Below are 459,637 nucleotides of genomic sequence, written 5' to 3' on the forward strand. Positions count from 1 at the left end.
CCCCGGGGCGTCAAGGGAGCCAGCGGCATTGTAGGCTTCCTGATGATCATCGGCGGAGCCCTGAATGTGATGGCTTCCACGGGAGCCATCAATGGGGCGCTGGGGCACGTGGTGACCAAAGTCAAAGGGCGGGAGATGCTGCTGATCCCGGTGCTGCTCACCATTATGACCTGCCTGAGCACCTTTGCCGGCTGCAGCGAGGAATACATCGCCTTTGTGCCTCTCATCATGGCCGTATGCTATGCCTTGGGCTTTGATTCCATCGTGGCGGTGGCCATGCCTTTGGCCGCGGTCAGCGGGGGTTATGGGGCCGGGGTGACCAATGCCTTTACCGTAGGGGTGGCCCAGAGCATTTCCGGTCTGCCCATGTTTTCCGGCATTGAGATCCGGGTGGCCATGCTGGTCGCCCTGATTATCATCAATGTGTCCTACACCATGTGGTATGCCCGGAAGATCAAGAAGAATCCAGAAAGCAGCTACATGTACGACTACGATCAGATCTACCGTCCCCAGATGGATCTGAGTGCTTATGAAGGGGACAATGTGCTGATGACCGGCCGGCAGAAGATCATCATGGCCGGCTTCGTGGTGACTGTAGGCGCCATCCTGGTGGGGGTCATCAAATTCGGCTTCTACATGGATGAACTGGCAGCCCTGTTCCTGATGATGGCTGTCTTTGCCGGTATCGTGGGCCGGCTCAGTGTCAATGATTTTGCCAACGCTTTCATCGGCGGGGTGAGAAACATGGCCATGCCCTGCATGATGGTTTCCCTGTGCAAAGGGGTGACCCTGCTCATGGGGGACAGCAAGATCCTGGATACCATCATCTACTACCTGGCGGCGGGGCTGAATGTGTTCCCCCAGTCCCTCCTGGGCTTCGGCATGTTCATCGTCCAGGATGTATTCAACCTGGTGGTGCCCTCCGGCTCCGGCCAGGCTGCCATCACCATGCCCATCATGGCGCCTCTGGCGGACCTGGTGGGGCTCACCCGTCAGACTGCCGTCCTGGCCTTCCAGATGGGGGATGCCTTCACCAACATGATCACTCCGGCCAGCGGCACCACCATGACCGTACTTACCGTAGCCGGTGTACCTCTCCGGCGCTGGTGGAAGTTCGCCTTCCCTCTCTTGGGGCTGGAATGGATCTTTGCCTTTGTGGTCATGTGGTATGCATCCGCTGTCCATCTGGGACCTTTCTGAGAGTGTATTGATGTCCTCGGATTGAGGACTTAAGAAAAACTTGTTGACAAATTTTCTTGAAAGCGTATAATAAGGCCCATAACAAAACATCAGACAGTGTTGATTGGGAAAAGTACTTGTCCATCCTGACATTCCAGAGAACCTGCCGTTTGGTGCGAGGCAGGATGTCCAGGGGAGAAGGAAAATCACCCAGGAGCTGCCCGCTGAAAGGATGCAAGTAAGTGGGGCCGGCTGACAGCCGTTATTCTGTCCGGCATTGGAAGGGAAATCCGGAGATGCTTGTGAAGAGGTCGCAGCCGCGACAACAAGAGTGGTACCGCAGAGCACAGCGCTTTGTCTCTTACAGGAGACAAAGCGCTTTTCTTTTTCTCCCAGGGAAGCCATCAGCCGTTTGATTTTTGCAGAAAACATCTTTTGGAGGGGTAAACAATGAATCTGTTGACAAAAGTAAGTGGTTTCGTAGGGAAAAATCTCACCTGGCTGGTGCTGGCCACCATCGTGGGAGGGTATTTCGTACCGGGGGCCTTTTCCTGGTCCGTCCATTACACTGTATGGCTCCTGGGAGTGGTGATGTTCGGCATGGGCATGACTCTCCATCTGTCCGATTTCAAACTGGTGCTCCAACGGCCCAAGGAAGTCCTGGCTGGCACGGTGTGCCATTATACCATCATGCCCTTGGTGGCTTTTGCCCTTACCAAGGTGTTCCACCTGAGTCCGGATCTGGCAGTGGGCATGGTGCTCCTGGGTTCCTGCCCCAGCGGCACAGCTTCCAATGTGATGAGCTTCCTGGCCAAAGGGGATGTGCCCCTGGCCGTATCTGTCACTACCGTTTCCACCCTCTTGGCCCCTGTGATGATGCCCTTCCTGGTATGGGCCCTGGCCGGTGAATATGTGGACGTCTCCTTTATTTCCATGGCTCTTACGGTCATGAAAGTGATCCTGGTTCCCCTGGTGCTGGGGCTCCTGGTCCACAAAGCAGTGGGAGAAAAATTCCTGGCCCAGATCCAGAAAGTGCTGGTACTGCTGTCCGCTTTTGCTGTGCTGTCCATCCTGGGCGGCGTGGTGGCCGTGAACGGGGCCAAAATCGTGGCTCTGGGGACCTTTGTGGTGGTGCTGGTGCTGCTCCACAACCTGGTGGGCTTTGGTATGGGGTATTTTATCACCGGGAAACTGGGCATGGGCAAACCCCAGCAGCATTCCGTAACCCTGGAAGTGGGGATGCAGAATGACGCACTGGCCCTGTCTATCTGCGCTGTGTACTTCGCTCCTGCCATGGCCATCCCGGCCGCTGTAGGCGCCGCCGTCCATCAGATCACTGGTTCCTTCCTAGCCGGTCTCTTCGCCCGGAACATGGAACGGTATGAAGCAAAACAAAAAGCCACAGAAAAAGTTTCTGTGGCGGTAGGAGATTGAAAAAGAGGGGGTGCTGTACATGTGCGGGCTTTCACACGTGCAGCACCCCCTCTTTTTTATTTCTCCTGGCAATCTTTGCAGATCCCTAAGAAATAGGTTTGATGGCTGTGGATGATGAAACCGGTCTTTTCAGCGGTTTCCTGGTCCAGCTGCTGATGGTAATCCAGCTCCAGGTTGAATACTTTTCCGCATTTTTCACAGCGGAAATGGGGATGGGGGCGGGGGTCCACGTCGTAGCGCATGATCCCGTCTCCCACATCCACTGTCTGGATCAGTTCCATCCGACAGAAAAAGCCCAGGGCCTGATAAATGGTGGCAAAGCTCAGGGTGGGCATCTGTTCCTTGACTCGTTCGTAAATCTCCGTTGCAGTAGGATGCTCCTCCGGTCCGGTAAAGGCACGGTAGACTTCCAAGCGCTGGGGGGTGATCTTCATGCCACCGGCTTTCAGGATTTCCGTCAGTTCCTTTGGACTCAGCATGGCAGCCTCCTTGTATAGATCTTGTGGGGAAAATGATTAAAATCCAACTTTCTTTAATAATAACTTTTAATACATAGAAAGTCAAATAAAATATAGTTCTGGATAGAAAAAGCATCGTTTTGTCCGGCAGGAACTGTCTTTATAACCAAACAGCGCATCCAAAGCCGGTACAGCATGTGTTACAATAAAAGGAAAAAGATGAAACGATCAGGGAGTGTGGAACAAGATGGCTTATGGACAGGAAAAGGAAATCAAATTGCTATCGACCAAAGCTGGCCGCAGGAAGTTTTTCCAACTGCCGCTGGTCAAAGAGCGGATCATCCCCGGCAGTCATCATACCCTGAAGCTCTGGAACCAGTATCTGGATACCCGGGACCGGAAACTGACCCGGACCGGAATGGCTTACCGGATCCGCAGGATCAATGGAAAGACTTTTGAGGCGACGGTGAAAAGCCAAGGAAAAACGGTGAATGGCTTTTCCAGCCGGGAAGAATATACGGTGCCTCTGGAGAAACAGGAGGCTGTCCTGGCCGGATTTACTCCTCAGTTGGACCAAAAGCTCCAGACACTGCTCCAGGAAGATGAACTGCTTCCTTTATGTACGGTGGAGTTTACCCGGAAGACGGCACTGATCCAGCTTTCTGCCGTGACGGTGGTGGAAGCGGCCCTGGATCAAGGCACGCTGACGGCAGGAGAGAAAAAAGCTCCCATCGAGGAATTGGAACTGGAAATCAAAAGGGGGCAGGAACGGGATTTGCTGCGGTTCACGGCAGCACTGGCTCGGGAAATCCCTCTCTGGCCGGAAGAACGGAGTAAGTTCAAACGAGGATTGGATCTGACTGGCTGGAAGAGTGAACCAGCCAGGGCCGGAAAGGATCCGTCCTGGAACCGGCAGGACGATCCGTTAGAGGTGTGGCGATTTTTGGTCCAGCAGGGCCTGGGAGAAGGATTGGATCTTCTGGTGCCTGGAGAAAAACAGGAATTCCAGAGCCGCCGGCTTCTCCTTACCCTTCAGCAGTGTGCCGGCCTGTGGAATCTGGGAGCCGGATTTTTGTCCCGGACTTCCTGGAAGAAGGGGCGGGATCTCCTGGATGGACTCCTGACGGTGCTGGAACCGGTGGACTACTTAGAGACTTCTGACCGGCAGCGGGAAAAACCTTTCCCGGAGGAGCTCCTTTCCCTGGAACCAGCTTGGCAGTGGCTGGAAGATCGGTGGGTGGCAGCGGCCCAGCACTGTGCAGACTGCTGCGGCCGGGAAGCGGGAGCGGCCCTGTGGCAGCTGCTGTATCTGGTATCCTTGGCCCGGAAGGACGGAACCTGTCCCACTTTAGAAGGGCTGCTCCAGAAGCGCTGGAACCATTGGCAGCAGGCCCAGCAGCTCTTGGAAGACGCTGGGAATCCGGACCCCTGGGAATGGAAGGAACAGCTGGAAGACCTGGCGGGCCTGCTGATCCTGGAAAGGGGATTGGGAGAAAAACGCCTGGTGAAACGAGGAGAAACTTACTGGGAACAGTGGTGGAAGTACTGCCGCAGCTATGCCCGGACCGGAGCACTGGCAGAAGGGGCAGAAGGCGCCCGGGAACGGGACATGACCCTGGCTCTGGCCGCTCTCTGCGGCCAGGAGGGGAACCGAACGGAAAAACGAGGGGAAAAGGCGGACGCGGCTGGCAAAGCCTTTTTCCGGGAAGTGGGACGTCATCCGGAATGGTCCTGTTTGGCCAAAGAAAAATAAAATCAAAAAAAGTCAAAAAATCGAAAATAATATTTGACTTTTTGACTTTTAAGAGGTACAATAAGACCCGGGAAGTGGGAAAAGACTTCCCGGGCCCTGTTTTTTCGGGCTCTGAAAACGAATATGACCCATTGATCCAATGGTTTTTTTGGAGGTGTTTGTTATGCAGGCAGAACGCTTGAGTGATGAAGTGCGTGGATTGTTGGAAGCTGCCCAGCAGCAAGCCGTTATGAATTACAACCAGGAACTGACCACCGTCCATCTGCTGTCTGCCATGTGCAGCCAGCCGGACGGGTTCTTCAAGTTTGTGCTGAAGAGCCTGAACGTGGATGAAACCCAGTTCAGCCGAGAGGTGGACCGTCTGCTGAAGCAGATCCCTTCTGTGAAGGGGTCTGATCAGCTGGGTATGAGCACGGGCCTGGCCCGGGTGTTTGCCCTGGCAGAAAAGGCCGCAGGCCAGAACCAGGTGACCGCATCCCATCTGCTGGCCGCCCTTTGTGAGGACGGGGATACGGAAGTGGTGAACCTGTGTAAGAAGTACGTGATCACCCGCAGTGCCATCCGTGGCTTGATCGACAAATATGAAAACAACGGGGATGCGGACGAAAACCGCAAGACCCTGGAGAAATTCGGCCAGGACCTGACCCAGAAAGCCCGGGATGGGAAGCTGGATCCGGTGATCGGCCGAGACGATGAGATCCGCCGGACCATCGAGATCCTCTCTCGGCGGAAAAAGAACAACCCGGTGCTGATCGGTGAACCGGGCGTGGGCAAAACTGCCATTGTGGAAGGACTGGCCCGCCGGATCGTGGCTGGAGACGTGCCGGAATCCCTGAAGAACAAGACCCTGTATGCCCTGGACCTGGCGTCCCTGGTGGCCGGGGCCAAGTACAGAGGGGAATTTGAGGAACGGCTGAAGAAAGTCCTGAAGATCGTGTCCGATTCCGCCGGCCAGATCATCATGTTCATCGATGAACTGCACACGGTGGTGGGGGCCGGGGCTTCCGAAGGCTCCATGGATGCGGGGAATATCCTGAAACCCATGCTGGCCAGAGGGGAACTCCGGTGCATCGGTGCCACCACCCTGAAGGAATACCGGAAGTATATCGAAAAGGATTCCGCCCTGGAACGGCGTTTCCAGCCGGTGCCGGTGAAGGAACCCAGTGTGGAGGATACCATTTCCATCCTGAGAGGGCTGAAGGAACGGTACGAAGTCCATCATGGGGTCCGGATCAAGGACTCTGCCCTGGTGGCTGCGGCAACCCTGAGCAACCGGTATATCAATGACCGGTTCCTGCCGGACAAGGCCATCGACCTGGTGGATGAGGCCGCTGCCCGGCTGCGGGTGGAAATCGATTCCATGCCTACAGAACTGGATGAAAGCCGTCGGCGGATGCTCCAGCTCCAAATCGAGGAACAGGCCCTGTCCAAGGAAGAGGATGATGCTTCCAAGGCCCGCCTGGAAAAGATCAAAGAAGAACTGGGCAAGCTGAAGGGCGAGAACGACAAGCTCATGGACCAGTGGAAAGCCGAAAAGGGCGGCATTGCCAAGATCCGTCAGGTGAAGAAGGATATGGACAATGTGAAGAAGGAAATGGAAGAAGCGGAACGGTCCTATGACCTGAACCGTCTGGCGGAACTGAAGTACGGCAAGCTGCCGGAACTCCAGAAACAGCTGGCGGCCCTGGAAAAAGAGGAACATTCCGACAAGCGCCTGCTGAAGGAAGAAGTGGACGAGGATGATATCGCCAAGGTGGTGAGCACCTGGACGGGGATCCCCGTGAACCGTCTGATGGAAGGGGAAAAGAAGAAACTGGCCCATCTGCCGGAAATCCTCCACAAACGGGTGATCGGCCAGGACGAAGCGGTGGAAGCTGTCAGCGAAGCCGTGATCCGGGCCCGGGCTGGGATCAAGGACCCCAACAAGCCCATCGGCTCCTTCATCTTCCTGGGGCCTACCGGTGTGGGCAAGACCGAACTGGCCAAAGCCCTGGCGGAAGTGCTGTTCAATGATGAGAAGAGCATCATCCGGATCGATATGAGTGAATACATGGAGAAGCACACGGTGTCCCGTCTGATCGGTGCCCCTCCTGGCTATGTGGGCTATGAGGAAGGCGGCCAGCTGACGGAAGCGGTGCGGCGTCATCCGTATTCCGTGATCCTGTTCGATGAAATCGAAAAGGCTCATCCGGATGTATTCAACGTGCTGCTCCAGGTGCTGGACGACGGCCGTCTCACCGACGGCCAGGGCCGGATGGTGGACTTCAAGAACACCCTGATCATCATGACCAGCAACCTGGGATCCCATGAAATCATGGAAAAGAAGGGGGCCATCAGCAAGGACGAAGTCCGGAGCATGCTGATGAAGTTCTTCCGGCCGGAATTCCTGAACCGGGTGGACGACATTGTGGTGTTCAAACCGCTCCAGGAAGAACAGCTGAAGGATATCGTACGGCTGATCCTGAACCATCTGGGCAGCCGGCTGCACAGCCAGCTGGAACTGAACCTGACGGCCACCGACGAAGCCATCGCCTACCTGGCCAAAGCCGGGTTCGACCCTGCCTTTGGGGCCCGTCCTCTGAAGAGATTGATTGTCCACACGGTGGAAACCGTCGTGAGCAACAAAATCGTCCGGGGCGAGATCCAGAGAGGGGACCATATCGAAGTGGTGTTCCAGAACGGGAACATCGATGTGGTGAAGAAGTGAATAAAAATAAGGGCTGCTGCACAAAACGTGCAGCAGTCCTTATTTTTATCCTTCTAGAGAATGGATGATCCTGTACAGCTTTTTCTTCAGGTCTTCCACTTCTTCCGGAGTGAACAGGGGGCCTTTTCGGTTCACCAGACAGCCCATGGCATGGGGGACTTCCAGGGCTTTGTCCCGGAGGGCTATGCCGTCGGGGGTGATTTCCACCACTACCACCCGTTCGTCATCGGGCTTCCGGTAGCGCTTCACATAGCCCATGGATTCCAGCTTCTTCAGCACCGGGGTCAGGGTCCCGGAATCCAGGTACAGCCGTTCTCCCAGGTCACGCATGGTGATGGCCTTTTCTTCCCAGAGCACCATCATGGTCACATACTGGGCGTAAGTGAGCCCGATTTCTTTCAGGAAGGGGGTATAGGCAGCCACGATCTTCCGGGCGCTGGCATACAGGGGAAAGCAGAGTTGGTTTTTCAGAAGCAGGGGATTGCAGGCATCCTTTTCGTTCATATCGATCATACCTCCGGCACGGAAAAACTTTTGGTTGCACTTTATTGTAACAGGAAAAAAACATGAAAACAAATAAAATTTAACAAAATTTAATTTGACAAAATTAAATAAAACGGGTACAATGATTTTCGCAAGAGGTTGATGGCTATAAGAAAAGAAACAGAAGGCACCGCCTGCCCGGCGGTAAGGGGAAAACAGGAGGAAAAGACAATGAGCATTTACGGACAGACCAAAGGAACGGAACTGGAATCTATGGCAAAAACCATGATGCAGGCAGAAGCCAACGGCACCATGATGTATTATGCACTGGCCCGGCTGGCCAAAGAACAGGGGTATGAGGATCTGGTGCCCCTGTTCATCGAAGCCGCCAACCAGGAAGCGGTCCACGCTGGCTTCTATGCAGTTCTCAACGGAAAATATCCCCAGGATTTCTGGGGTCTGGTGAAAACCCTCCAAAAAGCGGAAACCAATGGGGAAGCCCAGGTAAAGGCCATGGCGGACAAAGTACGGGCTGCCGGCTTTGCAGAAGCTGCTGACGAAATGGAAGTGTTCGCCAAACAGGAAGGACACCATGGGAAACTGATGGCGGAAATCCTGGCCCGGTATCCCCAGGAAGAGAAAAAGGGAAAGGCCCAAAAAGTGTATGTGTGCCCGGTCTGCGGGTACGAATATGAAGGGGACATCAACAGCGAAAGCGATGACTGGGTCTGCCCTCTCTGCGGCCAGCCCAAAAGTGCGTTCAAAGAAGTGAAATAAGAGGATGAGAAACAGGGGGTGCTGCACATACCGTGCAACACCCCCTTCTTGACATTTCCGGAAATTTTTTCTACTATGTACTTTCAGAACGTATTTTTGTGTCTGAAGGTGAAACTGTTGGAAAACGAAAATCCTGTTTTTGTGCGCCGGGCAGATGCCCGGCTGTTTCTGTCCATATTGGCCGCGGGACTTCTGTCCTTTACCGGCGTGGTCATTGAAACGGCCATGAATGTAACTTTTCCTACCTTGATGGAAGAGTTTTCTGTGGGGACATCTACGGTCCAGTGGCTGACCACCGGATATCTGCTGGTGCTGGCCACCGTGATCCCTACTTCCAGCTACCTGAAGCAGCGGTTCCCCCTGAAAAGGCTGTTCGTGGCCGGGAATCTGCTATTCCTTACGGGAACAATCCTGGATGGAATGGCAGGGAACTTCTTCCTGCTCCTCTTGGGACGGCTGCTTCAGGGAGCCGGTACGGGGATCGGACTGCCGCTGATGTTCAACTTGGTTCTGGAACAGGCTCCCTTGGACAAAATCGGCACCATGATGGGAGCGGCCATGCTGGTATGCGCCCTGGCTCCAGCTGTAGGCCCTTCTTTGGGAGGCTGGATCATCGGCCAATTCGGCTGGAGGATGATCTTCGCTGCGCTGGTGCCCGGGCTGCTGTTTTCTCTGGGCATCGGGCTCTATGCCATCCGCCAGTCTTCAGCTTGGGGGCCCCGTCCATTTGACAGCTTTGGCTTGGGCTGCCTGGGATTGGCGTTTACCTGTCTGCTCCTTTTGTGCAGCTATGCCTCCGGGCTGCCGGCAGGCCCTCTTTTGGGGCTGGGAGGTCTGCTGGTCCTGGCCCTGACCATCTTCGCCCGGCAGGAAAACCGGCTCCAAAAGGCCGGATCCACCCCTTTGCTCAATCTCCAAGTGTTCCGGGTGCCGGCTTTTGACGGGGCGGTGTTGGGACTGCTCCTGGTCCAATTCCTATGTCTGGGGGTGGGCTTCCTGCTGCCCAACTATGCCCAGCTGGTCCTGGGAGCTAATCCCTTTGCCGCCGGCTGCATCCTGCTTCCTGGCTGTTTGGTAGGGGCGGCACTGGCCCCTGTCAGCGGCCGGCTCTATGACCAGCTGGGTGCCCGGAAACCCCTGCTCCTGGGCAGCAGTGCCATTGTCCTCAGTTTCCTGTTTTATCAGTTTGCCTTGGGAAAGGCGGGAATCACCGGGTTTACAGCCATTTATGCGGTGTTCACCCTGGGACAGGGGCTGTCGGCAGGGAATATCCTGACCTATGCCCTGGAGAGTCTGCCGGAAGAAATGCAGCCAGATGGCAATGCCGTGTGCAATACCCTCCAGCAGCTGGCTGGGGCCGTAGGGACATCGGTCTGTGCGGCTTTGGTAGCTGCTGGACAGCGGGGACAGGAGCTGGCTGCCGGAACCAGCCAGGGGACGGCTTGGGCTTTCCATCTGCTGTTGGTCCTGGCCTTGTGTCAGGGAGCCTCTATGGTATGGGCTCTTCGCGTCCATTCATCTTCCTTTCACTTTGGTCCATTACAATAGTTAGTATTATCTAACAAGGAGGCAGATCATGGTGAAATGGAAACTGTGCCTGGGGACCGGGCTGCTGGCCGCCTGTTGTTTTTCTGCGGGGGCTTTTGCTGCCGGGCATGTGGAAGATGTGGAAGCCATCTCCCGGGTATATGGAGATGGGGAAAAGCTGGCAGCTGTCCAGCTCCGGTACGATGCGGATCTTTTAGGGTCCTCGGTGGCGGCAGCGGATTATGCCGTGCCGGGACGGACGGTGGCAAAGGCTTTTGTCACAGCTGAGCCCTATGGGAAGGCTGCGGAAAAAGGACGGTATGTCCAGGTGGAACTGATCCCCCTGCCCCTGTCTGACCAGATGGCGGATTCCCATCCGGAAGACAAACATAAGGCTCCCATCGGTGTGGGAGGGCCCCAGCTGGGAAGCCACGGGAATCCTCAGCCCTTGGTACCGGTTACGGCATCCATCAGCCAGAAGGGAAGGGTGGAAACTGTCCAGGGACGGATCTACGGAGGAGAGCCGGAGATGAAAAGTACCCATACTCGGCAGCTGCTGATCGAGAAATTCACCCAGCACACCTTTACGGATAGTGATGGGAAAACGCTCCAGTATAACTTGTACGTGCCGGAAAACCTGGAAAAGGGGAAGACCTATCCTCTGGTGCTCTTCATGCATGATGCTGGAACCGTCTCTCCGGAAGTGAAAGCGACTTTGAGCCAGGGCCGGGGCGCCGTGACCTGGGTGGAACCGAGATGGCAGGAGGAACATCCCTGCTTTGTGCTGGCACCTCAGTACGATACGGTGATCGTGGATGACAAGTATCAGTACGGGCCGGAACTGGACCGGACCATCCATCTGGTGGAAAGTTTAGCCAGCCAGTATCCCATTGACACCAAACGGATCTACAATACCGGGCAATCCATGGGCTGTATGACTTCCATCGCCATGGATGTGAAGTATCCGCAGTTCTTTGCCGGGTCCTATCTGGTGGCGGGCAAATGGGATCCCAGGGTGACGGCCCCTCTGGTCCAGCAGAACATTTGGGCGGTGGCGGCAGCCGGTGACCCAGGGGCCAAACCTTCCATGGACACCATCATGGCCCAGCTGGACGCTGCGGGAGACAAGGTGAGCCGGGGCACCGTCGCCCAGGATGCTCCGGAAGCCCAAGTGGACCAGCTGGCGGAACAGATGATCCAGCCCGGAGTCCATGCCTATTACCTGCTGTACCAGGGAGGCAGCCACCGGAGCACCTGGCAGCACGCTTACGATATCACTCCGGCCAAGGAGTGGCTTTTTGGGCAGAAAGAGGGGGTGTGAAAAATTCACACCCCCGGTCGCGAGCCTGGACGTCTAAGTCGCTTGTTCTTTTTCTATAGGATGATAAGAGGAAATCGGCAGGAATCTGCGAAAGGGGATCTTTGGTTTCCATCAACAAGCCCGCGACCCAAGGCCCGCGACAAAAAAGGCACCGCAAACGCGGTGCCTTTTCATCATTTCTTCGCATTCTTCGTCATTTCATCGGCAGCGGTCCGGATGATGGCAGCCAGCAGGGCATCGGAATCATACTCTGTGCTGGTCCGGTCATCGGTGACCTGGTAGATGGGCTGGCCGTTCTTAGTGGCCAGGAAGGTGACGCTGGCATAGGCGGTTTCTCCTTTGGCCAGCTTGTTCCCTTTCCGGGGAGCGGGTTCGGTGCCATCAGCCGTTTCGATGCCTACCGGGTTCACCTGTACCTGCAGGGTGATGGTGTTCCGGAGTTTTTTGTCCGGTAGCATCACTGGATTGCTGTACACGGTGACACCTTCTTTTTTGAAGTCCCGCTGGAGGGTCAGCAGGGTCTTGCGGACTGCATCGTCATCTCGGATAAAGGCGGGATGGGCTTTTCGGAAGTCCGTATCCTGCCGGCTGAGATCTTTGAGATAAACGACTTTGACATTCTTGAAAGGAAAGGTATTGCTCTTCCAGCCGCTGCGTTCTGCGCCTGCCGTCAGAGGCAGTGCCAGAAGGACAACAAGCAGGGTGGCCAGGGCCAGGAATTTTTTCATGGATGTTCCTCCTCTTTGGTTCTATCTTCTCATTGTACAACGGAAAGGAAAGTGTTTCAACGGCTTTTCGTTTTGACTAACGTGAGGAATCAGGCTATAATTTGTAGAGTTATGTTGTATCCGCTGTGGGTACAGTGCGGGAAGTGAGGGAACTGTCATGCCAATACCGCTTGTTGTATGGGCGGCCGCCGGGATCGGGGCTGCCGGACTGCAATTGTACAGAAGTGCCACCAGCTCTGAAAATATGGTGAAGAATGCCATTGAAAGGTACAATGAGGAACGTTTCAAATTCTATAAGACCCTGGAACGGCTGACTCCGGAAGTGGAGAACCTGGGACATCTGAAGCTCCTGGTCTGGGGCTGTTATGACAAGGTCTTTGCCATTCTGGACAAAATCGAGAATCTGCCAGGCCATTATACGTATAAGAGCCACAAGAATCTCCACATGCTGCCCCAGGATGTGCGGAAACTGAAACGGATCCGCCGGGTGGTGGAGCGGATCCAGGAGAAAAAACTGGATACAGAAGGCACTGGCATGCTGACGGTGGTAGCCCTCCAGGGCGGTGCGGCCAGTTCCTACAGCCAGTCCGAGCTGGAGCGGGATGAGGCCAAACTGGTAATGGAAAAAATCATGGACCAGCCCCTATATACATCGGAAGTCACTGCTTTGGATGAGATGAGTGTACTGGAATCCATCATGTGTTTCCCGAAAGTGCTGCGTCCTGGCTATTTTTCCGACAAGGACGGTTCCAAAATGACCAAGGACGAGGCGGTGAAGTTCAAGACGGATACGGATACCCAGTCTCTGCTCCTGGCGGATGCGGAAGCCCGGGGAGAACGGCTGCTGGAAGTGGTGCGCCATGTGTATAAAACCATGGAGACACTGAAAAACGAACAGCGGGAACAGATCCTGTTCCTGCAGAACCTGTTGACCACCAAGACAGATTATGCAGCTTTTACATTGGAAGAAAAAGACCGGCTGAATTTTGTGGTAGCACTGGGATTCGTACTCCGGGAACTGGCCCGGACGGATATTGTCCTCAAAAATGGCAATATGTCCATCCTGAACCGCAGCGGGCTGCGGATCCCCTTGGCCAAAGCCCAGGATCTGCTGCCCATGGAAAATCTGGCGCTCCTGGATGAAAAAGATTAACCTATGGGAGGAACCATTGTGATCAGTACGAAAGCGTTTAAAGCTTATGACATCCGGGGCATCGTCCCGGAAGAAGTGAATGAAGATCTGGCCTACCGGCTGGGACGAGCCCTGGCCTGGAAGCTCAAAGCCAAAAAGCTGGTGGTAGGCCATGATATCCGGCTCAGCGGGCCGGCACTCACCAAGGCTGCCGTAGCAGGCATGCAGGATGGGGGAGCTGCTGTGCTGGATCTGGGCCAGTGTGGGACGGAGATGATGTATTTTGCCACGGCCCATCTGAAAACGGATGGGGGCATGATGATTACGGCCAGCCACAATCCCAAAGATTACAACGGCATGAAGCTGGTCCGTTCCGGGGCCAGGCCCATTTCGGCGGATACAGGCCTCCAGGATCTGGCAAAATTGGTAGCGGCAGAAGATTTTGAGACACGGGTTCCCAAGGCAGCGGAACGGGGAACCTATGAGATGGTGGATATCGTCCCCAGCTATGTGGAACATCTCCTTTCCTATATCAATGTGAAGAGCCTGCTGCCCCTTAAGATCGTAGCCAATCCGGGGAACGGGGGAGCTGGACCCATTGTGAAAGAATTGGCCAAACATCTGCCCTGCCAGTTCATCCTGATCAACGATACACCGGACGGGAACTTCCCCAATGGGGTCCCCAATCCTCTCCTGCCGGGGAACCGGGCTGCCACTTCAGAAGCGGTGAAGAAAAACGGGGCGGATCTGGGCATTGCCTGGGATGGGGACTTCGACCGCTGTTTCTTCTTTGATGAAAACGGCCGGTTCATCGAAGGGTATTATCTGGTGGGCCTATTTGCCCAGTATTTCCTCCAGAAACATCCTGGCAGCAAGATCCTCTATGATCCCCGGTTGACCTGGAATACGGAAGAAATCATTGCCCGGTATGACGGACAGCCGGTCCGCTGCAAGAGCGGCCATGCCTTCATCAAGGAATGTATGCGGAAACAGGGCGTCCTCTACGGAGGAGAAATGAGCGCCCACCATTATTTCCGGGATTTTTCCTACTGTGACAGCGGGATGATCCCCTGGCTGCTCTTGATTTCCCTGATTTCCACTTCCGGGATGACCCTGTCCCAGATGGTGGACGCCCGGATCAGCGAATATCCCTGCAGCGGGGAGATCAATCTAAAAGTGGCAGATGCGGATGCGGTGCTGGAACGGCTGTCTAGCCATTTCCGCTCCGGCATCCAGGATCGGATGGACGGACTCAGCGTGGTCTACGATGAATGGCGCTTCAATCTCCGGAAATCCAATACGGAACCGGTAGTGCGGCTGAATGTAGAAACCCGGGGGGACAAGGATCTGTTGAAGCAGAAGACCCGGGAAATGCTGGAACTGATCGGCGGAGAACAGGCATAGGAGGAAGCAAGCGGATGAATGTATTGGTAACGGGAGGAGCCGGTTATATCGGCTCTCATGTGGTGGAAGAACTGACGGCCAACGGGTATACCCCCATTGTCTATGACAATTTCAGCACGGGCCATGTGGACGCGGTGTCGGACAAGGTCCAGCTGATCGAAGGGGATATCCATGACTTCAATTTCCTGAAGCATATCCTAGGGGAATATGAGATCGACGGCGTGCTCCATTTTGCCGCCAGCAGCCAGGTGGGAGAATCCATGGTGAACCCGGGAAAATATTATTATAACAATGTGGCAGGGACTCTGGGCCTCCTGGATGCCATGCGGGAATCCGGCGTGGAGCAGCTGGTATTCTCTTCCACGGCTGCAGTCTACGGGGAACCGGAACAGGTGCCCATTACGGAAGATATGCCCCTCCAGCCCACCAATGTGTACGGCCGGACCAAGCTGATGATCGAAAAGATGATGGCGGATTATAGCCGTGCCTACGGGCTCCGGTATGTGGCTCTCCGGTATTTCAATGCAGCCGGGGCTTCCCTTTTGGGAAACATCGGGGAGGATCACCGTCCGGAAACCCATCTGATCCCGCTGATCCTCCAGGCGGCTCTGGGCCAGCGGGAAAGCGTTTCCATCTTCGGTACGGACTATCCTACCCCGGACGGCACCTGCCTGCGGGATTATATCCATGTGAAGGATCTGGCCAGTGCCCATGTGCTGGCCATGGACCATCTCCAGCAAGGCGGCGGCTGCCGGACCTACAACCTGGGGACGGAGAATGGTTTCTCGGTCCGGGAAATCATCGAAACGGTGAAAAAAGTCACCGGACGGAACTTTACCGTGAAGGAAGAAGCCCGGCGGGCCGGAGATCCGGCAAAACTGATCGCTTCTTCTGAAAAAATCAAGAAGGAGCTCCATTGGGAACCCTGCCACAGCAATATCGAGGAAATCGTGGCGACGGCTTGGCGGTGGCATGAAGGGCATCCCAAAGGATACGAAAAATAAGCAGTATGGATATTTTAGTGACCGTGGACGGACTGAAAAAAAGTTTCGGCGTCCACGATATTTTTCAGAATGTAAGTTTTACGGTCAGACAAGGTGAAAAAGTGGGGCTGGTGGGAGTCAACGGCAGCGGCAAGACCACTCTGCTCCGGTGCCTCCTGGATCCGGATTTTGCCGATGGGGGTTCTGTAAAGTTTGCCGGTGATCTGCGGCTGGGCTATGTGGAACAGGGCTTCGATGATTTCCGGGAGGAAACCGTTTGGCAGTTCATGCAGCATGCCTGCCCGGATATCCTGAACCTCCGGGAAAAGATGCGGCAGCTGGAAGAAGCCAGCGGCCGGGCCCAGGGGGAGGAACTCCAGGGAATCCTGGACCAATATGCCAGGACGGAAAGCCGGTATGCCCATCTGGATGGATACCACTATGAAAACAACATCAAACGGGTGCTGATCGGCCTGGGATATCCGGAAGAAACCTGGCAGTGGCGGGCGGATAAACTGTCCGGAGGGCAGAAGACACGTCTCCAGCTGGCGGCGGCTCTGGTGAATTCCCCGGATCTGCTGATCCTGGACGAACCCACCAACCACCTGGATATCGTCATGAGCGAATGGCTGGAAAATTATCTCCGGGAATTCCGGGGCGGGGTGTTGGTGATTTCCCATGACCGGGCCTTCCTGGACAATGTGGTGGAAGAGATCCTGGAAATGGAAGGGGGTACCCTCCACCGGTTCAAGGGGAACTATTCCCGATACCTGGAACAGAAGGAAATCCAGGTGCTGACCCAGACCCGTGCCTACGAGGCACAGCAGGAATATATCGCCCGACAGGAAGCCTACATCCGCCGGTTCAAGGCGGGCATCAAGAGTAAGATGGCCAGAGGCCGACAGTCCCAGCTGGACCGGCTGGAACGGATCGATGCACCGGTCCAGGAGGAAGAATTCCAGCTGCGGCTGCCCCATGCGGCGGAATGTGCGGAAAAAGTCATCATACTGGAACATCTGGACGTAGGATATCCCCAGCATCTTTTGCTCCAAGATGTGGACCTGACCCTCCGCCGGGGAGAAAAGGTGGCCATCATCGGGCCCAACGGCTGCGGGAAATCCACCCTGCTGAAGACCATCCTCCAGGAACTGCCGCCTCTCAAAGGAGAGGCACGGATCGGGAACCGGGTGAAGATCGGATATTTCTCCCAGAGTTACGAGCGGCTGGACGAGAACCAGACCATCATGGAGAACTTCCTGACGGAATATGGGCTCACCGACGAACAGACCCGCCGTCTCCTGGGCAGCATGATGTTCCATGGAGAAGATGTTTTCAAGGTCATCGGGACCTTGTCCGGGGGACAGAAGGCTCGGCTGGTGCTGCTGAAACTGGTGCTGGACGGTGCCAACTGCCTGCTGCTGGACGAACCTACCAACCATTTGGATATTGCGGCCAAGGAAGCTGTGGAAGCGGCCTTGGAAACCTTTGACGGCACCGTGCTCCTGGTGAGCCACGACCGGTATCTGGTGAACGAGGTGGCTGGACGGATCTGGGCGGTAGAAGACGGCCATGTGACCGATTATAAGGGGAACTACGACTTCTACCTGGAGGAACGGGATAAGAACCGGAGCCAGGAAGCGGCGCCGGAGATCCTCCGGAAGGAGAAGGAGCCGGCGGCTAAGGCGACGCCGGCAGCGGCGGCGCCACAAACGGCCCAGCCGGAGAAAAAAATGGAAAAGAAACCGGAAAAGAAGCCCTACAGTCCGGCGGAAGCCCAGAAGCTGCTTCCCCAAGTGGAGCTGAAGATCCGGGAATATGAGGCCCTCCAGAAAGTGCTCAGTGATAAGATCGCCGATCCGGCCAACCAGCAGGATCTGGAGACCAGTACGAAACTGGCGGAAGAATATGCGGAGCAGAGCAAGATCCTGGACGGTCTCATGGACAAATGGGAGAAACTGATGGAGTCATTGGAATGACCATAGATGGATTTTTACAGGCACTGCAGCAGTTCCATGGGGACGGTTGTTTCAATCCCTGGGGGGAATATGATCCCTCCTGTGATATCGGACCCGAGGCACCGGTGATCCGTTCGGCCAATTTCCGCCGGTATCTCCAGCTCCGGCAGAAAGCCCGGTTCCTGTTCATTGCAGAAGGGCTGGGATATCAGGGAGGGCATTTTTCCGGCATGGCCATGACCAGTGAACGGATCCTCCTGGGCCATCATCCCACGGTACGGCCGGAAGTGGTCCTGGGAGAAGGCTGGGATTACCGGAGGACCAGCAACCCCGAAAGCCCCCTGCTGAACCGCAAGCAGAAGGAACAGGGCTTCAACGAGCCCACCGCTACCATTATGTGGGGAGAATTGGCCCGGCAGGGACTGGCACCTTTCCAGACCCTGCTTTGGAATATTTTTCCCTTCCATCCGTACAAATCTGCCGGGATCCTGACCAACCGGACACCCACCGGCCCGGAACTGGATCAGGGGATCTGCTATGCCAGGATGCTGCTGGAACTGGTTCCAGGACTCCAGGTCATTGCCATTGGCCGGAAAAGCGCCGGGACCCTGGAAAAATATGGGGTGCCCTGTGCGGCGGTGCCTCATCCCTCCATGGGAGGGGCCAATCGGTTCCGGGCTGCGGTGGCGGCGCTGTTCGCAGAATAAAGGAGAAACCATGACGAAGAGTACCTTAGCGTCCATGACCAAGGAACAGGTGCTGAAAATCGCCCTGACGGCAGGGAAAATCCTGCTGGTCAGCGGAGCGGAGACCTACCGGGTGGAAGATACCATGCTGCGGATCTGCCATGAAGGGGGCATGAACACCATTGCAGCCTTCTGTACTCCCTCTCTGATCATGATCGGGGAAGAAACCATGGAGGGAGCCAGCCTGATGTACCGAGTGACCCACCGGGGGACGGACCTGACCTTGATCAGTGAAGTCAATGACATGAGCTTCCATATGCCTGCATGGGGAAAAAGCTTCCAGGATACGATGGCCATCCTGGAGGAAAAAACCATGCGCAAACCCCGGCCAGCTCGGGAAGAAATCTTTTGGTCCGGCCTGGCCGGAGGATTCTTTGCAGTGGTGCTGGGGGGCGGAGCCCTGGAATTCGCTGCAGCTTTCCTGGGCTCGCTGCTTTCCATGGCCTTTGTCAAAGCCGTTGCACCTTTCCGGCCCAGCAGCTTCTGGGAGACTACTATGGCCGGAGCCATCATCTGTCTTACCGTGGTCATCTTCCGCATGGCCTGTCCTGATCTGGTGATGGAACTGGCCATTGCCGGAGGGGTCATGCCTTATCTTCCGGGGATGGCGTTTACCAACGGCATTCGGGATTTCATGGCCGGGGATCTGCTCAGCGGGACTTGCAGGGCCGGGGAGGCCATTTTCCTGGTAGGCGGAGTGGCTATCGGCATTGCTACCGTCCTGGGCGTACTGTACATGTAGGAGGCTCCTATGCCGCTGGCAGCAACCATTTTCATCAAAACCATATTTTCTTTTTTCGCCACCGTGGCCTTTGGCAAGCTGTTCAAATGTCCGGAAAGTTGTTTGTATAAGGCCGGCTTCGTAGGCATGGTGGGTTTTGGGGTCTACATCGTCCTCCTCAGCGGGTTTGGACTCAGTTCCATGCTCAGCAACTTTGCCGGGACGGTGGCCCTGTCCATCTGCAGCGAGATCTTTGCCCGCTGGTACCGGCAGCCGGTCCCTATTTTTTCCATTCCGGGGATCATTCCCCTGGTACCGGGACTGCCTCTTTACCGGGCTATGAACTATACCATGCTCAATGCCTACAGCATGGGCATGCACACTTTCGTATCCGCGGCGCTGGACGCTACCGCCATCGCCATGGGGATCCTCCTGGTTTCCGGTCTGGCCAAGGTGTACAAGACCAGTAAGAAGATGGTCCGGGACAAACGGAAGGGGAAACGTTGAGGAAACCGGGAAATTTGGCTATAATACAGGCAGAGAACTGTGAAGGAGGAGTTATCCATGGCAGTGTTTACGACAAAACAGAAACAGGTGGTCAACAATCCGGGAACCGGGACCATTGAAAAAGAGATCCTGGTAGATCCGGCCGTATTCCAGGGAACCAATGATCTATTTGCCCAGATCACCCTGCATCCGGGGTGCGCAGTGCCGGTCCACCAGCACTTGGGGAACAACGAGACCTACTACCTGCTCAAAGGCGAAGGGGAATACACCGACGAAGACAAGAAGCTTACGGTGAAGGCTGGAGATGTGACCTTCTGTGAAGACGGCGGTACCCATGGGCTGAAGAATACCGGCAAAGAGGATCTGGTATTCATCGCCTTGATCAACAATACGCCGGGGTATAAGAGATAAAAATGTCAGCAGCCAGCTGTCAACGGTCAGCGGCGTTTGAAAAAGACCTGCTTTCGGGAGCAGGTCTTTTTTTGTGAAAAATATGTGAAATCTTGCATAAAAAATGCATTCCTTCCTGCATAATTGACTGCAAAAACGAGAAAACTTCCCCGCTTTACTGCAGTACCAGTGCCTGGAAGGCAAGGATTTTTCTCCTGGTTTACACCAAAAGAAACACGTGGAACTGTGTAAAGAAAGAAGCGCATAAAATGCGGGGAAAAACCGAAAAAATCCCCAAAAAAATATTGACATCAGCTGTCAGGAATGTTACAATACCACAGTGTCACAGAGGGGTAGTATGTCTTTTGGAGGTGTCAGATGTTTCTCGCAGACGTAAAGAACGGTTCGCCGGTTGTTGTCGGTGTGAAGCAGTCCCAAAAGGCCATTGCCCGGGATCAGGCCGCAGGAGTCCTGATTGCCCAGGATGCGGATGAACATGTTACAGGACCTGTAAAGGACCTGTGCGGAGCCAAAGGCATCACCGTTGAAACAGTGCCTACCATGCAGGAACTTGGCAAGGCCTGCGGCATCCACGTGGGAGCATCCGTCGCCGCTGTGCTCAAAACCCGGTAGAATCTGCTGGAAACGGCGGATCTTCATAATCATTAAATCTTATTCTCGAGAAAGGAGGTGCCGGAATGCCTACAATCAACCAATTGGTTCGTAAAGGTAGACAAGTTATTACTCAAAAATCCACGGCGCCAGCATTGAAAAATTCACCGCAAAAACGCGGTGTCTGCACGAGAGTGTACACCACCACTCCGAAGAAACCTAACTCTGCTCTGCGGAAGGTTGCTCGTGTCCGTCTGACCAATGGTATTGAAGTAACTGCTTACATTCCTGGTATTGGCCATAACCTGCAGGAACACAGTGTTGTCCTGATCAGAGGCGGAAGAGTCAAGGATCTTCCCGGTGTTCGTTATCACATCATTCGCGGCGCATTGGATACCGCCGGTGTTGCTGACCGCAACCAGGGCCGTTCCAAATATGGCGCTAAGCGCCCGAAAGCAGCTAAGAAATAATTAGTCTGCCTGCTGTAGAATGATTTAATAACGAAGGAGGAAATACAGATGCCGAGAAAAGGTCCTGTAACCAAAAGAGACGTATTACCGGATCCAGTATATGGTTCCAAACTGTTAACCAGATTCATCAACAAAATTATGCTCGACGGCAAAAAAGGTGTTGCTGAGCGTATCGTATACGATGCATTCGACCTGATCCATTCCAAGACTGGAAAGGATCCCATGGAAGTGTTCGACGCTGCCATGAAGAACGTAATGCCTGTCCTGGAAGTCAAAGCTCGCCGGGTGGGCGGCGCCAACTACCAGGTGCCTGTAGAAGTCAGAGCTGACCGGAAAACCACTCTGGGGATCCGGTGGCTGGTCAATTATTCCCGCCTGCGCGGTGAAAAGACCATGTATGAACGCGTAGCCGGAGAATTGATGGACGCTGCCAACAACACTGGCGCCGCCGTCAAGAAACGTGAAGATACGCATAAGATGGCTGAAGCAAACAGAGCGTTTGCTCACTATCGTTGGTAAGATTCCTTAAGGAGGAGTAATTCGTGGGTAGAGAGTTTCCCTTAGATAAAATCAGAAACATCGGCATCATGGCTCACATCGATGCTGGTAAAACTACGACCACGGAACGTATCCTGTTCTACACCGGCAAGACTCATAAGATCGGTGAAGTCCATGATGGCGCTGCTACCATGGACTGGATGGTCCAGGAACAAGAACGTGGTATTACGATTACTTCCGCTGCTACGACTTGCCATTGGAAAGGCCATTCCATTAACATCATCGACACCCCGGGGCACGTTGACTTCACTGTAGAAGTTGAACGTTCCCTGCGTGTCCTGGATGGCTCTGTGGCTGTATTCAGCGCCAAAGGCGGTGTTGAACCCCAGTCCGAAACCGTATGGCGTCAGGCGGAAGAATACAATGTCCCCCGTATCGCTTATGTCAATAAGATGGATACCACGGGCGCCGACTTCTTCAACGTGATCCAGATGATGAAAGACCGTCTGGGCGCCAATGCAGTTGCCATCCAGATCCCTATGGGTGCGGAAGACAGCTTCGTGGGCCTGGTGGATCTGGTGAAGATGCAGGCTGTCATTTACGGGGATAAGCTGGGCAAGGACGAGGAATTCGAACCCATCCCTGAAGAATATGTAGAACAGGCTCAGAAATACCGCCAGATCCTGCTGGAAGCCGTTGCTGAAAGCGACGATGACCTGATGGAAAAATATCTGGAAGGAGAAGACCTGACGGAAGAAGAAATCAAAGGCGCCATCCGCAAGATGACCTGCCAATGCAAACTCTTCCCCGTTACCTGCGGTTCTTCCTACAAAAACAAAGGCGTACAGCCGCTGCTGGATGCCATCATCGACTACATGCCGTCTCCTGTGGATGTGCCTCCTATCAAAGGGACCAACCCGGAAACCGGAGAAGAAGAAGAACGGCCTTCCGATGACAATGCTCCTTTCGCAGCACTGGCCTTCAAGATCGCCACAGACCCCTATGTGGGCCGTCTGGCATTCTTCAGAGTTTACTCCGGTACCCTGACTGCTGGTTCTTATGTGTACAATGCAAATAAGGACAAGAAAGAACGGATCGGCCGTATCCTGCGGATGCATTCTAACCATAGAACGGAAATCAATGAAGTATTTGCCGGGGACATCGCGGCAGCCGTTGGTCTGAAAGACACCGGCACCGGTGATACCCTGTGTGACGAAAAAGCTCCGATCATCCTGGAATCCATGGTATTCCCGGAACCGGTTATTTCCGTAGCCATCGAACCCAAGACCAAAGCCGACCAGGAAAAGATGGGCATTGCACTGGGCAAGCTGGCGGAAGAAGATCCGACTTTCCGTGTCCGCACGGATCCGGAATCTTCCCAGACCATCATTTCTGGGATGGGCGAACTTCATCTGGACATCATCGTTGACCGGCTGAAGAGAGAATTCCATGTAGACTGCACTGTGGGCAACCCGCAGGTAGCTTACAGAGAAACCATCCGCAAGGAAGTGGAAAGCCAGGGCAAATTCGTCCGGCAGTCCGGCGGTAAAGGACAGTACGGCGATTGCTGGCTGAAATTGACCCCGCTGCAGGCTGGCGAAGGCTTCAAGTTCGAAAACAAGATCGTCGGCGGTGCCATTCCTAAAGAATACATCGCTCCTGTGGAAGCCGGTGTCAAAGAAGCCATGGAGAATGGCGTCATTGCCGGATACCCCATGGTGGATATCGGTGTTACCGTATTCGACGGTTCCTATCACGAAGTCGACTCCTCTGAAATGGCATTTAAGATTGCCGGTTCCATGGGCTTCAAGAATGGTGCCCTGAAAGCAAACCCTGTTCTGCTGGAACCGTACATGAAAGTGGAAGTCACCATCCCCGAAGAGTACATGGGCGACGTCATCGGCGACCTGAACTCCCGCCGGGGCCGCATCGAAGGCATGGAAGCAAGAAGCGGTGCACAAGTCATCACGGCTTACGTTCCTCTGTCCGAGATGTTCGGGTATGCAACGGACCTGCGTTCCAAGACCCAGGGCCGGGGCAACTACTCCATGGAAGTAGACCATTACGAAGAAGTTCCTAAAAATATCGCGGAAGCGATCATTGCTAAAAATAAAGGAACTGCACAGGACTGATTCCTGTGATCATTAGGAGGATATAACAATGGCTAAAGAGAAATTTGAAAGAACCAAACCCCATGTGAACATTGGTACCATTGGTCACGTTGACCACGGCAAGACGACCCTGACCGCGGCCATCACCAAGGTCCTGTCCGAAACTCCGGGCTGCAAAGCCACTTTCGAAGCTTATGCCGATATCGATAAGGCTCCGGAAGAAAGAGAACGTGGGATTACCATCAACACTGCCCACGTTGAATACGAAACCGAAAAGAGACACTATGCACACGTCGACTGCCCGGGGCATGCTGACTATGTAAAGAACATGATCACCGGTGCTGCCCAGATGGATGGTGCCATCCTGGTTGTTTCCGCTGCTGACGGCCCTATGCCTCAGACCCGTGAACACATCCTGCTGGCCCGCCAGGTTGGCGTACCTGCCATCGTTGTGTTCCTGAACAAATCCGACCAAGTAGACGATCCTGAACTGATCGAACTGGTTGAAATGGAAGTCCGTGAACTGCTGAGCCAGTACGGCTATCCTGGAGACGATGTACCCATCGTCGTAGGCTCCGCTCTGAAAGCCCTGGAAGGGGACAAGGAACAGCAGGACAACATCCGGAAACTGATGAAGGCTGTTGACGAATACATCCCGACTCCTGTCCATGACTTGGCTAAACCGTTCCTGATGCCTATCGAAGACGTGTTCACCATCACTGGTCGTGGTACCGTTGCTACCGGCCGTGTGGAACGTGGCGTGATCAAAGTCGGCGATACTGTGGAAATCGTTGGCCTGTCCGACGAAAAGAAACAGTCCGTAGCTACCGGTCTGGAAATGTTCCGGAAGACCCTGGATCAGGCTGAAGCCGGCGACAACATCGGCTGCCTGCTGCGTGGGATCGACCGTACTGAAATCGAAAGAGGCCAGGTGCTGGCTAAACCCGGCACCATCCATCCTCATACGAAATTCAAAGGCCAGGTTTATGTACTGACCAAAGAAGAAGGCGGCCGTCATACTCCGTTCTTCAACGGCTACCGTCCGCAGTTCTACTTCCGTACCACCGACGTTACTGGTGTAGCTCACCTGCCTGAAGGCACTGAAATGGTTATGCCTGGGGACAACGTGGTGATGGATGTTGAACTGATCACCCCGATCGCCATCGAACAAGGTCTGCGTTTCGCTATCCGCGAAGGCGGCCATACCGTTGGTGCCGGTGTCGTTACCGAAATCGAAGGCTAATCCTTTCGATTCAATCTAATGAAAGCCCATATGAGGGGCTTGGCCAAAGCCCCTCATATTCTTATGCTTTACAGGGCCCGCGATGAGGCAGAAGATGGCTTCTGGCCCGCTGGCAAAGAAGGGAACTTCTGCTGAGTATGTCCGTTCTTGGAAACGTGGCGAATGGAGGAAAAACTAATGGCAAAGACTCAAAAAATCCGTATACGCCTGAAAGCGTATGACTACAAAGCACTGGATCAGAGTGCTTCCAAAATCGTAGAAACGGCGAAACGTACCGGTGCTCAGGTTTCCGGCCCGATTCCCCTGCCTACGGAAAAAAACATCTATACGATTCTGCGTTCCCCTCATGTGAACAAAGACTCTCGTGAACAGTTCGAAATGCGGACCCACAAGAGACTGGTTGACATCCTGGAACCTACAGCTAAGACGATCGATGCACTGACTCGCTTGGATCTTCCTGCTGGTGTAGATATCGAGATCAAAGCGTAAGGAGGTGCGATGATGGCTAAAGGAATCTTAGGCAAGAAATTAGGTATGACCCAAATTTTTGAAGCTGACGGTACTTTGGTTCCCGTAACGGTTGTAGAAGCGGGTCCCTGCGTCGTGCTGCAAAATAAGACCGAAGAAAAAGACGGTTACAATGCTGTCCAGCTCGGTTTTGGCGATATCAAAGAAAAACAAGTCAACAAACCCATGAAGGGCTTCTTCGACAAAGCTGGCGTGGCTCCTGTGAAGGTTGTCCGCGAAGTCCGTCTGGACGCTCCTTCTGAATATAAAGTCGGCGACAAGATTGCGGCTGATATTTTCGCAGCCGGTGATCTGGTTGACGCTGTCGGCGTTTCCCGTGGCAAAGGGTTCGCTGGTACGATCAAACGCCACAACTTCGCACGTGGTCCTATGAAACACGGTTCCAAATCCCATCGTGAACCCGGTTCCAACGGCCCGATGCATTCCGGTCCTGGCGGCCGTGTGATCAAAGGCAAGAAACTGCCTGGCCGTATGGGTGGAATCAGTGCGACGGTGCAGCGTTTAACGATCGCGAAAGTGGATAAGGACCGCAACCTGATCATGGTGAAAGGTTCTGTACCTGGTGCCGCTGGTACCTTCCTGCTGCTGAGAGACACGGTTCGTCCCAATGTCGTGAAAGCAGTTCAAAAATAAGGTTTAACGAAAGGAGGGCGTTTCAATGCCGAAAGTAGCAGTTTACGATATGACCGGTAAACAGACCGGTGAAGAAATAGAATTGATGGATTACGTCTTTGGCGTAGAATTCAACGAAGCTGTCGTCCATCAGGCTGTTGTGATGCAGCAAGCCAATGAACGTCAGGGCACCCATGCAACCAAGACCCGCGGTATGGTACGGGGCGGTGGCAGAAAACCCTGGAAACAAAAAGGTACTGGCCGGGCTCGTGCTGGTTCCGTCCGTTCTCCTCTGTGGGTAGGCGGTGGTACCGTCTTCGGTCCTGCTCCCCGGAGCCATGCAAAAGATATGCCTCGGAAAGCCCGTCGTCTGGCAATCCGCTGCGCTCTGAGCGCAAAAGTAGCTGAAGGGGCACTGGTTGTGGTGGATAACCTGACCTTTGCTGAACCCAAGACCAAAGATGCAGTTGCTCTGCTGAATGGTTTTGAAGCTGCTGGCAAAAAAGCCCTGATCATCACTGATGGGGAAAACGAAAACGTAGAAAAATCTTCCCGCAACATCGAAAAAGTAAAGGCTCTGTCCAATGACTGCCTGAACGTTTACGATATCCTGAATGCGGAAAAAGTACTGCTGGCAAAAGATGCCGTAGCAAGAATTGAGGAGGTGCTCGCATAATGGCTGCCAATCCTCGCGACATTATCATCAGACCCATTGTGACCGAAAAGACTTCTGATATGATGAAGGACAACAAATACACTTTCCAAGTGGCAATGGGCGCAAACAAGACTGAAATCCGCCAAGCCATTGAAGCCATCTTCAATGTAAAGGTAGTGAATGTCAACACCATCCGTGTCCTGGGCAAAACCAAGCGCATGGGTAAATATGAAGGCAAGCGTTCCGATTACAAGAAAGCAATTGTAAAACTGGCTGAAGGTAATACAATTCCGCTCTTCGAAGGAATGTAATTCGTCTAAGGAGGTCAAACAATGGCTATTAAAAGCTTTAATCCGTATTCTCCTTCCAGACGCAGCATGACTGTGTCCACCTTTGAAGAGATCACTACGGACAAGCCCCATCGCCCTTTAGTTGTTAAACTGAACCAGCATGCCGGCCGGAACAACACCGGTAAAATGACGGTTCGTCATCAGGGCGGCGGTCACAAAAGACAGTATCGTATCATCGATTTCAAACGGAATAAAGACAACATCCCTGCAAAAGTTGCGACCATCGAATATGATCCCAACCGCAGTGCCAACATTGCTCTGCTGAACTATGCTGACGGGGAAAAACGCTACATCCTGGCTCCTCAGGGCCTGAAGGTGGGCGACGTTGTTGTCAGCGGTCCCGAAGCAGATATCAAAGTCGGCAACGCTCTGCCGCTGCTGAACATCCCTCTGGGTACCATGGTCCACAATGTGGAACTGAAGATCGGCAAAGGCGGCCAGATGGGCCGGAGCGCCGGTGCTGCTATCCAGCTGATGGCTAAAGAAGGCAGCTATGCACTGCTGCGTATGCCTTCCGGCGAACTGCGCCAGGTACACATCAACTGCCGTGCCACCATTGGCCAGATCGGGAACCTGGATCATGAAAACCTGACCCTGGGTAAAGCCGGCCGGTCCCGTTGGCTGGGTGTCCGCCCTGCTAACCGCGGTGTGGCCATGAACCCGAACGACCATCCTCATGGCGGCGGTGAAGGTCACTCCCCTGTCGGTCGTAAGCGTCCTGTTACTCCTTGGGGCAAGAGTGCTTTCGGTACTCGGACCCGGAAGAACAAGAAAGCTTCTTCCAAACTGATTCTGAAACGCAGAACGAAATAATAGAGTTTGCTGAAAGGAGGCATACAGAGTGTCCAGATCCGTTAAAAAGGGACCTTATGTCCAAGAAAGTCTGCTGAAAAAAGTTGAAGCGCTGAACGCTGCTCAGGAAAAGAAAGTCATCAAGACCTGGTCCCGCAGCTCCACGATTCTCCCTGAATTCTTAGGCCACACGATCGCCGTCCATGATGGTCGGAAACATGTGCCTGTGTATATCACCGAAGATATGGTCGGCCATAAATTAGGCGAATTCGCTCCTACCCGTCTTTTCAAGGGCCATGGCGATAAAGCCGCTGCCGTAACGAAATAATCAGGGGAAGGAGGATAAAATAGATGCAAGAAGCTAAAGCTGTTGCCAAATACATCCGTATCGCACCTCGCAAACTGCGCATCGTGATCAACCTGATCCGTGGCAAGTCTGTGAACGAAGCCTTTGCAATCCTCAAGTTTACCCCGAAAGTTGGTTCTGAGGTTATTGAAAAAGTTCTTCGCTCCGCTGTTGCGAACGCTGAACACAATTTTGACATGAATGTTGACAAACTGGTCGTTTCCAACGCTTTCGTTGACCAGGGTCCTACTATGAAGAGAATCCATCCGCGGTCCCGTGGACAGGCCTTCAAGATCCTGAAACGTTCCAGCCATGTCACCGTGGCCGTTTCCGAAAAATAAACATCCTGACAGAAGGAGGGAATGAATAGTGGGTCAAAAAGTTAATCCACATGGTTTCAGAGTGGGCGTAATCGACGATTGGGATTCCAAATGGTTCGCCGACAAGGACTATCAAAAGAATCTGTTGGAAGATATCAAGATTCGTAATTTCATTAAAGATAAACAATTCCAGGCTGGTATCTCTCGGGTTACCATCGAAAGAACGGAACAGAAGATGCGCATCAGCATCTACACTGCTAAACCTGGTATCGTCATCGGCCGTCAGGGCAGCAACATCGAACTGCTGAAAAAAGACCTGGCCAAAATGACTGACAGCAAACTGGACATCAACATCATCGAGGTTAAACAGCCGGACATGGATGCTACCCTGGTTGCTGAAAATGTTGCTTCTCAGCTGGAACGCCGGATTGCTTTCCGCCGTGCCATGAAACAGTGCGTGGGCCGTACCATGCGTCTGGGTGCCAAAGGGATCAAGATCCAGTGCGCCGGCCGTCTGGGCGGAGCTGAAATCGCCCGTACCGAAAGCTATCGTGATGGCAGCATTCCTCTGCACACCCTGCGTGCGAACATCGACTATGGGACTGCTGAAGCCCATACCACTTATGGCCGTATCGGCGTGAAGGTATGGATCTACAAAGGTGAAGTCCTGCCGACCAAAGCCGTGAAGAAGGAAGCTCCTGAAGCGCAAGAAGGAGGGGCGAAATAATGTTATTACCGAAGAGAGTTCAGCATCGTAAACAACATAGAGGCCGCATGAAAGGCCGTGCAATGCGGGGCAACAGAGTTGCTCATGGCGAATTTGGCCTGGTAGCATTGGAGCCGTCTTGGATCACCAACCGTCAGATCGAAGCTGCTCGTATTGCTATGACCCGTTACATCAAACGTGGCGGCCAAGTTTGGATTCAAATTTTCCCTGACAAGCCCGTAACTGCAAAAGCTGCTGGCAGCCGTATGGGTAGTGGTAAAGGTTCTCCTGAGTATTGGGTAGCTGTAGTGAAACCCGGTCGCGTCCTGTTCGAAATGGCTGGCGTAACCGAAGACATCGCTAAAGAAGCTATGCGTCTGGCTGGCAACAAACTGCCGATCAAGACCCGCTTCGTTACGAAAGCTCAGTTAGATGCCGAAGTCACCGCGCGTGAAAATGGAGTAGGTGGTGAAGCTTAATGAAAACTAACGAAATCAGAGAAATGTCTGTTGAAGAGCTGGAAACCAAGCTGGCAGGCTTAAAAGATGAACTTTTTAATTTGCGTTTTCAAATGGCAACCGGACAATTGGAAAATCCGATGAAGATCAGAGAAGTCAAGAAGTCCATTGCCCAGATCAAGACGATCCAACGGGAACGCGAAATGAACGCTTAATCCGGGAATATACCCTAAGCGAAGGAGGAAACATTCCGTGGCTGAAGAGAGAAACTTACGTGTTACGCGTACTGGTAAAGTCGTAAGCGACAAGATGCAGAAGACTGTTGTGGTCGCTATTGAACGTCTGGTTCAACACCCTCTTTACAAAAAAGGCGTAATGCATACCATTAAACTGAAGGCTCATGACGAAAACAACGACGCTCACGTTGGCGATATCGTGAAGATCGCACAGACCCGGCCCCTGTCCAAGGATAAATGCTGGCGCGTAGTTGAAATCGTAGAACGGGCAAAATAAGATAGACTGCTGAGCATAGCTTGGCAAGGGAGGTAAACCATGATTCAACAGCAGACTGTGCTGAATGTTGGGGACAATACCGGCGCCAAAAAGATTATGTGCATCCGTGTGCTGGGCGGTTCCTATCGGAGATACGCCAACATCGGTGACATCATCGTAGCTTCTGTTAAGGATGCTACACCCGGTGGCGTTGTCCAAAAAGGTGATGTAGTGAAGGCCGTTGTGGTGCGTTCCGTAAAGGGCACCCGCCGTCCGGATGGCTCTTACATCCGTTTCGACGAAAACGCTGCGGTCCTGATCAAAGACGATAAGACCCCTCAGGGCACTCGTATTTTCGGACCAGTTGCTCGGGAACTGCGTGATAAAGACTTCATGAAGATCATTTCCCTGGCACCGGAAGTGCTCTAAGAACAAGGAGGTGTTGCAGAAATGGCTGAAGCCGTGAAATTACACGTTAAAAAAGGCGATACCGTCGTGGTATTGGCTGGTAAAGATAAAGGCAAGGAAGGCAAAGTGATCGCTGCTTTCCCGAAGAAATCCAAGGTGACTGTGGAAGGCGTGAACCAGGTGAAACGTCATACGAAACCTTCCCAGAGCAACCCTCAGGGTGGGATCATTACCAAGGAAGCTCCCATCAGCTCCTCCAACGTAATGCTGGTATGCCCGTCCTGCAAGAAACCGACCCGTATCAAGAAAGTGGCTGTAGGCGACGGATTTGCCAGAGCCTGCAAAAAATGCGGGGAAGTCATCGATAAATAATCTTCGGGAAAGGAGGAAAACAGATGGCAACGAGACTGCAAGACAAATACAATTCCGAAGCTGTGAAAGGCTTAATGGAAAAATTCAATTACAAGAACGTCAACGAAATTCCGAAACTGGAAAAAGTTGTTTTGAATATTGGCTGCGGTGAAGCAGTGACCAACAGCAAGGCAATTGAATCTGCTGTGGCTGACATGACCATGATTGCCGGTCAGAAGCCCATCATCACCAAGGCAAAGAAATCCATCGCTGCATTCAAACTCCGTGAAGGGATGCCCATCGGGGTGAAAGTCACCCTGCGTGGCAGCCGGATGTACGAATTCCTGGATAAATTCATGAATATTGCCCTGCCTCGGGTCCGTGACTTCAGAGGGGTCAACCCGAAATCCTTCGATGGGCGTGGCAACTATTCCATCGGCTTGAAAGAACAGCTGATTTTCCCTGAAATCGACTACGATAAAGTCGACAAAGTCCGCGGCATGGATGTAATCATCGTTACGACTGCTAAAACCGACGAAGAAGGCAGAGAACTGCTGAAGCTTCTGGGTATGCCGTTTGGGGCATAAGGAGGGAAAACCGTGGCAAAGACCGCATTGATTGAAAAATGGAAAGCGGAACCGAAGTTCAAGGTCCGTAAATATAATCGCTGCAAAATCTGTGGCAGACCGCATGCTTACATGCGCAAATTCGGCATTTGCCGTATCTGCTTCCGGAAGTATGCTTACGAAGGCGCTATCCCTGGCGTAACGAAAGCAAGCTGGTAAGAGCGGAGAAAGGAAGGAGGGCTTTTATAAATGACCATGACTGATCCGATCGCCGATATGCTTACGAGAATCCGTAATGCCAATTCGGTTCATCACGATAAAGTTGAAATCCCCTGCTCCAAAATCAAGACTGCCATTGCAGAGATTTTGAAGAATGAAGGATTCATTAAAGATTTCGAAGTCGTAGCCGGTGAACACCAGAATGTGATCCGTGTACAGCTGAAATACGGTCCCAACAAGGAAAAAGTTATTTCTGGCATTAAACGTATCTCCAAACCCGGTTTGAGAGTCTACACCCAAAAAGACCAGCTGCCTCGCGTACTGGGCGGCCTGGGCATCGCTGTGATCTCCACCTCCAAGGGCATGATGACTGACAAAGCTGCCCGGAAGGCTGGATTGGGCGGCGAAGTAGTGGCTTACGTTTGGTAAGAATTCCCTAGACCGGAGGTGCTTATAAGTGTCAAGAATTGGAAAAGCTCCGATTACCGTCCCTGACAAAGTAACGGTAACGGTGGAAGATAACCTGGTCTCCGTTAAGGGACCGAAAGGCGAACTGAGCCGTCAAATCAGCAAAGAACTGACCGTGGCTATGAACGACGGCGTGATTACCGTGACTCGTCCTTCCGACGACAAGGTGCATCGCAGCCTCCACGGTTTATCCCGTACCCTGATCAACAATATGATCATCGGTGTTACGGAAGGGTATTCCAAGCATCTGGAAATCCAGGGCGTTGGGTACCGTGTTGCCAAGAAGGGCAAGGCCCTGAGCTTCACCCTGGGCTTCTCCCATCCCTGCGTGATGGATCCCCCCGAAGGCATTTCCTTCGACTGCCCGAACTCTACGGAAATCATCGTTTCCGGTATCGACAAGGAAAAAGTTGGTGCTGTTGCTGCTGAAATCCGCAGCCTGCGGGCTCCTGAACCTTACAAAGGCAAGGGAATCCGTTATGTAGGCGAACATATCATCCGCAAGGTTGGTAAAGCCGGCGCCAAAGGCAAGAAATAATTTCTAATAGGAAGGAGTGAATCTCTTGCTGAACAAGAAAGATAAGAACGCAGCACGTCAGAAACGTCACCTGCGTATGCGCAGAAATATTGTGGGAACGGCTGAAAAGCCCCGTCTCAATGTATATCGCAGCCTGAGCAACATCTACGCTCAGATCATCAACGATGAAACTGGTGAAACTCTGGTATCCGCCAGCACCGTAGAAAAAGCCAATAAGGAAAACTACGGCGGCAACATCGAAGCTGCTAAAGCTGTCGGCACTGAAATCGCTAAGAAAGCTCTGGAAAAGGGCATCAAGACTGTTGTATTCGACCGTGGAGGCTACCTGTACCACGGACGTGTAGCAGCGCTGGCTGAAGCAGCTCGCGAAGCTGGTCTGGAATTTTAACAGAGGGAGGACATTAGAGTGGCTAATTACGAAAAACAAGATGATGGCTTCAAAGAAAGAGTAGTCTTCATCAACCGCGTAGCTAAGGTCGTAAAAGGCGGACGGCGTTTCTCCTTCTCTGCTTTGGTTGTTGTTGGTGATGAAAACGGCAAGGTTGGCATGGGCCTGGGCAAAGCTGCCGAAGTTCCCGAAGCCATCCGCAAAGGTGTGGATGATGCCAAAAAGAACCTGATCACCGTTCCTCTGAAAGGCACCACCATTCCTCATGAAGTGATCGGTGTGTTCGGTGCAGGCCAGGTTCTGCTGAAACCGGCTATGGAAGGTACCGGGGTTATCGCCGGCGGCCCTGTCCGTGCGGTCCTGGAACTGGCCGGCGTACGGGATATCCTGACCAAATCCCAGGGGACTTCCAACCCCAACAATGTGGTCCGGGCAACCCTGGAAGGGCTGAAATCCCTGAAAAACGCCAAAGATGTCGCTGCTCTGCGCGGCAAAACTGTTGAAGAACTGTTAGGCTAAGGAGGTAGCATGATGGCACAGGTTAAAATCACGCTGACCCGTAGCTTAATCGGGTATCCCAAGGACCAACGCGCTACTGTCAAGGCTCTGGGCTTGACGAAGATTCGTTCCAGCGTTGTGAAAGAAGACTCTCCTGCTCTGCGCGGTATGATCCACAAAGTGGAACATATGGTCAAAGTAGAAGAAGTGAAGGCGTAATAAGGAGGTCTGCAAATGTATTTGCATGAATTGGCTCCCGCTGCCGGCTCTAAAAAAGCCCGCGTCCGTGTAGGCCGCGGCCTGGGTTCCGGTCTGGGCAAAACATCCGGCAAAGGCCAAAAAGGTCAGAAATCCCGTAGCGGCGGGGTGAAACGTCCTGGTTTTGAAGGCGGCCAAAAGCCGTTGTATCTGCGTCTGCCGAAACGCGGTTTCTACAACAAATTCGGCAAACATTACACTGAAATCAACGTGGAAGTATTCAACTGCTTTGACGACGGTGCTGTAATCGATCCTGTATCCCTGATCGAAGCCGGCCTGGTGAAAAACATCCGTGACGGCATTCGTGTCCTGGGCAATGGTGAGCTGACCAAGAAGGTCACGGTAAAGGCCATGGGCTTCAGCAAAACGGCTCAATCCAAGATCGAAGCTGCCGGCGGTAAGGTAGAGGTGATCTAATTGGCATCAGCCCTTGATAACCTGTTAAAGGCTACGGAACTCCGAAAGAAAGTATTATTTACCCTTGCGATGTTCATAGTATTCAGGGCTGGTACGCAAATTCCCGTTCCGGGGGTTAACGCAGCCATGATCGAACGGCTCTTCACCAGTGGAAATCTGTTCGGTCTTCTGGATCTGTTCTCCGGCGGTGCACTTAGCAAATTTTCTATATTTGCTATGAGCATTACTCCTTACATCAATGCGTCAATCATTACGCAGCTGCTGACAGTGGTGATCCCGACTTTGGAAGAATGGTCCAAAGAGGGAGCGGAAGGAGCAAAAAAAATCAACAAAATCAACCGCTACGCAGCGGTTGGCCTGGGTGCCATTCAGGCTGTGGGGATGGCGTATGGCTTGCGGGCAGCAGTCAATAATCCTGACTTCTTCTCTTTTGCCATGATCGTCATCACGCTGACCGCAGGTTCTCTGCTGCTCATGTGGATTGGGGAACAGATTACGGCCAAAGGGATCGGGAACGGAATTTCCCTGATCATCTTTGCTGGGATCATTTCCCGTCTGCCCAATGGGCTGGCTGTCATCGGCCGGTACCTGCAGGCAGGTACGATCAATGTATTCAATGTACTGATCTTCGCTGCGCTGGCAGTGCTGATGGTGATGTTCGTGGTGGCGATTACCGTCGCCTACCGGAAAGTCCCCGTCCAGTATGCAAAGCGGATCGTAGGTCGGAAGATGTACGGAGGGCACACCACCTACATTCCTCTGAAAGTGAATCAGGCCGGTGTCATGCCCATCATCTTCGCTTCTTCCGTATTGATGTTTCCTGTGACCATTGCGCAGTTCATCAAGATCCCCTGGATCCAGAAAGTGGCCGGCTATTTGGCATGGGGTACTCCCCTGCAGACCTCGCTGTATATCCTGCTCATCCTGTTCTTCACTTACTTCTATACGGCAGTAAGCCTGAACATCCCGGATATGTCCGACAACATAAAGAAGTACGGTGGATTCATCCCTGGGCTGCGGCCCGGCAAACCCACCACGGATTATCTGGATAAGGTGATGAACCGGATCACCCTGGCGGGTGCTGTTTTTCTGGCATTCATTGCTATTATGCCTAACTTGATCGTCTGGCTCACAGGAATTTCCGGAGTTTACTTCGGCGGAACGGCTTTGTTGATCGTGGTAGGCGTAGCGCTTGATACGATGAAACAGGTAGAGTCCATGACCCTCATGCGGCACTATCAGGGTTTCATGAAATAAGGAGAGAGAACATGCATATTCTTTTAATGGGACCTCCTGGCGCAGGCAAGGGGACCCAAGCGGAAAAATTAGTTGCTGATTTTCCCATTCCTCATATTTCTACGGGAGATATGTTCCGTGCGGCTGTGAAAAATGGGACGGAATTGGGGAAAGAAGCCAAGAAATATATGGATGCCGGCGGTTTGGTCCCCGACAGTGTCACGATCGGCATTGTCCGGGAACGGCTGAGCCAGCCGGATTGTGTCAAAGGATTCATCCTGGACGGGTTTCCCCGTACCAAAGAACAGGCAGCTGCGCTGGACCAGATCCTGAAGGATCTGGGGATCTCCCTGACCGCCGCCGTCAACATCAGCGTGCCTGATGAAGACCTGGTGGCACGGGTGACCGGCCGGCGTATCTGCAAGAACTGCGGTGCGACCTATCATGTGGTATACAATCCTCCCAAACAGGAAAACGTATGCGACAAATGCGGTGGGGAACTTTACCAGCGGGATGATGACAAAGAAACCACTGTGAAGAAACGTTTGGAAGCGTACCATAGCCAAACTGCTCCTCTGATTGCGTATTATAAAGCGGAAGGCGTGTATAAGGAAATTGACGGCACTCAGCCCATCGATAAGGTGTATGCTGATGTGGTAGCAGCTGTTAAAGGGTAAGGAGGCATTAGCGTGTCAAAGCAAGATGCGATCGAAGTAGAAGGGACTGTCTTGGAGTCTTTACCCAATGCTATGTTCCGGGTAAAACTGGAAAACGATCATGAAATCCTGGCACATATTTCCGGAAAAATACGTATGAACTTTATTAAGATTCTCCCAGGGGATAAGGTGACCGTAGAGCTGACGCCCTATGATCTGAACCGGGGTCGGATTACTTATCGGTTCAAATAAAGAGGATTGGCAAGAGGAGGTTCAAGCAACATGAAAGTAAGACCGTCTGTAAAACGCATTTGCGAAAAATGCAAGATCATCAAACGCAAAGGCCGCGTTATGGTCATTTGCGAAAACCCGAAACATAAACAAAGACAAGGATAAGGAGGTGCTTTGAATGGCTCGTATCGCCGGTGTAGATTTGCCTAGAGATAAACGTATCGAATATGCTCTGCCGTACATTTACGGTATCGGCTTGACCCTGTCCCGGGAAATCCTGGGCAAGACCGGGATCAATCCGGATACTCGGGTTCGGGATCTGACCGAAGCTGAAATTGCTAAGCTGCGTGAAATCCTGGATCATGAATATAAAGTGGAAGGTGACCTCCGTCGTGAGGAATCCCTGAACATCAAACGCCTGGTGGAAATCGGCTGCTATCGCGGCCGCAGACATCGTGCAGGGCTGCCTGTACGGGGTCAGAACACCAAAAACAATGCTCGTACCCGTAAAGGCCCGAAAAAAGTGGCCGGTGCTAAGAAGTAAGTTTGTCTAAGGAGGGATTAGACGAGTGGCTGGTAAAAAAGTTGTCCGTACCAAACGGAAAGTAAGCAAGAACATTGAAGCTGGTGTAGCACATATCCGCTCCACCTTTAATAACACGATCGTAACGATTTCCGACCTGAACGGGGCTGTCCTGAGCTGGGCTTCTGCCGGCGGCCAGGGCTTCCGCGGTTCTCGGAAAAGCACTCCTTTTGCAGCTCAGATGGCTGCTGAATCCGCTGCCAAAGCCGCTATGGAACATGGCCTGAAACGGATCGAAGTATTCGTCAAGGGACCTGGCGCTGGCCGTGAAGCTGCTATCCGCGCTCTGCAGGCTGCAGGCCTGGAAGTGGAATCCATCAAAGATGTGACTCCGATTCCTCACAATGGCTGCCGTCCGCCGAAACGCAGAAGAGTTTAATTGGAGGTGAAAGACTAGATGGCTATTGATAAGACTCCTGTTCTGAAAAGATGCAGATCTCTGGGCATGTCTCCGGCATTCGTTGGGGTAATGAAAGAATCCCACCGTCAGCCGAAACGCCAGTTCAAAAAGAAGAGCGAATATGGTATGCAGCTGGCTGAAAAACAGAAAGCCAAGTTCATCTATGGCGTCCTGGAAAAACAGTTCCGCGGCTACTATGAAAAGGCCAAGAAAATGGAAGGTATCGCAGGCTCCAACCTGCTGATCCTGCTGGAACGCAGACTGGATAACGTGGTATACCGCCTGGGCCTGGCCCATACCCGCCGTCAGGCTCGCCAGCTGGTGACCCATGGCCACATTGCCGTCAACGGCAAGCGCCTGGACATCCCTTCTGCTCTGGTGAAAGCCGGAGATGTGGTCTCCGTAATGGAAAACAGCCGCAGCTCTGCCTACTTCAAAGGCATGGCTGAAGTCCTGGGCAAGACCTCTGTTCCTGCCTGGATTTCTGTAGACGCTCAAAACCTCAGCGGAAAGGTTGACCGTCTGCCGGTTCGGGAAGACATCGATGTTCCTGTTGAAGAACAGATGATCGTCGAATTGTACTCCAAGTAATCTGATACTGTTCTCCACTTACTTATACCGCGTATTGTGGTAATGCGCGAAAGGAGGCTTCCGCATGAAGGAAATCGAAAAACCTAGCCTGGTTGTCGACGAAATTTCCCCTGATGGACGTTATGGCAAGTTCGTCTGGGAACCTTTGGAACGTGGATACGGTATTACTTTAGGTAACAGTCTGCGTCGTGTACTGCTTTCTTCCTTGTCCGGCATGGCTGTGACGGGCATCAAAATCGATGGGGTCCTCCATGAGTTCTCTACCATTGAGGGAGTCAGAGAAGACGTTGCGGATATCGTATTAAATATCAAAGCCCTGTGCTTCAAGGTAGGTCTGGATGACCAGACCTCCTTTGAGCCCAAGACGTTCTACATCAAGAAGTCCGGCGAAGGCGAAGTGACCGGCGCTGACGTGATCACTGATCAGGATACGGAAGTCCTGAATCCGGAACTGCACATTGCAACTCTGGACAAGAATGCTACCCTGAACATGGAAATCTACGTTGACGTGGGCCGCGGCTACGTCCAGGCGGAGAAGAATAAATCCAAGGATCAGCCCATTGGCTTCATCCCTGTGGATTCCATCTACTCCCCCATCACCCGTGTGAAATTCGGCGTTACCGATACCCGGGTGGGCAACGTGACCAACTACGACCGGCTGACCCTTGAAGTATGGACCGATGGGAGCTTGGGGCCGGATGAAGCTGTGACTTCTGCAGCCGAAATCCTGATCAAGTATCTGGCTCTGTTCAAGACCACCAACGTTCCCCGTATCCAGGGGGACGAAGATGGTGCCAAGACCAGCGAAGAAGGCACCAAGTCTTCTGTGCTGCAGATGTCCATCGATGATCTGGATCTGACTGTCCGTTCCAACAACTGCTTGAGACGGGCCGGCATCAATACGGTAGAAGATATCATCAATAAGACGGAAGACGAGCTGATTTGCGTCCGGAATCTGGGCAGCAAATCCTTGGAAGAAGTCAAGAACAAAATCGAAGAGTTGGGATTGCACCTGCGCAATTCTGACGAAGAATAGGAGGAAGACGAAAGATGTCCTACAGAAAATTCAACCGGAACACCAGCAACCGGAAAGCGATGTTCCGCAGCGTCTTGACCGCCTTCTTCAAAAACGAGAGAATCGAAACCACTGAAACGAAAGCTAAAGAAATCAGCGGTCTGGCTGATAAAATGATCACCCTGGCTAAAAAAGGTGATCTGAGTGCTCGTCGCCAGGTCCTGGCATTCCTCGTAGATGAAGATGCAACCAAGAAGCTGTTTGATGTAATCGCCCCCAAATACGCTGACCGCAACGGCGGTTATACCCGTATTTACAAAACGGCTCCCCGTCGCGGCGATGCTGCTGAAATGGCAATCCTGGAACTGATCTGAGTTCTGTAAAAAAAGGGACTGTGAAAAATGAGAAATCATTTTTTCACAGTCCCTTTTTGTCACTGGTCAACGGTCACTGGTCACTGGCCGATGGAAAGAACCCGTGGCTGACGGGTTCTTTCGAATAAAAAATAAGAATGTGCCTTTCTTTTCATCCGGTGCTTGTCTTGATTTCTCCTGGGGAGGCAAGGACAAGCCAAAGGCGCGTCTGAGCCAGCAACATACAATGAAAGGCAGCCGCAGCCCGGCTGCCTTCCTTCGACCAGTGACCAGTGACAAGAGACCAGTGACCGGGGGTGTGAATTTTTTCACACCCCCTTTTTTATTGTATCCGGATTTCACCTTATGATATACTGGGGCTGCCGGATCCCTGTTTTTCCGGCAGACTAGTAAAAAATCAGAAAAAACAGAAAGGATGAGATCCATGAAACTGCTGCAAGGCATCCGTACTTTGGTGTTGGCCGGGATCCTGACTATGGCCGGGGCTTCCGGGGTCCTGGCGGAATACACCGCCTGGCAGGATACGGACTATGATTTCGGCCAGGTGAAGACGGTGTACCTGTCGGATATGGACATGAGCGGGTACCGGCTCACAAGCGGCACCAAGGCCCAGAAAATGCTCCAGGACTACCGGAAAAAAGCTGGGAAAGTAAAGGGTGTGAAGGTCCTCCTGGCTCCGGCCGTACAGGTCCGTGCCCTGCTGCCGGGAGAAGAAAAAAAGCAGGCTCTGGAGGGAGCGGGAATAGGGGCAGGACCGGAGAAAAATGGAGAAATCCAGTCCGCTGCCAAAGGAGAACGGAAGGCGGCAGTCATCCCCCAGGAGGCCCTGGATGCAGGGGCCCAGCTGTACATCCTGGCGACCCTGGACAACTGCCAGGTGGATTCCTACCTGGTGCCCGCCCATACGGAATGGAGGACGAAGGAAATCGACGACAGCTACCGGGACGACCAGGGAAACTGGCATACTTATTACCGGACTGTGACCTATCCGGACTACATTCCAGATTATTACGTGCCCTATGCCAGCGTCACCGTCCGGTTCCTGTGGTTCGACACCAAAACCGGGAAACTGGTGGCCTCCAGCGAAGATGCCCGGGTCCGGGACGGCGAAAATGATCCCTTGGGAGTGTACAATCGGATCATCGACCGATTCTTCAAGAACCTGAAGGAGACAGTGAAGAAGTAAGGGCAGGAGGTGCGGGACGGATATCAGCCCTCATTTGTGGTATAATAATTCCCGTATCAGGAAAGGCGGGAAATCCTATGTTGAAAAAAATCATGTCCCTATGCTGCCTGCTGGCTCTCTTTCTGGCAGTCGGATGCGGCAGGGAGACCAATAAAACAGAAAATATCCATGTTGCATCTTATCCAGGGTGGGTGGAAATCAAAGTCGGGGATCAGGCTTCTTTTGCTGTGCCGCCGGAAATGATCCTCCAGAGCCAGGAAACCCGGGACGAACTGCTGAAGGCGCCGGACCTGGATCCGCTGCTGAAAAAGTGGCTGGAAGCGGATCAGGAAGTGGTAAAGAGCCCTGGTTCCGTTATTGTCCAGAGCGGGAAATTGGACCCGGTGCCCTGGCATACCGATGAACACCTGGTGTGGGTGGAGTTCAAGACCATGGCCAGCCCGGAGAAGATGCCCCGGTACGGTCAGAATATCGGGCTGAAGGGCGATGAAATCAAGGATTTTGGGGAAATCACCCGGAAAAGCATCGAAGGGATATACAACAAGATGCTGCCGGAAGGCTACTCCCTGAAGTTCACCAACTGGGAACCCATGCAGAGCACCATTGTGAATGGAGTGGAAAATCTCCATACCAGTTATGATATGGAGGTGTTCCAGAAAGGACGGCATCTCATGTCTTTCCATGCGGAACGGTGGACGCTGTTCAATCGGGACCGGGTCCATACCTTGATGGTGGTCTGGAATAAGGCGGATGATGGATACTGGAAGGAAGATACCCACAAACTCACCAACATCATCAATACCTTGAAGATCACACCCAGTAAGGGGAAATAGACGGAGAGGCTGCTGCACTGTGTGAAAACTACGCAAGTGCAGCAGCTCCTTTTTTATTCCCCTTGCCATCTCTTGATCCTATAACCTATAATGATTTTGAATGATGCAGCGTCATTCAGAATTTTTCCGGAAAGAAGGGGTTTGTATGACGGAAATCCGTGATATTGGCTTTATCGGTACGGGCATCATGGGGAAATCCATGCTGCGGAATCTGAGGAAGGCAGGGTATGCCATGCACTGTTTTGCCCGCCATCCTGAAAAAGTGGCAGATCTGCAGGCGGAAGGGGTATCCCTCCATTCCACCATCGCTTCACTGGCCAAAGCCTGTCAGTGCCTCATTACCATCGTGGGCTTTCCCAAAGATGTGGAAGAAGTGTATTTTTCTCCCAATGCACTGATGGACAGCGCCCTGCCAGGGAGCTATCTCATCGATATGACCACCACCAGCCCTACCCTGGCACAGAAACTGTATGAAGAAGGGACGAAACGGGGCTTCCACGTCCTGGATGCTCCGGTGACTGGCGGCGATACCGGCGCCAAGAACGGAACTCTTTCCATCCTGGTAGGGGGAGACCGTGCCGATTTCGATTTCCTGCAGCCTGTATTCCAGGGCATGGGGACCAATATCAATTACATGGGAGAAGCCGGCAAGGGGCAGCATGCCAAAATGGCCAACCAAATCATGATCGCAGGGGCACTCTCCGGGGTCTGCGAAGCCCTGAATTATGCCCGGGCCAACGGCCTTGATCTGGATACCCTGCTGAAGGCTGTTTCTACAGGAGCCGCGGGAAGTGCACAGCTCAACGCCTTCGGGGCTAAGATGATCCATGGAGATTTTGCTCCCGGCTTTTTCCTGAAACATTTCATCAAAGATATGGGGCTGGCGGAAGAAGAAGCGGAAAAGAAATCCCTGGATCTGCCCGTCCTGAAACAGGTGCTGAAAGAATATCGGGAATTGGCAGCAGAAGGGAAGGGAGATCTGGGAACCCAGGCCTTGTATACGTATTATGGGGAGAAAAAGAAGTAAGGCATTCTCAGACAGATGACGGCGGGAAAAGTATAGTGTGCTGGATGGACGGGAGCAGGGAAAGGCATTCGACAAAACAGATTTTTATGATATAATGGACAAGTAAGTAAAAATCATTTGGATTGGAGGCTTTTCCCATGAACAAACAAATCGCAACCCCGAAGGCACCCGGTGCTATTGGACCTTATTCTCAGGCTATCGAAGCATCCGGCAAGACAATCTACGTATCCGGTCAGCTCCCTGTTGATCCGGCTACTGGTGAGTTTGCAGGGGCGGATATTGCAGCCCAGACCCGTCAATCTCTGACCAATGTGAAGAATATCTTGGAAGCCGCCGGCTATACCATGGAAGATGTGGCCAAGACCACGGTTCTGCTCAGTGACATTGCCAACTTCGGGCCTATGAACGAAGTCTATGGCACGTTCTTTACCGGTGTCTGCCCGGCTCGCGCCTGTTTCCAGGTTGCTGCTCTGCCCAAAGGGGCACTGGTGGAAATCGAGGCTTTTGCCTGCAAGTAATGCTCAGAGAGCCTAAAGGGGCTGCTGCACATGTGTTTTTACACGTGCAGCAGCCCCTTTTTCATTCTCCCAGCAATGCGCTTTTCTGTTCCAGCCGGCTGATGGTTTCCGCCAGTCCCTGTTGGAGTTTGGGATAGGTGATGGAGCGGAGCCGGTCTACTGGGCCGGAGATGGTCAGGACGAAGAGCCGGTCTTTCAGGTGCAGGGGCATGGCGATGGCGGCCACTCCCTGGTCCACCTCCCCTTCGGAAATACAAAAGCCTTCCTGGAGGATTTTCAGCAGCTGGTTGCGCAGCAGACGCTGTCGGGTACGGTCTGGTTCCAGTTCTTGGAGCAGCTGTTCCCGCAGCTCTTCTGGCTGGGCGGCCAGCAGGGTCTTGCCGGAAGCCCCGCTCTGCAGGGGGACGATATAGCCTCGTTCGCCTGCAACCCCCAGCCGGTGGCGGCTTTTGGCCAAGTCCACACAGATCCCAGTATGCCCCAGCAGGACGGAAAGGACCACTGTTTCGTTGAAAGTTTCTGCCAGCCGGTGCATTTCCTGGGAAAGCAGATCCCGGGAAGTATTGTGGACGGAAACGGCCGATGCTACCAGCAGGATCCCGGTACCCAGGTAATACTTCCCGGTTTTGGCGGACTGTTCGATCCAGCCGGCATGCTGGAGGGTCCGCAGGAGCCGGTAGACCGTTGTCTTGTGGAGCCCCAGGGCCTTGCTGATTTCCGTCAGGCTCAGGGATTTTCGGCGCTGGGCCGCATAGAGCTCCAGGATCCGGGTGGCATGGAGCACGGAATGGACCAGCGGTGTGGTTTCTGCCATGATACCATTTCCTTTCGTTGTTTTTCCCCATTATACGGAGGTACAGACAGACCGTCAAGAGATGGTGTTTCAATATAGTGTACGAATTGCAAAATAGTGTCTAATTTCGTTGACTTCCCAGAAGGGACTTCCTATAATGGTCCCAGACGCAGGAAAGCGTCCATTACAGGAAAGAGAAAGAGGAGAACTGTATGGATAACTTCAGTTTGCAAAAACCTTTGAATATGGCCCCCACGGGCATTGCCACTTTCGCCAAAACCGATCTGGCGCCGGATATCTATAACCTGAATGCGGACATTGCCGTTTTGGGAGCCCCTTTTGACTTGGCCATCCAGGGGCGGACGGGCTGCCGGCTGGGACCCCGGGGCATCCGGCTGGGGTCCACCCGGTTCACTTACAAAAAAGGCGGGACCTATGATTCCGAGCGGAAAGAATTCTATATGGATACGGATAAATGGAAGGTCGTGGACTGCGGGGATGCGGATTATATCCCTGGAGACTTGGCCGGGACCATGGCCAATCTCCGGGAAGCGGTCCGGATCATCCAGAGCCAGGGGACCATGCCGGTAGTCCTGGGCGGGGACTGTGCCGTGGATTATCCGGTTCTCCAAGGCATGGAAGGTGCAGGAAATTTCGATATCATCCATATCGATGCCCATCTGGACTGGACCAAACCCCTGGACGGACAGAAATATTTCAACGGGTCTCCCATGCGGAATGCGGCGGGTCTGCCTTATGTGGGCCGGATCCTCCATCTGGGGATCCGGGGCATCGGCAGCAGCGGGCCGGAAGACTTTGCGGAAGCCCGGGAACATGGAGACGGGATCTACTCTGTCAGGGATGTCCGGAAAAAAGGCATCGATGCCATCTTGGAGGAATTCCAGCCGGCGGAAAAAGTGGTGCTTTGTTTTGACATTGATGCTATGGATGCAGTTTACGCTCCAGCTACCGGTTCTCCCATGTTCGGAGGATTCAATTATGACGATGCGGTAGATATCCTGGAAGCCATTGCCCGGCACACAGAACTGGTGGGGATGGTCCTGACGGAAGTGGCGCCGCCTTTCGATGATGTGGGCGGGACCACCGGGTATCTGGCGGCCCGTCTGATTTCCGATATGCTGGGCTTTGCCACCAAAGCCCGGGAAAAGAAACAGGAGTAAGCCATGGCGGGGCTGCAGAAAAGGCGGCCCGGACAATGGATCACCATGATCGGGTTCTGTGTGGCCATGGAGGTGATCCTGGCCCGGTTCCTGTCTCTCCATACTTGGAATTTGAAAATCGGCTTCAGCTTCCTTCCCGTGGTGGCGGCAGCCTTGTGGGGCGGGCCTCTGGCCGGAGGCATCACCGGGGCCCTGGGAGATCTGATCGGTGCCCTGTTGTTTCCGGTAGGGGCTTATTTCCCGGGATTCACCCTGTCCAGCTTCCTGGATGGGGCGATTTACGGCTGGTGCTTCCGCAAAGGCACCGGCAAGCGGCAGATCCTCCTGGCGGTGCTGCTGGTCCAGGCGGCCATCAGCCTGCTGCTGAATACTTTCTGGCTCACGGTGCTGTTCCAGGTTTCCTGGAAGGAACTGGCCACTCTCCGGCTGTTCCAGTGCGCTGCAGGCATCGTAATCAAGTTCCTGCTGCTGAGTCTGGTACTGCCAGTCTTGAAGAAACATCTGGTTCCCTTAGGAAAATAAAAGATGGGTGTGCTGCACGTCTTGTGCAGCACACCCATCTTTTCAATCTGCCCCTAAAGGTATTTCTTCTTTTTCTTTCTTTTCCTGGATCTCCTTCCAAAGTTTTGCAGCCATAGGAGCCCAGGCTTTGGCATAAGCTTGGCAGCTGCCGCAGAGGGTATCCACGTCTTCCGGCGACTGGAGGTCGGTGGAACGGGCACCGGAGCGATGGACCATGGCTTTCAGGCAGTCAGGGTTCTCCAGCATGGGACAGGGCCGCAGGTGGTTTGCATTGAAAGGCTGCCCTTTGGCATATTCCTGGAACAGGGGCTGGCGCAGGCAAGTGAGCAGGTCGTCCCGGTTGATGTTGGCGCTGGAATAGTGGATGAATACGCAGGGTTCCACATCTCCGGCCGGGTTGATGTGGCAGTAGTTCCGTCCTCCAGCGATGCAGCCTCCGATGAATTCCCCGTCGTTCTGGAAATCGATGGGAAACAGGGCTATGGGACTGTCACTGCTGCGGATCTTACGGATCCGCCGGACCATATAGGCACGCTGTTCCGGAGTGGGCAGCAGATCCAGAGAGGCTTCATTGCCTACCGGCATGTAATGGAAGAACCAGCTGTACCAGGCTCCGTTGTCCACCAGCATCTGGAGGAAACGGTCACTGGTGACGGTCTCGATGTTCTTCCGGGTGTAGCAGATGGAAGTCCCGAAGAAAATCCCGTATTTCTTCAAGAGAGACATGGCATGCATCACCTTATCGAAATCACCTTTGCCTCGGCGGCTGTCGTTGACTTCCCGGTAGCCTTCGATACTGATGGAGAAGCTCAGGTTCCCTACTTCAGCCACCTGGCGGCAGAAAGCATCATCGATCAAAGTGCCATTGGTGAAGGCATGGAATTCACAGTCTGGGTGAGCCCGACAGAGCTGCAGGATATCTGCTTTCCGGACTAGGGGTTCTCCTCCAGTCATCATAAAAGTGTGGACTCCCAGGGCTCTTCCCTGTGTGACGATCTTGTCCATGGTTTCGTAGGAAAGATTCAGGGTGTGGCCATATTCAGCGGCCCAGCAGCCGATGCAGTGCATATTGCAGGCACTGGTAGGGTCGAATAGGATGGTCCAGGGAATGTTGCAATGGTATTTTTCCCGGCAGGCTTTCCGGGTCTTCAATCCATAGAAGCCGGATTCAAAACCTAGATCCATGATGCCGGTCTTAAGGATATGAGGATTGAGTGTGTCCAGTCCCCGTTCCACGAATTTCCACCATTTTCCTCCTTGGCGGATCAATTCTCTGGCACCTGCAAAAGAAGATTTGGCAAAAAAGCCTCCAAAGAATTTTTCCATCAAGTACGAAAGCCGGAGTAAGGATTTTTTCCGTTCTTCTGGATCTTTTACAGACAATACATGGTCAACGACCGTTTCAACAGCTTTCCGTTCAGCATCATGGATGAGCTTGCTTTCCATGATCCTCATCTCCTTCATCACAACTTCTGTTATAGAGTATAGCAGGTTGGAATGAAAAGTCAAAAAAGACAAATTAATTTCACAATTAAATATAAAAAACAAATAAAAATGTAATAATGTGTTACAAAAAGGGGGCTGCTGCGCATGCAACAGCCCTTTTTACAATACATATTCCAGCAATGCAAACACGCCGCCTCCGGCCAGTACGGCCACTCCCAGGGATTTTGTCTTCAGCACCAGAGGGGTGATCAGCAGGGTGGTCAGCAAGGGAATGTTGTGGAGGGAAAGGTTCACGTGGCCTTCTGTCAGGAAAATATCCGGGAATACCAGGGCACCAAAAATGGCGGGAGGGACAAAATTCAGCCAGACTTTGAACCAGTGGGGAATGGGATACTTCTTGAGGATGGCCATGGGGAGGATCCGAGGCAGGAAACCGGTCAGGGCCATGATCAGGATGACGCCGAGAATATAATTTTGGTTCATGCTTCCGTCCCTCTTTCTATGGTAGTGCAGGATCCTTCTTCCGGCACTGCTGATTTTCGAGGCTGGATTTTCTTTTCGTGCTGCAGATACAGCCAAGCAGCAACCCCGGAAGGCAGCAGGGACGCCACTACGATATGCAGCTTGAAGGGAACCATTTGGGCAAGGAGGACGGCCAGGATCCCGGCGGTCAGACCGGTGATCACCATGGTCCGGTTTTTCAGGTAGTTGGACCAGATGCCCAGGAACATGGCAGTCAGGATATAGGAAACCAGGGACAGATCCAGCTGGATCAGCTTGGATGCATAACAGCCGAAAGCATTGGCCACGGCCCAGACCACCATGCTGAGGAGATCCAGGCCCAGGGCCTCTTTATGGGTCCAGTGTTCTGTCTCATTTTGGAAAGAGGAAAGATTCAGGGCAAAAGTTTCATCCGTGGTCCCGTAGGAGAATAGAGCTGTGTACAGGCCGGATTTTTTGGAAACTAGGGGAGCCAGGGTGGAGGTGAACAGAGCATAGCGGAGGTTCACCATCAGGATGGTCAGGGCAATGGAAATATAGGAAGCACTTTGGAGCATCATGGCGATCCCGATGAATTGGGAACTGCCGGCAAAGGCCAACACACTCATGATGAACATATGGAATGGATTCAGACCGGCTTTTTCACCCAGCATGCCGCAGGCTATGCCCAGGACCCAGTAGCCCAGGATGATGGGAGCATCTTTCTGCAGGACCCGCCGTGTAATATATCCCATGGAAAAACCTTCTTTCAATGTACAATGGATACAGGATTCTTTGTGCCATATTATATACCACTTTACAAATTTTTACTATAGACGCACATCTATGGTATAATGAGCGTATAACATCACATAAAAAAGACTTTTTTGTTACGAAAAAATCAGAAAAAACGAATGATATCAAGCGGGAGTGATAATTATGGCAGAAATCAGACCTTTTGCTGCCCTGCGTCCGGTACCGGAGCTGGTAAGCAAAATCGCTGAATTACCTTATGATGTAATGAGCACCCAGGAAGCACGGGATATCCTGAAGGAGAATCCTCTGAGCTTCGTGCGGGTCAGCCGGGCAGAAGCAGACCTGCCGGAAGAAATTTCGGAATCCGATCCCCGGGTGTATGGAAAGGCCAGGGAGAACCTGGAAAGATACATTGCTGAGGGACAGATGAAACAGGATCCCCAGCCCTATTACTATATCTATCGACAGCAGATGGGAGCCTATATCCAGATTGGCCTGGTGGCGGCTGCTTCTTTGAAAGAATACAAGGAAGGGATCATCAAGCGCCATGAGCTGACCCGGCAGAACAAGGAGACCGACCGGGTGAACCATATCCTGGCCACCAAGGCCCAGACGGGGCCTGTGTTCCTGGCTTATAAGAGCAAGGGACTCCTGACGGCGTTCTTGCTGGAATACATGGGGAGTCATATGCCGGTCTATAATTTTGTAGGGGATGACAAGATCCGTCATACCCTGTATGTAATCAGCGAACCGCTGAAAGTAAAGGAAGTGACCCGGCTCTTCCAGCAGGTCCCTGAACTGTATATCGCCGATGGCCATCACCGCTGTGCGGCGGCTCTCCGGGTAGCGGAAGAACTGGGGAAACGGCCAGGCCAGACGGGGAAGGAAGAATACAACTACGTATTGGCGGTGATCTTTCCCTCCAATATGCTCCATATCCTGCCTTACAACCGGATTGTCCGGGATCTGGGGGAACTGAGCGAAGAGAAGTTCCTGGAAATGGTCCAAGAGAAATTCCTTATGGAAAAAGCCGACCGTCCGGTGACTCCCCAGGCACCCCATACCTTCGGCATGTACATCAGCGGCCAGTGGTATAAACTGACCGCCAAGCCGGACACCTATCCGACGGAAGATCCCATCCATTCCTTGGATGTGAGCATCCTCCAAGACAACCTGCTGGCACCGGTGCTGGGCATCGATGATCCTCGGACGGATCCCCGGATCGACTTTGTAGGAGGGGTACGGGGACTGGGGGCCCTGGAAGATGCTGTAGATGGAGAAGATGCCACGGTGGCCTTCTCTATGTATCCTACTTCCATGGATCAGCTGATGAATGTGGCAGACAAGGGACTGGTGATGCCGCCCAAATCCACTTGGTTTGAACCGAAACTGCGGGATGCGCTGACGGTACATATGATAGGAGATGAACAAGATGGGAAGAATCTATAATTTTGGAGCCGGCCCGTCCATGATGCCTCTGCCGGTACTGGAACAGGCCCAGCGGGAACTGCTGGATTACAAGGGCAGCGGGATGTCTATGCTGGAAATCAGCCACCGGAATGCCTTGTTTGAAGAAGTAAATGATCAGGCCCAGGCGCATATCAAACAGCTGCTGGGGATGGATGACAGCTGGGTGGTGATGTTCATGGGAGGCGGGGCTTCCCTGCAGTTTTCCATGATCCCTATGAATTTCCTGACCCCTGGCAAAGTGGCAGCTTATGCCATTACCAGCACCTTTTCTGAAAAGGCCATCAAAGAAGCCCATAAGGTAGGAAAAGCAGTGGAAATCTACAGCAGCAAAGCCACGGGCCTGGACCGGGTGCCCCGTCCGGAAGAGCTGAAGCTGCCGGAGAACTGTGCTTACCTGCATCTGACTGGGAACTGTACCGCAGAGGGACTGGAATATTTCCATTATCCTGATACGGGAGATGTACCGCTGATCGTGGACATGTCCTCGGACATCCTGAGCCGGCCCATTCCCCTGGACAAATTCTCCTTGATTTATAATGGTGCCCAGAAGAATATCGGACCTGCCGGGGTGACTGTGGTCATGGCCAAAAAGGAGTTCCTGAAGGGCCGGGATCCCCAGCTGCCCACCATGATGAACTATGAAACTTTTGCGGATCATGATTCCACCTATAATACACCGCCGGTGTTCGGAGTCTATCTGGTGGATCTCATGTCCCAGTGGCTGCTGGATCAGGGAGGCCTGGGCGCAATGGAAAAGCGCAATCGGGCCAAGGCCAAACTGGTCTATGATGTGCTGGATGCCCATCCGGGATTTTACCGGGGCCATGCCCAGAAGGACAGCCGTTCCCTGATGAATGTGACCTTCAATCTGCCTTCCAAAGAACTGGAAACCCGCTTTGTGGCAGAGGCGAAGGAGCAGGGACTGGCAGGCCTGAAAGGCCATCGTTCCATCGGAGGAATCCGGGCTTCCATCTATAATGCCATGCCGCTGGAAGGGGCCCAGGCCCTCACCGACTTTATGGAAAACTTTTGGAAGAACAATCGGTAAGGACGTGAAAATATGATTATTTCCCTGGTAAAGGGAATCCTGACCATCCATGCCGATGGAATCTGCACCACCTCTTTGGCAGCTGTCATGCTGCTGGTGGGATGCTGGCTGAAAGCCCGGAACCAGCTGCTCCGCAAGTACTGTCTGCCAGCTCCCGTCATTGGGGGATCGCTGGCCATGTTCCTGGTCTTTTTGGGCCACGAAGCCGGTCTAGTCCATATCCAGTTCGATACCCAGTTCCAGACTCCTTTTATGATTTGCTTCTTTACAGCGGTGGGATTGGGGGCGAAACTTTCTGCCTTCAGCAAGGGCATGAACCAGGGCGGGAAACTGCTGCTGGTTTACTGGCTGATCACAGCTTTCATCTCTCTGTGCCAGAATCTGATCGGGCTGACCGTGGGACACTTGATCGGCCTAGAACCGGCTTATTCTCTGCTGGCCTCTGCTATATCCATGGTGGGAGGACATGGAGCAGCCGGGGCCTATGGGAGCACCTTCTTGAAAATGGGCTATCCTGCCAGTATGGAAGTGGGGGCTTCTGCCGCTACTTTCGGACTCATTGCGGCAGTGATGTGCGGCGGTCCCATGGGCCGTTTCTTGATTGAAAAATATCATCTCCATGCCGAAGAGGAGGAAGAAGCACAGCCTCTTCCGGAAAAACCCAAGAATCTGACCCATCAGCAGCTGGCTCGACTGGATATCCTGAAGAATGTGGCAGTGATCCTCATCTGCATGGGTTTGGGTGTCTGGCTGGCCCAGGGCGTAGGGATCCTGCTGAATATGACTTTTCCCAGCTATGTCTGTGCCATGTTTGTGGGGGTCTTGGTCCGGAATCTTAACGAAAAAGCCCACTGGTACCGTTTCAGTGAATCTCTGGTCAGCTCCTTTGGGGAAATCATGCTGAACTTGTATCTAGCCATTGTGCTCATGTCCCTGAAATTATGGGAAATGGCCGGAATCCTCAGCGGGGTGATGCTCATCGTCCTGGCTCATGTGGCATTCATGCTGGTCATGTGCTATTTTGTGGTGTTCCGGGTCTTGGGGAGCAACTACGATGCGGCAGTGATGTGCGCTGGGCTCTGCGGTCATGGTCTGGGGGCGGTGCCGTCTGCCATGGTGAACATGACGGTGCTGGCGGACCAGTACGGGATGAGCCGGAAAGCCTTCTTGATTGTTCCAGTGGTAGGTTCCTGCCTGGCGGATCTGGCCTATCAGCCCCACACCCTGCTCTTGATCAAGCTGTTTGTGGAGAATTTGAATTAAAGGGGTTGTTGCACGCGCAACAGCCCCTTAATTCACAATAAGTTTGACCTTTTGACATTGACAGAGTTACAAAAATCAGATACCATGCTGGATAGAAAAAGACTTTTTGACAGTCATTTACAAGGAGGAGTATACAGATGAAAAAAGGCTTGGCTGTTTTCTTTGTTGTGGTTCTGCTGCTGGCCGGCTGGGTCTTCGGATCCTATAACGGGGTAGTGGCTGCCAATGAGAATGTCAATGGAAAATGGAGCCAGGTGGAAACCCAGCTCCAGCGTCGCAGTGATTTGATCCCCAACTTGGTGAATACGGTAAAAGGCTATTCCGCCCATGAGAGCCAGGTGTTCACCGATGTGGCCAATGCCCGGGCCAAATTGGCTGGTGCCCGGAATGTATCAGAAACTTCCCAGGCCAACGGGGAATTGAGCGGCGCCCTGACTCGACTCCTAGCCCTTTCTGAGAATTATCCCCAGTTGAAGGCCAATACCAATTTTATCCAGCTACAGGATGAACTGGCGGGAACGGAAAATCGGCTGGCTGTGGCTCGGAAGGACTATAACGATGCGGCCCAGACGTATAATGCCAAGATCAAGAGTTTTCCTACAGTGTTGGTGGCCCGGCTGATGGGTTTCCAGGAACGGAGCTACTTCCAGGCGGATCCACAGGCCCAGAAAGCTCCCCAGGTGAAGTTTTAACAGAACGGGCAGCGTGAAAGGAGGAAGCCTATGAAAAGGCTGTTGCTGTTCCTGCTGCTGTTCTTTCAGATGGCCTTTACGCCGCTCCAAGCTGGTGCGGCGGCCAAGGTCCCGCCTCGGCCCACTTCCAGCATCTATGTCCAGGATCAGGCAGGTGTCCTGTCTCGGAGCACCCGGGATACCATCAGTGCTTACAGTACGGCCCTGGCCCGGAAGACCAAGGCACAGATCGTGGTGCTGACGGTGCCCAGTCTGCAGGGACAGGCACTGGAAGACTATTCTCTGACAGTACTCCGTCAATGGGGGATCGGGGACAAAGAAAAAAACAACGGGGTCCTGCTGCTGGTAGCGGTCCAGGACCGGAAAAGCCGGATCGAAGTAGGATACGGATTGGAAGGCGCTCTGCCCGACGGCTTGACGGGACGGATCCAGGACCAAGCCATGCTGCCCTATTTCCGTCAGGGGGACTATGACCGGGGCATCCTCAATGCCTATTCGGCCCTTCTCCAGACGGTGCTGAAGGATTACAACCTCACTCCCCAGGACCTGCAGGTGGAAAAGACCCTGCCGGCCAAGCAGGGGAGCAGTGTAACTGTATCGCCCCTTATGGCAGGGGCCGGGCTCCTGGGGATCTTGATCCTGCTTTTGGTAGATCGGATCCTTTTCGGAGGCGCTCTGTTCCGTTTCCTCTTCTATCTGTTCTTCTTCCGGGGCGGTGGCCGCGGAGGCGGCGGCTTCGGAGGAGGAGGCTTTGGAGGCGGCAGTTACGGGGGTGGTTCCGGAGGAGGAGGGGGCTCCAGCAGGAGCTGGTAAAGGCGGGTGAAAATTCACCCCCGGTCGCGAGTCGTAAGTCGCAGGCTTGTTGGTACAGCCCGAAGATCTGCTTTCCAGATTTCATTCGATTTTCTCTTGTCATTTATAGAAAAAAACAAACGGTTTGAACGTCCAGGCTCGCGACCCGAGACCCGCGACAAAAAAACGGCTGCTATCAGGCAGCCGTTTTTTTACTGTCAGAACCGAAAATCCCGCTCTCCTCCATCGATCTTCTGGAGATAGGTCTCACAGGTGGTGCGGACTTTTGGATTGGGAATATTGTCCAGCTCCCGCCGGATGGCTTCCATACCTTTCTGCCGGGTTTCCGGGGAAGCGTAGTCGTCCAGGTATTCCCGGAGGGTCAGAAGGGCATTGGGCTGGCAGCAGTTGGAGATTTCTCCCGTCTTGGCCAAGCTCATGAACCGGTCCCCGGTGCGGCCGGCCCGGTAGCAGGCAGTGCAGAAGCTGGGGATGTATCCGTCGGTGAGGAGCCAATTGATCACCTGATCCAGGGTCCGGTTGTCGTTCACCTCAAATTGGGCAGAATCTTCCTCTTCCTCTTCGGCATATCCTCCCACGCTGGTCCGGGAAGCCCCGCTGATCTGGGAAACGCCCACTTCCAGTACAGCCTTTCGGGTGGCAGCGGATTCCCGGGTAGAGATGATGATGCCCGTATAGGGAACGGTGATCCGCAGGATGGCTACGATTTTCTTGAACATGGCATCAGAAATGGCATTGGGGAAAGACTGGACGGAAATGTCATCAGCTGGACGGATCCGGGGCACGCTGATGGTGTGGGGTCCTACTCCGAACATGGCTTCTAAATGTTCCTTGTGCATCAGGAGACCGGCAAAGTCATACCGGTACATGTTCAGACCGAACAGTACTCCTACCCCCACGTCGTCGATACCGCCCTCCATGGCCCGGTCCATGGCTTCCGTATGGTAGGCATAGTCGTGTTTGGGACCGGTGGGATGAAGTTTTTCATAATTTTCTTTATGATAGGTTTCCTGGAATAGGATGTAGGTGCCGATGCCGGCTTCCTTCAGCTTCCGGTAATTTTCCACAGTGGTGGCGGCGATATTCACATTTACCCGGCGGATGGCACCGTTTTTGTGTTTGATGCTGTAGATGGTGTGGATGCATTCCAGGATGTATTCAATGGGATTGTTCACCGGGTCTTCCCCGGCTTCCAGGGCCAGCCGTTTGTGGCCCATATCCTGGAGGGCGATGACTTCTCTGCGGATTTCGTCCTGGGTGAGCTTTTTCCGGGCAATGTGTTTGTTCTTCATGTGGTAGGGACAGTACACACACCCGTTGACGCAGTAATTGGACAGATACAGAGGAGCAAAGAGCACAATCCGCTGGCCATAGATCTTGTCCTTGATTTCCCGGGCCAGGCCGTAGATCCCTTCCAGGATGGAGGGGTCTTCACAGGCCAGGAGCACGGAAGCTTCCCGATGGGTGAGACCTTTCAAGGTACGGGCCTTTTCCAGAAGGCTCCGGCAGTAGTCCAAGTCATGGCTGCGTTCGTCTGCAAAGGCCAGGGTGTCCAGGATTTCCTGGTGGTTGATGAATTCATCCGCTTTCGGAGATGCAGGATTGTACGGTATGGTCATTTTTTCCTCCCCTTCGCTCCCTCTGAAATAGAAAAAGGAGCCCGGCCTGAAAAAGGCCGCAGCTCCCCTGTGATTCGTTCCTGTACTGCCTTAGTACTCGGTTCACCTTGTACGCAGGGAGCAGATTATGGATATTGTAACGTGTGAAACAGAAAAAAGCAAGAAAAAAGAAAGCGTGCAGAGGGCACAGAGCGCGGAACCATAGGGGAGTTTCCAGGCTTTTGCCTTTGGCAAAATGCCGCCAGAGGCGCCTGCTTCACACAAAACGAAGGTCATAAAAATAATCCCAGGAGCCAGCTTACCGCTCCTGGGATCAGCCATATTCAGTTGTACAGGTTTCTTCCGAACTCAATTGTATTTTGGACTCACCTCAAAAACTGCTTTCTTTCGTTACATCACGATCCTGTATTTTGGACTCACCCCAAAAATCAATTGACTTACTTGAATTTCAATTCCTGATAACCGATCAACGCAGTTGCCGGGTTCAAAAGTGCGGTCCCGGTGAGGGTCGCAGTTTCGAAAGTGGCTTTGTAAATCACAAACGGTGTACCGCTTTTATCGTCTGTATATTTCGTGACCACAATGTTTTTGGCATCCGGATAGTCTGCCAATATGGTTCCTTTTACATCAGCTTCCGTTTTGCTCACCGTAACGGATCCGGGATAATTGGACGTCTTGATGACGGCACTCTGTACTTTGCTGGTGGACCGATCTACAACGATCTCGTACCGCTGCAGGGTATCGGGAACCAGGTACTCCAGATCAAATTTTGCATCATCCGTCTTTGCGCTTGTCAGCACCGCTTCAGGCGGTACGACCTTCGCTGCAGCATCAATTGCAGCCTGTTTGCTGGCAATGGTATCTTTCACGGCTGGTGCAGCCATTGCGGGAACAACCGTACCAAAAGAGGAAGCAACAACCACTCCGGCAACGATTGCTTTCGCGATCTTCTTATTTAGGCCCATTGGAAACCCCTCCTGTCTTACGGAAAACCCAATCATTCCCTGTCTTTGATTGAATTCCCTTTCTTGGCTCTATCATAGCATTTTTCTGGAAATATGCAAGAAAAATCAGAAAGCGAAAGAAAACTTTACATTTTCTGTTTCAAATGGTGCGGCAGAAAAAAAGAAGCTGTTGCATCTGCAACAGCTTCTGTACATTTTATTGGTGGCCCCGGAGTGATTCGAACACTCGACCTTTTGGTTCGTAGCCAAACGCTCTATCCAGCTGAGCTACGGAGTCATTACCGAACAGTTATTATTATACGGAATCCAGGATGGAATGTCAAGCCGTTTTTGAAAAAAGTCAGCAGATGCGGCAGAATTTCCGGAAGGAAGGAGCAGGGAGGCTAGGCATTTTCCCACTTATATTATATAATAAGATATTACAAAATTTTAGCCTATAACCGCATGAAATAAGGGAATTAATGACATGACGACAAAAATACGACAAAAATTAAAAGAGACGCTGGACAGTTTTGGCCGCTCGGTCCCGTACATCTTGAGTGTAGTCCAGATAGGTAGCAGATACTGTTTGAATCGTATCACCTAGAACACCAGCAACCAAATTTACATCACCTGTTTCAGATAGCAGCAGCGTAGCAAAGGTATGGCGCAAACTATGGAAAGTACGACCTGGAAAATGCTTTCTAATGTATTCACCAGCCAGGGTAGCAATGTAGAGAGAGGAGAGCCCGCCAAAAACTCTACCGTCAAGCGGCAGAGGCCGAAAGTCATGCCATACTTTTAACTCGTGGAGCAGACTTGCTGAGACAGGGAGCGTTCGATAGCTGTTTCTAGTCTTACAGGGCTTAAACCCTTGCACCCCATGAGCTACGGAACCCCATTGCTTATTAATGGTAATGGTCTGCTTGTTGAAGTCGATGTTGTCCCAAGTAATCCCCAGAGCTTCGCCACATCGCATTCCTGTAGTAGCTGCTATCAGAATTAGCAGGTATACGTCCGCACGATAGTCTTTGACTCCTTCAATCAGCTGGTGCAGTTCTTTACGGCTCAGTGCTCGGAGAGGCTTTTTTTCTTTAAACCGGATCCTAGATACAGGCCGGGCCGGATTTGATGGGATGATTTTATAAATCTTCATAGCATGTTCCAGAATGGTTTTGAGAGCAGCCAGGGAAAGATTCTTAGTGGCTGTAGATAAGTCAATCTGTTGGAAAGCGTTGACAATAGCCGCTGTGGATAGTTTTACCAAGGGGATATCCAGTATAGAAGTAAAATTCTCTAAACCTGCCTTGTAAGTCCAGAGCGTGCTGAAAGTTAGCTCCTGGCTTTTATCCCTTTCGTAGATCGCCCAGAATTTTCTAAGAGTGATTCCCCTTAGAGTCGGATCTAGATCAAAGCCTACTTCTTTTCTGGCTAGCCTTAGTAATTCATCCTGGTGCTTTTTAGCCTCTCTTTGTGTCTTAAAGCCCTGCTTGGTTTTCTGTTTCCACCTGTTTCCAATTTTGTAGGACAGGACTAGGCAGATACTACCGTTTCTTTCACGGTAACTGAAACTATATTCCATAAGAATAGCCTCCTTCTAGCAAACAGTAAACTATATACAAAAAAAGAAAAATATTTTCAGAGCCTGTCTGATTTGTTATAATAAAAGCAAATGGGCCAATACAGAGAAAGGGGATGGCACTAGTGAGTGAAATCAAAAAAGCCAGAATCGCTTACTCTGGGAAAGCTTTGGATGATGGAACCATGCCTGTACGGGACCTAGCCCCGGCTCTGTTAGCTTTTTCGGAATTGGTTGAAAATGCTTATAAGGCCATAGGTGGAGAAAGACAAATCAAGGTCTTACTGAACCAGGACAGTTTGAATAAGGGCTCATTTGATATCACTTTTCTATTGAACCTTGACTTTGCAGAGCAGCTGAAAATGTTTGTCTCTGGGGCTCAAGCTAATGGGCTGAGTGATTTAATGACTGTTTTGGGATGGGGGCCAACCCTCACGGCTGTTGGCGGGGGAATCTTTGCCCTAGTGAAGAAGATTGGCGCACGGAAAATCAAGAAGATTGATTCTAAAGAGAACCGCGTGGAAATGATGTTGGATGATGGGGAAACCATTCTGACGACCCCCAATACGTTGAAGGTCTTTATGAACGTAGATTGCAGGCTGAGTATAGAGAAAATTGTTGATCCGCTAAAACAATCGGGAATTGACTCATTTTCTTTACGAGATCCAAATAGGCCAGACGCCAAAGCCCCATTAGTTGACATTAATAAGATGGAAGTAGATATTTTTAAAGCCCCACCAGCAGAAGAAGAAGCTGATATGGACCAGAAAACTTCAGAAATGGAAATGCTGGCGCGGATTATTACAGTCAATTTTGAACTAGGGAAATGGCGTCTTTCCGATGGAAATAATACTTTTTGGGCATCTATTGAAGACGACGACTTTTTAAAACAAGTGGAACGGCGGGATTTAGCTTTCCGAAAGGGTGACACTTTACGGATCAAGTATTATATCCACCAGACAATCCGAAATGGTAAACTGGCTACTGAATATGTTGTTACCCATGTGATTGAGTTGAGAGAGGCACCACGGCAAATTAAGCTTAACTTTTGATTTTCTTCATTATTTTTCTGATGGATAAAAAAGAATTTCCGTGATATACTTGCTTTGTAAGTTTCCTTTGGACAGGTAGACTTACAATCTTTCTCCCCCTGCCAGTTACCGCAGTGCTGGCAGGGTCCTTTGTTTTAAAAATCTTGCCCAGGTTGAACTGAAGTCTGTAAACTCGTCTAGTTTTCTGTTTGCAGTCCAGTTCCTATAGCAGTAAAAGAAATTGTATGATAAAATAAAAACGTAATCTCTCTTTCCGGCCTGAGATTACGTTTTCCCTGTTGGTAGCCGCGTATCCTACCAACAGGGATTTTTGCGTCCTATTCCTTCTTTTCACCATGGAATTCTACACCTAGCATATCTTTATAAATATCTCCAACCAGACAAATCTTCAGGGGCCTCTTCAATGCCCTTTAACTTGTCCCAACCATTATGGCCAGTGGTGTGCATGTAAACATCGATGGCTGCTTCTTCAGGAGATATATAAGCGCTGTACATACCTCTATCTATCTCTAGCCAAAAGTTGCCTCTAAATGGAAAAATCCTAAAAACACCTACACTAGATTTAAAGTAATAAGCATGCATTGGAATATCCTCCTCTTTAGATTGAGACTAGCAGTATGTTAGTAACTCGATTCTAACTTTTTCTTGTTACAAGGTTTGGGGAAAGTGGACCGTAGGCCATCAATATGCTCATAGAGATCTTCTTTTATAGGGGCCCACATAGGATCAAGAATAAAATCAATGCCTTCACGGCGAGCAAATTTGGCAGCTGGGACAAAATCGCTATCCCCTGAAATAAGAACAATTTGGGTAACCTGTTTTTTTTAAAGCTAAAGAAGTAATATCAATTCCAATACGCATATCTACTCCTTTTTGCTTGACATCCATGGAAAAATCTTCTTCCTTCAAGTCGTGCCATTTTAATCGACCAGAACACAACTTCTTGATTTTATCATAGTTTATTCTCCAAGTGACATTTATGTCATCAATCCTGCCAAGACGTAAAGCCATTTTTCTTTTTTTTCGCAGCTCATCATGAAATTGAAGCCTCCAAATACTCCTTTCAGATTTAGCCATATCAATCTGTTGTTGATGGTATGGATGGAATACCTTGTTTTGAAGTGGAGGGCAATCATAAAAGAAAATACGATATAATTTATTCCGTTCGCCCTTTCGGTCTCTAGCAAGGTGTTTTTCGGAATACGAGCAGAGTTTGCTAGCCAGTTCATCTGGTGTTAATTTTCCGAAGATATGTAAGGCTCTTTTAATGAAAAAAGCACCATCAACTAAAATCGCTACATTTTCCATTACTAATCATCCTTTCCTGGTAAAACAAAAATCCTTGGGGTCGGCCGACTCTGGATAAATAGAGTGGCTTACTGCCAAGGATTAGACAACCATATGCAACATCAAATTCGATGTACTTTAATAGTAAAGCATCCTGGCAACTTTGTCAATACTTTTTCTTTGTATTATTTTTCCTTCAGCAGTTTCTTTTGCTCTTTTTCGATCTGCTTAATACTCTTATCTGGAGTAGGAAGATCTTCCAGCATAGCTGCCTAAGGTAACCATTTTGTGGACTTATCTGTTTTATCATAGTCAGAGGAAAGAGCAAAGAGGTCACGCAGCTTTTGATAGAACCTTTTTCACTGGCTCGAATATCCTGGTTTGTCGGAATTTGCAATTTGCATAAAACGCAAATTGCTTTCCTGTTCTAGCTCATTTTCATCGAAAATGGCAGCAAGATGGCGAGAAATGGTAGATATGTTTTTTTGAAAAAGCTCGGCGATTTGAGCTTGGGTAAGCCACACTGTTCCGTCTTTTGCATACAAGCGGACGTTAGATTGCCCATCTTCTGTATTGTAAATAATGATGTTGTCCATGGCTTAATTACGTTTCCTTTCACCAACAGGTCTTGGACGATGAATTATGGCCGGCAAATCCCACAAGGAGTGTATCCTGCATCAATAGCTTCTTCACGGGTGTCAAAGTGAACACGATGATCTGCACGGATTCTTTGCTCTGCTCTGCATCCTTCGTAGTGGAACTTGTGGCTGGCAGAGTTGCCTACATAGGCAAGAGCAGTAGAACAAAGAGTAACCAACAATGCGGTAAGTAAAGCAATCTTTCTCATAGTAAACGCCTCCATTTATTTTTTATCCCCAGAATTTCTTCTCTGGAGAGAGTAAACTTTATTGAACTTCAGGAACATCTATGATCGGGAATCATCAGCAATCCTTCTTTTCCCATGCAGTGTTAAGGCATTGTCACGAGTAATATTGTAGTCAGGGCTGGTCAAGTCGCACTGCCGGCAGTAAAAGTTAGACGGTGCATGAAGGATGCCAGAAAGGGTATCGAAAAGCAGATCATTGGTGAAAATGGCATTTTCATGGGCCCGAAGTTGTTGGCTTACTTGTGGATAAGCCTGCTGATAAGAAGGAGAAAGATAAATCCACAGCGGAATCCGGACCATGTCGTATTGGAAGGGAGAAGCTGTATGGGTCAGTTCCATATCTTCTCCATGATCGGATACATAAATCATGGCCTGGAGAGGCAGGCTTTTGGCTTCTTCAAAAATGTCCTTCAGTACAAAATCGGTGTAATGGAGAGAACGACGATACCAAAGAGCCTTTTCCCGTTTATCCACGTCGGCCCAATGCTGCTTTTCTACATAGGCCTGGGGAACTCGGTGGTCATAGCGGAAATGGCTGCCCATAAGGTGCAAGACGATAAAATTCTTTTTCCCCGCAGGAATCCGGGAAAGCGGTTCCAGAATATCTTCATCCGGCTCCTGCAACCATTCCTGGTGGTCAGCCTGCTGGGCAATGACGGTAATTCCCGCATCAGAAACACTACTCTGCTCCTGAGTGGAAATCCAATAGGTTTCATAGCCGGCTTTTTTTGCCAGGGTCATAATATCCACTGAATATTTCAGGGGCTTCCGATTGTATTGATTTGCACTGGTAAGGGCCTGAGTTATAGCCATAACGGTGTTGGGAAAATTGGAATAGGCATGGGGATAAAAGAAAAAACATTGATCCTGCCGGTGGGATTTTTCCCAAGGGGTAGTATTTTCGGGTGTATCAGCAAAAGCAGACATATCATCCCGACAGGCACTTTCTCCCAGTACTAGAACAATGGAACCAGAAAGCTGGGAGGCTGGGGTCTCCAATTTCAGGGTACGGGCATTCTGGGGCAGATTCTGGCGTAGCTCTTTAAAAGCCTGGAGGGGGCCATTCTCCCGGTACAGATGGAAGACCCTGTCAGATGGAAAAATGGAAGTCAGATAGTTGCCGAAAAAATATAGGAGTACCAGGGGAAGAATGGCCCATTTTTTCCCTTTCAGTTCTGGACAGGCAGAACGGTGGCAGCTGGCTTCAATCCAGCGGTAAAGCAACAAAAATTCGGCTGTAAGACCCAAAAGAACACCTGCCAACAGAGACAGACTGAAAATCGAGCTGAGGTAATTGTAGGCTTCCCGGGGAGTGGTGGCCAGAATGGACAGCAGAGCAATTTCATCCAGGGGTTTCCCGTAATGGAAAAAATAAAAACAATAGGCCAGGCTGGACAGTTCTAGCAGAAACAGCAAAAGGGTATAAAGGGAGCAAAGAGGCTTGCGGGCTTTTTTACTGTGGGATGCCAATTCCAGAAAAACAACAGTGGAGGCAAACAAAACGGAAGGAAAAATAAAGTAATTACCAATATCATTTTGGAAAAAAACTGGAAGCTGAGAAAAAACTAGACCATAGGGAAGTAGCCAGAGGAGGGCGATGAAACCAGCTATCCTTTCTCTGCGTTGCTGTTCTCTACTATCTGGAAACAAGAAATGGACAAGAATCAGAGACCCATATAGAAATACACCGCTGCGGATGAGACGGAGCAGGGTGATTCGGTGCATAGGATATAAAGGAGACTGAAAGCAAGACATACAAATAGCAAAACTAAAAAGAAGTATCAGCAAAAACGTTTTTGTAGCATACAACAGCTTTTGCTTATAAATTGGCGAAAAGTGCGTAAAATCACCTTCTTAGAGTTATCTTATCCTATTTTACTTAACTCTACCCAAAATATTATAACAGCTTTTATTTTTTGTGCCTTTCAACTTCCACCTGCGTTACGGTAAGTTCACGATTCAAATCATTATGCTTTTCATGTTCTTCTTCATGTTCAAAAGACTTTTTGTTCATCTCGTAACTGAGACGGGAGTTGAGGTAACAAGTAGGCTCGCCATTTTCATCTTCGCGGACAAAGCTCCGGATATCATATGGCAATGGCAGAAGGACAGTTCTCATTGGTTTGCTCATTTTAATCAACGCCTTCTTTAGATTTCTGGTAATCGATAAACTTCATAACCTCCTTGATGGATTCCGGATTTAAATGCTTTGTGGCATCGAAAAGTACTTTATATTGGGGGTTGTCATGGATTTCTTGGGCCAAGCGGGCAGTATCAGGATTTAGATAATATCCACCAGACGGTTTCTTATTACCGATTAGTTCATCTACGGTTATATCAAAAATTTTAGATAATTTTATCAAGGTATTTGGGTCAGGGGTAGAACGGTCTGTTTCCCATCTTGCAATAGCTTGTTGAGAAAATCCAACCTTCTGAGCAAGCTCAGCCTGAGTCATTTTATGTAATGAACGCAATCTTTTCAATTCATTACTAAGCATTAAAATTCAGCCTCCTTTCTTTTACACCACCAAAATACCACAAAACGTAGTAAAAATAAAACAATTATATCGAAACCTAACTATTGAATATAACTACTTAATGTAGTATACTACAATTGATAGTTAAAGAGAAGGGAGGCATAAAATGGAAAATCTTCTTGTACAGCTCCGTGGAGAAAGGACCCAAACAGAGATGGCTGAAAAATATGGCGTCAGCCAACAGTCTTGGAGCTGCTGGGAAAATGGGGCTCGAAAACCTCCGCTCAATATTATGCTTAGGCTAGAAAAAGATAGCGGGATTCCAATGGAGAAAATCTTTTATAAAGAGTTCAACAACTATAAGTAGTAAAAAAGAAAAAATCATGGAAGTGAAAATTAATGGAATGCCAAAAGAAATAGCCGATTTTCTAAAAGAAATAGAAAACCGGCCAATGTACTCAAAGCCTACGGCTCATACCCATAGCGTACCAAGCATTAGCTCTGATATCCATTGTCATAGCATACCAAGCATTAGCTCTGATACCCATTGTCATATCGTGCTGACGCCTAACTCAGATGAAGATGAATGGAGAAATGGAATGAAGAAGCGGAAACAAAAAAAAGGTCTTCTGCTGGGAGCAAAAGACCCTAAGGGTTATTCAGTCAGGATTTCGATTAAAGTTTCCGATGGTAACGCCAACAATCTGATCGGTGAAGATTGCAAGGACTTCATAATTCAGAGTTTGTTGAGGGCACGCAAACGGGACAACCTGAGCATTTTTTAGAAGCAATGTTTTGGAATTGCTAATGACGAGAGCATCTGGGGATAAAGTTTCATAAATTTTAATGGGGCCAAACTAAGGGGGAATTAACTTATGAATGAACTTGACCGACTGAAAACAGAAAACACCGATCTCAAGCGGCAGCTTGAAGAACAGCGATTGAAAGAAGCGGATACAGGCCAGATGACTAAGCAAGAAATAGTAGCACGTTTAAACAAAATGACTGCCGACTTCAATCAGCAACTTGAAGAATGGCAAAAACAAGGCAAGTTATGCAATGAAAAAAGAATCTATTTTAAGTTAATGGGATTCTTGTTAAAGTGCTGCTGGTGCCTGGTTGAGAGCATCTAAAAGGCCGCTTAGTCTTTAAAATACGTAAGCAAGAATTCGACAATGTCGATTATTGTTCTGATAGCAGCCATCTTTTCTGTGCGTGTCCATTCACTAAACGTTGGAAAGAAAGAATTAAACTGGCGCTCCTCTTTTTCAGCAAACTCGGGAACATCTTCAACGGGAACCTGCTCTTCAAAAACCGGCTGTGCTTGGAGTGCTAACTCAAGCAAACGGTCACGATCCTCTTGCTTAAACTGAGAAAGAAGTTCAAACGTGGGCGGCAAAAGGTCTTTGAGAGTAACGGCGTCAATAGTTTGTTTAAGTGTTCGCTTAGGTTCACTCATCAATTTAAGAGGACGACGAATCGAATCGGAAAACTGCTGCAGTGGTTTTGAATATTCATTGAGCCACTGAACACTAATTGAGTCAAACGGTTTCATAGGTATCGCATCTCCCTTCTGATCACATTATATCAGAAGGAAAACAAAAGGAGAAAATCATGAGCATCGAAAAGAAAGAAAATATCAGTGCTATTTCGGACAAAGAGGAAAAGCCAGAAATTGTGGTTAATATTGAGACAACCATTGAGCCCGCAGAAAAGGCAGTCAGCTACGTAACGACCATTATAAACAAAATGAAAGAAGAGTATAGCACGGACCACACTCTTCTTTTCAAGGTTGATTTTTACGACTAATGAGTCTCAAGATGTTTTATAAGGATCTTCCTCGCAATCTCTTGTACTACCTCAAGCGAAGCCGCACCCCCAACGGGCTTGAGCGATGCCTTGGTTTTCCTCCATACAAATCCATTCCGAATGGTATCAAGGTACTCACAGCCTGAGTTAGACAGACATTTGATTTGATACTGTGGGAACACATTATCATAGCGTCTTATATCAACGGCGTCTATCAATCCAGCCTGATACATCATATGGACATTGTAATAGAGACTATCCTTATTGCTGCATAAGTTTTTGAAATCGGCAGCAGTAAGGGAAGTGCTATCAGAGGCTTCTATTTGTAACATGATTCTACGGATTAAATCTAAATCGCGTTTTATTTTGAGCACATCCTTTCTCCTGGCATTATATCAGACGAAAGGATAATTATGAAGGGAGAGTTCAATGGCAATTTCAGTTACACTGCAAACAAAAACAAAAGGATTAAAACCCTATAAGAAAAAAGTAAAGAAGTTATTCAAACATTTAAGAAAAGCAAAATCATTGTCGGATGAAATTGCTTTCTTAAATGTTGAAGTGAAGTCAAAGGTTAAAAGGTTGTCTTCACATTAATGATAGCCCCGCAATAAGGGCACTTACATCGTGGCGGTTTTATCTTGATTGTTTTTTCACAATTCGGGCAAGGCGCATCTTGCCCATGCTTTTTTAAATCAGCTTTAACTGCTTGAGAGAGCTCTGCTCTGATTTTACGCATAAAACCATCTGAGTCAAAGTCAAACTTCATAAAAGACACCTTCTTTCTGCTTCTTAAATTATAGCAGAAAGCGCAGGTGAAAAAAGAGAAAGGAGCCAATTATGAAAGACAAGTTGGTACTGACAGCCACGGAAACGGCTGAAGTCTTGAATATCGGTCTTTCAAGCGTTTACTACCTGAGAGATCACAACATCCTTCCGCAGCTACATGATCTGCCAGGAGTGAGATTCAGAGCAAAAGATGTGTATGCCCTTGCAGGAGAAGGGAGCAATGCTCAGGAATACACGCCTTTCCGTTTCAAAGAGCTGGAAGCTGAGCTAAAGAACAAAGACGCAAGGATCCAGAAGCTTGAAACCATTCTGAAAGGAACAACGTCAAGAATGTTGGAAGCTTTGAAAGAAGGCGGTTTGTAACGGACGCAGAAATGATTGAGAATATCCGGGCTAACGTCAGGTACTACCGGATCGTGAAAGGGTTGTCCGGACGCCGGCTCAGTGCAGCTATTGGACTCAGCCCCACATGGATCTGCTGCTTTGAGTCAGGAATTATTCGGGAGTCAACTCCTGAAAATTTGCGGTTGTTGGCCAAGGCTCTTGGCAAGAAGCTCAGTGATTTGATCAAACCGCCCAAAGCTGTGATTCAGAAGATCAGTCCGGAAGAAACGGAGCAGGGATTGCAGAATCTGGAACGGATCCGTAAACAAAAAGGACTGTCGGTTCGGCAGTTTGAACAGAACCTGGGGCTGTGTGAGGGGCACCTGGCTAAGGCTCTAAAAGGTTATAGAAGATTTACCATTGAAACTTGGTGGAAGATTGCAGAAACACTGGACATGGATCTGAAAACGCTGATTAGGAGGGAAGCATAATGGTTTACAAAGTGGACGATGAATTCTTTAATCAGGTAGATGCGCTGCTGGATAGTATTGCTGACATGTGCCAGGCTACCGATACCCTGGAAAACGCAGGCGTAGCAATTATCAATATCCAGAAATGGACAGATATGAGAGACAAAGCTGCCAAGGTATTGGACAGCATGAATGATGGGTTCGATTCCGCGGAAGGAGAGAAAGAAAATGAAGAGGGATTACAGGATTGCTGAATTGCTGCTGGCTCCGGTGTTTTGGATTTACATTCTGGCCGGCATTGTGATTGACGATATTCGGGAATGGCCTCCCAGGTTCCAGGGTTTCATGGCTGGTATATCAGCAACGGTGATGGGGCTGGTTATTCTAGTAGGGCTGATGACCGTATGATTTTCCCAATAAAAAAATGACCATCAGTGGAGATCTGATGGCCACCATAAGGTAATTGGAGCACGCACTTCATAATTATTATAACATGGGAGGCTAGAAATGAAAAGGGAAATTAATGTAATGGATTACGAAAAAGATTTCTTGGAAGAAACAGCTCCGACTTATGTGAATAAGGAGGTGTGGAAACCCAAAACCGCCAAAGAAGCAGACTGGTGCTTAGGAAAAATCCGGGAGAAAGAAGCAGAAATTGAGGATGTACTGCGGTTTGTAGAAGCCAAGAAGAAAAGCTTAGACGAATACCTGGAAAAACGAACTCGTCCATTGATGGATGCCCAGGAACATCTTTCTGCGCTGCTACAAATGTATGCAGAGACTCAACTGGAGGGAAAGAAAAAACGCAGCATCTCTCTTCCTAACGGAAAATTTGGATTCCGAAAGTCACCGGCCAAGTTTCAGAGAGATGAAGCGACCTTATTAGAGTATGCAGAGAAAGAACTGCCTGATTGTGTAAAAATCAAGAAATCCGTAGACTGGGCAAACTTGAAGAAAGGCTGCACTGTTGACGGCGATCATTTGATTAGCCAGGACGGAGAAATCATTCCTGGTGTTACGGTTGAGCAGCAACCGGACAAATTCTACATGGAGGTGGGCTAAGATGACAGAAGAAAAACAACAGGTAGGAGCGACTGTTCAGGAGCCTCAGGCAGAAACCGAAAAGCCACAGGTGGAAGCGACAAAACCGATGGACTTTTTCGTGAAGCTGACCTGTATCCAAAATGAGCTCAGTGTCCCGAAGAACCAGTACAACAACTACGGTAAATATAATTACCGCAGCGTAGAGGATATCCAGGCAGCACTGAAACCTCTTTTGAAGAAATACAAAGTTGCCATGAGGATAACTGATGAAGTTATTCGTATTAAAGAGCGATTTTATCTTCGAGCGACCGCCTGCCTTCGTGACTGTGAAAGTGATGCATGGGCAGAGAATATCGGATATGCCAGGGAAGAAGACGAAAGAAAGGGAATGGATTCTTCTCAGATCACTGGCGCTTGCAGCAGTTATGCCCGAAAATATGCGCTGGGAGGGTTGTTCCTCCTGGACGATATTCAGGATGCAGATGCTAGAGACAACCAGGAAGCAGAACGCAGCCGGGTTCAAAGAGCAGTCAATCAGGCCATCTCACAATCTCAAATTGATCAGTTGAAACGATTGTTTGATGAAACCCAGCAGGGCAGCATGCTGAACCTGGAAACTAGAATTACCAATATGCTGAGATGGACAGGAGCACCGAGCATTCCGCAGCTGAACCAGCAGCAATGGCAAGCCTGTATGCATCAGCTGCAGCTGAAAAAGGAGAAGATGTACAGCAATGGGCAGCAGAGTCTCAATTATAACCAATGATCTGGACCGCTGCATCTTCTGTGGAAGGCCCAGAGAGGCCATCCATCATGTGTATTACGGAACTGCAAACAGACGGGTCAGTGAGGCAAATGGCTTCATTGTCCCGCTTTGCAGGGATCATCATACCGGCAATGGCGGAGTGCATTTCAACAAATGCCTGGATCTGTTCCTAAAAAGGAAATGCCAGGAAGAGTTTGAGAAGACACACACCCGGGAAGAATTTTTGAAACTGATTGGGAGAAACTACTTATGAAGCTGGTAAATGTAGAACAGGCTGTAGCGGATCCTCTCAGCCGGAAGATGAAACTGGTGGTCAATGTAGAGCCAGAAGATAAACAGGCTGTTATTGACTTGGTAAAAAAGATTAACGAGGGGAAAAAGAAATACACCCTTTCCATGGATCCAGTCAAACGGCAACGCAGCCTTTCGGCAAATGCTTATGCCTGGGTTCTAATGCAAAAGATTGCAGAAGTACTTCGGACAAGTAAAGAGGAGGTGTACCGGCAGGAAATCCAAAAAGTAGGAAGTTTCAACATCGTGCGTGTTATGAGCTACGCTGTCGAAAGGTTTGTAGAACGGTGGCATGCAAATGGGCTGGGTTGGGTAGCTGAGCCCATGGGCACGGATGGAGAAACAACGGATATAGTTGCTTACTACGGGTCAAGCACCTATGACCGGTTTGAAATGGGCCGGCTCATAGATGATCTGGTAGAAGAAGCAAAAGGACTGGGAATCGAAACAATGACTCCCACAGAGTTAGAAGGGTTGAAAGAATCCTGGAAGTAAGGAGGTGAGCGTTTTGGAGATTAAATATCTGGATGAAATCAATTCTTTCCACGATTGGCTGATTACGAATCCTGTCCCAACCACCGCACGTGTCCTTTGGTTTGCATTGATGCATTATTGCAACCGCACCGGCTGGCGGACGGAATTCAATCTGGCCATATCAGCGTTAGAATTGGACACAGGTCTGAGCAAGCAGGCCATCATTCGGGCAAGAAACGCTCTCCAACAAGCAGGAAGAATAAAGGTCACCGTACGCAAAGGAAATCAGGCCGCATTATACCATATTATCCCATTTGCGTTCCTTAAAGAGACGCAAATTGATACGCAAAGTGATACTTGCGTGATACACAAGGAAGACGCAAAGTGTCGCTTGGATGATACGCAAAGTGATACCATACCTAGACTAGATAAAGACAAGACTAAGACTAGAAAAGAAAAAGAGAAAAAAGAAAACACGCCCCTTGATTTGATTCGCCTCTTCGCTGGTGACAATGCAGAACTTAAAGCATCCTTGATCGGTTGGATGGAAATGCGCACCAGAATCCGGAAGCCTCTGACTACCCGCGCTACTGAACTGGCGCTCAAAAGGCTCAATACCCTGGCGCAGGGAGACCAGGACCTGATGGCAGCCATTGCGGACCAGAGCACCATGAATTCCTGGCAAGGCTTTTTCCCGCTCAAAGGGGAGAGTGTATCCCGACTCGGAGGAATCGAGGGGGCGCTGAACCAGGCCAGAAAGGCAACGGAGGATCTGGGAGAACGGAACTATGCGGATTGGATCGCAGAAGTGGAGGATGCCGATGGATGAAGCACTTGCGCTGATCAAATGCGCTTACCCGAAATTCACCGATGAGCAGGCACGGGTGTACGGGATCTGCCTGAAAGAGATCCCTGACGAAGTGCTGAAAAAGGCTGTGGTGAATGTGATCAAGCAGTCGAGATTCCTGCCGACGATTGCCGAAATCATCGAAGAATCAAAGCTGGTGTGGCAGTATGCTCGGGGAATTGAGCTGCCCAACGCAGAACAGGGCTGGGCAGAAGTCTACAAAGCCATCGGAGCCGTTGGCCCTTACCGGAAGCCCGTGTTCAAAGACCCGATGGTCCAAAAAACGGTGGAATGCATGGGCTGGCAGAGCATCTGCAACATGCTGGAAAGTGATGTGCCGCGGGTACGGGATACATTTCTGCGGATGTACCAGAACAACACAGAGCGCAAAGAAACGACCCGGAGAATGAGAACTACCTTGGCAGATGGAAAAGTACAGGCTCTTGTGTCCAGGACTGCACAACACCTTTTGACCCAAAAGGTGCAAGAGAAAGAACGGAGGAAAATCGAATGATCAAGATTTTGAGTGTGAAGAACGATCCCAAAGATTTGAGCACGTATGTGATCAAGTACCAGGAAACGAAAGGGGTGTTCATGAATGTGGTTACACTGTCCTGTGATGAACCGGGGCTGCCGGAATTTGACGCAGCATTCAAAACTCTAAGAAAAGATTTCTGCATCTTAGCAGCCATGCAGCCGGCAGAGACGGTTAAAGGAGCTGATCCGATGGAACGGGTCTATGTAAGCAGCATTTCAGCCCATGAAGGGAAAGACAAAACGACCTTTTCACTGACAGGCAAGGTGTACGATCCGTATATCGGGGACTACCTGACGATTTCGCTGCCTTCTGTGGACCAGGATTGTTTGGGCAAGACAATTCCGCTTGATATCCAGGAGCTTTTCACCCAGGCTGAGAAATACGTACAGGGAGAACGGGCACAGCAGAACTTGTTTGACCAGGAAGAAGAACAAGACCTGAGGGTGGTTAGTTGATGAGCGAAAAAAAGTATGTGGCTTGTATGGCATTAGCTGTTATCTGTGGGATGATCCTGGTGGCCGCAGCCACTCTTTTGGGACAGCTAATAGCGGCAATGATCTTCTAGGGGGGATAGAGATGCTGTCAAAACAGGAATTGCTGGAACTGGAAAGACTTGATGGATCCAGGCTGAAAGAGATTGCCGAGGAAACGGAGAACGGCAAGCCCACGGAACGGGCGCAGGCAGCAAAACAGATCATAATCGGGAGATGGCCTGCAGAGCATGGGAAGTGCTGCTCTCCGGATATGGACCTGGATTACTACGAGAGAAGAGGAAGCAGCTGCTTCCAGAAAAAGTTTAGGTAAGGAGGCCGAGAAAATGAACCGAGTTGTATTGTTAGGGCGCCTTGTGAAGGATCCGGAAGTTAGAGTTACGACTACCGGAAAGACGGTATGCGCTTTTACTCTGGCAGTAGATAGGCCGGTAGGAAGGGATGGAAAGAGAGAAGCGGATTTCATCAACATCGTAGCCTGGAATAAAACCGCAGAAATAGCCGGCAACAATTTGAACAAAGGGCAGAGAGCTCTAATCGAAGGACGGCTGCAGATTCGGAGTTATAACGATAGAGAAGGCAAAAGACAGTATGTGGCGGAAGTTATTGCCGAACGAGTGGAATTCATCGAGCGAAAAGAAAAAGCGCCTCAGATCCAAAGCCAGCCACCTCAGCGAGGCTTTGAAAGCATGGGACAGGATGTTACGGGAGAACCTGGATTCGAATTTGACGAAGAAATCCCATTCTAGGAGATGGCAGTATGGTCAACGGAAAGAAGAAAGGCAAGAACGGTGAGCTGGAAGTGGTCCGACTCTGCCGGGCCCAGGGCTATGAAGCAAGGCGCTCTGCCCAGTACTGTGGAAACAATGAAGATGGCACTGCCGATGTGGTGGGGCTGCCTGGCATTCACATCGAAGTCAAACGGGTGGAGCGCCTGAACCTAGACGATGCTCTGGCCCAGGCTTCAAGAGATGCGAAAAAGACTACCGGAAGCATTCCGACCGTGTTCCACCGGAAAAACGGGACCGGCTGGAAGGTGACCATGGGTGCCGACGATTGGTTCCGGCTCTACCGGGAATGGGAAGCGGGAGGAAAGCCATGAATGCTGCAGATACTAAAAAGCAGGAAACCAGAATCAAGAAGCGCTGCACCGGATGCCGATGGGCAAGCCCAAAGGAGTTCCAGCGCTATGAAAGGCTTTGGCCGTTTGTAACCTGTGGTGCCAGCAACGGACAAAAATGCCTTAAACTGACAGTTTGCCCTTATGGATAAAAGACTATCAGCCTGCGGTTGAGCGGGTAAGACATGCGGCTGAGAACTTGACACTGAAGGAGGAGAATGGAAAATGACGGAACAGGTAAAAATCAAACTGATGCCCGGCGGACGTATGCCGAAAAAGAAGACTGCGGGGGCTGCAGCCTGGGATTGCTATGCCAGGGTTGATTACCTTCGCTGGATGTTCCCAGGGGAAAAAGGGATAAAGGTTCCCCTGGGGTTTGCCATTGAGCTGCCAGAAGGATACCACGCAGAAATACTACTCCGTAGCTCTATGGGAATCAAAACGGGCTTGCGGGTTTCCAACAGTACTGGACTAATTGACTCTGACTATAGGGGAGAGGTCAACATCATCCTAGACAATGTGCGCAATGTCATGGAAGGAAGAACTGGCGTGGAGGGGATAGGTGACGGCGATCGGATCGCCCAGATGCTCATTGTGAAGGATCCGGACGTGGAACTGGTTCAGGCAGAAAAGCTCAGCGAAACCGAACGGGGCACAGGCGGATTCGGTAGCACAGGGCTGAATGATGTTGCGGAAGATTGAGAAGGCTAGTAAGAAATCACACATGAATAATGACATGGTATTTCAATCCACGCATCCATGTGGGAGACGACTAAACTAGCGCATGAAAGGGAGGTGAATGCCAATGCACTACGATTCTTGTGAAAAAGTTTTATTGGGATGGCTGAGCAATTATATCAACTGGTCCATCTATGTTCAGAACCAGGAAGCAGTTATGCAGGATCTACAGGCCGAGATTGCATTGGAAGCTGCTCCCAAGACTACCCACTATAGCTTTGAACCTGGTGGAGGCGGATGGAATAAGCCAAGCCCAGAGGAAGCTGCTTTAGATCGGAAGGAAGCAAAGCAACACCAGCTGAATTTAATGAAAGTCAAACATAAGAAGCTTTCTACCAGGATCGATAACATCAATCGTTCCTTGGCTGCTTTAAGCGGGACTGATGAAAAGATTGTAAGGCAGCGGGGCATTTACCAAAAGAAGTGGGATGCGATTGCCGCAGATGTGCATTGTGATGAGAGCATATGCCGTAAGAGATACCATAGAGCGATCTCCCAAATGACCTGTATGATCTTTGGACCTAGCGTGGGGCCATCTCAAATCAATCTATTTTCGGGGAAAGAAAAGTGATACCCGGTTTTCACACCTTTTTCACCCGTTTTTAACCCGGAATTCACCCGTTTTTTAAAATAGAATTGTAGTATAATAATATCGTGGTAAGTGGAGAGCAAACCACAACAGTCTCCTTTTGTGAAGGCGCTCTGAATGAACAGGGCGTCTTTTTTATAATTAAGGAAGTCCATAACAAGCGAAATGTGATACAATACAAAGAATATATTTTCATTGGCTTGTTATGTGAAGGGACTAAAAATTATGGGGAGATATGAAGATCGTGGCAAATTTAAAACTTGCAAAGAGTGTGGTAAAAGTTTTTATTTATCCTGCGGAGGCCCGTGGGCATGGCAAATTCACTATAAAGGCCACAGATATACCTTTTGTTCTTATAACTGCAAAAGGAAGTTTGAAAAACGGATCCTAGAGGAACTGAAGGAGTAAAGAAGTCTTGGAGCATTATATTTTGGTAATTCTTATGCTCACACCTGGCTTTATCGCAAAAGAAACAGCTAGAATGGTGGGCAACATAAAGAAAAAATCATCTGCCTTGGAGCAGGGAATCAATTATTTTGTATATAGCTTTTTTACGTTGGCGCTTATTGGAAGCCTTTTTCTTCTTATGGAATACATACAGGTTTCCGTAATGATGCAATTGGGAATACTCATATTGAGTATTCCTATTGTTGGTGTTTTAGTAGGAATCATTTGGCAGCTATTTTTAAAACACCAGTTTATTAAAATGTGCCGATGGCTCTCTATAAGATTTACCGGGTACGAATACTTTCAAGAAGACAGTTTACTGAACACCAATATGATGGATGGTGAACATCATTTAATTGAGGTGATTAAAGACGGTGAACGGGTAGCAGCAGGGGATTTTTTAGGAGCGTCGTTTGGGACAGATGAGGTGGAAGAAATGAAAGTAAACAGCCACCCTGTTTATGCAGAGTGGCTAGATGATAAACGATATGCGTCATGGTTCCAGCATAAATGTGTATTCCTAGATTTCACACATAATATTAGAGTGATTGAGTATACATATCCAGAGGGCTTCTTTGACGCAAAGTTTGATCCGAATAAGATCACTTCTTAGAGAAATCTTTTTGAGGCTTTGGGGGAGCTGGCGGATTCTTTAGTGTAGGGCTACATGGCTTTTGGAAGCCATCTCTTTTTTCGAATCTGTTATTAACATGTTTAGGGGTTTGAGTAATCATTTATTTATCACCTCCTTTGGATGACAGTATATATAAAAACTAAACAAAAAGAAAGAGCAGCATCTATCCTTGAATAAGGGTAGGTGCTTATTTATTTGGAGGGAGAAAGATGCATCTAATAAGTTGTGCAAGGTGTGGGCGAATACACCCCTATGGGCAGTGCCCTATACCCGTTACTAAAAACTATAGGGACAGGGCTAAAAGCAAGAACAGGGTACAGAAGTTTAGATCAACGGCAAGATGGCAGCATAAGCGAGAGCAGATCTTAGAGAGAGACAGACACTTATGCAGGATGTGTTTAGACGAAGGGTATATCAATGGAAAGGATTTACAAGTACATCACATCATACCTATAAGGAAGAACGAGGACTTGATACTGGAAGACGACAATCTGATAACACTTTGTCCAATGCACCATCAGCTAGTAGAAGGGGGAAAAAAGTATATAAGTTATCTATACCGGTTAGCAAAGACACCCCCGGGGATTTAAGGGAAAATAGGGGGTGGGGGTATCCAGACCGGACTGCTCCCCTCAAAAAACGGATTATTTTCAAAAAGGAGGTCCCGGCAATGCCAGGAAGACCTGCGTGCTCGGTAAAAGCGACAAGACACGCTATGACAAAAGAAGAAAAAGCAATACGAACTAGCATTGAAGATGCAGGGAAAGGCCTGGAGCTGCCAGCTACACCGCCTAAGGACATGAGCACAGCGGAAAAGAGGATTTATCGGTGGCTTTACAGGAATCTGCAAGAGAATAGGTTCCTTGGCCAGCTGGATATTGAGACTATGAAAGAAGCCTGCTTCATCATTGCTGGCCTGCATACCATCAACGTGGAGATACGAAACGATCCCACCAAATTGACGGATCGGGATATTTGCGCTGCCAGGAAAAACTATTTTGAGCAATACCTGAAAATCTGCCATGAACTGTGCTTATCTCCTGCAGCCAGGGCAAAGATGGGAACCTTGGCCGTGTCTGCCCATAAACAGGAAAAGGATCCGCTGCTTAAGATCCTGGGAGGCAAGACGTGATGAAGAACCCTGCATATCAATATGCGCAAGACGTAGTGAAGGGCAATATTAATGCTCCGAAGTACGTCAAGCTGCAATGCAAAGAATTTTTGATGATCGCGGACGATAAATTAAAGAAATATTGCCTGAACAAAGAACGGCTGGAAACCATTGAGAAGCTTCTGAGCTTAATGGTGATGCCCAAAGGGCTTCAAGCAGGACGAACTATCAAGGACAGCTTGGCCGGCTTCCAGTGGCTGCTGATCGTAGCGGTCTTGTGCACCGTCTATAGAGACAAGCCAGAAAAAAGGAGATACGAAAGAGCAGTATTCGAGATTTGCAGGAAAAACGGGAAGACCTTTCTGATCGGCGTGATTTTCTTGCTGCTGTTCTTCTTGGAACCCAAACTGAGCAAGTTTTATTCTGTGGCTCCGGATGGATCTTTGAGCCGAGAAGTCAAAAGTGCAATCCACGACATCATCATCTCTTCCCCAGCCCTGGCCGGGAAATACAACGGGAAAGACAAGTTCAAGATGTTGCGGGACCAGATTACCTGCAACCTGACAGAGAACGACTATTTCCCGCTCAATTATTCTACTAGCCGGCTGGATGGGAAATTGCCCAATGTGTTTCTGGTGGATGAAGCCGGCGCACTGCCGAACCCCTATGCAATTGAGGCTATGGCTTCCGGGCAGCTGACCATTCTAAACAAGCTTGGGTTCATCATTTCTACGAAGTACCCAACGATACAGAACCCTTTTGAAGATGAATGCGATTATGCCAAAAGAGTCCTAGACGGCACGGTAGAAGATGATTCGGAGTTCTCCCTCTTGTATGAGCCTGACAACAAGAAAGATTGGGCTTCAGACGATGGAATCCTGGAGCAATCCAACCCTTTGGCTCTTGAAGTACCTGAAATCATGGATGACTTGAAGAAAAAGAGACAGCAGGCCATTGAAGTACAAAGCAAAAGGGAAAACTTCATTACCAAACACTGCAATATTATTTATCAGGGAATGGGGACAGAATCCTATATTTCCGTTGCAGATCTACAGGCTTGCCGGGCATCTGAGCCGATTGACTGGACCGGCAGAGAGGTGTTCCTGGGCGTTGACCTGTCTATGAGCAATGATAACTGCTCTGTGGCAATGTGTTCCTACGATGAAGACCTGGGAAAAGTACTTTTTAAAACCATGGCCTTTATCCCTGAAGGACGAATCGAAGAGAAGAACCGCCTGGAGAAAATCAACTACTACGACTATTGCAAAGCTGGCTGGTGTATCGCTTGTGGTGATCGTACTATTGATTATTCGGTGATTGAAGATTATGTCCTTACCCTGGAAGAAAAAATGGGGGTTAAAATCAACAGTTTGGGCTATGATCGGTACAATGCAATTTCTTCTGCCCAGAAATGGGAGAGCGAAGGCCTTGTGACTGTCGAAATCAAGCAGCATTCCAGTGTTCTGCATCCGCCAACTAAATGGCTGAGCGAGCTGGTAGAAGATGGAAAGGTGTTATATGAACCTGACAAACTTGTCGAGCTGAACTTTGATAATGCACGCTGTACCTATGATACTAATCTCAACAGATACGTAAACAAGAAAAAATCTAACGGTAAAGTGGATGAAGTCGTTGCTCTTATTAATGCGATGTACCTACTTCAGCAGAATGTGTTGCTGAAAGGGACATTGGATTGGGTAGCTCAATATTAAGGAGGTGATAAAGTGTTTAGGTGGTTGAAAAAGAAAATTGAAAAAAGAGACCAGAGCGCAGAAACCTTGGATTTGCTGCTTCGATCCGGAAATACCACTCCGGGATACATAACTAAACGAAAAGCCCTAAATATCCCGGCAGTAGCAGCTGGCATTAACTTTATTGCCTCTACGATTACTACCATTCCTATCCGGCTCTATCACCGGGTTGATAAGGATACTGTTGAAGAGGTGGCAACGGACGAAAGACTGAAGATCCTCAATGATGAACCTGAAAATCAAATGGATGCGACTCAGTTTTTAAAGGCGTTGGTCACTGATGTGATCCTTTTTGGAAATGGATATGCTGTAGTGGAACGAGCCGGCAATACGGTACAGGCTCTTTATTATGTAGATCCTCAATATGTGAATATCGTTGTTGGAGTTGATCATGTAAAGAAGGATGCCTGGATTACCATTGACGCCAGGGCAATAGATCCCTATAAGGTCATGAGAGTTACTCTTGACAGTGTCGACGGCGTGACTGGGAGAGGGATCCTAAAGAGGAACCCTATTCTTTTCCAAGCAATGTACAATGCTTTGGAATATGAGAACAACAGCATCAGCACGGGGACTAAAAGAGGATTTTTATCTTCTAAAGTCAAGCTGGCAAAGGATGCACTAGAAGCAGTGAAGGCTGCATGGAAAAAACTTACTTCTAATGGATCCAGTAATGACATGGTTATCCTGAATGAAGGGATTTCCTTTGAACCCATTAATAGTACCGCAACCGAGAATCAGCTAAATGAAAACAAGAAAACCAATGCTGATCTTGTATATGGCATGATGGGCCTGAGCAGCGAGCTGTTTAGCAACCCAACCAATGAAACTTACAACAATGCCATTAAAACAGGGGTTTTGCCAATACTAAGGACATTAGAAAGCGCTTTTAACAAGGCTCTGCTTCTTGAAATAGAAAAAGGAAGCTATTTCTTTAAATTTGATACTTCCAATGTGCTCAGATCTACTCTACTTGAGCGGTATCAAGGCTATGAATTAGCTCTTAAAAATGGTTGGTTGCAGGTGGATGAAGTTCGTAAGATGGAGAACCTTCCGCCTTTAGGATTAGATTTTGTGAAATTAGGATTGGCCGATGTTCTATACTATCCTAAAACTCATGAAACCTATACCCCAAATACCAATGCTACTGCCAGCTTGACTGGTGATGGCCATTCTGGAGGGAAAGGAGGAGATGAAAACAATGAAAATCGAGATCCGAGCGAATGACACAGCCCTTATTTCCGGATATGTGAATGTGGTTGAAAGAGAAAGTAGAACGATGAGGGATATTTCCGGTCCCTTCATTGAGACGGTAAAAGCAGGGGTTTTCAAGAAATCTTTAGAAAGGCACCCGGTTGAACTGCGATTTGATCACAGATTGCCTCTTGGAAGTACTAAAGATGGGGCCCTGGAGCTTAGAGAAGACAATATTGGCCTCTATGCGAAGGCTGTAGTAAGTGATCCTAAAGTCGTCCAAAAAGCCAGGGAAGACAAACTTTCCGGGTGGAGCTTTGGCTTTAGGAGCCTGAAAGACAGCTGGGTGCCCCAGGAAAATGGTATCAGAAAGCGTAACTTGGAAGATATTGACTTGGTTGAAGTCAGTATTTTGGATGTAACCCCTGCTTATCCGGCTACTTCTATTGAAACCAGAGATGGGAAAGAAGATTTGCTGGAATTCCGTAATGTCCAGGAAGAAATTGAATTAGACATTGAGAAAAGAGCAGAAAACCAAGAGAAAACTGAACCCCAAAGTGAAAAAGTTGATATGAATCAACTTAAACGTGAGTTCGAATTTGTAAATTTAGGAGGAAAACGATGAATATTAAAGCTTTGATTGAAAAAAGAAATGCGATTGTTGCTGATATGTCTAAGCTGTTTGACACGGCTGATACTGAAAAGCGGTCCTTCAATGAAGATGAAACGAAAAAATTTGATGAAATGAAGAAGGAAATTGCTGATATTGATGCCATGATCAACCGGTACAATGAAGCAAGAGCTCTTGAAAATGGGGCTCCGAAACAGGAAAAGAAAGAAGTTGACCAGGAAGCCCTGGAAATGAGAGCCTTTTCTAACTTTATCCGTACTAATAGCACTCATTATGTGGAAGAACGGGCCGATGTTAACTTTACTACTGGTGATAACGGCACTCTGATCCCTACCAGCATTGCTAACAAGATCATTGATACGGTTAAAAATGTATCTCCGATCTTTTCCATGGCCACGAAATATAATGTCAAAGGCAATCTGACTTTCCCGATTTACGATGAATCCACCCAGAAAATTACGGTTGCTTATGCTACTGAATTTAAGGCACTGGATGCATCTGCTGGTAAGTTCAAAGGGATTACTCTGGGCGGTTTCCTGGCTGGTTCTCTGATCAAGATTTCCCGCTCTTTGATCAACAACACTGAATTCGACGTAGCTGCCTATGTGATTAATGAAATGGCACTGCGAATTGCTGAATTTCTGGAACATGAACTGCTGGTCGGCACCGGCAATAATGCTATGACCGGCGTACTGAGTGCGGCAAACACCAATGTTTATACGACTCAGGCAGCCACCGCGATTTCTGCGGATGATCTGATTGCAGTCCAGGTAAAACTGCCCCAGGCTCTGCGGAAAAATACTGCCTGGATCATGAATACTTCTACTATGCTGGCCATTCGGCAGCTGAAAGACGGGGAAGGCCGCTATATACTGCAGCCTGATTTGACTAGAGGATTTGGATATGTCCTGCTGGGGGTTCCTGTATATGAATCTGACACGGTAGACGGTATTGCAGCTGGTAAAGCGGTAATTGCTTATGGCGATTTCAGCGGCCTCTATGTAAACCTGCGTCCTGGCATTGAAACCCAGGTGCTGCAGGAAAAATATGCTGATGAACATGCTACCGGTTTTGTGGCCTGGTTTGAAGCAGACTCCAAGATTGTTGAAACTCAGAAACTGGTCGCTGTAAAGATGAAGGCTGCATAATCATGAGCACCTTTAAAGTTTTAAAAAGCTTTGGCGGAGTAATTTCCGCAACATGTGGTGAAAAAATTGAAATCGACGAACCTGGGGCGATCAAGGATCTGACCGAAGCCGGGTTCATAAAGGAGGTGAAGGGAAAAGCTTCACCTAAACTTGCGGAAAATGTAAAGGAAGGATGATATGAAGGTTAGCGAAATCACTCTTGATATATTAAAACAGTATTTAAGAGTGGCAGGGACGGCAGATGATATTCTGCTTAAAGCGATTCTTGCTGGAGCCATTCAGTTTTCAGTGAATTATACTGGACTTTCTGAAACGGATCTGGATGATAAACCTGATATGCCACTTGCTATTCTTGCCCTTTGTTCCGATATGTATGAAGTTCGCCAGGCTACTGTTACCGGATTACAAATTAATCCAACCGTTGCTCAAATCCTTGGATCTTATTGCCAGAATTTTTTATAAGAGGTAATTTCCTATGGTTATGAGAAGAATTAATAACCGATTGGCAACCCAGCTTAATAAGAAAGTAGAAATCTGGCATACGGTAGCAAGCACAGCGAGAAACGAGTTGGGCCAAAAACCGGTTGAAGATCAGTTGCTTGATACAGTTTATGCAGGGATTATTCCTCAAACGGGATCCCTGCTGACTGGGCGAACCGCTGATACAGATCTTTCCAGAACTACCCATAAGGTAATCATGAGATACCGGGATGATTTGACTCCGGATATGTGGATCATGGCTGAAGGCGTGCGTTATGATATCCTTTATATTATGGATCCATATTTGAATCATGAAAGACTGGAAATCTTTTGCGAGGTGAGAATATGACGGTTATTTTTGATATTCATGAACTAACCGGGTTTAACAACAAGGTCCTAAAAGAAGTAATAGAGGATTTCCCTAAAGAATCTTTCAGCTTTGTCAGAAAGGCAGCTGCTGTCTTTAGACGTCAGGCTATGGCCGAGTATAAGGCAAAGACTGGGAAGAAAACAGGGAATCTGCGGCGGGGCTTAATACGTGGCAGGGCGTATAAGTGGCAGGAAAATCAATACCAGTGCCGGGTGAAAAATTCTGCACCCCATGCATGGTTGCTCGAACATGGTCATGAAACTATGGCTAAAAAGATAAATATTGAACGAGCAGAAAAAAGGGGGAAAACTATCAAGGAAAAAGTTGCTGGCCGGCATCCTATGGGTATTGCTGCCAGCCATTTTGCCCCGGATTTTCAAAAAATGGCCGAAGAGTTCGTGGATGATCTGCTAAAGAAGGGGTTTTACTAATGCTTTCAGTTATTAATATCATCAAAGTCTTGACTGAAACAATTGAAGAAAATTTTCCGGATTATCCGGTAAACGACAGGGACGTGGAAGAGAATTTTCCACGTCCTAGTTCTTTTATCGACGTTGAAACTGTCACTGGTGACAATGTAACTCCTGAGTATGTAAGAGAAACGAGCCAATTGGTACTTTATTTCTTTGCTACAGATAATTACCGGGGGTTCCTTGACTTGCTCAAAATTAAGGACAAGCTGCTTGAAATCCTGAATTTGCCTCTTGAGATCAAGGATGACAGCGGCAATGTATTGGCGCATGTGACTTTTGATGAAGTTAATGTGAATATAGAGAAAGCAGATAAAGCACTTACCTGTGGAATGACGAGTGTGCTGATCCAACAGCGCAATGAAGATGATGATATTCCGATGATGGAAGATCTTGATGTAAATTTACGCGAGGAGGAATAACTTATGAGTATTGGACTGCCGACGTTTGAAATTGATTTTATCCAAAAGGCAGTTACGGCAATTACCCGATCTGAAAGAGGAATTGCCTGCATTGTCGTATATGATGATACTGTAACAGATCCTGGATACGCAACCTATAAATATGCTGCGGATGTTCCTAAGACTGGTTTTACCGAGGCAAATTATAATGCTATCCAGAAATGCTGGCTTGTATCCGTGAATAAAGTAATTGTAGTTCACGTTCCGACTGCTGCAGAGTTTGCTACTGTCCAGGCTATTCTGGAAAAACTGAGCTATAACTACGTCTGCGTTGTTAACAGTGAAGCTCAGGCCGCATTAGTTTCCTATATTATCAGCAAAAACAATCAGTCTAAAGGGAAAAAGTATGTTGCCGTTGTGGCGAATGTTACCACGGCTGACAGCAAATATGTAATCAATCTTAAAGGTGACTGGGTGCATGAAGTTGGCGCAGGAGAAAACACCCCGATGGTTAACTATTTGCCTCGGATGACCTCTATCTTGGCTAATCTCCCGCTGAACAGATCTATCACCTATTATGAACTGGAAGACCTGGATAAAGTGGATGATAGCTATATCACCATTGAAAAGGATGCTGATTCTTGGGTTGATAAAGGATGGCTGCTGCTGTTGAATGACGAAGATGGTGTGCTGGTAGGCCGTGGCGTTAATACTTTGACCACCTTTACTAGTACGGATACTGAAGATATGCGGAAAATCATTATCATGGAAGCTCTGAACTTGATTATTGAAGATATCTACAAGGTATTCAAGGCAAATTATGTGGGCAAGTACAAGAACTACCTGGACAACCAGTATCTGTTTATTTCTGCCATTAATACTTATTTCCGTAATCTGGGAACTGAAGAAGTTCTGGATCCCGAATTCAACAACTTGGCTCAGATTGATGTTGAATCGCAGAGAAATGCATGGTTAGGAATTGGGAAAACGGCAGCTGCTGACTGGGATGAAGATACTGTCAAAAAGATGACTTTTAAATCTTATGTCTTCTTAGCGGGAGATATTAAGGCCTTGGATGCAGTTGAAGATCTTAAGTTCGCTATTACCTTGGAATAGGAGGTGGAATAAATGGCAAAGATTGTAAATAAGATTATTCGTGGCAGTTTTGGCCGGCTGTGGGTGAATGGCAGTAAAATGGCCAATGTTAAAAGCTTTGAGCTAAAGGCAACGTTGAAATACGAAGCGGTAGAAATCAACGGCGAACTGTGTGAGCAGAACCGTTATGTCGGGTATTCTCTGGCAGGGACCATGACACTGCATCAGATTGACGACTCTGTTGCCGCCTTGGTCAATGATGGCATCAAGAGCGGGACGATGCCTAATATTAAACTGGTGTCTTCTCAAGCAGATCCTGATTCCAACGGCAGCACCAGAATTGAAATCTATCACGTGACCTTTGACAGCCTGCAGCTGATTAAATTCGAGAACGGCAAAGTTGGGGAACAGGAAGTACCCTTTAAGGCCGGCGGGTATCAGTATCTGGACATGATTGTATGAACGGGAGGAAAAATAAATGAGAAAAGCAACGTTGGAAGATCTGTTGACAAGAGCTGAACAGGCTAAAAAGGACCGGATGCGGACGGTGAATGTAGACGTAAAAAAATTGGGGCTGTCTCTTACAATTGTGAAACAGCCCTTGAATGCTGTTTCTAAAATTATGGATATGGCCAAGCAGGCTGATACCATTGAGGGAGCAGTTGATGTGTATAAAGAACTGATTTATACTTGCTGCCCGTTACTCCATGACAAGAAGTTGCAGGAAGCCTATGACTGTCATGAACCTTACGATGTTGTAAGCGCAGTACTGGATGACAACATTTATGAAATTCAAGCACTGGGCATGAAAATTCTTGGCTTGTATGGCCTGGATGAGATTGTACAGTCTGTAAAAAACTGATTCGCTCAGATGCACAGCTCTATATGATGCATTATTACCTTGAAAAAGGTTATAGTTTGAAAGAGCTGGAGAATCTGAGCTGGATAGAAATAATGTTTATGATTGCGAGCATGGATTTGACACAGGAGGAGGTGGAAGAAGCACATGGCCAGCATTAACGTCCTTATGAGTTTACAGGACTATGTTACGACTCCTATGAAAGGCATAGGGAAAGAAACGACAGAAGTCACAAAAAAGATGAAGAAGGCACAGAATGCCTTGAAGAGTGTTGGGAACAGCGCCAATAAAGCCTTTCTTTCCGGTGTCAAATCTGCTGCTCAATTCGCTTTGGGCCTTACTGGAATTACTACGGCCCTCTCTCTTGTTGGCATTAAAGAATTTGCTGACAAGACCATGGAGCTAGCTGACAAACAGGAACTTGCCGAAACCCAGCTGGAAGCAGTATTGAAAAATGTGACCAGCATCCAGGATCGCGGAGGGAATGCAGTAAAGGATGCTACCGATTCTTTGAAGTCCTATGCTTCTGAACTCCAGAATACTGGTATTATCGGGGATGAAGTAACCCTGGCCGGTATGGCGCAGCTGGCAACATTCCAGATGAACGATGACCAGATCAAAGAAGTTTCTGGGAGTATGTTGGACCTTTTGGCTAAAACCAAGGGCTACAATGCGACGCAGGAAGATGCCGTAAATATTGCAAATATGATCGGTAAAGCCTATACCGGAAATGCTGGGGCTCTGGCCCGCGTTGGAATCACGATGAGTGATGCGGAAAAGGAAGCAATCAAGAATGGGGACGCTAATGAAAGAGCCGCTATGATTGCCCAGGTTCTGAAGAACAATGTGGGCGGAGTCAACAAGGCCATGGCTGCAACTGCTACTGGTAAACAGACCCAGGCTATGAATGCCTATGGGGATATGCTGGAAGAAATCGGCAAGAAAATCATTCCTATCAAATCTGCACTGTGGCAGGCTTTTGGCAGTATCATCCCAGTTTTACAGGCAGGATTAATGCCTATATTGGATGATATTGGGAAGGGCTTTCAAGCTGTGCTTCCAGATATTCAAAAGTTTGCTAAAGAGTTTGCGCAAAATCTTCCTAAGTATTTGGAAATGGGTAGACAAGGACTTCACAAGGTTGTGGAAACTGCTAAGTCCCTGTGGAAAGCCCTTAAACTGCTGTCCCCAGTAATCGTGGGCGTAGTTGCTGGGTTTACGGCCTTTAACATTATGACTGCAGTAGCTAGTGGGCTTAAAGCCTTAACTACGGCTATTGGGCTCTGCCGGCATGCCACATTGCTTTTCAATCTAGTACTTAAAATGAACCCGTTGTTCTTAGTCGCAGCTGCTATTGCAATCGTTATTGTGATTCTAGTGGCACTCTACCAGCATTGGGATCAGATTAAGAAGATTGTAGGAGAAGTTTGGGAATCAGTTAAATCGGCATGTTCTAAAATGTATGATGCAGTAGTAGATTTTGTCGATTCGGGAATTAATGCATTCAATAATTTTATTCAGTGGCTTCATGATACGTTCGTCAATGGCTGGAACGATGCTATGCAAAAACTGAGTGATTTTGCTACGGGGATTTGGGATACTGTGAGTGGCGCAGCTCATAGAGCCCTGGACTGGATTGTTGACAAAGTAGATTCAATCCGTAATGCTTTTAGCTCTATCCATTTTCCATCTGTTGTAGATGATGGATTGGCAGGGCATGCATTAGGGACTTCTTATTTCAGTGGAGGTTTCACCAGGGTAAACGAGCATGGCGGTGAAGTCATGAAGCTTCCTAATGGAACGCAGATCATTCCTCATGATGTATCTGTAAAAGCCGCAGGTAGACATTCCCCCGTTACAGTCAATCTTACTATTCAAGGAAATGTCCTTGGCAATCAAGAGTTCTGCAATGAAATCGGAAACATGATCTTTAACCAGGTTCAGACTGCTATAGAAAACATGTAAGGAGGGATGGAAATGAGTGTCAGCCTATTAAAAGCGATTGTTTTGGTTCTTCCTTTGTTTATCCCAGATAACAGAGCAAGCATTGTCTTAAGCAATGACTATGATTCTATTTTTCTTCCTGTTGTTCCAGGCTCCTTGCCTGCTATTGAAAACCCTCAGAACAATGAAACATTTTCCAGTGTTTTAGGGGATCTCAATATTATCGGGACAATGGGACTGAGACAGATTTCATGGGATGGGTTATTACCAAACACAGCAGGTAAGTACAGCTGGTGCTTAAATTCTACTGTTGATGCAACAACGGCTATTAATTTTATCAGAAAAGCACAGCTTTCGTATAAACCGATCAGAGTGGCTATTACCTATGCCAACGGATCGGAATATTTGAATATGCTGGCTACAATTGATAAATTCACTTATTATGCGGACAATGTCCATGATTTTCATTACTCTATTGGGTTAAAGGAGTACCGGAAGATTACAACGGAAGGAAGCCTTACTTCATGATTACGTTAACGGCGTATCTGCCTGATGGGACAACAAAAGATCTTACTGCCAACACAGGCAATTATTCACTGAGTGATCATATTGACCAACTGAGCGCTGAGCTCAAATTTGACCTTACTGCAAACCCATTGGATGCTGACTTCAAAGATCTATGGGTTCCTGTAGGGACAAAGATTTCTTTTACGCATGATAAGGTAAACTTGTTTCAAGGAATTATTACCAAATATGACCGGAACAGTTTGGCAAACTTCGCCTATACTGCTAATGACTATGCTTATTACTTAAACAAATCCGAAATCATCATTCAGTTTAACAATGTTACCACGACGCAGGCTATTGAACAGCTTTGCAGTGAAAATGGCATTGCGATTGGATCAATTTGTGATATTCCGACGATCGTGAACAAAATCTATAATGGATCCAAAATTTCTGATGTGATTAAAGATTTGCTGAAGATGGCTGAAGCAGATCAAAAAGTCCATTATTATATGGAGATGCGAGAAGGAAAGCTTTGGATCCTAAAATACAGCGATCTTTATATTCAACCAACAGATACCTTGGTGAAAAATATCATTAGTGAGTTTTCCAGTTCCTATAGCATGGAGGATATGACCAATAAAGTGGTGGTGATCTCCAGCAAGGAAAAGAATACTCAGATCCAAGCGACTGCTGAGGATACGGACAGCCAACAGATTTATGGCACGGTCCAAAAGGTAGAAAAGGTGGATGATAAGAAGGTATCCCAGGCCCAGAGCATTGCAGATGGGATTTTGAGCGATAAGGGAAAAATAAAGAAAAGCTTCTCTGTTACGGAATTGGGAGATGATACGGTTAGGGCGGGGCGGCTTCTCAAGTTCAATTATCCTGAAATTAATTTAGAAGGAGTGTTCCTTGTTAAAGCTTCTACCCATAACTATTCAGGATTGAAACACACAATGCGCTTAGAATTGGAGGTGTAACATGGAAAGCTGGGCCGTCAGCTTTGCTAAGAATTTCAAAGAAAGAGACAACCCCAAGCCTATTGGGCCTTGTATTGGAAAAGTTGAATCGCTAAGCCCTGTATGCATTAGTATCCAGAGTGGCCAGCATATGCTGCGGGCAAACCAGATTTATGTGTGTAACCAACTTCTGGAGCGCAAAAGCAGCTATAACGATTTTACTTCTAAAGGGTCAGGCCAATTCCCGTGCAATGAAGGAAAAATCGCCAACGGGAACTATGACTGCTCTGGATCTGGCAATATTCACTTAAATGCTGTTTGGAAAGTTGGGGACTTCGTAATGGTTGTCCCAGACGAATCCGGGCAGCATTTCTTCATTGTAGATATATTAAAGGGGGTGAGCTGATGTTCCCGGCAGATGTGGATTTTTCAACTGCTGCTGAAGATGGGGCGGCAAAGCCAATAATTGATTTGACCAAACTCGGCAAATCGCTGGCTTTTGACTATAAAACGGATCGTTTTGTCCTGGTGGATGGGAAAAATAAGATTCCGACCAAAATCGATAGTATCAAACAGTGGATTGAATTGTATTTGAGAACAGCAGTAAACAAATACCTAATCTACTCCAGCGATTTTGGAGTGAATTTTTCCGATTTGGTTGGATATAGGCTTCCTCGTTCTTACCAAGTTAGTGAAATTATCAGGCGGGTAAATTCAGGGATCCTGAACAAGTGCCCCTGTGTGAGTGAAGTGAAAAACTGGTCTTTCGATGGCGCCAAGGGTTTTAGCTTTACTGTAGTTACCAATACAGGAGAGGAGGTAAAGATTAGTGAGTGATGTTGATTCCATGCATCAGGAACTGCTTAAACAGATCTCTGATGACTACCAAAAAACTGAAGGATTCCCTACTTATGATATTCTGAGGGCCTTGGCTTTTTGTTTATTGAAGATCCAGGAATATGCGGAAGAAGTTGATAGGAAACAAGATGTAGATAATCTTACAGGAACAGACTTGGAAAGATTTATCTCTCAGAGAAAAGGCGTATCCAGGAAGAAAGCGACTTATGCGACTGCCGTACTTACGGTGAAAACTGGCAGCGGAACTATCACAAAGGGAGATTTGTTCTCTACTTCTGGTGGAGTAAGGTTTGCAGCTGATTCAACTGTTGAAGTTGCAGAAGGAGATTCTTTCAATGTAACAGCGGTTGCTCCGGGCGCTAATGGCAATGTTGCGGGCAACACAATTACGGAAATGCCAGTTACTATTGCTGGTATCAGTGCTGTCTATAATGCAGAAGGATCTAAAGACGGATATGACGCAGAGGATGATGATTCTCTAAGAGAACGGTACTATACAGCTTTGAGAGAACCAGCAACTTCCGGGAATGTATATCATTATCGGCAGTGGGCTCTTGAAGTTTCCGGCGTAGGAGGAGCCCAGGTCTTTCCTTTGTGGAATGGAGACAATACGGTGCAAGTTGTCATCATTGATTCTGCTGGCCTTGTTCCAAGCGCTGATTTAGTGAAAGAAGTTCAAACCTATATTGACCCGGATAGTTCTGGTAAAGGGACGGGGCAGGCTCCGGTTGGCGCATATTGCACAGTGATAGCAGCTACTGCTTTAAGCATTGCCGTGTCTGCGACTTTGACTATCAGAACTAATACAACCCTTGAAGTGGTGAAAGGCCTGGTTGAAAGTGGCTTGAAGGCATATCTGAAATCTGTTGCTTTTAAATCCAAAACCATTTCCGTTGGCAAGATTGGCGATATTATTTTGAATACCGATGGGGTTGAGGATTATGATGCACTGACTATCAATGGAGCCACAACCAAAATCACAGTACCAGATAAGTATGTTGGAGTTCTTGGAGAGGTGACTCTCAGTGAAGAATAAAGAATATATCATTTCTGCATTGCACAAGCTGTATAGGCGTGATCCCTGGATAAACGAGCTCTTTAATGCGGCTGGCGTTAATATGGATAAGCTCTCAGAGTATCTTGACGAAATTTATGGGAACAATTACTTTGACACGGCTACAGAAAACAAACTGAGACGGTTTGAGGCAGAAGCAGATATTGTTTATCCGAAAGGCAGCACGATTCTCAACCGAAGAAGTGCATTGCGGGCAAAATGGGTAGGCTCTGGAAAAGCAACTTTGGCGCTGCTGCAGTCTGTTGCTGATAGCTGGGGAAATGGCCTCGTAACACTCTCTTTTGAAAAAGGAAAAATCCATGTTACTTTCAATTCCCCAGTAGGAGTACCTGATGATTTAGATGGTCTGGAGAATGCATTGGGGACTGTCAAACCGGCTCATTTGGCAATCTACTATACTTTTTTGTACTACACATGGCAAAGGTATAAAGATGGCTTTACATGGCAGCAAGTCAATGAAATGACGTGGAATGGAGTAAGGAACAAGGAGGATTTATCTCATGGCTGATTTTACTGGAATTGCTCAGACGGACAACTTAAAACTTTATAAACCTGGATATTCCAATGTGGCTGATATTGAAGTGCTTAACGCTAACGCGGATGCACTGGATGCGGCCTATAAAGCATACAAGGATACTGCAGTAGATTTTATTGGAGCAAGTAGCTCTAAGCCTGGGGTAAGAGGATATGTACCCGCTCCTGCTGCTGGAGATCAGAACAAACTGCTGGCTGGCGATGGGACATGGAAGACACCGTTTACAGAATCTGATATTGCAAAAATTGCACATCCGGTAGGCTCTGTACTGGCTTTTGCTGATGGAACGGATCCTAATACTAAGTGGTCAGGGATGACCTGGGTACAATTCGCGCAAGGACGTACTCTTGTGGGGGCAGGGACATATTCTGAAAATGGAACTGATTACACTTACACTAACGGTGATACTGGTGGTGAAGCAAAGCATAAAATCACCTTAGCAGAAAGCCCTGGACATACCCATACTGGCACCACAAGTTCAGCTGGAGCACATAGCCATACTGGGACTACTGGTTCTGCCGGCGGGCATAACCATACTGCGTATGGGACGCAGATTGGATATTCTGGTGGGAATGGCTGGTCAAGACATGCAGGTAATCAGTATTCTTACGGCAATAGCACGACTAGTTGGAGTGGGGACCATACTCATACTTTTACCACGAATTGGAATGGGGCCCATACGCATACTATGACCACTAGCAGCACAGGCGGAAATGGTTATCATGAAAACCGGCAGCCCTATGTTGTCGTGACCTACTGGAAACGAACAGCCTAAAGGAGGTGTAGAATGGATTTCCAATTTATTTTGGCAGGGCTTTCCCCCCTGTTATCTGGAATCTTGCTGTACGAATATAAAAAGCAGAGTGCAAAGAATAAGATTGAGGATCAAATGAGGGAACAGCAGCATGCTGCTTTAGTAGGTGGTGTGGAAGCCTTACTACGGGACCGGCTGTTACATGGAATGGAAGAAGGCCTTGCAAATGGGTATGCTCCCATCAGCAAGGCGGAATCTCTCAACAGCATGTACCTTGCCTACCATAATTTAGGAGGAAATGGGGTTGTTACAGAAACATACAAGAGATTTATGGCGCTTCCGCATGTGCCTCCGGACCATCAGTAGGAGGTGAGTCCATTGTTCCAGTTTGAAAAAATAGACTTAGAAAATATCTTGGTCATTATCGCTCTTTCGGTGAGCCTGGTAATGGCTATTTTTTATGGCCTGGATAACCTGGCAATGAGCATCGTGACCGGGCTCCTGGGGTATATTGGCGGAACGGTTAAGAGCACAGCACCGAAAGGAGGTGATAAAGATGGCAAAAGTAATTGATGTAAGCTACTGGCAGAAAGGACTGGACTATGATGCAGTTGTTGACGCTGGTATTAAGGGTGTGATCATCAAGATTTCTGAAGGCGAAGAACCGGAAGATACCTGGTGGGGGCATGCATCTGCGGCCAAAAAGCATGGTCTGAAATGGGGCGTGTATTGTTTCTCCCATGCATCTACTCCCGAAGAAGCTGCCGCTGAGGCAAATGAAGTCCTTTATCTGCTTGGCAGAGAGATCCCTCCGATGGGAGTGTGGTTTGACTTCGAAGCAAAGACATGTTTGCAGTGTGAAGATCCGACTGCAGTATGCAGCGCTTTCTTAAATACGATTACTGCTAAAGGAATCCCTTGCGGCATCTATGCAAGTCTCTCTACATTAGAGGATGTTATTGATGTAAGGGCACTGGGTGACTATGTTCCCTATTGGGTAGCACAGTACAACAAACGATGTGAGTTTAAGGATGACTACCCGGATAATGTGTTGGCTGGGTGGCAGTACAGCGACAGTGGCTGTATCGGTTCTACAAATGTTGATATGAATGAGTGGTATCTGGATTTAAATTAGGAGGAAAAGATTATGAGCAAATGGACTGAATTTAGAGATCAGATTGAAGATGCGTTGAACCTGGATGATGTGACTGAGGATATGAAACAAAAGTTTGGTGACTGGTGTTTGACTATTGCTTTCCCTTTGGCTGAAAAAGTCGGGGAAAAGTTTGTAGCCAAAACTAAGGCTGATGCTGCTAATGAAAGCGGCTGGAATGCTATTAGAGATTCCGTTCTGTTCCCTGCCTTGGTATCTGGCGGCCTGTGGCTGATTAAGTACCTGCTGGTGAAAACGGGTGCTACTGAAGCACAGAAAACTGGTAATAATGTTTAATGAAAAGAACTAAAAACTACAAGAAAATGTAACCATCTACCCCATCAGGCGCAAAATGCTTGATGGGGTATTTTCTTTATCCAATTTTTTTGAATAATTCTTGTCATATTCTGTGGAAAAAGTGTAAAATAACATTGAACAGTTTTTGTAATAAGGAGGCTAAAAACTATGAATAAGATTTATAAGGTTGTTTGGAGCAAGGTACGAAACTGCTATGTAGTCGTTTCAGAGCTGGCAAAGCGGAATATGCGGAATACCCGCAGCATTGTTACTTGCGGCAAAAACAAGGAGATTGTAGCTCTTTGCACGGCTCTTTTGTGTAGCTTCGGTGGTGTGGCTTGGGCTGCGGATACTACTCCTGGTGCTGGCAATGGTGTGGCTATTGGCACTGGCAGTAATGCGCCAAAAACAGAAAATGTGGCTATTGGTAAAGGTGCTGGTATTTCTTACTCTAATGGGGCAAGCAATGCGACTGGTGATATCGTGGTCGGCAATGGAGCCAATATTAATAACTATGCCAGCCAGGGCGGCAGTGTTGCTATTGGTAAAAATGCAAAGGTTGAAAATATGGCTGGCGGCGGAGAAGCCAGCTTCGCTTTCGGACAGACTACTTTTAGCGGTAGCTGGTTTTCGTCAGCAAGAATACCTGCTGACCCGACAAAAGTGGTGGGCAGTGTTGCCATTGGCGATAACACCTTTGCTCGCACCGGCAGCACGATGATTGGTTCTCATAATTACAAAGGAGCTTTAGGCGATACTACTGTAGACAGTGCTTCTACCAGGACAAGTGCACTAAATGTTTATGCTACTACCATTGGTGCCAATAGCTTTAGTAATGGGGCATTCACAACGAGTACTGGTGTATATAATATCATTTCCAGCGATTATAATGGAGGCCGTTTGGCAAACCCGGTAAAGAATTTAGGGGCCACGATTAATGGTTCTCTGAACAGCATCGAGGGAATGAGCGGGAATTATTATTCTGGAATAGCTAACACGGTTAGTGGGGTAGCGAATCGCACTTTCAATTCGAATGGATCACTGATTTATGGCGCTGGAAATGAAATTACAAATTCAGTAGTTTCCCTATATGATGCGCCAACGGATAGCGGCAATTCTGCAAAAGCATTTGCAGAGACCTTGAGGGGCGTTATTAGAAATAATAATGGCGGTGGTTCCACCATGGCTATCGGCGGCGGGAATAAAGCCGACTATACGCAGAAAACATCTATTATCGGTGTTAATAATACGATTACGGGTACCTCTGCCAAAGTCGCCAATCTGAATTCTGTATCTGGATTTAAAAACACCGTAACTAATGCGTCCAATAACATCATCATGGGAAACGATCATACTGTGACAGCAGATAACACGGTTGCTATTGGTGGTCTTTCTTCAGCAGATACTCGTTCTGTAGCGAATACAACTTCTGTCGGATATGACTCCAAGGTGTCTGTTGAGGATGGTGTGGCCCTTGGATATAAGTCTAATTCTACAGTAGATAAAGGGCTGGTCGGGTATGACATAACGGGCGCAGATCACAGCGGCGATACAACTGGTACGTGGAAGTCTACGGCAGCAGCTGTTTCTGTAGGAGATGCATCCACAGGATTGACTCGTCAGATTACCAATGTGGCTGCAGGTACGAAAGATACTGATGCAGTGAATGTGGCGCAGCTGAAAGCTTTGGATACGAAAGTAGCAAATGGCACTGTTCATTACTATTCTGCCAAGAGCAGCAAACACGGTGCCGGATCGAACTATGACAATGACGGTGCCACCGCGGACGACAGCATGGTCATCGGGGTTTCCTCTTCTTCCGACGGTGTGAACAGCACGGTACTTGGCAATAACAACACACTGACCGGAGAGAAAAACGGTAAGAATAACAGTATCGTTGTTGGGCAGGGACTAACGGTAGCCGGGACTCACAATGCGGTATTCGGTACAGATTATGAAAACTATGACCACAAAGCGACCATGGTTTACGGCGAAGCGAATACCGTTCTTGGAGTGGGCAACTTGGTGGGCTATACGGCAAAAAAAGACCCTTCCGATCCGACGAAATGGATATATACAAAAAACAGCAGTGGAAGTGACCAGAATGTAGTGGTAGGCCTGACAAATACCGCCAACGGCGGGAGTGTAGTAGTGGGGACAAGTTCTGTATCCGATAGTTTGGGAACTTCTATTGGTCACGGGAATACTATTATAGGCATGGACGACCAAGGCGGGCAGCGAGGCGTAGCAGTTGGTAATGATCTGACGGTAAAAGGCGAAGAAGCGGTAGCTATCGGTACGAAAGCCGAGGCGAATGCAGATTGGACAATCGCTATGGGATCAAAGGCTCAGACTGAAAAGGATATGGATATGGCTATAGGTTACGGCGCGAAGGCTTCCGGCGGTTGGTCGATGGCTATGGGCGTAGCTAGTATTGCGGAGGGATCGACATCTACCGCATTAGGTTACATGGCCAAGGCAACTGTAGATGAAGGTGTGGCTTTGGGTTCGTACAGTGTGGCAAACACGGAAGCGGAAAAAGCTGGCTATGATCCCTCTACAAAGTCGGGTTCCACGAACACCACCTCTACTTGGAAATCTACGGCAGCTGCTGTTTCTGTAGGCAATACTGCAAGCGGCATCACGCGCCAAATTACTGGCGTAGCAGCCGGCACCAGTGATACAGATGCTGTTAACGTAGCTCAGCTAAAGAAAGCTGTTGCAGGGGCAGCAGATGGCAACGATACGCTAGTAAGCGGTACTGACGGGCTGAGCCTTTCAGGGAACACTCTTTCCATGACAGTGAAGGATACTGCAGGCAACGAAGTAAAGGGTTCCGTGGATCTGTCCTCTATTGCTGGGAGCGCGGATACAAGGAATACTGTTACTGCAGGAGAAAACGTCAAAATTGACGAAACACCAAATGCTGATGGGAGCTCTACTTATAAAATTAACGTAAAAGCTGATGGCAAAGTAGAGAGTGGTAATACAAGTATTGTAACAGGCGGAACTGTTTATAATGAAACACACCCAACGACTAACGGAACGTATATCAGTAAAGACAAATCTGCGGGCGAAAATTTAACAGCTCTGGATAATCAGGTTAAGACAAATGCTGATAGTATTTCTCGTATGGGAAATTCTATTGACAAACTGGGTAATCGTATTAACCGAGTGGGCGCAGGTGCAGCAGCTTTGGCAGCTCTGCATCCTCAGGACTTTGATCCAGATGATAAATGGGACTTTGCTGCTGGCTATGGTAATTATAAGAGTGCTCATGCAGTTGCCGTTGGGGCATTCTATCGTCCGACCGAAGATACTATGCTGAGTGTTGGCGGCAGCTTTGGGGGGCGGCGAAAATATGATCAATGCTGGAGTGACCTTCAAACTTGGCCAGCATAACCATGTAAGCCGGTCCAGGGTAGCCATTGCCAAAGAGGTGCTGGCTTTGCGGCAAGACAACCAGGAACTGCGCAACGAAGTCAATGAACTAAAGACTATGCTCAAACAAGGAAGAACAAGTGATATTAAGAATGTTTCGTTCCCTGATGTACCCAAAGACCATTGGGCTTATGACTATGTAAAAACGCTGGCAGACAGAGGTTATGTAACTGGATATCCTGATGGTGAATTCAAGGGGGATCGTTCTCTGACTCGTTATGAATATGCTGCGATTATCTATAGAGCCTTGCAAAATGGCGCACCTAGTGATGCAGATATGGCAAAAGCAGTCAATGAATTTGGGCCTGAGCTTGAACAAGTCCAAAATATTGAGCGCTTCCGTGTTGACAGGATTTCTGGCAAAGATAATGATAGACATAAAGTTGAACGTGTCCGTATAAACGACAAAGACAACAAAGCAAAGAACGATTATCGTGATGTGTATGGCACGTCTATCCAAAAATAAGGCCCATTAAAATTTAAAGAGCCCCCTTATTTATTCTTTTGACAGAGTAAATAGGGGGCTCTTCTTTTGTAATCTTTGAGAATATGCTAGAAAAATGCAGCTGAAAAGAATATAATAACACTCGTAAAGAAGAACAGATTAATCGTCCTGTTCATTATGACTATAGGGAGGACAAAACATGATTAATCGCGAGAGAAGAGAAAAAGTCTTAGAAATTTTGCAAAACTCCACTGACCCTATTACAGGATTAAAACTGTCAAAACAGCTCAACGTAACTCGGCAGGTAATCGTGGGGGATATAGCTATTCTCCGGAGCGGTGGGCACCCTATTATTTCATCAGCTAGAGGATATCTGCTTCCGGCTATTATGGGCCAAAAAGGTTGTGGTCATTGTATTGCTTGTAAGGGGAAGAAACTAGATAGTAAAGAACTTCTGGATGAAATGTACGCAGTAGTAGATAATGGTGGCACAATTTCTGGAATGAATTTAAAAAGCCCAATTTATGGAGACCTACGGATTAAAATGGATATCCATAGTCGAAGAGATGCTCAACAGTATTTGCAACGAGTCAGACAAGCAGGCTTTCCTTTTATAACGGTGGCAACTGGGGGGCTGCACTCTTTGTATATTCAGACCCATAACGAGGAAGAGTTGCGGGCTATTAAAAAATGTCTGGATGGGCTAGGCTTATTAGATGAAAATTGCGAGATAGAACAACTGCCAACAGCAGGCAGATATCGCGGAATGTCAAAATAGTGGAATGACAAATCAACGAAGGCTGTGAAAAGATGATCACTCATTTTTCCACAGCCTGATTTATTCCGGCTGATCGTTACCGTGAACCTTCTGATTATAGGGGCAGATACGACAAAAAACGACAAAAATTCTACGTAAATTACGATAATAATAGAAGAAAAGCATAAAACGCCTTTCATGGCCAACGTGATTCTGCCTATACTTTAGAAATAGTGGACAAATACATCCGTTAGGGGCTAAAATAAGATATTAATCAATTGCAGTTTTTGCAGAAAGAAAGGCAAAGGTGTAACATGCTGTTTACAGATAAAGCAAGGATTTATGTGGAAGCCGGATCCGGCGGCGACGGAGCCTCCAGTTTCCGGAGAGAAAAATATGTGGCCTGCGGTGGTCCGGATGGAGGAAATGGCGGGCGGGGCGGTTCCGTAGTCCTGGTAGCGGACAAAGACCTGAACACCCTGGTGGACTTCCGTTACAAGCGGAAGTTCGTAGCCCAGCGGGGCGGCAATGGAGCAGCTAAGAACTGTACCGGAGCCAAGGCTCCCGAAGTGGAAGTAAAGGTCCCTTTGGGAACGGTGGTGTATGATGATGCCACCGGCGTGGCTCTGGCAGACCTGGCCCATCCAGGAGATCGCTTCGTAGCGGCCCGGGGCGGCCGGGGCGGCAAAGGCAATGCCTGCTATGTGACCAGCACCAAGCAGGGAGTGACTTTTGCAGAAAAAGGAGAACCGGGGACCAAAGGCTGGCTCCGGCTGGAACTGAAGATGCTGGCGGATGTGGGGATGGTAGGTTATCCCAGTGTGGGGAAATCCAGCATTGTGGCCCGGGTTTCCGCTGCCCGTCCGGAAGTGGCAGCCTACCACTTCACGACTTTGACCCCTGTGCTGGGAGTGGTCCGGCTGGATGCGGAGCACAGTTTCGTACTGGCGGATCTGCCGGGGCTGATCGAAGGGGCTTCCAAAGGTGTGGGCTTGGGGCATGATTTTCTCCGGCACATCGAGCGGACCCGGGTCATCCTCCATGTAGTGGATGTAAGCGGCTGTGAAGGCCGGGATCCTGTGGAGGATTTCAAAAAAATCAACGAGGAATTGGTGCTTTACAGTGAAAAGTTGGCCAATCGGCCCATGCTGGTGGTGGCCAATAAGATGGACCTGCCCGATGCAGAAGAGAACTTCAAAAAGCTGGAAGCTTATGTGACGGCTCAGGGATATCCCATTATGAAAGCCTCCGCCGCCACCGGCCAGGGGCTGCGGGAAATCATGTGGAAAGCCTATGAGATGCTCCAGAAAGCACCGGCGGAAGAGGAAGTCATCGACATCGGGAAGGTGGAAGAAGCGGACCCGGATTCCTTCACCATCCTTACGGACAGTGAAGACGCGGATTTCGAAGTGAAGGGAAAGAATATCGAACGGCTGGTGGCCATGACCAATTTCGACAATGAGGAAGCGGTTTACCGGTTCCAGCTGATCTGGCGGCGGCTGGGCATCGAGAAAGCCCTGAAAGAAAAGGGCATCCAGGAAGGCCAATCCGTCAAGATCGGCGATATGGTCTTCGATTATCAGGAACAATGAACTGACAGGGAGCAGAAATCCGGAAAAATCATCGGTTCATCTATTTTGCTGTGAGGGGTTGATTGCATGGAGCGCGCTAAAATTGCAGAGGCCAAACGGGTGGTCGTGAAAGTGGGGACCAGTACCATCACCTATTCCAACGGGAAGATCAACTATGAGAAAATCGAAAAGCTGGCCCGGATCATGACGGACCTCCAGAACCAGGGAAAAGAAATGATCTTGGTGTCTTCTGGGGCCGGAGCTGCCGGTGTGGGCCGTCTGGGACTGGATGCCAAGCCATCTACGATCCCGGGCAAACAGGCCTGCGCTGCAGTGGGCCAAGGTATCCTGATGCATATCTATGAACGGCTTTTTGGCGAATATGGGCAGGTAGTGGCCCAGGTGCTCCTGACCAAAGCGGACATGGTGAACCGGCACAGCTACGCCAATGCCCGGAATGCTCTCCAGGAAATGATTTCCTGGGGGGTGATCCCCATCATCAATGAAAATGATGTGGTGGCCATCGACGAATTCAAGATCGGGGACAATGACAATCTCTCCGCTCTGGTGGCCAGCCTGGCCGATGCGGACCTGGACATCCTGCTGTCGGATATCGACGGGCTGTATACGGCCAATCCCAAGACCCATCCGGAGGCCAAACTGGTTTCTGTAGTAGAGGAAGTGACCCCGGCCATCGAGGCCACCGCCGGCGGAGTCGGTTCCAAGAATGCCACCGGCGGTATGCTCACCAAGCTCCAGGCAGCCAAGAATGCCATGAGCGCAGGCATCGCCCTGGTCATCGCCAATGGGGAAAACTTGGAGGTCCTGCGGCGGATCATGAAGGGCGAACCAGTAGGGACGCTGTTCGTCCCCCGGGAGAACCATCTCCGATTCCGGAACCAGTGGCTGGCCTTCGGCTCTAAGATCAACGGTCAGCTCATCGTGGATGACGGACTGGCCAAAGCCCTGCGCCAAAAGGGAAGCTGCAGCATCCTTCCCGTAGGGATCACCCGGGTGGAAGGCAATTTCGACAGCGGGGATACGGTCAGTGTGCTGGACCAAGAAGGCCATGAGCTGGCCCGGGGCATGACCAACTACAGTGCAGAAGATCTGGAACTGATCAAGGGCTGCAAAACCGGTCAGATCGAGGAAAAAATCGGCTACAAACATTATGATGAAGTCATCCACCGGGACAACCTGGTGGTTCTGTAAAGGGGGCGGAAACCATGTACGAAGTAGGAATGGTGCGGACCCAGGGAGAAGCTGCCAAAAAGGCTTCTCTTGATCTGGGCATCTTGAATACCCGTGTAAAGAATGAAATCCTGGAAAGCATGGCAGAGGGACTCCTGGCGGAAGAGAAGACCATCTTGGACGCCAATGCTGTGGATATGGAAGAAGGACGGAAGAACGGGCTCCGGGAATCTCTCCTGGACCGGCTGCTGCTCACCCATGACCGGCTGGAGCAGATGGCCCGGGGAATCCGCCAAGTGGCCGGGCTGCCGGATCCAGTGGGACGGATCCTCAGTGGGTCCAGTCTGCCCAACGGACTGACCATCACCAAGGTCTCTGTGCCCCTAGGGGTCATCGGCATCATCTATGAAGCCCGTCCCAACGTGACCGCCGATGCCATTGCTCTGTGCGTGAAAAGCGGGAACGCAGTGATCCTGAAGGGGGGGCGGGAAGCTCTCCATTCCAATAAAGCCGTCAGCGATGTGCTGGTCGCCTATGGAGAGAAAGCCGGCCTGCCCCAGGGAGCCGTCCAGTTTGTCAATGTACCGGAGCGGGCCGCTGTAGATGAACTGATCCATCTGGAAGGCCTGGTGGATGTGGTGATCCCTCGGGGCGGAGCCGGGCTGATCAAAAATGTGGTCCACAATGCCTCTGTGCCGGTGATCGAAACTGGCGCCGGCGTCTGCCATACCTATGTGGATGCTTATGCCAACGTACCCATGGCAGTGGATATCGCCATGAATGCCAAGGTAAATCGGCCCTCCACCTGCAATGCCATGGAAACCCTGCTGGTCCACAAAGACATTGCGGATGCTTTCCTGCCGGCCATGCTGGAGGCTTACCAAAAAGCCCATGTAACCATCCTGGGAGATGCCAGGACCCAAAGCTACAGCAGGGATGTGCAGCCGGCTACAGAAGAGGACTGGGCTACCGAGTACGGAGATCTGCGCCTTTCTGTGAAAGTGGTGGACAGCCTGGAAGAAGCGGTGGCCCATATCCGCCGGTACAGCACCGGTCATTCAGAAGCCATCGTGACGGACAACTACGAAAATGCCCGGAAATTCCAGCAGCTGGTGGATGCGGCGGCGGTCTATGTGAATGCTTCCACCCGGTTCACCGATGGGTTTGAATTCGGGTTCGGAGCAGAAATCGGCATCAGTACCCAGAAGCTCCATGCCAGAGGTCCCATGGCCCTGCCGGAACTGACCACCACCAAATACCTGGTCAATGGCAGCGGCCAAGTACGGAAATGAATGGACAGAAGGCCCCTGGACTGTAAGAATTATAGAGTTGTTTAAAATCTTTTCATGGGGAATTCATATTTCTTTCTTACAATATTTTCATCTATAAGAGAATGAGGGAACGGATGTATGGAGAGCCATTCTCTGTGCATCCGTGTTTTTTCCTGCACCTGCAGGAAGATGATGGAGGGAAAACAGCGTGAACATCGTGCAGAAGCATAAAGTGCTGCTGATTGTCCTGGCAATCCTGATTGCCGGCGGAGCCGGCGGCTACAAGTACTACCAGGTCAAAAAGACCCAGGAAGCCGTGGCGGCCACCCGGACCGATGCAGTACAGCGGGGGGATCTGCGGAAGACCATTTCCGCTACCGGGGCTCTGAAAGCCCTGGACAACGTGGATATCAACTCCAAGATCACCGGGCGTATCGTCCAGGTCTATGTGACGGAAAACCAACATGTCACCGCCGGCCAAGCCCTGGTGAAACTGGATGACACGTCTTTAAAAGCCACTCAGGAAATGAAGCGGGCCACCATGGTGGACAAACAGGCCACCTACCAGAGAGACCAGGCTTTGTTGAGCCAGGGGGCCATTGCCCAGAGCGTGTTCGATACTGCCGAGGCGGAATATCTGGTGGCCAAGGCAGAATACGAACAAGCCACTTCCAACGTAGGAGATACAGTGATCAGTTCCCCTATCGACGGGTATGTGATCGGCAAACCCACTCCTGTAGGCCAGACGGTATCTTCCGGTATTTCTACGCCCCAGGTATTGATGAGCGTAGCCAACCTGGACAAGATGCAGATCTATCTGATGGTGGATGAATCGGATATCGGCCAGATCAAACAGGGACAGACGGTAGAATTCACTGTGGACGCCTATCCCAACGAAACCTTCAAGGGGACCATCAGCCTGATCGGCCGCAGCGCGACTACCACCAACAATGTGAACTACTATACCTGCTATGTGGATGTGGAGAATTCCGAGGGGAAGCTGCTGCCTACCATGACTGCCCGGGCCAATGTGATCGTGGATGAAATCCAAGACGCCCTGACCGTATCCAACAAATGCATCCATACGGAAAACGGAGAAAAGTATGTGCTGGTCTATGACAAAGACACCAACACCACCCGGAAGGTAACGGTGAAGACCCTGCTGACCGGAGAAGACCGAGTGGCTGTGGAAGGGGATCTCCAGCCGGGCGACGAACTGGTGGTGAAGACCACAAAAGCCACCGGCAGTACCAACAACAGACGGATGGGGCCTCCGATCTAAGAGACGGGAGGACCGAGCCATGAACGTCATTGAACTGAAAGACATTGTAAAAAGCTACCAGATGGGGGATACCATCGTCTATGCCCTGGACCATGTGACGGTGAATTTTGAAAAGGGGAAGTTCACCTCCATCGTAGGGCCTTCCGGCAGCGGGAAATCCACCATGATGAACATCCTAGGCTGCTTGGACCGGCCTACTTCCGGAGAATATTACCTGGAAGGGAAGAACATCGCCAACTATACAGACGATGAACTGGCCCGGACCCGGAACCAGCGGATCGGCTTCGTGTTCCAGAGCTTCAACCTGCTGAGCCGGCTGACCGCCGTGGAGAATGTGGCCCTGCCTCTGATCTACGCCGGGGTGAATCTGGAAGAGCGGACGAAACGGGCGGAAAAGGCTCTGACCGATGTGGGTCTGGGAAGCCGGATGTACCACAAACCCAATGAAATGTCCGGGGGCCAGCGGCAGCGGGTGGCCATCGCCCGAGCCCTTATCAACAATCCGGCCATCATCATGGCCGATGAACCCACCGGGAACCTGGACACTAAGTCCACCTTGGAAATCATCGATATCTTCGAGAAATTGAACCAGGAAGGGAAAACGGTGATCATGGTCACCCACGAACCGGAACTGGCGGCCATGACGCAGCGCATCCTGGTGATGCGGGATGGTCGGCTGACAGAAGAGAAAGAGGGAGGAGGCCAGGTCGTTGTTTAGAGAATGTGTGAAGATGGCCTTTGAAGGCATGCTGGCCAACAAAATCCGGACCTTCCTGACCATGCTGGGCATCATCATCGGGGTTGGCGCCGTGATTGCCATGGTGTCCTTGGGCCTGGGCATGCAGGAAAAAGTCAAAGAGAACATTACCAGTATGGGCAGCAACCTGCTGATTGTCATGAGCGGCGGCCGTACGGCCAATGGTCAGCGGATCGCCAGCGGCAGCGGGGCCAAACTGACCTATGAAGACGCCAAAGCCATCGAAAAGAACGTGGACGGTATCAAATATGTGGCGCCAGGGGTCCAGAACAGCTATCAGCTGGTGGCCGGGAACCAGAACTGGACTTCCCAGGTCCAGGGCGTTACCCCCAACATCCTGTCCATCCGGAATTATTCCATCGAACAGGGCCGGATGTATTCCCAGCGGGATATGAACAGCCGGGAACGGGTGTGTGTCATCGGAAAGACCGTAGCGGACACCCTGTTCCCGGACGGCAATGCGGTGGGCCAGATCATGCGGATCAATAAGGCTCCCTTTACGGTCATCGGGGTCCTGGCTACCAAGGGGCAGTCTGCCATGGGACAGGACCAGGATGACATCGTGTTCATTCCTCTGACCACCGCCATGCAGCGGCTCATGGGACTTACCTATATCCGGAACATCACCATCCAGTGTGAAAGCGAAAATACCGTATCCCAGGTCCAGTCCGATGTGGTAACCCTGCTGCGGACCCGGCATAAGATCAAGACCGGGGATGACGATGACTTTTCTGTCCGGGATCTGACGGAAATCATCAAGACGGCCCAGGAAACTACTGGATCCATCACCCTTCTCCTGGCCATTGTGGCTGGCATCAGTCTCCTGGTAGGCGGCATCGGGATCATGAATATCATGCTGGTCTCGGTGACGGAACGCACAAGGGAAATCGGAATCCGGAAAGCTTTGGGGGCCACCTATCATGACATCCTGCTCCAGTTCTTGGTGGAATCCATGGTGATCGGGGTCACGGGAGGGACCACTGGCATGATCCTAGGGACTGTGATTTCCGTCATCGCCGCGAAAATCATCGGCTGGCCCATTGTGGTCTCCATCCTGGCCACTATCATCTCCGTCGTATTCTCTGTGGGGATCGGGCTTTTCTTTGGGCTGTATCCGGCCAAGAAAGCGGCTCTCCTGGACCCCATCGATGCCCTGCGGTATGAATGAGGATCCAAAGCCCACTCTCCGGCAGAAATGGAGAGGATTTGTGGAATTCCTCCATCGTCCCAAGACCCGGTTCGATATCAAAGACCGATCACGGGCCCTGCTGCTCTTTCTTTTGCTTGCAGCTGGGCTGATGTGGGCGGTCGAGAAAATCACGCAATGAAATCATAAAGAAGGCTGTGAAAGAATGGCCGACAGGAAACGTCGGTCACTTTCACAGCCTTCTTTCACTTACTTTCCGGCAGCTATCAGCCGGCGGAAAAGGAAACGGACCAGAGGCCCTACCAGGAGCAGCTGGAGCGGCCAGGCAAACAAATAATTGCGGAGATAGGCCGGGAAAAGGATCTGGGGAGATGTGGTGTGGAGGAACAGGAAATGGATCAGCGTAGTCATCATGGGAACCATCAACAAGGGCGTAGCGATCCCCATGCCGATGGGAAACGTCTTTTTCTGGTGCCAGTATCTCCGGGCCAGCCGGAAAGCCAAGGGACTGCCGATGAAATAGGCCACGGGCAGAGCCACCCAGTACTCCCGGAGCATATTGTGAAGGGCTGCTTGGAACCAGGGGCCCTGCCAGCCCAGATTCCACAGGGCGTTGTACGAGGACATGCCCAGGACCATCCCAAAGGCCATCATACAGGTGAAAATGATTTCTTCTTTTTTGGTTGCAGGCAAAAAGATCACTCCTCTGAATTTGGATAACAAAAAAAGAGCATCTCCAGCAATTGGATTTACATCGCTGAGAATACTCATTGCAGATACAGTATACCATATGAGAAAGAAAAATTCACATTTTTCCTGTATAATAAAAGAAACCCAGCACACTGGCCTTTTGGCCGGCAAAAGGAGGAATCGACATGGCTTTTGCAGTGAAAAATTATTTGGAAGACCTAGAGACCTTGGTCAATATGGAATCCTTCAGTACCTTTCCGGAAGGGACTGCCCGAGTGGCAGAATGGCTCCGGAAGCGGCTGGATCAGGCAGGCTGGAGGACGGAACTGATCCCTGTGGGGGAGTCTGTGGGACCCTGCTTGAAAGCAGTCTGGGGGAACCCGGATCATTATGATGTGATCCTCCTGGGCCATATGGACACGGTCTTTCCAGTGGGAACTGTGCAAGAACGGCCTTTTTCCCTGGAGGGGGACCATTATAAAGGACCTGGTTCAGCGGATATGAAATGCGGGGATCTGTTCATGATCTATCTGGCAGAAGCACTCAGCTCTGAAAAGGTGCAGGGCAGCGTTTGTCTGTTGTTCAATCCTGATGAAGAAATCGGATCCCGTTATTCCCGTCCGGTCATCGAACGGGAAGCCAAGAAGGCGGATCATGCCCTGATCATGGAAAGCGCCCGGCCCAATGGAGATCTGGTGAACCAGCGGAAAGGAATCTGCAAGTATACCTTGACTTTTACCGGAATCGCTTCCCATGCAGGGGTGAATCCGGACAAAGGAGCCAGCGCCATCAATGAATTCATCCGCTGGGGAGAAAAAATCATCGGGCTGGGAAATCCAGAAGCCGGGACAACCGTAAATATCGGGTTGGTCCAGAGCGGAACGGCTCCCAATGTGGTAGCCGCCCAGTGCCGCTGCGTCATCGATGTACGGATCACTCAGATTGCAGAGGGGGAACGGATCGACCGGACCATCCGGGCAATGGAAGCACAGACTTTTGATTCCCGAGTGAAGGTGCAGGTGGAAGGAAAAATTGCAAGGCCGCCCATGGTCCCTACTCCCAAGACCCTAGAATTCTGCAGGATGGCAGAAAACATTGGAAAAGCAGAAGGCGTGCAGTTCCACTGGCAGGCAGCCGGCGGAGGCAGTGACGGGAATTTCACTTCTGCCCTGGGGGTCCCTACTTTGGATGGCTTGGGCCCTGTAGGCGGCAATGGCCATGCGGTCACTGAATATGGGGTCATCAGCAGCCTGGAACCACGATTCCGTTTCCTGAAATCTCTGGTGGAAGCCATCTTGAAAAAGCAAAAGGAAGAGGTGTGAGAAAAGGTCGTATGAGAGATACATCACTGGTCTATCTGTTGGATGGAGGGAACCGGATCCTCCTGGGACGGAAGCGCCGGGGCATGGGTGTGGGGAAGTGGAATGGGTTCGGGGGAAAAATCGAACCGGGAGAAACCATGCGGCAGTGCGCTGTACGGGAACTGCAGGAAGAAAGTGGGATCCGAGTGCGCCCGGAAGATCTGGATCTGGTGGCTGATCTTTATTTTGACCAGCCCTCTGATGGAAATTGGTCCCATGGGGGCATGGTATATTTTGCCCGGAAATGGGAAGGAGTCCCCACCTTATCAGAAGAAATGGAACCCTGCTGGTTCGCCCTGGAGGAGTTGCCCTATCAGGAAATGTGGGAGGCGGACCGGATCTGGCTGCCAAAGCTGCTGAAGGGGAAACAGCTGCGGGGGACGATCCTTTTTGATAGGGACGGAGACCATGTTCTCCGATCGATGTTTCAGGAGGTCCATCTGGATGGAAAAAAATAATTGGCCGGCCAAGCTGTTGGCATGGTTCGATGAAAATCGGAGGGAACTGCCTTGGCGGGAAAGCCATCCTCGGAACCCTTATCATGTGTGGATATCGGAAATCATGCTCCAGCAGACCCGCACGGAGACTGTCCGGGAATATTTCCGCCGCTGGATGGAGCAGTTCCCTACCATCAAAGACCTGGCACAGGCTTCGGAAGAACAAGTGCTCCGGGCCTGGCAGGGACTTGGATATTACAGCAGGGCAAGGAACCTCCATAAGGCAGCCCGTCAGATCATGGTGGAATGGGCTGGCCAGATGCCTGCAGAAAAAAAGGCTCTGGCAGCCCTGCCGGGAATCGGCCCCTATACGGTAGGGGCCATCCTTTCCATGGCTTTTGGACAGCCTGTACCGGCTGTGGATGGAAATCTCCTGCGGGTCCTGGCAAGACTGTACGGAGTGGACGAAGATATTTCTGGAACGGCTGGGAAGAAAACCATCACAGAGCTGGCAGAAAAGGCTTTGCCGGAAGGGCGGCCCGGGGATTTCAATGAAGCCATGATGGACCTGGGGGCCGAGATCTGCATTCCCAAACATCCCCGCTGCGGACAGTGCCCGGTGCAGGAATCCTGTACAGCATGGCAGCAAAATAGAACAGATTCCCTGCCTGTCAAAAAGGCCAAACCTATCCAGAAAGAATTTGCTGCTGCCTGCGGGATCTTTTGCACGGAAGGGAGATATCTTCTGCACAAGCGCCCTTCAAAGGGGATGCTGGCTTCCATGTGGGAATTCCCCATGGCCCTGGACCATGATGAAGAAAAAGCCCGGCAGGATTTGGAAACACAATTGGAAACAGCTGCGGGACCGGCTGTATGGCAGCATAAACATGTCTTTACCCATCAGATCTGGCATATGAAGGCCTATTTACTGGAAAAAATCAGCTGCCCCGAAGGAGAATGGGCCTATTTCACTCCGGCAGAATGGGAAAAGGTACCATTGGCCGGACCTCATGCGAAATTGGCCGCCTGGCTGAAAAAAACTGTTGACAGCAAAGAGAAGGTTTGATATTATATACAAGTTTTCTCTTTGAGGAAGCAGACAAGTCAGAGGAATTCACCGGCAAAAGAAAAAGTTGTTGACAAATTCCAAATGATTTGTTAATATAAATAAGCTGTTACAAAACAGCAAGGTTGGAACCCTGAGAACTGAATATTGTTGACAGATGTGCGGGTCAAGTCACCTTTACGGTGATGAGATCGAGTCACCTGGATGACAACCAGGTTAAAAAATCAAAGCTAGTTTTTCAAGAGCCAAGCGGCTCTTCAAAATATCTATTTTGGAGAGCTTGATCCTGGCTCAGGACGAACGCTGGCGGCGTGCTTAACACATGCAAGTCGAACGGAGAACTTTCTTCGGAATGTTCTTAGTGGCGAACGGGTGAGTAACGCGTAGGCAACCTGCCCTCTGGTTGGGGACAACATTCCGAAAGGGATGCTAATACCGAATGTGATCCCCTCTCCGCATGGAGAGGGGATGAAAGATGGCCTCTACTTGTAAGCTATCGCCAGAAGATGGGCCTGCGTCTGATTAGCTAGTAGGTGGGGTAACGGCCCACCTAGGCGATGATCAGTAGCCGGTCTGAGAGGATGAACGGCCACATTGGGACTGAGACACGGCCCAAACTCCTACGGGAGGCAGCAGTGGGGAATCTTCCGCAATGGACGAAAGTCTGACGGAGCAACGCCGCGTGAGTGATGAAGGCCTTCGGGTTGTAAAACTCTGTTGTCAGGGACGAACGTGCCGATCTACAATACATTTCGGCAGTGACGGTACCTGACGAGAAAGCCACGGCTAACTACGTGCCAGCAGCCGCGGTAATACGTAGGTGGCAAGCGTTGTCCGGAATTATTGGGCGTAAAGAGCATGTAGGCGGGCTTTTAAGTCCGACGTGAAAATGCGGGGCTTAACCCCGTATGGCGTTGGATACTGGAAGTCTTGAGTGCAGGAGAGGAAAGGGGAATTCCCAGTGTAGCGGTGAAATGCGTAGATATTGGGAGGAACACCAGTGGCGAAGGCGCCTTTCTGGACTGTGTCTGACGCTGAGATGCGAAAGCCAGGGTAGCAAACGGGATTAGATACCCCGGTAGTCCTGGCCGTAAACGATGGGTACTAGGTGTAGGAGGTATCGACCCCTTCTGTGCCGGAGTTAACGCAATAAGTACCCCGCCTGGGGACTACGATCGCAAGATTGAAACTCAAAGGAATTGACGGGGGCCCGCACAAGCGGTGGAGTATGTGGTTTAATTCGACGCAACGCGAAGAACCTTACCAAGGCTTGACATTGAGTGAAAGGCTTAGAGATAGGCCCCTCTCTTCGGAGACACGAAAACAGGTGGTGCATGGCTGTCGTCAGCTCGTGTCGTGAGATGTTGGGTTAAGTCCCGCAACGAGCGCAACCCTTATCCTATGTTACCAGCACGCAGCGGTGGGGACTCATAGGAGACTGCCAGGGATAACCTGGAGGAAGGCGGGGATGACGTCAAGTCATCATGCCCCTTATGTCTTGGGCTACACACGTACTACAATGGTCGGCAACAAAGGGCAGCGAAGCCGCGAGGCGGAGCCAATCCCAGAAACCCGACCCCAGTTCGGATCGCAGGCTGCAACCCGCCTGCGTGAAGTTGGAATCGCTAGTAATCGCAGGTCAGCATACTGCGGTGAATACGTTCCCGGGCCTTGTACACACCGCCCGTCACACCACGAAAGTTGGTAACACCCGAAGCCGGTGAGATAACCTTTTAGGAGTCAGCTGTCTAAGGTGGGGCCGATGATTGGGGTGAAGTCGTAACAAGGTAGCCGTTCGAGAACGAGCGGCTGGATCACCTCCTTTCTAGGGAGAACCGAAGGAGCCTGAGGGCTTGCTTCTATTCTTCGTCGACGCACATCTGTCAAGAACAATATTCGGTTTTGAGGGCTTCACCCTCAAACGATCCATGGGCCTATAGCTCAGCTGGTTAGAGCGCACGCCTGATAAGCGTGAGGTCAGAGGTCCGAGTCCTCTTAGGCCCACCAATTTCTTGAAATTGAAATGGATTGTATGATATGGTTTTCGGTCTGCCGTCATGCGACAGTCGAAATATAGCGGGGGCGTAGCTCAGCTGGGAGAGCACCTGCCTTGCAAGCAGGGGGTCAGGAGTTCGATTCTCCTCGTCTCCACCACATGAACCTTGAAAACTTCATAGAAGAGACAAACAAAGTCTTAGACATTGTGATGAATGTCTAAGCACCTCTGATCTAAATGCGAATTTAGAAACGAGTAACGAGAAATACCAGGGAACGTAAGTTCCTTAGTACTGAACCAGAAAAATTGCGAAGAGAAATTGCTCTGATCCGCGAAGCGAGGAAGAGAGCCACCGGAGACAATACTCTAGTATGTCGAGGATGGCGAACGACGAGCGACAAAGGAGCAGACAATTTATCGAAGCAATTTTAAGTCAAGCTACTAAGGGCATACGGTGAATGCCTTGGCACTAAGAGCCGATGAAGGACGTGGTAAGCTGCGAAAAGCCACGGGGAGCCGCAAGCAGGCTTCGATCCGTGGATGTCCGAATGGGGAAACCCGCCATCCGTCATGGGATGGCATCCTTCGGGAGGGGAACCCGGTGAACTGAAACATCTAAGTAGCCGGAGGAAGAGAAATCAAACGAGATGCCCACAGTAGCGGCGAGCGAAGAGGGCAGAGCCTAAACCAGAGAGCTTCGGCTCCCTGGGGTTACGGACTGGCATAAGCGAAGTCCAATCTAGTCGAATCACCTGGAAAGGTGAGCCACAGACCGTGAGAGCCGGGTAGATTAAAGATCGGATGAGTGGCCAGTATCCAGAGTACCGCGAAGCACGAGGAATTTTGCGGGAAGTCGGGGGGACCACCCTCCAAGGCTAAACACTCCTTAGTGACNTTCGTGTGCAAGCGTGTAGGCTGGTTACCAGGCAAATCCGGTAACTGAGGCTGAGGCGTGATGCGGAGGGAACTTGTTCCCGAAGGGATTGAGCCTACGCTGCCGAGAAAAGCTTCTAGTGAGAAAGCTGCCGCCCGTACCGTAAACCGACACAGGTATGCGGGGAGAGAATCCTAAGGTGCGCGGGAGAACCCTCGTTAAGGAACTCGGCAAAATGTACCCGTAACTTCGGGATAAGGGTAGCCACAAAGGTGAAGGGACTCGCTCCTGGAGCCCGGTGTGGTCGCAGAGAAGAGGCCCAAGCGACTGTTAACCAGAAACACAGGTGCCTGCGAAAGAGAAATCTGAAGTATAGGTGCTGACACCTGCCCAGTGCTGGAAGGTTAAAGAAGGATGTCCGGGTTCGACCCAAAGCATTCGACTGAAGCCCCAGTGAACGGCGGCCGTAACTATAACGGTCCTAAGGTAGCGAAATTCCTTGTCGGGTAAGTTCCGACCCGCACGAAAGGTGTAACGATTTGGGCACTGTCTCAACGAGGGACCCGGTGAAATTGAAATACCTGTGAAGATGCAGGTTACCCGCGACTGGACAGAAAGACCCCATGGAGCTTTACTGTAACCTAATATTGGGTTCTGATACTTGATGCACAGGATAGGTGGGAGGCACGGAAGGCAGTCCTCTGGGATTGCCGGAGCCGACGTTGGGATACCACCCTTCAATTATCGGGATTCTAACCGAGCGAGCAACGATCGCCGGGACAGTGTTAGGCGGGCAGTTTGACTGGGGCGGTCGCCTCCTAAAGAGTAACGGAGGCGCCCAAAGGTTCCCTCAGCGCGGACGGAAACCGCGCGCGGAGTGTAAAGGCAGAAGGGAGCTTGACTGCGAGCCAAACACGGCGAGCAGGTACGAAAGTAGGGCTTAGTGATCCGGTGGCATCCAAGTGGAAGGGCCATCGCTCAACGGATAAAAGCTACCCTGGGGATAACAGGCTAATCTCTCCCAAGAGTCCATATCGACGGGGAGGTTTGGCACCTCGATGTCGGCTCATCACATCCTGGGGCTGAAGTCGGTCCCAAGGGCTGGGCTGTTCGCCCATTAAAGTGGTACGTGAGCTGGGTTCAGAACGTCGTGAGACAGTTCGGTCCCTATCCATCGCGGGCGCAAGAGATTTGAAGGGGGCTGCTCCTAGTACGAGAGGACCGGAGTGGACGGACCGCTGGTGTACCAATTATCCTGCCAAGGGTATAGTTGGGTAGCTACGTCCGGAACGGATAAACGCTGAAAGCATCTAAGCGTGAAACCATCCTTAAGATGAGATCTCTCACAGCGTAAGCTGGTAAGACACCTGGAAGATTACCAGGTTGATAGGCAGGGTGTGGAAGCGTAGCAATATGTTAAGCTGACCTGTACTAATATGTCGAGGGCTTGACTTAAATCGGGCCGTTAGATGAAAGAACGTCTCTTCATGAAGTTTTGAGGGCTCATGCCTTCAGTTACATAATCCGGTGGCGATAGCTAAGGGGATCCACCTGTTCCCATGCCGAACACAGCAGTTAAGCCCTTATACGCCGAAAGTACTCGACTGGAAACGGTCCGGGAGGATAGGGAGCTGCCGGTTAAGAGAAGACGCCTGCATCGTGAGATGCAGGCGTTTTTGTGTGGGTCAAGGCTTAATGACCAAAGGAGAAACTCCGCGGCTGGCGGGTTTCTTTTTTAACAGAAAGTGTTAAAATTACTCATGTAATTCTGTATAGTTGTGTTATAATGTTAAGAAAACAGTTACATTTTCATTGTAGAAAGGATGGATACCATGGAAAACAAAGATCCGGACAAGCAGTCGAAACGGGTCCGCCTGTATTACATCGCGGCCATCTTGCTGATCCTGGTTATCAATACAATCATCAGCCCTATGTTTTTCCAGCCCAAAGTCCACGAAGTCAGTTACACCAACTTTCTGAACATGGTGGATGAAGGCAAAGCTTCCAAGGTGGAAATCACCAAGGACCGGATTGCTCTCCTTTGCAATCAGGATGGAAAAGAACAAATCTATGTTACGGGCAGGGTGGATGATCCGGAATTGGTCAGCCGTCTGGTCAAAGCAAAAGTCGAATTTTCCCAGGTGATCCCTAAGCAGGAATCTCCCATTATGAGCTTCTTCAACAATTGGATCCTGCCCTTCCTGCTCTTTATGGTCATCGGACAGCTGATCATGCGCTATCTGGGACCTAAAATGGGCGGAGGCAACATGATGAGCTTCGGGAAGAGCAATGCCAAGGTTTACATTGCCGCCCAGACGGGAAAAACCTTCAAGGATGTAGCCGGCCAGGATGAAGCCAAGGAAGCCCTTCAGGAAATCGTCAATTATCTCCATAATCCGGCAAAGTACAAGGCCATCGGGGCCGTCATGCCCAAGGGTGTCCTGCTGGTGGGTCCTCCCGGCACTGGGAAAACCCTGTTAGCCAAGGCTGTAGCCGGGGAAGCCAAGGTTCCTTTCTTTTCCATTTCCGGTTCTGAGTTCATTGAGATGTTCGTAGGCATGGGCGCGGCTCGTGTCCGTGACTTGTTCAAACAGGCCCAGGAAAAGGCACCCTGTATTGTCTTTATCGATGAAATCGATGCCATCGGGAAAAAACGGGACAGCGGTTCCTTTGGCAGCAATGATGAGCGGGAACAGACCCTGAACCAGCTGCTGTCTGAGATGGATGGGTTCGACGGCAGCAAAGGGGTCATTATCCTGGCTGCTACTAACCGTCCGGAAGTCCTGGATAAAGCGTTGCTGCGGCCCGGCCGTTTTGACCGGCGGGTCCCTGTGGAACTGCCCGATCTCCAGGGACGGGAAGCCATCCTGAAAGTCCATTCCCATGATGTGAAGATGGATCCCCAGGTGGATTTCCACACCATTGCCTTGGCAACCAGCGGTGCTTCTGGAGCAGAGCTGGCCAACATCGTCAATGAGGCAGCGCTCCGTGCTGTCCGGATGGGAAGGTCCCAAGTGATCCAGGAAGATTTGGAAGAGAGCGTGGAAGTGGTCATTGCCGGCGCCCAGAGAAAGGGTGCGGTGATTTCTCCCGAAGAGAAGAAGGTCATTGCCTACCACGAAATTGGCCATGCCCTGGTGGCAGCCAGCCAGAAGGATTCGGCACCTGTCCATAAGATTACCATCATCCCCCGGACTTCAGGAGCTTTGGGGTACACCATGCAGGTGGATACCCAGGAAAAGGTACTCATGAGCCGGGAAGAATTGTATAACAAAATCGTGACACTGACCGGAGGACGGTCTGCGGAAGAAGTGGTGTTCAATCTGGTGACCAGCGGTGCCTCCAACGATATCGAACAGGCCACCAAACTGGCTCGGGCCATGATCACTCGGTTCGGGATGACGGATGAATTCGACATGGTAGCCCTGGAAACGGTGAACAATGCTTACCTAAGCGGGGATACTTCCCTTTCCTGTGCTCCGGAAACTGCGGCCCGGATCGATGAAGCAGTCTTTGCTGTGGTGAAGAAGGCCCACAAGGAAGCCCGGGAAATCCTGGAAGCCCACCGGGAAAAGATGGATGAGCTGGCCCAGTACCTTTTGAAGAAAGAAACCATTACGGGAGATGAATTCATGGCCATCCTCCACGGTACCATGAAAGAGGAAGAGCCAGCGACAGTGGAGACCACCGCTGTTACGGAAGCAGAAAAAAATCAGGAGCCTGAAGCCTGAAGCCGGGAACTGCCAGACTTCAAGACTATGGACGCTGGAAAGGGGCTGTTGCACGTGCAGCAGCCCCTTTTCTATGATATAATGGACTTCCCTATGTAATCAATTTTCAGTTTCAGAAACAGGATGAGAGAGATGGAAACACGTACGAAACCCTGGAAACAGGGAAAAAGCATATTCGATTATATCAAAAACAATCTGGATCAGGAGGGGTTCTTCACCAAAGAAAATCTGGAAGACCGGGCTGTGGTGGCAGGAGACAATCAGGAACTGCTGGAGCCGGGAGCCGCAGATGCTTTCTTGGCCAGCAGCGGACAGGCGGAAGAAGCATCCGATGCGGTGGGTACCCAGATCTATCAGGTCCTGGAAGCCTATGCGGAAGATCCGACTCCGGAAAATGCCACCATGCTCTATATGGGAATTTCCTCCACGCCCTGCATCCTTTACTATGAATCCCTAGTGGATGCCCTGAGCGAAGAACGGATCCCCCAGCCTTTGTGGGAACTGGCCCGCGAATGGCTTTATGAAGCTTCCAGCCGGGAAACCGTCAAATTGGCCATTGTGATCTGTGGCCTTTACATGCTGAATGAACAGAATCTGGTGGTGAACTGGCAGCTGAAACGGGATCTGCTGCTCCTGGCTCGGTGCGAAGAATTTACCAGCTTTGTCATCTATGCCCTGGAGCTTTGCCATCAGCTGGAACAGGAAGATCTTCAAGATATGCTCCAGCATACTTCCGGTTGGGGCAAACTGTGCGCCATACAGACCTATGATTTTTCCACGCCGGAGGATCAGGCCTGGCTGGTGATCCACGGATGTGAACTGACCATTACCTATCCGGCTGTTTCCGTACTGATCTTTTCCAATGTCAATATTCCGGCGCTGCTGGATGAGCCCCATTTGGAACCTCCGCAGTTCGGAGGAATCTGCCGGCTCCTGTTGAATTACCTGGCTTTCCTCCTGGGCTTCCAGCAGGTGCAGCTTCCGGATGCTGAGAAACTTCCGGTCATCGATCTGTTTTCCGTCATGCAGAAATTCCTGAAGCATGCCAGAGAATACCATAGGGATCTGATGGCTGCCGCGGCCTTGACCAATCTGGCGGAAGGCTTCCAGACCATGGTGGATGATGAATGTTGGGACTATCTGACCATGAATCAGTGCCATATTTTGATCAGTGAGCTGGAATCCCTGGTGCTTTCCATTGACTGGCTGCCGGAAATCAAGAAAAAACTGGTGGAAGAAGATGGAAGGACCAATCTGGTGGTGATCCATATGGCCTATGCGCTGGATCTGGATATCCATAAGGAATTGTGGAGCCTGTTGAAAAAAGATCCCAAGCGGACTGAGCTGTACGAATTCCTCCTGGACACCTCGGATAAGAGAAGGTTCAATCGGGTCATGAAGTTCGCACGGGAGCATGCCGATGAATACCTGCAGGAGGAACATGAGATGGAACCCCTCCTGGAGGCACTGACTGACCACCCAGGAGAAGGAGAGGACCTGTTGGAAAAAGCCTTGACTTCCATTTATGATTCCTGCCGAGGAACGGCTCTGGGGGTGCTGGACAGCTGGCCGGACAAGAACTGGTCTCCTCAGATGCGGCTGGCTCTCTTGAAAGCCAGGGAAATGAGCCAGCATCCTCTGCTGAAACTGCGGGTGGATGTACTGCTGAAAAAGAGGACCATGGATTTTGCCAGTTTCCTGGATGTGATCCATGAACACCAGAAGTAAAAAATGGGGGTGCTGCACGTTGCGGGCAGCACCCCCATTTTTCAATCCTTCACTTCGACAAAAATCACTTCAGCTCCAGCCGGCAGCTGCATGGGAACAGTTCCTTCATCTGGGGAAAGAACATAAAGGGTATCCCGTTCCAGGGGAAGGTCCCTGAGGGCGGCGCCTTGGAGCTGTTCTTCCGGCAGCAAAGGGACATAGAGGAAACGCTGGCCCTGGGAAGGCGGCAGGGTTTGAGAGCCCTTCAGCCGTTTGTAAGCGGCGGACATCCCTTTTTGATACATCACATTGAAATCCACCGCTTTTCCTACTGAATGGGTATGCCAGCTTCCGTCAAAGAAAGCCTCTTCCAAGGGTGCCAAGGTTACCTGGCGGTTGCCGTCTTCCGGAAAAGTCAGGGTAAATCCTCCTTGTAGGGGCGTGATGATCCGCTGGTAGCCCTGGACCAGGGTGAAATCGGATTCTGCCAGATCCACAGTCGCGGAACTGATCCGGATGGCAAAATTCCGGTTGGCATAGCTTTTGTCCGGGGGATAAATATAGAATTCTGTCGTGGTCCCGCCCGACCAATGGGATGTAGACGCTTTCGAACGGGAAATCTTCTGTATGCTCATAAATACCACCTCTTCCTGAGAAGATTAAACTTCAAAACCATCCTAGGGAACAAACGTCCAGAAAGTGTCAAAAAATAAAAATATCGGAAAAAATTGATTTCAGACGTTTTTTAGGCGAAGAATTCATACTATAATAACAACTAAGGGCATAGCGACATGCCTTTCAGCTGCTAACAAACTATAACAGGTTGATGGAGGTGCCATTATGGCAAAGAAGTTAGTTGAATTTGTACCGAATTTCAGTGAAGGCCGGGATAAAGACAAGGTTGAAAAGATTGTTGACGAAGCCCGCAAAATCAAAGGGCTGAAGATTCTGGACTATTCCAGCGATGCGGACCACAACCGTTCTGTAGTGACCATCATCGGCACTCCTGAAGCTGTTACGGAAGCAGCCATCAATATGGCCAAGGTTGCAATCCAGCTGATCGATATGCGGACACACCATGGTGCACATCCCCGGTTCGGTGCCGTGGACGTGGTTCCTTTCACCCCGGTCATGGGCGTCACCATGGATGAATGTGTGGCCATTGCCAATGCAGTGGGCAAAGCCTATGGAGATATGGGGATCCCTGTCTATCTGTATGAAGATGCCTGCACCAAAGAAGCCCGTCGGAACCTGGCATCTGTCCGGAAAGGACAGTATGAAGGCTTCTTCGAAAAAATCAAGGATCCAGAATGGAAACCTGATTATGGCCCGGCTGTCATGAATGAAAAATCCGGCTGTTCCGCAGTAGGGGCCCGGGTACCTCTGGTTGCCTTCAACGTGAACCTGGACTGCAGTGACAAGGCTGTGGCAGATGCCATTGCCAAAAAAGTCCGGAACATCGGAGGCGGCCTCCATTATGTAAAGGCCATGGGTGTGAAATTGGAAGAACGGAACCAGGTACAAGTTTCCATGAACCTGGTGAACTATGAAAAATCCGCTGTTTACCAGGCTTTTGAGATGATCAAGATGGAAGCCCGCCGGTATGGGGTCAATGTGGTAGGCAGCGAAGTGATTGGGACAGTTCCCATGAAGGCGCTGCTGATGGCTGCTGAATATTATCTGCAGATCGAAAACTTCAACATGGATGAAATCCTGGAAAAACGGCTGTTGGAACTGGAAGAGTAAAGCACTGCCCGCAGAGGAGGAAAATCGATGCTGAGCGATATTGAAATTGCACAAAAAAACGTCATGGAACCCATCAGCAAGATTGCGGATAAAATGGGGATCCTGCCGGAAGAACTGGAACAGTATGGCCATTACAAAGCCAAGGTTTCCCTGGATGTATTGAAACGTCTGGAAAAGAAACCCAACGGGAAACTGGTCCTGGTGACCGCCATTACGCCCACCCCTGCCGGTGAAGGAAAATCCACCACCAGCATCGGGCTTGCACAGGCATTGAACCGGATCGGGAAAAACGCTGTGGTCGCCCTGCGTGAACCGTCTTTGGGGCCTGTTTTCGGCATTAAGGGGGGCGCTGCTGGAGGCGGTTATGCCCAGGTGGTCCCCATGGACGACATCAACCTGCATTTCACTGGCGATATGCATGCCATCACTGCTGCCAACAACCTGCTGTCAGCTATGATCGACAACCATATCCACCATGGCAATGAACTGCGGCTGGATGCCCGGCAGATCACCTGGCGCCGGGTCATGGATATGAATGACCGTGCCCTGCGGAACGTGGTGGTAGGACTGGGCGGCAAAGTCTGCGGTTTCCCCCGTCAGGATGCCTTTACCATTACGGTGGCGTCGGAGATCATGGCCATCCTGTGCCTGGCCAAAGATCTGGAAGACCTGAAGGCACGGTTCGGACGGATCGTCATCGGCTGCGATTTGGATGGGAACCCGGTCCATGTCCACCAGCTGGGCTGCGAAGGAGCCATGGCCATGCTGATGAAGGATGCCATCAAACCGAATTTGGTCCAGACGCTGGAACATACGCCGGCCATCATCCACGGCGGTCCCTTTGCCAATATCGCCCATGGGTGCAATTCCCTGCTGGCCACCAAGATGGCCCTGAAACTGGGAGATATCGCGATTACGGAAGCCGGCTTCGGTGCTGACCTGGGCGCAGAAAAATTCATGGACATCAAATGCCATTACGGCAATCTGTATCCGGATGCCGTGGTGCTGGTCGCCACCATCCGGGCTCTGAAGATGCACGGCGGTGTCGCTAAGACAGATCTGGGCCAGGAAAATGTCCAGGCTGTCAGCGATGGGTTCTCCAACCTGGCCAAACAGGTGGAAAACATGCGGACCTTCGGTCTGCCGGTACTGGTGGCCATCAACAAGTTCGCGACCGATACACCGGCGGAAATCGACATGCTGCTCCAGAAATGCGCCAGCTACGGTGTGGAAGTCAGCCTGAACGAATGCTGGGAAAAGGGCGGAGAAGGCGGCATCGATATGGCCCACAAACTGGTAGGGATGCTGGAAGAACAGAAACCCCAGAAAGTGGAACTGTACGATGTGAACGATTCTATCCCCAACAAACTGAAGGCCATTGTGACCAAGATCTATGGCGGCGATGGGGTGACCTTCACGCCCAATGCCAAGAAACAGATCAAACAGCTGGAAGATTGGGGACTGGATAAACTGCCGGTGTGTGTGGCCAAGACCCAGTATTCCCTCAGTGACAATCCGGCGCTCCTGGGAGCTCCCAAGGGCTTCAAGATCAACGTACAGGATGTGCGGGTATCCAATGGGGCAGGATTCATCGTGTGCCAGACCAGCAATATCATGGTCATGCCCGGCCTGCCTAAGAAACCGGCTGCCTTGAAAATGGACATCGACAACAATGGCAAGATTTACGGCCTGTTCTGACAGGGAGGAATGGATCCAATGGAATTGCGGAAACTGACTGTAGAAGGTTTCATCAATGAAACCGCTTCTTCTTCACCGGCTCCTGGGGGAGGCAGCATTGCAGCTCTCAATGCGGCTTCTTCGGCAGCCTTGATCACCATGGTGGCCAACCTGACCCTGGGAAAAGAAAAATATGCAGCCGTTGAAGGGGACATGAAAGAAGTGGCTGCCAAAGCTGGTGCCCTGAAAGATGATTTCCTGGCGCTCATCGACGAGGACAGCAATGCGTTCAACAAAATCATGGCTGCTTTCAAGCTGCCCAAGGATACGGATGAAGCCAAAAAGGCCCGGAGTGCAGCCATCCAGGATGCTACCAAAGGTGCGGCCTTGGTTCCTTTCAAGGTGGGACAAAAGGCCAATGAACTGTTTGCCCTGGCGGAAGAAGTCATCACCAAAGGGAACCAGAATGCCATTACGGATGGTGCGGTGGCGGCCATGAATGCCAGAGCTGCTGTGAGAGGTGCCTTCCTGAATGTAAAGATCAACCTAGGCAGCATCAAAGATGGACTGTTCGTGGAAGATCTGCAGAAAAAGATGGCCGAAATCGAAAATGAAGTGGATGCCCGGGAACAGGCACTGCTGGGTAAAGTGAAACTGTAAGTGAAGAAAGGGTAATCCCTCAAGGGGTTGTTGCACGTCAGAAAGAGAATCGGTACGTGTAACAGCCCCTTTTTCCTACATGGAATCAGAAAGGAAAGTGATTGGATGATGGCGCGGACAATTGCGTTGGGACCGCATATGGATCTGTATGATTTTATGGATGTGGTCCGGAACCATGGAAAGGTGGAGTTTTCTCCAGACTACTGCAATCGGGTCAACCGCTCCCGTTCCCTGGTGGAAAAATGGGTAGAGGAAGAAAAGGTCATGTACGGGGTCACCACTGGTTTTGGAGCTCTGTGCACCAAGGCCATCAGCCGGGAAGAAACGGCACAGCTCCAGGAAAATATCATCCTTTCCCATTCGGTTTCCGTGGGAAAACCCTTATCGGAAGAAGCTGTCCGGGGAACTCTGCTGATGATCCTCCAGAACTTGGGACAAGGGTACAGCGGAGTCCGTCTGGAAGTCCTGGAACAGCTCCGTCAGTTCCTGAATCGGGGTTTGACGCCATGGGCTCCAGGGGACGGCAGTGTTGGGTATCTCAGCCCGGAGGCCCATATGGCATTGGTCATTACCGGAAAGGGACGGGCTTATTATCAGGGAGAACTCCTGACGGGAGAAAAAGCCCTGGAACGGGCGGGTCTGTCTCCCCTTCCTCTTGCTTCCAAGGAAGGACTGGCGCTGGTGTCCGGAACGACTTCTGCCACGGCACTGGCGGCCGTAGGGCTGTATGACATGCTCCAGGCTGCCCGGACGGCAGATGTGATCGGTGCCATGAGCCTGGAAATCCTCCAGGGGGTCATGAATGCCTTCGACCCCAGGGTCATGGCGGTCCGTCCCCATCCGGATCAGGCCAAAGTGGCGGAAAATATCCGGAATCTATTAGCTGATTCCCAGGTCATTGCAGAAGCCCAGGGCAAAAGGGTACAGGATGCATTGTCTCTCCGGTGCATCCCTCAGCTTCATGGAGCTGCCCGGAAAACGCTGGAAGATGCTTTGAAGAACCTTGAAACGGAGATGAATTCTTGCTGTGACAATCCCATCCTGTGGCCGGAACCGGGAAACGAGGCTGTGATTTCCGCCTGCAATGCAGATTCGTCCTATGTGGGAGTATCCATGGATGCTTCCTGTATCGCAGCCACCATGTTGGCCAAGATGTCGGAACGGCGGAACAACAGGATGATCGATGGCAGTCTTTCCGGATACCCCTGGTTCCTGATCCAGGATCCAGGACTCAATTCCGGCTTGATGATCCCCCAGTATACCCAGGCAGGACTGCTGAACCAGATGCGGATCCTCTGTACCCCGGCGGTGATCGACAATACACCCACCTGTGGGAATCAGGAAGATTATGTGGCCATGGGCTACAACGCTGCGAAAAAGTCCCTGGCTGTGGCAGAAAAACTGGAATACATCCTGGCCATTGAACTACTTTCTGTTTATGAAGCACAGCCCTTTGTAGATAGGAACCTGCGGCGGAGCAGTGCCAGCCGGAGTGTCCTGGAAGCAATCGGGGAAAAGGTGCCGGGAATGGAAGAGGATTTCTATCTCTATCCCCAGATCGAATTCCTGAGAAGCTGCATCCATGGCGGGAAAATCCTGGAATGGGCCGAAAGCGGGATGCAGAAAAAAATTTTGTAAGGAAAGCCCAGAAAGACTTACTCCAAAAGTGTACTGATTGAACATCAAGTATACAGAATGAAGAAAAGATTGGAGAATTTATTTCAAGGCTGTAAGGAATTGACGATTTGCAGACGTTGATTTAGTATAATAAAGTCATAGTTTTCATATAGAACTGTCGTTGCCTACAACCAATCATCCAGATAAATATCCATATATGAAAACAACTAAATCAAAAAGTTATATATAGAGTTATAGGGGAGGGAAAGAAGTGAAGATCAGAGCCGTCGTCAACGGTGCTGCCGTAGAAAAAGAAATCGACGGGAGCAAGCGTCTGATAGATTTTTTAAGAGAGGATCTGGGGCTGACGGGAACCAAGGAAGGATGCTCGGAGGGAGAATGCGGGGCCTGTACGGTCATCCTGAACGGGGAAGCTGTACCTTCCTGTCTGGTCCTGGCAGGACAGATCCAGGGAGGAGAGATCCTGACCATCGAAGGACTGGAGAAAAACGGGGAACTGGACCTTCTCCAAAAGAAGTTCATTTCCCATGGGGCCATCCAGTGCGGTTTTTGTACGCCGGGTTTCCTGATGAGTGCCAAAGCTCTTTTCATGAAAAATCCTCATCCTTCATCGGAAGAAATCCGCCGGGCCATTGAAGGGAATATCTGCCGCTGCACTGGCTACATCAAAATCGTCGAAGCCATCGAAGATGCAGCAAAGGAGATGGAATGATGTTTACTGCTCCTGCTGATGAAAAAGAACTGCAGGCTGCCTTGAGCCAGGCTGACGAACGGACCTACCTGATTGCCGGAGGGACAGATCTCTTGATCCATCTCCAGAATCGCAAAGAAACCGACTGCAGTTTCATTGATTTGACCAAGGTGAAGGAGCTCCAGGGAATCCGGGAAGAAAAAGACTGGATCGATATCGGAGCCCTTGTGACCATGACAGAGCTTTGTGCTTCCCCTCTTGTAAAGGAAGAACTCCGGGCCTTGTACTTGGCGGCCTACCATCTGGGATCGGAACAGATCCGGAACCGAGCAACCCTGGGAGGAGCCATTGCCAACGCTTCCCAATCCTCTGACTGCAGTGTTGTGCTGTTTGCTTACGGAGCTTTGGTTGAAATTTTCTCTGCCCAGGGAGAACGCCGCAAGGTCCCCATGGACCAGTTCATTAAGGGGAGGGAAAAGACTTGCCTGGATCGGGGAGAAGCGGTCAGCCGGATCCTGATCCCCCGCCAGGAAAGGAGCAGCATGTTTGGCAAAGTGGGGGCCCGGAAAGCGGTCACAATTGCAAAAATCAACTGTGCCATGGATTTCCGCATGGAGGAGGGGCTGATCCAGAAGGCCAGTATCTATCTGGGGGCGGTCGGAGTAAAGCCGGTGGAAGCCAGACTTTTGGAAAATTATTTCCAAGGGAAATCTTTTGCTGAGATCGCTTTGCAGGATGTGCAGGAATTGGGAAAGGAAGAAGTGGAAAAAGCCATTCCCACTCGGCCTTCCCGTTTTTACAAACGGGTAGCGGTACAGGGATTGCTGGAAGATATGATAGGGGCGCTGCCATGAAACAGTTCAAATACATCGGGAAACGGTTCCAGCGGGAAGACAGCCTGGAGCGGGCAGAAGGGAAGACCAAATTCCTGGCAGACTGCAAACGGCTCAACATGCTCTATGGGAAGTTGATCCTCAGTGAACATGCCCATGCGGATTTCCAGCTGGATACAGAAGAAGCCCTGAAAGTCCCAGGGGTTTACAAGATTTTGACTTATGAGGATATTCCTCATGTTGCCTATAATTCTATGGAATGGTTCACCGGGATCCAGGCCCAGCGGGATGAATATATCCTGAATGAAAGGGCCCGCTTCGTGGGGGATCGGATCGGCCTGATCCTGGCGGAGTCGAAGGAAGCCTGTGAAAAGGCCTGGTGCAAAGTCAAAGTGCAGTATCAAGATCTTCCGGTGGTGGCCGATCTCCAAACGGCTCAGGAAGATCGGATCCTGGTCAGAGGGAAGACCAATCTGGCTTATGAAAAAAACATCGGGTATGGAGATCTTGCAAACGCGGAAGCCGAGGCCGATTTCATTGTGGAAGACCGAGGCTCTACGCCCCGGACCCACCATCTAGCCATCGAACCCCATATTGCCATGGCGGAAGTGGATGATTTTGGGAATCTGGTTGTGTACAGCCCGGGACAAGTGGTCTTTGCAGCCCAGATGCAGCTTTCCCGGATCCTGCATCTGTCCTATGCCCGGATCCGGGTCATCAAGTGCAATATGGGGGGATCCTTCGGCGGAAAACAGCAGCCGCTGCTGGAACTGACTGCAGGAGTCGCCGCTTGGCTGACTCAGCGGCCTGTCCAGATCTACATGAACCGCCGGGAAAGCATGATCGGTACCTTTACCCGGAACGGTACGGAGGCTCGGGTCGCAACAGCAGTCCGGAAGGACGGGAAAATCCTAGAACGCAAGGTGGATACCTGCTTTGACGGAGGGGCTTATGATACCAACAATACCAGTATCGTAAATGCCTATGCCAAGAAACTGTTCCGGTTGTACCGGATCCCGGCCCAGGAATTCCATGGCCGTGCCTATTATACGGACAAGACGCCGGGGGGTGCCTGCCGTGCCTATGGAGGCCCCCAGAACCATGCCATCACGGAAGTCAATATAGACCATGCTGCCCGGGTCATCGGCATGGATCCCTGTGAATTCCGTCTGAAGAACTTGGTGGAACCCTATGATGCAGATCCGGTGGGAGGCCCGAATCTGGGAAAAGCAGCGGTGAAGGAATGTCTCCGGAAAGGGATGGAAGCTTTCCACTGGAAAGAAAAATATGCCCATATCCGGGAACAGAACAATGACCGCTATGCCTATGGCGTAGGGGTTGCCTGTGCAGATCATGGCAACGGGTATTTCGGGGCTTTTCCGGAATTTACCAATGTGGAGATGATCCTTCATCCGGATGGGACGGCCTTGGTCAAGATCGCTGTCCATGAGCAAGGCTGTGGGACCCTGGATTCTCTGCGGCTGACGGCAGCAGAAGCCTTGGATCTGGCACCGGAGAAGATCACCATCACGGAAGCAGATACGCTCCTGACCCCCTATGATTCAGCGGGGACCCAAGCCAGCCGCGTGACTTTTGTTTCCAGTGGAGCCATCTTACAGGCCGGGAACCAGCTGAGAGAAAAGATTTTCCAGACACTGCACGAAGTGGAGAAAATCGAGCCCGATCTTCTTTATACGGATAACGGGACTGTCAAAGTCAAAGGATCTGATAAGACCTATACCTATGGAGAGATTGCTACCCTCCGGGAGAAAAAAATGTTCGATCCTCTGAGTGTCTATATCCATTATGAACCTCATTCCAATCCAGCTGCTTATGCGGTGTCCTTTGCCCAGGTGAAAGTGGACAAGAAAACCGGACTGGTGGAGGTCCAAAAACTGCTGGCCGTCCATGATATCGGCCAGGCTGTGAATCCCACCCTGGTGGAAGGGCAGATCCAAGGCGGTGCCCAGTTCATCTTAGGCATGGCCCTCAGTGAAGAACTGGTCTATGACAGCAAGGGGAATGTGAAGAACAGCAGTCTGTCCAAATACCACACCCTCAATGTGCAGGACATGCCTCCAGTGGACATCATCCTGGTGGAAAGCCATGATGAAAGTTCTCCTTTCGGAGTCAAGAGCGTGGGGGAAATGTCTGCGGTAGCGCCTGGACCGGCGGTGGTCAATGCCATCAATCATGCTTTGGGGACGGAACTGACAGATTACCCTCTGACCCCAGAGCGGATTATAGAAGCCTTAGAACAGAAAGGATGAAGGGGTATGGAAAGCTTAGTGCTTACAGGAGAACCACTATCGTTGGAAGATGCTTACAGTGTCATTTATGGCAATCGTCAGGTTGAAATCGCACCCCAGGCGGCAGAACGGGTACGGCAGGCCAGACAGGTCCTGTTTGACATGGCGGCGGAAGGGAAACCTGTCTATGGGCTGAACCGGGGCGTGGGCTGGAACAAGGATAAGGAATTTGATGAAGATTTCTTTGCCCAATACAACCGGAATCTGCTGAACAGCCATTGTCTGGGCGTTCCTCCCTACCATCCGGATGATCAGGTGCGGGCCATCCTGCTCCTGCGGCTCCAGAAAGTCCTTACAGGCCATACGGGGCTGTCTCTTGAATTGTTGGATCATTACCGGGATTTCCTGAATTACGGGATCTATCCCCGGATCCCCATGCGGTCTTCCATCGGAGAAGGGGATATCACCACCCTGTCCCATGTGGGGCTGGCTTTCATCGGCGAAGAAGACGTAACCTACCAGGGAAAGATCATGAATTCTAAGGAAGCCATGGAAATGGTGGGCATGAAACCGGCGAAATTGGGACCGAAAGATGGGCTGAGCATCGTGTCCAACAATGCCCAGGGTGAAGGGATGACCCTGGTCCTGCTGCGGCAGATCGCCCAATTGGTCAAAATGAGCAATCTGATTTTTTGTCTGAGCCTGGAAGGGCTGGATGGAGTGGTGGAATCTCTGCGGGAAGATGTGAATGCGGTCCGGGGCATCAAGGGGCAGGCTAAGGCGGCTGCCATGTGCCGGGACTTCTTAGAAGGCAGCTACCTCTATGAACCAAGCCCTGAACGGGCTTTGCAGGATCCCTTAAGCTTCCGGTGCGCCCATGCCATCAATGGGGCCCTGTATGATGCCATGGATTATGTGCAGGAACAGCTCCTTGCCAGCATGAACCACACCGATGACAACCCCTGCATCCTCCTGGATAAACATTCCTCCTTTGTCAGTGCCAACTTCGAGATTACCTCTTTGGCCATTGGCGTGGAGATGCTGGCCAGCGGCTTGGCCCACCTGTCCAAGAGTTCCTGTTACCGGATGATCAAGATGGCAGATCCCAATTTCACCCATCTAAACCGGTTCCTGACTCCAGAAGACGTGAAGACCATTGCTTTCGGGACTATCCAGAAAACGTTCACCATGCTGGATACCCAGAACCGGGGACTGGCCAATCCTTCTTCCATGGACTTTTATGCACTGGCTGGGACCATCGAAGACCATGCCAGCAACCTGCCTCTGATCTGCTATAAATTGTTCCAGATGCTGGACAATATCTACTATATCATCGGTATCGAAGCCATGCATGCCTGCCAGGCCATTGATCTGCGGAAACAGAAGAGACCGGAAATCCATCTGGGCAAAGGGACCGGCAAGGCTTATGAAATCATCCGGCGGACCCTGCCCTTTTATGACAAAGACAGGAACCAGAGCCGGGACATCCAGAAGGTCTATCACATTGTGAAATCCGGCGAACTGCTGCAGGTAGGAGGAGATTCTTTATGAACGAAAAAAAGAAAAATGAAATCCGCTGGGCCGTATTCGTCCCCGCCTTTGCCCTGACACTGCTGGCGGCTGTAGTGGGAATCGTCAGCAACAAGACGCTGACCACCCTGTCCAATCGATTCTTTACTTGGTCCTTGGACTCTTTTGGCTGGCTCTACCAGATCATTTCCCTGGTGGTCCTCCTGGTCACCCTGGTGATGTTGTTCTCGAAAGTAGGGGATATCACCCTGGGCGGGAAAGAGGCCAAACCCAAATATCCTTTCTGGACCTGGTTTGCCATGACTTTGACCGGTGGGGTAGCTACCGGGATCGTCAGCTGGGGGGTCAATGAACCGCTGATTTATTTCGGCAATATTTACGGAGAACTGAAGCAGCTGGGCATCGAACCCTTTTCAGCAGAAGCCGCCCGGTTTGCCATTGGGCGCTGCTTCTATAACTGGACGTTCATCCCCTATGCCATGTATGCCCTGACCGGTGTGCTGGTGGCCTATATGTACTTCAATAAGAAGCAGCAGCTGAACGTAACCTCTACTCTGGTTCCTCTATTTGGAGAAAAAATCAAGACAGGCTTTGTTTCCGACGTAATCGATACCTTATCCATGCTGGCCATCATCCTGGGCCTGACTTCCGGCTTGACCATGTGCATCGTCCTCTTGACCACTGGACTCACTTCTTCTTATGGAATCCCTTCCACCCTGCCTCTGTTCATCGGTCTGGGGGTTGCCATCATTGCCATGTTCACCCTGTCTTCCTATGTAGGATTGGATAAAGGGCTGCAGAAACTGTCCGGGATCAATGCCTGGTTCTATTATGGACTGCTGATCCTGCTGTTCGTCCTGGGACCGACCCTATTCATCCTGCGGAATTCCACCGCTGGGATGGCGGTCTGGCTGCAGAACTTCTGGCAATGGGGACTGGACCCCATCGATATCGGCGGTGCACCGCTGACCCGGTCCTGGACTCTGTTTGACTGGGCCGTCTGGATTGCCTATGCTCCCGTTACGGGGATTTTCCTGGGCCAGATTTCTTATGGTCGGACCATCCGCCAGTGCCTGATTGTCAACTTGATCCTGCCGGCTGTGTTCGGCATCATCTGGTTCTCTGTCTGGGGCAATACGGCACTGGGGATGCAGATCAGCGGACAGCTGGACTTGGTTGCCACCATCAAGAATTCCAATGCTGTCATGGCACTGTTTGAATTCATCAAGAACATGCCATTCGGCTTGGGGATCATCCTGGTTCCGGTCAATCTGTTCGTCATCCTGATCTCCTTTGTGACGGCAGCTGATGCAACTTCCAACAACGTTGCATCCATGTGCATCAAGAACATCCCCATCGGTTCAGAAGCGCCTGGGTATCTGAAGGTGCTCTGGGGAGCGACCATCGGAGCCATTGCCATCATCATGGCTGCTTTTGGCGGCGGCGTCCAGGGGGTGGATGGCGTGAAGGCACTGGCAGCGGCTGGCGGTTTTGTGGTGTTGTTCATCTTCATCCTCCAGGTGTTTGCAGCCATCAAAGTATTCTTTATCGATAAGACGGAAGAATAAGGGGAAATACAGCTATATATCCCAAAGGGAGGTGTGGGATTTTGCTTCACACCTCCTTTCTTTCCATGCAAAAAAGGAATCTTGCGTTATAATAGAATCATCTATTTGAAAAAATGATAATTGGCTTTGTACAAAAGCCCTGGGACAGGAGAAAAGTATGCGAGAAATCATCTGGAAGGCAAGGGATCTGCTGGCGCAGCACATCTCCTTTGTCATGGCAACCATAACTTTTAAACACGGTTCAGCTCCCCGGGAAGTGGGCGCCACCATGTTGGTCACGGCCGACGGTCTTCATGCGGGGACCATCGGCGGGGGAGAAGAGGAATACCAGGCCATCCAACACGCCCAGAAAGTGCTGGAAACAGGGCAGTCCGATCTGGTGCCCTATGAAATGACACGCAGTGACGCGGCAAAACTAGGCTTGGTCTGCGGCAGCCACAATCGGGTCCATTTCCAGTATGTCCCTGGAACAGATGACCAAGCCGCTGCCTATTTCACCCAAATGGCTGAAAGTGTGGAAAACCATGAGGTGTATTGGCTGTTCGATCTTCAGGCAGACCACGGGATCAGCATGAAAGTGGACGGGAAGATCTATCCTTTCAGCCGGGATGGGGCGCTGCCGGCAGCCGAGGAACTTTTCCAAGTGAAGATCAAAAAGCCCATGAAGGTCTATATCTTTGGGGGCGGCCACATTGCCAAGGCGACGGCAGCCCTGCTGCACTTCCTGAAACTGGAAGTGACGGTGGTTGACGACCGGCCTGAATATCTGACACCGGAAGAATTTCCTCAAGTGAACCGTCTCCTCCATTCGTTGGAAAATCTGTCCGACTTTCCCATCGGGAACAGCGACTATGTCTGTGTCATGACCCGGGGCCATGCCAATGATATCCAGGTCCTGAAGGGTATCCTGCCCAAGGATCCTTATTATGTGGGGATTGTGGGCAATAAAATGAAAGCGGAAAAATACCCCCAGCATTTCCAGGGGACACCTTTGTATGAAGTTTACCAGAAGAAAGTCCATCTGCCGGTGGGACTGCCGATCCGGGCACTGACCCCGGAAGAAATCGCTGTAAGCATTGCCGGCGAAATCATTTTGTCTTATAGGAGTAACTGCTGATGAATACGGTGAAGAAAATCCCTGTGCAGGAAGCAGTGGGACAGATCCTGGCCCATGACATGACCCAGATCATCCCTGGTGAGCGGAAAGGCCCCCGCTTCAAAAAAGGCCATATTGTCCAGCCGGAAGATATCTCCGTGCTTCTTTCCATGGGGAAAGAACACATCTATACATTGGAGCTGGATGAATTTACCTATCATGAAAATGAGGCTGCGGAACATCTGGCAGGTATCTGCCAAGGAGCCCATTTGGAACGTTCCGAGATTTCCGAAGGACGGATCAACTTGAAAGCGGCAGTGGATGGGCTTCTCCGGGTCAACGTCCCTCTGCTGGAACGGATCAATCTGTATGGGGAAGTCATGATTGCCACCAAAAGGGACGGGACTCCCGTAACGAAGGGTACGGTGGTTGCTGGGACCCGGGCCATCCCGCTGTGGATCGCCAAAGAAAAGATCCATCAGTGCGAAAAACTGGCAGGCGGAGAAAAAGTACTGTCCATCCGGCCTTTTGTGCCACAAAAAGCTGGAATCCTGACGACAGGCAGCGAAGTCTGCAAAGGCTTGGTGAAAGACGGCTTCCGGGAGGTGCTGCCAGCCAAGCTGCAGCCTTATGGATTCACCATTGTGGATCACCGTTATACCATGGATGACAAAGAAAGCATCGTCCGTCAGCTCCGGGAAATGATTGCAGAAGACCTGGATTTGATCCTTTGTACAGGAGGGATGAGCGTGGACCCGGATGACAATACCCCAGGAGCCATCCAGGAAGTCAGTACCCAGGTGGTGACCTACGGTACCCCAGTCCTTCCCGGGGCCATGTTCATGGCAGCCTATCATCACCGGACGGTGATCCTGGGGCTGCCGGGGTCCGTCATGTTCCATCCCCGGACTGTCTTTGACTTGATCCTGCCCCTGGCCGCAGCCCAGGAACCGATTACGCGGGAATACATCGCCGGGCTGGGCCATGGAGGACTTCTGTGATGCCGGGCTGGAATCACTTCGATGGACAGGGGAATGCCCGGATGGTGGATGTTTCTGAGAAAGCGGTGACCTGCCGGGAAGCAGAGGCTTCCGGGACCATCACCATGAGCCGGGATGCTTTGGAGCAGATCCTGCAGAAAAAGATCAAAAAAGGCGATGTGCTGACGGTGGCACAGGTGGCCGGGATCATGGCCGCCAAAAGGACTTGGGAACTGATCCCCATGGCGCATCCCCTCCCATTGAGCGGAATCGCCCTGACTTTTTCTGTGGATGAAGAGCACTGTACCATTGTGGCCCGCTGTACGGCAAAGATCGAAGGGAAAACGGGCGTGGAAATGGAAGCCCTTACTGGGGTTTCTGTAGCGCTGCTCACCATTTACGACATGGCCAAGGGGATCGACCGGGGGATGGTCCTGGGCCAGATCCGGTTGGAACACAAGGAAGGCGGGCAGAGTGGAAGCTATGACAGGGAGCCGTAAGATGGAGGATCAGTGGGGAAGGACCATCGATTATCTGCGGCTTTCAGTTACTGATTCCTGCAATCTGGGCTGTATATACTGCCGACTGCCGGGCTGCAGCCCGCTCCTGCAGAGCTCCCTGACGGATGAGGAAATCTTCCAGGTATTGTCCTGCTTCCAGGAACTGGGCATCCGAAAATTGAAGATTACCGGTGGAGAACCGCTGCTGCGGCCGGGCATCGGATCCTTTCTGGAAAGACTGCTGGAACGGGGGTGGTTTTCTTCAGTGACCTTGACCACCAATGGACAGTATCTGGAGCGGTATTGGCCGGTCCTTTCCCATCTGGACAGCATCAATGTTTCTTTGGATTCCCTGCAGGAGGCTGCTTACCAAAAGATGACCCGGGGCGGAGCACTGGCTCCTATCCGGGAAGGACTGCGGCAGGGACTGGACGGGGGTTATCAGGCCTTTAAACTGAATGTGGTCCTGGTCACCGGATACAATGACGGAGAGATCCCTGCCTTTTTGCAGCTGGCGGCAAAATATCCTTTGGCTGTCCGTTTCATCGAACTGATGCCGCTGGGAGAAGGGAGCCGTTATCAGGGCGTTCCTCGAGAACGGATCCTCCGGGAAGTGGATCGGCTGTATCCGGGATGGAAGTGGAGCCGGTCCAGGGGGAATGGACCGGCCCGATATCTGGAAATTCCCAGTATCCCAGGAAGGATCGGATTCATCGATGCAGTGGGGCATCCTTTTTGCAGCCAATGCAACAGGATCCGGATGGATGCGGCAGGGAAGATCTTCCTTTGTCTGGAACAGGAAGCGGCACTGGATGTGAAAGCATTCCTCCAAGGCGGCCTGTCTCGGAAAGGGTTCCTGCAGCAGCTGAGAGAGGCCGTCTGGCAGAAACCGGAAAAAAATCATTTTGCCTCCCGCCCTTGCCCGGGCCGTAAGATGTATCAGATTGGAGGATAAATGGGAACCATTATTTCAATCAACTGCAGTGAAAAGAAAGGGACCGTGAAGACACCGGTGGCAGAAGCAGAAGTCCGTACGGACTGGGGCATCGTCGGGGATGCCCATGCCGGACACTGGCATCGGCAGGTCAGCCTGCTGTCTCTGGAAAGCTTCCAGCAGTTCCAGGCGGACAGCGGCTGTCAGCTGGAATTTGGTGCATTTGGCGAAAATCTGCTGGTCCAGGGGCTTCCCCTGGATGCACTGAAAGTGGGCGACCGGCTTTCCAGTGGATCCTGCTGCCTGGAAATCACCCAGCTCGGAAAAGAATGCCATCGATCCTGTGCCATCCGGCAGCGGGTGGGAAAATGCATCATGCCCCAAAAAGGCATTTTTGCCAAAGTGCTTCGGGGCGGCATCATCAGGAAAGGGGATTCCATATGTATAGAGTCTGTTTGATCACCGTCAGTGACAGCAGTGCCCTCCTGGGGAAGAAAGATCTGACTGGACCGGCAGTTGCCGAGCTTCTGGCAAAGGCTGGGTACCAGATCGTAGCCAGGACGGTCCTCCCGGATGAACGGGAGCTGCTGGCTGAAAAAATGCGGCAAATCGCCGATGGAGGCAGAGCTGATTTGCTTTTGACCCTGGGGGGAACCGGACTGAATGAAAGAGATGTGACCCCGGAAGCGACCGGAGAGATCATTGAAAAAGCAGTTCCGGGTTTTTCTGAACTGATGCGGCGGAAGAGCTTCGAAGTGACCCCCAACGGGATACTTTCTCGAGGGATATCAGGGATCCGGAAACACTGTCTGATCATCAATCTGCCTGGCAGCCCTCGGGCGGCTGTCGAGAATCTTTCCTTTATCCTCCAGCCGTTGGCCCATGGCCTGAAAATGCTGACACAATCCAAAAATGACTGCGCCCATATGGACGCACTGCGTTAGAAAGGAGCGGATATCATGAAAAAGACTTTTGCAGGGCTGCTGGCTTTCCTGACTGCCCTTTTCCTCTTTGGCTGCGGAAGCAGCCCTGCCCAGCCGAAAGAAGCCCAGAAAGAAATCTATATTTCTGCAGCAGCTTCCATGGCGGATGCAGTGAATGAAATCAAGGCAGATTACGAAAAAAAGCATCCGGATGTGGTCATCCGGACAAATTATGCCGGATCGGGGACGCTGATGAATCAAATCATAGAAGGTTCTCCAGCCGACCTGTTCATTTCTGCTTCTGACAAACAGATGGATACCTTGGCAAAGAAGCAGCTGATTGACGGAGACAGCCGGGTAGAACTGCTGAAAAATGAGCTGGTGCTGATCGTGCCCAAAGCTTCTTCTTTGGAACTGAGCAGCTTCCAGGATGCCGCAGGAGAAAATGTGACAAAGATTGCCATTGCGGATCCTGCTTCCGTTCCTGTGGGACAGTACAGTGAAAAACTGTTCGAAAAAATGGGAATCTGGGACCAGGTGAAGCAGAAAATGGTCATGTCCCAGGATGTCCGGCAGAGCCTTGACTGGGTTGCCTCCGGGAATGTCCAGTGTGCTCCGGTCTACCGTACCGATGCAGCCATTGAAAAAGACCGGGTCCGGATCGTTGCTGTGGCTCCCCAGGGAATCAACCAGGGAATCTTTTATCCCCTGGCGATCTTGAAAAAAAGCGGAGAAAAAGCAGGCGTCAGAGACTTCTATCAATACTTGAAATCTCCGGAAGCCCAGAAAGTCTATGAAAAATATGGGTTCGTGGTGAATGTGAAATGAGCGGCTCCCCAGTGAGCCTTTCCCTGCAAGTGGCCTTGGCCTCGACAGCCGTCACTTTTTTCTTGGGGATCCTGGCTGCTTACGGGGTCAGGAAACTGCGGCGGGGCAGCGGTTTTTTTGATGCGGTATTCACGCTTCCTCTGGTACTGCCGCCCACCGTGGTCGGTTTCCTGCTGCTGGTACTCCTGGGGAACTATGGGCCGTTCCAGGGAATCTATGAACGCTTCCATTTCCATATAGTCTTTACCTGGTGGGCCAATATCATTGCAGCCATTGTGGTCAGTTTTCCGCTGATGTACCGGACCGCTTATGGGACCTTTCTCCAGGTCAATGAAGAATATTTGCAGGTTGCCCGGACCTTGGGGATGTCAGAGAAAAAAATCTTCTGGAAGATCCTCCTTCCCCTTTCCCGCCAGGGACTGATTTCCGGGATCATCCTGACTTTTACCCGTTCCCTGGGGGAATTCGGGGCGACCATGATGATTTCTGGGAATATCCCAGGCAAGACCCAAACCATCTCCACCGCCATCTATTCCGCGGTACAGGCAGGACGGAAAGAGCAGGCCTTTGCCTGGGTGGGTGTCGTGATGGCGCTGAATCTGGTCTCCATCATCAGTCTGCATTTTATAACACAAAGGGGAAAGTGATATGAGTCTGGCGGTCAATGTGGAAAAGAAACTGCACCATTTTACCCTGCAGGCCGATTTTTCCATCGGCAATGAAAATCTGGCTGTAGTAGGGGCTTCCGGAAGCGGGAAGTCCATGCTGCTGAAGCTGATTGCAGGGATCGAAACACCGGACCGGGGTACCATTACCATCAATGACAGGATCTGTTTTTCCCAAGGGAAAATCAACCTTGCCAGTCAAAAGAGAAAAGTAGGCTATCTATTTCAGGATTATGCCTTGTTTCCCCATTTGACCCTGTTGGAGAATCTTTCCATTGTCATGGAAGGGAACCGCCGGGAAAAGAAAGCGCAGGCCGGACATTTTTTACAGCGGTTCCATCTGGAACATGTGCTGGACGCTTATCCGGAGACTCTTTCCGGCGGCGAAAAGCAGCGGGCAGCCCTGGCGCGGATGCTCTGCGTAGATCCCCAGGTCCTGCTGTTGGATGAGCCCTTTTCTGCCCTGGATACGAACCTGAAATGGCAGGTGGAAAATGATCTGGTCAGCGTCCTGAAAACTGTGCGGAAGACCGTGGTGCTGGTAACCCACAGTATGGAGGAGGCACTGCGGATCTGCAGCCGAATCCTGATCCTGGACCAGGGAAAAATTGTGGATTTCGGCGAAAAAGATCAAGTGCTGGAGCACCCCCGGACACTAGTTTCTGCCCAGCTGGCAGGGTACAAGAATTGCTTCCGGAAAGAAAATGTCCCGGAACTTTTTGCCCAGCTGCCGGAAGCGAAGGCAGCCGGCAAACAAGTCTTGGTGCTGGATGCCGGAAATTTCTCCCTGGCGGCCCGGGAAAGGACCCTTTGTCTGCCCCTGCGTTTCTGTTATCGGACGGCGGACCAGAAAAAGGTCTATGATATCTTCCACCTGTATCCCCAAGGACTGACCGTAACTTGGGAATGGGACCGGAGTTATTCAGAGCTGCCTGTGTACCAGGCGGATCAGTCTGTGTTTGCTTATTATCCTCTGGAAAGGATCCTATTGTTTTAGCGAGGAGGCAAAAATGAAGATCGCGGGCATCATCCTGGCTGCTGGCTTTTCCCGGAGAATGGGAAAAAACAAATACCATCTTCTGCTGGGGGGCCGGGAACTTTACCAATATGGGGCAGATCTGTTGGAAAGGCTGCCCCTAGCAAAACGGCTGATTGTGACCAATGATGCAGAGATAGCCCGGTATTGTATCGGCAAGGGAATCCATCCGGTTTCCAATGGAAATGCGGCGGAAGGCAAAGCTTCGTCTATCCGGGCTGGAGTGGATGCAGCGGGGCAGGTGGACGGATATTTCTTTATGACGGCCGATCAGCCGCTGGTTTCTGCCGTCAGCTGCCAAAAAATCCTGGAAGCCCAGGAAGCTGAACCTGAAAAGATCATCCAGCCGGTGTACGGAGGGAAGCAAGGGATGCCGGTGTGTATTCCGGCAGTGTATGCCGCTGCCCTTCAGCAGCTGAAGGGCGAAGCCGGAGGGAAAAAGCTGATGACGGGTGAAAACACCAGACAAGTGATCCTTGCTGATGCCAAAGAACATCAAGATCTGGATACCTGGGAAGATTATGAAAGACTGGAGCAATGGATTAGAGAAACAGTCCTTCTGTGATATTTTTCTGCTAAATCTGGGAAAATTGACTCTTTATGGACGGATGAAGGATACAATAACATCATCTAAAGGATTTTATTACCATTTTGCTTTATCGCAATATATCGATAATGCAGTAGAGCAATCACTCCGGATGGTAAGACCTGCGCGACGAAATCCTTTAGATCCATTTCAGCATCCTGCAAAAAAATAGCACTGAGGAGGGGCCAGTATGCCTAAAGGGGCTGTTGTATACACAGCTGCCCCTTCTTTTCGTGTGTCAAAAAAACGTCCCTTGCTTTAGCACAATAGCGGAGTAAAAAACGACAAAAACAGTCTTTCCATAATAAAAAGAAAATTCAAAATCGTATCTGAGAAGAAAAACTTTTGACTTTCTTCTGACATTTTAACAGTACAATGAATCTGTAAAAAGTCGGGGATTGCGCAGGAATCCCCGCAAACGGAAAAGTGAATAAGAAAAGGAGTGATCAATGTATGGAAATCTTAACCAACCCCATCGTCGTCTCCGTCGTCGTCATGTCCGTACTCTGTCTGCTCAAGATGAATGTACTCTTTGCCATCCTGGTGGCCGCCATTGTAGCCGGTGTCACGGGAGGTCTGGCCATTGACAAGACGGTCAGCATCTTGATCGGCGGCATGGGCGGGAACTCGGAAACCGCTCTGAGCTACATCCTGTTGGGAACCTTGGCTGTAGCCATCGGGCGGTCCGGCCTGGCGGATATTGCAGCACGGAAAATCACCAAGGTGGTAGGGACGAAAAAAGCGGCCTTTGTATTCCTCATCGCTTTCGTATCCTGCTTCTCCCAGAACCTGATCCCTGTGCATATTGCTTTCATCCCTATTTTGATTCCCCCGCTGCTGGTGGTGATGAACCACATGAAACTAGACCGGAGAGCCGTTGCCTGCGCACTGACCTTCGGGCTGAAAGCTCCGTACGTATCCCTTCCTGTAGGGTTCGGACTGCTGTTCATGACCATCATCAAAGACCAAATGGTAGCCAACAATGTCCAGGTTTCCATCAGTGACATTTCTTCCGTGATGTGGATCGGCGGTGCCTCCATGCTGGTGGGCCTGATCCTTTCCACCCTTTTCTACAGCCGGGACCGGGAATACAAGGACCTGCCCATTATGGGGATGGATGAAAAATCCGGGGAAACGGAAATGAACGCGGACTGCTGGAAGGCACTGGCCGGCGCTGTGGCAGCTTTCGTAGCCCAGCTGTATTTCAAATCCCTGCCCATCGGTGCCATGTGCGGCCTTCTGGTGCTGCTGGTCACTGGTTCTATCAAATGGAACAAGATGGATGAGATGGTGGACGGCGGCGTAAAGATGATGGGCTTCATCGCGTTCGTCATGCTGGTGGCAGCCGGCTACGCCAACGTGCTCCGGGAAACCCACTCTGTGGAATCCCTGGTCATGGCTACCACTTCCGTCATCAATACCAAGTTCAGCGGTGCCTTCCTGATGCTGGCTGTGGGCCTCTTGATCACCATGGGCATCGGGACTTCCTTCGGGACCATCCCTGTGGTGGCTTCCATCTACATCCCCATGGGCCTGAAACTGGGCTTCAGCATTCCCTCCATCATCCTGCTGATCGGGATCGCTGCAGCACTGGGGGATGCTGGTTCTCCTGCTTCCGACTCTACCCTGGGACCTACTTCAGGGCTCAATGCAGACGGACAGCACAACCATATTTGGGATACCTGCGTACCTACCTTCATCTTCTTCGATGTGACCCTGTTCATCGGCGGTATGATCGGCGCCTTGATCCTGGGCTAATTGGATAATCAAACAGGGGCTGCCAGACAGCCCCTTTCTATGGAATGAATTTTAAGGAGGATGCTGAAATGTTGAAAGACGTAAAAGCCATCAAAGAAGTTGTCCTGACCGGAAATGACCTGACCCTGGAACAGTTGATCGCCGTCAGCCGGTATGATGCCAAACTGTCCTTCGATCCGGATGCCGTGGCCCGCATCAAGGCTTCTCGGGCGCTCATCGATGATATCGTCAACAGTGACCGGGTGGTCTACGGAGTCACCACCGGTTTCGGTTCTCTGTGCCGGGTCCACATTTCTAAAGAAGACTGTGCACAGCTCCAGGAAAACCTGATCCGGACTCATTCCTGCGGTTACGGCAAACCTCTCAGCCGGGAAGTGACCCGGGCTGCCATGACCATCCGGGCCAATGCCCTGGTGAAAGGATATTCCGGCATCCGGCTGTCCACCCTGCAGACTTTGGTGGATATGATCAATAAAGGGGTCCATCCTTACATCCCGGAAAAAGGGTCCCTGGGAGCTTCCGGTGACCTGGCGCCTCTGGCCCATATGGTCCTGCCCATGCTGGGGCTGGGAGATGCGGAATACCAGGGCACGGTGATGCCCGGCAAGGAAGCCATGGAAAAGGCCGGGATCCCCATCATCCATCTGGAAGCCAAGGAAGGCCTGGCTCTCATCAACGGTACTCCGATCCTCACCGCCATGGGCGTATTCGCCCTGTGGGAAGGCATGTCCCTGCTGAAACAGAGCGATATCGCTGCGGCTCTTTCCATCGAAGCCCAGCGGGGAATCATCGATGCTTTTGACGAACGGCTCCATGTGATCCGTCCTCACAGAGGGCAGCTGGATACTGCTTACAACCTGCGGAACCTGCTGGCCGGCAGTACCTATGTGACCCATCAGGGCCAGCTGAAGGTGCAGGATGCCTACTGCCTGCGCTGCGTGCCCCAGATCCATGGGGCCAGCAAGGACGCCCTGGGCTTTGTGAAGGATAAAGTGGACATTGAAATCAATGCGGCTACCGATAACCCCATCGTCCTGCCGGACGGTGACGTGATTTCCGGTGGGAACTTCCACGGCGAACCCATGGCCCTGCCTTTCGACTTCCTGGGCATCGGGATCTCTGAAATCGCCAATGTTTCCGAACGGCGCCTGGAACGGCTGATCAACAATTCCCTCAGCGGATTCCCGTCCTTCTTGGTGAAACATTCCGGCCTGAACTCCGGCTTCATGATCACCCAATATGCGGCAGCCGCCCTGGTCAGCGAAAACAAGGTCCTGGCCCATCCGGCTTCTGTGGATTCCATCCCCTCCTGCGAAAACCAGGAAGACCTGGTCAGCATGGGTGCCCATGCCGCCCGGAAGGCCGGAGAGATTGCCTTCAACGCCCGCCGGGTGGTGGCCACAGAAATCCTGGCTGCCTGCCAAGCCATCGATCTGCGGGAAGGAGAAGGCTTCAAACTGGGTGCCGGTACCCAGGCCGCCTATGATGCGGTCCGTAAGACCAATGATTTCATTGCCTACGACAAGGATATCGAAATGTTCAAGGAACTGGAAAAGATCACCGATCTGGTCCAGGCTGGCGGTATCCTGGAAGCGGTAGAAGACAAAGTCGACCTGAAATTCTTCTGATCGGCCACACATATCCATCCCTCGGCTGGAGGTGCTGCACGGAAAGGTGTGGCATCTCCAGTTGATTTTCTTTTGACGGTATATACCGAAAACGTCCAGAAACGTCAGTTGAAAAAACTGAAAAATTTTTCAAAAGAGGAGTCTGATTAGACGTTTTTTAGATGAAACCCATTTACAATAGAGACATGAAGTCAAGGAAATTGAGTTCCTGCACGAAGGCAATACGCAAAGGAGTGGTATACCATGATGAAAAATGAAGAAATCGGAAAAGCCATGACCATCAAACTGGAGTTCCCCAACGGACTGCCCAAACCGAAACCTTTCCAAGAAGGCATCCGGAGAGCTCCGGATCGTGGCTTCCGCCTGACTCCGGCACAGACTGAAATTGCGCTGAAAAATGCTCTGCGGTATATCCCGGAAGAATACCATGAAGAACTGATCCCGGAATTCTTGGAAGAACTGACCACCCGGGGCCGGATCTACGGCTATCGTTTCCGTCCGGAAGGCCGGATTTACGGGAAACCCATTGACCAATACAAAGGCAAATGCACCGAAGGCAAGGCTTTCCAGGTGATGATCGACAACAACCTGGACTTTGAAGTGGCCCTGTATCCCTATGAACTGGTGACCTACGGGGAAACTGGCAGCGTCTGCCATGACTGGATGCAGTATCTGCTGATCAAACGGTACTTGGAAGAAATCACACCGGACCAGACCTTGGTCATGGAATCCGGCCATCCTCTGGGCCTGTTCCATTCCAAACCAGAAGCACCGCGGGTCATCATCACCAACGGCCTGATGATCGGGGAATATGACAACCAGCATGATTGGGAAATCGCTGAAGAAATGGGTGTTGCCAACTATGGCCAGATGACTGCCGGCGGCTGGATGTACATCGGGCCCCAGGGAATCGTCCATGGGACTTTCAACACCATCCTGAACGCCGGCCGTATGAAACTGGGGATCCCAGAAGATGGGGACCTGGGCGGCAAACTGTTCGTCACTTCCGGTCTGGGCGGCATGAGCGGTGCCCAGGGCAAAGCGGCGGAAATCGCCAACTGCACGGCCATTGTGGCTGAAGTGGATGCTTCCCGGATCAAGACCCGTCTGGATCAGGGCTGGATCTCCGGCGTATCTGATTCCCTGCCGGAAGTCATCGCCATGGCTCAGAAATCCATGGCGGAAAAGAAGGGCAAATCCTTTGCTTACCACGGCAATATCGTGGATCTGCTGGAATACATCGTGGACCACAACATCCATGTGGATCTGGTTTCTGACCAGACTTCCTGCCACAATGCCTACAATGGCGGCTATTGCCCTCAGGGCCTGACCTTCGAAGAACGGACCAAAATGCTGGCAGAAGATCCTGCCAAGTTCCGGGAACTGGTGGACAAGACCCTCCATGCTCATTTCGAAGCTCTGAAAAAGATCACCGCCCGGGGCGTATACTTCTTCGACTACGGCAACTCTTTCATGAAGGCTGTGTTCGATTCCGGCGTGAAGGAAATCTCCAAGAATGGTGTGGATGACAAAGATGGATTCATCTGGCCGTCCTACGTGGAAGATATCATGGGACCGCAGCTGTTCGACTACGGCTATGGACCGTTCCGCTGGGTCTGCCTGTCCGGCAAGCCAGAAGACCTGCATAAGACCGATATGGCAGCCATGAGCTGCATCGATGTGAACCGCCGGTATCAGGATCGGGACAACTACAACTGGATCCGGGATGCAGAAAAGAACAAACTGGTGGTAGGGACCCAGGCCCGTATCCTGTATCAGGACGAAGTGGGCCGTGTGAACATCGCTTTGAAATTCAATGAACTGGTCCGCAATGGAGAAATCGGGCCTGTCATGATGGGCCGTGACCATCACGATGTATCCGGTACGGATTCTCCGTTCCGGGAAACCTCTAATATCAAAGATGGGTCCAATGTGATGGCTGACATGGCTGTCCAGTGCTTCGCCGGCAACGCAGCCAGAGGCATGAGCCTGTGTGCTCTCCATAACGGCGGCGGCGTGGGCATCGGCAAAGCCATCAACGGCGGGTTCGGGCTGGTCCTGGACGGCAGCCACCGGGTAGATGAGATCATCCGCAGCTCCCTGAGCTGGGATGTGATCAGCGGTGTGGCACGCCGGTCCTGGGCACGGAATGAACATGCTATGGAAACGGCTGTGGAATTCAACAAGACCCGTCATGGCATCGGTCAGATCACCCTGCCGTACCTGACGGATGACAAACAGATCAAAGACGCAGTGGCCAAGGTTTATCCGAAAGCCCATGTGATCAAAGACTGATCGAGAGGGATCCATACAGAAAGAGAGGGCTGCTGCACGGAAACCGTGCAGCAACCCTTTTGTGGCCCATAAAGGAGGAAAAACGATGGTTGACAGACTGCTCATCAAAAATGCCGCACAGATCGTGACCCCGGAAGGGAATACGGCCCGGCACGGCAGAGAAATGAAACAATTGAAAATCTATGAAAACCAGTCCATCCTGATTGAAAACGGCATGATCCGCAGCATCGGGAACCAGCCAGACTGGGAGAAACTGGTCCCGGCGGACAAACAGATCGACGCCTCCGGCAAAGCGGTGCTCCCGGGATTCGTGGATTCCCATACCCATCTGGTGTTCGGAGGCTACCGGCCCGATGAGTTCCTCTGGCGGATGGGCGGCATGAGCTATATGGAAATCATGGAACGGGGAGGCGGCATCCTGAATACCATGAAAGCCACCCGGGAAGCCAGCCGGGAAGAGTTGGTAGACCACAGCATGGACTTTTTGAAAAAGATGTTGGCCATGGGGGTCACCACGGTGGAAGCCAAAAGCGGCTACGGCCAGGACCATGATACGGAAATCAAACAGATGGAAGTGGTCCGTGACCTGAACGAAAAACAGCCCATCGAGCTGGTGTCCACCTTCCTGGGGGCCCATGCGGTACCGCCGGAATTCAAGGACCGAGGGGATGATTTCATCGAATTCCTGCTGAAAGAAGTGATGCCGGAAGTGGCAGAAAAGCACCTGGCGGAATTCTGTGATGTCTTTTGTGAAAAAGGGGTATTTTCCATTGAACAGAGCCGGCATCTCCTGACGGAAGCCCGGAAGATGGGCTTCAAGCTGAAGATCCATGCAGATGAAATCGTCAGCCTGGGCGGGGCCGAACTGGCAGGAGAACTCCATGCTACCAGTGCGGACCATCTGCTCCACGCTTCCGATGCGGGGATCCGGGCTATGGCGGATAATGGAGTAGTATCCACCTTGCTGCCCACCACCGCCTTCTGCCTGAAGGAACCTTTTGCCCGGGCCCGGGAGATGATCGATTCCGGCTGTGCCGTGGCTCTGGCTACGGACTTCAATCCCGGCAGCGGTTTCACCTTCTCCGTCCCTCTGATGATCGGGCTGGCCGTCATCTATATGAAGATGACAGCCGAAGAAGCCATTACAGCCCTGACCCTCAATGGGGCTGCTGCGGTGGACCGGGCGGACCGGATCGGGTCTCTGGAGCCGGGAAAACAGGCAGACCTGGTGATCCTCCAGTATCCTTCCTACAAATTCCTGCCCTACCATACCGGCATCAATATTGTGGAGACCGTTGTCAAGAAGGGCAAAGTGGTATCTCGGTAGAAAGACCGTTCAGCGGGCGTGCCCATGGCACGTCCCGCTTTTTTTTAGCTGGATTTTATACTATAATAGAACTGATTACTATGATAATTTCGAGGGGCTCTCACAGGAGTTGGTATTTTTAACACAAAATTTCGATGATGAGGTGTGAAAAATGACAAGTCTGATCCAAGCGCGGTTTTTGGGCGCTCCTGTAATCCAGAAGGACGGCAGGGAAATCTTCTTCCCTTACAACAAGGTCAATGCTCTGGTCTATTACATCCTGGTCAAAGGGACGGTCATGCGGGATGAGCTGAGCGGCGTGCTGTGGGCGGACAAGCCGGATGCCATTGCCCGGAAAAATCTGCGCAATGCCATTTATGAAACCAAGAAGATCCTGGGACCGGATGTTTTCATTTCTCCTCGCAAAGCCATCATCAAGGTCAACCCGGCCATCCGTGTCCAGGTGGATGTGAAGGAGTTCGAAGCGGATCCGGGACGGAATCTGGAACTGTATCAGGGAGCCTTTCTTCAGGGCTTTTTCATCAAGGATGCGGCAGAGTACGAAAATTGGTACCTCACGGAACGGGACCGTTTGGAAGGCCTGTACATGGATGCGCTGCTGCAGAAACTGAAGGAAGCAGTGGCTGTGAAGAACCTGGCCAAGGTGACCCGGTACGGCCGGATGCTGATCGCCCACGATCCTTATGATGAATCCATCTACACCCTGCTGCTCCAGACCTACTGTGAACAGGGGAATATGAAACAAGCCACAGAGCTGTATGAAGAGATGAAGAAGCTGTTCCGGGAAGAGCTCCAGAGCAATGTGCCTCCGGAAATCGAAGAAATGATGAAACGGACCCTCCATCAGGAAAAGCAGGAGAAAAATGAGCTGGGAATCTTGAAAGCCCGGCCCAAAGGCAGCCTGACCGGACGGGAACGGGAACTCCAGCTGGTGAATGGGATGGTGGGAGAATTCCTCCAGGGGAAGGACAGCGATACCTTGCTGATCCGAGGAGAAGCAGGCTGCGGCAAGACCATCCTGAAGGACGCCCTGGTGGAGGAACTGCCCCCAGATGTGACGGTGATCCAGACCAACTGTTTCAAGCCGGAACAGAACATCCTGCTCCGGCCCTGGACGGGAATCGTGGAAGGGCTGGGGAACCTGATCCGCCGGGAAAAGATCCCCGTGCCCAACATGGATCCCTCCCGTCTGTATGAACTGTTCCCTCAGATGGACATGAGCGGGGACCGGGAGGCGGGACTGGCGGAAATCAAGGACCTGCTGAAATTCGATGCCATTTTCCACACCCTGTACACGGTGATGGAAAACGTGGCGGAAAGCCGGAAGCTGCTGTTCATCTTTGAAGATATCCAGTGGATGGATCCCCTCAGCCTGTCCCTTTTGAGCAGCCTGATCCTCCACAAGAAGTCGCCTCAGTTCATGTTCCTGCTGACGGCCCAGCCTTCCCAGGAAAAGAACTATCAGAAATTCGAGACTTCTGTCTCCATGTACCATAAGCTCCGGCTGCTGGAACTGTCTCCCCTGGACAGGGATACTGTCCGGCTCTTTGCCCAGGATATGGAACTGCCGGTGGCGGTGGATGACCGGCTGGTGGACCGGCTGCTGGAAGAATCCAAAGGGAATCTATTCTTGCTCCGGGAATGCCTGAAGGCCCTGAAGACCACTGGCAGCCTGGACAACCTCACGGAGAACATGCGGAATATCTTTAAATCCAACTGCTTCGCCCTCACCGACGACCAGCAGAAGATCCTGGATTTCATTTCCCTGTTCTACGACGGGGCGCCCTTGGCCATGATTTCAGAATACATGCATATGAACAGCCTCCAAGCGCTGGAGAACCTGGAAGTCCTCCGGAAGAACAATTTCATCCGTCCTGTGCCCCAGCAGCCGGAAGTGATCTATGAAATCGTCCAGCAGAAACTGAAGGAATACGTCCATCAGCAGATTTCACAGGAAAAGCAGAAGATCCTCCACAGCTACATTGCCAGTCTTTGGGAAAAACGGCTGACCCATTCCCCCCAGGATATCCGTCTGTACCACCATTTGGAATACCATTACCAGGAGGCAGGAGAACTGGTGAACATGGGGCGTTACAAGCTAAAGATCCTCATGTACTACCTGAACTTCAGCAACGAACTGTTCCCAGTGCTCAGCAGCGCGGACATCACTCCTGATGATGACAAGAGCCGGTTCATCGAGACCAACCTGGGACAGTTCCTGTCAGAAGTGGACGAGATGATGCACGCCATCAAAAGGAACTGCGGGGAAACCCCGGAGGTCCGGGATCTGGAAATGAACTATCTCCATCTCATGGGGCGCCACTATATCCGGACCGGTGAATATGAAAAAGGTGTCCGGAACATCCTGAGCCTGATCGAACAGGCAGCGGAAGTCCACAACCGGGACTACATGCTCATGGGCTACAAGCAGATGATCTTCTATGACATCCAGATCGGCAATACGGAGGAAATGAAGAATTATCTGGAAGTAGCCCTGAACCTGGCAGATGAATGCAACTACCACAAGGAAATGGGTATCCTGCTCCGGCTGAAGGGGCTGAACATGATCATGCAGGGGAACTTCCCAGAGGCGGAACGGCTGCTGAAAGAGTCCATCTCTACCTTTATGGTGACCCAGAATGTGCAGCGGCGCTATGCCCTGAATATTGCCGGTGCCTATAACTATCTGGGAGAGATCCGCCGGGGGGAAGGCAAATTCCAGGAGGCCCTGGACTATTATGACAAGGCCCTGGATTATGCCAAGAACCAGGAAGCCTACAGTTCCTGGGTGGTCTTTTCCTGCAATGCGGGAGTGGCCTGCTACAACCTGGAGCAGTATGGACGGGCCAAGCAGTATTTCATGCAGGCATATGAACTGTTTCCCCGGTATGTGTTCTACTGGCGGCATCCCATTGTAGAATCCTATCTGGCCCTTTTGTCCATGCGGGAAGGGAAAGAAGAAGAGGCCATCCGGTTTTTGGACGATGCGCTCCACAAGCTGGGGAATATGAACAATCCCCGGGAAGCCGGTTATGTATATATGGCCATCGCGCTGCTGAAGAAGCAGCATCCGGACAGCGGGATCTCCCGCCATTATGAAGGCAGTCTGAGCTCCTATGCTACCCGGGCCCTGCAGGTCCTGGATCCTTACCGGGACACCTGGGAACGGAAGCAGATGGAAGCCTTGTTTTGATATCTTGAAGGAGGGGTTGGAATGGTAACGTTAAAGAAAGTGGCAGAAGTATTGGAAGCCCAGGTGGTATCCGGGCAGGAAGGGCTGGGCAGGACGGTGAAGCAGGCCTGCGGCAGCGACATGATGAGTGATGTTTTGGCCTATGCCAAGGAGGATTTTGTGCTGCTGACAGGGCTCCTGAACATCCAGGTGGTGCGGACGGCCGATGTGAGCGATGCGGCAGCCTTGATTTTCGTCCGGGACAAACATCCGGAACAGGAAGTGCTCTTGGCAGCGAAGGATAAGGGAATCCCGGTGCTGTATACCCGCTATACCATGTTCGAAGCCTGCGGCCGGCTTTATGAACTGGGACTCCGGGGCTGTTCTGCCAAAGATCGGAAGTAGTGAGGCATGGAAGAGATCTATACAGTGATCCCTGACGATTTCGAGCGGGCTGGGGCAGCTTCCACCTCCCTGAAGGACTTGCTGAAGAAGCTGGGCCTGTCTCCGGAACTGATCCGCCGGATCGCCATCGGGACCTACGAAGGTGAAATGAACTGTCTGATCCACGGGGGCGGGGGACGGATCCGGGCGGAAATCGGACCCCAGGATATCCGGGTCAGCATCGAGGACCATGGGCCGGGGATCCCGGATGTCCAGAAAGCCATGCAGGAAGGCTGGTCTACAGCTTCCGCCAAGATCCGGGCCATGGGATTCGGAGCCGGGATGGGGCTGCCCAATATGAAAAAAGTTTCTGATGAAATGCAGATCGATACCCAGGTGGGGAAAGGGACCCGGGTCACCCTGGTGTTCCATCTCCCTGGCTGAAGGATCCTGCTGTCCAAGGAATCAGGTGAAGACCTTTGTGTGAAACCTACCTCAATTCCGTCAGAGTCAACGCCAGCCGCTGCACCGGATGCCTGATCTGTGTGAAGGACTGTCTAGTCCAGGCCATCCGGGTGCGCAGTGGCAAAGCCGTCATCCTTTCCGACCGCTGCATCGACTGCGGAGAATGCATCCGCTGCTGTCCGACCCGGGCTATGGAAGGCTGGGCGGATCCTCTGACCGAACTGAAAAAGTACAAAGTGAATATCGCTCTGGCCACCCCTTCTTTCTACGCCCAGTTCGACGGCAATGTGGCAGCTTCTGTGATCTGGGAAGGTCTGCGGGAACTGGGGTTCGATACCGTATTCGATGTGGCCTTGGCAGGGGACTATATCAGTGATGAGATGGAACGGTACATTGCCCATTATAAAGGGCCGTTCCCTCTGATTTCTTCTGCCTGTCCCGCCGTCCTCCGGCTGATCCAGACCAAATATCCAGAACTGGTGAAACAGGTCCTGCCCGTCCTGGCTCCGGCGGAAGCTGCTGCCATCTATACCCGGCGGGAAACCATGAAGCGGTTGAATCTGGCCCCTGAACAGGTGGGAATCTGGTTCATTTCCCCCTGTCCGGCCAAAGGGACCAATATCCATCAGTCCGTGGACGTGGCCCATACGGCGGTGACCGGTTCCTTTACCATTGCTTCCATTTATGGTCCTTTGACCCAGGCCATCAAGCATGTACAGGAAACCCGCTATGAAGTGCCGGAGGCCACCTTGGGATCCTCTTACAGTCTCAGCTGGGGCAGCTGGCGGGGGGAACTGGCTTCTACCGGTATCACCGATGCCATTGCTGCCCAGGGGCCGGAAGAAGTGGATGAGCTGCTGGAACAGATCAGCATGGCCAAACTCAGCGATGTACGCTATGCCTGCTGCTACAGCTGCGCCGGCGGCTGTATCGGCGGCCCCTGTGTGGCCATCAACAAGTACGTGGCGGCCAAGAACCTCCGGGTGCGGGTGGAACGGCGCCGGAGCCGGGAAGGGGGAGACCGGAGGAGCGCCATGCAGCGCTGCCGGATCATCGAGGATTTTCCGGCTTCCTGGCGGTATATCAAGCCCTTGGAACCTCGGCCCCATCCTCCTCTGGCCAGCGACTTCGGGACAGCCCTGGAAAAAATGGCAGAATTGAAAGCCCTGGAACAGGAATTCCCTCAGCTGGACTGCGGGGCCTGTGGAGCTCCTACCTGTAAAGCCTTTGCGGAAGACGTGGTACGGGGCCTGGGAAAAAAAGAGGGATGCATCTTTTTGCGAAAGAAAAAGGAAAAATGAGAAAAAAAGGTTGTGCAGGAGAAATGACAGATAAAAGACGGCTGTCCGGTCATTTTCTATAAGAGGAAAAGACCTTTTTTCTTGCAAGTTGGGTGAAATATTGGTATTATTTATGACGTAGATTCTATTTTTAAATATTCAGATAGAATCAAGAAGAGAAGCCTGGATTTCTGGGCAAACAGGAGGAAGAGCAAATGATCGATATTACGGATCGAGTCCATTGTGCCGCAGCCCTCAGCAAGATCACCACAGCTGAAAAAGCGGCAGAAATGATTCAAGACGGCATGAACCTGGGCATGAGCGGATTTACCCCTTCTGGTTATCCGAAAGCGGTACCTCTGGCTCTGGCTGAAAGAGGGAAGGAACATCCCTTCAAAGTCAATGTCTGGACCGTGCTTCCCGGACCTGAAATCGATACAGCCATGGTCAAAGCCGGCATCGTGGGCAACCGGATGCCGTATCAGACGGATAAAAACTGCCGGACAGCCATCAATAATGGTGAAATCCGCTATTTGGATACCCATATCAGCACCTTCAACCAGATGGCCCGGTTTGGATTCCTGCCGGAACACCGGGATGTGGATGTGGCCATCATCGAAGCCTGCTCCATCAAGGATCTGGGCAAGGGAAAGATCGGCATCATCCCCACTACCAGTTTGGGCGGCAGCTGCAGCTATGTGCAGAGTGCTAAGAAAGTCATCATCGAAGTGAACGTGACCCAGCCTCTGGGCTTGGAAGGCATGCACGACTGTTATGTGCCGCTGGATCCTCCCTACCGGAAAATCATCCCCATCGAACGGCCGGAAGACCGGATCGGGACGCCTTACATCCCCTGTGATCTGGAAAAAGTGGCAGCCATCGTTCCCTGCGATATTCCCGATACTCCCAGCAAACTGGCAGCCATCACCGATGACGCCCGGGCCATGGGCGGCAATCTGGTGGAATTCCTGAAAAATGAAGTCAAGGCTGGGCGTCTGCCGAAGAATCTGCTGCCTCTCCAGTCCGGGGTGGGTTCTGTAGCTAATGCTGTGATCAATGGGCTGGTCCATTCTGATTTTGAAGATCTGACCGTATATACGGAAGTGATCCAAGATGGGATGTTCGATCTGATCGATGCCGGAAAACTGCGGGTGGCTTCCGGTGCTTCCCTGACCATGTCCGCAGAAGTCCAGAAGAGATTTTACAGCAACCTGGATAAATACAAATCCCATCTGATCCTCCGTCCCCAGGAAATTTCCAATAACCCCGAAGTGGTTCGCAGAATCGGAGTTATCGCCATGAACACGGCTATTGAAGTGGATTTGTACGGCAATGTAAACTCTTCCCACATCAATGGGACCAACCTGATGAACGGGATCGGGGGCAGCGGCGATTTTGCCCGGAACGGCTACCTGTCCATCTTCTTTGCGGAATCGGAACGGAAAGATGGGAAGATCAGTTCTGTGGTGCCTTTCTGCTCCCACATCGACAACAACGAACACGATGTGGATGTCATCGTTTCCGAACGGGGCGTGGCCGACCTGAGAGGCCTGTCTCCGAAAGAACGGGCTCCGATCATCATCGATCAGATCTCCAGCCCCAGATACCAGCCCATCCTGCGGGATTATTTCGAACGGGCCTGCGCTGCCTGCCACAACAGCCAGACTCCGCACATCCTGTCCGAAGCCTTCTCCTTCCATGAAAGAATGCTTAAAACGGGGACCATGGAAGTGAAATAAAGGGACTTTCCAACGAAATTTTCCGAAAATCGGTGGTAACAAGGTGGTATTTATGTTACAATTACCGTGTTTTAGTTTCGTTGTAATATCCCTGAAGGAGGTGCGTATTTTTGACGACACAAGAAAAGATCCAAGATATGTTCGACCGCTATGAAAAGATCGAAGCAGGCGGCGGTGCGAAAAGAGTCGGAAAACAGCATGATGCCGGTAAAATGACAGCCCGTGAACGGATAAACTCGTTCTTAGATGAGGGAAGTTTTGTAGAACTGGATAAATTTGTAGAACATCGCTGCTCAAACTTCGGTCAAGAAAAGAAATATTTGGCAGGGGACGGCGTGGTGACAGGCTACGGCACGGTTAACGGACGGACAGTGTTCGTCTTTGCCCAGGATTTCACCGTGGAAGGCGGTTCTCTGGGGGAGATGCATGCCAACAAGATTGCCAAAGTCCAGGCCATGGCCCTGAAAACCGGGGCCCCCATCGTAGGCATGGCGGATTCCGGCGGTGCCCGGATCCAGGAAGCCACCGATGCCCTGGCCGGCTTCGGCAAGATGTTCAAGCAGAACACCCTGTCTTCCGGGGTGATCCCGCAGATTTCTGCCATCATGGGGCCCTGCGCCGGAGGCGCGGTATACAGCCCGGCTCTGACGGATTTCATCTTCATGGTGAAGAAAAATTCCAAGATGTTCATTACAGGGCCGGAAGTGGTGAAGACCGTGACCGGGGAAGAAGTGGGCCAGGAAGACCTGGGAGGCACCTTTACCCACTGCACCCGTAGCGGGGTGGCCGACTTCCCGGCTGAAAACGATGCGGACTGCCTGGAGCAGATCCGCTACCTGCTCAGCTTCCTGCCCAGCAACAACCGGGAGAACCCGCCAGTCTACGATACGGGAGACAGTGCCTACCGGATGGACGAAAGCCTGAACACCATCATCCCGGACGGCTCCCAGATGCCCTACGACATGTACAAGGTGATCCGGAGCATCGTGGACAACGGAGAATATGTGGAACCCCATCGGATGTATGCCCGGAACATCATCACCTGCCTGGCTCGGCTGGACGGCTCTACCGTGGGGATCATCGCCAACCAGCCCCGGATCATGGCCGGCTGCCTGGATATCAATGCTTCTGACAAAGCGGCCCGGTTCATCCGTTTCTGTGATGCGTTCAAGATCCCTCTGATCAATATCGTAGATGTCCCCGGCTTCTTGCCGGGCACGGATCAGGAATATGGCGGGATCATCCGGCATGGGGCCAAGATGCTGTATGCTTACTGCGAAGCCACCGTGCCCAAGATCACTCTGGTCACCCGGAAAGCCTACGGCGGAGCCTACCTGGCCATGTGTGCCCAGGATCTGGGAGCGGATCATGTGATTGCCTGGCCTACGGCCGAAATCGCCGTCATGGGACCCCAAGGGGCGGCCAAGATCATTTTCCGGCATGATCCGGATGTGGAGCAGAAGACCCAGGAATACATCGATAACTTTGCGACGCCCTATTATGCGGCCAAGCACGGCATGGTGGAAATGGTCATCGAACCCAAGACCACCCGTCCGATCCTGATCAAAGCGCTGCGTATGTTAAAATCAAAGCAGGAAGACCGGCCAACAAAGAGACACGGTAACATTCCGCTGTGATTTTGATATAAACCATTCATCATAAGGGAAAAGAGGTGAAACATTCATGACAGACAATCCTTGGCTGATTATGCTGATCAATATGACCATCGTATTCGGCGTGCTGATTGTGCTGGGCATCCTGATGGTCCTGATCCATGCCATCGACCCGACCAAGAAAAGCGCTCAGGGAAAAAAAAAGCCTGTAGTTGCTAAACCGGCCGCTTCTGCTGCAGCCAGCAAACGACAGGACGAAGAGAAGGTGGCTGCAATGGCAGCGGTCCTGGCCATGGTCCAGGATGAAGACGATATGATTGCAGCGGCCCTGACGGCTGCCATCGCCGAACACAAAAAGAAGATGGAACCCATGGCGCTGCCTCATCATTTCTTTTAACAGGCTGTTGAGGGACGGCCTGCAAACTGTGGATTTTACTGTTCAAGAACAATTTTAGGAGGGTATTCTCATGAGAAAATTCAATGTTAACGTTAACGGCACTGTGTATACTGTAGAAGTTGAAGAAGTCGGCGGCGCTGTCACCGCAGCTCCTGCAGCTCCTGCAGCTCCTGCTGCCCCCGCTGCTGCTCCTGTAGCCGCTCCTGCCGCAGCTCCTGCTCCGGCCGCTGCTCCTGCTCCTGCTCCTGCTGCTGCTCCCGCTCCGGCCGCTAAACCGGCTGCTGCTCCTGCTCCTGCCGGCGCTGTGACGGTGGAAGCTCCTATGCCTGGGAAGATCCTGTCCGTTAACGTAAAGGCTGGCGACAAGGTAGAAGCCGGCGATGTTCTGCTGATCCTGGAAGCTATGAAGATGCAGAACGAAATCATGGCTCCTGAAGATGGTACGGTTTCCGAAGTCCGCGTCAACGCTGGCGACACCGTAACCACCGGCGACGTAATGGTCATTCTCTAATTGCGTCTCCGCTCATAAAGGAGGATTTTAGAATATGGATGCTTTTGTGGTAGCCCTGACTTCTGTCATCCATGACAGTGGTTTTGTGGCTTTTACCTGGGGCAATGCCGTCATGATGCTGGTAGGCTGCGTACTGCTCTACCTGGCCATCGTGAAGGGCTTTGAACCCCTGCTGCTGAGCCCGATCGCTTTCGGATGCATTCTGGCCAACGTGCCCCGTACCGGTTTCGAGACGGACCCTGGCGTTATGCAGCTGATCCTGGGCGGGATCAAATACGAAGTCTTCCCTCCGCTGATTTTCATGGGCGTAGGTGCCATGACTGACTTTGGTCCCCTGATCGCCAATCCCAAGACCCTGCTGCTGGGCGCTGCTGCTCAGATCGGTGTGTTCGTGGCACTGCTGGGTGCCATGCTCCTGGGCTTCAATGTGAAAGAAGCTGCTGCCATTGGGATCATCGGGGGTGCTGACGGCCCGACTTCCATTTACCTGGCTTCCAAGATGGCTCCCCATCTGCTGGGAGCTATCGCCGTGGCTGCCTACTCTTACATGTCCCTGGTGCCGCTGATCCAGCCCCCTGTGATGAAGCTGTTCACTTCTAAAAAAGAACGCTGCATCAAGATGGCTCAGCTGCGTACGGTGACCCACTTCGAAAAAGTGGTGTTCCCCATTGTCTGCACCATTTTCATTTCCCTGCTGCTGCCTTCCGTCTGCTCTTTGATCGGGATGCTGATGCTGGGGAACCTGTTTACGGAATCCGGCTGTATGGACCGTCTGTCTGACACGGCACAAAATGCCTTGATGAACAGCGTGACCATCATGCTGGCTACCGGTACTGGCCTGACCATGAAAGCTGAAAGCTTCCTGACCATCCAGACCATCGAAATCATCTGCCTGGGTCTGGTTGCCTTCATCGGCGGTACTGCCGGCGGCGTGCTGTTCGGCAAGCTGATGTGCATCATGGACGGCGGCAAGACCAACCCGCTGATCGGTTCTGCCGGTGTATCTGCAGTACCTATGGCTGCCCGTGTGTCCCAGATCGTGGGACAGCAGGCCAACCCTGGGAATTTCCTGCTGATGCATGCTATGGGCCCCAATGTGGCCGGGGTTATCGGGACGGCTGTTGCAGCCGGTACCATGCTGGCCATGATCGGACCTGCAAAATAAAACAAATCGTTTTGGAAGGCTGCCGCAGTTTGCGGCGGCCTTCTTTTTATGGAAAAACGGCTTTCTATTGGGGGATTTTTTGTTATAATAAGAAGGATATGTTTTTTTATCAATGGGTCAGGAACAAAGGAGAGAAAGTTGGAAGGATATAAGGAATTTTCGGAGAGCAGCCCTGGACGGAAAATGTACCAGTGGGGAGCTCTGGCACTGATTGCCGTCAGTTGGGCCTATGAAGGATACCATACCTTCGCCTTGGGCCAGTTCAGCCTGATGGGCTGGGGGTACAACATCCTGTTCGTCATCCTCTGGTGCTGGCGCTGTCTTTTCCAGTACAGCCTCCAATTGACCGGGGATCGGTTGATCGTGGTCATGTACGGCTTGGGCATGGAACGGCGGATGACCGTCTATCTGAAAGATCTGGAAAGCTTTTCCAATCACTACAAAAAGAGTTTTTTCCGAAAAACCGCCATCAAGAAGTACGTGCATCGGTATTCTTCTCTGGATCCCCGTCCCCAGAGAATCCTGGTCTACCGGGAACAGGGAAAACTCTGCGCCCTGCTGTTCAAATCCAGCGATGCACTGATCGACCAGCTGGCCCGGCGGTATCCCAACCAGTTTTTAGATTTTCCAGAATAAAGGAGTTAAGGACATGAGCAACATCTATGTGGGAAAAATCATTGCGGTGAACAAACAGCGCGCCAAAGTTAAAATCGAACAGAGACCGGGAGAACAGCGGCCGAAACTGCTGGACTGCTGGAATGCCTGCAAAGCCAAACAGGGGACCCGGGTCATCGTGGGGAAACAGACCTTGGATGAGAAGAAAATGAAGATGATCATCTGGGGGATCCCGGCTCTGACCGCATTGGCTGGGGCTCTTTTTGGCCGGGCCATTGCCCATTTCTTTTCCATCCCGGTCTGGCAGATGGTGGTGCTCAGCATGGTGGTATGGCTGGCTTTGGGTTTGTACTATGCCCGGAATTTCCGGAAGAGCGTCCATGCCAAAGTGGAACAATGGACCATCACCGGCTATTACAGTGATGGCGAGATCTATGATGCCAAAGGGAAAAAGGTGGAGGTCTGACCGATGCTGGGGAAAAATCATCTGACCCTGCTCCTGGTCCTGGCGGCGGGAGCTGTCATAGGGGGGCTCCTGGGGGACAGCCTGCAGGCGTCCCAGCCTCTGGGCTGGGCCACTGATTATCTGGTACGGAAATACCAGGTGCTCACCGTCCCCCCGTCGGTTTTTGACCTGTATATTGCGAAACTGACTGTGGGACTGGATTTTTCCCCCAATCTGGCAGCCATCCTGGGCATGATCCTGGCAGGGATCCTGTTCCACAAATTTTAGGAGGAGCCCATGGAACTGATTCTGGCATCCGGCTCCCCCCGCCGTCTGGAACTGCTCCGGCAGATCGGCTTGGAGCCCCGGGTGGTGGTGAGCCGCAGTGAGGAAGAGAAAACGGACCGGGATCCGGCCCATCTGGTCTGTCACAATGCTCTGGCCAAAGGACAGGACGTATGCAGTCGGCTGGGAGACCAGGTTCCCATCCTGGCAGCGGATACGGTGGTGGCCCTGGACGGGGAAATCCTGGGGAAGCCCAGGGACCGGCAGGAGGCCGCTGCCATGCTCCGGAAACTCAGCGGAAGGAGCCATCAGGTCCTTACGGGTCTGGCCCTGTTCTATCGGGGAAAAGTGCTGACCCATGTGGAGACCACCCAGGTGCAGTTTTCTCTTCTTTCCGAGGAAGACATCGCAGGATACATCCGTACCGGCGAGCCTCTGGATAAAGCCGGAGCTTATGGCATCCAGGGGAGAGCCGCTCTTTTCATCCCGACTATCAACGGGTCCTATAGCAATGTGGTAGGACTCCCTTTAGCAGCCTTGAAAAAACTCTTTGCAGAACTGGATGTGACAGAAAATGACGCACTATCTCATACGGGAAATGCTTCCGGAGGAGCGGCCTCGTGAACGGCTGATGGCCCATGGACCGGAAGCCCTGACCATTACGGAACTGCTGGCGATTTTGATCGGCAGCGGACGGAAAGACCATTCAGCCTTGGATATCGCTCGGGAACTGACCGGAGATCTTATGAAGGATGCCCGTCTGGCCAGGACCCAGGATGTCCGGGAACTGACCCGGATTCCAGGAATCGGGCCGGCCAAGGCAGCGGTGATCCTGGCAGCTCTGGAACTGGGGCGGAGGCTGGCGGAAGCAGAAAGCCAGCCTTTCCAGACCATCCATTGCCCGGAAGACGGGGCCATGCTGGTGATGCCCCGGCTCCGGTACGAAAACCATGAACATTTCCTGGTGGTGCTGCTGAATAGCAAGGGAAAGGTGACCGGCATCGAGCCTGTTTCGGAGGGATCCCTCAATGCTTCCGTGGTCCATCCCCGGGAAGCTTTTGCACCGGCGCTGCTCCACCATGCGGCTGCCATCCTGGCGGTCCACAACCATCCCTCCGGGGATCCTACGCCCAGCCGGGAGGACAGGGAACTGACGAAGACCCTCTGGGAAACGGGAAAAGTTATGGGGATCCCTTTGGTGGATCATTTGATCATCGGGGATGGGATTTATTACAGTTTCAAAGAACATGGTTTGATGTAAAAGGGGGTAGAAGAGAATGCTGGATCTGCTGGGATCATTCTCCACGGACATGGGGGTGGATCTGGGGACGGACCATACCCGGATCTGTCTGAAGGAAGAAGGAATCGTCCTGGATGAGCCTTCTGTAGTGACCGTGGAGACCCGCCGGGGGAAAATCCTGGCCCAGGGAAAGGAAGCCCGGCAGATGCAGGGACGGACCCCGTCCGGAATCGAAGTGAAACGGCCCCTCCAGGATGGGGTCATTGCGGATTTCGACTATGCCAAGCTCATGCTGAAAGGGTTCCTGCACCAGGCTCTGGGCAGACGGCCTCTGCTCCGGCCCCGGCTGGTGATCAGTGTCCCCTGCGGAGTCAACAGCGTGGAGCGGAGAGCTGTCCTGGATGCGGCCATGGAAGCCGGTGCCGGGGAAGCGTACCTTTTGGAAGCTCCTCTGGCCGCGGCCCTGGGAGCCGGGATCCCGGTACGGGAAGCCAAAGCCTGCATGGTGGTGGAACTGGGTGCGGGGGCTACGGAAGCCGCCGTATTGGCCCAGGGGAAGGTAGCTCTTTCCCGGCTGCTCCGGTGCGGAGGCCGGAGCCTGGATGATGCCCTTGTCCAGTACAGCAAGAAAAAGTATAATCTTCTTATCGGGAGCCTCCAGGCCGAACAGGCGAAAATCGAAATCGGCACGGTGCGGGAAACGGCTCCGCCGGCTTTTATGGACCTGCGGGGAAGGGACCTGATCACCGGCCTGCCCCGGAGTGTGACCATCGATCAGAACCAGATGCGGGAAGCCCTGTGGGAACCGGTCCATCGGATGGTAGATTGTGTCCGGACCCTGCTGGAACAGCTTCCGGACCTTTTGGCTCGGGAGGTGGCGGAACAAGGCATCGTCCTTACCGGCGGAGGTGCCCTGCTGCGGAATTTTGACTGGCTGCTGGGCCGGGAAACAGGCCTGAAGGTCTGGGTGGCGGAAGATGCCCTTTCCTGTGTGGCCAAAGGAACCGGCATCGCTGCCGGGCATATGAATCTGTTCCGGAGAGGGCAGCGCCTTCGCCGGAATGTATAATAGGGAGAAGAGCATTGCCTATGAGGAAGGAACAGAAAGTCAGACTGGGAGTCCTGCTGGTTGTCCTGCTGCTGGCAGGAAGCCTGCTTTGGGATGCATTCCACCGTTTTCCGGCTGTGAATACGGTGCTTTCCACGCTGACCCGGCCCATCAGCTTTGTAGTGGGAGGGATCGGCAGCGGTGTGAAGGGCTCCGGGAACTATTTTGCGTCCAAATCTTCCCTGGAAAAGGAAAATGCGGCCCTGAAGAAAGAAAATGAAGAGCTTCGGCAGAGCAATGTGGAACTGCTCGGCATGAAAGCGGAGAATGAGCGTCTGGGGAAACTGCTGAAGTTCAGCAATCTCCATCCCCAGTGGAAGATGGTTTCCGCCCAGGTGATCAGCCGGGATCTGGGAGATTTCAAGGATGTGATCCTCATCGATAAGGGCCAGGGAGACGGACTCCAGGTGAATATGCCTGTAGTCAATGCTTCTGGGCTCATCGGCATTGTGGACGGAGTCTATCCCCACATGGCCAAGGTCCTGCTGATCTCCAGCCCCCGCAGCCGGATCGGAGGCCTGAATCTCCGGGGAGATTCCCGGGCTGCCGGTATCGTCAATGGGGTGGCCGGGCCGGATCTTCTGCTGGAAATGCGGAACTTGAGCCGCAATGCGGATATCCTGCCGGGAGACACCATCGTGACCAGCGGGTACAGCGGCTACCATCCGGAAGGCTTGGTCATCGGTACCGTAGAAGATGTGCAGATGGATACGGGAGGGCTGACCAAAATGGCCACCATCGCTCCTTCTGTGGACTACGGCCATCTGGAAGAAGCCCGGGTCATCACCAATTTCCAGGGCTTTGCTGATTTCCTGCGCAAGGAAGGGAAAGACCCGGATGCCCAACCTGGCAAAGGAGGGAAATGATGGTACTGATCGCCTTTGCCTGGCTGCTGTTCACCTTGTTCCTGTTCACTTTGGAAAATCACTGGTTCCTCTTTTTCAATACCACCCAGTCCCCAGATCTGCTGCTGCTGTTCCTCCTGCTCTATGCCATGGACCAGGGGAAGCGGAAGGGCGCAGTGTACGGACTGGGTATTGGCGCTTTATTGGACATTGTCACTTTCAGCTATTTTGGCTGGCATCTGGTGACACGGACACTGATCGGCTATCTGGTGGGGAAGAACCGGATGAATATGTTCGCTGACCGGCTGCCCACCTATCTGATCCTCACCGGGATGGTGACCCTGCTGCTCCAAGTGGCACGGGGCCTGTTCGTGTGCGTGGCCCTGGGACGCTGGCTTCCCCTCCTGCCCTTGGCCGTATCTACCCTGAAATGCATGGGCTGGAATCTGATCGCTGCTCCAATCCTGTGGTTTTGCTATCACAAGCTGAAGAAACGGGTCCGCAGCCGTATGGATTATTATTATCATCTATAGGAGTCTGCCGTGCTGAACAAAAAATTTGCTTACCGTTTGGAATTCATGATGCTGGCCGGGATCCTGATCATCCTGATCCTCATCGGACGCATGTTTTATCTCCAGATCCTGAAAGGGTCCTATTACCGGCGCCAGGCAGAAGGGAACCGGACCCGGTATACCCGGATCTTGGCACCCCGGGGGATCATCTATGACTGCAACGGGGAAGAATTGGCCAACAACAAGCCTGGGGTCATGGTTTCCCTGGTCCGCCGGACGGACGCCTATCCGGAAGAGACGCTGGAACGGCTGTCCCAGCTCCTCCATATCCCTCTGGATGAGATCAAGGAGACGATCCGGCTTTCTGGGGGCAGTTCAGAACCCATCCGTCTGGTCCGGAATGCTTCGCCGGATGTGGTGGACAAAGTAGAAGAGAATCTCCGCTATCTCCCTGGAGTGATGCTGGAAGTCCAGCCTGTCCGGAACTATCCCAACAAGGGGCTGGCCGTCCATGCCCTGGGCTATGTGGGAGAAATCAGCGACTATGAAATTTCCCAAGGGGCGTACAGCGAACTGAAGGCAGGAGATATCATCGGGAAATTCGGCCTGGAAAATTACTATGATTCCTACCTCCGGGGAGAAGACGGAAGCTACCGGGAGGAAGTGGATGTGGCCGGCCGTGTGGTCCAGATCATGGACAAAGTGGACCCCAAACCGGGACAGGGATTGGTGCTCACCATCGATGCCAAGCTCCAGCGGATCGCGGAAGAAGCTGTGGACCGGCAGCTGAAAGCCATCGGAGCACGGGGCTGCGCGGTAGTGGCCTTGGACCCCAACAACGGAGAAGTGAAAGCCTTGGTTTCCCGTCCGGGCTTCGATCCCAACTGGTTCGTCAACGGGATCAGTGAAAAGAATTGGAAATACTTGACCACGGATCCTTTCCATCCCATGACGGACAAGGTCATCGCCGGAGAATATCCCCCCGGTTCCACTTTCAAGATCGTCACAGGGTCTGCCGCCTTGGAAGAGAAGAAAGTGACCCCGGAGGAACTGATTTACGACTCCGGCCGCCATTGGCTCATCGATATGCGGAATGCCGGCGGAGAAGCTCTGGGCTATATCAACTTCAAACGGGCCCTGGCGGCTTCCGACAACGTGTATTTCTATGAAATGGGGAACCGGGTGGGCATCGACCTCCTGGACAAATACGCCCGGGAATTCGGCTTCGGGGAAACCACCGGGATCGACCTCCATGGGGAAGCCCAGGGGCTGATCGCCACCCCTGCCTACAAGAAAAAAGTCTTTGATGATGACTGGTATCTGGGAGATACCTTCAATACGGCCATCGGTCAGGGCTTTACCCTGGCCACTCCCATCCAGGTGGCGGAAATGCTCAGTGCTGTGGCCACCGACGGGAAACGGTACAAACCCCATCTGGTCAGCAAGATCCTCAATGATGACGGCAGCGTGGCCAAGACCTTCGAACCGGAAGAAGAAGGAAAGCTGCCCATTTCTGAATCCACCCTGAAACTGATCCAGGAAGGCCTGGAAGCCGTAACGGAAGAAGGGGGGACGGCTGCCTTCTTGAAGAACCTGCCTGTGCCTGTGGCCGGCAAGACCGGTACGGCCGAAAATCCCCACGGACTGGAACACGGCTGGTTCATCGCCTATGCCCCGGCCAAGAAACCCCAGTTGGTGGTGGTCTGCATCGTGGAGCAGGGGAGTTACGGGACCATTTCCGCAGCGCCGATTGTCAAGAGCATCCTGGAATACGTCTTTACGGATCCCCGGGTACGGCGGCAGGGAACCAAGAAATAAGGAGACAATATGCGTTGGTATCACTCATGGAAAAAATATTTTCGGAAAATCGATAAGCCGCTGCTGTTCAGTGTCCTGGCTCTGATCTGCATCGGGGTGGTCCTGATCGGCAGTGCCACCCATGCCAATATCCCTGGGCCCCGCCGGTACAGCTTCGTGCTGCGCCAGCTGAGCTTTGCAGGCATCAACCTGGTGGTGGGAGCTTTTCTCCTGCGCTTCGATTACCGGATCCTGAAGAGTCTTGCCCGGCCCCTGTACATCTTCAACATCCTTATGCTGCTGGCAGTGATGCTGGTGGGGAAAAGTGCCCTGGGTGCCCAGCGGTGGCTCCAGGTAGGGCCCATCAGCATCCAGCCCAGTGAATTCGCCAAGGCCATCATGATCATCGGGCTTTCGTCCTATGTGGACGACCGGCTTCCTCTCTTGACGGATTTCCGCAGCTGGCTGCCGGTGTTCGGCTATGTGCTGCTGCCCTTCCTGTTTGTCATGAAGCAGCCAGACCTGGGGACTTCTCTGGTTTTCCTGGCCATCCTTTTGGGCACCATGGTGGTCTGCGGTTTCCGGATCCGCTATTTCCTGATCATGGGAGGCCTGGGACTGGCTTCGGCCCCCTTGGTTTGGAAGCTGCTCCATGAATACCAGCGGAACCGGATCCGGGTGTTCCTGAATCCGGGACTGGAACCGTACGGCAGCGGCTACCACGTGATCCAGTCCATGATTGCCATCGGGTCCGGCCTGTTCACCGGCAAAGGGCTCTTTGCCGGGACCCAGAGCCAGCTCAATTTCCTGCCGGAAAACCATACGGACTTCATCTTTGCCGTGGCCGGGGAAGAATTCGGTTTTATCGGGACCACTCTTATCCTGCTTCTGTACGGGGTGGTCATCTACCGAGGGCTGTCCATCGCCATGCACGCTTCTGATGATTTTGGGACATTGCTGGCCGTGGGAGCGGTCTCTATGTTCCTGTTCCATATCCTGGTCAATGTGGGCATGACCAGCGGCATCATGCCGGTCACCGGGGTCCCCTTGCCCTTCATGAGCTATGGGGTCAGCTCTCTGACCACCAACATGCTGATGGTGACCCTGCTGCTGAATATCAATGCCCATCACCAGACTCTGCGCTTTCATTAAGGAGAAATTATGCGAAAAGATTTACCCATCGATATACTCAGTGCTGTAGAAAAACCGGCCCGCTACACCGGCATGGAGTTCGGCAGCATCGTCAAGCCGGAAAGTGAAACGGAAGTGGCCTTCTGCCTTGCCTTTCCAGACACCTACGAAATCGGGATGAGCTACCTGGGCTACAAGATCCTCTATGAAATCCTCAACAAGCTGTCCGGCGTGGCAGCGGAACGGGCCTTTGCTCCCTGGGTGGATATGGAAGAGAAGATGCGGGAACGGGGCCTGGTGCTCTCCAGCCTGGAAAATACCCGGCCCCTGAAGGAATTCGACCTGCTGGGCTTCACCCTTCTTTATGAAATGTCCTACTCCAACATCCTCAACATGCTGGATCTGGGCGGTGTCCCTCTCCTGGCCAAGGACCGGACACTGGATGATCCCTTTGTATGTGCCGGAGGCTGCTGCGTGTTCAACAGTGAACCTTTGGCAGATTTCCTGGACTTCTGCATGCTGGGAGATGGAGAGAGGATCATCCAGGAAGTGACCCTGCTGTACCGAGACTGGGAACGGGAAGGCAAGCCCGGCGGCCGGTTGGGGTTCCTGCGGCGGGTCTCCCGGATCCAGGGAGTCTACGTGCCTTCCTTTTATGAAATCACTTATGGAGAGGATGGAACCATTACCGGGAAAAAGCCCTTGGAACCAACGGCATCGGAAGTGGTGTACAAACGGGCGGAGCAGGATCTGGACGCCCTGGATTTCCCCACCCATCCCATCGTCCCCTACAGCGACACCGTCCACGACCGGATCATGCTGGAATTGTTCAGGGGCTGCAGCCGAGGGTGCCGGTTCTGCAATGCAGGGATCATCTACCGGCCGGTCCGGGAACGGAGACCGGGAACGGTGCTGGAACTGGCCAAAAAGCTGGTGCCTGCCACCGGCTACAACGAAATCTCTTTGTTCTCCCTGAGCACTGCGGATTATTCCCATCTGGAGCCGCTGATCCGGGAGCTGCTGGGGGATTTCCGGAAGGATCGGGTGAGCGTTTCCCTGCTTTCCCTGCGGATCGACAGTTTTTCCGTGAAACTGGCCCAGGAAGTCCAGGCGGTGCGGAAAAGCGGCCTGACCTTCGCTCCGGAAGCTGGGAGCCAGCGGATGCGGGATGTGATCAATAAGGGTGTGACGGAAGACGACCTGATGCATGCAGTGGGAGCGGCTTTTGAAAACGGCTGGTCCCAGGTGAAGCTGTACTTCATGATCGGACTGCCTACGGAGACCGACGAAGATGTGCTGGCCATTGCGAAACTGGCCCAGAAGGTCCAGTGGAAATATAAGGAAGTCACCGGCCATATGGGGGCCCGGGTCACGGTCAGTGTGTCCAATTTCGTTCCCAAGCCCTATACCCCTTTCCAGTGGGTAGGCCAGGATACCAAGGAAGAATTCGATCGGAAACATATGCTGCTGAAAAATGCCTTTGCCAATCTGAAAAACATCCATTTCCAGTATCATGATTCCCGGACCAGTCTGATGGAAGGGGTCCTGGCCCGGGGAGACCGGCGTCTGGGAAAGGCCATCTATCTGGCCTGGCAGCGGGGGGCAAAATTCGACAGCTGGAGCGAATTCTTCGATTACGACCGGTGGAAACAGGCAGTGGAGGATGCCGGCCTGACCACGGACTTCTACAACAGCCGTCCCCGGGGCAAAGAGGAAATCTTCCCTTGGGAACATACCAGCTGTGGGGTGAGCCGGCAGTTCCTGTGGAGTGAATACGAAAAAGCCCAGGAAGCAGCCTTGACCCATGACTGCCGCCGGGATACCTGTACCGGCTGCGGAGTCTGTCAGAAACTGGGAATCCATATCATCGACTGGAAGGAGGGGAAAGCATGAAGCTGCGGCTGCAGATCACCAAAGAATCGGGCATCCGTTTCATTTCCCATCTGGAATACCAGCGGAGCATCGAAAAAGCCATCCGCCGGGCTGGGATCCCGGTGGCCTATTCCGAAGGCTTCAATCCCCATATGAAATTTTCCCTGGCTTCTGCCCTCAGTGTAGGAGTGACCAGTTCCTGTGAATTTGCCGAGATCCGCCTGGCGGAAGAACGGCCCCTTTCGGAACTGGTCAAAGCCCTAGCCGCTGCGCTGCCCATGGGGATCCATATCGTCCGGGCAGATTTGGCGGAGGACAAGGCTCCTAAGCTGATGGCCCAGGCCCAGGGGGCTTCTTATGAAGTCCATGTCCCCTGCGCCTCTGATCCAGCCTCCCAGCTGGCCGCCTTTGCCGCGGCACCGGAAGTCCCCTATACCAAAGCCCATAAGAAAGGCAAGGGAAAGCCCAAGACCATCGATGTGAAATCCTTTATCCCTCAGGTAGAAGCCCGGTGGCAGGACGGCAGCCTGGAACTGCGTTTTGATATCCGGATCACCCCCACCGGCAGTATGAAAGCTTCTGAATTCCTCCAGGTCCTGGAACAGGATTTCCAGGTCCCCCTGGCTTTCTCCCAGGCGGATATCCGGCGGGTGGATCTTTACAGCCGGGACGGTGAGGGACGGAAGATCCCCCTGATCGGAGAGGCCTGAGAGGTCCGCCATGAATACGATCTATGTAAGTGTACGGCCGGAAGAAACCCGCATGGGAACCGTGGAGGATGACCAGCTCCGGGACTATGCGGTGGAACGGCGCAGTACGGACAATCTGGTGGGCAATGTGTACCGGGGCAGGGTCAGCAATGTGGTGCCGGGGATCCAGGCGGCCTTTGTAGATATGGGAACCGGCAAGAACGGTTTCCTGACTTTGAAAAAAGGAGAAAAACTGTGGGAAGGGCAGATGCTCCTGGTCCAGGTGGTGAAGGATGCCCGGGGGAACAAGGGACCGGCGGTGACCCGGGAAATCACCCTGCCGGGCCGATATGTGGTCCTGGAACCTTATGGCAGCCGGGTCAGCCTTTCCCGGAAAATCAGCTGCAAGACCAAACGGAAAGTCCTGCGGGAATGGGCAGAAGCCTTGCTGCCGGATCATATGGGGCTGGTGCTCCGGACGGCGGCAGCCCATGCAGAGGAAAGCGAGATCCGGGCAGACTTGGAACAGCTGCTCCACAACTGGGAGGTGCTGCTCCGCCGGAGCAAAGTGGGCCGGGGACCCGGACTGCTGTACCGGGAACTGGACCTGGCCATCCGTCTGGTCCGGGATTATGTGACGGATAAGGTGGAACGGATCATCGTGGATGATGAAAAGACCTGTCAGCGGCTCCAGGAGATGCTCCAGGAGATGGGACTGCCCCAGATCCAGGTAAAGCTGTACCGGGGGCGGGAGGATCTGTTCTCGTTCTATCGGCTGGACAAGGACATCGAAAGCCTTTCGGACCGGGTGGTGTGGCTCCCGGGCGGAGGCTATCTGGTCTTTGACTATACGGAAGCCATGACGGTCATCGATGTGAACAGCGGAAAATTTTCCACTGGGCCAGACCGGGATGCTACCAGCCTAGCCACCAACCGGGAAGCTGCCCGGGAAATCGCCCGGCAGCTGCGGCTGCGGGATATCGGGGGCATCATCGTGGCCGATTTCATCGATATGGATCGGGAAGAGGAACAGGCAGAAATCCTCCAGATCCTGAAGCGGGAATTCGCCTCGGATAAAATGAAGCCCAAGGTCATCGACTTGACCCATCTGAACCTGGTGGAAATGACCCGGATGAAAGCCCGGAAGAATCTTTCCAGCATCCTGTATGCCACTTGTCCCCTATGCGGGGGCAGCGGACGGGTGGAATCTCCGGAAACTGTATATGTGGAGATCCGCAGGCGGCTCCGGAGCAGCTTCGCCCAGGGGAATATGAGCCATTCCTTGCTTTTGACGGTCCATCCCCATGTGTATAGCTGGCTGCGGCAGCAGGGTCTGCAGGACATGGAACAGGAATTCCACTGCAGCCTGAAGCTGGCCAGCGACCCGGCTCTGGAAATGGGCGTATTCACCCTTCTGGCAGTGGACCATGAGCCGTCCAGCAGAGAGGAGGCAGGGGAATGAAACTGAGTATCCCTCCCTATGTGAAAAAAGTCATGGATGTACTTCTGGACCAGGGCTTTGAAGCCTATGTGGTGGGAGGGGCCGTACGGGATATGCTGCTGGGACGGGTCCCGGATGATTATGATGTGGTGACCAATGCCCGCCCGGAAGAAATCAAAGAGGCTGCTGCAGCAGCAAAGATCCCTGTGGTCAGTGAACTGGGCCAGAATTTTGGTGTGGTGATCCTGCGGGTGGACCGTCACGGGGTGGAAGTGGCCGCCTATCGGAACGAAACGTATGGCAAGGAAGATGTCCATCGGCCGGCTCAGGTCTGGTACTGTGATACCCTGGAAGAAGATCTGGGGCGGAGAGATTTTACCATCAATGCCCTGGCCGTGGACCAGTATGGGCATATCACCGACTGCTTCAATGGATTGGATGACCTCCGGGGAGGGATCCTGCGGACTGTGGGAAATGCGGATCAGCGTTTTTCAGAAGATGCCCTGCGGATGTTCCGGGCCTGCCGATTCGTGGCTCAGCTGGGGTTTGTCCCTGATGCAGGGATCTTGCCGGCCATCGGCCACAATCTGGAAAAAGTCAGGGGCCTTTCCCTGGAACGGGTGAGGACGGAGCTGAACAAGCTGCTCATGGGAACATACGCCGGAGAAGGCATGGAACTGATGGTGAAAAGCGGACTGGCTGCGGAGAGCTGTCGGGTCCGGAACAAGGGAAAGTACGAGACGGTGCCCATCCTGCCGGAATTGGGCCATCTGGTGGGACTGCCTCAGAATCCCCAGTTCCACCCTTATGATGTGTGGAAACACACGGCGGTCGCCCTGGATAAAGGGGACAGGAGCCTGGAAGTGGGGTGGGGGATCCTGCTCCACGATGTAGCCAAGGGGCTGGAAGGGGTCCGGGGCATCAACCGGGAAGGCCAGCCCTGCGACCATGGCCATGAAGTGGTGGGGGCGTCCTTGGCCCGGAAGATCCTGGCGCGGCTCCGGCTCCCTCGAGAAACCGTGGACCGGGTAGCCTGGCTGGTGCAGAACCATATGCACTTCGGCTTCATCAGTGCCCAGGAAGATGACAAGACCTGGCGCTGGCTCCGGAAAGAAGCCCGCAGCGGCCATTTCCGGGTCAACAAGGAGATGGCCGAGGCCTTCAAGCAGCTGACAGCTGTCTGTGTAGCGGATGTAGCCGCTACCAATGCAGGGCAGAATGATGTGATCCATGCCCAGATGTACGGAAAACGCCTGGTAAAGATGGCTTACCTCATGCCGGTCCATACCTCTGACCTGGATTTTTCCGGACGGGATGCCCTGGCTCTAGGGGCTTCTCCCCGGCAGCTGCGGGATCTTATGCCGGTCCTTCTCCACAGGGTCCAGGACCGTACCCTCCGGAACGATCCTGGAGAACTGACAGAGGCAGCCCGGCGTTGGCTGAAACGTCAAATATGCGTTAACGGAAATGAATAAATCGTAAAAAAGAAGGTGTTTCTTCAGGAACACCTTCTTTTTTGTGTAAATTATGATATAAAAAAGCTAAAAAAAGAGAAGAATTCTCATAAGTTATTAGAATTTTTATATATTTGCAAAAAAATCAACAAATACTTCTGGGAGAGATTTAAAAAAAAAATTATTTGTGCTATAATCAATCTGTACACTGAAAACAGTAGGTTCAGCCGGAATGCGAATGTAAAAAATAATCACAAAGGGGGATGGATTTTTTCTTAGAATCGGGTTCCGGCGGTTTCAGAAACTAGTGTGGATCTTAAGGAGGTTTTTGCTTTGAGTAAAGTAATGACGTTAAAAGACGCAGTCGCCAAATATGTGCATAGTGGTGATCACATTGCTCTGGGTGGTTTTACGACTGACCGTAAACCTTATGCTGCTGTGTTTGAAATCCTGAGACAGGGTATCACTGATTTGACGGGCCTGGGCGGCGCTGCCGGCGGCGACTGGGATATGCTGATCGGCAACGGCCGTGTCAAAGCATACATCAACTGCTATACCGCCAACTCCGGTGTTACCAACGTATCCAGACGGTTCAGAAAATGGTTCGAAGCTGGCAAGCTCACCATGGAAGATTATTCCCAGGACGTCATCTACATGATGTGGCATGCTGCTGCACTGGGCCTGCCTTTCCTGCCTGTAACCCTGATGCAAGGCTCCGGCCTGACCGATGAATGGGGCATCAGCAAGGAAGTCCGCAAGACCCTGGATAAAGTACCTGATGACAAGTTCAAATATATCGACAACCCCTTCAAACCGGGTGAAAAAGTAGTGGCTGTACCTGTTCCGCAGATCGATGTAGCCATCATCCATGCACAGCAGGCTTCTCCGGATGGCACCGTTCGCATCTGGGGCGGCAAATTCCAGGATGTGGATATTGCTGAAGCCGCCAAATATACCATCGTCACCTGCGAAGAAATCATCAGTGATGAAGAAATCAGAAGAGATCCCACGAAGAACGACATCCCCGGCATGTGCGTAGATGCTGTTGTCCTGGCTCCTTACGGTGCTCATCCTTCTCAGTGCTATGGCCTGTACGACTATGATAACCCGTTCCTGAAAGTCTATGACAAGGTCTCCAAGACCCAGGAAGACTTCGATGCCTTCTGCAAAGAATGGGTGTTCGACCTGAAGGATCATGACGAATACCTGAACAAACTGGGTGCCACTCGTCTGATCAATCTGAAGGTTGTTCCTGGTCTGGGCTATCATATCGACATGACGAAGGAGGACAAATAACAATGGCTGACTACACGAATTATACCAATAAAGAAATGCAGGCTGTGACCATTGCCAAGCAGATCAAAAATGGTCAAGTTGTAACGGTAGGTACCGGTCTTCCCCTGATCGGTGCCAGCGTAGCCAAGAGAGTCTATGCTCCTGACTGCCACATCATCGTGGAAAGCGGTCTGATGGACTGCTCTCCTATCCAGGTACCCCGTTCCGTAGGTGACCTGCGGTTCATGGCTCACTGCGGCTGCATCTGGCCGAATGTCCGGTTCGTAGGTTTTGAAATCAACGAATACCTGCACAAAGCCAACCGCCTGATTGCTTTCATCGGCGGCGCCCAGATCGACCCGTACGGCAACGTGAACTCCACCTCCATCGGTGACTACCATCATCCGAAAACCCGTTTCACCGGGTCCGGCGGTGCCAACGGTATTGCCACCTATTCCAACACCATCATCATGATGCAGCATGAAAAACGCAGATTCATGAACAAAATCGACTACGTGACCAGCCCGGGCTGGATCGACGGCCCTGGCGGACGTGAAAGACTGGGTCTGCCCGGCGATGTTGGACCTCAGCTGGTAGTAACCGACAAAGGGATCCTGAAATTCGACGAAAAGACCAAACGGATGTATCTGGCTGCCTACTATCCCACTTCTTCTCCGGAAGATGTGCTGGAAAACACCGGGTTCGACCTGGATGTATCCAAGGCTGTGGAACTGGAAGCTCCGGATCCTGAAGTCATCAAACTGATCCGTGAAGAAATCGATCCGGGCCAAGCCTTCATCCAGGTCCCGACGGAAGCAAAATAAGACATTCGGGAGGAATAATTTAAATGGGTTTCTACTCTATGCCTAGATATTTCCAGCATATGCCTCAGGTAGGCAAACCCCTGAAAAAGGTGGACGCTGCCAATGAGGAACAGCTGAAAAAGATTGAAGAAGAGATCCATCAGCTGATCAAGGCTGCCCAGGAAGCTGGGAAAGCCGATGCTGATGTGAACAAAAGAGGCGAATTGACGGCTCTCCAGAGAATCGAAAAATTGGTGGAACCGGGCTCCTGGAGACCGCTGAACACCCTGTTCAATCCTCAGGGCAACAAGAACGGTTCTGTGGCCATCGTCAAGGGCTTGGGCCGTGTCAATGGCAAATGGTGCCTGGTGGTGGCTTCCGATAACAAGAAGCTGGCCGGTGCCTGGGTGCCTGGCCAGGCCGAATGCCTGCTGCGGGCTTCCGACACTGCCAAGACGCTGCACATCCCTCTGGTGTATGTGCTGAACTGCTCCGGCGTTAAGTTCGACGAACAGGAAAAGGTATATCCCAACCGCCGCGGCGGCGGTACGCCTTTCTTCCGGAACGCTGAACTGAACCAGCTGGGCATCCCTGTCATCGTCGGGATCTACGGCACCAACCCTGCCGGCGGCGGTTACCATTCCATCAGCCCTACGGTCATCATTGCCCATGAAAAAGCCAATATGGCTGTGGGCGGTGCCGGCATCATGGGCGGCATGAACCCCAAAGGCCATGTGGACATGGAATATGCCAATGAAATCGCCGACATGGTGGACCGTACCGGCAAGACCGAACCTCCGGGAGCTGTCGATATCCATTACACCGAAACCGGTTTCATCCGTGAAGTCTATGCTTCCGAAGAAGGCGTCCTGGAAGGCATCAAGAAGTATGTGGGCATGCTGCCGAAATATGATCCTGAATTCTTCCGTGTGGATGATCCAAAGGCACCGGCTTTCCCGGCTGACGACCTGTACAGCATGGTGCCCCTGAACGACAAACGTGCGTATGACATCTACAATGTGATCGGCCGTCTGTTCGATAACAGTGAGCTCCGTGAATATAAGAAGGGCTATGGCCCTGAAATGGTCACTGGCCTGGCCAAAGTCAACGGCCTCCTGGTGGGCGTCGTAGCCAACGTACAGGGTCTTCTGATGAACTACCCTGAATACAAGGCTGCAGGCTCCGTGGGGATCGGCGGCAAACTGTACCGCCAGGGCTTGGTGAAGATGAACGAATTCGTCACCCTCTGCGCCAGAGACCGTCTGCCCATCGTCTGGATCCAGGATACCACCGGGATCGATGTGGGCAACGATGCGGAAAAGGCTGAACTGCTGGGTCTGGGCCAGTCCCTGATCTACTCCATCCAGACTTCCCACATCCCTCAATTCGAAATCACCCTGAGAAAAGGTACGGCTGCTGCCCATTACGTACTGGGCGGACCTCAGGGCAATGACACCAATGCCTTCTCCATCGGTACGGCTGCTACGGAAATCGCCGTGATGAACGGTGAAACCGCTGCTACGGCCATGTACTCTCGGAGACTGGCCAAAGACCGGAAAGCCGGCAAGGATCTGCAGCCGACCATCGATAAGATGAACAATCTGATCCAGGCTTTCTATACCAAATCTCGTCCGAAAGTCTGCGCCGAACTGGGTCTGGTGGACGAAGTCGTCGACATGAACAAGATCCGCGGCTATGTTGAAGCTTTTGCGGAAGCTGCTTATCAGAATCCGGAAAGCATCTGCCCGTTCCATCAAATGATGCTGCCTCGTGCCATCAGAGAGTTCGAGACTTTCGTAAAGAAATAATCCTTACGGAGGAACTGTTTTAATGAGTATCTATACCTTGGGAATCGATGTTGGATCGACTGCATCCAAGTGCATTATCCTGAAAGATGGAAAAGACATCGTGGCAAAATCCTTGGTAGACGTGGGGACCGGAACTTCCGGTCCTGCACGTTCTATTGCGGAAGTCCTGGAAAATGCCCATATGAAAAAAGAAGACATGGCTTATACCCTGGCTACCGGCTACGGCCGCAATTCTCTGGAAGGCATTGCCGACAAGCAGATGAGCGAATTGAGCTGCCATGCCATGGGTGCCAGCTTCATCTGGCCCAACGTCCATACGGTCATCGATATCGGCGGCCAGGATGTCAAGGTCATCCATGTGGAAAACGGGACCATGACCAATTTCCAGATGAACGATAAATGCGCTGCCGGTACCGGCCGTTTCCTGGACGTCATGGCCAATATCCTGGAAGTCAAGGTCTCCGACCTGGCAGATCTGGGAGCCAAATCCACCAAACGGGTAGCCATCAGCTCCACCTGTACCGTATTTGCGGAAAGTGAAGTCATCAGTCAGCTGTCCAAAGGGACCGATAAGATCGACATCATTGCCGGGATCCATCGTTCGGTCGCCAGCCGTGTCATTGGCCTTGCCAACCGGGTGGGGGTTGTGAAGGACGTTGTCATGACGGGCGGTGTGGCCCAGAACTATGGCGTGAGAGAGGCTCTGGAAGAAGGCTTGGGTGTGGAAATCAAGACTTCTCCTCTGGCTCAGTACAACGGTGCCCTGGGTGCCGCTCTGTACGCTTACAAAAAAGCGGTAAAATAAGGTTGTAATCATTGTAAAGAAGGAAGGATCATTATGCCAAAGACAGTAAGCCCTGGCGTTCAGGCATTGAGAGATGTAGTTGAAAAGGTTTACAGAGAACTGCGGGAAGCAAAAGAAAGAGGAGAAAAAGTAGGCTGGTCTTCTTCCAAATTCCCTTGCGAACTGGCTGAATCTTTCGGTCTGCATGTAGGGTATCCGGAAAACCAGGCTGCCGGTATCGCAGCCAACCGTGACGGCGAAGTGATGTGCCAAGCTGCTGAAGACATTGGCTATGATAACGATATCTGTGGGTATGCCCGTATCTCCCTGGCTTATGCAGCCGGCTTCCGGGGTGCCAACAAGATGGATAAAGACGGCAACTACATCATCAACCCCAACAGCGGGAAACAGATGAAGGATGCCAACGGCAAGAAGATGTTCGATGAAAACGGGAAACCGGTCATCGATCCGAAGACCCTGAAACCCTATGCTACCACGGATAATATCTTTGAAATCGAAGCTCTGCCGGAAGGGGAAGAAAAGACCCGCCGCCAGAACGCTCTGCATAAATACCGTCAGATGACCATGCCCATGCCGGACTTCGTGCTGTGCTGCAACAACATCTGCAACTGCATGACCAAATGGTATGAAGACATCGCCCGTCGGCATAACATTCCCCTGATCATGATCGACGTTCCCTACAACGAATTCGACCATGTGAACGAAGCCAACGTAAAATATATCCGGTCCCAGCTGGATACGGCCATCCGTCAAATGGAAGAAATTTCCGGCAAGAAGTTCGATGAAGACAAATTCGAACAGTGCTGCCAGAACGCCAACCGTACCGCAAAAGCATGGCTGAAAGTCTGCGACTTCCTGCAGTACAAACCGGCTCCTTTCAATGGGTTCGACCTGTTCAACCATATGGCTGACGTGGTTACCGCCCGTGGCCGTGTAGAAGCTGCTGAGGCTTTCGAACTGCTGGCCAAGGAACTGGAACAGCATGTGAAGGAAGGCACTTCCACCGCTCCCTTCAAAGAACAGCATCGTATCATGTTCGAAGGGATTCCTTGCTGGCCGAAACTGCCGAACCTGTTCAAACCGCTGAAAGCCAACGGCCTGAACATCACCGGCGTTGTGTATGCTCCTGCTTTCGGGTTCGTCTACAACAACTTGGACGAACTGGTCAAAGCCTATTGCAAGGCACCGAACTCTGTCAGCATCGAACAGGGCGTTGCCTGGCGTGAAGGCTTGATCCGCGACAACAAAGTGGATGGAGTCCTGGTCCATTACAACCGGTCCTGCAAACCTTGGAGCGGCTACATGCCTGAAATGCAGCGTCGTTTCACCAAAGACATGGGTATCCCCACTGCTGGATTCGACGGTGACCAGGCTGACCCGAGAAACTTCAACGCGGCTCAATATGAGACCCGTGTTCAAGGCTTGGTCGAAGCCATGGAAGCAAATGATGAAAAGAAGGGGAAATAACAATGGCTATCAGTGCACTTATTGAAGAGTTCAAACAAGTATCTGCCAGCCCAAAGACCATGCTGGCCAAATATAAAGCCCAGGGCAAAAAAGCCATCGGCTGCCTGCCTTACTATGTTCCGGAAGAACTGGTCTATGCAGCAGGCATGGTTCCCATGGGCGTATGGGGCTGCAACGGCAAACAGGAAGTCCGTTCCAAAGAATACTGTGCTTCCTTCTACTGCACCGTTGCCCAGCTGTCCCTGGAAATGCTCCTGGACGGCACCCTGGACGGTCTGGACGGGATCATCACTCCGGTACTGTGCGATACCCTGCGTCCCATGAGCCAGAACTTCAAAGTTGCCATGAAAGACAAGATGCCTGTTATTTTCCTGGCTCATCCCCAAGTCCGTCAGAACGCTGCCGGCAAGCAGTTCACCTATGATGCCTACAGTGAAGTAAAAGGCCATCTGGAAGAAATCTGCGGCCATGAAATCACCAATGATGCCATCCTGGATGCCATCAAAGTGTACAACAAGAGCCGTGCTGCCCGCCGTGAATTCTGCAAACTGGCCAATGCACATCCTGACCTGATTTCCGCTTCCACCCGTGCTGCCATCCTGCGTGCTGCTTACTTCATGCTGAAGGATGAATACACGGCCAAACTGGAAGAACTGAACAAAGAACTGGCTGCTGCTCCTGCTGGCAAGTTCGATGGCCACAAAGTGGTGGTTTCCGGTATCATCTACAACATGCCCGGCATCCTGAAAGCCATGGATGACAACAAACTGGCTGTTGCCGCCGATGACTGCGCTTATGAAAGCCGCAGCTTTGCCGTAGATGCTCCGGAAGATCTGGATAACGGCCTGCAGGCCCTGGCTGTACAGTTCTCCAAACAGAAGAACGATGTTCTGCTGTATGACCCTGACTTCGCTAAGAACGCCAGAGCAGAACATGTCTGCGACCTGGTCAAGGAAAGCGGTGCAGAAGGCCTGATCGTCTTCATGATGCAATTCTGCGATCCGGAAGAAATGGAATATCCTGACCTGAAGAAGGCCCTGGATGCCCATCACATCCCTCATGTAAAGATCGGTGTGGACCAAATGACCCGCGACTTCGGGCAAGCCCAGACCGCTCTGGAAGCTTTCGCAGAAAGCCTGTAAGAGAATTGCCAAAGAGGCTGTTGCTTAGGCAGCAGCCTCTTTTTTGGTATAATGGAAAAAACGAAGGAGATATATCCCTATGAGTCTTTCTGAGGAATACAACCAAAAAAAGAAAAACAGTGCGGGAGAAGTCCTGCAAGCCATCCAGGATGGGGATTATGTCCTGTCGGCCCAGGCTATGGCGGAGCCGGTGAGCCTGCTGGAGCAGATGCCTTTACTGAGAAAGTGGGGCAGGAAGGGCATCACTTATAACTCCTGTATGCCCATGGCGGATCTGCCCTGGTACCATGATCCGGCCATGGGGGAGACACTGGAACATGTTTCCTGGTTCTTCAGCGCGCCCACTCGGAAAGCCCATGCCGAAGGGCTGTGCAGCTTTTTGCCTGCCGGGTCCACCAGCCTGGTCCGGAAGACCCTCCAACGGGCGGCGGCCCTGCATCGGCGTCCAGTATTGCTGGCTTCTGCTTCTCCCATGGATTCCCACGGTTATTTTTCCCTTTCCCTCAGTGCGCTCTTCGAACGGGATATCATCGATCGGGGAGCTCTGGTGCTGCTGGAAGTGAGCCCCCATTTTCCCCGGACCTGGGGAGATACCCTGCTGCCCATTTCCCAGGTGGCTGCCTTTGTGGAAACGGACCGGAGAGCACCGGTTTCTCCCCTGCCCGGCATGGATGACCTGGATCGGAAAATCGCGGCCCACGTAGCAGAATTGATCCCGGACGGATCCACCCTCCAGCTGGGGGTGGGACATATCCCCAGCGCTGTGGCGGAAGCCTTGAAGGATCGGAACCATCTGGGCATCCATACCGGCCTGTTCAGCGACAGCCTGATGGATCTGGTCCGGTGCGGAGCCGTGGATAACAGCCGGAAAGGATTCCTGGAAGGGGTTTCCCTCTGTGCCTTTGCCAACGGGTCTCAGGAACTCTATGATTTCCTGGATGATAACCCAGGGGTGGTGTTCCGTCGGGGTACCTTTGCCAACGAACCGAAGATCATCGCCCGGAATCGGAACATGGTATCCTTGAATACGGGGCTGGAAATCGATCTCACCGGCCAGTGTGCCGCTGAAACCATGGGCTTTACCCAGTTTTCTGCAACCGGGGCCCAGACAGAAACGGTCCAGGGGGCTCAGCTTTCCCCAGGTGGGAAATCCATCCTGGCCCTCCATTCGGTCTATTCCATCCGGAATGCCCAGGGGGAAAAGGTCCTGAAATCCAAAGTCGTTCCCTATTTCCGGCCCGGGACCATCGTTTCCACCTCTCGGAATGAAATCGACTATGTGGTGACGGAATACGGGGTCGCCTGGCTGCGGGGTACTTCCATTAAAGAACGTGTCAAAGAACTGATTGCTATAGCCCATCCTGCTTTTCGGGAGAAACTTCGGGCAGAAGCCCGGCGCTGTGGAATCGGATAAAAATACAGACCCGGCTGAGCAAAATCAGCACAGGGTCTGTATTTCTTTTTTCAGCAGGCGGATACAGTCACGGATCACCGGGAGCCGGGAATGGCCCCGGGGGACGCAGATGGTCAGCCAGGGACAGGTCTTTAGGTCTCCTGTGATGAAATAACGGATGGGTTTCTGGACATGGAGGGCCTTGAGATAGGATTCCATGGTGAAGGCGACTCCCAGGCCTTCCGAAGCCAGGCGGACGGAAAGATCGATGCTGTCGGTTTCCTTGATCCGCCCCGGCTGGAAGCCTCGGATCTCCCATAATTTGTTTTCCTGCCAGCGGATCTGCTGGTGGGGATACTGGATATAGAAGTTGTCACCGTTCAGCTCCCGGATGTCCAGATAGGGGAAGGGAAGATCCGGAAGCAGCCTGGCTTTCTGACAGGCTGGATGATCGGGGGGGAGGGCTGCCAGCAGATGCTCTTTTTTCAGCTGGATATTGTCCAGGAGGGGATTGGGTTCTTCCTGGACGCAGAGGATCAGATCCAGGTTGTTTTTCAGCAGGGCCTTTTCCAGGGCCGCATAGTGGCAGTGGAGTGTCGCCAGGTTGATTTCCGGGTGGAGCTGGTGGAACTCGGTGATCAGGGTGGGCATCAGCAGGGCATACAGGATGAGATACGTACCGATCCGCAGTTCCTGTTTGGAAGGCTGGCAGAGCTGGCCCAGCTTCTGATACATTTCCTGATCCAATTCCAGGATCCGGCGGGCATAGGCGATGACGATCTTTCCGGCTTCCGTAGGGACTACTTCCCGGGCCGTACGGACAAAGAGCACGGTGCCCAGAGAAGTTTCCAGATTTTTGATGGCGATGCTGAGGGTGGGCTGGGTAACGAACAGTTTTTGGGCAGCCGTATGGTAATTGCCCGTATCCGCCAGTGCGCAGAGATAGCGCAGCTGTTTAAAATTCAAGCTCATGATTCCACCCCCTGATCCATTTTCCCAGTTTGTACCTATTATAACATTTGCTTCCTTGAAATCCTTTGGAAACTTTCCTTGATTGAAAAAATTTATCAGAACATGAAAGAATACAATTGGAATGAATGATCGGTATATTTTACAATAATCCCAAGAGAGCGGGTATGACCCGGCTTTGAATGGGGGAGTATCATGAAAAACGAAAAATTATATCAGGCTTGTGAAAAAGCGCTTCCCGCGTACATCGCCAATTGGGAGAAACTGGTCAATGTGGACTGTGGATCCCGGAATGGAAAGAGCATCAATCAGGTGGCGGACCTTTTGTGGAAGGAATTGGAACCGCTGCAGCCTTTTTCCCTGGAAAAGATCCCCATGGAGGATCCCCAGGAAGGCTGCCATCTGCTGGCCGTTTTCAAGGGAAAAGGCAAGGGGAAAGTGATGGCCAGTGCCCATCTGGATACCGTGTTCCCGGAAGGGACCGTGGCGGAACGGCCTTTCCGGATCGAAGGGGACTGGGCCAAAGGGCCGGGGGTAGCTGACTGCAAAAGCGGCGTCAACATGATGCTGTTCGCTATGAAGCAGCTGCGGGATCTCCATTTTGAGGATTTTGAACAGATCACCCTGCTGTTCAACGGGGATGAAGAAATCGCTTCTCCCAGCAGCCGGAAGCTGATCGCCCGGCTGGCTCCCCAGCATGACTGCTACCTCTGCTGCGAATCCGGACAGGAAGGGGACGGTCTGGTCCGTTCCCGGAAAGGGTCTAATTTGCTGAAATTGGAAGTCAAGGGCATTGCCTCCCATTCCGGCAATGCTCCGGAAAAAGGCGCCAGTGCCCTGATGGAAATCCTGTACCAGATCCAGCAGATGAAGAAGCTGGAAGCACCGGATCGGGGGACGACTTTGAATTTTACCCTGCTCCAGGCTGGGGAACGGGAAAATATCATACCGGCCCATGCTTCTGCGGCAGCAGACCTTCGGGTGACGGACAGCCGGGAGATCCAACGGGTCCGGAAGGCTGCAGAAGCTTTGGCTGCGCAGCCCTCTATTCCAGGAACGGAAGTAAAAGTGGTCCTGCAGGAAGGCAATCCGCCCTTTTCCCCCAATCCGGGGACGGACCGGCTGATCCAATTGGCCCAGGAAATCTATGGAGAATTGGGCCGGAAACTGGTGGTCCGGTCCGTAGGCGGTGCTTCTGATGCCAACTGGGCTGCCGCTGCAGGTGCCGTAGCCGTGGACTGCTTCGGAGCCGTCAAGGGGGGCAAGAACCATACGCCCCAGGAATGCGCTTCGGTCAGCAGCGTGATTCCTCGGATGTATCTGCTGACCCGGATGTTCATGGAAGCTGGCCGTTGGACTGAAAGGAAGGACTGATCGCATGGAACAGAAGAAAACGGCGCTGCAGCCGGTCAAAAAGATGGAATTCCCCCATACCTTCATCATCATCTTCATCATGATCCTGGTGGGGGTGCTGCTGACCTGGGTGGTCCCTGCCGGGACCTATGATTTCGTCAAGAATGCGGCAGGCAGGAAGGTGGTCAATCCTTCCACTTTCCGCTATATCCAGAATTCCGGGGTGAATCCGCTGCTGGTGCCCCTTTACATCATCAAATCCTTCAGCAAGCGGATCGACCTGATGATGGTGATCTTCATGGCCGGGGCGGCCTTCCACGTGGTGACCAAAACCGGCGCTCTCCAGGCTATCCTGGCCAAAGGAGCCCGGAAATTCTCCAACCGGCTGGAAATCTTCATCCCGGTGCTGACCCTGATCTTCGGCCTGATCTGTACTACCCAAGGCGTGAATACCTTCATTCCCTTTGCACCAGTGATGGTGATGCTGGCCATGGCCATGGGGCTGGATTCCTTGACTGGGGAAGCCATCATGGTCCTGGGCGGGGCCATCGGCTTTTCCACCGGGACTTTCAACATGTTCACCACGGTGGTGGCCCAGAGCATTGCAGAGCTGCCCACTTATTCCGGACTGTGGTACCGGGCGGTGTGTTTTGTGGTGTTCTATATCGTGACCAATATCTATCTGATCCGGTACGCCAAAAAAGTGCAGAAAAATCCGGAAAGCAGTCCCATGTATGATCTGGACCAGTTGATGAAAGACAATTCCGCTGGTATGGACCTAGAAAAAGCCAGCCACCTGACTGGGCGGATGCTCATCCCCCTGGTGCTCCTGATCATTTCCTTTGCAGCCATCATCTATGGTGCCATTGCCCTGAAATGGGGCATGAGCCATATGGCAGCCATTTTCCTGACCTATGCGGTGATTGCAGACTTGGTGATCGGGACCAGCCCCAACGGGGTCTGCAAGGACATCCTGGAAGGCAGCAAGAAGATGCTGGGGGCTACCTTTATCATCGGCATGGCGACGGCCATCAGCAGTGTCATGAATGACGGCCACATCACCTATACCATTGTGCACAGCATGGCGGAAATCCTTAGCGGACTGCCGCCGGTGGTGATTGCTCCTGGTATGGTCCTGGCCAACACCATCATCAATGTGTTCCTGACTTCCGGCAGCGGGCAGGCTGTGGCCGTCATGCCCATCCTGATCCCTCTGGCGGACGTGCTGGGGGTCACCCGGCAGACCACCGTCCTGGCCTTTAACTTCGGGGATGGTTTCTGTAACTATATCCTGCCTACATCCACGGCTCTCATGGGGACCTTGAGCGTCACCAATATCCCCTATGACCGGTGGATGCGCTTTATGTGGAAATTGTTCGTCATCTGGCAGATCACCGGCTGTGTGATGGCTTTCATCGCCCAACTGATCCATCTGGGACCCATGTGACGGTGAGAGTGCAGCATGAAGAGTGCAGAGTAAAGAGTAAAGAGTGTAGAGAATCAGAGGAGGATGAAATATGCTGGAACAGCAAATTGCTCAGGCCAATGCCTGTGTGGATGAACAGGCTCCCGAACTGACGAAGATGGCGGATACCATTTTCGACCATCCGGAAATCGGCCCCCATGAAGTCTTTGCCAGCAAACTGCTGACGGACTATCTGGAGTCCCACGGCTTTGCCGTGACCCGTGGGGTGGGGGGCCTTGAAACGGCCTTCCGGGCTGTATGGAAAAACGGGGAAGGGGGACCCAATATGGGGCTCCTGTGTGAATATGATGCCCTGCCGGGCATGGGCCATGGATGCGGCCATCAAATGCAGGGACCGGGGATCCTGGGGGCTGCCGTGGCCATCCAGAAAGCCGCCGGAACCCGGCCTTTTACCCTGACGGTCTACGGGACTCCCGGCGAAGAGAACATCAGCGGCAAATACATCATGATCCAGAATGGCTGTACTTTCGAAGAACTGGATGTAGCCCTGATGATGCACGGGGGACCGGCTACCCAGACGGATATCAAATGCCTGGCCAATGCCGAATATGACCTGATCTATCACGGCAAGGCCGCCCATGCCGCCCTGAAGCCGGAAGCCGGCCGGAGCAGCCTGGATGCCATGTGCCTGGCTTTCCATGGGATGGAGTGCCTGCGGGAACATGTGACCGATGATGTACGGCTCCATTACAACATCACCGATGGAGGAGGAACGGCGGCCAATGTGGTGCCCAGCCTGACCAAAGCCCAGGTGATGGTCCGTGCCAATACGGTGAAAGCGGTGAAAGAGCTGATGGTCCGTCTGGAGAAAATCTTCCAGGGCGCGGCCATGATGACGGAGACCACGGTGGAAGCCAAGGTAGGGAAGATCCTGGATAACAAGATCCCCAATCTCCAGCTGAACGATGTGCTGATGAAATATGCCCGGGAGCTCCAGGCCCCTAACTGCCAGCCGCCCCGGCAGCGCACCGGGTCCACGGACTTTGCCAATGTGATGCACCGGGTACCTGGTTCCTGCATCCGGGTGGCCTTCGTACCGGATGGGACCAGCTCCCATTCCCCCGAATTCATTGCTGCCGGGAAAAGCCAGGAGGCCCATCGGGCTGTGGTATTCGGCGCCAAGATCCTGGCGGATACGGTCCTGGAACTGATCGATGATCCGGCAGAATTGGCTTCCATCCAGAAGGAATTCCGGGATCGTCTGGCGGCGGAAGAAAAGTAACTGTGCGAGTGTTACCTGGTTTCACTGTAAACTGAAAATCTGTAACAGATGGTGGAAAAGCTGATTCCGCCATCTGTTTTTTTGGGAGAAGAAAAAATGAGAGAAAACAGAACGGCATTTTTCAACGGAAAACGTAACGGGCGTATTTCTTGAAAGAACATACTATCTATTGTGTTTTTCTCGTCAATATAAGGAATATACACACTATATATAGGTTGCCGAAATCCATTTTTTGGTGTATCATTACTATCAGCGAAGAGAGAGAACTGAAAAAATCATTTGTACAGTTGCTTCTTTTGTCGTATAATATCGATAGTTATTCTTAGAAGATAATATGTATAAGGAACCCAGGGGGAGGAACAGCCATGAAGGTTATCAAACGGGACGGTTCAACGGTCGCATTTGACCGGAATAAAATTGTTACAGCCATATCCAAAGCCAACAAAGCAGTGGAAGAAAAGGAACGGCTGGGACAGGAAGATATCGAGGAGATTGCCTCTTTCGTAGAACATAAAAACAAAAAGAGACTCCTGGTGGAAGATATCCAGGACATGGTGGAAAAGCAGATCATGGTCCGGGGCCGTTATGAATTGGCCAAGGCTTATATCATTTATCGGTACAACCGGGCCCTGGTCCGGAAGGCCAACACCACTGACGATTCCATCCTGAGCCTGATCAGCAATAAGAACAAGGATGTAATGGAAGAGAACTCCAACAAGAACGCCGTCATGGTGTCCACCCAGCGTGACCTGATCGCCGGGGAAGTCTCCCGTGACCTGACCCGCCGAGTGGTGCTGCCGGAGAAAATCTCCAAGGCCCATGACCTGGGAGAAATCCACTTCCATGATGCGGATTACTTTATCCAGCCCATGTTCAACTGCTGCCTGGTGAACCTGGGCGACATGCTGGACAACGGAACGGTAATGCATGGCAAGCTGATCGAAAGCCCCAAGAGCTTCCAGGTGGCCTGCACCGTCATGACCCAGATCATCGCTTCCGTGGCTTCCGCCCAGTACGGCGGTCAGTCCGTGGACGTGTCCCACCTGGGCAAATACCTCCGCCGGAGCCGGGAAAAATTCCGCAAACGCCTGATCGAAACCACCCATGGCCAGTTGCCGGAAGAGGAAATGGAAGCCATCCTGGACAGCCGGATGAAGGACGAACTGGCCAGCGGCGTCCAGACCATCCAGTATCAGATCAACACCCTGATGACCACCAACGGACAGTCTCCCTTTGTGACCTTGTTCCTGCACCTGGACCCCAATGACGAATACATCGAAGAAAATGCCCAGATTATTGCAGAAATCCTCCGGCAGCGGCTGGAAGGCATCAAAAACGAAGTGGGCGTCTATGTGACCCCGGCCTTCCCCAAACTGGTCTATGTGCTGGATGAATTCAACTGCCTGAAGGGCGGAAAATATGACTACCTGACCAAACTGGCGGTCCAGTGCTCCATCAAACGGATGTATCCGGACTACATTTCTGCCAAGAAAATGCGGGAAATCTACCAGGGGAACGTGTTCTCCCCCATGGGCTGCCGGTCCTTCCTGTCTCCCTGGAAGGATGAAAAGGGCAACTACAAATTCGAAGGCCGGTTCAACCAGGGGGTTGTGTCCCTGAACCTGCCCCAGATCGGGATCCTGGCCAAAGGGGACGAGGAGAAGTTCTGGAAGCTGCTGGATGAACGGCTGGAACTGTGCTACGAAGCCCTCATGGTCCGGCACAATGCCCTGAAGGGAATCCGCAGCGATGTAAGCCCCATCCACTGGCAGAACGGCGCCATTGCCCGTCTGAAGAAAGGGGAAACCATCGACAAGCTGCTGGAAGGGGGCTATTCTACCCTGAGCCTGGGGTACATCGGTCTGTACGAATGCACCAAGGCCATGAAAGGCTGCAGCCACACCACTCCGGAAGGGGAAGAATTCGCCATGCGGGTGATGAAGCGGCTGCGCCAGGCCTGCGATGAATGGAAGGCCAAGACCGGCCTGGGCTTTGCCCTGTACGGGACTCCGGCAGAATCCCTGTGCTACCGGTTCGCCCGGATCGATAAGGAACGGTTCGGCACCATCAAGGATATCACCGACAAGGGATATTACACCAACTCTTACCATGTGGATGTGCGGGAACCCATCGATGCCTTCAGCAAATTCAAGTTCGAAGCCCAGTTCCAGCCTATTTCTTCCGGCGGCTGCATTTCCTATGTAGAGATCCCCAACATGAAGAAGAACCCCACCGCCATCGAAGATGTGGTCCGGTTCATCTACGACAACATCCAGTACGCGGAATTCAACACCAAATCCGACTACTGTCAGGTGTGCGGCTTCGATGGAGAAATCCAGATCAACGACAATCTGGAATGGGAATGCCCCCAGTGCCACAACAAGGATCAGTCTAAGATGAACGTGACCCGGCGGACCTGCGGTTATCTGGGAGAAAACTTCTGGAATGTGGGGAAAACCAAAGAAATCAAATCCAGAGTGCTGCATCTGTAAGGGGGCTTTTCGTTGAATTACGCAACCATCAAAAAATGTGACGTGGCCAACGGCCCCGGGGTACGGGTTTCCCTGTACGTCAGCGGCTGTACCCACCACTGCAAAGGCTGTTTCAACCAGGAAACCTGGGATTTCGCCTTCGGCAAGCCCTTTACCCAGGCCCAGCTGCAGGAAATCCTGGAAGACCTGGAACCGGAGTACATCCGGGGATTCTCTCTCCTGGGGGGCGAACCTTTCGAACCGGCTAACCAAGAAGTGCTGGTGGGGGTGCTGCGGCACATCCGGGAGCGGTATCCGAAAAAGACCATCTGGTGCTACAGCGGCTATCTTTTCGACCACGACATGCTGGCCGGGAAGCTGGGAGATCCGGCCATTACCCGGGAAATGCTGGGGTATCTGGATGTGCTGGTGGACGGGGAATTTGTGGAAAGCAAAAAGAACTTGAACCTGCGCTTCAAAGGCAGCGAGAACCAGCGGATCATCAATGTGCCCAAGTCCTTAGAAACCGGGACCATTGTCCTGTGGGACGGAGAAGAATATGCGTGAATGAAAAAGGGGGGTGTTGCACGTTGCGTGCAACACCCCCCTTTGGAACAATGCCGCTGCAATATTGTCAGAAAAATACTTTCAGGGTATACTGGGCAAAAGAAAGAATAAAGGCAGAGGGGTGGATTCTGTGGGAAAAACGCTAGGCAGAGCAATCTGGAATATGGTCTTTGCTGCCTTCCTGCTCTGGCTGGTTGCAGCCGGGATCGGACGGCTATTTTTTGCCGAGAGATTCCGTCAGGATGCAAAAATGATGAAACAGGCGGTAATGGAACTGCCTGTCTGCAGCCAGTATGGGTCGGCACCTCCTTATCTGCTCCACACCAAAGGACTCCTCTCTCAAAAATTCGCAGTGACTTTGGTCATCCCTGCTGCCCAGGAAGCAGCTCAGGACATGATTCAAAACAGTCTTTTGGAAAACGGCTGGGAAGTAAAGAAGACCAATCAGCGGAATGGGGGAGTAAAAGGAACTAAGGGAGAATATGTGCTGACGGCGGAAGCTGCAACAAAATCCCACCGCTGGATCGTCATTATAGGAAAAAACGACTTGGTAAGCAGGCTGAACTTATAAAAACGCACTATGATGAAGGTTTCAACATCCGGATCGGGAATACAAAATCCTGCTGGCCCCAGATCAGCCGTATTTGGATGATGATCAGGCCCTTTTCCAGAGGTTGGCCGGGACTGTTGATGAACTGATTGTATTTGTGAGTCCGTTGCTTCCCGTATTCTATCTGTTGGAACAGCATACCTGTCAAACCGCAGAATGGTATATTTTTACCAATCAGGCAACTAGCGACAAGACGGAAGAAGTCAAAAACGCAGTACGAAAGACATTTCATGCATTCGGGTATCAGGAGATAACTTATCAGGAAGCCAGCCGGATTATTCCCGCCGTTTGTACAGAATTGAAAAATACGGGACAAGCCTCTGTATTTGACTGTCTATTTGAGGACGGGGTAACAATCTGTCCGGATTTTTATAAAAAAGTAAAGAGGCGAATCAAATAGAATAAATGTGGTCGTGAGATTACGGCGGGCATAAGGAGACAAACTGATCCATATGAAAAAAGCTGCGGGGATAGTCATAGGAGTCATTTCAATCTGGCTATTGGTTTCTTCTCTGTATTTTTATGACGGAAGCCGCTACGAAATCAGCAAATATGAAGGCAAATATTGGCTCCATGATGATGTGAGAGCATTTACCATTGAAAAGGACGGACAATCGCTGCAATGGGACAGAAGATACATTTACAGTTATGGGAAAAGCGGATTTGTCATCATTGATAAAAAAGACAACACGCTGAGAGTCCTGTTTGATAGGAAAACGGACGAGTTTCAAAAAAATAGCATGACAACTCAGGAAAAAAGATTTCCAGAGTATCTTCAGATTATCAGTTCTTCCGATATGAATGAAAGGGAAAAGAATATTTATTATACGCTGCAGAACACCTCTGGAACCTATGAATGGTAAAATATAAAAAGGGCGTCCTGCTTCCCCTACGTCGTCGACCTCGAAGCAGCGATAAAAAATTTTTGACCCCATTTCTGAATAACTATACGGCGATGAAGGTTTCACCGAGAACTTGTTGACACATACCCCTTGCAGCTCCCCGTTTTCAAATCCCTATAAAAATGGTAGAATGAAACCATTACTACAAAATCATTCTGATGGATTCCATCGGAGCGGGAGGGGATTTGAATGGACGTATTGAACCTGACGGAAGATGCTCTGGAAGCAAAATGTGTGGAATGGCGCCGGTGGTTCCATGAACACCCGGAAGTCAGCACGGAAGAAAAGAAGACTTCGGAGAAAATCTTCACGATCCTAAAAGATTTAGGACTGGATCCGGTACGAGGCACAGACCATTATGGTGTGGCTGCCACCCTCAAAGGCGGGAAACCGGGGCCTATGGTGGCCCTCCGGGCCGATATCGATGCCCTTTCCGTGAAAGAAGCCACCGGACTTCCCTACGCTTCGCAGAATCCTGGCGTCATGCATGCCTGCGGCCATGATATCCATATCACCACTCTGCTGGAAACCATCCTGCGGTTGCTCCGCCGGAAAGAAGAAATCCAGGGCAGTGTGCGGATCCTGTTCCAGCCTTCGGAAGAACTGTCCCCTACCGGTGGGGCCCGGTACATGATGAAAGACGGGTTCCTCCAAGACGTGAAGGCCATTTTCGGGCTCCATGTGTGGCCCAGCTTCGTCTGTGGGAAAATCGGCGTCAAGGCAGGTGCCATGATGGCCGGTTCCGACCGGATCAAAGTGGTGATCAAAGGGAAGACGGCCCATGCAGGCCATCCCCAGGAAGGCATCGATGCCATCATGGCAGCAGCGGATTTCCTCCAGCAGATCAGCCATATCGTCAGCCGCCGGGTCAGTCCCCTGGCTACGGCTACCATCAATATCGGCACCATCCGGGGGGGGTCCCGGTACAATGTAGTGCCCGATGAAGTGACCCTGGAAGGGACCATCCGGACCCTGGACGAAGAAAACCGGAAAAGGATCCCGGAATTCATCCAGGACATCCTGGATGGCCTGAAAAAATCTGCCGGTGTGGACTGCGAATTCAATTACTATTATGGGTATCCCGTCCTGGACAACTGGCCCGTCCCGGCACAGCTGGTGAGAGATACGGCCAGAAAAGTCCTGGGGGATGAAGGGCTGGTTTCCCAGGTGGTCCCGGATCTGACCGCCGAAGATTTCGGCTTCTACCTGCAGGAAATCCCTGGAGCTTTCCTGTGGCTGGGCTGCGGCACAGAAGGGGAACCCATCCATGGACTCCATGATGCCCGGATGTGCCCCAATGAGAATGCCCTGGTGGTCGGTTCCAAACTCATGAGCCAGGTAGTGATCGATGCCCTGGCTGCCCTGGAGCAGGGGGCGGATTTCAGCAAGAGAGAATGAAGGAGAAAAGTTATGAAAATGGCATTTATCGGTGACAGCCTGGTAAGCTGCACCAATGAGACACTGGCCAATACCTGGTACGATATTGCGTCAAAGAAAATGGGCTTTGAAGTGGTGAACAACGCTGCCGGGGGCAAACTGACCCTGGTCATGTGGGGCATGTTCAAGATGGATGTGGTGGATGAAAAGGCTGATGGAGTCTTCCTGTGCTGCGGCATGAACGACATCCTCCTGGATGAACCTATGAGCTCCATCGAAGAAAATATCTCCGGAACCCTGGACAAGGCACGGGATGCAGGGCTGCCCATCGTGATCCTGGGGATCCCGCCTTTGACGCGGATCGAAAGTACGGAAAAGGGCTGGCAGCTGCCCAGTGAATTTGAAAAGCACAATGCGGCCCTCCGGGAATACCGTCAATGGCTCCAGGAAGAAGCAGAACGCCGGAACCTGCCGGTGCTGGACTATGAAAAAGTCCTCAGTGAGGCGGAAGAAAAGACCGGCCGGAGCATGTTCCAGGATGGCCTCCATCCCAACAAGGAAGGGTACCAGGCGGTGGCAGAAGCCTTTGAAGGAGTGCTGAAAGCCGCCCTCCAGGAGAAGGCATGAAGCTGGAACACAACCAGCCGGTGATCATGACCCGGTCCGTGATGCTTTCCATGGCCAATTCCGCAGGGCACCTTTTCGGCGGCACCCTCATGGGCTGGATGGACGAAGTGAGCGGGATCACCGCCCACCGGTTCGCATGGACCCGGGTGACTACGGCTGCTGTAAAAGGCATGAACTTTTACGTGCCCATTCCCTACGGCACGGTCCTTCAGCTGGAAGGCCGGGTGACGCGGGTGGGGAACACCTCCATGGAGGTGGAAGAGGTGGCCTGGCTGGAACCGGAACAGGAAGAGCAGGAGCCCGTCCGGGCGGCGGATGCCCTGTTTGTGTACGTATCCCTGGACGAAAACCGGAAACCGAAAAAAATCCAGCGCTCTCTTTGAGACGCTGGATTTTCTGTATCAGGAAAGGAAGCAAACCATGATCTATTATTTTTCCACTACTGGCAATTCCCTGGCCCTGGCCCAGAAACTGGCCGCCGCCCTGGGGGACGGGGTCTGTTCTGTCACCCGGACAAAGGAAAAGAACCTGGAAGGACCGGCTGTTGGCCTGGTGTTCCCGGTGTACTACGGGGATGTGCCTGCCAATGTGCAGGAGTTTGTCCGCAGCCACGCTTTCCCGGAGGACGCTTATGTGTATGCCCTGGCTACCTGCGGCTCCACTTGGGGCCGGATCTTCCGGACCCTTCAGCAGCTGCTGGGAGAAAAGGGCTGCCGGCTTGCCTGGAGCCGGGCAGTACCGCTTATCGCCAACAGCACCATCTGCATGAAGTCCCATATCGGGTATGACCTGAAAAAACTGGACAAAGAGGATGCCGTAGTCCGAGAAGCGGTGGAAGCGGTGAAAAACCGGAAGGAAGACCATTACCAGGAACAGGATTCCCTGCTGGCCCAGTTTTCCGCCACCTGGCTGGGGAGAAAAATCGGGAACTGGTATCTGGATGTGCAGGTGGCTCCAGACCGATGTGTCCGCTGTGGGGAATGCGTAAGGCTGTGCCCCATGGATAATATCCATCTGGGGGAAAAATCAGCGGTGATGGGGGACCATTGCCTCCACTGCCTGGCCTGTCTCCACGGCTGTCCCCATCAGTCCATCACCGTCCGGGGCCGGGTGGTCCTGAAAGAAGATCAGTACCGGCATCCGGGAGTGACAGTGCAGGAGTTGGAACGGTAAAGAAATCTATCTGCTGCATGTCCTCGATGAAGACTTGCAAAGATTGGCGCCTTCGGACGCTTTTTTTTGTTGTGATGACAACTTTGCTGCTTTTCTCAGGAAACAGAAGCAGATAAGGCCACAAATCCCATTGATCCTGAAAATGTTGCCGAGCCTTTTTTTCAGCATATTGCGCAAAAGAAAAACAGCATCCCAGAGAGGAGAGGCTCAGCTCTAATACAGTTTCTAAGTCGTGAAAAGAATAAAGGATATAGGGAGTCAATCCCAATTCATGAAAAATGCTATCACTATTATTTTGAATGGTAGAACGGACCATTTGGATCATGGGAGCGGAGGCCAAGAAGTGACGGCGTTCTTCCATGGGAAGCTGGTGGAACGGTATTTTCAAATTGGCAGGATGACTGCTATGAGAAGGCATTAAAGAAGGGAGATATCGAGCTGCTAAAGTATGGGGGACTACAAGACTGAAAGGATCAGTGTAAAGAAACCAATCCTGCAACCCAGGATTTTTGGGACGGGCAGTAGCAATCATGGCATCCAGATTATCATCCTGGAGTTGTTCTAATAAAGAAGTATATCCGTCTACAGAAAAAGAAAGTTCAATCTGAGGATAATGGCAACGGAAAATCGGCAGAAAGACAGGCAGTAATAATCTGGCTCGTGTAGGTGTGATACCTATAGTCAGGTGGCCCCTGAGTTCATGAGAAATTTCATCTAACTGATTTGTCAGCGTTGTTTCCATCTTTAGCACTTGACGAGCAAATTTCTCCATATAAAAACCTGCTTCTGTGAGATGCATGCAGGGTTCTCGTTCAAATAAACGGGTATGGTATTCTTCCTCCAGTCGGCGGATGACACCGCTAAGAGTCTGTTGAGAAATAAAAAGTTTTCTGGCAGCTTTTGTCATGTTTTTTTCTTCTGCTACCATAAGAAAATAGCGTAAGTTCCGTAAATTCATGATAATCTCCTGCTCAAAGCATTTTTCCTGTTGAAAATGACAATTTATAACTGTTTTACGTTGTTATTATAAAATGATATGCTGAAAACAACAAGAAACTGAAAAATGAGAAAAAAGGAGAAGGAAAAATGGGAAAAGAGTGGATAGGAAAAGTAGGATTTCGATTTTGCCAAGATATCCATAGGCCTGATCAGGCATTGCTAAAAGAAATCCGAAAATACAGCACATGCAATCTGGCAGATGGTTCTCTTGGTGCTTACGTTTTAGACTCTGGAATAAAACCTTTTGGTGTACCACAGAAAATTGTAGGTCCAGTAATTACAGTGGAGGTAAATGCTGGTGATAATCTCATGCTTCACAAAGCTATGGCTCTGGCTCATCCAGGGGATATTTTGATGGTACAGATACGGGGAAGCCGAGAATTTTCTGTCTGTGGCGGATTGATGTTGCGAAGGATGAAAGCGTTGGGAATCCAAGGAATCATTGTAGATGGATGTGTGCGTGATCTGGCTGAGTTGAAGAATGTGGGGTTGGCAGTGTATGCACGCGGATTGGTACCTGTTGGAGCAGGGAAAAGCGGGCCGGGACAAATTAATTTTCCCATTGCTTGCGGCGGTATTGCAGTGCTTCCCGGATATCTTGCAGCAGCTGATATGAACGGAATCATTTGTTTTCCGCCAGAAGATGCAGCAGAAATTATTCAAGGAGCAGAGGCAAAACTTAGAAGAGAAGAAGAAGCCCTACAGCAGATTAAAAATGGAATTTTACTTAAAGATGAAATCGATAGAGTTCTCCATGCTAAAGAAATTCTATAAAAGAAAGGATGTAAATCATGGGTGTATTAGAAAGGGCACGGTCTGGGCTGTGCAGCTTTGGCCTTAATCTATCTATCATGGATCCCGTGCTGTTGGAAATCGCTAAAGCAGCCGGATATGATTTTGTTCGTCTGGATTGTGAACATATATTGTTTGATAACAGAACAGTTTCCGAAATGCTTCGAATTGGACGACTGTTAGATTTGGATGTGCAAGTAAGAGTACCAGATTTAACTCGGGTTACAGCATTATTGGACAATGGGGCACAGGGCATTATGGCACCCCACATTGAGAGTAGAGAGGAAGTGTGGGAAGCAGAAAAAGCAGTGAAATATCCACCGAAAGGGGAGCGGGGACTTACTGGAGCAGCCCGTGTCCTAGGATATGGTCGTCAGGATGTGGCAGCTTATCAAAAGCAAGCCAATAGGGAAATCGCTCTGATTGTCCAAATTGAAAGCAGAAAAGGCTTGGAAAATATTGAAGAAATCTTGCAGCAGCCTGGACTGGATATGGTGGCTACCGGGCGTAATGATCTTTCACAATCATTAGGGATACCAGGAAAAAAGAATGATCCATCTGTTCTCGAGGCAGAAAATTTTATCATCCGCAAGACTCTGGAATATGGAAAAATCCCTACCATTCTCTGTAAAAGTAAAAAACGGTTTCAAGAACTTTATGACAAAGGGGTACGATGTTTCACCATTGCAAGAGATGATCTTTTGTTGAAAAAGGCGGCAGAAAATCAGCTGACTGTGATGAAGGAGATCTTTAAATGACTATTGGAATCGGGATTTGGGCATTTTTAGCCTATATTGGATTTATTTTATTTTGGAATTTGATAGTTAAACGAAAACTTGCGGAAGCTATGATGTTTGCCTGGCTGATTGTTTGCTTATTCCATGGATTTGCTGCACCTGATGCTCTTTGGAAATCATTCCTGGCCGGTACACGCACATCTTCCTGTCTATCCCCCATTTTATTTGTAGGGATGGCTGCACTTATGGAAGAAACACAAATTATTGGACGGTTAATCGATATTTTAAATTCTCTTTTGGGAAGATTGAAAGGTGGTCCTGCCTATATTTCTGTTTTAGCCAGTGCATTGATGGGATTGATTTCCGGTTCTACGGCAGCCAATGCGGCTACCGTAGGCAGCATCACCATTCCATGGATGATGGAAACCGGGTGGGGGAAGGATCAGGCAGCCATTATGAACTCTGGAAATGCTGGATTGGGAGTTTCTCTGCCTCCCAGTACTTCTATGTTTCTGATGCTGGGATTTGCTGATGTGGCGGCTTATGTAACTACGGGGGAAGTCTATTTGACCGTGCTTACAACAGGCTGTTATGGAATATTGTACCGGCTGCTGGTTACTCATTTCTATATTCGGAAATATCATATTGAAGCTCTGGCAAAGGAGCAGGTTCCTTCGTTTCGAAAAACCATACAAGAAAAGTGGAGTTCCTTGATTATTTTTATAGGAGTAATGATTCCGTTACTCTTGACCACCGGACCGGTATCCGTTTTTTTAAAAAAGAGCACTTTTGGTACAAGAGGCACTAAAGCCATTGACATTATCATTTGGGTACCGGTATTGATTATCTTGGGAGTTTTATTTGAAGGCAGAAAGTATTTACCGAAAAGTAAAACCGGATGGACTAAATTTTGTGGAACACTGTCTAAGAAATTTTTTAATGTAGCCCCAATTATTATGTTTGCAATGTGCGGATCCGAAGCCTTGAGTTCTATTGGATTTGGCAGGGATGTATCCATTTTTATGGGGGAACTTGGGTTATCACGGGTGCTGACGATAGTGTTAGTCGCAGTTCTCGTAGAATGTGTGGTAGGTCCGTTAAATGCGTCAGCAGCTACTATGGCATTGGGTCCAGTGTGTTTCTTATGCTTGAAAAATGTTGGTGTACCGCCTGCGGTGGCAGTTGCTGTATTTTTGATGCTGGTATCCAATCAAGGTGCCATTCCGCCTAGTTCTTCCGCCATTTATATTTCATGCGGAATCTCTGGCAGCGATGTGACAGAGACTTTTTCTACGTTGCTGTGCCATTATGCCATACCCATTGCTTGTATCGCAGTCTTGATTGCCTTGGGAATATTACCAGTATGCATGTAAGAAAAGAGGCCGCTATGCAAAAAATCTATTCATTGCTAGACATTTGTTTTTATATTTTTTTTACTTTGACGTTTGGCTGTGCTGCATTTATAGTACTGGGACAGGCGGTTGCTGTAGTGACTATGAATACAGAGTTGGCTGTTTGGTGTAAAAAATTAATTGTTTTAAATGCTCGTTTGGGGGCGGGTGTATCTGTCACTACATTGGTGATGGGTTATATCCGTGGGTGGATGAGCGGCAAAAAGAAAGGGAAGGGATAACCTTTCTTTTTTAGATATTCCCCAGATACAGCAGGAGATTTTGGACAATTATACAGCAGACATGGTTAAATATGCTTCCCCGTCGGAAACAGCAAAAATCCGGGCCTGCTATCAGTCTCTTCCTGTGCAGCTGGCGGGTGGGGGCTAACATCTATGGCGTGGAAGCAAAAAAAGAAGAGCATATCCGTTCCCGGAGTCTGGGTGTATTCCGGGAACAGGAAAAACCGACCGGTGCGATCCGGTTTTCCTTGAAGAATTTTGGATTTAAAAACGGAATGTGGTCCGTTCCGCTGTATGTTGCGTTTTGTCTGCCAGCAGGATTGTAACTGAAAGGATGCTGCCATATTATAAAAAGCACCACAGGATTTTTTTCCTGGGTGCTTTTTTCGTTCTGCAAGATTATTTTGCCTGGCTTATCCTATCTTTTCTGCCCTTTCCGGCGGCACTCCAGAAAATCCAAGCCAAAAATAGAAATGCCAAAGCTAGCCATTTGATGAGTACCTCCCCGCCCTGTTTGGCGAACAGGTCGTCGTAGCCTTTCAGGTAGATGGCTAGGATGACCAGGGGCAGGCCGTAGGTGTAATACAGTTTCCATCGGTCAGCCAGGTTCCGGCCGGCTCCCTGGTTCACTTCATCCAGGAAGTTTTCCCAGCCCCAGCCGTTTTTCCGGGTGCAGAACAGCACAAAGGTCAGACCTCCCAGGGGCAATAGGTTGTTGGAGACGATGAAGTCTTCCAGATCCATGATGCCGCTTCCTGGCCCTAAGGGCTGGAAGCTGCTCCACAGGTTGAAGCCCAGGACGCAGGGGATGCTGCCTAGGGCGATGAGCCCGAATACGAACCAGGCGGCTTTGGGCCGATTCCAGCCCAGCAGTTCCCGGAAGCAGGCGATGATGCTTTCCATGACCGCAATCACCGTGGACAGAGCGGCGAAGGACAGGAACACAAAGAACAGGCTGCCCCAGATCCGGCCTCCAGGCATCAGGGTGAACAGATTGGGGATGGTAAGGAAAATCAGGGAAGGGCCGGCATCCGGCTGGATCCCATAGGCGAAACAGGCGGGGATGATGATGAAGCCGCTCATCAGGGCCACAAAAGTGTCCAGAGCGGTGATGGTCAAGGCTTCTCCCGGCAGGCTCCGTTTTTTGTCCATATAGGAGGCGAAAATCATCATGGCCCCGTTGCCGGCGCTGAGGGTGAAGAAGGCCTGGCTCATGGCGGCGTAGATCACATTCCCCCAGCCTAGTTTTTCCAGAGAAGCGAAATTGGGTACCAGGTAGAATTCAATCCCTTTCTCCGCTCCCGGCAGGAACAGGGAATGGACGGCCAGGATGATCATTAGGAGCAGCAGGGCGCTCATCATCACTTTGGTGATCCGTTCGATGCCTTTTTCCAGTCCCATATAGCAGACCAAGAAGCCCAGGAGGCAGGACAGAAAGGTCCAGAAGCCCATAGATAGGGGCTGAGCCAGCATCTCTTGGAAGGTGGTCTGGATGAAGGCCGGGGACTGGCCCACGAAGGTCCCTTTCAGATGGAGCCAGCAGTAATCCAGCATCCACCCGGTAACAGTGGTGTAGTACAGCATCAGCAGGATGACCCCGGCTATGCCGATATATTTCAATGAGGGCCAGCGGCTGCCGGCGGGAGCCAATCTATCAAAGCATCGGGCCACACTCTGGCGGCTGCTCCGGCCTAGGGCGAACTCACACAGGAGCACGGGGATCCCTAGGATCAGCAGGAAAATCAGGTACAGGAGAATGAAAGCGGCACCTCCGTACTGGCCGCACAGGTAGGGGAATTTCCATACATTGCCGATGCCGATGGCGCAGCCGGCACTGACCAGGATGAACCCCAAACGGGACTGGAAGGAATCACGGGTGCTTTGCTGTTCTGACATAAGACTACCTCACTTCTATGCTACAAATGTATAATCTGTTACGATTTTACAATAAATATCTGAATCTTGCAACGGAACCTGCATAAAAAACAATCGGTAGAAACCTCCGGATAAAGATTGAATGGTTTTTATGAAGTATTGGAGACAATACGGCAGAAAAGTGAATCCTTTTTGAGTTAGGTTGACATAAAGATAAATTGTGTTGTATTATGAACAATATTTTTCCCTATGGAAATAATAAATTTATCTTTTGAAGGAGATGGACTGTTGGTATGTCATCTTTGAAATTGGACGGCTTTCGTCCTTTCGGACTGAGCTGGCCTCTGTGTCTTGGCTTCATCCTGATCGTATTTGCCGGGGTTGTGACCGGTTCTTTGAGCACCGACTTGGCCGGAGGCTTTGCCTTCATGCTGGCTCTGGGTATCGTGTGCAATGAAATCGGGGAACGGATCCCTGTGTGGAACTCTTACATTGGCGGGGGTCTGGTCCTGGCTTTTGTGGTTTCTGCTTACCTGTTCACCAACAAGTACATTCCCGCTGCCTATGAAGACAGTGTCCGGATGATCATGGATAAGGCGGATTTCCTCAGCTTCTTCATTGTGTTCCTGATCTGCGGATCTGTGCTGGGACTGGAAAAGAAACTGCTCCTCCGGTCTTTTGCCGGATACCTGCCGGCCATTTTCGGGGGCCTCATCGGGGCTTCCATCCTGGGGATTGCCGGGGGCCTGCTCTTTGGGGTCTCTCCTAAACTGGTGCTGCTGAATTATGTGCTGCCCATTATGGGGGGCGGCAACGGGGCCGGCGCTGTGCCTTTGTCCCAGATCTATGAAAGCGTCACCGGGGACAAGGCGGCCAACTATTATACCTTTGCCATTGCCGTACTGACCATTGCCAATATCTTTGCCATCCTTACCGCGGCCCTCCTGGATCAGGTGGGGAAACGGAAGCCTTCTTGGACCGGTGACGGCAGCAGCTTGATCCGTGCTGGGATTGAAATGGATGCGGAAAAAGAAGACCGGATCCCTTCCATCAAGGAAATGGGCGGAGCCTTTTTCCTGGGGGTTGGGCTTTATGCTGCCGGCAACCTGTTGGGCAAAGCCCTGCTGCCTACGGTGTTCGGGGTAGAGATCCATCCTTTCGCTTGGATGATCATCCTGGTCACCATCCTGGCCATGCTGGGTGTGGTGCCCCAGGAAACCAAAGCAGCGGCCAAACGGCTGACTTCTTTCATGAGCTCCTGCCTGGTGCTGATCATCATGGTAGGGGTCGGAGCCGATACGGACCTGAATGAACTGGCCAATGCCATCACCTTGAGCAATGTGGTCATGGCGTTCCTGATCGTGGTGGGGGCCATCCTGGGCTCCGCTGTGGTGGGTCAGCTGGTGGGCTTCTATCCCATCGACTCCGCCATTACCGCCAGTCTGTGCATGGCCAACCGGGGCGGCAGCGGAGACCTGGCTGTACTGGGGGCTTCCCACCGGATGGGCCTCATCGCCTACGCTCAGCTCTCCTCCCGTCTGGGCGGCGGCATCGTATTGATTTTGGGGTCCCTGCTGTTCGGAACGTTTGGGAAATAAAAGGGGCCTGTTGACAGCTGACAAAAATGGCTGCACCCATTGGTTTTGGGTGCAGCCATTTTTTTTATTTCTTCCTGGACGCTGTGTAGAATATGAATCCCAAAAACAGCGCTGCCAGGGCCAGCCACTTAGCCAGGACCTCCGGTCCCTGTTTGCTGAACATGTCATAATATCCTTTTAGGTAGATGGTGATGATCAGCAGAGGCAAGATATACAGTAGATAGCTGTGGAGAGAAGCCGGCAGGTTCCGGCCTTCACCGTCGTTGGCTTCCGCCAGGAAGTTTTTCCAGCCCCAGCCGTTCTTTTTGGTGCAGAACAGCACAAAGGCCAGGCTCCCCAGAGGCAGCAGGTTGTTGGAGACGATGAAGTCTTCCAGATCCAGCACAGAAGACCCGGGGCCCAGAGGCTGGAAGCTGCTCCACAGATTGAAGCCCAGGACGCAGGGGATGCTCAGGAGCACAATGGCCAGCCCATTGACGGCCACGCTCTTTTTCCGGCTCCAGCCGTACAGGTTCATGCCAAAGGCAATGATGTTCTCAAATACGGCAATTACCGTGGAAAGAGCTGCAAAGGAAAGGAATACGAAGAACAGCATGCCCCAGAAGCGGCCTCCCGGCATCTGGACGAACAGGTTGGGGATGGTGAGGAAGATCAGGGAAGGTCCAGCATCCGGCTGGATCCCGAAGGCAAAACAGGCGGGGATGATGATGAAACCGGCCATGAGGGCCACAAAGGTATCCAGAGCCGTAATGGTAGCCGCTTCCCCGGAAAGGCTCCGGCCATGGGGCAAGTAGGCCCCGAAGATCAGCATGGCACCGATACCGATGGAAAGGGTGAAGAAAGCCTGGCTCATGGCGGCATAGATCACGTTTCCCCAGCCCAGCTGGTTCAGGGAAGAAAAATTGGGGACCAGGTAGAACCGGATGCCTTTTTCAGCACCCTCCAGGAACAGGGAATGCCCAGCCAGGACGATCATCAGGAGCAGCAGAGCACTCATCATCCATTTGGTGATCCGTTCTACGCCGTTTTGGATGCCCAGATAGCATACGGCAAAGCCCAGGAGGCAGGTCAGGACCATCCAGAACAGGAGTGTCAGGGGATCCTGGAGCATGGCACCGAAAGTAGCGGTGATGAATTGGGTGGAGGCGTTCACAAAAGTGCCCTTGATGTGGAGCCAGCAATAGTAGAGCATCCAGCCTGTGACCGTGGTGTAGTACATCATCAGCATGTAGCAGCCGACGATGCTGATGGATTTGAACCAGTGCCAGCGGGTGCCCAGGGGTTCCAGGACTTCAAAGCTCTTGGCGGCACTGCAGCGGCTGCCCCGGCCGATGGCAAATTCGCAGACCATTACCGGGATCCCCATGATCAGCAGGAAGATCAGGTAGATCAGGATAAAGGCGGCGCCGCCGAACTGACCGCAGAGATAGGGGAATTTCCACACATTCCCGATGCCGATGGCGCAGCCGGCGCTGACCAGGATGAAACCCAGCCGGGAACTGAAAGATTCTGTAGATACAGATTTCTCAGACACAAAAACACCTCATTTCAAAATGTGACAATTCAGTGATTTCTATTGTATTATAGTCTGGAAAAAGTTGCAAGAAAATTGTAGTGCCCCTGACCGTGGCTGTTGCACTGCAACAGCCCTACCTCGCCTTCGGTTGGATCATGGGCGGAGTCTGGGCCTTGACCTTGGGACCGGTGGGTATGGGGCCCTGGGGCTGGGTCGGCTGGGACAGGGGAGCGGCGGTTTGTTTGTTCATGGGCGGGGCCTGTTTCTGTCCGGCCTGGGGGAGAGTCCGCTTCGGTGCCGCCGTTTTGGGCCTGGTTTTCTGCTGGTCCATGATCCGGTTCCGTTCCTGGGCCGCTTTTTCCTCCGCCCGTCTGGCGGATAGGCTGTGCCAGAAAAAGAGCCCGGCAGCCAGTACGGCGATCAGGATGATGGACAGGAGACGCTGGGGAGAGAAACGGGGTCTTCCCTTTGAAGAAGAGGCTGGAGCAGGGCGCTTTCCCTCCGGGAAGCCCGTCAGCCATTTCATGAGTCTGCGAAGCATGGCAAAAATCCTTCCTTATAGAAAAAGTACCGCCCGACTGACCAGCCCGGCCGGCAGAATCTATTGTACATTTCTTGGGGGGAAAAAACAATGGAAGAAGGGCTGGAGTCGGGAATCAGAAATCCTAGGAAAGAATCCGTCTGGCGGAAGGATCCTCGTAAACGAATGACACGGCAATCTTGTCAGAGAGATACCCTTACGGTATACTGGTATCCAGCAATGAACATGCAACGCAGTATCGTTTTCCAGAAAAGGAATCAAAGATATTTTAGCGGAGTTTCGCCGCAGGCAAGCCCTTCCCGGCCTCCCGGAGGGCAGTGATGAAAAAATCCTGCCCCTGCAGCTTTTTTAAGGAATCAGCGTCAGGGTCAAAGAATGGTACAGATGGCGGGCCTCCGGTTGTGCAGCCCCTACGGGTCCGAACTGCACATCTTAAAAATGTGTCTGCCAATTTATTCCTTTGATCATGAACATCGTCAGGGGAAAAAAGTGGTGGAAGAAGGTGCATCCATTGATCGTTGATGAACTGCAAAATAAGGAAACCCACAATGCGAATTCTATAACATATGCATCATTGGCGGTCATCCCGTTGAGGATGCTTCAGTATGACTCATTGATGGAATATTACTTTCGTGAACCGGAACATATTTACCTAAAAAATCAAAAAGGAGAAACGATTAGCTTCGAACAGATATTTCGGGTCCTTCAATATAAAACCAATCAATCGGTGAAATTCTGGACGATATACGGAGATGAGAGAGAAGGAAAGAAACTGAATCGGATCATTCTCAGAAAGGGAAAATGGGATGCAAAAGCGCAGATATCCCAATTGCAGCAAACAAAAGGATTGGGACTGCCAAAGGTAAAATTAGCCCTCCATGTTTGCAGTCAGCATGAAAAAGAAAAAATAACCCAAAAACTGAAAAAGGCAGACAGAAAGACCTTTGATGGGATCCAGTTTGTCAAAACCGATGATTTCAATTTATGCAGTCATGAAGAATTTCATAGGAAATTGGATTGGGGAGCGGTAACGGTAATCTATAACAAGCAGAAAAAGATAAAAGGAATCAAAGAAATCCATCAAGTCACGGATTGCATCAATCAAATCATGGAGGGATCCCTATATGTAGCAGGCGAAGATATTGTGCTGGACTATACCTTTCCAATTGAACAATATATGAATAATGTATTGCATTCTTGAACAGCAGATTTTTTTGCCCTCTGGGCGGCCGGGACGGGCTTCCCACAGGAAGCCCCTACACCGTTGGTGTCAAAGCCTTAACAGGAAATCATAGAAACGAGATTTTCGATTGATTCATTTCTATGACCGTTGTATCCATAGTCCGACATCAACGTGATAGCTGCGCGTCGTTTTCATAGTCAAGACCTCTGGCGTGAGACGGTGGGTGTGAGACTGTGTTATAATAGGAAATCATTGTAAAGCTATCACTGACAAAGGAAGGAACCTATGGCTAAAAAATATTTTTTCTTTGACATCGATCGGACCCTGGGGCTGGGAATCACTGGGCAGGTGCCGGAAGACACCCAGTATTGTGTGGATGAACTCCAGCGGGAGGGGCATTTTGTAGCTCTGGCCACGGGCCGGCTCCAGTGTGATGCGGCGGCTTTTGCGGCCAAGCACGGCATCCGTTCCATGGTGGCCGACGGGGGCAACAGCCTGACCGTGGATGGAAAGATCCTGGAAATGGAGGGGTTGCCCCTGGCACCGGCTAAGGCCCTGCTCCGGGAACTGACGGAACGGAACCAGCCTTGGTCCGTGGTGCTGGACAACACCCTGGACCGGTATACCCCTTATGCGGACTATCCCCGGGAAGATCCGGGGAATTACATGAACACCAAAGTCCAGCCGGTGGACATCGGCAGCCTGGACCAGGTGTACAAAATCATGTACGTCCGGGAACAGCCGGGTACGGAACCGGCGGACCGGCGGCAGCTGCCCCATCTGCCCTTCATCGACAACACCTGGCTGGTGGAACCGGTGGACAAAGGGGCCGGCATCGAAAAGCTCATGGGCCTTATGGGAGCGGATCCAAAGGATGCAGTGGTGTTCGGAGACGGGCTCAACGACATCACCATGTTCCGGAAGCCTTTTTTCGGGGTGGCCATGGGGAACGCCCGGCCGGTAATCAAAGAACGGGCGGACTACATCACCGACGACAACGACAAGGGAGGCATCCTCAATGCCTGCCGGAAGTTCGGATGGATAAAAGAGTAAGTGCAGAGGGAAGAGGGGTAAGATGAAGATTTGGAAAATCGTGACGGGGGTGCTGGTATTCAGCCAGATTTCTCTGGGGATGGTCCTGGCGGCAGCACCGTCTCTTGATAACATCGTCAAACCTTCCAAGGGCTATGTGTGGCGTCTGGATGCGGCCAACAAACTCCGGCTGCCCCGGTCCTGGCGGGTGGATGCCGCCAATCGCATGAGCGGCAGCGGCCAGCCTTCCATCCTGAATCTGGCGGCGCTGACCCAGGAACTGCAGAAACAGGGCATCCAGCCCAAACAGGTGATCCTGGTGGACCTGCGCCAGGAGGACCATGGATACCTGAACGGCGCGGCGGTAAGCTGGTACGGGGACAACAATTGGGCCAATGTGGGGAAATCCGATGCCGCCATCCGGCAGGAGGAAGCCCGGCGGCTGGAAAAGGAGGAAAACCGGGAAACATCCTACTACCATCTGGACAAAAAGAAAAAGCCCCATTATAAGGGAACGGAAAAAGTCCAGACGGCCCTGACGGAACAGCAGGCGGCGGCTCTGTTCGGCCTGGGCTATGCCCGGTTTGCCAGTACGGACCATACCTGGCCGGAACCGGAAGAAGTGGATGCCTTCCTCCAGTGGCAGAAATCCCTGCCGGGAGATGCCTGGCTCCATTTCCACTGCCAGGCCGGGAAAGGCCGGACCACCGCCTATATGATCATGCGGGATATCTGGCTCAACGGGCAGCAGGACAGCCTGGAAACCATCTGTTCCCGGCAGCATGCCCTGGGGGGACAGGATGTGCTCAACATGACCCATAAGGAAGGGTGGCGCCAGACCATCGACGACCACAAAATCTACCGGCTGAAGCAGTTCTATACGTATGTAAAAGAACTCCAACAGGGAAAAATCACCCAAAGCTGGACGGATTATCTGAAAGAGAATCCCTAAAAAAGGGGCTGCTGACTGTCGGCCGCTGACAATCTTTGAGGAAACTTATAACCTGCAGGTTACAGGCTGTTGCCAGAAGGAAACTTCTGGAGCGGCCTGTTTTCTTTTATAATGGGGCCAAAAGAAATCCTAAAGGAAAGGAAAGCAAATCATGGAACATGTTGTACTGAACAATGGGGTTGTCATGCCCCTGGAAGGGTTCGGGGTCTTCCAGATCCCGGATCCGGCGGAATGTGAAGAAGTGACCTGGGGAGCCCTTAAAGCCGGCTATCGGCTGCTGGATACGGCGGCCGCCTATGGCAATGAAGAAGCGGTGGGCCGTGCCATCCGGAAAAGCGGCATCCCCCGGGAAGAGATTTTTGTCACTTCCAAACTGTGGGTGCAGGATTACGGCTATGAAAAGGGCAAAGCCGGCCTGGAACAATCCCTGGAAAAACTGGGGCTGGATTATTTGGACCTGTATCTGCTCCACCAGCCGGTGGGAGATGTGCTGGGATCCTGGAAAGCCCTGGAAGAAGCCTATCAGGATGGAAAAATCCGGGCCATTGGGGTGGCCAACTTCTATCCGGCTCCCCTGGCGGATTTCTGTGAAACCGTGGAAATCCTGCCGGCGGTGGACCAGGTGGAACTCCATCCCTTCTTTGCCCAGCCCAAAGCCCTGGAAAACATGAAAGCCTATGGGGTGCAGCCCCAGGCCTGGGGACCGCTGGCTGAAGGAAAGCACAATATCTTCACCCATCCGGTGCTGACAGCCATTGGCCAAAAATACGGCAAGACAGCGGCCCAGGTGGCTCTTCGCTGGAATGTCCAGCGGGGGGTGTCCATCATCCCAAAATCCGTCCATTGTGACCGGATCAAACAGAATCTGGACATCTGGGATTTCCAGCTGACCGAAGAGGATATGGCCCAGATTGGAACCCTGGATCTGGGACACAGCGAAATCGTGGACCACGGGGATCCGGCCTTTATCCAGATGCTCCACCATTGGAAGATCCACTCCTGAAAATATGGCAGAAAGGAGGACGGGAACATGTTCTTTTCCAAAGAAGAAAAAGGGGCTCTTCAGGCCTATACCTTGAAAGTGTGCAGCCTTATCGTACTGCTGCTGACCCTGTCTTCCAAAAAATTCTGTTGAAAATAAAGGGAGAAGTTACTACCGGATAGAATAAGTTCTATAGAAACTCTATAGAAGGGGATGATTCCCGTGCCCAATCCGTTGTACAATCCCCAGATTCTCACCTTTCTGAAGGTGGCGGAAGCTGGCAGCTTCAATAAAGCGGCGGAAGACCTTCATATTTCTCCTCCTGCGGTGATCAAGCAGATCAATTTGCTGGAGGCGGCCCTGGATCTGCGGCTGTTCAGCCGGTCCCACCGGGGACTGGAACTGACCACAGCTGGGGAATCCTTGCTCCAGGATGCCCGGTATCTGATCCAGTACTGCCAGGATTCCGTCCAGCGGGCCCAGTCTGCCCGGCAGAAGGAGCAGAAGGTGATCCGGCTGGGGACCAGTCCCATGACTCCGGTGGATTTCCTGCTGGATCTGTGGCCCAAGCTCCAACAGGTCAGTGCGGATATCCAGTTCCACCTGATCCCCTATGACAATACCATTGAAAGTGCCCGGGAAATCCTGAAGAACCTGGGCCAGAACATCGATGTGGTGGCCGGGGTATTTGATGAAGGGATGTTCCATCTCCATGAATATTGTACCGGGCTGGCCATCCAGAAGCAGCCCATGGAAATCTATATGCCAGTGAACCATCCTCTGACGAAAAAATCCAACCTCACCTGGAAGGATCTGGAGGGAGAGACACTCTGTGTGATCCAGGCCGGATGGAGCAACCAGATGGACAAGCTCCGGGCGGAGATCACTCTCCGGCATCCTGGAGTGAAAATGCGGGACTTTCCCTTTTTCAATCTGGAAATCTTCAATGCCTGCGTCAACCAGGGCTGGCTGCTGGTGGGATTTCCCATCTGGGAAAACAGCCACCCGCTCCTGACCAGCCGCACCATGGACTGGGACTACGCCATGGATTACGGAATCCTGTACAATCCAATTCCTTCAAAACCGGTCCAATATTTCCTGAAAGCCCTGAAAAAGGTGCTGGAGCTGCCGGAGTGAAAGGGGCTGCTGCACATGCAACAGCCCCTTTTTTCATTCACACTCCAGCAGCACCTGGAGCAGTTCTTCTCGGGTGAATTTCTTCGGGCAGCCTCCGGTAAGGATGGTGGTATCTGCTATGGCCTTCAGATCCGTGTCTTCCGGGATGCCCAGTTCTCGGAAGCTGGTGGGGAGACCGATTTCCTTGATAAAGGCGGTCAGCTGGTCCACAAAGGCACTGGCCAGTTCTTCCTGGGACTTGCCTGCCGGCTCCACACCCCATACGTTCACGGCCAGCCGGGCAAACTGTCCGGCGGCTTCCGGCAGATAGTGGCGGTACAGCGCCGGATGGAGCACGGCCAGGCCTCTCCCATGATTGCAGTTGGTGTAAGCCCCCAGCTGGTGTTCCAGCATATGGCACTGGAAGTCTCCAGTCTTGCCAATCTTCAGGATACCGTTTTCTCCCATAGCAGCCGCCCAGAGCAGTTCGCTGCGGATCTGAGTATCCTGGGGATCCTGGAGGGTCTTCCGGATGTTCCGGATGATGTTCCGCTGACAGGCTTCGTTGATCTCATCAGAAAGATTCACCTCCCGGGGAGAACCCAGATAGGTTTCCATACAGTGGCTCAGGGAATCAAAGGCACCGGAAATCACCTGTCCCAGGGGCATGGTCAGGGTATAGGACGGATCCAGGATGGCGAAATCATAGAAAGCGCCCCAAAGTGGAGATTTGCTCTTTTTGGCTTCGTGGGTGATCACGGCCCCGTTGTTCATTTCAGCCCCGGTGCCAAAAGCTGTGACCACAGCCCCCATGGGCAGGAATTTCTCAGGCTGCTGGTGCTGGGCGTATTCATATTCCCAGATGTCTTCTTCCAGAAGAGCCTGGGCGGAAATGATCTTGCAGCAGTCCAGGACGGATCCGCCGCCTACGGCCAGGATAAAGTCGATTTTCTGTTCCCGGGCCAGACGGGCGCCTTCCTGGACCTTTTCGTAGGTGGGATTGGACATGATCCCGGAAAAATCGAAGACGGTTTTGCCGGCTTTTTTTAAGAGATCCGTCAGTTCTTCATAAACGCCGTTTCGTTTGATGGAACCGCCCCCATAGGCCAGCAGCACATTGGGGCCCACTTTGGCCAGTTCCGCCGGCAGGTTGGCAGGGGCGGCTCCTTTTCCAAAATAGGTTTTGACAGGGTAGCTGTAAGTAAATGCTTCCATGAGAATACTTCCTTCCTTTTGACCGGCAGCAGAACTGCCGGTGTTTTTTTGATTATCCTTTACTGTACGCTCCGGCAGCAACTACCGGTCAAGGACTTTTTTGAGAAATACCAGGACTTTTTTCTGGTGAGAACCCAAAGGCTTCTGCCCGTTAAACAGAGGAAAACTTCTGGAAATCCAGGATTTCCGTATAATGGAAACTGCGTTGGGGTGATGCTCCCCGGCTTTCCGGATCGATTACTGAAATCGGGGACAGGGAAAAAATAAAAAAAGCTCTTGACCGGTAGTACATACCGGATGGTACATTGGATATAACCTTTAAAGGAAACAGCCAAAGAACATTCTGCAGAACAAGGGAGTGACTGTCGATGTATACCATGAAACAGGCCTGTGAAGCTACGGGTCTTCCTTATGAAACCCTGAAATTCTACTGCAATGAGGGACTGATCCCCCATGTGAAACGGGACCGGCTGAACCGGCGGATCTTCAGCGAACACGATGTGGCCTGGATCAAAAGCCTGAAATGTCTGAAGGGCTGCGGACTCAGCATCCAGGAAATGCGGGAGTATCTGCAAATGTGCCTCCAGGGACCGGCATCCATTCCCAAACGGAAAAAAATGCTGAAGGAAAAAAGAAAAAATCTGGAGGAAAAGATCCAGGAAATCCAGGAATCCATTGCCTACATTGACTGGAAAGAAACGTTCTATGATGATGTGCTGTCGGGGAAAAAGCCCTATGTAAGCAACCTGCTGCCGGAATATGCAGAGGACAGTGAAAAATAAAGAAAAGACAAAAAGGAGGAAACTATAATGTTCTTCAGAAAGAAAATGGTGTTGACGGCTTTGCTGGCCATGGCTCTGGGGGTAACATCCCTGGCTTCTGCGGCTGCGGTGGACTGACCGGCGCCCAATCCCTACGGACTGGTGTACCGGGGAGCCGTTACGAAAAATGAAGCGGGTAAGGTGAACATCCATCCTGTCCATTACAACCTGAATGGGAACCAGATTGCGGCCAATGTGTATACCCAGGCCGGTTATACCAAAGACGGGAAGTACGCAGCCATCGTGGTGGCCCATCCCAACGGGGGCGTGAAGGAACAGGTAGCCGGACTGTACGCCCAGCGGCTGGCGGAAAACGGGTATGTGACCATTGCTGCGGACGCTACCTTCCAGGGGGCTTCCGGCGGGGAACCCCGGCACAAGGATGTGCCTTACTTTCGGACGGAAGACATCCATGGTATGGTGGACTTCATTTCCCAGTATCCCGGAGTGGATAAGACCCAGATTGGGGCCCTGGGCATCTGCGGCGGAGGCGGTTACACCCTGAATGCGGCCAAATCGGACAAACGGATGAAGGCTGTGGCCACCATCAGCATGTTCAACAGCGGCCGGGTCCGCCGGGAAGGGTTCTTGGACGGCCAGAAGGATACGGTGCAGCAGCGTCTGAAGGCGGCTTCCGATGCCCGGCAGACCGCTTTGGAAACCGGGAAGGAACCCATTTCCGGCCATCTGGACTTTGATTCCATTACGGAAGAAAGCCTGAAGAAGATTCCCACGGACCTGTATCGGGAAGGGATGGTCTATTATGGACAGACCCACCGCCACCCCAATTCCACTTTTGACTATACCACCAGCAGCCTGACGGAACTGATGGCCTGGGATGCCACCGATCAGATCGACCTGATCAACGTGCCCCTGCTGATGATTGCCGGCAGCAAAGCGGACACCTTGTACATGACCCAGGATGCCTTCCAGAAAGCCACCGGGACCCAGGACAAGGAACTGTTTGAAATCCCTGGAGCCACCCACATCCAGACCTATTATGTGCCCAGCTATGTGAACCAGGCTGTCAACAAACTGGTGGGCTTCTATGGACGGACTCTCTGAGGAGACAGGGGAAGAGAAAGGAAAAACAGCATGAGAAAGTTTTTTTTCGGGATGTTCCTGGCCATAGGGCTGCTGACCTTTGCTGGAGGGTGTCTGGGCAGTGCAGCTGCCCGGGAACTGCCGGTCCCTCCTGAATCGGCTCAGGTGGAGCAGGCCCTGAGAGGGGTACCGGGAGCTATCTTCCCAGTCGGGAATTACAATGCCGCCAACAAGGACCATTTTACCGGTCCCAGTTATGCAGCGGCTCTGACTGCCAGCACCCTGGACGGATACAGCCGGGCAGAGGAGGCCCGGAAGACTTACGCCCAGATGATGGGCAAACAGGCAATGGGACTGGAAAAGACGGACCCGGAATTGGATGGCCTGATGAAGAAATACATTTACGGGGACATTGCCCGGCAGGCCAAACTATCCTCCCGGGATCAGCATCTGATCACCCTGGCGGTGCTGGTGACCCAGCAGAACCAGAGCCTTTTGGGAAAAAATGTCCAGGGGGCCCTCCAGGATGGGGTGAAGCCCATTGAAATCCGGGAAACATTGTATCAGCTGGCTCCCTACATCGGCTTCGGCCGAGTAGCGGATGCCATGGAAACGGTGAACGGGGTGTTTCGGAAGAATGGAGTGGCCCTGCCTCTCCCAGCCGATGGGACCACCACCGATGCTGACCGGTTCGAAAAAGGGCTGGCTTTCCAGGTGGGGACCTATGGGGAACGGATCAACCAGATGCGGGCGAATACCCCGGAAGAGCAGAAGCACCTTCAAGATGACTTGTCTGCTTTCTGCTTCGGAGATATCTATACTCGGAAGAACTTGGATCTGAAGACCCGGGAAATGATCACCGTGGCGGCCATAGGCACCATGGGTACTGGGGAACCCCAGTTCACTTCTCACGTGAGAGGTCTCTTGGCTGCCGGAGCTACCCGCGAAGAAGCCATCGGCGTCATTACAGTGATGAATCCCTATATCGGATTTCCCCGGACCCTGAACTGTCTGAAGAATGCCAATGGGGTGTTTAGTGGTAAATAAAAGAGGCTGTGAAGAAAATTGATGTGACTCCAAAAAGTTAGACCTTAGTAACGAGATGGTTTTTACTGTCTCGTTACTTTTTTATGCTGCCAGCAAAGAAAGCCTGTATTGAACAGGACTTTTCCAGCCCAGTTTTTCCTTGATCCTTTGTTCGTTATAGTATTTGATGTATCGTTCGATAGCGGCTCTTAGTTCTTCGTAGCTGTAGTAGATCACTCCATAATACATTTCCTGTTTCATTAAGCCGAAAAAGTTTTCCATTACAGCGTTATCATGACAGTTACCCTTTCGAGACATGCTCTGAAAAATTCGTTCTTTTTTTAGTTTCCTGGTATAGGCCTTCATTTGGTATGCCCAGCCCTGATCGGAGTGAAACGTTCTTCGATATGGACAATCAGCAGTAATTTCGATTGCTTCAGCTTGAGCTTCCAGTATGCTTTCAGCCGAAGGACGTTTGGCTATTCCATAGCTGATGATTTCATCATCGAACATGTCCAGGAAAGGATCCAGATAAAGCTTGTGCAGGGTCAGATGTCCCTGTGTATCTACTTCATAATATTTGAATTCTGAAGTATCGGTCGTAATCTTCTGATGTGGGATATTCGTCTCAAAACGACGATGTATTCTATTCGGAGCAATGGTCCCTACCTTACCCTTATAGGAACTGTATTTACGGCTTTTCCGGGTAAAGGATGTTACCTGAAGGCTCAGTTTCTGCATGATACGTTGAACTTTCTTCTTGTTCACGCAAATCCCTTGATTCTTCAGCTCACCGGTCATGCGCCGATATCCATAATCTTTATGCTGGCTGCGGATTTCCTGTATTTTGTCCTCTACTTCCTGGTCTGGATTCACGCGGTCAAACCGTTTCTGCCAGTACATATAGGTCGCTTTGGGCATTTGAGTATAGGAGAGAAGGTCTTTCAATTTGAATGATCTTCGGAGACTGGAGATGATTTTCGCAACTCTCTCATTTTTGCTTCGTCCTCTAAACGCAGTCTCCTCAGTTCTTTTAAAAAAGCATTCTCTATACGGAGTTTAAGATTTTCATCCTCTAACTCCTTGACATGTTCCACACTGATGTCGACCATCGGCTGCTGAACCTGGGTATCTGTTTTTTTGGTTTGAGATTTGTTCAAAGTTCTCTTCCTGCCTTTTTTATGTGACCGTAAAGCATCTGGTCCCGCAATTCTAAATTCATTGACCCATCTGGCAATCATTGATGGGTTGTTGATCCCTACTTGAATTGCTAGTTCCTGATATGAGATTTCATTTGTTAAGTAAGACTCTACCACAGAAAGTTTTTCTTTGAAAGAGTATATTTTTTGAGAGCGGGATCTTTTCAGTCCATCATCACCAAATGCCTTGTAAGCAGCAACCCACTTTAGCAGCTGGCTGCTACTTGCCATCCCATATTTACGTGAAATAGAAATACACCCTTCGTCACTGTTCAAATATTCCAGTACTATTTTTTTCTTAAATTCATAGCTGTGTTTTGCCATAAAAAACTGACCCCCAATTGTTAGATTTTTGGTCTAACAATTGGGGGTCAGCTCAAATCGATTTCTTCACAGCCTCTTTTGGTCGCGGGTCGCGAGCCGTGAGCCGCGGCCCGTGACCGGGGTGTGAATCTTTTCACACCCCTTTTTTAGTCTTCCTTCTTCAAAAATCCAGGAGTGGTCAGATACCGGTCTCCGTTGTCCGGCAGCAGCACCACCAGGGTCTTGCCTTTGTTTTCCGGCCGTTTGGCCACTTCTACGGCAGCATACAGGGCAGCCCCGCCGGAAATCCCGATCAGGAACCCTTCATGATGGATGAAGTCCCGTGCAGTTTCGTAGGCTTGGTCCGTAGTGGAAGTGAGGATCTCATCGTAAATCTTGGTGTTCAGGGTCTTGGGCAGGAAGTTGGTGCCGATGCCCTGGATCTTGTGGGGACCGGGTTTGCCCTGGCTCAGCAGAGGAGAATCCGCCGGTTCCACAGCCACCACTTTTACGGAAGGTTTCTTTTCCTTCAAATATTCCCCAACACCGGTCAGGGTACCGCCGGTACCCACACCGGCTACGAAAATATCCACTGCACCGTCGGTGTCTTCATAGATTTCCGGGCCCGTAGTGGCTTTGTGGGCTGCCGGGTTGGCCGGGTTGTCGAACTGTTCCGGGATGAAGCTGCCGGGGATGGAGGCGGCCAGTTCCTTGGCTTTTTCCACAGAACCAGCAATGCCTTTCTTGGCTTCCGTCAGCACCACTTCAGCACCGTAGGCGGCAATCATGTTCCGCCGTTCAATGGACATGGTTTCCGGCATCACCATGATGGCCCGGTAGCCTTTCATGGCTGCTACAGCTGCCAGGCCAATGCCCGTGTTGCCGCTGGTGGGCTCGATGATGACGCCGCCTTTTTTCAGCACGCCCCGTTTTTCCGCATCTTCGATCATGGCCTTGGCAATCCGGTCCTTGGCGGAGCCAGCCGGGTTGAAGCTTTCCAGCTTCACCAGCAGACGGGCCTGGAGGTTCTTGTCCGCTCCGAACTTCACCGGTTCCAGCAGAGGGGTATGGCCAATCAGATCCAATACACTTGTATAAATTTTAGACATAATGATCTCTCCTTTGATTCCATAAATTTAAAGTCTGTCAATCAACAGCTACTTTCTCAACTTGCTCTCCAGGGAACTTCAACATCGGGGTCCCTGGGGCTTTTTCCACCAATTTTGCGGCAAAGTGAAAACCTCCTTTTCCAAGGAAAATACTAGGATATCCGTCTCGAAAAAAAGTACCGGAGCACTTTTTTTCGGAAGTTGGCTGAATGATCAGCGGAAATTGACAACCTGTTTCAGGGCTGGGCCTTCCTGCTGGGCCCGCAGGTCGCTGACCTGCCGTTTTAGCAGGGCTACTTGCTTTTCCAGGGCGGCGATCTGGTCTTCGATAGGGTCCGGCAGCCGGTTGTGGTTCAGGTCCACATCCCGTTCGGAATGGGCCGGGGCCACCCGCACGCCTTTCCGGGCTACCACATGGCCTGGGATGCCTACCACAGTGGCATAGGGAGGGACTTCTTTCAGCACTACGCTGCCAGCACCGATCTTGGCTCCTTCTCCCACCGTAAAAGAACCCAGGACTTTGGCACCGCAGGCCACCACCACATAGTCTCCGATGGTGGGGTGCCGCTTCCCTTTTTCTTTTCCGGTGCCGCCCAGGGTCACTCCCTGGTAAAGGGAAACATTATTGCCGATGATGGTGGTTTCCCCGATGACAATGCCGGAACCATGATCGATGAAGAGTCCTTCCCCGATCTGAGCACCGGGATGGATCTCGATACCAGTCAGGAGCCGGGCCAGAGTGGAAATGAGCCGAGCCGTGACGAACCAGGATCTTTGATAAAAGAAATGGGAAATCCGATAGGCCCAGATGGCGTGGAGTCCGGAATAGCAAAGCAGGACTTCCAGGGTATTCTTTACGGCCGGATCCCGTTGTTTGATGACTCGGATATCATTGCGCATGGATGCAAACATAAGTCTTTCCTCCCCTTTGGACACAAAAAAGACCGCCTCCTCACAGAGGCGATCTTCTCGCGGTTCCACTCTGATTGCAGCTGGATCCCAGCTGCCACTCATACCGATAACGGCGGCTCCCCGGAAGACCCTACTTTTTTTTCAGGCCTTCGGCTCCCAAAGGCATTCCATCTCCTCAAGCTTCGGCGCAAACTTTCAGCCGGTGATTCGCGCTCTCTGTGCCACTTTTTGAAGTGTACTTGTTTTGGTCATTGCCTTACGATTTTCAACGTTGCTTGTATAGTAATCTTTTTCGATACACTTGTCAAGAGGAATTTCTAAAAAATTTAAAGTCCGGGGATTGCAGGGAGATACGGCGGATGGTATCATAAGGCTTACATGAAGAAAGAGGGATTGTTTTATGGACGGAAAGCAAAAGGGGACGGAAAGGTCCCAGAACCGCAGAAGAAAGGGAATCATGCTGGGAGTCTGCACCTTGGTCTTTTTAGGGGTGCTGCTTACGGGCTGTTTTGCCCTGGGTTATAAAGGGGTGGGGGCGCCGGGTCCCACCGTGCCGGTAAAGAAGCCGGCAGCCAACCAGACGGATACGATGAAAAAAGATGCCTCCGGACTGCCGGAACAGAAGGAAACCCCAGTGGAAAGCCTCCAAAAAAAGCATGAAAATCCTCAGCAGACCGCACCCCAGCCTGCAGCAGTGCAGCCTCTGGAACAGGGAAAGAAATATTCCATCCTGATCGATAAAAGTGATCATAAACTGTATGTGAAGGACGGAGATACAGTAGTCCGGACCTGGGGCTGTGCCATTGGGAAAGGCGGCCTGGGCCAGAAGGAACGGCGGGGAGACAATATGACGCCTGTAGGGACTTTTGCCATCGACGAAATCGATGATGCTTCCGGCTGGACCCATGATTTCGGAGACGGCAACGGAGAGATCCAGGGAGCATATGGGCCTTGGTTCCTGAGCCTGGATACGGAAGACCTGAGCCAGGGCAATTGGGACGGTATCGGAATCCACGGGACCCATGACCCAGCTTCTATTGGCACGGATGCTTCGGAAGGCTGCGTCCGTTTGGACAACAGCCATCTCCGGGAACTGGAAAAGGTGGCCTATGTGGGGATGCCGGTGACTATCCAAGATTAAAAAAAGATATTCATTGGCTGTCCATCTGCAAAGACGCAATGATCCTTCCAAGTCCGTAAAGTTTTACTGACTTGGAATGGATTTTATTTTTTTTATTTGAAGCAGGGACGCGTAAGGGAAATGTAAAATATTTAATAACTATTATTGAAAAGGCAAAAATCAACGCTGTATCCGGCTTTCTGAAAAATAAAAAATAGTTGACAAAAACCATTTAAAAAGCTATATTAATTATAGTAATCATTATCAAAAAGTGTAATTAAAATAAGGGAACGGAGGTGTTGATTACGTTAACTGCTGCAGAACTGGCGAAATTGCTCCGGGACAACGGCTGCAAAGTAACGCCTCAGAGACTGGCTGTCTATGATATGCTGGCCCATACAACGGAACATCCTACGGCAGAGATGATCTATAACAAAGTGAAGGAGAAATATCCTACCATGAGCTTTGCGACGGTCTATAAATCCGTGGAAATCTTCAGCAAGCTGCATGTGATCCAGGTGCTGAACACCGGGGAGGACAGCTTCCGGTATGATGCAAACGTGATGGAACATCCGCATATCCGCTGCATGAAATGCGGGAAGGTCTGTGATGTGCCCCATCTGGATGCCAAAGCCATTGAGGATATGGTGGCAAAGGAAACGGGCTTCACTGTCCAGGGCCATCAGTTTTACTTCTATGGCTTATGTGCGGACTGCCAGCCTGAGAAGAACTGAATTTCAGAGGAAAAAATGCCGGACTCCTGGAGAGTTCGGTGTTTTTTTACATTTCTTTCAGGGTTTTTGCTATAATAGTAAGTATAATAGCGGGGTATGAGAAGGGCGCCCCGACATTTTTGTATAGAACGGTGTTGCCATGACGATGACTGATTTTGAAGTGGATGTACTGGCCAGCGGGAGCAGGGGGAATTCCACCCTGATCCGGGCCGGCCAGACGGCGATCCTGATCGATGCAGGGATTTCTTGCCGGCGGATTGTCCAGGGACTGAAGGATTGTGGCTTGGAACCGGAGGACCTCAGCGGGGTATTCCTGACCCATGAACACCGGGACCATATTGCCGGATTGGATGTATTTGCCCGGCATTACAGTACGGTCCCGATCTTTGCCAATGAAAGGACTTGGGCCCAGCTCCCTGTAAGACGGCTGCTGCCCCGGCCTCAGGTGCGGGTGATTCCCCGGAGCTGCAGCATGGGGAACCTGCGGATCGAACCGTTCCGGATCCCTCATGACGCAGCCGATCCGGTGGGGTATGAAATCTTCCATGGAGACGAAAAATGCACCTATCTGACGGACTGCGGGATCATCACAAAAACCGTGGAACTGGCGGCAGAAGGTGCAGCGGTCATGGTCCTGGAAGCCAATCATGATGAGGACATGCTGCGCCACGGTCCTTATCCACCGGCCCTGCAGAAGCGGATCTTGGGGAAAGAAGGCCATTTGTCCAACCGGACGGCGGGACAGTTCCTCACTTCCCTGGCGGAACCGCCGGCAGAAGTGTTCCTGGCCCATCTCAGTGAAAAGAACAATACGCCGGATATTGCGTACCAGACTGTGCGGGATGTACTCCGGGAGTGTCCCCGTACCAGGGAAATCCAGCTGTATGTAGCCCAGCAGCAGGAAATGGTCAGCAATGTCCGCTGAAGAGGAGTGGAATCATGAAACATACCATTACGAAGAAAACCTTGAGCATGCTGGTGGCTCTTTCTCTCAGCGCCAGCTTCCTGACGGCTGGGTGCGGCCTGGCCAGCAACAAGCCAGCCAGTAAGACCGAAACGAAGCCGGCTGTATCCACCCAGGAACAGCAGACCAAGAAAGCTGAAGCCAGCATGAGTGCGGCCCGGAATACCCCCATCGTCCAGGCTGCCAAGAAAGTGGGACCGGCTGTGGTAGGGATCACCAACAAGGCACTGGTCCGGGATTATTTCAATCGGACCCAGCTGGTGGAACAGGGCAGCGGATCCGGGGTCATCTACAGCAAGGATGGCCTCATTGCCACCAACAACCATGTGGTGGCTGGGGCCCAGGAAATCGTGGTGAGCCTGCCTGACGGAAAGACCTACAACGGGAAGGTGCTGGGGACGGACCCCAATACGGATCTGGCGGTGGTGAAAATCGATGCGGATGAGGAACTGCCGGTGGCGGAATTCGGGGATTCTGACTCCCTGATGGTGGGCGAACCGGCCATTGCCATCGGGAACCCGCTGGGCATGGAATTTCGGGGCAGTGTGACCGCAGGGGTCATCAGCGCCCTGAACCGTTCCCTGGATATGGGGGAACGGCGCTTCCGGCTGATCCAGACCGACGCCGCCATCAATCCGGGGAATTCCGGGGGGGCCTTGGTGAATGCGGACGGCCAGGTCATCGGCATCAACAGCGCTAAAATCGCCGCTTCCGGCGTGGAGGGCATCGGATTTGCCATTCCTATCAATGAAGCCAAGCCCATCTTGAAGGAATTGGCGGAAAAAGGACGGGTGGTCCGTCCCTATCTGGGGGTCAGCCTGTTGGATCAAACCCTGGCGCAGCGTCTGGGCTTTGATCTGGACCTGAGAGGAGGGCTGTTCGTCGTAAAGATGTTTCAAGACGGCCCTGCATATCGTGGAGGCATTCGGCCAAATGATATTATCGTTAAGTTCAATGGTGCTAAGGTGGATTCTGTAGCCGCCCTGCGGGACGCTTTGGGTAAATGCCAGGTGGGGCAGCAGGTGCCTGTGACCATCCTCCGGGGGGACGAAGAGGTCAATAAGATCGTGACCCTGACGGAAATACCCCAGCAGAACAGCCAGCAATGATTCGGATCACGCTGGCCTGCGCAGGCAAACTGAAAGAAAATTATCTCCGGGAGGCGGAACAGGAGTTCACCAAACGGCTGGGTGCCTACTGCCAGCTGGAAACCCGCTGCATCCCGGAGGAGAAGATGCCGGAGAATCCGTCTCCGGCGGTGAAGGAACAGGTGCTGGAGAAGGAAACGGAACGGATCTTGAAACTGATCCCAGAACACAGTTTTGTGGTCCTCCTGGACCTTCGGGGGAAGGAAATCTCGTCTCCCCAGCTGGCGGAAAAAATGGAACAGTGGATGGTGGAAGGGGTCAGCCATCTGACCTTTGTGATCGGGGGACCTTTTGGCTACACGGATGCCCTGCGGAAGCGGGCAGATTTCCGGTGGAGCTTCTCACCCCTCACCTTCACCCACCAGATGATCCGGATCTTGCTTTTGGAGCAGATCTACCGGGCCTTCAAGATCATGCGGAAAGAAAAATACCATCACTGAAAAAGACCGGACTGGAACCTGCAGGTTGTGCGGAACCCGAGAGGGACCAGCCCGGCTTTTTGGAAAAAAGCGGATAGCGGGAGTGCTCCCGGTTATCCAGTAAGGGGAGAGAAAAAATGGAAAAGGCAAAAGTGTATTTTACGGATTTTCGCTGTCCGGTGGGCACCAGCGCCCTGGACAAGCTCCAGCGGCTGTGTAAGGCGGCCCATATGGGAGATATCGACTTCCAGGGGAAATTCACGGCCATCAAGATGCATTTCGGGGAACTGGGGAATTTGGCTACCATCCGGCCTCAGTATGTAAAAGCTGTAGCAGACCTGGTAAAAGAATGGGGCGGCAAACCCTTCCTTACCGACTGCAACACCCTGTATCCCGGCAGCCGGAAGAACGCTCTGGATCATCTGGATTGTGCAGCCCTCAATGGGTACAACACCATTACCACTGGGTGCCAGGTGATCATCGGGGATGGACTGCGGGGCACTGATGAAGTGGAAGTACCGGTTCCCGGAGGGGAGTACATCCAGAAGGCCAAAATCGGCCGCGCCGTCATGGATGCGGATGTATTCATCAGCCTGGCCCATTTCAAAGGCCATGAAGCCACTGGGTTCGGTGGAGCGGTGAAGAACGTGGGCATGGGCTGCGGCAGCCGGGCCGGGAAGATGGAACAGCATTCTTCCGGGAAACCCAAGGTGGATGAAAAGCTTTGCCGGGGCTGTGGCCGCTGTGCCAAAGAATGCGGCAGTGACGCCATTTCTTACATTGATCACAAAGCCCACATCGATGAAGAAAAATGCGCCGGCTGCGGCCGCTGCATCGGTGCCTGTGGGTTCGATGCCATCCAGAGCGTCCAGTGGGATGCCAACGAGCTGTTGGACCGGAAAATGGCGGAATACGCCTTGGCAGTGGTCCATGGCCGTCCCTGCTTCTACATCAATATGGTGATGGACATTTCTCCCAACTGTGACTGCCACGGGGAAAACGACGCTCCCATCCTGCCCAATATCGGTATGTTCGCTTCCTTTGATCCCATCGCCCTGGACCAGGCCTGCGCCGATGCCTGCCAGAAGGCACAGCCTTTGCCTAACAGCCAGCTGGCGGACCATCTGGCCCGGAAGGGCTGGGAATGCCATCACGATCATTTCCTAGACAGTAATCCCCGGGTAGACTGGGCCACTACCTTGGAACACGGAGAAAAGATCGGGCTGGGGACAAGAGCGTATGAATTGGTGAAATTGAAGTAAGAAAAGGGGATGGAACAGATGGCACTTTTTGCGTTGGGGGATCTTCATCTGGCTTTTCAGCGGCCGGAGAAATCCATGGACGCCATGGGGCCCATCTGGGTCCGCCACGAAGAAAAAATCTGGAAAAACTGCCAGGATCTGATCAAACCGGAGGACACCCTGGTGCTGGTAGGGGATCATTCCTGGGGCCGGAAATTGTTCCAGTGCCGGGAGGATCTGGCTTTCATCGCCCGTCTTCCAGGCCGGAAGATCCTCGTCCGGGGAAATCATGATATGTTCTGGGAAGCCCAGAAAACAGATGTGCTGAATACGGAATATGCCGGAAAACTGTTCTTCCTCCAGAATAATTTTGCGGCTTATGGAGAGTATGCCCTGGTAGGGACCAAAGGCTTCACCTTCGAAGGGCCTTTCCTGATCAACCGTTTTACCGGAGAAGTGTTGAGCTGGGACCAAGATGCGGAAAAACATGCTCAGAAACTGGTACGGCGGGAAGCCATCCGGTTGGAAGATTCTTTCCGGCAGGCTTGGGAAGCGGGTTACCGGAAGTTCCTGGTGTTCCTTCACTATCCGCCCACCAATATCCTGGAAGAGGACAGCGTCTTTACCCGGATGGCGGAGAAATACGGAGCGGAACAGGTGATCTATGCCCACTGCCATGGGAAGAATCAGTTCCAGGACAGTATCCTGGGTTTCCACAATGGAATCCGGTATCGGCTGGTCTCTGGAGACTACCTGGACTTCCGGCCAGAAAAAATCTTGGATTGAAAACTGTTTTTAAGAGGAAAACAAAAAATGGGGATGTGAAAATATGAAGGATTATTTTTTCACATCCCCGTTTTTTATACTCCTAATGGCAAAAATAATTTGCAATATTAAATTTACTATTGCTTTTCAGTTGCTGCGAATTTGGATATAGTAGGATTGTAAACAAAAAGATAAAATTTGCGGAGCGCGCAGCAAATTTTACTGAATACAATAAGGAATCTGGTAATGGAACAAGGAGGAGGACATATGCAGAAACAGGCACTGGAAGGTGTGCGGGTACTGGATATCGCCACGGTCATTGCTGCTCCCTGGGCAGCAGGGCTTTTGGCAGATTTTGGGGCAGAAGTCATTAAAGTGGAAATGACGGGACGGGGAGATGCGTTCCGGGCCATGGGGCCTTTGAAGGATGGGAAGAGCATCCGCTGGCCCAGTATGGGAAGAAACAAAAAAAGCGTGACCTTGGATTTCCACTACGAAGAAGGGAAACAGCTTTTCCTAGATCTGGTCAAAAAAAGCGACGTGGTCATTGAAAATTTCAAGACAGGGACCCTTGAAAAATGGGGGATCGGTGTGGAGAAAATGCGGGAAGTCAACCCGGATATCATCGTGACCCATGTAACAGGCTACGGCCAGACCGGACCCTACAGAAAATTGGCCGGGTTGGGAACCCCGCTGCAGGCATTTTCCGGCTACACCTATATGCAGGGATATCCGGACCGCCCCCCTGTAAGCCCTCCTTTTGCCCTGGCAGATTATGTGGCCGGCCTTTATGCGGCGTTCGGGACCATGATGGCTCTGTATCATCGGGATGTCCTGAAAGGAAAAGCCCAGGAAATCGATGTGAGCCTGTATGAAGGGATTTTCCGCATGGAAGAAGCTATGGTTGCCGAATATGATCTGATGGGCAAGATCAGACAGCGCAGTCCCATGCCCAGCGGAGCGTCTTGCCCCATTGGGACCTTTGAAACGGGAGACAACAAATATGTCATCATCGTCTGCAGCACCAACCCGGTGTTCGAACATCTCTGCGATGCCATGGAAAAACGGGAAGAATGGCTGCCCAAATATGCCCTGGCCAAAGACCGTCTGGCGGATCCTAAACCCATTATGGACGCGGTGACCGCCTGGGTCAAGAACCATACCTTTGACGAACTGAAAGAGAAATGCAGCAAAGCCGGAGTCCCGATTTCCACCATATACAATATCAAAGACTGTTTCGAGGATCCTCAGTATCAGGCCCGTCATGATATCGTAGACGTTCCCTGCGAGGAATTCGGCCATGTGAAGATGCCGGGCATCGTACCCGTGCTGAGCGAAACGCCGGGCAGCATCCGGTGGCCAGGACAGAAACTGGGTTCGGCCAATGAGGAAGTATACGGGAAACTGCTGGGGCTCAGTGAAGAAAAACTGCAGGAACTGAAGGACAAGAAGATTATTTAATGAGCATAAAAGAGGGGAAAATGAGCCAACTAGATTATTTAATCCAAGGCGGCCGTGTTATTGACACGACCCGGAATATTGATGAAATCCAGGACATTGGTATTCAAGACGGGAAAATTACAGCTGTACAGGGAAAGGATGCCAAAGAAATAATCGACGCCAGTGGGTGCATAGTCACCCCTGGGTTGATTGATTTCCATTGTCATATTGGATCTAAAATCTCAGATTTGGGACTTGTAGGAGAAGCAACTTATTTTCCTACTGGTGTTACGACTGTAGTTGATGCTGGAACATCGGGTACGGCAAATTACGAAGCTTTTCGGGCTTTTACGTTATCAAGCAGACTGCGAGTGAAAGCTTTTTTGAATGTATCTCCCACTGGCTTGAGCACGACTGCGTATCATGAAAATCTTGACCCGGGTAAATTTCAGACCTCTAAAATTATGTCTTTTTTAAGTAAATATGGAGATCAATTACTCGGCTTAAAAGTAAGACAGAGCACGGAATTGGTTGAGGGCAGAGGATTAGAGCCTATGAAGGCAATGCTCCAAATCGCAGAAAAAATGCATTGTCCAGTCGTGGTCCATACTACGAATCCACCGGTTCCAGTGGAACAGATTGCCCAGCTATTACGGCCAGGAGATGTGTATGCGCACGTATATCAAGGCAAAGGAGAATGTGTAGTACGTGATGGAAAAGTTGTTCCTGAAATAATCGAGCATCAAAAACGAGGAATTATTTTTGATGCAGCCAATGGTGTAAACCATTTTAGCCTCAAAGTAGCAAAAACTTGCCTGTTACAAGGCCTTTTACCAGATATTATTAGCACCGACCTAACGACTAAAAGCGTATATGCACCCGGAAAAGTGTTTTCCCTTCCTTACATTATGTCGAAATATCTTGCATTAGGTCTATCCTTCCCCCAAATCATCCGTAGAGTAACAACAAATCCGGCACGGTTCTTAAAAGAAGGACTAAACCTTGGAAGCTTGGAGGAAGGGACATGTGCTGACATTGCAATTCATCGTATCATCCCGCATTCGGTCTATTTTAGTGATTTTGAAGGGGAAAAAATAAACGGAGAAGAATTAATTCGTACAGAACTTACTATGCGGGATGGGAAAGTGGTCTATCGACAAATAGACTTTTAAATTAAGCAAAATTTTAGCGGAAAGGAAGCGAAAATATGTCCAGCCCGGATAAAAATGAAAAGTCATTGTTGAAAAAATTCCCACATATCCATGAATATCTTATAGTCATTGCTATCTTGTTATTGGCTTGTATTTTTACTTATGTGATTCCGGCCGGGGAATACAGCAGAATCATCAATGCTGCGGGCAAGAAGGTTGTTGATCCCAATGGGTTCCATTTTATAAAAAATACTCCAGTAAATCCTATCTATATGCTGAATTTGATTTACAGAGGATTTGTAAAACAGGCAAAATTAATTTTTACCATGTTCTTCATTGCCGGCGGCGTACAGATGATTATCGATACAGAGTCCATCCATGCTTTGATGAGAGTCTTGGCAACGAAATTCAGCAAGACACCAAGGATGACCATCATTGTCATGATGATAGCTTTTGGGATTATGAGTGTTCCTATCCAGATGAATTATTTTATTCCCTTTAGCACAGTTGTATTAATGTTATGCTTAATGATGGGATATGATGCAATAACAGCAGCTGCCGTTATTATAACATCTTCTTCTTTTGGCTCAAGCTGTGGAATGCTCAACATCAGTACTACAGCGATTGCCAATGAGATGGCCGGTCTGCCATTATATCATGGCATGGGATTTCGCTGGGTTGGTTTTGTTATTATTTTGGTTTTAACAATATGGTTTGTATGTAGATATGCTGAAAAAGTAAGGATTTCTCCTGAAAAGAGTTATTGTTACGGAATCCCTAATATTGTAGAACCAGGTGATCCGGAAAAACTTCCTTTGATGAATAAAAACCATGTATTGGTTTTAATGGCTTTGACCATTGGAGTCATAGCATTGATCATTGGCTGTTCTAATTGGAAATGGAGTTATGAAGAAACGGGTGTATGTTTTTTAGCCACAGGTATTATTGCGTCTATCATCGGCAAGAAAAACCCAAATCAAATGTGTGTAAGTTTTGTAGCTGGCTGCAAAACTATTATTGGCGCCTGCATAATGATTGGGATTGCAAGATCAGTCGCAATAGCCATGAGTGCTGGACATGTGCTAGATACCGTAGTGTATTATATAGCCGGTCTTTTAGGCTATTTTCCACCCTTGCTTCAAGCTCCAATGATGTTTTGGGCTCATACTGTCATTAACTTTTTCGTTACGTCTGGATCCGGACAGGCTAATGTTACAATGCCTGTATTTTTACCCGTAGCAGATTTGATTGGAATGAGTGCAGAAACTGCTATTCTTGCACTGAATTATGGAGATGGACTTAGCAATTATATTTATCCTCATTCTTCAAGCCTGATGGCCTTTTTAGCTGCTTGTGGAGTAGGATATGGAACATGGATGAAATTTATGGGGAAGCTATTTGGACTTTGGTTTCTTTTTGCAACCTTGTTCATGATGCTGGCTGTTGTAGTAGGGTATCAATAAGTTCCAGAAAGAAGGAGAAAAGATGACTTTAACATATCCAAAACAAATCCGCCTGTGTGAAGTGGGGCTTCGGGATGGGCTCCAAAATGAGAAAAAAATGATGACCACGGAACAAAAGATCAGCTATGTGAATGGGCTGACGGCTGCTGGCTTCCCGGTCATCGAGGTGGGGAGCTTCGTCAGCCCTAAAGCTGTGCCCCAGGTGGCAGATACGGATGCAGTGTTCCAGGGAATCAATCAAAAACCAGGGGTGGAATACCGGGCCCTGATTGCCAACTTGAAAGGGGTGGAACGGGCCATCGCCTGTGGCTGCAAAAAGGTGAAGCTCAATGTTTCTGCCTCCGTTGCCCATAATCTGGCCAACTTGAATTGCACCCCCGCTGAAAGCGTCGCCCGCTTCGCTGCCTGTGTGGAACGGGCAAAAGATGCTGGGATCGCAATTTCTGGATCCATTTCCATGGCCTTTGGATCTCCCTGGGACAAGGAAATCCCAGTCAGTGTGGTGTGCAAGATCATCGAAGCCTATCGGGAAGTGGGCATCCGGGAAATCAGTCTGTCCGATGCTTCCGGCATGGCCTATCCCTCCCAGGTGGCCGATATTTGCCGGACCGTGAAGGAAAAATATCCGGATTGTACCTGGTGGCTCCATTTCCACAATACACGGGGATTGGGAATCGCCAATATCCTGGCCGGACTCAGCGAAGGGTTCACCCAGTTCGATACCAGTTTTGCCGGGACGGGGGGATGCCCCTTTGTGCCGGGAGCAGCCGGAAATGTATCCAGTGAAGATGTGGTCCATATGTGCGAAGAAATGGGGATCGCCACGGGCATTGACCTGGATCAGCTGATGGATATCAGCCGCCATGTGGCTGAGTTTTTGGGTCATCCCACGGACAGTTATCTGCTCCGAGCCGGGAAAGCCAGCGATTTGATCCTGGATGTGCCCACTCGGCAGGGGAAGAATCATACCCAAAATAACTAAGTATGACCTGGCTGTTTTTCACCAGAAAGCTATATGTTTGATTTAGAAGTATTGTAGGAGGAATGGCCAATGAAAGTTTTGTGTTATGGTGTACGAGACGTGGAACTGCCCATTTTTGAGTCTTGTAACAAGAACTTCGGCTATGATCTGGAACTCGTTCCTGATTATTTGAATACGAAAGAATCTGCTGAAATGGCCAAAGGGTTCGATGCTGTGCTACTGCGGGGCAACTGCTTTGCCAACAAACAGAATCTGGATATCTTTAAAGAACTAGGCGTGAAATACCTGCTGACCAGAACAGCAGGCTACGAACACATCGATGTTCCCTATGCCCAGCAACTGGACTTCAAGATGGCTTTCGTCCCGGGCTATTCTCCCAACGCCATCGCAGAACTGGCTGTGACTCATGCCATGATGCTGCTGAGACATATGGCTTATGCAACGGCCCGTTCCGGAAAAAAGGACTTCATCATCGACAGCTTTGAATTCTCCAAGGAAATCCGCAATTGCACGGTGGGCTGCATCGGCCTAGGCCGGATCGGCCGGGTGGCTGCTTCCCTGTATGCCGGTCTGGGTGCCCATGTCATCGGGTATGATATGTTCCAGATCAAAGGTATCGAAAGCTACTGCACCCAGGTTCCTCTGGAAGAACTGCTTCCCCAGTGCGATATCGTTTCCATCCATGCCCGTTACACCGCCGGCGACCCGAAAATCGTTACCCGGGAATTCATCTCCAAGATGAAGGACGGGGCCATCCTGGTCAACGCTGCCCGGGGCCAGCTGGTGGATACGGAAGCTGTCATTGAAGGCATTGAAAGCGGCAAACTGAATGGCTTTGGGGTGGATACCCTGATCGATGAAGCGGATATCTTCGGCAAGGATTTTGGAGATGGGGAAATCCCGAACCAGACCCTGGCCAAACTCCAGTCCCTTTATCCGAAAGTCCTTATTACCCCGCATCTGGGCTCCTACACTGATGAAGCGGTGACCAACATGGTAGAAATCTCTTTCCAAAACTTGAAAGATTTGGCAGAGACCGGTGACTGCAAGTTTAAGATTAAGTAGACATAGAAAGATAATGGGTAGTAAACTTGATATGTTTTTTAGTTGCTGCCCATTAATAAAAAGCTTATCCTACAACCTTTTTGATGTGATAAAGGAACTTAATATATGTTTTACAAAGAGAAATAAACTGAATATACTAAAAATAAAGAACGCTGGAGTAAATACTGATTTTATAATGGAAAATTGTAAAGGAGGGATGAAAATGATAAAAAAAACGTTTAAAGATTTGTTGAGAGAGGGACGGAAAGGAACTAAATTTATAGGTACTTATCTCATGCAGCCTAGTGATATGATTATTGAAATAATGAAAATGGCAGGCTTTGATTTTTTAATTTATGATTTGGAACATGAAAGAATGACTTTGAGTGATGTCATGCGTCTCGTTTATGTTAGTGAAGCTTGTGGAATGGTAAGTGTTGTTCGCGTTCCATGTGTAAATGAAGAGTATATAAAAAAAGTCTTAGATATAGGAGCCTCCTGTATAAAAGTCCCCGATATCAAAACAGCTGAAGAAGCACATCGAATTGTAGAATATGCCAAATTTCCTCCTTATGGGCATAGAGGTGCATGTAGTTTTGTAAGAGCGTTGGGATATGGATCAAATCCAAAAGCTAGTTATGCAAAGGCTAATGATGAAACAGCAATATCAATAATTATCGAAGGTCCGGAAGGGATTGCTAATAGAGAAGAAATTATTTCAGTTGATGGAATTGATTCTATTTCAATTGGACAGGTCGATATGTCAGTGACGTTAGGCGTACCAGGAGAAATATTTCATCCCAAGGTAATTGATTCTATTTTAAAATGTGCAGACTTATGTTTGAAATATAAAAAACAATTATCAGTACAAATTCATACAGCTGAAGATATAAAATTGTATCAAAAGCATCCTGCTATTACTCATTTTCATACAGATTTACCGCCGACAATCTTTTATAAAGCTTGTAAAAGACTTTGTGATGAAATTTATAAAACAGTAGAGCCATTGTAGACTAAATAATATTGGAAAGTTGAGGTGACTTTAAACATGAATGCGTTATTAACAGATTTGACTTTATTTGGAGTGTTTTTACTCGTAGGTTTGATTATTCGTGAAATTTGTAAGCCACTACAGAAAATATTTCTTTCTGCATCAATTATAGGTGGATTAACATTATTAGCAATGGGACCACAGATGTTGAATTTAGTTTCTATACCTAAAAGTTTTAATGGCTTTTCTGGAGCAATGATTCGTTTTATTATGGCGGCATTGGTATTTGGTGGTATTAGTAAAGATAAGTTAATTTCTTACAGCGATTATATGATGGTGGTGCATAGTGTATATGGTTTTCAAATGGCTTTAGGTCTTGGATTAGGAGCACTTTTATGTTCAATTTGGCCTTCTCTTCCTACAGGATGGGGATTTTTAGCTGTCCAGGCATTTTATGGGGGCCATGGGACCGCATCTGCTGCAGGTTCAGTTTTTAAAGAAGTAACTGGTAGCGGAACGTATATTGATTTAGGTATAGTGATGGCGACTTTTGGAATCATCTGTGCAATGACAGCTGGCATGGTAGTAGTAAATATTGGCGTTCGTAGACCAACTATATAAAGTCAAGCCAATTTTAAAATAAATTTCAGTTGCTATGGATCTTGGCAAAAGGGCGCACTTACCCAAGCCCCCTCTTGTGGGCTTAAAAAAATCAGGCTAAATAAGGGCAGCCACTAATACCAAGCCGGTAAATCAATCGGATCAGTTTCTTGGCTACATGGGACAAAGCGATTTTGTAAGGCTTGTGTTCTGACAGTTTCTTTTCAAGGTATTCTTTGAATCTCGGTACGTTCTGTGCAACCAGGCGGGCGGCAAGGTACAGTGTCTTTCGCAGATAGGGGGATCCTCTTTTTTCCATCTTGTTATGCTTCGAATGGTAGTCTCCAGAGTCATGTTTGGAAGGTGACATCCCTGCGTAAGCAAGGAGCTTGTCGACATCCGGAAAACGCTTGAAATCACCAACTTCGCCCAGAATGCTGGCACAAAGGGTATAACCGATCCCTGGTATGTCAATAATCGAAGATTCTTCCTGGTCCACCATTTCCTTAAGCTTCTCATCGATTTCAACGATATGCTGCTTCAACACTTCAATATCCGTAATGGTATGGACGAGTTCCATAGAAGCCGAAAGCGAGACTTTACCGATAGAACGGCATGCTGCCTGGTGGATTTCCAAAGCCTTGCTTTTGTCAAATCTCCCCTGGGAGGCATCACTTAACAGGTGCGTCAGCCGCTTCATGCTGCAATGAGCAATCTGTTCATGGCCAGGATAGGCTTTTAGAAGCGCATAGATTGAAGCAAGATGGATGGAAGATGTCAGCCCTTCCAGCTCTGGGAATAAAATCGTAACCAGACGGGAAACTGATATCTTTAGCTTGGAACACTTCTGCATGGTTTGAGATCTGTAACGAGAGAGTGATTTCATTTCCTCGTTATGGTACAATGAAGAAGAGTAGGTTTGGGAACCTTTCCCTGACACAATCATCTGTGCAATAGCGCAGGCATCGACTTTATCAGTCTTGGTCTTACGCAGGCTGAATCCTTGCTTGTATCTATTCGTGAGAAGCGGATTGAAAGTGAGCAGTGGAAGGTCATGTTCTGAGATGAAATGGGCGAGATTCGAGGAATAGTGACCGGTTGCTTCCAATCCTACTCTTATTTTATCTTTTGGAATGCCCAGTTCAGAAATCTTGGAAAGGAGCATGTCAAAGCCTTCCCGTGAATTGGGAAATGTAAAAGATTCAACTGTTTTCAATGCATCCGAGTCAATGATACAGCAGTCATGTTTCCGCTTTGCAACGTCAATTCCGACACAAAGCATAAAAATCAACCTCCTTTTTTTGAATTGGCAGCTGTGCATCAAAGCCACAGAGACTTCATCATAATGTATCCTCGCTAGATATGAACCGTCGAGCGGTATCCAACTCATTAACAAATTGAATGAATTCTGTGGTCGGACTCTACAAAAACCGTCAAGCGGTAGGGGCGCGCAACCGATCCACAGCTCCATTCTAATCGTACCGTAATTCACTATAAAAGGGAATATCTGGTACAACTCTATTATACGAGAGGGTGGGCAACATTTGTACATGAAGTACAACAACAGCCTGATTGGTTTTACGGAGGATTATTACCTCAAAAAGAACAAAAAAGCATTGGGATTCAGAAAACAACTCCTTCTAATGTAAATGCTCTTGCATTACAAGTCGGTTTTATCCTTACCTCTATGTATATCGGAGAATTTGTAGGTCATATTATTATAAAATTTATTCCGGTCTTAAAAGGAGTTTCCTTAATTGCATGGGATACTTTGGGCGGTGTTTTGGGTTGGTATTTCTTTAAATTGATTCGGTTAGATAAATTTATTGATAAAAAAACTATAGGACAGTTATCAGGATTAGCATTAGAAGTATTGTTGGTTGGAGCGATGGCAACATTAAATTTGAAAGTCTTAGCAGTAAATATTGTTCCACTGCTAATCATGTCATCTATTATTTGTGCATTAACTATTGTTTGGGCATTGTGGATGGCTAAAATGACATGTAAAGACCAATGGTTTGAAAAAGCATTAATGATAGTCGGACAGTCTACCGGGGCAACTCCAACAGGCATGGCATTGGTTAGAGCTGCAGATCCGAATAATCAGGCTTGTTCACCAGAGGCACATGGAATATATTCAGGAGTAACGTTCTGGACTGCATTTTTTACTTCTTTATGTCCACCTATGGTTGCAGTAGGCGATTTTTCTTTTACATATATTGCAGGGATTGTACAATTCATAATTCCGGTTGCCATAGGGTTCTTGATTTTCCGCCCGATTATGTTAAAAGCTAAGACAAAAATTAATAGGTGACTATTGTATTTATAGTCAAGATCCTTATAAAGCCATTCTATTTCTAATCAATAGTGTGGCTTTATAAGAAATATTAATCTATTTTTGCCAAACTATATAAAATTGAAGAATTAGCTTCAAGTTGATTTATAGTATATTGTTTAATTAAAGAGATGAAGTATTTTGTGGATGTCGGTAAGGTAGTATTTTTACGGTGAACTAATGCAATTTGATATTTAATATCAAAATTTTTAATTGGAAAAATACGAAGCTTGTTTTTTGGGGAGATGGAATTAAGATTTTTTACAAATGGTAAAAGAAAAGATTGACAAAAACATGCACAACAGTCTTGCATAGCTAATTCAAGTTGGATTTCATTTCCATTAATTATGATAGGATAGTTTAAGTTAATCCTTTCTTTATTCATGAAATTTTGTATGATTTGACTGGTGATACTTTCCGAAGGATGAATACAGAAAGGTATATTTTCTAATTCATGTAAATCAATACCATTAGAAAATTGTATAATGCAATCTGGATAATTATTGCTAAAATAACGATGTAAAAGATTATCCGAAAGTGCAATATAGATTGTTTCCATATTCAGAAAAATCTGTTCTAAATAGGGAGATTCATTAGGATTGACTCCTAGAAAAAGGTCAATTTCATCATTGATTGTCATTTTTTCCATGAGAGATGTCATCTCATTTTTTACAGTAATTCGTATATTAGGGTATCTTTGTTGATATAGCTTTAAAATTTTAGGTAATATTATTAAACTTCGACCATAAGACAATCCGAAAACCAATTGTCCATGTTCTTTATTATTTATCTCATGGAGTTCTGTTATCAAATTTTCTTCTTGTAGTTTTTGAGCAAGAGCATATTGCTTAACAATTTCACCTGCTAAAGTTAAAGCTAATTTTGGACGTCTTTTAAATAAGGACACGTTTAAAGAGGTTTCAAGATGTTGAATGCATTTGCTCATATATTGTTGAGAAATAAATGCTTTTTCTGCGGCTTTAGTAAAATTTAACTCTTCAGCTGCCAAAAGAAAATATTTAAGTTCATTTTTCATTGAGTTTTCATCCTTTCTGAATTTAAATACTAGCATTAAAAAAATATATAAGTCAATAATATGTTATTGAACATCCCCCTTTAAAAGATAATTTTATATAGTTTGGTTGTAAAAAAGTGTCATAGAGAGTACAGCCCGAAATTATCGATTAGTTATTTTACACAATTTATTTGAGGAGGAAAACATGAGTAATCAAACTAAACAATTAAGAAAAATGCTGAAATCAGATCAATATTTTGTTGCACCATGTGCTTATGATGCATTAACTGCTAAACTAATTGAATATGCAGGATTCAAATTATGCGGGACTACAGGATATGGTATGCATGGTGCTATGCTTGGAACCCCGGATGCAGGGTTATTAGCATTTAATGAAGTGGCTGATACTTATTCGAAAATGTGTGATGCAGTCAATATTCCAATTATAGCTGATGGTGAAGGCGGTTATGGAAATGCAATTAATATTATTCGGACCGTTAAAACATTCGAAAAGATTGGTTTAAGTGGAGTTTTTATTGAAGATCAAAAAATACCGGTGAATTGTCCTTTTTTAAAGAAAACAGAAACTATAAGCATTGATGAAATGTGTGGTAAAATTCGTGCTGCAATTGATGCACGGAAAGATAAGAATTTTATTATTGTAGCCAGGACAGATGCTCCTTTTGATGAAGCTATAGAACGTGCTAATGCATATTTAGAAGCAGGAGCTGATATGATAAAACCTATTCCATTATCTCGCAAAGAACTGGAAGCTTTTCCAACAAAAATTAATGGACCACTTCATCTGGGGTTTACACCTGGTAAAGATATTAATCTTGGCTTAACGGCTAGTGATGTTGGAAAAATGGGATATAAAATTATTACTTTCCCAATGACAGTGTTATTTTTAAGTGTAAAAGCAATTATGGAAGGACTAAAAGAATTGAAAGAAAGTGAAAGTGATGATGTGCTTTTAGAAAAAATGATTGGATTTGATAATTATTTTAAATTTATAGGAAAAGAAAAGTTATTGACATTAAATAACAAATATTTATTTAAATAAGTATAGATTTATTATCAACAATAAAATAAATATTCGAAATTTGGAGAATGGAATTATGGTAACCGAATTTTTTTATATAGGTGGAGTATATTTAGAACAAGACAATAAACATATGCGATGTCATCAAGTATATGTAGAACATTATCTACCCCAAAAACAAACTCATCCATATCCGGTTGTCTTTTTTTCGGGAACAGGAATGACTGGAACAAATTGGATGACAAAACCAGATGGAGAGCCAGGGTGGGCAGATTATTTTTTATCTAAAGGTTATGAGATATATTTGGTTGACCAACCTGCAAGAGGAAGGTCAAGCTATAATCCTATTTTAGATGGTAAATATACAAATCTCTCTGTTGAAACAGTAGAATCGTTGTTTACACATTTTAAAGAAACAGGAACTTGGCCACAAGCACATTTGCATTCTCAGTGGCCGGGAAAAGGTGTTTCTGGAGATAAAATCTTTGATAAGTTCATGGATTCCACTGTGGCTTATCTATTGGATAATGATAAAACTCAAAAATTGGCCCAGAGAGCTGGAGCAGCACTATTAGATAAAATAGGGCCTGCCATTTTATTAACTCATTCTCAGGCTGGTGCGTTTGGATGGTTGATTGCCGATGTTAGGCCACCTTTAGTAAAAGGTATTATTGCAATAGAACCATTAGGCCCCCCAAGGCAATTATCAATTTTGACAGGAAAACGAAAATGTAGGTGGGGAATTACTGATATTCCTATTACTTTCTCTCCGGAAGTAGATGACAGTGAAAAATTATTATGGGTTAAAGTTAAATCTTTAAATCCGAATTATATTGATTCTTATCTACAGGAAGAACCTGCAAGACAACTCTTGAATTTAAAAGGGATTCCAATCTTAATAGTTTCTGGAGAAGCTTCTTATCATGCCCCGTGCGATATTTGGATTTCACGTTTTTTGACTCAGGCAGGCATAAAAAATGAGTATATTGAGCTTGCTAATTATGGCATTCATGGAAATGGACATCTTATGATGTTAGAAAAAAATAGTGACGAAATAGCTTCTTTAATTATTGATTGGTTAAAAAACATAAAATTGTAAAAAAGAAAGAGAAAGAGAAAAGAGCCAGAATATTTAATTTTGGCTCTTTTTAAATGATATTAGGAAATTAACGAGAAATGAAATCAGATTGATCCTGCTTTTATACCAAGTAAATCTAGTAGTACAGACGCTGATCCGATAGATCCACCTTTTATAGCGAAATACTTTCCTCTTAAAGGACCGTCCGTAAATCTTCCTCTTCCACAACCAATTATTATAGGATCAAAGAGTTCAAGCGTTTGTACACCAAGTGTAGAAAAAATCGCTTGAGAAGTTTCACCACCTATAACCAATATTTGTTCAAAATCAGCTTTTTGAGTTAGCATTTCAGCTATTTTACAGAGAGATGCTTCAATTTTGTGCTCAATTCCGGGAGTTTCATACTGCTTAGGAACTTTTTGCCTTATTAAGATATTTTTGCCTAAAGAATTTTCCCTTAATGATTTATTTAAAATTTCCTCAAAAACATTTTTATCTCCCTTTAATACTCGACCTATATCAAGATTATAAACTTTTAAATTTGAATATTTTTGAGCATAATTAATTTGCTCTTTTGTAGCTTGGTAAGCCGTACCGCTGAAACAAATAGTTTTTTTTTGCGGAATTATTAGTTCTTTGTTTACTTGTGGACCATAAAGATAATTGATTACCGCTTCTATAACACCAGTTGTTCCCGCCCATAATACATCAGGATAAATTGGCTGTAATTGGTTTACAATATTATGACCGTCTTCTGTTGTGATAACATCAAATACAATAATCTTTTTTCCTTTTCTGATTTGTTCTTTCGTTGCTTCAATTATATGGTTACTTTTTACAGCATCTATGTTTACGGTACCAATAGGAATATTGGTATCTTTAGAAAGAATAGAAGGAATATAAGATTCTTTAGGTGCCTTCAATAAATCATCTCTTGAAAAAACAGATTTTTCTAGTAATTGACCAGCTGAGAATTGATAACCGTATAATGTAAATGTCTTTCGGATGGGAATATGTTCTAATATGAAACATAATTTTTTATTTAAAGCGTCTAACATGCCCTCGATTTCATAAGCCGCATTTCCACGAAATCCTGTATCCATCTTTTTCAATATAATTTGCTCTGGTCCTTTAGCAACTTGAATCGTTACTTTTTTAACAATTTGATAAGCATCTATTCCTGACAAGGTACGGGATGAGGTATTGATTCCTAAAACTTCTTTTTTTAATGGATCAGGTGGTATAATAAGACAATTTGGTCCAATGATTTCACGCGCAGAAGCACCACTGCGAACTCCTAGAGAAACCGCATCAACTGTGCCGGTCAAATCATCGCCAATTACGGTTAAATTTAACATAATATATTATCCTCCGTATGTTATTCAATCTTTCTTTTTAAAGAGTCCTCCATAAATTCAACTGCTTCATCAACCGTAGAACTATTATGTACAATTAAATTAATAGCTTTGATAAAAATCGATGGATCTTCGAAACTCCAAACTGCACGACCAAAAGCAACACCAGCACCACCAACTTCACATATATTGTGTGCCATTTGGAGATAATGACGAATATTAGTGCCACTATTCCCGCCTGCTAAAACAATCTTGGCAGGTACTGCTTCTATTATTTTTTGTAGTTCTTCAATTTTTCCACTATGATGGATTTTTAGAATATCCACTCCAATTTCAGCACCTGCTCGAGCTGCATAAATAACATTTTTATAGTTTTCTCGTTCGTTAACAGGAACATTTTCTCCATTTGGGTAAAAATGCCCAATTACCGGCATTCCAAATTCAGCTGCTACTTTTGTTATTTTTGAACATTGTTCTAAACTTCGACATTGTTCTTTACCTCCTAAAATACAGCCAATTGCTATTGCATCGGCACCATGAGTTACAGATTCTTGTACATCGCCAAGAATCGCTGCATAGGATTTATCAAACGGTGTAGGTGAGGAAGATTTTAAAATGAGAGAAATAGATTTTCCTCCATACGGCTCAAAACAAGTGTCTGCAATGCCTTTTAACATAGATATAGCGTCAGGTTTTCCAGCTGCAATTTTGGCAATAGTTTCTTTTATGTTAACTAATCCAGGTAAGACACCCCTTGCTATTGAATGGTCAATCATAATGGATACCATACGGCCGCTTGGACTATTAAATAATCGATTCATACGAATGACTTTACCTAAGGTTCCAATCATTTTTTACCTCCAGAAATAAAACAAAATTTTCAAAATATGTAAGGTTGACCATTAGGGTAATGCAATTAAGAAAGAGATTATTCTTTATTATATTGTAAAACAAAATTCTATAATTTGTGAAACACTAATAAATATGAAAGATAACAATTAATATATTGTGGATATAAAATATAATATCTGTTTGCAACAACTGAAACAAGATGATATGATACAAAATATGAATATAGTTTAAAATTCCGTTAACATATAGGAGGATTAATTATAAATATATGTGGAATACTTCACTTTTACAGACTGTGAAAGAAATACAAAAATATTCCAAATTCTGTTATGAAAGAGGTTTAACAGTTGCTACGGGGGAAAATATTAGTATTAAATGTCCCCAAGGTGTACTTATCACAGCGAGTGGATGTTCTTTGCAAGATATTACAGAAGAGGATACTTTGTTAATCGACTTTAATGGACAAGTTATTCAAGGAAATCCAGAGGCAGTCCCCTCAAAAGAAATGTTCTTGCATTTAACATTATATCAAGCATATTGTTGGACCCAATCAATAGTTCATGTTCATCCCAGGTATGTAACTGCATATTCTTGTGCTAGGCAACAATTTCCTAGAGTTACATCTTCAGCTATTAACAAATTACCAGCTTCTATTTGGGTTGATAATGCGCCAGCAGGATCTAAATTACTTATAGAGAATCTAAAGCATGCAATAGAAATGGCCAAGCAGGAACCTAGAATATTTATCCTAGCAGCTCATGGAATTTTAACATTAGGAAAAAATATTAGAGAGGCTTACTATAATGCTGAATTAACAGAAGAGTGCGCTCACATAGCATACTTAAAGGGGGTAATAGAAAATAGCAAATAATAAAATTGAAAATTATATTATTTTAATTATAACAAGCGTTCTACGCACTGCCTGGCCTTACTTCTATAGCATGGTTATGGGATAAAACAAAGAGCTGTGGAAGGTACCGTCGATACGGGGAATGGTACTCATCCACAGCTCTTTTTTATTCTCAATGGGGAAGGATGTTCTCCGGATTGAAATCCACATAAAAGGTGCACTGTTTTCGGATCAGGCGGAGCAGTGCTTCTCCGTAAAGGGGAAAGTGCCGTTCTTTCCGGAATTCCAGCATGACCGGATTCGTCTCGTCCAAATCTTTGATGGGGAAGGCATGGAGCTTGTTATCCGTCTGGCTGTTGATCCTTGCCAGATTGGGAAGGTACATGGAAAGACAGAAGCTGGCTGCGTAGTTTTCTGTGGTGAGCATATGATGGAGATCCGGATGGCTGGAGGTGTGGACGCAGTTCAGGGAAATCTGGAGTTTCTGCAGGAGCCGGTTCAGCATCTGGGAAGAATTGTATTGGGGGAGGTTGAAGGCAAAGGGAATATGGGTGAATTTCCGCAGATCCGCTCCTTTGCGGAATTCATCGATACAGGCTGGATACGTATCCGGGAAGTATTTTTTCAGCATGCCGTCACTGAGGACCAGATAAAGGACTTCCCGCATGAGCAGTTTGCTTTGGATGAAATGGGACTGCTTTTTGGGCGCACCCAAAATAATGATGTCCAGCTGGTTGTTCAGCAGCATTTCCTTCAGCTGCGAGGAATTGGCACTGGCTACCCGCAGCTGTACTTTGGGAAAAAGCTGACTGTATTCTTCAATCAGATTGGGCATCAGGATCCGGAAGCGGCCCTCCGTGGTTCCCAGACGGATGATTCCTGCATTTTCCTTTTTGCTTTCTGCAAAAGCTTGGGTAAGACTGTTTTCCAGGGCTTCCACCTGGCGTACGGTATCAAGGAATTCCCGGCCTTCCGGAGTCAGGGAAAACTGCGGCTTCCGGTGGAAGAGGGCTACCCCGCATTCCTGTTCCAGTTTGGATAAATAACGGCTCAGCGCCTGATGGGTGATATGGAGCTTTTCGGCTGCCCGGGTCACGTTGTTTTCTTCGGCCAGCAAGAGAAAGTAAGGATAATTTTCAAACATAGAGATTCTCCTTATAGGGAAAAATAAGGGGTTACTGCCATATTGCTGATTCCATTTTACCATCCACCAAGAAAATCTCAACCATCCCGGATGGAAGATTCCTTCCGGCAGGCCTGGTAAGCCGGCTGCTCTACAGAGATTACCGGGACTTCTGAACGGAGAAGATTTCAGATTAAAAGTTTTTAATATAGAAAATAATAAATAAGGAGAATCGAAAGTTTTTATTTTTCATATTAAAAACTTTCGATTTTTTTATGATAGAATTTAAGAAAGGAAGTGAGTCTTATGATTTTGAGACAGCAATATCTACAAAAATTGGCAAAACTCCAGGATAAACAACTTATCAAGGTTGTTACGGGAGTACGTCGGTGCGGAAAGTCCACTCTTTTACAGCAGTTCCAGGAACAGCTCCAGCAGCAGGGAGTGGAAAGCAGTCAAATTATTTCCATCAACTTTGAAAAACTCGAATATGAACCGCTTCTGGAATATCATAAGCTCCATGACTTTATTGTTGAACGGCTGCAGCCGGGAAAAACGAATTATGTTTTCCTGGATGAAATTCAGTTGGTAGATGACTTCCAGAAAGCTGTAGATTCTCTGTATGTCCGGCCTCAGGTTGACTTATACATTACGGGATCCAATGCTCGGCTGTTGTCCGGCGAACTGGCCACTTTGCTCAGCGGCCGTTTTGTAGAGATCCAGATGCTGCCCTTATCTTTTCGAGAATATCAGCAGTTGACCGGGAAAGAAACAGCTACAGCCTGGAGGGAATATTACAGCTGGGGCGGCTTTCCTTATCTGCCGTCCATCGAAGCGGAAGAAATCCGATATGATTATCTCCAGGGAATCTATTCTACTATTCTCCTGAAAGACCTGGTCCAGCGGAAAAAAATCCAGGATGTCGAGTTGTTGGAAAATATCATCCGATTTCTGGTGGACAATGTGGGGAATCTTGTCTCCTTTTCCAAAATTGCGGGATATCTGGTTTCCCATGGACGAAAGACGTCCTCCCAGACCATTGAACGGTATGTGAGAGCCCTGGAAGACGCCTTTTTTCTGTACAAGGCGTCTCGGTATGATATCAGGGGAAAAGAACAGCTAAAATCTTTGGAAAAATACTATGTGGTGGATATGGGGTTCCGCCATCTGCTGATGGGAAACAGACGGTCAGATATTGGCCATATCCTGGAAAACATCGTATACTTGGAATTGCTTCGGCGGGGATTTCGGGTGTATGTAGGTAAAGTCAATGAACTGAAAGTGGATTTCATTGCCGAAAGAGACGGAGAACGGCAGTATTATCAGGTTTCAGCCAGTGTGATGGACCCGCGGACTTTTGCAAGAGAAATCGCGCCGCTCAAGCAGATCCGAGACAATTATCCAAAGACCTTGCTGACCTTGGATACGCTGCCTCAGGAAGAGGACGGGATTCCACAGAAAAATATCCTGGAGTTTTTGCTGGAATCATAATGTAAAAAGAAAGGATTCCAACGTTGCGGCAGGGATGAAAATCTGAAAAAGAAAATAAAAAAGTCCTTGCATTTTCCAGGGTTCCGCCGTATACTATAAAAGTACTCTTTGAGAGAGCAAGAGTATTTACTCCGGGATGGTGTAATGGTAGCACAGGAGATTCTGGATCTTCTAGTCTGGGTTCGAGCCCTAGTCCCGGAGCCATTTTTTTATCTTGGCGCCATGGTCGACAGCTTGCAAGCAAGCAGCAGCTAAGACGTCGCGAAACAAGGCGTGGCCACGAGTTTGCTTCTCTCACCGCTACAAACCAATAGGAAACTTTAAGGCACTTAGGACATATGTTCTAGGTGTCTTTTTTGCGTTGCTATCACACATAGAAGCACAAGAGACTAGATTCTTAACGTCTTTCTGTGTGACCAAAAGGGGGTATGTGTTATCGAAAAGAGCCAAAAATACAGCCTTCAAGAGTCCCTGCAACTGTTCTATAGGCGCTGCATTGGCCTCAATTTAGCAGGTAGCACCCTAGAGAACTACAGGAAACATTTGACCGACTATCTGTTATTCCTTTCTCAGACAAAGAATATAGAGACCATAGCAGAGACCACGAACAACACCATTCTACAATACCTTAAAAGCCTAAGAGGAAGGGGACTTTCACCTGTCACAGTGTCAGATAGGTTCATTGTATTGCGTGTCTTTTACAGCTTTTTGGTGGAATGGGGCTATCTGGAAAGCAATCCCATGGAACACTTAAGGAAGCCTAAAGTTCCTAAGAGACACGCCAGGACGTTCACCACAAGCGAAATAATGGCAATCCTCAAGAGTTATGATAAGACCACATTCTTAGGTTATAGGAATTACACGATTATGTGTATCCTATTCAGTACAGGTATGAGAAAGACAGAACTATTAAAGTTATCTGTCTTAGATATTCACCTGCAGGAATGCTTCTTAGTTGTGTTACATGGAAAGGGTGATAAGACAAGAGAAATACCTATTGGGCTATCATTGAGACGTATTCTAAAGAAGTACCTCAGAGACAGGGAAGAAGTGTTGCAGGAACATAGTTCTTTCACACCTCAATTCCTTGTGACTTTTACAGGGAAACCTTTGACAGCCTCAGGGCTTGACACAGTATTCAAGCGTCTAAAAGAAAGTATGAGAGGCCTAGGGATACCTGCAAGTCGCCTATCAGCTCACACATGGCGCCATACGTTCGCTAAGACCTTTTTACTGAATGGCGGTGACCTATTCACCCTACAGAAAATACTAGGTCATGAAGACGTGTCAACGACAAAGATTTATGTTGAATACACCAACAAAGAACTGAAAGTCCAGAACGACAAATACAATCCTTTGGATAATAACCAATGGCAATACCTGTGAATAAGAAGGGAGACCAAAGACTATGGAAAGAACTACCGATAATGGCTTGCTTACATTCCATGAAATCACAGAGGAAGAGTACCTAAAACGGTATGTTATGGGTAAAGGTTCCTATATGACCTATAAGGAATTTGCTCAGAATATAGGGTGGGACCACAATAAAACAGACTTCCTTAAGACCTGTGTAAATCAGATGACCAATGAAACCATTAAGGAACTTATGGTCACTGGAAAGTTAACCTTTTACAGCCGTATGATATGGGATGAAGGTTTGTGGCTTATGTGGGATGGTGAATACAGAGACACTGTTACAATGAATCGTATGTATGACAAATTGTTGCCAGAGGTGGAACTAATTGATATCACAGAGCCAGTAGAGGAGCTTTTAAGTGACTATATAGGAAGCAAGGTCAGCCTAAAGAAAGCCTTAAATCTTTCTCCTACTCACACATGGAAAGCAGTTCAAGAAATGACAGCTACCACAGCAGAGAATCTTTCTTATGCTTTGTGGGGTTATAGTGGTGGTGTTTACATTCAGAACATTTAGAGGATACTATATAAGATACCATGTGATACCTTATAGTTACTCTAAGTTGCCTCATGACACAGTGAAAGGATAAAAGACAGTAGGAAGTTAAGACAAAAGTTTATAAAAACAGATAGAAGTAGATAGAAGTATAAATAGTAATTATTATTAAATTACTTTGTTTATTACCTCTGTCTACTTCCTTTTTATTTTATATGAGCTGTGTGAATACCTCTCCTATTAGTCGCCATGAGTTTACTATAGCTGCTATGAGACACTGAAGAATTCAGTAACTCATAGTTTCCTATAAGGTAACTCATGGAAACTAATACATGACAAAAGTAGATGATACACAACTACCACCTTGTTCACCTTCTTTGTTGTCTATTACCTTTTTCCTTTTACAAAAACAACTACAACAACTACCACCTTTGTCTTTTAAAAAAAGAGGTATAAAGTGTTAAAGGTTTTGAAGGTGGTATAAGTTTTTGAACATGGTAGAGGTAGTAGAGGACATATACTTTAGATACTGCATGGAATCCATTAGTTACCATATGGAATCTATGTATCTGTGTGATTCTCCCTATAGTGGGGGAAAAGTTTAGAAAAAAGCCCCCAAAAGTGAAAAAAGAAGTAGTATTTATGCGCTTCTACAGCCTTTTCCCTTAAAATATATAAAGAGAAAGTATAGGTAGTTGTGAATAAAAACTATAAGAAAACTGAAGCCCAAAAGTTACAATAATAAAAAATAAACAATAAAAGTGTAAACAAAGTATATTTTCCCTTTGCCTTTATTCTTCTAACCACTGTGTGAATAAGTTCCTCATTCTCTCAGAGGGCAAGTATAAATGTATGGGGCTGTTGCTGTCATGAACACGGATATTTGAACGCCATACAAATTGTATAAGAAGTGACAAAGACCAATTGTCAGCGTCTATAGGCTGTCCTAAAGTCTTCCAAAGGTTAGCAGTAAAGGGATTTAAGCATTTATTCACCCCGTACAGAATGGCTGTCTTGCTGTCATATTCATTGGTCGCAAGTGCATTGTGTGCCAGGAAGTTATTTTTTGTGAGTCCCTTTTTACCATTGGTCAGCTTTCTTTCAGCCTCTTTGAAAGTTGTCCATAAAATTTCATCACTTTTATACAATCTGGAAAAACTACTCATAGTATCTTTTAGCCTTTTTATATCCTTCTGTGTAGCTTTCTGGTGATACCATGAATAAGATAATTCATAGCCTTTGTAACTTTTGGAATCTGGAATGGGCTCTACAATCATTCTTTCTAATCCTTTTGGCTTATCTCTTTTCAGACCTTCTATGAATGCTGTCATTTCCTCATTCACATGGTAGAAGGTAATAGGAAGGTGTGATAAGTTACAGTAGGCATTAAAGAAGCTGTATTCTGTTCTGTAACTCATGATGGTGACAGTATCAAAGCAAGACCAAAAGTCTGCAGGTATAAAGTATTTGAGTTTAAGTTTATTGTCTTGCTTAATCCCATACACGTCATGCTGTTTGAAGAAGTCTCTAAAGCTGTCGTAAATTGTCCCTGTGTTGCCATAAGGGTTAGTATACAGTCTATGTGGGCTGTCTTCTGCCCCCTTCAATAACAGCCCTAAGGCTTCCATATTGTCTAAGTCTTTTTCACTCAGATTTTCCACAGGAACATAGAGTCCAGAAGATAACAGCCTATCAAGTTTTGAATCTGTGTCACTATCTCCTGTCTTTTCCTGCAACTCTTGTAATACTGTGGGTTCTTCATCGATGAACAAAGAGTACTTATAGGGAAAATTGGGGGCTGTTAAGGTGTCGTAAATGCGGGAAAAAGAACGTTGTAACAGTTCATGGGTGATAAAAACATTCTCACCATGGGGCAATAAGGTTCCTATAAGTTCTTTCCCCTTCCCCCTCTCTCTGGTGGGCTGTGTTACGTTTACCCCCATACCCTTCAGGCATTCCATGTTTGTTTCTATTTCTTTGATATAGGGTGATACACAGATAAATCTTTCCTTGTGGTCATCTTTGAATTGGCTGTACCTTTCCCCTAAGATATGCATTAGTGCAGTGGTTTTCCCTGCTCCTGTAGGGGCATCAACAATTCTAATTTCCTTCTTTTCTTTCATGGTTATTGCTCCTTTCTTTCTTCACTATGTGGGCCACTTAAAATTATCTGACAATTCCATGTGACTATCTTCTTTCTTCCCCTATGTGTGCCACCTTAAATTATCTGATAATTCTGTTACAAATATTACACAATAACATTGAAAGAGTGAGAACCTATGCCACTGTTCCACTTAGAGAAAAGAAGAACTTCCTTCTTTGTGTGTGATACCTTTTGTTTACCCTTTAGCCAACTTCACACCTTGCGTTTAAATCGTTTATAAGCCTCTTTATTTTAATGTGAATGGAATTCACCTACAAAACTATAAAACCTCTCAGAAACGAAATATGGAAGCGTGAGAGGCATTGTAGAGAGACCAAAAGTGTGGGGAGAAATCACGGGGGTTACTAAAGTGTTCCCATGTGTCAAAAGGCACACTTTTAGACAGAGAGAATTTAGAGTTATCTTTACGTGTCTAAAAGTTAAACAAAGGATATTGAAATACACCAAAAATAAGATTGACATTTTGAAATACGCGAATTAGAATTAAATCATCACAAGAAATGAAAACAAAGGGAGTGAAAGACAATGGCTAATGTGTGTTATATCAGAGTATCAACCAAAGACCAAAACACAGGGAGACAACACGCCTGCTTTACTGACAAAGGAATTAAGATTGATAAGACCTATGAAGAAAAGATAAGTGGGAAGGATAGACAAAGACCACAGTTAAAGGCTATGATGGACTACGTGAGAGAGGGAGACACAGTATATATTGAAAGTATCAGCAGACTAGCAAGAAATACATTAGACTTCCTTAACATTGTGGACGAACTCACAAAGAAGAAGGTAAACCTTATCAGCCTTAAGGAACAAATTGATACCACCACACCACAGGGAAGATTTATTCTTCACATATTTGCTTCTCTGTCTGAACTGGAAAGAGAGACCATAAGACAGAGACAAAGGGAAGGGATTGACCTGTGTCTTTCTGAACATAGGCCCTATGGTAGACCAAAGGTGATTATTGATGACACATTCAAAGAAGCCTACAAAGAATGGAAAGCAGGAAAGGTAACAGCAGTGCAGGCAATGACCAAAGCAGGGATGAAGCCTAACACGTGGTATAGAAGAGTCAAAGAGTTTGAAGGGAGACAATGAAATAAGGGTGACTGTCCTACATGTGATGGTCACTCTTTTTCTGTGTGAATATACCTTTAGGCATTTTTTGGCTGCCCCTGTGGTGTCTTGTGGGGGCTACGGGGGATTCACAGGAATGCGGGACGAATATATATGGGCTCACAGATTTTTTGTAAATTTTCATTTTTAGGTTGACAGAGAGAAAAAGGGTGTAGTATACTATTCAAGCAACACAAGAGATTCTTGAACTTTTACAAGTCCAAAAGTGCATTAGAGTTTCCCGAAAGGTAGTCGGGGCCTAATGTTTTGTTTCTTCCGGGATGGTGTAATGGTAGCACAGGAGATTCTGGATCTTCTAGTCTGGGTTCGAGCCCTAGTCCCGGAGCCATTTTTTTATCTTGGCGCCATGGTCAAGCGGCTAAGACGTCGCCCTCTCAAGGCGAAATCACGAGTTCGATTCTCGTTGGCGCTACCAGGTCAATACGTAGGAATCCCCTATGGGCCATGCACTCGTGAGGATGGAACTGCATCATATAAAACGCAAAGACGCTCCCGGCGGGGAACGTCTTTTTTGTTTGTTTCTTTGCCAAAGGGGGTACTCCATGAAGTTCAAGCGCTGTTGGATCGTGCTCTGGCTGCTGCTGGTGCCAGTCTGTTTCTTATCCCTGTTCAGCGGGCAGGTCCCAGTTTCTCCTTGGGGACCGTTCCATGGAGGGTGGAGCCTTTTGGAACAGAATGTCCTGTGGAATCTCCGCCTCCCCCGGCTGCTTTTGGGGTTGGGAACGGGAGCGGCTCTGGGGGCTTCCGGCACAGCCCTCCAGGGGATTTTCGGGAATCCGCTGGCAGATCCCGGCATCCTGGGGGTTTCCGGCGGGGCTTCTTTGGGGGCGGTGATCCTGCTGCTGACCGGTCTTCCCCAAAAAGCCTATTGGTTCCTGCCTTTGGGTGCCTTTGCCGGGGCAGGACTGGCTTCTCTTGTGGTAGGCATCCTGGGCAGTGTCCGTGGCGGGACGGACCGAGTGAAGCTGCTTTTGGCCGGTGTGGCCGTCAGCCTGTTCTGCGGAGCCTTGACGGCAGGACTCCTGAGCTTTGCCCCGGATGCGGTGATGCGCCAGTACTTTTTTTGGACCTTGGGCAACCTAGGAGTAGGGACCTGGCTCCAGGTAAAAGGGATCCTGCCGCTGCTGGCCGGTGTGCTGGCCGTCCTGTGCCTTTGGGGGAGGCAGCTGAATGTCCTGAGCCTGGGAGAGGAACAGGCACTGTCCCTGGGGATGGATGCGCCTTTCTGGCGGAAATTGTTCCTGGGATGGATTTCTCTCTTGATGGGACTGGCTGTCTGTGCAGGAGGGAATATCGGCTTCGTGGGACTATTGGTGCCCCACAGCCTGCGGCTCCTGACCGGCCCGGATCATCGGACCCTGCTGCCGCTCAGTGCCTTGGGGGGCGCGGTGTTCCTGGTATTCTGCGATGCCCTGGGTAAAATGGTCCTGCCGGGAGGAGAAATCCGGGTGGGGATCATTACGGCTCTTTTCGGGGCTCCTTACTTCCTTTGGCTGCTGTGTCGAAAAAAGTGACAGTTGTGGTATAATGGAACCAAAGGAGTGTGATTTCCATGCGGAAAGATTTTGGCGCAAAACCATTGACGTATCCTCAGCCGGTGTATATGATCGGGACCTATGACGAAAACGGGGTCCCGGATGTGATGAATGCGGCCTGGGGCGGCATCAGCAACGATACGGAGATTTCCTTCTGCCTGGCCCGGTCCCACAAAACTGTGGCCAACCTGAAGAAAACAGGAGCCTTTACCGTGAGTATGGCTACGACGGATCAGTTGGTGGCCTGTGATTACCTGGGGCTGGTTTCCGGGAACAAGGTGCCGGATAAAGTGGCCCGGGCTGGCTTCCATGTGGAAAAATCCAGCCGGATAAACGCACCGGTGATCGCCGAACTGCCCATGGTGCTGGAATGCCGGGTCAAGAGCTACGATGAGGAAAGCGAACGGCTGGTAGGTGAGATCCTCAACGTCAGCGCCGACGAAAGCATCCTGACGGATGGGAAAATCGACCCGGCCAAGCTCCGTCCCCTGGTATTTGATCCAGTGAACCACACCTATCTGGTGGCGGAAAAAGCAGTGGGCAAGGCATTCGCCCACACGAAAGCGCCGGAAGAAATAAAATAATTTTTTCGGTCACGGCTCGCGACCTGTGACTCGGACCCGCGACCGGGGGTGTGAATCTTTTCACACCCCCCAAATTTTCTCTTGATTATGCTACATCATAGTGATATAGTATACACTATATTAAAGAAATATCCGCCAATAGCGTAGAGCAAAGGAGCGTATACCATGGATAAGTCCAAAGCATATTTGTTGTGGTTCGAACAGCTGGAACGGAAAGACGTGGATATTGTGGGAGGGAAATCTTCTTCTTTGGGAGAAATGACTTCCAAGACCGATGTGCCGGTTCCCTATGGCTTTGCCACCACGGCTTACGCGTACCGCTATTTCATCAAAGCCACCGGGCTGGAAGAAAAAATGCGCAGCCTTCTGGCCAGCCTTACCGATGTGGAGGACAATGAACAGCTGAGTACGGTGTGCGGCCAGCTGCGGGCTGCCATCATGGAACAGGAAATGCCCCAGGATCTCCAGGATGCCATCCGGAAAGCCTACGGGGAACTGGCTGCCAAGGTGGGTGAAGCTCAGCCTTATGTGGCCGTCCGTTCCAGCGCTACGGCGGAGGATCTGCCCGATGCCAGCTTTGCCGGACAGCAGGATACCTATCTGAACGTCCAGGGAGCCGACAGCGTAATCGCCAAGGTGAAGGAATGCTACGCTTCCTGCTTTACGGACCGGGCCGTGTATTATCGGGAAAAGCAGGGCTATGACCATCTGTCCCTGGCTCTTTCTGCCGTGGTCCAGATGATGGTGTTCTCCAAGGCCGCCGGGGTCATGTTCACTGTGAACGTGGCCAACGGGGACGATAAGAACATCATGATCGAAGGGGCCTGGGGCTTGGGCGAATATGTAGTGGGCGGCATCGTCACCCCGGATACCTACATCGTTTCCAAAGAAGACATGAAGATCCTCTCCGCCACCGTCAATGAACAGGATGTGATGCTGGTCCGGAAGAAGGGTGGGGATACGGAAGAAGTGCCGGTGCCGGAAGCGGACCGGAAGCGTCAGACCCTGACCAACCAGCAGATCTTGGAACTGGCCGGATATGCCAAGAAAATCGAAGCCCATTACGGCTGCTATATGGATATGGAATGGGGCATCGATGAACGGGACGGGAAGATCTGGATCCTCCAGGCTCGGCCGGAAACCGTATGGTCTCGGAGAAACAAGGAAAAGAAGGCGGAGGAAAAGATGGAAGAACAGGATGCAAAGAGTGCAAAGGTACTGGTCAAAGGACTGCCAGCCAGCCCGGGCATGGGCTATGGCAAAGTCCATGTGATCAAGGATCCTTCCGATATCGATGAATTCAAGGATGGGGAGATCCTGGTCACGGAAATGACCGCTCCGGATTGGGTGCCGGCCATGAAAAAAGCCCAGGCCATCGTTACGGACAGCGGCGGTATGACCTGCCATGCCTCCATCGTTTCCCGGGAATTGGGCATCCCCTGCATCGTCGGGACCAAGAGCCGGGGTACGGCAGCTACCAGCCTGCTCCATACGGGAGATGAAATCACCGTGGATGCTTCCAACGGAGTGGTGTTCGCCGGCAACTTGCAGGTGAAGAAAGCCGCTGCAGCTGCTGCACCTCAGACCCAAATCGTGGCCCAGGAAACCTTCCCGGTCACCGGCACCAAGATCTACATGAACTTGGGCGATCCGGCCCTGGCGGAAAAATACAGCAGTCTGCCCTGCGATGGTATCGGCCTGATGCGGGAAGAATTCATCTGGACCACCTACATCCATGAACATCCGCTGTATCTGATCAAATCCGGCCATCCAGAAAAGGTGGTGGATGCCCTGGCAGACGGCTTCCGGAAAGTCTGTGCCGCCATGGCTCCCCGGCCGGTGACCCTCCGGTTCAGCGATTTCAAATCCAGTGAATACCGGGATCTGAAGGGTGGAGAAGAATTCGAACCCCATGAACCCAGTGCTCTCCTGGGCTGGAGAGGGGCTTCCCGGTATTATGATTCCAAGTACACCGCCGCTTTCCGGCTGGAAATCGCTGCGGTCCGGAAAGTACGGGAAGAATACGGGCTGAAGAACCTGAACGTGATGATCCCCTTCTGCCGCACGGTGGACGAAGCCCGGAAAGTGGTGGAGATCATGGCGGAGGAAGGACTCCACAGAGGACCGGATTTCAAGGTATGGCTCATGGCGGAGATCCCTGCCAACATCATCTTGGCGGACCAGTTCAACCAGTTCGTGGACGGCTATTCCATCGGATCCAATGATCTGACCATGCTGACCCTGGGCTGCGACCGGGACAATGACGTGATCTCCCATCTGTTCGATGAACGGAACCTGGCCGTGAAACGGGCCATCCGCCATCTGATCGAAGTGGCCCATAAAGATGGCAAGACGGTATCTCTCTGCGGACAGGCTGCCAGCGTGTATCCAGAGTTCGCCGCCTTCTTGGTCCAGAGCGGCATCGACAGCATGTCCGTGAACCCGGATGCCGTGAAGTTCACCCGGAAGATGGTGGCCCAGGTGGAACAGCGTCTGATCTTGGACAAACTCACCGGACGGGGCCGGAACCTCCACGAGGAAGAATTGGCCTGGTAAAAGGATCCTTTGCTCTATGGCTGATGACAGGGGTGCTGCATGTGCGGCACCCCTTCTTGCACCCGAACGTTTTTTCTTCTATAATGAAGCCATGAATCCATTGGAAGGGAGATGAGTCCCATTCCTCTCAGCGAGAGACAAAAAAAGATTGCGGAAATCGTCCGACAGGCGGGGCCTGTGGCAGGGGAAGCCATTGCCCGGGAACTGGGGCTCAGCCGGGCTGCCCTGCGTTCGGACCTGGCCATCCTGACCATGAGCGGGATCCTGGATGCCCGTCCCCGGGTTGGGTATTATTACACGGGGAAAAATACCCTGGGGCTTTTGCAGGAAGAACTGTCCTCCATTACCGTGGAAGACATCAAGTCCGTGCCCATTGTGGTGGGCAGTGACAAAAGCGCTTATGATGCAGCCATCACCATGTTCCTGGAAGATGTGGGGACGGTATTTGTGGTGGAAGGGCCGGAAGGGCTGCTCCACGGGATCGTTTCCCGGAAGGACCTGCTGAAAGCGGCCCTTAATCCCGGGTCCGATCTCCACAAACTGCCCATTGCCATGGTGATGACGCCGCTGAGCAAAATCGTCACGGCCAGCCCGGAAGAACCGGCTGCGTCAGCTGCCCGGCGGCTGGTGGATCACGAAATCGACTGCCTGCCGGTGGTGCGGCCCCTGGATGAGGAACACAGGCGGCTCCAGCTGGTGGGCCGGGTGACCAAGACCAATTTTACCCGGCTCCTGGTAGAATTGGCGGAAGGAAAAGGAGGGAGTTATCATAGCTAAAGCACCGATCATCTATGCCATTTCAGATTCCATCGGAGAAACTTCGGAATCGGTGGTGAAAGCCACCACCAGCCAGTTTGTCCAGGAAAAATTCGATATCATCCGGGTTCCCTATGTGAAGAGTGTGGAACAGATCGACAAGATCCTTACCGAAGCCAAGGAACAGAATGCCATTGTCTGCTACACCATCGTTTCTCCGGAAATGCGGGAAGCGGTGGCCCAGAAGGCCATAGAACTGGACGTGGAAGTGGTGGACATCCTGGGGCCCGTGCTGAAGGCCATCGAAAAGACTTCCGGCCTGCTGCCCAAGAACCAGCCCGGTCTGATCCATGCCCTGGACCATGAGTATTTCAAACGGGTGGCGGCAGTGGAATTCGCCATCAAATATGATGACGGCAAGAATCCCTGGGGCCTGGCCAAAGCGGATCTGGTCATCATCGGCGTTTCCCGGACGTCCAAGACGCCGCTTTCCATGTACCTGGCCAATAAACAGCTGAAAGTGGCCAATGTCCCCCTAGTGCCGGAGATCCCCCCGCCGGAGGAACTGTTCAAGGTGCCTTCCAGCCGGATCATCGGCCTTCTGATCGATCCCTACAAGCTCAATGAGATCCGCTGTGCCCGCTTGAAGGCCATGGGGCTCACCGATGGAGCCAACTATGCGGACATCCACCGGATCCAGGAAGAACTGGAATACGCCCGGGCCATCATGCAGCAGCTCCACTGCATGATCATCAATGTGTCCAACCGGGCCATCGAAGAAACCGCCAGCCTGATCCTGGAATATCTGCGGAAACGCTTTGACTATGAATCCTGAAAATTGAATCTGTCAAGGGGAATTCCTGTAAAAGCAGGAATTCCTTCTTTTTTGTCGAATAGATACAGTATTGCAGGAAAGAATAAGGATGAGTTCCATGGATGATATGAAAGAGAAATTTGCCAATTTCAAAGAGCAGGTGCGCCAGGCGGCGGACATCGTAAGCATCGTCTCGGAAACCGTGGACCTGAAGCGGAAGGGCAGCCGGTACTGGGGCTGCTGTCCCTTTCACGGAGAAAAGACACCTTCCTTTACGGTGGATCCGGCCCGAGGGCTGTACCACTGTTTCGGCTGCGGCGCAGGGGGAGATGTGTTTTCCTATGTGATGAAACGGGATAACCTGTCCTTTTTCGATGCCATGAAACAATTGGCGGAAAAGTACGGGATCCCGGTCCCAGAACGGACTAAATCGGCCCAGGAAATCGCCCGGGAAAAGGAAACAAAGGAAGTCATGGCAGCCAACGATCTGGCTTCCCGTTTCTTCCATTCCTGCCTGGTGAATACCCGGTACGGGGAAAAAGGACTCAAGTATCTGGCCGGCCGGGGAATCGGAAGGGACATCATCGATTCCTTTGATCTGGGGATGGCGCCTCCGGATTTCCATACCTTATCTCAGGCCCTGGAAAAAAGAGGTGTCTCGGAGGCCGTGCTGCTCAAGGCTGGGCTGGTGAGCCAGCGGCAGCGGGGAAATGGCATTTATGATAAATTCCGGGCTAGGGTGATGATCCCCATCCGGAATCCTCGGGGCAAGGTGGTGGGCTTCACTGGACGGATCCTGGATAAGGATGCATCTCCGGCCAAATACATGAATACGGGAGAAACAGCCTGGTTCCACAAGGGGAATCTGCTCTTTGGCCTGGACCGGGCTTCTGCCGCCATCCGGAAACGGCAGCAGGCCCTGATCGTAGAAGGCCATATGGATGCCATCAGCCTCCATGCTGCAGGAATCGACTGGGCGGTGGCTTCCATGGGGACGGCCTTTACGGAACACCAGGCGGCTCTTTTGAAACGGCTGGCACCGGAAGTGATCTTCTGCTTCGACAGTGACCGGGCCGGCCGGGCGGCTGCCATGCGGGCCATCCCCCTAGCCCTTCGGGCCGGGCTCAAATGCCGGGTGATGCATGTGACGGACGGGAAGGATCCAGATGAATTCATCCGGAAGGAAGGCCGGGAAGCTTTTGAAGAGCTGATGCGGAACGCCCGTCCGGGGATGGATTACCAGGTGGATACGGTGCTGGGGGAATGTGACACAGAAACCCTGGGAGGCAAAGTGGAGGCCGTGGACCGGGTGCTGCCCTTCTTCCTGGACTGCCAGAGCGATGTAGAAGTGGGGGAACGGATCCGGGATCTTTCCCGCCGCCTGTCCATCGAGGAGGGGCTGATCCAGAGTGAATACCGGAAACTGACCCATCAGGAAACAGGGAAAAAGTACAACCCAGAATGGCTGACCCAGCGGACCGTGAAAGTGTCCAGTCCTACGGAACAGGCAGAACGGCTGGTGCTCCGTGCGTTCCTCCAGGGGATACCGCCCCAGCCAGGACAGGAGGGGATCGCCCATGTGGATTCCTTTACCACGCCGGCCCGGCAGGAAATCTTCACGGTATTCCTGCAGATGGTCCAGAACGGGACTTTCCAGGATCCCCGGGATCTCTTTTCCCGCCTGGACGGACCGGGAGCGGCAGAATTGACAGGGATCCTGAGCCTGAATGTCCAGGAGAGCACGCTGCCTTCCATCCTGACGGACTGCCTCAACAGGCTGCAGATTGCGGCCCTGGACCGGGAATATGAAAAACACAGCCAACTGGCGGAAAAGTATGAAAAAGAGGGAAATGAAAAATTTTTGCAGGAATTAGAGGAATGCCGGCGAATAAAATTGGAGATAGGAAAATTAACAGCTCCGGTATAAATCCGGAACAGGAGGATTTTCCTCATTTGCAGGAAAGGAGGGAACGCCCCAATGACTGAAAAAGAAAAGAAAGAATTGGAGCCGCAGCTGACTGCCACGGCAGCAGCAAAGAAAGGACAGAGTGAGGCCCAGCCCACGGCAGTGGAGAAAGCCAAGGCTGCTCCCAAAAAGAAGAAGGCGGCAAAAACCACGGGAAAGGCGGGTTCAGGAACGAAAAGCAAGAGTAAGGCAGGCAAGAAAGATAAGCCCAAAACCGCGGCGGAATACTTAGCGGAATTCGAAGCGCTGGCCAAAAAGAATCATGGCGTTCTCACCTATAAGGAGATTCAGGACCGGCTGCAGAACGAAGATGCTGTCTCTGTGGATGAGATGGATGCTATCTATTCCAAACTGGCAGAGAAGAACATTGAAGTAATCGATGACGGGTCCGAAGATGAAGAACCGGCGACCATCGATGAAGAAGAGCTGAAGGTGGATGAAACGGAACTGGCCAACCTGTCCGTTCCGGAAGGGGTCATCGTGGATGACCCGGTCCGCATGTATCTGAAGGAAATCGGCCGGGTGCCTCTTTTGGCCGGGGACGATGAAATCAAGCTGGCCAAACGGGCTGACAAAGGCAACCAGGCCAAGGCCATCCTGAAGGGAGAAAAGCCGGAGGGAGAATTCGAGCCGGTGAACAAACGGCTTTCCATCGGGAAACTGCTGGAAGAGGCCAATGAACTGCTGACCAAGGAAAGCATCTGGGTGGACAACCGGAGCGTCTCCCTGACCTACCGGAAGGCCCAGGAATTGGCTGGCGACGGCCATGTGCTGGAGTTTGACCAGTATCAGAAGCTGATCAGCGCCTTTACCATGGATGAAAAGAAGCGGCTCCATCGGCTGCTGCAGGAAAACAAGTATAAGATCGCCCATGTGCAGAAGAATGCTCCGGATCCAACGGGAGAAGAAGCTGAAAACAGCTGCCTGGGGACGCTGCAGGAGCTCTTTGCGGTGGTCGACGAAAAAGCCAGCCACCAAAAAGTGGATGACGAGACCCGGCAGCAGATCGAAACGGAGGAGAAACGGTTCAACCGGCTGCTCCACCGGATGGAATTCTGTGGGGACAATGCCAAGAAATGCCTGTCGGAAGCCAACCTCCGGCTGGTGGTCAGCATTGCCAAACGGTATGTGGGCCGTGGGATGCTGTTCCTGGATTTGATCCAGGAAGGGAATCTGGGGCTGATCAAGGCTGTTGAAAAGTTCGATTACAACAAAGGATTCAAATTCAGTACGTATGCTACTTGGTGGATCCGGCAGGCCATTACCCGTGCCATCGCCGACCAGGCCCGGACCATCCGGATCCCGGTGCATATGGTGGAAACCATCAATAAACTGGTGCGGGTATCCCGGCAGCTGCTCCAGGAGCTGGGACGGGAACCGACACCGGAAGAAATCGCCAAGGAAATGGATGTGCCTGTGGAACGGGTCCGGGAAATCCAGAAGATCGCCCAGGAACCGGTTTCTCTGGAAACTCCTATCGGGGAAGAGGAAGATTCCCATTTGGGAGACTTCATCGAGGATCAGGAAGCCCCTTCACCGGCAGATGCTGCTTCCTACACCCTGCTCCAGGAACAGCTGGGCAAGGTGCTCCAGGAGCATCTCAGCGCTCGGGAACGCCGGGTGCTGGAACTGCGGTTCGGCCTGCTGGACGGCCGTACCCGGACCTTGGAAGAAGTGGGCCAGTACTTCGGCGTGACCCGTGAACGGATCCGGCAGATCGAGGCCAAAGCCCTGCGGAAACTCCGGAGCCCCAAACGGAGCAAACCACTGAAGGAATTCTTGGAATAAAAGGATATTATCCAATACAAAAAGGCTGCTGTATATCATGTACAGCAGCCTTTTTTCATGTATTTACAAAAAACATTTTAATAATCAGATTTTCATAGAAAATGTTTCTGATCATATTTACAAAATCTTATAAGAAGCCTATACTTTGCTTATATTCTATACTTTTCCCGCCACAATAGGTAGCAAGGTAGTTTATAGGAGGTGTTGATATTGGATGGGAAAAATAGCAAACGGGCAGGATTGATCCTCCTGTCACTGATCTTGATCTTTTTGGGACGTTTCTTTCCCCGACCGGCGGGCATGCCGGCTTCTGCCATGCAGGTATTCCTGCTGTTCATCGGGACGCTGATCCTCTGGCTGAAAATCGGGGTCCACTGGCCCAGCGCCCTGTGCCTGGGAGCCCTGGCCTTCATCCCGGAGCTGAATTTCAGCAAGATCTTGGCCGGTTCCGTAGGGTCCCAGATCGTTACGTTCCTGATCTTTACTTTCATGTGTTCTTACACTCTGGCTAGGACCCCTTTCATGAAGCGGGTGGCAGTCTGGTTCATCACCCGGAAACTGGCCCGGCGCAGCCCCTGGTGGTTCTGCACTTTTTATTTCATGTCCATGATGGTGGCGGCCTGGATCATGTCTCCTACGGTCCTGTTCGTGACTTATATCGCCATCAGTGAAGAAATCTTTGCCATGCTCCATCTGGAAAAGGGCAGCCGGCTGGCCTCCATGATCATGGTGGGACAGACCATGGCCTGCTGCCTGGGGTCCGGCATGACTCCCATTGCCCATGATGGCCCCATCCTGGGGCTGGGACTGTATGAAGCGGCCACCGGCCAGAATATCAGTTATACCAGTTATATGGGAGCCTGCATGCCGGTGGGGATCTTGGTATTCATCCTGATGCTGGTCCTGTTCCGGTTCCTGCTGAAACCGGATATGAGCCCCTTGGCCGATCTGGATATCAATAAGCTGACCGCAGGCATGCCGCCGGTGGGCCGGAAGGAATCCATCGTCTGCGGCGTGTTCCTGTGCGTGGTGGCCCTGTGGGTGTTGCCCAGCCTGACCATGTCTTTCCTGCCAGGGATCTCCAAATGGATCAGCAGCTTTGGCATTACCATGCCGCCCCTTCTGGGGACCATCGTCCTGTGCATCCTCACTGATGAAGAAGGCAAGCCCCTGATGGATTATTCCGATGCCCTGGCCCATGGGGTATCCTGGGTCTGTGTCATCATGTCGGCGGCGGTGCTGGCTCTGTCCAGCGCTCTTTCCAACAGCCAGATCGGTTTCACCACCTACATCGGGGCCGCGGTGAAGCCCCTCATCGCAGGAGTGTCGCCCCTGGTCTGCGTATTCTTCCTGATCCTCCTGTGTGCCTTGATGACCAATATCTGTTCGAACCTGGTTTCCATCACCCTGGTGCTGTCCATCGGGCTGCCTCTTTTTGTGGCCTCGGGAGGCACCATGAACGGTGCTGCGCTGGCGGCTCTTGTGAGCTATGCCGGGGCCTTTGCCGTTGCGACGCCTTCGGCCCAACCCTTGGTGGCCATTGGAATCGGACAAGGTTTTGTGCGGCAGGATATGCTCTTGAAATACGGCTATCTGGTGGTCGTCCTTTCGGCCATCCTGGCAGCAGCCATCGGGTATCCTCTGGCTTCCGCCTTTATGGCAGGCATGGTGTAAGAAAGGAGAAGGAGAGAAATGACGACTTCTTTGGAAGAATGCAGAAAGATGGCCTCTGGTTATGGTATGGTCCCGGTGGTGAAACGGGTACCGGCCGGGGGACATACGGTGGAAGATTTGGCTGAAATGGCCCGGAGCCTCAGCAAACAGGTCTATGTGATGGACCATACGGTGGACACCGGAAAAGAGATCCGCTGGGAACGGTATGCGGTGATCGGGTTCGCCCCGGCACTGGAATTTTCCTGTACCGACGGCGTCATGACTGTGGCCCAGGGAGGGACACGGATTTCCTATCCCTGTAAAGATCCTTCCCGGGTACTGGCCGGGGTCCTTGCGGCCCACAAGGCTCCTTATGCAGCAGGGATGCCTCCTTTTACAGGCGGGCTGGCGGGCTATTTTGCCTATGAATACATCAAATACGCAGAGCCTGAAATCCAGTGGGAGGAAGCCAATCCGGAACAGTTCAAGGATATGGATCTGTTCTTTTTTGACAGGCTCTTTGTCCTGGACCGGCAGCAGCAGGAGATTTTGCTCATCGTCAACATCGCCACGGATCACCTGGAAGAGAATTACCGGAAGGCCCTCTTCACTTTGGGTGAAATGGAAAACATGCTGGAAGAGGCGCCCCGGGATGGGGTCCCGCCTTTTGCCATCACCGGCAGCTTCCAGCCCATGTTCCAGCTCCAGGATTACATCCGGATGGTGGAGCAGGCCCGGAAGGACATCCGCAAAGGAGAGACCTGCCAGATCGTGCTGTCCAATGCAGTGACGGCTCCTGCCCAGGGCAGTCTCCTGAGTGCCTACCGGGTGCTGCGGAAAAAGGATCCCACCCGGTATATGTGCTATTTCAGCAGTGATGACGCAGAATGTGCCATCGCTTCTCCGGAAGCCACCATCACCCTGCAGCAGGGACAGCTTTATATGAATCCCCTGGCCGGGACGGCAGCCCGGGGCAAAACAAAGGAGGAAGACCTAAAGAATGAAAGGGAACTGCTGGCGGATCAGAAATCCCTGGATGAGCACAATATGCTGGTGGATGATGCCCGGAACGAATTCGGTGCCGTCTGTGATTTCGATTCCATCGGCATCCGGGATTATCTGAAAGTCGTCCGCTGTGCCCGGGTCATGCATATCGGCACCACTGTGACTGGCCGGCTGCGGAGTGACAAGACGGCCCTGGACGTGATCGATATGACGGTGCCTGCCGGTGTGGTGTCCGGTTCGCCCAAGATCCATGGCTGCGAACTGATCAATGCCATCGAAAAGAACCGGCGGGGGATCTACGGCAGCACCTTGGGGCAGATCAGCCTGACAGGGGATGCAGATTTCTGCGTATTCATCCATTCCGCCTTCCTGAAAAACGGAAAAGTCACTGTGCGTTCCGGAGGCGGCATTGTCATCGACAGTGTCCCGGAAGAGGAACACCAGGAATGTTTGAACAAGGCCATGGCCATGGAAGGGGCTCTGTATGAAGCCAGTGCCCTGGATAAAGGAGGGGCGGAGAAATGATTGCATTGATCGACAATTACGATGGCTGTGTGTTCAACCTGTTCCAGCTCATCGGCCATTATCGCAGGGACATCCGGATCATCCGCAACGACCGGATGACGGTGGCAGAGCTCCAGGCCCTGCAGCCCGACCATATCGTGATTTCTGGAGGGGGCAGCCAGCCGGAAGCCACGGGGATGGTCCGGGAGATGATCAGGACGCTTACGGGGCAGGTTCCGATCCTGGGAATCTGCCTGGGGTATCGGGCGCTCCTCAGCGCCTATGGGGCTTCTATGAGTTATCTGGACGAAATCATGCAGGGACGGGCTTCCCAGATTTCCCTTGCCACGGACTGTCCTCTCTTCAAAGGACTGCCTGGAGAGATCCAGGGCATGCGCTACCATTCCATGACCGTTCCGGAAAAAGAGATCCCGGAAGGCTTCCGGATCATTGCCAGGGCGTCCGACGGAGAAGTGATGGGGGTCCAAGCCGGAAACAGCAGCACTTTCGGAATCCAGTTCCACCCGGAATCCTTCCTGACACCGGAAGGGAGCCGGATCATGAAAAATTTCCTGGATCTGGACTGAGGCGGGCCGGCTTGTGGAGATATGCCCAGGAATGTTCGGCAGTCCGCTGGGAGAGAATTGACAGAAATCGGATTTTTGGTATATAATTTCTGCATTGGGCCTATAGCTCAGCGGTAGAGCCCCCGGCTCATAACCGGTTGGTCCAAGGTTCGAATCCTTGTGGGCCCACCAACTGCAACACTGTGGGAACTCCCCCGGTCCTGACGCTGTGTCAGGGCAGGGGGAGTTTTTTGATACGCCATGGAAAAGGACGGCAGAATATGGAGTATTATCTTCTTGGATTCAAATATCACCATATCATGAAATACTGCATTTGGATGACAGATCACAAGGATAGGATCTATTGTGATGGGAAGCAGGCTATCCTAACCTTTGACAGCCAGTTTGAAGTACAGCAGTATGCACTTTCCAAAGGAATCAAGGTCGATACAAAAAATGGATATATATGTGACATGGACCACCTGCAGATCGGCAGCAGCAGACTGGCGGACATCTTGGACTTCTGGAATTTAACAAGTGATATGACCAAAACGGTCGGGGCCAATTTCATCGGCAACAGGAAGAGTCCTGTCATCGACAAAATATATAACAAACTGTTCCACGGCTGCAATTTGTTGAAGAGGAAAGAGATGGCTCCTTATATTCCCAGATTCAACCAGGATGAGATCCGTATTTTGGAGAAAGTCCTGGAAGACGGCCAAAAAATCATCAAAAAATATATATTGAAGATCTGAAAGAAAGGCGGATGGACGGAAGCACCTTGACAACTTCCCCCTGATTTGTTATAGTTCCTCTGTAATCACGCAATGAGGGGGTTGGCATCCCTGAGCGTTTGCTTCACAAGAGAGGCCGCTTTCGGGCGGCAAACAGGGTGGAACCGCGGAACAACCTCCCGTCCCTGTAATGTAGAGTATCCTGTCTATATTACAGAGACGGGAGTTTTTGTATAGGAGGAGAGAAAATGGATTTTCAGACCATCATTTTGAACCTGCAGAAGTACTGGGCCAACCAGGGCTGCATCATGGCTCAGCCTTATGACGTGGAAAAGGGCGCCGGGACTATGAACCCGTCCACCTTCCTGCGGGTACTGGGGCCGGAACCCTGGAACGTATGCTATGTGGAACCGTCCCGCCGTCCTGCTGACGGCCGGTACGGAGACAACCCCAACCGTCTGTACCAGCATCACCAGTTCCAGGTGATCATGCAGCCGTCCCCCAGCAATATCCAGGAACTGTACCTGGAAAGCCTGCGGGAACTGGGCATCCATCCGGAAGAACATGATATCCGGTTCGTGGAAGACAACTGGGAATCTCCCACCCTGGGCGCCTGGGGCATGGGCTGGGAAGTCTGGCTGGACGGGATGGAAATCACCCAGTTCACCTATTTCCAGCAGGTGGGTTCCATCGACATCAAACCGGTGGCTGTGGAAATCACGTACGGCCTGGAACGGCTGGCCATGTACATCCAGGGGGTGGAAAACGTCTACGACCTCCAGTGGGTGGGGGATGTGACCTACGGGGATGTATTCCATACCAACGAAGTGGAGCAGTCCCGGTACAGCTTCGACATCGCCGACATCGACCTGTTGTTCGACCTGTTCGATAAATACGAAAAGGAAGCCAAACGGGTCATCCTCACCGGCAACATCCGGCCGGCCTATGACTATGTGCTGAAATGTTCCCACACCTTCAACCTGCTGGATGCCCGGGGCGCCATCAGCGTCAGCGAACGGACCAACTACATCTCCCGGGTGCGGGCACTGGCTCGGCTGTGTGCGGCGGCCTATGTGGAACAACGGGAAAAACTGGGATTCCCCATGCTGAAGAGAGGGTAATGGATATGGCAAATTTATTATATGAAATCGGAACGGAAGAAATGCCGGCCCAATACATGCCCGGCATCCTGAAGGAATACAAGGAACTGGCCGGAAAGAAGCTGGCCGAAGCCCGGATCCCCTTCAGCACGGTGAAAGTATACGGGACTCCCCGCCGGATGGCTTTCCTGGCGGAAGGGGTAGCGGAAAAACAGGAAGATTCCAATGTGGAAAGCAAGGGGCCTTCTCTAAAGATCGCCTTTGATAAGGACGGGAACCCCACCCGTGCCGCCCAGGGATTTGCCCGGGGCCAGGGGGTGGATGTAAAGGACCTGGTCCAGAAGGACGGCTATGTGTACGCCGTAAAACATCTGGAAGGCAAAAAGACCATCGACCTGCTGCCGGCCATCCTGGATGACATCCTCCATTCTCTGAACTTCCCCAAGACCATGCGGTGGGCGGATTATGATTTCGGTTTCGTCCGTCCTTTCCGCTGGATGGTGGCTCTCCTGGATGACCAGGTGATCCCAGTGGAAGCCAACGATGTGAAGAGCGGCAGAGAGGCCCGGGGCCATCGGTTCCTGAGCAACCATCTGATCACCATCCCGGACGCTGCTGCCTACGAAAAGACCATGGAAGACAATTTCGTCATGGTGGATGTGGACAAACGCCGGGAAACCATCCGGAAACAGATCGAAGATTTGGCTGTGGCCGAAGGAGGCAAAGCCGCCATTTCTCCGGACCTGCTGGAAGAAGTCACCTTCCTGGTGGAATATCCCACGGCTCTGTGCGGCCATATCGATGACAAGTACCTGCGTCTGCCGGATTGCGCCATCATCACCCCCATGCGGGATCATCAGCGGTACTTCCCCATGTTCGACAAGGATGGGAAACTGATGCCCAAGTTCATCACCGTCCGGAATGGCGGCAAGGAACATCTGGACATCGTGACCCACGGGAATGAACGGGTGCTCCGGGCCCGTCTGGACGATGCAGTGTTCTTCTTCGACAATGACCGGAAGAAATCCTTGGCCCAGCACCGGGAAGGACTCCACGAAGTGGCTTTCCAGCACGGATTGGGGAACATGTATGACAAGACGGAACGGCTCCAGAAGCTGTGCGATGAACTGGTGAAAGCCACCGGTCTGGAAGCGGATGCCAAGGCCGTGGAACGGGCCGCCCTCCTGTCCAAGGCAGATCTGGTCACCGGCATGGTGACGGAATTCACCGAACTCCAGGGCACCATGGGCAAGGAATATGCTCTCCTGGACAACGAAGGGGAGAAAGTGGCCCAGGCCATCGGGGAACAGTACATGCCCCGGTTTGCCGGCGATGAACTGCCCCAGAGCAACGAAGGCCGGATCCTGGCTGTGGCGGACAAACTGGACAACATCGTGGCCACCTTCAGCCGGGGCATGGCGCCCACCGGGTCCCAGGATCCCTACGCCCTGCGCCGTCAGGCTCTGGGCATCCTGAACATCGTGGCCGACGGCGGGGTCCACTTCCCGCTCCGGGCCGTACTGGCAGAAACCCTGAAGAACCTGCCGGTGGACGTGGAAAACGAAGCCAAACTGCTGGATGAAGTGGCCGACTTCTTCGCCCAGCGGGCCAAGAACATGCTGCTGGACAAAGGGGTCCGGTATGACGTGGTAGATGCGGTGCTGGCCGCTCCGGGGCTGGACGACTTGGCGGATATCTTCGTTCGGGCCGATGCCCTGGCTGCCTATCTGGAAACGGATAAAGCCGCCGACAGCATCCAGGCCTTCACCCGGGTGGAAAACATCAGTAAGAACAATGTGGTGGAAGCCCCTGTGGATGCTACCCTGTTCCAGGATGCCGCAGAAAAAGCCCTCTCCGAAGCCGTGGAAAAAGTGGCTGCCGCTACCGCTCCTCTGGCTGCCGACCGGAAGTACGCCGACCTGCTGGCCGCCAACGATGAGCTGGCTGCTCCCGTCAATGCCTTTTTCGATGCGGTGATGGTCATGGACAAGGACGAAAAGGTGAAGAACAACCGTCTGGCCCTACTGAACCAGGTCAAGAAACAAGTGAACCAGGTGGCTGATCTGAGCCAGCTGGTGATGAAATAAGACGAATAGGAAAGAAGGGGCTGTTGCACGTTCTGTGCAACAGCCCCTTCTTATTTTTTGCAGACCTGTATGGATCAGTTTAGACAATATATTCATACATATTTAACCAAATAACTTTACACATATCTATCTATATATTATAATCGAGGAAGAATATGAAATCATATCCATCCGATAAAATAGAAAAATCAGAAAATAAAATCTTTTACAAAGGAGAAACTTATGGAAGCAGACTTTGCAAAGAAAATCCAGCAGAAAAGGATCCAACACAGGGTATCTGTAGAAAGAGTCGTAAAAGGAGGGAATGTCTTCTTGGCGGCGGCTGTCCTGGCGACGGGTATGGCCGGTACGGCCATGGCGGCAGAAAAAGATATTGTGGAGAAAGGTGCCCAGCCCATTGCTTACGATATCAGCCCGGCCAACGACGGGACCAATATCGCCATCGGCAAGAACGCCAAAGTCTTTATCGGCGGCGGGACCCAGGAATCTATGCTTTCCTTCGGAGAAAAAGTCCATCAAGGTTTCCTTAGCATGCACATCCATGATAACGATCATGCAAAAAAGAATCTGCCGGAAGCCATTGCCATAGGGACGAATTCTTATGCCCGCACAGGAGCTATTGAAATCGGCGCCCATACCTTGGAAGTAAACAAGATTGCCATCGGTGATACCACGGCTGACCAATTGCGGCAGTTTGGAGTAGCGTCTACCACGCTGGGCAGCAATTCCTATGCGGGCGGTGGTTTTGCTACGACCATCGGCAGCTATAATGTGCAGAGCAGTCAGTATGAAGCAAAAAATAGCAGTGATACCTTGCGCAACGCAACGAAAAATGCGTTTGCCACGGTTATCGGTACCTTCAATTCCAATGAATCCATGACAGGAAGCAGCAGCAGCGGTATCGCTAATATGATTGCAGGTACTGCCAATAAAGTGACGAACAGCAATGGTGCCATCGTCATGGGTGCAGGAAATAGTGTCAAAGGCTCCAACAGTTATTTTGATGCTTCTGCATACAGTAAGCATTTTGATTCCGTCACAGAAATGCAGAAAACTTTGATGGATGGGGTTGCTAAAAGCGCAGGCGGTGCCACCTTGGTCATCGGCGGTGCCAACCAGGCAGAAAATACGTCCCATTCGCAGATCATGGGCGTCGGCAACAAGATGAAATCTACGACTTTCAAGAAAATAGAGTTTAACTACCTGGATGGGTTCAACAGTTCCATTACCGATGCCAGCCATGTAAAGGTACTGGGCCAAAACGTCACCATCAGCAAAGGGGCTGATTCCAATACGGTGATCGGCGATTATCGTACCGTGGCAGAAGACCAGACCAATAACGTAATCGTAGGCAATGGAGAGGAAAAAACGCCGCTGACGACTTCCCATAAAGAAACGGTCATCCTGGGTTTCAACGCCAATGCCTCTTTTGACGGCAGTGTGGCTCTTGGTGCCGGTTCCCTTGCCGACACGAAGGCAGGGATTTTTGGCTGGGACCCTGGGACGCAGCAGGCAAGCACCCTGGATTCTTCTGTCTGGAAATCTTCCTGGGCGGCCGTCTCCGTAGGGGACAGCACCCATACCCGGCAGATCACCCGAGTGGCTGCAGGTTATGCGGATACGGATGCGGTGAACGTGGCACAGCTGAAAGCTGCCATGGAAAATGCGGCTCCCAAATTGGAACTGCTGGCAGGGGACGGCATCAAAATCGAAAAAGATTCTGCAGGCAAGCGCTATACCATCAGTGCCAATCTGACTGGGGGAGAAACGGCGACCGACAGCACAAAAGTGGAACCCAAGACAGAAGGTACGGGCTCTGGATCCGGCGATTCCCAGGAAACAGTCCCGGGGAACGGGAAACCCTTGGAAATCTTGGCAGAAACCAAGGCCACCAATTTTGCCGCCGATGAGGGGTCTGCAGCGGTCAAACCTTCGGAAACCCTGCATGTCGCAGGAGATGGGAAGAACCTGTCAACCAAAGTGGAAGGGAATACCCTTTCTGTAAATCTGAAAAAAGACCTTGCCGTGGACAGCGTAACCGCAGGGGGAACGAAACTTTCCTCTGATGGGGTAACCATTGCCGGCGGTCCTTCTATGACAAAGGATGGGCTGGATGCCGGCAGTAAAAAAATCACCAATGTAGCAGCGGGAACGGAAGAGACGGATGGAGTGAACTATGGGCAGCTGAAAGGCGTGGAAAACAGGGTGGAAGAAAATACCCGGAACATCAACCAGGTCAACGGCCGGATCTCCAACCTGGACAGCCGTCTGAACAAAGTGGGGGCCGGGGCCGCAGCTCTGGCAGCACTCCATCCCCAGGATTTCAATCCCGATGACAAATGGGACTTCGCCCTGGGCTTCGGCAACTACCGGGATGCCAATGCCATGGCTGTAGGGGCCTTCTACCGCCCAGATGCCCGGACCATGTTCAGTGTGGCCGGGAACTTCGGCAATGGAGAAAATATGGTCAATGCAGGGATCAGCGTGAAACTGGGGAAAAACAGCCCCTATGCGGGTATGGACCGGCAGGCCATGATCCATCGTCTGGCCAGCCAGGACCGGGAACTGGAGGCACAGAACCAGCGGATCGCCAAGCTGGAACAATTGGTGGCACAGCTGATGGCGAAGTAAGAGAATACAGGACGAAAGAGAAGGGGCTGCTGCACGTTGCGTACAACAGCCCCTCTTTTGAGCTATAGAGCTTCCCGACTGGAGAGCAGTGACGGGTCCTGCTGCCCCTGCCGGGGCCACCTCTTTTCCACAAATGCCAAAAACTGCTTCAGCACCGGGAACTGCTCCGGATCCCGGTTCCAGACAAAATTCACGTGGCCGGTGGCAATCTGCTTCACGGGAATGGCCACCAAGTTCTTTTCGTCCTGGGCGAATTCTTCAGAAAGGAAGCCCACAGCCGCCTTGTGCCGGATGTATTCCAAGATGGTGAATACCTGGGTGGTCTGGTGGAGGATGCGGGGATGGATCTGGCAGGCGGCAAAGAGGCGGCGCAGATAGCGGGTCTGGCCGAATTGGTCGGTAAACAGTACCAGAGGTTCGTCTTCCAGGTCTTCCAGGTCCACTTCAGAGCGGCGGGCCAAGGGATGGTCCTTATGGACAAAGAGCATGAGCCGGCTGTCTTTCAGTACGCAGCAGGAGTAGGGGGCTTCCGGCAGATGATTGGTGACACACAGGGCCAGATCGATTTCTTTCTGGTCCAGGAGAGAATAGAGGGTGGGACCTGTGGCTTCCGTAGTCAACAGGCGGAGCTGAGGCCAGGCTTCCTGGAGCTCCCGATGGAGGGCGGGGAAAATGGTATTCCCGCACATGGGGACCAGGCCGATCCGCAGCAGGGACTCTCCAGAACCCAAAGAGCGGGCTGTATATTCCAACTGTTCGTACTGGTCCTGGAATTTCAAGGCTTGTTCCAAGAAAACCCGTCCGGCAGAAGTGAGGGTCAGGGCGTTGTGTTTCCGCTCCCAGAGCGGTGCGCCGCATTGCCCCTCCAGCTCCCGGATGGCCTTGCTGAGACCGGGCTGGGTGAGATGCAGCTCTGCGGCAGCTTTGGTGAAATTCTGGTACCGGCAGGCGGTGATGAAATAACGGATCTGTTCCGGCGTAATGGACATGGGAATCCCCTCCTGGGATTTTGAGATTTTCCAAACTTTAAGTTTGTCTTCCTGAAAGACAGAATGTTCACAAAAGATGATTTCTGTATTATAGTAATATCATGAAAGAGGAATCACGTCCATACTTATTGGAAAGTCAGTGGAAAGAAGGGACAGTGTATGGAAAAGAAAATCTACAAGATTGCGGTGATCGCTGGGGACGGGATCGGCCCAGAAGTACTGGCAGAAGGCATCAAGGTGCTGAACCGGACAGCGGAGCTGGATGGGTCTTTTGCCTTTGATTTCACCTATTTTCCCTGGGGCTGTGAATATTATCTGAAGAACGGGGAAATGATGCCGGAAGACGGCATTGAACAATTGTCCCATTTTGATGCCATTTACCTGGGTGCAGTGGGCTATCCTGGGGTTCCTGACCATATTTCCCTCCGGGGACTTTTGATCAAGATCCGCAAGAGCTTCGATCAGTATGTGAACCTGCGGCCGGTGAAGCTGCTGAAAGGGGCTCCCTGCCCCCTGGCCGGTGTGAAGCGGGAAGACATCGACATGGTGTTCGTCCGGGAAAACAGTGAAGGGGAATATGCCGGCGCCGGTGCCTGGCTGTACAAGGACACCCCGCGGGAAGTGGTGATCCAGGACAGCGTGTTCTCTCGGTTCGGGACGGAACGGATCATCCGGTATGCCTATGACCTGGCCCGGAAGGAACACAGATCCCTCACCAGCATCTCCAAAGGGAATGCCTTGAACTATTCCATGGTGTTCTGGGATGAGATCTTCAAAGAAGTGGGGAAAGAATATTCCGATGTAGAAACCCATTCCTACTTGGTGGATGCGGCCAGCATGTTCATGGTGAAGGATCCCAAACGGTATGGGATCATCGTCTGCTCCAACTTGTTCGGGGATATCCTGACGGATCTGGGGGCGGCCATTTCCGGCGGCATGGGCCTGGCGGCTGGCGCCAACCTGAACCCGGAACGGAAGTATCCGTCCATGTTCGAACCCATCCATGGCAGTGCGCCGGATATTGCCGGCCAGGGCAAGGCCAATCCCCTGGCATCCATCTGGTCCGCCAGCCAGATGCTGGATTTCTTCGGGCACAAGGACTGGGGCAAGAAACTCATCGACATCATCGAGACCATGATGGTGGAGAAAAAGGTCCTGACGCCGGATATGGGCGGCACCGCCACCACCAAAGAAGTGGGGGACGAAGCCGTACGGCTGTTGGAAAAATAACAAAAGAGCTGCCGCATCGCGGCAGCTCTTTTGTTATTTACATTGATCGAAGGCCTGGGCCAGGTCGTCCCGCAAGTCTTCTTTGTCTTCCAGGCCTACGGAGAACCGGAGCAGGGTGTGGGTGATGCCCTTTTCTTCCGCTTCTTCCGGGGTCAGGTCCGCATGGGTCTGGGTGATGGGATAGGTGAGCAGGCTTTCGGTGCCTCCCAGGCTTTCCGCGAATTGGATCAGCTGGATCTTTCCCAGGATGGTCTTGGCGGCTTCCGGCGATTTCACATAGAAAGAAATCATCCCCCCGAAGCCGCTGGCCTGTTTCTTCTGGATGGCATAGCCCGGATGACCGGGCAGGCCGGGATAGAGGACCTTTTCCACCAGGGGCTGGGTTTCCAGCCACTGGGCCAGGTACAGGGCATTTTCCTGATGCTGTTTCATCCGCACCGGCAGGGTCTTCAGGCTCCGGAGCATGAGCCAGGAATCAAAGACGCTGAGCACGGCCCCTGTGGTCTTGTAGATGGTCCGCAGCCGGGCGGCCGTATCCTGTTCCCGGCTGATCACAAAACCGGCCAGCAAGTCATTGTGTCCGGCCAGGTACTTGGTGCCGCTGTGGAGCACGATGTCCGCCCCCAGCGTCAGGGGACGCTGGAAATAGGGGGAGAGGAAGGTGTTGTCCACGATCACCAGGAGCCCGTGTTTGTGGGCCAATTCACTGAGGGCTTCCAGGTCGGTGATTTCCATGGTGGGGTTGGTGGGCGTTTCCAAGTAGATGGCCTTGGTAGCCGGAGTGATGGCTTTTTCCACGGCTTCCAGATCGCTGGTGTGGACGGCGGTGAAGGAAAGCCCCAAAGGTTCGTAGGTGGTCCGGAACAGACGGAAGGAACCGCCGTACAGGTCGAAACCGGTGATCAGGTGGTCGCCGGGGGCAAAAAGCCGCATCACCGCATCGATGGCCGCCATGCCGGAGGAAAAGCACAGAGCATCGGTGCCCCCTTCCAGGGTGGAAAGGACTTTTTCCAGTCTGGCATGGGTGGGGTTGGATTCCCGGGTATAGGCCCAGCCGGTGGATTCTCCCAAGCCGGGATGGGCGAAGGTGGATGTGAGATACAGAGCAGGGGAAACGGCCCCCGTGGCATCGTTGGGGCCGCCTCCATGGATACAGGCAGTGGTGAATTTCATGATTTTTTCCTCCTTGCAGGCACGATCGTGCCGCGAACACATAGTATTTTTATAGGAATACATTACTTGTTCCAAGGGAATTTGTCAAGTGCCTGAAAACGGCCTGCAGACAGGGAAAGCGGGGTAAAATGGTTTTCTAAATGAAGGGACTGTGATATAATCATTTGGTAAAACTGGTTCCGGCGGGCCCTGATAGCCTGCTGGAATAGATTTTCGATAGGCGGTGAAAAAATGAGCGTTACAGTCAATGATGTAAAGCATATCGCAAATCTGTGCCGGTTAAATGTTCCGGACGATGAAATGGACAAGTTTGTTGAGCAGTTCAACCAGATTTTGAATTATGCTGAAATCTTAAAGAAAGTGGATACCCAGGGAATCGAGCCTTCTCCCTATGTGCTTCCCATCAGCAATGTGCTGCGGGAAGATGTCCCTGTGGTGAGCCTGTCCCATGAGGACGCCATGAAGAATGCACCTGAGGAATATGAAGGCGGCTTCAAAGTTCCCCGGGTGATCGAATAAGAGGAGGCAGAACAGTGGCTTTATACAGAGAAACTGCACATGAGCTCCACGACAAGCTGGTCAAAAAGGAAATCAGCTCTGTGGAACTGACCAAAGCGGTCTATGACCGGATCGATGAAGTGGAAGACCAGGTCAAGGCCTATATCACCCTGGACAAGGAAAATGCTCTGGCCCAGGCAGCCAAGGTGGACAAGATGATCGCTGACGGGGAAACCATCAAACCCCTGGCTGGGATCCCTGGTGCCATCAAAGACAACATCAGCGTCAAAGGGGTACGGATGACCTGTGCCTCTAAGATCCTGGAAAACTTCGTGCCGGTGTACGATGCCCATGTCATCGAAAACCTGCGGAAAGACGAGACCATTTTCCTGGGCAAGACCAACATGGATGAATTCGCCATGGGGTCCACCACGGAAACCTCTCATTTCCAGATTACCCACAATCCCTGGGATCTGTCCCGGGTGCCCGGCGGTTCTTCCGGCGGCAGCGCAGCCAGCATTGCAGCCGGGGAAGCCATCTGGTCCCTGGGTTCTGATACCGGCGGTTCCATCCGGCAGCCGGCTTTCTTCAACGGCTGCGTAGGGCTGAAACCCACCTACGGCCGGGTTTCTCGGTACGGCTGTGTGGCTTTTGCTTCTTCCCTGGATCAGATCGGGCCCATTGCCCGGGATGTGACGGATGCGGCCCTGGTGCTGAACACCATCAGCGGCCTGGATGCCCATGATTCCACCTCCTATGATGCACCGGTCCCTGATTACACCAAGGCCCTGCGCCAAGATGTGAAGGACCTGACCATCGGCCTGCCCAAGGAATACTTCGGGGAAGGCACGGATCCCAAAGTGGCAGCCCAGATCAAATTGGCCGCCAAGAAGTTCGAAGAACTGGGTGCCCATGTGATCGAGGTCTCCCTGCCCCACACGGAATATGCCGTGATTACCTATTACATCATCGCTCCGGCAGAAGCTTCTGCCAACCTGGGCCGTTTCGACGGTGTCCGGTACGGCTTCCGGGAAATGGCTGCAGAAAGTGCTCCGGAAATGATGCGCAAGACCCGTACGGAAGGCTTCGGCAAGGAAGTCCGCCGCCGGATCATGCTGGGGACCTATGTGCTGAGCTCCGGCTACTATGATGCTTATTATAACAAGGCCATGCAGGTCCGGACTCTGATCCGCCAGGACTTTGCGGAAGCTTTCAAGAAATGCGATCTCCTGCTGACTCCTACCTCCCCGGTGGTGGCCTATCCTCTGGATGCCAAGATGGATCCTCTGACCGTCTACATGCTGGACGTGACCACCATTCCTGTGAACATGGCCGGTCTGCCCGGTATCTCCATTCCCTGTGGCTTTGTAGACAACATGCCGGTGGGGGCACAGCTCATCGGCAAGCCCCTGGGCGAAGAAACCCTGCTGCGGGCAGCTTATACCTTTGAACAGGCTACGGATTTCCATAAAGCCGTGGCACCTCTGGGAGGTTTGAAATAATGACAGAATATACAACCGTAATTGGTCTGGAAGTCCATGCAGAACTGAAAACCAAGACCAAGGCTTTCTGCTCCTGCTCTACGGAATTCGGCGGTGCCCCCAACACCCATGTATGCCCGGTGTGCCTGGGCATGCCCGGGGCTCTGCCCGTCATCAACAAGCAAATGGTGGAATTTGCCCTGCGGTTTGCCCTGGCCGTCAACTGCGAGATCCAGCGCTACAGCAAGTTCGACCGGAAGAACTACTATTATCCGGATCTGGCCAAAGCCTACCAGATTTCCCAGTTCTATCAGCCCATCGCCCTGAACGGGCATCTGGACGTGAACGTGGATGGGGAAACCAAACGAATCGGCATCACCCGGATCCATATGGAAGAAGATGCCGGGAAATTGGTCCATTCCGGTGCTTCCATCAGCACCTCTGATTTCTCTGCAGTGGACTACAACCGGGCCGGTGTGCCGCTGATCGAAATCGTATCCGAACCGGATATGCGGTCTGCGGCGGAAGCCCGTGCCTATATGGAAAAACTCCGGGCGTACCTCCAGTACACTGGGGTCTGCGACGGCAAGATGCAGGAAGGCTCTATGCGCTGTGATGCCAACATTTCCATTATGCCTGTAGGGGCCAAGGAATTCGGCACCCGGGCAGAAATCAAGAACCTGAACTCCTTCAAGGCCCTGGAAAGAGCCATTGAATATGAAGTGGAACGGCAGAAGGAAATCTTGGAAGACGGGGGCCATGTGGTCCAGGAAACCCGTACTTGGGATGATGCCCAGGGCATGACCTTCTCCATGCGTTCTAAGGAAGAAGCCCACGATTACCGGTATTTCCCGGAACCGGATCTGGCACCCATCATCATCGAAAAAGAATGGGTGGAAAAGGCCAAGAGCGAACTGCCGGAACTGCCGGATGCCCGGAAGGCCCGTCTCATGGATGAGAAAGGGCTGGATGACTATTCTGCAGAACTGATCGTGGCTGACAAGAAGATGGCGGAATACTTCGATGCAGCCGCCAAGGAAACTGACGACGCCAAAGGCGTGGCCAACTGGATCCTGGGAGATGTATCCGCTTACCTGAACAGCAACAACTGCGGCATCGGGGAATTCCCCGTGTCTCCGGCTCATCTGGGTCAGATGGTGGCCCTGATCAAGAAAGGTGTGCTGTCCAGCAAACTGGCCAAGAAAGTCTTTGCAGAAATGCTGAAGAAGGATGAAGCTCCGGCAGATCTGGTGAAGAAGCTGGGCCTGGAACAGGTCAGCGACGAAGGGGCCATCCAAGCTATGGTGGACGAAGCCATCGCCGCCAATCCCCAGTCCGTAGCCGACTACAAAGCCGGCAAGGACAAGGCCATCGGCTTCCTGGTAGGCCAGGTCATGAAGAAATCCCGGGGCAAAGCCAACCCGGGTATGGTGAACAAGCTGATCATCAAGACCATCAAGGGTGAATAAAAAAGAGCTGGTGCTCAGGCACCAGCCTTTTTTTGTGCCAAAAACTTCACAGCTTTGTGCTTTCTTTTTCATAGGCGCCTGTTATGATGGGCGTACGAAAAAGGAGGGGAGCAGGATGCTGCAGCAAAGTTTAAAAGGATATTGGCGCTGGCTGCTGATCGGAGCCATGCTGCCGGGAATCTTCTTGGGACAGATGGACAACCCTCTGCAGCATCGGGTTCCCCGCTATCTGGTACGGTACAATCAGGGCGGGCTCAGTCTGGGGCTGCTCCAGTGGCCGGAAAATCTCCAGGCGGTCCGGTATGAACTGGAAATCTTCTCCCAGGTCCCGGAGGAACTGGATCCGGAACAGCCGGTGGAAGGAGCGGTCTACCGGAATGGAGAGATCTATACCAACCGGATCCTGCTAGATGAAGGCAAACTGCCTTCCCTGGATGACGGCCTGCCTCTTTTCTGGCGGGTACGGGCTTATGATTTGGATGGAAATCCCATCAGCAGTTATTCCCAGCCGAAAGAACTGCAGGCGACCCTGGTACGGGAACTGCGGGACGCCCCTGTGCCCCGGAGCCGCACCGAAGGAGAAAATGGCATGGCATTATTGTATCCGGTCTATTCGTATACTGCCCTGCCCGGTGCCCAGCAGTATGAAGTGGAAGTCCTTGACCAGATGCCGGAACAGACGGAAGGAATCCTGCCTTCCCGGCACCGGGTCTATGCGGAAACCACCACCCTGACGGATCTCTATGACAAAGCGCCCCGGATCGGGACGTATTACTGGCGGGTCCGGGGGATGGACGGCAGGGGCCGTCCGCTGGGAGAATGGAGCCTGCCGGAAAAGGTTTCTCTGGAACCTTCCGGACAGGTGGAAGTGGGGATCTACGGGGACAGCATTTCCCACGGGGGCGGGCACCTTTCCTTCAGCCCGACAGATGCTGCTTACAGCTATGCCCATTACCTTACGGTGCCCACGGTCAATCTCTCAGAAAGCGGAGATACCAGTGAAATGATGGTGGAACGGTTCAGGCGGGATGTCCTGCCCTTCCGCCTGAAAACCCTCCTGATCATGGGCGGTTCCAACAGCCTGCGGGATGGAACGGATCCGGACGAAGTCATTGCCGACTTGAAGACGCTGCAGGCCCTGTGCCGGGAAAACGGGATCACACCGGTGCTGCTGACTTTGGCTCCCATCAATCCAGAGAATATCCGAAAGGCCTTTGATGAACCGACGGACCGGGATTGGCAGGAGTCCTTCCGGAAAGTGAATGCCTACATCCGCACCCAGCCTCATATCGACGTGGCCGCACCTTTTGAAGCCATGGGGCCGGAGCTCCCCACGGAAATGGCCTTGGATGGACTCCATGGAGATGTGGCCATGAAACAGATCATGGGCCAGGTGATCAATGCACATGTGAAGGAGTTTTTATAAGGGACTATGGTATAATGGCCCTATGCAGTAAGGGGGGAGATACCATGGACAAAGAGAATTTGAAAGCTTTCTGCCGGGGGCTGGGATTGACGGAAGTGGGAATCGCCCCTGGCCGGCTGCCGGTGCCTGATCCCCTGCCGGAAGTGTGTCCCCTGGCAGCTGGCAAAGGCCCTGAACGGTACGATCTGGCCCGGCTCCTCCCTGGCTGCCGGGCAGCTGTAGTGGTGCTCTTTCCCTATTTCCTGGCGCCGGTGGAGGAAAGCAATCTTTCCCTCTACTGTCAGCTGACCGATTACCACAAAGTGGTCCCGCTGTATCTGGAGAAAATTGCCGGCTGGCTCCAGGCGCAGGCCCCGGCAAGCCAGCAGATGGCCATTGTGGATACTTCGCCTTTGGCGGAACGGGACTTGGCGGTCCAAGCCGGGATTGGATTCCTGGGGGATAATGGCTGCCTGATCAACGATACGTACGGTTCCTGGTGTTTTGTGGGGGCGGTCCTGACCACCCTGCCCTTGGTGCCGGATACGCCTCGGCACAGGGAATGCCTCCACTGCGGCGCCTGCAGCAGGAACTGTCCGGGGGATTGTTTCCAGTCCGGGCAGTATGAGTACCGCCGCTGCAAATCCTACCTGACCCAGAAAAAGGGGGAACTGACAGCGGAGGAAACTGCCATCATCCAGAAAACTCCGCTGGTTTTCGGCTGTGATGAATGCCAGAAATGCTGTCCCTACAATGCCCGGGCAAAGGAAACTCCGCTGCCGGAATTCCACCAAGACAGGATCCCTCGCCTGGAAAAAGAGAAGCTGGAAACGATGACCAACCGGCAGTTCCGGGAAGCCTACGGAGACCGTTCCTTTGCCTGGCGGGGGAAAAGGATCCTGCTGCGGAATTTGGCACTGGCGGCTGGGAAGAAATAGCCTGCAGGGACTCCCTTGGCTGGAATGAAATAAATATGATACAATCAGGATATATTTCCCATGGAATATGATGGATTGTGGCAACTTGTCCGAGGAGGTGCTTGCATGGCTCAAGAGAAAAGGATCCCGCTGCCCCGGGATCTGATCCAGTTTATTTTTGAAGCGGCCTATATCCAGCGCTGGAACGATCATATCCGGCCCCAGGGGTTTACGGAACTGGATAAGCAGGCCCATAAGATGATGATCCTCTATGTCTTGGCCCGGTATGAGGAACAGGACCATGGGGCCAGCCTGGACTGGCAGGTGCTGGTGGAAGGGGGCATCTTCGAATTCCTCCATCGGGTGGTGCTGACGGATATCAAACCGCCGGTATTCCACGAACTCATGAGGAAAAGCGGCCATCAGCTGAACCAATGGGTCTACAAGGAACTGGTCCGCCGGGTCCCGTCCTTAAAGGGCAGTGCTTTTATGGACAAAATGCAGCAGTACCTGGATGGAGACAGCCATCCTCTGGAAAAGCAGCTGATCCGGGCTGCCCATTATCTGGCTACAGAGTGGGAATTCCGGATCATCTATCATATGAATCAGGGAATCTTCGGGGTGGAAGAGATCCGGGAGCGGATTGCCGATGAAATCGAAGACCATTACAATCTGGCCGGAGTCCAGAAAATCGCCATGAACGGGAAAACCCGGAAGTTCGTGGATCTAATCGGCAAATTGCGGTTCCAGAAGCGCTGGTCCCAGTCTCCTCGGGTGCCGGAGACTTCTGTCATGGGCCATGTGCTGATCGTAGCCATCATGGGATATTTTTGCGGAGAAGCCATGGGGGCCTGTAAAGCCCGGCTGGTGAATGACTTTTTGGGAGGGCTGTGGCACGATCTGCCGGAAGTCCTGACCCGGGACATCATTTCTCCCATCAAGCGCTCCATCGAAGGACTGGAGGAACTGATCAAGGACATCGAACAGCGGCAGATGGAAGAGATCCTGCTGCCTTTGCTTCCCGCCAGCTGGCATGAAGACATCCTGAATTTTACCGTCCATGAGTTCGAGAATCGGATCTGGGAAAACGGAAAGATCCGGCTGCTGGAGAGAGATATCCCGGAACAGTACAACAAGGATGAGTACAGCCCAGTGGATGGCCGGGTGCTGAAGGGATGCGACCATCTGGCGGCTTTCCTGGAGGCCTGGCTCAGCATCCAGTGCGGGATCACTTCTTCCCATCTGGCCGGAGTGGTAGAGGCCCTGCCCAAGGCTTACCAAGGAAAGAGCATCGGTGGGATCGATTTCGGAAAGATTTATGAACAGTTTCGCTAAAAAAGAGGTGTGGAACAACCCATGGGTTGTCTCACACCTCTTTTTCCCTGCAGAATGCGTTGATCGTTTCTAGAAAGGCATCACCGTATTTTTCATCCTTATGCTGTCCTACCCCGGTGACCTGGAGAAATTCTTCATGGGTCCGGGGAAGGCAGCGGCACATCTCATGGAGGGTCCGGTCCCCGAACACCACGAAGGGCGGCACCATGGCCTCTTCCGCCAGATGTTTCCGCAGGGCCTTGAGCCGGCCGAACAGTTCGGCACCCATTTCCTGGGTAAAGCCTTCCGGCAGTTCCAGTTCCGGAAGGTCTTTTTTCTTTTTCCGTCCGGATTTGCCATTGGACAGGGAGCCTGCTTCCTTCCGGAGCAGCACACGGATGGAAGTATCCTGGAGCTCCCAAATCTTTTTTGCGATCTTCAGAACCGGGTATTTGTCCCGGGTGATCAGCAGATAGCCCTGATCCAGCAGATTTTGGATCATTTCTTTGATTTCTTTCAGGGAATACTGGTGCAGGGCACCGAACATCCGCAGCCGGGCAAGGCCCGTTTCCTCCACCCGGGTGGAGCGGCTCCCTGCCAGGGTATTGGCAATCAGGGTGATCCCGTAAGGACGCCGGGCTTCGTGGATGCATTTCACGATTTTTTTGGTTTCTTCTGTCATGTCGATCTCTTCATATTCACCGTTGCAGGTGGAACAATGATTGCAGCGGGCAGGGGCGGCCTCACCAAAATAATGGAGAAGGGTCTGGCGCAGACAGCTGGTGGTCTGACAGTAATGTTCCATGGCATAGAGCTTCCGGAGATTGGCTTCTTCCACTTCTTCCAAGACTTCGCTGGATTCTTTGTGTTCCAGCAGGAAGCGCTGGATGACCACATCCTGGGGAGAAAACAGCAGGATGCATTGGGAAGGCTCTCCGTCACGGCCGGCTCGTCCGGCTTCCTGGTAGTAGTTTTCCAGGCAGGAAGGCATGTTGTAGTGGAGTACATAGCGGACGTTGGATTTGTCGATCCCCATGCCGAAGGCGTTGGTGGCAATGATCACCAAGGCCCGGTCGTACTGGAAATCCTCCTGGGCCTTCTGCCGTTCTTCCTGGCTCATGCCTGCATGATACCGGGCTGCCGGGATCCCTTTGCTGCGCAGGCTGTCATACAGATTGTCCACATTCTTTCGGGTGGAACAGTAGATGATGCCGCTGTCATCTGGATGATCTTTCAGGAACCGGAGAACCCAGGCATCCTTGTCTTGGGGATGTTCCACCCCGAAATACAGATTGGACCGGTCGAACCCGGTGACCAGGATCCGGGGATGATGCAGTTCCAGGCTCTGGAGGATGTCTTCCCGCACCTGTTCCGTGGCGGTCGCTGTGAAGGCGCCCACCACCGGCCGCTCCGGAAGGAATTCCAGGAAATCCAGGATCCGGGTGTAACTGGGACGGAAGTCCTGTCCCCACTGAGAGATGCAATGGGCTTCGTCCACGGCCACCATGGAGATATCCGCCTCTTTGGCAAAATCCCGGAACAGCTCAGTTTCCAATCGCTCAGGTGCCACATAGATCATCTTATAGGCTCCGGCACGGGCTTGTTCCAGGGTGGTATAGAATTCCCGGCCGGAAAGAGCGCTGTTGATGTAGGCCGCTTTGATCCCAGCCGTTTCCAGTGCCTGGACCTGATCCTGCATCAGAGAGATCAGCGGCGAGATGACCAGGGTGATCCCAGGAAAGAGCAGGGCTGGGACCTGGTAGCAGAGAGATTTGCCGGCCCCGGTGGGCATGATCCCCAGTACATCCCGGCCCTGGAGCAGGGCATCGATCAGGACCTCCTGTCCCGGACGGAAAGAAGTGTATCCAAAATACTTTTTTAGGACTGCAATCTTGTCCATACAGGAAAATACCTCCTTTGGAAAGAAAATCAAACTGCTGTTTGTTCCAATCATAACGAAATTCCAAAAAAAATGCAAGGAAAGCCACACTTGATTAATTGTATACAAAATACAAAAAAATAAACAGTTATTTCTGAATCGTGCTATAATGCAATCGTAAGGGTTTTGTAAGGGTTCAATAGATACAATTTTAGGAGGCGTTACAAATGAGTCTGTTTGAAATGGCAAAAATCCCTATGGAAAAAGCAAGCAAACTGATTAATCTGGATCCCAACGCTGAGGCTGTTATCTCCCAACCTGAACGTACTCTGGAAGTCAGCATCCCTGTAAAGATGGATGACGGCCATGTAGAAGTATTCACCGGCTACCGTTCCCAGAACAGCACGGTACTGGGGCCTGTGAAGGGCGGCGTGCGGTATCATCAGAACGTTTCCATGGACGAAGTAAAGACCCTGGGTTTCTGGATGACCACGAAATGCGCCATCGCTGGACTGCCTTACGGTGGCGGCAAGGGCGGCATCATCGTAGATCCTCGGAAAGTCTCCAAGGGTGAACTGGAAAGAATCACTCGTGGTTACATCGACCGGATTGCTCCGATCATCGGGGAAAAGAAAGACATCCCTGCTCCGGACGTGAACACCAATGCCCAGATCATGGCTTGGATGCTGGACGAATTCTCCAAGATCAACTGCCAGTACACTCCTGGCTTCATCACCGGGAAAGCCGTCAGCATGGGCGGGTCCCTGGGACGGACTTCTGCAACGGGCCGGGGCGTCGTAACGGCTGCTCTGGAACTGCTGAAGAGAGAAGGCATCAAACCGGAAGATGCCACCCTGGCTATCCAAGGCTTCGGCAACGTAGGTTCCTGGACCGCTAAATGTGCGGCTGACAAAGGCCTGAAGATCGTAGCCCTGAGCGATATCAGCGGCGGTATCTATGATCCCAATGGCTTCGATCCGTATAAAGTGGAAGAATATGCCCAGAACAACGGCGGCGTGATCAAAGGCTATCCTGGCGCAAAAGCCATCAGCAACGAAGAAGTGCTGGAACAGGATGTCACCGTGCTGATCCCTGCTGCTCTGGAACTGCAGATCACTGGCAAGAACGCCGACAAAATCAAAGCAAAGATGATCGTAGAAGCAGCCAACGGCCCGACGGACGCAGATGCAGATGCCATCCTGGAAAAGAGAGGCATCCCTGTGGTTCCCGATGTGCTGGCCAACGGCGGCGGCGTAACCGTATCCTACTTTGAATGGGTACAGAACCTGTACAGATACTTCTGGACGGAAGAAGAAGTCATCGACAGACAGGAACAAATGATGGTCAAAGCCTTCGCGAATGTGTATGATGCAGCCAAGAAATACAACACCACCATGCGGGTAGGTGCTTACATCGTAGCTCTGAATGCGCTGGCAGAACCCCTGAAACTGAGAGGCATTATCTAATAGAACCCTACAAACGGAACCTGTGCCCAGACGGCACAGCAGAAAACCCCGGACATGGACTGTCCGGGGTTTTCTGTATGGGGGATGGGATAAAGCGCAGCAGGAGATGGGGCAGGATCAAATCAGGGCTTTCCGCCAGATCCCCTGATGCCAGCGCCAGAAGAACACCAGGCCGCGGCCGCATTCATCCATAGCCATGGCAATCCAGATGCCCACCAGGCCCCAGAGCAGATGGACGCCGAAATACCAGCTGCCCAGGACCGAAACGCACCACATGAAAATGATCCCGATGGTGATGGGCGCTTTCACATCTCCAGCTGCATTCAGGGCCATGACCATGCACATATTCACAGCCCGGCCGATTTCCAGGAAGATGTCCACGAAAAGGATCATCTTGCCCAGGGTATGGACTTCCGGATCCTCCGTAAAGAGAGAGAAGACAGCATCGCTGTGGGTGTAGACCAGGACGGCCAGGCTGCCGGAAAGGAGCATGGAAATCAGGATGGTAAATTTGACCCGTTTGTCCACTTCCCCGTTATTGTCCGCTCCTTTGAAATAGCTGACCAGGATCTGGGTGGCCATGGCCAGGGCCTGGGAATAGAGGTAGCTGATCATAGCAATGATGTAGGCGTAGACCTTGGTGGTGATCACGGCAATGCCGAACAGGTTCACGAAGGTCATGATGGTGGTCTGGGACAGCTGGTAAGAAAAGGTTTCCCCAGCGGAAGGGATGCCCAGGTACAGCAGCTTGCCCAGGGTCTTGCGGGGGAAAGGGCGGAGATGGGCGAAAGAAAGTCGCAGGGGGGTCTTTTTGTGGAGAATGTGTACTACCAGCAGCAGTCCCAAGGTCTTAGCCGTATTGGTGGAAATGCATACCCCGGCTACCCCCAGGGAGGGGATGGGGCCCAGGCCGTGGATCAGGATCATGTTTCCCCCGATGTTCAGCAGGTTCATGATGGTGGAGCAGAGCATGGTTTCCCGGAGCAGGCCGAAGCCGCGGAGAAAGGCGATAAAAGCCATATACGCGCTTTGCACGATGACAAAAAGTCCGATCCAACGCAGGTACAGCTGGGCTTCTGTCCAAATCTCTCCCGGGACACCCAAGATCCCTAGGAAGAAGCCGGGAAAACAGAACAGTACCAGGCTGATCAAGGCTCCCAGACCAAGATTCAGGCCCAGGGAAACAGAACAGACCTGGCTGGCTTTTCCCATATCTCCTGCCCCCCGGTAATGGGCAATCAGGATGGTGGCCGCCTGGGAAAGGACGGACAGGGTCAGGATGATCATATTCACGATCATATTGTCGTTTCCCACAGCTGCCACCGCATCTTGGGAATAATGGCTGAGCATGAACTGGTCCATGTTGGGGACCATCATCTGGAGACCGATTTCGATGAAGATTGGAAGAGACATGGCGAAAACCGACCATCTGCTTTTATATTCCTGCATCACAAAACAGTACCTCCCCGTGAATGCCATAGGATTTTTTATTTCTTTATGCTAGCATAGGGGCAGGGTCATTACAAGAGAGAAAGAAAAAGTCGGGGAATGTGGAATTTTTAGAAAAATTCATTTATAATGGATAGCAGTCAATAGAAGATGTATACGTCAGGGGGGTTGCATATGGAAAACAAAGAACGCAGAGATACAATCCTAAAAATGCTGCAGCAAGCGTCTAAACCGGTTACGGGAACAGAGATGGCCAGGGTCTGTCAGGTCAGCCGGCAGATCATCGTAGGAGATATCGCACTGCTGCGGGCCAGCGGGACACCGGTCATATCCACACCCCGGGGCTACCAGCTCCACGCTTTCCATAAACACGGATGTCAGGAATCTTTCCTGTGCAAACATGGTCCAGAGCTGGTGGAAGCGGAGCTCGATGCCATTGTGGACAACGGGGGAATTGTCCACAATGTAGTGGTGGAACATGAGGTATATGGTTTCATGGAGGGAGAACTGAATCTGAAATCCCGGCGGGATGTGCAGCTCTATATCCAGCGGATGAAGAAGACGAAGGCGCCTCTTTTGTCCAGTATGTCCAATGGGGTCCACACCCATCTGGTGGAAACCGAAACAGAAGAAGAGATGGAAGCCATCCACAAGGCCCTGGAAAAGCTGGGGGTGCTGGTGGGATGAAAGAAGGGGCTGTGAAAAAATGATTTCTCATTTTTTCACAGCCCCTTTTGCATCCAGCACCATTCCTGCCAGGATGATGGCGAAGCCGGCAAGGACCATGGGGCCCGGGTACTGGTGGAGGAACAGGGCTACCCACAAAGGTCCCAGGATCATTTCCCACAGGGCTAGCACCGAAGCCTTCCGGGCGGGGATCTTCTGGACCCCCAGATTGAAGAATCCGTAGCCCCCGGCCACCTGGACCACCCCCAGGATCAGCATCAGCCCCCATTCCTGGCCGTCCATGGCCGGCAGGGCAGCCCGGGCGGTGGGGAACAGGACAAAGACCGCCAGGGCGGTGAACAGGTTCCCGATGGCGGTGATTCCCAGAGCATTGGTCCGGGTGGCTTTTTTGGAGGCCAGGCTCATGCCTGCAAAGAAAATCCCTTCCGTGAGGGCAATCAGGTTCCCCAGAGGATGGGAATCCCCACTGCCTCCGGAGAGCATAAAGCACACGACCCCGGACATGATCACCGCCACCGGCAGGAAGGCCCGGCGGCTGAAATACCGGGTCTGGAACCAGTACAGCAGGAACAGCCAGATGGTGGCGGTGTACTGCATGCCGATGGCAATGGCGGCGGAAGTCAGGGACAGGGAAACGATCACACTGAGACACAGGGCACAGTAGGCCAGGACATAAGCCAAGAGGTACCGGTTCCAGGCGATTTCCCGGGGCCGCACAAAAGGCAACAGCACCAGCCCGGCGATCAGGGACCGGAGTCCGCAGATCAGGAAGGGGTCCAGGGTCAGATACTTCACCAGAGGGGAATTCAGGCTCCAGCAGACAGCTCCCAGAAGGACTAGGGCGCTGCCGGACAGGGCAGGGAGACGGGGCATGGGGATACCCTCCTTTCCAATGAGGAAAAATTCGTACTTGACGTTTAATCACGATTAAAATATAATCATGATTAGAAATTAGCTATATTATAAAAGCGGCCTGAAAAATTGTCAACCATCTTCCCGGAACGGGAATCAGGACCAGCAGTCAGGAGGTGCCCTGCCCCATATGGAAAACCAGAATCAGGAAACCCAAAAACAACAGCGAAAGGAACTGACTCTCCGGCAGAAGCGGAACATGATGTATTTTGTGGAAGCCACGGAGAAAATCCTCAAGGAAGAGGGAATCCCCGGAGTGACCATCCGGCGGATCGCCGCCGAGGCCGGGTACAACAGTGCCACCCTCTACAACTATTTCCAGGACCTGGACGAACTGATCCTGTTCGGATCGGTGTGCTTCCTCCGGGATTACCTGCTGAGCCTGGCCAGGCACCTGGAACCGGAGATGACTGCCCTGGAACGGTACCGGACCATCTACCGTTGCTTCAATGAAAGAGCCTTCCGGTTCCCTGAAATCTTCTACAACATGTTCTTTGGACGGTACAGCGCCAAACTGGGCCATGTGATCCAGGTCTATTATCTGGACCTGTTCCCGGAAGAACTCCAGGGATTGCCTGCGGATGTCCGGGAAATGGTGGTCCGGGGCACCCTGGTGGAACGGGACCAGGTAATGATGAAGAGCCTAGTGGAAGAAGGGTATGTGGCCGGAGACCGGGCCTCGGAAACCCTGGAAATCATCGTGGCTCTCCATGGCAGCTACATCCACCGGGCCTGCCTTTTGGGCAGCAGCCTGGACCGGCCCCTTCTGGAAAAGCAGTTCCTGCACATTTTCGACTATGTCCTGGCAGCAGCCAGACCCGGGGAAACCACCCGGGGCAACCGTGATCAGACAGTCTGAAAAAGGAGTGGTACAAAATGGCGGAAGAAAAGAAAAAAGGCTTCAAGCTCCATGCTCTGAACCCCATGGTCCTTCTGGGCATCATCATGTTCCTGGCCTTCCTGGCCTCTTACATCGTCCCGGCCGGGGAATACAGTCGGGTGATGAACCCCGTCCTCAACAAGGAAGTGGTGGATCCCGCCACCTTCCATTACATCCAGCAGCAGCCGGTGAGCCCCTTTTATCTGTTCCAGTCCCTGACCCTGGGACTCCAGAACGCAGCGGAAATCATTTCTTTCCTGTTCATCATCGGGGGCATGTTCGCCATTATGGACGCTACCGGAGCCATTAATGCCGGACTGTCCAATGTGGTGGAAAAAATGAAGGGCAGGGAACTGATGATGATCCCGGTGTGCATGGTGCTTTTCAGCCTGCTGTCCGCCTTTGCCGGCTGCTTTGAAGAATTCCTGGCCTTCACCCCTCTGGTGATCGGGGTTTCCGTGGCCATGGGGTTTGATTCTCTGACCGCCATTGCCATTGTGTTCTGTGCGGCGCCGGTGGGCTATGCGGGAGCCATGACCAACCCCTTCACCATCGGGGTGGCCCAGGGCATCTGCGGTCTGCCCATGTTTTCCGGTATGGGACTCCGGGCTGTGCTGTTTGTGGTGATGAACATCGTAACCATTCCCTATGTGATGTGGTATGCCAACAAAGTCCGGAAGAATCCGGAACTGAGTACGGTCCGGGAAGAAGACCTGCTGTACAACAGCCATCTGAAACTCCAGGAAACTCCGGTGATCACCCTCCGGCACAAACTGGTGCTGGTGCTCTTTGTGGCCACCATCGGCGCCGTGGTCCTGGGCGTACTGAAATTTGACTTCTACATCAACGAAATGGCCGGGCTGTTCCTGGTGTGCGGGATCCTGGCCGGGATCATCGGGGGTCTGTCCTCCGGGGAAATCGCCGATGCTTTCCTGGCCGGCTGCAGCAACATGCTGTTCGCCAACCTGGTCATCGGCATGTGCAACGCGGCGGTGCTGATCATGCAGAACGCCCACATTATGGATACGGTGATCCACTACATGGCCAGCCTGCTGAACGGGCTGCCACCCACCCTCAGTGCCTGCGGCATGTTCATCGTCCAGGATCTGTTCAACGTGCTGGTGCCTTCCGGCAGCGGCAAGGCGGCCATTACCATGCCTCTGTTTGCCCCGCTGGCGGATCTCATCGGGGTCACCCGGCAGACGGCTGTGCTGGCCTTCCAGATGGGGGATGCCTTCACCAACGTGTTTGCGCCCACCAGCGGGGAAGTGGTGGCCGCCTGTGCCATGGCCCACATCTCCTTCGGGAAATGGTTCCGCTGGCTGGCGCCTCTCTTTGCCATCTGGTGCGTGGTGGCCATGGTGTTCATGGTGATCGCCGTCCAGATCCACTATGGTCCGTTCTGACAAGGAGGCAGTATGATGGAAAAAGAAAATTTCGGCAGCCTGGAAGAACTGCTCCGGCATCCGGTGTTCCGGCACTTTGCCCGGATCTGCCAGATCCCTCACCCTTCCTTTAAGGAAACGGCCCTCAGCGATGCCCTGTTCCAGTGGGCCCGGGAAAAAGGCTATGCCGTCCGTCAGGATGAATGGAACAATGTGCTGCTGCGGAAGCCGACTTCCCCCGGATACGAAAACCGGCCGGGGGTCATGCTCCAGGCCCATCTGGACATGGTCTGCCAGAAGGGAAAGGGGGTGGAACACGACTTCCTACAGGATCCCATCCATCTGGAACTGGAGGGGGATATCCTGTCCACCGGAGGGCGGACCACCCTGGGGGCCGATGACGGCATCGGGGTGGCGCTGGCTCTGGCCCTTTTGGAAGACGGGTCCTTTGCCCATCCGGAACTGGAAGTGCTGCTGACCACCGCCGAGGAAGAAGACCTTAGCGGGGCCCAGAATGTGGACGCCAGTGATTTCCGGTCCCATTACCTGGTGAACATCGACAATGCGGTGGAACGCCATTCGGTAACCGGCAGCTGCGGAGGCTTCGGGGTGAACTTCCACCTGCCGGTGACCTGGGAAGCGGTGCCGGAAGGGTCCCGGTTCTTCCATCTGAAGGTGGAAGGGCTCCAGGGAGGCCATTCAGGGGAAGACATCCACCGGGGCCGGGGAAACGCCAATATTTTCCTGATCCGGATGCTCCTGTCCGCCCGGAAAGAAATGCCCCTCCGGCTGTCTTCCCTTCATGGAGGCACCTTCCGGCTGGCCATTCCCCGGGATGGGGAAGCGGTGGTGCTGGTGCCCCGGGGCAAGGAAGAAGCCTTCCTCCAGGCGGTGAACGCTGCAGCGGAAGATCTGCGCCGGGAATACAAGGCCGTGGCTGCTAATCTGAAGATTTCCGTGGAAGAGACCCAGGGACCGGACAACGGACTGGTGGTGTCCCGGGAAGTGACGGACAAGTTCATCCAGGTGCTGGTGCTGTCTCCCAACGGGATCTCGGAAATGCACGCCGCCGTGCCCGGGGTGGTCCAAAGCTCCGACAATCTGGGAGAAATCCGTCTGGAACGGGAACAGAACCGGCTGGTGGTGGTCTACGAGATCCGCACCTCCTTCCGGTCCAAGGCGGAATACATCTGGGACAAGATCCATCTCCTGGCCCAGATGGTGGGGGGGACCTGCGAGAAATTCGCCGCCTATCCCGGCTGGCCCCATGATCCGGATTCCCGGCTGACGCCCCTGGTCCAGCAGGTGTATGAGGAAACCTTTGGAGAAAAAATGGACGCCACTCCCATCCATTCCGGCCTGGAGTGCGGATGCCTGATCGAGAAGAAACCGGACCTGGACGCCATCTCCCTGGGCCCCGACTGCTGGGACCTCCATTCTCCCCAGGAAAGGCTCAGTGTAAAGAGCACCATCAGGATGTATGAGTTTTTGAAGAAGCTTCTGGAACAAATTGCATAAAAAATAAGGGGCAGTGAAGAAATAAAAGATTCACTTCTTCACAGCCTCTCTGGTCGCAACCCGCGACCGGGGGTGTGGATTTTCTACACCCCCTTCTTTTATTTCCCCAGCAGCTGGATAAAGGCCCGGACTGCGTATGGGGTAAATTCCCTGTCCGGCAGCAGGGCATGGAAGGTGCGGATGCATTCCCGATCAGAAAGCCTGAAGAACAAAAGGGTTTCGCTGTCCCGAGAAACCATGGCATCACTGACAAAGGTGGCGGCCAGTCCATGCTCTGCCAGACGGTATGCGGTGGCCAGCTGGGAAAGCATCAGTTTGACATGGGGAGTGAAGCCGGCTTCCCTGAACAGGATCTGACAGCGCTGATGGAGGTTGTTTCCTGGGGCCAGAAGGATGAAGGGCAGATCCTGGAATCGGGCCAAAGGGAGGGAGGGACAGTCCGGCTGACCGGCCCGGCCTTCCAGCACATCCTGGCAGGTCAGGGCACTGGGCAGCAGCGGATCAGGCAGTGGATAGGAACGGGGCACAGCCAGCAGGATCTGGTCCTGAAAAGCCCGGTAGTGATGGCTGTGGTGCCGGATGATGGTTGGATCGCAGCTGAAGGTCAGATCCAGGTCTTCTCTTTCCAGAAGGGATAGAAGGGCATCAGAACCTTCTTCAATGAGCTTCAGCTGGATCCTGGGGTATGTTTCTGCAAAGGCTGTCAGCAGGTCGGGGATTTTGTAAGAAAGGATATAATGGCTCCCTCCGATGGTGAGACTGCCTGTCTGGAGATCTTTCAGCTGCTGGACTTCCCGGTCCAGATCTTTTTCCAGGTGCTGCATTTTCCGGATGACTTTCAAATAAAGGACACCGGCTGGGGTCAGCTGTATCGGGCGCCGGTTCCGGATGAACAGAGGCATGCCGATCCGGGCTTCGATCTTCCGCAGGGCGATGCTCAGGGCAGGCTGGGTGATAAATAGTTTTTCTGCGGCCCGGGTAAAACTGCCCTCCCGATAAATGGTGTAGATGTATTCATAGTCGGCCTTCATGGAATCCACCTTTTCTTATAAAACTAATTTATAGAATTATATATATGATAAATTGGATTATATAGTAAAAGAATGATATTGTAAATATAAGAAAAATCAAGGAATTCCGAAGGGGAGGAAAAGCATGAAAATCAATGGACTGCTGATGGACGACCAGGACAATGTGGTCACCTGTGTGGCCGAAATCCGGAAAGGGGATCAGGTGGTGTATCTGAAAGACGGGAAAGAGGAAACCCTGGAAGCAAAAGAAGACATTCCCTTCTGCCACAAGATTGCCCTGGTGGATCTTCCTCAGGATGGGGAAGTGGTCAAATATGGAGAACTGCTGGGAAAGACCCGGGAGACCATCGAAAAAGGGCACTGGGTTTCTGACCGGAACATCTTCAGTGTACCCAGAGATTATGAACTGGAATTTGTGAAAGAATAAGGAGGAAAATCATGGAATTTTGGGGATACAAGAGAAAAGAAGGAAGAGCGGGCCTCCGCAACCATGTCCTGATCCTGCCCACCTGTGCCTGCGGCAGTGAAAGCGCCCGGATCGTGGCCAGCCAGGTGAGAGGGGCTGTGAACATTGTCTTCAATACAGGATGTTCTGATGTGGCGGCCAATACGGCCATGTCCCAGAAGGTCCTCACAGGATTTGCCTGCAACCCCAATGTGTACGGGGTGGTGATCATCGGACTGGGATGTGAAACCGTGCCCCATCTGGAGCTGAAGGCCAAAATCCAAAAAATGACCTCCAAACCAGTTGTTTCCTTTGGTATCCAGGATGAGGGAGGCACCCTGAAAACCATCGAAAAGGCTGTTCGGGCAGCCCGGGAGATGGCAGCGGAAGCGGCCCTCCAGCAGAAGGAACTGTGCGATATTTCCAATCTGCTGCTGGGCATCGAATGCGGCGGATCCGATGCCACCAGCGGTATTGCCAGCAACCCGGCTGTGGGAGAACTGAGCGACCTGCTGGTGGATCTGGGAGCCTCCACCATTATGAGCGAATCCATCGAATGGATCGGTGCGGAACATGTACTGGCCAAACGGGCCGCTACTCCCCATATCCACAACCAGATCATCCAGATCTGCAAAGACTACGAAGCCCATCTGCTGGCAGCCGGGCAGGACTGTCGGGCCGGACAGCCCACCCCGGGGAACAAGGCAGGCGGCCTGTCCACTCTGGACGAAAAGAGCCTGGGCTGTATCCGCAAGGGCGGTACCCGTCCCATTGTGGAAGTGCTGGAGCAGGCGGAACGGCCTTCCTGCCAGGGTGCCATCGTAATGGATACGGCCGGGTACGACATTTCTTCCGTAACCTCCATGGTGGCCGGGGGCTGCAATGCGGTGATCTTTACCACCGGCCGGGGAACACCCACCGGGAATGCCATTGTTCCGGTCATCAAGGTGACGGGTAATGAACGGACCTATCAGAAAATGGAAGACAACATTGATGTGGATGTGAGCGCCATTGTCCGGGGCGAGAAGACCTTCAAGGAATGCGGCAAAGATATGCTCCAGGTGATCTAGGATGTGTGCAACGGCAAAATGACCAAAGCAGAAGCGTTCGGCTTCTCGGATATTGCCGTGGATCATGTGTGCCGGTTTGTCTGATGGAAAAAGGGAAAAGGAGAGCGATGAATAATGGGATTTATTTGTAAACCGTGGAATCGGCTGAGCCTTTTCACCCGGATCATGATCGGCTTTGTCCTGGGTATCATCCTGGGAATTGTCCTGGGGCCCCGTGCTGAAATCCTGAAGCCCCTGGGGACCATCCTGACCAACCTGCTGACCATGGTGGTGGCACCTTTGGTATTCACTCTGCTGGTCTGCGCTGCGGCGGATGTGGGAGACGGCAAACGGCTGGGACGGATCGGCATCAAAACAGTCATCATCTTCCTGGTCAGCACGGCCCTGGCCATTGTCCTGGGGCTGGTAGTGAGCAACCTGATGAACATTGGTGCCGGGGTGGAGCTGAGCAACGTGGCGGCTCCCCAGCCCAAGGGACAGGCACCGGCTTCCATGCTGGATACGGTGATCAACATCATTCCGGTGAATATCTTTGCGGCCCTGGCCAAACAGAATCTGCTCCAGATCATCTTCTTCGCTCTGGTCATGGGTTTCGCCCTGCTGAAACTGGGTGACAAGGGCAAATCCCTTCTGGATTGCTGCCGGGCAGGACAGGAAGTGATGAAGGAAATCACCAATATGGCTCTGGAATTCACTCCTTACGGGGTGCTGGGACTGATGGCCTCCGTTGTGGGGAAAAACGGGACGGCCATCCTGATTCCCTACATCAAGACCATCGCGGCCATGTATCTGTGTGCTGTAGTGTACCTGCTGGTGGTCCAGGCTGTTTTGATGGTGGGCGTGTTCGGCCGGGTCAGCCCCCTGAAATTCCTGAAGAACATGAAGGAAGCCATGACCTTTGTGTTTGCCACCTGTTCCAGTGTGGCCACCATCCCCCTGAATCTGGCCTGTGTAAAGAAAGTGGGGGTGGATGAGGAAACCGCCAATTTCGTGATTCCCTTCGGTGCCGTCATGAACATGAACGGGACGGCCATCTATGAAGCGGTTGCAGTGGTGTTCACGGCCCAGATCTTCGGGGTGGAACTGACCTTTACCCAGCAGGTGATGATCATGCTGACCGCCACTCTGGCCTCCATCGGGACGGCGGGAATTCCCGGGTCCGGGCTGGTCATGCTGACCATTGTGCTCAGTTCGGTGAACCTGCCCATGGAAGCCATCGGCCTTTTGGCAGGAATCGACCGGATCCTGAACATGGCCCGCTGTGTACCCAACATCGTGGGAGATGCGGCTAGGGCGGTCATCGTGGCCCAGTCGGAAGGAACGCTGAAAAGATAAAAAAGAAGGGGTTGTTGCGTGTTGTGTGCAACAACCCTGTCACTGGCCTCTTGTCACTGGTCACTGGACGAAGGAAGGCAGCCGGGCTGCGGCTGCCTTTCATTGTATGATGCTGGCTCAGACGCGCCTTTGGCTTGTCCTTGCCTCTCCAGAAGAAACCAAGACAAGCAACGGATTAAAAAAAGGCACATTCCTGTTTTTATTCGAAAGAACCCGTCAGCCACGGGTTCTTTCCATCGGCCAGTGACCAGTGACCGTTGACCAGTGACAAAAAGGGACTGTGAAGAATGATTTCTCATTTTTTCACAGTCCCTTTTTTCATTCTGCCGTTTTGGCCGCCTTTTCCACCGCTGCCGGCAGGGTCACTTCTTTGCCTTGCTGGTAGTCGAACTGGAAGGCGAAGACCAGGGTGGAACTGCCCAGCAGACTGGTGAACATCTGCTGCTGTTCCGGCGTGATCTTCTTGGCCTTGGCAGCAGCATCCAGGAAGTAGCCGCCGGTGGTCTGGAGCACTGGGGTCAGATCCATGCCCAGCCGTTTCACCCGGTAGGTCTTTTTATCCAACACCACCGTGTAGGGGACGTCCTTCACCTGGGCCACCAAGGACTGGATCCGTTCTGCATCCTTCTGCTTTTTGAATTCCGGATCCTGGGCCATTTTGTTGGCCAGCTTCTGGCCGTCCAGGGTGATTTCCAGGGTCTTTTCCCGGCTGGTGTCCTTGGCCACCTTGGCAGAAGACAGGTACGTCAGCAGTTCCTTTTCAGCTTTTTTGCTGTCCGGGTTGGGCAGGAGAGGCAGGGTGTAGGGACGGACTGCCTTGGCCCAGCCTTTGCCGCTGTTGACGTACTGGGTCAGCTGGCCCTTTTCTGCGAAGAAATAAGCATCGATGGGCTGGCTCATGGTCTGCTGGCCGGTGAGCAGGGTCAGTTCTCCGGACCCATGGAGATCGCCGCTGAGCTTTTCCATCCGGGTGGATTTTTTGTCCGTTTCTTCCACCGCATTTCCGGTGAGGATCAGGTTCCCTACCCCGATGGGGCTGAACAGGGTGCCTTTCATCTCATATTGGACATATTTTTCTTTGGCCATGACGCTCTGAGAGCGGACCATATCCTTCACCACGGCTTTGTCCACCGGGGCAGCCGCCTGGGTCAGAGAACCGGCGGACAGGACCAGCAGCAGGGAGAGACCAGCCGCACGGATTTTTGCTAACAATGCCATAAAAATTGCCTCCTTTTCAGATCAACATCTGTTTGTTCCATATCCTATCTTCTTAGCATGTCACATTCAGAGAAGATTGTCAAAGGAAAAAGTTTTGAACTTTTCGAGAAGAACGGCGCCAAGGATCAGCAGGTATGGTATCATGACAGCAGAACAGATCAGTAAAGGAGAGGATATCATGAACAATGAAGTACTGGAAGCCATGCAGCTGCGCCGGAGCATCCGCAGCTTCAAACCGGATCCGGTGCCGGAAGCGGACTTGAAGGAAATCATCAAGGCCGGGCTTTATGCTCCCAGCGGAAAAGGCACTCAGGATACCATCATCTTGGCTATCACCAATCCGGCCATGGTGAAGCGGCTGAGCAAGCTGAACTGTGAAATCGGAGGCTGGGCTCCGGATTTCGATCCTTTCTATGGAGCACCGGCGGTGCTCATCGTCCTGGCGGATAAGACCAGACCTACAGCAGTGTACGATGGGTCTTTGGTCATGGGGAACCTGATGTTGGCCGCCCATTCCCTGGGGCTGGGCAGCTGCTGGATCCACCGGGCCAAGGAAGAATTCGAACGGCCGGAAGGCAAGGCTCTGCTGAAGACCTTGGGCGTCACTGGCGAGTACGAAGGCATCGGCCACTGCGTGGTGGGATATGTGGAAGGAGATATCCCCATCGCTCCCCTGCGGAAGGAACATCGGGTGTATTGGATGAAGTAAGGAGCATATTGCGGAGGCAATATGCTCCGGTCGCGGGTCGCGGCTCTCGGCCCGAGGCAAAAGGGGTGCTGCGTCAGCAGCACCCCTTTTAAAATATTTCCGATTCCGCCGTCCGCTGGTAATGCTTCTCCAGCATGGCTTTGTGGGACAGGAATCGGGGATCATCGAAATATTTGGCTCCCTTTGGACAATATTTGATGCAGGCCTGGCATTTGATGCAGATGCCGGGGACTTCATCGGTATTTTCCGGATCGATGGACCCCATGGGACATACGGCGGCGCATTTTCCGCAATGGTCGCATTTGTCCAGGTCCGTTTGAGGCTTGGCTTTCAGGAACTTGGCAGGCTGCCCGTCTTCCCCCAGGGGGATGTAGTAGGGAGCCACGGGAGCATCCCCGTTGATACTCACTCTTTCCAGAGGCTCTCCGCTCCGGAGCCGTTCTTCCACCCGGTCCAGCAGCTGCCGGAATTTCTCTTTATCCGCTTGGGTGGGATGTTCCTTCCCGATGGCGGCAAAGGCATGGGGCGCGGCAAAGGCACCGGCGGCAAACACCCGGAAGTCCTTTTTTTCCAGTTCATCCCGGAGTTCAGTGAGAGAGCTGTCATAATTCCGGTTGCCAAAAGTGACCAGCGCTACGGCCGGGGTCCGCTCCTTGGAATCCCCGGAAAACAGCTTCTGTACGAAAGGCAGGGCCTTGTTGGGAATACGTCCTGCATAGGTGGGCATACCAAAAATCACCAGGGTGTTGGGCCCGAAAAACTGCAGGGCTTCCTGATCCTGGGGCAGCGTGAAAGAATGGAAAGACTGGGTCACGCCTTCTTGCTCAAAGCGTTGGGCCAGCTGTTGGCTGAAAGAACGGACCAGCGTTTCTGTCTGTCCGGTGGGACTGAATGAAATGGCAGCAATATGACTGATCAATACAAAGACCTCCCCTTAGAAACCTGAACTTTCCGCATTCTTCCTTCCATCATAACCTATTTTCCGCAAGAAAGCCAGTCCAAGACATTGGATGGATGGTCTCAGAATGGGAAAAATTTGCGCCCTGTCCGGGAAATGGCCTATAATAAAACCATCAACTATAGAAACAGGGGGAATACCCATGCATGATATGATCATCCGAGAAGCTGCCTGCAGCGATGCTGCTGCCATCCGTTCCATCTATGCGCCCTATGTGGAATCCACGGTGATTACCTTTGAATACCAGGTGCCCAGCGTAGAAGAATTTTGTCGGCGCATTGCCCATACAAAGGAAAGGTATCCTTATTTTGTGGCGGAACAGGAGGGCCGTATCCTTGGCTATGCGTATGCTGGCCCTTTTGTGGGGCGGCCGGCGTATGACTGGTCGGCAGAACTGAGCATCTATGTGGACCGTACCCTCCGGAAAAAGGGTGTGGGGAAACAGCTTTATCATGCACTGCTGGAAGCGCTCCGGAAAATGGGCATCTTGGATGTGTATGCCTGCATCGGCTATCCGGAACAGCCGGACGAATACCTGGATTTCAACAGCGCCCAGTTCCACGCCCATCTGGGATTCGAACCCGTGGGCATCTTCAAGGACTGCGGGTATAAATTCAACCGCTGGTACCATATGATTTGGATGGGAAAGAACCTGGCCCCTCACGGAAAGGACCAGCCGGCCATCCGGCCGTATCCGGAAGTCCGGGGAGAAAAGTAGAGGAGGGGAAGGTATGGAACAGCAAGTGGTGCTGGTAACGGGAGCCAGCAGCGGGATCGGCAGAGAAACGGCCATCCTTCTGGCTAAAACCGGCCACGTGGTCTATGGGGCTGCCCGGCGGTTGGAAAAGCTCCAGGAGTTATCTAAATATGGAGTGATCCCTCTCGTGCTGGATGTAACCAAGGAATATTCCTGCCAGAATGCCCTGCAGCAGATCCTGAACCAGCAGGGGACGCTGGATATCCTGATCAACAATGCGGGGTACGGATCCTATGGAGCTGTGGAAGATGTCCCTCTTACAGAAGCCCAGCGGCAGCTGGATGTGAATGTATTTGGAGCCATCCGGCTGACCCAGATGGTGCTCCCTCTTTTCCGCAGGCAGCACCGGGGCCGGGTGATCATGATTTCTTCCATTGCAGGCAGGCTGACCGGACCTTTCGGAGGTTGGTACCATGCCAGCAAGTATGCGCTGGAAGCCTTGAGCGACTCTCTGCGGATGGAAACGGCCGGCCAAGGCATCTGGGTGAGCATCGTGGAACCGGGTCTGGTCCGGACACCCTGGGGCCATATCGCAGCGGACCATCTGGCGGCTTCTGCCCGGCGGGGTCCCTATGCCAGACTGGCGGAACAGGCCGCCCGGGGAATCCACCGGCTCTATGACAAAAAATGGCTTACCAGTCCGGCAGAAGTGGCCAGGACCATCTTCCTGGCGGTAAATGCAGCTCAGCCCCAGGCCCGCTATCTGTGCGGCAAGGATGCCTACCTGCTGTTGGCACTCCATACCCTTCTGCCCACCGGGCTCTATGATCTGGCAGCCCGGTGGGTGATGAAAAAATTGGCTTAGGAGGCGGTGACATGGATATCCTGCGCTTGGGAAATCTGCAGCTTTCCCTGCTCCTGCTACTCCTGACAGGGCTTTTCCTGCGGAAAAAGAATATCGTGGATGAACCGGGGAAACGCTGTCTCACAGACGTCTGCGTCAATGTGATCATTCCCTGCAACATCCTCAAATCTTGTTTGATGCCTTTTGAAGGGAATATCTTCCTGACCTGCGGACGGATCCTGGCGGCGGGGGCCATGCTCCAGGTAATCTTTATGGGCCTGAACCATTTTCTCTTCAACCGGTATCCGGATACCCAGAAAAAAGTGCTCCAGTATGGAACGCTGGTATCCAACAGCGGATTTTTGGGGTATCCAGTGGCAGAGGGCGTCTATGGCGATCTGGGACTCTTTTATGCTTCTGTGTTCCTGATCCCGCTGCGGATGGTCATGTGGTCGGTGGGGACCAGCTATTTCATGGCCCGGCAGGAAAGCCGGAAGGAAGTGCTGAAAAAGGTCCTGACCCACCCCTGCCTGATTGCCGTGTACATCGGGATCTTGCTGATCCTGACCCAGTGGCGTCCCCCGGCCTTCATCGACATGACCATCCGGTACATCGGCAGCTGCAATGCAGCCATTACCATGTTCATCGTAGGGACCATCCTGGCAGATGTGCCGCTTTGGACCATTTTCAACCGGGACAGCATCCTGTACAGTATCCTGCGTCTGCTCCTGCTGCCGGCGCTGGCCTGGGGAGTCAGTGCAGTCTTGGGGCTGGATGCGGTGGCCACCGGGATCGCTGTATTGATGACAGGGATGCCGGCAGGAGCCACCACGGCCATCTTTGCCGCCCGGTACGGCAGTGACGCTCCTTTTGCCACCAAGCTGACGGTCCTGTCCACCCTGCTCAGCATGTTCACCATCCTGTTCTGGTGCGCCGTGCTGCCAGAACCGTGAAAGGGGGCTGTTGTGAGCTGACCCCCAATTGTTAGACCAAAAATCTAACAATTGAGGGTCAGTTTTTTATGGCAAAACACAGCTATGAATTTAAGAAAAAAATAGTACTGGAATATTTGAACAGTGACGAAGGGTGTATTTCTATTTCACGTAAATATGGGATGGCAAGTAGCAGCCAGCTGCTAAAGTGGGTTGCTGCTTACAAGGCATTTGGTGATGATGGACTGAAAAGATCCCGCTCTCAAAAAATATACTCTTTCAAAGAAAAACTTTCTGTGGTAGAGTCTTACTTAACAAATGAAATCTCATATCAGGAACTAGCAATTCAAGTAGGGATCAACAACCCATCAATGATTGCCAGATGGGTCAATGAATTTAGAATTGCGGGACCAGATGCTTTACGGTCACATAAAAAAGGCAGGAAGAGAACTTTGAACAAATCTCAAACCAAAAAAACAGATACCCAGGTTCAGCAGCCGATGGTCGACATCAGTGTGGAACATGTCAAGGAGTTAGAGGATGAAAATCTTAAACTCCGTATAGAGAATGTTTTTTTAAAAGAACTGAGGAGACTGCGTTTAGAGGACGAAGCAAAAATGAGAGAGTTGCGAAAATCATCTCCAGTCTCCGAAGATCATTCAAATTGAAAGACCTTCTCTCCTATACTCAAATGCCCAAAGCGACCTATATGTACTGGCAGAAACGGTTTGACCGCGTGAATCCAGACCAGGAAGTAGAGGACAAAATACAGGAAATCCGCAGCCAGCATAAAGATTATGGATATCGGCGCATGACCGGTGAGCTGAAGAATCAAGGGATTTGCGTGAACAAGAAGAAAGTTCAACGTATCATGCAGAAACTGAGCCTTCAGGTAACATCCTTTACCCGGAAAAGCCGTAAATACAGTTCCTATAAGGGTAAGGTAGGGACCATTGCTCCGAATAGAATACATCGTCGTTTTGAGACGAATATCCCACATCAGAAGATTACGACCGATACTTCAGAATTCAAATATTATGAAGTAGATACACAGGGACATCTGACCCTGCACAAGCTTTATCTGGATCCTTTCCTGGACATGTTCGATGATGAAATCATCAGCTATGGAATAGCCAAACGTCCTTCGGCTGAAAGCATACTGGAAGCTCAAGCTGAAGCAATCGAAATTACTGCTGATTGTCCATATCGAAGAACGTTTCACTCCGATCAGGGCTGGGCATACCAAATGAAGGCCTATACCAGGAAACTAAAAAAAGAACGAATTTTTCAGAGCATGTCTCGAAAGGGTAACTGTCATGATAACGCTGTAATGGAAAACTTTTTCGGCTTAATGAAACAGGAAATGTATTATGGAGTGATCTACTACAGCTACGAAGAACTAAGAGCCGCTATCGAACGATACATCAAATACTATAACGAACAAAGGATCAAGGAAAAACTGGGCTGGAAAAGTCCTGTTCAATACAGGCTTTCTTTGCTGGCAGCATAAAAAAGTAACGAGACAGTAAAAACCATCTCGTTACTAAGGTCTAACTTTTTGGGGTCACATCATTGCACGTTGTGTACAACAGCCCCCTTTTTATAGGCTTTCCAAAAATTCTCCTACCGCTCGGGCATATCCTCTGGGATTGTCCATGATTTCATTGGCGTGGCCGGAGCCTTCGAAATAGATCAGTTTCTTGTTGGCACTGGTGCAGCGGTTCAGGAGGTTTTCTGCAATGTGGGGCGGGATCAGCCGGTCCACATCTCCATGGAGGAACAGGACCGGTGTGGTCATCCGCTGGACACAGGAAGCCGGATCCACATCCCGGAGGGTCTTCCGGGTATGATAGTACAAAGAAGCTTGGAAGAAGGGATCCAGGACTTCCATCCCCAGCAGCAGCCGCTGGTCATCCGTATAATTCATGAGTTTTTCCTGGCCCAGTTCCAGCACATTGCCATAGGAACTGTCTGCCACATAGAATTTCATTTCCCGGCCTTGGGGACTCCCCGCGTAGATCAAGCTCATGGCGGCGCCTAAAGAGATCCCGTGGAAACCGATGGACGCCTTGGGGTCTTTCTGACGGAGCAGGGCTGCCCAGCTGTCCATATCTTCCACATCGTGGATGCCCCAGTCATTGGTGCTGCCACTGCTTTCCCCGTGGCCCCGGATATCTGGCATCAGTACATTATAACCTTTCTCCAGATAGACCCGGGCATAAGGGACGCACATGGTCCGGTTCTGATACAGCCCATGGAGTAGGATGACGGTATCGTGGCCTCCTGCTGGATTTTCGATATACGTGCCCTGGAGCCGGGTCCCGTCTTTGGAATGGACCTGTACCCGCTCCCAGCCGTATTTCCGTTCCAGGCCATGGATGGTATCCAGATCGTTCCGATGATTTTCGATGGCCAGCAGTTTGTCCCAGGGTTGGGTGAACAATTGCTGGTAAGCCGTATTCCCAGCATAGACACCTGCTCCAAGAAGCAGCAGCAGGGTCAGGAGAACCAGGTATTTGATGAAGTTCCAAAGGAATCGCATTCCTTTTTCCTGCCTTTCTTTGATGCATACAATACTGAGTATACATCATAAGACGAAGTTGAAGAAAAAGTGGGGCAGAAAAGAGAAAAAAAGATGAACAAAAAGTAGATAGATACTGGGTCCCGGCAGATGCAGCAACAGAATACAGCTTTTTTCGTTTCAAGATTTTATGGTATACTAATCAAAAGTTTCAATAGGGAAGGGAGAATAGAGATGGAGGTGATTTTCGATATTGCACTTCTTTTGAGTGAAAGTGGATTTGTACGACAAGTAGAGTTTGGAAGTAAATTGGGGGAAAATTCGGAGATCCGAACCGCTTGCAAGGGTTTGATTGGGCAGAAACTTTCTGAAGTGAGCAGTATGGTCTTCCAGGAAGGGACGGGAGAAGTCCAGTGGCTTGAAAGACGATTTACATATACCTCTTTTCGAGTGTTTTATGGAATTTGTTTATTGTTTCGGCAAGAATCCATCCGGGAAAAACTCATGGAAGCAGTTCTTGACCGATCTCCCAATGTCATTCAGCTATATGCCAAAGATGGAACCATTCAATTTTTCAATAAAGCAAGTAAGTGTCTTCTGGGAATCCCTCTCAAGGAATCTGTTGAAGGACAAAATTTGTTGGATATTTTTCATGTTGACCCAAATTATAGTGCGATTTTAACAGTCCTTAGGAATCTGAACAATGTCCATCATCGATATGACCGGTACAAATCGACAACGGGCAAAGATTTGATGACAGTAACAGAAGGCTATCCTGTATTTCGGAAAGATGGATCTATTTTGGGAGCTGTTTCTGTTGAACAGGACATGAATTCCGTTAAATCTCAGATTGCTGAATTGAAGCAAATAGAAGGAATCTTGACCCGGCATATGACGGAACGGTTTGCTGCAAGTAAAGATGTCCGCTATACGTTTGATGACTTGATCGGATCTTCGGAAGCTTTGCAAAATTCTATTCAGCTGGCAAAACGGATGGCCGAACGGGAAATCAATATTTTAATACAGGGAGAAACCGGCAGCGGGAAGGAAATATTTGCTCAAAGCATCCATCAATATAGTTCCCGACGCCGAGAAAAATTTATTGCTGTCAACTGTGCAGCTTTTCCAGAATCCTTGATTGAGAGTATGCTTTTTGGAACTGTAAAGGGTGCTTTTACAGGCAGTTCCGATCAGATGGGACTTATTGAAGCGGCCAATCATGGAACACTTTTCTTGGATGAAGTCAATTCAATGAGCCCTGCTATGCAGGCGAAATTGCTCAGAGTGCTGCAGGAACATACCCTGCAGCGCATTGGTAGTACAAAGTATATTCCTGTTGATGTCCGAGTCATTTCTTCAACAAATGAAGATGCCTATGTAATGAGCCAGAATGGAAAGATGCGTCAGGATTTGTTCTTTCGCTTGGCTTCTGTGATTATTGAAATCCCACCTTTGCGGAATCGACTGGAGGATCTGCCCGAGCTTGTCCATTTCTTTATTGCTAATTATCCACAGTATGCTGGAATGCCTATTCGGAAAATTACGCCTGGATTTTGGCAACGGCTTCGAGAACACCAGTGGCCAGGGAATGTACGGGAACTTTTCCACATCCTAGGCTACGCAATGAGTGTTTCTAAAGATGGGGTTCTTGATGAGAGTGATTTTCCTTATTACTTCCTTCGTCATGCTAAAAAAGATTCTGTGTCTCAACAACATTCCCAATCTCTCGTTATGGAAGTTTCCAATAAAGATGAAAAGGGATTGACAGAGCTTGTCAATGACTATGAAAAAAGTATCCTCTTGGCGACATACCAGGTTTGTGGGAAAAATGTAACAAAAGCAGCAGCAAGATTGCATTTGACACGGCAGAACTTTCAATATCATTTAAGAAAGTTTGGTATTAAAGAGAAAGAATAATAAAAAATTGGCGCCAAAAAATCTTGCAGCCAGATTTTCTTGCAAGTATTTTCTAACGTTGACCCACTATAAAGTCATTTTTTTCGGAAATTATATATTTTTGACCGATCCATTTGCAGCGATGCATTTTCAATTTCATATTTTACTTACAAACCGGTATGACAGGGAATTTCAGGCGTGCCGGTACTTGATGGGGGTGTGAAAAAATTCACACCCCCTCCCTTTCGTTTTCATGGAGCTATTATTTCACAGCCCCTATTTTTTATTTACAATTTTGGCAAGATATTTGCAATGGATATAGATAAAAATGTAGAAGTGTATAAATGGTTGAATTTTACTGGAAAGGAAAAGAAATGGATAGGATTCTTTTAAACGGGAAGAATACATTGGAAGATTTGGTTTCTGTGGCGAGAAATCACAGTCAAGTTGCATTTTCAGACGCATATGTTCAACGAGTCCAAAAATGCCGGAATTTTGTGGATGATTTTAGTAAAGGTGGAATCCCAATTTATGGTGTGACAACAGGATTAGGCGATAACTGGAGAAAATTCATACCTGAAGAGGAACGTATCCATATCCAGAGAAATCATATCCTTGCTCATACCTGTGCTGTAGGGGACACAATCAATGAAGAGTGTACCAGAGCCATGATGTTTGTAATGCTGTTGCATTTTGGATCTGGATATACGGGAATCAGATTGGAAACACTGGAACTTTTAAAAGAAATGTTAAATCGGAACGTTGTTCCAAGGGTTCCAGGACATGGCTCCGTTGGATATATTTCTCTTGAAGCCCACATTGGTATGGTCCTTATTGGGGAAGGAAAAGCTTGGTACAAGGGGAAACTGTTAAGTGGGAAAGAAGCCTTGCTTGAGGCTGGACTTGAGCCAACTGTTCTTTCGTCCAAAGAAGGATTGACCATTGTTTCCGGAACGACTTCTGTAACCACTTTTTCTGCACTTGCACTATATGATGCAGCAACTTTGGCGTTGACTGCAGATGTTAGTGGTGCATTTAGCTTGGAAGTGCTCAAAGGTACTTTAATGGCTATGGATGACCGTATTATGGAAGTAAGACCACACGTGGACCAAGGCATGACAGCTTATAATCTGCGAGCTATTCTACAGGACAGCGAGATTGTAGACAAATATCGTGGATATCGTGTACAGGATGCGCTGTCTATTCGCTGTATTCCTCAGCTGCATGGAGCTGTCAAAAAAGCAATTAAAGATGGATTACAGTCTCTGGAGGTTGAATTAAATTCTTCTGTAGATAATCCTTTGATCTTTGAAGAAAATGATGGCAAAGCTGTTGCACTCATGGGCTGTAATGCAGACGGTTCTTATCTGGGAATGGCTTCTGATTTCCTTGCCATTGCTATTACTGATTTGTGTAAAATGTCTGCTAGCCGGATTGATAGATTATTAAATCGTCTTGTCAGTGAACTTCCTGCTTTTTTAAATAAGAATGCGGAATATAATGATGGCCTTATGATGATCCAATATACTGCTGCAGGTCTGTTGGGAGAAATGAGGATCCTTTCTCATCCAGCTGTAGTGGATAATTTAACCACATGTGCGAACCAAGAAGATTACATCAGTATGGGATATAATGCGGTAAAAAAAGCATATGATTTAATGCAAATGGGCAGATATATCATTGCCATTGAACTTATCTGTGACGGGCAGGCTCTTGACTGTTATGACATGCTTGCTCCATCTTCTGCTACAGGGAAGGTGTACCAGCTTTTACGACAAGCTGTTCCTGTATTGGAAACAGATGCCCCGCTTACCCCCTTAATTGAAAGTGTGTCCACTCAAATCAAAGAGAGAAAATATATAGATGTGGTGGAAACCGTCACAGGTAAACTACAATTTTAAAAAAGGAAGTGAAGGGTATGTTAACTTTTATTGACAATCTTACCGTCCTGTTATGTGTCATTGGCATATTTCTTGTGGGAAAACATTTTAGCAAAACTTCTCGAAATATGGATAGCTTCTATCAAGCAAACAAATCGATTCCCTGGTCTTTGGCAGTCGGGACGCTTGTAGCATCCTGGTATGGCGGGGCTGGCGTCATTGGAACCATTGGCTACGCAACGACAATGGGTGTCTCAGCATTTTTTATTTGGTCCATTTGTGCTCATCTAGTCCGTTTTCCTCTAGCTCTTTGGGTAGCACCTCGTATTTCCGTAAAAGTAAATACGACTATGACGGAATTGATCAACCGCTATTATGGCAGGGCGGCTTCTTTGATAGGGGCCATTATCCTCGTGGTATCCTGTCTTTCCATTGCAGAAATCGCAGCGACGGGCTATGTGGGTGTAGCTGCCTGGAATGCAAATAAATTTTTGGTTGCAGCTGCGGTAGTTATTATTTCTACTGGCATCACTTGCTTAGGTGGCCTTATGGGTGTAGCTGTAACAGATATGATTTTCTTTTTCCTGATGATTACCTCTGTTTGTGCTGCTTTTCCTCAAGTTTACTTTGGGGTAGGAGGATTTGCAGGAATTAACCAAGTCTTAAGTCAAGTCGCACCTCAAATGTTGACTCCGTTAGGAGGAACACCTGTTGGACGAGCTATTTGCCTCGTTGTATTGTGTATCAATGTATATAAAGATCCCTCTTTTTACCAACGTTTCACTGCTGCCAATTCGCCCCGTACGGGCAAACGGGCCATGTTGATGTGTTTCTCCATCTGGCTTTCTTTCGATATGGTACTTATCACTACGGCAATGCTCATCCGCACGATTCATCCTGGACTGGAAATTCAGCCAGAAGTTGCATATGTGCAGCTTGTCCTTTCCAACTTGCCCGTTGTCTTGAGAGGCCTTTTTGTTTTCGGAATCATGGGGGCCATCATTTCAACGATTGATTCGTATTTCTTGATTGGGGGAGAAATTGTATCCCGTGACATTATCAATGTCTATCGGAAACATCCTCTGTCGGACAGACAAAGTATCAATATTACAAGAATCAGTTGTATCATATTCGGAATCATTGGGCTCGGAACGGCATTCAGTTTTCCTCTTGTATATGATGCTTTTCTTTTCATCAATAGCTTGTCTATGTGTGGCCTTTTTGTTCCAGTACTGGGTGCAATCCTTTCTGATTCAAGAAAAACTGATGTTGGGGGTCTAGCCAGTATGATTTTCGGATCATTGTCTTGGATCTATTTTAATTATTTTCCAATATCGGTTGACATTTTAGGCGGAAAGGTAGATGCTCTCCTCATTGCGCTCCCTATTTCTTTTATAGCGTATGTAATCGGCAACCGTTTTGGGAAAGTATATTGTGACGATTCTGTTGGTTCCGCTGGCGAACAACTGATTGAACCGGTGGAATGGTTCGGTGTAGATGGAGCTTTGGTCGCTCTCTATGCTGTCTTGGCAATTATTTTTGGGTATGGCATGGTTCATCAGGTCGATGTCCTTGTTGGCATCATGGCTCCAGGCATTGCCATGCTGATTACGTTTGGTGTGTTTGTCCGTTATTGGTTTGAAGTACGGGAATTTAGCAAACGAAAAGCTTGAGGAGAGGGGAATCTTAATAGGGAGAGAAACATGAAAATACAAGTGGTACCCAAGACGATGGCCGAAGAAGAGGCTATGGAAGTAGCCGAGAAAAGAGGTAACTTTTTAGGCCGCCTTCTTTTGGGGAAAAAGAAAATTACGTTGAAATTAATGTATATCGAAAGCAAGGAAATTACTTTTGAAATGACTTATATGGATACTTTTTTACGAAAAATCTTTAAGCAGCAGGATTCTCTTCCCCGTAAGCAAAAAATCCTTATGCTGGCAGAAGGGACCAGAGGAACTCCAGCTTATTTGGAAGAGCCGATAAAGACACAAGTTCTGCAAATCTTGGATCCAACCCAGATACAGCCAACAGAAATTCCCCAGGAAAAACTGATCGAGAATGCTAAAAGATTGGCTGGACGGATGGTCAAACGACAGATTGGAAGTTATGTCACCTTGGATGTTTTGCAGCTTCGTTCGATTTATCGACCGTATTACATTGCTTTTTATGGAGAACTTGTGAAAAATACAAAAGTTCGATACATTGCCATCCCAGCGGATGGGAATGTTATCGAAAGGACTTTTTAACCATTGTAGATTTACTGGTTTGCAAAGAAAGGAAGAATCATGATGGGTACTCCTGTTGAAGTTGACAATATCAAACATGTGACAGTCGTAGGCATTGGGACACAAGGCTCCATGATTGCTTTTCGAAATGCCTTATACGGTAAGCAGGTTACAGGATACAGCCGGACAGAAAAATCTATTCTGACTTGCCAGGCGAAGGTGGAAAAATGGCTGGCCTATTTCGTCCAAGAAGGTAGGATCAATGAAGAAGAAGCCAATGCGGTAAGAAAGCGTATCCGGTATGCAAGGAACTTGGAAGAAGCCTGTCAGGATGCAGAACTTGTTGTAGAGAATGTCCCTGAAAAATTGGCTTTGAAACAAGATGTATTTGAGCAGTTGGATAAAATTTGTCCAACTGGATGTTTGCTCAATTCCAATACTTCTTCCTTGCTTATGAGTGATATTTATGTACGTGTTTCTCCGGAACGGAAAAAACGGACTTTTTCAGTCGACCACGACGATCCTATCCGCAATAATTATCTTGAAATGATGTGGAATGCCAGTACATCTGAGGCTACAAAAAAGGCTGCCCTTGCGCATTATCACACGCTGGGATTCGAACCTGTCGTTACAGAAAAGGAAATCAAGGGCTATTCAATCAACCGCGTGTGGCGTGCTGTTAAGCGAGAATGTCTCCATCTTTGGGCTGATGGATATGTGGATCCGGCAGAATTCGACCGTGGTTGGCGAATCGAATGGAATACCAATATTGGGCCTTTCCAACTTATGGATCTCATCGGTCTTGATACAATCTATAATATTGAAATGTCTTATTATGAAGCCAGTGGAGAAGAACGGGACAAACCGCCTGTAAAATTGAAAGAAATGATTGACCAAGGACAGTTGGGCATGAAATCAGGAAGAGGGTTTTACTCCGGGTACGACAGAGAAGCAGGAAATCTTTCTGTCGATAAACATAAGTGAACAGGGAGAGATCATTGATGATTCTGACGGATGAACAGCAAAAAATGCTGGATGGTGTATATGGCAAAGGGGCCTCCCTCGCCATGGAAGTTCAGGTCGGAATTGCTAAATGCTTTGATGCACCTCGTATGGTCCCTATCCAGAAAGTGCATGTTTCACTTAGTGCACAGGAGGCGGATTTATGGTTTGCCAGCCGTCTTTTGTCGGCTGGGGCAGTCTGCAGAATCTCTCCAACGGTCAATCCAGGATACTCTGTGGGCACATTTGCGTCGACCCTTTCGGACACAGCAAAGACTCATATGGAACGGGTAGATCAGGTGTATAGAGCACTTGGTGCTACGATGACTTATTGTTGTACGCCTTACTTGTATGGCAACAAGCCGAGAAAAAATGAAGTGTGTGCATTCTCTGAAACCAGTGCAACAATTTTCGTGAATGCCGTCCTGGGAGCAAAAACCAATCGGGAGAGTGCCGCCAGTGCCTTATGTGCGGCCATCACTGGATGCGTTCCAGAATATGGGATGCTCTTTGAAAAAAATCGATTTGGAACCATAGCGGTTGAAGTCGATGCTAGGTTGGAGAAAGAGGGAGACTTTGCTCTGCTAGGGATGCTCGGGAAGAAAATAGGACGAGGCAACCCCGTTTTCTTTGGGTTGCCTCCATCGATTCCTGTGGAATCACTGATTGCTTTGGGTGCTTCTTTAAATGTTTCTGGCAACTATGACATTTATGCCGTACCAGGGGTGACTCCTTTGGTAAGAGATGAAAAGGATGCTTTTGGCAATAAAGAACCGCTGCGTACGGTTAAGATTACGCAAAAAAATCTGGATGATTTGCGAGATAAAGGCCATCCTGTATCCGGGGAAAAAATATCTTTCTGTATTTTAGGCTGCCCGCATTACACGTATTCCCAGGTGGAGAGGGTGGGAGGTCTGCTTACAAAGCCCGCGGCTGTCCCCATTTATATCCTTACTTCTCTTGAAGTCATAGAAGAAGCAGAAAAAAATGGACTGCAGGACCATCTTTACCGATTTGGCGGGAAGTTAATTCCTCATACTTGTGTGGATGAAGTCAATTGCTGGCACTTTCTCAAAGGTATGTTAGGTGTTACAGATTCGCCTAAAGCAGCCTATTATATGACAAGTGCGGGGGTGACACTGACGGTTCAGGATGTGGAGCAATGTATCCATGAGGCTATCCAAGGAAAGGTATGTGAATGATGACAAATGTGTTTGCCTGCAGAGAAATAGCCAAAGGTAAGGCTGAGGGTGAAATCCTTCTTTCGTCAGATCAGATCCTTTTCTACCATGTACGCCCTGAAGATGGTGTAGTAATGGAACGGGGTCACTGTCTTGAAGGAATCAGTGTGAAAGATAAGATATTGATATTTCCGGGTGGCAAAGGCAGTTCCGTTGTCCAAATGGACGGGCTCTATCAATTGGAAAAGCATGGGACTGCTCCGAGGGCTTTTATCGTAGAAGAACCGGATACAGTATTGGTTTCTACAGCTATCATTATGGATGTACCCATGGTAGATCGAGTAGAGCATTCTTTTTACAGAGAAATCCACAATGGAGATATCGTTCGTCTGGATACAACAAAACAAACAATTGAAATAGAGGAAAGGGGTCAACGAATGGAAAGAATTCTTTTAAATGGGCATGAGCTCACCCTTCAGGCTTTGTATCACATTGCTTATGAGGGATATCCTGTAGAAATCGAAGCAGAAGCATGGAAACGAGTCAAACGGGGCCGTGAAACGATGGAACGGTTGGCTCATGATGGGAAAGCCATTTACGGGTATAATAGGGGTGTAGGCTGGAATAAAGATCGGAATGTAGAAGAAAATCTCATTGAAAAAGAAAACAGAAAAGTCATTTATAGCCATGCATTGGGATATCCACCTTACAATACAATAGAAGAAGTACGCGCGATGATGGCAATCCGGCTGAACACGCTGCTTATTGGAGCTTCTTGTGCAAGTGACGAACTTGTTATCTTATATAAAGAATTTCTGAATCGTGGAATAACTCCTTGTGTGCCCCGGCGTGGATCAGTTGGGGAAGCTGATATTACGACCATTACCCATATCGGGATGGCTTTTGCAGGAGAAAACCAGGTATACTATAAGGGACAGCAGACAAGCGCCAGAGAGGCCATGAAACAGGAAGGGCTAGAACCCTATCATTGGCAGCTGAAAGATGCCCATACGGTTATGCTTTCCAATTCTCAGGGGGAAGGTACAACAGCCATCTTGGTAAAGGAAGTTGAAGATTTACTTTTTATGTCTGATTTGGTTTATTGTCTGGATTATGAAGGGTTGAATGGCAACATCGAGGCCATGCGCCAGGATGTAAATGAGCTGAGAGGGCTTCCGGGACAGAAAAAATGTGCAGCTCGCTGCCGAAAATTCCTGGAAGGCAGTTACCTATATGATAAAGACTCCAAACGAGCACTTCAGGATTCTCTGAGCTTTCGGGGAGGTTTTACTATTACAGGTACAGTGATAGATGCGTTGGAAGTGGTTAAGAAGTTCCTTGCCATTCAGATCAATTCTCCGTCTGATAATCCTTGCATCATCCCGGAAACCCAGGAACTGTATGTAACATCAAATTTTGAAACGACATCCTTAGCGGTGGCTGTTGAGATGCTTTCCATCGCTTTGGGACATCTGTCCAGGACGATTAATTATCGCATGATAAAAATGGCGGACCCTGATTTTACAGGTCTAACCCGCTTTTTAGCACCGAGAAATGGAGAATCCTATGGGTATTCCCAGATTCAGGATGCTTTTTCTGCTTTGGATGCGGAAAACCGGTTCCTTATTACTCCTTCTTCCGTAGATTTTTTTGCTATCGAAGGCTATATTGAAGATCATGCCAGCAATTTGCCTCTCGTTACAACGAAAGCTCTGCAATTGGTCGATAATCTGCGCTATCTTGTGGGCATGGAAGCCCTCTATGCAGCGCAGGCTGTGGACCTGCGGGGAAATATTAGACTTGGTCGATATACGCAGGCTGCCTACGATACCATCCGCAAAATCATTCCATCACTGGATGGATTGCGCCCTATCCAGGAAGACGTTCAAAAAGCGTATACACTCATCAAGTCTGGAAAATTGCTTGAGAATTTGGATGATCTGGCTCAGTGCCTCTGAATGGTTTTGCAATCGAGACTCCGTCATTTTATAAAAATAAGCAATCCGTCAAAACTCTCCCGTGTTGGCAGAGCTTTGACGGATTGCTTATTTAAACCAAATTTCATGCAAATTCCTTCAACAGTTCCAGAAACTCTTCCTCATGGTCCGGATACCACTGGGTGAAAGGTTCTCCGGCATCCAGCAGGATCTGGTTCAGATCCAGGAAAAAGCGGGGCAGCCGAGCGGTGGCGATGAGGGCCAGGGGCTCGCTGATTTTTTCTTTTCCGTAGGCATAGCTTCCGCCGGCGTATACTTGGAAGGCACTGGCCCGTTCGCCATTTACCAGGGTAAAGGCCCCCCGGAAGCCCAGCGCTGCCAGGGACTGGACGGTACAGGTGGAAGGGCAGCCGGAAAAATGACATTTGGGCAGATACCGGGTATCCACGCCCTGTTCCTTCAGGAATGCTGCAATCCGGGCCAGGGTCCCGTGGGAATCGCACAGTCCCTGCTGGCAAACAGTAGCACCGATGCAGCTGACGGAATGTTCAAAGGCGGTATGAGCTGTGTCTTTTTCTGTCAGGGCTGCGATTTTCCGGGCTTCTTCCGCTGTCAGGTTGATGATGTAGCAGGTTTCGTCCGCATTCAGCCGCAGCTGGGCTCCTTCCATCTGCGAGGCTTCTCTCAGCAGCTGCTGGAACACCTGGATATCCGGCACACCGCCCAGGGGTTTGTATTCCACATAGTACAATCCTTCTTGTTTCTGGCTGCGGATCCGGGGATCCGTCAGGACGGAATCGTCTTTTCCGGCTTTGGTCAGGGGCGGGATGGGTTCCAGTTCCAGCCGGGGGATCCTTTCTTCCCGGCAATGGGCTGCCGCGTCCCGGACAGCCTGCCGGAAAGGATCTTCACCCATTTTGGTCAAGATGAACCGGGAACGGGCCGTACCCCGGTGCTGATAGTCTCCATACTTCATGTATACGTCCCGGGCATAGCCCAGGATGTACCAGGACAGATCCTGGGGATCCACCTGGGTATCGATGAGGACTCCGAATCGGCTGCCGTTGACGCCGAAGCCGCCGCCGGCATACACGTCGAAGGTGCCGCCTGGACGGGCTACAAAGCCCAGATCTTTGAAGGTGGCATGGCCTTCGTTGTCGATTCCGTTGGAAAAGCTGATCTTGTACTTCCGGGGCAGCTTCAGTTCCGGGATCAGACTGATGACAAAGCTGGAAGCAGCCCGGATGGCCGGGGTCATGTCAAAGGGTTCGCCTTTTTCCACTCCGTGGAGAGGGCTGGCCGTGATGTTCCGGGGATTGTCCCCGCCGGCACCGGCACAATAGATGCCCTGGTCGAAGCAGTCCTGATACAGGCCCAGGACTGCCTGTTCCTGGAGACGATGGAGCTGGAGGGCTTCCCCGGTGGTGAAGTGGGCCAGGGTCACCTGGTATCTGTCGATGGCCTGGGCCAGGAAAGCCATGTGGGCCTGGCTGATGGTCCCGCCGGAAAACCGGAGCCGGAGCATGCTGCTGTTGGCGCCTCGTTCTCCATAGGAACCGAATTTCCCGGAAGTCCCCTTATATTTGCCCGGAGGCAGTTCTTTGGCATAAAAAGCATGGGCCGCTTCCTGGAAAATCGGGAATTGGCTGCGGATTTTTTCTTTGGCAGTTTCAGAAATCTGTAGCAAGGATGGATCCCTCCTTCAATAATATATCCTTCTTCTCTTATCTCAAGGTCAGCAGGCAGACTGTTTCCACATGGCTGGTGTGGGGGAACATGTCCACGGGCTGGACTTTCCGGACCACGAAGCCTTTGTCCCGTAAAATGGCCGCATCCCGGGCCAGGGAAGCCGGATTGCAGGAAACGTATACCACCCGCTGGGGACGGACCCTGGCAATGGCATCCAGCACCCGCTGTTCACAGCCAGCCCGGGGCGGATCCAATACCACCACATCCGGACGGCTGCCCTGGCGGACCAGTTCCGGCATTTCTTTGGCTGCATCTCCGCATAGGAAGTCCACATTGGCCACATGATTGTCCCGGGCGTTCTGCCGAGCATCCCGGATGGCCGGAGCCACGATTTCGATGCCCAGGGCCCGCTGGGCTTTCTGGGCCAGGAATAGGGTGATGGTGCCGGTACCGCAGTAGGCGTCGATGACTTTCTCCTTTCCCGTGAGGGACGCATACTGGAGGGCTGTTTCATAGAGCTTTTCCGCTTGGAGGGTGTTCACCTGAAAAAAAGAATGGGGGGAAATGGCAAAGGTGAATTTGCCCAGACGGTCGTGGATCACCCCGGGGCCCCAGATGACTTTGTTCTTCGGTCCCATGATCACATTGGTGTGCCGGGTATTGATGTTCTGGACCAGGGTGGTGAAGCCGGGGATTTCCTGGCGGAGCATGGCGGTCAGGTCCTTCAGATGGGGGACCTGGGGCTCGTTGGTCACCAATACAGCCATCACTTCTCCCGTCTGGACTCCCACTCGCCCCATAATGTGCCGGACGATGCCCCGGCGGGCATCTTCTTCCAAGGCGGGGATCCGGTATTTTTCCATCCAGGACCGGACAGTCTGGACAATCTGATTGTTGGCCTGCTGCTGGATCAGGCAGCCCTTCACATCGATGACTCGGTGGGTCCCTTGGGCATAGCAGCCGATGGCCAGGGTATGATTCCGTCCCTGGGCGGCAGGGACCTGCATCTTGTTCCGGTAATGCCAAGGATCATCTGCACCCAGGGTCTCCTGGACACAGAGTTTGGTGAAATGGCCGATCCGTTCCATGGCATCCACTACGGTCTGGCGTTTCAGAGCCAGCTGGGCCGGATAGGAAAGGTGCTGGAGCTGGCAGCCGCCGCACTGGGCATAGACGGGGCAGGGCGGTTCCACCCGGTCAGGAGAGGGTACCAGCAGCTTCTGCAGCCGGGCCTGACCGTAGCTTTTTTTCAGCAGGGTCACCTGGGCCTGGATCCGTTCTCCCGGCAAAGCACCGGGAACGAAGAAGGTAAAGCCGCTGACTTTGCCCACCCCTTCCCCGGAACTGCCCAGCCCGGTAATGGTCAGTTCGATATTCTCTTTGAGTTGGAATGGTATCTTATTCTCTTTCATAATACTGTCATTATACCGTTGTCCCAGGATGGACGCAATGTTTCCTGGGGAAAAGTCCCTAAAAGGCAGGGAAAAGAGGAAAAAGACAGGAAGTCCCTTATTCTGGGAGATAATCAAATGAATTGACAAAATCACAGGTTTTTACTATTATATAAATAGAAGGACGCTGAGTTTGGTTGCAGCGCCCGTTTTTTCAAATACAAGGAAAAAGGGTGTAGCTGGGAGGCGTGATCTTACTGGAAATACCATGAGGGGGAAAAGTTTATGATGTGGAAAGAGGATGTACTGCTGCTGTTCTATGTGGCTCTGGGCGGTGCACTGGGTTCTGTGGGGAGATACCTGGTGGCAGCTGCCCTGAAGGGAGTCTGGGGGAACGACTTCCCTTGGGAGATGATCTTCGTCAATACGTTTGGATGCATCCTGGTGGGTTTCTTTGCTGCGTTCCTGTATACCAAGCTGCCCCATCCCAAGTGGGCCATGCTGTTGTACTGGGGATTCATCGGCGGTTTTACGGCGTTTTCTTCTTTTATCAAAGAAGGACTGCACTTCTTTCTCCATGGGGAACATATTACGGGGTTTTTCTATCTGCTGCTCCAGAATACACTGGGCCTATTGGCAGCCAGCCTTGCTTTCTGGGCGGGAAAAACATTTTTTTAAAGGAATGATGTTGGTGTGAAACCTTTTTTTGCAACCCTGCTCCTTGTGGGCCTGGGCGGTTCCGCGGCCATCTGGGCCATGTACCGGACAGGCCTTTCTTTTTTGCGTCCCTTCTGGACCCTGGGGATATTCTTGCTGTTGCCTCTGTGTTTCGTCCTCAGCAATGTGTACCTCCATGCCCTGCCCCGGCCGGCCATCCGTTTTTTGGCCTGGACCGGCGGGCTCTGGATGGGCTTCCTCTATTATTCCGTGCTGGGACTGATCCTGTTCCTGCCTGCCCTTTTGGCGGGGAAACTGGGCCGCTGGCCGCTGCTGGCACCCCGGGCAGCGCAGGTCCTTGCGGCCGGCATTGTCTGTTTGGTCTTAGGCGGCTGCTGGCAAGCCCTCCATCCGGTGGTCCGGAAAATGGAGTATGTAACGGATAAACCCATCCCCGGTCCTTACCGGATCGTCTTTGTGTCGGACCTCCATTTCGGCGGTCTTTTCGGGACCTCCTATGGAGAAACCCTGGTCCGGAGGATCAACGGCTTGGAGCCTGACCTGGTCCTTCTGGGAGGGGATATGGTGGACGGGGACCTTCCTTTTGTCCAGCAGGAAGACAGCTTGGCTCCGTTGGCCCGGATCCAGAGCCGGGACGGGGTGTATGCCGTTTACGGCAACCATGACAAAAGGATGGGCACGGAAGCGGTGGAACGGTCCCTCCTGGAATCAGAAGGCATCCGTTTTGCCGTGGATGAGAACAAGGCCGTGAATCCTTGGCTGAATCTGACGGGAATGGATGATTACCTGTTCGGGGACCGGAGAGCATCCTATCATCCGGAACAGGGGAAATTCAATGTGTTTATGGAACATGAGCCCCGGCGGATCCAAGAGGCAGCAGAGCGGGGATATGATCTGTATTTTGCCGGCCATACCCATGCCGGCCAGATGGCTCCCAACCGGCTGATCACTCGGAAAATGTACTTCTTGGATTATGGATCGGAAATGGTGGGGCAGATGCTGGCCACGGTATCCAGCGGCTATGGCCTCTGGGGGGTCCCCATCCGCATCGGTCCCAAACCGGAAATCGTCGTTGTGGACATCAAAAAAGCAGATTGAGCGGCATGCTCAATCTGCTTTTTTCTTTTGGCCGCTGACAGTTGACCGTTGACTGCTGACCGGCGGTGCTGCCTGGAGCAGCACCGCCCCATACATCTCCGCCTTCTTCTCCAGCTTCATGGGATAGGCCCGGGAGGTGGAAGGCAGGCGGGTCAGGAGCAGTTCCCGTCCATCCAGGACAATGGGAAGGGAGGTCCCGGTCCGGGGCAGTTTAGGGGGATCGGTGCATTGGTGGAGGACGATTTCTGTAGCTTTTTCTCCGGTGGTGATCAGCTGACGGCAGCTGGAAATCTGCTGGAGCATGGCGGCCAGCGGCGCTTCTTCCACCACATGGAGGAATTTATCCGAGGCATTGCCCTTTTGCCGCTGGGCCCGGAGCACAGTGGGCCCCAGGGCGATCCCGGCTTGGCTTAGGAAGGCCTTGATCTTTGCGGCATCAAAAGCCTTGGCCTGCCCTTTCCGGAAGTGGTCCGGGTCTTTGAAATACACCATTCCTATGATCCGCCATATGTCATTCTGGAAATTGGGGTAATAGAAATCCATAGCCCGTTTTTCCGCTGCAGGAGGAAAAGTACCCAGGATCAGCACCCGGGCCCCTGCCGGCAGGAAAGGCGGAAAAGGATGCACCTCCACCGGGATCCCCGGCAGGATTTCTCCTGTAAGCTCCATTTGTTTCATGACAATATCGCTCCTTTTCATTCAGCGCCGGCAGAACAGAAAGCCGGCATCCAGCGGCCATTGATCATTGACCATTGACAGCCTTTTACTCCTCTTTCAGCAGCTTGAAGCTTTCCTTGTGGTATTCCAGGATGCCCTCTTTCTGCATCTTGCTCAGTTCGTTGCTGAGAGCACTCCGGTCTACGCTCAGATAGTCTGCCATCTGCTGCCGGTTGAAGGGGACTGTGATGATCTTTTTCTTCTGCTGGGCAGCCAGGAAGGACAGATAAGAAAGGACCCGCCCTCGGATGGATTTGGAAGAGGTGTGGAGGATACGCCGGGCCAGGGACAGATTTTTCCGGGCCAGGATATGGAGCAGGTTGTCGCTGATCTGCTGGTGCTGGGGGCAGCTGCGGGAACAAGTATGGAAGACCTTGGAAAGATCCATCATCAGGACAGTGGAGTCTTCCACCGCCAGTACGTTGATCAGCAGGGGCTCATTTTCCGCACAGGCATAGGCTTCCGCAAACAGTTCTCCGGGCCCCATCTGTCCCAGCAGGTTCCGGTTGCCCCACAGATCGTCGTTTTCAATGATGACTTTCCCGGAAAGGACCATGCTGACCGTATGGACCACATCTCCTGCATAGTGGATGTAGGAGCCTTTTTGATAAGACCGGACCACTCCGCCCAGACAGTGCATCCGGACTTCGATTTCGGCTGGGGGGACATTTTTGAATAAGGCCGTTTTGGCCAAGAATGCAGTATCCATGATTCTCCTCCGTTGTTAAAACAACATTAATACTGTCCCCAGTATAAGACCAATTTCCTGGAAATGCAAGGGGAAGAAGGACTTGACGAAAGGAATTTTCTGTGCTAAATTGAAAGCAATTTGATAGAGATACCTGCGATGAAAAGAAGAGTACCTTTTGCAGGCCGGCACAGAGAGCTTCCACTGGGGTGAAAGGAAGAGCGGCGGAGAAAGGGAACATGGCCTTGGAGCAGATGATTGAACAGCAGTAGGTCATCCGGGAGTGCCCGTTACAGCACTGGAGCATCCGAATTTTCGCGTGCTCGAGAGGCCTGGTTCGCCAGGCGAAGCCGGGTGGTACCACGATGCTTTCGTCCCTGCAGGGGGCGGGAGCTTTTTTTGTTCGAGAAAATAAAGGAGTGAGCGCTATGCCAATCAAAATCGACAGCCATCTTTCTGCCAAGGAAAAACTGCGTGAAGAAAATATCATCACCATCGACAACGACCGGGCCCTGACCCAGGATATCCGTCCTTTGAAAATCTTGATCCTGAACCTGATGCCGTTGAAAAAGCCGACAGAACTGCAGCTGCTGCGGCTTTTGGGCAATTCTCCCCTGCAGCTGGAAATCGATTTTTGCCGGCCGGTGAGCCGGGTGGGGACCCATACCGACAATTCCTATCTGGAATCTGCTTACCTGGAATTCAGCGATATCCAGGACCGGTATTATGACGGTCTCATCGTAACTGGGGCACCGGTGGAAAAACTGGAATTCGAGGATGTGGAATACTGGGGAGAAATCGAAGAATACTTGGAATGGGCCCGGAGCCACGTATATTCCGTCCTCCACTACTGTTGGGGTGCCCAGGCCGGCCTGTACTATTACTATGATGTGCCGAAGATCATGTTCCCCCAGAAACTCTGCGGTATCTATCCCTACGGGCTCACCGTCCGGAACCATCCTCTGCTCCGGGGCTTCGATGACCGGTACTTCATCCCCCAGTCCCGCTATACCACGGTGGATGACGCCAAAGTCTACAGCACTCCAGATCTCCAGGTCCTCAGCCGCAGTGTGGAGAACGGTATCAACATCTGTGCTACGGAAGACCTGCGGAGGATCTTCGTCATGGGCCATTTTGAATATGATCGGATGACCCTTCGGGATGAATACGTCCGGGACCGGGAAAAAGGGTTGGATCCCTCCCTGCCCAAGCACTATTATCCCACCGATGATACCACCCAGGAACCTTTGTTCAAATGGTGCAGTTATGTCCATCTGTTCTACTTGAACTGGCTGAATGTGGTGTACCAGGATACGCCTTACGATTTGCACAAGCTGACAAAGAGGGAGTAGGTGGGCTGCTGCACGTTATTGTGCACCATTTGCTCACACTTACAAGGAGGTTCAAAAATGGAGCAAACGGCAAAGAACTCTCTTGCCGGGCAGACCGATGTACGCTTCATGGAAATGGCCCTGGAAGAAGCTCGGCAGGCAGCCCGGGAGGGAGAGATCCCTGTGGGAGCCGTCCTGGTCCGGGAGGGCCAGGTATTGGCCCGGGACCACAACCGCCGGGAACAGGACAGGGATGCCACGGCCCATGCGGAACTCCTGGTGATCCGGCAGGCCTGCCAGCTGCTCCAGCGCTGGCGCCTCAGCGATGCTACCCTGTATGTGACTTTGGAACCCTGCCCTATGTGTGCCGGTGCCATCTGGAACGCCCGCCTGGGAAGGGTGGTGTACGGGGCCTGGGACAGTGCGGCCGGGGCCTGTGGATCCCAGTTCAATCTGCCCGCCCATGCTTCCCTGAATTTCCGGACAGCCGTCACTGCCGGGGTGCTGGAACAGGAGTGTCGGAAAATTTTACAAGATTTTTTGAAAGCACGGCGGTAAGTATGGTATAATAAAATTCTCATGGATGGGTGTCCGAGTGGTCGAAGGTGCTTGACTCGAAATCAAGTGTACCGCAAGGTACCGAGGGTTCGAATCCCTCCCCATCCGCCAGCCATGGGGCTGCTGCGCATGCAGCAGCCCCTTTTTACTGTATAAAAACTGTGGAGGCTGCAGGCATGGCGGCCGCAAAGGAAGGAAAGAAGCATGAAAACGTATCAACCCATTACCGGAGAAGCTCTGGCTGAACTGCGCAGCATTGTAGGAGAGAAGTATGTCTGGACCGATCCGGATCATCTGGAACAGTACAAAACCGATGAAGAAACCGATCCCCGGAAGTTCCATCTGCCGGAAGCAGTGGCGGCTCCCGGTTCTGCGGAAGAGATTTCCTCCATCTTGAAACTGGCCAACCGGGAACAGTTCCCGGTGACGCCCCGGAGCGGAGGTACCAGTGTATCCGATGGGGCCATTCCTGTGTGCGGAGGCCTGGTGCTCCTGATGGAACGGATGGACAAGATCCTGAAGGTGGATCCGGAGGGGATGTACCTGGTGGCCCAGGCTGGGGCCCGTACAGCAGCGGTCCAGCAGGCTGCCCGGGAACAGGGACTTTTTTATGCCGGGGATCCCTGCAGCGCTGACAGCTGCCTGATCGGAGGCAACCTGGCCACCAACGCCGGCGGTGACAAAGCCGTCCGTTACGGCACCACCCGGAACCAGGTCCACGCCATCGAAGTGGTGCTGCCCAATGGCCAGATCGCTCGTCTGGGCACCCGGAGCAAAAAGAATACCACCGGCTACTGCCTGGATCAGCTGGTGATCGGCAGCGAAGGTACCCTGGGCATCATCACGGAAGTGACCCTGAAGCTGTTGCCCCAGGCTCCCTATAAAGCCGATGTATTGGCTGTCTTCACCGACCAAGCCAAAGCCACAGGCATCGTTCCTGTACTGCTCCGGGAAGGACTGGACCCCACCAGTGTGGAATTCATGGACAATGCCTTCGTCCGGGCTTCCAGTGATTATTCCCAGCTGGACCTGGGCCATTATGAGGATGGTTCCTATGTGATCTTGACCCTGGAATGCTTCGATGAAGATGAACTGGATAAGAAACTGCTCAAACTGGACGGACTATGCCGGAGCCATGGGGCGGCGGATGTATCCATGGCCGACGACCGGGTATGGACCCTGCGGAAGAACTGCTTGGAATCTGCCCGGGTGCTGAGCAAGGTGATGACCAGTGACGATTTTGTGGTGCCCCTGGACAAAATCGCCCAGGCCATAGACGAACTGTCTGCCGAAGCAAAAAAGTATCCCTTCCGGGTGTTTACCCTGGCCCATGCCGGGGATGGGAATCTCCACTTCGCCATCTTGAAGGGAGAACTGTCTGACCGGGAATGGGAAGAGGCTCTGGACGCCTTCCACGCAAAGGCCTATGGCTACATCTATGCCCTGGGCGGCAAGCTCAGCGGAGAACACGGCATCGGAGCCAAGAAAGTGAAGCAGCTGGCCCAATTGGCGGATCCGGGAGAGCTGTACATGATGGAAACCATCAAGCGGGCCCTGGATCCGCTGGATATCCTGAACCCGGGGAAGGTGCTGGAGGTGTTTTAAGGGCCTGCTTGTGTGCAGGGAAGCAATCGTTGACCGTTGACAAAAAAGAGCCGCCGCCCAAAGGGCGACAGCTCTTTTTCCTTTATTTTCCCGGCGGGCTGCAAGGGCAGGCACCCCTGCGGCACATGGGGGTATCCGCTTATTGCTGCTTCCTTCCGGACCTGACAAGGTTCACGGGCCTCCATTGCGCAGGACCCACTCTTGCAGTCCGCCGGAAAAATAAAAGCCGCACAACGCGGCTGATTGGATAAAATGGCGGAGAGTGAGGGATTCGAACCCTCGATACGGTTATCCCGTATACACGCTTTCCAGGCGTGCTCCTTCAACCACTCGGACAACTCTCCAGGTTGAATTGCTGATGTACAGCTATTCAGTTTGTACAGCCGTCTGAACGACAACCGCGAGTAACAGTATATCGAATTTACAATCTGTTGTCAAGATGTTTTTTGAGAGATTTTCAGAATCTAGTTGAAGTCCCAGCCAAAAACAAGGTATAATAGCAAAGGATCAAAACAGAAAGGATGGGAAAGATGGCTTACGTTGCATTATACCGTACCTGGCGTCCCCAGGATTTCGATGATCTGGTGGGACAGGCTCCCATCAAGAAAGCCCTGACCAATGCCCTGGAAACAGGGAGGATTTCCCATGCTTATCTGTTTGCCGGCCCGCGGGGCACCGGAAAGACCAGTACGGCGCGGATCCTGGCCAAAGCCCTCAACTGTGCAGAGGGGCCCACGCCCCATCCCTGCAACCATTGTGAGAACTGTCGGGAAATCACGGAGGGGACATCAGGGGACGTGATCGAAATCGATGCGGCCTCCAACCGGGGCATCGATGAAATCCGGAAGATCCGGGAACAGGTCTATTTTGCACCGGTTTCCAGCCGGTATAAAGTCTATATCATCGATGAAGTCCATATGATCACCACCGATGCGTTCAACGCCCTGCTGAAGACCCTGGAAGAGCCGCCGGAACATGTGGTGTTCATCCTGGCTACCACGGAACCCCAGAAGATCCTCAATACCATCCTGTCCCGCTGCCAGCGGTTCGATTTCCGCCGGGCCACGGTGGATGAGATTGCGACCCATCTGGCAAAAGTGGCCGAGGGCAGCCATATCCAGGCGGAACCGGAAGCCCTGCGCCTGATGGCCATCCAGGCGGATGGGGGCCTGCGGGATGCCCTGAGCCTTTTGGATCAGTGCAGCATCATGGCGGACAAGGTGACGGAAGAGACCGTCCGCCAGGTCCTAGGCCTGGTGGGACGGGAAAAGCTCCGGGAATTGGTCGTCCAGATTGGGCAGAAAGACCTGTCCGGTGCCCTGGATACCCTGGGACAGCTGCTGGAACAGGGAAAGGAAATGGAGCAGATCCTGGGAGAAATGATGGAGTACTTCCGAGCGCTGCTGCTGTTCCAGGCAGACCGGGAATACCAGGAAATCTATCTGACGGATACCCGGGAAGCCTTGGAACAGACGGCGTCTCTTTTTACTTCCAGCCAAATCATCGCTGCTGTGGAGCGGCTCCATGAAGCCGTGAAAGAAAGCAAGTATTCCCTGCGGAAAAAGATCGTGGGAGAACTGTGTCTGTTCGATCTGTGTCAGAATCGAGGAAATACCGAAGCAGCTCTCCTGGCTCGGATCGACAGCCTGGAAAAACAGGTGGCGGCTTTGGAACAGGGAGGGCTTCCAGCGGCGCCGGCAGTCCGTCAGGCTGTCCCCGTCCAATCCGCTCCGGCTCCTATGGCCGTCCAGTCGGCGCCAGCAGCACGCTCTGCTTCTCCGGTTCGCCGGGAACCTGTCCCGGCTGCTGCGCAGCAGTCCAAGGATCCACGGGCTGCCTTTGCCCGGATGGCGGCTGCAGTCCGAAAGGAAGAAAAAAGGCCCAGCCAGCCGGCTGCTCCGGCGGCAGGGGTTCCGGCTTCCCGCCCGGCTCCGGCCTCCCGCCCCGGACTGGCAGCCGCCGGACCCGCTGTTGGCCAGGGACCCTGCTTCGACGGCAGCGGCCGGGCTTTGGGAGAACAGCTCTGGCAGAAGGTGCTCCAGGGGCTGAAACGGCGGCGGAAACGGACTTTCCTGGTCTATGCGGAAATGGCTCGGGTGGCCGACTGCCAGGATCGGGAACTGCTCCTGGCGGTCAATTCTTCCTTTGAAAAGGAAAAATTGGAGGAACCGGCATTCAAGACCCTGATCCAGGACATCTTGAAAGAAACCACGGGAGAGGCTGTCCGGCTCCAGGTAGTCCAGCAGGAAGGAGAAATCACCCTGCACAAACTCCGGGCACCGGCCCCTGCTCCGGCGGAACCCGCGCCGGTACCGCCGGACCCGTCGGCAAAAGACATCCCGCTGCCGGACGAACCGCCGGCTGATGCGGCACCTTCTCTGCCTTCGGGCAGGCAGGAACCTCAGCCGGCAGCAGCTGCAGCAAATCCCGCCCCAGAACCAGTGAAACAGGGAGAACTCCCGGAAGGTGTGAAAAAAGCCATGCAGGTCTTCGGCGGTGAAGTGTATAAAGAATAAAGAAAAATCCTTTTGAGGATATGAGGAGGAAACAGAATGTTCAAAGGTGGAATGGCAATGAACGGCATGCAGGGCATGCTGAAAAAAGTCCAGAAAATGCAGAGTGAGATGACGAAACTCCAGGAAGAACTGAAGGAACGGGAAGTGGAAGGCACTGCCGGCGGAGAAGCCGTCAAAGCTGTGGTCAACGGTAACAAGAACCTGGTCAGCCTGACCCTTTCTCCGGATGCGGTGGACCCGGAAGATGTGGAAATGCTCCAGGATCTGATTGTCACGGCCGTGAACGATGCTATGAAAAAAGTAGATGAAATGACGGAAAAAGAACTGGGCAAAGTCACTGGCGGCTTGAAACTGCCCGGGATGTTCTAAGGAGCGGTCCCAGGCATGCGGATGGTAAAACCTCTGGCGCGGCTCCACGAACTGCTGCGGAAACTGCCGGGGATCGGTTCCAAATCGGCTCTCCGTCTGGCCTACCATGTGCTGGATATGAAACGGGAAGATGTGGAGGCGCTGGCCAATGCCCTGCTGGATGTGAAGGATCATGTCCATCTCTGCCGCCAGTGCTTCGATCTATGCGAAGGGGACCTGTGCGAAATCTGCCAGGACAAGGAACGGGACCGGAGCCTAGTGTGCGTAGTGGAACAGCCTCAGGACGTGGCTGCCATGGAACGGACCCGGGGCTATCAGGGACTGTACCATGTGCTCCACGGCGTCCTGTCTCCCCTGGACGGTGTGGGACCGGATCAGCTGAAGATCCGGGAACTGCTGCTCCGGCTCCAGAAGGGAGATGTGCAGGAAGTCATCATCGCTACCAATTCAGATGTGGAAGGAGAAGCTACGGCCAATTATCTGGCTGGACTGATCCGTCCCACAGGGATCAAGGTGAGCCGGATCGCCCATGGGCTTCCGGTGGGCGGTGATTTGGAATATGCCGATGAACTGACCCTGTACAAGGCCCTGGAGAACCGGCGGGAAATCTGACACTTCCGGAGAAACGGGCTTCTCTCCGGGCAGCAAAACGGGAAATTCTGGAAAGGCGGTCGAATATCATGGAAATATGGCTGGTAGGAGGGGCAGCGCTGGTTGTCCTGTTCCTGGTCATCAATATGTTCTCCCTGTCTCTGAAACTGTTGTGGAACGGCATCTGCGGGGTGGTCCTGTTGTGGCTGTTCAACCTGCTGGGAGGAATCTTCGGCGTCACGATCCCCATCCATTTTATCTCCGCCCTGGTGGCCGGTTTCTTTGGCGTCCCCGGGGTGGTGCTGATGTTGCTCTACCAGCTGATGGGGCACTGAAATGCTGCAAAAATCAAAGAATGAAAAGATCCGTGTCCTCTGTTATCTCTGCATCGGGGGCACGGCTGCTTTGTTTGAGTGGGGACTGGTCTATCTGTTCAACCGCTGCTGGGGATGGAACTATCTCCTGGCAACGGCAGCGGCTTATCTCTGCTCTACGGTATGCCACTACGTGGCTACGAATATCTGGGTTTTCACCAGCGGTGTGCGGTACAGCAAAAGCAAGGAATTTTCCTTGGTCCTGGTGGTTTCTACCCTGGGGCTCCTGTTCAACGTACTGCTGATGCGGATCTTTGTCGGGGGGCTGGGCTTCCCGGTGATGGAATCAAAGGTGGCAGCTTCTGCGCTGGTGACCATTTGGAATTATTTTTCCAGGAAGCAATGGATTTATGCCAAGTAAAAGGAAATCATAGGAGATCATCATGCTGCGTCATAAAGTAGACATCAACGCTTTCCAAAAGGTCCTCCTGGTCCACAACCGCAATTCCGGAAAGCAAAATTTTTTCAATGGGATTCATAACAACGTGGAAAGCATCGCCCGGCAGCTCATGCGGCTGTACGGAGCAGAACGCTTCCAGTACGTGACGGTGGGGACTTTTGCGGAGACCCAGGCGGTGGGGGAAAAAATCTGTGCAGAAAAGATCCAGTGGGTCATCGTGGCTGGCGGGGATGGGACCCTGCGGGCCCTGGTGGAAGAATGTGTGGACCAGGATTACTGGCCCTATGTGAGCATCTATCCGGCAGGCACGGTGAATCTGGTGGCCAAGGAACTGATGCAGAAAACCGATGTCCACAACTGGATGTATCGGGTTTCCAAAGGCGTCACCACGCCGGTCTGCCTGGGCCGGGCCAACGACCGGATCTTCCTGACAGTGGCCGGGATCGGGGTGGATTCCATGGTGGTGCAGCAGGTGACCCCCAAAGAGAAAAAGTACCTTTCCACCCTGGCCTATGTGCGCCAGAGCGGACGGGTATTGGGGAACGAGATGCTTCTCCACAATTGGAAATACCGGTTCCAGGTGATGATCAACGGAGATGGGGTCTGGCATCAGGCCAGTTCTGTCATCGTGACCAAGAGCCGGTATTATGCTGGACGTTTTTCCCTGGTCAACGGCGGGTCCCTGTCCAATCCCACCATGCATGTCTGTCTCTTCACCAAGGGAAGATGTGTGGATTTCCTTCGGTATACGGCTCTGATTGCGGCGGATATGCTGACCCTGGACAAAAGCGTGGAAATCTATCCGGCCCAGCAGGTGGATATCCGCTGCAATGTGAAAAAATTTGCGGCAGAACTGGACGGGGATGCGGTGGTCAATTCGCCTCTGTCCCTGGTGCTGCTGCCCAAATCCTTAGAATTCATTTCCTGAGAGGCTGCTTGTGAAGAAGAAAGTGATTTACGGAGTGATCCTGCTCCTGTGTTTTGCAGCGGAAGCCTATTACCGCTGGAATTTTTTGAAAGAGATCGTGCCCTTTCCCTGGGCTGAATTCTGGTACCATACCCTGAACTATTTCTGCCGGGACCTGCTCCTTTCCTGGGTGGTCCTTTTCCTGTACGCCCAGCGGCGGCGCATCCGGGACCGGGTGGAACGGTATTTCCCCGTGGTGGTCACAGGGGTCCTGTATCTGGCGGATGCCCTGTTCATGGTGTCCTACCTGGAGCTGGATCCAGGCTTTATGACGGCTCTTTCGGTACTGGCCGGGCTCTTCAACAACATCGTGCTGGTGCTCCTGGCAGCCATGTGCTACCACCACTGGCCCAACCGGATCCTGAAGGCTGTCTATTTCCTGGTCTATTATGTGACCTGTATCCTGATCCTGGGGGATGGGATCTATTTCTGGAACACCTCTATGCATGTGGAAAGTGTCCTGTTCGACAACTTGAACATCTATGCTGCCAAGGGAATCTTCAGTACCACGGAAAACTGGCAGCTGGGCCTGATTGGCGCCGTGCTGCTAGCCTTCATCCCTCTGTTCCGGGTCAGCCGTCCCCGGCGGCATAAACCCAATCTGCCTTGGTCCCTGCTCTGTGTGGTGATCTTGGCTATGGGGCTCAATGGGGCGTATCTGTTGCTGGCGGAGGGTGTCTACCATGCGGCGGACAATGTAAGCGGGCTGGATATCGAAGTAGATATGGAAAAGAGCCGGAAGCCCACCCGGGCCATGGTGGCTTATCCCATCAATGTGAACTTTTTCCAAAAAGCCTTCTTCAAGACGGATAAGGTGGTCCATGATCCCTGGAAATACCAGGAACGGACTTTGACGGAGCAGGACCAGGCAGCTCTGACAGAATTGGGGATTTTGCCCAAATCCCAGGCTGTTCCCCGGAAACGGCCGGCCTATGACCGGGTGGTGATGCTGATCCTGGAAAGTGTCCATCGGGATTATCTCCATCACTACAATCCCAATATCCCTGCGGATGCCACTCCTTATCTGGATTCCCTGCTCCAGAAATATCCCCGGATCGATCATTACTATTCCTCCGCTGTGCCTACCACCCAGGGGCTCAATGCCACCTTCCGGTCCCAACTGATCTATGACAAGGATCTGCCGGGAGACAAACAGCCTTCCCTCTTCCGGAGCCTGCAGCAGGCCGGTTATGAAGGCTATTTCATCAATGCTTCCAGCCGCTACTATGCCAATGAATACCGGGAATATCCGGCCCAATTCGGCATGGAGCACTACCTGGCCAAAGAAGATCTGGGGAACATGGGCTATAAGGGAGCCAGCGGCTGGGGATTCCACAACGATGTGATGTATGATGTGGCCCTGAAGACCCTGGCAGAACACCGGGACCGGAAACTGTTCCTGGTGTGCAAGACCTTGGATATGCACCAGCCCTATCCCTATTACGGCTATACTTATGCGGAGATGCCGGAAGATGTCCGGGACAACGGTACGGCCACTGTCTGCGGCATGTACTGGGTGGATAAGACCATCCAGCATTTCTTCGAAGAAGCCTCGAGACAGGGGCTCATGGACGATCGGACCCTGTTCATCGTGACAGCGGACCACAATCCCCATTCCGGCGGGGAATACAAGACCCTGGTGCGCAATCCCCAGGATAAACAGAGCGTGGCACCCATCCCGGTCATCTTCATTTCGAAGAATCTGGCTCCGCTGGCAGAACTGGATGAGACCACTTACGCCAGCCAGGAGGATTTGGCGCCTACCCTGCTAACCCTGCTGGGACAGCCGGTGCCTCCGGAATTCTTGGGACGGGACCTGCTCCAGCCGGTACCCCATCCTTACGCCCTGGGGTATTTTGGGGGCAAGGCCTATTATTATTCCGCCGACCGGAACTTCGTAGCTACCCTGGATGAAGAGAAACCGGATACGGAAGAAAAAGATGCCCTGGCCAACTACATCATGTACGGCTATGTGAAGAGGCATATTGAGTTTATGAAGTAGGAGTTGATTGGTTGACTGAAATGACGCTTGCCAGGACCGGTACCTTCCGTTCCCGGCTGAAGAAAATCCTGGGGGTCATGATCCCTATCCTGATCACCCAGCTCTGCATCACAGGCATGAGCCTTTTCGATACGGTGATGAGCGGCCATGCAGGCACTGTTCAGCTGGCCGGGGTGGCCATTGGAACCAATGTGTGGATGCCGGTATTCACCGGACTCAATGGTATCCTCCAGGCCCTGACGCCCATCGTAGCCAACTATCGGGGAGCTCGGCAGCTCCAGAAGATTTCCGGTGCGGTGGTCAGCGGCCTGGCCCTGGCCTGTGCCCTGGCAGTGACAGTGATCGGCGCCGGTTCCCAGCTATTGCCCAGGATCTTGGACACCATGAGCCTGGCTCCGGAAGTCCGGACTGTGGCCTTCCGGTACTTGGGCTTTGTGGCCTGGGGCATCCTGCCGCTGTTTTGTGCCAACATCCTCCGTTCTTTTGTAGACACCATGGGATACACCCAGGTGACCATGCGGCTCTTCATCCTGACCATGCCGGTGAATGCTTGCATGAACTACATCTTTATTTTCGGCAAGCTGGGCGCTCCGGCCATGGGCGGACCGGGAGCCGGGGTAGGGACGGCCATTACCTGCTGGCTGCTGTTTCTCTCTTTTGCCCTGTTGGTGCTTCGGCTGCAGGTCTTCCGGGATTTCCATGTATTCCGGACCTCCGGTTTTTCTTTCCGCCATATCCGGGAACATCTGCGCATCGGCATCCCCATGGGCTTGGCCATCTTTCTGGAAACCAGCTTCTTTGGGGTGGAATGTCTGCTGGTATCCCGGTTCGGGACTGTGGCGGTGGCCGCCAACCAGGCGGCCATGAGCTTCTGCAACATGCTGTACATGGTGCCCCTGAGCTTTTCCCTGTCCCTGACCATCATCGTAGGAGCCTATGTGGGAGCCCGTGATTTTGTCCAGGCCAAGGCCTATGCAGATACGGGGCGGCTGTCCAACCTCCTGATCGGTGCCTTCTTCGGCTGCTGTTTGTTCCTGGGCAGAGGACTGATTGCCCGGCTCTATACGGCGGATCCCAATCTGATGGATCCCATCATGCACTTCCTGACTTTTGCCGTAGCTTTCCAATTCTTTGACAGCACGGCTGCGCCCATCCAGGGTGTCCTCCGGGGCTACAAGGATGTAAAGGCCACTTTTTATTCCGCCTTGGCGGCTTACTGGGGCATTGCCCTGCCCTTTGGGCTGTTCCTGGACCACGGGCTACACAAGGGCCCGGACGGTTATTGGCTGGGGCTCATTACGGGAATCTTCTTCTCCGCTGCTTTCCTGAGCCTGCGGCTGAGATATATGGAAAAGAAAAAAAGAGAGGCTGTTTGAGGCAGCCTCTCTTTTTCTGTCAACGGTCAATGGTCAGCGGCCGTTGATCGTTGACAGCTGACCGCTGACAGGTCTGTCGCTCTAGTGACAGATCCTTCCAGTTCACGAATCCCAGCCCAGTGAGGATATACGCCGCTCCCAGGATCCCTGCAGCGCCCAAGGTCTCGGCCAGGAACCAGTGTCCCAGACAGCTGGCAAACAGGGGATTGATGGCACAGTACAGACCGGCTTCTTCTGCTGTCAGGTACTGCTGGGCCTTGGGCTGGAAGGCAAACCCGAAGCAGCTGCATACCAGCACCTGGAAGGCTAGGGACTGCCAGGTCAGGGAAGCTTGGGGCAAGGGGATCCCACCCTCCAGTATTAGGGCGGCTCCGAAGCTCAGGAGCCCCATGAAACCCATGTGGAGCGTCCCTAGGGACAAAGGATCCGAGGTGTGGGACAGTTTCCCCATGGCAATGATGTAGCCTGCATAGAAAACAGCTGCCAGGAGAGCCCAGCCTTCTCCTCCGGCCAGAGTGAAACCGACGGTGCCGATGGTGAGGGCTGCTACTCCCAGCAGGATGAAGCCCACGCCCTGGAGGATCCGGGCACTGGGCAGGCGGCGGTACCATAGGGCCAGGAACAGAGGCACCAAGGCCAGAGAGAGATTTTCCAGAAAAGCCACTGTGTGGATCTCGGCTGTGAGCAGGCTCCGCATTTCGGCTCCCATGACGGCAAAAAGCAGCAGACCCAGACCCAGGCTCTTGGGTCCCAGATAGGCATCTTTTTTCCAGGCGCGGAGCAGATGACGGCGGAGCAGCAGGCCCATGACCAGAAAAGCCAGAGTGAACCGAAAGCCCAGAGCTTGGAAAGGAGCCAGTTCCTCCAGGACGAATTTGGAAAAGAGAAAAGCACTGCTCCGGGTCAGGATGATCAGAGCCATAAGGAATTTGGCGGCAGCAGGTTCCATACGAAGACCTCCTTGGTATTTTTTCTTTCTGGTTCCATTATAGAAAGAAATGGGTATTGCAGGAAGCGCATGTTATGCAATATACTGTTGCTAAATACGCAATACTAAGGGTAAAAAAACGGGAGGATGGATATGGATACGGAAAAATACCAAGCCCTGCTCCAGGCAGTGGAGCAAGGGAGCATCACTGCCGCCGCCCGGGACCTGGGGTATTCTCCTTCAGGTCTCACCCGGATGCTGGACAGTTTGGAACGGGACCTGGGGTTCTCCCTCCTTTTCCGCACGTCCCAAGGGGTGCAGCTGACCCGGGAGGGGAATCGGCTGCTGCCCGCCATCCGAGAACTCCTTTATTGGAGCCGGCAGATCCGGGAGGAAAGTGCCGGGATCCTTGGGCTGGAACAGGGAGAACTGTTTGTGGGCAGCTATTACAGCATCGCTTCCTGCTGGCTTCCAGAGATCCTCCGGGCCTTCCAGCAGGATTATCCTGGGATCCGGGTCCATGTCCAGGAAGCAGGGAACCAGACCCTCTTGGAAGGGCTCAGGGAACACCGGCTCAGCTGCTGCCTGTTCAGCCGCCACCGAGGATATCCAGGCGACTGGGTTCCTCTGTACCAGGACCGGCTGGTGGCCTGGGTTCCGGAAGACCATCCCCTGGCAAAGAAAAAGGCCCTCCTGCCGGAGGACCTGGAAGGCCAGCCCTTTATCGAACCCCTGCCCCAGCAGGAAACGGATACGGATCTGTTCTTGGCCAAATATCATATCCATCCCGATTTCCGGTTCACCTCCAGCAATATGTATACCTGCTGGACCATGGTGGAGGCGGGACTGGGGATCTCTATGGACAATGCCTTCAGCAGCCTCCGCTGGAGCGGTAGGGTAAAAGTGCTGCCCTTTGCCACTGAAGACCGTCTGGAACTGGGGATGGCCCTCCCTAGCTTGGATCAGGCATCTCCGGCTTTGAAGAAATTCTTGGAATATGTAAAAAAAGGGTGCTGCACGCAATGGGCAGCACCCTCCTGGGCATCTGACTCCTGATTCTAGCTGGGCAGCCGCCCCGCTTATCCCGCAAAATGGAACACCACGCCCACCACAGCCGAAGCCGCCAGGAAGGCGATGGGATGGACTTTTTTATAATGGTTGGTGAGCAGGAACAGGATCACTGCCAGCAGGATGGAGGGCAGGTTCAGCAGACCGGACAGGTTCCCTGCTTTCCAGGCTTCCGGATGGAGCAGGGTGACCCGGGCCACCAGGAACCCTGCTGCGGCGATCAGGCCGGCAGAAGCGGCCCGCAGGCCGTACATCACCGCTTTCACGTACTTGCTGTCTCCGAATTTCTTCAAGAACTGGGAGACGATGATGATCACGATGATGGAAGGCGTGATGAGTCCCAATGTGGCGATCACAGCTCCGGTCAGGCCGGCGATGTGATATCCCACATAGGTGGCTGTATTGACCCCGATAGGGCCGGGTGTGGATTCGGAAACGGCGATCATGTTCAGCAGATCCGTCTCCGTGAACCAGCCGGTAGCCGCTGAAAGCTTGGTCAGGAACGGGATGGTGGCCATGCCGCCGCCGATGGCGAAAAGGCCGATCTTAAAAAATTCATAGAAAAGTTGGAAGAAGAGTCCCATTACAATTCACCTCCTGCTTTTTTTGCAGACAGCCCCACGATCCCGGACAGGACCACCAGCCAGGCCGGAGAAAGATCGGAAAATAAGTTGATCCCCATGACCGTCAGGAACAGCAGAATGGTCAGCTTATCCACCAGGGCTCCCTTGGCCAGCTTCTTGATGGCGTTGAAGATCAGCACACAGACGCAGACCCGGATGCCGGCAAAGGCATCTTTGACGAATTGGATCTGGGCGAAATTGGAAAGAAAGGCAGCGATGACCGTAATGATCACCAGAGAAGGAAAGACCACTCCCAGGGTCGCAGTGATCCCGCCGGGGATCCCTTTCCGTTTCATGCCGATGAAGGTGGCTGTATTGACAGCGATGACGCCGGGGGTGCACTGTCCCACCGCATAATAGTCAGCCAGTTCCTCCTCCGTGGCCCAATGGTATTTTTCCACGACTTCCGCCTGGAGAATGGGCAGCATGGCATAGCCGCCTCCGAACGTGACTGCACCGATACGGGCAAATACCGTGAACAGTTGGATCAATTCATGCATAGAAACACCTCCGATGGCTCCAGTTTAACACGTGACAGGCAGGCTGTAAACGGGAACTGCAGGATTGGAATGAGAAAATAGGGGAATTTGGGCACAATGGAGCGGGGGAAGAAATTGTAGATTTTCCAAAACTGTACTATAATAAATCTGTATGAGTAAAAGACCAGATCGAAATCATAGAAAAAGGGAAAGAAATAACAGTTCCCTGGGCGGGAATCCCGCAGAAAGGCTTGTTTTGTGAAGACGTATTTACTGGCATTGAGCATATCGCTGATCATCAGCTGGGTCCTGACACCCTTTGTCAAGAAACTGGCATTCCGGATCGGAGCGGTGGACCGTCCCAACGCACGGAAGGTCCACCACCGGATCATGCCCAGGATGGGGGGGCTGGCCATTTATCTCGGGTTCATGGCGGCTGCCATCGCCAGCATGGAAATGACCCGGGACGTGGTAGGGATCCTGCTGGGCGGCACGGTGATCGCCCTGGTGGGGATCCTGGATGACATGTTCCAGCTGGCGGCCAAGGTCAAACTGGCTGGACAAATCGTAGCAGCCCTGGTTCCGGTATGTTTTGGAATCCGGATCGAATGGCTGAACAATCCGTGGGGCGGCTATTTTTATCTGAACTACCTTTCCATTCCCTTTACGGTATTCTGGATCGTCAGCTTCACCAATGTGGTGAACCTGATCGATGGACTGGATGGATTGGCGGCGGGGGTATCCGCCATCGCTTCTGTCACCATCATCATGGTGGCCCTGCAGCAGGGGCTGTATCCGGTGGCGGTCCTGACGGCCGCCCTGGCAGGGGGGATCATCGGCTTCATCCGGTACAACTTCAATCCGGCCACCATTTTCATGGGGGATACCGGGAGCCTGTTCCTGGGCTATATGCTGGCGGCCATTTCCATCTTCGGGGCCGTGAAGAGTGCGGCCACCATTGCGCTCTTGGTCCCTGCCATTGCGCTGGGGCTGCCCATCATGGATACGGCTTTTGCCATCGTCCGCCGCTATAAAAACGGACGGCCGATCTTCAGCCCGGATAAGGGACATATCCATCACCGTCTGTTGGCCATGGGCTTCAGCCAGCGGCAGGCAGTGATTTTCATGTATTTGATCAGTGCAGGGCTCTGTCTCACGGCAGTGCTCCTGACGGAAATGGAGGGGATCTATGCCATTGCACTGCTGGTATTCCTGCTGGCGGTGATTTTCATTGGTGCTAGGAAAATAGGGATTTTACAGGATAGATCATGAAATAGGGGCGAAGGAAAATGAACAAATTGAAAGTCATGACGATTTTCGGTACCCGGCCGGAAGCCATTAAGATGTGCCCGCTGGTACTGGAAATGAAAAAGTATCCGGATATGCTGGAACCCATCGTTGCGGTGACGGCCCAGCACCGGGAAATGCTGGATCAGGTGCTGGATCTGTTCCAGATCAAACCGGATTATGATCTGAACATCATGACCGCAGGCCAGACTTTGTATGATGTGACCAGCCGTGCCCTGATGGGCCTGAAGGAAGTCCTGGAACAGGCACAGCCGGATCTGGTCCTGGTCCATGGGGACACCACCACGACCTTTGTAGGGGCGCTGGCTGCTTTCTATAAGCAGATCCCTGTAGGCCATGTGGAGGCAGGACTCCGCACCGGCAACAAGTATTCTCCTTTCCCAGAAGAGATGAATCGGAAACTGACGGCGGCCATCACAGATTTCCATTTTGCACCTACGGCCAATGCCAAAACCAATCTCTTGAAGGAAAACATCAAGGAAGACGATATCTATGTGACGGGAAATACGGTGATCGATGCCCTCCAGGCTACGGTGAAGGATTCCTTTGATTTCCACAACCCCAAACTGGAGGAAGCCATCCGTTCTGATCATAAGCTGATCCTCATGACCACCCACCGGAGGGAGAATCTGGGGGTGCCCATGCGCCATGTGTACCAGGCTCTGAAGGAAGTCCTGAAGGACAATCCCCAGGCAGAAGCCATTTTTCCCATGCACAAGAATCCCAAGGTGCGGGAAGTGGCTGAGGCGGTCCTGGGAAAGATGGAACGGGTCCATTTGCTGGAACCCATGGATTATGAACCTTTTGCCAATCTGATGGCCCGGGTAGATATCGTCCTGACCGATTCCGGCGGCATCCAGGAAGAGGCGCCTGCCCTGGGCAAACCGGTCCTGGTGCTGCGCAGCACCACGGAACGGCCGGAAGCTGTCACTGCCGGTACGGTGAAACTGATCGGCACTGGGAAGGAAGATGTGTACGCTGCCACCTGCCGTCTCCTGAACGACGAGAAATACTATCGGTCCATGGCAGAAGCTGTCAATCCTTATGGGGATGGACAGGCTGCCAAACGGATCGTCACCTATCTGCTCCATACCCATGGGTATCCTGTGGATCTGATGCCGGAATTCCACGGGGGGCAGAAAAAGTAGCCGTCGATGGCTCCCTGGAAAAAAGGGCCGGAGCTCCAGCTCCTGGGAGGACAGCTCCAGAGTCTTTTCTGGAAACAGGTAGTGCTGGCTGGCTGCTTCCTGATCCTGGCCCTGATTTTGGGTGGGGACGCCAGGGGAGCAGCTTTGGGAACGGCAGCCGGACTGTCCGATACCTTCCAGATCCTGTGGGGGATCCGCCGGGGCATGCGGAAAGAACCAGCCCAAGCGGCTCTTGCCATGCACCGGACCATGTTTACCCGCATCGCCCTCCTTTTGTGCTGGACGGTCTTGGCTTTGCGGAACCGGTGGCAGCCGGTGCTGGTCCTGGCCGGGTTCCTGGTCCTGAATGTGGGCTTGATCATCCAGATGGCGTGCTGCCATCTTGGATGCCGGAAACCCTGAAGGTTCAGAGTTTCCGATAAAAAGCAGAAATTTTGTAAAGGAAGTGATAAGAATATGGGAATTGCAGAAGCTGCAAGTTCGGAAGTCATCCATTATGGGACTACAGAAGTCCTGCCGGGGATCAGCCTGAATATGCAGACGATCTATATGTCCTGGCTTACCATGCTGATTGTGGCAGCACTGGTCTTTGCCGCCACCCGGCGGGTACAGGAGATTCCCTATGGAATCCAGAATCTGATGGAAATGATCATCGAGTGGCTGGAAAAATTGATGGATGCCAACCTTGGTGTGGAAGGACGGCGGGTGGCTACCCCCTTTATCCTTACCCTGTTCCTTTATATCTTTGTAGGGAATGAACTGGGGCTGATGCCTTCTGTGGGTGTGCATCTTTCTTCTCCCACCAACGACATCAACGTGGCTCTGGGCCTTTCCATCACTGTGGCCATCGCTACCTACATCATCGGGGTCATCCAGCAGGGACCCAGGTATTTCAAGCACCTGGTCACTCCTTTCGCGCTGATGCTCCCCCTGAACATCATCGAAGAGCTGGCCAAACCGCTGACCATGGCCCTGCGTCTGTTCGGGAACATCTTGGCAGGGGAAATCCTGCTGGCCGTGCTGTATATGCTGGTACCCTGGGTGGTACCCAACCTGTGGGTCGGCTTCAGCCTGATCATAGGTTTTCTCCAGGCTTTCATCTTTACCATGCTGACCGTGATTGCCCTGGCTCCGATTTTCAAGCAAGTCCATTCCAATAAATAAAAGTCTGGAAAAAGAAAGGATGTAAAAAATGATAGACAACAATACCCTGATCATCGTCGCTTCCATTCTGGGAGCCGCTTTAATTGGCGTAGGTGCTTCTCTGGCGGCTACCAAAGGGGACTCCGCCGTGGCTTCCAAGGCTCTGGAATGCATGGCCCGGCAACCGGAACAGGCCGGCAGCTTCCAGGTCAATATGCTGATCGGTATCGGCCTGGTAGAATCCATCCCCATCATTGCTTCCGTTATCGCCATTGTGCTTGTATTTGCCAATCCCTTTGTCAAATAAGAGATTGGGGAGGGAACTTGGGGAGAAAGGAAGTGGTTGGGAATGGTAAGTATCAACTATACACTGATTGCGCAGGTAGTGAACTTCATCATCCTGCTCTGGGTGCTGGCAAAATTCGCCTATAAGCCGCTCCTGAAGGCCATGGATGACCGCCGGACCAAGATCGTCAAGGATATGGACCAGGCGGACCATGCCAGGAAGGAAGCAGAGGCACTGAAGGCGGAATATGTCACCCAGCTGAAGAATGCCAAAAAGGAAGCCAACGATATTATCTCCAAAGCCAATGCCATGGCCCAGGAACTCCATGATGAAGCCCTGGCCAATGCCCAGAAGGAACGGGAGGAACTGCTGGCTTCCGGGCGGCAGACGGTGGAGCTGGAAAAGAAGAAAGCCCTGCTGGATGTCCAGGAACAGATCATTGCCCTGAGTACGGAAATTGCCGGCCGGGTGCTGCAGGTAAAACTGGATTCGGCGGAAGACCAGAAATTGGTTGCCAAGATCACAGATGAAACCTTGGCCGAACAGAAAAAATGAGAAGTCCTTGGAAAGGAACTGTGGAGGCAGAAACAACCCATGAACAGCAAAAGCAAGGAAGCTCTGTGGAAACAGATCCTGGATCGCCTTACCCTTACCCAGGAGGACCAGACCCTTTTTGAAGGGGAGGACCTCCTGCCGGTGACGGTCACCACGGCCCGTCCTCTCACAACGGAAGAGGCAGGGCTGCTGCAGGAACTGCTGACAGAGAAATTCCATAAACCTGTAGAACTGCAGGAACAAAAGGTGGATTCCAAAGTGGTCGGAGGCGTACTGATCCAGTACGGAGACCACATTTTTGATGCCACCATGAAACGCCAATTGGAGAAAATGGATGCCATCATGAAGGCCATCCATCTGAATGACCAGGATTTGGACCAGACGGAAAAAATGACCGATGCTCTGGCCCAAGGAGTCAAGTCTTTCCACAATGACGTGGATCTGGAAGAAATCGGTGTGGTGGAAAAAGTCGGAGACGGGATCTGTACCGCTTCCGGCCTGGGCGGCGCCATGAGTGGTGAACTGGTGGCTCTCCATGACGGCGTCTACGGCATGGTCCAGAATCTTCGGGAAAACGAAGTGGGCATCGTGCTGCTGGGCGGCGCTACGGAAATCAAGGAAGGCGACATGGTGCGCCGGACCGGCGAAATCATGGAGATCCCTGTGGGAGACGCCATGCTGGGCCGGATCGTCAATCCGCTGGGGCTGCCCCTGGACGGCAAAGGAGCCATCAAGACCCAGGTCAAATACCCTATCGAACACCAGGCCCCGGGAATTGCTGCCCGTCAGCCGGTGGATGTCCCTCTCCAGACTGGGCTCAAGGCCGTGGATGCCCTGGTGCCCATCGGCCGGGGCCAGCGGGAACTGATCATCGGGGACCGAGGAACCGGGAAAACAGCCATTGCCATCGACACCATCCTGAACCAGAAGGGCAAGGATGTGATCTGCATCTATGTGGCCATCGGACAGAAAGCTTCTTCCGTAGCCCGGCTGTACCATACTTTTGAACAATACGGCGCCAGCGCCTATACCATGATCGTGGCGGCGACGGCTGCTGATACGGCTCCCATGCAGTATCTGGCCCCTTATGCCGGGGCTGCGGTGGGGGAATATTTCATGGATCAGGGAAAAGATGTGCTGATCGTCTATGACGATTTGAGCAAGCATGCGGTGGCCTACCGTGCCATGAGTCTGCTGCTCCGCCGTCCCCCTGGACGGGAAGCTTATCCCGGGGACGTATTCTATCTCCATTCCCGTCTGCTGGAGCGGGCCTGCCGCCGGAATGAACGCCATGGCGGCGGTTCCATGACGGCACTGCCCATTATCGAGACCCAGGCCGGGGATGTGAGCGGATATATCCCCACCAACGTGATTTCCATCACAGATGGGCAGATCTATCTGGAAACGGATCTGTTCAACTCCGGTATCCGACCTGCCTTGAATTCCGGGCTTTCTGTATCCCGGGTAGGGGGGGCGGCCCAGACCAAAGCCATGAAAACGGTGGCCGGCACTCTGCGCCTGTCCCTGGCCCAATACCGGGAACTGGCTGCCTTTGCCCAGTTCGGTTCCGATCTGGACCGGGAGACCAAGGCTCAGCTGGACCGTGGGGCCCGGGTGACGGAAATGCTGAAACAGGGACAATACCAGCCCCTGTCCATGGCCCAGGAAGTGGTTTCCCTCTACGCCGTGAACAACGGGTTCCTGGATGAAGTCCCGGTGGAAGATGTGACCCGGTATGAGCATGAAATGCTGGGGTATCTGAACAACCACTGTTCCATCATCCTGACCCGGCTGGAAAAAGAACAGAAACTGACCGATGATCTGAAAGAGGAGCTGGATGAGGCTCTGGATGATTTCGGGAAGATGTTTGCGCCTGGCACTGCAGGCGGCATGTAAGGGCAGGTGATCCTAGATGGCAAACACCAGTGGAATCCGTGCCCATATGAAAACCGTAGGCAGCATCAGCAAGATCACGGGCGCTATGCAGATGGTGGCTTCGGCCCGGATGCACCAGGCCCAGCAGAGAGCTGATGCCAGCCTGCCCTATGCGGAGAAGCTGAAGAGCATCCTCCAGGAAGCGGTCAGCGACCCGTCGGTGATGGCCCATCTGGATATGAAGGCCAATCCGCTCCTGGAAAAACGGCCGGTGTATAAGACCGCCTATGTGGTCATCGGGTCGGACAAGGGGTTGGCCGGTCCCTACAACAACAATATCGTCAAGTACACCGGGGTGGAGCTCCGGGGCAAAGAAGATTCGCCGCTTCTGGCGGTGGGCAAGCAGATGAAGATCGGCCTCAATCACTGGGGCTACCACATCGCTAAGAGCTGGACCGGTTTTTCGGAGAAACCGACTTTTGAAGCGGCTGAGGAAATCGCTGATTACGTGGAATCTCTTTTCATCCACCGGGAAGTGGACGAAGTGGACATCATCTTCACCTATTTCAAATCTGCCATGATCCAGATTCCCAAGACGGTGCCTCTGCTACCGGTGCAGCCCAAGGCGAAGAATGCCCTGGAAGTCCGTTCTCAGGAAGTCTGGTCGGAAGATGATCCCACGGATTATCCCACCTTGATCTTCGAACCGGAACCGGCCAAGATGCTGTCCTACCTGGCCCACTATTACCTGCGCAGCCAGATCTTCACGGCCCTGATCCAAAGCTCGGCCTGTGAACTGGCTTCCCGGATGACGGCCATGAGTACGGCTACGGACAATGCCCAGAACCTATTGGGGAAGCTGCAGGTCTACTACCAGAAGGTGCGGCAGGCCAGCATCACCACGGAAATCAATGAAATCGTCAGCGGCGCGGAAGCGTTGAAATAAGGGAGGCACGAATCGTGTCGGAAGAGCAGAAACAAGCAATCGACAAGGCCATTGCCCGGCTCTCTGCCAAGGCCAGAGGGCATGTGGGCAGAGTGGTCCAGGTGATGGGCCCTGTAGTGGATATCCGTTTCCCGGATAAAGAGCTGCCGGCCATTTACAATGCCATTGAAATCGATGCCCGGGCTTCGAAAGATATCCATGTACATCTGACTGCAGAAGTGGTCCAGCACATCGGGGACGATGTGGTCCGCACGGTGGCCATGAGTTCCACCGACGGACTGACCCGGAACATGGAAGCGGTGGATACGGGGAAACCCATCACCGTGCCAGTGGGGAAAGGCTGCCTGGGACGGGTGTTCAATGTCCTGGGTGAAACGGTGGATGATGATCCCACTCCGGTCCAGGCGGCCGATCACTGGCCCATCCACAGGCCGGCTCCGGATCTGGCGGAACAATCCACGGAAACCAAGATCATGGAAACGGGCATCAAGGTAGTGGATCTGATCGCACCCTATTCCCTGGGAGGGAAAATCGGTCTGTTCGGCGGCGCCGGCGTGGGCAAGACGGTGCTGATCATGGAACTGATCCACAATGTGGCTACCAATCACGGAGGCTATTCCGTATTTTCTGGGGTCGGGGAACGGACCCGGGAAGGGAATGATCTGTGGGGAGAAATGAAGGAATCTGGGGTCATCGACAAGACGGCCCTGGTCTACGGCCAGATGAATGAACCCCCTGGAGCCCGTATGCGGGTGGGGCTTACCGGCCTGACCATGGCGGAATATTTCCGGGATGTGGGCGGGCAGGATGTGCTGCTGTTCATCGACAACATCTTCCGGTTCATCCAGGCAGGGTCTGAAGTGTCCGCCCTTTTGGGGCGTATGCCTTCGGCCGTAGGGTATCAGCCCACCCTGGCCAACGAAATGGGGGCCTTGGAAGAGCGGATCACCTCTACCCGGAGCGGATCCATCACTTCCGTACAGGCTGTCTACGTCCCTGCCGATGACCTGACGGACCCGGCCCCGGCGGCTACCTTTGCCCATCTGGATGCAACCACGGTCCTGTCCCGTGAAATCGTAGAACTGGGAATCTACCCGGCCGTGGATCCCCTGGCTTCCACCAGCCGGATCCTGGATCCCTTGGTGATCGGCCAGGAACACTATGAAGTGGCCCGGGGCGTCCAGAAGATCCTCCAGCGGTACAAGGAGCTCCAGGACATCATTGCCATCCTGGGGATGGAAGAACTGAACGAAGAGGACAAACTCACCGTATCCCGGGCTCGGAAAGTCCAGCGGTTCCTGAGCCAGCCCTTCTTCGTGGCCCAGCAGTTCACCGGCCAGCCCGGGAAGTACGTCTCTTTGGCAGAAACCATCCGGGGCTTCAAAGAGATCCTGGAAGGAAAACATGATGACCTGCCGGAAAGTGCTTTCTATATGGTGGGATCCATCGACGAAGCCGTGGCCAAGGGCAAGAAACTGAAGGGCGAATGATATGGCCAAGTTAATGAAACTGGAAGTCCTCACACCGGAAAAACTTTTGGTCAAGCGGGAGGATATTTCCTATGTCTTGTTGAATACAGTAAATGGGGGCGTTGGGATCTTAGCCAATCACAGCCCGATGATCGCTGTGCTGGGGGAAGGGACCCTGAAGCTGCAGGATAAGGACAATCAGGTGATCCTGGTCTACGTAGAAGGGGGATTTGCGGAGGTCAAGGACAATCAGGTGGTCATCCTGACACCCAGGGCCCAGAAGGCAGAGAACATCGATGTGGCCAAATACCAGCAGATCCGGCAGGAAGCACTGGCCAGACTGGAGCATCCGGATGCCCTGACGGACGTAGAACATACTGAAAAAATCCTGCGCAGAGCGGAAGCGCGGCTGAAGACCGCGTCTCTTGCGGGTAAGGTACCCCCTTATCCGATGGGGGAATAGTCCCGGCAGGAGAGAAGGTCGTTGCAGCAGGCAGAGGGGGGATCCGCTGTGGACTTTATCAGCAAAATGGCTGCCAGTAAGATGGGGCAGCTGCGGCTGGAACTGGTCGAACTCAACGAGCGGCTGGCAGAAGCCACCAATGAAGAACAAATCCGTAAGCTCCGGAAGACCATTCAGGAAAAGGAAGTATATTACAATATCCTGGCGGACCGCCTGCGGACCCATACGAGGAATTTTTGAAGGAGGTGCCGCAGGCACCTCCTTTGTCAGCCAACCAAAAAGGAACCGCCCAGGCGATTCCTTTTTTCATTTCCCTCTATGGAAAACAGAATGTTCTATGGTATAATAGTCTAGTTATAAAAATGGACAGAGAAGTTGGAAGTTGGAAGTGGGAAGTTCCGTAGACATTAAGGGGGGTGCCGTACGGCTTGTCCAATGTGATTGCTTTGGTGGTCTGCTGTCTGGTGACCTGGGTGGTTTTCCTGGACAGCCACAGCATTGGGATGAAACACAAGAATCTCTGGGTCCTGGGGACATTCTTGCTCATGCCCCTGGTGGTTCCGCTGTACCTGATCAGGCGCGCACAGTTCCTGTATCAGCATCGGCTGACACCCCGGCAGCAGGCAGAGGCAAGGGCCAGAGAGATTTCCCGGAAACGCAGGGAAAAGGCGGAACGGGAAAAACAGCACTGGGAAGAGAAAAAGAGAAAACAAGCCCTGGAAGATCCAGCAGAAGCAGCCAGGAAAAAGAGCCTGCAGGAAAAAGAACAGAAGGAAATGCGCCTGCACCTGGATGAACAGCTGAGCAACCAGCGGAAACGGCATGCCAAGCTGTGGGGCATTCGCTATCATCAATGAATACAGAAAAGAGAAAGAGGAGCAGTGCTTCTCTTCCAGCAAGGAAAGGTGTGGAATCAGGAGTGGAGAAACTGGTGGTTAAGGGTGGTCATCACCTGAAGGGCACGGTACGGGTCAGCGGTGCCAAAAATGCGGTATTGCCCATCATTGCAGCTTCTGTCCTGGGGACGGAAGGCAGCACGATTTTGGAAGTCCCTGAATTGGAAGATGTCAGTACCATCTGCAAGGTGCTGGAGTGTTTGGGGCTGAAAGTGGATCATTCCACCCCTCATGCGCTGAAAATCGACAGCCGGCAAATCACCGGATGGGAAGCTCCCTATGATCTGGTCAGCACCATGCGTGCCTCTTTCCTGGTCATGGGTTCTCTCCTGGCACGGATCGGGCGGGCTAAGATTTCCCAGCCGGGAGGCTGTGCCATTGGCACCCGGCCCATCGATATCCATCTGAAAGGCTTCGAAGCCCTGGGTGCGAAGATCGAACAGGGCCATGGGTATATCGAGGCCTTTGCACCCCATGGTCTGGTGGGTACCACCATTTACCTTGATTTTCCCAGTGTGGGAGCCACGGAAAACTTGATGATGGCAGCTTCCATGGCCAAAGGGACCACCATCATCGAAAATGCAGCCCAGGAACCGGAAATCGTGGACTTGGCCAACTATATCAATGTGATGGGAGGCAAGGTCCGAGGGGCCGGGACTACCGCCATCCGGATCGACGGAGTAGAAAGCATGAAGGGCGGGGAACACACGGTGATCCCTGACCGGATCGAAGCCGGGACCTTTATGGTGGCCGGGGCCATGACCCAGGGAGATATCTTGGTGGACAATGTGCTCTGTGAACATATGAAGCCCCTGATCGCCAAGCTCCGGGAAGCGGGAGCTGTGGTGGAAGAAGGCATCAATGATGTCCACGTAGTGGGGCCGCGGAAAATCCAGCCCATTACCATCAAGACACTGCCATATCCGGGCTTCCCCACAGATATGCAGGCCCAGGTCATGGCCATGATGTGCATTGCCAAAGGCCAGAGCTCCGTGCTGGAGACCGTATTCGAAAACCGTTTCATGCATGTGGATGAACTGCTCCGGATGGGAGCCAATATCCGGACCAGCGGCGGACGGTCTGCTATTGTAGAAGGGGTGCCCAAGCTGTACGGCTGCCAGGTCCGGGCAACGGATCTGCGGGCTGGGGCAGCCATGGTGCTGGCTGGGCTGGTGGCTGACGGCGTGACGGAAATCACCGACATCTACCACATCGATCGGGGTTACGAAAATCTGGTCGCCAAATTGACCGGACTGGGAGCTGACATCCAGCGGGTCGGCTGATGCGCCATGAAACACACGGAAAAAAGTTTGTTTTCCCGGCTGTTCAACCCAGTGGATGTGGGCATCGACTTGGGAACCGGTTCTACCCGGGTGTTCATGAAGAATCGGGGCATCGTGCTGGAAGAGCCGTCAGTGGTGGCATTGGATCCCAGTACGGGCAAAACGGCAGCCATCGGCTCTAAAGCACGGGAAATGACGGGAAAAGGCCAGTGGGAAGTGGTCTGGCCCTTGGAAAATGGTGTCATCGCGGATTTCGATGCATCGGTGGGGCTCCTGGAAACCGTGCTGGATCGGGTAGTGGGGAGGAATCTTTTCTTTAAACCCCGGGTCATGGTCTGTGTCCCCACTGGGGTCACCGGGGTGGAACGGCGGGCTGTGACTGAAGCGGCACTCCTGGCCGGGGCCGCTAAGACTTATCTGATCGAAGGGCCTCTGGCTGCGGCACTGGGTGCCGAGCTGCCCATCCAGGAACCTAAAGGCCGGATGGTGGTGGATATTGGAAGCGGTACGACCAGTGCGGCGGTGCTGAGCATGGGACGAATCATCCAGGCGGCTTCTCTCAGGATGGGGGGAGAAGCTTTCAATGAAGGGCTGGTCCGTCATTTGCGGGATAGGCTGAACATCCAGATCGAAGGGAGCCTGGCGGAAGAAATCAAGCTGGAGATCGGAACGGTCAGCCGCCGGGGCCGCCGAGGCACCAAGATCATCCATGGAAGAGACAACATCACCGGGCTGCCCACATCCCTGCGTCTTTCCTCTCAGGATACGGTACGAGGACTGGGAGAACCCATCGGGCCCATCTTGGCCTGTATCCACAGCGTCTTGGAGAAGACACCGCCGGAACTGGCGGCAGATCTCTTGGAGACGGGAATCGTCCTTACCGGAGGCGGAGCCCTTCTGGAAGGAATGGATGAATGCATCGAAGCCGGGACCCATGTGCGGACCCGGGTGGCGGCCAATCCCCGGGAATGTGTGGCCCGGGGAGCTGGAATGGCCCTGGATGATTCTGCACTGTTGGAAATTTTGGAAGGAAAATAAAGGGGGTGTGCTGCCTGTGTGAAAATCACGCAGGCAGCACACCCCCTTTTCAGGAAAGGAACGCGATAGAAAACAATGAATCATAGTTACAGACAATGGATGGCACGATTCGTTTTGGCAGGTCTGCTGCTGACGGCTTCGCTACCAGCAGCCCAGGCAGCCAAGGTCAGCACCCTCCGGGGCGGAGTCACACCCAGCCGGGCCCGGGTGGTCATGGACTTGGATACGCCCCTTTCCTATACCTCCCGAGTGACGGGAAACCAGCTGATCATCGACTTGAAAGCCCGAGCCGATCGGACAGAGATGGTCCGGTTGCGGGACCCCCGGATCCAGAAAGCGTACCTGGAACCTCAGGGGAAAAACAGCCGTCTGGTGGTTGTTTTCCGGAAAAACGTCCCGGTCTACAAGATCTTCCTATTGAAGAATCCCCAGCGGCTGGTAGTGGATTTTCCCCGTTCCGGAAGTACCTCCGGAGGGAAGAGCGGACCGGCAGCCGGACGGTCCCAGTGGCTGGGAAAGGGCCTTACCTATCGGGAAAGCACTGTGGATCTGGGGGCCGGCCGGGTCAAGACCTATCTGCTGACCCTGGCTCCCAACAGCGATTTCCGGCTGGATTTCATCCCCGGATACGGCAGGACCATCCAGAAAGGGACACTGTCCATGATCCAGAAAAGGTCCGGTGCCGTTGCCCTGGTGAACGCCTCCTATTTCGACAGTGACATCTGGGTGGTGGGGAACCTGAAGATCCAAGACAAATGGCTGGGGATGGAGACCACGCCCCGTACCGGCCTGGTGCTGCCAGCCGGAGGCGTTCCTTCCATCCAGCCCGGGCTTTCCTATCACGGGACGGTGACCCGGCCGGACGGGAGGAGCTATTCCATCGGCGGGGTGGATCGGATGCGGCTGGCCGATGAACTGATCCTGTACAATGACGGCTATGATGACACCACGGATACCAACGCTTACGGTACGGAAGTGCGGCTGGAAGACGGGGTGGTCCGGGAAATCCGGAAGGGCGCAGGAGGCATGCCCCTGACGGCAGGCAGTACAGTACTCTCTGGGAATGGAGCGGCTGCCGCTTTCCTGAATGGGCTGCGCAAAGGAGATAAAGTGAGCCTGACCCAGACCCTGGGCAATCCAGAAGCGGACCAGGCCGCTTCTGTGGGGTCCGCCGGTCCTCAGCTGGTGCGGGATGGGCAGGTCCAGGTCACTAGCAGTGCGGAAGAAATCGCCCCGGACATTGCTCAGGGACGGGCTCCCCGGACCGGTGTGGGCATCAAGAAAGACGGCACGGTGCTGATCTTGGTAGCCGACGGACGTTCCCGCAGCAGTGCCGGGATGACCTTGGCAGAAATGGCCCGGTATTTCGTCCAGCTGGGAGCCGACCGGGCCATGAATTTCGACGGCGGCGGTTCCAGCGAGATGGTGGTCAACGGAAAGATCATGAATGACCCCAGCGACGGCAGCGAACGCCCAATAAGGGTGGCGTTGGGGGTGTTCAGGAAGTAAGTGCCGCCAGAGGCAGCACTTACTTCACTCTTGAGTCGGGAGTCTGAAGTCTGGAGCCGAATGATAAATTTGCAGGCAACAGCCCCCCTTGCATCTCCCCTCCCCTTCGGTATATAATAAACAAACGAAAGAAAAGAGGTGCTGATCATGTTACACAAAATCCTCAAAAATAGAAAAATATGGGCAGCAGCCTTGCTGATGGTTCTGTTGGCTTTGGGCGTTGCCCAGGCGGCTGGGGTCCAGCCCCAGAAAAGCAGCCTTTCCGGTCAGGTGGTTTCCACGGTATCCGTGGGGGCACAGGTGACGGAGGGGACTGTCTTGGTGACGGTCAAGACCTTGACGGGGACGGCTCCGGCCGCTCGTGCCAACTGCAGCGGGAAAGTGGTTTCCGTGGAAGTTTCTCCCGGCAGCCAAATCGCAGCAGACCAGGTAGTAGCCCAGATCCAGCCTTAAAGAGAGGCTGCCGGCCGTTCTGGTCTCCGGACTGGAGTTTTGGCCATTGATGACAGACCATGACAGAGGGTGTGAAAGACACTTTTCACACCCTCTTTTTTACAGGAGGAAATATGCATCTTTTAAAATGGAAGCGGATCCTGTTCCTGACCTTGGGCTGGCTGCTGGCTGCTGTTTCTCTGGCAGCAGCAGCCATTCCTACCATTGCCGTGGAAGAATTGAAACCGGGGATGAAGGGATATGGGAAAACAGTCATCCGGGGAGCGGATATCGAAACCTTTGATGTGGAAGTCCTGGGGGTCACCGGCACGGAAACCGGCGGGTACAACATCTTGATCAAGGCATCAGGTCCTCTCCTGAAAGAAAGCGGGGGCATCGCCCAGGGGATGAGCGGCAGCCCGGTTTACATCGACGGCCGGCTGGCTGGAGCCGTGGCCTATGGCCAGGCTTTTTCCGATCCCAACTACTGCTTCCTGACTCCCATCAATGAAATGCTCCGTCTGTTTGACGAAACTGACCCCCGGCCTTCCGTATTCCTGCCCAAGAGCACGCCGCTCATGGTCAGCGGCTTCACCGCTGACGGAGTGGCCCATCTGAACGAGGAACTCTCGCCGTTCGGGCTTACTTCTTATGCAGTGCCTGGAGGCACGGATGAACTGGACAGTGTCCAGCTGGAACCTGGCAGTTCCGTGGGCGTTTCTCTGGTCCGGGGAGATATGGTCATCGGTGCCATCGGCACCGTGACCTGGACCGACGATGAGGGACGGATCCTGGCCTTCGGGCACCCCTTTCTCCAGCACGGAGATTCCAACTATTTCATGACCAATGCCTGGATCTTTGCGTCCGTCCCCAACATCCAGAGTGCCTTCAAGGTGGGGACCCTGGGAAAGACACTGGGAAGGATCAGCCAGGACCGGCTCAGCGGCATTGCCGGCAAAGAAGGAGAAAATGCCCCCATCATTCCCATGTATGTTTCAGTGACGGACAAGGACCGGGGACTGCACAAAAGCAGCAATGTCCAGCTGATCACGGATGAGGACCTGGTGCCCACTTTGGTGGACGGCGTCACCTACAATACCGTAAGCATGGCCAAGGACCGGAAGGGCGGCGGGACGTCCCGGATCCGGTTCACCATTACGGCGGAAGGTGAAAAGGAAGGCCCCATCCGCCTGCGCCGGGAAAACATGTTTTACAGCGCCACGGATATCGGGAAACTGACGGATTCGGAGCTGAATGTGGCCACGGATATGCTCATGAACAACCGGTTCGACAAAGTGACCATCCAGGATATCAATGTGGATGTAGAAACCACTTCCGGCTGTGAAGTGGCAGAGATGCTGGGAGCGACGGCGCCGGCCACAGCTGTACAGGGAGGCATCCTGCCCATTACCCTGACTTTCAAACCCTACCGGTCGGAAGAAATCACCCGGACTGTCAATTTCAAAGTCCCGGACAAACAGCCGGCCGGCCCCATGAACCTGATTGTCCGCAGCGGCAATGCCACGGCATGGATCACCAAGGCCCTGTCCAGGAAGAACAGCCGGAACGGGGCCCAGGATGGAGGAGATGGGAACAGTGAGGACGAAACCGCCATGTTCCAGTCTTCCCAGCGGCAGTTCAGAGATTTCCTTACGGAATTCAACGATATGGATGCCAATAATGAAGTGATCGTGGATCTAATGCCCACCTATGGGGACGAACGGCCCAGCCGCCGGGCAGCTGCCCGTTCTGCAGCTGGGAGCGGGAATGCCATGGGCAGTGCCCTTACCGGCCTCCTGAAAGGCAGCAAGTACAAACAGAAATTCCCGCTGGATTTCATCATCACCGGGGAAAGCAATATTACCGTGGATGTGCAGAAGAGATAAAAGGGGGTGTGAAAAAATCCATACCTCAGGCCGCGGGCCGCGGCTCACGTTTTGCGGCTCGTGACCAAAGGGGCTGTGAAGAAATGAATTTATCGTTTCTTCACAGCCCCTTTTTCTACAAATTTTCATCTGGATAGGGTATAATAATCTGTATACTGTTACCATTAGTTTGCTGTGAAGGAGCTGTTTCCATGGGATACCGAGAACTTTGCCGCTGGGTCGGCCGGAACCTGGTGGATCTTTGTGCCCGTACCGGCCGTGTGGTCAAGCTGTTCCTGGAAACCTGCGCGGTGGCCAGAGCGGCGGACCGGCAGGAAGTCCTGCGTCAGATGGCCAAACTGGGAGCGGATTCCCTCCCCATCGTCAGCATGACGATCCTGTGTACCGGGATGGTCATGTCCGTCCAGACTGCCAAAGAATTCGTCCGCTTCGGGGCAGCGGATTCCGTAGGCGGAATCGTAGCCATTGCTATGGGACGGGAACTGGCACCCATCCTGACCGGGGTGGTGGTGGCCGGCCGGATCGGGGCAGCCATTGCGGCGGAAATCGGCACCATGAAGGTGACGGAACAGATCGATGCCCTGCGGGTCATGGCTGTAAGCCCCATCCGCTATCTGGTGGCCCCTCGGCTCCTGGCCATTGTCCTCATGATGCCCATCCTGGTGATCTATGCCAATCTGGTGGGGGACGTAGGAGGCTGGTTTGTGGCGGAGAATTATGCTGGGATCAGTTCCCACATGTTCCTGGAAAGCGTCCGGGGCTTCATCGAGCCCTGGGATATCATCGGGGGACTGATCAAGGGGGCTTTTTTCGGAGCCATCATTGCCATCATCGGCTGCCACAAGGGACTCACTGCCAAACAGGGAGCGGAAGGGGTTGGCCTGGCCACTACCAAATCGGTGGTGCTTTCCATCATCCTGATCTTCATCGCCAATTATTTCCTGTCCGTGATCCTGTATGTCCATGGAGGCTGAAATGGAACGACCAGTCATTGAATTTCAGAAAGTGGATATGTCTTTCGGACCCAAAGTGGTCCTGGACCAGGTGAGCTTTTCCGTAGCCAGGGGAGAGACCTTGGCGGTCATCGGTCCTTCCGGCACCGGCAAAAGCACCGTACTGAAGATCCTCATCGGCCTGCTGAAGCCGCTGGGAGGCCATGTGCTGATCCAGGGCCAGCCGGTGGAAAATGATACGGAAGCCCAGTGGAACCAGCTGCGCCAGCATATGGGCATGGTGTTCCAGTATTCCGCTCTGTTCGATTTCCTGGATGTGGGAGAGAACGTGGCTTTTGGGCTGCGTCAGCATACCAGCATGTCGGAAGACGCCATCCAGAAACGGGTGAAGGAGCTGCTGGAAGCGGTAGGCCTCGCCGGCAATGAGCATGTGTATCCGGCCCAGCTTTCCGGGGGCATGCAGAAACGAGTGGGACTGGCCAGGGCCCTGGCGCTCCAGCCGGATATCATCCTGTATGACGAACCGACTGCAGGGCTGGATCCCATCATGGCCACCAACATCAGCCAGCTGATCCTGGACACCAAGAAAAAACTGGGCATTACCGGCGTACTGGTGACTCACGACATGGCTTCCGCTTTTCTCTGTGCGGACCGGATCCTGATGCTCAGCCATGGCCATATCGCTTTCTCCGGGACGGTGGAAGAAGCCAGACATACCCGGGAACCCCTGGTGCGGGCGTTCCTGCGCAGTGATATTTTGGAGGACAAGGAGTAAAATGATGAAAGCAGATGAAGTCAAAGTCGGTGCAGTCACCTTGGGCGGCATTGTCATCCTGGCCCTGATGCTGACCTTCCTGGGGGTGTTCAGCTTTGCCGGGCGCACCTATAAGCTGAATGTGATGTTCGACGATGTAAACGGCCTGAAGGTGGGCAATGAAGTCCGGTTTGCCGGGGTCCCAGTGGGGAAGGTGGATGACATCATCGTGGACGGATCCAAGGTGAAAGTGGTCATGAAAATGGATGAAAAACAGAAGATTCCCCGCAATTCCCAGTTTGCCATCGGCATGGACGGGGTCATGGGGACCAAATTCGTCACCATTGCGCCTCCCAAAATCGCTACGGGCCTGGTATTCAAAGCTGGAGAGACCATTACCGGCCAGCAGGCAGGGGGCATCGACAAACTGATGGATTCTTCCGGACGGGTCCTGGACAAGCTGGAAGTGGTGGTAGATGCCTTCAGCAATGTGTTCGGCGACAAGAAGGTCCAGAAATCCATGCGGGAAGGTTTTGTCCAGACCGGGGAAGTAGCCAAGAATATGAATGACTTCACCAAAGCCTTGGCCACTATGGCCCAGCAGAATCAGGGAGATATCCATACCATGGTGGGACAGATGAAGGAAATGTCCATCCACATGAACAGCATCATGGATAAGGCGGATGCCAATGGGGCGACAGGCCAGAATGTGGCTGCCATGGCGGCCAATATGGCGGATGCCAGCAAGAAGATCCAAAATACGGCGGAGGCCCTCCAGAATGTGGTCACCGACCCTCAGACCCAGCAGGACCTGAAAGAGACCATCCACCATGCCAAATCTACCACCGTAAAGGCGGATAAGATCCTGGGAGTGGTCACCGATGCCCAGGTCCAGGCGGATGTGCTCTACAACGACAAAAAAGGCAAATGGCGGACGGATATGGGGGTGAAACTGCCCCTGAAGGAAGACAGTTATGCCTATCTGGGCGTTTCTGACATCGGCGACCGGGACAAGGTGGATTTCCATTATAACAAAAAGCTGAACAAATACATCTGGGGCCGGGCCGGAGTCATGGAAGGAGAATTCGGTGTAGGGGCCGATTGGGTCCTGTCACCGAAATTCAAGCTGTTCACCGACTTCTACGACTTCGACGATGCCAAGCTGAAAGTGGGCGCGGAATGGGCTTTCAGCCCGAATTTGTCTTTGATCGGAGAGAGCATGGATGTGCTGGATCACGGGTCCGATACGGCTTATCTGGGTATCCGAGCCAGATTTTGATAAAAGTTTAAGAAGTGTTTGGTTGACTTTACTTTTTCAACTGATTATAATAATAAAAGCTGACTAGGTAGTCAGAAAGTACAGGAGGGTCCGATAGTGAAGCATTTCCATACGAAAAGCATGATTCTGAGCGCTGTCATCTTAAGCGCCCTTTCTATCCATACAGTGGGAGCGGCCACCCCGGAAACCGTGAACCTGGATCTGGGCAAAGCCGTACGCATGGCCCTGGACAACAATTCCAGCGTGAAGATCTCCGCGGCGGAACTGGATGCGGCCAAGGCGGAACTGGATCAGGCCAAGGGAGCCCGGTGGGGGTCCATCGACTTCAACCATTACAGTGGCCGGTCGGAAAACTACAAAGCCACCCAGACAGTCCCTGTTTATGGAGGAGGGAACCAGGTCATCGGGTACCACAGGACAGCCAACAGCCATACCAATACGGTGAGCATCTCTGTGCCCATCTACACCGGCGGCCGTCTGGAAGGCGCCATCGACCAGGCCAAAAAGAATCTGGATTACTACCAGTATGGCATGAGCAGTTCCTACCAGACCACCCGGTACAATGCGGAAAAGGGCTATTATGATGTGCTCCAGGCCGCCAATACCGTGAACCTGGACAAGGAAACCGTGGACCGGCTGGATGAACATCTAAAGAATACCCAGGCTCAATTTGCCGTGGGTGTAGTGGCCAAAGCCGACGTGCTCCGTTCCCAGGTGGAACTGGTCAACGCCCAGCAGACCCTGACCCAGGCGGAAAACAGCTATGAAGTGGCGGTTTCCTCCCTGAACAACGTGATCGGGCTGCCCACTGCTACCCGGCTGAACCTGAGCCAGGGACTGGAATACAAGCCCAACGATTATACCCTGGACAACTGTGTGACCTACGCCATGGCCAACCGGCCGGAAATCCACCAGGCAGAAGCGTCCGTAGGCATGGCCAAGGCCGCCCAGAAAATTGCCAACGCCGGCAGCCTGCCTCAACTGAGTCTGGGAGCTTCCAACGAATGGAGCAATGATACTTTCCCAGGCCAGGACCGTGACAATTGGGCCCTGGGCGTGACCCTGACCCAGAACATCTGGGATTACGGGGTCAATGCGGCCAAGGTCCGGGAAGCTAAGGCCAATGTGGTAAAAGCCCAGGAAAGCTATCGGCAGATCAGCGATCAGGTGCGTCTGGCTGTACGGACCAGCTACCTGAGCATGCGGGAAGCTGAAAAGCGGATCAAGACTACGGAAGTGGCTGTGGCCCAGGCAGAAGAAGATTACCGCATCGCCCAGCTCCGGTACCGGGCCGGTGTGGGGACCAACACCGATGTGATGGACGCCTCCGTGGCCCTCACTACTGCCAAGAACAACTACATCCAGGCTTTGTACGACTACAATACTTCCACCGCTCTGCTGGAACAGAGCATGGGTGTTCCTGTGGAAAACGAATAAGGTCGACTGTGATCAAAGGGGCTGTTGCGCAAGCAACAGCCCCTTTCCTTTTTCCCCCTATACCTGGTATACTTATATTATGCATGAATAATTAATCAATTCACATTTCCCTTGTAAGCGGCTGGGCGGCAGCCCGCGCTCTATATCCGCCCTTTTCAAGGGTGTAAGCAGGGTACATCTGCTTTAGCGGATAGCGAGGTCGATTATGCCGCAGCTGGAAAACATGGGTTGGCCGCCCTCTTTTATATCCGCCCTTTTTAAGGACGGAGGACCATGCGCAGCATGGTGGTGGATGCCACGACAAACGACCCACGACTCACGATGAACGATATGGAGGCCCTCATGGGTACCAATAGAAAAAAACGGCTGGCAGTCCTGGCTGGGGTCCTGGTCCTGCTCTATCTGATCCTGTGGAAGGTGATCCTTCCTGCAGGGCTGGAACGGGCCATTCCCCTGGTGGAAGATACGGCCGGAGAATATCTCAATGGACAGCTGCAGATGGAAACCATGGAAGTGGGTCCGGATCTGACTTTTACTGCCCGGAATCTGCGGCTGGCAGATCAGGGAGGGAAGCTGGTGGCGGAAGTACCGGCTCTTTCCCTGCATCTGGATCCCCTGAAGCTCCTTACCGGTAGCGGCACCCTGGGTATGGTTTCCCGGATCACTCTGGAGGGACCTCGGCTGTTTTTGGTCCAGGATGAACGGCAGGAATGGAATATAGCCCATCTGCTGAAAGAAAGCCAGAGTTCCAGTACGGAATTCAAGGGAATGATCGTCCTGAAAAACGGAACGGTGGATCTGCAGCTGCCTTATGGGAACTGGCAGGCCGGTGTGGATGGGACCATCGATCCTTCCCGCAACCCAGTTTTCGGATTGGATCTGGAGGTTTCCCGAAAGGGGCAGACCATCCGGGTTTCCGGGAACCTAGATACCAGCCGGCAGGGAACGTTGACGGCTCGGACGGATTTCCTGTCTCTCCAGGACTTCAGCCCACTGGTGGAACATTTCCTTCCGGTGACAGGGATCCGGGGCGCGGTGGGCGATACTTCCATTACCTGGACCAACAATGCGGATGGCAGCCGGCTCTCTGGCAATGTCCAGCTGCATCAGATAGGGGCAGTCTATGCCTGGCAGGGGAAGGAAATTGCCCTGACGGCAGAAGGAGGACTTTCCTTTGCGCAGCTCCACCTGCAGGCCCGAGATCTGGACGTGACGGTAAACGGACAAAGGGCCCGGCTGTCCGGAGGAGTGGACTTGACGGATCTCCAAAATCCCCGGGCAGACCGGCTCCAGGTGGAACTGGATGGCTTCGAGCTGGGAGCTCTGCCCTTGGATCTTCCCGTTTCCGGCAGTCTCAGCGGAAGCATGGCTGTGGATGGAACGAAAGAAAATTTGACAGGGAATGGCACCTTCACCAGTCCGTCCCTGACTTTCCAGGATTATGAGGCGGAGCAGGTGACCCTGCCCTTTTCCTTCCGGAGCCATCGGGTGGAGACGGATGGCGCCAAAGCCAGCCTGGGAGGAGGATCCGTGCTGGCGAAGGCTTCTTATGATTGGGAATCCCGTGAGGGGCAGGCTGCCCTTACCTTGGAGCAGGTGGATGGGGGGATGTTTGCGCCCCGTCTGGGCAGCCTGATCTTGGACGGGACCCTGTATGCCGCCGGTCAGTATGGAGACGGAAAACTTACGATGGAAACCGTTTCCAGTGATCTGTCCCTTTCCTGGGGGAACCTGAAGCTCCAGGAAATCGCCTTGGATGGTACCCTGGACGGCAGCAACCTGACCCTCAGCCGGCTTTCCGCCTATACAGAAGAAGGGGGCGCCCTGGCCGGCAGCGGCAGCCTGCAGGACGGCCGGCTCCAAGGGGACCTGTATGTCACCGGGCTGCCGGTGGATCCTCTCTTGAGAGTGCTGGGCCAGGAGGGCAGGGGAAACCTGTCCGGGCACCTCACCTTGGGCGGCAGCCTAGAACGTCCCCAGGCTTTTGGGGCCTTCTCCTTCCAGGATGGAGAACTGCTGGGCCAGACTATCCAGGAGGCCCATGGGGCCGTGGAATGGAAGGACCAGAAGGCCGGGTTCCACAATGTGGAAGTCACCCTGGACCAGGGATCCCATATCTTGGACGGCACCGTGGACCTTTCCGGCAGTGAACCGCTGTTGGAGCTGAAGCTGGAGACCAGGGGCATACGGTTGGAACCGTTCAGCCAGGCGTTCCAGTCTCCCTGGCCGGTGACCGGGAACCTGACCAACACCATTACGGTGAAAGGGCCTCTGTCCAATCCTTCCTTTACCGGCCATGTCCATGCCTGGGATGGCTCTGTGAACAAATTCCTGGTGGACGAAGTGGACGGAGATTACACCTATGATGGGAAAATCCTGCAGCTGAAAAACTTCCGTGCCCAGGCCCTGACTTGCAGCGCCCAGTTCAGCGGTACGGTCAGCCGGGACGGTTTCCTGGATATCGGCATCGATGCCAAAAACATCAATCTGCTGCGGCTGCCTTGGCTCAAGGACAGTGTTGACCTAGCCGGCAATGTGAACTTCAGCGGCAGCATCACCGGCCATACCAGTCGACCTCAGTTCCAGGGGGTACTGTCTTCGGATTCCGTCCTGATCAACGGGGTGGAGTTCACCGGCCTGGCCCTGTCTTTCCAGAGCCAGGCGGGCCATGTGAATACTTTCCAGGGGACTTTCCAGCAAAAGACCGGAGGGGACTATGCTCTGAAGGCTCGTTTCGATTTCGATCGGAAACTGTTCCAGTGGACCGTGGACGTGACCCGGGGCAACGTACGCTCCCTGCTCCAGATGGGCGGCATCAAGGCGGATGTGGACGGTTATCTGTCCGGACGCATCGAAGCCAATCCAGACGGCCCCCGTACGGGCATGACCATCATCGGCAAGGTGGAAGACGGGAAAGTGGCTGGGGTGCCCTTTGCTTCTGCAGATTTCGACATCTATACCCATCTGGGCCAGTGGAAGATCCGAAAGCTCCAAGCCCAGGAAAGCGGCGGCGGGCTCATTGCCGCCCAAGGGAATTTCAATCTGAAGGAACGGACCATCGACTTGGAACTGGCCACCAGTGAAGCCAATGCCAAACTTCTCACCGTGGGGATGGACAATCCTCCGGAAGTCAGCGGAAAACTGAATATCGTGGCCCAGCTGAAGGGGAATCTGGATGATCCCAACGGGAACTTCTCTCTGGAAATGAAAGAAGGCAGCATCAGCGGGATGGCTTTTGACAGCCTGTACGGCATGGTGACCCTGCGGAATGACATGTTCCATCTGGATCAGTTCCTGATCCAGCGGGATGTATACAAAGTCAGTGCTTATGGCACCTTCCCCATGGATCTCCTGCGCCCCGTGGCCAAACGGAAAAATCCGGAATCCCGGATGAACCTGGAAGTCCGGCTGGACAACGGGAACCTGGCCATCCTCCCCACCCTGACCAAATGGGTCCAGTGGGCGGACGGGCCCACCAGCGGCCGGGTGGATATCACCGGGACCTTGGAAGATTACAATCTGGACGGATCCATCGATCTGGACGGGGGTACGGTGAAATTCCGGGGGTTGGACAACACCTTTGACAATGTAAAGTTCCATGCTGGTTTCAACGGCAAGACCATCACCTTGAAGGAATTTTCTGCTGTTACCGGGAAGAACGGCAGTATCACCGCTTCCGGCTCCTATCTGCTCAATGATGTGTCCGGGAAGCCTTACCATCTGGATCTGGCCATCAAGGATGTAGAACTGGTCTCTTCCAGCGTCAAAGGAAAACTCAACGGAACTTTTGGGCTGGAACACCGGGACAGCAAACCCTTCCTCACCGGGAACCTGAAACTGGACAAAGGGTATCTGGGGATCTCGGCTATCCCGGAATTCGGGCAAGGGGGATCCGATATCGGCCTGGATGTGGATGTGGACCTGGGCAATAACCTGCATCTGTACAATGCGGCCTTCATGGATCTGTGGCTGAAAGGCCAGTTCCATATCCTGGGCAGCACAGCCTTCCCCCAGATCAACGGCAGCATCCGGGTGAACCGGGGCAGTCGGCTGAAGTATCTGGGTACGCCTTTCAACATCGGGTTCGGGGAAATCTACTGGCCCCGTCCAGGGACTTTTGTACCCAATGTGAACATGTCGGCCTTTACCCGCCTGGGACAGTACAATATCATGGCCAAGGCCAGCGGCCCTCTCAGCCTGGATGATATCGTGATCAAACTTTCCAGTGATCCGCCCCAGGACGAGAATACCTTGAAGCGGTTCCTGACCCTGAAGACCGACGATGCCAGCCTGGGGGACGAGGCTTGGCGGGGCTTGGTGGATGCCGGGCTCCAGATGACCTTCCTGGCGGATGTGGAAGATGCCATCAAAGATGCCCTGGGGTTGGACGAACTGCGGATCTACAGCGGTACGGTCCAGAACACCATTGCCTTCTCGGCGGATCCGGACCGGGCCAATGAAGTGACGGGGCAGGACCGGCGCCAGTACAATGTGCTGCTCAGCCGGTATTTCGGCCGGAAACTGCTGATCGGCTACACCACCAGTTTCGACGGAGAAAAGAGCAATCTGTATGCCGGGTATCGGATCGCACCCAGGGTCCACATCGGGATTTCCACCGACCAGGACAACAACCATTGGTATGGGGTGCAGTATCGGACGAGGTTTTAAAAAGGGAACTTTGCCAGAAGTCAGACACGGCCCCAGAGGGGCCTTGAGACATCAGACGTCAGCTTTGTTCGGATTAAATGCAGGTTCGATCTGCTTATGGCGGGCAAACTGATGTCTGAAAGGCCTGTTAGGTCCGGTCTGACTTCTTGACCAGCGGGCCAGCCGTTCAAAAGCAGATGCGCAGCATATGGTATCCGACGGCTGCTGACAAAAAAGCAGGACCCGACCAGGGTCTTGCTTTTTTCACACTCCAGGACTGGAAATCTTGGCCCATAGAAGGTATAATAAACGGGATATGATATAATTAATCGTTAGCAAATCAGACAGCCGATGATAAACAACCTGTATAGGGGGTACTCTATGAAAAAACATGTAAACTGGCGGCAGCTGTCCGTCGCCGTCCTGGCTTCCCTGGCCATGACCACTCCGGTCTACGCCGCAGAAGTCACCCACAGCCAGGAAGTGGAACTGGGAAATCATAAGACTGTTCCCAAGGAAGGACAGGGCATCGGTACCATCGAAGTGGTGCCGGAAAGCCAGGCCGTCACGCAGCCGGCAGGCACTGAAGCCTCTGCTGGCGCAGCTGCAGCTGAAGAAGAACAGCCCAAATACCGGGAAGTCCGGCGCAACGGTGTTACTTATATCGAAAAAGTAGGGAAGAAGAAACTGGAACAGGAAAGGGAGAAGGCCCAGGCTGATGAAGAACAGCTGGAAGCCCGGATGACCCAGCAGAAGGAAATCCAGGAAGCCCAGAGCAAGCAGCTTCCGGGCCGGAGCATCCTCCAGCAGTCCGTCCTGTCTGATTATGATATCAGCAGTCAGGAAGACCAGTATGCCAAGATTGCCAAAGACTCTGCGCCTTTCATCGGCAAAACCGTCACCAAGGTCACCCTGGAAGGGGCGGCTCATGAAGATACCGGAAAACTGGCTGACGTGCTGAAGATGCCTGCGGGGACCAAATTCACCAAGGAAGGCCTCCAGGACGATATCCGGGCTCTCTACGAAACTGGCTGGTTCTATGACATCAAACCGGTGTTCCGCCAGGTGCCCGAAGGGGTCCAGATCACCTATCAGCTGGAGGAAAATCCCGTGCTGACGGATCTGGATATCGAAGGCAATACGGTGATCTCCACCGGGGACATCAAAAAAGAACTGGATCTGCCTCTGGGCAAGGTCCTGAATTCCCGGGATGTGAACATCGGCGCCCGGAAGGTGGAAAGCCTGTACAATCAGCAGGGCTACATCCTGGCCAAAGTGGCCGACGTACGGATGCAGCCGGATGGCCGGCTCATCGTCCAGGTGGCAGAAGGGGTCATTGAAGATTTCCGGGTCAAGGGCAACACCAAGACCAAGGATTATGTGGTCATCCGGGAAATGCGCATGAAGAAAGGGGAACCTTTCAATGCCAAGAAAGCCCGCCGGGCCATGCAGAAGATCTACAACCTGGGCTTCTTTGAAGATGTCAATATCCGTCTGAACCCCGGGCAGATGCCCAATACCGTTTCTGTGGAAGTTTCCGTGGTGGAAACCAGCACAGGCACCTTTGGGATCGGGGCCGGCTACAGTGATGCGGACGGCTTCCTGGGCATGGTCAGCATCGGGGACAAGAACTTCATGGGTACCGGGGACAGCGTCAGCGCCCGTTGGGAATTCGGCGGCGACTCCGAAACCAAGGCCAACTTCGAAGTTTCCTATGTGAAGCCCTGGATCGACGACAAGGAAACTACTGCCGGCTTCACCTTCTACAATATGACCAACGAGTACGTGGATTACAACCGGGACGGGGATGAAATCGCCCGGTACTACAAGAAACGTACAGGAGAAGAACTGTTCTTCAGCCGAGTCACGGACAATGAATTCATCACCAACAGCATTACCCTGAAGAACCGGGATGACAAGTATAAGAAACCGGTCAGCGGGTACGGCACCCAGTGGTTCGAAGCCGGAGAGAACGGCTATGATAACATCCACGAATATCCGGATGATTACAACTGGGATAAGAACGAACGGATGAAGAAGAACTTTGGGACCACCCGGAGCATCACCTTTGCCCGTACCCTGGATACCCGGGACAACATCTATGATCCTCGGGAAGGGAAACGGACTGCTTATTCCGTGGAAGTGGCCTCCTTTGGCGGAGACTTCAACTTCCAGAAATACATGGCAGACTACCGGTACTACTACCGGATGGGCAAGGACAATGTATGGGCCCTGAACCTGGGGGCCGGTTATGCTAACGGGGATATGCCGTTGTCCCAGCGCTTCAGCGTGGGCGGCAGCGATGTGCTCCGTGGGTATAAGGATGACCAGTTCAAAGGCAACAGCATGGTGAAGGGATCCTTGGAATTCCGGTATCCCATCATCAAGAAAGTACAGGGCGTCTTCTTTACGGATGCCGGCTATGCCTGGAGCAAGGAGTATGGAGAATCCAACTTCGATCTGGGCAAGATCAAGAACTCCGTGGGTATCGGTCTCCGGATCAATTCTCCGCTGGGTCCCATCAAGCTGGACTATGGCTACCGGCTGGAGAGCAGCGACCGGGGCGGCCGCTTCCACTTCAGCTTTGGCGGTCAGTTCTGATAAACAAATTGCATAACAAGGAAGCAGGGATAGTAAAATGATGGAATTGGCCAACAAGAAAAATGTCAAGGTCATTTCTCTGGCCATTGCGGCCATTATGGTAGTCGGCGTATTCGTCCTGGCCGTCCAGGGCAAGAACCTGGGAACCGGAGACGCCACCATGAATTCCGCCATCGGCAAGGTGAACTACAACCAGGTAATGGCTGCCGCACCCGGTCTGGCAGATGCCCAGACCCAGCTCCAGCAGGCAGCCGAAGACAGCCGCAAGGAATTCGAAGAGAAAAGTAAGGATATGAGCGACGCGGATAAGCAGAAACTGGCTGCGGAATACCAGAAGAAACTGGAAGACAAGCAGAAGGAACTGATTGAGCCCGTGAAGAAAGAAGTGGATGATGCCATCGTGGCCGTGGGCAAGACCAAGGGTCTGACGGTGGTGGTCAACCAGGGTGCTGTGGTCTACGGCGGCCTGGATGTGACCGCGGATGTGACCGCACAGCTGAAAAAAGCCAAGAAATGATCCGGCAGGAGACAGGAGGGATGGCTCATGGGCAGATGGCTCAGTCTTCTGCTGACAGGTCTCCTTCTCCTGACGGGCTGCGGATTTTCCCGGGGGAAGCTTCCCTTTCAGCAGAAAAGACCCCGGTTTGCGGTAGTGGATTGGGACAGGCTGGTGGAGCAGCATCCCAAGTATAAGGAATGGAAGCGCCAGAAGGAACAGCTGGAAACCGCCCGCTGGCTGCGGGACCGGCAAAGGGAAAACGGCCAGCAGCAGCTGGATCTCCTGAAAAAGATGAAACAGGTCCGGGAAGCTGGCAAGGGACAGTTCCAATCGGCCCAGTGGTCCGCCAAGGTAGCGGAGAAACGGGCCCAAGAACAGGACCGGCTCCGGAAGAAGCGGGAAGCCCTTGAAGGAGAAGCGGAAGAACGGGTGAAGGCAGACCGGGATGCGGTGGAAGAAAAATACCGGATCCCTCTGTTCAACCTGCGGCTGAAGCTGGGCAGCGTGAAAATGACAGATGCCGCCCAGAAAGCCCTGCTCCAGGAACAGCAGGAACTGCTGGACAAACGCCAGAAAGATCGGGCGGAAGTGGAAGCAGAGAAAGAACAGTGGCTCCAGCAGCAGCTGTCTGCCGATCTAGCGGCTTCTCAAGCACGGCTCCAGGCTTTTTCTAAAGAACTGGCCGGTCAGGTGGTCCAAGAGGAAACGGGACTTACTCTGTCGGGGAAAGGTCCTCGGAACCAAGAAGGCCAGGCGGAACTGGACAAGCTGATCCAGTCCATGGACCAGCAGATCCAGAAACAGGAAGACAAAGAAAAGCAGCTGCGGGAGGAAATCGACAGCGATATCCTCAGCGCCATCAAAAAAGTCAATCTGAGCCGGAAATACACGCTGGTGTTCCGGAATCCAAGAGCCAACATCAGTGCCGACGATATTACGGATGAAGTGGATACGGTCGTCCAGCAAATTGTATATTAAGAGGGATGGAAAACATGAAAAAAGCAATGATTCTCTGTGTTGTAGCAGCAGCGATGCTGTCCTTTGGCTGCGGGCGGAATGCCCAGTTCGGTGTGGTGGACATGAATAAGGTCCAGACAGAAAGTCAAGTGTTCAAGGATGCCACCAAGGACCTCCAGACCAAAGGCAAGGCTATGGAAGAAGAACTGAACCAGGAAACCGCAGGCAAGAGCCAGGAAGAGGCCCAGAAGATCCTTACGGAAAAGAGCCAGAAAATGCACAGCCTCCAGGCAGAAGCACAGGCTAAGGTCAAGGGCAGCTTCGATGCTGCGGCAGCTTCTGTAGCCAAAGAGAAGAACCTGAGTGCCATTCTGGTCAAAGAAGCGGTCCCCCAGGGTGGCGTCGATGTTACCGACGATATCATCAAAGCAATGAAATAAGATTCGATAAGGGCGGACCGGGGTTCGCCCTTTTTCCCGTACCATCATGAAATGGAAAGGATGCTGGAAATGGAAAAAACATTACAGGAACTGGCAACATTGTTAGAGGGAGAGATCCTTCAAGGAGATCCCCAGATGATCCTTAAAGGTGTCAATGGATTGGAAGAAGCCCAGGCAGACCAGATTTCCTTTGCGGGGCCTCCCTATCTGGAATTTGCCGGACAGTCCCATGCAGGAGCCATCATGATTCCCCGGGGCGCGGCTCTGAAAGGGAATCAGGCGGTACTGGCCGTGGAGAATCCCCGGGCGGCTTTTGCTGTCCTGCTTCAGCTCTTCCGTCCGCCGGAGGCGGTAAAGAAGGGCATCAGCCAGTATGCCTTCATCCATCCTTCTGCCAAAGTAGGGAAAAATGTGGCCATCCTGCCTTTTGCCTATGTGGCGGAAGATGCGGAAATCGGCGACAACACGGTGATCTACCCCCATGTGTATGTGGGACGCCATGTGAAGATCGGCTGTGACTGCACCCTTTATTCCAATGTGACGGTACGGGAAGACTGCATCCTGGGCGACCGGGTGATCCTCCAGGCCGGCTGTGTCATCGGCGGGGACGGTTTCGGCTACATCACCGCCAACGGCAAACACACCAAAGTGCTCCAAACCGGGAACGTGGTCCTGGGCGATGATGTGGAAATCGGCTGCAACAGCTGCATCGACCGGGCTACCGTGGACAGCACGGTGATCGGCAAAGGCACCAAGATCGACAACCTGGTCCATGTAGGACACAATGACATCATCGGAGAGAACTGCATCCTGGTGGCCCATGTGGGGATTTCCGGCAGTGTCACCATCGGGAACAACTGTACCTTCGGCGGCCAGGCTGCTACTGCCGGCCATCTGAAAATCGGCAGCAACTGCACTTTTGCCGGCCGTACCGGCATCATCAGCGATGTGCCCGACAATGTGGTCTGGGCTGGTTTCCCGGCACAGCCCCATGTGGATTGGCTGCGGCAGACGGCCAACGAACGGAAGCTGGGAGGAATGCTGAAACGGCTCCGCCAGCTGGAAAAGACCGTAGAAGAACTGGAAAAAGGAAAGAAGGAACAACCATGAAGAAACAACTGACCGCCGTCCTGCTGTGTGCCCTGGCGGCCCTGCCTTTTACGGCTGCAGAAGCCAAGAACACTCCCAGCGGCACCAGCGGCATCATCAACGCCCCTTCCGGCTATGTGCGGATGCCCGGCCATGTGTCCGCCGGATTGGATTGGACCAAAGAAGGCCGGAATGTGCGGGGCAATATCGCGCTGCCCCTGGGCATCGAAATCGCCGGCAGCCATGTGGATACCAAACATGACGGTTCCTATGGCACCGTCAGCGCCAAGCTGCAGGTCCTCCGGGAAACCCCTGTGACCCCGGCCATCGCCATCGGTGTGGAAGATATCGGCGACCGGAATGACCGCCGGGGCTATGTGGCCGTGAGTAAGGCACTGGCTGCCGGCTGGAAGCTCCATGCCGGGGTGGGTACCGGAGACCAGTACAAACACGGTTTCTATGCCGTGGAAAAAGAAACGAAACTCCTGGGGCTTTCCATGAACCTGATGGGAGAATATGACGGCAGCCATTTCAACTACGGCGCCGGCATCCCGGTGGGGAAATTCATCCAGGCCCAGGTGGGTGTGAGAGACCATCACCTGTACGGGGGCATGGATCTGACTTTTTAAGGAGGAAACAAAATGGCTGCGTACAAGCTCATGCAGTTCGTCAGCTGGCTGGTCTGCCATCAGCCGGACTGCCTGAACCATGCCTTGGCCTGGGTGCTGGGGCATTTGGGCTGGCGGGTGGTCCCTGCCTGGCGCCGGTATATGGCCAAAGAAAATATCAAGGACTGCCTGGGGGTGGATGAGGCCCGGGCAGAGGAAATCGCCAGGGAAAGTGTCTACCGGTTCGGCCGGATGCTCATCGAAGTGCTGAAATATCCCCTGATCACCCGAGACAATTTCCGCCGGCTGGTCCGTTTCGAAGGACTGGAAAACCTGGAAAAGGCCTACGCCGAAGACAAGGGCGTGATCATGTGCACGGCCCATTACGGAAACTGGGAGATGCTGGGGGCCTCCATGGCCCTTTTGGGCTATCCCATCCTTTCCATTACCCGGAAACAGAACAATGGGGCCATGGACCGGTTCATCAATGACTACCGGCGGATGGTGGGACAGCATGTGACCTACAACCACGGAGAAAACAGCATGCTGGCCATTGGCCGGTACCTGAAGAAAAAGCATCTGGTGGGGATCCTTTACGACCAGGATTCCGCCCACACCGGAGAACATCTGCTGTTTTTCGGGAAGCCTTCCCGGGTCCCTCAGGGAGCAGCCCATCTGTCCCGGATGTTCGGGTCTCCCATCGTGCCTCTTTTCATGCACAACAATCCGGACGGGACGCTGACCGCCCGGATCTATCCGGCTCTCCATACGGAGAAAACGGCTAACCGTTCCGAGGATGTACGTGTTATAATGGAAGCACTAGGGGCCATCGCAGAACGGGAAATCCGGCTTGACCCCGCCATGTGGTTCTGGGTCCATGATCGCTGGAAAGATGGCCGCAAACGGTACGAAAAGTATAAGAAAGGCGTGTGATCCATGACAATCGAAAAACAACACACCCTGAAACAGGCTGCTTCCTGTGACGGCATCGGCCTCCATTCCGGAAAACTGGTGGAAATGACCTTGCGTCCGGCACCGGTGGATACGGGCATTGTCTTTGTGCGTACAGATTTGGAAGGCCATCCCCAGGTCCATGCAGTGGCGTCCAACATTACGGCCACCACCCGGGCCACTACCCTGACGGAAAACGGGGCCAGCGTCACTACCATCGAACATCTGATGGCCGCCCTGGCCATCCTGAAGATCGACAACTGCTATGTGGAAATGTCTGCTGCTGAGCCGCCCGTAGGCGATGGCTCGGCCCAAGCTTTCATCGATGAGATCCAGAAAGCCGGGATCCAGGAACAGGACGGAGAACGGCAGGTCTACCATGTGGACCGGGCCTTTTCCCATTATGACGGAGACCGTTCCATCGTGGTCCTGCCCTATGAGGGATTCCGGATCACCTTTACCTCCATCAATCCCCATCCCCTCTTGGGGACCCAGGTGCTGGATGTAGAGGACAAAGGAGACTGCTTCCTGAAGGAAGTGGCAGCCGCCCGGACGGTGGCTTTTGAAGAGGAAATCGCCCAGCTGCGGAAAATGGGACTGGGTCTGGGAGGCAACCTGGACAATGTGGTGGTCTTCGGCAAGGATAAGGTCCTGTCCAAACTCCGGTTCCCCGATGAGCTGATCCGTCACAAGATCCTGGACGTGATCGGGGATATGTACCTGCTGGGTCCCATCCATGCACACATCATCTGTATGAAGAGCGGCCATGCCTTCAACGATAACGTGTCCCGCCAGATCGATGAATACCGGAAGCTCCATGAATACCATCCCAGACATCAGGCTTCCGTACAACATAAAAGCGAGATAAGGAGTAAGGCTATGATTACTTTAGACATTCAGGAAATCCAAAAAATTCTGCCCCACCGGTATCCCATGCTGCTGGTGGACCGGATCATTGAACTGGAACCCATGAAACGGGCTGTGGGCATCAAGAACATTACCATCAATGAACCTCAGTTCATCGGGCATTTCCCCGGCAACCCCATCATGCCGGGAGTGCTGCTGATCGAAGCCATGGCCCAAGTGGGCGGTGTCACCCTGTTGTATCCGGAAGAGAACCGGGGTAAGATCGCCGTCTTCGGGAAAATCGACAAAGTGCGCTTCCGCCGTCCCATCAAACCGGGAGACCAGCTGGTGACTACGGCGATCATTACAAAAATCAAAGGCAATATGGGTGTGGCCCACTGTGAAGGCACAGTGGACGGAGAACCGGCCTGTGAAGGAGATTTCTTCTTTGCACTGGCCGAAAATAAACAATAAAGGTGGAGTGGAACAATGACAGCAGATTCTAGTATGATACATGAGACAGCCATCATTGCACCGGGTGCGGAAATCGGCCCCAACGTGAAAATTGGCCCGTACTCTGTCATCGGTGAACATGTCAAGATCGGTGAAGGTACCGTGATCCATCCTCACGTCGTGATCACCGGGCGGACCACCATCGGGAAGAACTGCGAATTCTTCCAGGGAGCCAGCATCGGCGAAGTCCCTCAGGACCTGAAATACAAAGGCGAAGATACGGCGACCATCATCGGAGACCATGTGACCATCCGGGAATGCGCTACCGTCCATCGTGCGGTGGGAGAAGGCAATGAGACTCGGATCGGCAACAATGTGCTGATGATGGCCTATACCCACGTGGCCCATAACTGCATCGTGGGCAACAACGTGATCATGAGCAATGTGGCCACCCTGGCCGGCCATGTGATCGTGGAAGATCGGGCCGTCATCGGCGGACTTACGGCAGTGCATCAGTTCACCAAGATTGGACGGAACTGCATGTGCGGCGGCATGAGCCGGATTTCCCAAGATGTGCCGCCCTTTGTCATTGTGGCCGGCAACCCGGCTTATGTGGCAGGGCTCAACAGCGTAGGCATCTCCCGGGCAGGGATCCCCATGGAAGTCCGCCGAGAACTGAAGAAAGCCTACAAGATCCTGTACAAGAGAGGGCTGTCCCTGTCGGATGCCATCGCGACCATGGAACAGGAACTGGACAGCTACGAAGAAGTGGAACATTTCATGCGCTTCCTGCGCACGGTGGAAAGAGGCATCTGCCGGGCTTCCGCCCATGGCATCCGGGAGTAAGCCTATGGGGAAGACCTTGGGGGTGCTTGCCGGAGTGGGCCATCTGCCAGTGGATGTGATCCGGGGAGCCAAAAAAGCCGGCTACCGGACGGTGGCCATTGCCCTGGTCCCCGGCACCCATGAAAATCTGGCGAAGGAAGCAGATGTATTCCAGGCCATCAACATCGGGAAAGTGGGGAAGATCTTCAAGACCCTGAAGCAGGAAGGGGTGGATGAAGTCACCATGATCGGAAAGGTGACCAAGGAGATCCTCTATTCCGGAGGCATCCTGGTCCCGGACTGGCAGGCCATCAAGATCCTCATGTCTCTGCCGGACCGCCATGATGATACCATCATGAACGCCCTGGTGGCCAAGCTGGAAGATATGGGGATCCATGTGATGGACCAGACCCTGTTCCTGACGGATCTGATGCCCCAGGAAGGGGTGCTGAGCAAGCGGCAGCCCACACCGGAAGAATGGGAAGACATGAAATATGGCTTTGCCATGGCCAAAAAGATCGGGGGCCTGGACATCGGCCAGACCGTGGTGGTGAAGAACAAGGCCATCATGGCCGTGGAAGCCATCGAAGGCACCGACGCCTGCATCCTCCGGGGCGGGAAGCTGGGGAAGGGAGCCATTGTGGCCAAGACCGCCAAGCCCGCCCAGGACAACCGGTTCGATATGCCCGGCGTGGGGGTCAGGACCATGGAATCTATGATTGAATCCGGCTGTGCCGGCATCGTCATGGAAGCTGGACGGACCCTCCTGGTGGAACGGGAGAAGGCCCTGGACCTGGCCGACCGCCACAAGCTGGTGGTCGTGGCCATGAAGGATCCGGAAGCGTGAATAAGTCCATAGAGGCTGTTGACCGTTGACAGCGTAGGGGGTGTGAATTTTTTCACACCCCCTTTTTTGTTATGTGATATAATAAACTGTACACTTATGTTCAGATGAGAGAGGAGACACCAGGGTGACAAAAGTTTTTATTTCTGCGGGAGAGGCTTCCGGCGATCTCCATGCCGCTGCCCTGACCCGCGCCATCCTGCAGCGGGACCCCACGGTCCAGGTCTTTGGCATGGGCGGGGATGCCCTGGCGGCAGCCGGCGGCGAAGTGGTGTTCAACTATAAAGATTACAGCGTCATGGGGTTCGTAGAAGTCCTTCAGTCACTGCCCCGGCTATTCGGCTTGAAAAAAGCCTTCCGCCGGCTCATGGAGGAACGGAAACCCGATGTGTTCGTTACGGTGGACTATCCGGATTTCAACATGCGGGTGGCCAAAGAAGCCAAGGCCCTGGGGATCCCAGTTTTTTCCTACATCCCCCCTTCGGCCTGGGCTTGGCGGCGGGGAAGAGCCAAAGATGTGGCCCGGCTGGCCACGAAAGTGGCCTGCATCTATCCCTTTGCTGCCCAAGTCTATCAAGAAGCAGGGGCGAACGTAGAATTTGTAGGGAACCCCCTGGTGGATATCGTCCAGCCCACCCTGAGTCCCCAGGAAGGGGAGGCTTTCATCGGCAAACGGCCCGGGCATCCGGTGGTGCTCCTGCTCCCTGGGAGCCGGGTGAAAGAAATCACCGGCGTCCTGCCGGTGATGCTCCAGGCGCTGCCGAAGATCCAGGAAAAACGGCCGGAAGTGGATTTTGTCCTCCAAAAGGCCCCTTCCATCGAACGGGAACTTCTCCGGTCCATCCTGGCCTCCTCAGCCGTACCGGTGAAAGTGGTGGAAGGCCGCGGTTATGACGTGATGGCTGCCTCCGACGCAGCCTTGGCCACCAGCGGTACTGTGACCTTGGAAGCGGCTCTCTGCGGCCTGCCCAGTGTCATCTGCTATGCGGCCAGTCCTCTCAGCATGTGGATTGCCAAACGCATGGTCTATGTGAAATACATCGGCCTGCCCAATATCCTGGCAGGCAGGGAAATCCTCCCGGAACTGATCCAGGAAAAAATGACCCCGGATCATATGGCCGCTTCCATCCTCCATTTCCTGGAACCGGAAGCTGCCTCCGCCGTCCGTGAAGAAATGCGGCAGGCTGTGGCTAAATTGGGACAGCCCGGTGCCGTAGACCGGACGGCAGAACTGATCCTTGAAACAGCAAAGGAGAATCCATGAACCTGTATCTGCGAATCTTGCGCTTCATCAAACCCTATCTGCCCCGGTTGGCCCTGGCAGGGATCTGCACCGTGCTCACCTCGGCTGCCAACCTGTATGTCCCCTGGATCGTCCGGGACGTGATCGACAAGGTATTCATCAACAATGACGCCCAGCTGCTGAACCTGATCGCCCTGGGCATCGTAGTGATCTTCTTTGCTCGAGGCATTACCTACTACGGACAGAACTATCTGATGAACTATGTAGGCGAAAGCGTGGTCATCGATATCCGGGGCCTGGTGTTCAAAAAAATGATGGAACTGGATACCCGGTTCTATGATACCAATAAATTGGGCACCATCATGAGTTATGTGACCAATGACGTCCAGGCCATGCAGAGCGCCATGGTGGACAACTCGGTGGAAATCATCACGGAGACTTCCGTCCTTATCGGCTCCATCTGCGCCATGGTCTACCTGGATTGGAAGCTGACCCTGTTCGCCTTCTGCACCTTCCCTGTGGTACTGTTCTTCATGGATTTCTTCGGCAAGAAGATCCGCAAGACCGGCCATCGGATCCAGCAGGCTACGGCAGATATCACCTCCGTGCTCCAGGAAACCCTTTCCTCCAGCCGTGTGGTGAAGTCCTTCGTCCGGGAACCTTATGAGATCGCTCGGTTCGAACGGACCAACCGGAAAAACTTCGATGCCAACATGAAAAGCGTCCGGCTCATGGGCACCCTCTCTCCAGTGATCGAATTCATCGCGGCCTTGGGGGTCACCGCCATCATCTGGTTCGGGGGCCGGGGTGTCCTCAGCGGCGATATCACCGCCGGGTCTCTGATTGCTTTTTTGGTCTACGCGGTGAATATCTCCAACCCCATCAAGCGGATTGCCCGGGTGCTGGGGAATATCCAGAGGGCACTGGCCGCTGCGGACCGGGTGTTCAGCATCCTGGATCTGGATGAAAAGATCCCGGAAAAGGCCGATGCCATCGTCCTGCCTCCGGTGAAAGGGAAAGTGGAATTCCGGGACGTATCCTTCTCCTACAATCCGGATGAACCCATCCTGAAGCATCTGACGTTCTCCGCCCAGCCCGGCCAGGCCATTGCCCTGGTGGGCCCCAGCGGTGCAGGCAAATCCACCATCGCCAACCTGCTGCCCCGGTTCTATGATGTGACAGAAGGAGCCATCCTGATCGATGACCACGATATCCGAGATGTGACCGTGGCTTCCCTCCGGGAACAGGTGGGGATCGTGCCTCAGGAAACCAATCTGTTCAATGATACGGTGTACAACAACATCCTCTACGGACGGCTGGATGCCACTCGGGAGGAAGTGATGGCAGCGGCCAAAGCTGCCAATGCAGATGAATTCATCCGGAACCTGCCCCAGGGATATGATACCTATCTGGGGGATCGGGGCATCAACGTGTCCGGCGGCCAGCGCCAGCGCATCGCCATAGCCCGGGCTCTCCTGAAGGATCCCCGGATCTTGATCCTGGACGAAGCCACTTCCGCCCTGGATACGGAAAGCGAACGGATCGTCCAGGAAGCCCTGGACCGGCTCATGGTGGGGCGGACCACCTTTGTCATCGCCCACCGGCTCTCTACCATCCAGAATGCCAGCAAGATCTTGGTGCTGGACCACGGGGAAATCGTGGAAGCCGGCACCCATGAGGAACTGATGGCCCTCCACGGGCTCTACGCCCACCTCCACGATATCCAGTACCGGGAAAAAGCCGAACAGGCGGAAGCCCGGGAACTGGCAGCGCGGAAATCGGAAGGGATGGCGGCCAACTGATGGTTCCCTTCCTTCCAGCAAGCAAGCCAAGCCCAATGAAAACGAGGTCAAAGCATGTACTACATCTATAACTTCCTGGCCACAGTTTTGTTCATCCTAGTGATCCTGCCCTATTTCACCTGGCGGTATTTCCGGGAAAAGGGATTTCCCCGCCGGTTCCGCCAGAGCATGGGATTCCTCCGAGATGAAGAAATTGCCGCCGTTGCCCATAAAAACTGCATCTGGATCCACGGTGCTTCCGTAGGGGAGATCGTGGCCACCAGTCCCTTGGTGAAAGAGATCCGCAAGGCCATGCCCGATGCCAAGATCCTGGTTTCGGCAGTGACCACAGGCGGCTACAACATGGCCCACCAGATCATCCCGGAAGCCGATGCCATCATTTATTTTCCCTTAGATCTGCCCTTTGTTTCCGAATCCTTTGTGAAGCGGATCATGCCCCGGATCTTCATGCCGGTGGAAACGGAACTGTGGCCCAATTTCCTCCGGGCCATCAAGCTGCGCCGGATCCCGGTGATGATGGTCAACGGACGGATTTCCGACAAATCCGTAAAAAGCTACCGGTACCTGTTCGGCATCCTTACCGATATGATGGGCAGCGTGACCCGGTTCTGCATGCAGTCTTCTATCGATGCGGAATACATCCAGCATCTGGGGGCGGAAAAACGCCGGATCTTTGTCACCGGCAACACCAAATTCGACCAGACCTATGCGGAGGTGACTCCGGAAGATCTCCAGCAGTATAAGGAAGAACTGGGGCTGGGGTCGGATTATCCGGTGATCGTGGCCGGCAGCACCCATCCTACGGAAGAAGAGACCCTGTTCCAGAGTTTCCTGGAGATCCGGAAAGAATTCCCTAAGGCCCGTCTGATCATCGCTCCTCGGAAACCGGGCCGTGTCCATGAAATCAGCCGGCTGGCGGAAAAATACGGCCTCTCCCTGGGGCTCCGTTCCGTCCTGAAAGATACCAGCAGCCCCCGTCCCCGGTACCAGGTGGTCCTCATCGATACCATCGGGGAACTGGGCCGGATCTATGCCGTGGGGGATGCGGTCTTCGTAGGCGGCAGCCTGATCAACCATGGGGGCCACAATGTACTGGAACCCGCCGCCCATGCCAAACCCATCATCGTAGGGCCCAGCATGTCCAACTTCAAGGATTCCTTTGCCCTTTTGAGCAAGGTGGGCGCCTGTGTCCAGATCCATGACGGCAAAGAGATGACGGACATGTTCCTGAAGATCTTCCGGGACGATGGCCTGCGGAAAAAGATGGGGGATGCTTCCCTCCAGGTGATACGGGAAAACCGGGGCGCCGCCGTGCGGACCATTGGCTACCTGAAGGAGCTGCTGGAACTGACCGCCACCGAAAGCATGGTGAATACCCACTACAAGATCAATACCCGGAACATCAATGATGAAATCAGCCCCCGGATGCGTCCCGGAGATGCAGTGACCCAGTACCTGATCCAGCTTTCCCACGGTGAGGACAACGGGATCCTGGACTGGTGCGTCCTGGCCTTCCTTCGGGTGCTGTCCGTGCTCTATGAAGCAGGGGTCCGGCTGAAGCTGTTCTGCTACAATGCGGGGATCATGCCCCGGACCAAACTGGACTGCTGCGTGATCAGCATCGGGAACATCACCGTAGGAGGCACCGGCAAGACCCCTACCGCCCAAAAAGTGGCCCTGATGATCCAGAAAATGGGCTATCGGGTAGTGATCCTGAATCGAGGCTATCGGTCCCATTGGGAAGAAAAGATCGGGGTGGTATCCGACGGCAAAAAGATCTATATGACCGCCTATGAAGCGGGGGACGAAGCCTTCCTCATGGCCAAGCAGCTCCCGGGCATCCCGGTGGTCATCGGGAAAGAACGGGCCATCACCGGCCAGTTCGCCGTGGATAAATTCCAGGCGGAAGTGATCATCCTGGATGACGGCTACCAGCACTGGCAGCTGTACCGGGACCTGGATGTGGTGCTGGTGGATACCTTGAACATGTTCGGCAACGGCTGTATCCTGCCCCGGGGCACCCTCCGGGAGCCTCTCAGCAACCTGAGCCGGGCAGGGCTTTTCCTCCTGACCAAATGCGACCAGAGTTCCCCCATTTCCCGGGCTACTCTCTGTGATACCCTGCACAAATACGCTCCGGCGGCACCCATTGCCGAGAGCATCCACAAACCCTGCGACTATATCGAGATCGCGGACTGGTACAAGAACGATATGACCAAGGCCCTGCCTTTGGAAGCCCTCCGGGGCAAGCATGTGATGGTGTTTTCCGCCATCGGCAACCCCTCCTCCTTTGAGCAGACCATGACCGCTGAAGGACTGAACATCGTGGAAGCCATCCGGTATCCGGACCATCATGATTACGGCATGGTGGAAATGCAGTACATCATGGACCGGGCCATCAGCCGAGGGGTCAAAGCCCTGGTCACCACTGGGAAAGATGCAGTGAAGATCCCCACAGAATTCATTTACCTCCACCGGGATGTGCCTTTGTATATTTTGGATATGGAGATTCAGATTACTAGCGGCGAGAAAGCTTTTGTAGATACCATCAAAGCTGCTATTAAAAAGGAGAAACCATCAAAATGAAAGTATTGTGTGTAATTCCGGCCCGTTACGGTTCTACCCGCCTGCCGGGGAAACCCCTGGCCCTGATCCATGGCAAACCCGTGATCCAGCGGGTCTATGAACGGGCAGCGCTGGCCCGGATCCCTGATGAAGTGCTGGTGGCCACCGACGACCAGCGGATCCTGGACTGTGTCAATGCCTTCGGCGGCAGGGCTGTCATGACTTCAGCGGACCACCCCAGCGGCACGGACCGGCTGGCAGAAGTGGCCCTGAACTTCGAGGATGTGGATGTGATCGTCAATGTCCAGGGAGATGAACCTATGATCCCGCCCCAGGTCATTGACGACCTGGCCCAAGCTTTTGGGGAGAATCCCGATTTGGAAATGGCGACCTGCAAGACCGAAATGAAACCAGAAGACTACCAGAACCCCAATGCGGTGAAGGTGGTCACGGACCAGAACGGCTATGCTCTTTATTTTTCCCGGAGCCTGATCCCCTATCCCCGTAATGCAGAACCGGAAGTGAAAGTGTGGAAACACATCGGCATCTACGCCTACCGGCGGGATTTCCTGCTGAAATTTGCGGCTCTGCTGCCCACACCCTTGGAACGAGTGGAAGGACTGGAACAGCTCCGGGCCCTGGAGAACGGGGTGAAGATCAAAGTCCTGGCTACGGATTTCCAGGGAGTGGGCATCGATACCCAGGCCGATCTGGATCGGGCCAATGAAATCTTTGCCAAACTGGACGCGGAAGGAAAGGAGTAATCCATGGAAATCGTCAAGATCGGACCCTACCAGGTGGGACAGGGCCATCCTCTGCTCGTCATGGCCGGCCCCTGTGTGCTGGAAGGCTATGAACGGAGCCTGGCCATCGGGAAACGGGCCAAAGCCATCTGTGAGAAACTGGGCCTGCCCTATGTGTTCAAAGCTTCTTACGACAAAGCCAACCGTTCTTCCCTGGATTCCTTCCGGGGACCGGGCCTGGAAGAAGGACTCCAGATCCTGGCCCAGATCAAGAAAGACCTGGGAGTGCCGGTGATCAGTGATGTCCACGAGACCTGGCAGGTAGAAAAAGCGGCAGAAGTCCTGGACATCATCCAGATCCCGGCCTTCCTATGCCGGCAGACGGACCTCTTGGTGGAAGCCGCCCGCAGCGGCCGGGTGGTCAATGTGAAGAAGGGGCAGTTCCTAGCCCCTTGGGATATGAAGAATGTGGTGCACAAAGTCACCGGGTCCGGCTGCCGGAACCTGACGCTCACCGAGCGGGGGGTCAGCTTCGGCTACAATACCCTGGTGACGGATATGCGCAGCCTGCCCATCATGCGGGATCTGGGCTTCCCGGTAATCATGGATGTGACCCACAGCGTCCAGATTCCTGGCGGCCAGGGCACCAGCTCTGGGGGCCAAAGCAAATTCGCTCCTCATATGGCCCGGGCTGCGGCAGCAGTAGGTGTGGATGGGCTCTTCATCGAGACCCACGATAATCCGGCAGAAGCCCTCTCCGACGGCCCCAACATGATCGCCTTGGATGATCTGGAACAGGTCCTGGCCGATGCCAAAGCCATCGACGCCATCGGCCGCAGGGAGGCATGACCCATGTTTGAAAAAGCCAAAGAAGCACTGCAGATCGAAGCAGATTCCATCTTGGAACTGTTGCCCCGGGTGGACGACCATTTTGGTGCAGCCTTGGAGATGATCCTCCACTGTAAGGGACGGATCATCGTTACCGGTATGGGCAAATCCGGGATCATCGCCCGTAAAATCGCTGCCACCCTGGCCAGCACCGGTACGCCAGCCTTCTTCCTCCATCCGGCGGAAGGCATCCATGGGGATCTGGGCATGGTCACGGAACAGGATGTGGTCCTGGCCCTCTCCAACAGCGGAGAGACAGGAGAAGTCCTGAACATCCTGCCTTCCATCCGGCGGATCGGGGCCAAAGTCATCGCCATGGTGGGGAATCCGGAATCCACCCTGGCAAAAAATGCGGATATCGTCCTGAATGTGGGGGTCAAGCGGGAAGCCTGTCCCCTGGGTCTGGCCCCTACCAGCAGTACCACGGCTGCCCTGGCCTATGGGGACGCTTTGGCCATGGAACTCCTCAGCGCACGGAAGTTCACGCCGGAGGAATTTGCCATTTTCCATCCCGGGGGCAGCCTGGGCCGGAAACTTCTCCTTACCGTGGATGATGTGATGCACAAGGGGGATGAGAATCCGCTGGTGCCTGCCGATGTGAGTGTGAAGGACGCCCTGTTCATCATCACTGATAAAGGCGTGGGCGCCGTATCCGTGGTGGATCAGGACCAGCACCTCCAGGGACTTCTGACCGACGGAGATATCCGCCGGGGCATCGCCAAGGATCTGGACTGCCTGAACCGGCCGGTTTCGGAAATGATGACGAAACATCCCAAGACCATCCTGGATCACAAACTGGCCGCCGAAGCCCTGCATCTCATGGAATCCAATAAACCCCGGCCCATCACTGTCCTGCCCGTCGTGGATCCGGACAACAAAGTGGTCGGTCTGCTGCATATTACCGATCTGGTACACCAGGGAGTGGTATAAATGATTACAGAAGAACAACTTGCCAAGATACGCCTCCTGGCCCTGGATGTGGATGGGGTCATGACGGACGGTAGCATCATCATCGGACAGGAAGGCGAACTGTCCAAGCATTTCGACGCCCGGGACGGCATGGGCATCAGCCTGGCCCTGCGCCATGGCATCCAGGTGGCCCTGATCACCGGCCGCCACAGTGAGATCGTCCTCCACCGGGCCATGGAACTGGGCATCAGTTCCGTCTATGAGAATGTGATCTACAAGGGGAAAGTGCTGGAACAGGCTTCCGGAGAACTGGGGATCCCCCTGGAAGAAACGGCCTTTATGGGAGATGATCTCAACGACCTGCCGGCTTTTTCCCGGGCGGCAGTCACCTTTGCTCCAGCCGATGCGGCACCGGAAGTCCGGGAACGGGCCATGCTGGTTTCTTCCTGCAGGGGAGGCCATGGGGCTATCCGGGATGTGATCGAACGGATCCTCAAAGCCAAAGGGCTGTGGGACGGGATCGTCCGGAGCTATGAAATCCAGGGACAGGGAGACAGACAGTAATGCTGTATGGATTTTTAAAGGGAATGAGCCATTTCCTGTCCCTGCTCCCTTACAAATTCGTAGTGCGGCTGGGACGGAATTGTGGTAAACTATACTGGCATATCGCCAAGAAACAACGGATCCGGGCGGAAGAGACCATCCAGGAACGGATGGGAGTCACCCCCCGGGAGGCACGGGCCATCATCCACCGGCTGTTCCTGAACCTGGGGATGACAGCCATGGAGATCCTGTACATGCCTGCCTTGGACAAGGACAATATCCGTGGCCTTGTGAGTTTCGACCGGCCGGATATCCTCTGGGAAGCCTTGGCCAAGAAGCGGGGAGTGGTGATGCTGGCCTGCCATATGGACAACTGGGAATGGCTGGGAGCGGCCCTTGCCCTCAACGGCTTTCCCCTCAGTGCGGTGGAAAAGCCCCAGCCCAATCCAGTCTACAGCGATTTCCTCAATGAACTGCGCCGGGGCGTGGGACAGGAAATCTTTGCCCGGGGGACCAACGAGATCCTGGGCTGCGCCCGGGCCATGAAAAAGGGCCGGATGCTGGGCCTCATCGCCGATCAGGACGGAGGTTATCACGGCATCTTCGTCCCCTTCTTCGGGAAAATGGCTTCCACCCCGGAAGGACCTGCCTATTTCGCCCGGAAGTTCAAAGCCCCGGTGGTCCCCATCTTCATGGTGCGCAAACCCAGCGGCTATGGCCACCAGGTGTTCGTGAAAGAACCCATTTACTATGAAGATACCGGGAACCAGGAAAAAGATGATTATCGGATTACCCTGAAAATGACCCAGGAAGTGGAAAAGATCATCCGCCAATATCCGGACAACTGGATCTGGTTCCAGCACCGCTGGAACACTCCCTGGAACGGTTAAAGAAAGGATGCCTTCATGCACGCAGAAAAACGTACGCTGCTGGTGATAGCAGCCGCTGTGCTCCTGATGGGAGGCGTCATTGCCTGGCTCTTGAGCAGCAAGCCCACCACGGGCCCTGTGAAGGACAACGGCAAGGACGTGCTCCAGGAAGTGAACGGTTCCACCATCCAGGAAACGAAAAACGGGAAAAAAGTCTGGGAACTGACGGTCCAGTCCATGCTCTACGACAAGAAATCCCAGATCAGTCATATGAAAGGCATCAAAGGGACATTCTACCAGGAGGACGGCCGGAGCATGACCGTCACAGCCGATGAAGGGGAAGTCCACATGGATTCCAAGGACGTAGTCCTGACCAAGAATCCCCATGGCACCACTTCCGACGGAGGCGATGCGGTGGCCGACAAATTTACCTGGATCAACAAAGACCAGACCGTGGTGGGAGAAGGAAACGTCCGGCTGAAGAAGGGCGATACCACTGCCACGGCCCAAAAGGCCTCCTTCAATGTGGCCTTGGATCATGCCAAACTGGAACAGGATGCACACGTACAGAAGGGAGAATTCTAATGCTGAAAATAAAGAAGATTGCAATGCTGGGTCTCCTGGCAGGCCTTCTGTCCGTTACCTCTGCCTGTTGGGCGGCGTCCTCCATTACCGGGGACCAGGTGGAGTATGATTTCAAGACCGGCCAGGCCGCTGCGGTGGGAAATGTGAAGATCCGCCATGACGACGGCACCGCCAGTGCGGAAGAAGCTGACTACAACACCAAGACTGGGGAAGGGAAGCTCACCGGGTCCGTGGTGGCCGACCAGAAGGATGCCCACCTGACCAGTTCCGAACTGATCATCAAAAAGCAGGGGAAATTCCTCTCTGCCATCGGCAACGCTGTACTCCGGAAAGAGGACAAGACCCTCCGGGCTGCTCAGGTGGATTACGATTCCGATGCCCAATTCGCAGAGACCATCGGTTCCTGGGCTCAGCTCACCATGGATGACGGATCCAGCCTGGATTCCGCCAACATGAAGTACAATATGGCTACCGGCATCGCCAATGCGGACGGCAATGTGCGGCTGATCAGCCCCCCTCGGAACCTGACTGCCCGGGCGGACCGGGCCATCTACAATACGAAAGAAGCGGACGGGACCATCCGGCTCATCGGCCATGCCACCGCCACCCAGAACGATGATACAGTCAGCGGAGATACCCTGACCATCACCGGTGCCGGAGGAAAAGTGGCCATGGGCGAAGGGAATGTGAAAATGGTTGTGGTTCCCCAGGACAGCACCCCTAAAGAGGCGGAAACCGGAGCACAGCCGGTGTTCAGCCTGGCAGGGATGGCCAATGTGCCGGAATTCCTGTATAAGTTCTACAGTTGGCCCGGCCATCTCATGACCATCGGCCAGACCGAAATTGGATAAAGGGAGTCAAGAGTGAAGATACGTGCGGAAAAACTGGTAAAAGAATATGCCGGGCGGCGGGTAGTCAACGAAGTCAGCCTGGAAGTGGAGCAGGGGACCATTGTGGGGCTCCTGGGACCCAACGGCGCCGGGAAGACCACTTCTTTCTACATGATCGTGGGTCTGGAGCATCCGGATACCGGCCATGTGTATTTGGATGACGAGGATGTTACCGCTCTTCCCATGTACAGACGGGCCCTGAAGGGCATCGGCTATCTGCCCCAGGAAGCGTCCATCTTCCGGAAGCTGACGGTGGAAGAAAACATCATGGCCATCCTGGAACAGATCGAACCGGACAAGGCCAAACGGCTGCAGAAGATGGAAGACCTGATCCAGGAATTCCACATCGACCACATCCGGAAAAGCAAGGGCAGCGCCCTGTCCGGGGGCGAGCGGCGGCGGGTGGAGATTGCACGGGCCCTGGCCACGGATCCCGGATTCATCCTCCTGGATGAACCTTTTGCGGGCATCGACCCCATTGCAGTTGCGGATATCCAGGTGATGGTGGCTCATCTGGCCAAACGGGGCATCGGGGTGCTGATCACTGACCACAACGTCCGGGAAACCCTGAGCATCGTGGAACGGGCCTATATCCTCAGCAGCGGAAAGATCCTGGTGGAAGGCACCAGCCAGCAGGTGGCCCAAGACCCCGTGGCCCGGGAATTCTACCTGGGCAAGAATTTCAGAATGTGAGGCTGCCCATGTCCATCTTAGATAAATACATTTTAAAACAGATGATGCAGCCCTTCCTGTTCGGGGTGGCTGCCTTTTCCACCATCTTCGTGGCCAGTTCCTTCCTGTTCCGGGTGACCCAGTACATCACCCAATACGGGGCTTCCTATTCTTCCCTGATCCGGCTGTTCCTGTGCCTCATGCCGGAAGTGATCAACTACACCTTCCCTATGTCCATGCTGCTGGCGGCCCTTCTCACCATGGGGCAGCTGTCCAGCAACAGCGAGATCACCGCTATGCGCAGCGGGGGGCTCAGCTTCCGCCGGATCGCCGCTCCCATCCTGGCTGCCGGCTTCGTGGTGAGCTTGTTCTCCGTGGTGTGGGCGGAAAAGGTTGTGCCTCCTGCCAAAAGTGAATATGAACGGATCATCAAAGTGGAGATCAAACGGGATACCAAACCCCGGACCCAGGACCATGTGCTGATCAAACAGGTGTCCAAGGGCCAGTTGGTCCGTCTCACCTATGCCCGGACCTTCGACGAAAAGCAGGGGATGATGAAGGACATCACCATCGAGGATTGGGACAACGGGAAAGTGGCCCGGATCCAGCGGACTCCCCAGGCCAAATGGACCCAGGGGACCTGGATCATGGAAGGGGGCACCATCACCGACCTGACCGGCAAAGACGGGGTGGCTCGGACTATGACCTTCGACAAACAGGTGCTGCCCATCAGCGAGACTCCCAAGGCCATCACCCTGGACCAAAAAGATCCGGACCAGATGACCATTGGGGAACTGAAGATGTACATCGACATCCTGAAGCGGCAGTACATGCCCACCAGCAAGTATGAGATGGAAATCTACCGCCGGTTCACCGTGCCTCTGGCCAGTTTCTTCTTCGCCCTGATCGGGGTTCCCCTGGGGGTCCAGTCCCAGCGGACCGGGGCCTCCATGGGCCTGGGCTTTTCTGTGGTGATCATCTTCATCTATTATTCCATCATGACCTTCATGACCGGTCTGGGCCAAGGCGGCGTGATCCCGCCCCTTTTGGCCGCTGCCACTCCCAACCTCCTCTGCGGGGCCTTCGGGTGTTGGATGATTTATAAAAAGGATAATGTATAGCAAAAAAGCTGCCGGAAGGCAGCTTTTTGCGGTTGCGGGCCCTGAGTCACGGGTCGCGGGCTAATGAGACGTGAACTTTTGTTCACGGTATGATATAATAAATACCGTATATTGACAAGCAGCCGTACCTCCGGCTGCACCAACAAAGCCCGCGACCCGCGACCCGTGGCTCGCGACCCTGCCAAGGAGGGAATTCCCATGCTTCTCATCACTGCCGTCGATGCTTCCGGCGGCCTTTTGTTCAATCATCGGCGCCAGAGCCAGGACCGGCTCCTGCGGGCCCGTATCCTCGATCTGACGGGGGATGCACCCCTGTGGATGGATGAATATACGGCCAGCTTGTTCGACCCGCCAGCCGCCAATATCCGCGTAGCAGAGGACTTCCTGGAACAGGCCGGACCCGGGGAATACTGTCTCTTGGAAGACCAGAACGCGGCTCCTTATCTGGAAAAAATCGAGAAAATCATCCTTTACCGCTGGAACCGGGCCTATCCCGGAGACTTTTTCTTCGACATCGACCTGGATCAGGGGTGGCAGAAGGTCTCCGCGGCAGATTTTGCCGGATCCTCCCATGACAAGATTACAGAAGAGGTGTACATCAAATGAAAAAATTCACTGCGTTTCTCTCCGCTCTCCTGGTTTCCCTGTCCCTCCTCCTTTCTGCCTGCGGAGCTGCCAAACCGGCGGCCAATCAGGGGACTCCCAAAAACAGCACCAAAGTCACCCAGAAAGTGGGGAAGGATCAGCCTTCCTTTGACCTTTCTTCCATTCCCGCCTTCACCAACAAGCCCTATGTGGTGCTGAACAACAATGTGCCCGCTTTCCCCGATAAGGATAAGACCAAAAAGTCCTTTGAGCACTACAGCAATCTGGACAGCCTGGGCCGCTGCGGCCCGGCCTATGCCAATGTGGGCCGGGAGACCATGCCCACCCAGAAGCGGGGCCCCATCGGCAATGTGAAGCCTACCGGCTGGCAGACCGTGAAATACGAAGGCATTGACGGAAAATACCTGTACAACCGGTGCCATCTCATCGGCTACCAGCTCACGGCGGAAAACGCCAATCCCAAGAATCTGATCACCGGCACCCGGTATCTGAATGTCACCGGCATGCTGCCCTTTGAAAACATGGTGGCCGACTACGTCAAAGAAACCAATCACCATGTACTGTACCGGGTGACGCCCATTTTCCAGGGCAGTGACCTGGTGGCCAGGGGCGTCCAGATGGAAGCTTGGAGCGTGGAAGACAAAGGGGCCGGCATCCAGTTCAACGTGTTCGTCTACAATAACCAGCCCGGCATTACCATTGATTATAAGACGGGGAAGAGCCGCAAAGGATAAGAACGGCCCTATGAGAAGTCAGATACGGCCCTGAAGGGCCTTGAGACATCAGACGTCAGCTTTGTCCGGTATAGCAATAGATCCGATCTGCTTATCGCCGACAATCTGACGTCTGAAAGGCCCGCAAGGGCCGGCCTGACTTCTGCTATCTGATAAGCCCGTCAGGGCGGGTCTGACGTCCGATATCCAAAACTGGGGCTCCTCCACGAGCCCCAGTTTTATGCTATAATGTACAGGATAATATACACACGAAAGGAGAGCGCATCCCATGACCGGCATTACCCTGATCCTGGTTCTGGCCCTGATGGGCGGTTTGATTGCCTATCTGGGAGACAAACTGGGAAGCAAAATCGGCAAGAAACGGCTCCGGCTTTTTGGCCTGCGCCCTCACGACACCTCCGTGGTCATGACCATCGTCAGCGGTATCCTGGTTGCCACCCTAACCATCACCGTCCTGACCATCGCGTCCAAAGAGGTCCGCACGGCCTTGTTCGGCATGGAGAAGATGCGGGCGGAAATCGCTTCCCTGACAGCCACCCGGGATAAGGCCAATGAAGAACTTTCTGCCCAGAGTGCCAAAATCGAAGAACTGGACGGGAAAATCAGCGAAGCCACCCAGGCGGCGGAACAGGCCCGCCTCCAGCAGGCCCAGGCGGAAGCCCAGATGAAGGAAGCCCAGGCCCAGATGCAGCAGGCCCAGGCTGACTTGGAGCAGCTCCAGGCCCGGTACAACGAAGCCAGTGCCCGGCTCCAGGAAGCCCAGGCACAAGTCCGCCAGGCAGAAGCAGCCCGTGACCAGCTCCAGCAGGATGTGAAATCCTTGGAAGACACCGCTAAGAAACTCCGGGAGGGCATCGTGGCCATCCGGGAAGGGAATGTGGTGTTCCGCAGCGGTGAAATTCTCTATTCAGGAGTCCTGAAAGGGGGACAGAGCGAAGAAGCCACCCAGAAACAGGTCCAGGATTTCCTCAACGAAGCCAATATCCAGGTGGCCGGCCGGGTCGGGGTGGATCCCACCACACCGGTGATCTGGCTCAGCCAAGAGGCGGTGGAACAGGCCGCCCAGAAACTGGAGAAATACAAGGGGGATATGTACGTCCGGGTCTGTGCTGCCGGAAACATCCTTTCCGGAGAAGTGGTGGTTTCCCGGCTGGAAATGGCCGGGGATAAGGTGGTATACCCCCAAGGGACCCTGATCCTGTCCCAGACCATTACGGTCCAGCCGTTTACCAGCGAGCCGGATCTGGCCCTCATGGCTTTCCTGAAGTCTGTGAACCGGGCTGCCCAGGCCGACGGCGTGATTCCCAATCCCATCACCGGGGATGTGGGGGCCATTACCAGTACGGAACTGACCGCTGCTAGTGAAAAGATCCGCAGCCTGGGAGGCCGTGTGACCATTACGGCAAAGGCCCGCCGGGACATCACCGTGGCAGGGCCGGTGCTGCTGGATCTGGAAATCCGTCAGACAGGAGGGAGTGCCCATGTCCAGTGAAACCTTCTATCTTGGGGTGGACCCAGGACGGGATAAGACCGGGGCTGCCCTGGTAACGGGGGACGGCGCCCTGGTCCGCCAGGCCGTCCTGCCCACCGCCTGCTTTTTGGAGCACCTCCGGGATTTTCTGGGGGACGATGTCCCCGCCGGATGCATCCTGGGGGATGGCACAACTTCACAGGCCATGAAAGGGCAGCTAGAGGAAGCTTTCCCCCGGCTGCCTCTTTACCAGGTGGATGAATACGGCAGTACCCAGGAGGCCAAAAAGCTTTATTGGCAGCTCTTCCCGCCCCGGGGCTGGAAACGGCTGCTGCCGGCAGCTCTTTTGGATGCTCCGTCCGCGGTGGATGGACTGGCAGCTGTGGTTTTGGTCCGAAGGTATCTGCGTGATAAAACTGTGAAATAAAGACTGATAAGTCACATAACAGACTCATTGGTCATGTGAAGAAACAAGGTACAATCGGGTGAAAATGGAAACTTTCTCCCCTGTACCTTGTTTCTTTTTATTCCTCATGCTACACTGGCATTGTGAAGGAATTCACACCGTCCTGCCCAAAGGACAATGGATGGATGCTTCCAGGATGTGTACGTAGAGGAAACAAGGATACTCGCACGGAAAAGACTGGAAAACTCCGGAAAGGAACCTGGCAGCAGGACAAATCCAATTCAAGGGAGTGTTTCCTATGAAAAAATCTTTAGTTTTTGCCATGGCTATGGCTCTGGGTGTCAGCGCTACTGCTTTCGCTGCCAACCCCTTCTCTGATCTGCCTGCTGGCCACTGGGCTTACGGCGCTGTTGCCAAACTGGCTGCTGCCGGCGTAGTCGACGGCTATCCTGACGGCACCTTCAAAGGCGACAAGACCATGACCCGTTATGAAATGGCTCAGATCGTTGCCAAGGCTCTGGCCAAAGGTGCCATCGGTGCCGACGACAAACTGGTCAGCGAATTCGCTGATGAACTGGACAACCTGGGCGTCCGGGTTGCCAAACTGGAAAAGAACGCTGATAACGTAAAGATTACCGGGAACGTCCGTGCCAGCTACCGGGACAGCAGCGGCGGCAAACTGAAAGGTGTCGATGACAAATCTCAGTCCCGTCTGCGTACCCGTCTGTGGCTGACCGGTGAAGTCAACGACAACTGGCATTACGTTTCCATGCTGGAAAACAACCAGTACTTCCAGGGCAAGAACGAATCCGGCGATTCCGATACTTCCTTCCAGAGAGCTTATCTGAATGGTAACATCGGCGTCTGGAACATCACTGCCGGCCGTTACAGCAAGACCATTGCTGAAGGCAACGTGTATGATACCCGTGTGGACGGTGTTGAATTCAAAGTTCCTTTCGGCCAGACCTATTTCAGCGCTGCTTACGGCAAGATGGCCAATAAGGACAACTATGGCTGGACTGACGGTGATTTGGGGACCATCGCTGGCCGTAAATGGACCAAAGATGATTCCGTAGCTGACAAATTCTGGAACGCAGAACTGGGCGGCAGCATCGGCAACCTGGACCTGGCTGCTACCTACACCAAGGCTGACGATGTAAATCCGTACATCGACAACGGCCTGACCGGCGATGCCAAGATTTGGACCGTTGGGGCCAACTACAAAGCCGGCGACTTCAAGATCGGTGCTATGTACCTGAAGGGCGACGATGATACCTTGAAGTACAGCAACTACAAGAACGGCGATGATGACGGCTATGTCATCTCCCTGGGCTACAAGGGCGCTACCGCTTCCAAACCTGGTTCTTGGGGCCTGTTCGCCAAATACTACGATCAGGGAGCTCCCACCATCGTTTACCACACCATGAATGGCCTGTGGGATTCCTTCAACGGCGAAGGCTTCAAAGGCTATCAGGTGGGTGGCAACCTGACCCTGGCCAAGAACATGGTGGCTCAGGTTGAATACTACGACCTGAAGGGCAAAGAATCCGATGCCCATGCTCGGACCCTGTGGTCTCAGATGGTCGTAACCTTCTAATTCCACTGCTTCTTTGGGTATCCGCCCTTTTTAAGGGCGGGGGACCATGCAGAGCATGGTGGTGGATTCTTCCATCACCAATACAAAAAGGACGATTCTTCGGAATCGTCCTTTTTTCGCGCTATAAAATCGCAATATCGTGATAAAAACATGAATTTTAAAAAATAAAACATGCATGATTGTAAATATCAGTCAAATAAAATTCACATATTTGCATCTTTCTGTTACCTTGTGGTAAAATAAGTACGTGACAAAAAGTTGTCACAATAGTATTGTGAATTCCACAAGAACAGAAAGCTGAAGGAACCAGAGGAAACAAGGCGACTCGCGGCAGAATTCAGCAGGATGTCCTTACGGGATCCACTCCGACTTTCCTAAGGAGGAATATCCATGAAAAAGTCTTTAGTTTTTGCTATGGCTATGGCTCTGGGCGTCAGCGCTACCGCTTTCGCTGCCAACCCCTTCTCTGATCTGCCTGCTGGCCACTGGGCTTACGGCGCTGTTGCCAAACTGGCTGCTGCCGGCGTAGTCGACGGCTATCCTGACGGCACCTTCAAAGGCGACAAGACCATGACCCGTTACGAAATGGCTCAGATCGTTGCCAAGGCTCTGGCCAAAGGCGCTATCGGTGCTGATGACAAACTGGTCAGCGAATTCGCTGATGAACTGGACAACCTGGGTGTCCGCGTTGCCAGACTGGAAAAGAACGCTGACGCTGTGAAGATCACCGGGAACATCCGTACCCACTATGCCAACACCACTGGTGAACTGGCTAAAGGCCATGTAAGCAAGACCCGGTCCCGTCTGTTCTTCACCGGCGAAGTGAACGACAACTGGCATTATGTTGGGATGCTGCAGAACGAACAGCGCTGGGACAACGCCGGCAAGAATGATTCCGGTGACAACGACACCGACTTCCAGCGCGCTTACCTGACCGGTAACATCGGCGTGGTGAACGTGACCGCCGGCCGGTACAACGGCACCTATTCCGAAGGCAACGTGTATGATACCCGTGTGGATGCTGTGAACGCCAATGTGAAATTCGGCGCTACCTACTTGGGCGCAACCTGGGGCAAGATGGCCAACCTGGATACCTATGGCTGGACTGCTGCTGGTAAGAAAGACTCCAAGGCTGGCGAATACACCCAGGCTGTACTGGGTGGCGACATCGGCAACCTGAACCTGGAAGCCAACTACTTCCATGTGAAAGACATCGATACTGCTTGGATGACTGGCAAAGACAACATCTGGACCGCTGCTGCCACCTACAAGGCAGGCGACTGGACTGTTGGCGCTATGTACCTGCATGGCGATGCCGATGATAAGGTTGACGGTGTAGAACCCGACAACGATGGCTGGGTAGCCAAACTGTCCTACAAGGGCGCTACCGCTTCCAAACCCGGCAGCTGGGGCCTGTTCGGCAAATACTATGACCAGGGCGGCGCTACCTACATCGCCCACACCATGAACGGCAACTACGATGCCTTCGGTCCGGACGGCTTCAAAGGCTGGATGGTTGGCGGCAACCTGACCGTGGCTAAGAACATGGTGGCTCAGGTGGAATACTATGACCTGAAAGACAAAGGTGATACCAGCGATCATTCCAAGACCCTGTGGTCTCAGATGGTTGTTACCTTCTAATTCCAGAACGATTCCAAAGACGGTTCCTTCGGGAACCGTCTTTTTGCATATATTGTTACAAAAGATACAAGAAATAAGTTATGACAAAAAGAATAACTATACATATTGCTATTTATACAGAAATGTGATAAAAATATGACATATATACACTAGGAACTGGAACACCCATCGTACTCGCTTTATCCCGGTCAGCTGACGGAAAGCTTCCACCAGCAAAAGAGGCAACAAGGAAACTCCGCAGGGTGGAAGGATCCGTACACTGCCTGGATAAAAATAAACTCCAGGAGGAATCTCCCATGAAAAAATCTCTAGTCTTCGCCATGGCGATGGCACTGGGCATCAGCACCACTGCTTTCGCCGCCAATCCCTTCTCCGATCTGCCCACCGGCCACTGGGCCTACGGCGCCGTTGCCAAACTGGCTGCCGCCGGCGTAGTAGATGGCTATCCTGACGGCACCTTCCAAGGTGACCGGACCATGACCCGGTATGAAATGGCCCAGATCGTGGCCAAAGCCCTGGCCAAAGGGGCCATCAGCGCCGATGACAGACTGGTCAGCGAATTTGCCGACGAACTGGACAATCTGGGGGTCCGGATTGCCAGACTGGAGAAAAATGCAGACAATGTCAAAGTCACAGGGAACATCCGTACCCACTACGTCCACACCACTGGAGACCGGGGCAGGAGCAGCGTCACCAAGACCCGGTCCCGGCTCTTCTTCACCGGGGAAGTGAACGACAACTGGCATTATACGGCTATGCTCCAGAACGAACAGCAGTGGAACAACAAGGGGAAGAACGATTCCGGGGACAGCGATACGGATTTCCAGCGGGCCTTCCTCACCGGGAACATCGGTGCCGTCGATGTGACCGCCGGCCGCTATGGCGCCTTCTATGGGGACGGCAATATCTACGATACCCGGGTGGACGGCATCAACGCCAAAACGAAATTCGGGAATGCCTATGCAGGCGCTACCTGGGGCAAGATGGCCAACAAGAGCACCTATGGCTGGACCGGCCTCAATGAAACCGATAAGGAAAAACAAGCCAAGGCCAAAGCCTCCAAAGCCGGGGAATTTGCCCAGGCTGTACTGGGCGGCGACATCGGCAACCTGAACCTGGAAGCCAGCTATTACCATATCGAAGACCTGAAAACCGACTGGGTAAGCGGCTCCAACAACATCTGGACTGCAGCTGCCAACTACAAGGCCGGAGACTGGAATGGGGGCATCATGTACCTTCACGGGGACGCCGATGAATTGGTAAACGGTGTGGAACCGGACCATGACGGCTGGGTGGCCAAATTGGGATACAAGGGTGCCACCGCCGCCAAGCCGGGGAGCTGGGGCCTCTACGCCCAGTATTATGACCAGGGCGGCGCCACCTACGTGGCCCATACCATGTGCGGGGATTACGCGGCTTTCGGCCCTGCCGGCTTTAAAGGCTGGATGGTGGGTGGGAACCTGACCGTGGCCAAGAACATGGTGGCCAAGGTAGAATATTACGACCTAAAGACCCGGGACGCCAATGCTGACCTGGAAATCAAAGACGGCGACCACAGCCGGACCCTGTGGTCCCAGATCGTGGTGACGTTCTAAGGGGAAAAGGGAAGAGGGGCTGTTGCAGGAGCGACAGCTCCTTTTTTCTGCGTAAAAATGTACCAAGCTATACAATATTTTCCTTATAGACCAATCCCAGCTCGGCTCCATTGCGTTTACATACAAAATATGGTAAATTTATGAAAGATGACAGATTATTCACACTGGCTTTATCCCGGTCAGGCACTGGAACGCTTTTCTTGGAACAGAGGAAACAAGGAGACTCGCGGGAAGGGAAGGACGGAGCAGGGACTGCCTGGATAAAAATAAACTCTGGGAGGAATCTCCAATGAAAAAATCTCTGGTATTTGCTATGGCTATGGCCCTGGGCGTCAGCGCTACCGCTTTTGCGGCCAACCCCTTCTCCGACCTGCCGGCCGGCCACTGGGCCTATGGCGCTGTGGCTAAACTGGCGGCTGCCGGCGTAGTTGACGGCTATCCTGACGGAACCTTCAAAGGCGACAAGACCATGACCCGGTATGAAATGGCCCAGATTGTGGCTAAAGCCCTGGCCAAAGGGGCCATCGGTGCCGACGACAGACTGGTCAGCGAATTCGCTGATGAACTGGACAACCTGGGAGTCCGGGTGGCCAAACTGGAAAAGAACGCGGACAATGTGAAGATCACCGGGGCTGCCCGTTATGCTACCTATACGGTAAAGGGCGGAGCTGCCAAAGCTGCTTATGGTGGAAATGAGCATGGTTCCACTCTCCGTACCCGTCTGTGGTTCACCGGAGAAGTGAATGACAATTGGCATTACACCGCCATGCTCCAGAATATCCAGAGCTTCGAAGGAAAGAATGAATCTGGGGACAGCGATACCGAATTCCAGAGAGCTTACCTGAGCGGGAACATCGGGGCTGTGAACCTGACCGCCGGCCGTTACAACGCTTTCTTCTCCGATGGGAACGTATTCGATGACCGGGCCGATGCCATCGAAGGCCGGATCAACTTCGGCAAGACCTATTTCGATGCAGCCTGGGGCAAATTGGCCAACGATGTGAACTATGGCTGGACGGCAGATGGGGATAAGAACCAATCCGCTGCAGATACCTTCTATGCCTTTGTATTGGGCGGCAACTACGGCAACCTGCATGGAGAAGCGACCTACCTGAAAGCCAATGATGTAAAAGCCATGGGCATGCAGGGCGATGACAAGATCTGGACCCTGGGAGCCGATTATCAGGCTGGCAAGCTGAATATCAATGCCATGTATCTGAAAGGCGATAATGACTACATCGATACATTGAGCGGAGCTGATGATGACGGCTATGTGGTGGGCTTGAATTATGCCGGTGCTGAAACCAGCAAACCGGGCACCTGGGGCCTGTATGCCAAATATTATGACCAATCCGCTCCTACCGTGCTGGCACACACCATGAACGGGGATTATACGATGTTCGACACCTATGGCTTCAAAGGCTGGATGGTGGGCGGCAATCTGACCGTGGCTAAGAACATGGTGGCTACGGTGGAATACTTTGACCTGAAAGGCAAGGGCGGCGACTTGGATAACAGCCATGCCCGTACCCTGTGGTCTGAACTAAACGTTACTTTCTGATCCGTACCAACCGGATACCTACTGATGGGCTGTGCAGGCCTGGCCGATGGGAAACTGTCGGCCAGCTGTACAGCTTATTTTTTATGTAACAATTTGTACAATAATTATCTTATATCATAAATTTGATTTCACCATATTGCCATTTTTCGCAAAATATGTTACAAATATGCAAGATGACACAAAATTCACACTCAGAAATCATACTTGCTTTATCCCGGTCAGCTGCCGGAAAGCTTTCACCAGAACCAGAGGAAACAAGGAGACTCGCGAAAATGGGGGAAGTGGAAGGGACTGCCTGGATAAAAATAAACTCTAGGAGGACTCTCCAATGAAAAAATCTCTAGTCTTTGCCATGGCCATGGCACTGGGCGTCAGTGCCACCGCTTTCGCAGCCAATCCTTTCTCCGATCTGCCCACTGGCCACTGGGCGTACGGCGCTGTAGCCAAACTGGCTGCTGCCGGAGTCGTCGATGGCTATCCTGATGGGACCTTCAAGGGCGATAAGACCATGACCCGGTACGAAATGGCCCAGATCGTGGCCAAGGCGCTGGCCAAAGGGGCCATCGGTGCCGACGACAGACTGGTCAGCGAATTCGCTGACGAACTGGACAACCTGGGAGTCCGGGTGGCCCGGCTGGAAAAGAACGCGGACAATGTAAAGATCACCGGTACGGCCCGGATCAGCTATGCAGATAAAAAAGGCGGGGCTTTCAAGGGAGATGGCAGCGGCAATTCCCAATCCCAGCTCCGTACCCGTCTGTGGTTCACGGGGGAAGTGAACGACAACTGGCATTACCTGGCCATGCTCCAGAATAGACAGTATTTCCAAGGTAAGAATGAATCCGGGGACAGCGATACCGATTTCCAGAGAGCGTACCTGAGCGGGAACATCGGCGCCGTGAACATCCTGGCCGGCCGTTTCGACGATTACATCGCTGGCGGGAACCTGTACGATGACTTCTCCGATGCGGTCCGGGCGGAAGTGAAATTCGGCCAGGGCTATCTGTCCGCAGCTTGGGGCAAGATGGCCAATACGGATCGGTATGGCTGGCAGAAATATGATCCGGCCAAAGGGATCTTCGAAAAAAATGATTCCGTAGGGGATACCTACTGGAACGTGGCTCTGGGCGGCAACTGGGGGAATCTCCATGGAGAAGCCACCTACACCAAGATCAACGACCAAGACTTCGGGGCCATGGCCGGCAATCCTGGTCTGGACCGGTATGACAACAAGGTCTGGACGGTAGGCGCCGACTACACCGCCGGGAAATGGAAAGCCAGCGCCCTGTACCTGAAAGGGGATGCGGATGCCCATGGTGCAGAAGATGCGTTCGACGATGACGGATACGTATTCGGCCTGAGCTATGCCGGTGCCGAAAACAAGAAACCGGGCAGCTGGGGCCTCTATGCCAAATACTATGACCAGTCCGCAGTGACCGTGGTTTCCCACACCATGAACGGCGATTGGTACATGTTCCCCTACACCGGGTTCAAAGGCTACATGGTGGGCGGCAACCTGACCCTGGCCAAGAACATGATCGCTTCTGTGGAATATTATGACCTGAAGAACAAGAGTGCAAGCGGCTTCGAAGACTTTACCAACCAAGGCCATGCCCGCACCCTGTGGTCCGAGGTGAACATCACCTTCTAATCACCTGATTGGAAGCAAAAAAACGGCTCTCCCCATAGGAGGGCCGTTTTTCGGTCTCACGCCGAAGAAGAAGTCAGAAACAGCCCCAAAGGGGCCTTGAGACGTCAGCTTTGTTCGGCATAGCAGCAAATCCGTCCTGCTTTTCGCAAACAATCTGACGGCTGTCCTCTGAAAGGCCCAAAAGGCCGGTCTGACGTCTTTATTTCCCCTCCTTGCCAAATTAATTAGCACGGTGTATAATTTGTGAAGTAAAGTTAGAAAAAACTAACTTATTTTTCTTTCCCTTCCCTGCGGCGCTGGCGGAGGAAACACGGCAACTCCTGCTGGCTGGGAAGGAAAGAGGGAAACCACAAGGAGGCTTTACCTATGGATAAAAAAATGATGCTGGCCCTGGCTCTGGCCTTGGGCATCAGCGGGACGGCCCTGGCGGCCAATCCTTTCTCCGATCTGCCTGCCGGCCACTGGGCCTATGGAGCTGTAGCCAAACTGGCGGCGGCCGGGGTGGTGGACGGGTTCCCTGACGGTACTTTCAAAGGGGACAAGACCATGACCCGGTACGAAATGGCCCAAATCGTGGCCAAGGCTCTGGCTAAAGGAGCCATTGGCGCCGATGACAAACTGGTCAGCGAATTTGCGGACGAACTGGACAATCTGGGCGTTAGAGTATCCAAACTTGAAAAGAACGCAGACAATGTCCAGATCACCGGGGAAGTACAGATGAGTTACCGGAATGATTCCGGGGCCGCCACCGGCAAGGGCAGCGAATCCGATCTCCGGACCCGTCTGTGGTTCACCGGGGAAGTGAACGACAACTGGCATTATGTGGCCATGCTGGAAAATCACCAGTACTTCGGCGGCCGGAACGAATCCGGGGACAGCGATACGGATTTCCAGAGAGCTTTCTTGGACGGCCGGATCGGGGTCTTGGAACTGAAGGCCGGGCGGTATGATGAATTCCTAGCAGATGGAAACATTTACGATAACCCGGTGGACGGGATCAAGGCCAAGGTACCCCTGGGCCATGCTTCCTATCTCCAGGCTGCCTACGGCAAGATGGCCGATGTGTCCGGGTTCGGCTATATGAGCGATGAGGAAAAGGTATCCACCGCCGACAAGTTCTGGACCAGCGAACTGGGCGGGGACATCGGCAACCTGCACCTGGCGGCCACCTACACCAAGGCGGACAATGTGACCTTCCTGGATGGGGCGGACAATGAGATCTGGACCGCCGGAGCCGGGTACCAGGCCGGCAAGCTGGGCATCAACGCCATGTACCTCCGGGGCAGCAACGACTACGAAAAAGACCGTGACTGGGACAAGGACGGCTGGGTGGCCGGGCTGACCTACGGCGGGGCTGAAAGCGACAAGCCGGGCAGCTGGGGCCTTTTGGCCACTTATTATGACCAGAGCGCTTCCACGGTGATCGACCATACCATGGATGGCAATTGGGATGCCTTCATCCCAGGAGACAACGGGATCACCAACGGGTTCAAAGGCTGGAAAGTGGGGGGCAACCTGACCCTGGCCAAGAACATGGTGGCCGAAGTGGATTACTACGACCTGAAAGGCAAAGAAGGGGACCAGAACGGGAAACACGCCCGGACCCTCTGGAGCCAGCTGGTGGTGACATTTTAAAGAAGGGGGATGAAAATATCACCCCCCGGTCGCGGGTCACGAGCCTGGACGTTTCATCCGTTTGTCCTTTTCCATATAATGATAAGATAAGGTCGAATGGAAACTGTAAAATGGAATCTTGGGTCCATGCCAACAAGCCCGCGATTTACGACTTACGACTCGCGAGCAAAGCGGCTGTGAAGAAATGGTTTTTCATTTCTTCACAGCCGCTTTTTTTTAATTGGAATAAAGTGATCGGTGCTTTATCTCCATGTATTGCATTGGGTCATCTGGTCCACCAGGGAGGTCCCGCTGCCGGCCATCAAATCCACTTTGCTGACTACCACCTGCATGATCCGGTTCTTCACCACGCCGCTGGAGGTTTCCATGCCGTAGGAAGCCAGGGAGTGGATCATATAGGGGGTGCCATTGTAATTGCCCAGCACCATCATTACATGGTAGGGGGTGAACAGCAGGGAGCCGGGGGCTGCAGTTTTGATGTAGGCCAGTTTCTCCCCATGGGTCAGACACTGGAAGCTTTTTCCTGGGAAGGACTGGGCCTGCTCATCTCCGTTCCGGGGCAATTGGATCCCCATGGTCCGGTACACATCCTGGACGAAAGAGGAGCAGTCCACACTGTTATGCATGCCGCCCCAGCCGTAGGGAGCTCCCAGATGTTTGAAAGCCATTTCGATGGTATTGTTGGCCGTATAGGGCAGGTAGCCTTGGTGGAGATCCGCTCCATAAGCGGCTTTTACCGGGACGATCAGGAGATAGCCTTGGTGGTTCCGGGTGGGCAGGAGCAGGTTCCCGTTCCGGGTGGGGATGGCGGCACCCATTTGGTACAGCTGGGGTTGGGAGCCGGCCTGGAGGGTCAGGATCCGTCCGGTGACCACCGCCGGAGCGTCCGGAGCGGCGTAGGTCTGCCAGGTCTTGGCATCAGTGATGGCTACTTTGTTCCGGGGAACCCAGCCTCGATAGTGGGGGGTCCGGACAAAGATGAAATTTCCCTGGGGATTGGTGTGGTACACCCGGACCGGAGTGGCCGGATCCACAGCCGTTTCCTGCCAGTTGTCGAACTGGGTATCGGAGGCGGAATCGAAGGCTCGCTGGAGGGTGGGAAAGGAACGGAGATCCACCCGGTCCACCACCACTCCGTATTTCACCGTATTGGTGGGACGGATATTGGCTTTGGCGTCCTGGACCAGCTGGGCGGCAAAGGTGTGGCTGATGGGCGCCCCTTGGATATACTGGTCTTCGTCCATGCCGAAGGAATTCACATAGCCGGTGAGTTTGTCGCCGGAAATGGTGGCGCCCAGATCCTGGATGGAATCGCCGAAAGTGGCTTTGTCCATCTGGGCGTTCATGGCACGGATCCGTTCCGGGGTGGCCAGGACGGTGTTCCCGGCAGCAGTGGTCCAGGCGGAAGGTTTGGTCAAAGAAGCCGGTGTGCCGGGCATGGCCGCCGCAGCCAAAGCCACAGATGCGGACAGGCAGAGGGCACCGGTCAAAAGGGATATACGATGGAAAGCATGCAGCAAAATGATAACCTCCTTTACATAGCGTCCCTATTATACCATAAGAAAGGCTGTTGCATGAGCAACAGCCAGGTAAACAGTCAACTGTCAACGGCCGGGAAGGGCGTGCCTTTGGCCCGCCCTACAGCGTTGGTGTCGGATGCTCGATTACGAGAATCTGGGAAATGGATTTTTCGATAATTCCGTTTCTGTGATTTTTCGTTGTTCCTATGACTCCAACGTGGTAGGGGCTCCCCGCAGGGGAGACCGTCCCGGCCGCCCAGAGGGCAAATATGTTCAGCGGAAAATGCCTGGCATTTGGCATCCAAAACGATGAACGATGAACGACCAACGATGAAACCTCAGGTCCCCCGGCCGCTGACTGCCTTTCTTATGGTATAATATCCCCTGTGATACACCTAACGGAAAGGACGGAAACGGCAATGGGAAAATATGTGATCGCCCGGCCGGTGGTCAGTGAACTGGTGGTGGAAAAATCCCGGTTCCTGTGCACCCTGACACGGGTGGAGAGTGAAGCCGAAGCCCAGGGGTTTGTCCGGGCCATGAAAAAGAAGTACTGGGATGCCACCCACAACTGTTCCGCCTACATCGTGGGGGCGGACAACCGGGTGGAACGGTCCAATGACGATGGGGAACCCAGCGGGACGGCGGGATCTCCCATGCTGGAAGTGCTGCGCCGGAAAGAGCTCTACAATACGGCTGCGGTGGTGACCCGGTATTTCGGAGGCATCAAGCTGGGGGCCGGCGGTCTTACCCGGACCTACGGAAAAGCCGTGGCACAGGCGGTGGACGAGGCCGGCCTGGCGGAAAGGGTGCCCATGGCGGACTGCAGCTTCCTTTGGTCTTTGGACGATGTAGGCCGGGTACTGAACTTATTGTACCAGCAGTCTTTGTTTACGGTGGGGGATGTGGAATATGGCAGCCGGGCAAAGCTCCATCTGGTGATGCCGGAGAGCCGGAAGGAGGAAGCAGAGGCCTGGCTGACTGAAAGTCTCAGCCGGCCGGTGCAGCTGGAAGAGGAAAGGAAGTTCTTCAAAGAATGTCCCGTCCTTTCCCGGCCTTGATTTTCCACCCATATTACAGTACACTTATCATATTGTACATTTATGAGATGATGGGGAAAGTACATCTTAGAAAGCAGGCTCGATAGAATGCTGAAAAAAACTTGTGCGGTCCTGATGAGCTGCCTGGTCCTAGGGGCCACGCCAGCCCCTGTCTGGGCAGCAGATGCCAGTGGTGCTGTAAAGACGCTTACACGTACGGAAAACAAAGTAACGGTAGAATGTCCGCAGGTAACCGGCGGCAGCAGGGCAGCTGATGAAAAAATCAACCGGGCCCTGAGCAGCCAGGCGGCTTCTTTTGCCAGTGAAGCTTCCACCTTGGGCGGAGGGAAGGTCCACTATGATGTCCACAAATCGGATGGGGAGCTGATCAGTTTCACCTTGGTCATGACGCCCAACATGGGTGTGGAAGAAAGCCTCGGTATGACTTTTGACCGGAAAACCGGAGATCTGCGGCCATTGAGCTACTATTATACCAAAGACCAGCTGGCAGGACTGGCCCAGAACGGGCTCCAGTACCTGTACGACGTGGATCCGGCCAAGCTCCAGACCCTTCCAGATACTTATTATGTGGATAAGGACGGCAGTCTGATCGGGGTCTACCATGCTGGTGCCGTGCTGGATAAAAGCGAGGGAGAAATCGAGATCAATCTTTCTGCTGCGGGCATGGATGCGGACGGCAATGTAACGGCAGCTCCCATCGACCACAGCAGCGGATCTGCGGAGGAGACGCCGGCTCCAGCTGACACGGCTGACAAACCCGCTGGTGCGGCAGTTGCGACCGGGGAAAGCACAGGGACTGGCCTGGCCAAACTGAGAGCTCGGATCGCTGCCCGGGAAAAAGCCCAGGATGAGGCCCAAGCCAAAGCCGATGCCAAGGCAAAGGCCAAGGCGGAGAAAGAGGCCCGGGCCAAAGCGGAAGCAGAAGAACGCCTGAAGGCCCAGCAGGAAGCGGAAGCCCAGGCCAGGGCAGAAGCACGGGCCAAAGCCCGGGCGGAAGCCAAAGCCAAGGTTGAAGAACAGGCACGGAAAGAGGCTGCCCAAGCTGCCAAGACCCAGTCCGCAAAGGAAACCAAGGCAGCAGAAGCGGCGGCCGGCAGCCTGACAGCCGTGGCCAAAGGGGCTGATGCAGCTGGGAAGACCGCTGCTGCCGCAGCCAAACAGGCCGTGCTGGAACCTAAACCAGAAGTCCAGAAGGCAGAACAGGCTCCTGCCCGGCCGATGACTGTGAAGGAAAAGGTGGCGGCCATCCAGGCTCAGGAAGCCAAAGAAGAAGCTGCCCGGGAAGAAGCCCGGATGAAGGAACTGGTGGCCATCCGGGAAGCGGCAGAGAAACGGGCTGCTGAAGAAAAGGCCCGCCGGGAAGCGGAAGAACGGGCGGCAGAAGAAGCCCGCCGGGCAGCGGAAGCTGCTGCGGAAGCAGAACGGCAGGCTGAGGCACAGCGCCAGGCGGAAGCAGCACGGGCTGCAGCTGCGGCGCTGGATACGGATGTGAGCGGGGCCGGGGTGATCACTGGCACGGAGGTGCGGATGCGGGATGGCGCCGGCCTGGACAGCGGCGTCATCGGTGTCTTTAGCCAGGGTGAGTCGGTCCAGGTGCTGGGCAGCACCCGGGCGGACGGCATGACCTGGTACAAGGTGAGCCGCAGTGACGGCTCCACCGGCTATGTGGCTGCAGACTACTGCAGCCTGGGCAGTGGAGACGGCAGTGCCGGTGCTTCCGGCACCATCACTGGCACAGAAGTGCGGATGCGGGCCAGCTACAGCACGGACAGCGAGGTGCTGGGGTATTTCGAGAACGGCGAAACGGTTGCCATCCTGGACGATGTGACCAGTGCCGGACAGCGCTGGCTGAAAGTCCGCCGGAGCGATGGTTCCGTGGGCTGGGTATCCGCTGATTTCTGTGCCCAAGGCTGATCCTGTGAAATCTTTTTTATGACTGGAAGGTCAGGGACGTTCGTGATACAATGACTACATCAAAGGAGAAGGAGGCAGACCGTGATGAAAAAGATGGGACGGATCATCGCCGCACTATGCTGTCTGCTGGGTCTGACATTCCCCATGGATCGAAAAGCGGATGCTGCTGCAGCTGGAACCATTATCGGTACGGAAGTGCGGATGCGGAAAGGCGCAGGGACGGATACGGAAATCCTGGGTTATTTTGAGGATGGAGAAAAGGTAGAAGTCCTGAAGAGCAACGTGAACGAGGGCCGAAAATGGTATGAAGTGAGCCGGAAGGATGGAACCCTGGGCTGGGTGGCCGGAGAATACTGCCGGGTACAGGAAGGGGCCCTGATCCCTTCAGAGACCCGCCTCCAGGACCGGAAGGGCCGGATCACCGGTACGGAAGTACGGATGCGCAGCGATCCCAGCCAGAACGGGGATGTGCTGGATTATTTCGCCAAGGGGGAAATCGTGACCATCCTGGATGCAGCTGATGGAGGCGGTATCCACTGGACCAAAGTGGAACGGGAAAACGGGGATATCGGCTGGGTTGCTTCTGATTACTGCCAAGAACTTTAATTTTCTGGCCAAAGCTTTCCCGGATGTGATAAAATAAGAGAAATGACTACTAGGAGGTTTGTAGCAATATGAAAAAATTCTGGCAAACGCTGTCTGCCGTCGCTTTCAGTGCAGCACTGACGCTGCCTGTCTTCCAGCAGGCGGAAGCAGGGACTTTTACGTTTACGCCGTCCAAGCCGGCAGAAACCACCGCCCAACAGCAAACTCCTGCTGCAACGCCTCAGGTGAAATCCCTGAAATTGGCTGTGGTGCCCTTGATGATCGGGGAAAAGGTAGAAGACAATGAAGGGATGAAACCCATCGTTTTCAGCAATGAAATCGCCAAGGCTTTCCAATATCCCGAATATGATATGGTGGATTCCGATGTGGTCCGGAAAGTGGCTCTCCAGGAACAGGACAACCTGTTTACCCAGGCCGGGCTGGAAGCAGTAGCCAAAGCCAGCGGCGCTGACGTGGTCATCGTCATGGCTGTGGACAAGTTCGACGTAACGGAAGACAACTTCCGCAGGGAACCCATGACCATCCTGGATTACCAGGGGCGGTTCGCTACGGTGAACATGCTGAACCACAAATTCAAAAAAGACAACTGGCATTACGGAAGGGAAATGGAATCTGGAGCCATCAATCCCCGGTCCGACTGGCCTCATCACGAATTCGGCCTGTTCTGCCGGAGAGAGCTGAAAAAAGTGATTAAGAACAATAAATAAAGGGGGTGTGAAAGAATCCACACCCCGGGGCCGCGGGTCGCGGGTCACGGGTCGCGAGCCAGGAGGTTCAAGCCGTATGTCCTTTTTCTATAGGAAGGGTACGACAAAATCGTCTGGAACTTGCAAAACTGGATCTTCGGTCTGTACCAACAAGCCCGCGACTCATGACTCGCGACCAAAGGGGCTGTTGCATAAGCAACAGCCCCTATTTCTTGCAAGGAAGGGAACCACACCAATGGATTGGGCAGAAATCAAGGCGGCAGGCTTGGCCTGCTACAATATCAAGCATCTGAAGGAACGGAAACGCTACTGGGTCTATCTGATCCGCTGCCGGACCCACCGGGGACAGATGGATGCACTGCAGAAATTCTTCCATGGGGATCCCCTGCGCCGGGAAGTGCTCCAGGGGATGCCCTGTCTCCTGGAACAGGCGACCCGGGCTTTCTTTTTCAAGGGAGCAGATTGGGCAGAACGGGAAAAACTGATCACCTATCACATTTTTGCCCTGCAACAGCTGATGGAACCGGAATTCCTCCGGCAGATTTATGTCCGCCACGGCCGGGTGAATTTGTGGACCGATGCATTCCAGGAAAAGCCTCTGACCCTGGATCTCCTTTTCCATCCCGGACAGCGGAAGGAAGGCTGTCTCTCCCTGGTCCTCCACTGGGGAGAACTGGATTTTTATCAGATCATGTTCTGGCTGGGACCGGATCCGGAAAGCGGAAAACCCTGCTTCTGGGTGGGGGCTCTCCAGGGGACCAGCCTAGGGAACGATGCGGTGAAGGCTATGACCAAGAAATTCTTTGGCTACCGAACCAAGAACCTGATCTTCTACGGGCTGCGGACCCTAGCGGATCTGATGGGCTGCCAGGCCATCTTTGCGGTGACCAATGCAGGCTATTATGCCATGAACCATGTGCGGATGGACCGGAAGCTGAAGACCGATTTCGGGGATTTCTGGGGAGAATGCGGGGGAGAACCCTGCGCTGATCCCCGGTTCTACCGGATCCCACTGGAAGAAAAACGGCGGGATCTGTCAGAACTGAAGCCTTCCAAACGGGCCAATCACCGGCGCCGGTATGAACTGATGGATCGGATGCGGGCCGAAATGGCAGAGAAACTGGCCCCCTGGAAAAAAGCAAAGAGTGGAGAGGCCTAGAAGGAACGGCCTTTCACCGTACCCTGATTTATGATACAATAAAACCAATAGTTCCTGAAAATACCCTGACGGAGGTGTCTGGATTGAAGAAAAAATTCATCAGCTTGTTATTGACGGCTCTGCTCTGCCTCACCAGCCTGGTCCCTGCTTTCGCAGAAGAGCTGGCTTCTACCAATACGGTGGCAGGGAAGGTGGAAATCGCGGAGAATTTCCTGTATGGCGCGGTGCAGACCGGCTCCCTGGTCTCCCGGGTGGATAAGATGGAAACGGATATGTATGGCCAGAAAAGCACTGGTTCCGTCATGAGCCGAGTGGACAAACTGTACAACCGGCTGGAAGGAGCCCCTGTCAATGGGCAGCTGTCCATGGCCACCATGATGAACGTCATCGAGTGGCAGTTCTCGGACCGGATGTCCATCGATGCGGCCAAGAGCCGGCTGGGCCATCTGGAAACCCAGATCTTCGGTACGGAATATGCCAAGGATTCCTTCAACAGCCGCCTGAACCGTCTCACCAAGGCGGCCTTCCCCAACGGCAGCCTGACTTCCAGCACGGTGGTGCTGCCCAAGGATTCCCTGATCAAAGTAAAATTCATGGAAGACATCAACAGCAAGACCAATCAGCAGGGGGATACCATCGACTTCATCGTGGATGACAATGTGTATGTGGGGGATGCCCTGGTACTGCCCAAAGGAGCCAAAGGCTACGGACAGATCAAAAAGATCGTGCAGCCTCGGATTTTCGGACGGGATGCCCGGATCGACCTGGATTTTTCCCATGTGGTGGCGGTGAACGGGGGCGCGGTCCCTGTGATGGTGGGTGACCTGGCCAAACAGCAGGCCAAGACAGCTGCCGGTGCCGCCGGTGCTTCCATCGGGGGCATGATCCTCTTCGGGCCTGTAGGCGTTGTGGGCGGTGCCTTTGTGAAGGGTTCTTCTGTGACCATTCCTGCTGGGACCAACACTTATGTGCAGGTAGCGGAAGATACCAGCGTGGACGGCGTGATCCTGGCCGGCAGTTCTGCTGTGGGACAGCAGCTGGATGGGAGCAATGCCCAGGAAGGGCCTTCTGCTGCCCAGCCCGCTTCTGCGGTGACCAAGAAACCGGCTGGAGAACCGGCCGCTGTTGAAACGGCTCCTGCCCAGGAAACCCAGAAGGAAACTGCCGGGACGGTCCAACCCAAGAAATCTACGGGAGTGGCTCTGGATGAAACGGAACTGGAGCAGCCTGCGGATGACAAGAACGCTGTCCAAGAACCTGCTGCGAAAGACAGCGGGGAAGATAAAGCGGATGCAGAGACCGAAGCGGCTCTGGCCGAAGACCAGAAACGGGACGAAGAAGCCAAGAAACTGGTACGCAGGAACAACAGCCAGCCTGTGCTGGATGAAGATGACGGAAGTGCCTACAATTCCTCCACCCTTTGAGACGGTGGGGAAACCGGGCCTCTCTCTTTCACACAAAGTTGCGGAAGAGAGGGGCCTTTTGTGTTATAATATTGAAGAGTGTAACTGTTTTTCAGGCAGGGAGCTGCCTGCATGCAGATGATTTGATGATGCAGAAATTATCCATTGGAGGACAAGATCCTATGAACAAGAAGGCATTGGCCTTGGGAATTACATTGGCCCTGTCGCTGCCTGGGATGGCCAGTGCAGCGGTGACCTATGATGGGGGAAAACTGAGCAGCAAGGATGGCCCCGCCTTTCAGCCGGCCGTCCAGAGCCTGGATGAAGTGGAATCGCTGGCCCGGACCAAGGAAGGAGTCCATCGGCTCCAGGACCAGCCGGATGCCAAGACAGAAACCATCACCCGGGCTGGCCGGGAGACGGCAAAAGAGCAGAAATTGCGCCAGAAAAAGGGGGAAACGGTCCCCAGCGAATCCACCCTGCCCATCACCATTTATGGGGATCAGGTACAGTACAATTCGGAGACAGGGGATTTTGAAGCCAAGGGGAATGTGCGCCTATACCAGGGCAACCAGAAGCTCTACACCGCCCAGGCCCAGGGCAATTCCAAGACTGGGGATGTGTATCTGTTGACCGGCGGCCGGATCGTGGATGAAACCAGTTCCGGGACCAGTGTGACCGATGGCCAGTGGGGCCACTATAATTTCCTGGACAAGACCGGCACGGTGAAGAACATTTCCGGCCACAACGGCAAGGACTTGTACAAGGCAGATATCGGGGAAATCTACCCGGACCGGGTGGAACTGACCAGCGGGGGCAGCACCACCCGATGCCCGGCGGTGAAGCATCCTCCCTGTGTGGAAGTGAAGGCGGACAAAGTGGTGATCTATCCCAAGGACAAGATCATCGCCTACAATGTGAAAGTATATGTAAAGGGCAAACACATCTATTCCCGGGACCGGTGGATCAACCGGATGGACGACAACGGCAGCAAGCAGAGTCTGCTGCCCCATATTGGCTATGATACGGACCATGGGGTGAAGATCCGCTACAATCTGGATTTTCCCCTGAGCGACAAGAACAATCTGGATGCAGAGCTGAAGTACTATTCCAAGATCGGCTGGCGGCCTCTCTTTACTGACCGGCAGGACGAAAAGAACTTCTATGTGCAGATCCAGGACGGTCATACGGAAGACTCGGACAACAACTGGATCCGGAAAGAACGGGATGTGAAGTTCGTCTACAAAGCCCACAAGTTTGATGACCGGGTGCCGGTGAACTATTCTGCCTATATCAGCCACGGTCTATGGAAAGACAACTGGAAGCGGAGCTGGCACACGGAATACGGAGTATTCCTGAACCATGATCCCATCCGGCTGACCCATGAAAAGATGCCTCTGTACCTGAACCTGGGGGTGGGGCACAAGTGGGTGAAGGAAAGCATCACTGACGATACGAAAAAGACCATGCTGTATTCCGCCACCCTGCGGAAGGACTTCGATGGGGGCTGGAACACCTGGCTGGGTTATTACTATGAGAAGGAACACAGTTCCGTCTTCTCTTATGCGGATCCGGACATGGCCAAGGAAATCCAGTGGGGACTGGGCAAGCGGCTGGGACCCAATGACTGGGTGAACGTAGTCATGCGGTACGACCAGGGCAAGAGCAGTGTGTACGAATACATCTACCGGTGGTATCATGATTTCTGCTGCTTCCGCTTGGGCCTGGAATATCGGGACAAGAAGTACAAAAATGATCATGAATGGAGTGTGACATATGACCTCTATCGGTGGTAAGGCACAGGAAATCATCGGAGCCCGGCTGCTGGAACATGAAAAACTGGTCCACCGGGTCATGGGCAGCAAACGGCTGCTGAAAGCCATTGAAGAAGCGGCCGGGATGATCTCCCTGACCCTGGCTTCCGGGGGCAAGGTGATGTTCTGCGGCAACGGGGGATCAGCGGCGGATGCCCAACATTGGGCGGCCGAAATCGTCGGCCGGTTCCAGAAGGAACGGCCGGGGATGGCAGCCCTTGCACTGACGACGGATACGTCCATCCTGACGGCCATCGGCAACGACTACGGTTATGAACGGATCTTTGCCCGGCAGGTGGAAGGCCTGGGCCGGGAAGGGGATGTGCTGGTAGGGATTTCTACTTCCGGGAACAGCGGCAATGTGCTGGCGGCCATTGAAACGGCCCGGACAAAGGGCATCCGGGTCATCGGCTTCACAGCCAAGGGAGGCGGCAAGATGGCCGGTCTCTGCGACGTGCTGCTGGATGTGCCGTCGGAAAATACGGCACGGACCCAGGAAATCCATGAAATCATGGGACATATCATTTGTGAGCTGGTGGAAGAATATGCGTAATACCAAAAGTACCCAATTCCTGACGGAAGATATCCAGAAACTGCGGATCGCGGTGATCGGAGATGTGATGCTGGACCGGTATATTTACGGGGAAGTGAAGCGGATCTCTCCGGAAGCTCCGGTGCCGGTGAATCGGGTGCGCCGGATGGAAAGCGTCCTGGGGGGGGCCGGGAACGTGGCCGCCAACCTGGCCGGACTGGGGGTACAGGTCTATGCGGCAGGGGTCACCGGCCCCGATGAGCACCGGGAAGCCCTGGAAGAAAAGATGGCGGCGGCGGGAATCGATTTCAGCGGACTATTGCCCATGATGGGCCGCCGGACCATCACCAAAATGCGGATCATCGGGGCTCGGCAGCAGATGCTCCGGCTGGACTTCGAAGAACCGGGGGATCTGACCCCGGAAGAAGAGGGACGGCTGCTGGATTGGCTGGAAAAACGGCTCCAGGCCGGGCTGGATGGCATCGTCCTCAGTGACTATGCCAAAGGGGTCTGTTCGGACCATTTCTGCCAGACGGTGATCGCTTTGGCCCACAGTGCCCAGGTTCCGGTGCTGGTGGACCCTAAGGGAGCAGACTGGCGGAAGTATGCCGGCTGCGATTTTATCACCCCCAATGTGAAGGAAATGTGTGAAGCCGGAGGCAAAGTGGTCCCCAACGAAACGGAACCCCTGGTAGAACTGGCGTCCAAAGCCCGGGATGATTTCCACATCAAAAATGTGGTGGTGACCCGGTCGGAAAAAGGGGTTTCCCTGATCAACCGGAACGAAGTGATCACCGAAGCGGCTACGGCCCGGGATGTATTCGATGTTTCTGGGGCCGGGGATACGGTGGCGGCGGTGCTCTTGGCAGCTGTGGCCGGGGGGCTGTCCCTGGGAGATGCCCTGAACCTGTCCAACAAGGCGGCAGGGATCGTGGTTTCCAAAGTGGGGACCTATCCGGTCCATCGGGAGGAACTGCTCCGGGAAGTCCTGGCCTGTGAAGAACGGGAAGGACGGGATTACCGGCCCCTCAGCTGGGACGAAGTGACCAGTCTGGCTCGGACATGGCAGGCTGCTGGAGAAAAAATCGTCTTCACCAACGGCTGTTTCGATATCCTCCACACCGGCCATGTGACCTATCTGGAACAGGCTTCCCGGCTGGGACAGCATCTGATCGTGGGGGTCAACACCGATGCTTCTGTAAAACGGCTGAAGGGGGAAACCCGTCCCTTGAACCAGGAAAACGACAGGGCCCGGATCCTGGCCGCCCTGGCCTGTGTGGACGCGGTGGTACTCTTTGGTGAAGATACCCCCGCGGAATTGATCCGCCGGATCCGGCCGGATATCCTGGTGAAAGGCGGAGACTACAAACCGGAAGAAGTGGCCGGACGGGAATACGCCGGCCGGGTGGAAATCCTCCCCTTCAAGGAAGGCTATTCCACCACCGGGGTGATCCGGAAAATCGCAGAACTGGTCAAGGAGGGTAAATTATGATCATTGTAACCGGGGGTGCCGGTTTTATTGGCAGCAATATCGTCAAAGGACTGAATGACTTGGGACGGGAAGACATCCTGGTGGTGGACAACCTGACCAATATGGTGAAGTTCAAGAACATCCAGGGGCTGAAGGTCATGGATTACCTGGACAAAGTGGATTTCATCCAACGGGTCCGGGCCGGGAAGTTCGATCACGAACCCATTGAAGTGATCTTCCATGAAGGAGCCTGCTCCGATACCATGGAATACAACGGCAAATACATGATGGAGAACAATTTCGAATATACCAAGACCCTCATGCATTTTGCCCTGGACCGGCGGATCCAATTCCTCTACGCCTCTTCTGCGTCCACCTATGGCAGCGGGAAAAACGGTTTCCGGGAAGAACCGGCCTGTGAAGAGGCCCTGAATGTGTATGCTTTCTCCAAGCTGTTCTTCGACAACTATGCCCGCCGGTATTTCGACAAAGCGGAAAGCCAGATTGCTGGGTTCCGGTATTTCAACGTATTCGGGCCTCAGGAGAACCACAAAGGGAAGATGGCTTCTATGGTGCGCCAGATGTTCCTCCAGTGGCAGGCGGAACACAAGGTGAAACTGTTCGGGGAATATGACGGCTACGGGCCGGGAGAACAGACCCGGGATTTCATCTACGTCAAAGATGTGGTGAAGGTGCTGTTCGATTTCTGGCAGCATCCGGAACGGAAAGGGGTCTTCAACTTGGGGACCGGCCATGCCCATACCTTCAATGATATGGCCAAAGCCGTACTGGAATTCTTTGGCAGTGGGGAATTGGTCTATGTGCCCTTCCCAGAAGTGCTGAAAGGCAAATACCAGAGCTATACCCAGGCGGATACCACCAAGCTGCTGGCAGCCGGTTATACGGGCGGCTTCACGGATTTCAGCCAGGCGGTGAAGGAATACTGCCAGGTGCTCCAGGATTCGGACGGCTACTACAAGGCATGAGACAGGCGAAAAAAGCAGTGTTCCTGGACCGGGACGGGGTCCTGGACATGGACAAAGGCTATATTTACCGTCCGGACCAGGTGGAATGGGTGGCTGGAGCCAGAGAGGCTGTGGCCCACCTGTGCCGCCTGGGCTACCAGGTGTATGTGGTGACCAACCAGAGCGGCATCGCCCGGGGCTACTACACCCAAAATGACATGGAAAAGCTCCATGCCTATATGGCAGAAGAAATCAAAAAAGCCGGCGGCCAGATCGACGGCTTCTATTTCTGTCCCCACCATCCTACCAAAGGGGTGATCCCGGAATTGACCATTGCCTGCAGCTGCCGGAAACCCCGGCCGGGGATGATCCTGAAAGCCTTGGAAGAACACGGACTGGACCGGGAAGGGTCCTTCCTGATCGGGGATAAGGAAAGCGATGTGGAGGCGGCCTTGGCCGCAGGGATCCCAGGCTACCGGTTCACCGGCACGGACCTGCTGGCTTTTGTCCGGCAGATACTGGCTCGGCAGGAGGCGGTGAAGTGACCTACAAGAACATCCTGATCATCAAAATGAGTTCCCTGGGGGATGTGATCCATGCCCTGCCCTTTGCGGCAGCTCTCCGGGAGACGTTTCCGGACAGCCGGATCAGCTGGCTGGTCCATCCCCAATTCAGCGCCTTTGTGCCGGAACCGCCCATCATCGATGAAGTGCTGTATTTCGATAAGGCGGCCTTTGGCAAGATGGGGCTGGAGGAAAAATGGAAGACACTCCGGGCAACCCGGTCTATGCTGCGGTCCCGGAATTTCGATCTGGTCATTGATCTCCAGGGCCTGTTCAAAAGTGCCGTGATGGCCTGGCTCACCGGCTGTCCCCATCGGATCGGCTACTGTGAGATGCGGGAAGGGAGCCGCCTGGTTTCCCGGCCCATCACCGGAAGCCATGCCCATGACCACGTGATCGAGCGCTATCTGGATGTGGCCCGGTATCTGGGAGCGAAGGTGGAAAAAATCACTTATCCCATGCCGGCACTCACGGAAGAGCGGAAGACCATCCGCCGGCGGCTCCAGGAGGCGGGGATGCCGGAGGGAGAAAAGCTGCCCTATGTGGTGTTGGTGCCCGGTGCCCGGTGGGAAACCAAACGGTGGCCGACCGGACATTATGCAGCTCTCGCTCGGAAGTTCCTGGCAGAGGGAATCTGGGTGGTACTGGCCGGCGGTCCTGGAGATGCGTCCTTGGGAGAAAAGATCCGGGAGCTGGTGGGGCCGGAACCCCATCTTTTGGATTGGATCGGACAGACCAGCCTCCGGGAATTGGGGGCGCTCATCAAAGAAGCACGGTTCTATGTCAGCGGGGATACAGGACCTCTCCATATCGCCACGGCACTCCAGAAGCCTCTGGTGACCATGTACGGTCCCACCCGGCCGGATCGGACCGGGCCCTACGGGAATCCCCAGGCCACCGTGCTGGTGAGCCCGGTCTCCTGTGCCGGCTGCCTGAAAAAACACTGTGACCACTGGAACTGCATGGGGGCCGTGACCCCAGAGCAGGTTTACAAGCTGTTCAAGGAGAAGGAGGCAAGAGACTGTGACTGAACTGGCAGGGAAGAAAATCATCGTGACCTTCCTGATGCACCTGGGAGATCTGGTGCTCACAACGCCCTTCCTCCATGCCCTGCGGAAGGCGGCTCCCGGAGCAGACATCACTTATCTGGTGGATGAAAAGCTGAAGGAAATCGTGGAATACAATCCCAATATCGACCATGTGTGGACCATCGACAAAAAAGGGAAGGACAACAATCTCCGGGCCCTGTGGGCCATGAGCCGGAAAATCACCGATGCCCATTTCGATGTACTGATCAACCTGCATCCCAATGAACGGTGTTCCTTCATCGATGCCATGGCAGTAGTACCGGTGAAGGTGGGGGCTTCCCATTTCCTGTTCCGGGGCTTCTTCCATCCCTGGCTGAAGCTGAACCGGAAGATCCATGCGGCGGATATGTACCTGGATGTGCTGAAGCGGATCGGGGTGGAACATCCCCAGCACAACGGACTGGAGGTGTTCCCAGGGCCAGAACACAAAAAAGCGGCAGAAGCCTTCTGGGCGGCCCAGGACCTGCAGCCGGGAGAGCAGGTAGTGGGGTTCAACATCGGCAGTGCCGTAGTCACCAAACGGTGGGCTCCGGAACGGTTCGCTCAGGTAGCGGATACCCTGGCCAAGGAAGGATACCGGACGGTGTTCTTCGGGGGCTCCATGGATGAGGATATGGTCCGGGAGGCAGTAGCTTTTATGAAAAGTAAGCCCATGATCGCCACGGGAAAATTTTCCCTGGGTGAGCTGGCTGCGGCCATGAGCCGGTGCAGCCTGATTATCACCAACGACAGCGGCCCCATGCATGTGGCCATCAGCCAAAAAGTTCCCATTGTGGCCATGTATGGACCCAGCCATCCCGAGCTGTATGGACCCTATACCAGACTGGCCTCCATCGTTCGGGCTGATCCTCCCTGTGACGGCTGCCGCAAAGGCATGAAACACCACTGTGACGATATGCGCTGCATGCGGGATCTGACAGTGCAGCAGGTGCTGAAGGCGGCCCACCGTTGGCTCAGCAGAAAAAAGTAGAAAATTTTTCAAAAAAGGGGTTGCCAAATTCGGGAGAATCTTGTATACTAACATAGTCGACGGTTGATGAAGCCACCGACATGATGGTCCGCTAGCTCAGCTGGTAGAGCACCTGACTCTTAATCAGGGTGTCCAGAGTTCGATCCTCTGGCGGATCACCATTTTTTTTGGCCGGATGGTCAAGCGGTTAAGACACCGCCCTTTCACGGCGGTATCGGGGGTTCGATTCCCCCTCCGGTCACCAACTTATGGGCGCTTAGCTCAGCTGGGAGAGCGTCTGCCTTACAAGCAGAATGTCAGCAGTTCGATCCTGTTAGCGCCCACCACAAAAGAAGACGATACATGCGTAACGCTGTATCGTCTTTTTTATATGTATTTTTTTGACGGCAGGAGCGGGCTGACCGAGCGGGATTGCAGAGCAACCCCTGGTGCGCCCTGCAGAGAGGGATTTGAATTGAAAGCAGGGATTTTTCTCTTTATCTCGAATAATATGTATTGATTCTGCTGATTCTGCAAAGGAGGTGCATACCATGGCAATCCAACTGCTGGCAGCCGGCCTGATCCTGCTGGCTGTGGAATCCTTTATCCCCGGTTTCGGGATCTTCGGCATCAGTGGACTCCTGTGTCTCTTGGGAGCGCTGTATCTGGCACTGGGGGCCACGGCCCAGGCTGCGGCCCTGGTGGGAGGCCTGCTGCTCATGCTGGTGGTCCTGGGCTGGTGGCTCGTCCGCCGTGGCCCAGGCAGCTGGCTGGGCCGCCATGTCACCCTGCATCTCCGTTCTACGGCAGCCAGGGGCTATACGGGCCAGGCGGAACGGAAGGATCTTTTGGGCCGGAAGGGGATCACCCAGACGGTCCTGCGTCCTTCCGGCCGTGCCCTGATTGACGGGGAATTGGTGGATGTGATCACTGAGGGAGAATTTTATGAACCGGGAACCGCCATCAAGGTGGTGTCTGTAACTGGAGGTCGGACTGTGGTCCGGAAGGAGGAAGATCCATGATTGCGATTTTAGGCAGTACCGTATTCCTGGTGGCCATCTTGGTCATCATTGTCCTGTTCCTGCACTTTGTCCCTCTGGGCCTGTGGATTTCAGCCATGGCTGCTGGGGTCAATGTGCATATTTTTACCCTGGTGGGCATGCGGCTGCGCCGGGTCATCCCCTCCAAGATCATCCTGCCTTTGGTGAAAGCCAACAAAGCCGGGTTGGATGTGAACGTGGACCAGCTGGAAGCCCATTATTTGGCCGGCGGGGATGTGGACCGGGTGGTAGATGCACTGATCGCTGCGGAACGGGCGGCCATCCCTCTGACCTTTGAACGGGCAGCGGCCATCGACCTGGCCGGCCGGGATGTGCTGGAAGCGGTCCAGATGAGCGTCAATCCCAAAGTCATCGAGACTCCGCTGATTTCCGCTGTGGCCAAGAATGGCATCGAACTGAAGGTACGGGCCCGGGTCACGGTACGGGCCAATATCGACCGGCTGGTAGGCGGTGCCGGAGAAAGCACCATCATCGCTCGGGTGGGAGAAGGCATCGTCACTACCGTGGGGTCTTCGGAAGAACATACGGATGTATTGGAAAACCCGGATCACATTTCCCGGACCGTCTTGAGCAAAGGGCTGGATGCGGGTTCTGCCTTTGAAATCCTTTCCATCGACATTGCAGACGTGGATGTAGGCCGGAACATCGGGGCTCAGCTCATGACGGACCAGGCGGAAGCGGACAAAAACATCGCCCAGGCCAAGGCTGAAGAACGCCGGGCCATGGCGGTGGCCAAGGAACAGGAAATGCGGGCGTATACCCAGGAAATGCAGGCCAAGGTGGTGGAAGCCCAGGCCCAGGTGCCGGAAGCGCTGGCCCAGGCTCTCCGGGAAGGCCATCTGGGAGCCATGGATTATTACCAGCTGAAGAACCTGATGGCAGATACGAAAATGCGGGAGAGTCTGGTGGCACCGCAGCAGGACGAGCTGCCGGCCACTCGGAAACCGGAAAAATAACAGGAGGCTTTCATGAGAAGTGATTTGCTGCTGTTCCTGCTGTGGGTGGTTTTCCTGCTGGCGGGACAGTTCCTGAAAAAGAAGAAAAAGCCTCAGAAAGTGCGGCAGCCGGCACCGGACCGCACGCCAGGCCCCTTTGTCTGTGAAGAAGCCCAGGCTCCTGACCGGAAGGCGCCGGTGGTACAGCCCACCGTAAAACCAGTTCGCAGTGGCCTGGTGGAGGAAATCCGGGATCTGAAACCTATGGTGGCCCCCCAGGTAGGGGAGATCCGGGAACGAAAAATGGAAGCTCCCGTGCATCCGGCTCTTCCTGGGACCCTGCGCCAGGGGATGCTGTGGACTTTGGTACTGGGAGAACCCCGGAGCCGCCGGAGCTGGGCTCAGGAACAAAGGGAGCGCCGAACTCATGGAATCTGAAAAAAGTGACTGCAGGATACAAGTTGTTTCTGCGGAGCAGAATCAGTATAATAGATACAGTATTTTGTGAGGGGGATTTGATCCAATGATAGAAACAACAACGCGGGCGGAACAGGCTGTGGCCCTGAAACATGCTTCCGGGGTGCATACCAACTGTGCCCAGGCAGTGATCTTGGCCTACCAGGACAGACTGGGTAAATCCACAGAAGAACTCCGGGCCCTGGGAGCTGCTTTCGGTTCCGGCATGGGCGGCATGGAAGCCACCTGTGGGGCACTGACGGGCGCAGCAGTAGTGCTGGGACTGCTGGACAAAAGCGGCCGGGAACCCAAACTGGTGATGAAGGACATTCTCCAGGAATTCAAAGAAAAAGCCGGTGCCACCATCTGCAAGGATTTGAAAGGCGTGGGAACGGGAGAAATGCTCTGTTCCTGCGATGACTGTGTACGGTTGGCCGTCCTGGGACTGGAAAAACACCTGGGGTGAGAGCCGGAAAACAGAAAATGTGGACAAGTGGGGAGTTATCCACGAAAAAGTGGATAACTCCTTGCTTGTCCACAAGAAGAGTAGAAAAGTCAGAAATAGACGACTCGGCAATGGATAAATGATTTTCCTTTTAGGCAGATAGGAGGTCAATTATGGATATAGAAGAAATTAAAACTTTTATTGAACTTTCAAAAAGCCGTAATTTTTCCCGAACAGCAGATTTGCTCCATGTCGTGCAGTCTACTGTTTCTAACCGGATCCGCTCTTTAGAGGAATATGTGGGAAAAACACTGGTGATTCGAGATAAGACAGGTATCCGGTTGACAGCTGCTGGTAATTTATTTCTACAATACGCCATACAGATTGTGAAACTGGATAAGGCAGTTTTGGAGGAAATCCAAATGGCCAGTGATTTTACCGACAGTTTGAACATTGCCAGTGTTCAGTGGCTTTTTGATTATTATTTGAAAGAGCCATTGATTCAATATTCTTTTCAGAATCCTCAGATTGCAACCAACTTGACCATAGCACATAGTGAGGATATCTTGCCTCTGCTCCAAAACCGGATTTATGATGTCGCCTTGATTTCTTATCGAGTGAATCACCCTTCTTTATTGTGTCTTTCTCTGCCGTCTACACCTGTAGTTTTTGTGGGGCAGAGAGAACAGTATGGCTATTTGGCCAAAGGCATACGGAAAGAAGAACTGGCAGGAATCCCGTTAATTTATTCGGATATCTGGGAAAACTATCTTTCGGATATTTCAGAAAATATAGTTTCAGAAAGTCGAATATTTGAAGTACGCTGTAACATGCTAGGCAGTGCAAAGGCCTTTTGCCTGTCTGGCAGCGGTTGCTGTTTTCTGCCTCGGAAAATGGTGGAGAAGGAACTTCAAACAGGTAAACTGATCCAGATTCCCATCCAGGACTTATCAGAAAAGGTGATGCAGCCATTTATGATTTGCCGTCGAAACCGGTTAGATTCACCGGCTTTGAAAAGTTGGCTTTTCTTATTGTCTGAAATGAAAAAAATATGAAAGTCAGTAGTTTTTTGTGCTGAAGCAGTCTGATTCAATGATCTCGTGGAAGACTTTTTCCTATCGATAGTTCCTTAGGAAAAAGGTCTTTCTTTTTTATTTGTATGGAGTCATTTATGGCTTGGAGAAAATGATTTTTGAATGAAGCAATTTAAAAAACGAATCAAAATAATCATTTTTATTCGTTAGACGAATAATATAAAAACACTATACTGAAGGCATCTCAGAGAAACAGAATCGATAGGAAACGAATGGATTGTCTCTGTTCAAGCCCTGAAAAAATGAAAGGAGATATTGATTATGAAGAAAATCCAAACGGCGAATGCACCAGCAGCTATTGGCCCGTATTCACAAGGAATCCAGGTGGGGCAGTTTTTGTTCATTTCAGGACAACTCCCTATCAACCCGGATACAGGATCATTTCCAAAAGGCGATATCCGTGACATGACTGTTCAAGTATTGAAAAATATCCAGGAAATTTTGAAAGAAGCTGGCGGAACTATGAATAATGTGGTGAAAACTACAATATTTGTCAAGGACCTGAGAGACTTTGCCTTTATTAATGAAGTATATGATAAATTTTTCGATTCTGTACCTCCAGCTCGCTCTTGTGTGGAAGTTTCGGATATTCCCAAAGGCGCACCAGTAGAAATCGAAGCCATTGCTACTCTCTGCGTCGAGAAGTAAAAAGAAAACGGAACAGCCAAGTAGAGCATCCAGATAAGGGAGAAATCCAAAATGTATTATACCGGAAAAGTGAAATGTCTCCATTGCGGAAGAGAATATGATACGGAACATTTATTTGAAGGGTGTCCTCATTGCCGGACCAAAGAATTTGTATCCAATGTGACACCTCTATATGATTTGCCAAAAACTGATGGAAAAAGGGAAACATTTTTACAGATGTTTCCGGGAAAAGGACTGTCCGCCTATCAGGCTTTATTGCCGTTCCGAAAAAAAAGGAAACTAGTGGATTTAGGGGTGGGAAATACAGCTTTGACTGCTCTGGAACGGCTAGGAAAAGAATTAGACCTGGAACTGTACATCAAAGATGAAACGAGGAATCCTACATGGGGGCATAAGGATAGATTGAATGCGGTGCTGATTAATAAAGCATTGGAACAGGGGGCACCCGGTGTCATCTATGCTTCCACAGGTAACAACGGAGCTTCAGGGGCTGCTTTTGCGGCTAAAGCAGGGCTTCCTTGTATCATTATGACGGTGACTGGAGTCAATCGGACTCTGGAGACTTTTATGCAGATATACGGTGCAGCCCTTATTGGGGTTAAGACTACAACTGATCGATGGAATGTGCTGAAGCATATGGTAGATGAAAAAGGTTGGTACCCAGCGACCAATTATGTGATTCCTATTGTGGGGAGTAACCCCTGGGCTATCGAAGGATACAAAATCATTGCTTATGAACTTTATCGGCAGATGAAAGTACTGCCAGATAAAATCGTAGTTCCCATCTGTTATGGAGATGCGCTATTTGGCATTATGAAAGGTTTTTCTGAGCTAAAGGAAATGGGCTTTATTCAAAAAATCCCTCAGATGGTTTCAGTGGAAGATTATGGACCGGTGGCAAAGGCGTATCATGAACAGCAAAATATTATTGAACCAGTAAAAGGATGGGGAAGTGTAGCTTCTTCGATGTCCACTGTTTGGGGAACGTATCATTCGCTTTATGCTCTGAAGAAGTCTCATGGCTTGGCTGTTTCATTGGAAAATAATCGTGAAATCAATGCTGCTCAAAAGGAACTAGCGCAAAAGGAAGGTGTCTATTGTGAATCGGCTTCTGCTTCCACTTTGGCCGGCTTGAAGAAACTCTTGGCACAGGGAGCCATCAAAAAAGGAGAAAAAGTTGTTTTACTGATTACTGCCAGTGGAGTAAAAGACACTGCAGTTACAGCTTCTTATCTGCCTCCTGTACCAGAAAGCACTGCAGAAATGGATGATATCGTCCGTATCTTGAAGGATGTCTATCACCTCCCAGTGGGCAGCTGAGATATTTTCCAAGGGGAAATCTCCTGGTATAACGAACGGAGGGAAAATATATGGAAAATAAAAATCTGTTTGATCAGGAAAATAGGAAAAAAGAAAGGCAAAAGCCCATGACACTGGGAGGAGCCTTATTGATATTTTTGATTATCTGTACGGCTATCGCTCTTCAAAAAGTAGTCATTAAGGGTGATATGGGAGCTATGTTTTTCATGCTCTGGGTATTTCTGATTCCCGTAGGAATTTATTTTGGACATTCTTCTTCAGAAATGGAAGAAGCTGCGATCCAGTTTACGGCTAAAGCCATCTCTCCTATGCTGGTCCTTCTGGCAGCAGGGGCACTGATTGGAACTTGGATTTCTTCAGGTACCACGCCAGCTCTCATCTATTATGGGCTGAAATTCATCAATCCTAAGATCTTCCTGGTGGTTTCCATGCTGCTTTGTACGATAGTTGCTCTCTTTTGCGGTACATCTAATGGAACAGTCGGAACAGCAGGTGTTGCTTTGGTAGGAATCGGCAACAGCATGGGAATCCCTATTGGAATCACAGCGGGAGCTGTAATTTGTGGCGCTTTTTTTGGAGATAAAATGTCTCCTGTTTCCGACACAAATATCCTTTCTACTTCCATCACAGGTGTCAATATGTTTACCCATATCCGGTATATGGTATTTGATCAGGTTCCCGGCTATTTGATTTCTCTGCTACTTTTTTTCTTCATCGGTCTGCAGTACCAAGAATCTATCGATAATGCATCTACTTTAGCATTGATGGAGGGGTTGCAGGACCAATTTCAGATGGGCTTTTTTGCCTTTTTGCCTATGCTGGTTACAGGCATTCTCCTTGCTATGAAACAGTCTTCCCTGCTGGCTATTTTGGGGGGAGCAGTCATCGGAATCCTGGTTTCTATCTTCTACCAGGGCATGGATCCCATTGCGGCCATAAATGTTTTCTACAGTGGATATTCTATCGTTACGCCCAATAAAGATTTAGCTACGTTACTGAACCGAGGAGGGGTAGCCGATATGTGGGGCCTTGCCGGTATTACTCTATTCGGTTTTACGGTAGCTGGAATGCTGGATTATCTGGATGTGCTGAAAAAATTGGCCGAAGCTGTATCTAGAAAAATACATTCTATTACTGGGCTTGCTTTCATTACCATTTTGTTTGGATTTATTGGTAATGCAGTTGCCCTTAGTCAGAATTTTGCTATAGTAATGACGGGAACCCTAATGAATCCGATATATCCCAAATACAATCTGCTTCCCAAGAATTGTTCCAGAGATCTCCAGGCAGGAGGAACTTATGGAGCGATGTTCATTCCGTGGAACAGCAATACTGTTTTTGTTTGTGGTGCACTGGGTGTAACCGTAACTGAATATTTGCCTTATATTCCATTGCTGTATCTGACGCCGCTGGTAATCCTGGTTTATACTGTCATTCGGTTTAAAGTTGAACGGATTTATCCGGATGTAGGATATGTAGATATCACAGGACGATTGGCAAAAGATCCGCAGAAGCAGAAGGAAATATTGGAAATATGATGAATGGAAGCTGCTCCTGGAAATGAAGAGAGTGTGCAGATCCTAGTAAAATATCGTTGGATGTATAACGAGGCTGTTGCGTGGGCGGCAGCCTCTATTAGTTTATGTGGAATCGTCAAAAACTTGTTGATACATATAAGAACAGGCGAAAGGCAATGTAGAAATGCACCGGTTCCAGGCAGCTGCAGGGGGTGAAGCAGATTGGCAAGAGGTGGATTTTGACAGGATTTTACGTCATTGCCGGATTCAATCGGAAGCATGTCGTGGAGCTGCTGGATACCTATCTGGACAACTATTACGACCTGTCTCAATGTACCGTCTTGAGCAACAGTGACGGGGGCAGCGGGTATACAAAGGGATGTGTTCGATGAACTGGTGGCAGGCTGCCAGCGCCACGAGCATTTCCGGGATCGGTACCATGTGAACGAGAAAATCCGTCAGCGACCAGGATGGGTCTGGAAGCGGGGCCTGGTTGACTGTCTCCATCACAAGGTCCGGCAACACGACCTGGAGGGTGTCCACTGCTGCCTGGACATGCTGGAAGGAGAAAACAGCAATGCCGAAGAGGAGGAGAACGTCAGGAAACTGCGGGCTTACTTGAAACGGAACTGAGAATATCTGACTCCCCTGCCACTTCGGGAGGGTCTGGAAAAGTGCTTGAAAGGCCTGGGGACATGTGAGAGCAACCATCGGACAACACCTATCGAATGAAGAAGCAGGGCCACCGCTGGAGCGAAGGCGATGGTCAAGGTGATCAGTGGTCTGAAGAATGGAGACCTAGAGCAGGCACTGTCAGGAGAGCTGTGCGGTATGGAATGCTGCTGAAAACCCGGAAAGAGTACCGGAATGCAGTGCGGGAAGCGCTGAAAAAGCCGATATTCGTCCCTCACGTAGGTACCCATCAGTGCAGAATTGCCAATTACGGTCCCAGCAGCAGTCCCATGGGACAGTTGGCCGCAGCACTGAACTGGTAATAAGGGCGGACTTGGCCTCCGGCCTTGCTGGTACTTTGTACGAGTATACATCGATTCTCCGGGAGCCGGGAGGGCAGGCCCAGGAGGAGTCGGCGGGACAACATCGGGTGTTGTCGCTCCTGGGGTGGAGCACGCGGGCGAGGCCATCCGGCTTCCTGGTCCGTAGCCGCTGCCTTTGACCGACAGGGCAAGGCGATAGGCTGTGAGCCTCCCGCCAGGGACGAACGGGTCTGCCCTCCCGGCGGAGAGACTTTGCGGGTGGATGAGTAGAGAAGTTTTTTGCCCTCTGGGCGGCCGGGATGGGCTTCCCATACGGGAAAAGCCCCTACAGCGTCATGGTCAGAGTCTGGTACAGATGGCGGGCCGCCGGTTGTACGGCCCTTACGGTTCTGTACTCTTGACTTTTCACTCTGCACTTTCGGCTCATGAATAACTATACTGTGATGAAGGTTTTACCGAGAACTTGTTGACACATACCGGATAAAGTCACTATCTTTTTTTTTATCCCTAGATACGGTATAATCTAAATTTGTGAGTCCGCCCGGAACTGTTTTTTTCGGATGCGGATTTTCCCAGAACTGTACTTTTTGGAGGAATGACGATGAGAACAAAAGAAGAATTGCAGGGTGTGACCGAACTGGGCAGTGGCCATACGGTGTACCAGAATACGTATGCGCCGGAAGTGTTGGAATGCTTTCCCAACAAACATGAAAAGGCTCCTTACATGGTAAAGCTGAACTGTCCGGAATTCACCAGCCTTTGTCCCAAAACCGGCCAGCCGGATTTCGGCCGGATCGTGATCAGCTACATCCCGGACCACAAACTGGTGGAAAGCAAATCTTTGAAGCTGTACCTGTTTTCCTTCCGGAACAACGGGGACTTCCACGAGGACTGTGTGAACATCATCAAAAACGACCTGGTGGACCTGCTCCAGCCCAAATACCTGGAAGTGGCCGGCTATTTCAATCCCCGGGGCGGTATCAGCATCCTGCCTTTTGCGGTATATTATCAGCCGGAATACAAAGACATGGCCCAGCGGAGAATGGAGGCCTTTGTCCATGAATAAGAAGGCACTGGTGCTGTCCAGCGGCGGGGTGGATTCCACCACCTGCGTCTCTGTGGCAGTGGAAGGATTCGGCAAGGAAAACGTATCTACCGTTTCTATTTTTTACGGACAGAAACACCGGAAGGAACTGGAGTGTGCCCAGAAGGTGGCGGAGTATTACGGGCTTCCCCATTACGAGTTGGACCTATCCAAGCTCTTCCAGTATTCCAACTGCTCCCTTTTGGCCCATTCCACGGAAGAAATCGTCCACAAAAGCTATGAACAGCAGATTGCGGAAAACGGGGAAGGGAAGGTATCCACCTATGTGCCTTTCCGGAATGGACTCATGCTGTCGGCGGTAGCCAGCCTGGCCATGAGCATCTATGAAAAGGACGATGTGTCCATCTTTATCGGGGCCCATGCGGATGATGCGGCAGGGAACGCCTATGCGGACTGCAGCGAGGCCTTCATCGACGCCATGGGGCGGGCTATTGCCCTGGGCACCTACAGCCAGTGCCACATCGTGGCCCCCTTTGCCAGCTGCAGCAAAGCCGGCGTGGTGAAACGGGGCCTGGAGCTCCACACCCCCTATGAACTGACCTGGAGCTGCTATGAAGGCGGGGACAAACCCTGCGGCACCTGCGGCACCTGCATCGACCGGGCCCGGGCCTTTGCCGCCAACGGGGTCAAAGATCCGGCACTGGAGGATTGAACATGTATACGGTAACCAAACGGATGGAAGTCAGCGGGGCCCATTGCCTCCAGCTGCCTTATGAAAGCAAATGCACCCGTCTCCACGGGCACAACTGGATCATCGATGTGACCTGTCAGCGGGAAAAACTGGACGAAAACGGCATGGTGGTGGATTTCACCCACATCAAGGACGTGGTGATGCAGATGGACCATGCCTTCATCAATGATATTGTGAAAACCAATCCTACGGCAGAAAACATCGCCAAATGGATCCACGACCAGATCCCCTTCTGCACCCGGGTCTCCGTCCAGGAATCGGAAGGGAACGTGGCTATTTATGAAGACTGAGATATTTCCTGTGGTGGAGCTTTTCGACTCCATCGAAGGGGAGGGGAAACGGACTGGGTACATGGCGGTGTTCGTCCGGTTCGCCGGATGCAATCTGCGGTGCAGCTACTGTGATACCGGCTATGCTCTGGAACGATCCGATGCCCGGGAACAGCTGACGGAAGAAGCGCTGCTGGAACGGATCCATTCCTATCCCTGGAAAAAGGTGACCCTCACTGGGGGCGAACCTTTGCTGCAGCCTCTGGAAGGGCTGTGTTGGACTCTTTCCCGGGAAGGCTATGGAGTGAACATCGAGACCAATGGGGCGGTGCCCCTTTTGGAAGAACGGCCTAAAGGCCTGTTCTACACCATGGACGTGAAATCCCCTTCTTCTGGGATGCGGGGGCGGATGCGGATGGAAAACCTTACTCGGCTTACAGAAGACGACGTGGTGAAGTTCGTGGTGGGCAGCCAGGAGGACCTGGAAGATATGGAACAGGTCCTTCAGAAGTACACCATCCGGAGCCAGGTGTACGTCTCTCCGGTGTACGGCGCCATCGAACCCAAAGAATTGGTGGAATTCGTCCGGGACCACAAGCTGGCCCAGGTCTGTATCCAGGTCCAGCTCCACAAGATCATCTGGGATCCGGAAATGAGGGGGGTGTAAAAAAGGGGCTGCTGCCTGGGCAGCAGTCCCTTTTTGTCACTGGTCAACGGTCACTGGTCACTGGCCGATGGAAAGAACCCGTGGCTGACGGGTTCTTCCGAATAAAAATAGGAATGTGCCTTTCTTTTAATCCGTTGCTTGTCTTGGTTTCTTCTGGAGAGGCAAGGACAAGCCAAAGGCGCGTCTGAGCCAGCATCATACAATGAAAGGCAGCCGCAGCCCGGCTGCCTTCCTTCGTCCAGTGACTAGTGACAAGAGACCAGTGACCGGGGGTGTGATTTTATCACACCCCCTTTTTCATACCCTGAACCGTGTCGTGCTCCCCTGATTGGTGGGGATGATTTCCAGCTGGGCGGAAATCCTTTCTTTCAATTCGGCTACGTGGGAGATGATGCCTACCAGCCGGCCTCCTTTTTGGAGTTCCAGCAGGGCGCTGATGGCACTGTCCAGGGTTTCCGGATCCAAAGACCCGAACCCTTCATCCACCAGGATGGTATCCAGGTGCAGGCCCCCGGCGTAGGATTCCAGCACATCGGACAGCCCCAGGGCCAGTGATAGGGAGGTGAAGAAGATTTCGCCTCCGGACAGGGTGGTCACGGCCCGGGACTGGCCGGTGAAGGCATCCATGATTTCCAGGCCCAGCCCTTGTTCCTTCCGGGCATCCACGATATCGCGGCTCCGGTACAGGCTGTAGCGGCCCTGGCTGATCTTGTTCAGCCGCAGGTTGGCCGTCTGGAGCACATCATCCAGCACTGCCTGGAGTACAAAGGAAGAAAAAGTCAGTTTCCGGCTGTTGTCCCCTTTGGCAGTGGAAGCCAAGAGAGCGATGGGGCCATAAGCTTCCTGGAGACGGGACAGGTCCTTTTCCAGTTTTTCCAGCTGTTTCAGACTGTTTTCTTCCCGGCGGAGTGTTTCTTGGAGGGCACCGGTCCGGGCGGCCAAGGTTTGGGATGTACTGCCGGTCTGCTGGACGGCTTCCTGGAGGGGAGCCAGATCCGGAGGCGTCTTGTCCTTCAGCTGTTCGGCCAGGATCTTCAGTTCTCCTTGGAGGCTGTCCGTCTGCTGCCGGTACCGGTCCACTTGCGCCTGCCACAAAGGTTTTTGGGGCAGGGCATTGTGAGCAGCTATAAAAGTATGCTGGTCTGGGAAAGGAGACTGCTCCAAGGCGGCTTTGTAGGCTTCCCGGTCCTCTTCAAAGGCTTTTTGGGCAGCGGCCAGGTTCTCTTCGGCAGTTTTGCAGGAGCCGGCTGCCTGGTCCGCTTCCTTCTGGGCTTTTTCCAGGGCCTTCTGTTTCCTGTTCAGCTGGGTGATCTGGGCTTCCATGGCCCGGGTTTTCCGGGCCAATTCTTCCTGGGCTTGGCGGGTCTGGGTGGCGGGATGGGGATGGTCAGGAGAACCGCACACTGGGCAGGGCTTGCCGGGCGCCAGGGTCTGGGCCAGCCGGACGGTCTCTCCGGAAACGGCGGTCATCCGGGCCAGCTGTTCCCGGACCTGGGCCATCTGCTCCTGGAGGGCATGGGTGTTGGTTTCCGTGGCGGAAGCCAGCTGCTGTCGGAGAGCTTCTTGGGCGGTCTTGCGGGTCTCCCGGGCACGGGTCAGCAGTCCTTCCGCTGTATCCTGCTGGGTTTTGGCCTTTCGGGTCCGATCATAGATGGGATGGAGCTTCAGGGCTTCCTCCAGCCACTGGAGCTTCTTCTGGAGGTCCTGGATGGCAGGAGCCTGTTGGAGCAGGGCTTCCTTCCGCTTTTGGCCTTCCTGCCAGCGCTGGAAGGTATGGGCCAGCTGCTGGGCCTGCTGGAGGGCCTCTAGGGCGGCGGCAGCAGCTTTTTGGGCTTCGGCTGCCTGATTTTCCAATATCTTGGCCTGCTGTTTTTCCTCTTTGATCCGTCCCTTTAGGGCAGCAGGATCCTTAGCATCGGCACTTTCCAGGAGCAGCAGGTATTTCTGCTTACAGTCATCATGTTGCTTTTTCAGGACTTTGGCCCGGGCATCCAGGGCATCTTCCAGGGCACTGTACTGGCCGGTCTTGAACAAGGTTTCCAAGATGGCTTTCCGCTCTTTGGAATCGGCCACCAAAAAGCGGCGGAATTCCCCCTGGGGCAGCACCATCAGCTGCCGGAACTGCCGGGCCTGGAAGCCCAGGAGCTGTTCCACAGCATGGGTCACGGAACTGGTGGAGGTGCCCAGCACTTCCCGTTCTCCCGACGGAAGGATTTCCACCAAGGAAGCACCTGACGGGACGGTACGGGTCCCTTCTCCCCGCTGTTTGTTCAGGATCTGTTCTGGGGTCCGGATGACTTCATAGGTACGGTCCTGGTTCCGGAAGGTGAACTGGACTTCCGTCTTTTGATCAGGGGTGGCATAGTCGCTGCGCAGGGATCGGTTGTCCCTGAGATCCCCGCTGGCCGTGCCGTAGAGGGCGAAGGTGATGGCATCCAGGATGGTGGTCTTGCCGCTGCCGGTGGGGCCGGTGATCAGGAAGAATTGGTTGTCTCCCAGCCGGGTGAAGTCGATGGCTTCCTCTCCGGCATAGGGACCAAAGGCGGTCATTACAAGTTTGAGCGGGCGCATCAGGCATGCCTCCCTTCCTGGCTGACTTCATCAGCGATCTGGAGGAACAGGGCTTTTTCTCCCTCCGTCAGGTCCCTTCCCTGGACTTCCCGGAAAAAGGCCTGGAACAAATCGTCGGTGGAAAGTCCTTTCCGCTGGTTTGCGGCTGCCTCCTGGCTTTCCAGAGGTTGGAGCCGTTCATAGCCCAGCTGGAGGATCTGGGGGTACACCTGTTCCAGCCGGTGCTTGGCATCCAGGATAGGTATCTGGTCCGTCAGTTGGATCTGGAGATAATCCTGGAGATGGCCGGTCCGAGGATTTTCCAGGAGATCCCGGAATTCTCCCTTCAGCACCGCCAGTTCATGAGGGGCCGTCAGGGGGACCGTTTCTACGGAAAGGTCTCCTTTGGCATCCAGGTCCACAATGTGGACGGCCTTTTTCTGGCTGGCCTCTGCAAAGGAATATTTCAGCAGGGAACCGCAGTACCGGACCCGGGGACTGTTGTTCTGGCAGGCGTGGAGATGGCCTAGGGCCGTATAATTGAAGTCCTTGAAACAGTCGATGCTCACGGTGGTGGCCCCGCCGGCGGCCAGGGGCCGTTCGCTGTCCGGCGTAGTCTGGGCTCCGGTCAGGAACACATGGGCCAGGGCTACTTTCCGGGCTCGGGTGGGGATCTGGCGGAGGATCCGTTCCACCTGCCATTGGAGGGCCGCTTCATGGGTGGGCTTCTTTTCTCCGCTGAGCGCTGTGGCGGTCAGCGGTTCGCAGTAGGGGAGTGGGGCAAAGTAGACAGGACCGTCGGCATCTTCCAGTACCACCGGATGGGTATCCGGATCCACCGGGCCAGTGATGTAGAGCTGCCGGGCGGCAAACAGCGCCTGGCCGAAGTTCAGCCGGTCCGGGTTGTCATGGTTGCCGGCTATGAGGATGACGGGAATCTTCAGATCCAGCACCAAGCGGCGGAGAGTCTCGTCCAGCAGGTTCACAGCTTCCGTGGGAGGAACGGCCCTGTCGTAGACGTCCCCAGCCACCAAGAGAGCATCCACTTTGCAGTCCCGGGCCAGGTCCAGGATCTGGTCCAAGGCGGCCCGCTGGTCCTCCAGCAGGTGGAGACCATGGAAGATCCGGCCCAGGTGCCAGTCAGATGTATGTAAGAATCGCACAGCAATACCTCGCTTTCGTCAGTAGTTGTTATCATGATAACACGAAGGGGGAAAGAAGACCATGGGAAGAGAAGGGAGACTGAGGGCTGAAACCATTTGTGAAAAAATAGAAATCTTGTCATAAAAATATTCTTACGGTATACTGAACCCAGAAAATATAAACAAACGCCAGGGGTTGTGGATCATAGGGAGTCTATGGACCGGAATCAGAGGGGCAGTATCTGGGAGAATGGCTTGGGCTGAATAGGATGTGGATTTATGGATGTTATTGCAGTGTTTTTCTTAGCGGTCTTTTTATATGGAGTCTTCCATGTGCTGTGGAAGAAAAAAGAGGAGCCGCTATTATGGAAAGTTGGGTCTATCGCCTTCTTATCCATCAATTTGCTTGTGGCAATCCTATTTGAAGCACCGGATCGATTTCATGATTTTGTTAGAAAACATAGATATTATTATATTGCGTGGAAATATGGTGCCATGGGAATGTTTTTAGCCGGTTATTTAAAATGGATCTTTGTCCATACTGAAAAAGGGACAGAAATACGGAAGAAAAAAATCAAGGACTTTTTATCAACCTCGCTGTGTTTGATCGTACTTGTTATTTTGCTTATAAATGAATAGTGCAATATAATGAAAAAATAAGGAGGGAGTTTTTATGAAAAAGGCTTTGGTGATCCTTGTTGCCTTATTATCCACACTGTGCCTGGCTGCACCGGCATTGGCTTATTTGGGCAATCCCCGGACGATGAAATTCCATAATGAAAGTTGCCGGACCATCAAGCATCGAGGCAATTTCGTAGAAATCGAAAGCCGGGAAGAAGCCATTGAGGAAGGGTATGTACCCTGCAAAGTTTGTCATCCGTAATTTCAAAACCTGTTAGAAGAGGAAAATGATTTTTTTTAATCAGAGGGGGTTGCTGTATGTGTGGAAATCACGCACGTGCAGCAACCCCCTTGGTCTCGAGTGGCGACCTGCGACCGGGAGGTATGAAAAAATTTTTCACACCCCTCTCACTTCCATCATGTATAATAACAAGATATGGATGCAGGAGGAATTGCTATGCGGAAACTGTTTGGAATCCTGGTCTTCTGCCTGCTGATGGTGCTGCCGGCGCCCCGGAGCCAGGCGGCCATGATCAGCCAGAAACAGGAAATCGAAATGGGGCAGCAGGTGGCCCAGCAGCTGGAGAATCACTATGGTTTGGTCCAGGATGACGAGATCCAGGACCGAGTGAGCCGGATCGGCCAGAAGCTGTTGGCCAACGGCACCCGCCCCGGTCTTACCTATACCTTCAAGGTGCTGAATACTCCCGATGTGAATGCCCTGGCCTGCCCAGGCGGTTTCATCTATGTGTACAAGGGGCTCCTGGACTACATGACCAGTGATGATGAACTGGCTGCCGTCCTGGGCCATGAAATCGGCCATATTGAAAAACGCCACACGGTCCACCAGATGGAACAGCAGATGGCACTGTCCCTCTTGACCCTGCTGGCCGGGGTAGCATCTGGAGACCCTGGAGCCGGGATGGTGCTGGCTTCTACTGCCAGTCAGGCCCTTATGGCCGGCTACAGCCGGAAGGACGAACGGGAAGCAGACCAAGAGGGCTTCCGGCTGTCCACCCTGGCAGGGTACAATCCCTATGGGTCCTACGTGACCATGGCCAAGCTGGAGGACATGAGCAAGGACATGGGGAACCCAGGGTACGGCCTCTTTGCTTCCCACCCGGAGCCGGAAGTCCGGATGGCCAAGGCCCTGAAATGGACGGAGCCCCTGAAGATCCCAGAAAAAGTCACGGTGAAACCGGACGGAACGGCTGCTGTGAGCTTGGGAGCCTGGTCTTTTCCCCTTACGGAAACTGCCGGGTATGACAAACCGGAATACCGGGCACGGCTCATGGCTGGTGCCCTATACTTGGCCTGGAAGCGGGGGAACTTGGATGAATCCCATTTCATGACGGTGGACGGGGACCGCTGGTCCGATGTCTATTATGAGGACATCCGGGTGCTCCGGGTGTATCCCCAGGACAACCAGGAAAATGGGAACACTGGGGAACTGGCCCTGAAAATCGCTGGCCGGCTCCAAGAATGGGCCCGGATCGCTCGGCAGCAGCCGGTACCCAAAGTGGCGCCGGCGGTTCCGGCAGCACCCGCCTCCGGACAGAAAGGAACCAACCATGAAAAATCTTGAAGCACTGGATCAGGAGCCCTATCTGTGGGAGTATCTCCAGACGGTCCAGAAGCCCATTGTCCTTTATGGCATGGGCAACGGGGCCGATGCCATCCTGGACCGCTGCGCCCAATTGAATATCCCGGTGGCCGGGGTCTTTGCCAGCGATAAGTTCGTCCGGGGCCAGGAGTTCCGGGGCTACAAGGTGAAGACTTACAAAGAGATGCAGGCGGAATGGGGCTCCTTTGTGATCCTCATCGCCTTTGCCAGCGAACGGCCGGAAATCCTCCGGCGCTTCTTCCATCTGGCGGAAGAACAGGAAACCTATGCGCCCCATCTGCCTCTGTTCGGAGATACTACGGTGGTGACACCCTCCTGGATCCGGGAAAACCGGGGAGTACTGGAACGGGTCTATGGGAAATTGGCGGATGATGCCAGCCGACAGGTGATGGAAGACATCCTCCGGTACAAGCTGACGGGGAAGCTGGACTTCCTTTTCCGGACCACGGACCGGCGGCAGGACCTGGAGACCCTTTTTGCCTTCGGAGAGACGGAAAGTTATGGGGACCTGGGCGCCTACAATGGGGATACCCTCCGGGAATTCCTGGAACTCACCGGGGGCCATTACGACCATCTCTACGCAGTGGAACCGGATCCCAAAAATTTCGCCAAGCTCCAGCACTTTGTGGAAACAGAACAGCTGGGCCGCTGCCGTCTGTGCCCGGAAGGGATCTGGGCACAGACGGCACAGCTCCCCTTTGCGGCTCGGGGAGGCCGGATGTCCGCTTTGGAGCAGGAGGGGAAAAAAGAAGTGCTGGTGACCTGCCTGGATGACCTGGTGGGAGAGGCCCCTCTGACCTACATCAAGATGGATGTGGAAGGAGTGGAAAAAGAAGCCTTGGACGGAGGTGCCCGGGTGATCCGCCGCTGTCGGCCGAAAATGCTGCTGGCGGGCTATCATCATGATGACGATCTTTGGGAAATCCCTCTGGAAGTCTGGAACCTGGTGCCGGAGTACCGGATCTATCTCCGCCGCCATCCCTATGTTCCCTGCTGGGAGATAAATTTTTTCGCAACGGTCTGAGACTTGAGGCGGATGTTACAAAACAGAATGATGGATGGGAAAAAACGGGGCAAAATGCCCCGTTTCGTTGCTCATGGGCCCGGGATATGTTAGAATGGAACAATAGACAAAACAGTGATCCCAGAAGTTATCACAGGGAAATGAGAAGGAAAGAAGGATGGTAGAAATGAAGATGTGGAAGAAAGGGTTCCTCCTCCTGACAGCACTGGCTGTGGGACTGACAGCGGGCTGCGGAGGTACCCAGCAAACAGGGGCAAAGAAAAACGTGAAGGTTGGCGTGGTCCAACTGGTGGAACACCAGGCCCTGGATGCGGCCAACAAAGGCTTTGTAGACGGGCTGGCCGCCGGGGGATTCAAGGAAGGGGAAAACTTGACCTTGGACCGGCAGAACGCCCAGGCGGATCAGTCCAATCTCCAGACCATCGCCCAGCGGTTCGCAAACAACAAGGAAGACCTGATCTGCGCCATTGCCACCCCGGCTGCTCAGACCGTGGCCAATGTGACGAAGGAAATCCCCATCGTGGGGACGGCCATCACTGACTATAAGGAAGCCAAGCTGGTGAAGGATCCGGAAAAACCGGGGACCAATGTGACTGGTACCACGGATATGAACCCCATCGATCAGCAGCTGGACCTGCTCTTGAAAATCGTTCCCAAGACCAAGACCATTGGGATCCTGTACAACTCCAGCGAAATCAATTCCCAGATCCAGGTGAAAAAGATGAAGGAACTGGCGGAAGCCAAGGGGCTGACAGTAAGGGAAGCCACAGTTTCCAACGTCAATGACATCCAGCAGTCCGCTCAGAGCCTGGTGGGGCAGGTGGACGCCATCTATGTGCCCACGGACAATGTGATTGCTTCGGCTATGCCTGTCTTGGCTAAGATCACCAACCCGGCGAAGATCCCGGTGATCTGCGGGGAAGAAGGGGTCGTCAAGAGCGGGGCCCTGGCCACCATCGGCATCGATTACTACAAATTGGGCTATCAGACAGGCCTCATGGCGGCCAAGATCCTGAAAGGAGAAGCCAAGCCCCAGACCATGGCCATCGAAAAACAGAAGGACATGAAGGTCACGGTCAATGAAACCACGGCCAAAACGCTGGGAATCACTCTTCCGGAAGCCGTCCTGAAGGGTGCAGCCATTGTGAAATAAGAGCAGGAGGGGAAGAATCATGAAGAAAAGTGTGAAAGCAGTGGCCGCTCTGGCCATGATCGCCATGCTGCTGGGTGCTGCCGGCTGCGGGGGAGAGTCCAAACAGGCTTCGAAAAACAAGACTTACAATGTGGGGATCCTGCAGCTGGTGGAACATCCGGCTTTGGATGCAGCCAATAAGGGCTTTGTGGACGGCCTGAAATCCAAAGGCTTCGAAGAGGGGAAGAATATCAAGTTCGACAAGCAGAATGCCCAGGGGGATCAGTCCAATCTCCAGACCATCGCCCAGCGGTTCGTCAGCAACAAGGTGGATCTGGTCTGCACCATCGCTACTCCGGCAGCCCAGACCATGGCCAATGCCACCAAGGAAATCCCCATCGTAGGGACGGCCATCACTGATTATAAAGTGGCCAAGCTGGTGAAGGACAACAGCCAGCCGGGCACCAACGTTACCGGGACCACGGACATGAATCCAGTGGAAGCCCAGATCGAACTGCTGGTGAAGATCATGCCCAAGGCCAAGACCGTGGGATTCATCTACAATTCCAGTGAAGTCAATTCCCAGCTCCAGATCGAACTGGCCAAAAAGGCTGCGGCAGCCCGGGGCCTGAAGACGGTGGAAGCGACGGTTTCCAGTGTCAATGATATCCAGCAGGCAGCCCAAAGCCTGGTGGGCAAAGTGGATGCCGTGTATGTGCCTACGGACAACGTGCTGGCTTCCGCCATGCCCAACCTGATCAAGATCACCGATGAAGCCAAGATCCCTGTATTCTGCGGGGAAGCAGGGATGACCAAAGCCGGCGGCGTAGCCACCCTGGGCATCGATTATTACAAGCTGGGCTTCCAGACCGGGGAAATGGCGGCGGATATCCTGTCCGGCAAAGCCAAACCCCAGAACATGGCCATCCAGGCCCAGAAGACCTTCACCGTGACTTTGAATGATGCACAGATCAAGAAACTGGGACTGACGATCCCGGATGAAATCCTAAAAGAAGCCAAAGGAGCCAAATAATCCATGTTCGATCTTTTATTGCCAACCATTTCCCAGGGTCTTTTGTGGTCTCTCCTGGCCCTGGGTGTCTACATTACCTTCCGGGTGCTGGATATTGCGGATCTGACCGTGGAAGGGTCCTTCCCCTTGGGGGCGTCCGTAGCCGTTACCCTGCTGGTGAAGGATGTGAACCCGGTGACGGCCATCCTGGTCGCTGCCTTGGCAGGCGGGGTGGCCGGTGTGATCACGGGCCTGCTCCATACCAAACTGAGGATCCCCGCTCTCCTGGCCGGGATCCTCACCATGATCGCTTTATATTCCGTGAACCTGCGGATCATGGGCAAAGCCAATATCTCCCTCTTGGGGAAAGAAACGGCCTTCACCTTGGTGGAAAGCAACCTGGGAGTGGCTTATTCCCAGGCGGTGCTCCTGGTGGGGCTGATTTCCTGCGTCCTGTTCTCCGTCTTGATGTACTGGTTCTTCGGGACGGAAATCGGGGCAGCCATCCGGGCCACCGGTTTCAATCCCCAGATGATCCGGGCCCAGGGGGTGGATACCAACATCATGCTGCTCATCGGCCTGTTCTTCAGCAACGCCCTGGTGGCTGTGGCCGGATCTTTGGTGGCCCAGAGCAATGGGTTCGCCGATGTGGGCATGGGGGTAGGGACCATCGTCATCGGCCTGGCCTCTGTGATCATCGGTGAGGTGCTTTTCGGCACCCGCAGCTTCAAGAATTCCCTGATTTCCGTGATCCTGGGGTCCATCGTCTACCGCCTGGTCATCGCCATCGTCCTGCAGATGGGGATGCCGCCCAATGACCTGAAGCTGTTCACGGCAGTCCTGGTGGCCATCGCCCTGAGCCTGCCCATGGTCAAAGGGAAGTTCCAAAGCAGAAAGGCGGGAATCTGATGCTGGATATCAAACATTTATCCAAAACGTTCTTCCCGGGGACGGGCAATGAAAAGAAAGCCCTTACCGATGTGAACCTGCACATGGAACCGGGAGATTTCATCACCATCATCGGGGGCAACGGAGCCGGGAAATCCACTCTGCTGAACTCCATTGCCGGGGTATTTCCCATCGATGGAGGCCAGATCCTCATTGACGGGGTGGATGTGAGCAAAATGCCGGAGCACAAACGGGCCCGGTACATCGGCCGGGTATTCCAGGACCCCATGATGGGGACGGCGGCCGGGATGATGATCGAAGAAAATCTGGCCATCGCTTCCCGCAGAGGGAAGACCCCAGGTCTTTCCTGGGCTTTGAAGGACAGCGAACGGGAAAAATTCCGGGAAATGCTGAAAGAACTGGATCTGGGGCTGGAAGACCGGCTCACCAGCCGGGTGGGTCTCCTTTCCGGGGGCCAGCGGCAGGCCTTGACTCTTTTGATGGCCGCCATGAATAAGCCTCGGATCCTGCTCTTGGACGAGCATACGGCGGCTCTGGATCCCAAAACGGCGGAAAAGGTGCTGGCCATGACGAAAAAAGTCATCGAACGGGATCATTTGACATCTTTGATGATTACGCATAATATGAGAGATGCACTGCGTTTCGGCAACCGGCTGATCATGATGAATGCGGGTCGGATCGTGGTGGATGTGAATGCAGAAGAAAAGGCCAAGCTGACCATTCCGGATCTTCTGGCCCTATTTGAAAAAGCGTCCGGCTCTGCACTGGACAATGACCGCATGATGCTCAGCTGAGGCATCAGCCAAATTGAGGGGGTATAAACCGATTATGAAAAAAGTTCCATTTGTGACCAAAGAACAGGTCGAGAAACTGGCAGAGAAATATCCGACGCCATTCTACGTGTATGATGAAAAGGGCATCCGAGAAACGGTACGCAGCATCAACAAGGCTTTTGCCTGGAACAAGGGCTTCAAGGAATACTTTGCCGTGAAGGCCACGCCTCTGCCGGGGATCCTGAGGATCATGAAGGAAGAAGGCTGCGGTACCGACTGTTCTTCCTATCCGGAATTGGTACTTTCCGATGTGTGCGGGTTCAAGGGTCATGAAATCATGTTCTCTTCCAATGATACCCCTGTGAAAGATATGCAGGAAGCCTACAAGCTGGGATCCATCATCAACCTGGATGATTTCACCATGATCGAATTCTTGGAACAAGTAGCTGCCATCCCAGAAACCATCTGCTGCCGGTTCAACCCGGGGGGCGTCTTTGCCCTGGGCAACGATATCATGGACAACCCGGGGGATGCCAAGTACGGCATGACCCGGGACCAGCTCCGAGATGCTTTCAAGATCCTGAAGGCCAAAGGGGTGAAGCATTTCGGTATCCATGCTTTCTTGGCCAGCAACACGGTGACCAATGCCTATTATCCGGAATTGGCCCGGCAGCTGTTCCAGCTGGCGGTGGACATGAAGCAGGAAACCGGCGTAGCTGTGGAATTCATCAATCTTTCCGGTGGGGTGGGGATCCCCTATCGGCCGGAACAGACCCCCAATGACATTGCCGTCATCGGGGAAGGAGTCCGGAAGGTCTATGAAGAAGTGCTGACCCCTGCCGGCATGGGCAATGTATCCCTATTTACGGAAATGGGCCGTTTCGTCACCGGTCCTTATGGGGCTTTGGTGACGAAAGTCCTCCATTTCAAACATACCTACAAGGAATATGTAGGGGTGGATGCCTGCGCAGCCAATTTGATGCGTCCGGCAATGTATGGGGCTTACCATCACATCACGGTGCTGGGGAAGGAAAGCGAACCCTGTGACCACACCTACGACATTACTGGCGGACTCTGCGAAAACAACGATAAGTTCGCCATCGACCGGAAACTGCCGAAAATCGACAAAGGGGATTATCTTTTCATCCATGATGCCGGGGCCCACGGTTCCTCCATGGGCTACAACTACAATGCCAAGCTGTGGTGCGCTGAACTGCTGCTGAAGGAAGACGGTTCTGTGGAACTGCTGCGCCGGGCGGAAACGGAAAAAGATTATTTCGCCACCTTGGACTTCACCGGTCTGTTCAAGGATCTGTAAATGAAAGGCCAGGAAAAGGAGAAAGCCCTCCAGGGTATGCTCCACATTCCCAACCTGAAACTGAAATTGGCTTTTGAAGGGATCCTGGTGGGGATTGCCACCGGCCTGTGCATTACGGTGCTCCGGCTGTGCCTGGGCTTTGTGGCCAAGAACCGGGCAAAAATGGTGGACTTTCTCCAACATGTGCCTCCCGCCTATACCTTGATTTGGGTGGCCTGCCTGCTGCTGGCGGCGGCGGTGATCGCCGCTTTGGTCCGGTGGGCGCCTATTGCCGGAGGAAGCGGCATCCCCCAGGTCCGAGGGATTGTCCTGGGGCTGGAGCGGAGCACCCATTGGGCGCGGGTGATCCTGGTAAAGCTGCTGGATACTTCCCTGGGTATCGGGGCCGGGCTTTCCATGGGCCGGGAAGGGCCTTCGGTACAGATCGGGGCCATGACCGGTCAGGGCATCGGGGCTGCCCTGAACAATACCAATCTGGAAAAACGGGCTCTCATCAGCAGCGGAGCTGGAGCCGGGCTGGCAGCTGCTTTCAACGCTCCCATGGCCGGGGTCATGTTCACCATGGAAGCCATCCATAAGAACTTGTCCGCTGTGGTCATGGCGCCTACCCTGATGGCCTGCATGACCACCACGGTACTGGTCCACTGGGTCTTCGGGGTGGAAACAGTGCTGTCCATTCCTCCTATGCCCATCCTGCCAGTGGAACTGCTGCCCCAGGTGATCGGTCTGGGGCTGGTCTCCGGCTTCATTGGAGTGGCTTTCAACAAAGGGTCCTTGGGCATCGGGAAGTTCTACAGCCTGCCGGTGTTCCGGAAGCCCTGGATGAAGATTGCCTTCCCTCTGCTCCTGACCATTCCTCTCACCTACCTGCTGCCCCAGGTCTTGGGAGCAGGGGATGGCATCATCGAAGCTATGGTGGGGCTGGAAGGGACCCTGAGCCTGGTGCTGGTGATCCTCATCGGGAAATTCATCTTCACCATCCTCAGCACCGGGTCCGGAGCTCCCGGGGGCAGCCTCCAGCCCATGCTGGTGCTGGGGTCCCTGGTGGGCAGCCTGTACGGGAACCTGTTGGTCCAGTTGGGGATTCTGCCGGAAGCCTATCGGCTGAATATGGTGGTGTTCGGCATGGCCGGCCTTTTTGCCGGGTCGGTACGGGCACCGGTCACTGCCATCCTGCTGCTTTTGGAAATGACCGGGCGGTTCTACCATCTGGTGCCCCTGGGCATCGTGACTCTCTTCGCCTATACGGCAGGGGAACTGGTCCATGATACGCCCATCTTCGATGCCATGCTGGAACGGTCCCTCCGCAGCAATCCAAAGATCAAGAACATGTTGGAAGCGCCGGCGGAACAGATGCTGGTGGAAATCGCCGTGGAAGGAGGCTCCCGGGTGGAAGGGAAGACCCTCCAGGAAATCCGTCTGCCAGGGCGGGCCCTGGTGGTCTGTGTCCGGCGGGGAGACCAGGATATGATTCCCCAGGCCGATACCGTCCTTTTAGGGGGCGATTACGTGTACATCATCCCTAACCATGCCCGTCTCCATCAGCTGAACCGGCTGTTCAAGACGAAGACAGGGGAAGAAAGCTGACCGTTGACCGTGGAACGCTGACCAAAGGGTGCTGTTGCTCTGCAACGGCACCCTTTTTCATGGTATAATAAAATTTAGAGTACACGGGAGGTGATATCCATGGAAGAAGACAGTCTGTTTGCAGTCCAGGTGGAAGAACCTTTGGCTGCCCGGCTGCGGCCCCGGACCCTGGACGAATTCGTGGGGCAGAAACAGCTTCTGGGACCGGGAAAGATCCTGCGGAACCTGATCGAGGAAGACCGGATCTCCTCCATGATTTTCTGGGGGCCTCCCGGTGTGGGAAAGACCACTCTGGCCCAGATCATCGCCCATACCACCCGGGCCAACTTCATCACTTTCTCAGCGGTGACCAGCAGCATCAAGGACATCCGTACCGTGATGCAGCGGGCGGATGACAACCGGCGGTTCGGCACCCGTACCATCGTCTTTGTGGACGAGATCCACCGGTTCAACCGGGCCCAGCAGGATGCCTTCCTGCCCTTTGTGGAAAAGGGGGCCATCATCCTCATTGGAGCCACTACGGAAAATCCTTCCTTTGAAGTGAACGGGGCACTGCTCAGCCGCTGCAAGGTCTTTGTGCTGAAGGCCCTGGACCAGGAGGACATCAAAGGAATCCTCCAGCGGGCCCTTACCGATCCCCGGGGATTCGGAAATGAAAAGGTCTATATGGAAGACGGCAGCCTGGAATTCCTGGCCCGACTGTCCAACGGGGATGCCCGGTCGGCCCTGGCCACCCTGGAAATGGTGGTGCTCAACGGGGAGAATCGGCCGGATGGGATCCATGTGAGCCGGGAACTGATCGAACAGTGTACCGGGAAAAAAGCCCTGCTTTACGACAAAAAGGGAGAAGAACATTACAACCTGATCTCCGCTCTCCACAAATCCATGCGGAATTCCGATCCAGATGCAGCGGTCTATTGGCTGGCCCGGATGCTGGAAGCCGGAGAGGATCCTCTTTACATTGCCCGGCGGGTGGTCCGCTTTGCCAGTGAAGATGTCGGGATTGCTGACTCCCGGGGATTGGAAATCGCCGTGGCCGCCTATCAGGCCTGTCATTTCATCGGGATGCCGGAATGTTCCGTGAACCTGACCCATGCGGTGATCTACCTTTCCATGGCCCCCAAATCCAACGCCATGGAACTGGCTTACAACGAGGCGAAGGCGGATGCCGTCCAGCATCTCAATGAACCGGTGCCCCTCCAGATCCGGAATGCGCCTACAAGGCTCATGGGCGAACTGGGGTATGGGAAAGGCTATCAATACGCCCATGACACCAAAGAGAAGATGGCTGCCATGCAGTGCCTTCCCGACGGCCTGAAAGACAGGTCCTATTACCATCCTACAGAGCAGGGCCTGGAGGCCCGGTACAAGGAGCGGCTGCGCCAGATCAAAGCATGGAAAAAGGAACATGGGCAGTAATTGCAATAGAAAGAGCACAGATTTGTCATGGATTTGTTACATTGGTCCAATATGATAGAAATACCATGAAAGAAGGAATAAAAATGATTCTTGGAATCGGTGTGGATATCCTGGAAGTGGGACGGATCGAACGGGCTTTGAAGCAGAAGGGCTTCAAGGAGAAAGCGTTCACCGACGAGGAAATCGCCTGCTGTGAACAGAAAGGGGCCCACAGCAGTGAATCTTATGCGGCCCGGTTCGCGGCCAAGGAAGCTTTTGGCAAGGCACTGGGGACGGGTCTCCAGCCGGGACAGCTCCAGCAGGTGGAAGTGCTCACGGATGAAAAGACCGGGGCTCCCCGGCTCCATGTGATGGGGCAGCTGCGGGTGGCTGCCCTGAGCCGCCAAGTGGAGCGGATCCATGTGAGCCTGAGCCATACTGCTGAAAATGCCATAGCCCAAGTGATGCTGGAGGGATAAGATGAAACTGATTGCAAGTGCAGCCATGAAAAAAGTGGATAGCAAAGCCATCGGGGAGATGGGGATCCCGGAAGCCGTCCTGATCGAGAATGCGGGCCGTGCCGTGGCCGATGGGGCCGTGGAGCTGCTGGGGGATGTTCGGGAGAAACGGATCATCCTGCTCATCGGCAAGGGGAATAATGGAGGAGACGGTCTGGCCGCCGCTCGGTTCCTGCTGAAACGGGGAGCTCTGGTGACCTTGGTCCTGGCGGAAGCCCCGGGAAGCTTCGGGCCGGGTGCCGCACTCCAGTATAAAATCGATCAAAATTTCCCCTTTACCATCCTGCGCTGGGAAAAAGACCAGAATGATGTCCTCCAGGCTTGTGCCCAGGCGGATCTGTTCATCGATGCCCTGCTGGGGACCAGTTTCCACGGAAAAGTCCGGGAACCCATCCGTTCTCTATTGGAAACTCTCCAGATGGTGCCGGTGCCGGTGCTGGCCGTGGACATCCCCAGCGGGGTGGAAGCGGATCGCGGGTACACGGACCTGGCACTCCATGCCCGGGCCACCGTGACCATGATCGCTCCCAAACCGGGACTATATCTGTATCCCGGAGCCAGTTACACGGGCAAGGTGATCCTGGCTGACCTGAACACCCCGCCTTCTCTGGTACTGGAGGCGGAAAGCGATGCGGAACTCCTGACAGAAGATTTGATCCGCCATGTGCTGCCCAAACGGCCGGCCAATGCCCACAAGGGAATGAACGGAAAAATCGGGATCTTGGCTGGGAGCCTGGGCTATGCCGGAGCAGCGGAACTCTGCTCTAAGGCAGCGGTCCGGGCGGGAGCCGGTCTGGTGACCCTGTACACTCAGCCGGAAGTGCTCCAGCCCCTCATCATCAAATCCACGGAAGTGATGGTGCGCCCGGTGACAGAAGCCAGCCTGAAGGCTTTCCAGGCTTATGATGTGGTGGCGGCCGGGCCCGGGGTGGGAAAGGCTCCGGAAACGGTCCAGTATCTCCGGGAACTGCTGCCCAAGCTGACCCAGCCCCTGGTGCTGGATGCGGATGGGCTCAATGCCCTGGCTGGGGATGATACTCTGCTGACCTCCCTGAAACAGAAAATTTTTACGCCCCATCCTGGGGAAATGGCCCGGCTGCTGGGGAAAAATGTGGGAGAAATCCTCCAGGATCCGGTCCAGGCAGCCAGGGAAGGAGCGGCCCGCTGGCAGGCCGTGGTGGTGCTGAAATGCACGCCCACGGTGGTAGCGCTGCCTGCTGGGCAGATCTTCCTCAATACCACTGGCAACGAAGGCATGGCGACCGGAGGCTGCGGCGACGTGCTCACCGGTACCATCGCGGCTCTCCTGGGGCAGGGGCTGGACCTGGGACAGGCAGCCTGCTGCGGAGTCTATCTCCAGGGACTGGCGGGAGATTTGGCAGCCCAGAACGGAAAAATCGGTCTAGCAGCGGGAGACCTGGTGCTCCAGCTGCCTAGGGCGCTGGAGAAAGTCAGAAAGGGATGAAAGGAGGCCGGACCGCCCGAAAGCGGACGGCACGCCGGCCTGATTTGCATGAACCCTGTGAAAGTGTTACAATGGCCGGGTAGTCTGGGAGGCAGAGGAAACTTGCTGCGTCCCAAGAGGAGGTTCCAACGTGATCAAAAAACTGCTGTTACTATTCTTCTGCCTGGTGGCATGCCTGGGAACAGGAAATGCACAGGCCGCAGCCAAAATCCAGGATGTGGTATACGGAGTCAACCCCAACGGCCGGCTGCGGATCGTCCTGGATACCAACCAGGCAACAAGATATAAGACGGAAATGCTGGACAATGAACTGCGGGTCACCGTTTATGGCAACCTGAATTCATCCATTCCCCGTGTCACGACTCCCAAGAAGGCCACTTACGTTTCCCGGGTCTATCTGGAACGGAAGGTCAACGCTACTGTGGTCCATGTGATGATGAAGAAGCCCCTCCAGAAGGGGATGTTCAACGTGTTCAGCCTGAAAGCGGACCGGGTGGCAAAACGGCCTACCCGCGTGGTGGTGGATGTGATTGCGGCTCCGCCCCAGAAAACCTTTACTCCCAAAAAGAACAACCGGCCCAGCAGTTCCCCTTGGCAGTCCACCCGGCCGAAACCCAGCTTCGGAAGCACTTATTCCGTGGTAGGGGGGATCAAGGGCAAACGGATCACTTTGGATGCCGGCCATGGGGGCACGGATCCAGGGACCCATGGATTGGTGACCGGGACTTATGAAAAGGACGTGACCCTGCCCATCACCAAGAAGGTGAAAGCCCTGCTGGAAAAGAAGGGAGCCATCGTCTACATGACCCGGACCACTGACGTGGATGTGTACGGACCGGATGCAACGGATGCAGAAGAACTCCAGGCCCGTGTGGATGTGGCAGAAAACAGCCATTCGGACATGTTCATCAGCATCCACATCAATGCCAGTGAAAATACCAGTGTGGGCGGATTCTCCACCTATTACCATCCCAAGACGAAATATGACATCCAAGTGGCCCAGTGTATCCAGGACCAGCTGATGAAGACCGCCGATGTGGATGATCTGGGGGTCCGGTATGCCAACTTCTATGTGAACAAGAGAAGCACCATGCCGGGAGCTTTGGTGGAATGCCTGTTCCTGACCAACAAACGGGAGGAAAAACTCTTGATTTCCGACTGGTTCCAGAACAAGGTGGCCAAAGCCATCGCAGACGGGATCGAGGATTTCTACAATCAGCACCAAGGAGGTTGAGCCGATGCAAAAAAAAATGACCCAATGGACGGCAGTGTTCCTGCTGCTGGGTGGGCTGACTTTCCTGGGAGGCTGCGGTACCCCAAGCACCACTGTGCATCCGGAAAACCAGAAGGAAACGGCAGCAGCGGACCAGAAGTCCGGCAAGACGGCTTCCCAGGCGGCTGGTCAGACCTTGTACCGGGCGGGGAAGGATGGGAAACTGAAGGCTCAGACGGTAAAGCTTGCAGGAGCCAAGGACAAGCTGCCCCTGGCAGTCCTGAAGGAACTGGTGGAAAAACAACCCCAGGGGGATACCACATTCCCCAAAGGGCTGAAGGTCAATCAGGTCACCGTCAAGGACAAAGTGGCTACCGTGGATTTCAGCCGGGAATTCCAGACCCGGCGGGGGGACCATGATACCCTGCTGATGCTTTACGCCGTGGTGGATACCCTTACCGAGTTCCCGGAGATCCAGAGTGTGAAATTCACCGTAAAGGGAAAACCAGTGACGGTGCTGGGAGGACAGGACCTGTCAGTTCCGCTGCAGCGGGATAAGAAGTATATACAGTGAAAAAGAGGACTTGCGGTACATTATGTGCCGCAAGTCCTCTTTTTCACTTTTCTCTCATTTTCCCCCGCTATACTGGAACCAACAAATCGCAGAGGAGGTATCTGGTATGCACTGTAAAAAATCTTTTCTGGCTTTCTGTCTGTTGGCTTCTTTGGGGGCTGCAGTCCCTGGTTTTGCCGGGGTTCCGGCAGAAGCAGGGACCGCACCTGCTGTACTGGGCCAGGGAAATCCGCCGCCTCTGCCTCCGGAGGGAAAGGCACCCCAAGGGATGCCCCCCGGAGAGTTCAATCCTCCTGGCCAAGTGATCCAGGGGACGGCTGCTGCAGAACTGAAGACAAATGGTGTCTATACGGATCAGACGTATCCTTCTGTGGGCAATGATGAAAATGCCCTGCGGGTCACTGGGGCCACCGTGAACCTGGACCAGGTGGCCATCCGGAAAACGGCCGGTACTTCCTCCCAAACGGAAGGAGGGGACTTCTACGGTATGAATGCAGCTTTTCTGGCCACAGACGGGGCCAAAGTGACCATCAAGAATTCCAGTGTCCTGTCTTCGGTCAAAAATGGCAATGGCCTGTTCTGTTACGGGAAAGGCACTTCCTTGGATGCGGAAAATGTCACCATTGACACCACCGGAGATCATTCTGGAGGGATCCAGACCACCGGCGGGGGAATTACCCGGGCCTGGAATTTGAAAATCCATACTTCCGGGAATTCATCGGCGGCCATCCGGTCCGACCGGGGCGGAGGCATGGTCCAGGTGAACGGAGGGACTTATGTTACCGAAGGCAGCGGCTCTCCGGCCATCTATTCTACAGCGGCTATTTCTGTCCAGGATGCAGCCCTCCAGGCGGCCCATTCGGAAGGGGCCGTGATCGAAGGGAAGAACAGCATCCGGCTGGTCAACTGTACTTTGGAAGGAGCCATGGATGGCCAACGGACCCTGGGAGACCGGACTTTCGCAGAAGAGAATGTCCATGGCGTGATGATCTACCAATCCATGAGCGGAGACGCGGAACAGGGAACCTCTTCTTTTGCCATGGAAGGAGGAAAACTGATCTGCCATCAGGGCGACTTGTTCTATGTGACCAATACGGACTGCACCCTGGATCTTACTGGGGTATCCCTGGAAAACTTGGACCGCAAAGGAAAACTCCTGCGGGTGACAGGGAACAGCGCCTCCCGGGGCTGGGGGAAAGCAGGCAGCAACGGAGGAAAGGCCAAAGTGACAGCAGTAGGGCAGAAGCTCCAGGGGGACATTGTGGTGGATACCATTTCCCACCTGGACCTGACACTGGGGAAAGGGACTGTATTCCAGGGAGCCATCGCTTTGGAGAAAAATCCCAGCGGCACTGCCCTTGGCAGCAACATTGCCGTGACCGTGGAAAAAGGTGCTACTTGGAACCTGACCGGAGACAGCACCGTGGATACCCTGGTGAACCATGGGAAGATCAATCTGAAGGGGCATAAGCTGACGGTGTTGGAGAAATGAGAAAAAGGGGGATGTTGCACGTGTGAAAATCACAAACGTGCAACATCCCCTTTTTTCACGCTTTTTTCAATTTTTCAACCGCCTCGTCGTACCGGGCTGTTATCTCTGCTTCCGGTTCTTTGTCCATCAGGCTGACGATGAGGATGGCCAGGCAGGAAAGGACGAATCCAGGAATGATTTCATAGACGCCGGTGAAGGCAAAAAAATTCTTCCAGATCAGGACCGTGGAACCTCCCACCACGATCCCTGCAAAGGCTCCATCCGTGGTCATCCGGCGCCAGAATAGGGAGAACAGGACCAGAGGCCCGAAAGCTGCCCCGAATCCAGCCCAGGCGTAAGACACAATGTTCAGGATCATGCTGTCTGGATTCATGGCCAGGACCAGGGAGAGGGCGGAGACCACAATGATCATCATCCGGCTCATACGCACCAGTTCTCCGGCAGTGGCCTTGGGATTGATCAGGATCTTATAGAAATCTGTGGTGAAGGAGGAGGCTGCTACCAGGAGCTGGCTGTCCGAGGTACTCATGATGGCTCCCAAAATCCCGGAGGTAATGATTCCAGCTAGGAAGGGATGATAGAATTTCCCGCTCATCTGGATGAAGACAGTTTCCGCGGCCCCGCCTTTCAGCACATCTCCCAGATAGACCCGCCCAGTCAGCCCTACCAGCACGGCCATGGCCAGGGAAATGATGACCCAGGTAACGGCGATGTGGGTAGCCTGCCGGATGCTCTTGGGATCCCGGATGGCCATGAAACGGACCAGGATATGAGGCTGGCCGAAATAGCCCAGGCCCCAAGCCAGGAGGGAGATGATGGCGGTGAGGCTCAGCACACTGCCGTCGGCGCCTCTCACCATGTTGAAATAATAGGGGCTGATGGCATTCAGCCGTTCAATGGTGGGACCCACGCCGCCGATATAGTACATGGCCGTGACTGGGACCACCAGGATGGAAAAGAACATGAGGAATCCCTGGAACAAATCCGTCCAGCATACGGCGGCAAAACCGCCCATCAGGGTATAGAAAACCACGATGCCGGCGGTCAGGAACAGGGAATAACGGTAGTCCAGCCCAAAGGCCGTATTGAAGAGCTTGCCTCCGGCCACGAAGCTGGAAGAGGTGTAGATCAGGAAAAAAATAAAAATAAAGAAAGCAGAGGCAATCCGCAGTTTCCGGTGCTTGTCATAGAACCGATTGTCGAAGTATTCCGGCAGGGTGATGGCGTTTCCCATGACGGAAGTGAAGATCCGCAGCCGTTTGGCCACCACGATCCAGTTGACCCAGGTGCCGATGATCAGTCCCAACGCAATCCAAAAGGCACTGATGCCGGCCATATAGGCATAACCGGGCAGCCCCATGAGCATCCATCCGCTCATATCTGAGGCTTCTGCACTCATGGATGTGACCCAGGGCCCCAGAGCACGCCCCCCCAGTGCGTACCCCTCCATATCTTCATCCTTTTTATAGGTAATCAGGCCGATTCCGATCAGTACTGCGAAATACAGTACCAGAGCCACTACTGTGCTCAGTGCGATATGCATAGACAACATCCTTTCCTGTTATGAATAAAATTCATTATATAATAGAAAATTCTTCAACGCAATAAAATCCAGGATCCCTGTTTTTCTTTCATCTCGCCCTTGCCTTTTGCCTGTCTTTAATATAAAATAAACAAGAATAAGGCAAGACAATATTTTTTTGCTGACAGATACTACATAACGCATCCAAATGAGGGCTTGCTCCTTCGCCGCGCTGATGGTGCTGGCTTGCACAGGGGCAACCCTCTACTTATTGTGGAGAGGGCCATGACACCTGTTAAGATCACCATCCATAGCGAAACCCTTGGAGAGGGGGCTGCCCAGCCCATGACGCTGGTAGCTTTCGGACAGCTGACGGAAAAGGGCGGAACCACCTATGTCCGGTATGCAGAATCTCAAGTGACCGGCATGGAAGGGACCCGCACCACCCTGAAGTGGACGGAGGATTCCCTGACGGTGATCCGGCATGGCCGTTATGAACATCGGCAGCAGTATGAACGGGGCCGGAACAGTTCGTTTCAGTACAGGACCCCGTATTTTACTGTTCCCATGATGGTCTATACCCGGGAACTGACCATTTCCCGGAAAGGACATGCCTGGCAGGTCCAGGTGTACTATGACCTGGAAATGGACAGCCAGCCCAATGGAAGCGTTCGGCTGCGAATCGAGATCGAGGAGGAAGAAAAGCGTGGACATGAAGAAAGTACTGGCGGAAGCCGTGGCCTCCGCCGTCCGGAAGGCCATTGAGGCAGGGAAGCTGCCCCAGGGGGAGATGGCACCGGTAGTCCTGACCGTACCGCCCCAGAAAGCCTTTGGTGATTTTGCCACCAATTTTGCCTTGCAGGCAGCCCGGGATTTCCATTGCGCACCCCGGGTGATCGCAGGAGCCGTACAGGAATTCCTGGAATGCCCCAGTGTAGAGAAGGTGGAAATCGCCGGTCCTGGATTTTTGAACTTCTATCTGAAGGAAGACTGGCTGGGTGAATCCCTCCGGGCCATCCTGGAAAAAGGCGAGAACTACGGGAACCTGCCGCCGAAAAAAGGGGAAAAGATCCAGATCGAATACGTCAGCGCCAATCCCACCGGTCCCCTCCATGTAGGTCACGGACGGGGAGCGGCTGTGGGCAGTGCCCTGGCCAACCTGATGAAGGCTGCCGGCTACGATGTGACCCGGGAGTACTACATCAACGATGCGGGGAACCAGATGCACAACCTGGCCCTTTCTGTCAATGCCCGGTACTTGGAATTGTTCGGCATTCCCTGTGAATTCCCGGAAAACGGGTACCATGGAGAAGACATCAAAGTGACGGCCCAGCGGATCAAAGCCAAATATGGGGACAAATTCATCCATATGCCAGAAGCAGAACGGCTGGAACAGTTCCAGAGCATTGCCAAGGAAGAAAAACTGGCGGCCCTGAAGGAAGACTTGGAAGCTTTCAACTGCGAGTTCGACGTATGGTTCAGCGAACAGAGCCTCCACGATGCTGACAAGATCCATCAGGCGGTGGACGAACTCCAGGAAAAAGGCTATGTGTATGAAAAAGACGGGGCCAAGTGGTTCAAATCCACGGCCTTCGGAGACGATAAAGACCGGGTGGTGATCCGGGACAATGGGGTTTCTACCTATTTTGCCGCGGATATCGCTTACCACCAGAACAAGTTCCAGCGGGGCTTCGATCGGGTGATCAACTTGTGGGGCGCCGATCATCATGGGTACATTCCCCGGGTGAAGGCGGCCATGGAAGCCTTGGGCTATGACCCCAGCCGGCTGGAGGTGCTGATCCTCCAGATGGTGGCCCTGTACCGGAACGGCGAACTGGTGAAGATGAGCAAGCGGACCGGTAAGAGCGTGACCCTCAATGAGCTGATCGAAGAAGTAGGGACCGATGCGGCCCGGTTCTTCTTCATCATGCGGAGCATGGACAGCCAGCTGGATTTCGACTTGACCCTGGCTACGGAACATTCCAACGACAATCCGGTGTACTATGTCCAGTATGCCCATGCCCGGATCTGCAGCATCCTGCGGCAGATGGAGGAAGAAAAGATCGCTCTCCGGAAGGACTGTGACCTTTCCGTGCTGAAGGAACCCATTGAAACCGACCTGATCAAGAAGCTGAACGATTATGAGGAACTGATCGATACGGCGGCAGCGGAACGGGCTCCCCATAAAATCGCCCACTATGTGTACGATTTGGCTGGGCTGTTCCATTCGTTCTACAACCAGTGCCGCGTCTTGGGGGTGGATCCTGCTGTGCAGCAGGCCCGTCTGGCGTTGATTACAGCTGTGGGCAATACTTTGCGCCATGGGTTGAAGATCCTGGGTGTCAGTGCACCGGACCATATGTAATTTAGGCGGAAGCCAAAAAGGGAGGAAGAAAATGACCAAGTATATTTTTGTAACGGGCGGCGTGGTATCGTCTTTAGGAAAGGGGATTACGGCGGCTTCTCTGGGGCGTCTGCTCAAGAGCAGAGGCTATAAAGTCACCATCCAGAAATTCGATCCCTACATCAACATCGATCCCGGTACCATGAGCCCGTACCAGCACGGCGAAGTGTTCGTCACCGACGACGGTGCTGAAACGGACCTGGATCTGGGCCATTACGAACGGTTCATTGACATCAACTTGACCCGGAATTCCAATGTGACGGCCGGCCGGATCTACCAGTCCGTGATCAACAAGGAACGCCGGGGCGATTATCTGGGCCGTACGGTACAGGTCATTCCTCACATCACCAACGAGATCAAGGAACGGGTCTACCGGGTGGGCCGGGAAGAGAATGCAGATTTCGTCATCACGGAAATCGGCGGCACCGTTGGGGATATCGAATCCGAACCCTTTATGGAAGCCATCCGTCAGGTGAAGAAAGATGTGGGCCGGAATGATGTCCTCTACATCCATGTGACCCTGGTCCCCTATATCTCTGCTGCCGGGGAACTGAAGACCAAACCCACCCAGCACAGCGTAAAGGAACTGCGCAGCATCGGCATCACCCCGGATATCCTGGTCTGCCGCAGCGAAAAGGAAATCAGCAAGGAAATGCGGGAAAAGATCTCCATGTTCTGCGATGTGGATGCGGATGCGGTGTTCCAGTCCATCACGGCTCCCAGCATCTATGAAGTCCCCATGCTGCTGGAAGACCAAGGCATGGACAAAGTGGTCCTGCGGAAACTGGATATGGAAGACAGACCCAAGGATATGGGAGCCTGGCATGCCATGGTGAAGAAAATCCTGGCTCCCCATGAGAAGAAATCCACCATTGCCGTGGTGGGGAAATATGTGGAACTGCCGGATGCCTATATCAGCATCGTGGAAGCCCTGAAACATGCCAGTTACTTCCATGACGCCGATGTGGATATCGAATACATCAATGCGGTGGACCTGGAAGATCCCCAGGCAGATTTTGCCCGGATCTTCGAGGGTGTGGACGGGATCCTGGTGCCCGGCGGCTTCGGCGACCGGGGCATCGAAGGGATGATCCTGGCAGCCAAGTATGCCCGGGAAAACAAGATCCCCTTCTTCGGGATCTGCCTGGGGATGCAGTGCCTGGTCATCGAATATGCCCGGGATGTATGCGGCATGGCCAAGGCCAACTCGACAGAATTCGATGAAAATACCCCGTATCCTGTGATCTACCTGATGCCGGAACAGATGAGCGTGGAAATCAAGGGCGGCACCATGCGGCTGGGGGCTTATCCCTGCAAGCTGTATCCGGGCACCCTGGCGGAAAAGGCTTATGGCACGGAAATGATCAGCGAACGGCACCGTCACCGCTATGAAGTGAACAACGAACTGCGGGACGAGCTGTTCAGCCACGGCCTGGTCCTGGGCGGTACCCTGCCCAACGGGAAACTGGTGGAAATGGTGGAACTGCCCACCGATGTCCATCCTTGGTACCTGGGTGTCCAGTTCCATCCGGAACTGAAGTCCCGGCCCACCAATCCCCATCCTTTGTTCAAGGCTTTCATCGCTGCTGCTTTGAACTACCACAACCATTGATTTCTGCAACGATAGCAGGTACAATGATAGGGCAATGAAAATTGCCGAACGAATTGGGAGGCGTATGGAATGAACAGAGAATTATCCATGGAATTTGTCCGTGTAACGGAAGCTGCAGCAATTGCCAGTGCCCGCGGCGTAGGCCGGGGGGACAAGAACGGCATTGACCAGCTGGCCGTGGACGCCATGCGGAAAATGTTTGACACCGTCCATATCAACGGTACGGTGGTCATCGGCGAAGGGGAAATGGATGAAGCCCCGATGCTGTATATCGGTGAAGAAGTGGGAGCCGGCGGTCCTGAAGTGGACATTGCCGTGGATCCTGTGGAAGGGACCAACCTGGTGGCCAAAGGCCAGAACGGCGCCATTGCCGTCATCGCCATTGCTCCCAAAGGCTGTCTGCTCCATGCTCCGGATATGTACATGGATAAGATTGCCGTAGGACCTCGGGCCAAAGGATGCATCAACATCGATGATCCTGTAAGCGTGAACCTGGAACGGGTGGCCAAGGCGCTGCACCGGAATGTGAACGACCTGACGGTAGTAGCCCTGGACCGGCCCCGCCACAGGAAAATCATTGAAGAAGTCCGTTCCGTAGGTGCCCGGATCCGTCTCATCAGCGACGGGGATGTGGATCCCATCATCGATGCCGGCATCGAAGGGACCGGCGTCCATATGTACATCGGCCGGGGCGGCGCTCCGGAAGGGGTGCTGGCTGCCTGCGGGCTGAAATGCCTGGGCGGCGACATGCAGGCCCGGCTGGTCCCGGAAAACGAGGACCAGGCGGAACGGTGCCGGAAGATGGGCATCGAAGACACCAAGAAGATCCTGACCATCGATGATCTGGTCAAGGGAGATGACTGCATGTTCACGGCAACGGCCATCACCAACTGTGACATGCTCCGGGGAGTCAACTACTTCGGCAACGGGGCCCGTACCCATACCATTTCTATGCGGTATGCCACTGGGACGGTCCGCTTCATCGATGCGGTCCATACCTTCGACCGGAACGACATCAATATCAAACTGTAAGGGAAAGGGGCTGTTGCATTTGCAACGGCCCCGTCAACGGTCAGCTGTCAACTGTCAACGGCCGTTGAACGCTGACTGTTGACTGCTGACAATCAGAGGGGTGTTGCCCAGCAACACCCCTCTTTCCCTATTTCCATAAAGAGAGAATTTTATGATAAATACACTGACGAAACTGCTTTTAGAGGAAAAGAATGTACAGGAAGCCGCAGGGCTCTGGAAGCGGGAAAGCGGACCTGTACAGCTCACCGGCCTCACATCATCTGTGAAAGCCGGCTTTTTGTGTGCCTTCCAGCAGGCTGCCCAGGCGGCCCAACCCCTGGTGATCCTGACCGTGAATCGGGAGAGCATCCGGGCCCAGCGCCGGGAACTGGCCTATTTCTATCCGGATCTGGCCATGCGGGAACTGTATCCGGCCAGCCTGATCCATGGGCAGGTGGATACCCGGAATGAGCAGGTGGTGGCGGAACGGGCTGCCGCCTTGGAAATGATCTGCCGGAAAGAGGAAGGGATCATCTTCGTAACGGCGGAAGCGGCCATCCAGAAATTGCCGCCTCCGGATTCCTTGGTCCGGGAAAATCTGAAATTGGCCGCTGGGCAGGAACTGGAACAGGCCCTGGTGGTGGAAAAACTGGTGAAAGCCGGCTACGAACGGACGGAACAGGTGGATACCATCTGTCAGCTGGCAGTCCGGGGAGACATCCTGGATGTATTCCCCATCAATGCCAAGGACCCGGTGCGGATCGAATGGTTCGACAATACCATCGATGTAATCAAACGCTTCGATCTGGATACCCAGCGGAGCATCGCTTCCATTCCCCATGTGGGGATCATGCCCCTGGCAGTCCAGGGTCAGGAAGAGACTTCTTCTATTTTCCAGTATCTGGCAGCGGATCAGCTGGCTGTACTGGATGAGCCGGCGGGCTTTTTCGAGGAATGCCGGAAGAGCTGGGGGGACAGCCGGGAATTCGCTGACCGGCTGCTGGACCAGGAAACCATGATCCAACAGGCCGGAGGGATCCATCTGGTGACGGTCAGTGACTTGGGACATCCCTATTTTCCCCAGTCGCCCAGGCTCCATATCCAGGTCCGGGCTATGGCTCCCTACAATAAAAATACCGATCTGCTCCAGAAAGACCTGAAAGGCTGGCTGGATCAGGGCATCCATCCCCTGATCATGATGGGGACCCGGGACAAGGCCGCCGGTTTGGCGGAAAGCCTGAAGGGCAGCGGCCTACCCATGGCTTTTGCAGGACAGTTCAAGGGCGTTCCGGAAAAAGGCGGAGCCGTCTTTGCCGGCAGCCTGACCAATGGCTTTTATTTCTGGGACCAGAAATGGCTGCTGCTTACTGAAAGCGATATCTTTGGGATGCAGAAGAAGCGGCGGCTGGTGAAGACCAAAGGCAAAGGGCCCTCCCTGAATTATTTCTCCGACATCAAGGTGGGGGATTATGTGGTCCACGACATCCAAGGCATCGGCCGGTACATGGGCGTGGAGACCATCGAAGTGAACGGGGTCCATCGGGACTACCTCCAGCTCCAGTACGCCAAGGGGGACAAGCTCCATGTGCCGGTGGAACAGGTGGGGCTCCTCCACAAATATGTGGGCAACGAAGGGACACCACCCAAACTGTCCAATATGGGGCGGAAAGACTGGCAGAAGACCACCCGGAAGGCCCAGAAGGCCATTACCATCCTGGCTACAGAACTGCTCCGGCTCTATGCCCAGCGGAAAATCACCCCGGGCCATGCCTTTGCTCCGGATACCCACTGGCAGAAAGAATTCGAGGACAGTTTTCCTTTTGAGGAGACTCCGGATCAGCTGAAGGCCATTGCCGAAATCAAGGCGGATATGGAGAAACCCGTGCCCATGGAACGGCTCCTGTGCGGGGACGTGGGCTACGGAAAGACGGAAGTGGCCATCCGGGCTGCCTTCAAGGCGGTGATGGACGGCAAACAGGTGGCTGTGCTGGCTCCTACCACGGTCCTGGCCCAGCAGCATCTCCTGACTTTTTCCCAGCGGATGGGGTCCTTCGGAGTCCGGGTGGAGATGCTCAGCCGGTTCCGGACGCCCAAACAGCAGCGGGAAATCATGGAAAAAGTGGCGGAGGGTAAGATCGACGTGCTCATCGGCACCCATCGGATCCTGAACCCTGATGTGGAGTTCCATGACCTGGGGCTTCTCATCATCGACGAGGAACAGCGGTTCGGGGTGGCCCAGAAGGAAAAAATCAAGCAGCGCAGTGCCGGAATCGATGTGCTGACCCTTTCTGCTACCCCCATTCCCCGGACTCTGCATCTGGCCCTGGTGAAGGGACGGGACATGAGCATCATCGAATCTCCGCCAGAAGACCGGCTGCCGGTGGAGACCTACGTGGCGGAATACGATGATGGAATGGTCCGGGAGGCTTTGGAACGGGAAATCCGCCGGGGCGGACGGATCTATTATGTCCACAACCGGATCGAAGGCCTCAGCCGGATCGCTGCCCATCTCCGGGAACTGGTCCCTGGGATCACCATCGGTATGGCCCATGGAAGGATGGGAGAAGATGAACTGGAAGATGTGATGTTGGGATTCTACCAGGGGGATTTCGATGTGCTCCTGTGCACCACCATCATCGAAAACGGCCTGGATGTGCCCCTGGCCAATACCATCATCATCGACGGTGCGGAAAACTTCGGCCTGTCCCAGCTGTACCAGATGCGGGGCCGGGTGGGCCGGTCCTCTCGGCTGGCTTACGCCTATTTCCTCTACAAGAAGGACCGTGTCCTCAGTGAGGTGGCGCAGAAGCGTCTCCAGGCCATCCGGGACTTCACGGAGCTGGGGGCAGGCTTCAAGATTGCCATGCGGGATCTGGAAATCCGGGGCGCCGGGAATCTTTTGGGAGCAGAACAGCATGGACAGATCGCCGGGGTGGGCTTCGACCTGTACTGCCGGCTGCTGGAAAAGACCATCAATACCCTCCAGAATGGAGGCAACCCGGACGAGCCCATTGCGCCGGATCCAGTGATCGAAATGAAGCTGGATGCCTACATCCCTGACGACTACATCGACAATCCCCGGTACAAATTGGAACTGTACCACCGCCTGGGCGATATGAAATATGAAGACCGGGATGACCTGATGGATGAAATCATCGACCGGTTCGGGACTCCGCCGGAACAGGTGGTGAACCTGTGGCGAGTGGCGTCCCTCCGGGATCTGTGCCGGAAGCTGCGGATCACCGGAGTGGCGGTTCGGCCGGGAGAAGTGCGGATCACATTCGATCCCCACAGCAAAGCCAATCCGGATGTGCTCCAATCCCTGATCCGGGAATATGTGCCCCGGGCCACCCTGAAGCTGGGACCCCAGCCCCAGTTCGTGCTCAAGACCCGGGGCATGAAGGAAGAACCTCTTCAGTGGCTGGAAAAGCATCTTCCCTCCATGCTATAATCACTAAGAGTGAAGAGTGAAGAGTGAAGAGTGAAGAGTGAAGAGTGAAGAGTGAAGAGTGAAGAGTGAAGAGTGAAGAGTGAAGAGTGAAGAGTGAAGAGTGAAGAGTGAAGAGTGAAGAGTGAAGAGTGAAGGAGGCTGTGATGGCAGACCGATTTATGAAAGGGACCCTGATCCTCACGGCGGCAGGGCTGCTGGTCAAGATCCTGGGATCTGTGAACCGGATCCTCCTTTCCCGCCTTTTGGGCGGGGAGGGCATCGGTCTTTATCAGATCGCCTATCCGCTGTACCTGCTGTTGGTGGCCCTGTCTTCTGCGGGAATCCCGGCTGCCATGTCCATCTTGGTCTCCCGTCGGGCGGCAGCCGGGGACCGGCAGGGAGCCAGGCGGATCCTGGGAATCTCTGCCGGGCTCATGGCCCTGGCTGGGGTGTTTTTTGCTGGACTGGCCTGGTTACTGATCCCCTGTCTCATTGACGGAGGGATCGTCAAAGACGGAAGGGCCCGGTATGCCATGCTGGCCCTGGTGCCTGCCATCGGCCTTTCCATCCCGGTGGCTTGTTTCCGGGGATATTTCCAGGGCTTCCAGGAGATGACTCCCACGGCAGTTTCCCAGATCATGGAACAGTTCACCCGGGTGGTCACCATGGTGCTCCTGGCCTGGGCCCTTTTGCCCTGGGGCCTTCCTTGGGGCGCTGCCGGCGCCGCCTTTGGAGCCGTTCCGGGAGCGGTGGTGAGCCTGCTGCTCCTTTTGTGGTTCGTCCATCGTCAGCAGGAACGCTGGCGCAGGGATCCGTTTCCCCAGGCAGAGGGAGAAAGGCCTTCTCTCCGGGCAACGGCCTGGCAGCTGATCGCCCTGGCCCTGCCGGTGACCTGTGCCAATCTGATGGTGCCTGTGGTCAGCGGCATCGAGATGATCCTGGTGCCGGACCGGCTGCTGGCTGCCGGGTTTACGGTGGCCGCCTCCACCCGGGCCTTGGGTTATCTTTCCGGGATGGCTATGCCTCTGGTGAATATGGGGACCATCCCCACCAACTCCCTGGCTGCCTCTGTGGTCCCGGCCGTTGCGGAAGCCCGGGCCCTGGGAAAGCGGGAAGAGATGGTCAGCCGGACCCGCCGGGCTTTCCGTTTCTTCCTGCTGTTGAATGTGCCGGCTGCGGTGGGGGTCTGGCTCCTGGGCACTCCCATTTCCCGGGTCCTGTACGGGACTTTCCAAGCCGGCAGGGTGATTACGGCCCTGGCCCCGGCCATCTTCTTCTTGGGGCTCCATCAGGTCTCCACTGCCATCCTCCAGGGGCTGGGTCATACCCGGGTTCCCATGGTGAACATGTTGCTGAGCCTTTTTGTCAAGATCGGACTCCTGTGGACCCTCACAGCTGATCCGGAATGGAATATCCAGGGGGCAGCCTGGGCCACCGATGCCAACTTGGCCATGGCTGGGCTGGGGAACCTGCTGTGGATGTATCACAGTGACCGACTGGGGCTTCCTTTGAAGAGCTGTCTGCGGATCTTCCTGTCGGCAGCTGTCATGGGAGCTGGTGTGTACGGGGCCGGAACGGCAATCTCCAGCTGCTATCCTTCGCTGCTCCTCCAGCTGGCGCTGGAAATCTTGGCGGGAGCCTTGATCTATGGCCTTTGCCTGCTCCTGACCGGAGAATTGAAATACAGTGAGCTGAAGAAAAGGAAATGAGGGGATACCATGAAAACACTCCATGAAAAAGGAATCCATGAACCGGGCGTACTGGATCTGCGTCCTTTGATCGAACTGGTCCGGGTCCTGCGGGAACCGGGGGGCTGTCCCTGGGATCGGGTGCAGACCCATACCAGCATGCGCCGGGAACTGGTGGAAGAAGTCTATGAAATGCTGGAAGCCATCGATGACGGAGATACGGCCGGCATGCGGGAAGAAATGGGGGATGTGCTCCTCCAGGTGGTGTTCCATGCCCGTCTGGCAGAGGAAGAAGGCCTGTTTGCCATGCAGGACGTGATCGACGATGTGGTGAAGAAATTGGTCCACCGCCATCCTCATGTCTTTGGAGATACCCAGGTCAGCGGAGCCGGGGAAGTGATGCGGAACTGGGAAGAACTGAAAGCGGAAGAGAAAACGGAACGGACCCATGCTCTGGATGGAATCGCCAAGGGGCTGCCGGCGTTGATGCGGGCGTACAAACTCAGTGCCAAAGCCGCAAAAACCGGCTTTGAATGGCCCGACGCCTCCTCTGCATGGCAGAAGGTGCAGGAGGAAGAAAAAGAGCTCCAGGAGGCTGCAGAGGCATCTGATCCAGATCGGACGGAAGAGGAACTGGGGGATCTGTTCTTTGCGCTGGCGGTCTATGCCCGGAAGCTGGGCCTGGAACCGGAAACAGCCCTGAACCGGGCCAACAACAAATTCCAGCGGCGGTTCCAGCTCCTGGAAGAACAGGTCCGGGCAGCCGGTAAAGAATGGAAGGATCTTTCTGCGGAAGAATGGGAAGCAGGATGGAACCGGGCAAAAACATGCCTCCAGCAGCAGTCTGAAAAGTGACAAAAAGGCTGGAAGCCACTGTCCATGCGGTTGTTTTCAATATTTTTCCAAAAAACACGTGCATTTTTCCTATGTTTGTGCTAATATGACCATAGTCAGGCGCCACACAAAGGGCGCAATACCTATTTAGGAGGATTTTTCTTATGAACAAAAGTGAATTGATCTCTGAAGTTGCGTCCAAAACCGCACTGCCCAAAAAAGATGCTGAAAAGGCTGTGAACGCTTTCATTGATACCGTAAAAGAAGCCGTTGCCAACAAGGACAAGGTTCAACTGATCGGGTTCGGTACTTTTGAAGCTCGCGTTCGTAATGCCCGTAATGGTAAGAATCCTCGCACTGGCGAAACCATTAAGATTGCAGAAGCCAACGTTCCCGCTTTCAAGGCTGGGAAGGCTTTCAAGGATGCCGTAAACAAATAAGAGGCAGATTCAGCAACCTGATGCTCCCGGTATCAGGTTGCTTTTTTCTCCCCGTTCTTCCGCCTCAGGGACTATGGTACGGAAAGGCGCAGTGATATGAAGTCCAGAAACAAAATCAATAAGAGATTCCTGATCCTGATCCTGGCATGTTCCCTGCCTCTGCTCAAGAGCGCAGCGGAACAGGGATACCAGATTTTCCAGCTCCATCAGGAAAGTGTACGGACAGAAAAGAAAGTCCAGCAGCTGAAAGCAGAGAACATGGCCCTGGAACAGGAGAAAGAGAACCTGGGAGATATCCAGTATATCGAGAAAGTGGCTCGGGAAGAGCATAACATGGTGGGGAAGGACGAAATCCCCCTGTTCATGGTGAAAAAATAAAGAAGGTGCTGCGCATTTTGTGCAGCACCTTCTTTATTTTTTATTCATTCTTCTTTTCCGAAGACCTGTTCTTTCAGCTTTTTCCCGGTCTTGGTGACAGCCAGGCCGCCGCCGGCGGTTTCCCGGAGAGAAGCGGGAAGGGCACTGCCCACCGCCCGCATGGCTTCGATGCATTCATCCACAGGGATGCAGGAATGGATGCCTGCCAGGGCCATATCCGCTGCAGAGAAGGCGATGACCACGCCGCTGGCGTTCCGCTTGATGCAGGGGATTTCCACCAGGCCTGCCACCGGATCGCATACCAGGCCCAACTGGTTGGCGATGGCTATGGCACAGGCGTCCGCCGCCATCTGGGGAGTCCCTCCTGCCAGTTCCACCAGGGCTGCCGCCGCCATGCCGGAAGCACTGCCGCATTCTGCCTGGCAGCCGCCTTGGGCTCCGGCGATGCAGGCGTTCTGGGCGATCACCATACCGAAGGCACCGGCGGTGAAGATGGACATGATCACATCTTTCCGGTCCATGCCCTTTTCTTCCATCAGGGTCAGGAGACAACCGGGCAGGATGCCGCAGCTGCCAGCTGTGGGGGTGGCCACGATCCGGCCCATGGAGGCGTTGCAGCCAGCTACGGAAAGGGCCCGGGCGATGGCATGGCCGATGATGGTGCCGGAAAGCCCTCCCTGGGTCCGGCCAGTATAGTCGTTCATTTTCCAGCCTTCTCCTCCGGTAAGGCCGGAAGTGGATTTCTGGTCTTTCTGTTCCCCGAATTTCACGGCATCGATCATCACGTCCAGATCCGTGGACATCCGGTCGAATAGTTCCTCCTGGCTTTGTTCCATGGATTCCGCCTGGTCAGCCAGGACCAGTTCACTGATTTTCTTTCCGCTTTTTTCAGCGGCTTCCACCAGTTCAGCAATGGATGTATAGGTAAACATGGTTTTCCTCCTCAAATGGCCCGGATCAGGATCACGTTGGTGACGTACTGGACGGAACGGATGGCATCGATCACATCTGCCGGGGGCATTCCGTCTACTTCGATGGTCATCATGGCAATGCCGCCTTTCACAGGGCGGGTGAGCCTGAAGCTGCCGATGTTGATGTCCTTGTGCTTCTGCCACATGATGTTGGTGACGGCTGCAATGACCCCCGGACGGTCGTAGTGGGGCACCAGGATGGTATTCCGTTCTCCGGTGAAGTCCACCTTCATGCCATCCACATAGTCCACCCGGATGTTGCCGCCCCCGATGCTGGCCCCCTGGACCGTATGCTGGCTGCCGTCCTCACAGGTTACCTGGATTCGGGCGGTGTTGGGATGGGAATTGGGGATGTCCGTGGGGATATAGGTGTAGTGGATCCCTTGTTTGTCCGCAATGGAAAAGATGCTGCGGATCTCTTCAGAATAGCTGTGGTAGCCCAGGATCCCAGCCAGAAGGGCCTTGTCCGTGCCATGGCCTTTGTAGGTCTTGGCGAAAGAGCCGGACAGCTCGATCCGGATGTCCTTGGGTTTGCTCTGGAGCAGTTTATTGGCCACCCGTCCCAGACGGACGGCACCGGCTGTATGGGAGCTGGAGGGACCGATCATCACCGGTCCGATGATATCGAAAATGTTCATGGTGAACCTCCTGATAAATGGATGGATATAAAAAACGTTCCATGCTCCTTTTTCTGAATCGGGCTGCAGCAGAGGCTGCGCTGCTGGGAAAAGGGGTTTTAGAAAGGAAGGATTGAGACAGTTGTTGGATATCCCAGACAGCGTAGACCCCGCTGCCTGAACTTTGTCAGGCAGACAGCTGCAAATGGAGTGCAGATGGAGATGGAACGTTTTTCACAAAATTATTTTTTGATCCAGGTCTTGTAGATCTTGTCCACGATGACCGCAATGGCGTTGTCCCCGGATACGTTGCAGGCAGTCCCGAAGGAATCCTGGGCGATGTAGAGGGCGACCATCAGGGCACAGATGGGGCCGTTGGGGTCTCCCTGTTCTTTCCCGAAGATCATCCACAGGAAAGGCAGGGCCGTCATGATGGAACCGCCGGGCGCCCCCGGAGAAGCGACCATGGCAACCCCCAAGGTCATGATGAAGGGGATGACCGTCCCCAGATGGATGGGGATCTGGTACATGAGGCAGACCGCTGTGGCACAGGCCGTAATGGTGATCATGGAACCGCACATATGGATGTTGGCGCACAGGGGGATGACGAAGTTGCGGATCTGTTCGCAGACGCCATCAGCCTTGGAACATTCCAGGTTCACAGGGATGGTGGCAGCAGAAGATTGGGTCCCCAGAGCCGTTGTATAGCCGGGAATCTGGTTCTTCATCAGGGTGAAGGGATTCTTCCCACTGAAGGAACCGGCTACCATGAACTGGACGAAGAGCAGGATCAGGTGCATGGCGATGACCACCAGGAACACCTTCCACAGGACGCTGAGGATGACGAAGGTCTTGCCGGAACGGGTCATGTCCACAAAGGTGCCGCAGATGTACAGAGGCAGGAAGGGGACGATGGCATGGGTCAGGACTTGATCGATGATTTTAGAGAAATCCTTGAAGCAGTTGTACAGGGTATCCCCGATTTCCTTGCCCCGGAGGGAAGACAGGCACAGGCCTACGATGAAGGCCAGCACCACGGCGGAGATGGTGTCCAGGATGGGCGGGATGGAAATGGAGAAGAAGGGCGGCAGGCTCTTGCCCGCAGTCTTGGCCAGTTCTTCCAGCACCCCGGCGCTGATGAAGGACGGGAACAGGGTATCTGCTACGGCAAAGGAGAAGGTTCCCCCGATCAAGGTGGATCCATAAGCGATGATGGCAGTAATCAAGAGCAGCTTCCCAGCACCTTGGGACAAATCAGCGATCCCCATGGTCACATAGGCCAGGATCATCAAAGGAATGACGAATTTCAAGAAGTTACTGAAGATACCGGAAAGAGTGACGACGGTACGGCAGATATCTTCCGGCAGATACTGCCCAATCAGGATACCGATGATGATGGCAATGATGATTTTTGGTACAAGACCGAGTTTCATGAAAAAACCTCCCCTGAACTTGACAAACTGATCCCCGCCGGCTGGGAATCACACGTTTGACTTTTCTGTTTATTCAGTGTACTATGAGTGTGCCCATAAATCAAATTAATAAATTCGATTTGAACGATGAAAATTTTTAATATTTTCAAAAGGCGGTTGACAAAATGGAACTAAGAGAATTAAAAAGCTTTCTGAAAATTATGGAAGTGGAAAGTTTTTCTCGGGCAGCGAAGGAACTGGGATACTCTCAGTCCGCTCTCAGTGTACAAATCCATTCTTTGGAAACGGAACTGGGGGTCCGGCTCTTTGACCGGCTGGGGAAACAGGTGGCCCTGACGCCTCCGGGAAAAGAGCTGGCACGGCGGGTGCTGCCCATCCTCCAGGAAGTGGAAGAAGTGGAGAATGTGATGCACAACCGGCCCCCGGTGGAAGCCCTGCGGATCGGGATGATCGAAAGCCTGTGCAAAGCCCACATGCCTCAGGTAATGGACTATGTGTGCCGGAATCTGCCCGATCTCCACATTACCATCACCATCGATTCCCCCAGTGTGCTCCTGGATGCCCTGAACCACAACAAGGTGGACCTGGTATATGTGCTGGATAAGCCATTATATGATGTCAAATGGGAAAAGGTATTCCAGAAACGGGAGAATATCGTCTTTGTCTGTTCCCTGGATTCGCCTCTGGCCCGGAAAAAGGAAGTAGAGCTGGAAGAAGTGCTCCGGCAGCCTTTTTTCCTTACGGAAAAGGCGGACAATTACCGGCTGAGCCTGGACCAGCACCTGGCAGCCCGGCAGCTGGCCTTGAATCCTTTATTGGAAGTCAGTGATACCGGTTTCATCCTGGATATGGTCCAACGGAACCTGGGCCTTTCCTTCCTGCCCCAGTATGTGGTAGAGAACAGCCCGTATCGGGATCGGCTGCAGATCCTCCGGGTAAAGAAGTTCCGCATGCACATGTACCGGCAGCTGTTCTATCACAAAGACAAATGGCAGACCCAAGCCATGAAAGTGTTCCTCCAGCTGGCGGTGAAAGAGAATCCTCCGGATCCTGAAGAGATGGACGGGGAGATTTCCAGGAAAAGGAGAAAGGACTCTTGCATGGACCCGGGGAGTGTGATATAATTGTTAAGCGTTAATGTCGGGATATATTAATGCAATATGAGAAAGAGGTGTTTCAAGAATGAAAAAAGGAATCCATCCTAACTACGGTGAATGCACCGTGATTTGTGGCTGTGGGAATACATTCAAAACTGGCAGTGTAAAGAAGGAACTGCGCGTGGACGTTTGCTCCAAATGCCATCCTTTCTTCACTGGTAAACAGCGTGATATGTCTGCCAGAGGCCGGATCGAAAAGTTCAACAAACGGTACGGCAAAGACGCAAAATAAAAAATGCGCACGGACAGGGAGTGACTTGCAGACATTGCAGCACTCCTTTTCTTGTATCCAGGGAGTCATTTTATGGCAAAAAAATTAAGTGTCGGTGGCCAGGCGGTCATCGAGGGAGTGATGATGCGGGGACCGGGGAAGATCGCCGTAGCGGTGCGCAAACCTGACGGAGAAATCGCCGTGGACCTGAAACCGGCAGGGAGTATCAGCGACCGGTATCCCATCCTGAAGAAACCCTTTCTCCGAGGGGTGGTTTCCCTGGTAGAATCCCTGGGCTACGGGATGAAGGCCCTGTCTTTTTCCGCCCAGGTTTCCGGGGATGAAGAATCGGGAGAGACCCTCAGCAGCCTGGAAATGGTCGGGACCATTGCCGTTTCCGTGGGCCTGGCAGTGCTGCTTTTCGTGGTGCTGCCTACAGGGGCTATGAAGCTGCTCCAGAACCAGGGGGCCAGTCCCCTCCTGCTGAATCTGTGCGAGGGGCTCCTGCGGCTGGGGATCTTCCTGCTCTACATCTGGGGGATTTCCCGGCAGAAGGACATCCAGCGGGTGTTCCAGTACCATGGGGCGGAGCATAAGACCATTTATACCTATGAACATGGGTTGCCCTTGCGGGTGGAGAATGTGCGGCCTTTTTCCACTCTCCATCCCCGCTGTGGCACCAATTTCCTGATGATCGTCATGCTCATCAGCATCTTTATCTTTACCTTCCTGGGCTGGCCCAGCCTGTGGGAACGGATCCTTTCCCGGATCCTCCTGATGCCGGTAGTGGCCGGGATCAGCTACGAAATCATCCGCTTTGCCGGAAAGCATATGGACAAGGCCTGGGTGCGGACTGCCATCCTGCCGGGGCTGGCGCTCCAGAAACTGACCACCCGGCAGCCGGATGACGATCAGATCGAAGTGGCCATCGCTTCTCTGAAAGCGGTGCTGCCGCCGGAAGAAATCATTGAATGATGGGGAACGCGTATGTTTGAGAATTTGGATAAACTCCAGGACCTGGAAGACCGGTATCTGGATCTGGAAGCCAAGATCAGCGATCCGGAGGTGATCGCCCGGCAGGAAGAGTGGCTGAAATACACCAAGGCCCATTCCAAACTGACGGAAATCGTCACCGTGTACCGGGAATATAAGAAGCTGGTGGATGCCTGGAAAGATGACGAAGCCATTGCCAAGGCCCGGGAAGACCAGGAACTGACGGCTATGGCCGAAGAGGAAATGAAGGAGCTCCAGCCCCAGCTGGAAGCCTATGAAGAAAAGCTCACCCTGCTGCTGCTGCCCAAGGATCCCAATGATGAGAAAAATATCATCATGGAAATCCGGGCGGGGGCCGGGGGCGATGAAGCGGCCCTTTTTGCCGGAGACCTGTTCCGGATGTACAACCGGTATGCGGAACAGAAGGGCTGGAAGGTGGAACTGATGGATGCCAGCCCCACGGGCCTGGGCGGCTTCAAGGAAGTGGTGTTCATGGTGTCCGGCACAGATGTGTACAGCCACATGAAATTTGAAAGCGGGGTCCACCGGGTCCAGCGGGTGCCGGATACGGAATCCCAGGGCCGGGTCCACACTTCCACGGTCACTGTGGCCGTGATGCCGGAAGCCCAAGAAGTGGACATCGAACTGAACCCGGCGGATATCCGGGTGGATACGTACCGGGCCGGCGGAGCGGGGGGACAGTATGTGAACAAGACTGAATCTGCCGTCCGGATGACCCATATCCCCACCGGGATCGTGGCCCAGTGCCAGGACGAAAAATCCCAGGCCAAGAACCGGGAAAAGTGCCTGCGGGTGCTCCGGTCCCGGATCCTGGAAGCGGAACAGGAAAAACAGCGGGCCGCCACCGCTGCGGAACGGAAGAGCCAGGTAGGCACCGGAGACCGGAGTGAACGGATCCGGACTTACAACTATCCCCAGGGCCGGGTCACCGACCACCGGATCGGGCTCACACTCCACAAGCTGCCGGACATCATCAATGGGGACTTGGATGAACTCCTGGATGCCCTGATGATGGCAGAACAGGCCAAGAAACTCCAGCAGGTGAAATAAGATGCAGGAACAGAAAACCGTATGGACCATATTGAAGATCCTTCAGTGGACCCAGCAGTACTTCAGCTCCAAAGGCGTGGAAAATCCGCGCCTGGATGCGGAAGTGCTGCTTTGTGCTGTGCTGGATAAAAGCCGGATCCAGCTGTACACCAATTTCGATGAGCCCCTGGAGGAAGCAGAACTGAAACAGTACCGGGGCTATGTGGCCCGGCGGGCGGCCCGGGAACCGGTGGCCTATATCCTGGGCCATAAAGGATTCCTCCGCTATGACTTCAAAGTGACCAGGGACACCCTGATTCCCCGACCGGAAACAGAGCTGCTGGCGGAACAGCTGGTGAGCCTGAACAAAAACCGGGGAGCCGTGCGGATCCTGGATCTGGGCTGCGGCAGTGGGGCCATCATCGATTCGCTGCTGGCGGAGCTGCCGGAAGCTCGGGGTACTGGAGTGGACATCAGCCCTGGGGCAGTGGCTGTGACCCAAGAAAATGCCCGGAGCCTGGGGGTGGAGGAACGGCTGGAAACTTTGGTGTCAGATCTGTATGATAAAGTACCGCAGGAACCGAAATTCCAGGTGCTGGTCTCCAATCCGCCCTACATCCCGGAAGGAGACTTGGCCGGGCTCCAGGCGGAAGTCCATCGGGAACCCCGACGGGCCCTGGACGGAGGCCGGGACGGCTTGGACTTTTACCGGCGGATCCTGAAGGGACTGTGGGATTATTTGGATCCGGAAGGGATGGCTGCCTTTGAAATCGGCCAGGGGCAGGGGGAAGCTGTGGCCCGACTGTGCCGGGAAGCAGGCCTGGACTGTGTGAAAGTACGGAAAGATTACGGAGACATCGACCGGATGGTCTTTGCCGCTAAAGGGGGAACGGGCTATGGAAACGCGATATTGGAAATTAAAGAAAGATGAACCGCTGGATCCCCAGCTGGAATCGGCGGCCAAGCTGCTGCGCCAAGGCGAAGTGGTGGCCTTTCCTACGGAAACGGTGTACGGCCTGGGAGCGGACGGCCTGAACGGGGAAGCCTGCCGGAAGATCTTTGCCGCCAAGGGACGGCCGGCGGACAATCCTTTGATCCTCCACATCAGTGAAATGGACCAGATCCGGCCTCTTACTTCCGGCCTTTCTCCCATGGCGGAAAAGCTCATGGCCGCCTTTTGGCCCGGTCCCATGACCTTGATCGTACCCAAATCGGAGATCATCCCAGAAGTGGTGACCGCCGGACAGGAAACAGTGGCGGTCCGGTTCCCCAGCGACCCGGTGGCCCGGGCCCTGATCCGTCTCACCGGGCGGCCGCTGGCAGCACCCTCTGCCAACAAATCTGGGAAACCCAGTCCCACCAACGCCCAGGATGTGCTCCAGGATATGGAGGGCATCATCGGCGGCGTGGTGGACGGCGGTGCCTGTGATATCGGAGTGGAAAGCACCATCATCGACACCACAGGAAAAGAACCAGTGATCCTCCGTCCCGGGGGCATCACCGAAGAGATGATCCAGGAGGTGATGGGGGCTGTGGAACTGGATCCAGGGTTGGTGAGCCCGGACCAGAAACCCAAAGCTCCGGGGATGAAATACCGGCACTATGCCCCTAAGGCACCTATGTTCCTGGTCGAAGGACCGGAAGCGGGCCTGGGGGTGATCCGGGCCGCCGTCATGGCAGAAGCTTGGGGGCTGAAAGTGGGGGTGCTGGCCCTGGACGAAACGGTCCAGCATCTGCCCCATACGGCCCGCCTGGTGATCTGCGACGCCGGGAAGGACCTGGCAGCTCTGGCAGAGAACTTATACACGGAGCTGCGGGAATTCGACCGGCAGCAAGTGGATGTGATCCTGGGGGAAGGGGTCCCCACCCAGGGCCTGGGCCTTGCCATCATGAACCGGATGCGGAAAAGCGCCGGTCACAATATCCTGGTGTACGAACGAGGCCTATTCCGGAAACAGAGCGGACAGGTGCCGGAATTCCTGCAGGGGATGGTGGTGGAGTGAAAAGAAGGAGCCATTGCTCATGCAACGGCTCCTTTTTTCTTTTCCCCCTTTGTGTTACAATGGATTAGGTATGCGGTGGACGCATCGGACTATTGATTAGGGAGGCAAAACTCATGAAGATCATGATCGGCTGTGATCACGGCGGTTTTGAATTGAAAGAAGTTTTGAAAAAATATCTGGCGGATAAGGGGTATGAAGTGGAAGATGCTGGGTCTTATACCCCGGACCGGGTGGACTATCCGGACTATGCCAAAAAAGTGGGCGAAGCGGTGGCTGCCGGCAAGGCGGAACAGGGCATCCTGATCTGCGGCACTGGCCTGGGCATGTCCATTGCTGCCAATAAGATCCACGGCATCCGGGCAGCGGTCTGCGGAGACTGCTACAGTGCGGAAAAGGCCCGGGAACACAACAATGCCAATATTCTCTGCCTGGGGGCACGGGTCCTGGGCACCGGCCTGGCAGAACAGATCGTGGATGCCTACCTGGGAGCCTCTTTCCTGGGCAGTTACCATACCCAGAGAGTCCAGAAAATCATGGACTTGGAGAAATAAGGTGATACGATGGATCTGGAAGCAATCGCACAAGAAATCGAAGAAGACGCAGAAGAATTGATCGGCATCGCCGGCGCGAAATCCGGGCAGGTGCTGGTGGTGGGCTGCAGCACCAGTGAAGTGCTGGGGAATAAAATCGGCACCGGCGGCTCCATGAAACTGGCCAAGGTCCTATATACCACCCTGCGGAAAGTCTGCCGGAAACACAAGCTGATCCTGGCGGCCCAGTGCTGCGAACACCTGAACCGGGCCATTGTGGTGGATCAGAAAGCCATGGAAAAATTCGGTTGGCAGCAGGTGACGGTCCGTCCCATCGAACATGCAGGGGGGGCTTTTGCCGCTACGGCCTACAATGAATTGAAGAATCCGGTGGTAGTGGAAGAAATCAAGGCAGATCTGGGAATGGATATCGGCCAGACCCTGATCGGGATGCACCTGAAACGGGTGGCTGTACCGGTGCGCCTTTCCCGAAAGACCCTGGGCAATGCAGTGCTGACAGCAGCACGGACCCGTCCGCCTCTGATCGGCGGGGAACGGGCTGTCTACAAATAAGGAACGGAGAGCCTGGAAACAGGCTGTCCCAGACCAATCCAGCAAGGAGGAAGGATCGAGATGAATCAACAAGAACTGCGTCAGGCAGATCCCCAGGTTGCAGCGGCAATCGGGGAAGAATTGGGCAGACAGCGCCATAAGATCGAGCTGATCGCTTCGGAAAATTTCGTGTCTCCGGCTGTCATGGAAGCCATGGGGACCGTGCTGACCAATAAATATGCGGAAGGCTATCCTGGCCACCGGTATTACGGGGGCTGTGAATTCGTGGACAAAGTGGAAGAACTGGCACGGGAGAGAGCCTGCGAACTGTTCGGGGCAGAACATGCCAATGTCCAGCCCCACTGCGGCGCCAATGCTAACCTGGCGGCATTCTTTGCGTTCGTGCAGCCGGGGGATACGGTCATGGGCATGAATCTGTCCGAAGGGGGCCATCTGTCCCATGGATCTCCGGTGAACATTTCCGGGAAATACTTCCACATCGTCCCCTATGGCGTGGATCCAGAAACAGAGCGGATCGATTATGACAAACTGGAAAAGATTGCCGAGGAATGCCGGCCCAAGATGATCATCGGTGGGGCCAGTGCCTATCCCCGGATCATCGATTTTGAACGGATGGCGGCCATTGCCCACAAGGTGGGAGCGGTGCTCATGATCGACATGGCCCACATTGCCGGCCTGGTAGCTGCAGGGCTCCATCCCAGCCCGATCCCCTACGCAGATGTGGTGACCACCACCACCCACAAGACGCTCCGGGGTCCTCGGGGTGGCATGATCCTGTGCCCGGAAAAATATGCCAAACAGATCGACAAGGCCGTATTCCCCGGTACCCAGGGCGGTCCTCTCATGCACATCATCGCAGCCAAGGCCGTGGCCCTGGGCGAAGCCCTGAAACCGGAATTCAAGGAATACCAGAAACAGATCATCAAGAATGCGGCGGCTATGGCGGATGAGCTGACCCAACAGGGTCTGCGGCTGGTTTCCGGCGGCACGGACAACCATCTGGTACTGGTGGATACCCGGTCCAAGAACCTGACCGGCAAGGATGCGGAACATATGCTGGATGCCATCGGCATCACCTGCAACAAGAACACCATCCCCAATGATCCTGCCAGCCCCTTTGTGACCAGCGGCATCCGGCTGGGTGCTCCTGCAGCCACCACCCGCGGCTTCCTGGAAGAAGATTTCCGGGAAGTGGCCAAGATCATCGGGCTGGTGCTCAGCAATCCTGGGAAAGAAGAAGCCCAGAAAGAAGCGGCTGCCCGGGTGGCCGCCCTGTGTGAAAAACATCCCCTCTATCCGAATCTGTAATTGGGAAAGGAGCCCTGTAACCCATGCAAGTCCATGTTGTGAACCATCCTTTGATCAAAGAAAAAATGACCCATTTGCGTGACAAAAAGACAGCTCCCCGGAATTTTCGGCGGCTGCTGGATGAAATCGCCCAGCTGCTGCTGTTCGAAGTGACCCGTGATCTCCCCATCCGGGAAGTCCCTGTCACTACGCCTCTTGCGGAAACCACCGGTTATGAACTGGCCATCAGCGGCATTACAGTGGTGCCCATCCTGCGGGCCGGCTTGGGCTTCCTGGATGCGGTCCTGGATCTGGTGCCGGAAGCTCGGGTGGGGCATATCGGCCTGACCCGGGATGAGGAAACCCTCCAGCCCATCAAATACTACTGTAAGATCCCCAAAGACAAGGATGCAGAAATCATCCTGATCGATCCTATGCTGGCCACCGGCGGCAGCGCCGCTGCAGCTCTGACCATGCTGAAGGAAGATGGCTACAAGCATTTCCGGTTCATGTGCCTGGTGGCCGCTCCGGAAGGGGTGGAACTGGTGAACAAACTGCATCCGGATGTGCCCATTTATACGGCAGCCTTGGATGACCATCTCAATGAACACGGATATATCGTACCGGGCCTGGGCGATGCCGGGGACCGGGTATTCGGAACGGTGGAATGAATCATGGACAGACCTGATTGGGACAGTTATTTCATGGAAATCGCCGAGGTGGTTTCCAAACGGTCCACTTGTCTGCGCAGGAAGGTGGGAGCCGTCCTGGTCAAGGACCGGCAGATCCTGGCTACCGGGTACAATGGCACGCCCAAAGGGCTGCCCCACTGTGAACAGGTGGGCTGCCTGCGGGAAAAACTCCAC

Annotated in this window: 457 protein-coding genes, 12 tRNA genes, 2 rRNA genes, 1 other RNA gene, 1 pseudogene and 4 other annotated features (2 of these 477 only partly in view); of the genes and pseudogenes, 409 read left to right on the forward strand and 64 right to left on the reverse strand. The window is 52.6% G+C overall.

Annotated features, from left to right (window positions below):
• Both BQ2657_RS03605 and BQ2657_RS03610 read left to right on the forward strand, forming a co-directional pair.
• Positions 1-1,200 carry the 3' portion of a YfcC family protein gene (locus BQ2657_RS03605; protein ID WP_075579409.1) on the forward strand. Its footprint begins 240 nt before the window's first position, so the window shows 1,200 of its 1,440 coding nt (coding positions 241-1,440); the start codon falls outside the window, past its left edge; its stop codon occupies positions 1,198-1,200.
• A gap of 90 nt (positions 1,201-1,290) precedes the next feature.
• Positions 1,291-1,544 (forward strand) — a binding site (T-box leader).
• An 85-nt stretch (positions 1,545-1,629) separates the two neighbouring features.
• Positions 1,630-2,613, forward strand: a complete 984-nt coding sequence (locus BQ2657_RS03610) for a bile acid:sodium symporter family protein (protein WP_075579410.1) — start codon at positions 1,630-1,632, stop codon at positions 2,611-2,613.
• 56 nt (positions 2,614-2,669) lie between these two features.
• Here the strand turns inward: BQ2657_RS03610 and BQ2657_RS03615 are convergent, their stop codons facing one another.
• A complete protein-coding gene (locus BQ2657_RS03615) occupies positions 2,670-3,092 on the reverse strand; it encodes a Fur family transcriptional regulator (protein WP_075579411.1) in 423 nt (140 codons plus the stop codon).
• A gap of 226 nt (positions 3,093-3,318) precedes the next feature.
• On the opposite strand from BQ2657_RS03615, the gene BQ2657_RS03620 reads away from it, so the two are divergent.
• Both BQ2657_RS03620 and clpB read left to right on the forward strand, forming a co-directional pair.
• Positions 3,319-4,824 carry a CYTH domain-containing protein gene (locus BQ2657_RS03620; protein ID WP_075579412.1) on the forward strand — a complete coding sequence of 502 codons (1,506 nt, stop codon included), beginning with the start codon at positions 3,319-3,321 and terminating at the stop codon, positions 4,822-4,824.
• Between the two features lie 163 nt (positions 4,825-4,987).
• A complete protein-coding gene (gene clpB / locus BQ2657_RS03625) occupies positions 4,988-7,531 on the forward strand; it encodes an ATP-dependent chaperone ClpB (protein ID WP_075579413.1) in 2,544 nt (847 codons plus the stop codon).
• Between the two features lie 45 nt (positions 7,532-7,576).
• Here the strand turns inward: clpB and BQ2657_RS03630 are convergent, their stop codons facing one another.
• Positions 7,577-8,035 (reverse strand): MarR family winged helix-turn-helix transcriptional regulator, encoded by a 459-nt coding sequence (locus BQ2657_RS03630; protein WP_075579414.1) that lies wholly within the window; start codon positions 8,033-8,035, stop codon positions 7,577-7,579.
• A 210-nt stretch (positions 8,036-8,245) separates the two neighbouring features.
• On the opposite strand from BQ2657_RS03630, the gene BQ2657_RS03635 reads away from it, so the two are divergent.
• The 3 genes from BQ2657_RS03635 to BQ2657_RS03645 all read left to right on the forward strand — a co-directional run bounded on the left by BQ2657_RS03635 (position 8,246) and on the right by BQ2657_RS03645 (position 11,639).
• Entirely contained in the window at positions 8,246-8,791 is a 546-nt protein-coding gene (locus BQ2657_RS03635; protein WP_075579415.1) for a rubrerythrin family protein, read from the forward strand.
• A 108-nt stretch (positions 8,792-8,899) separates the two neighbouring features.
• Positions 8,900-10,339, forward strand: coding sequence for an MFS transporter (locus tag BQ2657_RS03640; protein ID WP_222704317.1), 1,440 nt, complete (start codon positions 8,900-8,902; stop codon positions 10,337-10,339).
• 28 nt (positions 10,340-10,367) lie between these two features.
• A complete protein-coding gene (locus BQ2657_RS03645; RefSeq protein ID WP_075579416.1) occupies positions 10,368-11,639 on the forward strand; it encodes a hypothetical protein in 1,272 nt (423 codons plus the stop codon).
• Between the two features lie 173 nt (positions 11,640-11,812).
• Here the strand turns inward: BQ2657_RS03645 and BQ2657_RS03650 are convergent, their stop codons facing one another.
• Positions 11,813-12,367 carry a hypothetical protein gene (locus tag BQ2657_RS03650; protein ID WP_075579417.1) on the reverse strand — a complete coding sequence of 185 codons (555 nt, stop codon included), beginning with the start codon at positions 12,365-12,367 and terminating at the stop codon, positions 11,813-11,815.
• Positions 12,368-12,524: 157 nt separating this feature from the next.
• On the opposite strand from BQ2657_RS03650, the gene BQ2657_RS03655 reads away from it, so the two are divergent.
• The 47 genes from BQ2657_RS03655 to BQ2657_RS03885 all read left to right on the forward strand — a co-directional run bounded on the left by BQ2657_RS03655 (position 12,525) and on the right by BQ2657_RS03885 (position 43,159).
• Positions 12,525-13,520, forward strand: a complete 996-nt coding sequence (locus BQ2657_RS03655; RefSeq protein ID WP_075579418.1) for a hypothetical protein — start codon at positions 12,525-12,527, stop codon at positions 13,518-13,520.
• Positions 13,521-13,538: 18 nt separating this feature from the next.
• The gene (locus BQ2657_RS03660; protein ID WP_075579419.1) at positions 13,539-14,903 is read left to right on the forward strand and encodes a phosphohexomutase domain-containing protein; all 1,365 of its coding nucleotides are present in this window, start codon (positions 13,539-13,541) and stop codon (positions 14,901-14,903) included.
• Positions 14,904-14,917: 14 nt separating this feature from the next.
• Positions 14,918-15,907 carry a UDP-glucose 4-epimerase GalE gene (galE, locus tag BQ2657_RS03665; RefSeq protein WP_075579420.1) on the forward strand — a complete coding sequence of 330 codons (990 nt, stop codon included), beginning with the start codon at positions 14,918-14,920 and terminating at the stop codon, positions 15,905-15,907.
• 5 nt (positions 15,908-15,912) lie between these two features.
• On the forward strand, positions 15,913-17,862 hold the full coding sequence (locus BQ2657_RS03670; protein WP_075579421.1) for an ABC-F family ATP-binding cassette domain-containing protein: 1,950 nt from the start codon (positions 15,913-15,915) through the stop codon (positions 17,860-17,862).
• A complete protein-coding gene (locus tag BQ2657_RS03675; protein WP_075579422.1) occupies positions 17,859-18,548 on the forward strand; it encodes a uracil-DNA glycosylase in 690 nt (229 codons plus the stop codon). The genes BQ2657_RS03670 and BQ2657_RS03675 overlap by 4 nt, the downstream gene beginning before the upstream one ends.
• Positions 18,549-18,558: 10 nt before the next feature.
• Positions 18,559-19,329 carry a threonine/serine exporter family protein gene (locus BQ2657_RS03680; protein WP_075579423.1) on the forward strand — a complete coding sequence of 257 codons (771 nt, stop codon included), beginning with the start codon at positions 18,559-18,561 and terminating at the stop codon, positions 19,327-19,329.
• A gap of 9 nt (positions 19,330-19,338) precedes the next feature.
• Positions 19,339-19,815, forward strand: coding sequence for a threonine/serine exporter family protein (locus BQ2657_RS03685; RefSeq protein ID WP_075579424.1), 477 nt, complete (start codon positions 19,339-19,341; stop codon positions 19,813-19,815).
• Between the two features lie 57 nt (positions 19,816-19,872).
• Positions 19,873-20,226: a cupin domain-containing protein gene (locus BQ2657_RS03690; RefSeq protein ID WP_075579425.1), complete on the forward strand. Its 354-nt coding sequence runs from the start codon at positions 19,873-19,875 to the stop codon at positions 20,224-20,226.
• Positions 20,227-20,583: 357 nt separating this feature from the next.
• A complete protein-coding gene (locus BQ2657_RS03695; RefSeq protein WP_075579426.1) occupies positions 20,584-20,838 on the forward strand; it encodes a L7Ae/L30e/S12e/Gadd45 family ribosomal protein in 255 nt (84 codons plus the stop codon).
• Positions 20,839-20,903: 65 nt separating this feature from the next.
• On the forward strand, positions 20,904-21,287 hold the full coding sequence (gene rpsL / locus BQ2657_RS03700) for a 30S ribosomal protein S12 (protein WP_012939266.1): 384 nt from the start codon (positions 20,904-20,906) through the stop codon (positions 21,285-21,287).
• A 48-nt stretch (positions 21,288-21,335) separates the two neighbouring features.
• Positions 21,336-21,806, forward strand: coding sequence for a 30S ribosomal protein S7 (gene rpsG / locus BQ2657_RS03705; RefSeq protein WP_071141976.1), 471 nt, complete (start codon positions 21,336-21,338; stop codon positions 21,804-21,806).
• A 23-nt stretch (positions 21,807-21,829) separates the two neighbouring features.
• Positions 21,830-23,917: an elongation factor G gene (fusA, locus tag BQ2657_RS03710; RefSeq protein ID WP_075579427.1), complete on the forward strand. Its 2,088-nt coding sequence runs from the start codon at positions 21,830-21,832 to the stop codon at positions 23,915-23,917.
• Positions 23,918-23,945: 28 nt separating this feature from the next.
• Entirely contained in the window at positions 23,946-25,139 is a 1,194-nt protein-coding gene (tuf, locus tag BQ2657_RS03715; RefSeq protein WP_075579077.1) for an elongation factor Tu, read from the forward strand.
• Positions 25,140-25,316: 177 nt separating this feature from the next.
• Positions 25,317-25,628, forward strand: a complete 312-nt coding sequence (gene rpsJ, locus BQ2657_RS03720; protein WP_012939263.1) for a 30S ribosomal protein S10 — start codon at positions 25,317-25,319, stop codon at positions 25,626-25,628.
• Between the two features lie 12 nt (positions 25,629-25,640).
• Complete coding sequence (gene rplC, locus BQ2657_RS03725) at positions 25,641-26,300, forward strand: 50S ribosomal protein L3 (protein ID WP_075579428.1); 660 nt, start codon at positions 25,641-25,643, stop codon at positions 26,298-26,300.
• A 25-nt stretch (positions 26,301-26,325) separates the two neighbouring features.
• Positions 26,326-26,955, forward strand: coding sequence for a 50S ribosomal protein L4 (gene rplD, locus BQ2657_RS03730; RefSeq protein ID WP_075579429.1), 630 nt, complete (start codon positions 26,326-26,328; stop codon positions 26,953-26,955).
• Positions 26,955-27,245 carry a 50S ribosomal protein L23 gene (rplW, locus tag BQ2657_RS03735; RefSeq protein ID WP_012939260.1) on the forward strand — a complete coding sequence of 97 codons (291 nt, stop codon included), beginning with the start codon at positions 26,955-26,957 and terminating at the stop codon, positions 27,243-27,245. Before rplD ends, rplW begins: the two co-directional genes overlap by 1 nt.
• 21 nt (positions 27,246-27,266) lie before the next feature.
• Positions 27,267-28,097 (forward strand): 50S ribosomal protein L2, encoded by an 831-nt coding sequence (gene rplB, locus BQ2657_RS03740; RefSeq protein WP_012939259.1) that lies wholly within the window; start codon positions 27,267-27,269, stop codon positions 28,095-28,097.
• 28 nt (positions 28,098-28,125) lie between these two features.
• Positions 28,126-28,404: a 30S ribosomal protein S19 gene (gene rpsS / locus BQ2657_RS03745; protein WP_075579430.1), complete on the forward strand. Its 279-nt coding sequence runs from the start codon at positions 28,126-28,128 to the stop codon at positions 28,402-28,404.
• A 23-nt stretch (positions 28,405-28,427) separates the two neighbouring features.
• Positions 28,428-28,763, forward strand: a complete 336-nt coding sequence (gene rplV / locus BQ2657_RS03750) for a 50S ribosomal protein L22 (RefSeq protein ID WP_012939257.1) — start codon at positions 28,428-28,430, stop codon at positions 28,761-28,763.
• Between the two features lie 28 nt (positions 28,764-28,791).
• Positions 28,792-29,469, forward strand: coding sequence for a 30S ribosomal protein S3 (gene rpsC, locus BQ2657_RS03755; protein ID WP_075579431.1), 678 nt, complete (start codon positions 28,792-28,794; stop codon positions 29,467-29,469).
• The gene (rplP, locus tag BQ2657_RS03760) at positions 29,469-29,927 is read left to right on the forward strand and encodes a 50S ribosomal protein L16 (RefSeq protein WP_075579432.1); all 459 of its coding nucleotides are present in this window, start codon (positions 29,469-29,471) and stop codon (positions 29,925-29,927) included. Before rpsC ends, rplP begins: the two co-directional genes overlap by 1 nt.
• Positions 29,927-30,121 carry a 50S ribosomal protein L29 gene (gene rpmC, locus BQ2657_RS03765; RefSeq protein WP_075579433.1) on the forward strand — a complete coding sequence of 65 codons (195 nt, stop codon included), beginning with the start codon at positions 29,927-29,929 and terminating at the stop codon, positions 30,119-30,121. Before rplP ends, rpmC begins: the two co-directional genes overlap by 1 nt.
• A 37-nt stretch (positions 30,122-30,158) precedes the next feature.
• The gene (gene rpsQ, locus BQ2657_RS03770) at positions 30,159-30,419 is read left to right on the forward strand and encodes a 30S ribosomal protein S17 (RefSeq protein ID WP_075579434.1); all 261 of its coding nucleotides are present in this window, start codon (positions 30,159-30,161) and stop codon (positions 30,417-30,419) included.
• A gap of 39 nt (positions 30,420-30,458) precedes the next feature.
• On the forward strand, positions 30,459-30,827 hold the full coding sequence (gene rplN / locus BQ2657_RS03775) for a 50S ribosomal protein L14 (RefSeq protein ID WP_012939252.1): 369 nt from the start codon (positions 30,459-30,461) through the stop codon (positions 30,825-30,827).
• A 21-nt stretch (positions 30,828-30,848) separates the two neighbouring features.
• Complete coding sequence (rplX, locus tag BQ2657_RS03780) at positions 30,849-31,178, forward strand: 50S ribosomal protein L24 (RefSeq protein ID WP_075579435.1); 330 nt, start codon at positions 30,849-30,851, stop codon at positions 31,176-31,178.
• 23 nt (positions 31,179-31,201) lie between these two features.
• Positions 31,202-31,744, forward strand: a complete 543-nt coding sequence (rplE, locus tag BQ2657_RS03785; protein WP_022486694.1) for a 50S ribosomal protein L5 — start codon at positions 31,202-31,204, stop codon at positions 31,742-31,744.
• 12 nt (positions 31,745-31,756) lie between these two features.
• A complete protein-coding gene (locus BQ2657_RS03790) occupies positions 31,757-31,942 on the forward strand; it encodes a type Z 30S ribosomal protein S14 (RefSeq protein ID WP_012939249.1) in 186 nt (61 codons plus the stop codon).
• Positions 31,943-31,972: 30 nt separating this feature from the next.
• Positions 31,973-32,371 (forward strand): 30S ribosomal protein S8, encoded by a 399-nt coding sequence (gene rpsH, locus BQ2657_RS03795; protein ID WP_075579436.1) that lies wholly within the window; start codon positions 31,973-31,975, stop codon positions 32,369-32,371.
• Positions 32,372-32,399: 28 nt separating this feature from the next.
• Entirely contained in the window at positions 32,400-32,948 is a 549-nt protein-coding gene (gene rplF / locus BQ2657_RS03800; protein ID WP_075579437.1) for a 50S ribosomal protein L6, read from the forward strand.
• Positions 32,949-32,973: 25 nt separating this feature from the next.
• Entirely contained in the window at positions 32,974-33,336 is a 363-nt protein-coding gene (rplR, locus tag BQ2657_RS03805) for a 50S ribosomal protein L18 (protein WP_075579438.1), read from the forward strand.
• Between the two features lie 18 nt (positions 33,337-33,354).
• Complete coding sequence (gene rpsE, locus BQ2657_RS03810) at positions 33,355-33,855, forward strand: 30S ribosomal protein S5 (RefSeq protein WP_075579439.1); 501 nt, start codon at positions 33,355-33,357, stop codon at positions 33,853-33,855.
• Between the two features lie 12 nt (positions 33,856-33,867).
• Positions 33,868-34,053: a 50S ribosomal protein L30 gene (gene rpmD / locus BQ2657_RS03815; RefSeq protein ID WP_075579440.1), complete on the forward strand. Its 186-nt coding sequence runs from the start codon at positions 33,868-33,870 to the stop codon at positions 34,051-34,053.
• Positions 34,054-34,068: 15 nt separating this feature from the next.
• Positions 34,069-34,509, forward strand: a complete 441-nt coding sequence (gene rplO, locus BQ2657_RS03820) for a 50S ribosomal protein L15 (RefSeq protein WP_075579441.1) — start codon at positions 34,069-34,071, stop codon at positions 34,507-34,509.
• Positions 34,510-35,766, forward strand: coding sequence for a preprotein translocase subunit SecY (gene secY, locus BQ2657_RS03825; RefSeq protein ID WP_075579442.1), 1,257 nt, complete (start codon positions 34,510-34,512; stop codon positions 35,764-35,766). It begins immediately after the preceding gene.
• Positions 35,767-35,777: 11 nt separating this feature from the next.
• Complete coding sequence (locus tag BQ2657_RS03830; RefSeq protein ID WP_075579443.1) at positions 35,778-36,422, forward strand: adenylate kinase; 645 nt, start codon at positions 35,778-35,780, stop codon at positions 36,420-36,422.
• Between the two features lie 12 nt (positions 36,423-36,434).
• Positions 36,435-36,653: a translation initiation factor IF-1 gene (gene infA / locus BQ2657_RS03835; protein WP_009015367.1), complete on the forward strand. Its 219-nt coding sequence runs from the start codon at positions 36,435-36,437 to the stop codon at positions 36,651-36,653.
• A gap of 30 nt (positions 36,654-36,683) precedes the next feature.
• On the forward strand, positions 36,684-36,797 hold the full coding sequence (gene rpmJ, locus BQ2657_RS03840; RefSeq protein ID WP_009015366.1) for a 50S ribosomal protein L36: 114 nt from the start codon (positions 36,684-36,686) through the stop codon (positions 36,795-36,797).
• A 13-nt stretch (positions 36,798-36,810) separates the two neighbouring features.
• On the forward strand, positions 36,811-37,176 hold the full coding sequence (gene rpsM, locus BQ2657_RS03845) for a 30S ribosomal protein S13 (protein WP_075579444.1): 366 nt from the start codon (positions 36,811-36,813) through the stop codon (positions 37,174-37,176).
• Between the two features lie 25 nt (positions 37,177-37,201).
• The gene (rpsK, locus tag BQ2657_RS03850; protein WP_075579445.1) at positions 37,202-37,594 is read left to right on the forward strand and encodes a 30S ribosomal protein S11; all 393 of its coding nucleotides are present in this window, start codon (positions 37,202-37,204) and stop codon (positions 37,592-37,594) included.
• Between the two features lie 18 nt (positions 37,595-37,612).
• Positions 37,613-38,206 (forward strand): 30S ribosomal protein S4, encoded by a 594-nt coding sequence (rpsD, locus tag BQ2657_RS03855; protein WP_075579446.1) that lies wholly within the window; start codon positions 37,613-37,615, stop codon positions 38,204-38,206.
• 64 nt (positions 38,207-38,270) lie between these two features.
• On the forward strand, positions 38,271-39,242 hold the full coding sequence (locus BQ2657_RS03860; protein ID WP_075579447.1) for a DNA-directed RNA polymerase subunit alpha: 972 nt from the start codon (positions 38,271-38,273) through the stop codon (positions 39,240-39,242).
• Positions 39,243-39,256: 14 nt separating this feature from the next.
• On the forward strand, positions 39,257-39,595 hold the full coding sequence (gene rplQ / locus BQ2657_RS03865; protein WP_012939236.1) for a 50S ribosomal protein L17: 339 nt from the start codon (positions 39,257-39,259) through the stop codon (positions 39,593-39,595).
• A gap of 424 nt (positions 39,596-40,019) precedes the next feature.
• Complete coding sequence (locus BQ2657_RS03870; protein WP_075579448.1) at positions 40,020-40,781, forward strand: hypothetical protein; 762 nt, start codon at positions 40,020-40,022, stop codon at positions 40,779-40,781.
• A gap of 77 nt (positions 40,782-40,858) precedes the next feature.
• Positions 40,859-41,614: a hypothetical protein gene (locus tag BQ2657_RS03875; protein WP_075579449.1), complete on the forward strand. Its 756-nt coding sequence runs from the start codon at positions 40,859-40,861 to the stop codon at positions 41,612-41,614.
• A gap of 145 nt (positions 41,615-41,759) precedes the next feature.
• A complete protein-coding gene (locus BQ2657_RS03880) occupies positions 41,760-42,641 on the forward strand; it encodes an NAD(P)-dependent oxidoreductase (RefSeq protein ID WP_075579450.1) in 882 nt (293 codons plus the stop codon).
• Positions 42,642-42,778: 137 nt separating this feature from the next.
• Complete coding sequence (locus BQ2657_RS03885; protein ID WP_075579451.1) at positions 42,779-43,159, forward strand: RidA family protein; 381 nt, start codon at positions 42,779-42,781, stop codon at positions 43,157-43,159.
• Between the two features lie 61 nt (positions 43,160-43,220).
• Here BQ2657_RS03885 and BQ2657_RS03890 read toward each other — a convergent pair whose 3' ends face one another.
• Positions 43,221-43,973, reverse strand: a complete 753-nt coding sequence (locus BQ2657_RS03890) for an IclR family transcriptional regulator (RefSeq protein ID WP_075579452.1) — start codon at positions 43,971-43,973, stop codon at positions 43,221-43,223.
• 191 nt (positions 43,974-44,164) lie between these two features.
• On the opposite strand from BQ2657_RS03890, the gene BQ2657_RS03895 reads away from it, so the two are divergent.
• Positions 44,165-45,133, forward strand: a complete 969-nt coding sequence (locus BQ2657_RS03895) for an agmatinase (protein ID WP_075579453.1) — start codon at positions 44,165-44,167, stop codon at positions 45,131-45,133.
• Between the two features lie 3 nt (positions 45,134-45,136).
• Positions 45,137-45,655: a folate family ECF transporter S component gene (locus BQ2657_RS03900; RefSeq protein ID WP_075579454.1), complete on the forward strand. Its 519-nt coding sequence runs from the start codon at positions 45,137-45,139 to the stop codon at positions 45,653-45,655.
• Positions 45,656-45,697: 42 nt separating this feature from the next.
• Here BQ2657_RS03900 and BQ2657_RS03905 read toward each other — a convergent pair whose 3' ends face one another.
• The 3 genes from BQ2657_RS03905 to BQ2657_RS03915 form a co-directional block, all read right to left on the reverse strand.
• Positions 45,698-47,101 (reverse strand): radical SAM/SPASM domain-containing protein, encoded by a 1,404-nt coding sequence (locus BQ2657_RS03905; protein WP_075579455.1) that lies wholly within the window; start codon positions 47,099-47,101, stop codon positions 45,698-45,700.
• Between the two features lie 159 nt (positions 47,102-47,260).
• The gene (locus tag BQ2657_RS03910) at positions 47,261-47,584 is read right to left on the reverse strand and encodes an AzlD domain-containing protein (protein ID WP_075579456.1); all 324 of its coding nucleotides are present in this window, start codon (positions 47,582-47,584) and stop codon (positions 47,261-47,263) included.
• Positions 47,581-48,336 carry an AzlC family ABC transporter permease gene (locus BQ2657_RS03915; protein WP_075579457.1) on the reverse strand — a complete coding sequence of 252 codons (756 nt, stop codon included), beginning with the start codon at positions 48,334-48,336 and terminating at the stop codon, positions 47,581-47,583. Before BQ2657_RS03915 ends, BQ2657_RS03910 begins: the two co-directional genes overlap by 4 nt.
• A 184-nt stretch (positions 48,337-48,520) precedes the next feature.
• Between BQ2657_RS03915 and BQ2657_RS03920 the strand changes: the two genes are divergently transcribed.
• From BQ2657_RS03920 to BQ2657_RS13365, 5 genes are all read left to right on the forward strand, one after another.
• Entirely contained in the window at positions 48,521-49,786 is a 1,266-nt protein-coding gene (locus tag BQ2657_RS03920) for a DUF1015 domain-containing protein (RefSeq protein WP_075579458.1), read from the forward strand.
• On the forward strand, positions 49,770-50,855 hold the full coding sequence (gene serC, locus BQ2657_RS03925) for a 3-phosphoserine/phosphohydroxythreonine transaminase (RefSeq protein WP_075579459.1): 1,086 nt from the start codon (positions 49,770-49,772) through the stop codon (positions 50,853-50,855). The genes BQ2657_RS03920 and serC overlap by 17 nt, the downstream gene beginning before the upstream one ends.
• 12 nt (positions 50,856-50,867) lie before the next feature.
• On the forward strand, positions 50,868-52,118 hold the full coding sequence (locus BQ2657_RS03930; RefSeq protein ID WP_075579460.1) for a sodium/glutamate symporter: 1,251 nt from the start codon (positions 50,868-50,870) through the stop codon (positions 52,116-52,118).
• Between the two features lie 137 nt (positions 52,119-52,255).
• Positions 52,256-52,810 (forward strand): LemA family protein, encoded by a 555-nt coding sequence (locus BQ2657_RS03935; RefSeq protein WP_075579461.1) that lies wholly within the window; start codon positions 52,256-52,258, stop codon positions 52,808-52,810.
• Between the two features lie 30 nt (positions 52,811-52,840).
• Positions 52,841-53,623, forward strand: coding sequence for a TPM domain-containing protein (locus BQ2657_RS13365; RefSeq protein WP_075579462.1), 783 nt, complete (start codon positions 52,841-52,843; stop codon positions 53,621-53,623).
• Between the two features lie 197 nt (positions 53,624-53,820).
• Here BQ2657_RS13365 and hydG read toward each other — a convergent pair whose 3' ends face one another.
• The 4 genes from hydG to BQ2657_RS03960 all read right to left on the reverse strand — a co-directional run bounded on the left by hydG (position 53,821) and on the right by BQ2657_RS03960 (position 57,768).
• A complete protein-coding gene (gene hydG, locus BQ2657_RS03945) occupies positions 53,821-55,242 on the reverse strand; it encodes a [FeFe] hydrogenase H-cluster radical SAM maturase HydG (protein ID WP_075579463.1) in 1,422 nt (473 codons plus the stop codon).
• Between the two features lie 437 nt (positions 55,243-55,679).
• Positions 55,680-56,207, reverse strand: coding sequence for a hypothetical protein (locus tag BQ2657_RS03950; protein ID WP_075579464.1), 528 nt, complete (start codon positions 56,205-56,207; stop codon positions 55,680-55,682).
• Between the two features lie 200 nt (positions 56,208-56,407).
• A tRNA-Arg gene (locus BQ2657_RS03955) sits at positions 56,408-56,484 on the reverse strand.
• A 213-nt stretch (positions 56,485-56,697) separates the two neighbouring features.
• Entirely contained in the window at positions 56,698-57,768 is a 1,071-nt protein-coding gene (locus tag BQ2657_RS03960) for a site-specific integrase (RefSeq protein ID WP_075579465.1), read from the reverse strand.
• 122 nt (positions 57,769-57,890) lie between these two features.
• Between BQ2657_RS03960 and BQ2657_RS03965 the strand changes: the two genes are divergently transcribed.
• Positions 57,891-58,817: an LAPAL motif-containing putative phage structural protein gene (locus BQ2657_RS03965; protein WP_075579466.1), complete on the forward strand. Its 927-nt coding sequence runs from the start codon at positions 57,891-57,893 to the stop codon at positions 58,815-58,817.
• A gap of 360 nt (positions 58,818-59,177) precedes the next feature.
• Here BQ2657_RS03965 and BQ2657_RS03970 read toward each other — a convergent pair whose 3' ends face one another.
• The 7 genes from BQ2657_RS03970 to BQ2657_RS04000 all read right to left on the reverse strand — a co-directional run bounded on the left by BQ2657_RS03970 (position 59,178) and on the right by BQ2657_RS04000 (position 63,488).
• A complete protein-coding gene (locus tag BQ2657_RS03970; RefSeq protein WP_075579467.1) occupies positions 59,178-59,399 on the reverse strand; it encodes a hypothetical protein in 222 nt (73 codons plus the stop codon).
• 201 nt (positions 59,400-59,600) lie between these two features.
• The gene (locus BQ2657_RS13055) at positions 59,601-60,125 is read right to left on the reverse strand and encodes a PIN domain-containing protein (protein ID WP_198524512.1); all 525 of its coding nucleotides are present in this window, start codon (positions 60,123-60,125) and stop codon (positions 59,601-59,603) included.
• Positions 60,126-60,463: 338 nt separating this feature from the next.
• On the reverse strand, positions 60,464-60,700 hold the full coding sequence (locus tag BQ2657_RS03980; RefSeq protein ID WP_075579468.1) for a hypothetical protein: 237 nt from the start codon (positions 60,698-60,700) through the stop codon (positions 60,464-60,466).
• A gap of 44 nt (positions 60,701-60,744) precedes the next feature.
• On the reverse strand, positions 60,745-60,951 hold the full coding sequence (locus tag BQ2657_RS03985) for an Ada metal-binding domain-containing protein (protein ID WP_083236164.1): 207 nt from the start codon (positions 60,949-60,951) through the stop codon (positions 60,745-60,747).
• A 78-nt stretch (positions 60,952-61,029) separates the two neighbouring features.
• Positions 61,030-62,715: a sulfatase-like hydrolase/transferase gene (locus BQ2657_RS03990; protein ID WP_187119171.1), complete on the reverse strand. Its 1,686-nt coding sequence runs from the start codon at positions 62,713-62,715 to the stop codon at positions 61,030-61,032.
• Positions 62,716-62,899: 184 nt separating this feature from the next.
• A complete protein-coding gene (locus BQ2657_RS03995) occupies positions 62,900-63,121 on the reverse strand; it encodes a hypothetical protein (RefSeq protein WP_075579471.1) in 222 nt (73 codons plus the stop codon).
• 1 nt (position 63,122) lies between these two features.
• On the reverse strand, positions 63,123-63,488 hold the full coding sequence (locus tag BQ2657_RS04000; RefSeq protein WP_075579472.1) for a helix-turn-helix transcriptional regulator: 366 nt from the start codon (positions 63,486-63,488) through the stop codon (positions 63,123-63,125).
• A gap of 145 nt (positions 63,489-63,633) precedes the next feature.
• Between BQ2657_RS04000 and BQ2657_RS04005 the strand changes: the two genes are divergently transcribed.
• The 3 genes from BQ2657_RS04005 (at position 63,634) to BQ2657_RS04015 (ending at position 64,600) form a co-directional block, all read left to right on the forward strand.
• Entirely contained in the window at positions 63,634-63,834 is a 201-nt protein-coding gene (locus tag BQ2657_RS04005) for a helix-turn-helix transcriptional regulator (protein WP_075579473.1), read from the forward strand.
• Positions 63,835-63,850: 16 nt separating this feature from the next.
• On the forward strand, positions 63,851-64,252 hold the full coding sequence (locus tag BQ2657_RS12770; RefSeq protein WP_143224832.1) for a hypothetical protein: 402 nt from the start codon (positions 63,851-63,853) through the stop codon (positions 64,250-64,252).
• A 90-nt stretch (positions 64,253-64,342) separates the two neighbouring features.
• Positions 64,343-64,600, forward strand: coding sequence for a hypothetical protein (locus BQ2657_RS04015; protein ID WP_075579475.1), 258 nt, complete (start codon positions 64,343-64,345; stop codon positions 64,598-64,600).
• Positions 64,601-64,608: 8 nt separating this feature from the next.
• Here BQ2657_RS04015 and BQ2657_RS04020 read toward each other — a convergent pair whose 3' ends face one another.
• The gene (locus tag BQ2657_RS04020; protein WP_075579476.1) at positions 64,609-65,022 is read right to left on the reverse strand and encodes a hypothetical protein; all 414 of its coding nucleotides are present in this window, start codon (positions 65,020-65,022) and stop codon (positions 64,609-64,611) included.
• A 59-nt stretch (positions 65,023-65,081) separates the two neighbouring features.
• On the opposite strand from BQ2657_RS04020, the gene BQ2657_RS04025 reads away from it, so the two are divergent.
• Positions 65,082-65,276: a hypothetical protein gene (locus tag BQ2657_RS04025; RefSeq protein ID WP_075579477.1), complete on the forward strand. Its 195-nt coding sequence runs from the start codon at positions 65,082-65,084 to the stop codon at positions 65,274-65,276.
• Here the strand turns inward: BQ2657_RS04025 and BQ2657_RS13565 are convergent.
• Positions 65,273-65,650: a DUF2513 domain-containing protein gene (locus BQ2657_RS13565; protein WP_083236166.1), complete on the reverse strand. Its 378-nt coding sequence runs from the start codon at positions 65,648-65,650 to the stop codon at positions 65,273-65,275. The two genes, BQ2657_RS04025 and BQ2657_RS13565, sit on opposite strands and share 4 nt — an antisense overlap.
• A gap of 200 nt (positions 65,651-65,850) precedes the next feature.
• Positions 65,851-66,045 (reverse strand): hypothetical protein, encoded by a 195-nt coding sequence (locus tag BQ2657_RS13060; protein ID WP_075579478.1) that lies wholly within the window; start codon positions 66,043-66,045, stop codon positions 65,851-65,853.
• 71 nt (positions 66,046-66,116) lie between these two features.
• On the opposite strand from BQ2657_RS13060, the gene BQ2657_RS04040 reads away from it, so the two are divergent.
• From BQ2657_RS04040 to BQ2657_RS04295, 52 genes are all read left to right on the forward strand, one after another.
• On the forward strand, positions 66,117-66,428 hold the full coding sequence (locus tag BQ2657_RS04040) for a DNA-binding protein (RefSeq protein WP_075579479.1): 312 nt from the start codon (positions 66,117-66,119) through the stop codon (positions 66,426-66,428).
• 11 nt (positions 66,429-66,439) lie between these two features.
• Positions 66,440-66,880: a helix-turn-helix transcriptional regulator gene (locus tag BQ2657_RS04045; protein WP_075579480.1), complete on the forward strand. Its 441-nt coding sequence runs from the start codon at positions 66,440-66,442 to the stop codon at positions 66,878-66,880.
• Positions 66,880-67,113: a hypothetical protein gene (locus tag BQ2657_RS04050; RefSeq protein ID WP_075579481.1), complete on the forward strand. Its 234-nt coding sequence runs from the start codon at positions 66,880-66,882 to the stop codon at positions 67,111-67,113. The genes BQ2657_RS04045 and BQ2657_RS04050 overlap by 1 nt, the downstream gene beginning before the upstream one ends.
• Entirely contained in the window at positions 67,088-67,267 is a 180-nt protein-coding gene (locus BQ2657_RS04055) for a hypothetical protein (protein WP_075579482.1), read from the forward strand. The genes BQ2657_RS04050 and BQ2657_RS04055 overlap by 26 nt, the downstream gene beginning before the upstream one ends.
• A 99-nt stretch (positions 67,268-67,366) precedes the next feature.
• Positions 67,367-67,921, forward strand: a complete 555-nt coding sequence (locus BQ2657_RS04060) for a host-nuclease inhibitor Gam family protein (RefSeq protein ID WP_075579483.1) — start codon at positions 67,367-67,369, stop codon at positions 67,919-67,921.
• Position 67,922: 1 nt separating this feature from the next.
• Positions 67,923-68,669 (forward strand): ERF family protein, encoded by a 747-nt coding sequence (locus tag BQ2657_RS04065; RefSeq protein WP_083236167.1) that lies wholly within the window; start codon positions 67,923-67,925, stop codon positions 68,667-68,669.
• Positions 68,670-68,918: 249 nt separating this feature from the next.
• Complete coding sequence (locus BQ2657_RS04075) at positions 68,919-69,455, forward strand: hypothetical protein (protein WP_075579484.1); 537 nt, start codon at positions 68,919-68,921, stop codon at positions 69,453-69,455.
• 13 nt (positions 69,456-69,468) lie between these two features.
• On the forward strand, positions 69,469-70,263 hold the full coding sequence (locus BQ2657_RS04080) for a hypothetical protein (RefSeq protein ID WP_075579485.1): 795 nt from the start codon (positions 69,469-69,471) through the stop codon (positions 70,261-70,263).
• The gene (locus BQ2657_RS04085; protein WP_075579486.1) at positions 70,256-70,795 is read left to right on the forward strand and encodes a hypothetical protein; all 540 of its coding nucleotides are present in this window, start codon (positions 70,256-70,258) and stop codon (positions 70,793-70,795) included. The genes BQ2657_RS04080 and BQ2657_RS04085 overlap by 8 nt, the downstream gene beginning before the upstream one ends.
• Entirely contained in the window at positions 70,792-71,274 is a 483-nt protein-coding gene (locus BQ2657_RS04090) for a hypothetical protein (protein ID WP_075579487.1), read from the forward strand. Before BQ2657_RS04085 ends, BQ2657_RS04090 begins: the two co-directional genes overlap by 4 nt.
• Before the next feature lie 121 nt (positions 71,275-71,395).
• Positions 71,396-71,623 carry a hypothetical protein gene (locus BQ2657_RS04095; RefSeq protein WP_075579488.1) on the forward strand — a complete coding sequence of 76 codons (228 nt, stop codon included), beginning with the start codon at positions 71,396-71,398 and terminating at the stop codon, positions 71,621-71,623.
• 13 nt (positions 71,624-71,636) lie between these two features.
• Entirely contained in the window at positions 71,637-72,059 is a 423-nt protein-coding gene (locus tag BQ2657_RS04100) for a single-stranded DNA-binding protein (RefSeq protein ID WP_075579489.1), read from the forward strand.
• 11 nt (positions 72,060-72,070) lie between these two features.
• The gene (locus BQ2657_RS04105; RefSeq protein WP_075579490.1) at positions 72,071-72,412 is read left to right on the forward strand and encodes a hypothetical protein; all 342 of its coding nucleotides are present in this window, start codon (positions 72,071-72,073) and stop codon (positions 72,410-72,412) included.
• On the forward strand, positions 72,409-72,582 hold the full coding sequence (locus BQ2657_RS12970) for a hypothetical protein (RefSeq protein ID WP_154667104.1): 174 nt from the start codon (positions 72,409-72,411) through the stop codon (positions 72,580-72,582). Before BQ2657_RS04105 ends, BQ2657_RS12970 begins: the two co-directional genes overlap by 4 nt.
• Before the next feature lie 73 nt (positions 72,583-72,655).
• Positions 72,656-73,132: a dUTP diphosphatase gene (gene dut / locus BQ2657_RS04110; RefSeq protein ID WP_075579491.1), complete on the forward strand. Its 477-nt coding sequence runs from the start codon at positions 72,656-72,658 to the stop codon at positions 73,130-73,132.
• 103 nt (positions 73,133-73,235) lie between these two features.
• A complete protein-coding gene (locus BQ2657_RS04115) occupies positions 73,236-73,739 on the forward strand; it encodes a hypothetical protein (protein ID WP_075579492.1) in 504 nt (167 codons plus the stop codon).
• Between the two features lie 433 nt (positions 73,740-74,172).
• The gene (locus BQ2657_RS04125; RefSeq protein WP_075579494.1) at positions 74,173-74,817 is read left to right on the forward strand and encodes a hypothetical protein; all 645 of its coding nucleotides are present in this window, start codon (positions 74,173-74,175) and stop codon (positions 74,815-74,817) included.
• 413 nt (positions 74,818-75,230) lie between these two features.
• Positions 75,231-75,428 carry an HNH endonuclease gene (locus BQ2657_RS13570; RefSeq protein WP_390621273.1) on the forward strand — a complete coding sequence of 66 codons (198 nt, stop codon included), beginning with the start codon at positions 75,231-75,233 and terminating at the stop codon, positions 75,426-75,428.
• On the forward strand, positions 75,341-75,970 hold the full coding sequence (locus BQ2657_RS04135) for a P27 family phage terminase small subunit (RefSeq protein ID WP_232709001.1): 630 nt from the start codon (positions 75,341-75,343) through the stop codon (positions 75,968-75,970). The genes BQ2657_RS13570 and BQ2657_RS04135 overlap by 88 nt, the downstream gene beginning before the upstream one ends.
• Positions 75,970-77,661 carry a terminase large subunit gene (locus BQ2657_RS04140; RefSeq protein ID WP_075579497.1) on the forward strand — a complete coding sequence of 564 codons (1,692 nt, stop codon included), beginning with the start codon at positions 75,970-75,972 and terminating at the stop codon, positions 77,659-77,661. Before BQ2657_RS04135 ends, BQ2657_RS04140 begins: the two co-directional genes overlap by 1 nt.
• A gap of 12 nt (positions 77,662-77,673) precedes the next feature.
• The gene (locus tag BQ2657_RS04145; protein WP_075579498.1) at positions 77,674-78,927 is read left to right on the forward strand and encodes a phage portal protein; all 1,254 of its coding nucleotides are present in this window, start codon (positions 77,674-77,676) and stop codon (positions 78,925-78,927) included.
• Positions 78,902-79,519, forward strand: coding sequence for an HK97 family phage prohead protease (locus tag BQ2657_RS04150; RefSeq protein WP_075579499.1), 618 nt, complete (start codon positions 78,902-78,904; stop codon positions 79,517-79,519). The genes BQ2657_RS04145 and BQ2657_RS04150 overlap by 26 nt, the downstream gene beginning before the upstream one ends.
• The gene (locus BQ2657_RS04155) at positions 79,516-80,673 is read left to right on the forward strand and encodes a phage major capsid protein (protein WP_075579500.1); all 1,158 of its coding nucleotides are present in this window, start codon (positions 79,516-79,518) and stop codon (positions 80,671-80,673) included. Before BQ2657_RS04150 ends, BQ2657_RS04155 begins: the two co-directional genes overlap by 4 nt.
• A 2-nt stretch (positions 80,674-80,675) precedes the next feature.
• Positions 80,676-80,849 (forward strand): hypothetical protein, encoded by a 174-nt coding sequence (locus tag BQ2657_RS12975; RefSeq protein ID WP_154667105.1) that lies wholly within the window; start codon positions 80,676-80,678, stop codon positions 80,847-80,849.
• A 1-nt stretch (position 80,850) separates the two neighbouring features.
• Positions 80,851-81,135 carry a head-tail connector protein gene (locus BQ2657_RS04160; protein WP_075579501.1) on the forward strand — a complete coding sequence of 95 codons (285 nt, stop codon included), beginning with the start codon at positions 80,851-80,853 and terminating at the stop codon, positions 81,133-81,135.
• A gap of 13 nt (positions 81,136-81,148) precedes the next feature.
• On the forward strand, positions 81,149-81,502 hold the full coding sequence (locus tag BQ2657_RS04165) for a phage head closure protein (protein ID WP_198524513.1): 354 nt from the start codon (positions 81,149-81,151) through the stop codon (positions 81,500-81,502).
• Positions 81,499-81,954 carry an HK97 gp10 family phage protein gene (locus BQ2657_RS04170; RefSeq protein ID WP_075579502.1) on the forward strand — a complete coding sequence of 152 codons (456 nt, stop codon included), beginning with the start codon at positions 81,499-81,501 and terminating at the stop codon, positions 81,952-81,954. The genes BQ2657_RS04165 and BQ2657_RS04170 overlap by 4 nt, the downstream gene beginning before the upstream one ends.
• Positions 81,954-82,415, forward strand: coding sequence for a phage tail terminator family protein (locus BQ2657_RS04175; protein ID WP_075579503.1), 462 nt, complete (start codon positions 81,954-81,956; stop codon positions 82,413-82,415). Before BQ2657_RS04170 ends, BQ2657_RS04175 begins: the two co-directional genes overlap by 1 nt.
• Before the next feature lie 3 nt (positions 82,416-82,418).
• A complete protein-coding gene (locus BQ2657_RS04180) occupies positions 82,419-83,510 on the forward strand; it encodes a phage tail sheath C-terminal domain-containing protein (protein WP_083236168.1) in 1,092 nt (363 codons plus the stop codon).
• A gap of 12 nt (positions 83,511-83,522) precedes the next feature.
• The gene (locus BQ2657_RS04185) at positions 83,523-83,951 is read left to right on the forward strand and encodes a phage tail tube protein (protein WP_075579504.1); all 429 of its coding nucleotides are present in this window, start codon (positions 83,523-83,525) and stop codon (positions 83,949-83,951) included.
• 16 nt (positions 83,952-83,967) lie between these two features.
• Positions 83,968-84,351 (forward strand): hypothetical protein, encoded by a 384-nt coding sequence (locus BQ2657_RS04190; protein ID WP_075579505.1) that lies wholly within the window; start codon positions 83,968-83,970, stop codon positions 84,349-84,351.
• Positions 84,352-84,495: 144 nt separating this feature from the next.
• Positions 84,496-86,313: a phage tail tape measure protein gene (locus tag BQ2657_RS04195; RefSeq protein WP_075579506.1), complete on the forward strand. Its 1,818-nt coding sequence runs from the start codon at positions 84,496-84,498 to the stop codon at positions 86,311-86,313.
• Positions 86,314-86,325: 12 nt separating this feature from the next.
• A complete protein-coding gene (locus BQ2657_RS04200) occupies positions 86,326-86,820 on the forward strand; it encodes a hypothetical protein (RefSeq protein WP_075579507.1) in 495 nt (164 codons plus the stop codon).
• Positions 86,817-87,779 (forward strand): XkdQ/YqbQ family protein, encoded by a 963-nt coding sequence (locus BQ2657_RS04205; RefSeq protein WP_075579508.1) that lies wholly within the window; start codon positions 86,817-86,819, stop codon positions 87,777-87,779. Before BQ2657_RS04200 ends, BQ2657_RS04205 begins: the two co-directional genes overlap by 4 nt.
• 1 nt (position 87,780) lies before the next feature.
• Positions 87,781-88,164 carry a DUF2577 family protein gene (locus BQ2657_RS04210; RefSeq protein WP_075579509.1) on the forward strand — a complete coding sequence of 128 codons (384 nt, stop codon included), beginning with the start codon at positions 87,781-87,783 and terminating at the stop codon, positions 88,162-88,164.
• A complete protein-coding gene (locus BQ2657_RS04215; RefSeq protein ID WP_075579510.1) occupies positions 88,164-88,595 on the forward strand; it encodes a DUF2634 domain-containing protein in 432 nt (143 codons plus the stop codon). The genes BQ2657_RS04210 and BQ2657_RS04215 overlap by 1 nt, the downstream gene beginning before the upstream one ends.
• Complete coding sequence (locus BQ2657_RS04220) at positions 88,588-89,652, forward strand: baseplate J/gp47 family protein (RefSeq protein WP_083236169.1); 1,065 nt, start codon at positions 88,588-88,590, stop codon at positions 89,650-89,652. The genes BQ2657_RS04215 and BQ2657_RS04220 overlap by 8 nt, the downstream gene beginning before the upstream one ends.
• A complete protein-coding gene (locus BQ2657_RS04225; protein ID WP_075579511.1) occupies positions 89,642-90,199 on the forward strand; it encodes a putative phage tail protein in 558 nt (185 codons plus the stop codon). Before BQ2657_RS04220 ends, BQ2657_RS04225 begins: the two co-directional genes overlap by 11 nt.
• Positions 90,192-91,001 (forward strand): phage baseplate protein, encoded by an 810-nt coding sequence (locus BQ2657_RS04230; protein WP_075579512.1) that lies wholly within the window; start codon positions 90,192-90,194, stop codon positions 90,999-91,001. Before BQ2657_RS04225 ends, BQ2657_RS04230 begins: the two co-directional genes overlap by 8 nt.
• Positions 91,002-91,013: 12 nt before the next feature.
• Positions 91,014-91,346: a hypothetical protein gene (locus BQ2657_RS04235; RefSeq protein ID WP_075579513.1), complete on the forward strand. Its 333-nt coding sequence runs from the start codon at positions 91,014-91,016 to the stop codon at positions 91,344-91,346.
• 12 nt (positions 91,347-91,358) lie between these two features.
• The gene (locus BQ2657_RS04240; protein WP_075579514.1) at positions 91,359-91,553 is read left to right on the forward strand and encodes a hypothetical protein; all 195 of its coding nucleotides are present in this window, start codon (positions 91,359-91,361) and stop codon (positions 91,551-91,553) included.
• Positions 91,537-92,115 carry a GH25 family lysozyme gene (locus BQ2657_RS04245; RefSeq protein ID WP_075579515.1) on the forward strand — a complete coding sequence of 193 codons (579 nt, stop codon included), beginning with the start codon at positions 91,537-91,539 and terminating at the stop codon, positions 92,113-92,115. Before BQ2657_RS04240 ends, BQ2657_RS04245 begins: the two co-directional genes overlap by 17 nt.
• A gap of 12 nt (positions 92,116-92,127) precedes the next feature.
• On the forward strand, positions 92,128-92,430 hold the full coding sequence (locus BQ2657_RS04250; RefSeq protein ID WP_075579516.1) for a hypothetical protein: 303 nt from the start codon (positions 92,128-92,130) through the stop codon (positions 92,428-92,430).
• A gap of 168 nt (positions 92,431-92,598) precedes the next feature.
• The gene (locus tag BQ2657_RS13830) at positions 92,599-95,832 is read left to right on the forward strand and encodes an ESPR-type extended signal peptide-containing protein (RefSeq protein WP_075579517.1); all 3,234 of its coding nucleotides are present in this window, start codon (positions 92,599-92,601) and stop codon (positions 95,830-95,832) included.
• Positions 95,792-96,337 carry an S-layer homology domain-containing protein gene (locus BQ2657_RS04260; RefSeq protein ID WP_075579518.1) on the forward strand — a complete coding sequence of 182 codons (546 nt, stop codon included), beginning with the start codon at positions 95,792-95,794 and terminating at the stop codon, positions 96,335-96,337. The genes BQ2657_RS13830 and BQ2657_RS04260 overlap by 41 nt, the downstream gene beginning before the upstream one ends.
• Positions 96,338-96,515: 178 nt before the next feature.
• Positions 96,516-97,094 (forward strand): transcription repressor NadR, encoded by a 579-nt coding sequence (locus tag BQ2657_RS04265; RefSeq protein ID WP_075579519.1) that lies wholly within the window; start codon positions 96,516-96,518, stop codon positions 97,092-97,094.
• A gap of 293 nt (positions 97,095-97,387) precedes the next feature.
• Complete coding sequence (obgE, locus tag BQ2657_RS04270) at positions 97,388-98,665, forward strand: GTPase ObgE (protein ID WP_075579520.1); 1,278 nt, start codon at positions 97,388-97,390, stop codon at positions 98,663-98,665.
• A 66-nt stretch (positions 98,666-98,731) separates the two neighbouring features.
• The gene (gene proB, locus BQ2657_RS04275) at positions 98,732-99,856 is read left to right on the forward strand and encodes a glutamate 5-kinase (protein ID WP_075579521.1); all 1,125 of its coding nucleotides are present in this window, start codon (positions 98,732-98,734) and stop codon (positions 99,854-99,856) included.
• A gap of 14 nt (positions 99,857-99,870) precedes the next feature.
• Positions 99,871-101,127 carry a glutamate-5-semialdehyde dehydrogenase gene (locus BQ2657_RS04280; RefSeq protein WP_075579522.1) on the forward strand — a complete coding sequence of 419 codons (1,257 nt, stop codon included), beginning with the start codon at positions 99,871-99,873 and terminating at the stop codon, positions 101,125-101,127.
• Positions 101,128-101,314: 187 nt separating this feature from the next.
• A complete protein-coding gene (locus tag BQ2657_RS04285) occupies positions 101,315-102,388 on the forward strand; it encodes an efflux RND transporter periplasmic adaptor subunit (protein ID WP_075579523.1) in 1,074 nt (357 codons plus the stop codon).
• Between the two features lie 19 nt (positions 102,389-102,407).
• Positions 102,408-103,106: an ABC transporter ATP-binding protein gene (locus BQ2657_RS04290; RefSeq protein ID WP_075579524.1), complete on the forward strand. Its 699-nt coding sequence runs from the start codon at positions 102,408-102,410 to the stop codon at positions 103,104-103,106.
• Entirely contained in the window at positions 103,099-104,313 is a 1,215-nt protein-coding gene (locus tag BQ2657_RS04295) for an ABC transporter permease (RefSeq protein ID WP_075579525.1), read from the forward strand. Before BQ2657_RS04290 ends, BQ2657_RS04295 begins: the two co-directional genes overlap by 8 nt.
• 228 nt (positions 104,314-104,541) lie before the next feature.
• On the opposite strand, the gene BQ2657_RS04300 is transcribed toward BQ2657_RS04295, so the two are convergent.
• Entirely contained in the window at positions 104,542-104,985 is a 444-nt protein-coding gene (locus BQ2657_RS04300) for a DUF2798 domain-containing protein (protein ID WP_075579526.1), read from the reverse strand.
• A gap of 182 nt (positions 104,986-105,167) precedes the next feature.
• Here BQ2657_RS04300 and BQ2657_RS04305 point away from each other — a divergent pair, with 182 nt between their 5' ends.
• The 9 genes from BQ2657_RS04305 to BQ2657_RS04345 all read left to right on the forward strand — a co-directional run bounded on the left by BQ2657_RS04305 (position 105,168) and on the right by BQ2657_RS04345 (position 116,175).
• Positions 105,168-106,304 carry a M20 family metallopeptidase gene (locus BQ2657_RS04305; RefSeq protein WP_075579527.1) on the forward strand — a complete coding sequence of 379 codons (1,137 nt, stop codon included), beginning with the start codon at positions 105,168-105,170 and terminating at the stop codon, positions 106,302-106,304.
• Between the two features lie 11 nt (positions 106,305-106,315).
• Positions 106,316-106,801 carry an 8-oxo-dGTP diphosphatase gene (locus BQ2657_RS04310; protein WP_075579528.1) on the forward strand — a complete coding sequence of 162 codons (486 nt, stop codon included), beginning with the start codon at positions 106,316-106,318 and terminating at the stop codon, positions 106,799-106,801.
• Entirely contained in the window at positions 106,788-107,846 is a 1,059-nt protein-coding gene (gene mutY, locus BQ2657_RS04315) for an A/G-specific adenine glycosylase (RefSeq protein ID WP_075579529.1), read from the forward strand. Before BQ2657_RS04310 ends, mutY begins: the two co-directional genes overlap by 14 nt.
• Before the next feature lie 268 nt (positions 107,847-108,114).
• A 16S ribosomal RNA gene (locus tag BQ2657_RS04320) occupies positions 108,115-109,671 on the forward strand.
• A gap of 105 nt (positions 109,672-109,776) precedes the next feature.
• Positions 109,777-109,853 (forward strand) — tRNA-Ile (locus BQ2657_RS04325).
• Positions 109,854-109,924: 71 nt separating this feature from the next.
• A tRNA-Ala gene (locus BQ2657_RS04330) sits at positions 109,925-110,000 on the forward strand.
• A gap of 273 nt (positions 110,001-110,273) precedes the next feature.
• Positions 110,274-112,171 (forward strand) — a sequence feature (23S ribosomal RNA rRNA prediction is too short).
• A 68-nt stretch (positions 112,172-112,239) separates the two neighbouring features.
• Positions 112,240-112,356, forward strand: a 5S ribosomal RNA gene (rrf, locus tag BQ2657_RS04335).
• 192 nt (positions 112,357-112,548) lie between these two features.
• Positions 112,549-114,447, forward strand: a complete 1,899-nt coding sequence (gene ftsH / locus BQ2657_RS04340) for an ATP-dependent zinc metalloprotease FtsH (protein ID WP_075579530.1) — start codon at positions 112,549-112,551, stop codon at positions 114,445-114,447.
• Between the two features lie 132 nt (positions 114,448-114,579).
• A complete protein-coding gene (locus BQ2657_RS04345; RefSeq protein ID WP_075579531.1) occupies positions 114,580-116,175 on the forward strand; it encodes a hypothetical protein in 1,596 nt (531 codons plus the stop codon).
• 41 nt (positions 116,176-116,216) lie between these two features.
• On the opposite strand, the gene BQ2657_RS04350 is transcribed toward BQ2657_RS04345, so the two are convergent.
• Positions 116,217-116,789 carry a HutD/Ves family protein gene (locus BQ2657_RS04350; protein ID WP_075579532.1) on the reverse strand — a complete coding sequence of 191 codons (573 nt, stop codon included), beginning with the start codon at positions 116,787-116,789 and terminating at the stop codon, positions 116,217-116,219.
• A gap of 205 nt (positions 116,790-116,994) precedes the next feature.
• On the opposite strand from BQ2657_RS04350, the gene ftcD reads away from it, so the two are divergent.
• From ftcD to BQ2657_RS04615, 53 genes are all read left to right on the forward strand, one after another.
• Positions 116,995-117,900 carry a glutamate formimidoyltransferase gene (ftcD, locus tag BQ2657_RS04355; protein WP_075579533.1) on the forward strand — a complete coding sequence of 302 codons (906 nt, stop codon included), beginning with the start codon at positions 116,995-116,997 and terminating at the stop codon, positions 117,898-117,900.
• A 27-nt stretch (positions 117,901-117,927) separates the two neighbouring features.
• Positions 117,928-119,598 carry a formate--tetrahydrofolate ligase gene (locus tag BQ2657_RS04360; protein WP_075579534.1) on the forward strand — a complete coding sequence of 557 codons (1,671 nt, stop codon included), beginning with the start codon at positions 117,928-117,930 and terminating at the stop codon, positions 119,596-119,598.
• Between the two features lie 18 nt (positions 119,599-119,616).
• Positions 119,617-120,237 (forward strand): cyclodeaminase/cyclohydrolase family protein, encoded by a 621-nt coding sequence (locus BQ2657_RS04365; RefSeq protein ID WP_075579535.1) that lies wholly within the window; start codon positions 119,617-119,619, stop codon positions 120,235-120,237.
• A 108-nt stretch (positions 120,238-120,345) separates the two neighbouring features.
• The gene (locus tag BQ2657_RS04370; protein WP_075580981.1) at positions 120,346-121,875 is read left to right on the forward strand and encodes an HAL/PAL/TAL family ammonia-lyase; all 1,530 of its coding nucleotides are present in this window, start codon (positions 120,346-120,348) and stop codon (positions 121,873-121,875) included.
• A 250-nt stretch (positions 121,876-122,125) separates the two neighbouring features.
• Positions 122,126-122,587, forward strand: a complete 462-nt coding sequence (locus tag BQ2657_RS04375) for a (2Fe-2S)-binding protein (RefSeq protein WP_075579536.1) — start codon at positions 122,126-122,128, stop codon at positions 122,585-122,587.
• Positions 122,584-123,420: an FAD binding domain-containing protein gene (locus tag BQ2657_RS04380; RefSeq protein WP_198524514.1), complete on the forward strand. Its 837-nt coding sequence runs from the start codon at positions 122,584-122,586 to the stop codon at positions 123,418-123,420. The genes BQ2657_RS04375 and BQ2657_RS04380 overlap by 4 nt, the downstream gene beginning before the upstream one ends.
• Positions 123,417-125,669, forward strand: a complete 2,253-nt coding sequence (locus BQ2657_RS04385) for a xanthine dehydrogenase family protein molybdopterin-binding subunit (RefSeq protein WP_075579538.1) — start codon at positions 123,417-123,419, stop codon at positions 125,667-125,669. Before BQ2657_RS04380 ends, BQ2657_RS04385 begins: the two co-directional genes overlap by 4 nt.
• A gap of 6 nt (positions 125,670-125,675) precedes the next feature.
• Complete coding sequence (locus tag BQ2657_RS04390; RefSeq protein WP_075579539.1) at positions 125,676-127,199, forward strand: HAL/PAL/TAL family ammonia-lyase; 1,524 nt, start codon at positions 125,676-125,678, stop codon at positions 127,197-127,199.
• The gene (locus BQ2657_RS04395; RefSeq protein WP_075579540.1) at positions 127,196-128,746 is read left to right on the forward strand and encodes a BCCT family transporter; all 1,551 of its coding nucleotides are present in this window, start codon (positions 127,196-127,198) and stop codon (positions 128,744-128,746) included. The genes BQ2657_RS04390 and BQ2657_RS04395 overlap by 4 nt, the downstream gene beginning before the upstream one ends.
• A 157-nt stretch (positions 128,747-128,903) precedes the next feature.
• Positions 128,904-129,863 carry an XdhC family protein gene (locus BQ2657_RS04400; RefSeq protein WP_075579541.1) on the forward strand — a complete coding sequence of 320 codons (960 nt, stop codon included), beginning with the start codon at positions 128,904-128,906 and terminating at the stop codon, positions 129,861-129,863.
• Positions 129,864-129,871: 8 nt separating this feature from the next.
• On the forward strand, positions 129,872-130,843 hold the full coding sequence (locus BQ2657_RS04405) for a molybdopterin-binding protein (RefSeq protein ID WP_075580983.1): 972 nt from the start codon (positions 129,872-129,874) through the stop codon (positions 130,841-130,843).
• On the forward strand, positions 130,843-131,322 hold the full coding sequence (gene moaC / locus BQ2657_RS04410) for a cyclic pyranopterin monophosphate synthase MoaC (protein WP_075579542.1): 480 nt from the start codon (positions 130,843-130,845) through the stop codon (positions 131,320-131,322). The genes BQ2657_RS04405 and moaC overlap by 1 nt, the downstream gene beginning before the upstream one ends.
• Complete coding sequence (locus tag BQ2657_RS04415) at positions 131,306-132,277, forward strand: GTP 3',8-cyclase MoaA (RefSeq protein ID WP_232709091.1); 972 nt, start codon at positions 131,306-131,308, stop codon at positions 132,275-132,277. Before moaC ends, BQ2657_RS04415 begins: the two co-directional genes overlap by 17 nt.
• A complete protein-coding gene (locus tag BQ2657_RS04420) occupies positions 132,278-132,715 on the forward strand; it encodes an MOSC domain-containing protein (RefSeq protein ID WP_075579544.1) in 438 nt (145 codons plus the stop codon).
• Positions 132,697-133,200: a MogA/MoaB family molybdenum cofactor biosynthesis protein gene (locus BQ2657_RS04425; protein ID WP_075580982.1), complete on the forward strand. Its 504-nt coding sequence runs from the start codon at positions 132,697-132,699 to the stop codon at positions 133,198-133,200. Before BQ2657_RS04420 ends, BQ2657_RS04425 begins: the two co-directional genes overlap by 19 nt.
• Positions 133,201-133,215: 15 nt before the next feature.
• A complete protein-coding gene (gene modA / locus BQ2657_RS04430; RefSeq protein WP_075579545.1) occupies positions 133,216-134,007 on the forward strand; it encodes a molybdate ABC transporter substrate-binding protein in 792 nt (263 codons plus the stop codon).
• Positions 134,004-134,654 (forward strand): molybdate ABC transporter permease subunit, encoded by a 651-nt coding sequence (gene modB / locus BQ2657_RS04435; RefSeq protein ID WP_075579546.1) that lies wholly within the window; start codon positions 134,004-134,006, stop codon positions 134,652-134,654. Before modA ends, modB begins: the two co-directional genes overlap by 4 nt.
• 1 nt (position 134,655) lies before the next feature.
• The gene (locus tag BQ2657_RS04440; RefSeq protein WP_075579547.1) at positions 134,656-135,669 is read left to right on the forward strand and encodes a sulfate/molybdate ABC transporter ATP-binding protein; all 1,014 of its coding nucleotides are present in this window, start codon (positions 134,656-134,658) and stop codon (positions 135,667-135,669) included.
• Between the two features lie 13 nt (positions 135,670-135,682).
• Entirely contained in the window at positions 135,683-136,273 is a 591-nt protein-coding gene (locus BQ2657_RS04445) for a nucleotidyltransferase family protein (RefSeq protein ID WP_075579548.1), read from the forward strand.
• 474 nt (positions 136,274-136,747) lie between these two features.
• The gene (locus tag BQ2657_RS04450) at positions 136,748-138,052 is read left to right on the forward strand and encodes a Na+/H+ antiporter family protein (RefSeq protein ID WP_075579549.1); all 1,305 of its coding nucleotides are present in this window, start codon (positions 136,748-136,750) and stop codon (positions 138,050-138,052) included.
• 68 nt (positions 138,053-138,120) lie between these two features.
• On the forward strand, positions 138,121-139,680 hold the full coding sequence (hutH, locus tag BQ2657_RS04455) for a histidine ammonia-lyase (protein ID WP_075579550.1): 1,560 nt from the start codon (positions 138,121-138,123) through the stop codon (positions 139,678-139,680).
• Between the two features lie 246 nt (positions 139,681-139,926).
• Positions 139,927-141,975 (forward strand): urocanate hydratase, encoded by a 2,049-nt coding sequence (locus tag BQ2657_RS04460; RefSeq protein ID WP_222704333.1) that lies wholly within the window; start codon positions 139,927-139,929, stop codon positions 141,973-141,975.
• An 85-nt stretch (positions 141,976-142,060) separates the two neighbouring features.
• Positions 142,061-143,302, forward strand: a complete 1,242-nt coding sequence (gene hutI, locus BQ2657_RS04465) for an imidazolonepropionase (RefSeq protein ID WP_075579552.1) — start codon at positions 142,061-142,063, stop codon at positions 143,300-143,302.
• 151 nt (positions 143,303-143,453) lie between these two features.
• Positions 143,454-146,495 (forward strand): AAA family ATPase, encoded by a 3,042-nt coding sequence (locus BQ2657_RS04470; protein ID WP_075579553.1) that lies wholly within the window; start codon positions 143,454-143,456, stop codon positions 146,493-146,495.
• Between the two features lie 21 nt (positions 146,496-146,516).
• Complete coding sequence (locus BQ2657_RS04475; RefSeq protein WP_075579554.1) at positions 146,517-146,879, forward strand: DRTGG domain-containing protein; 363 nt, start codon at positions 146,517-146,519, stop codon at positions 146,877-146,879.
• A 6-nt stretch (positions 146,880-146,885) separates the two neighbouring features.
• Positions 146,886-147,302: an ATP-binding protein gene (locus BQ2657_RS04480; RefSeq protein ID WP_075579555.1), complete on the forward strand. Its 417-nt coding sequence runs from the start codon at positions 146,886-146,888 to the stop codon at positions 147,300-147,302.
• 35 nt (positions 147,303-147,337) lie between these two features.
• Complete coding sequence (locus BQ2657_RS04485; protein ID WP_075579556.1) at positions 147,338-148,624, forward strand: [Fe-Fe] hydrogenase large subunit C-terminal domain-containing protein; 1,287 nt, start codon at positions 147,338-147,340, stop codon at positions 148,622-148,624.
• A gap of 194 nt (positions 148,625-148,818) precedes the next feature.
• Positions 148,819-150,342 (forward strand): succinate CoA transferase, encoded by a 1,524-nt coding sequence (locus tag BQ2657_RS04490; RefSeq protein WP_075579557.1) that lies wholly within the window; start codon positions 148,819-148,821, stop codon positions 150,340-150,342.
• 137 nt (positions 150,343-150,479) lie between these two features.
• Positions 150,480-151,979 carry a methylmalonyl-CoA decarboxylase subunit alpha gene (gene mmdA / locus BQ2657_RS04495; protein WP_075580984.1) on the forward strand — a complete coding sequence of 500 codons (1,500 nt, stop codon included), beginning with the start codon at positions 150,480-150,482 and terminating at the stop codon, positions 151,977-151,979.
• Positions 151,980-152,025: 46 nt separating this feature from the next.
• A complete protein-coding gene (gcdD, locus tag BQ2657_RS04500) occupies positions 152,026-152,352 on the forward strand; it encodes a sodium ion-translocating glutaconyl-CoA decarboxylase subunit delta (RefSeq protein ID WP_075579558.1) in 327 nt (108 codons plus the stop codon).
• Between the two features lie 70 nt (positions 152,353-152,422).
• A complete protein-coding gene (gcdC, locus tag BQ2657_RS04505) occupies positions 152,423-152,863 on the forward strand; it encodes a sodium ion-translocating glutaconyl-CoA decarboxylase subunit gamma (protein WP_075579559.1) in 441 nt (146 codons plus the stop codon).
• A gap of 34 nt (positions 152,864-152,897) precedes the next feature.
• Positions 152,898-154,028 (forward strand): sodium ion-translocating glutaconyl-CoA decarboxylase subunit beta, encoded by a 1,131-nt coding sequence (gene gcdB / locus BQ2657_RS04510; protein ID WP_075579560.1) that lies wholly within the window; start codon positions 152,898-152,900, stop codon positions 154,026-154,028.
• 138 nt (positions 154,029-154,166) lie between these two features.
• Positions 154,167-154,664, forward strand: a complete 498-nt coding sequence (locus tag BQ2657_RS04515) for a hypothetical protein (protein WP_187119172.1) — start codon at positions 154,167-154,169, stop codon at positions 154,662-154,664.
• Positions 154,665-154,677: 13 nt separating this feature from the next.
• Complete coding sequence (locus tag BQ2657_RS04520) at positions 154,678-155,109, forward strand: SoxR reducing system RseC family protein (RefSeq protein WP_075579561.1); 432 nt, start codon at positions 154,678-154,680, stop codon at positions 155,107-155,109.
• Between the two features lie 3 nt (positions 155,110-155,112).
• Entirely contained in the window at positions 155,113-155,376 is a 264-nt protein-coding gene (locus tag BQ2657_RS04525; protein WP_075579562.1) for a DUF4321 domain-containing protein, read from the forward strand.
• Between the two features lie 9 nt (positions 155,377-155,385).
• Positions 155,386-155,997 carry a Maf family protein gene (locus tag BQ2657_RS04530; RefSeq protein ID WP_075579563.1) on the forward strand — a complete coding sequence of 204 codons (612 nt, stop codon included), beginning with the start codon at positions 155,386-155,388 and terminating at the stop codon, positions 155,995-155,997.
• On the forward strand, positions 155,972-156,634 hold the full coding sequence (gene radC, locus BQ2657_RS04535; protein WP_187119220.1) for a RadC family protein: 663 nt from the start codon (positions 155,972-155,974) through the stop codon (positions 156,632-156,634). Before BQ2657_RS04530 ends, radC begins: the two co-directional genes overlap by 26 nt.
• A 16-nt stretch (positions 156,635-156,650) precedes the next feature.
• Positions 156,651-157,682 (forward strand): rod shape-determining protein, encoded by a 1,032-nt coding sequence (gene mreB / locus BQ2657_RS04540; protein ID WP_075579565.1) that lies wholly within the window; start codon positions 156,651-156,653, stop codon positions 157,680-157,682.
• A gap of 20 nt (positions 157,683-157,702) precedes the next feature.
• A complete protein-coding gene (mreC, locus tag BQ2657_RS04545; RefSeq protein WP_075579566.1) occupies positions 157,703-158,587 on the forward strand; it encodes a rod shape-determining protein MreC in 885 nt (294 codons plus the stop codon).
• Positions 158,584-159,099 carry a rod shape-determining protein MreD gene (mreD, locus tag BQ2657_RS04550; protein ID WP_232709003.1) on the forward strand — a complete coding sequence of 172 codons (516 nt, stop codon included), beginning with the start codon at positions 158,584-158,586 and terminating at the stop codon, positions 159,097-159,099. Before mreC ends, mreD begins: the two co-directional genes overlap by 4 nt.
• Positions 159,100-159,108: 9 nt before the next feature.
• Positions 159,109-160,896 (forward strand): penicillin-binding protein 2, encoded by a 1,788-nt coding sequence (mrdA, locus tag BQ2657_RS04555; protein ID WP_075579568.1) that lies wholly within the window; start codon positions 159,109-159,111, stop codon positions 160,894-160,896.
• A 9-nt stretch (positions 160,897-160,905) separates the two neighbouring features.
• The gene (gene rodA, locus BQ2657_RS04560; protein WP_075579569.1) at positions 160,906-162,027 is read left to right on the forward strand and encodes a rod shape-determining protein RodA; all 1,122 of its coding nucleotides are present in this window, start codon (positions 160,906-160,908) and stop codon (positions 162,025-162,027) included.
• A gap of 9 nt (positions 162,028-162,036) precedes the next feature.
• Positions 162,037-163,899, forward strand: a complete 1,863-nt coding sequence (locus BQ2657_RS04565) for a TIGR03960 family B12-binding radical SAM protein (RefSeq protein WP_075579570.1) — start codon at positions 162,037-162,039, stop codon at positions 163,897-163,899.
• A complete protein-coding gene (locus BQ2657_RS04570; protein ID WP_075579571.1) occupies positions 163,896-164,588 on the forward strand; it encodes a TIGR03936 family radical SAM-associated protein in 693 nt (230 codons plus the stop codon). Before BQ2657_RS04565 ends, BQ2657_RS04570 begins: the two co-directional genes overlap by 4 nt.
• Before the next feature lie 10 nt (positions 164,589-164,598).
• Entirely contained in the window at positions 164,599-166,029 is a 1,431-nt protein-coding gene (locus BQ2657_RS04575; RefSeq protein ID WP_075579572.1) for an Rne/Rng family ribonuclease, read from the forward strand.
• The gene (locus tag BQ2657_RS04580) at positions 166,026-167,483 is read left to right on the forward strand and encodes a CCA tRNA nucleotidyltransferase (RefSeq protein ID WP_075579573.1); all 1,458 of its coding nucleotides are present in this window, start codon (positions 166,026-166,028) and stop codon (positions 167,481-167,483) included. Before BQ2657_RS04575 ends, BQ2657_RS04580 begins: the two co-directional genes overlap by 4 nt.
• A 312-nt stretch (positions 167,484-167,795) precedes the next feature.
• Positions 167,796-168,758, forward strand: a complete 963-nt coding sequence (gctA, locus tag BQ2657_RS04585) for a glutaconate CoA-transferase subunit A (protein WP_075579574.1) — start codon at positions 167,796-167,798, stop codon at positions 168,756-168,758.
• 2 nt (positions 168,759-168,760) lie between these two features.
• On the forward strand, positions 168,761-169,561 hold the full coding sequence (gene gctB / locus BQ2657_RS04590; RefSeq protein ID WP_075579575.1) for a glutaconate CoA-transferase subunit B: 801 nt from the start codon (positions 168,761-168,763) through the stop codon (positions 169,559-169,561).
• Between the two features lie 23 nt (positions 169,562-169,584).
• Positions 169,585-171,348, forward strand: coding sequence for a sodium ion-translocating glutaconyl-CoA decarboxylase subunit alpha (gcdA, locus tag BQ2657_RS04595; RefSeq protein WP_075579576.1), 1,764 nt, complete (start codon positions 169,585-169,587; stop codon positions 171,346-171,348).
• 22 nt (positions 171,349-171,370) lie between these two features.
• Positions 171,371-172,153 carry a (R)-2-hydroxyglutaryl-CoA dehydratase activase HgdC gene (hgdC, locus tag BQ2657_RS04600; protein ID WP_075579577.1) on the forward strand — a complete coding sequence of 261 codons (783 nt, stop codon included), beginning with the start codon at positions 171,371-171,373 and terminating at the stop codon, positions 172,151-172,153.
• Between the two features lie 33 nt (positions 172,154-172,186).
• Positions 172,187-173,620, forward strand: coding sequence for a (R)-2-hydroxyglutaryl-CoA dehydratase subunit alpha (gene hgdA / locus BQ2657_RS04605; RefSeq protein WP_075579578.1), 1,434 nt, complete (start codon positions 172,187-172,189; stop codon positions 173,618-173,620).
• A 2-nt stretch (positions 173,621-173,622) separates the two neighbouring features.
• Positions 173,623-174,762: a (R)-2-hydroxyglutaryl-CoA dehydratase subunit beta gene (hgdB, locus tag BQ2657_RS04610; protein WP_075579579.1), complete on the forward strand. Its 1,140-nt coding sequence runs from the start codon at positions 173,623-173,625 to the stop codon at positions 174,760-174,762.
• Positions 174,763-174,841: 79 nt separating this feature from the next.
• On the forward strand, positions 174,842-176,176 hold the full coding sequence (locus BQ2657_RS04615; RefSeq protein WP_075579580.1) for an acetyl-CoA hydrolase/transferase family protein: 1,335 nt from the start codon (positions 174,842-174,844) through the stop codon (positions 176,174-176,176).
• A 24-nt stretch (positions 176,177-176,200) separates the two neighbouring features.
• Here the strand turns inward: BQ2657_RS04615 and BQ2657_RS04620 are convergent, their stop codons facing one another.
• Entirely contained in the window at positions 176,201-177,127 is a 927-nt protein-coding gene (locus BQ2657_RS04620; RefSeq protein WP_075579581.1) for a LysR family transcriptional regulator, read from the reverse strand.
• A 192-nt stretch (positions 177,128-177,319) separates the two neighbouring features.
• On the opposite strand from BQ2657_RS04620, the gene BQ2657_RS04625 reads away from it, so the two are divergent.
• From BQ2657_RS04625 to BQ2657_RS04675, 12 genes are all read left to right on the forward strand, one after another.
• Positions 177,320-178,498: a glutamate carboxypeptidase gene (locus tag BQ2657_RS04625; protein WP_075579582.1), complete on the forward strand. Its 1,179-nt coding sequence runs from the start codon at positions 177,320-177,322 to the stop codon at positions 178,496-178,498.
• A gap of 4 nt (positions 178,499-178,502) precedes the next feature.
• Positions 178,503-179,924 carry a YfcC family protein gene (locus BQ2657_RS04630; RefSeq protein WP_075579583.1) on the forward strand — a complete coding sequence of 474 codons (1,422 nt, stop codon included), beginning with the start codon at positions 178,503-178,505 and terminating at the stop codon, positions 179,922-179,924.
• A 70-nt stretch (positions 179,925-179,994) separates the two neighbouring features.
• Positions 179,995-181,185 carry a M20 family metallopeptidase gene (locus tag BQ2657_RS04635; RefSeq protein WP_075579584.1) on the forward strand — a complete coding sequence of 397 codons (1,191 nt, stop codon included), beginning with the start codon at positions 179,995-179,997 and terminating at the stop codon, positions 181,183-181,185.
• A gap of 365 nt (positions 181,186-181,550) precedes the next feature.
• A complete protein-coding gene (gene nrdD, locus BQ2657_RS04640) occupies positions 181,551-183,677 on the forward strand; it encodes an anaerobic ribonucleoside-triphosphate reductase (RefSeq protein ID WP_075579585.1) in 2,127 nt (708 codons plus the stop codon).
• Positions 183,678-183,689: 12 nt separating this feature from the next.
• Positions 183,690-184,223, forward strand: coding sequence for an anaerobic ribonucleoside-triphosphate reductase activating protein (gene nrdG, locus BQ2657_RS04645; RefSeq protein WP_012939145.1), 534 nt, complete (start codon positions 183,690-183,692; stop codon positions 184,221-184,223).
• A 130-nt stretch (positions 184,224-184,353) separates the two neighbouring features.
• Positions 184,354-184,794 (forward strand): hypothetical protein, encoded by a 441-nt coding sequence (locus tag BQ2657_RS04650; RefSeq protein ID WP_143224834.1) that lies wholly within the window; start codon positions 184,354-184,356, stop codon positions 184,792-184,794.
• A gap of 73 nt (positions 184,795-184,867) precedes the next feature.
• Entirely contained in the window at positions 184,868-185,233 is a 366-nt protein-coding gene (locus BQ2657_RS12780; RefSeq protein WP_143224835.1) for a hypothetical protein, read from the forward strand.
• A gap of 52 nt (positions 185,234-185,285) precedes the next feature.
• Entirely contained in the window at positions 185,286-185,696 is a 411-nt protein-coding gene (locus BQ2657_RS04655) for a hypothetical protein (protein WP_075579587.1), read from the forward strand.
• Between the two features lie 228 nt (positions 185,697-185,924).
• Positions 185,925-187,133, forward strand: coding sequence for a M20 metallopeptidase family protein (locus tag BQ2657_RS04660; RefSeq protein WP_075579588.1), 1,209 nt, complete (start codon positions 185,925-185,927; stop codon positions 187,131-187,133).
• A gap of 12 nt (positions 187,134-187,145) precedes the next feature.
• Complete coding sequence (locus BQ2657_RS04665) at positions 187,146-187,739, forward strand: GDSL-type esterase/lipase family protein (protein ID WP_075579589.1); 594 nt, start codon at positions 187,146-187,148, stop codon at positions 187,737-187,739.
• Entirely contained in the window at positions 187,736-188,122 is a 387-nt protein-coding gene (locus BQ2657_RS13370; protein WP_075579590.1) for an acyl-CoA thioesterase, read from the forward strand. The genes BQ2657_RS04665 and BQ2657_RS13370 overlap by 4 nt, the downstream gene beginning before the upstream one ends.
• Positions 188,123-188,159: 37 nt before the next feature.
• Positions 188,160-188,912: an EFR1 family ferrodoxin gene (locus tag BQ2657_RS04675; RefSeq protein WP_075579591.1), complete on the forward strand. Its 753-nt coding sequence runs from the start codon at positions 188,160-188,162 to the stop codon at positions 188,910-188,912.
• On the opposite strand, the gene BQ2657_RS04680 is transcribed toward BQ2657_RS04675, so the two are convergent.
• Positions 188,833-189,870, reverse strand: a complete 1,038-nt coding sequence (locus BQ2657_RS04680) for a LysR family transcriptional regulator (protein WP_075579592.1) — start codon at positions 189,868-189,870, stop codon at positions 188,833-188,835. The two genes, BQ2657_RS04675 and BQ2657_RS04680, sit on opposite strands and share 80 nt — an antisense overlap.
• 128 nt (positions 189,871-189,998) lie before the next feature.
• On the opposite strand from BQ2657_RS04680, the gene BQ2657_RS04685 reads away from it, so the two are divergent.
• The 4 genes from BQ2657_RS04685 to BQ2657_RS04700 are packed head-to-tail and all read left to right on the forward strand — an operon-like array spanning position 189,999 to position 193,073.
• Positions 189,999-190,685, forward strand: coding sequence for an RraA family protein (locus tag BQ2657_RS04685; RefSeq protein WP_075579593.1), 687 nt, complete (start codon positions 189,999-190,001; stop codon positions 190,683-190,685).
• Between the two features lie 17 nt (positions 190,686-190,702).
• Positions 190,703-191,461, forward strand: coding sequence for an HpcH/HpaI aldolase family protein (locus BQ2657_RS04690; protein ID WP_075579594.1), 759 nt, complete (start codon positions 190,703-190,705; stop codon positions 191,459-191,461).
• The gene (locus BQ2657_RS04695; protein WP_075579595.1) at positions 191,458-192,813 is read left to right on the forward strand and encodes a TRAP transporter large permease subunit; all 1,356 of its coding nucleotides are present in this window, start codon (positions 191,458-191,460) and stop codon (positions 192,811-192,813) included. Before BQ2657_RS04690 ends, BQ2657_RS04695 begins: the two co-directional genes overlap by 4 nt.
• A gap of 14 nt (positions 192,814-192,827) precedes the next feature.
• Positions 192,828-193,073 (forward strand): hypothetical protein, encoded by a 246-nt coding sequence (locus BQ2657_RS04700; protein ID WP_143224836.1) that lies wholly within the window; start codon positions 192,828-192,830, stop codon positions 193,071-193,073.
• A 399-nt stretch (positions 193,074-193,472) separates the two neighbouring features.
• Here the strand turns inward: BQ2657_RS04700 and BQ2657_RS04710 are convergent, their stop codons facing one another.
• Positions 193,473-194,969, reverse strand: a complete 1,497-nt coding sequence (locus BQ2657_RS04710; RefSeq protein ID WP_075579598.1) for a sodium-dependent transporter — start codon at positions 194,967-194,969, stop codon at positions 193,473-193,475.
• A gap of 272 nt (positions 194,970-195,241) precedes the next feature.
• Between BQ2657_RS04710 and BQ2657_RS04715 the strand changes: the two genes are divergently transcribed.
• On the forward strand, positions 195,242-196,546 hold the full coding sequence (locus BQ2657_RS04715; RefSeq protein WP_075579599.1) for a 2-hydroxycarboxylate transporter family protein: 1,305 nt from the start codon (positions 195,242-195,244) through the stop codon (positions 196,544-196,546).
• Positions 196,547-196,610: 64 nt separating this feature from the next.
• Here the strand turns inward: BQ2657_RS04715 and BQ2657_RS04720 are convergent, their stop codons facing one another.
• Positions 196,611-198,080: a sodium-dependent transporter gene (locus BQ2657_RS04720; protein WP_075579600.1), complete on the reverse strand. Its 1,470-nt coding sequence runs from the start codon at positions 198,078-198,080 to the stop codon at positions 196,611-196,613.
• 115 nt (positions 198,081-198,195) lie between these two features.
• On the reverse strand, positions 198,196-198,603 hold the full coding sequence (locus BQ2657_RS04725; protein ID WP_143224837.1) for a hypothetical protein: 408 nt from the start codon (positions 198,601-198,603) through the stop codon (positions 198,196-198,198).
• 511 nt (positions 198,604-199,114) lie between these two features.
• Between BQ2657_RS04725 and BQ2657_RS04730 the strand changes: the two genes are divergently transcribed.
• The 5 genes from BQ2657_RS04730 (at position 199,115) to BQ2657_RS04750 (ending at position 203,889) form a co-directional block, all read left to right on the forward strand.
• The gene (locus BQ2657_RS04730; RefSeq protein WP_075579602.1) at positions 199,115-199,804 is read left to right on the forward strand and encodes a hypothetical protein; all 690 of its coding nucleotides are present in this window, start codon (positions 199,115-199,117) and stop codon (positions 199,802-199,804) included.
• Between the two features lie 267 nt (positions 199,805-200,071).
• On the forward strand, positions 200,072-200,839 hold the full coding sequence (locus BQ2657_RS04735) for an HAD family hydrolase (RefSeq protein WP_075579603.1): 768 nt from the start codon (positions 200,072-200,074) through the stop codon (positions 200,837-200,839).
• A 22-nt stretch (positions 200,840-200,861) separates the two neighbouring features.
• Entirely contained in the window at positions 200,862-201,770 is a 909-nt protein-coding gene (locus BQ2657_RS04740; RefSeq protein ID WP_075579604.1) for a protein-tyrosine phosphatase family protein, read from the forward strand.
• Between the two features lie 151 nt (positions 201,771-201,921).
• On the forward strand, positions 201,922-202,773 hold the full coding sequence (locus BQ2657_RS04745; protein ID WP_075579605.1) for an aldo/keto reductase: 852 nt from the start codon (positions 201,922-201,924) through the stop codon (positions 202,771-202,773).
• Positions 202,774-202,974: 201 nt separating this feature from the next.
• A complete protein-coding gene (locus BQ2657_RS04750; RefSeq protein ID WP_232709004.1) occupies positions 202,975-203,889 on the forward strand; it encodes a LysR family transcriptional regulator in 915 nt (304 codons plus the stop codon).
• A 33-nt stretch (positions 203,890-203,922) separates the two neighbouring features.
• On the opposite strand, the gene BQ2657_RS04755 is transcribed toward BQ2657_RS04750, so the two are convergent.
• The gene (locus BQ2657_RS04755; RefSeq protein ID WP_075579606.1) at positions 203,923-205,083 is read right to left on the reverse strand and encodes an iron-containing alcohol dehydrogenase; all 1,161 of its coding nucleotides are present in this window, start codon (positions 205,081-205,083) and stop codon (positions 203,923-203,925) included.
• A 368-nt stretch (positions 205,084-205,451) separates the two neighbouring features.
• Here BQ2657_RS04755 and BQ2657_RS04760 point away from each other — a divergent pair, with 368 nt between their 5' ends.
• The 3 genes from BQ2657_RS04760 to BQ2657_RS04770 all read left to right on the forward strand — a co-directional run bounded on the left by BQ2657_RS04760 (position 205,452) and on the right by BQ2657_RS04770 (position 207,995).
• The gene (locus tag BQ2657_RS04760; protein ID WP_075579607.1) at positions 205,452-205,865 is read left to right on the forward strand and encodes a MerR family transcriptional regulator; all 414 of its coding nucleotides are present in this window, start codon (positions 205,452-205,454) and stop codon (positions 205,863-205,865) included.
• 138 nt (positions 205,866-206,003) lie between these two features.
• Positions 206,004-206,969: an alpha/beta hydrolase gene (locus BQ2657_RS04765; RefSeq protein ID WP_143224838.1), complete on the forward strand. Its 966-nt coding sequence runs from the start codon at positions 206,004-206,006 to the stop codon at positions 206,967-206,969.
• A gap of 30 nt (positions 206,970-206,999) precedes the next feature.
• Positions 207,000-207,995 carry a carboxymuconolactone decarboxylase family protein gene (locus BQ2657_RS04770; protein ID WP_232709006.1) on the forward strand — a complete coding sequence of 332 codons (996 nt, stop codon included), beginning with the start codon at positions 207,000-207,002 and terminating at the stop codon, positions 207,993-207,995.
• An 81-nt stretch (positions 207,996-208,076) separates the two neighbouring features.
• Here the strand turns inward: BQ2657_RS04770 and BQ2657_RS13590 are convergent, their stop codons facing one another.
• The 4 genes from BQ2657_RS13590 to cysE all read right to left on the reverse strand — a co-directional run bounded on the left by BQ2657_RS13590 (position 208,077) and on the right by cysE (position 211,497).
• Complete coding sequence (locus BQ2657_RS13590) at positions 208,077-208,952, reverse strand: IS3 family transposase (RefSeq protein ID WP_408607744.1); 876 nt, start codon at positions 208,950-208,952, stop codon at positions 208,077-208,079.
• Positions 208,919-209,497 (reverse strand): helix-turn-helix domain-containing protein, encoded by a 579-nt coding sequence (locus tag BQ2657_RS13595; RefSeq protein WP_075578809.1) that lies wholly within the window; start codon positions 209,495-209,497, stop codon positions 208,919-208,921. Before BQ2657_RS13595 ends, BQ2657_RS13590 begins: the two co-directional genes overlap by 34 nt.
• Before the next feature lie 146 nt (positions 209,498-209,643).
• The gene (gene cysK / locus BQ2657_RS04785; protein ID WP_075579608.1) at positions 209,644-210,585 is read right to left on the reverse strand and encodes a cysteine synthase A; all 942 of its coding nucleotides are present in this window, start codon (positions 210,583-210,585) and stop codon (positions 209,644-209,646) included.
• 213 nt (positions 210,586-210,798) lie between these two features.
• On the reverse strand, positions 210,799-211,497 hold the full coding sequence (gene cysE / locus BQ2657_RS04790) for a serine O-acetyltransferase (protein WP_075579609.1): 699 nt from the start codon (positions 211,495-211,497) through the stop codon (positions 210,799-210,801).
• 41 nt (positions 211,498-211,538) lie between these two features.
• Positions 211,539-211,758: a binding site (T-box leader), on the reverse strand.
• A gap of 139 nt (positions 211,759-211,897) precedes the next feature.
• On the opposite strand from cysE, the gene BQ2657_RS04795 reads away from it, so the two are divergent.
• From BQ2657_RS04795 to BQ2657_RS12785, 14 genes are all read left to right on the forward strand, one after another.
• Complete coding sequence (locus tag BQ2657_RS04795) at positions 211,898-212,638, forward strand: L,D-transpeptidase (protein WP_075579610.1); 741 nt, start codon at positions 211,898-211,900, stop codon at positions 212,636-212,638.
• A 278-nt stretch (positions 212,639-212,916) separates the two neighbouring features.
• The gene (locus tag BQ2657_RS04800) at positions 212,917-213,351 is read left to right on the forward strand and encodes a transcriptional regulator PerR (protein ID WP_187119173.1); all 435 of its coding nucleotides are present in this window, start codon (positions 212,917-212,919) and stop codon (positions 213,349-213,351) included.
• A 139-nt stretch (positions 213,352-213,490) separates the two neighbouring features.
• Positions 213,491-214,276: an MBL fold metallo-hydrolase gene (locus BQ2657_RS04805; protein WP_075579611.1), complete on the forward strand. Its 786-nt coding sequence runs from the start codon at positions 213,491-213,493 to the stop codon at positions 214,274-214,276.
• Positions 214,277-214,290: 14 nt separating this feature from the next.
• On the forward strand, positions 214,291-215,424 hold the full coding sequence (locus BQ2657_RS04810; protein WP_075579612.1) for a S1C family serine protease: 1,134 nt from the start codon (positions 214,291-214,293) through the stop codon (positions 215,422-215,424).
• Positions 215,421-215,903: a 23S rRNA (pseudouridine(1915)-N(3))-methyltransferase RlmH gene (gene rlmH, locus BQ2657_RS04815; RefSeq protein WP_075579613.1), complete on the forward strand. Its 483-nt coding sequence runs from the start codon at positions 215,421-215,423 to the stop codon at positions 215,901-215,903. The genes BQ2657_RS04810 and rlmH overlap by 4 nt, the downstream gene beginning before the upstream one ends.
• A 116-nt stretch (positions 215,904-216,019) precedes the next feature.
• Positions 216,020-217,144, forward strand: coding sequence for a DUF362 domain-containing protein (locus BQ2657_RS04820; protein ID WP_075579614.1), 1,125 nt, complete (start codon positions 216,020-216,022; stop codon positions 217,142-217,144).
• A gap of 18 nt (positions 217,145-217,162) precedes the next feature.
• Entirely contained in the window at positions 217,163-217,909 is a 747-nt protein-coding gene (locus BQ2657_RS04825) for a metallophosphoesterase (protein ID WP_075579615.1), read from the forward strand.
• Positions 217,910-218,155: 246 nt separating this feature from the next.
• A complete protein-coding gene (locus BQ2657_RS04830; protein ID WP_075579616.1) occupies positions 218,156-219,349 on the forward strand; it encodes a CaiB/BaiF CoA transferase family protein in 1,194 nt (397 codons plus the stop codon).
• On the forward strand, positions 219,349-220,500 hold the full coding sequence (locus BQ2657_RS04835) for an amidohydrolase family protein (RefSeq protein ID WP_083236173.1): 1,152 nt from the start codon (positions 219,349-219,351) through the stop codon (positions 220,498-220,500). Before BQ2657_RS04830 ends, BQ2657_RS04835 begins: the two co-directional genes overlap by 1 nt.
• A 35-nt stretch (positions 220,501-220,535) precedes the next feature.
• Entirely contained in the window at positions 220,536-221,942 is a 1,407-nt protein-coding gene (locus tag BQ2657_RS04840) for a YfcC family protein (protein ID WP_075579617.1), read from the forward strand.
• A gap of 22 nt (positions 221,943-221,964) precedes the next feature.
• On the forward strand, positions 221,965-222,924 hold the full coding sequence (locus BQ2657_RS04845; protein WP_075579618.1) for a hydroxymethylglutaryl-CoA lyase: 960 nt from the start codon (positions 221,965-221,967) through the stop codon (positions 222,922-222,924).
• 69 nt (positions 222,925-222,993) lie between these two features.
• A complete protein-coding gene (locus BQ2657_RS04850) occupies positions 222,994-223,989 on the forward strand; it encodes a 2-hydroxyacid dehydrogenase (protein ID WP_075579619.1) in 996 nt (331 codons plus the stop codon).
• A 202-nt stretch (positions 223,990-224,191) separates the two neighbouring features.
• On the forward strand, positions 224,192-224,980 hold the full coding sequence (locus tag BQ2657_RS04855) for an HpcH/HpaI aldolase family protein (RefSeq protein ID WP_075579620.1): 789 nt from the start codon (positions 224,192-224,194) through the stop codon (positions 224,978-224,980).
• A gap of 36 nt (positions 224,981-225,016) precedes the next feature.
• Entirely contained in the window at positions 225,017-225,580 is a 564-nt protein-coding gene (locus BQ2657_RS12785) for a sodium/glutamate symporter family protein (RefSeq protein WP_143224840.1), read from the forward strand.
• A gap of 91 nt (positions 225,581-225,671) precedes the next feature.
• Here the strand turns inward: BQ2657_RS12785 and BQ2657_RS04860 are convergent, their stop codons facing one another.
• Positions 225,672-226,841, reverse strand: a complete 1,170-nt coding sequence (locus BQ2657_RS04860; protein ID WP_075579621.1) for an IS110 family RNA-guided transposase — start codon at positions 226,839-226,841, stop codon at positions 225,672-225,674.
• A 405-nt stretch (positions 226,842-227,246) separates the two neighbouring features.
• Between BQ2657_RS04860 and BQ2657_RS12790 the strand changes: the two genes are divergently transcribed.
• Positions 227,247-227,873, forward strand: a complete 627-nt coding sequence (locus BQ2657_RS12790) for a sodium/glutamate symporter family protein (RefSeq protein WP_143224841.1) — start codon at positions 227,247-227,249, stop codon at positions 227,871-227,873.
• 73 nt (positions 227,874-227,946) lie between these two features.
• On the opposite strand, the gene BQ2657_RS04865 is transcribed toward BQ2657_RS12790, so the two are convergent.
• Positions 227,947-228,930 carry a LysR family transcriptional regulator gene (locus BQ2657_RS04865; protein ID WP_075579622.1) on the reverse strand — a complete coding sequence of 328 codons (984 nt, stop codon included), beginning with the start codon at positions 228,928-228,930 and terminating at the stop codon, positions 227,947-227,949.
• A gap of 184 nt (positions 228,931-229,114) precedes the next feature.
• On the opposite strand from BQ2657_RS04865, the gene BQ2657_RS04870 reads away from it, so the two are divergent.
• Entirely contained in the window at positions 229,115-229,972 is an 858-nt protein-coding gene (locus tag BQ2657_RS04870) for an isocitrate lyase/PEP mutase family protein (protein ID WP_075579623.1), read from the forward strand.
• Between the two features lie 55 nt (positions 229,973-230,027).
• Positions 230,028-231,050: an alpha/beta hydrolase gene (locus BQ2657_RS04875; protein ID WP_083236176.1), complete on the forward strand. Its 1,023-nt coding sequence runs from the start codon at positions 230,028-230,030 to the stop codon at positions 231,048-231,050.
• 83 nt (positions 231,051-231,133) lie between these two features.
• On the opposite strand, the gene BQ2657_RS04880 is transcribed toward BQ2657_RS04875, so the two are convergent.
• Positions 231,134-232,387: a four-carbon acid sugar kinase family protein gene (locus tag BQ2657_RS04880; RefSeq protein WP_075579625.1), complete on the reverse strand. Its 1,254-nt coding sequence runs from the start codon at positions 232,385-232,387 to the stop codon at positions 231,134-231,136.
• Positions 232,388-232,407: 20 nt separating this feature from the next.
• A complete protein-coding gene (locus BQ2657_RS04885; RefSeq protein WP_075579626.1) occupies positions 232,408-233,235 on the reverse strand; it encodes a class I fructose-bisphosphate aldolase in 828 nt (275 codons plus the stop codon).
• A gap of 296 nt (positions 233,236-233,531) precedes the next feature.
• Between BQ2657_RS04885 and BQ2657_RS04890 the strand changes: the two genes are divergently transcribed.
• Complete coding sequence (locus BQ2657_RS04890; protein ID WP_187119174.1) at positions 233,532-234,107, forward strand: class II aldolase/adducin family protein; 576 nt, start codon at positions 233,532-233,534, stop codon at positions 234,105-234,107.
• Positions 234,108-234,258: 151 nt separating this feature from the next.
• Here BQ2657_RS04890 and BQ2657_RS04895 read toward each other — a convergent pair whose 3' ends face one another.
• Positions 234,259-235,230 carry a LysR family transcriptional regulator gene (locus BQ2657_RS04895; protein ID WP_075579628.1) on the reverse strand — a complete coding sequence of 324 codons (972 nt, stop codon included), beginning with the start codon at positions 235,228-235,230 and terminating at the stop codon, positions 234,259-234,261.
• A gap of 285 nt (positions 235,231-235,515) precedes the next feature.
• On the opposite strand from BQ2657_RS04895, the gene BQ2657_RS04900 reads away from it, so the two are divergent.
• The 4 genes from BQ2657_RS04900 (at position 235,516) to BQ2657_RS04915 (ending at position 238,633) form a co-directional block, all read left to right on the forward strand.
• The gene (locus BQ2657_RS04900) at positions 235,516-236,700 is read left to right on the forward strand and encodes an ATP-binding protein (RefSeq protein ID WP_075579629.1); all 1,185 of its coding nucleotides are present in this window, start codon (positions 235,516-235,518) and stop codon (positions 236,698-236,700) included.
• A 130-nt stretch (positions 236,701-236,830) separates the two neighbouring features.
• Positions 236,831-236,904: transfer RNA gene (locus BQ2657_RS04905), tRNA-Gln, on the forward strand.
• A gap of 291 nt (positions 236,905-237,195) precedes the next feature.
• On the forward strand, positions 237,196-238,086 hold the full coding sequence (locus tag BQ2657_RS13220) for a tyrosine-type recombinase/integrase (protein ID WP_232709092.1): 891 nt from the start codon (positions 237,196-237,198) through the stop codon (positions 238,084-238,086).
• Between the two features lie 22 nt (positions 238,087-238,108).
• Positions 238,109-238,633 (forward strand): hypothetical protein, encoded by a 525-nt coding sequence (locus tag BQ2657_RS04915; RefSeq protein WP_075579631.1) that lies wholly within the window; start codon positions 238,109-238,111, stop codon positions 238,631-238,633.
• Positions 238,634-239,403: 770 nt separating this feature from the next.
• Here BQ2657_RS04915 and BQ2657_RS04920 read toward each other — a convergent pair.
• A complete protein-coding gene (locus BQ2657_RS04920) occupies positions 239,404-240,735 on the reverse strand; it encodes a DEAD/DEAH box helicase family protein (RefSeq protein WP_075579632.1) in 1,332 nt (443 codons plus the stop codon).
• 566 nt (positions 240,736-241,301) lie between these two features.
• Here BQ2657_RS04920 and BQ2657_RS04925 point away from each other — a divergent pair.
• From BQ2657_RS04925 to BQ2657_RS05010, 18 genes are all read left to right on the forward strand, one after another.
• Positions 241,302-241,874, forward strand: coding sequence for a recombinase family protein (locus BQ2657_RS04925; protein ID WP_075579633.1), 573 nt, complete (start codon positions 241,302-241,304; stop codon positions 241,872-241,874).
• A 293-nt stretch (positions 241,875-242,167) separates the two neighbouring features.
• A tRNA-Gln gene (locus BQ2657_RS04930) sits at positions 242,168-242,241 on the forward strand.
• 12 nt (positions 242,242-242,253) lie between these two features.
• A tRNA-Glu gene (locus tag BQ2657_RS04935) sits at positions 242,254-242,328 on the forward strand.
• 127 nt (positions 242,329-242,455) lie between these two features.
• Positions 242,456-243,427: a FecCD family ABC transporter permease gene (locus BQ2657_RS04940; RefSeq protein ID WP_075579634.1), complete on the forward strand. Its 972-nt coding sequence runs from the start codon at positions 242,456-242,458 to the stop codon at positions 243,425-243,427.
• Positions 243,428-243,465: 38 nt separating this feature from the next.
• Positions 243,466-244,032, forward strand: a complete 567-nt coding sequence (locus BQ2657_RS04945) for a flavin reductase family protein (protein WP_075579635.1) — start codon at positions 243,466-243,468, stop codon at positions 244,030-244,032.
• Positions 244,033-244,197: 165 nt separating this feature from the next.
• On the forward strand, positions 244,198-246,588 hold the full coding sequence (gene ppsA, locus BQ2657_RS04950) for a phosphoenolpyruvate synthase (protein ID WP_075579636.1): 2,391 nt from the start codon (positions 244,198-244,200) through the stop codon (positions 246,586-246,588).
• Positions 246,589-246,699: 111 nt separating this feature from the next.
• Positions 246,700-247,365 carry a helix-turn-helix transcriptional regulator gene (locus tag BQ2657_RS04955; protein ID WP_075579637.1) on the forward strand — a complete coding sequence of 222 codons (666 nt, stop codon included), beginning with the start codon at positions 246,700-246,702 and terminating at the stop codon, positions 247,363-247,365.
• Positions 247,358-248,179, forward strand: a complete 822-nt coding sequence (locus BQ2657_RS04960) for a pyruvate, phosphate dikinase/phosphoenolpyruvate synthase regulator (RefSeq protein ID WP_075579638.1) — start codon at positions 247,358-247,360, stop codon at positions 248,177-248,179. The genes BQ2657_RS04955 and BQ2657_RS04960 overlap by 8 nt, the downstream gene beginning before the upstream one ends.
• An 88-nt stretch (positions 248,180-248,267) precedes the next feature.
• The gene (gene dnaG, locus BQ2657_RS04965; protein ID WP_232709011.1) at positions 248,268-250,085 is read left to right on the forward strand and encodes a DNA primase; all 1,818 of its coding nucleotides are present in this window, start codon (positions 248,268-248,270) and stop codon (positions 250,083-250,085) included.
• Positions 250,086-250,136: 51 nt separating this feature from the next.
• Positions 250,137-251,912, forward strand: a complete 1,776-nt coding sequence (gene rpoD / locus BQ2657_RS13470) for an RNA polymerase sigma factor RpoD (RefSeq protein ID WP_075579639.1) — start codon at positions 250,137-250,139, stop codon at positions 251,910-251,912.
• 210 nt (positions 251,913-252,122) lie between these two features.
• Complete coding sequence (locus tag BQ2657_RS04975) at positions 252,123-253,586, forward strand: SLC13 family permease (protein ID WP_075579640.1); 1,464 nt, start codon at positions 252,123-252,125, stop codon at positions 253,584-253,586.
• Between the two features lie 18 nt (positions 253,587-253,604).
• A complete protein-coding gene (locus BQ2657_RS04980; RefSeq protein ID WP_075579641.1) occupies positions 253,605-255,095 on the forward strand; it encodes an anthranilate synthase component I family protein in 1,491 nt (496 codons plus the stop codon).
• Positions 255,092-255,661 carry an anthranilate synthase component II gene (locus tag BQ2657_RS04985; RefSeq protein ID WP_075579642.1) on the forward strand — a complete coding sequence of 190 codons (570 nt, stop codon included), beginning with the start codon at positions 255,092-255,094 and terminating at the stop codon, positions 255,659-255,661. The genes BQ2657_RS04980 and BQ2657_RS04985 overlap by 4 nt, the downstream gene beginning before the upstream one ends.
• Before the next feature lie 96 nt (positions 255,662-255,757).
• Positions 255,758-255,832 (forward strand) — tRNA-Ile (locus BQ2657_RS04990).
• 281 nt (positions 255,833-256,113) lie between these two features.
• Positions 256,114-256,395, forward strand: a complete 282-nt coding sequence (locus BQ2657_RS12795) for a hypothetical protein (RefSeq protein ID WP_143224842.1) — start codon at positions 256,114-256,116, stop codon at positions 256,393-256,395.
• Positions 256,396-256,622: 227 nt separating this feature from the next.
• Complete coding sequence (gene glyQ / locus BQ2657_RS05000) at positions 256,623-257,495, forward strand: glycine--tRNA ligase subunit alpha (RefSeq protein WP_022487639.1); 873 nt, start codon at positions 256,623-256,625, stop codon at positions 257,493-257,495.
• 5 nt (positions 257,496-257,500) lie between these two features.
• Positions 257,501-259,561: a glycine--tRNA ligase subunit beta gene (gene glyS, locus BQ2657_RS05005; protein ID WP_075580992.1), complete on the forward strand. Its 2,061-nt coding sequence runs from the start codon at positions 257,501-257,503 to the stop codon at positions 259,559-259,561.
• 222 nt (positions 259,562-259,783) lie between these two features.
• Positions 259,784-262,192 (forward strand): YadA-like family protein, encoded by a 2,409-nt coding sequence (locus BQ2657_RS05010; protein ID WP_075579644.1) that lies wholly within the window; start codon positions 259,784-259,786, stop codon positions 262,190-262,192.
• Positions 262,193-262,254: 62 nt separating this feature from the next.
• Here the strand turns inward: BQ2657_RS05010 and BQ2657_RS05015 are convergent, their stop codons facing one another.
• Positions 262,255-263,181, reverse strand: a complete 927-nt coding sequence (locus BQ2657_RS05015) for a LysR family transcriptional regulator (RefSeq protein WP_075579645.1) — start codon at positions 263,179-263,181, stop codon at positions 262,255-262,257.
• A 159-nt stretch (positions 263,182-263,340) separates the two neighbouring features.
• Here BQ2657_RS05015 and BQ2657_RS05020 point away from each other — a divergent pair, with 159 nt between their 5' ends.
• Positions 263,341-264,411, forward strand: coding sequence for a tartrate dehydrogenase (locus BQ2657_RS05020; RefSeq protein ID WP_075579646.1), 1,071 nt, complete (start codon positions 263,341-263,343; stop codon positions 264,409-264,411).
• A gap of 33 nt (positions 264,412-264,444) precedes the next feature.
• On the opposite strand, the gene BQ2657_RS05025 is transcribed toward BQ2657_RS05020, so the two are convergent.
• On the reverse strand, positions 264,445-265,584 hold the full coding sequence (locus BQ2657_RS05025) for a trans-sulfuration enzyme family protein (protein WP_075579647.1): 1,140 nt from the start codon (positions 265,582-265,584) through the stop codon (positions 264,445-264,447).
• A gap of 231 nt (positions 265,585-265,815) precedes the next feature.
• Here BQ2657_RS05025 and gatC point away from each other — a divergent pair, with 231 nt between their 5' ends.
• The 6 genes from gatC to BQ2657_RS05055 all read left to right on the forward strand — a co-directional run bounded on the left by gatC (position 265,816) and on the right by BQ2657_RS05055 (position 272,689).
• Positions 265,816-266,103 carry an Asp-tRNA(Asn)/Glu-tRNA(Gln) amidotransferase subunit GatC gene (gene gatC / locus BQ2657_RS05030; RefSeq protein WP_075579648.1) on the forward strand — a complete coding sequence of 96 codons (288 nt, stop codon included), beginning with the start codon at positions 265,816-265,818 and terminating at the stop codon, positions 266,101-266,103.
• Between the two features lie 14 nt (positions 266,104-266,117).
• Positions 266,118-267,584 carry an Asp-tRNA(Asn)/Glu-tRNA(Gln) amidotransferase subunit GatA gene (gatA, locus tag BQ2657_RS05035; protein WP_075579649.1) on the forward strand — a complete coding sequence of 489 codons (1,467 nt, stop codon included), beginning with the start codon at positions 266,118-266,120 and terminating at the stop codon, positions 267,582-267,584.
• Positions 267,584-269,032 carry an Asp-tRNA(Asn)/Glu-tRNA(Gln) amidotransferase subunit GatB gene (gatB, locus tag BQ2657_RS05040; protein WP_075579650.1) on the forward strand — a complete coding sequence of 483 codons (1,449 nt, stop codon included), beginning with the start codon at positions 267,584-267,586 and terminating at the stop codon, positions 269,030-269,032. Before gatA ends, gatB begins: the two co-directional genes overlap by 1 nt.
• A 115-nt stretch (positions 269,033-269,147) precedes the next feature.
• The gene (locus BQ2657_RS05045; protein WP_075579651.1) at positions 269,148-270,458 is read left to right on the forward strand and encodes an SGNH/GDSL hydrolase family protein; all 1,311 of its coding nucleotides are present in this window, start codon (positions 269,148-269,150) and stop codon (positions 270,456-270,458) included.
• A 44-nt stretch (positions 270,459-270,502) separates the two neighbouring features.
• Complete coding sequence (locus BQ2657_RS05050; RefSeq protein WP_075579652.1) at positions 270,503-271,375, forward strand: epoxyqueuosine reductase; 873 nt, start codon at positions 270,503-270,505, stop codon at positions 271,373-271,375.
• 105 nt (positions 271,376-271,480) lie between these two features.
• On the forward strand, positions 271,481-272,689 hold the full coding sequence (locus BQ2657_RS05055; RefSeq protein ID WP_075579653.1) for an HD domain-containing protein: 1,209 nt from the start codon (positions 271,481-271,483) through the stop codon (positions 272,687-272,689).
• Positions 272,690-272,720: 31 nt separating this feature from the next.
• Here BQ2657_RS05055 and recQ read toward each other — a convergent pair whose 3' ends face one another.
• On the reverse strand, positions 272,721-274,568 hold the full coding sequence (gene recQ / locus BQ2657_RS05060; RefSeq protein WP_198524516.1) for a DNA helicase RecQ: 1,848 nt from the start codon (positions 274,566-274,568) through the stop codon (positions 272,721-272,723).
• 206 nt (positions 274,569-274,774) lie between these two features.
• Between recQ and BQ2657_RS05065 the strand changes: the two genes are divergently transcribed.
• Entirely contained in the window at positions 274,775-276,013 is a 1,239-nt protein-coding gene (locus BQ2657_RS05065; protein ID WP_075579655.1) for a Glu/Leu/Phe/Val family dehydrogenase, read from the forward strand.
• Between the two features lie 117 nt (positions 276,014-276,130).
• Here the strand turns inward: BQ2657_RS05065 and BQ2657_RS05070 are convergent, their stop codons facing one another.
• On the reverse strand, positions 276,131-277,426 hold the full coding sequence (locus BQ2657_RS05070; protein ID WP_222704319.1) for an MATE family efflux transporter: 1,296 nt from the start codon (positions 277,424-277,426) through the stop codon (positions 276,131-276,133).
• Positions 277,427-277,636: 210 nt separating this feature from the next.
• On the opposite strand from BQ2657_RS05070, the gene BQ2657_RS05075 reads away from it, so the two are divergent.
• The gene (locus BQ2657_RS05075; RefSeq protein WP_075579657.1) at positions 277,637-278,149 is read left to right on the forward strand and encodes a transcription repressor NadR; all 513 of its coding nucleotides are present in this window, start codon (positions 277,637-277,639) and stop codon (positions 278,147-278,149) included.
• Between the two features lie 27 nt (positions 278,150-278,176).
• Here the strand turns inward: BQ2657_RS05075 and BQ2657_RS05080 are convergent, their stop codons facing one another.
• Complete coding sequence (locus BQ2657_RS05080) at positions 278,177-279,022, reverse strand: DMT family transporter (protein WP_075579658.1); 846 nt, start codon at positions 279,020-279,022, stop codon at positions 278,177-278,179.
• 169 nt (positions 279,023-279,191) lie between these two features.
• On the opposite strand from BQ2657_RS05080, the gene BQ2657_RS05085 reads away from it, so the two are divergent.
• The 3 genes from BQ2657_RS05085 to BQ2657_RS05095 are packed head-to-tail and all read left to right on the forward strand — an operon-like array spanning position 279,192 to position 282,844.
• Positions 279,192-279,920: a TetR/AcrR family transcriptional regulator gene (locus BQ2657_RS05085; RefSeq protein ID WP_075579659.1), complete on the forward strand. Its 729-nt coding sequence runs from the start codon at positions 279,192-279,194 to the stop codon at positions 279,918-279,920.
• A gap of 17 nt (positions 279,921-279,937) precedes the next feature.
• Complete coding sequence (locus BQ2657_RS05090; protein WP_022487466.1) at positions 279,938-281,347, forward strand: YfcC family protein; 1,410 nt, start codon at positions 279,938-279,940, stop codon at positions 281,345-281,347.
• Between the two features lie 12 nt (positions 281,348-281,359).
• The gene (locus tag BQ2657_RS05095) at positions 281,360-282,844 is read left to right on the forward strand and encodes an aminoacyl-histidine dipeptidase (protein WP_083236179.1); all 1,485 of its coding nucleotides are present in this window, start codon (positions 281,360-281,362) and stop codon (positions 282,842-282,844) included.
• Between the two features lie 98 nt (positions 282,845-282,942).
• On the opposite strand, the gene BQ2657_RS05100 is transcribed toward BQ2657_RS05095, so the two are convergent.
• On the reverse strand, positions 282,943-283,875 hold the full coding sequence (locus tag BQ2657_RS05100; protein ID WP_075579661.1) for a LysR family transcriptional regulator: 933 nt from the start codon (positions 283,873-283,875) through the stop codon (positions 282,943-282,945).
• 124 nt (positions 283,876-283,999) lie between these two features.
• Here BQ2657_RS05100 and BQ2657_RS05105 point away from each other — a divergent pair, with 124 nt between their 5' ends.
• The 3 genes and pseudogenes from BQ2657_RS05105 (at position 284,000) to BQ2657_RS05115 (ending at position 286,725) form a co-directional block, all read left to right on the forward strand.
• Positions 284,000-284,302 carry a UxaA family hydrolase gene (locus tag BQ2657_RS05105; protein ID WP_075579662.1) on the forward strand — a complete coding sequence of 101 codons (303 nt, stop codon included), beginning with the start codon at positions 284,000-284,002 and terminating at the stop codon, positions 284,300-284,302.
• 11 nt (positions 284,303-284,313) lie between these two features.
• Positions 284,314-285,474: pseudogene (locus tag BQ2657_RS05110) on the forward strand (UxaA family hydrolase).
• 30 nt (positions 285,475-285,504) lie between these two features.
• Positions 285,505-286,725 (forward strand): dicarboxylate/amino acid:cation symporter, encoded by a 1,221-nt coding sequence (locus tag BQ2657_RS05115; protein ID WP_083236180.1) that lies wholly within the window; start codon positions 285,505-285,507, stop codon positions 286,723-286,725.
• A gap of 318 nt (positions 286,726-287,043) precedes the next feature.
• On the opposite strand, the gene BQ2657_RS05120 is transcribed toward BQ2657_RS05115, so the two are convergent.
• Entirely contained in the window at positions 287,044-287,943 is a 900-nt protein-coding gene (locus tag BQ2657_RS05120) for a hypothetical protein (protein WP_075579663.1), read from the reverse strand.
• 178 nt (positions 287,944-288,121) lie between these two features.
• Here BQ2657_RS05120 and BQ2657_RS05125 point away from each other — a divergent pair, with 178 nt between their 5' ends.
• The gene (locus tag BQ2657_RS05125) at positions 288,122-288,652 is read left to right on the forward strand and encodes a nitroreductase (protein WP_075580994.1); all 531 of its coding nucleotides are present in this window, start codon (positions 288,122-288,124) and stop codon (positions 288,650-288,652) included.
• Between the two features lie 88 nt (positions 288,653-288,740).
• Here the strand turns inward: BQ2657_RS05125 and BQ2657_RS05130 are convergent, their stop codons facing one another.
• The gene (locus BQ2657_RS05130; RefSeq protein WP_075579664.1) at positions 288,741-289,571 is read right to left on the reverse strand and encodes an EFR1 family ferrodoxin; all 831 of its coding nucleotides are present in this window, start codon (positions 289,569-289,571) and stop codon (positions 288,741-288,743) included.
• Between the two features lie 181 nt (positions 289,572-289,752).
• On the opposite strand from BQ2657_RS05130, the gene BQ2657_RS05135 reads away from it, so the two are divergent.
• The 5 genes from BQ2657_RS05135 to BQ2657_RS13605 all read left to right on the forward strand — a co-directional run bounded on the left by BQ2657_RS05135 (position 289,753) and on the right by BQ2657_RS13605 (position 293,593).
• Complete coding sequence (locus BQ2657_RS05135) at positions 289,753-290,328, forward strand: GNAT family N-acetyltransferase (protein ID WP_075579665.1); 576 nt, start codon at positions 289,753-289,755, stop codon at positions 290,326-290,328.
• Between the two features lie 13 nt (positions 290,329-290,341).
• Positions 290,342-291,172: an oxidoreductase gene (locus BQ2657_RS05140; protein WP_075579666.1), complete on the forward strand. Its 831-nt coding sequence runs from the start codon at positions 290,342-290,344 to the stop codon at positions 291,170-291,172.
• Positions 291,173-291,183: 11 nt separating this feature from the next.
• Positions 291,184-292,104: an AEC family transporter gene (locus BQ2657_RS05145; RefSeq protein WP_075579667.1), complete on the forward strand. Its 921-nt coding sequence runs from the start codon at positions 291,184-291,186 to the stop codon at positions 292,102-292,104.
• 68 nt (positions 292,105-292,172) lie between these two features.
• Positions 292,173-292,751, forward strand: coding sequence for a helix-turn-helix domain-containing protein (locus tag BQ2657_RS13600; protein ID WP_075579668.1), 579 nt, complete (start codon positions 292,173-292,175; stop codon positions 292,749-292,751).
• Positions 292,721-293,593, forward strand: a complete 873-nt coding sequence (locus BQ2657_RS13605; protein ID WP_408607745.1) for an IS3 family transposase — start codon at positions 292,721-292,723, stop codon at positions 293,591-293,593. Before BQ2657_RS13600 ends, BQ2657_RS13605 begins: the two co-directional genes overlap by 31 nt.
• A gap of 90 nt (positions 293,594-293,683) precedes the next feature.
• Here BQ2657_RS13605 and BQ2657_RS05160 read toward each other — a convergent pair whose 3' ends face one another.
• Complete coding sequence (locus BQ2657_RS05160) at positions 293,684-294,625, reverse strand: alpha/beta hydrolase (RefSeq protein WP_075579669.1); 942 nt, start codon at positions 294,623-294,625, stop codon at positions 293,684-293,686.
• Between the two features lie 213 nt (positions 294,626-294,838).
• Between BQ2657_RS05160 and BQ2657_RS05165 the strand changes: the two genes are divergently transcribed.
• From BQ2657_RS05165 to BQ2657_RS05200, 7 genes are all read left to right on the forward strand, one after another.
• Positions 294,839-296,521 carry a sigma-54 interaction domain-containing protein gene (locus BQ2657_RS05165; protein WP_083236181.1) on the forward strand — a complete coding sequence of 561 codons (1,683 nt, stop codon included), beginning with the start codon at positions 294,839-294,841 and terminating at the stop codon, positions 296,519-296,521.
• Between the two features lie 323 nt (positions 296,522-296,844).
• Positions 296,845-298,401, forward strand: a complete 1,557-nt coding sequence (locus BQ2657_RS05170; RefSeq protein WP_198524518.1) for an HAL/PAL/TAL family ammonia-lyase — start codon at positions 296,845-296,847, stop codon at positions 298,399-298,401.
• 17 nt (positions 298,402-298,418) lie between these two features.
• Complete coding sequence (locus BQ2657_RS05175; protein ID WP_075579670.1) at positions 298,419-300,053, forward strand: sodium:solute symporter family protein; 1,635 nt, start codon at positions 298,419-298,421, stop codon at positions 300,051-300,053.
• A gap of 30 nt (positions 300,054-300,083) precedes the next feature.
• The gene (locus tag BQ2657_RS05180) at positions 300,084-300,626 is read left to right on the forward strand and encodes a hypothetical protein (RefSeq protein WP_075579671.1); all 543 of its coding nucleotides are present in this window, start codon (positions 300,084-300,086) and stop codon (positions 300,624-300,626) included.
• 39 nt (positions 300,627-300,665) lie between these two features.
• Positions 300,666-301,589: a 3-hydroxyacyl-CoA dehydrogenase family protein gene (locus BQ2657_RS05185; RefSeq protein WP_083236182.1), complete on the forward strand. Its 924-nt coding sequence runs from the start codon at positions 300,666-300,668 to the stop codon at positions 301,587-301,589.
• A gap of 17 nt (positions 301,590-301,606) precedes the next feature.
• Positions 301,607-302,809: an aconitase X catalytic domain-containing protein gene (locus BQ2657_RS05190; protein WP_075579673.1), complete on the forward strand. Its 1,203-nt coding sequence runs from the start codon at positions 301,607-301,609 to the stop codon at positions 302,807-302,809.
• Complete coding sequence (locus BQ2657_RS05200; protein WP_083236183.1) at positions 302,806-304,746, forward strand: aromatic amino acid lyase; 1,941 nt, start codon at positions 302,806-302,808, stop codon at positions 304,744-304,746. Before BQ2657_RS05190 ends, BQ2657_RS05200 begins: the two co-directional genes overlap by 4 nt.
• A gap of 103 nt (positions 304,747-304,849) precedes the next feature.
• On the opposite strand, the gene BQ2657_RS05205 is transcribed toward BQ2657_RS05200, so the two are convergent.
• Together BQ2657_RS05205 and rlmD are read right to left on the reverse strand one after the other, a co-directional pair.
• On the reverse strand, positions 304,850-306,412 hold the full coding sequence (locus BQ2657_RS05205) for a nitrite/sulfite reductase (protein ID WP_075579674.1): 1,563 nt from the start codon (positions 306,410-306,412) through the stop codon (positions 304,850-304,852).
• A gap of 37 nt (positions 306,413-306,449) precedes the next feature.
• A complete protein-coding gene (rlmD, locus tag BQ2657_RS05210; RefSeq protein WP_075579675.1) occupies positions 306,450-307,826 on the reverse strand; it encodes a 23S rRNA (uracil(1939)-C(5))-methyltransferase RlmD in 1,377 nt (458 codons plus the stop codon).
• Between the two features lie 264 nt (positions 307,827-308,090).
• On the opposite strand from rlmD, the gene BQ2657_RS05215 reads away from it, so the two are divergent.
• Both BQ2657_RS05215 and BQ2657_RS05220 read left to right on the forward strand, forming a co-directional pair.
• Entirely contained in the window at positions 308,091-308,483 is a 393-nt protein-coding gene (locus BQ2657_RS05215) for a fluoride efflux transporter FluC (protein WP_075579676.1), read from the forward strand.
• Between the two features lie 15 nt (positions 308,484-308,498).
• Positions 308,499-309,581, forward strand: a complete 1,083-nt coding sequence (locus tag BQ2657_RS05220) for a metallophosphoesterase (RefSeq protein ID WP_075579677.1) — start codon at positions 308,499-308,501, stop codon at positions 309,579-309,581.
• Positions 309,582-309,590: 9 nt separating this feature from the next.
• Here the strand turns inward: BQ2657_RS05220 and BQ2657_RS05225 are convergent, their stop codons facing one another.
• Positions 309,591-310,259 carry a uracil-DNA glycosylase family protein gene (locus BQ2657_RS05225; protein ID WP_075579678.1) on the reverse strand — a complete coding sequence of 223 codons (669 nt, stop codon included), beginning with the start codon at positions 310,257-310,259 and terminating at the stop codon, positions 309,591-309,593.
• A gap of 85 nt (positions 310,260-310,344) precedes the next feature.
• On the reverse strand, positions 310,345-311,007 hold the full coding sequence (locus BQ2657_RS05230; protein WP_075579679.1) for a Crp/Fnr family transcriptional regulator: 663 nt from the start codon (positions 311,005-311,007) through the stop codon (positions 310,345-310,347).
• A 129-nt stretch (positions 311,008-311,136) separates the two neighbouring features.
• Positions 311,137-311,368, forward strand: a binding site (T-box leader).
• A gap of 46 nt (positions 311,369-311,414) precedes the next feature.
• Between BQ2657_RS05230 and BQ2657_RS05235 the strand changes: the two genes are divergently transcribed.
• The 4 genes from BQ2657_RS05235 (at position 311,415) to BQ2657_RS05250 (ending at position 314,480) form a co-directional block, all read left to right on the forward strand.
• On the forward strand, positions 311,415-312,338 hold the full coding sequence (locus BQ2657_RS05235) for a homoserine O-succinyltransferase (protein ID WP_075579680.1): 924 nt from the start codon (positions 311,415-311,417) through the stop codon (positions 312,336-312,338).
• 57 nt (positions 312,339-312,395) lie between these two features.
• A complete protein-coding gene (gene tadA / locus BQ2657_RS05240; RefSeq protein ID WP_075579681.1) occupies positions 312,396-312,875 on the forward strand; it encodes a tRNA adenosine(34) deaminase TadA in 480 nt (159 codons plus the stop codon).
• Between the two features lie 23 nt (positions 312,876-312,898).
• Positions 312,899-312,986, forward strand: a tRNA-Ser gene (locus BQ2657_RS05245).
• 93 nt (positions 312,987-313,079) lie between these two features.
• On the forward strand, positions 313,080-314,480 hold the full coding sequence (locus tag BQ2657_RS05250) for an FAD-binding oxidoreductase (protein WP_075579682.1): 1,401 nt from the start codon (positions 313,080-313,082) through the stop codon (positions 314,478-314,480).
• Between the two features lie 101 nt (positions 314,481-314,581).
• On the opposite strand, the gene ffs is transcribed toward BQ2657_RS05250, so the two are convergent.
• Positions 314,582-314,681, reverse strand: an RNA gene (gene ffs, locus BQ2657_RS05255) — signal recognition particle sRNA small type.
• 52 nt (positions 314,682-314,733) lie between these two features.
• Positions 314,734-314,824: transfer RNA gene (locus tag BQ2657_RS05260), tRNA-Ser, on the reverse strand.
• A 186-nt stretch (positions 314,825-315,010) separates the two neighbouring features.
• On the opposite strand from BQ2657_RS05260, the gene dnaX reads away from it, so the two are divergent.
• The 8 genes from dnaX (at position 315,011) to BQ2657_RS05300 (ending at position 323,075) form a co-directional block, all read left to right on the forward strand.
• Positions 315,011-316,996 carry a DNA polymerase III subunit gamma/tau gene (gene dnaX, locus BQ2657_RS05265; protein WP_075579683.1) on the forward strand — a complete coding sequence of 662 codons (1,986 nt, stop codon included), beginning with the start codon at positions 315,011-315,013 and terminating at the stop codon, positions 316,994-316,996.
• A gap of 36 nt (positions 316,997-317,032) precedes the next feature.
• Positions 317,033-317,365, forward strand: a complete 333-nt coding sequence (locus BQ2657_RS05270; protein ID WP_022487406.1) for a YbaB/EbfC family nucleoid-associated protein — start codon at positions 317,033-317,035, stop codon at positions 317,363-317,365.
• A 15-nt stretch (positions 317,366-317,380) separates the two neighbouring features.
• A complete protein-coding gene (recR, locus tag BQ2657_RS05275; protein WP_075579684.1) occupies positions 317,381-317,977 on the forward strand; it encodes a recombination mediator RecR in 597 nt (198 codons plus the stop codon).
• A 68-nt stretch (positions 317,978-318,045) separates the two neighbouring features.
• Positions 318,046-318,291 carry a pro-sigmaK processing inhibitor BofA family protein gene (locus BQ2657_RS05280; RefSeq protein ID WP_075579685.1) on the forward strand — a complete coding sequence of 82 codons (246 nt, stop codon included), beginning with the start codon at positions 318,046-318,048 and terminating at the stop codon, positions 318,289-318,291.
• Between the two features lies 1 nt (position 318,292).
• Positions 318,293-318,691, forward strand: a complete 399-nt coding sequence (locus tag BQ2657_RS05285; RefSeq protein WP_075579686.1) for a GtrA family protein — start codon at positions 318,293-318,295, stop codon at positions 318,689-318,691.
• Positions 318,692-318,713: 22 nt separating this feature from the next.
• A complete protein-coding gene (locus BQ2657_RS05290; protein WP_075579687.1) occupies positions 318,714-319,658 on the forward strand; it encodes a diacylglycerol/lipid kinase family protein in 945 nt (314 codons plus the stop codon).
• Positions 319,659-319,668: 10 nt separating this feature from the next.
• Positions 319,669-321,699, forward strand: a complete 2,031-nt coding sequence (locus tag BQ2657_RS05295; RefSeq protein WP_075579688.1) for an LTA synthase family protein — start codon at positions 319,669-319,671, stop codon at positions 321,697-321,699.
• Between the two features lie 20 nt (positions 321,700-321,719).
• Entirely contained in the window at positions 321,720-323,075 is a 1,356-nt protein-coding gene (locus BQ2657_RS05300) for an MATE family efflux transporter (protein ID WP_075580998.1), read from the forward strand.
• A gap of 19 nt (positions 323,076-323,094) precedes the next feature.
• Here the strand turns inward: BQ2657_RS05300 and BQ2657_RS05305 are convergent, their stop codons facing one another.
• Positions 323,095-324,024 carry a DMT family transporter gene (locus BQ2657_RS05305; RefSeq protein WP_075579689.1) on the reverse strand — a complete coding sequence of 310 codons (930 nt, stop codon included), beginning with the start codon at positions 324,022-324,024 and terminating at the stop codon, positions 323,095-323,097.
• A gap of 132 nt (positions 324,025-324,156) precedes the next feature.
• Here BQ2657_RS05305 and BQ2657_RS05310 point away from each other — a divergent pair, with 132 nt between their 5' ends.
• Positions 324,157-325,059, forward strand: coding sequence for a LysR family transcriptional regulator (locus BQ2657_RS05310; RefSeq protein WP_075579690.1), 903 nt, complete (start codon positions 324,157-324,159; stop codon positions 325,057-325,059).
• 23 nt (positions 325,060-325,082) lie between these two features.
• Here the strand turns inward: BQ2657_RS05310 and BQ2657_RS05315 are convergent, their stop codons facing one another.
• On the reverse strand, positions 325,083-325,655 hold the full coding sequence (locus BQ2657_RS05315) for a chromate transporter (RefSeq protein WP_075579691.1): 573 nt from the start codon (positions 325,653-325,655) through the stop codon (positions 325,083-325,085).
• Positions 325,655-326,194, reverse strand: coding sequence for a chromate transporter (locus BQ2657_RS05320; protein ID WP_075579692.1), 540 nt, complete (start codon positions 326,192-326,194; stop codon positions 325,655-325,657). Before BQ2657_RS05320 ends, BQ2657_RS05315 begins: the two co-directional genes overlap by 1 nt.
• A gap of 237 nt (positions 326,195-326,431) precedes the next feature.
• Here BQ2657_RS05320 and BQ2657_RS05325 point away from each other — a divergent pair, with 237 nt between their 5' ends.
• The 54 genes from BQ2657_RS05325 (at position 326,432) to BQ2657_RS05590 (ending at position 387,320) form a co-directional block, all read left to right on the forward strand.
• Entirely contained in the window at positions 326,432-327,445 is a 1,014-nt protein-coding gene (locus BQ2657_RS05325; RefSeq protein WP_075579693.1) for a glycosyltransferase family 4 protein, read from the forward strand.
• A gap of 17 nt (positions 327,446-327,462) precedes the next feature.
• Positions 327,463-328,629: a non-hydrolyzing UDP-N-acetylglucosamine 2-epimerase gene (gene wecB, locus BQ2657_RS05330; RefSeq protein ID WP_075579694.1), complete on the forward strand. Its 1,167-nt coding sequence runs from the start codon at positions 327,463-327,465 to the stop codon at positions 328,627-328,629.
• 6 nt (positions 328,630-328,635) lie between these two features.
• The gene (locus tag BQ2657_RS05335) at positions 328,636-329,031 is read left to right on the forward strand and encodes a hypothetical protein (RefSeq protein WP_075579695.1); all 396 of its coding nucleotides are present in this window, start codon (positions 328,636-328,638) and stop codon (positions 329,029-329,031) included.
• A gap of 54 nt (positions 329,032-329,085) precedes the next feature.
• Positions 329,086-329,793 carry a F0F1 ATP synthase subunit A gene (gene atpB, locus BQ2657_RS05340; RefSeq protein ID WP_075579696.1) on the forward strand — a complete coding sequence of 236 codons (708 nt, stop codon included), beginning with the start codon at positions 329,086-329,088 and terminating at the stop codon, positions 329,791-329,793.
• Positions 329,794-329,821: 28 nt separating this feature from the next.
• Entirely contained in the window at positions 329,822-330,079 is a 258-nt protein-coding gene (atpE, locus tag BQ2657_RS05345; RefSeq protein WP_075579697.1) for an ATP synthase F0 subunit C, read from the forward strand.
• A 42-nt stretch (positions 330,080-330,121) separates the two neighbouring features.
• Positions 330,122-330,613 carry a F0F1 ATP synthase subunit B gene (gene atpF / locus BQ2657_RS05350; protein WP_075579698.1) on the forward strand — a complete coding sequence of 164 codons (492 nt, stop codon included), beginning with the start codon at positions 330,122-330,124 and terminating at the stop codon, positions 330,611-330,613.
• Between the two features lie 39 nt (positions 330,614-330,652).
• Complete coding sequence (gene atpA, locus BQ2657_RS05355; RefSeq protein ID WP_075579699.1) at positions 330,653-332,509, forward strand: F0F1 ATP synthase subunit alpha; 1,857 nt, start codon at positions 330,653-330,655, stop codon at positions 332,507-332,509.
• Between the two features lie 16 nt (positions 332,510-332,525).
• Complete coding sequence (gene atpG / locus BQ2657_RS05360) at positions 332,526-333,434, forward strand: ATP synthase F1 subunit gamma (RefSeq protein ID WP_075579700.1); 909 nt, start codon at positions 332,526-332,528, stop codon at positions 333,432-333,434.
• A gap of 50 nt (positions 333,435-333,484) precedes the next feature.
• Entirely contained in the window at positions 333,485-334,924 is a 1,440-nt protein-coding gene (atpD, locus tag BQ2657_RS05365) for a F0F1 ATP synthase subunit beta (RefSeq protein ID WP_261796537.1), read from the forward strand.
• 13 nt (positions 334,925-334,937) lie between these two features.
• Positions 334,938-335,366: an ATP synthase F1 subunit epsilon gene (atpC, locus tag BQ2657_RS05370; RefSeq protein WP_232709014.1), complete on the forward strand. Its 429-nt coding sequence runs from the start codon at positions 334,938-334,940 to the stop codon at positions 335,364-335,366.
• A gap of 48 nt (positions 335,367-335,414) precedes the next feature.
• Positions 335,415-335,606 (forward strand): hypothetical protein, encoded by a 192-nt coding sequence (locus BQ2657_RS05375; RefSeq protein WP_075580999.1) that lies wholly within the window; start codon positions 335,415-335,417, stop codon positions 335,604-335,606.
• 188 nt (positions 335,607-335,794) lie between these two features.
• On the forward strand, positions 335,795-336,223 hold the full coding sequence (locus tag BQ2657_RS05380; protein ID WP_075579703.1) for a hypothetical protein: 429 nt from the start codon (positions 335,795-335,797) through the stop codon (positions 336,221-336,223).
• Positions 336,224-336,285: 62 nt separating this feature from the next.
• Positions 336,286-337,545, forward strand: coding sequence for a UDP-N-acetylglucosamine 1-carboxyvinyltransferase (gene murA / locus BQ2657_RS05385; protein WP_075581000.1), 1,260 nt, complete (start codon positions 336,286-336,288; stop codon positions 337,543-337,545).
• A 6-nt stretch (positions 337,546-337,551) separates the two neighbouring features.
• Complete coding sequence (mreB, locus tag BQ2657_RS05390; protein WP_083236185.1) at positions 337,552-338,583, forward strand: rod shape-determining protein; 1,032 nt, start codon at positions 337,552-337,554, stop codon at positions 338,581-338,583.
• Positions 338,584-338,682: 99 nt separating this feature from the next.
• Positions 338,683-340,092 (forward strand): phosphodiester glycosidase family protein, encoded by a 1,410-nt coding sequence (locus BQ2657_RS05395; protein ID WP_232709015.1) that lies wholly within the window; start codon positions 338,683-338,685, stop codon positions 340,090-340,092.
• Between the two features lie 198 nt (positions 340,093-340,290).
• Complete coding sequence (locus BQ2657_RS05400; RefSeq protein ID WP_232709016.1) at positions 340,291-340,545, forward strand: biotin/lipoyl attachment domain-containing protein; 255 nt, start codon at positions 340,291-340,293, stop codon at positions 340,543-340,545.
• A gap of 113 nt (positions 340,546-340,658) precedes the next feature.
• A complete protein-coding gene (locus tag BQ2657_RS05405; RefSeq protein WP_075579706.1) occupies positions 340,659-342,410 on the forward strand; it encodes a SpoIVB peptidase S55 domain-containing protein in 1,752 nt (583 codons plus the stop codon).
• A gap of 191 nt (positions 342,411-342,601) precedes the next feature.
• Positions 342,602-343,384, forward strand: coding sequence for an MlaE family ABC transporter permease (locus tag BQ2657_RS05410; protein ID WP_075579707.1), 783 nt, complete (start codon positions 342,602-342,604; stop codon positions 343,382-343,384).
• Position 343,385: 1 nt separating this feature from the next.
• Positions 343,386-344,138, forward strand: a complete 753-nt coding sequence (locus BQ2657_RS05415) for an ABC transporter ATP-binding protein (protein ID WP_075579708.1) — start codon at positions 343,386-343,388, stop codon at positions 344,136-344,138.
• Position 344,139: 1 nt separating this feature from the next.
• Positions 344,140-345,396 carry an MlaD family protein gene (locus tag BQ2657_RS05420; protein WP_232709017.1) on the forward strand — a complete coding sequence of 419 codons (1,257 nt, stop codon included), beginning with the start codon at positions 344,140-344,142 and terminating at the stop codon, positions 345,394-345,396.
• Positions 345,397-345,492: 96 nt separating this feature from the next.
• Positions 345,493-346,833: a TolC family protein gene (locus tag BQ2657_RS05425; protein ID WP_187119178.1), complete on the forward strand. Its 1,341-nt coding sequence runs from the start codon at positions 345,493-345,495 to the stop codon at positions 346,831-346,833.
• Positions 346,834-347,154: 321 nt separating this feature from the next.
• Positions 347,155-351,501, forward strand: coding sequence for a translocation/assembly module TamB domain-containing protein (locus BQ2657_RS05430; RefSeq protein WP_232709018.1), 4,347 nt, complete (start codon positions 347,155-347,157; stop codon positions 351,499-351,501).
• Between the two features lie 360 nt (positions 351,502-351,861).
• Positions 351,862-354,081 (forward strand): BamA/TamA family outer membrane protein, encoded by a 2,220-nt coding sequence (locus BQ2657_RS05435; RefSeq protein WP_075579710.1) that lies wholly within the window; start codon positions 351,862-351,864, stop codon positions 354,079-354,081.
• Positions 354,082-354,118: 37 nt separating this feature from the next.
• A complete protein-coding gene (locus BQ2657_RS05440; RefSeq protein ID WP_075579711.1) occupies positions 354,119-354,598 on the forward strand; it encodes an OmpH/Skp family outer membrane protein in 480 nt (159 codons plus the stop codon).
• Positions 354,599-354,625: 27 nt separating this feature from the next.
• Positions 354,626-355,558: an outer membrane chaperone Skp gene (locus BQ2657_RS05445; RefSeq protein WP_075579712.1), complete on the forward strand. Its 933-nt coding sequence runs from the start codon at positions 354,626-354,628 to the stop codon at positions 355,556-355,558.
• Between the two features lie 14 nt (positions 355,559-355,572).
• A complete protein-coding gene (locus tag BQ2657_RS05450) occupies positions 355,573-355,977 on the forward strand; it encodes an OmpH/Skp family outer membrane protein (protein WP_074738419.1) in 405 nt (134 codons plus the stop codon).
• A gap of 69 nt (positions 355,978-356,046) precedes the next feature.
• Positions 356,047-357,087, forward strand: a complete 1,041-nt coding sequence (gene lpxD / locus BQ2657_RS05455) for a UDP-3-O-(3-hydroxymyristoyl)glucosamine N-acyltransferase (protein WP_075581004.1) — start codon at positions 356,047-356,049, stop codon at positions 357,085-357,087.
• Positions 357,084-357,695 (forward strand): YjbH domain-containing protein, encoded by a 612-nt coding sequence (locus tag BQ2657_RS05460; protein WP_075579713.1) that lies wholly within the window; start codon positions 357,084-357,086, stop codon positions 357,693-357,695. The genes lpxD and BQ2657_RS05460 overlap by 4 nt, the downstream gene beginning before the upstream one ends.
• Positions 357,696-357,707: 12 nt before the next feature.
• The gene (locus tag BQ2657_RS05465) at positions 357,708-358,607 is read left to right on the forward strand and encodes a lysophospholipid acyltransferase family protein (RefSeq protein WP_075579714.1); all 900 of its coding nucleotides are present in this window, start codon (positions 357,708-357,710) and stop codon (positions 358,605-358,607) included.
• Positions 358,608-358,610: 3 nt separating this feature from the next.
• Positions 358,611-359,945, forward strand: coding sequence for a UDP-3-O-acyl-N-acetylglucosamine deacetylase (gene lpxC, locus BQ2657_RS13235; RefSeq protein ID WP_075579715.1), 1,335 nt, complete (start codon positions 358,611-358,613; stop codon positions 359,943-359,945).
• A 15-nt stretch (positions 359,946-359,960) separates the two neighbouring features.
• Positions 359,961-360,770, forward strand: coding sequence for an acyl-ACP--UDP-N-acetylglucosamine O-acyltransferase (gene lpxA, locus BQ2657_RS05475; protein ID WP_075579716.1), 810 nt, complete (start codon positions 359,961-359,963; stop codon positions 360,768-360,770).
• Between the two features lie 4 nt (positions 360,771-360,774).
• The gene (locus BQ2657_RS05480) at positions 360,775-361,596 is read left to right on the forward strand and encodes an LpxI family protein (protein ID WP_075579717.1); all 822 of its coding nucleotides are present in this window, start codon (positions 360,775-360,777) and stop codon (positions 361,594-361,596) included.
• A 124-nt stretch (positions 361,597-361,720) separates the two neighbouring features.
• A complete protein-coding gene (lpxB, locus tag BQ2657_RS05485) occupies positions 361,721-362,857 on the forward strand; it encodes a lipid-A-disaccharide synthase (protein ID WP_075579718.1) in 1,137 nt (378 codons plus the stop codon).
• On the forward strand, positions 362,854-364,638 hold the full coding sequence (msbA, locus tag BQ2657_RS05490) for a lipid A export permease/ATP-binding protein MsbA (RefSeq protein ID WP_075579719.1): 1,785 nt from the start codon (positions 362,854-362,856) through the stop codon (positions 364,636-364,638). The genes lpxB and msbA overlap by 4 nt, the downstream gene beginning before the upstream one ends.
• A 54-nt stretch (positions 364,639-364,692) precedes the next feature.
• Positions 364,693-367,224, forward strand: a complete 2,532-nt coding sequence (lpxK, locus tag BQ2657_RS05495) for a tetraacyldisaccharide 4'-kinase (RefSeq protein WP_075579720.1) — start codon at positions 364,693-364,695, stop codon at positions 367,222-367,224.
• Positions 367,221-367,967, forward strand: coding sequence for a 3-deoxy-manno-octulosonate cytidylyltransferase (kdsB, locus tag BQ2657_RS05500; RefSeq protein ID WP_075579721.1), 747 nt, complete (start codon positions 367,221-367,223; stop codon positions 367,965-367,967). Before lpxK ends, kdsB begins: the two co-directional genes overlap by 4 nt.
• A gap of 3 nt (positions 367,968-367,970) precedes the next feature.
• A complete protein-coding gene (gene kdsA / locus BQ2657_RS05505; protein WP_075579722.1) occupies positions 367,971-368,795 on the forward strand; it encodes a 3-deoxy-8-phosphooctulonate synthase in 825 nt (274 codons plus the stop codon).
• Positions 368,796-368,798: 3 nt separating this feature from the next.
• Positions 368,799-369,764: a KpsF/GutQ family sugar-phosphate isomerase gene (locus tag BQ2657_RS05510; protein WP_075579723.1), complete on the forward strand. Its 966-nt coding sequence runs from the start codon at positions 368,799-368,801 to the stop codon at positions 369,762-369,764.
• Positions 369,765-370,307, forward strand: coding sequence for a KdsC family phosphatase (locus BQ2657_RS05515; RefSeq protein ID WP_075579724.1), 543 nt, complete (start codon positions 369,765-369,767; stop codon positions 370,305-370,307). It abuts the gene before it with no gap.
• Positions 370,307-371,176: a lysophospholipid acyltransferase family protein gene (locus BQ2657_RS05520; RefSeq protein ID WP_075579725.1), complete on the forward strand. Its 870-nt coding sequence runs from the start codon at positions 370,307-370,309 to the stop codon at positions 371,174-371,176. The genes BQ2657_RS05515 and BQ2657_RS05520 overlap by 1 nt, the downstream gene beginning before the upstream one ends.
• A gap of 15 nt (positions 371,177-371,191) precedes the next feature.
• Complete coding sequence (gene lptC / locus BQ2657_RS05525; protein WP_075579726.1) at positions 371,192-371,740, forward strand: LPS export ABC transporter periplasmic protein LptC; 549 nt, start codon at positions 371,192-371,194, stop codon at positions 371,738-371,740.
• Positions 371,740-372,591 (forward strand): LptA/OstA family protein, encoded by an 852-nt coding sequence (locus BQ2657_RS05530; protein WP_187119179.1) that lies wholly within the window; start codon positions 371,740-371,742, stop codon positions 372,589-372,591. Before lptC ends, BQ2657_RS05530 begins: the two co-directional genes overlap by 1 nt.
• A 12-nt stretch (positions 372,592-372,603) precedes the next feature.
• Positions 372,604-373,323 (forward strand): LPS export ABC transporter ATP-binding protein, encoded by a 720-nt coding sequence (lptB, locus tag BQ2657_RS05535; RefSeq protein ID WP_075579727.1) that lies wholly within the window; start codon positions 372,604-372,606, stop codon positions 373,321-373,323.
• Positions 373,324-373,331: 8 nt separating this feature from the next.
• On the forward strand, positions 373,332-374,423 hold the full coding sequence (locus BQ2657_RS05540; RefSeq protein WP_075579728.1) for an LptF/LptG family permease: 1,092 nt from the start codon (positions 373,332-373,334) through the stop codon (positions 374,421-374,423).
• A 198-nt stretch (positions 374,424-374,621) separates the two neighbouring features.
• Entirely contained in the window at positions 374,622-375,029 is a 408-nt protein-coding gene (locus tag BQ2657_RS05545) for a ribonuclease Z (RefSeq protein WP_075579729.1), read from the forward strand.
• Positions 375,026-375,763, forward strand: a complete 738-nt coding sequence (locus BQ2657_RS05550) for a DNA/RNA non-specific endonuclease (RefSeq protein ID WP_075579730.1) — start codon at positions 375,026-375,028, stop codon at positions 375,761-375,763. Before BQ2657_RS05545 ends, BQ2657_RS05550 begins: the two co-directional genes overlap by 4 nt.
• 268 nt (positions 375,764-376,031) lie before the next feature.
• Complete coding sequence (locus tag BQ2657_RS05555) at positions 376,032-377,255, forward strand: DUF3084 domain-containing protein (RefSeq protein ID WP_075579731.1); 1,224 nt, start codon at positions 376,032-376,034, stop codon at positions 377,253-377,255.
• Entirely contained in the window at positions 377,245-377,661 is a 417-nt protein-coding gene (locus BQ2657_RS05560; protein WP_075579732.1) for a RuvC family protein, read from the forward strand. Before BQ2657_RS05555 ends, BQ2657_RS05560 begins: the two co-directional genes overlap by 11 nt.
• A 277-nt stretch (positions 377,662-377,938) precedes the next feature.
• On the forward strand, positions 377,939-379,237 hold the full coding sequence (locus BQ2657_RS05565; protein ID WP_075579733.1) for an S-layer homology domain-containing protein: 1,299 nt from the start codon (positions 377,939-377,941) through the stop codon (positions 379,235-379,237).
• 390 nt (positions 379,238-379,627) lie between these two features.
• Positions 379,628-380,878 carry an S-layer homology domain-containing protein gene (locus BQ2657_RS05570; RefSeq protein WP_075579734.1) on the forward strand — a complete coding sequence of 417 codons (1,251 nt, stop codon included), beginning with the start codon at positions 379,628-379,630 and terminating at the stop codon, positions 380,876-380,878.
• Between the two features lie 296 nt (positions 380,879-381,174).
• Positions 381,175-382,473, forward strand: coding sequence for an S-layer homology domain-containing protein (locus BQ2657_RS05575; protein WP_075581006.1), 1,299 nt, complete (start codon positions 381,175-381,177; stop codon positions 382,471-382,473).
• Positions 382,474-382,762: 289 nt separating this feature from the next.
• Positions 382,763-384,034 (forward strand): S-layer homology domain-containing protein, encoded by a 1,272-nt coding sequence (locus BQ2657_RS05580; RefSeq protein WP_075579735.1) that lies wholly within the window; start codon positions 382,763-382,765, stop codon positions 384,032-384,034.
• 328 nt (positions 384,035-384,362) lie between these two features.
• A complete protein-coding gene (locus BQ2657_RS05585; protein ID WP_075579736.1) occupies positions 384,363-385,685 on the forward strand; it encodes an S-layer homology domain-containing protein in 1,323 nt (440 codons plus the stop codon).
• Between the two features lie 366 nt (positions 385,686-386,051).
• The gene (locus BQ2657_RS05590) at positions 386,052-387,320 is read left to right on the forward strand and encodes an S-layer homology domain-containing protein (protein WP_075579737.1); all 1,269 of its coding nucleotides are present in this window, start codon (positions 386,052-386,054) and stop codon (positions 387,318-387,320) included.
• A gap of 242 nt (positions 387,321-387,562) precedes the next feature.
• Here BQ2657_RS05590 and BQ2657_RS05595 read toward each other — a convergent pair whose 3' ends face one another.
• Complete coding sequence (locus BQ2657_RS05595) at positions 387,563-388,840, reverse strand: C40 family peptidase (protein ID WP_083236187.1); 1,278 nt, start codon at positions 388,838-388,840, stop codon at positions 387,563-387,565.
• Positions 388,841-389,259: 419 nt separating this feature from the next.
• On the opposite strand from BQ2657_RS05595, the gene BQ2657_RS05600 reads away from it, so the two are divergent.
• From BQ2657_RS05600 to queE, 31 genes are all read left to right on the forward strand, one after another.
• Positions 389,260-389,901 carry a YigZ family protein gene (locus BQ2657_RS05600; protein WP_075579738.1) on the forward strand — a complete coding sequence of 214 codons (642 nt, stop codon included), beginning with the start codon at positions 389,260-389,262 and terminating at the stop codon, positions 389,899-389,901.
• A gap of 87 nt (positions 389,902-389,988) precedes the next feature.
• Positions 389,989-391,815: an SH3 domain-containing protein gene (locus BQ2657_RS13080; protein ID WP_075579739.1), complete on the forward strand. Its 1,827-nt coding sequence runs from the start codon at positions 389,989-389,991 to the stop codon at positions 391,813-391,815.
• A gap of 84 nt (positions 391,816-391,899) precedes the next feature.
• Complete coding sequence (locus BQ2657_RS05610; protein WP_075579740.1) at positions 391,900-392,421, forward strand: SH3 domain-containing protein; 522 nt, start codon at positions 391,900-391,902, stop codon at positions 392,419-392,421.
• 68 nt (positions 392,422-392,489) lie between these two features.
• The gene (locus BQ2657_RS05615) at positions 392,490-393,128 is read left to right on the forward strand and encodes a hypothetical protein (RefSeq protein ID WP_075579741.1); all 639 of its coding nucleotides are present in this window, start codon (positions 392,490-392,492) and stop codon (positions 393,126-393,128) included.
• A gap of 235 nt (positions 393,129-393,363) precedes the next feature.
• A complete protein-coding gene (locus tag BQ2657_RS05620) occupies positions 393,364-394,287 on the forward strand; it encodes a VirK/YbjX family protein (protein ID WP_075579742.1) in 924 nt (307 codons plus the stop codon).
• A gap of 74 nt (positions 394,288-394,361) precedes the next feature.
• On the forward strand, positions 394,362-395,711 hold the full coding sequence (locus BQ2657_RS05625) for a hypothetical protein (protein ID WP_232709020.1): 1,350 nt from the start codon (positions 394,362-394,364) through the stop codon (positions 395,709-395,711).
• Positions 395,712-395,836: 125 nt separating this feature from the next.
• A complete protein-coding gene (locus BQ2657_RS05630; RefSeq protein WP_232709021.1) occupies positions 395,837-397,486 on the forward strand; it encodes an OstA-like protein in 1,650 nt (549 codons plus the stop codon).
• Positions 397,467-398,057 (forward strand): D-sedoheptulose 7-phosphate isomerase, encoded by a 591-nt coding sequence (gene gmhA / locus BQ2657_RS05635; protein ID WP_075579745.1) that lies wholly within the window; start codon positions 397,467-397,469, stop codon positions 398,055-398,057. The genes BQ2657_RS05630 and gmhA overlap by 20 nt, the downstream gene beginning before the upstream one ends.
• Positions 398,050-399,528 carry a D-glycero-beta-D-manno-heptose-7-phosphate kinase gene (rfaE1, locus tag BQ2657_RS05640; RefSeq protein WP_075579746.1) on the forward strand — a complete coding sequence of 493 codons (1,479 nt, stop codon included), beginning with the start codon at positions 398,050-398,052 and terminating at the stop codon, positions 399,526-399,528. The genes gmhA and rfaE1 overlap by 8 nt, the downstream gene beginning before the upstream one ends.
• Complete coding sequence (rfaD, locus tag BQ2657_RS05645; RefSeq protein ID WP_075579747.1) at positions 399,525-400,493, forward strand: ADP-glyceromanno-heptose 6-epimerase; 969 nt, start codon at positions 399,525-399,527, stop codon at positions 400,491-400,493. Before rfaE1 ends, rfaD begins: the two co-directional genes overlap by 4 nt.
• Positions 400,490-401,017, forward strand: a complete 528-nt coding sequence (locus BQ2657_RS05650; RefSeq protein WP_075579748.1) for a D-glycero-alpha-D-manno-heptose-1,7-bisphosphate 7-phosphatase — start codon at positions 400,490-400,492, stop codon at positions 401,015-401,017. Before rfaD ends, BQ2657_RS05650 begins: the two co-directional genes overlap by 4 nt.
• Positions 401,014-402,066: a lipopolysaccharide heptosyltransferase II gene (gene waaF / locus BQ2657_RS05655; protein ID WP_075579749.1), complete on the forward strand. Its 1,053-nt coding sequence runs from the start codon at positions 401,014-401,016 to the stop codon at positions 402,064-402,066. The genes BQ2657_RS05650 and waaF overlap by 4 nt, the downstream gene beginning before the upstream one ends.
• Before the next feature lie 34 nt (positions 402,067-402,100).
• Positions 402,101-403,093: a glycosyltransferase family 9 protein gene (locus BQ2657_RS05660; protein ID WP_370822787.1), complete on the forward strand. Its 993-nt coding sequence runs from the start codon at positions 402,101-402,103 to the stop codon at positions 403,091-403,093.
• Positions 403,094-403,178: 85 nt separating this feature from the next.
• Positions 403,179-403,254: transfer RNA gene (locus BQ2657_RS05665), tRNA-Lys, on the forward strand.
• Positions 403,255-403,262: 8 nt separating this feature from the next.
• A tRNA-Glu gene (locus tag BQ2657_RS05670) sits at positions 403,263-403,337 on the forward strand.
• Between the two features lie 6 nt (positions 403,338-403,343).
• Positions 403,344-403,419 (forward strand) — tRNA-Val (locus tag BQ2657_RS05675).
• A gap of 204 nt (positions 403,420-403,623) precedes the next feature.
• The gene (locus BQ2657_RS05680) at positions 403,624-404,094 is read left to right on the forward strand and encodes an NfeD family protein (RefSeq protein WP_075579751.1); all 471 of its coding nucleotides are present in this window, start codon (positions 403,624-403,626) and stop codon (positions 404,092-404,094) included.
• Complete coding sequence (gene floA, locus BQ2657_RS05685; RefSeq protein WP_075579752.1) at positions 404,091-405,089, forward strand: flotillin-like protein FloA; 999 nt, start codon at positions 404,091-404,093, stop codon at positions 405,087-405,089. Before BQ2657_RS05680 ends, floA begins: the two co-directional genes overlap by 4 nt.
• Positions 405,090-405,101: 12 nt before the next feature.
• Complete coding sequence (locus tag BQ2657_RS05690) at positions 405,102-405,506, forward strand: hypothetical protein (RefSeq protein WP_075579753.1); 405 nt, start codon at positions 405,102-405,104, stop codon at positions 405,504-405,506.
• A gap of 85 nt (positions 405,507-405,591) precedes the next feature.
• Complete coding sequence (locus BQ2657_RS05695) at positions 405,592-405,990, forward strand: C-GCAxxG-C-C family protein (RefSeq protein WP_075579754.1); 399 nt, start codon at positions 405,592-405,594, stop codon at positions 405,988-405,990.
• A 152-nt stretch (positions 405,991-406,142) separates the two neighbouring features.
• A complete protein-coding gene (locus tag BQ2657_RS05700) occupies positions 406,143-407,024 on the forward strand; it encodes a LysR family transcriptional regulator (protein ID WP_075579755.1) in 882 nt (293 codons plus the stop codon).
• 300 nt (positions 407,025-407,324) lie between these two features.
• Positions 407,325-407,711 carry a RidA family protein gene (locus BQ2657_RS05705; RefSeq protein WP_075579756.1) on the forward strand — a complete coding sequence of 129 codons (387 nt, stop codon included), beginning with the start codon at positions 407,325-407,327 and terminating at the stop codon, positions 407,709-407,711.
• A gap of 51 nt (positions 407,712-407,762) precedes the next feature.
• A complete protein-coding gene (locus BQ2657_RS05710; protein ID WP_075579757.1) occupies positions 407,763-409,031 on the forward strand; it encodes a threonine synthase in 1,269 nt (422 codons plus the stop codon).
• A 50-nt stretch (positions 409,032-409,081) separates the two neighbouring features.
• On the forward strand, positions 409,082-410,569 hold the full coding sequence (locus BQ2657_RS05715; protein WP_075579758.1) for a Na+/H+ antiporter NhaC family protein: 1,488 nt from the start codon (positions 409,082-409,084) through the stop codon (positions 410,567-410,569).
• A 218-nt stretch (positions 410,570-410,787) separates the two neighbouring features.
• Positions 410,788-410,940: a hypothetical protein gene (locus BQ2657_RS12980; protein WP_154667106.1), complete on the forward strand. Its 153-nt coding sequence runs from the start codon at positions 410,788-410,790 to the stop codon at positions 410,938-410,940.
• Complete coding sequence (locus tag BQ2657_RS05720) at positions 410,930-411,181, forward strand: hypothetical protein (RefSeq protein WP_075579759.1); 252 nt, start codon at positions 410,930-410,932, stop codon at positions 411,179-411,181. The genes BQ2657_RS12980 and BQ2657_RS05720 overlap by 11 nt, the downstream gene beginning before the upstream one ends.
• A gap of 203 nt (positions 411,182-411,384) precedes the next feature.
• Entirely contained in the window at positions 411,385-411,543 is a 159-nt protein-coding gene (locus BQ2657_RS12985) for a hypothetical protein (protein WP_154667107.1), read from the forward strand.
• A gap of 595 nt (positions 411,544-412,138) precedes the next feature.
• The gene (gene queF, locus BQ2657_RS05725; RefSeq protein ID WP_075579760.1) at positions 412,139-412,609 is read left to right on the forward strand and encodes a preQ(1) synthase; all 471 of its coding nucleotides are present in this window, start codon (positions 412,139-412,141) and stop codon (positions 412,607-412,609) included.
• A complete protein-coding gene (queC, locus tag BQ2657_RS05730; protein WP_075579761.1) occupies positions 412,602-413,300 on the forward strand; it encodes a 7-cyano-7-deazaguanine synthase QueC in 699 nt (232 codons plus the stop codon). Before queF ends, queC begins: the two co-directional genes overlap by 8 nt.
• Before the next feature lie 2 nt (positions 413,301-413,302).
• Positions 413,303-413,629 (forward strand): 6-carboxytetrahydropterin synthase QueD, encoded by a 327-nt coding sequence (gene queD, locus BQ2657_RS05735; protein WP_075579762.1) that lies wholly within the window; start codon positions 413,303-413,305, stop codon positions 413,627-413,629.
• A complete protein-coding gene (gene queE, locus BQ2657_RS05740) occupies positions 413,619-414,275 on the forward strand; it encodes a putative 7-carboxy-7-deazaguanine synthase QueE (protein ID WP_075579763.1) in 657 nt (218 codons plus the stop codon). Before queD ends, queE begins: the two co-directional genes overlap by 11 nt.
• Before the next feature lie 297 nt (positions 414,276-414,572).
• Here the strand turns inward: queE and BQ2657_RS05745 are convergent, their stop codons facing one another.
• Together BQ2657_RS05745 and BQ2657_RS05750 are read right to left on the reverse strand one after the other, a co-directional pair.
• On the reverse strand, positions 414,573-416,846 hold the full coding sequence (locus BQ2657_RS05745) for an AAA family ATPase (protein WP_075579764.1): 2,274 nt from the start codon (positions 416,844-416,846) through the stop codon (positions 414,573-414,575).
• Complete coding sequence (locus BQ2657_RS05750; protein WP_075579765.1) at positions 416,846-417,988, reverse strand: exonuclease SbcCD subunit D; 1,143 nt, start codon at positions 417,986-417,988, stop codon at positions 416,846-416,848. Before BQ2657_RS05750 ends, BQ2657_RS05745 begins: the two co-directional genes overlap by 1 nt.
• Positions 417,989-418,246: 258 nt before the next feature.
• On the opposite strand from BQ2657_RS05750, the gene BQ2657_RS05755 reads away from it, so the two are divergent.
• The 16 genes from BQ2657_RS05755 (at position 418,247) to BQ2657_RS05830 (ending at position 434,627) form a co-directional block, all read left to right on the forward strand.
• Positions 418,247-418,606: a hypothetical protein gene (locus tag BQ2657_RS05755; RefSeq protein WP_075579766.1), complete on the forward strand. Its 360-nt coding sequence runs from the start codon at positions 418,247-418,249 to the stop codon at positions 418,604-418,606.
• A gap of 34 nt (positions 418,607-418,640) precedes the next feature.
• A complete protein-coding gene (locus BQ2657_RS05760) occupies positions 418,641-418,850 on the forward strand; it encodes an Ada metal-binding domain-containing protein (RefSeq protein ID WP_075579767.1) in 210 nt (69 codons plus the stop codon).
• A gap of 195 nt (positions 418,851-419,045) precedes the next feature.
• Positions 419,046-420,173, forward strand: a complete 1,128-nt coding sequence (locus tag BQ2657_RS05765; protein WP_075579768.1) for a M48 family metallopeptidase — start codon at positions 419,046-419,048, stop codon at positions 420,171-420,173.
• Entirely contained in the window at positions 420,160-421,236 is a 1,077-nt protein-coding gene (locus BQ2657_RS05770; RefSeq protein WP_075579769.1) for an FkbM family methyltransferase, read from the forward strand. The genes BQ2657_RS05765 and BQ2657_RS05770 overlap by 14 nt, the downstream gene beginning before the upstream one ends.
• A gap of 166 nt (positions 421,237-421,402) precedes the next feature.
• Positions 421,403-422,389, forward strand: a complete 987-nt coding sequence (locus BQ2657_RS05775) for an ABC transporter substrate binding protein (protein ID WP_143224898.1) — start codon at positions 421,403-421,405, stop codon at positions 422,387-422,389.
• 19 nt (positions 422,390-422,408) lie between these two features.
• On the forward strand, positions 422,409-423,401 hold the full coding sequence (locus BQ2657_RS05780) for an ABC transporter substrate-binding protein (RefSeq protein WP_075579771.1): 993 nt from the start codon (positions 422,409-422,411) through the stop codon (positions 423,399-423,401).
• Between the two features lie 3 nt (positions 423,402-423,404).
• Entirely contained in the window at positions 423,405-424,289 is an 885-nt protein-coding gene (locus BQ2657_RS05785; protein WP_075579772.1) for an ABC transporter permease, read from the forward strand.
• Positions 424,289-425,083, forward strand: a complete 795-nt coding sequence (locus BQ2657_RS05790) for an ABC transporter ATP-binding protein (protein WP_075579773.1) — start codon at positions 424,289-424,291, stop codon at positions 425,081-425,083. The genes BQ2657_RS05785 and BQ2657_RS05790 overlap by 1 nt, the downstream gene beginning before the upstream one ends.
• 34 nt (positions 425,084-425,117) lie before the next feature.
• On the forward strand, positions 425,118-426,380 hold the full coding sequence (locus BQ2657_RS05795) for a diaminopimelate decarboxylase family protein (protein ID WP_075579774.1): 1,263 nt from the start codon (positions 425,118-425,120) through the stop codon (positions 426,378-426,380).
• Positions 426,381-427,967: a ClC family H(+)/Cl(-) exchange transporter gene (locus tag BQ2657_RS05800; protein WP_075579775.1), complete on the forward strand. Its 1,587-nt coding sequence runs from the start codon at positions 426,381-426,383 to the stop codon at positions 427,965-427,967. It abuts the gene before it with no gap.
• A 99-nt stretch (positions 427,968-428,066) separates the two neighbouring features.
• The gene (locus BQ2657_RS05805; RefSeq protein ID WP_075579776.1) at positions 428,067-429,386 is read left to right on the forward strand and encodes a replication-associated recombination protein A; all 1,320 of its coding nucleotides are present in this window, start codon (positions 428,067-428,069) and stop codon (positions 429,384-429,386) included.
• Positions 429,387-429,469: 83 nt separating this feature from the next.
• Positions 429,470-429,844 carry a holo-ACP synthase gene (gene acpS, locus BQ2657_RS05810; protein ID WP_075579777.1) on the forward strand — a complete coding sequence of 125 codons (375 nt, stop codon included), beginning with the start codon at positions 429,470-429,472 and terminating at the stop codon, positions 429,842-429,844.
• Position 429,845: 1 nt separating this feature from the next.
• Positions 429,846-431,348 carry a bifunctional ADP-dependent NAD(P)H-hydrate dehydratase/NAD(P)H-hydrate epimerase gene (locus BQ2657_RS05815; protein WP_075579778.1) on the forward strand — a complete coding sequence of 501 codons (1,503 nt, stop codon included), beginning with the start codon at positions 429,846-429,848 and terminating at the stop codon, positions 431,346-431,348.
• A gap of 130 nt (positions 431,349-431,478) precedes the next feature.
• Positions 431,479-432,582 carry an N-acetylmuramoyl-L-alanine amidase family protein gene (locus BQ2657_RS05820; protein WP_083236189.1) on the forward strand — a complete coding sequence of 368 codons (1,104 nt, stop codon included), beginning with the start codon at positions 431,479-431,481 and terminating at the stop codon, positions 432,580-432,582.
• Positions 432,583-432,586: 4 nt separating this feature from the next.
• The gene (locus BQ2657_RS05825) at positions 432,587-433,135 is read left to right on the forward strand and encodes a GerMN domain-containing protein (RefSeq protein ID WP_075579779.1); all 549 of its coding nucleotides are present in this window, start codon (positions 432,587-432,589) and stop codon (positions 433,133-433,135) included.
• A 106-nt stretch (positions 433,136-433,241) separates the two neighbouring features.
• Positions 433,242-434,627 carry a hypothetical protein gene (locus tag BQ2657_RS05830; protein ID WP_075579780.1) on the forward strand — a complete coding sequence of 462 codons (1,386 nt, stop codon included), beginning with the start codon at positions 433,242-433,244 and terminating at the stop codon, positions 434,625-434,627.
• 55 nt (positions 434,628-434,682) lie between these two features.
• Here BQ2657_RS05830 and putP read toward each other — a convergent pair whose 3' ends face one another.
• The gene (gene putP / locus BQ2657_RS05835; RefSeq protein ID WP_075579781.1) at positions 434,683-436,170 is read right to left on the reverse strand and encodes a sodium/proline symporter PutP; all 1,488 of its coding nucleotides are present in this window, start codon (positions 436,168-436,170) and stop codon (positions 434,683-434,685) included.
• Between the two features lie 264 nt (positions 436,171-436,434).
• Here putP and BQ2657_RS05845 point away from each other — a divergent pair, with 264 nt between their 5' ends.
• From BQ2657_RS05845 to BQ2657_RS05885, 9 genes are all read left to right on the forward strand, one after another.
• Positions 436,435-436,914 carry a YwiB family protein gene (locus BQ2657_RS05845; protein ID WP_075579783.1) on the forward strand — a complete coding sequence of 160 codons (480 nt, stop codon included), beginning with the start codon at positions 436,435-436,437 and terminating at the stop codon, positions 436,912-436,914.
• Positions 436,856-438,514 (forward strand): arginine--tRNA ligase, encoded by a 1,659-nt coding sequence (gene argS / locus BQ2657_RS05850; protein WP_075579784.1) that lies wholly within the window; start codon positions 436,856-436,858, stop codon positions 438,512-438,514. Before BQ2657_RS05845 ends, argS begins: the two co-directional genes overlap by 59 nt.
• Before the next feature lie 31 nt (positions 438,515-438,545).
• On the forward strand, positions 438,546-440,165 hold the full coding sequence (locus tag BQ2657_RS05855) for a CTP synthase (RefSeq protein WP_075579785.1): 1,620 nt from the start codon (positions 438,546-438,548) through the stop codon (positions 440,163-440,165).
• 69 nt (positions 440,166-440,234) lie between these two features.
• Positions 440,235-441,197: a class II fructose-bisphosphatase gene (gene glpX / locus BQ2657_RS05860; protein ID WP_075579786.1), complete on the forward strand. Its 963-nt coding sequence runs from the start codon at positions 440,235-440,237 to the stop codon at positions 441,195-441,197.
• A 151-nt stretch (positions 441,198-441,348) separates the two neighbouring features.
• On the forward strand, positions 441,349-444,627 hold the full coding sequence (gene mfd, locus BQ2657_RS05865; RefSeq protein ID WP_075579787.1) for a transcription-repair coupling factor: 3,279 nt from the start codon (positions 441,349-441,351) through the stop codon (positions 444,625-444,627).
• 143 nt (positions 444,628-444,770) lie between these two features.
• Complete coding sequence (locus tag BQ2657_RS05870) at positions 444,771-446,315, forward strand: putative polysaccharide biosynthesis protein (RefSeq protein WP_075579788.1); 1,545 nt, start codon at positions 444,771-444,773, stop codon at positions 446,313-446,315.
• Positions 446,316-446,324: 9 nt separating this feature from the next.
• Entirely contained in the window at positions 446,325-447,149 is an 825-nt protein-coding gene (gene mazG, locus BQ2657_RS05875; RefSeq protein WP_075579789.1) for a nucleoside triphosphate pyrophosphohydrolase, read from the forward strand.
• Between the two features lie 143 nt (positions 447,150-447,292).
• Positions 447,293-447,568, forward strand: a complete 276-nt coding sequence (locus BQ2657_RS05880; RefSeq protein WP_071143227.1) for an HU family DNA-binding protein — start codon at positions 447,293-447,295, stop codon at positions 447,566-447,568.
• Positions 447,569-447,664: 96 nt separating this feature from the next.
• Positions 447,665-447,946, forward strand: a complete 282-nt coding sequence (locus tag BQ2657_RS05885) for an FtsB family cell division protein (RefSeq protein ID WP_075579790.1) — start codon at positions 447,665-447,667, stop codon at positions 447,944-447,946.
• Positions 447,947-447,990: 44 nt separating this feature from the next.
• Here the strand turns inward: BQ2657_RS05885 and sdaAA are convergent, their stop codons facing one another.
• From sdaAA to BQ2657_RS05900, 3 genes are all read right to left on the reverse strand, one after another.
• Positions 447,991-448,878: an L-serine ammonia-lyase, iron-sulfur-dependent, subunit alpha gene (gene sdaAA, locus BQ2657_RS05890; RefSeq protein WP_075579791.1), complete on the reverse strand. Its 888-nt coding sequence runs from the start codon at positions 448,876-448,878 to the stop codon at positions 447,991-447,993.
• An 11-nt stretch (positions 448,879-448,889) separates the two neighbouring features.
• Positions 448,890-449,555, reverse strand: a complete 666-nt coding sequence (gene sdaAB / locus BQ2657_RS05895) for an L-serine ammonia-lyase, iron-sulfur-dependent subunit beta (protein ID WP_075579792.1) — start codon at positions 449,553-449,555, stop codon at positions 448,890-448,892.
• 221 nt (positions 449,556-449,776) lie between these two features.
• Positions 449,777-450,967 carry a dicarboxylate/amino acid:cation symporter gene (locus BQ2657_RS05900; protein WP_075579793.1) on the reverse strand — a complete coding sequence of 397 codons (1,191 nt, stop codon included), beginning with the start codon at positions 450,965-450,967 and terminating at the stop codon, positions 449,777-449,779.
• Between the two features lie 164 nt (positions 450,968-451,131).
• Between BQ2657_RS05900 and BQ2657_RS05905 the strand changes: the two genes are divergently transcribed.
• The 11 genes from BQ2657_RS05905 to BQ2657_RS05955 form a co-directional block, all read left to right on the forward strand.
• Positions 451,132-452,091 carry a LysR family transcriptional regulator gene (locus tag BQ2657_RS05905; protein WP_075579794.1) on the forward strand — a complete coding sequence of 320 codons (960 nt, stop codon included), beginning with the start codon at positions 451,132-451,134 and terminating at the stop codon, positions 452,089-452,091.
• A 58-nt stretch (positions 452,092-452,149) separates the two neighbouring features.
• Complete coding sequence (gene rpmE, locus BQ2657_RS05910) at positions 452,150-452,356, forward strand: 50S ribosomal protein L31 (protein ID WP_012937812.1); 207 nt, start codon at positions 452,150-452,152, stop codon at positions 452,354-452,356.
• Positions 452,357-452,428: 72 nt separating this feature from the next.
• The gene (locus BQ2657_RS05915; protein ID WP_075579795.1) at positions 452,429-453,310 is read left to right on the forward strand and encodes a DUF1385 domain-containing protein; all 882 of its coding nucleotides are present in this window, start codon (positions 452,429-452,431) and stop codon (positions 453,308-453,310) included.
• A 12-nt stretch (positions 453,311-453,322) separates the two neighbouring features.
• Positions 453,323-454,399 carry a peptide chain release factor 1 gene (prfA, locus tag BQ2657_RS05920; protein ID WP_075579796.1) on the forward strand — a complete coding sequence of 359 codons (1,077 nt, stop codon included), beginning with the start codon at positions 453,323-453,325 and terminating at the stop codon, positions 454,397-454,399.
• A gap of 1 nt (position 454,400) precedes the next feature.
• A complete protein-coding gene (prmC, locus tag BQ2657_RS05925; protein WP_075579797.1) occupies positions 454,401-455,309 on the forward strand; it encodes a peptide chain release factor N(5)-glutamine methyltransferase in 909 nt (302 codons plus the stop codon).
• Complete coding sequence (locus BQ2657_RS05930; protein WP_075579798.1) at positions 455,275-456,381, forward strand: L-threonylcarbamoyladenylate synthase; 1,107 nt, start codon at positions 455,275-455,277, stop codon at positions 456,379-456,381. The genes prmC and BQ2657_RS05930 overlap by 35 nt, the downstream gene beginning before the upstream one ends.
• A gap of 113 nt (positions 456,382-456,494) precedes the next feature.
• Entirely contained in the window at positions 456,495-456,932 is a 438-nt protein-coding gene (gene rpiB / locus BQ2657_RS05935; RefSeq protein ID WP_075579799.1) for a ribose 5-phosphate isomerase B, read from the forward strand.
• A gap of 9 nt (positions 456,933-456,941) precedes the next feature.
• The gene (locus BQ2657_RS05940) at positions 456,942-457,484 is read left to right on the forward strand and encodes a TIGR01440 family protein (RefSeq protein WP_075579800.1); all 543 of its coding nucleotides are present in this window, start codon (positions 456,942-456,944) and stop codon (positions 457,482-457,484) included.
• A 60-nt stretch (positions 457,485-457,544) separates the two neighbouring features.
• Positions 457,545-458,792, forward strand: a complete 1,248-nt coding sequence (gene glyA / locus BQ2657_RS05945; RefSeq protein WP_075579801.1) for a serine hydroxymethyltransferase — start codon at positions 457,545-457,547, stop codon at positions 458,790-458,792.
• A gap of 23 nt (positions 458,793-458,815) precedes the next feature.
• A complete protein-coding gene (gene upp, locus BQ2657_RS05950; protein WP_075579802.1) occupies positions 458,816-459,442 on the forward strand; it encodes a uracil phosphoribosyltransferase in 627 nt (208 codons plus the stop codon).
• Positions 459,443-459,445: 3 nt separating this feature from the next.
• Positions 459,446-459,637: the beginning of a deoxycytidylate deaminase gene (locus BQ2657_RS05955; protein WP_075579803.1), read on the forward strand. The gene runs 261 nt beyond the window's last position; the window shows 192 of its 453 coding nt (coding positions 1-192); its start codon is at positions 459,446-459,448; the stop codon falls past the right edge of the window.

The organism is Acidaminococcus massiliensis (genome assembly GCF_900095825.1).
Lineage (GTDB): Bacteria > Bacillota > Negativicutes > Acidaminococcales > Acidaminococcaceae > Acidaminococcus > Acidaminococcus massiliensis.

What these genes read in the sequence shown, in the direction of transcription:
- BQ2657_RS04385 (WP_075579538.1), top strand. Translation starts at nt 123,417, where the DNA reads ATGAAACAGTTCAAATACATCGGGAAACGGTTCCAGCGGGAAGACAGC.
- BQ2657_RS04025 (WP_075579477.1), top strand. Translation starts at nt 65,082, where the DNA reads ATGAGCATCGAAAAGAAAGAAAATATCAGTGCTATTTCGGACAAAGAG.
- BQ2657_RS04115 (WP_075579492.1), top strand. Translation starts at nt 73,236, where the DNA reads ATGCACTACGATTCTTGTGAAAAAGTTTTATTGGGATGGCTGAGCAAT.
- BQ2657_RS05545 (WP_075579729.1), top strand. Translation starts at nt 374,622, where the DNA reads ATGCTTCTCATCACTGCCGTCGATGCTTCCGGCGGCCTTTTGTTCAAT.
- gcdD (WP_075579558.1), top strand. Translation starts at nt 152,026, where the DNA reads ATGACAGACAATCCTTGGCTGATTATGCTGATCAATATGACCATCGTA.
- BQ2657_RS05930 (WP_075579798.1), top strand. Translation starts at nt 455,275, where the DNA reads ATGGAAACGCGATATTGGAAATTAAAGAAAGATGAACCGCTGGATCCC.
- BQ2657_RS04570 (WP_075579571.1), top strand. Translation starts at nt 163,896, where the DNA reads ATGAAGCTGCGGCTGCAGATCACCAAAGAATCGGGCATCCGTTTCATT.
- BQ2657_RS05235 (WP_075579680.1), top strand. Translation starts at nt 311,415, where the DNA reads ATGCCAATCAAAATCGACAGCCATCTTTCTGCCAAGGAAAAACTGCGT.
- BQ2657_RS04105 (WP_075579490.1), top strand. Translation starts at nt 72,071, where the DNA reads ATGGTCAACGGAAAGAAGAAAGGCAAGAACGGTGAGCTGGAAGTGGTC.
- rpsM (WP_075579444.1), top strand. Translation starts at nt 36,811, where the DNA reads ATGGCTCGTATCGCCGGTGTAGATTTGCCTAGAGATAAACGTATCGAA.
- BQ2657_RS03675 (WP_075579422.1), top strand. Translation starts at nt 17,859, where the DNA reads ATGACCATAGATGGATTTTTACAGGCACTGCAGCAGTTCCATGGGGAC.
- BQ2657_RS03890 (WP_075579452.1), bottom strand. Translation starts at nt 43,973, where the DNA reads ATGGCAGAAACCACACCGCTGGTCCATTCCGTGCTCCATGCCACCCGG.
- BQ2657_RS03910 (WP_075579456.1), bottom strand. Translation starts at nt 47,584, where the DNA reads ATGAACCAAAATTATATTCTCGGCGTCATCCTGATCATGGCCCTGACC.
- BQ2657_RS05845 (WP_075579783.1), top strand. Translation starts at nt 436,435, where the DNA reads ATGACACCTGTTAAGATCACCATCCATAGCGAAACCCTTGGAGAGGGG.
- BQ2657_RS03875 (WP_075579449.1), top strand. Translation starts at nt 40,859, where the DNA reads ATGTTGAAAAAAATCATGTCCCTATGCTGCCTGCTGGCTCTCTTTCTG.
- BQ2657_RS03950 (WP_075579464.1), bottom strand. Translation starts at nt 56,207, where the DNA reads ATGGGCCTAAATAAGAAGATCGCGAAAGCAATCGTTGCCGGAGTGGTT.
- BQ2657_RS04895 (WP_075579628.1), bottom strand. Translation starts at nt 235,230, where the DNA reads ATGTTTGAAAATTATCCTTACTTTCTCTTGCTGGCCGAAGAAAACAAC.
- BQ2657_RS04630 (WP_075579583.1), top strand. Translation starts at nt 178,503, where the DNA reads ATGGAACAGAAGAAAACGGCGCTGCAGCCGGTCAAAAAGATGGAATTC.
- rplE (WP_022486694.1), top strand. Translation starts at nt 31,202, where the DNA reads ATGGCAACGAGACTGCAAGACAAATACAATTCCGAAGCTGTGAAAGGC.
- BQ2657_RS04460 (WP_222704333.1), top strand. Translation starts at nt 139,927, where the DNA reads ATGAAAAATGAAGAAATCGGAAAAGCCATGACCATCAAACTGGAGTTC.
- BQ2657_RS03915 (WP_075579457.1), bottom strand. Translation starts at nt 48,336, where the DNA reads ATGGGATATATTACACGGCGGGTCCTGCAGAAAGATGCTCCCATCATC.
- BQ2657_RS05200 (WP_083236183.1), top strand. Translation starts at nt 302,806, where the DNA reads ATGATGACAAATGTGTTTGCCTGCAGAGAAATAGCCAAAGGTAAGGCT.
- BQ2657_RS03620 (WP_075579412.1), top strand. Translation starts at nt 3,319, where the DNA reads ATGGCTTATGGACAGGAAAAGGAAATCAAATTGCTATCGACCAAAGCT.
- BQ2657_RS03930 (WP_075579460.1), top strand. Translation starts at nt 50,868, where the DNA reads ATGATTATTTCCCTGGTAAAGGGAATCCTGACCATCCATGCCGATGGA.
- gmhA (WP_075579745.1), top strand. Translation starts at nt 397,467, where the DNA reads ATGACCTCTATCGGTGGTAAGGCACAGGAAATCATCGGAGCCCGGCTG.
- BQ2657_RS04840 (WP_075579617.1), top strand. Translation starts at nt 220,536, where the DNA reads ATGTCCAGCCCGGATAAAAATGAAAAGTCATTGTTGAAAAAATTCCCA.
- galE (WP_075579420.1), top strand. Translation starts at nt 14,918, where the DNA reads ATGAATGTATTGGTAACGGGAGGAGCCGGTTATATCGGCTCTCATGTG.
- putP (WP_075579781.1), bottom strand. Translation starts at nt 436,170, where the DNA reads ATGCATATCGCACTGAGCACAGTAGTGGCTCTGGTACTGTATTTCGCA.
- atpF (WP_075579698.1), top strand. Translation starts at nt 330,122, where the DNA reads ATGGTAAGTATCAACTATACACTGATTGCGCAGGTAGTGAACTTCATC.
- rpsL (WP_012939266.1), top strand. Translation starts at nt 20,904, where the DNA reads ATGCCTACAATCAACCAATTGGTTCGTAAAGGTAGACAAGTTATTACT.
- rodA (WP_075579569.1), top strand. Translation starts at nt 160,906, where the DNA reads ATGCGTTGGTATCACTCATGGAAAAAATATTTTCGGAAAATCGATAAG.
- BQ2657_RS05445 (WP_075579712.1), top strand. Translation starts at nt 354,626, where the DNA reads ATGGGCAGATGGCTCAGTCTTCTGCTGACAGGTCTCCTTCTCCTGACG.
- BQ2657_RS04855 (WP_075579620.1), top strand. Translation starts at nt 224,192, where the DNA reads ATGATAAAAAAAACGTTTAAAGATTTGTTGAGAGAGGGACGGAAAGGA.
- BQ2657_RS04170 (WP_075579502.1), top strand. Translation starts at nt 81,499, where the DNA reads ATGACGGTTATTTTTGATATTCATGAACTAACCGGGTTTAACAACAAG.
- BQ2657_RS04045 (WP_075579480.1), top strand. Translation starts at nt 66,440, where the DNA reads ATGATTGAGAATATCCGGGCTAACGTCAGGTACTACCGGATCGTGAAA.
- gcdC (WP_075579559.1), top strand. Translation starts at nt 152,423, where the DNA reads ATGAGAAAATTCAATGTTAACGTTAACGGCACTGTGTATACTGTAGAA.
- BQ2657_RS04265 (WP_075579519.1), top strand. Translation starts at nt 96,516, where the DNA reads ATGATTAATCGCGAGAGAAGAGAAAAAGTCTTAGAAATTTTGCAAAAC.
- BQ2657_RS05560 (WP_075579732.1), top strand. Translation starts at nt 377,245, where the DNA reads ATGTCCAGTGAAACCTTCTATCTTGGGGTGGACCCAGGACGGGATAAG.
- BQ2657_RS05755 (WP_075579766.1), top strand. Translation starts at nt 418,247, where the DNA reads ATGGATGTTATTGCAGTGTTTTTCTTAGCGGTCTTTTTATATGGAGTC.
- lpxC (WP_075579715.1), top strand. Translation starts at nt 358,611, where the DNA reads ATGACAATCGAAAAACAACACACCCTGAAACAGGCTGCTTCCTGTGAC.
- BQ2657_RS04000 (WP_075579472.1), bottom strand. Translation starts at nt 63,488, where the DNA reads ATGCTTAGTAATGAATTGAAAAGATTGCGTTCATTACATAAAATGACT.
- mreB (WP_083236185.1), top strand. Translation starts at nt 337,552, where the DNA reads ATGAAACACACGGAAAAAAGTTTGTTTTCCCGGCTGTTCAACCCAGTG.
- nrdD (WP_075579585.1), top strand. Translation starts at nt 181,551, where the DNA reads ATGAAGGTTATCAAACGGGACGGTTCAACGGTCGCATTTGACCGGAAT.
- BQ2657_RS05905 (WP_075579794.1), top strand. Translation starts at nt 451,132, where the DNA reads ATGGAACTAAGAGAATTAAAAAGCTTTCTGAAAATTATGGAAGTGGAA.
- BQ2657_RS05575 (WP_075581006.1), top strand. Translation starts at nt 381,175, where the DNA reads ATGAAAAAATCTCTAGTCTTCGCCATGGCGATGGCACTGGGCATCAGC.
- BQ2657_RS04665 (WP_075579589.1), top strand. Translation starts at nt 187,146, where the DNA reads ATGAAAATGGCATTTATCGGTGACAGCCTGGTAAGCTGCACCAATGAG.
- hutI (WP_075579552.1), top strand. Translation starts at nt 142,061, where the DNA reads ATGGTTGACAGACTGCTCATCAAAAATGCCGCACAGATCGTGACCCCG.
- tadA (WP_075579681.1), top strand. Translation starts at nt 312,396, where the DNA reads ATGGAGCAAACGGCAAAGAACTCTCTTGCCGGGCAGACCGATGTACGC.
- BQ2657_RS05405 (WP_075579706.1), top strand. Translation starts at nt 340,659, where the DNA reads ATGCATCTTTTAAAATGGAAGCGGATCCTGTTCCTGACCTTGGGCTGG.
- rplB (WP_012939259.1), top strand. Translation starts at nt 27,267, where the DNA reads ATGGCTATTAAAAGCTTTAATCCGTATTCTCCTTCCAGACGCAGCATG.
- rpmJ (WP_009015366.1), top strand. Translation starts at nt 36,684, where the DNA reads ATGAAAGTAAGACCGTCTGTAAAACGCATTTGCGAAAAATGCAAGATC.
- BQ2657_RS03960 (WP_075579465.1), bottom strand. Translation starts at nt 57,768, where the DNA reads ATGGAATATAGTTTCAGTTACCGTGAAAGAAACGGTAGTATCTGCCTA.
- BQ2657_RS05870 (WP_075579788.1), top strand. Translation starts at nt 444,771, where the DNA reads ATGGCAGACCGATTTATGAAAGGGACCCTGATCCTCACGGCGGCAGGG.
- BQ2657_RS05400 (WP_232709016.1), top strand. Translation starts at nt 340,291, where the DNA reads ATGGTTCTGTTGGCTTTGGGCGTTGCCCAGGCGGCTGGGGTCCAGCCC.
- BQ2657_RS12770 (WP_143224832.1), top strand. Translation starts at nt 63,851, where the DNA reads ATGGAAGTGAAAATTAATGGAATGCCAAAAGAAATAGCCGATTTTCTA.
- moaC (WP_075579542.1), top strand. Translation starts at nt 130,843, where the DNA reads ATGCCGGGCTGGAATCACTTCGATGGACAGGGGAATGCCCGGATGGTG.
- ppsA (WP_075579636.1), top strand. Translation starts at nt 244,198, where the DNA reads ATGGATAAGTCCAAAGCATATTTGTTGTGGTTCGAACAGCTGGAACGG.
- BQ2657_RS04210 (WP_075579509.1), top strand. Translation starts at nt 87,781, where the DNA reads ATGGAAAGCTGGGCCGTCAGCTTTGCTAAGAATTTCAAAGAAAGAGAC.
- rplV (WP_012939257.1), top strand. Translation starts at nt 28,428, where the DNA reads ATGCAAGAAGCTAAAGCTGTTGCCAAATACATCCGTATCGCACCTCGC.
- BQ2657_RS05100 (WP_075579661.1), bottom strand. Translation starts at nt 283,875, where the DNA reads ATGAAGGCCGACTATGAATACATCTACACCATTTATCGGGAGGGCAGT.
- BQ2657_RS04185 (WP_075579504.1), top strand. Translation starts at nt 83,523, where the DNA reads ATGGCAAAGATTGTAAATAAGATTATTCGTGGCAGTTTTGGCCGGCTG.
- clpB (WP_075579413.1), top strand. Translation starts at nt 4,988, where the DNA reads ATGCAGGCAGAACGCTTGAGTGATGAAGTGCGTGGATTGTTGGAAGCT.
- BQ2657_RS04715 (WP_075579599.1), top strand. Translation starts at nt 195,242, where the DNA reads ATGTCATCTTTGAAATTGGACGGCTTTCGTCCTTTCGGACTGAGCTGG.
- BQ2657_RS05215 (WP_075579676.1), top strand. Translation starts at nt 308,091, where the DNA reads ATGATGTGGAAAGAGGATGTACTGCTGCTGTTCTATGTGGCTCTGGGC.
- BQ2657_RS03830 (WP_075579443.1), top strand. Translation starts at nt 35,778, where the DNA reads ATGCATATTCTTTTAATGGGACCTCCTGGCGCAGGCAAGGGGACCCAA.
- BQ2657_RS03880 (WP_075579450.1), top strand. Translation starts at nt 41,760, where the DNA reads ATGACGGAAATCCGTGATATTGGCTTTATCGGTACGGGCATCATGGGG.
- BQ2657_RS04290 (WP_075579524.1), top strand. Translation starts at nt 102,408, where the DNA reads ATGAACGTCATTGAACTGAAAGACATTGTAAAAAGCTACCAGATGGGG.
- BQ2657_RS05450 (WP_074738419.1), top strand. Translation starts at nt 355,573, where the DNA reads ATGAAAAAAGCAATGATTCTCTGTGTTGTAGCAGCAGCGATGCTGTCC.
- BQ2657_RS04470 (WP_075579553.1), top strand. Translation starts at nt 143,454, where the DNA reads ATGACAAGTCTGATCCAAGCGCGGTTTTTGGGCGCTCCTGTAATCCAG.
- proB (WP_075579521.1), top strand. Translation starts at nt 98,732, where the DNA reads ATGGAGCGCGCTAAAATTGCAGAGGCCAAACGGGTGGTCGTGAAAGTG.
- BQ2657_RS04065 (WP_083236167.1), top strand. Translation starts at nt 67,923, where the DNA reads ATGACAGAAGAAAAACAACAGGTAGGAGCGACTGTTCAGGAGCCTCAG.
- wecB (WP_075579694.1), top strand. Translation starts at nt 327,463, where the DNA reads ATGAACAAATTGAAAGTCATGACGATTTTCGGTACCCGGCCGGAAGCC.
- BQ2657_RS03650 (WP_075579417.1), bottom strand. Translation starts at nt 12,367, where the DNA reads ATGAAAAAATTCCTGGCCCTGGCCACCCTGCTTGTTGTCCTTCTGGCA.
- BQ2657_RS04530 (WP_075579563.1), top strand. Translation starts at nt 155,386, where the DNA reads ATGGAACTGATTCTGGCATCCGGCTCCCCCCGCCGTCTGGAACTGCTC.
- BQ2657_RS05070 (WP_222704319.1), bottom strand. Translation starts at nt 277,426, where the DNA reads ATGTCTCTTCCAATCTTCATCGAAATCGGTCTCCAGATGATGGTCCCC.
- BQ2657_RS04985 (WP_075579642.1), top strand. Translation starts at nt 255,092, where the DNA reads ATGATTGCATTGATCGACAATTACGATGGCTGTGTGTTCAACCTGTTC.
- mazG (WP_075579789.1), top strand. Translation starts at nt 446,325, where the DNA reads ATGAAAACACTCCATGAAAAAGGAATCCATGAACCGGGCGTACTGGAT.
- BQ2657_RS04940 (WP_075579634.1), top strand. Translation starts at nt 242,456, where the DNA reads ATGAAGTTCAAGCGCTGTTGGATCGTGCTCTGGCTGCTGCTGGTGCCA.
- BQ2657_RS05010 (WP_075579644.1), top strand. Translation starts at nt 259,784, where the DNA reads ATGGAAGCAGACTTTGCAAAGAAAATCCAGCAGAAAAGGATCCAACAC.
- BQ2657_RS03690 (WP_075579425.1), top strand. Translation starts at nt 19,873, where the DNA reads ATGGCAGTGTTTACGACAAAACAGAAACAGGTGGTCAACAATCCGGGA.
- BQ2657_RS05900 (WP_075579793.1), bottom strand. Translation starts at nt 450,967, where the DNA reads ATGAAACTCGGTCTTGTACCAAAAATCATCATTGCCATCATCATCGGT.
- hutH (WP_075579550.1), top strand. Translation starts at nt 138,121, where the DNA reads ATGTTGAAAGACGTAAAAGCCATCAAAGAAGTTGTCCTGACCGGAAAT.
- atpE (WP_075579697.1), top strand. Translation starts at nt 329,822, where the DNA reads ATGATAGACAACAATACCCTGATCATCGTCGCTTCCATTCTGGGAGCC.
- BQ2657_RS05160 (WP_075579669.1), bottom strand. Translation starts at nt 294,625, where the DNA reads ATGCGATTCCTTTGGAACTTCATCAAATACCTGGTTCTCCTGACCCTG.
- BQ2657_RS03630 (WP_075579414.1), bottom strand. Translation starts at nt 8,035, where the DNA reads ATGAACGAAAAGGATGCCTGCAATCCCCTGCTTCTGAAAAACCAACTC.
- rplQ (WP_012939236.1), top strand. Translation starts at nt 39,257, where the DNA reads ATGTCCTACAGAAAATTCAACCGGAACACCAGCAACCGGAAAGCGATG.
- acpS (WP_075579777.1), top strand. Translation starts at nt 429,470, where the DNA reads ATGATTCTTGGAATCGGTGTGGATATCCTGGAAGTGGGACGGATCGAA.
- BQ2657_RS05705 (WP_075579756.1), top strand. Translation starts at nt 407,325, where the DNA reads ATGAAGAAAATCCAAACGGCGAATGCACCAGCAGCTATTGGCCCGTAT.
- BQ2657_RS04345 (WP_075579531.1), top strand. Translation starts at nt 114,580, where the DNA reads ATGGAAACACGTACGAAACCCTGGAAACAGGGAAAAAGCATATTCGAT.
- BQ2657_RS04360 (WP_075579534.1), top strand. Translation starts at nt 117,928, where the DNA reads ATGCTGAGCGATATTGAAATTGCACAAAAAAACGTCATGGAACCCATC.
- BQ2657_RS04945 (WP_075579635.1), top strand. Translation starts at nt 243,466, where the DNA reads ATGCGGAAAGATTTTGGCGCAAAACCATTGACGTATCCTCAGCCGGTG.
- BQ2657_RS04690 (WP_075579594.1), top strand. Translation starts at nt 190,703, where the DNA reads ATGGGTGTATTAGAAAGGGCACGGTCTGGGCTGTGCAGCTTTGGCCTT.
- atpC (WP_232709014.1), top strand. Translation starts at nt 334,938, where the DNA reads ATGAAACTGGAAGTCCTCACACCGGAAAAACTTTTGGTCAAGCGGGAG.
- lpxK (WP_075579720.1), top strand. Translation starts at nt 364,693, where the DNA reads ATGTACTACATCTATAACTTCCTGGCCACAGTTTTGTTCATCCTAGTG.
- BQ2657_RS05695 (WP_075579754.1), top strand. Translation starts at nt 405,592, where the DNA reads ATGATAGAAACAACAACGCGGGCGGAACAGGCTGTGGCCCTGAAACAT.
- BQ2657_RS03870 (WP_075579448.1), top strand. Translation starts at nt 40,020, where the DNA reads ATGAAACTGCTGCAAGGCATCCGTACTTTGGTGTTGGCCGGGATCCTG.
- BQ2657_RS04620 (WP_075579581.1), bottom strand. Translation starts at nt 177,127, where the DNA reads ATGAGCTTGAATTTTAAACAGCTGCGCTATCTCTGCGCACTGGCGGAT.
- BQ2657_RS05125 (WP_075580994.1), top strand. Translation starts at nt 288,122, where the DNA reads ATGAACAATGAAGTACTGGAAGCCATGCAGCTGCGCCGGAGCATCCGC.
- BQ2657_RS04520 (WP_075579561.1), top strand. Translation starts at nt 154,678, where the DNA reads ATGAGCAACATCTATGTGGGAAAAATCATTGCGGTGAACAAACAGCGC.
- BQ2657_RS04480 (WP_075579555.1), top strand. Translation starts at nt 146,886, where the DNA reads ATGGAAGAGATCTATACAGTGATCCCTGACGATTTCGAGCGGGCTGGG.
- BQ2657_RS04660 (WP_075579588.1), top strand. Translation starts at nt 185,925, where the DNA reads ATGGACGTATTGAACCTGACGGAAGATGCTCTGGAAGCAAAATGTGTG.
- BQ2657_RS05465 (WP_075579714.1), top strand. Translation starts at nt 357,708, where the DNA reads ATGGCTGCGTACAAGCTCATGCAGTTCGTCAGCTGGCTGGTCTGCCAT.
- BQ2657_RS04190 (WP_075579505.1), top strand. Translation starts at nt 83,968, where the DNA reads ATGAGAAAAGCAACGTTGGAAGATCTGTTGACAAGAGCTGAACAGGCT.
- lpxD (WP_075581004.1), top strand. Translation starts at nt 356,047, where the DNA reads ATGGAAAAAACATTACAGGAACTGGCAACATTGTTAGAGGGAGAGATC.
- BQ2657_RS05055 (WP_075579653.1), top strand. Translation starts at nt 271,481, where the DNA reads ATGGCTCAAGAGAAAAGGATCCCGCTGCCCCGGGATCTGATCCAGTTT.
- BQ2657_RS03610 (WP_075579410.1), top strand. Translation starts at nt 1,630, where the DNA reads ATGAATCTGTTGACAAAAGTAAGTGGTTTCGTAGGGAAAAATCTCACC.
- BQ2657_RS05515 (WP_075579724.1), top strand. Translation starts at nt 369,765, where the DNA reads ATGATTACAGAAGAACAACTTGCCAAGATACGCCTCCTGGCCCTGGAT.
- BQ2657_RS04100 (WP_075579489.1), top strand. Translation starts at nt 71,637, where the DNA reads ATGAACCGAGTTGTATTGTTAGGGCGCCTTGTGAAGGATCCGGAAGTT.
- BQ2657_RS05085 (WP_075579659.1), top strand. Translation starts at nt 279,192, where the DNA reads ATGGAAAACCAGAATCAGGAAACCCAAAAACAACAGCGAAAGGAACTG.
- glyA (WP_075579801.1), top strand. Translation starts at nt 457,545, where the DNA reads ATGAATCAACAAGAACTGCGTCAGGCAGATCCCCAGGTTGCAGCGGCA.
- BQ2657_RS05880 (WP_071143227.1), top strand. Translation starts at nt 447,293, where the DNA reads ATGAACAAAAGTGAATTGATCTCTGAAGTTGCGTCCAAAACCGCACTG.
- BQ2657_RS05550 (WP_075579730.1), top strand. Translation starts at nt 375,026, where the DNA reads ATGAAAAAATTCACTGCGTTTCTCTCCGCTCTCCTGGTTTCCCTGTCC.
- BQ2657_RS03920 (WP_075579458.1), top strand. Translation starts at nt 48,521, where the DNA reads ATGGCAGAAATCAGACCTTTTGCTGCCCTGCGTCCGGTACCGGAGCTG.
- BQ2657_RS04745 (WP_075579605.1), top strand. Translation starts at nt 201,922, where the DNA reads ATGGAACATGTTGTACTGAACAATGGGGTTGTCATGCCCCTGGAAGGG.
- BQ2657_RS04615 (WP_075579580.1), top strand. Translation starts at nt 174,842, where the DNA reads ATGAGTCTTTCTGAGGAATACAACCAAAAAAAGAAAAACAGTGCGGGA.
- BQ2657_RS04395 (WP_075579540.1), top strand. Translation starts at nt 127,196, where the DNA reads ATGAACGAAAAAAAGAAAAATGAAATCCGCTGGGCCGTATTCGTCCCC.
- modA (WP_075579545.1), top strand. Translation starts at nt 133,216, where the DNA reads ATGAAAAAGACTTTTGCAGGGCTGCTGGCTTTCCTGACTGCCCTTTTC.
- modB (WP_075579546.1), top strand. Translation starts at nt 134,004, where the DNA reads ATGAGCGGCTCCCCAGTGAGCCTTTCCCTGCAAGTGGCCTTGGCCTCG.
- floA (WP_075579752.1), top strand. Translation starts at nt 404,091, where the DNA reads ATGATTGCGATTTTAGGCAGTACCGTATTCCTGGTGGCCATCTTGGTC.
- queE (WP_075579763.1), top strand. Translation starts at nt 413,619, where the DNA reads ATGAAGACTGAGATATTTCCTGTGGTGGAGCTTTTCGACTCCATCGAA.
- BQ2657_RS04215 (WP_075579510.1), top strand. Translation starts at nt 88,164, where the DNA reads ATGTTCCCGGCAGATGTGGATTTTTCAACTGCTGCTGAAGATGGGGCG.
- BQ2657_RS03680 (WP_075579423.1), top strand. Translation starts at nt 18,559, where the DNA reads ATGACGAAGAGTACCTTAGCGTCCATGACCAAGGAACAGGTGCTGAAA.
- BQ2657_RS04050 (WP_075579481.1), top strand. Translation starts at nt 66,880, where the DNA reads ATGGTTTACAAAGTGGACGATGAATTCTTTAATCAGGTAGATGCGCTG.
- recR (WP_075579684.1), top strand. Translation starts at nt 317,381, where the DNA reads ATGCGGATGGTAAAACCTCTGGCGCGGCTCCACGAACTGCTGCGGAAA.
- BQ2657_RS03985 (WP_083236164.1), bottom strand. Translation starts at nt 60,951, where the DNA reads ATGAGAAAGATTGCTTTACTTACCGCATTGTTGGTTACTCTTTGTTCT.
- BQ2657_RS03655 (WP_075579418.1), top strand. Translation starts at nt 12,525, where the DNA reads ATGCCAATACCGCTTGTTGTATGGGCGGCCGCCGGGATCGGGGCTGCC.
- BQ2657_RS04085 (WP_075579486.1), top strand. Translation starts at nt 70,256, where the DNA reads ATGGATGAAGCACTTGCGCTGATCAAATGCGCTTACCCGAAATTCACC.
- BQ2657_RS04925 (WP_075579633.1), top strand. Translation starts at nt 241,302, where the DNA reads ATGGCTAATGTGTGTTATATCAGAGTATCAACCAAAGACCAAAACACA.
- BQ2657_RS05915 (WP_075579795.1), top strand. Translation starts at nt 452,429, where the DNA reads ATGGCAAAAAAATTAAGTGTCGGTGGCCAGGCGGTCATCGAGGGAGTG.
- BQ2657_RS04980 (WP_075579641.1), top strand. Translation starts at nt 253,605, where the DNA reads ATGACGACTTCTTTGGAAGAATGCAGAAAGATGGCCTCTGGTTATGGT.
- BQ2657_RS05690 (WP_075579753.1), top strand. Translation starts at nt 405,102, where the DNA reads ATGAGAAGTGATTTGCTGCTGTTCCTGCTGTGGGTGGTTTTCCTGCTG.
- BQ2657_RS04695 (WP_075579595.1), top strand. Translation starts at nt 191,458, where the DNA reads ATGACTATTGGAATCGGGATTTGGGCATTTTTAGCCTATATTGGATTT.
- lptC (WP_075579726.1), top strand. Translation starts at nt 371,192, where the DNA reads ATGCACGCAGAAAAACGTACGCTGCTGGTGATAGCAGCCGCTGTGCTC.
- upp (WP_075579802.1), top strand. Translation starts at nt 458,816, where the DNA reads ATGCAAGTCCATGTTGTGAACCATCCTTTGATCAAAGAAAAAATGACC.
- BQ2657_RS04095 (WP_075579488.1), top strand. Translation starts at nt 71,396, where the DNA reads ATGCTGTCAAAACAGGAATTGCTGGAACTGGAAAGACTTGATGGATCC.
- BQ2657_RS04900 (WP_075579629.1), top strand. Translation starts at nt 235,516, where the DNA reads ATGATTTTGAGACAGCAATATCTACAAAAATTGGCAAAACTCCAGGAT.
- BQ2657_RS05135 (WP_075579665.1), top strand. Translation starts at nt 289,753, where the DNA reads ATGCATGATATGATCATCCGAGAAGCTGCCTGCAGCGATGCTGCTGCC.
- BQ2657_RS04440 (WP_075579547.1), top strand. Translation starts at nt 134,656, where the DNA reads ATGAGTCTGGCGGTCAATGTGGAAAAGAAACTGCACCATTTTACCCTG.
- BQ2657_RS04710 (WP_075579598.1), bottom strand. Translation starts at nt 194,969, where the DNA reads ATGTCAGAACAGCAAAGCACCCGTGATTCCTTCCAGTCCCGTTTGGGG.
- BQ2657_RS03895 (WP_075579453.1), top strand. Translation starts at nt 44,165, where the DNA reads ATGGATAACTTCAGTTTGCAAAAACCTTTGAATATGGCCCCCACGGGC.
- atpB (WP_075579696.1), top strand. Translation starts at nt 329,086, where the DNA reads ATGGGAATTGCAGAAGCTGCAAGTTCGGAAGTCATCCATTATGGGACT.
- BQ2657_RS04825 (WP_075579615.1), top strand. Translation starts at nt 217,163, where the DNA reads ATGGCACTTTTTGCGTTGGGGGATCTTCATCTGGCTTTTCAGCGGCCG.
- rplD (WP_075579429.1), top strand. Translation starts at nt 26,326, where the DNA reads ATGCCGAAAGTAGCAGTTTACGATATGACCGGTAAACAGACCGGTGAA.
- BQ2657_RS05885 (WP_075579790.1), top strand. Translation starts at nt 447,665, where the DNA reads ATGAAGTCCAGAAACAAAATCAATAAGAGATTCCTGATCCTGATCCTG.
- BQ2657_RS12975 (WP_154667105.1), top strand. Translation starts at nt 80,676, where the DNA reads ATGAGCACCTTTAAAGTTTTAAAAAGCTTTGGCGGAGTAATTTCCGCA.
- rlmD (WP_075579675.1), bottom strand. Translation starts at nt 307,826, where the DNA reads ATGAAAGAGAATAAGATACCATTCCAACTCAAAGAGAATATCGAACTG.
- BQ2657_RS05825 (WP_075579779.1), top strand. Translation starts at nt 432,587, where the DNA reads ATGCAAAAAAAAATGACCCAATGGACGGCAGTGTTCCTGCTGCTGGGT.
- BQ2657_RS05285 (WP_075579686.1), top strand. Translation starts at nt 318,293, where the DNA reads ATGCTGCAAAAATCAAAGAATGAAAAGATCCGTGTCCTCTGTTATCTC.
- BQ2657_RS04475 (WP_075579554.1), top strand. Translation starts at nt 146,517, where the DNA reads ATGGTAACGTTAAAGAAAGTGGCAGAAGTATTGGAAGCCCAGGTGGTA.
- BQ2657_RS05600 (WP_075579738.1), top strand. Translation starts at nt 389,260, where the DNA reads ATGGGAAAATATGTGATCGCCCGGCCGGTGGTCAGTGAACTGGTGGTG.
- gctB (WP_075579575.1), top strand. Translation starts at nt 168,761, where the DNA reads ATGGCTGACTACACGAATTATACCAATAAAGAAATGCAGGCTGTGACC.
- rpsH (WP_075579436.1), top strand. Translation starts at nt 31,973, where the DNA reads ATGACCATGACTGATCCGATCGCCGATATGCTTACGAGAATCCGTAAT.
- obgE (WP_075579520.1), top strand. Translation starts at nt 97,388, where the DNA reads ATGCTGTTTACAGATAAAGCAAGGATTTATGTGGAAGCCGGATCCGGC.
- BQ2657_RS04735 (WP_075579603.1), top strand. Translation starts at nt 200,072, where the DNA reads ATGGCTAAAAAATATTTTTTCTTTGACATCGATCGGACCCTGGGGCTG.
- BQ2657_RS04655 (WP_075579587.1), top strand. Translation starts at nt 185,286, where the DNA reads ATGAAAAAAGCTGCGGGGATAGTCATAGGAGTCATTTCAATCTGGCTA.
- BQ2657_RS04060 (WP_075579483.1), top strand. Translation starts at nt 67,367, where the DNA reads ATGAAAAGGGAAATTAATGTAATGGATTACGAAAAAGATTTCTTGGAA.
- BQ2657_RS05015 (WP_075579645.1), bottom strand. Translation starts at nt 263,181, where the DNA reads ATGTCCATTACGCCGGAACAGATCCGTTATTTCATCACCGCCTGCCGG.
- BQ2657_RS04180 (WP_083236168.1), top strand. Translation starts at nt 82,419, where the DNA reads ATGAGTATTGGACTGCCGACGTTTGAAATTGATTTTATCCAAAAGGCA.
- BQ2657_RS05225 (WP_075579678.1), bottom strand. Translation starts at nt 310,259, where the DNA reads ATGAAACAAATGGAGCTTACAGGAGAAATCCTGCCGGGGATCCCGGTG.
- BQ2657_RS05565 (WP_075579733.1), top strand. Translation starts at nt 377,939, where the DNA reads ATGAAAAAATCTTTAGTTTTTGCCATGGCTATGGCTCTGGGTGTCAGC.
- BQ2657_RS05410 (WP_075579707.1), top strand. Translation starts at nt 342,602, where the DNA reads ATGGGATACCGAGAACTTTGCCGCTGGGTCGGCCGGAACCTGGTGGAT.
- BQ2657_RS04565 (WP_075579570.1), top strand. Translation starts at nt 162,037, where the DNA reads ATGCGAAAAGATTTACCCATCGATATACTCAGTGCTGTAGAAAAACCG.
- BQ2657_RS04350 (WP_075579532.1), bottom strand. Translation starts at nt 116,789, where the DNA reads ATGAGCATACAGAAGATTTCCCGTTCGAAAGCGTCTACATCCCATTGG.
- BQ2657_RS05940 (WP_075579800.1), top strand. Translation starts at nt 456,942, where the DNA reads ATGGATCTGGAAGCAATCGCACAAGAAATCGAAGAAGACGCAGAAGAA.
- BQ2657_RS04875 (WP_083236176.1), top strand. Translation starts at nt 230,028, where the DNA reads ATGGTAACCGAATTTTTTTATATAGGTGGAGTATATTTAGAACAAGAC.
- BQ2657_RS05175 (WP_075579670.1), top strand. Translation starts at nt 298,419, where the DNA reads ATGTTAACTTTTATTGACAATCTTACCGTCCTGTTATGTGTCATTGGC.
- BQ2657_RS04200 (WP_075579507.1), top strand. Translation starts at nt 86,326, where the DNA reads ATGAGTGTCAGCCTATTAAAAGCGATTGTTTTGGTTCTTCCTTTGTTT.
- BQ2657_RS05280 (WP_075579685.1), top strand. Translation starts at nt 318,046, where the DNA reads ATGGAAATATGGCTGGTAGGAGGGGCAGCGCTGGTTGTCCTGTTCCTG.
- BQ2657_RS04235 (WP_075579513.1), top strand. Translation starts at nt 91,014, where the DNA reads ATGGATTTCCAATTTATTTTGGCAGGGCTTTCCCCCCTGTTATCTGGA.
- BQ2657_RS05510 (WP_075579723.1), top strand. Translation starts at nt 368,799, where the DNA reads ATGTTTGAAAAAGCCAAAGAAGCACTGCAGATCGAAGCAGATTCCATC.
- BQ2657_RS05815 (WP_075579778.1), top strand. Translation starts at nt 429,846, where the DNA reads ATGAAACTGATTGCAAGTGCAGCCATGAAAAAAGTGGATAGCAAAGCC.
- BQ2657_RS05745 (WP_075579764.1), bottom strand. Translation starts at nt 416,846, where the DNA reads ATGCGCCCGCTCAAACTTGTAATGACCGCCTTTGGTCCCTATGCCGGA.
- hgdA (WP_075579578.1), top strand. Translation starts at nt 172,187, where the DNA reads ATGCCAAAGACAGTAAGCCCTGGCGTTCAGGCATTGAGAGATGTAGTT.
- rpsD (WP_075579446.1), top strand. Translation starts at nt 37,613, where the DNA reads ATGGCTATTGATAAGACTCCTGTTCTGAAAAGATGCAGATCTCTGGGC.
- BQ2657_RS04055 (WP_075579482.1), top strand. Translation starts at nt 67,088, where the DNA reads ATGAAGAGGGATTACAGGATTGCTGAATTGCTGCTGGCTCCGGTGTTT.
- rpmE (WP_012937812.1), top strand. Translation starts at nt 452,150, where the DNA reads ATGAAAAAAGGAATCCATCCTAACTACGGTGAATGCACCGTGATTTGT.
- BQ2657_RS04245 (WP_075579515.1), top strand. Translation starts at nt 91,537, where the DNA reads ATGGCAAAAGTAATTGATGTAAGCTACTGGCAGAAAGGACTGGACTAT.
- BQ2657_RS05170 (WP_198524518.1), top strand. Translation starts at nt 296,845, where the DNA reads ATGGTTGAATTTTACTGGAAAGGAAAAGAAATGGATAGGATTCTTTTA.
- queC (WP_075579761.1), top strand. Translation starts at nt 412,602, where the DNA reads ATGAATAAGAAGGCACTGGTGCTGTCCAGCGGCGGGGTGGATTCCACC.
- BQ2657_RS04450 (WP_075579549.1), top strand. Translation starts at nt 136,748, where the DNA reads ATGGAAATCTTAACCAACCCCATCGTCGTCTCCGTCGTCGTCATGTCC.
- BQ2657_RS05795 (WP_075579774.1), top strand. Translation starts at nt 425,118, where the DNA reads ATGAAAAAAGTTCCATTTGTGACCAAAGAACAGGTCGAGAAACTGGCA.
- BQ2657_RS04165 (WP_198524513.1), top strand. Translation starts at nt 81,149, where the DNA reads ATGGTTATGAGAAGAATTAATAACCGATTGGCAACCCAGCTTAATAAG.
- BQ2657_RS05660 (WP_370822787.1), top strand. Translation starts at nt 402,101, where the DNA reads ATGCACCTGGGAGATCTGGTGCTCACAACGCCCTTCCTCCATGCCCTG.
- BQ2657_RS04260 (WP_075579518.1), top strand. Translation starts at nt 95,792, where the DNA reads ATGATCAATGCTGGAGTGACCTTCAAACTTGGCCAGCATAACCATGTA.
- BQ2657_RS05460 (WP_075579713.1), top strand. Translation starts at nt 357,084, where the DNA reads ATGAAGAAACAACTGACCGCCGTCCTGCTGTGTGCCCTGGCGGCCCTG.
- cysE (WP_075579609.1), bottom strand. Translation starts at nt 211,497, where the DNA reads ATGTTTGCATCCATGCGCAATGATATCCGAGTCATCAAACAACGGGAT.
- BQ2657_RS13060 (WP_075579478.1), bottom strand. Translation starts at nt 66,045, where the DNA reads ATGAAGTTTGACTTTGACTCAGATGGTTTTATGCGTAAAATCAGAGCA.
- BQ2657_RS13055 (WP_198524512.1), bottom strand. Translation starts at nt 60,125, where the DNA reads ATGGAAAATGTAGCGATTTTAGTTGATGGTGCTTTTTTCATTAAAAGA.
- mmdA (WP_075580984.1), top strand. Translation starts at nt 150,480, where the DNA reads ATGTTCGACCGCTATGAAAAGATCGAAGCAGGCGGCGGTGCGAAAAGA.
- hgdB (WP_075579579.1), top strand. Translation starts at nt 173,623, where the DNA reads ATGGCTATCAGTGCACTTATTGAAGAGTTCAAACAAGTATCTGCCAGC.
- BQ2657_RS04740 (WP_075579604.1), top strand. Translation starts at nt 200,862, where the DNA reads ATGAAGATTTGGAAAATCGTGACGGGGGTGCTGGTATTCAGCCAGATT.
- ftsH (WP_075579530.1), top strand. Translation starts at nt 112,549, where the DNA reads ATGGAAAACAAAGATCCGGACAAGCAGTCGAAACGGGTCCGCCTGTAT.
- BQ2657_RS04635 (WP_075579584.1), top strand. Translation starts at nt 179,995, where the DNA reads ATGCTGGAACAGCAAATTGCTCAGGCCAATGCCTGTGTGGATGAACAG.
- BQ2657_RS04160 (WP_075579501.1), top strand. Translation starts at nt 80,851, where the DNA reads ATGAAGGTTAGCGAAATCACTCTTGATATATTAAAACAGTATTTAAGA.
- BQ2657_RS04370 (WP_075580981.1), top strand. Translation starts at nt 120,346, where the DNA reads ATGGCGCGGACAATTGCGTTGGGACCGCATATGGATCTGTATGATTTT.
- BQ2657_RS05065 (WP_075579655.1), top strand. Translation starts at nt 274,775, where the DNA reads ATGAGTCTGTTTGAAATGGCAAAAATCCCTATGGAAAAAGCAAGCAAA.
- dut (WP_075579491.1), top strand. Translation starts at nt 72,656, where the DNA reads ATGACGGAACAGGTAAAAATCAAACTGATGCCCGGCGGACGTATGCCG.
- hydG (WP_075579463.1), bottom strand. Translation starts at nt 55,242, where the DNA reads ATGACCATACCGTACAATCCTGCATCTCCGAAAGCGGATGAATTCATC.
- BQ2657_RS04195 (WP_075579506.1), top strand. Translation starts at nt 84,496, where the DNA reads ATGGCCAGCATTAACGTCCTTATGAGTTTACAGGACTATGTTACGACT.
- BQ2657_RS04305 (WP_075579527.1), top strand. Translation starts at nt 105,168, where the DNA reads ATGGCTTTTGCAGTGAAAAATTATTTGGAAGACCTAGAGACCTTGGTC.
- BQ2657_RS05770 (WP_075579769.1), top strand. Translation starts at nt 420,160, where the DNA reads ATGAAAAATCTTGAAGCACTGGATCAGGAGCCCTATCTGTGGGAGTAT.
- BQ2657_RS04015 (WP_075579475.1), top strand. Translation starts at nt 64,343, where the DNA reads ATGAATGAACTTGACCGACTGAAAACAGAAAACACCGATCTCAAGCGG.
- mfd (WP_075579787.1), top strand. Translation starts at nt 441,349, where the DNA reads ATGATAAATACACTGACGAAACTGCTTTTAGAGGAAAAGAATGTACAG.
- recQ (WP_198524516.1), bottom strand. Translation starts at nt 274,568, where the DNA reads ATGGACAAGATTGCAGTCCTAAAAAAGTATTTTGGATACACTTCTTTC.
- BQ2657_RS03885 (WP_075579451.1), top strand. Translation starts at nt 42,779, where the DNA reads ATGAACAAACAAATCGCAACCCCGAAGGCACCCGGTGCTATTGGACCT.
- rlmH (WP_075579613.1), top strand. Translation starts at nt 215,421, where the DNA reads ATGATTCGGATCACGCTGGCCTGCGCAGGCAAACTGAAAGAAAATTAT.
- tuf (WP_075579077.1), top strand. Translation starts at nt 23,946, where the DNA reads ATGGCTAAAGAGAAATTTGAAAGAACCAAACCCCATGTGAACATTGGT.
- BQ2657_RS04770 (WP_232709006.1), top strand. Translation starts at nt 207,000, where the DNA reads ATGAGAAAGTTTTTTTTCGGGATGTTCCTGGCCATAGGGCTGCTGACC.
- kdsA (WP_075579722.1), top strand. Translation starts at nt 367,971, where the DNA reads ATGGAAATCGTCAAGATCGGACCCTACCAGGTGGGACAGGGCCATCCT.
- BQ2657_RS05555 (WP_075579731.1), top strand. Translation starts at nt 376,032, where the DNA reads ATGACCGGCATTACCCTGATCCTGGTTCTGGCCCTGATGGGCGGTTTG.
- BQ2657_RS05250 (WP_075579682.1), top strand. Translation starts at nt 313,080, where the DNA reads ATGAAAACGTATCAACCCATTACCGGAGAAGCTCTGGCTGAACTGCGC.
- BQ2657_RS13830 (WP_075579517.1), top strand. Translation starts at nt 92,599, where the DNA reads ATGAATAAGATTTATAAGGTTGTTTGGAGCAAGGTACGAAACTGCTAT.
- BQ2657_RS04575 (WP_075579572.1), top strand. Translation starts at nt 164,599, where the DNA reads ATGAATACGATCTATGTAAGTGTACGGCCGGAAGAAACCCGCATGGGA.
- BQ2657_RS04400 (WP_075579541.1), top strand. Translation starts at nt 128,904, where the DNA reads ATGCGAGAAATCATCTGGAAGGCAAGGGATCTGCTGGCGCAGCACATC.
- BQ2657_RS05480 (WP_075579717.1), top strand. Translation starts at nt 360,775, where the DNA reads ATGGGGAAGACCTTGGGGGTGCTTGCCGGAGTGGGCCATCTGCCAGTG.
- BQ2657_RS05025 (WP_075579647.1), bottom strand. Translation starts at nt 265,584, where the DNA reads ATGAAATTCACCACTGCCTGTATCCATGGAGGCGGCCCCAACGATGCC.
- BQ2657_RS04090 (WP_075579487.1), top strand. Translation starts at nt 70,792, where the DNA reads ATGATCAAGATTTTGAGTGTGAAGAACGATCCCAAAGATTTGAGCACG.
- BQ2657_RS03635 (WP_075579415.1), top strand. Translation starts at nt 8,246, where the DNA reads ATGAGCATTTACGGACAGACCAAAGGAACGGAACTGGAATCTATGGCA.
- BQ2657_RS03980 (WP_075579468.1), bottom strand. Translation starts at nt 60,700, where the DNA reads ATGGACAACATCATTATTTACAATACAGAAGATGGGCAATCTAACGTC.
- BQ2657_RS04230 (WP_075579512.1), top strand. Translation starts at nt 90,192, where the DNA reads ATGGCTGATTTTACTGGAATTGCTCAGACGGACAACTTAAAACTTTAT.
- BQ2657_RS04880 (WP_075579625.1), bottom strand. Translation starts at nt 232,387, where the DNA reads ATGTTAAATTTAACCGTAATTGGCGATGATTTGACCGGCACAGTTGAT.
- BQ2657_RS04280 (WP_075579522.1), top strand. Translation starts at nt 99,871, where the DNA reads ATGTACGAAGTAGGAATGGTGCGGACCCAGGGAGAAGCTGCCAAAAAG.
- BQ2657_RS04020 (WP_075579476.1), bottom strand. Translation starts at nt 65,022, where the DNA reads ATGAAACCGTTTGACTCAATTAGTGTTCAGTGGCTCAATGAATATTCA.
- rpsG (WP_071141976.1), top strand. Translation starts at nt 21,336, where the DNA reads ATGCCGAGAAAAGGTCCTGTAACCAAAAGAGACGTATTACCGGATCCA.
- rpiB (WP_075579799.1), top strand. Translation starts at nt 456,495, where the DNA reads ATGAAGATCATGATCGGCTGTGATCACGGCGGTTTTGAATTGAAAGAA.
- BQ2657_RS05520 (WP_075579725.1), top strand. Translation starts at nt 370,307, where the DNA reads ATGCTGTATGGATTTTTAAAGGGAATGAGCCATTTCCTGTCCCTGCTC.
- queD (WP_075579762.1), top strand. Translation starts at nt 413,303, where the DNA reads ATGTATACGGTAACCAAACGGATGGAAGTCAGCGGGGCCCATTGCCTC.
- rpmC (WP_075579433.1), top strand. Translation starts at nt 29,927, where the DNA reads ATGAAAACTAACGAAATCAGAGAAATGTCTGTTGAAGAGCTGGAAACC.
- cysK (WP_075579608.1), bottom strand. Translation starts at nt 210,585, where the DNA reads ATGTCTAAAATTTATACAAGTGTATTGGATCTGATTGGCCATACCCCT.
- BQ2657_RS05805 (WP_075579776.1), top strand. Translation starts at nt 428,067, where the DNA reads ATGGAAGAAGACAGTCTGTTTGCAGTCCAGGTGGAAGAACCTTTGGCT.
- BQ2657_RS05715 (WP_075579758.1), top strand. Translation starts at nt 409,082, where the DNA reads ATGGAAAATAAAAATCTGTTTGATCAGGAAAATAGGAAAAAAGAAAGG.
- BQ2657_RS05115 (WP_083236180.1), top strand. Translation starts at nt 285,505, where the DNA reads ATGGGATTTATTTGTAAACCGTGGAATCGGCTGAGCCTTTTCACCCGG.
- rpsJ (WP_012939263.1), top strand. Translation starts at nt 25,317, where the DNA reads ATGGCAAAGACTCAAAAAATCCGTATACGCCTGAAAGCGTATGACTAC.
- BQ2657_RS05580 (WP_075579735.1), top strand. Translation starts at nt 382,763, where the DNA reads ATGAAAAAATCTCTGGTATTTGCTATGGCTATGGCCCTGGGCGTCAGC.
- BQ2657_RS04075 (WP_075579484.1), top strand. Translation starts at nt 68,919, where the DNA reads ATGAAGCTGGTAAATGTAGAACAGGCTGTAGCGGATCCTCTCAGCCGG.
- BQ2657_RS04390 (WP_075579539.1), top strand. Translation starts at nt 125,676, where the DNA reads ATGGAAAGCTTAGTGCTTACAGGAGAACCACTATCGTTGGAAGATGCT.
- BQ2657_RS04865 (WP_075579622.1), bottom strand. Translation starts at nt 228,930, where the DNA reads ATGAAAAATGAACTTAAATATTTTCTTTTGGCAGCTGAAGAGTTAAAT.
- BQ2657_RS05230 (WP_075579679.1), bottom strand. Translation starts at nt 311,007, where the DNA reads ATGGATACTGCATTCTTGGCCAAAACGGCCTTATTCAAAAATGTCCCC.
- BQ2657_RS05620 (WP_075579742.1), top strand. Translation starts at nt 393,364, where the DNA reads ATGGATTGGGCAGAAATCAAGGCGGCAGGCTTGGCCTGCTACAATATC.
- BQ2657_RS05680 (WP_075579751.1), top strand. Translation starts at nt 403,624, where the DNA reads ATGGCAATCCAACTGCTGGCAGCCGGCCTGATCCTGCTGGCTGTGGAA.
- BQ2657_RS13370 (WP_075579590.1), top strand. Translation starts at nt 187,736, where the DNA reads ATGAAGCTGGAACACAACCAGCCGGTGATCATGACCCGGTCCGTGATG.
- BQ2657_RS05710 (WP_075579757.1), top strand. Translation starts at nt 407,763, where the DNA reads ATGTATTATACCGGAAAAGTGAAATGTCTCCATTGCGGAAGAGAATAT.
- rfaD (WP_075579747.1), top strand. Translation starts at nt 399,525, where the DNA reads ATGATCATTGTAACCGGGGGTGCCGGTTTTATTGGCAGCAATATCGTC.
- BQ2657_RS04380 (WP_198524514.1), top strand. Translation starts at nt 122,584, where the DNA reads ATGATGTTTACTGCTCCTGCTGATGAAAAAGAACTGCAGGCTGCCTTG.
- BQ2657_RS04915 (WP_075579631.1), top strand. Translation starts at nt 238,109, where the DNA reads ATGGAAAGAACTACCGATAATGGCTTGCTTACATTCCATGAAATCACA.
- BQ2657_RS05700 (WP_075579755.1), top strand. Translation starts at nt 406,143, where the DNA reads ATGGATATAGAAGAAATTAAAACTTTTATTGAACTTTCAAAAAGCCGT.
- BQ2657_RS12785 (WP_143224840.1), top strand. Translation starts at nt 225,017, where the DNA reads ATGAATGCGTTATTAACAGATTTGACTTTATTTGGAGTGTTTTTACTC.
- BQ2657_RS03900 (WP_075579454.1), top strand. Translation starts at nt 45,137, where the DNA reads ATGGCGGGGCTGCAGAAAAGGCGGCCCGGACAATGGATCACCATGATC.
- ftcD (WP_075579533.1), top strand. Translation starts at nt 116,995, where the DNA reads ATGGCAAAGAAGTTAGTTGAATTTGTACCGAATTTCAGTGAAGGCCGG.
- rplO (WP_075579441.1), top strand. Translation starts at nt 34,069, where the DNA reads ATGTATTTGCATGAATTGGCTCCCGCTGCCGGCTCTAAAAAAGCCCGC.
- BQ2657_RS04675 (WP_075579591.1), top strand. Translation starts at nt 188,160, where the DNA reads ATGATCTATTATTTTTCCACTACTGGCAATTCCCTGGCCCTGGCCCAG.
- rfaE1 (WP_075579746.1), top strand. Translation starts at nt 398,050, where the DNA reads ATGCGTAATACCAAAAGTACCCAATTCCTGACGGAAGATATCCAGAAA.
- BQ2657_RS05290 (WP_075579687.1), top strand. Translation starts at nt 318,714, where the DNA reads ATGCTGCGTCATAAAGTAGACATCAACGCTTTCCAAAAGGTCCTCCTG.
- BQ2657_RS05075 (WP_075579657.1), top strand. Translation starts at nt 277,637, where the DNA reads ATGGAAAACAAAGAACGCAGAGATACAATCCTAAAAATGCTGCAGCAA.
- BQ2657_RS05270 (WP_022487406.1), top strand. Translation starts at nt 317,033, where the DNA reads ATGTTCAAAGGTGGAATGGCAATGAACGGCATGCAGGGCATGCTGAAA.
- gcdA (WP_075579576.1), top strand. Translation starts at nt 169,585, where the DNA reads ATGGGTTTCTACTCTATGCCTAGATATTTCCAGCATATGCCTCAGGTA.
- BQ2657_RS04250 (WP_075579516.1), top strand. Translation starts at nt 92,128, where the DNA reads ATGAGCAAATGGACTGAATTTAGAGATCAGATTGAAGATGCGTTGAAC.
- BQ2657_RS04445 (WP_075579548.1), top strand. Translation starts at nt 135,683, where the DNA reads ATGAAGATCGCGGGCATCATCCTGGCTGCTGGCTTTTCCCGGAGAATG.
- rplW (WP_012939260.1), top strand. Translation starts at nt 26,955, where the DNA reads ATGGCTGCCAATCCTCGCGACATTATCATCAGACCCATTGTGACCGAA.
- BQ2657_RS04810 (WP_075579612.1), top strand. Translation starts at nt 214,291, where the DNA reads ATGAAACATACCATTACGAAGAAAACCTTGAGCATGCTGGTGGCTCTT.
- BQ2657_RS04005 (WP_075579473.1), top strand. Translation starts at nt 63,634, where the DNA reads ATGGAAAATCTTCTTGTACAGCTCCGTGGAGAAAGGACCCAAACAGAG.
- BQ2657_RS04755 (WP_075579606.1), bottom strand. Translation starts at nt 205,083, where the DNA reads ATGGAAGCATTTACTTACAGCTACCCTGTCAAAACCTATTTTGGAAAA.
- BQ2657_RS05420 (WP_232709017.1), top strand. Translation starts at nt 344,140, where the DNA reads ATGATGAAAGCAGATGAAGTCAAAGTCGGTGCAGTCACCTTGGGCGGC.
- atpG (WP_075579700.1), top strand. Translation starts at nt 332,526, where the DNA reads ATGGCAAACACCAGTGGAATCCGTGCCCATATGAAAACCGTAGGCAGC.
- BQ2657_RS04490 (WP_075579557.1), top strand. Translation starts at nt 148,819, where the DNA reads ATGATCGATATTACGGATCGAGTCCATTGTGCCGCAGCCCTCAGCAAG.
- BQ2657_RS04310 (WP_075579528.1), top strand. Translation starts at nt 106,316, where the DNA reads ATGAGAGATACATCACTGGTCTATCTGTTGGATGGAGGGAACCGGATC.
- BQ2657_RS05105 (WP_075579662.1), top strand. Translation starts at nt 284,000, where the DNA reads ATGAAAATCAATGGACTGCTGATGGACGACCAGGACAATGTGGTCACC.
- BQ2657_RS04760 (WP_075579607.1), top strand. Translation starts at nt 205,452, where the DNA reads ATGTATACCATGAAACAGGCCTGTGAAGCTACGGGTCTTCCTTATGAA.
- rplC (WP_075579428.1), top strand. Translation starts at nt 25,641, where the DNA reads ATGGCTAAAGGAATCTTAGGCAAGAAATTAGGTATGACCCAAATTTTT.
- BQ2657_RS05790 (WP_075579773.1), top strand. Translation starts at nt 424,289, where the DNA reads ATGCTGGATATCAAACATTTATCCAAAACGTTCTTCCCGGGGACGGGC.
- BQ2657_RS05435 (WP_075579710.1), top strand. Translation starts at nt 351,862, where the DNA reads ATGAAAAAACATGTAAACTGGCGGCAGCTGTCCGTCGCCGTCCTGGCT.
- BQ2657_RS05120 (WP_075579663.1), bottom strand. Translation starts at nt 287,943, where the DNA reads ATGGCATTGTTAGCAAAAATCCGTGCGGCTGGTCTCTCCCTGCTGCTG.
- BQ2657_RS05760 (WP_075579767.1), top strand. Translation starts at nt 418,641, where the DNA reads ATGAAAAAGGCTTTGGTGATCCTTGTTGCCTTATTATCCACACTGTGC.
- BQ2657_RS05300 (WP_075580998.1), top strand. Translation starts at nt 321,720, where the DNA reads ATGACGCTTGCCAGGACCGGTACCTTCCGTTCCCGGCTGAAGAAAATC.
- glyS (WP_075580992.1), top strand. Translation starts at nt 257,501, where the DNA reads ATGGCAAATTTATTATATGAAATCGGAACGGAAGAAATGCCGGCCCAA.
- BQ2657_RS04870 (WP_075579623.1), top strand. Translation starts at nt 229,115, where the DNA reads ATGAGTAATCAAACTAAACAATTAAGAAAAATGCTGAAATCAGATCAA.
- BQ2657_RS05185 (WP_083236182.1), top strand. Translation starts at nt 300,666, where the DNA reads ATGATGGGTACTCCTGTTGAAGTTGACAATATCAAACATGTGACAGTC.
- BQ2657_RS04140 (WP_075579497.1), top strand. Translation starts at nt 75,970, where the DNA reads ATGAAGAACCCTGCATATCAATATGCGCAAGACGTAGTGAAGGGCAAT.
- BQ2657_RS03685 (WP_075579424.1), top strand. Translation starts at nt 19,339, where the DNA reads ATGCCGCTGGCAGCAACCATTTTCATCAAAACCATATTTTCTTTTTTC.
- BQ2657_RS04955 (WP_075579637.1), top strand. Translation starts at nt 246,700, where the DNA reads ATGAGTCCCATTCCTCTCAGCGAGAGACAAAAAAAGATTGCGGAAATC.
- BQ2657_RS03970 (WP_075579467.1), bottom strand. Translation starts at nt 59,399, where the DNA reads ATGCATGCTTATTACTTTAAATCTAGTGTAGGTGTTTTTAGGATTTTT.
- BQ2657_RS04820 (WP_075579614.1), top strand. Translation starts at nt 216,020, where the DNA reads ATGGAAAAGGCAAAAGTGTATTTTACGGATTTTCGCTGTCCGGTGGGC.
- mreD (WP_232709003.1), top strand. Translation starts at nt 158,584, where the DNA reads ATGATGGTACTGATCGCCTTTGCCTGGCTGCTGTTCACCTTGTTCCTG.
- BQ2657_RS04860 (WP_075579621.1), bottom strand. Translation starts at nt 226,841, where the DNA reads ATGCTTTGTGTCGGAATTGACGTTGCAAAGCGGAAACATGACTGCTGT.
- BQ2657_RS04850 (WP_075579619.1), top strand. Translation starts at nt 222,994, where the DNA reads ATGAAAGTTTTGTGTTATGGTGTACGAGACGTGGAACTGCCCATTTTT.
- BQ2657_RS12985 (WP_154667107.1), top strand. Translation starts at nt 411,385, where the DNA reads ATGCTGCTGAAAACCCGGAAAGAGTACCGGAATGCAGTGCGGGAAGCG.
- BQ2657_RS04415 (WP_232709091.1), top strand. Translation starts at nt 131,306, where the DNA reads ATGACAGGGAGCCGTAAGATGGAGGATCAGTGGGGAAGGACCATCGAT.
- BQ2657_RS05440 (WP_075579711.1), top strand. Translation starts at nt 354,119, where the DNA reads ATGATGGAATTGGCCAACAAGAAAAATGTCAAGGTCATTTCTCTGGCC.
- BQ2657_RS05540 (WP_075579728.1), top strand. Translation starts at nt 373,332, where the DNA reads ATGTCCATCTTAGATAAATACATTTTAAAACAGATGATGCAGCCCTTC.
- BQ2657_RS04835 (WP_083236173.1), top strand. Translation starts at nt 219,349, where the DNA reads ATGAGCATAAAAGAGGGGAAAATGAGCCAACTAGATTATTTAATCCAA.
- BQ2657_RS05305 (WP_075579689.1), bottom strand. Translation starts at nt 324,024, where the DNA reads ATGGAACCTGCTGCCGCCAAATTCCTTATGGCTCTGATCATCCTGACC.
- BQ2657_RS03860 (WP_075579447.1), top strand. Translation starts at nt 38,271, where the DNA reads ATGAAGGAAATCGAAAAACCTAGCCTGGTTGTCGACGAAATTTCCCCT.
- dnaX (WP_075579683.1), top strand. Translation starts at nt 315,011, where the DNA reads ATGGCTTACGTTGCATTATACCGTACCTGGCGTCCCCAGGATTTCGAT.
- BQ2657_RS05530 (WP_187119179.1), top strand. Translation starts at nt 371,740, where the DNA reads ATGCTGAAAATAAAGAAGATTGCAATGCTGGGTCTCCTGGCAGGCCTT.
- BQ2657_RS04845 (WP_075579618.1), top strand. Translation starts at nt 221,965, where the DNA reads ATGACTTTAACATATCCAAAACAAATCCGCCTGTGTGAAGTGGGGCTT.
- rplX (WP_075579435.1), top strand. Translation starts at nt 30,849, where the DNA reads ATGGCTGAAGCCGTGAAATTACACGTTAAAAAAGGCGATACCGTCGTG.
- BQ2657_RS05615 (WP_075579741.1), top strand. Translation starts at nt 392,490, where the DNA reads ATGAAAAAATTCTGGCAAACGCTGTCTGCCGTCGCTTTCAGTGCAGCA.
- BQ2657_RS04525 (WP_075579562.1), top strand. Translation starts at nt 155,113, where the DNA reads ATGCTGGGGAAAAATCATCTGACCCTGCTCCTGGTCCTGGCGGCGGGA.
- BQ2657_RS05335 (WP_075579695.1), top strand. Translation starts at nt 328,636, where the DNA reads ATGGCTCCCTGGAAAAAAGGGCCGGAGCTCCAGCTCCTGGGAGGACAG.
- BQ2657_RS05045 (WP_075579651.1), top strand. Translation starts at nt 269,148, where the DNA reads ATGCTGCAGCAAAGTTTAAAAGGATATTGGCGCTGGCTGCTGATCGGA.
- gatC (WP_075579648.1), top strand. Translation starts at nt 265,816, where the DNA reads ATGAGCGTTACAGTCAATGATGTAAAGCATATCGCAAATCTGTGCCGG.
- gatB (WP_075579650.1), top strand. Translation starts at nt 267,584, where the DNA reads ATGACAGAATATACAACCGTAATTGGTCTGGAAGTCCATGCAGAACTG.
- mreB (WP_075579565.1), top strand. Translation starts at nt 156,651, where the DNA reads ATGCTGGATCTGCTGGGATCATTCTCCACGGACATGGGGGTGGATCTG.
- prmC (WP_075579797.1), top strand. Translation starts at nt 454,401, where the DNA reads ATGCAGGAACAGAAAACCGTATGGACCATATTGAAGATCCTTCAGTGG.
- BQ2657_RS04885 (WP_075579626.1), bottom strand. Translation starts at nt 233,235, where the DNA reads ATGATTGGAACCTTAGGTAAAGTCATTCGTATGAATCGATTATTTAAT.
- BQ2657_RS05590 (WP_075579737.1), top strand. Translation starts at nt 386,052, where the DNA reads ATGGATAAAAAAATGATGCTGGCCCTGGCTCTGGCCTTGGGCATCAGC.
- BQ2657_RS05180 (WP_075579671.1), top strand. Translation starts at nt 300,084, where the DNA reads ATGAAAATACAAGTGGTACCCAAGACGATGGCCGAAGAAGAGGCTATG.
- BQ2657_RS05315 (WP_075579691.1), bottom strand. Translation starts at nt 325,655, where the DNA reads ATGGGACTCTTCTTCCAACTTTTCTATGAATTTTTTAAGATCGGCCTT.
- BQ2657_RS05095 (WP_083236179.1), top strand. Translation starts at nt 281,360, where the DNA reads ATGATGGAAAAAGAAAATTTCGGCAGCCTGGAAGAACTGCTCCGGCAT.
- prfA (WP_075579796.1), top strand. Translation starts at nt 453,323, where the DNA reads ATGTTTGAGAATTTGGATAAACTCCAGGACCTGGAAGACCGGTATCTG.
- BQ2657_RS05140 (WP_075579666.1), top strand. Translation starts at nt 290,342, where the DNA reads ATGGAACAGCAAGTGGTGCTGGTAACGGGAGCCAGCAGCGGGATCGGC.
- hgdC (WP_075579577.1), top strand. Translation starts at nt 171,371, where the DNA reads ATGAGTATCTATACCTTGGGAATCGATGTTGGATCGACTGCATCCAAG.
- BQ2657_RS05650 (WP_075579748.1), top strand. Translation starts at nt 400,490, where the DNA reads ATGAGACAGGCGAAAAAAGCAGTGTTCCTGGACCGGGACGGGGTCCTG.
- BQ2657_RS05050 (WP_075579652.1), top strand. Translation starts at nt 270,503, where the DNA reads ATGGACAAAGAGAATTTGAAAGCTTTCTGCCGGGGGCTGGGATTGACG.
- mutY (WP_075579529.1), top strand. Translation starts at nt 106,788, where the DNA reads ATGGAAAAAAATAATTGGCCGGCCAAGCTGTTGGCATGGTTCGATGAA.
- BQ2657_RS04700 (WP_143224836.1), top strand. Translation starts at nt 192,828, where the DNA reads ATGCAAAAAATCTATTCATTGCTAGACATTTGTTTTTATATTTTTTTT.
- BQ2657_RS05800 (WP_075579775.1), top strand. Translation starts at nt 426,381, where the DNA reads ATGAAAGGCCAGGAAAAGGAGAAAGCCCTCCAGGGTATGCTCCACATT.
- BQ2657_RS05320 (WP_075579692.1), bottom strand. Translation starts at nt 326,194, where the DNA reads ATGCATGAATTGATCCAACTGTTCACGGTATTTGCCCGTATCGGTGCA.
- BQ2657_RS05415 (WP_075579708.1), top strand. Translation starts at nt 343,386, where the DNA reads ATGGAACGACCAGTCATTGAATTTCAGAAAGTGGATATGTCTTTCGGA.
- dnaG (WP_232709011.1), top strand. Translation starts at nt 248,268, where the DNA reads ATGAGTTCCATGGATGATATGAAAGAGAAATTTGCCAATTTCAAAGAG.
- serC (WP_075579459.1), top strand. Translation starts at nt 49,770, where the DNA reads ATGGGAAGAATCTATAATTTTGGAGCCGGCCCGTCCATGATGCCTCTG.
- BQ2657_RS13595 (WP_075578809.1), bottom strand. Translation starts at nt 209,497, where the DNA reads ATGGCAAAACACAGCTATGAATTTAAGAAAAAAATAGTACTGGAATAT.
- BQ2657_RS05630 (WP_232709021.1), top strand. Translation starts at nt 395,837, where the DNA reads ATGATGCAGAAATTATCCATTGGAGGACAAGATCCTATGAACAAGAAG.
- BQ2657_RS04795 (WP_075579610.1), top strand. Translation starts at nt 211,898, where the DNA reads ATGGACGGAAAGCAAAAGGGGACGGAAAGGTCCCAGAACCGCAGAAGA.
- rplP (WP_075579432.1), top strand. Translation starts at nt 29,469, where the DNA reads ATGTTATTACCGAAGAGAGTTCAGCATCGTAAACAACATAGAGGCCGC.
- BQ2657_RS03990 (WP_187119171.1), bottom strand. Translation starts at nt 62,715, where the DNA reads ATGCACCGAATCACCCTGCTCCGTCTCATCCGCAGCGGTGTATTTCTA.
- BQ2657_RS13080 (WP_075579739.1), top strand. Translation starts at nt 389,989, where the DNA reads ATGCTGAAAAAAACTTGTGCGGTCCTGATGAGCTGCCTGGTCCTAGGG.
- BQ2657_RS05830 (WP_075579780.1), top strand. Translation starts at nt 433,242, where the DNA reads ATGCACTGTAAAAAATCTTTTCTGGCTTTCTGTCTGTTGGCTTCTTTG.
- BQ2657_RS13570 (WP_390621273.1), top strand. Translation starts at nt 75,231, where the DNA reads ATGTGTTTAGACGAAGGGTATATCAATGGAAAGGATTTACAAGTACAT.
- atpA (WP_075579699.1), top strand. Translation starts at nt 330,653, where the DNA reads ATGAACAGCAAAAGCAAGGAAGCTCTGTGGAAACAGATCCTGGATCGC.
- BQ2657_RS03935 (WP_075579461.1), top strand. Translation starts at nt 52,256, where the DNA reads ATGAAAAAAGGCTTGGCTGTTTTCTTTGTTGTGGTTCTGCTGCTGGCC.
- BQ2657_RS04365 (WP_075579535.1), top strand. Translation starts at nt 119,617, where the DNA reads ATGGAATTGCGGAAACTGACTGTAGAAGGTTTCATCAATGAAACCGCT.
- BQ2657_RS05765 (WP_075579768.1), top strand. Translation starts at nt 419,046, where the DNA reads ATGCGGAAACTGTTTGGAATCCTGGTCTTCTGCCTGCTGATGGTGCTG.
- BQ2657_RS04805 (WP_075579611.1), top strand. Translation starts at nt 213,491, where the DNA reads ATGACGATGACTGATTTTGAAGTGGATGTACTGGCCAGCGGGAGCAGG.
- BQ2657_RS12790 (WP_143224841.1), top strand. Translation starts at nt 227,247, where the DNA reads ATGTATATCGGAGAATTTGTAGGTCATATTATTATAAAATTTATTCCG.
- BQ2657_RS03905 (WP_075579455.1), bottom strand. Translation starts at nt 47,101, where the DNA reads ATGGAAAGCAAGCTCATCCATGATGCTGAACGGAAAGCTGTTGAAACG.
- kdsB (WP_075579721.1), top strand. Translation starts at nt 367,221, where the DNA reads ATGAAAGTATTGTGTGTAATTCCGGCCCGTTACGGTTCTACCCGCCTG.
- BQ2657_RS03695 (WP_075579426.1), top strand. Translation starts at nt 20,584, where the DNA reads ATGTTTCTCGCAGACGTAAAGAACGGTTCGCCGGTTGTTGTCGGTGTG.
- BQ2657_RS04920 (WP_075579632.1), bottom strand. Translation starts at nt 240,735, where the DNA reads ATGAAAGAAAAGAAGGAAATTAGAATTGTTGATGCCCCTACAGGAGCA.
- BQ2657_RS04175 (WP_075579503.1), top strand. Translation starts at nt 81,954, where the DNA reads ATGCTTTCAGTTATTAATATCATCAAAGTCTTGACTGAAACAATTGAA.
- rplN (WP_012939252.1), top strand. Translation starts at nt 30,459, where the DNA reads ATGATTCAACAGCAGACTGTGCTGAATGTTGGGGACAATACCGGCGCC.
- BQ2657_RS04040 (WP_075579479.1), top strand. Translation starts at nt 66,117, where the DNA reads ATGAAAGACAAGTTGGTACTGACAGCCACGGAAACGGCTGAAGTCTTG.
- BQ2657_RS05780 (WP_075579771.1), top strand. Translation starts at nt 422,409, where the DNA reads ATGAAGAAAAGTGTGAAAGCAGTGGCCGCTCTGGCCATGATCGCCATG.
- BQ2657_RS05080 (WP_075579658.1), bottom strand. Translation starts at nt 279,022, where the DNA reads ATGCCCCGTCTCCCTGCCCTGTCCGGCAGCGCCCTAGTCCTTCTGGGA.
- BQ2657_RS04680 (WP_075579592.1), bottom strand. Translation starts at nt 189,870, where the DNA reads ATGAATTTACGGAACTTACGCTATTTTCTTATGGTAGCAGAAGAAAAA.
- BQ2657_RS13600 (WP_075579668.1), top strand. Translation starts at nt 292,173, where the DNA reads ATGGCAAAACACAGCTATGAATTTAAGAAAAAAATAGTACTGGAATAT.
- BQ2657_RS05190 (WP_075579673.1), top strand. Translation starts at nt 301,607, where the DNA reads ATGATTCTGACGGATGAACAGCAAAAAATGCTGGATGGTGTATATGGC.
- BQ2657_RS04425 (WP_075580982.1), top strand. Translation starts at nt 132,697, where the DNA reads ATGTATAGAGTCTGTTTGATCACCGTCAGTGACAGCAGTGCCCTCCTG.
- BQ2657_RS05165 (WP_083236181.1), top strand. Translation starts at nt 294,839, where the DNA reads ATGGAGGTGATTTTCGATATTGCACTTCTTTTGAGTGAAAGTGGATTT.
- radC (WP_187119220.1), top strand. Translation starts at nt 155,972, where the DNA reads ATGCTTCCGGAGGAGCGGCCTCGTGAACGGCTGATGGCCCATGGACCG.
- BQ2657_RS12970 (WP_154667104.1), top strand. Translation starts at nt 72,409, where the DNA reads ATGAATGCTGCAGATACTAAAAAGCAGGAAACCAGAATCAAGAAGCGC.
- BQ2657_RS05855 (WP_075579785.1), top strand. Translation starts at nt 438,546, where the DNA reads ATGACCAAGTATATTTTTGTAACGGGCGGCGTGGTATCGTCTTTAGGA.
- BQ2657_RS04830 (WP_075579616.1), top strand. Translation starts at nt 218,156, where the DNA reads ATGCAGAAACAGGCACTGGAAGGTGTGCGGGTACTGGATATCGCCACG.
- rpmD (WP_075579440.1), top strand. Translation starts at nt 33,868, where the DNA reads ATGGCACAGGTTAAAATCACGCTGACCCGTAGCTTAATCGGGTATCCC.
- lpxA (WP_075579716.1), top strand. Translation starts at nt 359,961, where the DNA reads ATGACAGCAGATTCTAGTATGATACATGAGACAGCCATCATTGCACCG.
- BQ2657_RS04155 (WP_075579500.1), top strand. Translation starts at nt 79,516, where the DNA reads ATGAATATTAAAGCTTTGATTGAAAAAAGAAATGCGATTGTTGCTGAT.
- msbA (WP_075579719.1), top strand. Translation starts at nt 362,854, where the DNA reads ATGAACCTGTATCTGCGAATCTTGCGCTTCATCAAACCCTATCTGCCC.
- BQ2657_RS05395 (WP_232709015.1), top strand. Translation starts at nt 338,683, where the DNA reads ATGGCACGATTCGTTTTGGCAGGTCTGCTGCTGACGGCTTCGCTACCA.
- BQ2657_RS05020 (WP_075579646.1), top strand. Translation starts at nt 263,341, where the DNA reads ATGGAAAAGAAAATCTACAAGATTGCGGTGATCGCTGGGGACGGGATC.
- BQ2657_RS04420 (WP_075579544.1), top strand. Translation starts at nt 132,278, where the DNA reads ATGGGAACCATTATTTCAATCAACTGCAGTGAAAAGAAAGGGACCGTG.
- BQ2657_RS04150 (WP_075579499.1), top strand. Translation starts at nt 78,902, where the DNA reads ATGAAAATCGAGATCCGAGCGAATGACACAGCCCTTATTTCCGGATAT.
- glpX (WP_075579786.1), top strand. Translation starts at nt 440,235, where the DNA reads ATGAACAGAGAATTATCCATGGAATTTGTCCGTGTAACGGAAGCTGCA.
- rpoD (WP_075579639.1), top strand. Translation starts at nt 250,137, where the DNA reads ATGACTGAAAAAGAAAAGAAAGAATTGGAGCCGCAGCTGACTGCCACG.
- sdaAB (WP_075579792.1), bottom strand. Translation starts at nt 449,555, where the DNA reads ATGAACATTTTCGATATCATCGGACCGGTGATGATCGGTCCCTCCAGC.
- BQ2657_RS05585 (WP_075579736.1), top strand. Translation starts at nt 384,363, where the DNA reads ATGAAAAAATCTCTAGTCTTTGCCATGGCCATGGCACTGGGCGTCAGT.
- BQ2657_RS04205 (WP_075579508.1), top strand. Translation starts at nt 86,817, where the DNA reads ATGATTACGTTAACGGCGTATCTGCCTGATGGGACAACAAAAGATCTT.
- BQ2657_RS03615 (WP_075579411.1), bottom strand. Translation starts at nt 3,092, where the DNA reads ATGCTGAGTCCAAAGGAACTGACGGAAATCCTGAAAGCCGGTGGCATG.
- BQ2657_RS04625 (WP_075579582.1), top strand. Translation starts at nt 177,320, where the DNA reads ATGAAAAACGAAAAATTATATCAGGCTTGTGAAAAAGCGCTTCCCGCG.
- BQ2657_RS03645 (WP_075579416.1), top strand. Translation starts at nt 10,368, where the DNA reads ATGGTGAAATGGAAACTGTGCCTGGGGACCGGGCTGCTGGCCGCCTGT.
- BQ2657_RS13365 (WP_075579462.1), top strand. Translation starts at nt 52,841, where the DNA reads ATGAAAAGGCTGTTGCTGTTCCTGCTGCTGTTCTTTCAGATGGCCTTT.
- BQ2657_RS04580 (WP_075579573.1), top strand. Translation starts at nt 166,026, where the DNA reads ATGAAACTGAGTATCCCTCCCTATGTGAAAAAAGTCATGGATGTACTT.
- mreC (WP_075579566.1), top strand. Translation starts at nt 157,703, where the DNA reads ATGAGGAAGGAACAGAAAGTCAGACTGGGAGTCCTGCTGGTTGTCCTG.
- BQ2657_RS12795 (WP_143224842.1), top strand. Translation starts at nt 256,114, where the DNA reads ATGGACCACCTGCAGATCGGCAGCAGCAGACTGGCGGACATCTTGGAC.
- sdaAA (WP_075579791.1), bottom strand. Translation starts at nt 448,878, where the DNA reads ATGTTTACCTATACATCCATTGCTGAACTGGTGGAAGCCGCTGAAAAA.
- BQ2657_RS05570 (WP_075579734.1), top strand. Translation starts at nt 379,628, where the DNA reads ATGAAAAAGTCTTTAGTTTTTGCTATGGCTATGGCTCTGGGCGTCAGC.
- BQ2657_RS04685 (WP_075579593.1), top strand. Translation starts at nt 189,999, where the DNA reads ATGGGAAAAGAGTGGATAGGAAAAGTAGGATTTCGATTTTGCCAAGAT.
- gcdB (WP_075579560.1), top strand. Translation starts at nt 152,898, where the DNA reads ATGGATGCTTTTGTGGTAGCCCTGACTTCTGTCATCCATGACAGTGGT.
- BQ2657_RS05090 (WP_022487466.1), top strand. Translation starts at nt 279,938, where the DNA reads ATGGCGGAAGAAAAGAAAAAAGGCTTCAAGCTCCATGCTCTGAACCCC.
- BQ2657_RS05610 (WP_075579740.1), top strand. Translation starts at nt 391,900, where the DNA reads ATGAAAAAGATGGGACGGATCATCGCCGCACTATGCTGTCTGCTGGGT.
- BQ2657_RS04725 (WP_143224837.1), bottom strand. Translation starts at nt 198,603, where the DNA reads ATGCTTCGCAGACTCATGAAATGGCTGACGGGCTTCCCGGAGGGAAAG.
- BQ2657_RS05430 (WP_232709018.1), top strand. Translation starts at nt 347,155, where the DNA reads ATGAACGATATGGAGGCCCTCATGGGTACCAATAGAAAAAAACGGCTG.
- BQ2657_RS03995 (WP_075579471.1), bottom strand. Translation starts at nt 63,121, where the DNA reads ATGAGCAAACCAATGAGAACTGTCCTTCTGCCATTGCCATATGATATC.
- BQ2657_RS05145 (WP_075579667.1), top strand. Translation starts at nt 291,184, where the DNA reads ATGGATATCCTGCGCTTGGGAAATCTGCAGCTTTCCCTGCTCCTGCTA.
- BQ2657_RS03670 (WP_075579421.1), top strand. Translation starts at nt 15,913, where the DNA reads ATGGATATTTTAGTGACCGTGGACGGACTGAAAAAAAGTTTCGGCGTC.
- BQ2657_RS05775 (WP_143224898.1), top strand. Translation starts at nt 421,403, where the DNA reads ATGAAGATGTGGAAGAAAGGGTTCCTCCTCCTGACAGCACTGGCTGTG.
- glyQ (WP_022487639.1), top strand. Translation starts at nt 256,623, where the DNA reads ATGGATTTTCAGACCATCATTTTGAACCTGCAGAAGTACTGGGCCAAC.
- queF (WP_075579760.1), top strand. Translation starts at nt 412,139, where the DNA reads ATGACGATGAGAACAAAAGAAGAATTGCAGGGTGTGACCGAACTGGGC.
- BQ2657_RS05785 (WP_075579772.1), top strand. Translation starts at nt 423,405, where the DNA reads ATGTTCGATCTTTTATTGCCAACCATTTCCCAGGGTCTTTTGTGGTCT.
- BQ2657_RS05310 (WP_075579690.1), top strand. Translation starts at nt 324,157, where the DNA reads ATGGATACGGAAAAATACCAAGCCCTGCTCCAGGCAGTGGAGCAAGGG.